We start from the raw sequence: 449884 nt of genomic DNA, 5'->3' as shown, positions 1-449884 counted from the left end.
GATCAAGAACCTGTCGGGCGAGCTGCAACCCCTGGCCGGACGCCTGACCCGTGGCGAGAACCTGGTGGTGGGCTACTTCGCCCAGCATCAATTGGACTCCCTCGACGCCAAGGCCAGCCCGCTGTTGCACCTGCAACGCCTGGCGCCGACCGAGCGCGAACAGACCCTGCGCGACTTCCTTGGCGGTTTCGACTTCCGTGGTGCGCGCATCGACGAGCCGGTGCTGAATTTCTCCGGCGGCGAAAAAGCCCGCCTGGCCCTGGCCCTGATCGCCTGGGACCGTCCCAACCTGCTGCTGCTCGACGAACCGACCAACCACCTGGACCTGGAAATGCGCCTGGCGCTGACCATGGCCCTGCAGGAATTCAGTGGCGCTGTGCTGGTGGTGTCTCACGACCGCCACTTGCTCAAGAGCACCACCGACAACTTCCTGCTGGTGGCCGATGGCAAGGTCGAAGAGTTTGATGGCGACCTGGACGACTACGCCCGTTGGTTGACCGACTACCGTCTGCGCAACGCGCCGGTCAGCAACACCCCGGTCAACCCGGACAAGACCGACAAAAAAGCCCAGCGCCAGGCTGCTGCGGCCCTGCGCCAGCAGTTGGCACCGCACAAACGCGAAGCCGACAAGCTTGAAGCCGAATTGGGCAAGGTCCACGAACGCCTGGCCAAGATCGAAACCAGCCTCGGCGACAGCGCGGTGTACGAAGCGGCCCGCAAGGATGAGCTGCGCGACCTGCTGGCCGAACAGGCCAAGCTCAAGGTGCGCGAAGGGCAACTGGAGGAGACCTGGATGGAAGCCCTCGAACTGCTGGAAGGCCTGCAAGCGGAGTTGGAGGCGCTGTCCTGATGGAAGCCTTGCAGCTGCCACTGCCAGCGCAATGGATCGAACCGGTGTGGGTCGGCGTGCAAATCCTGCTGATCCTGCTGGCCGGTTACCTGGCCCAGCGCTTTGTCGCCAAGGGCCTGACGCGCCTGGGTGAGCGCTATCCGTTTCCGCCGCAACTGCTGATGCCCCTGCGTGGTGGCCTGCGCTGGCTGATCATGGGCAGTGCGCTGATCTTCGTCCTTGAACGCCTGGGGGTCTCGGCCACCGTGCTGTGGACCGCGCTCTCGGGTTTTGTGGCCGTCGCGGCGGTAGCGTTCTTTGCCATGTGGTCGGTGCTGTCGAACCTGCTGTGCGCGATCCTGATCTTCACCGTTGGGCCGTTTCGCCTGGGTGATGTGGTCGAGTTGGTGGACACCGTCGACAAGCCCGGCGTCAAAGGCCGGGTGATCGCGATCAACCTGCTGTACACCACGTTGATCGAAGTGGCTGAAGCGGGCACCGACAGCGCCGTGGTGCAAGTACCCAACAGCCTGTTCTTCCAGCGCTCGGTACGCCGCTGGCGCGGTAGTGATATCAGCCCTTTACCTTAAAAATTCTCTAGCCAGCCCTCGGCCCTTGGCGTTAGCTTAGTGCTGACAACGAATTTGCTACGAGGTGTGTAATGGCGCTCGACACATGGCTGGCCTTCTTCCTGGCCAGTTGGATCATCAGTCTCTCCCCCGGCGCGGGCGCCATCGCCTCCATGTCCAGCGGCCTGCAATATGGTTTCCTGCGCGGTTACTGGAACGCCATTGGCCTGCAATTGGGCCTGGCGATGCAGATTGCCGTGGTGGCGGGCGGCCTGGGCGCCGTTCTGGCGACGTCCTCAACCGCGTTCTACGCGATCAAATGGTTTGGCGTGGCGTACCTGGTGTACCTGGCCGTCAAGCAATGGCGCGCCCTGCCCATGGACATGAGCGATGACGCGCCAGTCCGCCCGATTGGCAAGCCGCTGGCGATGATGTTCCGTGGTTTCCTGGTCAATGCCAGCAACCCCAAGGCCCTGGTGTTCATGCTGGCGGTGCTGCCGCAGTTCGTGAACCCACAGGCGCCGCTGCTGATTCAGTACCTGATCCTCGGTGCGACCATGATCGGCGTGGATATGATCGTGATGGCGGGCTACACCGGGCTGGCATCGAAGGTGCTGCGCCCTGTTGCGCACGCCCAAGCAGCAGAAACGCGTGAACCGCACGTTTGCCGGGTTGTTCGTGGGCGCTGCGGGTTTCCTCGCCAGCCTGCATCGCGCCACGGCCTGACTGAACAAGCCCAATCAAAACTGTGGGAGCTGGCTTGCCTGCGATCGCATTACCGCGGTGTATCAGTGACACCGCGGCGCTTGCATCGCAGGCAAGCCAGCTCCCACATTGGTGTGTGCTAGCCGAGCCATTGAGCTTCAGTGCAGGATTTTCGGCGCCTCATCCCTTGGCAGGTTGTTGCGCAATGCCGGCTGCCCAGGCTCCTGGTAGCCACCGCCCAGTTGCTCCTGCAGCTGGCGCGCCACATCTTCACCCAAGGTTTTCGACACTTCCTTCACCACCCGTGGCCGGCTCAGGCTGACGCGCACGTCGCGACTGTTCACCAGCTTGGTGTCCTGGCCCTCACCCATGGCGGTAAACGCCGAGGTGATTTCATAGGTGCGGGTGTTGATCAGGCTGAAGTCCGCCACGACCGCCAGTCCCAGCACCGCTGAATAGCTGTTGGTGCGATCCAGGGCGTTGATGTCCTGGGTGAAGTCGATATCCGACAAAGTACCAAACAGCACATAGTCGGCGCCCTTGAAGTGGCCGGCCTTGATCCGCTTGATCACGTCGTACACATCGCCCTTGGCCTCGCTGGTGTAGGGCGTGCCCTGGACCAACTGGAACTGGCGCGACTTGAGAATCTCCCCCTTGATATCGCCGCTGAATTTACGCAGCTCACTCTGTTCGATGTAGCTGTTGCGGCTCTCGAACTCGGTGTAGCTGGACGCACCGCTGGCGTTGTACGGGCTGGCCTGGAAGTTATTGGTCGCCGCGACGGCGTGGATGTATTCCTCCACCCGCGCCTCGTAGGCCAGGTCCGTCACCGCGATTTTCGGCGCCGCCCAGGCGCCAACGCTGCACAGCAGGGCGATGATGCCGATCCATGGACGCATGGCTTAGCGCTCCGTGGTCTTGCGGATTTCTTTTTCGTCCATCCATTCCGCCAGGCCGCTTTCGACGTCGATCAACTGCAGGCTGAACTTGTAGAACACGTCCTTGTAGTCGGCGCTGCGCTTAACGATGGAGCTGATGGAGCCTTCCAGGCGGTACTTGGCGGCAACCATGTTGCCGGTCTTGCTGACCGTGGATTTCTTGTACAGGCCGCTCTGGTTTTGCAGCTTGAGCTGGTCGACCTGGCTTTGCATATCGGTGTTGTCGCTGGCGAAGCGGGCGGTGCCGGTCTTCATCAGTTGGGTCTTAATCGAGGTGGTGATCTCGCGGGTGTCGATGTACTCGCTGGTCTTGTTCTTCACGTCATACACCTGCACCACCGGGCGGCCCTGGAGGATGCCGGACTGCGCCAGGGAGCGGGTCATGCTTTCGGCGATCATCTGCAGGTCGGTGGAACCGAACTCGTTGGTCACCAGTTCCACGGCCTTGGTGTCGCCGTAGCTGATATTTTTACCGCCGATGACCGGCGAGGTGTTGGCGCAGCCGCTGGCCAGGACGGCGACTACGGCGAGGAACGAAAAGCGTACAAACATGGGAATGTCTCTCGAAAACTGAATAGGGGGCTGGCTCAAGGCGTCTTGACTTCAAGGCGGAAGTCGGCGGCCTGGGGCAGGTTGGCGATGGCCGGCAGGAAGGTGGCCTGGTTGGCGTAGAGGTTCAGCACTTTCCAGGTTTCTTCGTCACCCACCGGGAAGCCATCGGCGCCCAGCCAGGCGAAGCGGTAATACATCATCTGGTTGCTGCTGGTGATGTTGCTCAGTTGCACCTTGGCCGTCAGGAAGCCGTTCTCGCGGGCTACCCGAATGGCGCCGACGGCGATGCCCTTGAACTTGCCCATCACCACGACTTTGCTCGCGGCGCTGCCTGGTTCCGGCGGCGGGGTGGCGCAACCGGCGAGGAAGATCAGCGCCAGGGCGCCGAGGATGAAATGACGCATAGCGTGCTCCTTAAGGTTGTTTGAGGCTGGCGACGGCCTGGGCCGGGTTGCTCGCGACCACATGGGCGGCCACGCCGCTGGTGAAGACCTGGTTGCCGACCACTCGCAAAGTGATCACCTGATGGCGTTGTTCGGCCTTGACCGTCACCAGGGTGCCGCCCAAGGCATTGGGCAGGCTCACCTGGTGCTCACCGTGCTTGAGGCGCAGGCGCGTGACCTGGGTCAGGTCCGGCAGGGTGCGCCAGGTGCGGGTATCGGCGCCTTCGGTGACGGCGGACGCGATGCCCAGCACCAGGCCGGCCATCGGGTTGGTCTGGTTGAGGTTTTTTTGCGTCACGCCGCGGCTGATGGCGCGCACGGTGGTACGCAGGATGATCCCCGGCATGTCGTCGCGCAGGGCGCGGCGCGACATTGCAGTGGTGCTGTTGAGGGGCGTGAGGTTCTGCTGCCGACCATCGACGCCGATCTGCGCAAAGGTGGCCGTCGAAGTGTCTGGCTTGATCACCGGGAACGACAGCGGTGTGATCACCCAATGCCCGTCGATAGGGATCGGCAACGGCAGGCGGATCGAGTCGCGGGCCGGCGCCAGGCCGCTCTGCACTACGATCAGCACGTCGCTTTCGTCAGCTGCCACGCGGGAGGCATCCAGGTCGAGCAGGGCCTGTTCCAGCAACGGTGTATTGGGGCGCAGTTCGGCGGCTTTGCGGTAGCCCGGCGCGGCCAGGTCCTTTTCGCCCAAGGCTTCGTAGATGAAACCGGCCAGGTAATGACTGAACGCGCTCTGGTAGCTGTTCTTCAGGCCCACCACGTCCGGCGCATCGAGACTTTCCACCGGATAGCCGCGCAGATCCTTGAACTGCGTGGCCACGCCCTGGCGCTCGGCTTCGTTTTCGCGCTTGAGGTATTCCTTGTCCCGCAGTTCGGCGATCACCGCTTCGCGTTCGTGGGTTTTCTTGATTTCGGTGCGCGCGCCGTCGAAGTCATTGACGGCCAGCAGGTTCAACGCCATCTGGGTGGTGAGCATGACTTTTTCATAGTCATACCCTTCGTAGCGCCGCACCTTGTCGTTGACCAGGAAGCTACCGAATTGCGCGAGATAGCGCTCGGTGTCGAACCTGACCGACTCTTCCCACTTGTACACCACCAGGTCTGCCCGGTGCCAAGCCGCCTGGCTGCCGGTCAGATCGCCCTTGGCCCGCAGCAACTCGCCTTTTTCGAAGTAGTAGAGAAGGTCTTTGTCTTCGCTGCTGTTGTTCTTCTCCAGCAGGGTCAGCGCGCCATCGACATTGCCGCTGGCCAACTGCTGGTTGGTGGCTTGCAGTTCAGTGTCGTAGCTGCGGAACATCGAACAGCCCGACAGCAGCGTGAGTGCCGCGAGGGCAAGGGAGGTAAAGACGCGAGATGCCATTGAGGTGCTGCTTCCCTGAGCGTAATCGGCCGAAGGGGCTGGTCGGGCCAAATAACCAAGTGCAGGAAAAACCTTTTCCCACACATCCCTCATAAAAAGAGGAGCCTAAATGCCGTTTCGCGATAACGAAGGCGGCGCATTATAGGCCTCGTTACTGGCAAAACAATGGCTTTTCCGCTGCTTTATTTGAGGGTTGGCCCCTACCTGAGCGAGTCATTTCAGCGGCCAAAGCACTAACGTCTTGAGTCAAACCGATTAACATTCGACAATGTGTTACTTCTTGTTTCCATTTGGGATTCATTCATGACTGCCCCCTCCCGTTTTCTCGCCTGGCTGTTGCTGCCGGCGTTGGTGTCGTGCAGCTTCAATCTGCTGGCTGCTACCGCAGAGGGTGCGCCCCAGGCCCTGCATTTACTGGACTACATTGGCGCTGACTATCCGCCGACGGTGGAGGCGGGCAAGGTGGTCGACGACTCCGAATACCGCGAACAGGTGGAGTTTCTCGGCGTGTTGCAGGGGCTGGTGGTAGAGCTGCCCGACAAGCCCGAGCGTGCGAGCCTGGTCAAAGGCGTCGATGAGCTGCTGGCCGCTGTCACTAACCGCCAGGATGGCAACGCGGTAGCGCGCCAGGCGCGTCAACTGGGTGCGCAACTGGCGGCCGCCTATGAGGTCAGCCAGGCGCCGGCCATTACCCCGGACCCTACGCGCGGTGCGCCGCTGTACGCCCAGCACTGTTCGGTGTGCCACGGTGACGCCGGTGCGGGCGATGGCCCGGCCGGTGTCGGTATGGCCCCACCGCCGGCCAACCTGCGCGATGCCCAGCGTCTGGACCGTCTGAGCCTCTACGGTATCTACAACACCCTGGGCCTGGGCGTCGAAGGCACCGACATGCCGTCGTTCGCCGACCAGTTGGATGACCGGCAGCGCTGGGACCTGGCCACCTATATCGCCGGCTTTACTGCCGACCCGGCCGCCGCGAAAAGCGAAAAATCCTTCAACCTGGCCGACCTGGCACGCCAGACCCCGGAAGAAGTGCTGGCCGCCGAGGGGCCGGACGCGGTCCGGGTGTTCCGCGCCCAGCGCGCCCAGCCGCCCCAGGTCCAGCGTGGCCCGGCGCAGTTGCTGGAGTACACCGCTGCCACCCTGGACAAGAGCCTGGCAGCGTTCCGCAGCGGTGAGCACGAACAGGCCTACGACCTGTCGGTAGCGGCGTACCTGGAAGGCTTCGAGCTGGTGGAAAGCTCCCTGGACAACGTCGATGCCAACGTGCGCAAGGACACCGAGAAAGCCCTGATGGCGTATCGGCAGTCGTTGCAGGATGGTTTGCCGATCGAGCAGGTCCAGCAGCGCCTGGACGTGGCCAAGGGCAAACTCACTGAAGCGGCCGGCCTGTTGGGCGGCGACGGCCTGAGCTGGTCGTTGAGCTACATCTCGGGCTTGCTGATTCTGCTGCGTGAAGGGTTGGAAGCGATTCTGGTGCTGGCGGCAATCCTGGCCTTTTTGCGTAACACCGGCCAGCAATCGGCGGTGCGCAGTGTCAACGTCGGTTGGGCCCTGGCGTTGGTCGCCGGTGCGGCGACCTGGGCCCTGGCGGCGTATGTGATTGACGTCAGCGGCGCCCAGCGTGAACTGCTCGAAGGCTGTACGGCGCTGTTTGCCAGCGTGATGGTGCTGTGGCTCGGGGTGTGGATGCACGACCGACGCCACGCGGCCGCCTGGCAGGACTACATCAAGAGCAGCCTGGTCGGCGGTGGTGGGCGTTTTGGGTTTGCGGTCCTGGCGTTCTTCTCGGTGTACCGCGAACTGTTCGAAGTGATCCTGTTCTACGAAACCCTGTGGCTGCAAGCCGGTCCTGCCGGGCATAACGCGGTACTGGCCGGTGGCGCCACGGCGCTGGTGCTGTTGATGGGCTTGGCGTGGATCATCCTGCGCGGCTCGGCGAAGCTGCCGTTGGCGCTGTTCTTCGGGATTAACGCGGCGTTGCTGTGCGCGCTGTCGGTGGTATTTGCCGGGCATGGCGTGAAGGCGTTGCAGGAAGCCGGCATCTTCGGCACCCGGCCGGTGGCGTTCTTTGACTTCGACTGGCTGGGCATCCATGCCGATGCGTATTCGTTGAGTGCCCAGGCCGTGGCGATCATTGCGATTGTGGTGCTGTACAGCCGCAGCCGGTTGGCCGATAAGCGCCGGGTGGCGGCTTCCTGAAGGTACTGGCGGTCAAATCGTGGGAGCTGGCTTGTGTGGGCGCTGGCTCCCACACAAGCCAGCTCCCACATTTTTAATCGGTGTCGCCCATTCAGTCGCTCTCGTGGGTCAGCTCCAGCACCCGGTCCACCAGCTTGTTGATCCCCGATGCCACTTCGCTGATGTTTTTGCCCAGCATATAGGCCGGCGTGCTCACCAGCTTGCGCGCCTTGTCTTCGACGATTTCGTCTACCGCGCATTCCTGGTGGGTGGCACCCATCTTGTCCAGGGCGGCCGCGGTGTCGGCGTCGTTGCCGATGGTGCAGGTCACGCCAGGGCCGTAGATTTTTGCCGCCAGGGCCGGCGAGATGCAGATCAGCCCCACGGGCTTGCCTGCTTCGGCAAAGGCTTCGGCCAGTGCCAGTACGTCCGGGTTGACGCTGCAACCGGCGCCTTCGATGGCAAAGTTCGACAGGTTCTTCGCCGCGCCAAAACCGCCGGGCACGACCAGCGCATCGAACTCTTCCACGCGGGCCTCGCGAATGTCTTTCACCTCGCCTCGGGCGATGCGCGCCGACTCCACCAATACATTGCGCGACTCGGGCATTTCTTCGCCCGTGAGGTGATTGATCACATGCAGCTGCGCGATGTCCGGGGCAAAGCACTGAACCTGAGCGCCGCGCTGATCCAGGCGCAGCAGCGTGATAACACTTTCATGGATTTCAGCGCCGTCGTACACGCCACAGCCGGAAAGGATCACTGCAATCTTTTTGCTCATGGGCATTTCTCCTGATTTATGGCGTTAAATGTCTACTTATTTGTCTCGCATTGCCATTGGGATATCCGGTCACTGGCCTAACCTTGATGTAACAATAATTGACCGGACTGGCCCATGGACTTCGTCCCTTACGCGGTACCGTTTTTCATTGCCTTGATTGTGGTCGAACTGTTGGCTGACCGTTGGCGCGGCGAGCGCAACTACCGGGTGGCTGACGCCATCAACAGCTTGAGCACCGGTGTATTGTCCACCACCACTGGGCTGCTGACCAAAGGCGTGGGCCTGCTGACCTACGCCTTCGCCCTCAAGCATTTGGCACTGTTCGAGCTGCCAACCCAGAGCGCCTGGACCTGGGTGTTCGCCTTTGTCCTCTACGACTTCTGCTACTACTGGCTGCATCGCTGCGGCCACGAGCGCAATATTCTGTGGGCGGCGCACTCGGTGCATCACCAGAGCGAGGACTATAACCTCACCACCGCCTTGCGCCAGACCAGCACGGGCTTTTTGCTGAGCTGGATCTTCTATCTGCCACTGGCTGTCGTCGGCGTGCCGCTGCTGGTGTTTATCAGCGTGGCGTCGCTCAACCTGTTGTATCAATTCTGGGTGCATACCCGCCATGTGCCCAAGCTCGGTTGGTTCGAGTGGTTTTTCGTCACCCCGTCCAATCATCGGGCCCACCATGCACAGAACGCTCTCTACATGGATCGCAACTACGGCGGGGTGTTCATTATTTGGGACCGTTTGTTTGGCTCGTTCCAGGAAGAAGACGAAAACGAGCCGGTGATCTTTGGCGTGACCACGCCTCTGGCCAGTTGGAATCCGCTGTGGGCCAACCTGCAGTTCTATGCCCAGCTGTGGAGTGATGCCCGGCGTACCGAAAGTGGGTGGGACAAACTGCGCATCTGGTTCATGCGCACCGGCTGGCGCCCGGCGGACGTCAAGGCCAAGTACCCACTGGCCAAGCCGGACTTGAGCCAGTTCCGTAAATTCGAGGTGCCCCTGGACGCGCGCCAGCAGATTTACATCGCCCTGCAATTTGCCGCGTATGTGGGGTTGGGCAGCTATTTGATGAATGTTGGCGAAGGCATGCCGACGGCTGCGCTGGTGCTGGGTTGGAGTGTGATGGCACTGGGACTGTTTACCCTGGGCGTGGCCCTGGAAAATCGCCCGTGGGCCTTGAAGGCCGAGTTGCTGCGGTTGGGGCTGAATGTGCCGCTGGTGTGGCTGGCGCCGCTGGTCGGGTTGTGGCCGGCCAGTGCGTTGGGCTGGCCGGGGCTTGCCAGCTATAGCCTGCTCAGTGTCATCGGCCTCTACTGTTGCAGGGGCCGGCTTACTCGATGGGTGTCGTAGGCTCGGGCTTTTTCAGCTCGGCCAGTTGCTCCTGCGCCAGCCGGGCTTTTTCGGTCGCGCAGTTTTCCCGGGTCAGGCGGGCGTTGCGGATGCGCCGGCGCAGCCACAAGCCCAGGCCGAGTACCAGCAAGGCACCCAACACCCACAGCTCATATTTCTTGACGCTGCCCAGCATACCTTCGAGCACAGCGCCGAAGTGGTAGGCCGCCGCGCCCAGTGCTGCTGCCCAGATCGCCGCGCCGATACCGTTGAGAAACAAGTAGCGCCCCGGCGGGTAGCCGGACAGGCCAATGGCCACGGGCATGACCGTGCGCAGGCCATAGACGAAGCGGAAACTCAGAACCCAGATATCGGGGTGTCGGCGGATATGCTCCAGTGCCCGATCGCCCAGCAGTTGCCAGCGTGGCCTGCGCGCCAACAATTTGCGCCCATGCTTGCGGCCCATGAAGTACCAGAGCTGGTCGCCGGCGTAGCTGCCGAAGAACGCCACCACCACCACCACGTTGATATCCATGTATCCGCGGAACGCAAGGAAGCCTGCGAGAACCAGGATGGTCTCACCTTCAAAGAACGTCCCCAGGAAGAGGGCAAAGTAGCCAAAGTCATTCAGAAATTGTTGGAGCATTGTCTGGGTGCTGGCGAAATGAACGCGCAGCCTACGCCTTCGTGAACATTCATGAAAGTATCGAGATGTGTCACGAAGTGAACATTTCCTACGGAAAGCATGAATGCGACTACAGGTCACATGCCGGTCGTATGAGTAAGCACAACTGTCATTCCTTCGTCATAATGGCCGCTTATAACTGTCACGCTCGCCCGTCAAGCCGGGCTCAGGAGTCTGCCGTGAGCTTTACCCCCGCCCAACGCCTGTTTCCCGCTACCCGCCTGCGCCGCAACCGTCGTGATGATTTTTCCCGTCGTCTGGTGCGTGAAAACGTCCTGACGGTGAATGATCTGATCCTGCCGGTGTTTGTGCTCGATGGTGAAAATCGTCGGGAAGCGGTGGCGTCGATGCCGGGTGTCGAGCGTTTGACCATTGATCTGCTGCTGCAAGAGGCGGCGCAGTGGGTTGAACTGGGGATCCCGGCGCTGGCGCTGTTCCCGGTCACACCCGCCGGGCTCAAGTCCCTGGACGCCGCCGAGGCCTGGAACCCCGAAGGCATTGCCCAGCGTGCGACCCGCGCCCTGCGCGAGCGTTTCCCGGAGCTTGGGGTGATTACTGACGTGGCGCTGGACCCGTTTACCACCCACGGGCAGGATGGCATCCTGGATGAAGAAGGCTATGTGCAGAACGACATCACCGTCGACGCACTGGTCAAGCAGGCGCTGTCCCATGCCGCTGCAGGCGCCCAGGTGGTGGCCCCGTCAGACATGATGGACGGCCGGATCCAGGCGATCCGCGAGGCGTTGGAACTGGCCGGGCACGTCAATGTGCGGATCATGGCCTATTCAGCCAAGTACGCCAGCGCCTACTACGGCCCGTTCCGCGATGCGGTCGGCTCGGCGTTGAACCTGGGCAAGGCCAACAAGGCCTCGTACCAGATGGACCCGGCCAATAGCCACGAAGCCCTGCACGAAGTGGCGGCGGACCTGGCTGAAGGCGCTGATATGGTGATGGTCAAGCCCGGTATGCCGTACCTGGACATCCTTTATCGGGTCAAGGAGGAATTCAAGGTGCCGACCTTTGTCTATCAGGTCAGTGGTGAATACGCCATGCACATGGCTGCGATTCAAAATGGCTGGTTGAGTGAAGGCGTCATCCTGGAATCCCTTACCGCCTTTAAACGTGCGGGTGCCGATGGCATCCTGACTTACTTTGCCGCCCGTGCCGCCCAATTGCTTAGAGAGCAACAATAGCCCTCACAGGAACACTCGATGAATACCGAAGGACTCACAGAAGTTGCCGTAAAAGATGCGCACCCGGTAGTTGAACAGGTCGCCGAAACCCCGCCGGAGCTTGCGCCTGAGCAGCCTGCCGTGGTCGCGGAGCCGGTGGTGGCGGCACCGCCTATCGTGATTCCGAACCTGGATGACAGCAGCCTGTACATCCATCGCGAGCTGTCGCAACTGCAATTCAATATCCGCGTGTTGGAACAGGCGCTGGATGAGTCCTATCCGTTGCTGGAGCGTTTGAAGTTCCTGCTGATCTTCTCCAGCAACCTGGACGAGTTCTTCGAGATTCGTGTCGCCGGCCTCAAGAAACAGATCACCTTTGCCCGTGAGCAGGCCGGCGCCGACGGCTTGCAGCCGCACCAGGCCCTGGCGCGCATCAGCGAGCTGGTGCATGGCCATGTGGATCGCCAATACGCCATCCTCAACGACATCCTGCTGCCGGAGCTGGAAAAGCACCAAGTGCGCTTCATCCGTCGCCGCAACTGGACCGTCAAGCTCAAGACCTGGGTCCGTCGCTATTTCCGTGACGAGATCGCGCCGATCATCACCCCGATTGGCCTGGACCCGACGCACCCGTTCCCGCTGCTGGTGAACAAGAGCCTGAACTTTATCGTCGAGCTCGAAGGGATCGATGCCTTCGGCCGTGATTCGGGCCTGGCGATCATCCCCGCACCGCGCCTGTTGCCACGCATCATCAAGGTACCGGAAGAGGTCGGGGGGGCTGGCGATAACTATGTATTCCTTTCGTCGATGATCCACGCCCACGCCGATGACCTGTTCCAGGGCATGAAGGTCAAGGGTTGCTACCAGTTCCGCCTGACCCGAAACGCCGACCTGGCGGTAGACACCGAAGACGTCGAAGACCTGGCCCGCGCCCTGCGTGGCGAGCTGTTCTCGCGGCGCTACGGTGACGCGGTGCGCCTGGAAGTGGCGGATACCTGCCCCAAACATTTGTCGGACTACCTGCTCAAGCAATTCAACCTGGCCGAGACCGAGCTGTACCAGGTCAACGGCCCGGTGAACCTGACGCGCCTGTTCAGCATCACCAGCCTGGACAGCCATCCGGAGCTGCAATACACGCCGTTCACCCCGCAGATTCCGAAACTGCTGCAAAACAGCGAAAACATCTTCAGCGTGGTCAGCAAGCAAGACATTCTGCTGCTGCACCCGTTCGAGTCGTTCACCCCGGTGGTCGATCTGTTGCGCCAGGCCGCCAAGGACCCCCATGTCCTGGCCGTGCGCCAGACCCTCTACCGCAGCGGTGCCAACTCGGAAATCGTCGATGCGCTGGTGGACGCCGCGCGTAACGGTAAGGAAGTCACGGTGGTGATCGAGCTGCGTGCGCGGTTCGACGAAGAGTCCAACCTGCAACTGGCCAGCCGCCTGCAAGCGGCCGGTGCAGTAGTGATCTACGGCGTGGTGGGCTTCAAGACCCACGCCAAGATGATGCTGATCCTGCGCCGCGAGGCCGGTGAGATCGTGCGTTACGCGCACCTGGGCACCGGTAACTATCACGCCGGCAACGCCAAGCTCTACACCGACTACAGCTTGCTGACTTCCGACGACGCGCTGTGCGAAGACGTCGGCAAACTGTTCAGCCAGTTGATCGGTATGGGCAAGACCCTGCGCATGAAAAAGCTGCTGCATGCGCCGTTCACCCTGAAGAAGGGCATGCTCGACATGATTGCCCGCGAGACCCAGTTCGCCCTCGACGGCAAGCCGGCGCACATCATCGCCAAGTTCAACTCGCTGACCGATCCGAAGATCATCCGCGCGCTGTACAAGGCCAGCCAGTCCGGCGTGCGTATCGACCTGGTGGTGCGTGGCATGTGCTGCCTGCGCCCGGGCATTGCCGGGGTGTCCCACAATATCCATGTGCGTTCGATCATCGGCCGCTTCCTGGAGCACACGCGGGTGTTCTACTTCCTCAATGGCGGTGAAGAGCAGATGTTCCTCTCCAGCGCCGACTGGATGGAGCGCAACCTCGACAAGCGTGTGGAGACCTGCTTCCCGGTGGAAGGCAAGAAGCTGATCATGCGGGTCAAGAAAGAGTTGGAGAGTTATCTGACCGATAACACCCACAGCTGGAGCCTGCAGTCCGATGGGCGCTACGTGCGCAACACCCCGACGGGCAACCAGAACCCGCGCAGTGCCCAGGCTACGTTGCTGGAGCGGTTGGGCAGCCCGTTGCTGGCGGTTCGCTGATATCGACTAGACCTACATCCCTCACTGGGAAATCGGACAGGACCGTCAGATTTCCCAGGTTGGGGATCCCATGCTCCCGTTCCTAGACTGACCTTGGGCTATCAGACGATAGCCTGTACAGGGCAGTTAAGGAGTTTTCGATGGTGGGATCAGGCATAGGTATCGGGTTCGGAACTGCGGGGCTATTCGAGGCGCTGGCCTTGCCGCCGGAGGGCTACCGCAGTGCACAGGCCATGGCGTCCGATATGGCTGGGGCGGTAGTCACTTCAGAGTCCCTGGTGCGGGACTCATTAAAAAGTATTGCCAACATCGATCAGGGTCTGCAGGGCGGCAATGCCTTTGTGCAGGTTAACCCCGATGCGCGTGAACAGGCTCGGGCGCGTGACCAGGAGCGAGCCAGCGGTACCGTGCGCGGTTTTTTGCACGGCGTGCCGATTGCCCTGAAAGATGTCTTCGAAACCAGTGGGAAAATGCACACCAGTGCCGGTTCCCGTGCGCTGGTCGGCTCACCGACGAGCAAAAACGCCAAGGTTGTGGATAACTTGCTCAAGGCCGGGGCCGTGATCGTGGGCAAGACCAATATGAGCGAACTGTCCAACTTCCGCTCCAGCGTGCCGGTGGATGGCTGGAGCTCCCGTGGTGGGCAAACGCTTAACCCCCATCGGCTGGGAGGGCAGGTGGCAGGGTCCAGTTCGGGATCGGCGGTGGCGGTCGCCCAGGGGCTTGTGCCGCTGGCATTGGGCATCGAGACCAATGGCTCGGTGATTGCCCCGGCGGCCTACAACGGCGTGGTCGGTTTGAAAACCACGGCCGGGCTGGTGAGTACCGAAGGGGTGATGACCAGTTCAAAACTGGACGCGGTGGGCACCTTTACGCGCAACGTGCGCGATGCTGGCGAAGCGCTCAATGCCATGACCGAAACAACGGCCTACACCGCCGGGCTCACACCGGATGCCTTGCAGGGCAAGCGCATTGGCTACACGCCGCTGCCGGTGCTGTCGCCTGAAGACGCCAGGGACCCGGCCCTGCGTGCGGACCGGAAGCACTTCGAAGACGCGATCGCGATGCTCGGGGCCAAGGGGGCAGTCATGGTGCCGATAGGCAGGCTGGACGCGGGTGTCTCACGTGAGGCTTACGATCAATACAGTGACGCGCTGCTGGCCGGGATCAAGCAAAACCTGAACAGCTACCTGGCCGGCCGGGAAGGCCTGCCAGTGAAGTCGCTGGCTGAACTGATTGCCTTCAACGAGCGCGACAAGCAAGCCGGGGAACCGGACCAGGCGTTGCTGGAGCACATCAACAGCCTGGACGTGACGGATGAGCAGCGCGAGCAACTGTGGGCGGCCGTTCTGCCGATTTTCAAAGGCACCCTCGACAAGCCGCTGAGCGAACACCGCCTCGATGCCATCGTGTCGAACTTTCGCGCCGACAGTTACTACTTTGCCGCCGCCGCCGGTTACCCCGGCATCTCGGTGCCCTCGGGCATGGATGATGAGGGTATGCCGACCGCGCTGCACTTTTACGGTACGGGCAACAGTGAAGCCACACTGCTCGCGGTCGCCTATGGTTATGAACAGGCCACGCAGGCTATCCGTGAGCCGGCGTTCCTGCCGGGGGCGCCGGTGTCGTCCGAGAGCGTCTAGGGGTTAGCGCACATTCAGGCTGAAGCCCACTCGCGTCAGCCACTCGGCTTCCTGGGCGAAATCCGCCTGGGTCAGTTGGTTCTCGTCCAGCCAGCCTTTAGGGAACACCACATCCAGGCTGTCGCCGTTGGCGCGCAGGGTGACTTGCGGCATCTGCTGAGTGCCGCGAATGTGGTGGAACAGGATCGCAAAGCGCAGCAGGGCACACAGGCGAATCAGCTTGATGCCCTCGGCGCCGAACTCGGCGAACTTGTCCCTGGGGATGTTACGGCGATGGCCGCGCACCAGCAGCGCCAGCATCTGCTGATCCTCGCGGGAAAACCCTGCCAGGTCGGAGTGTTCGATCAGGTACGCGCCGTGTTTGTGGTAATGGTAGTGGGCGATATCCAGCCCTACTTCATGGACCTTGGCGGCCCAGCCCAGCAGTTCACGCCAGACCCCGTCTTCCAGTTCCCAATCTGCAGCGACCTGGTCGAAGGCATGCAACGCTTTGCGCTCGACCCGCGCCGCCTGTTCCAGGTCGACGTGGTAACGCTCCATTAGCGAGCCCAGGGTGCGTTCACGCACGTCTTCGTGGTGATGGCGACCCAGCAGGTCGTAGAGCACGCCTTCACGCAGGGCGCCATCGCAATGGTCCATGCGTTGCAGTTCGAGGGCGTCGAAGATGGCTTCGAGGATTGCCAGGCCTGCAGGGAAGATGGTCCGGCGGTCGGGCTTGATGCCGTCGAAGTCGATCTTCTCGGCATCCCCAAGTTTGAACAGCTTGCGCTTGAGCCAGGCCAGGCCTTCGGCATTCACCTCACCGGTGCCATGGCCGCCGGCCTTCAGGGCCAGGCCGATGGCGCGGATAGTGCCGGATGAGCCGATGGCTTCATCCCAGGTCAGGCGGTGCAGGGCGTGTTCGATGCTCATGATCTCCAGCCGCGCCGCCGTGTACGCCTGGGCGTAGCGGGCCGGGGTGATCTTGCCGTCCTTGAAATAGCGCTGGGTGTAGCTGACGCAACCCATTTGCAGGCTTTCGCGCAGCAACGGCTCGAAGCGCTGGCCGATGATGAACTCGGTGCTGCCGCCGCCAATGTCGGCCACCAGGCGCTTGCCGGGGGTGTCGGCCAGGGTGTGGGAGACGCCGAGGTAGATCAGGCGTGCTTCTTCACGGCCGGAAATCACTTCTACCGGGTGCCCGAGGATCTCCTCGGCACGGCGGATGAATTCGCCGCGGTTACGCGCTTCGCGCAACGCGTTGGTGCCGACGATGCGCACGGCGCCCTGGGGCATGCCGTTGATCAGTTGGGCAAAACGCTTGAGGCAATCGAGCCCGCGCTGCATGGATTCTTCGTTGAGCTTGCGCTCGTCGTCGATTCCGGCAGCCAGTTGTACCTTTTCGCCGAGCCGCTCAAGGATGCGGATCTCACCGTTCTGGGCCTTGGCCACGACCATGTGAAAGCTGTTGGAGCCCAGGTCGATGGCGGCGATCAGGGACAGATTCTTGGCTTGGGATTGCGGCATGGGTAGGGGATCTCGGTCGATAACCTCGCCATCGTGCCACGATCAAACGCTGACGCCAACGCGTAGTGCGCAGAGGAGTTCTCCTACGGAGGTTCGGGACGCAGGTTTGTAGGGAATGTAGGGGGGCTCCATTGGTTCCTTGTAATTATTCCGTAGGATCTATGGGAAACAGTAGAATTTCAAAATTTGGAAACTTCTCTTGATTTAACCTACATCTTAAGAACAGTTATACCCATTGGTTATTTGTTTGGTACTACTCTTAAGCTTGGTTAAGGCGACGATTGTTTTTTATTGTTCTGACAGTAATTAGGGTATTGTCTTATTCTTTAGTGGGGTGCATGCGGGAGAGACTGTCACTCGGCAATTCTGCCTTGGTGTTATTTATTTACAGCTCATTTGTCACGGATGGCGGGATGTTGGGCAATGCAATTGCCCGGGTAGGAATAAAGGCACCTGATAACTTCTAGTGACAGGTTCAGCATGAAAAAAATATCTGGTTTGGTAATGGGTGTTGTCTGTTTGGCCGCAAGCGTGGTTGCACACGCCGATACAAGTGGTTCCGGGAACTTGAGGGTCATTGGTACTATCAAGCCAGCGCCCTGCACGGTCAGTATCAGCAGCGGCGTCATTGATTATGGTCAGATCAGTGCAGCTTCTATCTCGCCAAATGCTTTCAACCCCTTGCAGGAGAAAACCCTGCCGCTGTCCGTGAACTGCGGCACCGCGGCTACGCAGATGGCGCTGTCGGTATCTGACACGCAGGCGGCCAGCACCGTTGCGGGTATCCTGGGAACCGGCTTCGCCGAATCCCAGAACTTTGGCCTGGGTGCGGTGGATGGCCGGCGTACCGGTGGCTATTCGGTCAGGCTTTCGAACCTGTCCAGCGGCGGTGCCAGCCTGCTACCGCTCAAAAGGACCAGTTCTGTCGCAGCCTGGATGTATAGCGCCGATGGCCGGGTCGACAAGTTCCCGTACCAGCACTCCTGGAGCCGCACCACCAGCCCGGTTCCAGCACTGGTCAACGTTGTCAGCGGCACGATCAACGTCAAGGCCGTCATCAACCGGGGCAGCGCCCTGGACCTGAGCAAGGATGTTCCTTTGAACGGCCTTGCCACCTTAGTCGTTACTCGTATCTAAACAGGTAGTAAATCCGCACTGCAGTCGTAACTAGCTGTTGCGACTGCGTGCGGGCTGCTTACAGTCCTGGATCTATTGACGGTCTCTTAAATTGTGTGTGGGTAGAACTTGATGAGTTTTCTTTTCAATACAGTTACTGCCCTGCTAGGGGGCGTAAGTCTTTCTCTGCTATTACATGGCAACGTACTGGCTGACGGTATGGAGCCTGAAACATCTGTTGTAATTCTTTATGAAGAAAATGGCGAAGCGACTATTAATGTCAAGAATACTGATGCCGGTCCGGCTTTATTACATTCGGTCATTCAAAATCTTGCTGAAGACCCGGAACCATTATTGATTGTTACGCCGCCGATTGCGCGCGTGGAACCTGGCGAAACACAACTAGTGCGCTTTATCGCAACCCTCAAGGAACCACTCAAGACTCAACGCTTGAAGCGGGTCACTTTTGAAGGGATTCCCCAGGCCAGGGCCGAAGGGCGTGCGACCATTGGTATCACCATTCGCCAGGACCTGCCGCTGATCCTGCACCCCCAGGGTTTGCCGCGGCTTGAAGAGCCCTGGAAGTTGCTCAAGTGGACCCTGCAAGGCAATCGCCTGGCCGTGCAGAACGACAGTGCCTACGTTGTCCGCCTGGGTTTACAGGTGCAGCTGCTGCCGGCCAAGCGCCCGGCAATATTGTCGCGCACCTATGTGCTGCCTGGCGAAACGCTGTGGACCACGGTCGAGGGCAATGTCGCAGGGGTCAATGCCGTCGAGATTCAACCGGCGACGGTCTACGGCTATTCGACCTCCGTCTACCAGGCTCCCGTTGCTGTCTGTCGAGGCGGGTGTTGATCGAGCTATGAGAACTGTCGATAAAGCCGGTTGTTTCAATCAGTCCGCATCGTTCTTCCGGGCCCCGGGCTCCCTGGCGTATGGCTCGGGCATTGTCATCGGGCTGGCCTCACTGTGCAGCGGGCCTGCCCATGCCTTGGAGCTGGGAGAGGGGTTTGATCTTGCCGTTCTCTCTGCGAACGGTATTGACCCGAAGGTTGCCCATTATTTTCGCAGTGCGGCGCGCTTTCGCGAGGGCGTCCATGTGGTCGGGTTGAGGGTCAACGGCAACCCACTGGGCTTGGTGGAAGCGCGTTTCGACTATGAAGGGCAGCTGTGTTTTACCCCCGGCCTGCTGGAAAAGGCCGGGCTGCGCGTCCCGGCGACGGTCACTCGGCAGGGCATCGCGCGCGATCAGGCGTGCCATGATTTTGTCGGTGAGTACCCGGCGACCCTTGTGCGGCTGAGCCCTGGCAGCGATGAAGTCTCCCTGGTGGTGCCCACCCAGTCGATGCGCGAGTTTGAATGGGGCGGGGGCAATGCTTCCCAAGGTGGCATGGCGGCCTTGTTCAACTACGACGTGCAGGGTTTTGAGGATCGTTTCAACAGTGGCTCTTCCCGCTCCGTCTCCGCCTATACCGAGGCGGGGTTCAACCTGGGCAACTGGATTGTGCGCAGTCGCCAGTTTTATATCTCCGATAATGGCAAGGCCAGCAGCGAGCATGTGAACGCCTACGCCCAGCGCGACTTCGCGGGCCTGCGCTCGACCTTCCAGGTGGGTCAGATCTCCAGCAACAACCCGGTGTTCGGCGGGCTGCAGCTCTCCGGCCTGCAACTGTTCCCAGATGGGCAGTCGCGCGCGGCCGGCGGCAGCGCGGTGGTGGTCGAAGGGCTGGCTCGCAGCCCGTCCAGGGTGGAGGTGCGCCAGTCAGGGGTGTTGATCCATACCACCCTGGTACCGGAAGGCCCTTTTTCCCTGACTGACCTGCCGTTACTCAATGGCACCAGCGACCTGGAGGTGAACGTGATTGGCACCCGTGGCGGTGGGCACAGCTTCAGGGTACCTGCGGCGTCCTTTGGCGCGAGTGTGCCGGTGGTGCCGGGCTACTTCTTTTCCATGGGCAAGGTGCGGGGCGCAACGCTGGGCGAGCGGGAGCCCCCGGTGGTGGCGATGGCCAGTGGTACCTGGGGCCTTGGGCGCAGTTCTTCACTGGGCTTTGGCCTATTGAGCACTGACGAGTACCAGGCTGCGGGCGGAACATGGAGCAGCGTTTTTTTCCAGCGGCTGGCAGTGGGCGGGCGTCACAACCTGTCTCGCGATGGTTCAGGCAATGTCAGCGGCGCTCGCAGCTCCATTTCATTGAGTAGCCCGCTGTCTGCCAGCCTTGAGGCCAACCTCAGTGCTACACGCCAGACACGGGGGTATCGCGAAGTCACGGAAGCCGGGCTGTCGAGCGCCCGCGACGACCTGGACGCGCGCTTCAAGAACCAATACACCCTGGGCCTGAGCTGGGCTGACCCGCTGTTGGGTGGCTTCTCCATCAGCTAGCTACTCGCACAGTGCGCAATTTGACGGGCAATCGGCTGAACATGTCTTTGCCTCCTGGAACCGAGACTTCAGTGGCACCCAGGTGTCGTTGATCGCCGACTCCCGGGTGGGTGGGGCTCGACCGCGCAAGGAGCGGAATATCCGCCGCCACGAGCGCAATGATGCTCTCGAGACAGGGCTGTCGCTGCGGTTGCAAGTCACCATGCCATTTGGCGGCGAACGTCGTGTCACTTCCTATGCCAGCCGGCGCGGGGGCGAGGTGGAGTTCGGCAGCGCGTTCAGTGATCGGGTGAACGACTATGTGAATTATGAGGTGGGTGTTGCCCGGGAGCAGACGAGTGGTGATCAGTCGGTTCAAGGCCGGGTAAATGCCATACCGCGTTACACCCAGGTTGGCTTGGGCATGCGTCGCGACTCTTTCAGTACCAGCTACACCGGGCAATTGCAGGGCGGCGTGGTGGCCCATGAACGCGGTGTGACGTTCTCGCCCTACGCCGTCCAGGACACCTTTGGCATCGTCTCGGTGGGCGATGTTGGCGCGGTCAAGGTCGCGACCCCCCAGGGCCCGGTCTGGACCGATTATCGCGGGCAGGCGGTGATCGCCGGTTTGCCGGCCTACCTCAACAGTAACGTTGAGGTGCAGACCCACTCCCTGCCCAAGCGTGTCGACCTGAAAAACGGCACCAAGGCACTCACGGCGGGTCGTGGATCCTTCAATACCGTTGATTTCGAGGTGGTGAAAGTGCGCCGCCTGCTGCTGGAAGTGCGTGACGAGCAAGGGCGCCCCTTGCCTCAAGGGGCCTCGGTATTCGGCCCGGACAATGCCTTCCTGACCAGCGTGGTGGGTGAGGGCATGGTGTTCCTGAACAATCTGGACGAGTCGCAAACCCTGAGCGTCTCCCTGCCGGATTCAACCTCCTGTGTATTGCAACTCAACCCTGAGCCAGAAACCGATGACGACAAACTCTACGAAACAGGTTCGGCAGTCTGCCGTGCGCAGTGAATCCCTGAACCGCTTTGGGCCTGGCCTCGCTCTGTGCAGCGTGCTGCTGTGGGCGGGGCTGATGCCGGAGGAAGCGCTGGCGGGTGAATGCCGTATGTCCTTGAGCCAGCCCCGGGTCGACTACGGTTTGATCCGCAGCGCGGAGCGGGCGGGAGACCAGTTGGCCCTGGGGAAACGCACGCTGCAACTGAACATCGCCTGTGCCGAGTCGGCATCCATGGCCTTGCGTTTCACGGGGGTGTCTGCCGGGTCGAAAGGTTTTCGGTTCGGCCGCCAAGGCTATTTCACCCTGAGCCTGCAGCATCCTCAGGTGGATGGGCAGGCGGTGGAGTTGCGGGTGTCGGGAGAGCCGCCAAGCGGACAGTTATTGCCCGGCCAGACGCTGGTCGCACGGGCAGGCGGCGCCCCGATACACGGGCGCCGATTTACAGCGCTGGTGAACATCGAGACCTTTGTGCCAGCGGTCGGGCTGGCAGTGCGTGACGAAACGGCCTTCGAGGGGCATGGCAGTTTCGAATGGGTACCCGGCGCCTGAAGCCTCAGCCTGGTTGTTCCACCGAGCCTATAAAGTTAGCCAATTCGGGCGTGCGCGGTTGGGCAAACAGGACGTTCGGGTCGCCGACTTCATGCACCTTGCCCTGATGCATGAACACCAGCTTGTCGCCGACCTCACGGGCAAAGCGCATTTCATGGGTGACCATGATCAGGGTCATGCCGTCCTTGGCCAGTTGGCGCACCACGCTGAGGACTTCATTGACCAGTTCAGGGTCCAGCGCCGAGGTGATTTCATCGCACAGCAACACCTTGGGCGACATCGCCAGCGCGCGGGCGATCGCCACCCGTTGCTGCTGGCCGCCGGACAGGCGATCGGGGAATGCATCGAACTTTTCCCCCAGGCCGACCCGCTCCAGCATCTGCCGGGCCAGCTCCGCAGCCTTGGCCTTGGCGACTTTTTGCACGACCTGGGGCGCGAGCATGACGTTTTCACCCACGGTCAAATGGGGGAACAGGTTGAATTGCTGGAACACCATGCCGACTTTTTGCCGCAGGCTGCGCAGGTCGGCGCGGGCCGCGTCGAGGTATTCGCCGTCGACCTCAATCACCCCGTCATTGATCGACTCCAGGCCGTTGAGGGTGCGCAGCAGCGTGGATTTTCCCGAGCCGCTGCGGCCGATGATTGCCACCACCTGGCCTTCCTCGATACTCAAGTCGATGCCCTTGAGCACATGGTGATCGCCGTAGTACTTATGCAGCGCGGATATTCTAAGCAGAGGCATGCAGTCTCCTTTCCAGGTAGCGGGCACTGAGGGACAAGGGGTAGCAGAGCAGGAAGTAACCGAGCGCCACCAGGCCGTAGACCATGAAGGGCTCGAAGGTGGCATTGGCGAGCATGCCGCCGGTCTTGGTCAGTTCGGTGAAGCCGATGATCGAGGTCACCGCTGTGCCCTTGACCACCTGCACCGAGAACCCCACCGTCGGCGCCACGGCAATTCGCAGGGCCTGGGGCAATATCACGTAGCGCAGTTGCTCATAAGGGTTGAGGGCCAGGCTGGCGGAGGCTTCCCACTGCCCGTGGGCGATGGAGTCGACACAGCCGCGCCAGATCTCGGCCAGGTAGGCACTGGTAAACAGGGTCAGGGCAATCGCGGCGGCCAGCCACGGCGAGATATCAATCCCCAGCAAGGCGATGCCGAAAAACACCAGGAACAGTTGCATCAGCAGCGGTGTGCCCTGGAACAGTTCGATATAGGTCCGGGCAATATTGCGCGGTAGCGCCTTTTTGCTGATGCGCAGGGTCATCACCAGCAGGCCAATCAGCCCGCCGCCGACAAACGCCACCAGCGACAGCAGCAGGGTCCATTGCAGGCCGGTCAGCAGGTTGCGCACGATGTCCCAGAACGAAAAATCACTCATCGGCTGTTCCTCATCACATAGCGGCGACCGATCCAATTGAGCAACTGGCGGATCATCAACGCCATGCACAGGTACACCAGCGTGGTCAGGGCATAGGTTTCAAAGGCGCGGAAATTGCGCGATTGAATAAAGTTGGCGGCAAAACTCAACTCTTCAGTGGCGATCTGCGAGCACACCGCCGAGCCAAGCATCACGATGATGATCTGGCTGCTCAGGGCCGGCCAGACCTTGCCCAGCGCCGGCAGCAGCACCACATGGCGGAACGCTTCGAAGCGGGTCATCGCCAGCGCTGCCGCGGCCTCCAGTTGGCCACGAGGGATCGCCTGGATCCCGGCGCGGATGATCTCCGTGGAATAGGCCCCCAGGTTGATCACCATCGCCAGTACTGCGGCCTGCCATTCGGAAATCTGTACCCCCAGTGAAGGCAGGCCGAAGAAGATAAAGAACAACTGCACCAGAAACGGCGTGTTGCGAATCAACTCGACATACACCCCGAAGAGCCAGCAGAACGGCTGGATTTTCCATGCCCGCACCACGGCGCCGACGATGCCCAGGGCCACGCCGAGGAGGGCGCCGATGGCTGTCAGCTCCAGGGTGAACAGCGCGCCGCGCAACAACAGGTCGGTATTGGCCAGCACCGGCACAAAGTCGAATTGATAGGCCATCAATCAGCTCCGCTTCAGAGATCGGCAGGCAATGGTTCTTTGAGCCACTGCATCGCGTTCTTTTGCAGGCTGCCGTCAGCCTTGGCGGCGACCAGGATCTGGTTGACCTTCTCCAGCAGTGCCGGCTCGTTTTTGTTCACGCCGACATATACCGGCGAATCCTTGAGTTTGACTTTCAACGCCGGTACCCGCTTGGGGTTGCGCTCGCTGATCGCCACCATCACCACGTTGCCACTGGCGATCAGGTCCACCTGGCCGGCGAGGTAGGCGGCGATGGTCGAGTTGTTATCCTCGAAGCGCTTGATCGTGGCTTCCTTGGGTGCGACGGCGCTCAACTCGATATCTTCGATGGCACCGCGGGTCACGCTGATGGTCTTGCCCTTGAGATCGTCCAGGGTCGCAATCGCCGCGTCAGGCGGGCCGAACACGGCGAGATAGAACGGCGCGTAGGCCTTGGAGAAGTCGATGACCTTCTCGCGATCCGGGTTCTTGCCCAGGCTGGAAATCACCAGGTCCACTTTGCCGGTGGTCAGGAACGGGATGCGGTTGGTGCTGTTGACCGGGGTCAGTTCCAGTTTGACCTTGAGCTGCTCGGCCAGCAGTTTGGCGGTGTCGATGTCCAGGCCGCGCGGCTTCATATCGGGGCCGACCGAGCCGAAGGGCGGGAAGTCCTGGGGCACCGCGACCTTGAGGGTGCCACGGGCGACGATATCGTCCAGGCCATTGGCCTGGGCTGGCGTCTGGCTGAGCATCAGGCTGGCAAACAAGGCAGTGAGCAGGGCGCTGCAACGCTTGGTCATGGCAACTCTCCGAAAAGGGCGAAGGGATTTTCTGAGTCTTGCCAGTGCACAGCCCATGCCATGCCGCGCCAAAGCGGCTGCAAGGCAGGGTTTTACAGGTGTATAGCGGTCTTACTGGTCTGAACAGTCAGAAGCGATTGCGCACCCTTTTCGAGCGCCCGCAAAACCCGGCGAGCCCCTTTGGGGCGTGGCTTGCCGGCCAGCGAGAATAGATTTACAACTAGCCTCACTGTTGACCGAAATCTTGAGTTTTTTATGAATTCCATCGCCCAAGCCGTACCGGAAGCGGCTTTGCAAGCCATCCGCAAACTGATCAAGCAACGGGGCTTCGGGCCAGGTGATGCACTGCCTTCCCAGCGCGACCTGGCATTGCAGTTGGGGGTCAGTCGGGCCTCGTTGCGCGAGGCCTTGTCTTCGCTCAGTGCGCTTGGGCTGGTCAGCGTGCAGCCGGGCAAAGGCGTGTTTGTGCAAGCGCCACCGACGGTCGACATGAGCGGGGTGGCCTGGCCCTTTACGGCGCAGGCCAGCCCCCTGGATATCTTCCAATTGCGTTATGCCCTGGAGGGCTTTGCGGCGGGGCTGGCGGCCATGACCCTGACCACCGAGGAACTGGATGGGCTCGAAGACAATGTCCAGGCCATGCGCCGGGAACTCAAGGCCGGGGATTTCGAGGCCGCTGCGCGGCTGGACTTCGCGTTCCACCAGCGCATCCTGTTGGCCAGTGGCAATCAGGCGATGATGAGCATCCTCAGCGCCAGTGCCGAGGTGTTTCTGGAAAGTCAGAAGCTACCGTTCATCCGACCGGAACGGGCGATGGAAACCTGGCAGGAGCATCGCAAGATCCTCCGGGCCCTGGCCCGGCGCAGCAGCGCGGCGGCGCACAAAGCTATGCAGGAGCACGTGCGTAACGCTGCGTTGCGCACGGGAATAGCCTTTGTGACTCCGACGGCCTCTTGAACCCGCCATATCCAAAATGATGACGCTCCATAGCAAGAGTCAATCAGCAGCGGCTTCCTGAACGCAGGAAGGGCGGCTATGATGGGCAACGTTTTTTTTGCTTACAACCCGGAGACATCCATGAGCAACGATCTTATCAAGCACGTCACCGACGCGACCTTTGAGGCCGAAGTACTGCAGGCCCAGGGCCCGGTGCTGGTTGACTACTGGGCTGAGTGGTGCGGTCCTTGCAAAATGATCGCTCCGGTCCTGGACGACATCGCAACCACCTACGAAGGCAAACTGACCATTGCCAAGCTGAACATCGACGAGAACCAGGAAACCCCGGCCAAGCATGGCGTGCGTGGTATCCCGACGCTGATGCTGTTCAAGAACGGCAACGTCGAAGCGACCAAGGTCGGCGCACTGTCCAAGTCGCAACTGGCTGCATTCCTCGACGCCAACATCTAAGCGTCGTCAAAAAGCCCCGCAAATTGCGGGGCTTTTTCGTAAAGCAGGGCTAGACGCTCTGAAATTCAGGTGGTACATTCGGCCCCGCACTGGTTTCTCCACTGCCCCCTGCAAGCCGTCGCCGACGCATTCCTTTCGATTAGTACGCGATCCTGTCGCCTTCTCTGCGGCGCGGCCTCATTAAGCCAAAAGCTTAATTCCCCCCCTCTATAAATGATTACGTCATTCCTATATGAATCTGACTGAACTCAAGCAAAAGCCGATTACCGACCTGCTCCAACTGGCCGAAGAAATGGGCATAGAAAATATGGCCCGTTCGCGCAAGCAGGACGTGATTTTCTCCCTGCTGAAAAAGCACGCGAAAAGCGGCGAGGAAATCTCCGGTGATGGCGTGCTGGAGATTCTCCAGGACGGCTTCGGCTTCCTTCGCTCTGCAGACGCGTCCTATCTCGCCGGCCCAGACGATATCTACGTCTCGCCGAGCCAGATCCGTCGCTTCAACTTGCGCACCGGTGACACCATCGTTGGCAAGATCCGCCCTCCAAAGGAAGGCGAGCGTTACTTCGCCCTGCTCAAGGTCGACACGATCAACTTCGATCGTCCTGAGAACGCGAAGAACAAGATTCTCTTCGAGAACCTGACGCCGCTGTTCCCGACCGTGCGCATGAAGATGGAAGCCGGTAACGGTTCCACCGAAGACCTGACCGGTCGTGTGATCGACCTGTGCGCTCCGATCGGCAAAGGCCAGCGTGGCCTGATCGTCGCACCGCCGAAAGCCGGTAAGACCATCATGCTGCAGAACATTGCAGCGAACATCGCGCGTAACAATCCCGAAGTTCACCTGATCGTGCTGCTGATCGATGAGCGTCCGGAAGAAGTCACCGAAATGCAGCGCACCGTGCGCGGCGAAGTGGTTGCCTCGACGTTCGATGAGCCGCCAACCCGCCACGTGCAGGTTGCCGAAATGGTGATCGAGAAGGCCAAGCGCCTGGTCGAACACAAGAAGGACGTGGTGATCCTGCTCGACTCCATCACCCGTCTGGCCCGTGCCTACAACACCGTGATCCCGAGCTCCGGCAAGGTATTGACCGGTGGTGTCGATGCCCACGCCCTGGAGAAGCCGAAACGTTTCTTCGGCGCCGCGCGTAACATCGAAGAAGGCGGCTCGCTGACCATTATCGCCACCGCGCTGGTTGAAACCGGCTCGAAGATGGACGAAGTGATCTACGAAGAGTTCAAGGGTACCGGCAACATGGAACTGCCTTTGGACCGTCGCATCGCTGAAAAGCGTGTGTTCCCGGCCATCAACATCAACCGCTCCGGCACCCGCCGCGAAGAGTTGCTGACCGCCGACGACGAACTGCAGCGCATGTGGATCCTGCGCAAGCTGCTGCACCCGATGGACGAAGTGGCAGCCATCGAGTTCCTGATCGACAAGCTGAAAACCACCAAGACCAACGACGAGTTCTTCCTGTCGATGAAACGTAAGTAATACGACGTTTCAGGTCCGAAAGAATGGCGCCCCCAGGGGCGCCATTTTTTTTGCCTGAAATCTTTAACCACAGCTGGTGGGCAATTGCGCCGTCGATAGGGCTGCCAGCCGCCCTCAGAGCAGGTACGATGTACGCCTATTTTACGGGTGGCATGGTTAATGAAATTCAAGGATCTTCGGGATTTCGTGCAGCAACTTGAGCAGCGCGGAGAGTTGAAACGTATTCAGGTGCCGGTTTCCCCGGTCCTGGAAATGACTGAGATTTGCGACCGCACCCTGCGTAACAAGGGGCCGGCGCTGCTGTTCGAAAACCCCACAGGCTTTGATATCCCCGTGCTGGGCAACCTGTTCGGCACGCCCGACCGGGTGGCGTTCGGCATGGGGGCCGAGTCGGTCAGCGAACTGCGCGAGATCGGCAAGCTGCTGGCCTTCCTCAAGGAGCCCGAGCCGCCCAAAGGCCTGAAGGACGCGTGGTCGAAGCTGCCGATCTTCCGCAAGATCATTGCCATGGCGCCCAAGGTGGTCAAGGACGCGGTCTGCCAGGAAGTGGTCATTGAAGGCGATGATGTCGACCTGGCGATGCTCCCGGTGCAGACCTGCTGGCCCGGCGACGTCGGCCCGCTGATCACCTGGGGCCTGACCGTCACCAAAGGCCCGAACAAGGACCGCCAGAACCTGGGGATCTACCGTCAGCAAGTGATTGGCCGCAACAAGGTGATCATGCGCTGGCTGAGTCACCGTGGCGGCGCCCTCGACTTCCGTGAGTGGTGCGAGAAGCACCCCGGCCAGCCGTTCCCGGTTTCCGTGGCCCTGGGGGCCGACCCGGCCACCATCCTCGGCGCCGTGACGCCGGTGCCCGACAGCCTGTCCGAATACGCCTTCGCCGGCCTGTTGCGCGGCAATCGCACCGAACTGGTGAAATGCCGTGGCAACGACCTGCAAGTGCCGGCCACCGCCGAAATCATCCTCGAAGGCGTGATTCATCCGGGCGAGATGGCCGATGAAGGCCCTTACGGCGATCACACCGGCTACTACAATGAAGTTGACAGCTTCCCGGTGTTCACCGTCGAGCGCATCACCCACCGGGTCAAACCGATCTACCACAGCACCTACACCGGCCGGCCGCCGGATGAGCCGGCGATTCTCGGCGTGGCGCTGAACGAGGTATTCGTACCGATCCTGCAGAAGCAGTTCCCGGAAATCACCGACTTCTACCTGCCGCCCGAGGGCTGCTCGTACCGCATGGCCATCGTGACCATGAAGAAGTCGTATCCGGGCCATGCCAAGCGCGTGATGCTCGGTGTGTGGTCGTTTTTGCGACAGTTCATGTACACCAAGTTCGTTATTGTCACCGACGACGACATCAACGCCCGGGACTGGAACGACGTGATCTGGGCGATTACCACGCGCATGGACCCCAAGCGCGATACGGTGATGATTGATAACACACCCATCGACTATCTCGACTTCGCCTCGCCGGTGTCGGGCCTGGGTTCGAAGATGGGCCTGGATGCCACCCATAAATGGCCGGGTGAAACCACCCGTGAGTGGGGCCGGGTGATCGTCAAGGATGAAGCCGTGACGGCGCGTGTCGATGCGATGTGGAAAGAATTGGGAATAGATTGATGCGTGTAACCCTGCAACCTTCCGGCGCGGTCCTCGACTTGCAGCCGGGCGAGCGGATTCTTGAAGGTGCGCGGCGCCTGGGCTACGACTGCCCGCAGGCGTGCCGTAACGGTGTGTGCCATGTGTGCGCGGCGCTGTTGGTCGAGGGCCGGGTGCAACAGGCCGGCGAGGTGCGTGACCATGGCGAGTTCTACACCTGCATCGCCGAGCCGCTGGAGGATTGCATCGTGCTGTGGGATGGCGTGCTGGCGCCGGGGGAGTTGCCGGTGCGCACGCTGGCCTGCCAGTTGAGCGAGTGCGTGGAGCTGGGTGGCGATGTGTGGCGCGTGCGCCTGCGGGCCCCGGCCGGCAAAGCGGTGCGTTACCACGCTGGCCAGTACCTGATGATTGAGCGCGAAAACGGCGAGAAGTCGGCGTTTTCCCTGGCCTCGGCGCCCCACGCCGGGCGCGAGCTGGAATTGCATGTGCTGGTACGCGAAGACAGCGCCCGCAGCCTGATCGAGCAGTTGCAGCGTAACCAGATGGCGCGGGTCGAACTGCCGTTTGGCGATACCCACCTGGCCGAGCTACCCGACGGCCCGCTGGTACTGATCGCGGCCGGCACCGGCATGGCGCAGATGCACAGCCTGATCGAACATTGCCGGGCCACGGGGTTCAAGTATCCGGTGCACCTGTACTGGGGCGTGCGTCGTCCTGAGGATTTCTATCAGGTCGAACATTGGGAACAGTGGCAGCAATTGCCCAATCTGTTCCTGCACAAAGTGGTCAGCGACCTGTGTGGTTGGGAAGGGCGCTGTGGCTTGTTGCACGAGGCGGTGTGCGAAGACATAACCGACCTCAAGGCCGTGCATGTGTATGCCAGCGGATCGCCGGCGATGATTTACGGCACGCTGGACGCGCTGGTGAATGCCGGGATGGATGCGCACCAGATGCGCGCTGACGTATTTGCCTACGCCCCTCGCTCCTGACCGCTACGAAAACATTCTCGTAAGCCGATCAAACTGTGGGAGCGGGCTTGCCCGCGATAGCGGAGTGTCAGCCAACAAATCTGGCACTGATACACCGCCATCGCGGGCAAGCCCGCTCCCACATTGAACTGTGTCTACTCAGGTGTGCGGCGTCAGAACCGCACGCCCGTGGTCACCATCGCCGCATTGAACCCCAGCAACACAAACTCCGCCGCCACCGGCCCGTAGTGCGCACCCACCGACGGAATGATCACCGGTGCCACGCCGTAGCGGTTCAGCGGGATCTTGTCGCGGTACTTGCCGCGATAGCCCTGGATCGCCCCGCCGGTCAGTTTCAGATACACCGGATAGTCGGCCATGTCGAAGCGCTTGCCGGCGTAGGCGTAGTACGAGCGTTGGCGAAACGAGTTGCGAAAGGTCGCACCGCCATACACCCACCCCGCAGCGTCATTGCGCTCCAGGCCGATCAGGTCTTGATGGTTATTGTGCTCGGGGTCCGGCGCAAAGTGCCGGGTGTAGACGCTGGTCTGGGCGTACCAGAAGCCTTTGTCGTCGTTGGCCGGCGCTTCGGCGGCCAGGGCGGTGGTGGCCTGCGCCAGGAGCAGCAGGCCGGAAAGTCGGTTTTTCATGGTGCGACCTCGATAGTCGGTGAATGCGCGGCTAAGTGGGTCGTGACGTGACGCTATTTTGAGGTCCCGTCGGGCATAAAGGCTGAACGGGCGCTGAAAATAGCGCGGTTTTGCGCGGCGAACCTGACGAATGGGGCCTATTGCTTATGCTTTTTCATATTTTTAAAAGGTATTGATTGCAAGGGGAGCGGTATGGGGAGCGGTCGACATATTGAAGTGCTGCGCGAGGGTGCGTCGGCCCGCTACGGGTCTGACGCGGTGGCCGGGGTGATCAACCGCCAGCAGTGGCGGCAACCTGGCCCATAGTACTTTTTCGCCTTACGGTTACAGCGGCGCGTTCTATTACGGTAAAGTCGCCTATAACTGGTAGTACACAGGAGACCTAAGCGATCTGCCATGACCGTTCTCGAATCCGAACTTCTGCAATTGGCTTACCCGCCGCGGCTTGATCTGGGGCCGCAACTCACTCACGAACAATTGATGAGCTCGATGCAGGCCACCATGGGTCTGCACAAGGGTGGGCCGGTCTGGCTGTTTGCCTATGGCTCGCTGATCTGGCGCCCTGAGTGTTCGGCAACCCAGCGCCTGCGCGCCCGGGTCCATGGCTATCATCGAGGCCTGTACCTGTGGTCCCACGAGCACCGGGGTACGCCGGAGTTACCGGGGCTGGTGTTTGGCCTGGATCGCGGCGGCTCGTGCAGCGGCTTTGCTTACCGCCTGCCGGAAGATCAACTGGAGGCCTCGCTCTATGCCTTGTGGCAGCGCGAGATGCCTTACCCATCCTATCGGCCACACTGGCTCAGTTGCCGGCTTGAAGACGGCAATCAGGTGCAGGCATTGGGTTTTGTGCTGGAGCGACACCTGCCCAGCTATGCCGGTAACTTGCCCGACAGCGTGCTGAACCAGGTGTTTGCCAGCGCTTGCGGGCGTTACGGCACCACTCGCGATTATGTCGAGCAGACCGTCAACGCCCTGCGTAGCCACGCCATGCCAGACAAGAATCTGGAGGCGCGGCTCAAGCGATGTGCCAAAGGCATCGCGGCGATTAACGTGCCGAGCTGACGCTATTGGTGTGCCACAGGGTTGGGATCAGGAACGCGATGGCCAGCAGGCACGCGCCGATCAGCAGCACAAAGCCGCCGTCCCAGCCGAAGTGGTCCACGGTGTAGCCCATGGCTGCACTGGCTGCCACCGATCCACCCAGGTAACCGAACAGGCCGGTAAAACCTGCGGCTGTACCTGCGGCTTTCTTCGGCGCCAGTTCCAGGGCCTGCAGGCCGATCAGCATCACCGGGCCGTAGATCAAAAAGCCAATGGAGAACAGCGCGATCATGTCGACCATCGGGTTGCCTGGCGGGTTGAGCCAGTACACCAGGGTCGCCACGGTCACCAGAGCCATGAACACAATGCCGGTCAGGCCACGGTTGCCACGGAAGATCTTGTCCGACATCCAGCCGCACAGCAGCGTGCCGGGGATCCCTGCCCACTCGTAGAAGAAGTACGCCCAGGACGACTTGTCGACGGTGAAGTGCTTGGCTTCCTTGAGGTAGGTCGGTGCCCAGTCCAGCACGCCGTAGCGCAGCAGGTAGACGAACACGTTGGCGAAGGCGATGTACCACAGCATTTTGTTGCGCAGCACGTATTTGACGAAGATTTCCTTGGCGCTGAATTCGTCTTCGTGGCTGGCGTCGTAGCCTTCCGGGTAGTCGTTCTTGTACTTCTCGATCGGCGGCAGGCCCACCGATTGCGGGGTGTCGCGCATGGTGATGAAGGCAAACGCCGCCACTGCCAAGGCCACGGTGGCCGGGACGTAGAACGCTGCGTGCCAGTCGTTGAACCAGGCCATGCCCAGCAGGAACAGCGGGCCGATCAGACCGCCGCCGACGTTATGCGCCACGTTCCACACCGACACCACGCCGCCGCGTTCTTTCTGCGACCACCAGTGCACCATGGTCCGCCCACTTGGCGGCCAGCCCATGCCCTGGGCCCAGCCGTTGATGAACAGCAGAATGAACATCATGGTCACGCTGGAGGTTGCCCAAGGCGCGAAACCGAAAATGAACATCACCCCGGCCGATACCAGCAAGCCAAACGGCAGGAAGTAGCGCGGGTTGGAGCGGTCGGACACCAGGCCCATGAGGAACTTGGACAGGCCGTAGGCAATGGCGATTGCCGACATGGCCAGGCCCAGTTGACCACGGGTATAACCCTCGTCGATCAGGTACGGCATGGCCAGGGAGAAGTTTTTGCGCAGCAGGTAGTAACCCGCGTAGCCAACGAAAATACCGGCGAAGATCTGCCAGCGCAGTCGTCGGTAGGTACTGTCGATCTTTTCTTCAGGCAGGGGTGCCTGGTGGGGGGCAGGACGAAAGAAAGCAAACATTCAAGAGCTCCAAATTTCTTGTTTTGACTGCGGATGCGAATGTTACAGTTTCGTTACCGAAAATAGCATCGCCTCTTATCTGCAAACACAGGAAACGGGAGTAATTGCATGTTCTTTTACGAACATGTCGCGAATAGATAAGTATAGGGCGTGATCAGATTCCTCACGGCACTTGAGATCAAATGTAGGAGCTGGCTTGCCTGCGATGGCGGTGGACCAGTTACCAAAGACGTAGCTGACCCACCGCCATCGCAGGCAAGCCAGCTCCTACACTAATTGCATTTCAAATCACTGGCGGACCTGCACGACCACCTTGCCCACTGCCTTGCGCTGCCCCAGGTCATTGATCGCCTGCGCCGCGTTGTCCAGCGGATACACCTGCGACACCATTGGCTTCAACTTCCCCTCGGCATACCAACCAAACAGCTGCTGGAAATTCGCCGCGTTATCCTGCGGCTGGCGCTGGGCAAACGAGCCCCAGAACACCCCGACCACCGCTGCGCCCTTGAGCAGCGCCAGGTTCACCGGCAGCTCGGGGATACGCCCGCTGGCAAACCCCACCACCAACAGACGGCCGTTCCAGGCAATGGCGCGGATGGCCTGGTCAAACAGATCGCCCCCTACCGGGTCGTAGATCACATCGGCACCGTTGCCATCGGTCAGGCGCTTGATCTCATCCTTGAGGTTGCTTTCGCTGTAGTTGATCAATTCATCGGCGCCCGCCGCCTTGGCCACGGCCAGCTTGTCGGCACTGCTGGCGGCGGCAATCACCCGGGCACCCATGGCCTTGCCGATCTCCACGGCAGCCAGGCCCACGCCACCGGACGCGCCCAGTACTAGCAGGGTCTCGCCAGCGGCCAGGTGGCCACGCTGCTTGAGGGCGTGCATCGAGGTGCCGTAGGTCATGCTGAAGGCGGCAGCGGTGTTGAAATCCATGCTCGGCGGAATCGGCAGCACGTTATAGCCCGGTACCGCGACCTGCTCGGCAAAGCTGCCCCAGCCGGTCAGCGCCATGACCCGGTCGCCGACCTTCAGGTGGCTGACCTTTTCCCCGACTTCGCTGACCACCCCAGCCGCTTCGCCGCCCGGCGAGAACGGGAAGGGCGGTTTGAACTGGTACTTGCCCTCGATGATCAGCGTGTCCGGGAAATTCACCCCAGCGGCATGGACGTCCAGCAGGATCTCGTTCTTCTTGATCGCCGGGCTTTCGACGTCTTCCAACACCAGGGTTTCGGCAGGGCCGAAGGCTTTGCACAGCACGGCTTTCATCGGACTATTCCTTTTGGCGTATTGGCCGATAAGTGTAGGTGGGTAAGGTCACGGGTCAACGAGCATGCCCCGGCCTGATAAGTCGCCATAAGCTTGTGCTCTGCCTTGCTAGCGTTATGCTACTGGCAACCGAATGTGAGGAATGAACTGTGAAAGCGTGGATCCTGTTGATGCTGGCCCTGACGTTGCCGATGGCAGCCCATGCCGAAGAAGCTAAGGAAGGCGAAGCGCCGAAGGTCAGCTATTACAGCCTGACGCCGCCTTTTGTGGGCAACTATGCCCTGGATGGCGGCCCGAAACTTCGGGTGTACAAAGCGGATGTGGCCCTGCGCGTGACCGGCCCCGAAGCGGCGGCGGCGATCAAGGCCAATGAGCCATTGATCCGCAACCAACTGGTGGCGTTGTTTACCCAGCAGACTGTCGAGAGCATGGGCAGTGTCGAGGGTAAGGAAAAGTTGCGTCAGGAAGCGTTGAAGCAGACGCAGCAAGTGATGAATGACGAGACGGGCAAGCCGGTGGTTGAGGATTTGTTGTTTAACAATCTGATTATCCAGTAACGCCCATCCTGTGGGCGTCGGCTTGTTGGCGATGGGGCCTTGAAGCTATCGACGCTCACCAGACCGTCACCGTCAGCAACCCGAACTTTGGCGCCAACCTCAGGAGGGGTAGCGCCTCTGCACGATGATGATAAAGATTCAGAGGGTCGGTTGGTTTCTATTGTGGAGGTTTTTCTATCGCAAACGTTATGCTTTGGAGACGGAAATTGTGGGGCCTCCGCCTGATCCAGGATTATCGAATATAAAAGTAAAACGATAAGTTGTTCCTTTTGAAACATGGGTATCCTCGGAGGATATCCAGCTGTGCCAATTACCGCCCTTTATAGGTACTCTTGCCAGTACCACCCCCACTGGGGCATATAACTTCAAATATCGGATTTCTGCTTTGGTTGAGTCCACTAAATTTATACTGGATCGTGGAGACAAGTCCGGATGGGCGGGAGTTCAATGAGTTTGGAAAACCAGCAACTAAGTTGCTGGTTATAATAGGGCTTATATATAGATTTTCACTCTTTTTCTATCCGTTCGCCATACCCCGTCGGGGGGCGCGTCGAAGACAAAGTAGAACTCGAATGTGTCTACTGTGTTAGATGTTGTGTATTTTGTTGACGACCCCCAAACGCGCCATTGGCCATCTTGTGGAGGGTGGACTGCTAGTATCGGGCCGCCGAAGGTAACAGAGTGAATCTCGAAACGCGGGTTTTTTCCCGTCACCGCACCTCGCTCAAACATATAGCGGAGCGCATGTATGATGTAAATGCCATTACTCCAAGTGGCTTCAACCTCGATGGCTCCTTTGTATCCATGTAATGAATATTCCCCTCTCACTGTTGTTACGCTGGTTGGGTTATTTCGGTCGACCTTAATCTCTATTGTTTCTGAGGGGGCTTCGTCGCTGGAGCCCTTCTTGTCCGAGTCTGATATGTCGCTCATTTTTTGCTCTCCCGAGAGTCTCGATGCAATGAATTTGCGGTCGATTGTTATAGTTAATAACGAGAGATAAACGCCGGCTACTGTCAGAATTGACAGTTTTTCATTTTGTTTTTTAATAAGCTCAGTGATTTTTATAAGTGAAAGTTTAAGAGGCCAGACTCTTCCTGAACCGCGCCAACGCCACCGCAAAAAACAACAAGCCAATCCCCGCCAGCGCTAGCAAATCCGGCCACACCACGCTCACCCCCGCATCGCGAAACAGAATCGCCGCACTCAAACTCACAAAATGTGTGGATGGCGAGCCCTGCATCACCCATTGCAACCATTCGGGCATGCTGTCCAGCGGCGTACTGCCGCCTGACAACAGCAGCATCGGAATAATCACCGGGATCGCCAGCAAGCCAAACTGCGGCGTCGAGCGGGCGAGGGTAGCGAGGAAGATGCCCAGGGCAGTGCTGGCAAACAGATACAGCGCGGTTACCAGCAGGAACAGACTCAATGAGCCGGCCAGCGGCACGCCGAGCATGCCCTTGACCACCACTTCCAGTGACAGCCAGGTACACAGCACCACCACCAGCATGTTGCTCCAGATTTTTGCCAGCATGATTTCCAGGGCGGTCAGCGGCAGCACCAGCAAATGGTCGAGGGTGCCATGTTCGCGTTCGCGCAGTAGCGCGGTGCCGGTCAGGACGATGGCGAGGATGGTGATGTTGTTGACGATCTGGATCACCGCCAGGAACCAGCCGCCTTCCAGGTTGGTGTTGAACAATGCCCGGGTGGTGAGGGTCGCCGGTGCGCGCTGGCTGGTGTCCGCCTGGCCGCTGTAGGTCAGCAATTCACGCTGGAAGATCCGCCCGATATAGCCCGCGCCCATAAAGGCCTGGCTCATCGCCGTGGCATCCACATTGACCTGAACGCTCGGCTGGCGGCCGGCCAGCAGGTCGGCCTGGAAATTGGCCGGCACGTTGATCACGAAAGTGTACTGGCCGCTGTCCATGACCTTATCCAACTGGTCGTAGGCCAGTGGCACGGCGGGCTGGAATTCTGGTGGTTGCAGGGCTTCGGCCAGTTGGCGTGACAATTGGCCATGGTCTTCATCGACAAAGGCCACGCTGGCGTTATGCACGCCAATCACTGAACCGGCCGCTGGCATATAAATGGCGACGGTGAAGGCGTAGAACAGAAACAGCAGCAACACGCTGTCGTGGCGCAAGCTGGTGAGCTCTTTGATTCCCAGGCGCAGGATATGGGCGAACTTATGCATCAGGCCTCCTGCTTCTTGAGCATCACCAGGCTCAGCCCGGTGAACCCCAGGAAAAACCCGAACAGCGCCAGGCACTGTGGCCACAGCTGGCGCAGGTCCAGGGCTTTGGTAAAGGTGCCGACGGCGACATCCAGGAAGTAGCCGGCGGGAAACAGCATGCCCATCAGCGCGGCCGCCCCTTCCAGGGACGAGCGCGGCACGATCAGCCCGGAGAACTGGATGGTCGGTAGGCTGGTGATGATCATGGTGCCGAGAATCGCTGCGATCTGGGTGCGGGTGAACGCAGAAATCAGCAGGCCCATGCTGGTGGTGGCCAGCACATACAGCAGGCCGCCAAACGCCAGGGTCACGCCACTGCCCTTGAACGGCACGCCGAACAGCCAGCGGTTCATCGCCACCAGCAGCGCCAGGTTGATCAGGCTGATAACCAGATACGGCGCCTGCTTGCCGAGGAGAAACTCCAGGCGGGTCAGCGGTGTGGCGTAGAAGTTAGTGATCGACCCCAGCTCCTTCTCGCGCACGATGCCCAGGGCGGTGAGCATGGCCGGGATAAACGCCAGGATCAGTGCCATCACGCCGGGGCCGATGGCATTTACGCTGACCACGTCCTGGTTATAGCGAAAGCGCGTCTCCAGTCTGGCGGCGGCGGGCTGGGCTCGCGGGGAGCTGTTGAGTTCCGCCAACTGCTGCAGATTGGCCTGGTGTACCGCTTCGACATAGTTGCGGCTGGTCTCGGCGCGAAACGGCATGCCGCCATCCAGCCAGGCGGCCACTGCCGGTTGGCGCCCGGCGTACAGGTCGCGGCCAAATCCGGGAGGAATCTCCAAGGCGAGTTTGATTTCCGAGCGTTGCAGGCGCCGGTGCAGCTCGGCCGAATCGCTGATCGGCGGCTGTTCGGCGAAGTAGCGCGAACTGCGAAAGGCCTCCAGATAGGAGCGGCTTTGTGGCGTCTGGTCCTGGTCATACACGGCGAAGGCGAGCTTCTCCACGTCCAGGGAAATGCCGTAGCCGAAGATCACCATCATGAAAATCGCCCCGAGCAGGGCAAAGGCCATGCGCACTTTGTCGCGCAACAATTCCTTGCCTTCGCGACTGGCCACTGCCAGCAGGCGGACCAGGCTGAAGCCGCGCTTGCTGACTGGCGGCGTGGTCGGTGTGCTGACGGTTGCGCTGGGCGCGGCGGCTTCTGGGGCTTCCTGGGCTTGTTCCAGACAGGTGACAAATGCGGCTTCCAGGGTCTCGCCGTGGAAGTGTTGCTGCAGGGCGTCCGGGGTGTCGCAGGCCAGCACCTTGCCGGCGTGCATCAACGAGATGCGGTCGCAGCGCTGGGCTTCGTTCATAAAGTGGGTGGAGAGAAAAATCGTCACCCCTTGCTCGCGGGACAACTCCACCAGCAAACGCCAGAAATCGTCGCGCGCGGCGGGGTCCACACCGGACGTGGGTTCGTCGAGGATCAGCACTTCCGGGCAATGCAACACCGCCACGGCCAGGGACAGGCGCTGGCGCAAACCCAGGGGCAGCTCGCCGGAGGGTTGTTCGGCGACACTGCCCAGGTCAAAACGCTGGATCAATTCTTCGATGCGCGGGCCGCTGTCGGCCTTGGGCAGGTCGAACAACTGTGCGTGCAGCACCAGGTTCTGGCGCACGCTGAGCTCACCGTACAGCGAGAAGCTCTGGGACATAAAGCCCACGCGCTTGCGGGTTGCCAGGTCCTTGGCATTTACCGGGTTGCCCAGCAGTGTGGCGCTGCCTTCACTGGCCGGCATCAGCCCGGTGAGGACTTTCATGGTGGTGGTCTTGCCGCAGCCGTTGGAGCCGAGAAAGCCGAAGATCTCGCCACGGCCAATAGCGAAGCTGACCTTGTTGACTGCCGTAAAGTCGCCAAAGCGCAGGGTCAGGTCGTGGGCTTCGATGGCGATGTCGGTGTTGTCGTTTGCCCGAGGAGGGATCACCAGCGGCTGGTTGTTGTGCGCGCTGTCACCCTGGAAATGGGTGAAGGCCTCATCCAGCTTGCCGCTGGGCGTGACCGCCGCCAGTTCGCGGCTCAGGCCATCGGCGATCAGCTTGCCGCGGTCGAGCATCAGGCAGTGCTCGAACTGCTCGGCTTCTTCCATGTAGGCCGTGGCCACCAGCAGCGTCAGTTGCGGGCGTTCGCTGCGTACGGTTTCTACCAGCTCCCAGAAGCGCCGGCGTGACAAAGGGTCGACGCCGGTGGTGGGTTCATCGAGGATCAGCAAGTCCGGGTCGTGGATCAGCGCGCAGCACAGCCCCAGTTTTTGCTTCATCCCGCCCGACAGTTTGCCCGCCGGCCTGTCGGCGAAGCGTGCCAGGTCGGTGGCCAGCAGCAGGTTGTGCATGCGCTGCTCGCAATCGGCTTTGGACAGGCCAAACAGGGTGGCGAAAAAACGGATGTTCTCGCTGATGGACAGTTCGGGGTAGAGGTTGCCGCCCAGGCCCTGGGGCATAAACGCGATCAACGGGTACAGGCTGTTGCGGTGGCGGCGGTCTTCGATGGAGCCGCCCAGCACCTGCAAGTCACCGTCCTGCAGTTTTTTCACCCCGGCGATCAAGCCCAACAGGCTCGACTTGCCCGCGCCATCCGGGCCGATCAACCCGCAGCGGGTACCGGCCGGCAGGCTGAAGGCGATGTCGATCAGCGCCTGTTGCTTGCCGTAGCGGTGGTTGATGCCCGTGGCCTGCAGCGCCAGCCCGGTCATTGCAGGTTGGCCGGCCAGTCCAGGTCAGCGGTGCGCACATAGCCGGCGCCGGGCATGCCGGGCTTGGCCTGGGGCACGGCGCTCGGTTGAGTCAGGCGCAGTTTGACGCGGAACACCAGTTTCTGGCGCTCGTCGCGGGTTTCCACTTCTTTGGGGGTGAACTGCGACTTGGCGGCGACAAAGCTGATTTTCGCCGGCAGGGGTTGATCCGGCAGGGCATCGAGCACGATCCGCGCTTCACTGCCCACGGTCAGGCGACCGGTGACGGAGGCGGGCAGGTAGAGGTTCATATACTGGTCATTCGGATCTATCAGCAGCAACACGCGCCCGCCGGCACCGAGCACTTCGCCAGGTTCGGCCAGGCGCAACTGGATGATGCCGTCGATGGGCGCGCGCAGGCTGCTGTCTTCGATCTCGCTGGTCAGTTGTGCCACCTGGGCCTGGGCCGCACCGATGGCGGCCTTGACCGCATTGACCTGGGCCTGGGCTGCCGTCACCGCCGCATTGCCGGTGTTCTGCCGTGCCTGTTGCTGGTCGATCAGCTGTGCGCTGGCGAAGCCGCGGCGGTACAGCTCCTGGGTGCGCTTGAGTTCCTGGCTGGCCAGCAGGTTTTCGCTCTGGCGCAATTGCACGTTGGCTTCGGCGGCGGCGAAGTTCTCCTTGGCGCGCAGCACTTCGGCCTCGGCCTGGGAACGCTGGGCTTCGAGGGTGCGGGTGTCGATACGCGCCAGCAGTTGGCCCTTGAGCACTTTGTCGCCTTCATCGACCCGCACTTCAGCCAGGCGGCCGGGGATCTTGGTGGCGATCTGCACTTCGGTGGATTCCAGCCGGCCATTGCCCATGTTCAAACCTTCCGGCAGGCGGTCCAGGGTGGACTTCCAGTAGCCGAAGCCACCGGCGGCCACCAGCAATAGAATCAGGAGAAAGGCAAAGAAGTGCGAACTGCGATGTGACGTCGACATGGGTGCATCCTGCGGTGTTAGCGTCCTAGTTTGCCGGGATCGTAACCGATAGCCGTTGATACCGGTCAAATGAATACCGTTAGGCGTTAACGCAAGGCCATTACCGCCGCCCATTGCTGGGCCGTCACCGGCATCACCGACAAACGACTGCCTTTTTGCACCAGCGGCAGTTCGGCCAGGGCCGTCTGTTGCTTGAGGTAGCCCAGCCCGAGAACGTTGGGGAAGGTCTCGACATGCGCCACTGTAATGGCGCTCCATGGATTTTTTTCCGGGGTGGCCTTGGCATCGAAGTAATGGCTGTCAGCTTCCAGCGCTGTCGGGTCCGGATAAGCCGCCTCAATGATTTTCCCTACACCGGCAATCCCCGGTTCGGGGCAACTGGAGTGGTAAAAGAAGAACGCGTCACCCACGGCCATGGCCCGCAGGAAGTTGCGTGCCTGGTAATTGCGCACGCCATCCCAGCGCGCCTCGCCGAGTTTCTCCAGGCCCTTGATGGACAGCTCATCGGGCTCGGACTTCATCAGCCAATAGGCCATGGTTTTGCTCCTTTGCAGGGGATTGGGCAGGTTGTCTGTCAATTTCATGACAAACCGACGGTCGGTTGACGTCAAGGTTTGCGTGTTGGTTCACGTTACCGCAGAATGCCGGGATTTTAAGCTTGACGCAGCTGGAACGGACTACTTTGGAACGTTGCTGTCATCGTGTGTGATAGGCCTGAAGGGGGGCAATCGATGAAACGCAAACCGGATTTACTATGGATTTTGGTTATTTTGTTCGGTCTGGGCGTCGTGACCACCGGGTATGCGCAAAGCCTGTGGTCGAACAAGACCGAAGCCCCGGTTGAATTTGCACAGCAGCAGCCACAAACCTTCAAGCGTTGATGCTATTTCGGCGCCGTTGATTCCAGCGGCGTCCCCTCTGCGATATACCACTTCTTATCGGTAACGGTGCCATTCAACGGCACGTCCCAGCTGGCCTGTGCCAGTCGTTCGACTTTCTGACATTCATGGGCCAGGCCCAGCAGCGTCGGCTTGCGCCACGACGAGCGGCGCGCCAGGTACGCCAGGCTGCGATCGTAAAAGCCGCCGCCCATGCCCAGCCGCCCGCCCGCATCATCGAAACCCACCAATGGCAGCAGCACCAGGTCCAGTGCCCAGACCTTGCGCTGGCGCCCGATATTGACCTGTGGCTCAAGAATGCCGAAGCGATTGGGCGCAAGTTTTTCCCGGGGACGTACCCGTTGGAACACCATCTTGGTCCGTGGCCAGGCGCTGAGCACCGGCAGGTAGGTGGCCTTGCCCCGGCGCTGGGCAGCGCGCAGCAGCAAGCGCGGATCGATTTCGCCATCCGTTGGTAGGTATAAAGCAATATGTTTGGCCCGGCGAAACAGCGGGTGCTGTGCCAGTTGCCGATACAGGCCAAGAGCTGCCTGGCGCTGCTCGCCCGGCGTCAGGGCGCGGCGGGCATTGCGCAACATGCGTCGAAGTTGCGGACGGGAAAGCGGCGCAGGTTCGGTCATGGTGTTCGGCTCATAAAACAATGCCAGTCCGGGGACTGGCATTGAGTTTGGGAATTCAGGCTCCCCGACAGAACCGCTGTCGACTAAGCCCTTGAACCCGAAAGTTCAAGGTGGAAGAAGCAGTAGGCTTTAAGGCTTTCCGTCTAGCGGACATGCACACCAGCCCAACGTGCAACTTCCAGGGTAGTGCGAATCGGCTCCGGGACATCGCCGACTGGCAAGCACGCCAGGGAGTGGGGCGAGTATACCCCAAACAGACTCGGCAATCAGCCCTTGGGTGCGTCTGAATCGCTGGAAAGCACCAGATCCACACGTTCCAGCAGGTCACGCACCTGCTCGCGTGTCGAGCCGCTGGCCTGTACGTCAGGGCGCTCCTGCTTATGCAGCAAATCGTGGGTAATGTTCAGGGCGGCCATCACGGCGATACGGTCGGCACCGATGACTTTGCCGCTGCTGCGGATTTCACGCATCTTGCCATCCAGGTAGCGGGCAGCGCTCACCAGGTTGCTGCGCTCTTCCTGGGGGCAGATGATCGAATACTCTTTGTCGAGAATCTGCACGGTGACGCTATTGCTTGAACTCATGAGTCTTGCTCCAGGGCCTTCAGGCGCGAAATCATCGACTCGACCTTACGCCGGGCGATTTCGTTTTTTTCAATGAGGTGAGCGCGTTCCTCGCGCCAGGTCTTTTCCTGAGCTAATAGGAGTCCGTTTTGACTCTTTAGTTGCTCGACCCGGGTAATTAGCAATTCGAGTCTGGCCATCAGCGCTTGCAAGTCGGCGTCTTCCATAGGGTTCCACTGGATTTGTCTGATGAATGGCAACTGCAGGATAAACGATCTGACGCCCTTGATAGTCGGGTGCGTCTGCCGGTGCTAGGATACAGCGCTTCATTCTAGACATCGCGCCGCCTGGCGCCTAGCTCATCATGCCTATTCAGAATTCCCCGTACGACGCTTTTTCCAAACTGCTGAGCTCCAGCGGTCACCCTTGCTCGCCTGCCGAACTGCATGGCGTGCTGCTGGGCCGTAGCTGCACCGGTGTCGGCTTTGACGCCGACAACTGGCTGGCCGACGTCGCCGAGCTGCTGGAAACCGAGCCTACCGAAAACGTGCGCAACGCGTTGATCGGCTTGCAAGAAATGGTTAAAGGCGAGCTGACCGGTGATGACGTCACCGTAGTCCTGCTGCTGCCAACCGATGATGCGCCGCTCACCGAGCGTGCTGCTGCACTGGGTCAATGGTGCCAGGGCTTCCTCCATGGCTTTGGCGTGAACGCCGGCGGCCTGGAGTTGAGCACCGACGCCAAGGAAGTGTTGCAGGACCTGGCAGCCATCTCCCAGGTGCAAGACGCCCTGGAAGAGTCCGAAGACGGCGAAGGCGACTATATGGAAGTCATGGAATACCTGCGCGTCGCGCCGCTGCTGCTGTTCACCGAGACCAAAAAGTCTGCTGAACCCGCAGCAGTCAAGCCGTCGCTGCACTAAGAGAGGGAACCCACCTGCCCATGATCCATATCCCCAAAGCGGAATACACCCGCCGCCGCAAGGCGCTCATGGCGCAGATGGAACCCAACAGCATCGCGATCCTGCCGGCCGCCGCCGTGGCGATCCGCAACCGTGATGTCGAACACGTCTACCGCCAGGACAGCGACTTCCAGTACCTGAGCGGCTTCCCCGAGCCCCAGGCAGTGATTGTGTTGATGCCAGGGCGCATTCACGGCGAGTACGTGCTGTTCTGCCGTGAACGCAATGCCGAGCGCGAATTGTGGGACGGCCTGCGCGCCGGTACCGAAGGCGCGATTCGCGAATACGGCGCCGACGATGCCTTCCCGATCACCGATATCGACGACATCCTGCCCGGCCTGATCGAAGGTCGCGACCGGGTGTATTCGGCCATGGGCAGCAATGCCGAGTTCGACCGGCACCTGATGGAGTGGATCAACGTGATCCGCTCCAAGGCGCACCTCGGTGCGCAGCCGCCGAACGAATTCGTTGCCCTGGATCATCTGCTGCACGACATGCGCCTGTATAAATCCGCCGCAGAAGTGAAGGTCATGCGCGAAGCCGCACGGATTTCCTGCGCGGCCCATATCCGGGCAATGCAGGCCAGCCGCCCGGGGTTGCATGAATTCAGCCTGGAAGCCGAGCTGGACTACGAGTTCCGCCGGGGCGGGGCGAAGATGCCGGCCTATGGCTCCATCGTCGCTTCGGGGCGCAACAGCTGCATCCTGCACTACCAGCAGAATGATGCGGTGCTCAAGGACGGTGACCTGGTGCTGATCGACGCCGGTTGTGAAATCGACTGCTATGCCAGCGATATCACCCGTACCTGGCCGGTCAACGGCAAGTTTTCCGCCGAGCAGAAGGCGATCTACGAAGTGGTGCTGGCCTCCCAGGAAGCCGCCTTTGCGCAGATCGCGCCGAACAAACACTGGAACCAGGCCCATGAGGCGACGGTGCACGTCATCACCGCCGGGCTGGTGAAGCTGGGCTTGTTGCAAGGTGAGGTGGACGAGTTGATCGCCAGCGAAGCCTACAAGGCGTTCTATATGCACCGCGCCGGGCACTGGCTGGGCATGGATGTGCATGATGTGGGCGAGTACAAGGTCGGCGGCGAGTGGCGGGTGCTGGAAGTGGGCATGGCCCTGACCGTGGAGCCGGGCATCTACATTGCCCCGGATAACCAGAATGTGGCAAAGAAATGGCGTGGCATAGGCGTGCGCATCGAGGATGACGTGGTGGTGACCAAGCAAGGCTGTGAAATTCTGACCGGTGGCGTGCCCAAGACCGTGGCCGAGATTGAAGCACTGATGGCGGCCGCCCGATGAGCCGGGTCAACCTGGCGATTATCGGTGGCGGCCTGGTGGGCGCCAGCTTGGCGCTGGCGTTGCAGGCCGGGGCCAAGGCTCGCGGTTGGAAGATCGTGCTGATCGAACCCTTTGCCCCCGGCGACAGCTACCAGCCGAGCTACGACGCACGTTCCTCGGCACTGTCCTTTGGCGCGCGACAGATCTACCAGCGCCTGGGTGTGTGGCAAGACATTTCCCGGCGCGCCGAGCCGATCAAGCAGATCCATGTTTCCGACCGTGGGCGCTTCTCTACCGCGCGCTTGTCGGCGCTCGAAGAGGGCGTACCGGCCCTGGGCTATGTGGTGGAAAACGCCTGGCTCGGGCAGTGCCTGTGGCAAGGCCTGGACAAGGACGTGATCAGTTGGCGTTGCCCTGCAGAAGTCAGCCGCATGGAACCGCTGGCCGACGGCTACCGCCTGACCCTCAACGATGAAACTGTCATCGAGTGCGATCTCGCGGTACTGGCCGATGGTGGCCGCTCCGGCCTGCGCGAGCAGTTGGGCATTGGCGTCAAGCAACGGCCTTACAACCAGAGCGCCCTGATCGCCAACATCACCCCCAGCGAAGCCCATAACGGCGAGGCTTTCGAGCGTTTCACCGACGAAGGCCCGATGGCCTTGCTGCCGCTGGCAGACAACCGTTGCGCACTGGTCTGGACCCGCGTCGGCATGGACGCCCAGCGCTTGGCGCAACTGGATGAACGCAGTTTTCTCAGCGAGTTGCAGGGCGTGTTTGGTTATCGCCTGGGCACCTTGAAACAGGTTGGCGCGCGCCACTTGTATCCGCTGACCCTGGTGGAGGCCGAGGAGCAAGTGCGCTCGCACCTGGTGATCCTCGGCAACGCGGCCCACAGCTTGCACCCGATTGCCGGCCAGGGTTTCAATCTGTCGCTGCGCGATGCCTATGCGCTGGCCGAGGCCCTGTTGGCCGGGCCGCAAGTGCCGGGTGACCTGGCGACCTTGCAGGCCTACCGCGAACGCCAGCGCCTGGACCAGCAGTTGACCGTGGGCTTTTCCGACCAGGTCACCCGCCTGTTTGGCAGCGGCCAGCCGCTGGTCGCCATGGGCCGCAACCTCGGCCTGCTGGGCCTGGACCTGTTGCCGCCGGCCAAGCGCTGGTTCGCCCGGCAGGCCATGGGCCTGGGCACGCGTCCCGATGCGTAAGTGGCTGACGGAGCGCCTGGGCAAGGCGCGGTTGTTGCGCTGGATCATGACCCTGTATCCGCCGTATCTGGGCGCAGGCGTCCGTGTGCAGCACATGAGCGCTGATTTTCGTCAGGTGAAGGTGCGCATGGGCCTGGGCTGGTACAACCGCAATTACGTCGGTACGCAATTTGGCGGCAGCCTGTACTCGATGGTCGACCCGTTCTACATGCTGATGCTGATGGAGAACCTGGGGCGCGACTACATCGTCTGGGACAAGGCCGCGACCATTGATTTCATCTCGCCGGGCAAAGGCCCGGTGTTTGCCGAATTCTCCATCGACCAGGCCTTGCTCGATGAGGTGCGACGGCAGACCGAGGGCGGCGAGAAATACTTGCCGCACCTCAAGGTGCAGATTCACGACGGCTCCGGCACCCTGGTGGCGCGAGTCGACAAAACCCTTTACGTGCGGCGCAAGCCGCCAGCGAGACAGGCATAAAGCATGGACATGCGCGCAGATGTGCTGATTGTCGGGGCCGGAATGGTCGGAAGCGCCCTGGCGCTGGCGTTGCAGGGCAGTGGCCTGCAGGTGCTGCTGCTCGACGGCAGCCCAATGAGCGTCAAGCCATTCGACGCCGATGCGCCGTTTGAACCGCGGGTGAGCGCCTTGTCGGCCGCCAGCCAGCGCATCCTCGACCGCCTGGGTGTGTGGGATGGCATCGCCAGCCGCCGCGCCAGCCCCTACGGCGAGATGCAGGTGTGGGATGGCAGCGGCACCGGGCAGATCCACTTTTCGGCGGCCAGTGTGCATGCCGAGGTGCTGGGGCATATCGTCGAAAACCGCGTGGTCCAGGACGCCCTGCTTGAGCGCCTGCACGACTGCGACCTGGGCCTGCTGGCCAATGCACGCCTGGAGCAGATGCGCCGCTCCGGCGATGACTGGCTGCTGACCCTGGCCGATGGCCGCACTTTGCGCGCGCCGCTGGTGATCGCCGCCGACGGCGCCAACTCGGCTGTGCGTCGCCTGACCGGCACCGCCACCCGCGAATGGGATTACCTGCACCACGCCATCGTCACCAGCGTACGCAGCAGCCAGCCGCACCAGCGTACCGCCTGGCAGCGCTTCACCGACCATGGTCCGCTGGCGTTCCTGCCGCTGGTACGAGATGGCCAGGAAGATTGGTGCTCGATCGTCTGGTCGACCACGCCAAGTGAGTCCGAACGCCTGATGGCCCTGGACGACGACAGCTTCTGCCGCGAACTGGAGCGCGCTTTTGAAGGGCGCCTCGGCAGCGTGGTCAGCGCCGACCCGCGTCTGTGCGTACCGCTGCGCCAGCGCCACGCCAAGCGCTACGTCGCCGAAGGCCTGGCGCTGATTGGTGATGCTGCCCACGTTATCCACCCATTGGCGGGGCAGGGGGTGAATCTGGGGTTCCTCGATGCCGCCGTGTTGGCCGAGGTGCTGCTAAAGGCGTGCGAGCGCGGTGAGCACTTGGCGGATGTGAAGGTGCTCAGTCGCTACGAGCGTCGACGCATGCCGCACAACCTGGCGCTGATGGCGGCGATGGAGGGCTTTGAACGGTTGTTCCAGGCTGACCAGTTGCCATTGCGCTGGTTGCGCAATGCGGGGCTGAAGATGGTCGACCAGATGCCCGAGGCCAAGGCGCTGTTTGTGCGCCAGGCATTGGGCTTGACCGGAGACCTGCCGGATCTGGCCAAGGCCTGAGGCCTTCTGTCGCACCTTAAATGGCATTCGTGCAACATCTCGTAACTCCTCCGGCCAGTGTTCGGTTGAGATGCTAAATGTGAGTCCTTATCATTTGCGCTCACTTTTCCTACGAGAGACCGCACCTATGTTGGCACCCAAGCGCCTCCTGACTGCCCTGGCACTCACCCTTATCGCCAGCACCACCGCCCAGGCGGCTGACGAAGTGGTGGTCTACTCCTCTCGTATCGACGAGTTGATCAAGCCGGTGTTCGACGCCTACACCAAGAAAACCGGGGTGCAGGTGAAGTTCATCACCGACAAGGAAGCGCCGCTGATGCAGCGCATCAAGGCCGAAGGCCAGAACGCCACCGCCGACCTGCTGCTGACCGTCGATGCTGGCAACCTCTGGCAAGCCGAGCAGATGGGCATCCTGCAGCCGTTCACCTCCAAGGTGATCGACGCCAACATCCCTGCGCAATATCGCGCTTCCAGCCACGCCTGGACCGGCTTGAGCCTGCGGGCGCGGACCATCGCGTACTCCACCGACCGCGTGAAACCGGCAGAGCTGACCACCTACGAAGCCCTGGCTGACAAGCAATGGGAAGGCCGCCTGTGCCTGCGCACCGCTAAAAAGGTCTACAACCAGTCGCTGACCGCCACCCTGATCGAGACCCATGGCGCAGAAAAGACCGAAGAACTCATCAAGGGCTGGGTCAATAACCTGTCCACCGATGTCTTCTCCGATGACGTCGCGGTATTGCAGGCAATCAACGCCGGGCAGTGCGACGTGGGGATCGTTAACACTTACTACTACGGCCGCCTGCACAAGCAGGACCCGAAGCTGGCAGTCAAATTGTTCTGGCCGAACCAGGGCGACCGTGGCGTGCACGTCAACCTGTCGGGCATTGGCCTGACCAAGTACGCCCCGCACCCGGAAGCCGCCAAGGCTCTGGTGGAGTGGATGACTACGCCTGAGGCGCAGAAGATCTTTGCCGACGTCAACCAGGAGTTCCCGGCCAACCCGGCGGTAGAACCCTCGGCTGAAGTGGCGAGCTGGGGCAAGTTCAAGGCTGACACCCTGCCGGTGGAAGTGGCGGGCAAGCGCCAGGCCGAGGCGATTCGCCTGATGGATCGTGCGGGCTGGAACTGAGTACAATTTGTAGGACGCCGCAGTTCTAGTGTGGGAGCGGCTTGTGTGGGAGCTGGCTTGCCTGCGATAGCATCACCCCGGTATCGCTGATAAACCGAGGTGTCTGCATCGCAGGCAAGCCAGCTCCCACACAAGCCCGCTCCCACAGTGCTTTGTGCAGGTTTCCACATCATCCACTGCTTGAGAATTCCTTTTGGCCCACCCCGCCCAACGCCGCTGGTACCTGCCAGTCTTCACTGTCGCCGCCCTGGTGCTGCTGCCGTTGAGCGTGTTGTTGCTGTCCTGGCAAAGCATCGACACGCAAATCTGGTCGCACCTGTGGGACACCCAGATGCCGCGTCTGCTGGGCAACACCTTGACCCTGGTGCTGGGCGTCGGGGTCGGTGTAACGGTGCTGGGCGTGAGCCTGGCGTGGCTGACCAGCCTCTGTGAGTTCCCCGGCCGGCGTTGGCTGGACTGGGCGTTGATGCTGCCGTTTGCCATCCCGGCCTATGTCCTGGCGTTTGTCTTCGTCGGCCTGCTGGACTTCTCCGGGCCGGTACAAACCCTGCTGCGCGAGTGGTTCGGCACGGGCCTGCGCCTGCCGCGCGTGCGCTCCACCAGTGGCGTGATCATCGTGCTGGTGCTGGTGTTCTATCCCTACGTCTACCTGCTGGCGCGCACCGCCTTTCTGGCCCAGGGCAAGGGGTTGATGGAAGCGGCGCGGGTGTTGGGCCAATCACCCTGGCAGGCGTTCTGGCGGGTGGCCCTGCCCATGGCGCGCCCGGCTATCGGCGCCGGCGTGGCCCTGGCGTTGATGGAAACCCTGGCGGATTTCGGCGCGGTGTCGGTGTTCAATTTCGACACGTTCACCACCGCCATCTACAAGACCTGGTATGGCTTTTTCAGCCTGTCCAGCGCCGCGCAACTGGCGAGCCTGCTGCTGTTGGTGGTGATGCTGGTGCTCTACGGCGAGCGCCGGGCCCGTGGCGCCAGCCGCCCGAGCAACGAGCGACCGCGGGGCAAGGCGCTCTATCACCTGAGTGGCTTCAAGGCCGCCGCCGCCACTGGCTGGTGCGCCCTGGTGTTTGCCTGCGCCTTTGTCATCCCGATGCTTCAGCTGCTGGCCTGGTTCTGGCAGCGCGGGCGTTTCGACCTCGATGAGCGCTACGCCGGGCTGATCATGCATACCCTTTACCTGGGTGGCATGGCCGCGTTGATCACAGTGAGCGTGGCGTTGCTGCTGGCGTTTGCCAACCGCCTGGCGCCAACCCGCGCCATCCGCGCCGGGGTCAGCCTGGGCAACCTGGGCTACGCCTTGCCGGGTTCGGTATTGGCGGTGTCGATCATGCTGGCGTTCAGCTATTTGGATCGCGAGTTGGTGATCCCTGTGTCCAGTTGGCTGGGCGGTGCTGGCAAACCGTTGCTGTTGGGCAGCCTGTCGGCGCTGCTGATGGCCTATCTGGTGCGCTTCCTGGCCGTGGCCTACGGTCCACTGGAAAACAGCCTGGCGCGCATCCGCCCGTCCTTGCCGGAAGCAGCGCGCAGCCTGGGGGTCAGTGGGCCACGACTGTTTTGCAAAGTGTATCTGCCACTGTTGTTGCCCGGCACCTTGAGCGCCGCGCTGCTGGTGTTTGTCGATGTGCTCAAGGAAATGCCCGCGACCCTGCTGATGCGCCCGTTCGGCTGGGATACGCTGGCGGTACGCATCTTTGAGATGACCAGCGAAGGCGAGTGGGCGCGCGCCTCCTTGCCCGCCCTGACCCTGGTGTTGGTCGGCCTGTTGCCGGTCATCGGCTTGATCCGACGTTCGGCGCGACGAATCGGTTAGGTGTCAGTCCTACGGCTTGAGGCTACAATGCGCGGCATTCGGTGCGGCCCGTCTTTCGGGTTGGGTTGCTGATTGTGGCTGCAAGCCTTGTATTTCAAGGTGTGTAGCCCGAACAGCAACCGTCCGCACCTTCGCCACGCCCGGAAGGAGAAACCCATGGGACAGCGTACGCCTCTGTATGACCTGCATCTCGCCCTTGGCGCGAAAATGGTCGATTTTGGCGGTTGGGATATGCCTCTGCACTACGGCTCGCAAGTCGAGGAGCACCATCAGGTGCGCCGTGACTGCGGGGTGTTTGATGTTTCCCACATGACCGTGATCGATATCTCGGGCCTGCAGGCCAGGGAATGGCTGCAGTACCTGTTGGCCAATGATGTCGATCGTTTGCATGGCTGCGGCCATGCGTTGTACAGCGCCATGCTCAACGAGCAGGGCGGGGTGGTGGACGACATGATTGTCTACCGCACCGAAGAGGGTTACCGGCTGGTGGTCAATGCGGCCACCCGCGACCAGGATATCGCCTGGATGCAGAGCCAGTTGGGCAGCTACCAGGTGCAGATGCGCGAACGCCCGGACCTGGCCATGCTGGCGATCCAGGGTCCCCAGGCCCGGCACAAGATTGCCGAGTTGGTCACCCAGTCTCGCGGCGTGTTGATCCAACAGCTCAAGCCTTTCGAGGGGCGTGCCGACGGTGACTGGTTTATCGCGCGCACGGGCTATACCGGCGAAGATGGCCTGGAAATCGTCCTGCCTGCCGATCAGGCCCCGGGGTTTTTCAACGACCTGGTAGGCGCGGGCATCTCGCCCATCGGCCTCGGTGCTCGCGATACCCTGCGCCTGGAGGCCGGCATGAACCTCTACGGCCAGGATATCCACCTGAATGTGTCACCGTTGGCCGCCAACATGGCCTGGAGCATCGCCTGGGAACCCGTCAGCCGCGATTTCATCGGGCGCGCCGCCCTGGAAGCCGAGCGTGCGGCCGGGGTGCAGCTCAAACTGGTAGGCCTGGTGCTGGAAGAACGCGGGGTTTTGCGCGCTCATCAAGTGGTTCGTATCGCCAATGTTGGCGAAGGAGAGATCACCAGTGGTAGTTTCTCTCCTACGCTGAGCAAATCCATTGCCCTGGCGCGTGTACCGATGGCAACCGCCGACCGTGCCGAGGTAGAAATTCGCGGTAAGTGGTACCCGGTGCGAGTGGTCAAACCGACCTTCGTGCGCCATGGTAAAACCTTGATCTAATCTTTTCCGGGCCAATGGCCGCTGACATTTCTTTTTGAGGACACAGACTATGAGCGATATCCCTGCCGCACTACGTTTTGCCGAAAGCCACGAATGGGCACGCCTGGAAGCTGACGGCAGTGTGACCGTCGGGATCTCCGATCACGCCCAGGAAGCATTGGGTGATGTGGTTTTTGTTGAGTTGGCTGAGGTGGGCAAAGTGTTCGCTGCAGGCGACGCAGCAGGCGTTGTGGAGTCGGTGAAGGCTGCTTCGGATATTTATTCGCCAGTGTCGGGCGAAGTGATTGCGGTCAACGAGGCGTTGGCCGATGCCCCTGAGTCGCTCAATGACAAGCCGTACGAGGCCTGGATCTTCAAGGTCAAGCCAAGCAATGCCGCCGAACTGGACAAGCTGCTGGATGCCGCTGGCTATAAAGCCGCCATCGGCGAATAACACCGCCCCCTGCAGGAGCCGGCAAGCCGGCTCCTGCAAAGGTCAGGGCTTGAGCGCCTGCTTCACCGCTGCGACAGCACGCTCCACATCCGCCTTGGTCATCGCTGTAAACATCGGCAACGACACAATCAAACGCCCGACTTTTTCCGCTACCGGGAACATGCCTTCCCTGAATCCCTGTGCCCGATACAAACTCAGCAAGTGGATCGGTGGGTAGTGATAGCCGATGCCCACGCCCTGAGCCTGCATGCGCTCCATAAACGTGGCGCGGGCCGGCAGGCCATCCCCACGCTCAGGCAGTACCAGTTGGAACAGGTGCCAGTTGCTGTTTTCAAAGTCCGCAGGCGGTAATTGTGCGCCGTACGTTGTCTCGAAGTCGCTGCCAAAACACTCGAAATAATGCCGGGCCAGCGCTTGGCGATGGGCAGTTATCTGCTCGATATGGGCAAACTGGCCCAGGCCAATGGCGGCGGCGATATCGGTCATGTTGAACTTGCCGCCCAATACATCCACGTCCAGGCCATCAAACCCGCTGCGGGTCACGCCTTGCAGGCGGTACTTCTCTGCCAGGCGCGCCTCCTCAGCATTGTTCAATACCAGGCAACCGCCTTCGGAACAGGTGATGTTCTTGTTCGCCTGGAAACTGAACGAGACAAAATCCCCGGTGGCGCCAATGCGCTGGCCATCCCAACGGGAGCCCAGCGCCTGGGCGGCATCCTCGATGATCCGCAGACCGTACTTGTTGGCCAGCGCGTAAAGCATCGGCATGTCCAGCGGCAGGCCGGCCAGGTACACCGGGATGATCGCCTTGGTGCGCGGCGTAATAGCCGCTTCCAGTCGGGCCAGGTCGATATTGCGGGTCACCGGATCAATATCGGCAAACACCGGCGTGGCGCCCACCTCCAGAATCACATTGGCCGTTGCCACCCAGGAAATCGGCGTGGTGATCACTTCATCCCCCGGCCCGACACCGGCGATGCGCAAGGCAATCTCCATGGTGCAGGTGCCGGAGTTGAAGGTGCGTACCGGCCGGCCGCCAAAATATTCCGACAGCTGCGCTTCGAACGCCTGCACCTTGGGCCCGCTGGTGATCCAGCCGGAACGCAACACATCACCGACCGCCGCGATGGTGGCTTCATCAATGGTAGGTTTTGAAAACGGCAGGAAGGGCAGTTGGCTCATGACGTTGAAGGCATCCGTTTTAAGAAGAACTAAGAATAAAAGCTCATATCAACCCCGGCATCGTCGCACGGGGCAACTGAATATAGCCTGTCGTCCGTGAACGAATCGTCGAACGACGTGTCTAGTCCTGAAATAGGTTTACACCTATTTCAGTCTCAAAACGCCCGATGCACTGCATCGGGCGTTTTGTATTTCAGGGACAGGTGTGGCCGTTCCCCGTTGTAGATCAGCACCGACTCATCCACCATTTTCACTGCGTCCGCCAGATTTTTAGGGCGATACAGCAGGAACTCGGTCTTCAAAATGCCGTTTATCCTCTCTGCCAGAGCATTCTGGTAGCAGTCATAGCCGTCGGTCATTGAGCATCTGACGCCATGACTAGCGTGCAAGCGTTGATAAAGCTCAGAGCAGTATTGGGCTCCGCGGTCTGAGTGATGGATCAGTGGCAGCGTGCTTCGGCGTTCGCCAACGGCCTTTTCCATCGCTTTGATCACCGACTCGGTATGCAAGCTCTCATGCACATGATGGCCTACGATCTTGCGTGAGTAGGCGTCTGTCACCAGGCTCACATAAGCCACGCTTTCCTGTGTCGGCAGGTAGGTTATGTCTGCAACCCAGACCTGTTCTGGCCTATTGGCCACGACCTGCTCCTGACCTGCTTTGAGCAGGTTGGGATGGCGGCGAAAGCGGTGATGACTGTCCGTCGTTTTGTGGTAAGCCCGTTTGCGCACAACCAGTTTTCGAGCATTGCGCAGGATGCTAAACAGGCGGTCTCTGCCGACCCGCACTGATGCGCCAACTTCGACGCTCATCAGGTAATGCAGCTTGCGCGTGCCTATCCGAGGCTGACGGCGGCGCTTTTCAAGAACAAAGTCCATGACTTCTTGATCTTGACGAGCTCTCTCGTCGAAAGCCCGATTGCGTTGGTAATACGCTTGGCGCGAAATGCCCATGAACAGGCAAGCCCTGGTGATGCTCAGGCCTTGGATTTGCCCTTGCGAGAGGACTTGCCGGGTCGCTTTTTTACGACGGAAACACCGTAGTCATTCTTCAGAACATTCACGACGGCTTCGAAGAATTGCGCTTTCTGATTGCTTAGCGCCAGCTGTTCTTCGAGTTCTTTGATCCGCTGCTCGGGGGTCAGCGGGAGGGTTGGCTCGGTCATGGACCTGCTCCTCGGCTCTCGAATTGAGGCGCCTTGGCTCCAGTCCTGCCGGCCGTACTTGCGTAACCAGACCAGTACCGTGGACCGGCCCTGGATGCCATAGCGCCGTTGAGCCTCTTTATAACTCAACTCGCCCTTTTCGACCTGGTCTACGACCGATAATTTAAAGGCTAACGTGTAGTCACGCTGGCTCCGCCTTTTGCCCGATTCCATTGACTCCTCCTGAAGATAGGTCAGAAGGTGTAAACCTTATTCAGGACGGGACAACGAGCGCAAAAAAGCCGCTTCATAAGCGGCTTTTTTGCGTGTCGTGTATTACTCGGCGGCGATGGCGTTCTTCGCCAGGATGGCGTTGGCCAGTTCCATGTCAGTGGCCTTCAGGCCGGGGTTGTCGGCACGCACTTTCTGCATGGCGGCTTCCAGGTAAGGGCCACGGATGCCGCCGTCGCTGGCGACGAAGCTACCGGCGTCGTCCTGGGCGGCGACTACCAGCTTGTGGTCCTTGAAGGTCAGGTACGTGGAGCCGGTGGTGGCGCCGGACGAGATGACATTACGCCAGAAGCTGTCGGCCATGGCCGATCCAACTGGGAGAGAGAGCACGGCGAGGGTGGCGACAGCATATTTGAGACGCATGATGGGTGACTCCGACTGGGTTATCTGAACGGTTTGATTGTAGATAACCCAGCCTAGTTCCATGACTGACTAAACAGTTTCGATCCGTAAAATCACGCCGTCCTGACCAATCACCCGTACTTGAGCCCCTGCAGGCGCATCGGGGCCGGTGACCATCCAGACGCCGTCACCGACCTTGATCTTGCCCCGGCCGTCGATAATTGCCTGATGCACCACAAAGGTGCGGCCAACCAGCTCCGATCCGCGCATATTCAGCCCTGGCTGGTCGCTGGCCTTGGCACTGCTGCGCTGGCGCTTCCACCAGTACACCGCCGTCAGTATGGACAGCACGGCAAACAGTAGCAGTTGCAGTTCCAGCCCAAGCCCCGGAATCAGGAACTTGAGTACGCCAACGGCCGCCGCCGCGATCCCCATCCACAGCAGATAACCGCCGGCACCAAACACTTCAAGAATCAACAGCACCGTGCCCAGCGCCAGCCAATCCCAGAACGACAGGTGTTGCAGGAATTCCCACATGGTGCCGGCCTCAGGCTTTCTTGTTGTCGAAGGTAGCCTTGACGATTTCGCCGATGCCGCCCACTGCGCCGATGACCTGGCTGGCCTCCAGCGGCATCAGGATCACTTTGCTGTTGTTGGCCGAGGCCAGCTTGCCCAGGGCATCAATGTATTTCTGCGCGACAAAGTAGTTGATGGCCTGCACGTTACCGGTGGCAATCGCTTCCGACACGACCTGCGTAGCGCGGGCTTCCGCCTCGGCCTGACGTTCACGGGCTTCGGATTCGAGGAACGCGGCCTGACGACCCCCTTCAGCCTCGAGGATCTGCGCCTGTTTCTTGCCTTCAGCGGTCAGGATTGCAGAAGCCCGCAGGCCTTCGGCTTCGAGGATCTGGGCACGCTTGATCCGCTCGGCCTTCATCTGACCGGACATGGCAGCCATCAAGTCGGCAGGCGGGCTGATGTCCTTGATCTCGATACGGGTGATCTTGATGCCCCAGGGAGCAGTGGCTTCATCGACCGTGCGCAGCAGCTTCTCGTTGATGCCGTCGCGCTGGCTGAGCATGGCGTCCAGCTCCATGGAGCCGAGCACCGTACGGATATTGGTTTGCAGCAGGTTGCGGATCGCATGTTCGAGGTTGTTCACCTCGTACGCCGCCTGGGCGGTGTTCACCACCTGGAAGAAACACACTGCGTCGATCTGCACCGTGGCGTTATCGGCGGTAATCACTTCCTGGGGTGGAATATCCAGCACGCTTTCCATGACGTTGATCTTGCGACCGATGCGGTCCATCACCGGAATGATGATATTCAGGCCCGGCTTGAGCGTATTGGTGTAGCGGCCGAAGCGCTCCACTGTCCACTGGTAGCCCTGGGGTACGACCTTGAAGCCCATGAATAGGATGGCAATGGCCAAGCCTACGAAGAGAAGAAGCACTGTTCCGATCTGCATAACGATTCCTTGTCTGGTGGTGGCGGTAACGTGAGGTCTGTCGATTGTAACGGGCTTGTCGCAGATAAGAGCGGTTTACTCGTTCGCAGGTGTAACCCTTAACACTTCTTCCAGGGTGGTCAGCCCCGCCGCAACCTTGTGGGCGCCTGACAATCGCAGGCTGTGCATGCCGCCCTTGAGCGCCTCGCGACGCAAGGCCTGCAGATCGGTATCGGCGCCGACCACGGCCTTCGCCGCATCATTCATCAGCATGATCTCGTAGACCCCGATGCGTCCACGATAGCCACTTTCTCGACACTCTGCGCATCCGTTGGCCCGGTATACGCTGGCGGGGGGCGGCGTGCAGGACTGGGTGGCGCTGCGCCAATCGTCCTGGTTCAGTGCCACCGGGCTTTTACAGTGCGGGCACAACCGGCGCACCAGACGCTGGGCCATGACCCCAATTAATGTGGCCTTGATCAAGTAATGGGGGATGCCCAGTTCCAGCAGGCGACTGATCGCGCTGGGGGCGTCGTTGGTGTGCAGGGTCGACAGCACCAGGTGGCCGGTTAATGCCGCCTGGATCGCCATTTCAGCGGTTTCCAGGTCGCGGATCTCGCCGATCATGATGATGTCCGGATCCTGGCGCATCAGTGCGCGGATGCCGCTGGCAAAGGTCAGGTCGATATTGTGCTGGACCTGCATCTGGTTGAAGGCCGGCTCCACCATCTCGATCGGATCTTCCACCGTACACAGGTTGACCGTGCGGGTCGCCAGATGTCGCAGGGTGGTATAGAGCGTGCTGGTCTTGCCTGATCCGGTGGGGCCTGTGACCAGGATGATACCGTTGGCCTGGCCGGTCATATGTTGCCAGCGCTGCAGGTCATCGGCCGACAGTCCCAACTGGGGGAAGTCCTGAAGCAGCACCTGGGGATCGAAAATCCGCATCACCAGCTTCTCGCCGAAGGCCGTGGGCAGGGTCGCAAGGCGCAGTTCTACTTCGATACCCGTGGGCGTCTTGGTCTTGACCCGGCCATCCTGGGGTTTGCGCTTCTCGGCGACATTCATCCGGCCGAGGCTTTTCAGGCGGCTGACCACGGCGGTCGTGACCTGGGGCGGAAACTGATAGACATCGTGCAGCAACCCATCAATACGGAAACGCACGCGGCCCTGGTCGCCGCCGGGTTCGATATGGATATCGCTGGCGCGCTGGCCGAAGGCAAATTGCAGCAACCAGTCGACAATGTTGACAATGTGCGCATCGTTGGCATCGGGCTCCTGGTCGCCGGCACCCAGGTGCAGCAGTTGTTCGGCGGGGACCGCCGTGGGGGTGGTCTGGTCGGCCCCGCTGACCGACCGGGCCAGCCGGAAGAACTCCTGGGTACAACTGCGGATCGTCTGGGGGTTGGCCAGTACGCGCTTGATCGAGCGTTTCAACACGTGGGCCAGGCCGGCCTCCCACTCTCGCAGGTACGGTTCGGCACTGGCCACCGTCACGCTGTCGCGATCAAGGGCGACGGCAAGGATATGGTGGCGCTGGGCGAAGGCGTGGGACATCAGGGGCACCATGCTTGCTACGTCGATTTTCAGCGGGTCGATGCGCAGATAGGGTTGCCCCACATGACTGGCGAGCCATTGCGTCAGTTGCTCCAGGGACAGCGCCATGCCGGGCCGGGCGGGATCGGGCAGTGACTGGTTGGCAAGCAATTCCAGCGGGTGCAAGCCATTGCCCGGGGTGCGCCGCAAGCGCTCGGCCAGGGCGTTGTCGAGCATGCCGTGGGCGGTGAGGGCGGGCAGCAGTTCGTCGAGGCAAAGCCTGCGATCCTGAAGTTCCTGGCGCAGCGGGCATGGTGGTTTCCTGGGCGGTTTCAAGTGGTAGCGCCAAGGCTAGTCCGGTCCTGGTTGCTGTCGCCCCGAGGGTTGTTGCCGCTTTTTACTGCGCCACTGCCTGTACGGTTTGCAGCCTCGTGGATTCAACGGGTTGCAGTTCGAGCGAGCACACGCTGATCAGGTTACGAAGTTTTTCGCCGATCACCTGGGCGCGGTGCCAGCTCAGGCCATCCATCACCACGTCGATGTTCAGCAGGTCTTCGTCGCGTGTCACGCTCACCTGTTGTGGCACCAAAAACTGCAAGGCGAAGTAATTGAGGATCCGACACAGCACATCGGGTTCAGCCTCGGCGAGGATCTGATAGCGCGCCTGGCAATGGCTGTTGCTGACTGCCCAGGCGTCGAGGCGCGTGGCTGGGCTGGCGGGGACTGAATGCATGGCCGTTCTCCGAGTTTGACTGGAGAAATTTTTACATGGGCTGTGGGGTATTTCTTATCTATGTTGGAGTGATATGCCTTATAAATGAATCAGACAATTCGCAGAATATGGATTGAAAGGTATTTTTATGCACAGTGAGTTGGATATCTACGACCGCCGGATTCTGGCGCTGCTCCAGGAAGACGCATCGCTCTCCAGCGCGCAGATTGCCGAACAGGTCGGCCTGTCGCAGTCGCCCTGCTGGCGACGGATCCAGCGGCTCAAGGAGGAGGGGGTGATTCGAGGCCAGGTGACGTTGCTCGACCGCAAGAAAATCGGCCTTAACACGCAGATCTTTGCCGAGGTCAAACTCAACGCCCACGGGCGTTCCAACTTCACGGAATTCACCGAGGCGATTCGCGGGTTCCCGCAAGTGCTGGAGTGTTATGTGCTGATGGGGTCGGTGGATTTTCTACTGCGCATTGTCACCTCGGATATCGAGGCATATGAGCGTTTCTTCTTCGAGAAACTGTCGATGGTGCCGGGGATACAGGAGGTCAACTCGATTGTGGCACTGTCGGAGATCAAGTCCACTACCAGTCTGCCAGTGTTGCGGTGAGAGGGCGGGTGTCATCGCGGGCAAGCCCACCTTCAAACCGGTCTCCTCTAGAAAGCTCGGTCAAATGTGTGTGGGCTTGCCCGCGATAGCAATCTTACATGCGCAACAAGGTCTTCCAGGCACGGTTCTGATACACCGCAATCACCTGATGCATCCGCGCATCCAGCGACTCATCGGTGATCGGCTGGTTGGCCAGTGCCGCCAACTTGTTCAGTTCACCGTACAAGCGATCCAGTTCTGGAACCTCCAGCAGGTGACGGGCATGGTGCAGCCAGGCCTGCAGACGCTCGATGCGCGGCAGTTGCTCGGCCAGGTCTTCCGGCTGTTGCTGGTAGCGCGGCAGGCGTAGGGCGACGGCTTCGTCGGCCAGCAGGCGTGGCAGCCAGTTGGCGACCTGGGCCGCACCTTGGCGGTTGCCGCGCACATTGCGCTCCAGGGTCCAGGTGCGGGCCAGCAGCCAGCGGGACGTGTTCAGTGAGAACAGGCCCCAGCGCACGTCGGTCAATTCTTCGAGGAACTGTTCCGGCGCGGCCTTGCGCACGTCTTCATCGTCTTCACCGGCCTGGACCAGCGGGCGCCAGTCTTCCAGCAGGGCGTCGAGGGCGCTGCGCAGTTCGCTGGTGGATTGGCGTGGCGCGGCCTGGCCAAGGCTGCCGATCAGGGCGCGCATTTCGGCGAGGTTGTCTACCCAGTCCTGCAACAGGCGCCAGTGACCGTTGAAACGGTACTGTTCGGCCAGGCGCTGGCTGCTGCCCAGCAAATGCCAGGTCAGCGCGGCGAAGGCGTCGTCCAGGGGCATTTCTGGTTGCAGTTGCGGGGCCGGCAGGCTCAGGGAATAGCTGTTGGCGTCGAACAGGCGATAACCGCGCTCGGCCTTGCTGATATCGCAGGGCATCAGCGCCAGGGTTTGGGCCAGTTCGGCAGCCAGTTCCAGCAGGGCGGCAGGTTCGCCTTCGCGCAGCTCCAGCTCCAGCTCGCAGATTTCTTCCTTCTGCTTGCCGGCAATCACATGGCCTAGGTCCAGGGCGGCTTCGATCACCACCTTGGCCTTGCCACGGCCCCAGGCGATCTCGGCACGTTCACGCACGAAGTCGGTGGTGAAGATCGGCTTGAGGGTCTTTTTGTCCAGCTCGGCCAGTTGCTCGGGCCAGCATTCGCCGTCGAGTTTCTTCACGTCGAGCTTGGCCTTGGCCAGTTTCCAGTCGTATTCATTACGCTCCGACAAGCCGGCAACGCTGTGGCCGCGGGTCTTGAGGGTCTGGATCACTTCGTCGCCATCCTTGCGCAGGCGCAGGGCAACCTTGGCCTGGGCCAGGTCGCGCTCGGGGGTGTCGAAGTACTGGTTCATCAACTCACGGCGTTCCCAGCCACTTTTGTTGCGTTTTTTCAGGAGCGGGTGCTCACGCAGCGCGGCGAGGGTCTCGCGACTGACGCGGAGCTTGATTTCGGTTTCTTTTTGCATGGCCGGAACATCCAGGATCGGGAGTGCAGCCGGGAGAATAGGTGGCTGCCAAGGTCGTGCAGTGTACAGGACTGAGCCGGGCAACGTGCCGCAACGGGTTTATTGTGCAGCGCAGATGGTTCTATGATGGGTTTCATCTGTGGAAGTTGAGAGACAGCGCATGCCTTTACCGTCCATGAAAGAACAATTTGCCGCCCTGATTGCCGCGCCCTCTGTCAGTTGTACCCAAGCGTCTCTCGACCAGACCAACCGCCCGGTGATCGACTTGCTTGCCACCTGGCTCGGCGACCTGGGTTTTGCCTGCGATATCCAGCAAGTCAGCCCCGGCAAATTCAACCTGTTGGCCAGCTTCGGCAGCGGCCCCGGTGGCCTGGTGCTGGCGGGGCACAGCGATACGGTGCCGTACGATGAAGCGCTGTGGCAGACCGATCCGCTGAAGCTGACGGAAGTCGACGGCCGTTGGGTAGGGCTGGGTAGCTGCGACATGAAGGGGTTTTTCGCGCTGGCCATCGAAGCGGTCCTGCCGCTGTTGGATCAACCGTTCAAGCAGCCGCTGCTGATTCTCGCCACCTGTGATGAAGAAAGCTCCATGGCCGGCGCCCGCGCCCTGGCTGCAGCCGGACGCCCGCTGGGGCGTGCCGCGGTGATTGGCGAGCCCACAGGCCTCAAGCCGATCCGCCTGCACAAAGGCGTGATGATGGAACGCATTGATATCCTCGGCCGCAGCGGCCATTCGTCGGACCCGAGCCTGGGCCACAGCGCCCTCGAAGCCATGCATGACGCCATGGGCGAGCTGCGCGGCCTGCGCCTGGCCTGGCAACGGGAGTACCGCAACCCACAGTTCAGTGTGCCCCAGCCGACCTTGAATTTCGGCTGCATCCACGGTGGCGATAACCCCAATCGCATTTGCGGCCAGTGCTCCCTGGAGTTCGACCTGCGGCCCTTGCCCGGCATGGATCCCCAGGTGTTGCGCGAGGCCATCCGCCAGAAACTGCGGCCCATCGCCGAGCGCCATCAGGTGCAGATCGACTACGCGCCGCTGTTCCCCGAAGTACCGCCCTTCGAGCAGCCTGAAGACGCCGAACTGGTGCGGGTCGCGGAACGATTGACCGGTCATCGTGCCGAAGCAGTAGCGTTCGGCACTGAAGCGCCTTATCTTCAGCGCCTTGGTTGTGAAACCCTGGTACTCGGCCCTGGGGACATCGCCTGCGCCCACCAGCCGGGCGAGTACCTTGAAATGTCACGCTTGACGCCTACAGTGCGTCTATTGCGGGAATTGATTGAACATTACTGCCTCAAGCCTGCATAAATTAACCCCATTGCATCCCGTACTTAAAAGGAGAGCGAGCGTGTCGCCAAGCCTGTTCCGACGATAACCATCAGCCCGCTGTGCGTTTAGCGATTCATCCTTTTTTGGCTGCTTTTTATTACAGGCCCAGGTTTTATGCCCGAATACGTCAATTGGCTTCGCCACGCTTCGCCCTACATCAATGCCCACCGTGACTGCACCTTTGTGGTCATGCTGCCGGGTGATGGTGTGGATCACCCCAACTTCGGCAATATCGTCCATGACCTGGTGCTGCTGCACAGCCTCGGCGTGCGCCTGGTACTGGTGCATGGTTCGCGCCCGCAAATCGAAACCCGCCTCGCCGCTCGCGGCCTGACCCCGCATTACCACGATGGGATGCGCATCACCGATGCCGCGACCCTGGAGTGCGTGATCGACGCGGTCGGCCACCTGCGTATCGCTATCGAAGCGCGGCTGTCCATGGACATGGCGTCCTCGCCGATGCAGGGCTCGCGCCTGCGGGTGGCCAGCGGCAACCTGGTGACCGCGCGGCCTATCGGCGTGCTGGACGGCATCGACTACCACCACACCGGCGAAGTGCGCCGGGTCGACCGCAAGGGTATCAACCGCCTGCTCGACGAACGCTCCATTGTCGTCCTGTCGCCCCTGGGCTATTCGCCGACCGGGGAGATTTTCAACCTGGCCTGTGAAGATGTGGCCACCCGCGCCGCCATCGACCTGGGCGCCGACAAGCTGCTGCTGTTTGGCGCAGACCTGGGCCTGATCGACGAAAACGGCCGGCTGGTGCGCGAACTGCGCCCGCAACAAGTACCGGTGCACCTGCAGCGCCTGGGCAACAATTACCAGGCCGAACTGCTGGATGCGGCGGCCGAGGCCTGTCGTGGGGGCGTGGGGCGCAGCCATATCGTCAGTTATGTCGAGGACGGTGCGCTGTTGACCGAGCTTTTTACCCGCGACGGCGGCGGTACCCTGGTGGCCCAGGAGCAGTTCGAACTGGTGCGTGAGGCGGCGATTGAAGATGTCGGCGGCTTGCTGGACCTGATCAGCCCACTGGAAGAACAGGGCATTCTGGTACGCCGCTCCCGGGAAGTGCTGGAGCGGGAAATCGAGCAATTCAGCGTAGTGGAACGCGAAGGCATGATCATCGCCTGCGCTGCGCTGTACCCGATTGCCGACTCGGATGCTGGCGAACTGGCGTGCCTGGCGGTCAATCCGGAGTATCGCCATGGCGGCCGTGGCGATGAGCTGTTGGAGCGCATCGAAACCCGCGCCCGCACCCAAGGCTTGAAGACCTTGTTCGTGCTGACGACCCGCACCGCCCACTGGTTCCGCGAGCGCGGCTTTGTGCCGAGCAGCGTGGATCGCCTGCCGTCGGCGCGGGCCTCGTTGTACAACTTCCAGCGTAACTCGAAGATCTTCGAAAAGACCCTGTAAACACGGTATTCGGTACACCCAATACCTAATGTGGGAGCGGGCAAGCCCGCTCCCACATTCTTTGTCCGGGTTTATTCTTTGATGAATTTTCCGGTCACATAGGCCGAATAGTCCGGTAACACGGTCTCTACTTTCCCTTGTTCCTTAAGAAACTTCGCCGTCTCCCCAATGGCCTTGGCTGTCCCACCATTGAGCAAGGCGTCGGTTCGCTGCGCCTGTGCATCGGGGAAGGTGCTGCCTTCCAGCAGTTCGGGGATGTCTGCGGCGTTTGCGCCGGTCAACCGGGCGATCTTTTGCACCGGGGCGGAATCCACCGTCCAGCTGCTTTTATTGGCTGCATAGTCGGCAAACGAATCCAGGGTGATCTTGGCAAACTTGGCCACGACCTCCGGATGTTTCTCGGCAAAGTCCTTGCGCACTACCCACACCTCGAACGTCGGCGCGCCCCATTGGCCCACCTCGGTGGCGTCGGTCAACGTCTTGCCGGTCTTGCGGATTTCTCCCAGGGCCGGCGACCAGACAAAGGCGCCGTCGATATCCCCGCGTTTCCAGGCTGCGGCAATTTGCGCCGGTTGCAGGTTCACCACTTTCACCTGGCGGGTGTCCAGGCCCCAGTGTTTCAAGGCCCCGAGCAGGCTGTAGTGGGATGTGGAGACAAAAGGAGTGGCAATGGTTTTGCCGATCAGGTCCTTGGGTGCGTCAATTTGGCTACCGTTACGCACTACCAAAGCTTCAGAACTATTGATTTGAGCCGATACGATGAACGCCACAATGGGTAGATTACGGGATGCGGCGGCCGCCAACGGGCTGGAGCCGAGATTGCCGATCTGCACATCGCCTGAGGCAATCGCGGTGATGACTTGCGGGCCACTGTTGAAGCGGCGCCAGTCGATTTTCTCGCCAATGGCTTGTTCGTAAAGACCATCGGCCTGGGGCACTTTGCTCGGATCAATGCCGGTCTGGTAGCCGATGGTGAGGTTGGCTGCCTGCACGCCAATAGAAAGTGTAAGCGATAGTAAAACTGTAACAAATTGACTAGAGGATGCGCGTTTGGCCATGATGGCGTCGCCTTTTTGATCGTGAGTGACGTGTGCAAGATTCTGCTCACACTAAACGATCTAAAAAATGGCCAACAAATACCCTTTGGGAATTAGCTTATGGAGCGATACCCCACTGCGGGCTAGTTGCTCCATGGAAAGTGTTATTCCTGAATAGTATGAAAAAGGATGAAATAATTCTTTTTGGGTGTATGAAAAACTCATTACCCTGCAAGGACCAAATCAACTGCGGTTAGACGAAAGTAGTAGACACACAAGGTTACGATTGACTTGTCAGTCACTATCTGGCGCTAATCGCGCATCTGTGGATCGAGGGCGTCAGACCCGAGACCAAAGAACTACAAAAATTAGAAACGAGAGGAGCGGTACATGAAGAAGTCCACATTGGCGTTCGCCATCGCGGCTGGGGTTTTGGCTCAGCAAGCAGGCGCCGCTGGTTTTGTTGAAGACACCAAGGCATCCGTCAGTTCTCGGACCCTGTATTTTGATAACGATCAACGCGAAGGCGGTGCTGACCAGCGCGAAACGGCCACTGGCCTGAAGTTCAACGTCCAGTCTGGTTTCACTGAGGGCACCGTTGGTTTTGGTATTGATGCCCAGGCATTGGTCGGCATTCACCTGGACGGTGGCCGTGGTCATCACCCAGACAACAACTCTTTCGTTCCAAGCGACACCGACGGTTCGGCTGTGAGCAATTGGAGCAGCGCGAGCGCCAACGTCAAAGCCCGCTTCTCCAAGACCGAAGCGCACCTGGGTGGCGCTCTGGCGCCAAACCTGCCGATTCTGATTGCAAGCGACGGCCGTCTGCTGCCACAGACCTTTGAAGGCGGCACTGTCACTTCCAAAGAAATCGACAATGTGACGTTTAACGCCGGTCAACTTGAGCACGCCACCGGCCGTGCTTCGACCAACAGCACGGGCCTGTCTATCGCGGGCGCTACTCAGGAAAGTAACCAGTTCCGCTTTGGCGGTGCTGATTGGAAGGTCACCAAAGACCTGACCTTGCAGTACTACTACGCCAACCTGGAAGACTTCTATAAGCAACACTTCCTGGGCCTGGTTCACGTCTACCCGATCACCGAAGGTCAGTCGTTCAAAACCGACGTGCGCTACTTCGATAGCAGCTCCGACGGCAAGAATGGCCAGGCTGGCTATCAGTTCAGCAACAACGGCGGTTACGCGAAGGACGCTGGCGAGGTTAATAACAAAACCTGGAGCGCCATGTTCACTTACACCTTGGGTGGCAGTGCGTTCCTGCTGGGTCACCAGCGCGTCAATGATGATGGCGGTTTTGTCTGGATGAACCAAGGCAACGTTGTCGACGGCAATGGTCGTAACGAAGGTGCCGGTGGTTCCAGCTTCTACCTCTTCACCGATAGCATGATCAACCCTTTCGTGCGTGCGGGTGAAAACACCACCTTCGGTCAGTACTCCTATGACTTCGCTGCGTTGGGCGTTCCAGGTCTGAAAACCTCGATTGTTTACCTGCGTGGCGACAACATCAAAGCCAAGAACGGTGGCAGCGACCAGTCCGAGTGGGAGCGCGATATGCGCATCGACTACACCATCCAGCAGGGTGCCCTGAAAGGCTTCGGCACCACGCTGCGTCACGGTGTCTATCGCGGTAGCGGTACCGGCGTTCAGGACCAGGATCAGACTCGTCTGATCTTTAACTACACTTACAGCTTCCTGTAAGCCAAGTTAAGAAAAAAACCTCGCGTTTATCGCGAGGTTTTTTTTTGCATGATGGCCCACGTGCAGACTATTCATATTCATTTATCATCTAAACAAATCGATATTTATTCTTTTTAAATTACTCCAGGCACAGGCACAGTGGGTTCCATAAGCACCCATCAGGAGCCACACCATGAGCCTCAGACTGGGCGATATCGCCCCCGACTTTGAACAGGATTCCAGCGCCGGCAAGATTCGTTTCCACGAGTGGCTGGGCGACAGCTGGGGTGTGTTGTTTTCCCACCCGGCGGACTTCACCCCGGTGTGCACCACCGAGCTGGGTTTTACCGCCAAGCTCAAGGACGAGTTCGCCAACCGTGGAGTCAAGGCCATTGCCCTGTCGGTGGATCCGGTGGACTCTCACCACAAGTGGATCGAGGACATCAACGAAACCCAGCACACCGTCGTCAATTTCCCGATCCTGGCGGATGCTGACCGCAAGGTCTCGGACCTGTACGACCTGATCCACCCCAACGCCAACGACACCCTCACCGTGCGTTCACTGTTCGTGATCGACCCGAACAAAAAGATTCGCCTGACCATCACCTACCCGGCCAGCACCGGGCGTAACTTCCATGAAATCCTGCGGGTCATTGACTCGCTGCAGCTGACCGACAACTACAAGGTCGCGACGCCGGCCAACTGGCAGGACGGTGATGAGGTGGTGATCGTGCCTTCGCTCAAGGATGAGGAAGAGATCAAGAAACGCTTTCCCAAGGGCTATCGTGCGGTGAAGCCCTATCTGCGGCTGACCCCGCAGCCCAACCGGTAACCCGCTCCCACAAGTTAATCGCATTTCAGGACTTACATAGCAGGGGTTTTCAGGCCGTTTCGACGGCCTTTTTTTTCGCCCGCCGAATGCTCTTTCTCATATGCAATTTAAGAATAAACAAATGAATAAATAAGATTTATAGATATATAAATCTGCTGATATGGTCTGTTCCATCTTGGCGCCATCGCTGCACTGCGAACCGCCGACACTTGCTCAAGGAAACTCCAGATGCTGGTCGTAACACTTGGTGGCAGTCCCAGTCAGCGTTCCCGCTCCGGGGTCTTGCTGGATCATTCCCGGCGCTGGTTGCAGCAGCAAGGCGTGGAAGTGGTGAGTTATCAGGTGCGGGACTTCCCGGCCGAAGATTTGCTGTATGCCCGCTTTGACAGCCCGAAGGTGCTCGACCTGCTGGCCCAAGTGGCCAATGCCGATGGTCTGGTGATTGCCACGCCGGTGTACAAGGCCTCGTTTTCCGGCGCGTTGAAAACCGTCCTCGACCTGCTACCGGAACGGGCCCTGGCCCACAAAGTAGTGTTGCCCATGGCCACCGGCGGCAGCATTGCCCACATGTTGGTGGTGGATTACGCCTTGAAACCAGTGCTGTCGGCGCTGAAAGCCCAGGAGCTGCTGCACGGGATTTTTGCCGAAGACAGCCAGATCGCCTACGGCGAAGGCAGTGCCCAGGCGCAGTTGGTGCCGATCCTTGAGCAACGCTTGAGCGAAGCCCTGGAGCAGTTCTACAGCGCCATGGCTCGCCGCCCGCAACTGCTGGACCCCCATGTGTTGAATGAACGTTTGTTGAGTGCTCGCTGGAGCATCTAAGCCGAACCCGAATACCAGAAACCCTCACCTTACTCAGCCGCCAACGGCCAAGCAGGTGCAGCCACAACCCTCATCGTCAATTTGGAGAGCGCCATGCGCACTGTCATCTTGCGTCGGGGCCTGGTCGCACTGTTTGCTGCGGCTGTGTCCTTCGGCGCCATTGTTCAAGCCCAAGCCGCAGAAATCCTGCGGATCGGTTATCAGAAGTACGGCACCCTGGTGCTGCTCAAGGCCAAGGGTACCCTGGAAAAACGCCTGGCTGAGCAGGGCGTGAACGTGCAGTGGACCGAATTTCCCGGCGGCCCGCAGTTGCTGGAAGGGCTGAATGTGGGCTCCATCGACTTTGGCGTCACCGGCGAGACTCCGCCGGTGTTCGCCCAGGCCGCCGGTGCCGATCTGCTCTACGTCGCCTACGAACCGCCAGCGCCGACCAGCGAAGCCATCCTGGTACCCAAGGACTCGCCGATCACATCGGTGGCCGAGCTCAAGGGCAAGAAAGTCGTGCTCAATAAGGGCTCCAACGTGCATTACCTGCTGGTGCGCGCCCTGGAAGACGCTGGCCTGAAATACACCGACGTACAGACCGTGTTCCTGCCACCCGCCGACGCCCGTGCCGCCTTCGAGCGTGGCAGTGTCGACGCCTGGGTCATCTGGGACCCGTACCAGGCGGCTGCCGAGAAGCAACTGCAAGCCCGCACCCTGCGTGACGCCACCGGCATTGCCGATAACCACCAGTTCTACCTGGCCACCAAGCCTTACACCGAAAAACACCCCGAGGTAATCAAGGCGCTGATTGAGGAAGTGCGCGCCGTGGGCGAATGGTCCAAGGCCAACCCTCAGGAAGTCACTGAGCAAGTCGCACCGCTGCTCGGCCTGCCGGCTGACATCACCCTGACTTCGGTGAAGCGCCAAGGCTACGGCGCGCTGTTCCTGACCCCGGCAGTGGTAGCCGCCCAGCAGAAAATCGCCGACAGCTTCTACCAACTCAAATTGATTCCCAAGCCCTTGAGCATCAAGGACGTGATCTGGACGCCACCTGCGAGCGTTGCCAAAGCGCCGTAATCCGATTTCTTCAGGAGACAACTCCATGAGCCTCACTATTTTCTGGTTCCTGCCTACCCATGGCGACGGCCATTATCTGGGCACCGCTGAAGGCGCTCGTGCCGTGGATCACGGCTATCTGCAACAGGTGGCCCAGGCCGCTGATCGCCTGGGCTTTGGCGGGGTGTTGATCCCTACCGGACGCTCCTGCGAAGACTCGTGGCTGGTGGCCGCCTCGTTGATCCCGGTGACCCAGCGTTTGAAGTTTCTTGTCGCTCTGCGCCCCGGGATCATTTCCCCGACAGTGGCGGCGCGGCAGGCGGCGACCCTGGACCGGCTGTCCGGTGGCCGGGCGCTGTTCAACCTGGTGACCGGCGGTGATCCGGAGGAGTTGGCCGGCGACGGTCTGTTCCTCAGCCATGAGGAGCGTTACCAGGCCTCGGTGGAATTCACCCGCATCTGGCGTCGCGTGCTGGAAGGCGAAACCGTGGACTACGACGGCCAGCACATCAGCGTCAAAGGCGCCAAGCTGCTGTACCCGCCGATCCAGCAACCTCGGCCGCCGCTGTATTTCGGCGGCTCTTCCGAAGCGGCCCAGGACCTGGCAGCCGAACAAGTGGAAATGGTCCTGACCTGGGGCGAACCGCCGGCTGCGGTGGCGGAAAAAATCGAACAGGTGCGGGCCAAGGCGGCCAAGCTCGGGCGCACCGTGCGCTTCGGTATTCGCTTGCATGTGATCGTGCGTGAAACCAACGAGGAGGCATGGAAAGCCGCCGACAAACTGATCTCCCACCTGGACGACGACACCATTGCGCGGGCCCAGGCATCCCTGGCGCGCTTTGATTCGGTGGGCCAGCAACGCATGGCCGCCCTGCATGGTGGCAGTCGCGACAACCTCGAAGTCAGCCCCAACCTGTGGGCCGGCGTCGGCCTGGTACGCGGCGGTGCCGGCACGGCGCTGGTGGGCGACGGGCCGACCGTGGCGGCGCGGGTCAAGGAGTACGCGGACCTGGGCATCGACACCTTTATCTTCTCTGGCTATCCCCATCTGGAAGAGTCGTACCGGGTCGCGGAGCTGCTGTTCCCGCACCTGGATATCGAACGTCCCGAGCTGCCGAAAAGCGCCGGCTACGTCAGCCCGTTTGGCGAAATGGTGGCCAACGACATTCTTCCCAAAGCCGCGTCGCAGAGCTGAGGCGCCGTCATGAACAGTCAACGGATTTTGCATCGACTGGCACCGTGGGCGCTGCCGATCCTGTTGCTGGCGGTGTGGCAGTTGTCGGTGTCGGCGGGCTGGTTGTCGACACGGATTCTGCCGGCCCCCAGCGCGGTGATTGCAGCCGGGGTGCACCTGGTCAGCAGCGGTGAAATCTGGACGCACCTGGCCATCAGCGGCTGGCGCGCCGGCCTCGGTTTTGTGATCGGCGGCGGCATCGGCCTGGCCCTGGGGTTTATCACCGGCCTGTCGAAATGGGGTGAGCGCCTGCTGGACAGCTCGGTGCAGATGATTCGCAACGTGCCGCACCTGGCGCTGATCCCGCTGGTGATTCTGTGGTTTGGCATTGATGAAACGGCGAAGATTTTCCTGGTCGCCCTCGGCACGCTGTTCCCGATCTACCTCAACACCTATCACGGTATCCGCAACGTCGACCCGGCGCTGGTGGAGATGGCACGCAGTTATGGTTTGTCGGGCTTCAGCCTGTTTCGCCAGGTGATCCTGCCCGGGGCCTTGCCCTCGATCCTGGTGGGGGTGCGTTTTGCCCTGGGCTTTATGTGGCTGACGCTGATCGTTGCGGAAACCATCTCTGCCAGTTCCGGTATTGGCTACCTGGCGATGAATGCCCGGGAGTTCCTGCAAACCGACGTGGTGGTGCTGGCGATTGTGCTGTACGCGGTACTCGGCAAGTTGGCGGACCTTGCCGCGCGTGGCCTGGAGCGGGTTTGGCTGCGCTGGCATCCGGCCTATCAAGTGCATAAAGGAGGTGCGGCATGACCGCCCAACAACCTCCACGTCTGCTGCGGGGCATCCCGTTGGCGGTGCGCACATTGCGCAAGGCATTTGGCGCGCGGGAGGTGCTCAAGGGCATCGACCTGCATATTCCGGCGGGTCAATTTGTCGCCGTGGTCGGGCGCAGCGGCTGCGGCAAAAGTACCTTGCTGCGCCTGCTGGCCGGCCTGGATGAAGCCAGCAGCGGCGAGTTGCTGGCCGGCTCTGCAGCGTTGAGCGAAGCCCTGGAAGACACGCGGCTGATGTTCCAGGAAGCGCGCCTGCTGCCGTGGAAAAAGATCATTGATAACGTCGGCCTGGGCCTTAAGGGCAACTGGCGACCCCAGGCCATGGAGGCGTTGGAAGCGGTCGGCCTGGCCGAGCGTGCCGATGAATGGCCAGCGGCGTTGTCCGGTGGCCAGAAACAACGGGTGGCCCTGGCCCGCGCCTTGATTCACCAACCGCGCCTGTTGCTGCTGGATGAGCCCTTGGGCGCGCTGGATGCCCTGACCCGGATCGAGATGCAGCAACTGATCGAGAACCTGTGGCGCAAACACGGGTTTACCGTGTTGCTGGTGACCCATGACGTCAGCGAAGCCGTGGCCATTGCCGACCGGGTGATCCTGATCGAAGACGGCGAAATCGGCCTCGACCTGCACGTCGAACTACCGCGCCCGCGGGTCCGTGGCTCCCATCGCCTGGCGGCCCTGGAAACCGAAGTGCTTAACCGTGTGTTGTCACTGCCCGGCACGCCGCCTGAGCCGGAACCTGTTTCACCGTTGCCTACGCAGTTGCGTTGGGCGCACTAACTCACTTGTCCCTTGAGGAATAACACCATGACTATTAAAGCGATCAACGTGCGTAACCAGTTCAAAGGCACCATCAAGGAAATCGTCGAAGGCGACGTACTGTCGGAAATCGACGTGCAGACCGCGTCCGGTATCGTCACGTCGGTGATCACCACCCGCTCGGTGAAAGAGCTGGAGCTGGTGATTGGCAGTGAAGTGATTGCCTTTGTGAAATCCACCGAGGTGTCGATCGCTAAACTGTGATGATCGCTCCCACGCTCCGCGTGGGAATGCACCCCGTGACGCTCTGCTTCACAAGAGCGGACGCAGAGCGTCCTATGAGGCGTTCCCACGCAGAGCGTGGGAACGATCATTGAGGGCGCTTGGGCAAAAACACCGGCAAATAAAGCCCCACATACGCATCAAACACCCGCATCCCTTCCTCCGCCATGCGCGGGGTGATCTGCCCATGCTGATGCACCGAGCGTGCATACACGCGGTCGCTCAGCTCCAGCGCCAGGGCAAACACGTCCACATCCGCCGGCAGCACCGGCACTTCAAAGTGGCGGTTGAACACTTGCTGCATCAAGTCCCCCAACTCCAGGTCATGCTGGCGGTCGGCCTGGGTCACTTCGGTGAGGCCGTGCTGGGCGAGGATCAGTTGGCGGGCGGCGGCGTCCTTGCTGTAGATCGCCAGCATGCGCAACTCCACCAGGCGCGACAGGTCGCGCCAGTGGTGCAGGCTGTCGTGGTCGATGGGGGCTTGCAGCGCGGCGCGGAAGGCGGCGTGAATGTCAGCGGTCAGGGCTTCGAGCAAGGCCGGGACGCTGGCGAAAAAGTGATACACCGATGACGGCGGAATCTGCGCCCGTTCGGCCACGCTGTAGATCGACAGACTGGCCACGCCTTCGGCGGCCAGCAAGGTGCGGGCGGCATCGAGGATCGCGTCGATCCGGGCCTGGCTGCGGGCGCGGGGTTTGCGAGGGGCGGCGGGGCGGGTCATGGATGTCTCCTACAGGGCAGCGGGCATTGTACGCGACCTTGATCGTTCCCACGCTCTGCGTGGGCACGCCTCTTAGGACGCTCTGCGTCCGCTGTTGTGACGCAGAGCATCACGGGCTGCATTCCCACGCAGAGCGTAGGAACGAGATAGCAGGCCATAAAAAACGCCGCAGGCCATAAGCCTGCAGCGTTCATTTATTGCAGCATCCGCTTACACGGTATGCAGGTACCAGTTGTACTCAAGGTCGGAGATGGAGTGTTCAAACTCCTCCAGCTCACTTTCCTTACAGGCGACGAAGATATCGATGTATTTCGGGTCGATGTACTTGGCCATCACCTCGCTGTCGTCCAACTCGCGCAGGGCATCGCGCAGGTTGTTCGGCAGGCTTTGCTCGTTCTGCTCGTAGCTGTTGCCTTCCACCGGTGCGCCAGGTTCGATCTTGTTGGTCAGACCGTGGTGCACGCCCGCCAGGACCGAAGCCATCAGCAGGTAAGGGTTGGCATCGGCGCCGGCCACGCGGTGTTCGATACGGACGGCGTCGGACGAGCCGGTCGGTACGCGAATCGCCACGGTGCGGTTGTCCAGGCCCCAGCACGGCGAGTTCGGCACGTAGAACTGTGCGCCGAAACGACGGTAGGAGTTGACGTTGGGGCACAGGAAGGCCATTTGTGCAGGCAGGGTCTCCAGCACACCGCCGATCGCGTGACGCAATGCGGCGTTCTGCTCGGGATCCTCGCTGGCAAAGATGTTCTTGCCGTCTTTGTCCAGGATCGAAATATGCACGTGCAAACCATTGCCGGCCTGGCCTGGGTAAGGCTTGGCCATGAAGGTGGTGTCCATCTCATGGTCGTAGGCAATGTTCTTGATCAAACGCTTGAGCAGTACCGCGTAGTCGCACGCCTTGATCGGGTCGGCGACGTGGTGCAGGTTCACTTCGAACTGCGCCGGGGCACTTTCCTTGACGATGGCGTCAGCCGGGATGCCTTGCTCTTTGGCACCTTCCAGAATGTCCTGGAGGCAGTCGACGTATTCGTCGAGGTCGTCGATCAGGTAGACCTGTGTCGAGTGCGGGCGTTTGCCGGAAATCGGCGAGCGGGGAGGTTGTGGCCGGCCGTTCACGTTCTCCTGGTCGATCAGGTAGAACTCAAGCTCGAAGGCGGCGCAGATGGTCAGGCCCATGTCGTCAAACTTGGTTACAACTTGGCGGAGCACTTCGCGCGGATCGGCGAAGAAAGGTTCACCTTCAAGTTCGTGCATGGTCATCAGCAGTTGCGCGGTAGGGCGCTTTTGCCAGGGTTCATTGCACAGGGTGTCGGGGATTGGATAACAGATTCGGTCAGCATCACCGATGTCCAGACCCAGGCCGGTGCTTTCCACCGTTGAGCCATTGATATCCAGGGCAAATAAAGAGGCCGGCAAGTTGATGCCTTTCTCGTAAACCTTGTGGAGGCTGGTGCGTTCGATGCGCTTACCGCGCACCACACCATTCATATCCGCAATTAGAAGGTCTACGTACAGAACCTCAGGATGATCCTTAAGGAACGCGTTCGCTTCGTTAAGCTGAACGGCACGCGGGGGTACCGACATGATGCAACACCTTTGTTGTTAAAAATATCAATCATTGATCTTTTCTGGTTTCAGTCAACCCGAACGGCTTGCCGAAGTCAAGCGAGGCCTTTTTTGCCCTAAAAAAGCGCCTTGAGGGGTTTTTTGCGGCTTTTTTGGGCAGTTTTGCCAGTTTGACCGGCTTGGGACTAGCAGGCTTGAGCGGGCCGTGTTGTATTTTTTACGGGGGTGTTGTGTAAAAAAATGAACAAGGCTAAGCTCGATTCAAACCCATAACAGCAATAATACCGGGGTGCTTCATGTCTGGCCTGCCGTTAATCGGCGTCACCGCCTGCTCCAAACAGGTTGGTCTGCATGCTTATCACATCAGTGGCGACAAATACGTCCGCGCCGTGGCAGTCGCTGCCAAGGGCCTGCCATTGATTATTCCGTCCCTGGCGGAGCTGTTCGAACCGGCCAATATTCTTGACGGTCTGGATGGCATTCTCTTTACCGGCTCCCCTTCCAATATCGAACCCTTTCATTACGACGGTCCGGCCAGCGCGCCCGGGACTGCTCATGATCCTGCACGGGACCAGAGCACCCTGCCGCTGATTCGTGCTGCGATTGCCGCAGGCGTGCCGGTGCTGGGGATCTGCCGGGGCTTCCAGGAAATGAACGTGGCCCTGGGCGGCAGCCTGCACCAGAAGGTTCATGAGTTGCCGGGTATGCTTGATCACCGCGAAGACGATACCCAGCCGCTGGACATCCAGTACGGCCCGGCGCACGCCGTGGCGATCACGCCGGGCGGGGTATTGGCGGGCCTGGGCTTGCCGGCCACGATCCAGGTCAATTCGATCCACAGCCAGGGCGTTGAGCGCCTGGCGCCGGGCCTGCAGGTCGAAGCGACCGCGCCGGATGGCCTGGTCGAGGCTTTTTCGCTCAAACAGGGCAAGGCATTTGCAGACGCTTTTGCATTAGGAGTGCAATGGCACCCCGAATGGCAGGTAAGCTCCAACCCGTACTACCTCGCGATCTTCCAGGCATTTGGCGATGCCTGCCGAACGCGGGCGAAACAAAGAGACGCACACGCGTCAAACAACGCCTGACCTTTAATGGATGTCAGGAAACCCAGCCCAGAGGCATTTATGAGTAACAACCTCGACCAGCTCACCGATTGGTTGAAAGACCACAAGATCACAGAAGTCGAATGCATGATTGGCGACCTCACGGGGATCACCCGGGGCAAGATCTCGCCGACCAACAAGTTCATTGCCGAAAAAGGCATGCGCCTGCCCGAGAGCGTTCTGTTGCAGACCGTGACCGGCGACTATGTCGAAGACGACATCTATTACGAATTGCTCGACCCGGCCGACATCGACATGATCTGCCGTCCCGACCAGAACGCGGTGTTCCTGGTGCCCTGGGCCATCGAGCCCACCGCCCAGGTGATCCACGACACCTACGACAAGCAAGGCAACCCGATCGAGCTGTCGCCGCGCAACGTGCTCAAGAAAGTCCTCAAGCTCTACGCCGACAAAGGCTGGCAGCCCATCGTGGCGCCGGAGATGGAGTTCTACCTGACCAAGCGCTGCGAAGACCCGGACTTCCCGTTGCAACCGCCGATTGGCCGTTCCGGCCGCCCGGAAACCGGTCGCCAGTCCTTCTCTATAGAAGCGGCCAACGAATTCGACCCGCTGTTCGAAGACGTCTACGACTGGTGCGAGCTGCAGGAGCTGGACCTGGACACCCTGATCCACGAGGACGGCACGGCGCAGATGGAAATCAACTTCCGTCACGGCGATGCCCTGTCCCTGGCCGACCAGATCCTGGTGTTCAAGCGCACCATGCGTGAAGCCGCGCTCAAGCACAACGTGGCCGCCACCTTTATGGCCAAGCCGATGACCGGCGAGCCCGGCAGTGCCATGCACCTGCACCAGAGCATCATTGATATCGCCACCGGCAAAAATGTGTTCTCCAATGAGGACGGCTCCAAGAGCGAGCTGTTCCTGCACCACATCGGTGGCCTGCAGAAGTTCATCCCCGAGCTGTTGCCGCTGTTTGCGCCCAACGTCAACTCGTTCCGCCGCTTCCTGCCCGACACCTCGGCGCCGGTGAACGTGGAGTGGGGTGAAGAGAACCGCACCGTGGGCCTGCGCGTGCCGGATGCCGGCCCGCAGAACCGCCGCGTGGAAAACCGCCTGCCGGGCGCCGATGCCAACCCGTACCTGGCCATCGCCGCCAGCCTGCTGTGCGGTTATATCGGCATGGTCGAAGGCATCAGCCCGAGCGCCCCGGTGGTCGGTCGTGGCTACGAGCGACGCAACCTGCGCCTGCCGTTGACCATCGAAGATGCACTGGAACGCATGGAAAACAGCAAGACCATCGAGAAATACCTGGGTCACAAATTCATCACTGGCTACGTCGCGGTCAAGCGGGCCGAGCATGAAAACTTCAAGCGCGTGATCAGTTCGTGGGAGCGGGAATTCCTGCTCTTCGCCGTCTGATGCGCCGGGTGCGGCCAGGATGGGCCGCACCTTCACCTACTTTTTGGAGATTGGTATGTCCAGCAACAACCCGCAAACCCGTGAATGGCAAGCCCTGAGCAACGATCATCACCTGGCGCCGTTCAGCGACTTCAAGCAGTTGAAAGAGAAAGGCCCGCGCATCATCACCAACGCCAAGGGCGTTTACCTGTGGGACAGCGAAGGCAACAAGATCCTCGACGGCATGGCCGGCCTGTGGTGTGTGGCCATCGGTTATGGCCGCGATGAGCTGGCTGACGCCGCCGCCAAGCAGATGAAACAACTGCCTTACTACAACCTGTTCTTCCAGACTGCCCACCCGCCGGTGCTGGAACTGGCCAAGGCCATCGCCGATATCGCCCCGGCCGGCATGAACCACGTGTTCTTCACCGGCTCCGGCTCCGAAGGCAACGACACCATGTTGCGCATGGTCCGCCACTACTGGGCGATCAAGGGCCAGCCGAACAAGAAAACCATCATCAGCCGCAAGAATGGCTACCACGGTTCCACCGTGGCCGGCGCCAGCCTGGGCGGCATGACTTATATGCATGAGCAGGGCGACTTGCCGATCCCGGGCATCGTGCATATCGCCCAGCCGTACTGGTTCGGCGAAGGCGGCGACATGAGCCCTGAAGAGTTCGGGGTGTGGGCCGCCAACCAACTGGAAGAGAAAATTCTGGAACTGGGCGTGGACAACGTCGGTGCCTTTATTGCCGAGCCGATCCAGGGCGCCGGCGGTGTGATCGTGCCGCCAGCAAGCTACTGGCCGCGCATCAAGGAAATCCTCGCCAAGTACGACATCCTGTTTGTCGCCGACGAAGTGATCTGTGGCTTTGGCCGCACCGGTGAGTGGTTCGGTAGCGATTTCTACGATCTCAAGCCGGACATGATGACCATCGCCAAGGGCCTGACCTCGGGCTATATCCCCATGGGCGGCCTGATTGTGCGCGACGAAGTGGTGGCGGTGCTCAACGAAGGCGGCGATTTCAACCACGGCTTCACCTATTCCGGGCACCCGGTGGCTGCTGCGGTGGCCCTGGAAAACATCCGCATCATGCGCGATGAAAAAATTGTCAGCCGCGTCCATGACGAAACGGCACCGTATTTGCAGAAGCGTCTACGCGAGTTGGCGGATCATCCGCTGGTGGGCGAAGTGCGCGGTGTCGGCATGTTGGGTGCGATCGAGCTGGTCCAGGACAAGGCCACGCGCAAGCGTTATGAAGGAAAGGGCGTGGGTATGATCTGCCGCACCTTCTGCTTCGAAAATGGCCTGATCATGCGCGCCGTGGGCGACACCATGATCATTTCGCCGCCGCTGGTGATCAGCAAGGCCGAGATTGACGAGCTGGTGACCAAGGCTCGCCATTGCCTGGACCTGACTTTGGCGGCATTGCAGGGCTAAGTGCTAGGCTCAGGATGCAGCGGCTGCGGCTGTTGCATTCGGGTAATGATAAATGCGGGGCTTTGGTTGAAAGCCGGCCCCTGAACTTGCCAGACTGTCGCCCTGTTTTGTCGCCCTTCGACGGGCCATGAAACGTAGAAAAATGTGGCCCAAAAAAGAAAAATTGGAGCATGACCGAATGAAGGCATTAGGTTTGAAGAACGCCGGCAAGACCCTCCTGGCCTTGTCCCTGATGGGCGCAATGGCCGGCACGGCCCAGGCTGCCGACAAAGTGCTGCACGTCTACAACTGGTCCGACTACATTGCACCGGACACCGTAGCCAACTTTGAGAAAGAGTCCGGCATCAAGGTGGTGTACGACGTTTTCGACAGCAACGAAACCCTGGAAGCCAAGCTGCTGGCGGGCAAGTCCGGCTACGACATCGTCGTACCGTCGAACAACTTCCTGGCCAAGCAGATCAAGGCCGGTGTGTATCAGGAGCTGGACAAGTCCAAGCTGCCAAACTGGAAGAACCTCGACACCGACCTGCTCAAGGCCGTGGGTGATGCCAGCGACAAAGGCAACCTGCACGCATTCCCGTACATGTGGGGCACCATCGGCATCGGCTACAACCCGGACAAGGTCAAGGCTGCGCTGGGCGTCGACAAGATCGATTCGTGGGATGTGCTGTTCAAGCCCGAGAACATCGAAAAACTCAAAAGCTGTGGCGTGAGCTTCCTCGACTCGCCAACCGAAATGATCCCGGTGGCCCTGCACTACCTGGGCTACCCGACCGACAGCCAGGACAAGAAGCAACTGGCTGAAGCCGAAGCGCTGTTCCTCAAGATCCGTCCTTCGGTGGGTTACTTCCACTCCTCCAAGTACATCTCGGACCTGGCCAACGGCAACATCTGCGTGGCCGTGGGTTACTCGGGTGACCTGGAACAGTCCAAATCCCGCGCGGCTGAAGCCGGTGGCAAGGTTAAAGTTTCCTACGCCATTCCCAAGGAAGGCGCAGGCAGCTTCTACGACATGGTCGCCATCCCCAAAGATGCCGAGAACCTGGACGCCGCCTATCAGTTCATGAACTACCTGCTCAAGCCTGAAGTCATGGCTGAAATCACCAACAGCGTACGTTTCCCGAACGGTAACAAGGCTGCCACGCCGCTGGTGAGCAAGGATATCTCGGGTGACCCGAGCATCTATCCGACGGATGCAGTGAAAGCCAAGCTGTATGCAATCAGCGATCTGCCGGCCGCTACCCAGCGCTTGCTGACGCGCAGCTGGACCAAGATCAAGTCGGGTAAATAAGCCTTGATAGGTGTGGGAGGGGGGTTGGATGGGAGCGGGCTTGCTCGCGAAAGCGGCGTGTCAGTAGAGGCATATGCAGGCTGACACGCCGCCTTCGCGAGCAAGCTCGCTCCCCCACAAGCCCGCTCCCACCCATTAAATGACAGAAAGCTTTGCCGGATCGGTTTATCGAGGGTAAGTTGCGCGCCGGTTTTGTTGTCGGGCAACAACTTTGGGCCCAACTATTTAAGAGGACCTCCACTTGCCAATTTCTTTATTTCGCAAAGCCTTGCTGGTAGGGGCGGGTCTCACGTTGGCAGTCAGCGTGCAGGCGGCTTCGACTGTGCATGTTTATAACTGGTCGGACTATATCGGCCCCGACACTCTGGCCAACTTTGAAAAGGCCACCGGCATCAAGCCCGTCTATGACGTGTTCGATTCCAACGAAACCCTGGAAGGCAAATTGCTGGCCGGGCGCACCGGGTATGACGTGGTGGTGCCGTCCAACCACTTCCTGGGCAAGCAGATCAAGGCGGGCGCGTTCCAGAAAATCGATAAGGCGCAGTTGAGCAACTACGCCAACCTCGACCCGGCGCTGCTCAAGCGCCTGGAGAAGAACGACCCGGGTAACCAATACGCCGTGCCTTACCTGTGGGGCACCAACGGCATTGGCTACAACGTCGACAAAGTCAAAGAAGTGCTGGGTGTCGACAAAATCGACTCCTGGGCCGTGCTGTTCGAGCCGGAAAACATGAAGAAGCTGGCCAGTTGCGGCGTGTCCTTTATGGACTCGGCGGATGAAATGCTGCCAGCGGTGCTCAACTACATGGGCCTGGACCCCAACAGCACCAACCCGGCCGACTACAAGAAGGCTGAGGAAAAACTCCTGAAAGTGCGTCCCTACGTGACCTACTTCCACTCATCCAAATACATCTCGGACCTGGCCAACGGCAATATCTGCGTGGCCGCCGGGTTCTCCGGCGATGTGTTCCAGGCCAAGGCCCGCGCCAGCGAGGCAGGCAAGGGCGTAAACATCGCCTACGCGATTCCGAAAGAAGGCGGCAACCTGTGGTTTGACGTGCTGGCGATCCCCAAGGACTCGACCAACGTCAAGGAGGCCCACGCCTTCATCAACTATTTACTGCAACCTGAAGTGATCGCTCAGGTCAGTGATTACGTCGGCTACGCCAACCCTAACCCTGGGTCGGATACGTTGATGGAGCAATCAATACGCACCGACGAAGCGGTTTACCCACCGCAGGCGGTTCTCGACCGGACGTTTGTCAACTTCGAGCTACCCCCGAAAGTGCAACGCTTGATGACCCGTAGCTGGACCAAGGTCAAGACGGGCAAGTAAGGCTCACACTATCTAAGGTTCGTCTGTATTGGACGTTCTGCACTCTTTTTTTCTGGGAGTTTCGTAAATGGCAGTTGCCTCCGGCGCCTATAAGAAAGCCCTCGAGGGCGACCAGACACCGAAAAAGGTGTTGGTCAAAATCGACCGGGTCACGAAGAAGTTCGACGAGACGATTGCCGTGGACGATGTGTCCCTGGAAATCAAGAAAGGCGAGATCTTCGCCTTGCTCGGCGGATCGGGTTCGGGCAAATCCACCTTGCTGCGCATGCTCGCAGGTTTCGAGCGCCCGACCGAAGGGCGGATTTTCCTCGACGGTGTTGATATCACCGATATGCCGCCCTACGAGCGGCCGATCAACATGATGTTCCAGTCCTACGCCTTGTTCCCCCACATGACCGTGGCGCAGAACATCGCCTTCGGCCTGCAACAGGACAAGATCCCCAAGGCCGAAGTCGAGGCCCGCGTAGCCGAGATGCTCAAGCTGGTACAGATGAGCCAGTACGCCAAGCGCAAGCCGCACCAGTTGTCTGGCGGCCAGCGTCAGCGGGTGGCCCTGGCCCGTTCCCTGGCCAAACGCCCGAAACTGCTGCTGCTCGATGAGCCGATGGGCGCCCTGGACAAGAAGCTGCGTTCGCAGATGCAGCTTGAACTCGTCGAAATCATCGAGCGCGTCGGCGTGACCTGCGTGATGGTGACCCACGACCAGGAAGAGGCCATGACCATGGCCGAGCGCATCGCGATCATGCACCTGGGCTGGATCGCGCAGATCGGCAGCCCGATCGACATCTACGAAACCCCCACCAGCCGCCTGGTGTGCGAGTTCATCGGCAACGTCAACATCTTCGACACCGTGGTGGTGGATGACGCCGAAGGCCACGCAGTGCTCAAGTGCGCCGACCTGGACCGCGATATCTACGTGGGTTATGGCATCGCTACGTCGGTGGAAGACAAGTCGGTGACCTACGCTATCCGCCCGGAAAAGCTGCTGGTCACCACCGAGATGCCGACCTGCGAGCACAACTGGTCCAGCGGCAAGGTGCATGACATCGCCTACCTGGGCGGCCATTCGGTGTTCTACGTCGAGCTGCCGAGCGGCAAGCTGGTGCAGTCCTTCGTCGCCAACGCCGAACGCCGTGGCGCGCGGCCGACCTGGGGTGACCAGGTCTACGTGTGGTGGGAAGACGACAGCGGCGTGGTACTTCGCTCATGAACATGAAGAAATTCAAACGGCGATTGCACCGAATAATTCCCAGCGGCAAGCAGGTGGTCATCGGGATTCCGTTCCTGTGGCTGTTCCTGTTCTTCATGCTGCCGTTCTTCATCGTCCTGAAGATCAGCTTTGCCGAAGCGGACGTGGCGATCCCGCCCTACACCGAGATCTACACCTACATCGAGCAGAAGCTGGAGGTGGTGCTCAACCTGGCCAACTACAGCCTGCTGGCCGGCGACGAGCTGTACATCGCCGCCTACCTGGGCTCGTTGAAGATGGCGTTTTTCAGCACGGCCTTGTGCCTGCTGATCGGCTACCCGATGGCCTACGCCATCGCCAGTGCGCGCAAAGAGATGCAGACCGTGCTGGTGCTGCTGATCATGATGCCGACCTGGACCGCGATCCTGATCCGCGTGTATGCGTGGATGGGCATCCTCAGCAACAACGGCTTGCTCAATGGCTTCCTGATGTCCATCGGCCTGATCAACGAGCCGTTGCAGATCCTCAACACCAATATCGCGGTGTATATCGGCGTGGTCTATTCGTACCTGCCGTTTATGATCCTGCCGCTGTACGCCAACCTGGTGAAGCACGACCAGAGCCTGCTGGAGGCCGCGTCGGACCTGGGTTCGAGCACCTTCAACAGCTTCTGGAAAATCACCGTGCCGCTGTCCAAGAACGGCATCATCGCCGGCTGCATGCTGGTATTCATCCCGGTGGTGGGCGAGTTCGTGATCCCGGAACTGCTGGGCGGCCCGGAAACCCTGATGATCGGTAAAGTGTTGTGGCAAGAGTTCTTCAACAACCGTGACTGGCCGGTGGCTTCTGCGCTGGCGGTGGTGATGCTGGCGATCCTGATCGTGCCGATCATTCTGTTTAACCGCAGCCAAGCCAAAGAGATGGAGGGCAAGGTATGAAGCGCTTCAGTTTCTCCAGCTTCATGCTGGTCGTAGGGCTGCTGTTCATCTACCTGCCGATGCCTGGTGATCTATTCGTTCAACGAATCGAAGCTGGTGACGGTGTGGGGGGGTTGGTCGATCAAGTGGTACGTGGGTCTGTTGGACAACTCCCAGTTGATGGGCTCGGTGGCGCGCTCCCTGGAAATCGCCTGCTACACGGCGGGTGGCCGCGGTGGCGCTGGGTACGTTGGCAGCGTTCGTGCTGACCCGTATCAGCCAGTTCAAGGGCCGCACGCTGTTTGGCGGCCTGGTGACCGCGCCGCTGGTGATGCCGGAAGTGATCACCGGTCTGTCGCTGTTGCTGCTGTTCGTGGCCATGGCGCAGATGATCGGCTGGCCCCAGGAGCGTGGCATCGTCACCATCTGGATCGCCCACACCACGTTCTGTGCGGCGTATGTGGCGGTGGTGGTGTCGGCGCGCTTGCGTGAGTTGGACCTGTCGATCGAAGAGGCGGCCATGGACCTCGGTGCGCGGCCGTGGAAGGTGTTCTTCCTGATCACCATCCCGATGATCGCGCCGTCGCTGGCGGCGGGCGGCATGATGTCCTTCGCGTTGTCCCTGGATGACCTGGTACTGGCCAGCTTCGTCTCGGGCCCGGGTTCGACCACCTTGCCGATGGAAGTGTTCTCGGCGGTGCGCCTTGGGGTCAAACCCGAGATCAACGCCGTGGCCAGCCTGATTTTGCTGGCGGTGTCGCTGGTGACGTTCCTGGTGTGGTTCTTCAGCCGCCGTGCTGAAGAGCGGCGCAAGAAGGCCATCCAGCAAGCCATCGAAGAAGCGGCAGCGGATGGCTGGAAACAGCCGGATGTACGCCGGGCGCCAGCACCGGTCTAACGGCCGGAACAGGCTCAAAATGTGGGAGCTGGCTTGCCTGCGATAGCAGAGTGTCAGTCACTGAAGATGTGACTGAACCACCGCTATCGCAGGCAAGTCAGCTCCCACATTTGATTGCATTTCAAGTTGATTAAGCCGTCCACGGCGACTGGCGAATCACTTCGACAAAGTTCATCGGCTTGAACCCCGGTTCCTGATCCACCAGCACATCGGTCTTCACGTTGCCAAACGTGGTCTGCGGGCGATGGCGCAAACCGTCGGCAAACGCGCAGATGATGCACTCCTTGAACCCTTCACCCCGTGGATGCGCATGCACCACCGCCTCGCGCTGCACGTGGGTAAACGCGGCGTAGTCCATGCCCAGCACGTCCATCTCCACGCCAGCGGTCACCAGGGCGACGGTAGGGCGCAGGTGCTTGGGCACGCCTGGCGTGGTGTGCAGGGCGATGGACAGCCATACTTGCTCGATATCGTCATCGCTCAAGCCATAGGGCTTGAGAAAGGCGGCGGCCGCGTTGGCGCCGTCCACTTCAAAACGCTCGTCATCGCTGCGGTGCCCGTCCATCAGGCCCAGGTCATGGAACATCGCGCCGACGTACAGCAGTTCCGGGTTATAGGCCATCTGCTTGCGCTCGCCGCTCAAGGCACCAAACAGGAACACCCGGCGGGAGTGGTGGTAGAGCAGGTCGGATTCAATGTCGCGGATGTATTCGGTGGTGGCCTTGGCCAGGGCGCTGTCGGGGATTTGGATGCCGGCGATGGTGGTGCTCATGGTCATGATCCTCAAGAAAACGCGGGGTTGGCGCTGATGAGTGCAGTCTGATCGCCCAGTTGCCAGGCAACCACCACCGCAGGGGCGCGATCCCGGCCAATGTGCCTTCATATCGCGCCATGGTTGTACACGATCCAGTGTGGGAGCTGGCTTGCCTGCGATAGCATCGCCTCGGTACATCAGGTATACCCAGGGGATGCCATCGCAGACAAGCCAGCTCCCACAGGGTTTTGCGACAGTCCAGAGGAAGGTTTACCCATGCACAAGACCGTCGCGATCCTGATCTTTCCCGGCGTCCAGTCACTGGATGTGACCGGTCCCATGGATGTGTTCTGCGAGGCCAATCGCTTCCTGGCGCCGGAGGATCATTACCAGCTCGAAGTCATCGGCCAGGTCCAGGGTCAGATCGCCTGTTCCAACGGTCTGTCCTTGCAGGCCCACACCCATTACAGCGAAGCCCTGCAAGCCTATGACCTGCTGTTGGTCGCTGGCGGCCCGCAGTTGCCCTTCGAGGATTTCGGCCTGGCGTTCAATCAATGGCTGCAGGACGCCAGCGCCAGGGCCCGGCGCTTCGGTTCGATCTGTAACGGCGCCTTCATGCTGGCCCGGGCCGGATTGCTGGATGGCAAAACCGTTACCACCCACTGGAGCGACGCGGCTGATCTGGCGCGCCTATGCCCCTCGACTCAGGTCGACGCCGACCGCCTCTACGTGCAGGACGGCAACCTCTACACGTCGGCCGGGGTCACGGCGGGTATCGACCTGTCGTTGTACCTGCTGGCCCAGGACCACGGCCCGGAAGTGGCCCTGAGCGTGGCCAAGCGCCTGGTGGTGTTTACCCAGCGCAGCGGCGGCCAATCGCAGTTCAGCCCGTTTCTCACGCCCCACGCCGAAGCCACCTCGGCCGTGGCACAGGTGCAGTTGTATGTGCTGGCGAACCTGACCGGCGACCTGGGCATTGCTGATCTGGCCCGCGCGGCCAATATGAGTGCGCGCAATTTCTCGCGGGTATTTGCCCGCGAGGCGCGGATCACTCCGGCGGAGTTTGTCGAGCGGGCGCGGGTGGATGCGGCGCGGGTGCTACTGGAAAGCAGCACGGCGCCGCTGAAGACCGTGGCCTACCAATGCGGCTTTCGCGACGCCCAGCACCTGCGCAGTGTGTTCAATCGCCGGCTGGGGGTGACGCCGCAGCAGTTCCGACTCAACTTTGCGGCGCTGGTTTGAGCTCCCACATGTTTAGTGTGTTTCTTCAGGGCTGTTGTGGGGGGCGGGAGGGCAACAGTTTGAGGGTGCCACGGGTATTGGCCTGGACCTCTTCTTCATCAAAATGCGCCTGTTCGTACCCGCCTTCGATATAGGTCTCGGCCTGATCGGCATAGTGCTTGTCGAATGGCACGCCGCTTTGGCCCACCGGGTTGATGGTCAGGGCGTGAGCGGCGTCGGCGAAGTCCACCAGGCGTCGGGTGGACGGGCCGTAAGTCACCGGCCACGGTGCCGGGCCAATGATTGCCGACAGGTTGTTCGGCACTTCGTGGCTGCCCGGTGCGGCAAACGGCCCGACATTGACGATCTGGTCCAGCGGCTGCTTGACCCCCAGCGGATGGCCGTGGGTCAGGGTATGGGCCTTGCCCCACTGCCATTGTGCCGGGTCGTCGCCGAAGGTGCTTTTCAGATGGGCCAGGCTGTTGTCCCAGGCGCGCTTGACGGTCGCGGCGCGCTGCCCGTTCCACCACGGCGAATCGGCAGTAGCGGCCAGGCGCGGCAAGGCGGCGTCGACCACACGGGTGGTGATCAGGGTCTTGAACATCTCGTCACCCAGCTTGGGACGAAAGGCCGCGTCGGTCAGGTCGTATAACAGTTGGTTGAACAGCGTGGCGGGGATCGACTCCACCGGGTAATCACCTTTCCAGGCGGCCAACTGTTCCAGCAACTTGAGTTCGGCGGGATCCTTGACCACCTCGCGCAGCACCGGCAACAGCGGCGCCAGCAGGCGTGGCCCGTAGGCGGTGGTGGTGCCCAGTTGCAGGGCCTGGCTGTTGTCCAGGTCCCATTTGACCTGGTTGTCGCTCAATTGCGCGTTCAACTGTTGGCCACGGTCCGCCAGGTTGTAGTAGCCGGGGATCTGCACGCCAGTAGGCGACACCGGCTGGGCATTGGCCGAGACCACGTAGCCACGGGCCGGGTTTTCTTCCTGGGGGTTGGCGCTGAAAGGGTAGAAGCCCAGCTTGTCGGCCTGGGCCGTGCTGCCATCGAGGATGAATCCGGCGTTGGCCCCGGCCGGGCGGATCGGCAACTGCGCTGCAGCCCACCAGCCAATATCGCCCTTGGCATTGGCCCACACGATATTCAGCCCGGGCGCATGCACCTTGGCCACTGCCATGCGGGCCTTGGCCAGGGTGTCGGCGCGGTTGAGCTGGTAGAAACCATCGAGGATCGGGTTTTCGGTATCGAGGAACGCCCACCACATGGCAATCGGCGTGGTGCCGGCATTGGCGCCGAGCACGTCGTTGATGATCGGGCCGTGGGGCGACTGGCGCAGGGTCAGCGTCACCGGGGCCTGGCCCTTGACCGCGATCTGTTGCTCGCTGGTCGTCATGTCGACCCACTGGTCGTGGTAGCGCACCTGGTTGGGGTTGTCCGGGTTGACCTGCTCGGCGATCAGGTCGAGGTCATCGTTCTGGAACATCGTCAGGCTCCAGCCGAACGCTTTGTTGTGGCCCAGGAACGCCACCGGCACCAGGGCGTTGTGATAACCGTAGAGTTCAAAGCCGGGCGCCGACAGGTGCGCCTCGTACCACACCGACGGCACCGAGAAACGGATATGCGGGTCGCCCGCCAGCAACGGCTTGCCGCTCTTGGTGCGGTTACCATTGATGGCCCAGGCGTTGCTGCCTTCGAACTGCGGCAGGCCATTGTCGGCCAGGGCCTGTTCGCTGAGGCGGGCGATGGCACTCAAGCCCTGCCAGTCGGCGGCGGCCAGGCTCAGGTCGCCCTTGGGTTTCCAGTCGAGGTCAAACACCTTCAGGTAGTCGCTGCCCAGTTGGTCGCGCACGTAGGTCAGCAAGGGCTCTGTGCGAAAAGCCGCGGCAAAGCTGTAGGCCAGGTAACCGGCGATGCTGATGGTGTCTTCGGCGGTGAACGGCCGCTTGGGGATGCCCAGCACGTCAAACTCCATGGGGCTGGCGTGGCGGTCCTGATATTGGTTGATCCCGTCCAGATAGGCTTGCAGGGCCTTCCAGTGCGGTGACTGGCGGTCCATCTGCGCCGCGTAGGTGGTGGCGCGCTCGCGGATGCGCAGGCTGCGGAATAGCTTGTCGGTGTCGAGCAACTTGGCGCCGAGCACCTCGGCCAGCTCACCGCGCGCCAGGCGGCGCATGATTTCCATCTGGAACAGGCGGTCCTGGGCATGCACATACCCCAGGGCACGATACAGGTCGGCCTCGTTCTCGGCGCGGATATGCGGCACCCCACGGTCGTCGTAGCGCACCGTCACCGAGCCTTGCAGGTTGGCCAGCTCCACCGTGCCCTGGCGGGTCGGTTGCTTGCTGTAGACGTACCAGCCAGCCCCGAGGGCGATCAACACCAGCAGGGCCGCGAGACCCGACAAGACGCGCTTCATGAACGATCCTTATTATTAGAAGTTGGGCTAGGAGCCTTTTGGCCAGGAACAATAGCAGCCCACCGCCAGGGTGTGGGTCGCATTCACCGCCCGGCCGCCGTTGAGCGCCTGCAGGATCGGTTCGATAAAGCTGTTGCTCGAATTACAGGTCAGGCCCTCGCTGTACGGGCCGAAATACGCCAGTTTGCCGTTGCGGTCCCAGATGCCCACCGCTGGGCTGGCGGGCACCTGGTCGGCGCCGGGCAGGGCGGTGATGATTTTCATCGCGCCGAGGTTCTCGGGCAGTTGGCCGTGGCTGCCGGTTTTTTGCAGGGCATAGAACTCCACGCCCTGGGGCGCGTATTGCTCGATCAGTTCGCTCAGGTGCTGCTGGTTGCCGACATTGCACGGGCAGGCCGGGTCCCAGAAGTGCACCAGGCGGATCGGGCCGGGCCCGGCGAGGTCGTCGGGCAGGCGCAGCAGGTCGCCGGAGAACACCGCCGTATGCTCGCTGAATGCCCGCAGGTAGCGGCCCTGGAACCAGTCATACGCGGCCCACAGCACGGCGGCGCAGATCAGCAGGATCAGGCTGGCGAGCAGGGCAGAGCGGTAGGGTTTTCGCATTCAGAACAATCCTCGACGGTGGCGTAGCTTGCCATGCTTGCCCTGACAGATGAATATCGCGACTCGATATTCATCTGTTCACTGCTGTGAAGCCCTAGTCTGGAAGTACTTATGCCCGTTACCTTTGACCCCGATCATCTGCGCGAAAGCTTGCGGCCCCTGGTGGACGCGCAGCCGCTTTCGGCTGAGGCCAGGGTCTACCAGCGCTTCTACGGGCTGGACCTGGCCGCGCGCAAAACCCTGGTGGCCAGCCGCCTGGGGCGCTTCGAAGTGGATGGGTTCGAGGTAGTCAGCCAGGTCTGGTGGCCGGCGCAACCTGTGGCAACACTGTTTATGTTCCACGGTTTCTACGACCACATGGGGTTGTACCGCAGCGTGGTGGAATGGGGTCTGGACCAGAGCTTCGTGGTGATTGCCTGCGATTTGCCGGGCCATGGCCTGTCCAGCGGTGAGCGCGCCAGTATCGACGACTTCGCGGTGTACCAGCATGTGGTGCAGGGCTTGTTCGCACAGGCCGACGCGCTGCAGCTGCCCAAGCCCTGGCATCTGTTCGGGCAAAGCACTGGCGGGGCGATTGTAGTGGACCATCTGCTCAACCAGGGCGCCAGCAGCCCGGCGCAAGGCCAGACCTTCCTGTTGTCGCCACTGGTGCGGCCGCGTGCCTGGGGTTGGTCGCAACTGAGCTATTACCTGCTCAAGCCGTTCGTCAAAGGCATCGCCCGACGTTTCAGCGATAACAGCAATGACCCGGCGTTCCGTCCGTTCCTCGAAGCCGATCCGCTACAGCCCCGGCAGTTGCCGACCGCCTGGGTGGGCGCGCTGGCGCGCTGGATCAAACGCATCGAGGCCGCGCCGCGCAGCACGCGGCGGCCCCTGATCGTGCAGGGCGAGGAGGATATGACGGTGGATTGGCAGCACAACCTGCAGGTGCTGCGCGGCAAGTTTGATCAGCCGCAGATCCTGATGTTGCCCAAGGGCCGGCATCATCTGGCCAATGAACTGCCGCAAATTCGCGAGGAATACTTCAAGTTCCTCAGCGACCATCTGACCTGACGCAATCAAATCTGGGAGCAGGCAAACCCGCTCGCAGATTGTTACGGGGCCAGGCTTGAAGTGCTTTGCCCCACCGCCAGCCCGGCGCGGATCGCCGCCAGTGCCGCCTGGTAGTAAGCCTTGCCTTCTGGCGATTCGGCAAAGGTGGCGAACTCTTCCAGCTCCGGGTCCGACAGATCCCGATAGACGTACAGCAAAGTGTTGTTCAGGTCATTGCCGATCTGCTGCATCAAGCGCTCGCGCTGGCCGTTGAGCATGCTTTGCGCCTGACCGCCGCCCAACAGGCCGGGGATCATCTGGCTCAGGCTATCTGCGGCCACGCCGGCAATCGCCAGGCTGACCTCGGCCCCGGCTTCGCGGGCGGGCAGGGCCTGGGCCAGGTGGCCGATGATCAGGCTGCGGGTGGCGTCGGCCTGGATCTGCGGCAAACCCTGGGCGTTCTTGGCCAGCTGGTCACGGCGGGTCGCCAGCAACTCGGCGGCGACAATCTTGCGCCCCAGCGGCGATTGGAAAAACGCCAGCGCCGGTTTGGGGTCCGCCAGGTTCTGGCGCAACTGGGCTTCGGCGCGCTGATCCATGGCCTTGGGGGCGAAGCGTTTATTGCTGTTGTCCACCAGCGCCTGGTACACCGCCGGCGGCAAGCTGTTGCGGTAGCGCTGCTGGGCAGCACTCAAGGCGTCATTAAAATGCGCGCGTTGTTCCGGCCAGCCGGCGACCGCATACAACTGGTCATGGCTGTCTGCCCAGGCGGGCAATACGCAGAACATCAGCAAGGATAAAAACAAACGACGCATAGGGACTCCTGTCAGTCGGCCACTATTGTCCGTGTCGGGCGTAGGATTTGTCGAGAAGTCCTATCAGTCACCTGACTAAAGTGTGTTTAGGCGCTAGGCGGCGCTGTCGGTTTGCCAGGCGTATGGATACTATGCGCGCCATGCAAATATCCCCTGATGACCCGCTGCTGCTACGCATTGTCGACGACCTGGCCGTGAAGGGCTGGTCGCAGCAGAACATCTTCCTGCCAGAGGCTCTGACCCTGGAACTGGCGGCTGAGTGCCATAAACGTGCCGCTGAAGGTGAATTGGCACCGGCCGCTGTCGGACGCGGCCCGGCCCAGGAGATTCGCGAGGGGATCCGTGGCGACCATATCCAGTGGCTGGAGCCCGGCCAGGCAGCTATCTGCGACCGCTATCTGGCGTTGATGGACAGCCTGCGGCTGGCGATGAACCGTGGGCTGTTCCTCGGCCTGGAAGAGTTCGAATGCCACTTCGCCATGTACCCGCCGGGGGCGTTTTACCTCAAGCACCTCGACCGTTTTCGCGACGATGACCGGCGCATGGTCTCGGCGGTGGTCTACCTGAACCAGGACTGGCTGCCCGAGCACGGCGGCCAGTTACGCATGTACCTCAAGGACGGCGTTGAGCACGATGTGGACCCCGCCGGCGGTTGCCTGGTGGTGTTCCTGTCGGGGGAAGTGCCCCATGAAGTCCTGCCTGCCCACCGCGAACGCTTGTCCCTGACCGGCTGGTTTCGCCGGCGGGGCAACGAGCCGTTTTGAGCATGCAAAAGATTCTGGTCAGCCGCTGCCTGCTGGGGCATCGCGTACGTTACGACGGTGGGGCCAGCGGGCCGTTTGACCAACTGGCGACCTGGCAAGCCGAGGGCCGAGTGGTCGCGGTGTGTCCGGAAGTGGGCGGTGGCCTGCCTACCCCACGGCCATCTGCCGAGATTCCGGGCGGGCAGGGCATGGATGTGTGGGAAGGCCGCGCCCAAGTGTTGACCGCCAATGGCGAGGACTTCAGCGAAGCCTTCCTTGACGGCGCGCGCCAGGCCCTGGCTTTGGTGCAGCTTCATGGCATCCGCATCGCCGTACTCAAGGCCAACAGCCCGTCATGCGGCAACCTGCTGACGTATGACGGCACCTTCAGTGGGGTGAAAGTCACGGGCGAAGGCGTGACGGCCGCGTTGCTCAAGCGCCATGGGGTACTGGTGTTCAGCGAGCTGGAGCTGGTTGAGGCGGCTGCCGCCCTGGCCCAGCTCTCAAACCCGACCTAGATCCAATGTGAGGTTAGGCTTGTGCCCACATTGCTTATTGGGTGGGTTTGCTGGTGTCAGCCTCAAACCACTTTTCCGACAGCGCCGTCAGCCGCCCATCGGCCTTGATCCGCTCCAGTGCTTTGTCCAGGCTCGATTTGAACGCCGGGTTGCCCTTCTGGAAGGGGATCGCCAGGGTCAACGTCGCGTTGGCATTCACCGGGCGGCGCAGGTCCACACCTTCAGCGGGCTGCGCCTTGGCTATGAACTGGCTGCTCTTGAGCGCATCGAGGCTGCCCAGCAGGGGCTTTTGCTGCTTGTGTGCAATCAAGCTTGCGCTGGAATAGCTATACGGCGCGCTGAAATCGAAACGATCCTGCAGTTCAGGAGTCACAGCGATGTGGTTGATCGCCACGTCGTACTTGCCGCTTTCCACGCCGGGCAGCAAGTCGCTGTCGTCGGTGGTGATAAAGGAGGCGCGTACGTCCATTTCCCGAGCCAGTAACTCACCCAGTTCCACTTCAAAACCGGTGAGTTTGTCGCCTTCCTTGAAGTTGAAGGGCGGCGTGTCCGCTTCCAGGGCAATGCGCAGCTCCCCACGGTCAAACACGTCGTCGAACAGTTCGGCGTGAGCCAGGGGGCTCAGCAAAGGCAGCACAAGTAACAGGCCAGGCAGAAAACGCATGGTCACTCCTAAAGAATTCGAAGGTGCGAGACGCGGTTAAGGCTCGCTTTGCTATGGTGTCGAGTGCCTTGGACAACGTTTCGTCACTAAGTTGTCATAACCCTACAGATTTCACAGAAAAACTGGAGAAGTTAATGAAAGCCATTTTGTCTCGTGCAACCCTGGCCAGCCTGCTGCTGGGGGCTTCAATGCTGGCGTCTGCCGCAGATATCCCACGTACACCGGCGCCAAAGGGTGCTGAAGTGTTCATTGTTTCACCCAAGGATGGTGCTACGGTTGATAAGACCTTCACCGTCGAGTTCGGCATCAAAGGCATGGATCTGGAACCTATCGACAAACAGGCGCCAGGCGCAGGCCATCACCACCTGCTGGTCGACCAGACCCAATTGCCTGACCCAAGCCAGCCGATTCCGGCCACCGATACCGTGATCCACTTCGGCAAGGCGCAAACCAAGACCGAGCTGACCCTGGCCCCAGGCAAGCACACCCTGCAACTGGTGGCGGGCGATAACCTGCATCGTCAGTTCGAGCCTACTGTAGCCTCAAAAGTGATCACCGTTACCGTCAAGTAAGATTTGTTCAGACGAAAAAAAGGGAGCCCCGAGGGGCTCCCTTTTTCGTACACGCTTGAAACCTTAGAACAACACGCGGCTACGAATAGTGCCGCTGATGTGCTGCAGCTTCTCTTGCGCCAGGTCCGAGTACTCGGCGTCGACGTCGATCACCACGTAGCCGACCTTCTCGTTGGTCTGCAGGAACTGACCGGAGATGTTGATGCCGTTTTCCGCGAAAACCTTGTTGATCTCCATCATCACACCCGGGATGTTCTGGTGGATGTGCAGCAGGCGGTGCTTGCCAGGGTGAGCCGGCAGGGCCACTTCCGGGAAGTTGACCGAGGACACCGACGTACCGTTGTCGCTGTACTTGACCAGCTTCTCTGCCACTTCCAGGCCGATGTTGGCCTGGGCTTCAGCGGTGGAGCCGCCGATGTGCGGGGTCAGGATCACGTTGTCCAGGCCGCGCAGCGGGCTTTCGAAGATGTCGTCGTTGGAGCGTGGCTCCACCGGGAACACGTCGATGGCGGCGCCGATCAGGTGCTTGTCCTTGATCGCGTCGGCCAGGGCATCCAGCTCGACCACGGTGCCGCGTGCGGCGTTGATCAGGATCCCGCCCTTCTTGATGGCGCGGATTTCTTTCTCGCCGATCATCCACTGGGTCTCAGCGGTTTCCGGCACGTGCAGGGTAACGATGTCGGACATGCCCAGCAGTTCGGTCAGGCTCGACACCTGGGTGGCGTTGCCCAACGGCAGCTTGGTCAGGGTGTCGTAGAAGAACACCTGCATGCCCAGGCCTTCAGCCAGTACCGACAGTTGGGTACCAATGGAGCCGTAACCGACGATACCCAGCTTCTTGCCGCGGATTTCGAAGGAGTTGGCCGCGCTCTTGATCCAGCCGCCACGGTGGCAGGAAGCGTTCTTCTCAGGGATACCGCGCAACAGCAGGATGGCTTCCGCCAACACCAGCTCCGCCACGGAACGGGTGTTGGAGTACGGGGCGTTGAACACCGCGATACCGCGCTCGCGCGCTGCATTGAGGTCGACCTGGTTGGTGCCGATGCAGAAACAGCCGACCGCCACCAACTTCTTGGCGTGGTCGAAGATCTCTTCGGTCAACTGGGTGCGGGAGCGAATGCCGATAAAGTGCGCGTCGGCGATCTTTTCCTTGAGCTGGGATTCCGGCAGAGAACTGGTGATGTACTCAATGCTGGTGTACCCGGCGGCCTTTAGGACGTCGACGGCCGATGGGTGGACGCCTTCCAGAAGAAGGAACTTGATCTTGCTCTTATCGAGAGAAGTCTTGCTCATCTGCGTAAACCTGTATCCCGGAGAAAAATGGCAGGGAATCGGATCGCTTAAGCTGACCCGGACGGCAGGAAAGCCGTCACCGCAGAAACGCCCTTGGGCTCTGTCCTGCGGGGGCGGTATGCTAGCATACGCGCCCCGCTAAACACTCATTCCTGCGACGTGAAGCGTTCTCAGGATGACCATGAATTGTTCGAGAGTTCTGTCGATGACCCATCCTGCCCTGATTGATGAGCTAAAGACCCTGGTTGAGCCCGGCAAAGTGCTGACCGATGCCGACTCCCTAGAGGCTTACGGCAAGGATTGGACCAAGCACTTCGCCCCCGCGCCGACCGCTATCGTCTTCCCCAAGACCATTGAACAGGTGCAGGCCATTGTCCGCTGGGCCAACACGCACAAGGTGGCGCTGGTGCCATCCGGTGGGCGTACCGGTCTATCGGCGGCCGCCGTGGCGGCCAATGGCGAAGTGGTGGTGTCGTTCGACTATATGAACCAGATCCTCGACGTGAACCTCACCGATCGCACCGCCGTGTGCCAGCCGGGTGTGGTCACCAAGCAGTTGCAGAACGTCGCCGAAGAAAACGGCCTGTACTACCCGGTGGACTTCGCCTCGTCCGGTTCCAGCCAGATTGGCGGCAATATCGGCACCAATGCCGGCGGGATCAAGGTCATTCGCTACGGCATGACCCGTAACTGGGTGGCGGGCATGAAGGTCGTCACCGGCAAGGGCGATGTGCTGGAACTGAACCGCGACTTGATCAAGAACGCCACCGGCTACGACATGCGCCAGCTGTTTATCGGCGCCGAAGGCACCCTGGGCTTTGTGGTCGAAGCCACCATGCGCCTGGACCGGGCGCCGAAAAACCTCACCGCCATGGTGTTGGGCACTGCTGACTTCGACTCGATCATGCCGGTACTGCACGCGTTCCAGAGCAAGCTGGACCTGACCGCCTTTGAGTTCTTTTCCGACAAGGCATTGGCCAAAGTCCTCGGCCGTGGCGATGTGCCGGCACCGTTCGACACCGAGTGCCCGTTCTACGCCCTGCTGGAATTTGAAGCCACTACCGAAGAAGTGGCCAACCACGCCCTGGAAACTTTCGAACATTGCGTCGAGCAGGGCTGGGTGCTGGATGGCGTGATGAGCCAGAGCGAAACCCAGTTGCACAACCTGTGGAAGCTGCGCGAGTACATCTCCGAGACCATCTCCCACTGGACGCCGTACAAGAACGACATCTCGGTCACCGTGTCGAAAGTGCCGGCATTTCTTAAGGAAATCGATGCGATCGTCGGCGAACACTACCCAGACTTCGAAATTGTCTGGTTCGGCCATATCGGTGACGGCAACTTGCACTTGAACATCCTCAAGCCGCAAAACCTGTCCAAGGACGAGTTCTTCGCCAAGTGCGCTACCGTCAACAAGTGGGTGTTCGAGACTGTCGAGAAGTACAACGGCTCGATCTCCGCCGAGCATGGCGTGGGCATGACCAAGCGCGACTACCTGACGTACAGCCGTTCCCCGGTTGAAATCGAATACATGAAGGCAGTGAAAGCGGTGTTCGACCCGAACGGGATCATGAACCCGGGCAAGATCTTCGCTGTTTAACCATCACGAACGAGGAAGCGGTCCATGAGCTATCAGCACAAGTACGTCGACGGCACCAACATCCACTTTCCACTGGGTAAAGTGGTCTGCATCGGGCGCAACTACGCCGAACACGCGAAGGAACTGGATAACCCGGTGCCGACCGAGCCTCTGCTGTTTATCAAGCCGGGCAGTTGCGTGGTGCCGTTGGAAGGCGGCTTTGCCATTCCAGCCGAGCGCGGTTCGGTGCATTACGAAGCGGAAATCGCGGTGCTGATCGGCAAACCCCTGTCGAAAACCCCGAGCCGTGAAGAAGTGCTGGACGCCATCTCCGGCTTCGCCCCGGCCCTGGACCTGACCTTGCGCGACAAGCAGGCCGAACTCAAGGCCAAGGGCCTGCCGTGGGAAATCGCCAAGTCCTTCGACGGCGCGGCAGTCATTGCCCCGTTCGTGGTGGGCAGCACCTTCCCGGACTTTACCGATATCGGCATTCGCCTGACCATCAATGGCCAGGTGCGCCAGGACGGTAACAGCGCGCAGATGCTCAACCCGATCGTGCCGATGATCCAGCACATGGCCGGTTGCTTCTCGCTGCAGGCCGGGGATGTGATCCTGACCGGCACCCCTGTGGGCGTGGGCCCGCTGCAAGTGGGTGACGAACTGGTGCTGGAACTGCCGGGTGTCAGTCGCTTCGAAAGCGCCGTACGCTAACCCCATCCCTCTGTAGGAGCCGGCTTGTGTGGGAGCTGGCTTGCCTGCGATAGCATCCCCGCGGTGTGCCTGATACACCACGGTGCTTGCATCGCGGGCGAGCCCGGCTCCCACACAAGCTCGTACACAGATTATTTGTGCGTGCTGCGCACATCAGGGCTTTGCATTTTTTTCACACGCCATCCGGATAATCCTCGGCCATATGGCACCCAGGCGCTCTGAGCCCTGGGCCATCACCGACAGCCGATTATCTGGAATGCCTCCATGGCCGTACCCCTTTCTTCTGCGAATCCCACCCCGCGCCCGCGCATGAATATGCGCTGGTACTCCTGGCTGTTGCTGGCCGGGGTGATCATGTACGGGGTTTCCTGGTTGATGCACTGGGATGACCGGGGCGCGTTATGGGTGTTGGAGCGCTTTGAAAGCCCGGTCGAACGCCGAGAAAGCGTCTGGCTTCCGGACTACCAGACGGTGATCGACGCCAAGCCATTGCCCGGCATGGAAAAGGACGAAGCGTCGGACCTGGCCTACAACCCGCAGACCAAAACCTTATTCGCAGTGATGGGCCGCAACCCGTTCCTGGTGGAACTCAGCCTGCAGGGCGATGTGCTGCGCAAGATTCCCCTGGTGGGCTGGAGCAACCCGGAAGGCGTGACGGTCATGGAAAACGGCGTGATAGGCATCGTGGATGAGCGCAGGCACAACGTGACGCTGGTCAAGGTGGATGCCGACACCCACGAACTGGCTTTCGCCGACTTCCCAAGCTACGACCTGGGCCCCTCCGAGAACCAGAACAAGGCATTCGAGGCCATCACCTGGGACAAACGCAATCAACAGCTGGTGCTGGGTATCGAGCGCCCGGCGCAGTTGTTTACCTGGGCCAGCGATGGCGGCCAGGTCCTGGCGGGCGACAAGCGGAAGTTGCCCAGCTCCGAACTGGATATCCGCAACCTCTCGGCCTTGAGTGTCGATCCGCGTACCGGCCACCTGTTGGTGCTGTCCGCCGACTCTCATCTGCTGCTGGAGCTGGACGAAAAGGGTCAGCAGGTCAGCTTCATGACCGTGCTGGGCGGCTTCAATGGCCTGAAAAGCACGATCCCCCGCGCCGAAGGCGTAACCATGGACGAAAACGGCACGCTGTACATGGTCAGCGAGCCCAATCTGTTTTATCGGTTCGATAAGCAGAAATAGCTGATTGATTACGTCGGACTCTTCTCTATGCGCGGCATTCCCCAGACATTGAGCTGCGTTTAAGTTTAAATTCAGACGGCTGTGATATTCATTTGCCAGTTTTGACTTTGAGCCAGCCTCCATGCGCCGATTTGCCCGCCCCAAACCTGCCCTTCTTATCCTACTGTTGATCGCCCTGGTTGCCGTGGGCGTGGTTGCCCAGCAGTTTCGTTTATTCGAGCGCGCCTGGTTCAACTGGCAGACCTGGCGCCAGCCGCTGGATGAACGCTCCATTGGCCTGGCGGACTATGAGGTGGTGCTGGAAGCCCAGGTGATTGAGGGCCTGGATGATGATGTCTCGGCGTTGACCTACGACCCGGTGCGCAAGAGCCTGTTTACCGTGACCAATCAAAACGCCGAACTGGTTGAACTGTCCCTGGACGGCAAGATCCTGCGGCGTATCAACCTGGTGGGTTTTGGCGATGCCGAAGCGGTGGAGTTCATCAGCGAGAACACCTATGTGGTCAGCGATGAGCGCCAGCAGCGGCTGATCAAGATTCACCTGGAGGACGACACGCAGTTTCTCGACGCGGCCGAGGCCGAGCAGATGACCCTGGGTGTGCACCTGAAGGGCAATAAAGGCTTTGAAGGGCTGGCCTATGACTCGGTGGGCAAGCGCCTGTTTGTCGCCAAGGAGCGGGACCCGATGCTGATCTACGAAGTGCACGGCTTTCCCCATTTCAAACCGGAAAAAACCTACTCGGTCCACGTAGTCAACAACCCCCGACGCGATGCCGGGCTGTTTGTACGCGACCTGTCCAGCCTGCAATACGATGAGCGCAGCGGCCATTTACTGGCGCTGTCCGATGAGTCGTACCTGGTGCTGGAACTGGATATCGACGGTCGCCCCTTGAGCAGCTTGTCGCTGCTCAAGGGGCGCAATGGCTTGAAAAAACGCGTGCCCCAAGCCGAGGGTATCGCCATGGATGACGATGGCACGTTGTACCTGGTGAGTGAGCCGAACCTGTTCTATGTCTTCAAGAAAAAGCCCGAGCAGCGGTAGGCGCGGGTCAGAACATCCACTGCACGCCCAGCGAATAGCCGGTCTGGCTGCCTTCGGCATGGCCCAGGCGGCCGTTCACTTCGGCGTACACCCCAAGCTGTGGGGTGATCGCCAATTGGCTGCCGACCTGCGCGCGGCCGAAACTCTTGTCCACTGAACCCAGGCGTGCGGTGCGGGCCTGGCCGTCGGCGCGGGCGGTCAGGTCGAGGTCGTCGAGGCGGCCGTCGGCCAATTCCTTGACCCAGGCGATGTCGCCGTAGGGCATCAGGCTCAGGCCGTAAGGCAGGGCCACGGCACCGCGCACACGCCAGCCGAGGCTGGCTTCAAGGGAGTCGAAGGATTGCTCTTCATATTCGAGGGCGGTGCGCAGGTTCTGCTTCTCGTGGAACTTGTCGATGCGCGAGTGGCTGTAATCGAGCCCGGCAAACGGCCCGGTCTTGATCGCGCCCAGATCGAAGTCATAACCGCCGAGCACTCGGGCACCCAGGGACAGGGCGTCGGTCTCGCCAGTCAGTTGCTGGTTAAGCAGCACGGGGCCACCATTGGCCTGGATCAGCAGGTTGCGTTTTGAGTCGAAGCTGCTGTGGCCCACGCTCAGGTCACCGGCCAGCCAGGTCGGGCCGCCATCGTTCAACAGGGCGTAGACCGCAGCTTGCCAGGTGTCGCTTTGCAGCTTGCCACGGTGTTCCAGCTTGTCGCGGCCGTTGAGGTAGCTGAGGCTGGCGCCGATGTTCAGGCTGCTGCTCAGTTGATAGTCGCCCAGGGCATGCAGGCCCAGGCGCCGGGCCTCGGGGTTGGGGGCGGTGTCGAAGCCGCTGTCCGGGTTGTATTCGCCGTCCACGCCGATCTCGCCATCGAAACTGCCCACTTCACGGCTGGCCGATTGCAGGGTCAGCCAGCGCCGGTCATGCAGGCGCACCATGGCCTGGTGCTGGCGCTGCAGGTTGTCCTGCATATTGCGCGCAACTGCGCCGCCCGAGGTGGTGGAAGCCATCAAGTCGGCATTGGTCAGCTCCAGCACCAGGCGGCTGAGCAGGCGCGAATAGTCGCGCAGGCGCTGGTCGATGCGTTCCTGGCCGAAGGCGTTGGTCAGGACCGTCTTGTTGTCTTCATCGGGGTCGTGCCAGGTCGAGCCGCCGGGGATCGCCGGGTTGTCGGTCTGGGTGTAGCCGTCCAGGGCACCCAGTTCCCAGTTGGTGGCTTCCACATACAGGATTGGGATATTGAGCCCCTCGAAGGCTTCGCCGTCACTGCAACAGCCGGTGCCGGCGGGGTATTGCGCGTCCAGGCCGGGGTTGGTGAACAGGTTGATGTTCAGCTCCTTGGCGATCTGGAAGGTGTGCTCGCGCAATGAGGCGAGGGCCGGGTTGGCGGTGCTGTTCTGGCCGGCGTGGGCGTACATCATGTCGCCGGTGATCAGGCTGTCGAGGTTGATCATGGCCAGCATATTGGCGCGCTGGCTGGCGCTCAACGAATCGACAAAGGCCCTGGAGCCACGCAAGCCTTCCTCTTCGGCGCCGAAGCCGACGATCTGCAAGCCGTTTTCCAGTTGCAGGCCGCCGAGGTTCTTCGCCACTTCGGTCAGCACGCTGGCGCCTGAACCGTTGTCGTCCAGGCCTTGCAGGGCCGGGCGGCCGAAGTAGGTATCGAAGTGCGCGCCAATCACCACGTACTGCGGTTTGGTGCCGGCGGCGTAGGCCACCACGTTCTGCGAGGCGCGGCTGCCGCCATTCCAGGTGAAATCCTGGCGGCTGATGTCATAGGCGCTGCCCATCTGGCTCTGCATCCAGTCGGCGGCCCCGGCGAAGTTGGCCGTGCCGCGATAGCGGCCGGGGTAGTCGGTGATCAGCTTTTCCAGGGTGACATTGGCGTGCTCGCCATAGTCGTAGGCATGGGATTGAGTCGACAGCAGGGTACAGGCAACGCTGACAGCGAGGGCTAGGGGCTTGATCACAAGGTCTTCCTTGAGGTGGTTGAGGGAGTGGCTCGGCGGGACCGATTGCACAATGCGCGCCTCATTCCATGGGGCAAGCGCGAATTGGCGCGTTGTTGGAAGTGGGGGTCGCCTGGCTATAAGTTGTAACGGATTTGATACCAGATGCGGCGGGGGCTGCCGTGACCTGGCGCACAGATTGGGGCAGGCGGGGGAGGGGATGCTGCGAAAAGTAGCGGTTTTGTTACATGTCCATCGGATGGAGCGCGGTCAAAAATGTGGGAGCGGGCTTGCTCGCGAATGCGGTGTGTCAGCTAGCAAAATCGGTGACTGGCACACCGTATTCGCGAGCAAGCCCGCTCCCACAGGGGTTCTGTGTGTACTTAGGCCTTGAGGGTCTTCACGCCTTCACGGGTCCCCAGCAGCAGCACATCAGCAGGCCGTGCCGCAAACAAGCCATTGGTCACCACACCGACGATGGCATTGATCTGGGTCTCCAGCTCCACCGGGTTGGTGATCTGCATGTTGAACACGTCGAGGATGATGTTGCCGTTATCGGTCAGCACACCTTCGCGGTACACCGGGTCGCCGCCCAGTTTCACCAGCTCGCGAGCCACGTGGCTGCGGGCCATGGGGATCACTTCGACGGGCAGCGGGAAGTTGCCCAGGACCGGGACCAGCTTGCTGGCGTCGGCGATGCAGATAAAGGTCTTGGCCACGGCCGCGACGATCTTCTCGCGGGTCAGGGCTGCGCCGCCGCCCTTGATCAGGTTCAGGTGCTCGTCGCTTTCATCGGCGCCGTCGACGTAGAACTCCAGGTCGCTCACGGTATTGAGCTCGTACACCGGAATGCCATGGCCCTTGAGGCGCGCGGCGGTGGCTTCGGAGCTGGCCACGGCGCCGTCGAATGCGCCCTTGTGCAAGGCCAGCGCGTCAATGAAGCAATTGGCGGTGGAGCCGGTGCCGACGCCGACGATGCTTTTATCGTCGAGTTTAGGAAGGATTAAATCGACGGCGGCCTGGGCCACTGCCTGTTTGAGTTGATCCTGGGTCATGCGGGCTCCGGAACGGGCGGGGAGTAAAGAGGGGCGCGAGTATAACCCAACAAAACCTCTGGATTCGTGTGGTCGTCCGGCCAAAAGGCGGGTTAGACTCCTCGGCCCTGCCCAACCCGCCCAGTGATGCTTTCCGATGCTCGAACAGTACGTCAAAAAGATCCTCACCTCGCGCGTTTACGACGTTGCCGTGGAAACCCCGTTGCAGACCGCCCGCCAGCTCTCCGAGCGCCTGGGCAACAAGGTCTGGCTCAAGCGCGAAGACTTGCAGCCGGTGTTTTCCTTCAAGATTCGCGGCGCCTACAACAAGTTGACCCAACTGACGGCCGAAGAACGCGCCCGTGGCGTGGTCACCGCCTCGGCGGGTAACCATGCCCAGGGCCTGGCCCTGGCGGCCAAGGTGCTGGGGGTCAAGGCCACGATCGTGATGCCCAAGACCACCCCGGAAATCAAAGTCGAAGGCGTACGCTCCCGTGGCGGCAAAGTGGTGCTGCATGGCGACTCCTTTCCGGAAGCGCTGGCGTATTCGCTGAAGCTGGTCGACGAAAAAGGCTACGTCTACATTCACCCTTACGATGATCCGCACACCATTGCCGGGCAGGGCACCGTGGCGATGGAGATCCTGCGCCAGCACCCGGGGCCGCTGGACGCGATTTTCGTCCCGGTGGGCGGTGGTGGTCTGATTGCCGGTATCGCGGCGTATGTGAAGTACCTGCGCCCGGAGATCAAGATCATCGGTGTCGAGCCGGACGACTCCAATTGCCTGCAGGCTGCCATGGCCGCGGGCGAGCGCGTGGTGCTGCCGGCCGTGGGGATCTTTGCCGATGGCGTGGCGGTGGCGCAGATCGGCCAGCACACCTTCGATATCTGCAAGGACTACGTGGATGAAGTGATCACCGTCAGCACCGATGAAATCTGCGCGGCGATCAAGGATATCTACGACGACACCCGCTCCATCACCGAGCCTGCAGGGGCATTGGGCGTGGCGGGGATCAAGAAGTATGTAGAAACCCGTGGTGTCAGCGGCCAGACCTTTGTCGCCATTGATTCCGGGGCCAACGTCAACTTCGACCGCCTGCGCCATGTGGCCGAGCGCGCCGAGTTGGGTGAAGGTCGCGAGGCGATCATTGCCGTGACCATTCCCGAGCGCCCGGGCAGCTTCAAGGCCTTCTGCGAGGCTGTGGGCAAGCGCCAGATCACCGAATTCAACTACCGCTACCATTCCGGCAGCGAAGCGCACATTTTTGTCGGGGTGCAGACCCACCCGGAAACCGACCCGCGCAGCGCGCTGATTGCCAGCCTGAGCGAGCAGGGTTTCCCGGTGCTGGACCTGACCGAGAACGAACTGGCCAAGTTGCACATTCGCCATATGGTCGGCGGCCACGCGGCGCACGTCAGCAATGAACTGGTGTTCCGCTTCGAGTTCCCGGAGCGTCCGGGGGCCTTGTTCAACTTTCTTAACAAATTGGGCGGGCGCTGGAACATCTCGATGTTCCACTATCGCAACCACGGCGCGGCCGACGGCCGTGTGGTCGCCGGGCTGCAAGTGCCGGCCAACGAGCGCCATCTGGTGCCGGCGGCGTTGGCAGCGATTGGTTACCCGTATTGGGATGAAAGCGACAACCCGGCCTATCAGCTGTTCCTCGGTTGAGCGACTACGCTGATTGGGCGGCCTTTAAGGAATCGAGAGCATGGAATATCTGACAACCCTCAAGACGATCCACATGGTGGCAACGGTGCTGCTGTTGGCCAGTGGCCTGGCCCTGGCCGTGCTGAGCTGGCGCAAGCGCGCCGCTGGCCCGGCGGTTACGTTGCATCGGCCATGGCTGTTTGTCTGGTTGTTGATGGGCGTAAGCCTGGTGAGCATGCCGTTTACCGGCTGGTGGCTGGTGCACCTGGTCGGCTGGCCGTTGGGGCAGACGTGGATCCTGGGTTCCAGCGTGATCTACAGCGTCGCGGCGCTGGCCTGGTTCTGGCTGGTGGTGCGCCTCAATCGCCTGCGGCTGGGCGGTACGGGCAGTGCGAAGTTCACCCTGGCCCTGGCGATTGTCAGCCTGGTGGGGTTTGTGGCGATTGCCGGGTTGATGGGCGCCAAACCCGTTTAAGGCTGGAAACCGGGTCGCCTTCATTCGCGAGCAAGCCCGCTCCCACATTCGACTGCATTCCAAAGGTGGAACCCGATCAAATGTGGGAGCGGGCTTGCTCGCGAAAGCTTTATCAGCCGCGCAGGCTAATCACCGGCCAACCACGCTTCTGGGCCTCGGCCCGCAGATTTGCATCCGGATCCACTGCCACCGGGTGAGTCACCTGCTCCAGCAGCGGCAGGTCATTCATCGAATCGCTGTAAAAATAGCTGTCTTGCAGGCTAAAGCCGGTTTCTTCCAGCCACCGATTCAAGCGCGTCACCTTGCCCTCACGGAAGCACGGTACATCGGTGCTGCGCCCGGTGTAGCGGCCATCGGCCATCTCGCATTCAGTGGCGATCAGGGTTTCAACCCCCAACCGTGCGGCAATCGGCGCGGTGACAAAGCGGTTGGTGGCGGTGATGATCACCAGCGTGTCACCGGCGGCGCGGTGTTTGGCCAGCAGTTCCACGGCATGGGGCAGGATGATCGGCTCGATGCAGTCGCGCATGAAGTCGCGGTGCCATTCGTCGAGCTGGGCCATCTCGGTGCTGCCGAGGATTTCCAGGCTGAAGTTCAGGTACGCGGCGTTATCCAGCTTGCCGGCCAGGTAATCCTGGTAGAACTCGTCGTTGCGGGTCTTGTAGGCAACGGCATCGAGGATGCCGCGTTCACACAGGTAATCACCCCAGGCGTGGTCACTGTCGCCGCCCAAAAGCGTGTTGTCCAAGTCGAATAAAGCCAGGCGCATTGCGGTTACTCGCTGAAAAGTCTGTAAAAAGGCGTCCAGAATACGGTCTTTTCACAAGAGTGCACATAAGGTAAGCAGCCTCGTTGCCGCTGCAACAAGCTTTGTGGAACAATGCGGCGACATGCGTTTGCGAGGTTGTTGCCGTGATCGACCCCGATGGTTTCCGTCCAAATGTCGGGATTATTCTTACGAATGATGCCGGACAGGTGCTATGGGCTCGCCGAATCAACCAAGATGCCTGGCAGTTTCCCCAGGGTGGGATCAACCCCGACGAAACCCCTGAAGACGCCCTGTACCGTGAGTTGAACGAAGAAGTCGGCCTGGAGCGCGAAGATGTGCAAATTCTGGCCTGTACCCGAGGCTGGTTGCGCTATCGTTTGCCGCAACGCCTGGTGCGTACCCACAGCCAACCGCTGTGCATCGGCCAGAAGCAAAAGTGGTTTCTCCTGCGCCTGATCTCCAACGAGCAGCGGGTGCGGATGGATTTGACCGGTAAACCGGAGTTCGATGGCTGGCGCTGGGTCAGTTATTGGTATCCGTTGGGCCAGGTGGTGACATTCAAGCGCGAGGTTTATCGTCGCGCTCTCAAAGAGCTTGCCCCGCGCCTTTTATCGCGCGACTGACGACGGAGTTCGACCCCGAGCCATGCTCAATACGCTGCGCAAGATCGTCCAGGAAGTTAACTCCGCCAAGGATCTCAAGGCGGCGTTGGGGATTATTGTGTTGCGCGTCAAGGAAGCCATGGGCAGCCAGGTCTGCTCGGTTTACCTGCTGGACCCCGAGACCAACCGTTTTGTGCTGATGGCCACGGAGGGCTTGAACAAGCGCTCCATCGGCAAGGTCAGCATGGCGCCCAATGAAGGTCTGGTGGGCCTGGTGGGGACGCGTGAAGAACCCCTGAACCTTGAAAACGCGGCCGATCACCCGCGTTATCGCTACTTTGCCGAAACCGGTGAAGAGCGCTACGCCTCATTCCTCGGCGCACCGATCATCCACCACCGCCGCGTTGTCGGCGTATTGGTCATCCAGCAGAAAGAGCGCCGCCAGTTCGATGAAGGTGAAGAAGCCTTCCTCGTGACCATGAGTGCGCAGTTGGCCGGGGTGATCGCCCATGCCGAAGCCACCGGCTCGATTCGCGGCCTGGGGCGCCAGGGCAAGGGGATCCAGGAAGCCAAGTTCGTCGGCGTGCCGGGTTCACCGGGCGCGGCGGTCGGTACTGCGGTGGTCATGCTGCCCCCGGCCGACCTGGACGTGGTGCCGGACAAGTCCGTCGACGACATCGACGCAGAAATCAAACTGTTCAAGACCGCCCTGGAAGGCGTGCGCGCCGACATGCGCAACCTGTCGACCAAGCTGGCCACCCAGTTGCGCCCCGAAGAACGGGCGCTGTTCGACGTGTACCAGATGATGCTCGACGACGCGTCCCTGGGTAACGAAGTCAAGACCGTGATCAAGACCGGCCAGTGGGCCCAGGGCGCGCTGCGCCAGGTGGTCACCGATCACGTCAACCGCTTTGAACTGATGGACGACGCCTACCTGCGCGAGCGCGCCTCGGATGTGCGCGACCTCGGTCGGCGCCTGCTGGCCTACCTGCAGGAAGACCGCACCACCAACCTGGTCTACCCCGACAACACCATCCTGATCAGTGAAGAACTGACTGCCACCATGCTCGGCGAAGTGCCGGAAGGCAAACTGGTGGGCCTGGTCTCGGTGTTGGGCTCGGGCAACTCCCACGTGGCGATCCTGGCCCGGGCCATGGGCATCCCGACGGTGATGGGCCTGGTGGACCTGCCATATTCCAAGGTCGACGGCATCTCGATGATCGTCGACGGGCACCGTGGTGAGGTGTATACCAACCCCAGCGAAGTGCTGCGCAAGCAATACGCCGAAATCGTCGAGGAGGAGCGCCAGCTGTCCCAGGGGCTCGATGCCCTGCGCGAACTGCCCTGCGTGACCCTCGACGGCCACCGTGTACCGCTGCTGGTCAATACGGGCCTGCTGGCGGACGTGGCGCGTGCGCAACAACGTGGCGCTGAAGGGGTGGGCCTGTACCGCACCGAAGTGCCGTTCATGATCAACCAACGTTTCCCGAGCGAGAAGGAGCAGCTGGCGATTTATCGCGAGCAACTGTCCGCCTTCCATCCGTTACCGGTGACGATGCGCAGCCTGGATATCGGCGGCGACAAGTCACTGTCTTATTTCCCCATCAAGGAAGACAACCCCTTCCTTGGCTGGCGCGGTATCCGCGTTACCCTCGACCACCCCGAAATCTTCCTCGTCCAGACCCGCGCCATGCTCAAGGCCAGCGAAGGCCTGAACAACCTGCGCATTCTCCTTCCGATGATCTCCGGCACCCACGAGCTGGAAGAAGCCCTGCACCTGATCCACCGGGCCTGGGGCGAAGTGCGCGACGAAGGTGCCGACGTGCCGATGCCGCCGGTTGGCGTGATGATCGAAATCCCGGCAGCGGTGTACCAGGCCAAGGAATTGGCACGGCAGGTGGACTTCCTGTCGGTGGGCTCCAACGACCTGACCCAATACCTGCTGGCCGTGGACCGCAACAACCCACGGGTGGCCGACCTTTACGACTACCTGCACCCGGCGGTGCTGCAAGCCTTGCAGAACGTGGTGCGCGACGCCCATGCCGAAGGCAAGCCGGTGAGTATCTGTGGGGAAATGGCCGGTGATCCGGCGGCGGCGGTGCTGTTGATGGCCATGGGCTTTGACAGCCTGTCGATGAACGCCACCAACCTGCCGAAGGTCAAGTGGATGCTGCGCCAGATCAACCTGAGCAAGGCCAAGGATCTGCTGGCGGAATTGATGACCATCGACAACCCGCAAGTTATCCACAGCTCGCTGCAGTTGGCCCTGAAAAGCCTGGGGTTGGCGCGGATGATCAATCCGTCTGCGACAAAAACCCTCTAGACCGAGGGGGGGCCATCGCAGGCAAGCCAGCTCCCACACTTGGAATGCATTTCAAACTGTGGGAGCTGGCTTGCCTGCGATGACGGTGGCCCAGTCTCCACTAAATCCTCAGTTCCACCTCGCCCAGCCGCCCGCCATGGGGGCCAAAGCTGCGCTCGACCATGTGCCGCAGCCCATCGGCATGCACAATCAGCGCGGTACTCGCTCGCGTCCCGTAACTGGGGCTGGCGATAAACACACTCGATAACAGACTCTCCGTGGCCAACCCGACACCGGTATCCGGCAGTTCGGCAAAGGGTGCGGTCTGCGGGTCGCTCAAAATCCCCAGCAAGGCTTCAGGCTGCGGATCATCCAGCACTTGGGCCAGTGCTGCCTTGGCCTTGAGCAGCTTTGGCCAGGGCGTATCCAGCCCGGCATTGGATAAGCCATAGATCCCGGCCGTCAGTTGGGTAGGCGTCGACTCATTGGCGTTGTAGTGCCACAGCTCTTGCGGCGTGCCAATCAGCAGGTTGAAGCCGGCATATTCAATTGATCTGCCGTTAACATCGGCTAAATAGTGGTCAATCGGCAGGGAACCGTGGAGAAAGCGCGCCACCAACTCGCCCCGGGACTTGCGCGCCGGTGGCTGGTGCGGGTCGCGGATATTGGTCAGCGCGGCAAACCGTCCGTCGGCGCCGATCCCCAGCCAGGTGCCCCCGGCTTCCTGGTCGCGACCGGCATACACCTGCGGTGTATCGGGCCACTGGGCCAAGGGCAGGCTGGGCCGGGCGTAGAATTCGTCACGGTTGGCCGCGACGATCAGGGGCTGGGCATGGCCCGGCCGCCAGGCGAAAACAATCAGGCACATAAGGCGATCCTTTTGTGTTTTGCTCACTCTACCCATAGATCCGCCGGCTATCCATCGTATCCAAGTTGGGCCAGATGCCTCCCATCCGTTAACATGCCAGGCTGCTTGGCGCGGGTGCGAACTTCTTCATTTGATCGAGCCGCTGTAACGCAGGCTTAATCGTCCACCGGCAAGGTCCGTGCGCAATAACGAATGATTTAACGAGGAGTCGCAATGCTGCCTTACCCGCAGATCGACCCGGTGGCCCTGGCCATCGGTCCGCTGAAAATCCACTGGTACGGGTTGATGTACCTGATCGGCATCGGCGGCGCCTGGCTGTTGGCTTCCCGACGCCTGAACCGCTTTGACCCGACCTGGACCAAGGAGAAGCTCTCCGACATGGTGTTCTGGATGTCGATGGGCGTGATTGTCGGCGGGCGCCTGGGTTATGTGTTGTTCTACGACCTGAGCGCGTACCTGGCCAACCCTACCCTGATTTTCGAGGTGTGGAAGGGCGGCATGGCGTTCCACGGCGGTTTTATCGGCGTGATGCTCGCGGCCTGGTGGTTTGGCCGACGCAATGGCAAGTCATTCTTCCAACTGATGGACTTTATCGCGCCGATGGTGCCGATTGGCCTGGGTGCCGGGCGTATCGGTAACTTCATCAACGCCGAATTGTGGGGCAAGCCGACCGACGTGCCGTGGGCCATGGTGTTCCCGCCGTTCAGCGACCCGGCGCAGTTGGCGCGCCATCCGTCGCAGTTGTACCAGTTCGCCCTGGAAGGCGTGGCGCTGTTCCTGATCCTCTACATCTACTCGCGCAAACCCCGCCCAACCATGGCGGTTTCGGGGATGTTCGCCCTGTTCTACGGGATTTTCCGTTTCATCGTCGAGTTCGTGCGGGTGCCGGATGCGCAGTTGGGCTACCTGGCGTTCGGCTGGCTGACCATGGGTCAGGTTCTCAGCATTCCGATGATTCTTGCTGGCCTGGGCCTGCTCTGGTGGGCTTACAACCGCCCGCAGGCGATCAAGACCAGCGCGCTATAAATTCGAACGCCGGGGCCTGAGGGCCTCGGCTTCACCGATACAGGTAATGTCATGAAGCAATATCTCGAGCTGGTTTCCCACGTCATCAACAACGGCACCAAGCAGGCCAACCGCACTGGCGTGAACACCATCAGCTTCCCCGGTGCGATGTTGCGCTTTGATCTGCAGGAAGGTTTCCCAGCCATCACCACCCGCAAAATGGCCTTCAAGTCGGCGATTGGCGAGATGTGTGGCTTTTTGCGCGGGGTGAATAACGCCGCCGAATTCCGCGCCCTGGGCTGCAAGGTGTGGGACCAGAACGCTAACGAAAACGCGCAGTGGCTGGCCAACCCGTTCCGCCAGGGCGAGGACGACCTGGGCGAGATCTACGGTGTGCAATGGCGCAAATGGCCGGCGTACAAACAGATCCCGTTGAGCAACCAGGCCGCTATCGAGCAGACCCTGGCCCAGGGCTATCGCCAGATCGCCGAAGGCGAGGAAGACGGTCAGGCCTACGTGGTGCTGTACAAGGCCATCGACCAGATTCGCCAGTGCGTCGACACCATCATCAAGGACCCGGGCAGCCGGCGCATCCTGTTCCACGGCTGGAACTGCGCCCAGCTCGATGAAATGGCCTTGCCGCCGTGCCACCTGCTGTACCAGTTCCACCCGAATGTCGAGACCAGGGAGATTTCCCTGACCCTCTACATCCGCTCCAACGACCTGGGCCTGGGCACGCCGTTCAACCTCACCGAAGGCGCGGCACTGCTGAGCCTGATCGGCCGCCTGACTGGCTACACGCCGCGCTGGTTCACCTATTTCATCGGTGACGCGCACGTCTACGAAAACCACCTGGACATGCTCAACGAACAGCTCAAGCGCGAGCCTTTCGCCGCGCCGAAGCTGGTGATCAGCGAGCGCGTGCCGGAGTTTGCCAAGACCGGGGTGTACCAGCCGGAGTGGCTGGAGCTGATCGAACCGAGCGATTTCTCGCTGGAAGGCTATGAGCACCATGCGCCGATGACGGCGCCGATGGCGGTCTAGTCGAGACCGCATCGTCTGCATCGCAGGCAAGCCAGCTCCCACAAGTGACCGAGTACTCAGGCACATGTGGGAGCTGGCTTGCCTGCGATGGCGTCAACTCAGTCACCCCATTATCTAATGCCCGTGACTACGACCCACATGTGAATGCTCCGCCTCACTGGCCGCCACACTCCCACTGACCTCCAGCCGCTGCAAAATCCCACACTGGTCGATCTCCGGCCCTTCGCCACAGCGCTGGCGCAGGTCGATCAACTGTTTCTGCAAGGCCAGCAACCCATCAATCCGCGCCTTGACGTGATGGATATGCTCGTCGATCAGCGCATTTACATTTTCACACTGGTCCTGGGGGCTGTCGCGCAGGCCCAGCAGGCTGCGGATTTCCTCCAGGGTCATGTCCAGGCTGCGGCAGTTGCGGATAAACGTCAGGCGCTCGGTGTGGGCCTGGGTGTACAGGCGGTAGTTGCCCTCACTGCGCGCCGGTGGCGGCAGCAGGCCTTCCTTCTCGTAATAACGGATGGTCTCCACCGGGCAGTCGGTCAGTTTGGCCAATTCACCGATCTTCATCGCAGCAATCTCCAAAAGGGTGCTTGACCCTATAGTGGCTACAGGGTCTTTACTTGGCAACAGGCACCTTCATGGACGCGACACAATGAGCGAATCCCTGCGCACCCCGCACAAGCACGACCACAGCCACGATCATGATCACGACCATGATCATAGCCATCACGACCACGGCCATGATCATGACCACAGCCATCATGATCACGTGCAAAAGCTTGCCCCTGTGAAAGAGCATGATCATGGCGGCGGCTCCTGCTGTTCCGGCGCGGCAGCCCCCTCGTTGGTGACATTGACGCAAACAACCAGCGCCAACGCGCGCCTGAGCACTTTCCGCATCGAGGCCATGGACTGCCCCACCGAGCAAACGCTGATCCAGAACAAACTGGGCAAGATGGCCGGTGTGCAGCAGTTGGAATTCAACCTGATCAACCGCATCCTCGGTGTCACCCACGACCTGCCGAGCACCGCGCCGATCGTCGAGGCCATCAAGTCCCTGGGCATGCAGGCCGATCCGATCGAGGAGGGCGTGCCGGCCGCCGCACCACCGGCCAAGAAGCACTGGTGGCCGCTGGCCCTGTCCGGCTTTTGCGCCCTGGCGGCGGAGGTGATCCATTTCACCGACGCGGCTCCGACCTGGGTGGTGGCGCTGGTGGCGCTGGTGTCGATCCTCAGTGGCGGCCTCACCACCTACAAAAAGGGCTGGATTGCCCTGAAAAACCTCAACCTGAACATCAACGCGCTGATGAGCATCGCCGTGACCGGTGCGATCCTGATCGGCCAGTGGCCGGAAGCGGCGATGGTGATGTTCCTGTTTACCGTGGCCGAGTTGATCGAGGCCAAGTCCCTGGACCGTGCGCGCAACGCCATCAGTGGCTTGATGCAAATGACCCCGGAGCAGGCCACGGTGCGCCAGGCTGACGGTAGCTGGGTCGAACAAGAGGTCAAGACCATTGAACTGGGTGCCATCGTGCGGGTACGCCCCGGCGAGCGCATTGGTCTGGATGGTGAAGTCACCGCCGGCCAGTCCACCATCGACCAGGCGCCGATCACCGGCGAAAGCCTGCCGATCGAGAAAACCGTGGGCGATAAAGTCTTCGCCGGCACCATCAACCAGGCCGGTTCCCTGGAATACCAGGTGACCGCTGCCGCCAATAACTCGACCCTGGCGCGCATCATCCACGCAGTGGAACAGGCCCAGGGCTCGCGGGCGCCGACCCAGCGCTTTGTGGACAGCTTCTCGAAAATCTACACCCCGGCGGTGTTCCTGTTTGCCCTCGGCGTGGCCGTGATCCCGCCGCTGTTCATGGGCGCGGTGTGGTTCGACTGGATCTACCGCGCCCTGGTGCTGTTGGTGGTCGCGTGCCCTTGTGCCCTGGTGATTTCCACCCCGGTGACCATCGTCAGCGGCCTGGCGGCGGCAGCGCGCAAAGGCATCCTGATCAAGGGCGGCGTGTACCTGGAGGCCGGCTACAAGCTCGACTACCTGGCCCTGGACAAGACCGGCACCATCACCCACGGCAAGCCGGTGCAGACCGACTACCTGGCGTTGTTCCCCAATGTAGAAGACAACGCGCCGGCCCTGGCCGCCAGCCTGGCCGCGCGTTCCGACCACCCAGTGTCGCTGGCGATCGCCAATGCGGCTGTGGATAAAAAACTCCCGCTGCAGGTTGTGGATAACTTCGAGGCCCTGGCCGGGCGCGGGGTCCGTGGCGAGATCAACGGTGAGGTCTATCACCTGGGCAACCACCGCCTGGTGGAAGAGCTGGGCCTGTGCTCGCCGGCCCTTGAAGAAAAACTCTTCGCCCTGGAAAAACAAGGCAAGTCCGTGGTGCTGCTGCTCGACAAATCCGGCCCGCTGGCGCTGTTCGCCGTGGCCGATACGGTCAAGGACAGCAGTCGCGAAGCCATCCAGCAGTTGCACGACCTGGGCATCAAGACCCTGATGCTCACCGGCGACAACACCCACACCGCCCAGGCAATTGCCGCCCAGGTGGGCATCGACCAGGCCCAGGGCGATCTGTTGCCCACCGACAAGCTCAAGGCTATCGAGGACCTGTACGGGAAAAACCACCGGGTCGGCATGGTCGGCGACGGCATCAACGACGCCCCGGCCCTGGCCCGCGCCGAGATTGGCTTTGCCATGGCGGCAGCAGGCACCGACACGGCCATCGAGACCGCCGACGTGGCGCTGATGGACGATGATTTGCGCAAGATTCCGGCATTCATACGCTTGTCGCGACAAACGTCGAGTATCCTCAAGCAGAACATCGCCCTGGCGCTGGTGATCAAGGCGATCTTCCTGGCCGTCACCTTCATGGGCATGGCCACCATGTGGATGGCGGTGTTTGCTGACATGGGCGTGAGCCTGCTGGTGGTATTCAATGGTCTGCGCCTGTTGCGCAAATAGTCGATGAGAGGGTGGTGTGCTGAGTGCCGAGTTGAAGGCGTTTTACATGGTCGCCCGCCTGGGCAGCATTACCCAGGCGGCGAAAAAACTCGGCCTGAGCCAACCCACGGTGACCACCCAGATCCGCCATCTGGAAAGCCAGTACTCGGTTGAGCTGTTCTATCGCGGTGGCCGCCGCCTCACCGTCAGCGACGAAGGGGCGCGGCTGTTGCCGATGGTCAAGGCGCTGTTGCAGCAGGAGGCGGATATCGAGTTTTTCCTGCGCAACAGCGGCCAGGTCCAGGGCACGTTGCGCATCGCCGCGACCGCGCCCTATTACATCCTTGATCTGGTGAAAACCTTCCGCGAACGCTTGCCCCACGTGGAAGTGGCAGTGGAAATCGGCAACTCCCAGCAGGTCCTCGAAGCGCTGGATGATTACCGGGTGGACGTCGCCGCCTCCTCGCAATTGCTGGAAGACCCGCGCCTGATCCGCCGGGTGTTGGGCACCGACCCGCTGGTGCTGGCGGTGCATCGCAATCATCCGCTGGCCGTGCTGGAGCATGTGCCGCTCAGTGCGCTGGCGGGGCATACCCTGTTGATGCGCGAGGCAGGCTCGACCACCCGGCGCTTGACCGAAGAGATGCTCAAAGGCGCTGGCGTGGGTTATGGGCCGCTGCTGGAAATCGGTAGCCGTGAGTCGATCCGCGAGGCGGTGCTGCGCAATATCGGCATCAGCATCATCGCCCGCCAGGAAGTGCCCCATGACCCGCAACTGCGGGTGCTGACCATCGAGAATGCGCCGCAGATTCCTGAATACCTGTACTGCCTCAAGGAGCGTAAAGGTGCGCGGTTGCCGGCGGCGTTTCTGGGGTTGGCGCAGGAAATGTCGCCGCTCTGAAAGATTTTGGGTGGTTTTGAAATCGCCATCGCAGGCAAGCCAGCTCCCAAATGTGAAGGTATTCACAGCTCCAAATGTGGGAGCTGGCTTGCCTGCGCTAGCGGTAGACCCAACACCCCATGGCTCTGCCCCTACCCAAATCCACCAATACCACTATCACCCGCTTTTGCCTTCCTGCCACACCAGGGACGCATTTGCTGCCTAGCATGGCCTTCATCAGTTTGATGAGGTGCCACCATGAACACAGCCCAGCTCAACCCCGGCGCGCCGATGACGGTGCGTGGTATCCAGAAGCGCTTTGGCGCCTTTACTGCCCTGGACCATGTGTCCCTGGACGTCGCCGCCGGTGAACTGGTGTGCCTGCTCGGCCCCTCGGGCTGCGGCAAGACCACCTTGCTGCGTTGCATCGCCGGCCTGGAGCGCCAGGACAGCGGCGAGTTGTACCTGGGTGATCGTGACGTTTCCCTACTGGCACCCCAGGCGCGGGACTACGGCATTCTGTTCCAGTCCTACGCGCTGTTCCCCAACCTCAGCGTCGAGGCCAATATCGGCTACGGCTTGGCCGGCAGCGGGCGCGATGAAGTGCGCAAACGCGTGGCGCAGATGCTGGAACTGGTGGGCCTGACCGGCAGCGAAAAGAAATACCCCGGCCAACTGTCCGGCGGCCAGCAGCAACGGGTCGCCCTGGCCCGTGCCCTGGCGCCGGCCCCGTCGCTGTTGCTGCTGGATGAGCCGATGTCGGCCCTCGATGCCCGGGTGCGCGAGCACCTGTGCACCGAGTTGCGCCAGCTGCAACGCCGCCTGGGCATCACCACCCTGATGGTCACCCACAACCAGGACGAGGCCATGCTGATGGCCGACCGTATCGCCGTGATGAACAACGGCAAGGTCGAGCAGTACGCCACTCCCCAAGAGATTTACGACCGCCCGGCCACCCCGTTCGTGGCCGAGTTTGTCGGCCAGGGCAACTGGCTGCCCTTCAGCCGCAACAGCGCCAGCCACGCCCAGGTTGGCGGGATGAATGTGCGCCTGGCCGAAGACAGCGGCAAGGCCGCGTCGGGCCGCCTGTTCTGCAGGCCGGAAGCGATCAGCGTCAACCCGCCGGTACACGAAGAAAACCTGTTCCCGGCCAAGGTCCGCGAGATCACCTTCCTCGGCAACCGTTGCCGCATGAGCTTTGAACTGGACCAGTTGCCCGGCCATCCGCTGCTGGCCGAACTGGCGCCGGAAGCCATGCCACGCCTGGGCGCCCAGGATATCTGGGTGGCGCTGCCCGCCGCGCAGCCTGCAGGTGTTTGCCTGAGATGGCCACTGATATGACCCTGCCAGTACCCGGCCGTGTGGCGCGTCAGGCTTCCCGTGCGCAAATCGGCGACCGTATCTTCGTACTGGGCGGCAAGCTACTGCTGCTGCTGTGCCTGTTGGGCCTCGCCGTACTGCTGCCGTTGCTGGCGATCTTCTGGCGCGGTTTCAGCGCCGAAGACGGCCAGGGCGGCGGCCTGGTGGCGGCGCGTGAGCTGCTGACCAGCGCCAACTTCCACTGGCTGCTGGGCAACAGCCTGAAGGTTTCCCTGAGCGTCGCGATCATTGTCGTACCCCTGGCCTACCTGTTTGCCTACGCCTTGCAACGCACGCTGATCCCCGGCAAGACCCTCTGGCGCGGCCTGTCGTTGCTGCCGCTGATGGCGCCGTCGATGCTGCCGGGCATCGCCCTGGTGTACCTGTTCGGCAACCAGGGCATGTTGCGCGGCCTGCTGTCCGACAACATCTACGGCTTCTGGGGGATTGTCCTCGGTGAAGTGATCTACACCTTTCCCCATGCGCTGATGATCCTGCTGTCGGCGCTGTCCCTGGCGGATGCGCGGTTGTTCGATGCCGCCTCGAGCATGGGCGCGAGCCCGGCCCGGGCGTTTCGCAGCATCACCTGGCCGGCGACGCGCCAGGCCGTGTTCGCCGCGTTCTGCCTGGTGTTCACCCTGACCATCACGGACTTCGGCGTACCGGTGGTGGTGGGCGGTGACTATCAAGTGCTGGCGCTGGAGGCCTACAAGGCCGTGGTTGGCCAACAGCAGTTCGGTCGCGGCGCCTTGATCGGCATGGTGCTGCTGCTGCCGGCGTTGCTCAGTTTCGCGGTGGATACCTGGCTGCGCCGGCGCCACGGCGACTCCATGAGCGGCCGCGCCCAGGTGTTCCAGCCGGCGCCATCGCGTCTGCGTGATGGCTGCTACCTGGCGATTGTGCTGCTGATCTGCGCGGTGCTGCTGTTGGTGTTCGGCATGGCGGTGTACTCGTCGCTGGTGAAGTTCTGGCCGTACAACCTGTCGCTGTCGCTCAACCACTACCAGTTCAACGACACCGCTGGCGGCGGCTGGCTGGCCTATCGCAACAGCCTGACCATGGCGATCTGCACCGCACTGATTGGCAGCGTGCTGATCTTCACCGGCGCTTACCTGATGGAAAAGACCAAGGGGCAAAAGGGCTTGAACCTGGCGCTGCGCATGCTCAGCTTTGTGCCGATGGCGGTGCCTGGCCTGGTGCTGGGCCTGGGCTACGTGTTCTTTTTCAACCTCAACGGCAACCCGCTGCATGTGCTCTACGGGACCATGACGCTGCTGGTGGTGTGCACCATTGCTCACTATTTGACCACCGCGCAAATGACCGCCACCACCGCCCTACGCCAACTCGACGCCGAGTTCGAAGCCGCCGCGCTGTCGCTCAAGGCGCCGCTGTACCGCCACTTTTTGCGGGTCACCGTGCCGATCTGCCTGCCGGCGCTGTTGGACATCCTGCGCTACTTGTTTGTCTCGGCGATGACCACCGTATCGGCCGCGATCTTTCTCTACAGCCCCGACACCATCCTTGCGGCGGTGGCGGTGCTGAACATGGACGACGCCGGCAACGTGGGCGGCGCGGCGGCCATGTCGACCCTGATTCTGTTCACTTCAGCCGGCGTCTCGCTGCTGCTGGCGTGGGCCTCACGCGGCTTGTTGCGCCGCTCCCAGGCCTGGCGCCAAACCGCGCCCGGTCAATAACTCTGCCCCACACAAGGAAACGCACCATGTTCAAGCCCCTGGCCCTCGCCGCTGCTGTGCTCACCGCGTTCAGCCTGAATGCCTTTGCTGCCAAGACCGAGTTGACCGTGTACACGGCCCTTGAAGCCGAGCAGTTGAAGACCTACAAGAAAGCCTTCGAAGCGGCCAACCCGGACGTCGAGATCAAGTGGGTGCGCGACTCCACCGGCATCATCACCGCCAAGCTGCTGGCAGAAAAAGCCCGCCCACAAGCCGATGCAGTGTGGGGCCTGGCGGCCTCCAGCCTGGCGATCCTCGATCAGCAAGGCATGCTGCAAAGCTATGCGCCGAAGGATCTGGACAAAATTGGCAAGAACTACCGCGACGCCGCCAACCCACCGGCCTGGGTCGGCATGGACGTGTGGGCTGCGACCATTTGCTTCAACACTGTCGAAGCCGAGAAACAGGGCCTGAGCAAGCCGATCAGCTGGCAAGACCTGACCAAGCCTGAGTACAAGGGCAAGATCGTCATGCCTAACCCGGCGTCGTCCGGCACCGGTTTTCTCGACGTCAGCGCCTGGTTGCAGACCTTCGGCGAGAAGCAGGGCTGGCAGTACATGGATGACCTGCACCAGAACATCGGCCAGTACGTGCACTCCGGTTCCAAGCCGTGCAAGTTGGCGGCTTCCGGTGAGTTCCCAATCGGCATTTCCTTCGAATACCCAGCGGTGCAGCTCAAGCGCCAGGGCGCGCCGCTGGATATCGTATTGCCCAAGGAAGGCCTGGGCTGGGACATCGAAGCCACTGCGGTGATCAAGGGCACGGCCCACCCGGAAGCGGCACAGAAGCTCGCCGATTTCTCTGCAAGCCCCGCAGCGATGGAGCTGTACAAGGAAAACTTCGCCGTGCTGGCCCAGCCGGGCATTGCCAAGCCGCAGACAGAATTGCCGGCGGACTATGAGCAGCGCCTGATCAAGAATGACTTTGCCTGGGCCTCGAAAAACCGCGATAACATCCTGGCTGAATGGCGTAAGCGCTATGACGGCAAGTCGGAGAAAGTGGCAGGTCAATAATATTCGTTGGGGCTGATGGCCTCGTCGCCGGCAAGCCAGCTCCCACATTTGAAGGTGTTCACAATTCACCCTGTGGGAGCTGGCTTGCCGGCGATGAGGCCTCAAATTCAGGACATCACTTAATGACACACCACAGCGATCTGCTGATCATCGGCGCCGGCATCCTCGGCCTGTCCCATGCCTACGCCGCCGCCAAACGCGGCCTCAAGGTCACGGTGTTCGAGCGCACGGCCACGCCCCTGGGCGCCTCGGTGCGCAACTTCGGCCAGGCCCTGGTCACCGGCCAACCGCCGGGGCAGATGCTCGACCTGGCCCGGCAAAGCCGCGAGATCTGGGGCCAGTGGGCGCAACAGGCGAACCTGCAACTCAAGCGCAATGGCTCTTACCTGTTTGCCCGCACCGAAGCCGAAGAGCACCTGCTGGAGGCTTTTTGCGCCGGGCGCGCCAAGGCGCATGGCTACCGCGTCAACCTGTTGCAAGGCGCAGCGCTGAACGACTTGTATGGCGGCCAGTTCCGCCATCACCGCGCCGCGCTGCACGGCCTGGACGATCAGCAACTGTATTCCCGTGAGGCGCTGCCGGCACTGATCGAGTACCTGCGCTGCGACCTCAAGGTGGAGTTCCACTTCTCCACCCTGGTACGTGACATCGAACCGGGCCAGGTGCACAGCACCGCCGGCAGCTTTCGTGGCAAGCAGATCATCGTGTGCTCCGGCCACGACTACCAAACCCTGCTGGCCGAACAGATCGCCGCACTCCAGCCGCAAATCTGCCAACTGCAAATGCTGCGCGCCCGGCCCAAGGTGGAGCTGAACCTGCAACACGCGCTGCTGACCGGCCTGAGCTGTGTGCACTACGGCGCCTTTGCCGACTTGCCGGAAGCGGCGCCGGTACAGGCGCAGATCCTGCGTGACACACCGCACCTGCATGAACATGGCATCCACCTGCTGATCAGCCCGACGCCCCATGGCGAGTTGATCATCGGGGACTCCCACCATTACGGCAGCGATCCTTCGCCATTCAACGCCGAACAGGTGGACAACTGGATGATCGAACTGGCCGAGCAGACCCTGGGCTGTCAGATTCAGGTCGTCGAGCGCTGGCAAGGGGTCTATGGTTCCCGTGGGCCGGGGCCGTTTTCGTTCCTGCGCGCCGCCGAGGGGGTCAGCGTGGCGTTGATGCACACCGGCGTGGGCATGAGCGTGGGGCCGGCGCTGGCCGAGCGCAATATCACTGAACTGTGGGGGCAGGCGTAATGAACGCTGAGCAGGTGGTCGCTGAAGTCTTTGGCCTGTACGAGCAGCACGGCGCTGCCGATTACATTGGCGAGCCGGTGTCGCAGATCGAGCATATGTCCCAGGCCGCGCAACTGGCCATGGCTGAAGGCTTTGACGATGAAGTGGTGCTGGCGGCGTTCTTCCACGATATCGGGCACATCTGCGGCCAGGGTGGGGAGAATATGGGTGGCTACGGCGTGGTCAGCCACGAACGCCTGGGTGCCGATTACTTGCGGCGTGCCGGGTTTAGCGAGCGCCTGGCGAAACTGGTGGAGTATCACGTGCAGGCCAAGCGTTACCTGACCTTCAGCCAGCCGGACTACTATGCGCGCTTGAGCGAGGCCAGCCGCCGCACCCTGGGTTACCAGGGCGGGGTGATGACGGCCGACGAGGCCCGTGTGTTTGAGCAGGACCCGCTGTGTGCGGTGAGCCTGCGCATGCGCCACTGGGATGAGCAGGCCAAGGTAATGCACGTGCCGGTGCTCGACCTTGAGGTGTTGAAGGCCAAGGCCCGGCACCTGCTGGCGGCTTAAGCCTCGTCCAGGCGCTGGGCCAGGGCTTCGATCTGTTCCTGGCGCTCGGCCTGGCTCAACCGTGCATGGGGGTTGAGCGATGACCATTGCGGATGGGCACGCGCCTTGTGCAGGGCCTCAGGCAGTTTGCCTTCGCGCCAGCTCTTGTCCTGCGGGGTGTCGACCTTGATGCTGTGCATCGCCGCATGCCCCCGCAGGTTCAGGGCCTTGAGCAACTGGCGCTGGCGCAGGGCCAGCAGGCGCAACACGCTGTCATCCACGGTCAGCTCGCGCTGGCCCTTGATCTTGCCCAGCAAGCGGCTGCCGTAGCTGCGCGCGGTTTGCAGGGCGCCCCCGGCAATCGCCCCGGCCAGGGCGGCGGCGCCCAGGGTCAGGCCGCCGACCAGCAAGTCCACGCCGGCACCGGCCGCAGCTCCCGCGGCAATCCCGCCGCCGACCCGCACCCCCAGTTGCTTGAGGGTTTCGGGGTTGAACAAATCATCGCCCCAACGTCCGTCCAGCAGCGGCAAGTCGCTGGCAGCGGCGTCTTGCGCACGGAAGCCGTAGAGTTTGAGCAGGGCCTCGACGCAACGTTGTTCGCGCTGGCGCACGGCTTTGCGCAGATCGCTGACGGCTTGCTGTTCATCCTCGATGACCACGCTGCGCCGGCACGCGGCGCAGTCGATCAGCAGCTCGGCGATCAGGCGTGCGGCGCTTTGCTGGCGCGCCTGGCGTTGGGCCTCCTGGTCGAGAATCAGCCGCTCCAACTGTGGCCGTGAGCTTTCCAGCAACAGGGCCAGGCTTTCATACAGCCGCCGCTCGCCATCTTCTGGGGGCGCCACGCTGTCAAAGCGCACCAACGCATGCAGGCCCAGGCGGGCCAGGGCTTCGCGCCAGTCCGGCTCGCGGTGTTCGGCGCTGCTGACAAAGTTGAGCACCGGCAGCAGCGGTTTGCCGCAACTGGCCAGCACTTGCAGCTCGTCGCGGTACTTGGCCAGCACCGGTTCCCGGGCGTCGATCACGTACAGGCCGGCGTCGGACGCCAATAACTGGCGCAGCACCTTGGCCTCCTGCTCAAAGCGCTGGCGGGCTTCGCTGCCTTCGAGGAAGCGCGCCAGGCGGGCCGGGCCATCCAGGCGTTCGCCGGGGCGGTCGAGGCGCTCCAGGTAATCGAGCAGGGCGATGGCATCTTCCAGGCCCGGCGTGTCGTACAGCTCCAGCAAGGCTTCACCGTCCACCGACAGGCGTGCGCCTTCGACATGCCGGGTGGTGCTGGGGCGGTGGGACACTTCGCCAAAGCCCACGTCCCGGGTCAGGGTGCGCAGCAGCGAGGTCTTGCCGACGTTGGTGTGGCCGACCACGGCCAGTTTCAGGGGTTTAGTCATGGCCCGTCTCCAGCCAGGTGAGCGGCGCGCAGTCGGCGAAGGGGAGGTCCAGTTGCTGCAAGGCCGTGTGCCAATCGCCAAGGCGCTCGGCATCCAGCGCCTGGCCCGGTGGCGCTTGTAACAGCCAGACCCGGGTGGCGCTGGCGCTGCGGGCCAGCTCGCCAATCAGCGCGAGGCTGCCGCGATCCGGCGAGCGGCGCGGGTCGCAGGCGATCACCAGGCGTGCGGGTGGGAAGCGGGTCAGTTGCTCCAGTAGTTTGTGGCGAGACTCACGGCTGTCGAGGATGCCGGCGTCCTTGACCATGGCCGGAAGTTTGGGCGGCCAGGGGTGCTGGTCGTCGAGTTCGATGGCCACCAGCAGGGCGCCATCGCTGTGCAGTTCGCTGGCACCGCCGCTGACGTGGTGCAACTGCTCAGGCGCGGCATCGCTGACGCCAAGGCGTTCGCTGCTGGGCATCAAGGCATCGCGCAAGTGGCTGTAGCCGGGCAGGTTGAGGTCCAGGCCCAAGGCCGCGCGCCCGCGTTTCCAGCGCCATAGGCACAACAGGGCGAGAATCAACCGGGGCAGCAGGCCATAGACCAGCAACACCCCCACCAGCCACGCAGCCCAGGCCTGGCGGGCGCTTTCGATAGTCAGCGCCGAATCGCCGCTGGTGCGAATCATCTCCACGCTGGGCACGCTGAAGCCGAGCAGTGCGGGCAGGCTGCCCAGGGCCTGGGTCACGCTGACAAAGGTGTCGGCCCCGAGAATGGTGGTTTCCCAGACAAACCCGTAGCGCCGGGTGGCCATCAAGGTCAGCAGGATCACCAGCGCGCTGCACAGCGCCAGCAGCCACAGGCCATTGACCAGCACGCCGACCGCCCAGCGGTTGAGCTTCTGGCGTTGCAGCAGCAACAACAGCGCCGGCGCCAGTTGTGCGGCCTTGGCATCGCGGGCAAGTTTTTCGCTGAGCCACAACCACAGGCGGCCCAAGCTGGCGCTGTGTTCGCCGGCAAACAACAGGCCCAGGGCCCAGCTCAGCAGCAGGATCAGGTTCAAGCCCAGCAGGCTGCCCAGGGCCCAGAACACATTGACCGGGGCTTGGCCGTTGCCCAGGGCGGCGAAGGCCAGGCCGGCGCCGCTGACGATGGCCAGCACCATCAGCACCATCAGCGCCAGGCGTGCGCCTTGCAGCCAGTGGAGCAGGGCGGCGCGCAGGCCGTCACGTTCGGCCAGCCACAGTGCGCGGTTTTGAATGCGCGTCGGCAGATCGCCGCCGTGGCTGCGGGCCAGGCGATTGGCTTCCTGGTCTTCCAGGGGGCCAGCGTGTTCTTCACGCAGGCGCACGGTTTCCGTCAGCCAGAGTGTTTGCAGAGGTGTAAGTGCAGTCACGCGCCATCCTGTTGTGTCAGTGAGCCTGGAGCATAACCGCTGGCCCGCGCCTCTGGTATTCTCGTCGCCATGAAAAAAACTCTCCCTTTAAGCCTGATCGCAGCCCTCGGTGAAAACCGCGTGATCGGCGTCGACAACAGCATGCCCTGGCATTTGCCGGGGGATTTCAAATATTTCAAGGCCACCACCCTGGGCAAGCCGATCATCATGGGGCGCAAGACCTGGGATTCCCTGGGTCGACCGTTGCCGGGTCGCTTGAACATTGTGGTCAGCCGTCAGACCGATTTGGTGCTCGAAGGTGCGGAAGTTTTTCCGTCCCTCGATGCAGCCGTGGCGCGGGCCGAGGCCTGGGCGTTGGAGCAGGGCGTGGATGAGCTGATGCTGATCGGCGGCGCGCAGCTGTATACGCAGGGGCTGGAGCAGGCGGATCGCCTGTATTTGACGCGGGTGGAGTTGAGCCCGCAAGGGGATGCGTGGTTTCCGCAGTTTGATACCCGCCAATGGAAGCTGGTGTCGAATGTGCAGAATCCGGCTGAAGGTGACAAGCCGGCCTATAACTTCGAAGTTTGGGAAAAAGCCTAAAAGCATCGCGGGCAAGCCCACTCCCACAGTTGACCGATTTTTACTGAAGAAACCGGTTCAACTGTGGGAGTGGGCTTGCCCGCGATAGCGGTCTATCAGGCCTGCGCCAACTCAGCATGCTCATCGGCATTGAGCAGCTCTTTATCCGTCTGCTGCATGATCTGGCTGGTAATCGCCCCCGCCGTCATCGAACCATTCACGTTCAACGCCGTACGGCCCATGTCGATCAGCGGCTCCACGGAAATCAGCAGCGCCACCAACGCCACCGGCAAGCCCATGGCCGGCAGCACGATCAGCGCGGCAAACGTCGCACCGCCGCCCACGCCCGCTACACCGGCCGAGCTCAGGGTCACAATCGCCACCAGGGTGGCGATCCACAGCGGGTCCAGGGGGTTGATGCCCACAGTCGGCGCCACCATCACGGCCAGCATCGCCGGGTACAGGCCGGCACAGCCGTTCTGGCCAATCGTCGCGCCAAACGAGGCGGCGAAGCTGGCGATGGACTGCGGGATGCCCAGGCGGCGGGTCTGCGCTTCGATGCTCAGCGGGATGCTCGCCGCGCTGGAGCGGCTGGTGAAGGCAAAGGTCAGCACCGGCCATACCTTGCGGAAGAAGCGCAGCGGGTTGATCCCGGCCAGGGACAGCAGCAGGCCGTGGACCACGAACATCAGCCCCAGCGCCAGGTAGGACACCAGCACGAAACTGCCGAGCTTGATGATGTCTTGCAGGTTGGAACTGGCGACCACTTTGGTCATCAGCGCCAGTACGCCGTAAGGGGTCAGCTTCATCACCAGGCGCACCAGGCGCATCACCCAGGCTTGCAGGGTGTCGATGGCGTTGACCACTTTCTGACCTTTTTCCACGTCGTCCTTGAGCAGTTGCAGCGCGGCAACCCCCAGGAACGCGGCGAAGATCACCACACTGATAATCGACGTCGGCTTGGCCCGGGCCAGGTCGGCGAACGGGTTTTGCGGGATAAACGACAGCAGCAACTGCGGGATATTCAGGTCGGCGACCTTGCCTGCGTAGTCACTCTGGATCACCTGCAGGCGCGCCAGCTCCTGGGTGCCGGCCACCAGACCTTCGGCGGTGAGGCCGAACAGGTTGGTCAGGCCGATACCGATCAGCGCCGCAATGGCGGTGGTGAACAGCAGCGTGCCAATGGTCAAGAAGCTGATCTTGCCCAGGGACGCGGCGTTATGCAGGCGGGCCACGGCGCTGAGGATCGAGGCGAACACCAGCGGGATCACGATCATCTGCAACAGTTGCACATAACCATTGCCCATCAGGTCGAACCAACTGATCGAGGCCTTGAGTACCGGGTGACCAGCACCATAAATGGTGTGCAGGATCACACCAAAAACCACCCCGAGCACCAGTGCCAGCAGGACCTTCTTGGCCAGGCTCCAGTGGGTGCGACGGGTTTGGGCCAGGCCTAGCAGTAACGCCAGGAACACCAGCAAATTGAGAATCAGCGGCAGATTCATTGAAGCTCCAATTAAATGGCTGCCAGTCGCCTGAGCGTGCGACTGCGAACCGGAAAGCCTAACAGCTTGAAATATATTGATTTAATACCTTTATGGAATGACTGCTGTCGTTTTTGGAATAAGGCTTTGGCGCCCAGACGTATGCCGGTGGCGGTATCAGGACGCAGACGGTCGTGCTGGTGCCGGGAACGGTCATAAGGATTTGTTAGCGTTTATGCCTTTCACTCAGGGAGAAAACGCACATGAAGCTCGCGCCGAGACTGTTTGCCGCCGCGCTATGCCTGGGGCCTGTCAGCCAGGTCATGGCCGCCACCGAGTTGAAACACTGGCCGGCACCCGCCGCCAAGCAACTCAACGAAATGATTGCCGCCAACGCCAACAAGGGCAATTACGCGGTGTTCGACATGGACAACACCAGCTACCGCTTCGACCTCGAAGAGTCACTGTTGCCGTACATGGAAAACAAGGGCCTGATCACCCGCGACAGTCTCGATCCGTCGCTCAAACTTATGCCGTTCAAAGACACTGCTGACCATAAGGAAAGTCTGTTCAGTTACTACTATCGCCTGTGCGAAGTGGACGACATGGTCTGCTACCCGTGGGTCGCCCAGGTGTTTTCAGGCTTTACCCTCAAGGAACTCAAGGGCTACGTCGATGAGCTGATGGCCTCCGGTAAACCGGTGCCGGTCACCTACTTCGAAGGCGACGTGGTGAAGAACATGGAGGTGCAGCCGCCGAAAATCTTCACCGGCCAGACCGAGCTGTACAACAAGCTGATGGAAAACGGCATCGACGTGTACGTGATGACCGCTGCCTCTGAAGAGCTGGTGCGCATGGTCGCCTCGGATCCGAAGTACGGCTACAACGTCAAGCCGCAGAACGTCATTGGCGTCAGCCTGTTGCTCAAGGACCGCAAGACTGGCGAGCTGACCACCGCCCGCAAGCAGATCAGCGCCGGCAAATACGACGAAAAGGCCAACCTCGGCCTGGAACTGACCCCCTACCTGTGGACCCCGGCAACCTGGATGGCCGGCAAGCATGCGGCGATCCTCACCTACATCGACGAGTGGAAAAAACCGGTGCTGGTCGGCGGCGACACCCCCACCAGCGACGGCTACATGCTGTTTCACGATGTGGACGTGGCCAAGGGTGGCATCCACTTGTGGATCAACCGCAAGGACAAGTACATGACCCAGATTAACGGCATGATGGCCAAGCATGCGGCGGCCCAGGCCAAGGAAGGGTTACCGGTGACGGCGGATAAGAACTGGGTGATCGTCAAGCCGGAGGCGATTCAATAAGGCCCCGCCACAGAGTTGCCAGGCTTTACCGTTGGGTGTAGAAAGGACCATCACGCTTTAATGCATTGTATGCGGTGCATTTGAGTGATTTTTCATGTTTTGCATTGTATAGGATGCAATTTAGCGTGGATGAATTAGGTCTTTTAATCAAACAATTGCGTAAAGCCGCTGGCCTCTCACAGACCCAGCTTGCGCAACGGCACGGGATGAGTCGTGCAACCATCTCTGGGATCGAGAACAACAGCATCCCGGAAGTGGGGATTCGCAAGGTTGCCGCGATCCTTGAGGGCTTGGGATACGAATTGACCGCGACTCCCAGGCGTCGGCGCATGACGCTCGATGAGCTGAAATCAGGACGCATCCATGACCAGGCACAATGACCGACTGTCCATCGGCACTGGTGGTGTGGTGGCAGGAACACTCGGCCGGAGCGAAGAAAACAGGCACGATTCGGTTTTCTCGTATAACGATGCGGTGGCCGAAGAGAATGCCGTCTCCTTGACGATGCCGGTGCGCCTGGAGAGTTACAACTGGGAGTACGGCATCCATCCGCTGTTCGAGATGCACCTTCCCGAGGGGTATCTCAAAGACGAGCTCGTGCGGCGTTTCAGCAAGTCAGTACGCGGCTTCGACGACCTGGCATTGCTGGGTATCGTTGGGCCACACCAGCTTGGCCGAATCAGCATTGTCCACGCTGGCGGTGAGGCATCGCTGCCGCAGATCAACCTGTCTGAACTGTTGGTCCATGACGGGGCAAACGATCTCTTCAGTGACCTATTGCGAACCTACGCCGCCTACTCCGGGGTTTCGGGCGTTCAGCCGAAAGTGCTGGTGCGCGATATTGACGAGATGGCGCCTGATATGGCGCGGTTTACCCACCGGGGTGTCACGCACCTGGTGAAGGCGTTCAATGAACAAGACTTCCCTCAGTTGGCGGCCAACGAGTTTTTTTGCATGCGGGCGGCATTGCACTGCGGCCTTGAAGTGCCGGTTTTTCAACTGAGCAAAAACGCGAAATTCCTTGTTGTGCAACGGTTCGACGTCAGTGATGGCGCCTACCTCGGGTTTGAGGATATGTGCGTTCTGTCAGGGTTGGCGACGCGCAGGAAGTACGACGGGACTTACCAGGGATGCGCCAGGCTGATCAAGTCTTATGTCACGCCAAGCCGGGTAACCAAGGCGCTGGAAGATTTTTTCATGATGGTGGCGCTCTCTGCCGGTATCCAGAATGGTGACGGGCACCTGAAAAACTTCGGTGTGCTTTATGAGAACTGTGCCGAAGAGGCTGACATCTGGCTCGCGCCGGCCTACGACCTGGTGACCACCACGGTCTACCAGGGCAGCGACATCATGGCCCTCTTGCTGGACGGTTCTAAGGCCTGGCCCAAACGCAAGATGCTGGTCCAGTTCGGTCGCCGTTCGTGCAATCTGACAGAGGCGCGCTGCAATGAGTTGCTCGCCAGGGTGCAGGATGGCATGAGCCGCGCAATGACGGAGCTTTTGGCCTATCGAAGTACTCATCCCGCGTTTGAAGGGGTGGCAGACAAGATGGTTGCTGCATGGTCGGCAGGTTTGGCCAGGAGTATCGCCCCGGGGTAATTTGCGCGATTTCTTCGGCGCAAAAAAATGCCCCGCACTTGGCGGGGCATTTTTATGGGCGGGGCTTACAGGCCGTCGAGCATGGCCTTGTTACGCACTGCACCCTTGTCGGCACTGGTGGCCAGCAGGGCGTAAGCCTTCAGGGCGGTGGTGACTTTGCGCGGACGCTTCTCCACCGGCTTCCAGCCTTTCTTGTCCTGCTCGACCCGGCGTGCCGCCAGTTCTTCATCGCTGATCAACAGGTTGATCGAGCGGTTCGGAATGTCGATCAGCACCTTGTCGCCATCCTGCACCAGGCCAATCGCGCCACCGGCAGCGGCTTCTGGCGAAGCGTGGCCGATGGACAGGCCCGAAGTACCGCCGGAGAAGCGCCCGTCGGTCAGCAGCGCACAGGCTTTGCCCAGGCCCTTGGACTTCAGGTACGAGGTCGGGTAGAGCATTTCCTGCATACCCGGGCCGCCTTTCGGGCCTTCGTAGCGGATGATTACGATGTCGCCTTCTTTCACTTCGTCGGCGAGGATGCCGCGTACCGAGCTGTCCTGACTTTCGTAGATCTTGGCGCGACCTTCGAACACATGGATCGACTCATCCACGCCAGCGGTCTTCACCACGCAGCCGTCGAGGGCGATGTTGCCGTACAGCACAGCCAGGCCGCCTTCTTTGGAGTAGGCGTGTTCGACACTGCGGATGCAGCCATTTTCACGGTCGTCGTCCAGGGTGTCCCAACGGGTCGACTGGCTGAAAGCAGTTTGCGTCGGGATGCCAGCCGGGCCTGCCTTGAAGAAGGTGTGCACGGCTTCGTCGTCAGTCAGGGTGATGTCCCACTTGGCGATGCCCTCGGCCAGGGATTTGCTGTGCACGGTCGGCAGGTCGGTGTGCAACAGGCCGCCACGGGCCAGGGAGCCTAAGATCGAGAAGATCCCGCCGGCGCGGTGCACGTCTTCCATGTGGTACTTCTGGATGTTCGGCGCGACCTTGCACAACTGCGGCACGTGGCGGGACAGGCGGTCGATGTCGCGCAGGTCGAAGTCGATCTCGGCTTCTTGCGCTGCGGCCAGCAAGTGCAGGATGGTGTTGGTGGAACCGCCCATGGCGATATCCAGGGTCATGGCGTTTTCGAACGCCTTGAAGTTGGCGATATTGCGCGGCAATACCGACTCATCGTTCTCGGTGTAGTAACGCTTGCACAGCTCGACGATGGTACGGCCGGCCTGCAAGAACAACTGCTCGCGGTCGCTGTGGGTGGCCAGGGTCGAACCGTTGCCCGGCAAGGCCAGGCCCAGGGCTTCCACCAGGCAGTTCATCGAGTTGGCGGTGAACATGCCGGAGCACGAACCGCAGGTCGGGCAGGCGCTGCGCTCGTATTCCGCGACCTTCTCGTCAGAAGCGCTGGAATCGGCGGCGATGACCATGGCGTCAACCAGGTCCAGGCCGTGGGAGGCGAGCTTGGTCTTGCCGGCTTCCATCGGGCCGCCAGAGACGAAAATCACCGGGATGTTCAGGCGCAGGGCGGCCATCAGCATGCCAGGGGTGATCTTGTCGCAGTTGGAGATGCAGACGATGGCGTCGGCGCAGTGGGCGTTGACCATGTATTCCACGGAGTCGGCGATGATCTCGCGGCTCGGCAGGGAATACAGCATGCCGTCATGGCCCATGGCGATGCCGTCATCCACGGCGATGGTGTTGAATTCTTTTGCTACGCCGCCAGCACGTTCGATCTCGCGGGCGACCAGTTGGCCCAGGTCCTTGAGGTGGACGTGGCCCGGTACGAATTGGGTGAACGAGTTGGCAATCGCGATGATCGGCTTCTTGAAGTCGTCATCTTTCATCCCCGTGGCACGCCACAGTGCGCGGGCGCCGGCCATGTTGCGGCCATGGGTGGATGTTTTCGAGCGGTAATCTGGCATTGGAGCACTCCGGGCGGCTAATCAAGTACTAAAGGGGAGTGAGCTTCTAATTGACGACTGGAACACCCGAAAAATGGCCGTGTGTCCGGAAGTTGCCACTCGCGTCGCGGGATCGCCGCTTGCTTGGGCCTCGAGCTCATAAACCCGCCGGGGGATGACTGGCGATGAATAGGGTCGATTCTACACCGCTGGCGTCGGGAGGGAATGGCGAGAAGCATGTCCCGGGGCTTTATCGCCCGACCCTCGTATTTGTCAGCCAGCCCCAGAGGCTGAAGGCGATGAAGCTTGCGGCAATGGTCATCAGCAAATGCGTTCCGGTTTGCGCAAGGGCGGCGCTGCTGATCGCGGCCGTGAGGAACATGATGCTGTTGCCCGCCGAGGCGGCCGTGCCCGCGCTGCTTGAGAACAACAGCATCGCCGCCGAAATCGCCGCCGGGCGCACCAGGGTCACGGCTAGGGCGCTGATCAGCATGGGGATCAGCAGGGTTATGGTGGTGATGGCGTCAAGGCTGACGATCAGCATCAGTAGCACACCGGCCACCAGCAGTAACCCCAGGCCGATATTGATTTGCCGGGACAGCGAGATGCGTTTTTGCAGAAACGAGGCCACCACGCCGCCCAGCAGATAGGCCACGCCGTAGACCATCAGCACCAGGGCGTACTGGTATTCGGAGAGTTTCAGCCCATCCATGAACATCAGGGGGGTGACACTGATCAAGGCGAAGTAGCAGGCGAACACCAGTGCGGCGATCCACCAGTAGCGCAGGAAGTCCCGGTTGCCGGCCACGGCTTTCAAGGTGGCGATGATCGACACCGGTGCGCGATGGGGGCTGGCGGACTTGGACGGCAGGATGCACAGCGCATGGATCAACATGGCCAATGCCATCACTGCGAACCCGTAGAAGCTGCCTTGCCAGTCAAAGGTGGTTTGCAGCCAGGAGCCGATCAGCGGCGAAAGGGCGACGAACGAGCCGCTCAGGGTCATGTAATACAGGCGCACGCGAGCCCGGTCCTGCTCCTCGAACAGGTCTTCCACCAGGGCGTGGCCCAGCACGAAGAAGCCACAGCCCATGGCCTGCACGCTGCGAAACAGCAGGAAGGTCAGGTAGTCCGATGCCAGCGTGCAGCCTATCGCCCCCAGGATCGACAGTGTGATGCAGCCAAGCAGGACTTCCTTGCGCCCCCATTTATCCGAGAGTGGGCCGGCGATCAGTTGGGAGACCGAAAAAACCAGGGTAAACAGGCTGATGGACAGCGCGACATTGGCGCTGGGCGTGTCGAACCTGGCGGCGAGGGCCGGAAATGAAGGCAGCAGGATATTGATCGGGAAGAAGCTGATCAGGGCAATGCAGGTGATGAGGATGAAGCGGGAAAGATACTGGCGTTTGGCTGGGCCATCGAGGACGGGCGAGCAGGTGGAGTCAGACATTGTTTTTGTTTTCCGCAGTGAAGCCAGAAACCGATACTAGTCTGCAAAAAGTGGAATTCAATCAAAACCTTTGAAGGAAATTTCCTGGGGTGCGCGCGGCTTGCGACGGTAGGAAAAATCTTTCTGACACTGCACAAAAAAGGTGGGAGCTGGCAAGCCCACTCCCACCTTTGATCTGCATGTTACTTAGCTATTGGGCAACAACCGGCACGTAATGCTCTTGATGTAGCGCGTCTCGGCAATCGCCGGGTGCACCGGGTGGTCCGGGCCCTGGCCACCACGCTCCAGCATCTGGATATTGCGGTCCAGGTGGCGGGCGCTGGTCAGCAGGATGTTTTGCAGGTCGTCTTCCGGCAGGTGCATGGAGCACGAGGCGCTGACCAGGATGCCGTCCTTGCTGAGCAGGCGCATGGCTTGCTCATTGAGGCGGCGGTAAGCGCCTTCGCCGTTTTTCATGTCTTTTTTGCGTTTGATGAAGGCCGGTGGGTCGGCGACGATCACGTCGAAGCGCTCTTCGCTGGCTTTCAATTCTTTCAACGCTTCAAACACGTCGCCTTCGATGCAGGTCATCTTCTCGGCAACGCCGTTCAGCGCGGCGTTGCGTTCTACGCCATCCAGAGCAAAGGCCGAGGCATCGACGCAGAACACTTCACTGGCGCCAAACGCGGCAGCTTGCACGCCCCAGCCGCCGATGTAGCTGTACAGATCGAGAACGCGCTTGCCTTTGGCATACGGGGCCAGGCGTGCACGGTTCATGCGGTGGTCGTAGAACCAACCGGTCTTCTGGCCCTGGATCACCGGGGCTTCGAATTGCACGCCGTTTTCTTCCAGGGCAACCCATTCAGGGACCAGGCCGAACACGGTTTCGACGTAGCGGTTGAGGCCTTCGGCGTCGCGCGCGGCGGAATCGTTCTTGAACAGGATGCCGCTGGGCTTGAGCACTTGGGTCAGCGCGGCGATCACGTCTTCTTTATGGGCTTCCATGGTCGCCGAAGCGATCTGCACCACCAGGATATCGCCGAAACGGTCGACCACCAGGGCCCGGCAGCAGGTCGGAGTCGCCGTAGACCAGGCGGTAGAACGGCTTGTCGAACAGGCGGTCGCGCAGGGACAGGGCGACGTTGATGCGGTGCACCAGCAGCGACTTGTCCAGCGGCAACTTGATATCGCGCGACAGCAGGCGCGCGCAGATCAGGTTGTTCGGGCTCATGGCCACGATGCCCAGGGTCTTGCCACCGGCCGCTTCGAGGATGGCCTGGTCGCCTGCCTGGAAGCCGTGGAGTGGGGTGGCGGCCACGTCGATTTCGTTGCTGTAGACCCACAGGTGGCCGTTGCGCAAACGACGATCGGCGTTGGCTTTGAGACGCAGGCTTGGCAGGGACATGACGTCGCTCCGGAAAAAAAGAGCGGGAGTATACCCTTTGCGCGCCCGTTCATGTGGGCGCTGGCTTGCCTGCGATGCAGACGGCGCGGTGTATCTGACGTACGGCGGCGATGCAATCGCAGGCAAGCCAGCTCCCATATTGGATCGGGGTTCGGTTCGGGTTTTTGAGGTGTCGGTCAGCTTTGCTTAGAGGTTAGAATTCGCGCCTAGTCCAGAGTATGTACCTATGTCCCAAGAGCTTTCCGCCGAACAGATCCAACAGGCCCTGCAAGGCATCAGCGTGCCGCCCCAACCGCAAATCATGGTGGATTTGCAGATGGAGCAGTACATGCCCGATCCGGACCTGGAGGTGATTGCGCGGCTGATCTCCCAGGACCCGGGCCTCTCCGGCTCGTTGCTGAAAATCGTCAACTCGCCGTATTACGGCCTGAGCAACAAAATTGCCTCGATCCAGCGCGCGGTGAACCTGTTGGGCAGCCGCTCGATCGTCAACCTGATCAACGCCCAGTCGATCAAGGGCGAGATGAGCGATGACACCATCGTCACCCTCAACCGGTTCTGGGACACCGCCCAGGACGTGGCGATGACCTGCCTGACCCTGGCCAAGCGCACCGGCTCCCAGGCGGTAGACGAAGCCTATGCCCTGGGGCTGTTCCACGATTGTGGCGTGCCGCTGATGCTCAAGCGTTTCCCGGACTACATGAGCGTGCTGGAAGATTCCTACGCCAAGGCGGGGCCCGATTGTCGGGTGGTCGACACCGAGAACCGCGCGTTCCACACCAACCATGCGGTGGTGGGCTATTACACCGCCAAGTCCTGGCGCCTGCCGGAGCATGTGACCAACGCCATCGCCAACCACCACAATGCCCTGGCGATTTTCAGCGATGAGTCGGCGCGTAACAGCCCGCTGAAAAACCTGCTGGCGATCCTGAAGATGGCCGAGCATATCTGCGCGTCCTATCGGGTACTGGGCAACCAGACGGTGGACCATGAATGGGACAGCATCGGCCACCTGGTGCTGGATTACGTGGGCCTGTCGGACTACGACTTCGAGAACCTGAAGTTGTCGATCCGCGAGTTGGGCGCGCACTAACCTTTCTATCGCGAGACGAATATGCCTGAGCTGCCAGAAGTCGAAACCACCCGGCGCGGAATTGCGCCGCACCTGGAAGGCCAGCGGGTCAGCCGCGTGGTGGTGCGTGAACGGCGCCTGCGCTGGCCGATCCCCGAAGACCTGGATGTGCGCCTGTCCGGGCAGCGCATCGTGCTGGTGGAGCGGCGGGCCAAGTACCTGCTGATCAACGCCGAAGTCGGCACCTTGATCAGCCACTTGGGCATGTCGGGCAATTTGCGCCTGGTGGAAGTCGGTCTACCGGCAGCCAAGCATGAGCATGTGGACATCGAGCTGGAGTCGGGCCTGGCCCTGCGCTACACCGACCCCCGGCGCTTTGGCGCGATGCTCTGGAGCCAGGACCCGCACAACCACGAACTGCTGCTGCGCCTGGGGCCGGAGCCGTTGACCGACCTGTTTGATGGCGAGCGCCTGTTCCAGCTCTCCCGTGGGCGCTCGATGGCGGTCAAGCCGTTCATCATGGACAACGCGGTGGTGGTGGGGGTGGGCAATATCTACGCGACCGAGGCGCTGTTTGCCGCGGGGATCGACCCGCGCCGGGAGGCCAAGGGCATTTCCCGTGGGCGTTACCTGAAGCTGGCGATCGAGATCAAACGCATCCTCGCGGCCGCCATCGAGCGCGGCGGTACGACATTGCGCGACTTTATCGGTGGCGATGGGCAGCCGGGGTATTTCCAGCAGGAACTGTTCGTCTACGGCCGGGGTGGCGAGGCGTGCAAGGTCTGCGGGAGCGAATTGCGCAATGTGATGTTGGGGCAGCGGGCGAGTGTGTTTTGCCCCAAGTGCCAGAGCTGATTGTGTGTGACGGCGGTTGCCGTCATCGCGGGCAAGCCCGCTCCCACATTTTGCTTTGTGAATACCTTCAAGTGTGGGAGCTGGCTTGCCTGCGATGAGGCCCGCCCAGCCACCACAAGGTCTCAGGCCTTGCCGGTAATCAACCGGTACTTCTCCATCAACTGCTCTTCAGTCTCAGGGTGTGCCTCATCCAGCGGGATGCAATCGACCGGGCACACTTGCTGGCACTGGGGTTCGTCGTAGTGGCCGACACACTGGGTGCACAGGTTGGGGTCGATCACGTAGATCTCTTCACCCTGGGAAATGGCAGCGTTCGGGCACTCGGGTTCGCAGACGTCGCAGTTGATGCAATCGTCGGTGATGATCAGGGACATGGAAACTCCTGCCAGGGCGCTCTGCCAAGGCATCTGAAAAACTAATGCGCGCAATTGTGCCGCATTGGCGCCCGCAGTGCGAGCGGGCGCCGGTCGAGCGGTCTTACTTCTTGAAGCGCAGCGTCAGCGCATCGGCGACCGCAGGGTGCACAAACTTGGTGATATCCCCGCCCAATGCCGCGATTTCCCGGACCAGGGTCGAAGAAATGAACGAATAACGTTCCGACGGCGTAAGAAACAGGCTCTCAACGTCCGGCGCCAGTTGGCGGTTCATATTGGCCAGCTGGAATTCATACTCGAAGTCCGACACCGCCCGCAGCCCGCGCAGGAATACATTGGCGTTCTGCTCCTTGGCGAAGTGTGCCAGCAGCGTCGAAAAGCCCACCACTTCCACGTTAGGCAGGTGCTTGGTGACCTCACGGGCCAACTCCACGCGCTGTTCCAGGGGAAACAGCGGGTTTTTCTTGGGGCTGGCCGCGACCGCGATGATCACATGGTCGAACAAGCGCGAGGCGCGTTCGACCAGATCGCCATGGCCTTTGGTAATCGGGTCGAAGGTACCTGGGTACAACACTCGGTTCATCGCGTCGTCCTGGCGGAGTCCGTTGGGGAACCGGATGGTATCGCAGCCATCCCGGTCGGCCAAGTCAACTTATTCAGAAGAAAGCACTATAGACACCGCGAATACCTGGTTTTTTCATGCTGTTTTCAGACGTTCGGCCAGCGCCGTCGCCAGTTGCGCGGTCAGGCCGTACACCGAAAGCTGGGGGTTGGCGCCGATACTGGTGGGGAACAGCGAGCCATCGTGGATCGACAGGTTGCGCAGTTGGTGATGCCGGCCAAGGCTGTCGGCCACGGCATTTTTCGGCTCTTCGCCCATGGCGCAACCGCCCATCACATGGGCGCTGCCCAGGCAGGTGCGATGCAGCTCCAGGTTCAGGCCGTCGATCAGGCTGCGGGCCTCGGCCAGTGTGCTGACGTAGCGCGCATCGTGGTGCAGTGGCTTGACCGACTTGGCGCCGGCGGCGAACTGGATCTCGGCCATGCTATGAAACGCCCGGCGCAGGCCGTCCCAGGCGTAGGGCGAGACCTCATAGTCGAGCACCGGCGTGCCATCGCCGCGCAGGCCGACGCTGCCGCCCTGGCTGTCGGGGTGGAAGCCGTCCCGCAGCAGCGCCAGCATCGCGTGGGTCTTGGGCAACTGGCTCATGTCCAGGGCGTTTTGCGTGCCATACCCCCCGAACAACGTGCTGGCCAGCGCCGGGTGCAAGGGTGGCGCTTCGAGCTTGTAGGACATTTTACCGGTGGTGCCGTCCTGCCATTGGAAGTGGTCGGAGTAGATCGACTGCGGCGCGCCGTAGAACGGGTTGATCACCTCATCGAACAGCCCCGCGGAAAAATTCACCAGATGCAGGAAGGTGCGCTTGCCCAGGCGCGAATGCGGGTCGGGTGCGTCCGAGCGCATCAACAGCGCCGGGCTGTTGATGCCGCCGCCGGCCAGCACGTAATGCTTGGCTTTGACCGTGATCTTGCGGCCGGTGGGCGCGACGCAACGGGAGTCCATGGCCACGCATTCGAGGCTGGTGATGGTATCGCCACTGAACTTCAAGCGCTCGGCGCGGGCCAGGTAGAGCAACTCGCCGCCTTGCTCCAGGGTCGAGGGAATGGTGGTCACCAGCATTGATTGCTTGGCGTTGACCGGGCAGCCCATGCCGCAATAGCCCAGGTTGAAGCAGCCGCGCACGTTGCGCGGGATCACATGCCAGCTGTAGCCGAGCTTTTCGCAGCCTTTGCGGATCACATCGTTGTTGGGGTTGGGCGGCAGGGCCCAGGGTGCGATGCCCAGGCGCTGCTCCATCTTTTCAAACCACGGCGCCATCTCGGCGCTGCTGTGGCCCTTGACCGCGTACTCGCTGGCCCAGTGAGCCAGGGTCGGGTCGGGCGTGCGAAAGCTCGAGGTCCAGTTGATCAGCGTGGTGCCGCCCACGGCGCGGCCCTGCAGGATGGTGATGGCGCCGTCCTTGCTCATGCGCCCGATGCCTTCCTGATACAGGCTGGCGTAGGCCTCGTCTTCCAGCAGCTTGAAATCGCTGCTGGTCTTGAGCGGGCCTTCTTCGATCAACAGCACTTTGTAGCCAGCGGCGCTGAGGATTTCTGCGGTGGTGCCACCGCCTGCGCCGCTGCCGATGATCGCGACATCGGCCTCCAGCACCAGGTCCTGGTCGAGGGCGGCGCCGTTATGGGTCTTCCAGCCGCGGGCCATGCCATCGCGGAACACATCAGGTACGGGCATCAGCTTGGTCTCTTATTGTTATGGCTACGGAGTGGCTATCAACGTGGGTTACCCAGGCTAGATCCTCGGTGGCCCGGGGTACCCGCAATGGGCCCAGGACTCGGGCCGGAAGTACCAGGCCATGATCACCAGCTTGAGCAGCGAGCCCTGGCCCATGCGCAGCAGGTTGAGGAAGCTGTTTTCCCAGCGATGCAGGAAGTTGCGGATCTGCTCGCTGCTGGCGTTTTCCCAACTGCCCCAGATGCCGGTCAGCGGGCCACGGGTGACGGCCATGCCCAGTACGTCGAACAACTGCTGGGTCAGCTTGAACATCTCCGGCGACAGGTGCTGCAGGCTGTAATCGAGTTTTTTCAGGGTGTCTTCAATGCCTGCCGCCACCACCTCGGCGCTGGCCGCGCCTTCGAGCAACACCGGGATCACTGCGCGCAAAAACGGCAGGTCGCTGTTGCGCAACATGGCAAAGCCGCTGGCGGGGGTACTGCTGGAGCAGCCGCTGAGGCTGGCGCCAAGGCCGGCGGTGGCCAGGAAGGCGCTGGCGCACAGGCCGATTTTCAAGACGCCGCGCCGCGACAGCGTGGGTGATTCAGTCAGGCTAGGGTTCATTTTTATTGTTGTCCCGGTGGTAACGGTTTTAGCGCACGAACAGCTTCTGGATCAGTTTCTGGATGGCTTTGCCATACGGCGGGTAAATCAGCTTGGCCGCATTCAGGCGCTGTTTGATCAGCACCCCCTTGGCCTTGCTGAAGGTGAGAAAACCCTCATGGCCATGGTAGTGGCCCATACCCGACGGGCCGATGCCGCCAAACGGCATATCGTCCTGGGCCACATGCAGCAGGGTGTCGTTCAGGCACACGCCGCCGGAATGGGTTTCGTGGAGTACGCGATTCTGTTCGGCCTTGTTGTAGCCGAAGTAATACAACGCCAGCGGGCGCGGGCGCTGGTTGATGTAGGCAAAGGCTTGGTCGATGCCGCGATAGGGCACGATGGGCAGCACCGGGCCGAAAATCTCGTCCTGCATTACGGTCATCTCATCGCTGACATTCAGCAGCAGGCTATGGGCCATGCGCCGGGCCTGGCCCTGGTCGTAGAGCGGCAACAGGGTCGCGCCCTTGTCGGTGGCGTCCTTGATGTAGGCATTGAGCCGGGCGAGTTGTCGCTCGTTGATGATTGCGGTGTAGTCCGGGTTGTCGGCCAGGGTCGGATAAAACCCGCGTACCGCCTGGGTGTAGGCCTCGACGAAACCGTCCACCCGGTCTTCGGGAACCAGCACGTAGTCCGGCGCCACACAGGTTTGCCCGGCATTCAGCGCCTTGCCGAATGCGATCCGTTCGGCGGCGTCTTTGAGTGGTACATCGGCCGAGACAATGGCTGGGGATTTGCCGCCCAGCTCCAGGGTGACTGGGGTCAGGTGCTCGGCGGCGGCGCGCATCACATGCTTGCCGATGCTGGTGGCCCCGGTGAACAGCAGGTGATCGAACGGCAGCTTGGAGAACGCCATGCCCACTTCGGCTTCGCCGAGCACCACGCACACCAGGTCGTCGGGGAAAATTTGCGCCAGCAGGGTCTTGAGCAGTTGGCCGGTGGCGGGGGTGGATTCGCTGAGCTTGAGCATCACCCGGTTACCCGCCGCCAGCGCGCCGACCAACGGCCCTATGGCCAGGTACAGCGGGTAGTTCCAGGGCACGATCACCCCGATAACGCCCAGGGGCTGATAGATCACTTTGGCAGATGCCGGCTGGAAGGCTATACCTACAGCGCGGCGCGATGGTTTCATCCAGCCTTTGAGGTGTTTGCTGGCGTAGTGAATGCCGTGCAGGCTGGGCATCAGTTCGGCGAATAGGGTTTCATCGGCGCTGCGATGGCTGAAATCGTTGCTGATGGCCTCGATCAGCGCCTGGCGCTCATCGCTGAGCAGGTCACGCAATGCCTTGAGCCACTGCTGGCGCTGCGCCGCTGGCGGCATCGGGTTGGCCGCGTAGGCGCGGCGCTGGGCAGCGAACAGGTCCTGGAGCTGGTCCAGCGCCTGGGAATCTTGCAGGTAGGCAACATTGGCAGACATGGCGCAGTTCCCGAATATTATTGGAGTACCTGGGTTTTTAGAGTCATTGCTCTAATTTGTCAAATGCCTTCGCAGTAACATGCAGTTTTATCCTGGCAAGGATAGACCGTAAGATGTTTGCATCAGGATTCAAGAAGCCGATACCCCATGGCACCACGAGTAAAGACCAGCGAACGCATCGTGCAAACCAGCCTGGAGTTGTTCAACCAGCAGGGCGAGCGCAGCATCAGCACCAACCATATTGCCGCCCATATGGAAATATCCCCGGGCAACCTGTACTACCACTTCCCGAACAAGCAGGCGATTATCGCGGTGCTGTTTCGCGAGTATGAAGCCCTGGTGGACAGCTTCCTGCGCCCGCCCCAGGGGCGCGCCATGGTGGTCGAAGACAAGCGTTTCTACCTGCAGGCGGTACTGGCCGGCATGTGGCGCTACCGTTTTTTGCACCGTGACCTTGAGCATCTGCTGGAGAGCGACCCGGAGCTGGCCACCGGCTACCGGCGTTTCTCCCAGCGCTGCCTGATTCAGGGCGGCGCGATTTACCGGGGGTTTGTCGAGGCCGGGATCCTGAACATGGACCCGGTGCAGACCGAAGCCCTGACCCTCAATGCCTGGATTATCCTCACCTCCTGGGTGCGCTTTTTGTGCACCACCAACGAGAACTCCGCACACCTGAGCGCCGAGGCGATCAAGCGCGGGGTCTACCAGGTGCTGGTGCTGGAGGCGGGGTTTATCACGCCACAGGCCAAAGAAGCCGTGGACGCGTTGTTCAAGGAATTTTACGTGCCGTTAAGTCAGGCACTGGAAGAAGTGAAGTAGGCCCTTTCCCGAACGTATTTCCAGGAGTCCTTTATGCCGCTTGCACAACTGATCAGCCCGCAACAACTGGCCGAGCGCCAGCAGCACGCAGGCTTAGTCATCCTCGATTGCCGGTTTGTCCTGGAAGACCCGGATTACGGGCGTTGCAGCTATGCCGAAGGGCATATCGAGGGGGCACAGTATGCCGATCTGGAACGCCACCTCAGCGGGCCGGTGACTAAAGGCGTGACTGGACGCCATCCGCTGCCGGCACCCGAGGCGCTGGTCCAGCAGTTGCGGGCCTGGGGCATCCATGCCGACAGCGAAATCGTGCTGTATGACGATGGTCCTGGCGCATATGCCGCCCGTGCCTGGTGGCTGCTGGCCTGGTTGGGCAAGCGCGACGGGGTGTCGATCCTCGATGGTGGCCTGAAGGCCTGGCACAGCGCCGGTTTCCCTTTGAGCCTGGATGCGCCGGGCACCGAGCCGGGGACCTTTGCTGGCACTGCCGACTACGACCTGCTACTGGACGCAGAGCACCTGCAAAAACGCCTGGGCCAGCCGGGCCTGACACTGATCGACGCCCGGGCCTTGCCGCGCTTTCGCGGTGAGGTGGAACCCATCGACCCGATTGCCGGGCATATTCCCGGCGCGCAATGTGCGGCGTTCAGCGAGAACCTGGGCAGTGACGGGCGCTTCTTGCCGGTGGAGCAGCTCAAGCAGCGGTTTGCCGACAAGCTGCAAGGTCGTTCGCCGAATGAGTTGGTGGCGTATTGCGGCTCGGGCGTGACGGCGTGTCACAACCTGTTTGCCCTGAGCCTGGCGGGGTATCCGTTGGGCAAGTTGTATGCGGGGTCGTGGAGTGAGTGGATCAATGATCCGCAGCGGGCAATTGCTACTGGCGACTGATTTCACCAGGCAAGCCAGCCACATTATTAATCGAGTTGGGACAGCAGCCATTGCGGGATCCGCCGCTCCAGGTAGTACCCGGGCTGTTTCAGCGAACCATCGACAAACCCCACGTGCCCACCCTTGGCCTGCAATTCAAACTCGATGCAGTCCGACAGTTCACTGGCCTGGGGCAGGCTGTGGGCAAACACAAAAGGATCATCTGCCGCCTGGATGATCAGCGTCGGTGTGCGAATCGCCCCGAGGAAGTAACGGCTCGACGCCCGTCGGTAATAGTCCTCGGCACTCAGGTAGCCATGCAATGGCGCAGTGACGCGCCCATCGAAATCCCAGAACGTGCGCATCTTTTCCAGGGAGCCCAGCTCGGCCAGGGTTTTCAGTGCTTCTTCGCGACCATCCTGTAGGAATTGGCGCTGCTTGACCCGGATATAGCCGAGCATCTCGCGCATGAAGTGCTTCTGATAGACCCGTGAAAAGCCCAGGCCGATACGGTCGGCGCACTGGTCCAGGCGAAATGGTACCGACACCGCGGCCGCGCCTTGCAGGCCGGAGTTGTCGCCGGTTTCGCCCAAGTGCTTGAGCAACACATTGCCGCCCAGGGAGTAACCCACGGCATACAGCGGCGCCAATGGGCGCTTGGCCCGCAGGTGCGAGATGGCGGCCGCCAGGTCTTCACTGGCACCGGAGTGATAACTGCGGGCCAGCAGGTTGGGTTCGCCGGAACAACCACGCCAATTCAACGCGACACTGGCCCAGCCCTGACTGGCCAGGGCTTTTTGCAGGCCGGCGACGTAGGGCGAATTGGACGAGCCGGTCAGCCCATGCAGCACCAGCACCAAGGGCGCATGCGGGTCGTGGGGGCCGTGCCAGTCGAGGTCGAGGAAGTCGCCATCCTCCAGCCATAGGCGCTCGCGTTGGCGTTCGAGGTGGGTGGTGGGGCGCCAGAGCGGGCCCCACAACGTTTGCAGGTGAGGGTTGCCGAGGCCGAAGGCGGGGGTGAAGCGGTGGGAGGGTTGCGGCACGATGGGTGGTCTCGACACTGCTTTAATGTTGGCTGAGTATTTTGTGGCTGTGGCTGTGGCTGTGGCTGTGGCTGTGGCGGTGGCTGTGGCTATGGGGGTGGCTGTGGCGAGCGGGCTTGCCCGCGTTGGACTGCGCAGCAGTCCCATTTTCTAGGGTCGCTGCGCAACCCAACGCGGGCAAGCCCGCTCGCCACAGTAAAGTGGCTTGCCACGTTATTTAGTCAGCGGTCTGGACCGTACGTTGCCACAACGCGTAATACACCCGCCCGGATTTTTGTTCGCGGTGCAGGCGCCAGTTGCCCGGCAGGCCCAGGGTCGACGGCGCGGTTTCGCTTTCGGTGTAGACCCAGGCGTCATCGGCCAGCCACTGGCGCTCTTCCAGCAGCGCGCAGACGGTTGGCAACAGGTTCTGGTTGAACGGCGGGTCGAGGAACACCACGTCGAATGCACTGGCTGGCTGGGTTTCCAGGTAGCGCAGGGCATCGGCGGTTTGGACGTGACCGGTGGTGCAACGCAGGGTGCCCAGGTGTTCGCGCAGGCTGGAAACCGCCACGTTGCTCGCGTCCAGCGCCTGGCCCAGGGCGGCGCCACGGGACAGGGACTCGAGGAACAGCGCGCCGCTGCCGGCGAACGGGTCAAGCACCTTGGCCCCTTCGATGTACGGCGCGAGCCAGTTGAACAGGGTTTCGCGGACCCGGTCCGGGGTCGGGCGCAGGCCCACGACATCGGGGAAGCTCAGCTTGCGGCTGCGCCATTGGCCGCCAATGATGCGCAGCTGGCCCACACCGTTATGCACGTTATGGACAGGTTTTTTAGGGCGGGATGGACTAGCCATTAATGCTCCGGAACCCCGAGCGGCTGCTCGGCAGGTTTATCAGTGGGGGGCGGTAGTGGCTTTTGCGCGGTGGTGGGACCAGCGGTCACGATCACCATTTTATCGCTGCTCAAGTGCTTGTTCATTGCGGCCTTGACCTGTTCGGTAGTCAGGGCCTGGGATTGCTTCATGAAATCTTCCAGGTAGTTGAGCGGCAGGTTGTAGAAACCCATGGCGCCCAGTTGCCCGACGATATCGGCGTTGCTCGCAGTGGACAGCGGGAAGCTGCCGGCCAGTTCGCGCTTGGCGTCATCCAGTTCTTTTTGCGTCGGCCCGGTCTTGAGGTAGTCGGCCAGCACTTGCTCCACCAGGCGCAAGGTGCCGCCGCTCATCTCGGCGCGGGTCTGCAGGTTGATCATGAACGGACCACGCACCTGCATCGGCGAAAAGCCCGAGTACACGCCATAGGTCAGGCCGCGCTTCTCGCGCACTTCGCTCATCAAACGGGTGCCAAAGCCACCGCCGCCAAGGATCTGGTTGCCCAGGGACAGGGCCGCGTAGTCCGGATCGGCACGGTTGATGCCCAGTTGTGCGAACAACAGGTGCGTCTGCTTGGAGGGAAACTCGATGTGCCCCAGGCCGGCCTTGGGCTCGGTCGGCTCGGCGATCTTCGCCAGTGCCGGGCCCTTGGGCAGGGATGCGGACACCTTGGCTGCCATGGCTTCGGCGTCAGCACGGGACAGGTCGCCGACCATCGCGATCACCGCGTTACCGGCGGCGTAGGCCTTGGCGTGGAATGCCTTCAGCTGTGCCTGGGTAATGGCCGGAACGCTCTCGGGCGTGCCTTCGCTCGGGTGCGCATAGGGATGATCGCCGTACAGGCGCTTGAACAGCTCGATGCTCGCCAGCTTGCCCGGGTTCTGCTTCTGGTACTCGAAGCTGGCCAGCAACTGGTTCTTGATCCGCGCCAGGGAGTCGGCGGGGAAGGTCGGCTGGCCGATCACCTGGTCAAACAGCGTAATGGCGGCCTCGCGCTTGTCGGCGGCACTGAGGCTGCGCAGCGACACCAGCGCCATATCGCGGTAGGCGCCGTTGCTGAAATCCGCCCCCAGGCCTTCAAAACCGGCGGCAATCTGCCCCACATCCTTGCCCGGCACGCCTTCGTTGAGCATGGCGTTGGTCAGCAGGGCCAGGCCCGGCGTGTTGCCGTCCTGGCTGCTGCCGGCAGCGAACAGGATGCGCATGTCGAACATCGGCAGTTCGTGGGCTTCGACGAACAGCACCTTGGCGCCTTCGGCGGTGTTCCAGGTCTGCACGTTGAGCTGGCGGTTGGTCGGGTTCTTGCCGTCCAGTTCTGCCAGGGATTGCAGGGTCTTGCTGGACTTGGCCTGCTCCAGCGCCGGGCTGGCAACGGAGTCGTCCGGGCGACCGATATACACCGCGACTGCCGCCACCAGAGTCACGACGATCAGGCCAGGCAGCACCAGGCGGTTGTTTTTGCGATCACTCATGAGTGCTCTCCTGTGGCATGACATGGGCGACACTCAGGCGTTCGCGGGTGAAATACGTGCGCGCGGCCTTCTGGATGTCTTCGGGCGTCACGCTTTGCAGTTCGGCAAGCTCGGTGTCCATGAGTTTCCACGACAGGCCGACCGTTTCCAGGGAGCCAATGGCTGTGGCCTGGCTGGTGATGGAGTCACGCTCGTAGACCAACCCGGCAATGACCTGGGCGCGAATACGCTCCAGTTCCTCGGCGGTCGGTGGCTTGGCCTTGAGTTCATCCAGCAGGCGCCAGAGCCCGGCTTCGGCCTGGGCCACGGTTTTCTTCTTCTGCTGGTTGGGGGTGGCGCTCAAGGTGAACAGGCTGTCGCCGCGGGTGTAGGCGTCGTAGCTGGTCGAGGCAGCCGACACCAATTCTTCACCGCGTTCCAGCTGGCTCGGGATGCGCGCGCTGTAGCCGCCATCGAGCAGTGCCGAGATCAGGCGCAGGGCGTTGACCGAGCGCTTGTCTTCGGCGGTGGCCAGGCCCGGTACGTTGAAGCCGAGGATGACGCTCGGTAGCTGCGTCTGCACATGCATGGTCAGCAGGCGTTCGCCCGGCTCGGCCAGTTCCAGGGGCTTTTTCGCCGGTGGTACGTCACGCTTGGGGATCGGGCCGAAGTAACGTTGGGCCAGGGTTTTCACCTCGTCCGGGGTCACGTCGCCGACCACCACCAGGGTGGCGTTGTTCGGCACATACCAGGATTGGTACCAGTGGCGCAGTTCCTCGACCTTCATGCGGTCCAGGTCGGCCATCCAGCCGATGGTCGGCGTGTGATAGCCGCTGGCCGGGTAGGCCATGGCCTTGAAGCGTTCGAAGGCCTTGGACATCGGATTGTCATCGGTGCGCAGGCGGCGCTCCTCCTTGATGACTTCGATCTCGCGGCTGAATTCGTCGGCCGGCAGGCGCAGGGTGGCCATGCGGTCGGCTTCCAGCTCCAGGGCCACGCCCAGGCGGTCGCGGGCCAGCACTTGGTAGTAGGCGGTGTAGTCGTCGCTGGTGAAGGCGTTCTCTTCGGCGCCCAGGTCGCGCAGGATCAACGAGGCTTCGCCGGGGCCGGTCTTGGAGCTGCCCTTGAACATCATGTGTTCCAGGGCGTGGGACAAACCGGTCTGGCCAGGGGTTTCATAGCTGGAGCCGACCTTGTACCAGACCTGCGAGACCACCACCGGGGCGCGATGGTCTTCGCGCACGACGACCTTGAGGCCGTTGTCCAGGGTGAATTCATGGGTGGGTTGTGGGTCGGCAGCCAAGGCTGAAAGGGGCAGACAAACTGTGCTGAGCAGCAGGCCTGCGGCGCGGCGGGCTAGAGCATTCATTCGTTTTTAAACCTGTTGGGCTGCCCGCTTGGTCTTAGCGTCGGCGGGCGAGGAGGTGCTAGGATACTGATCCGTATTAGCGGCGGCCACTGCGGCTGTCATATCGTTTCGGATCCAGTCGTCGTAAAGATGGAGTTATCCGTGGGTTTCCCCGGTTTTAATTCGCTTTTCGCCGATTTTATCGCTTCAGTCCTATATTGAATCGATTTGTTGAGGCTGTATTCACGCCTCACAAAATGCTGCGCATGAACAAGCTGGCTAAAAAACAGTCTGTTGCGCATCGAATATTATTTACCGAGGCGCCTCCTTGGCGCGTCGCTACCGTGAGATAGCCGTCCTCCATGTTTGGTTCCAACGACGACAAGAAGAGCCCAGCTGCGGCTGGCGAGAAAAAAGGCCTGTTCGGATGGCTGCGCAAAAAGCCGCAGGAAACCGTCGTCGAACAGCCGCAAGTCCAACCCGAGCCGGTGCCTGAGCCTGTTCTGCAAGCGGAACCGGCGATTGAGCCCGTGGCCGAGCCTGTCGTCGAGACGCCAGCGCCGGTGGTGCTGCCTATCGCCGAGCCGGTCTTGCAGCCGGAGGTGGAGGCTGCGCCAGAGCCAGAGCCAGAGCATAAGCCGTGGCCGCCATTGCCGGTGGCTGAAGAACCTGTTGCGTTGGTCGAGGATGTGCAGGCCGAACATGTGACGCCGCCGATCCCTGTGGTGGTGGAGCCGGTCCAGGTCGCCGTCGAGCCCCAGCCCGTTGTCGTTGAGCCGGCGCCGTTGGTGGTCGAGCCAGTGGTTGCCGAGCCCGTTGCGGTGGTCGCCGAACCCGTCGCTGTACCTGCTGAAACCAGTAAGACCGGCTTCTTCGCCCGCCTCAAGCAAGGCCTGAGCAAGACCAGCGCGAGCATCGGCGAAGGCATGGCCAGCCTGTTCCTGGGCAAGAAGATCATTGATGACGAGTTGCTCGAAGATATCGAGACCCGCCTGCTGACCGCTGACGTGGGCGTCGAAGCCACTGCCGTGATCATCCAGAGCCTGACCCAGAAGGTGGCGCGCAAGCAGCTCACCGACGCCGACGCGCTTTACAAGTCATTGCAGGCCGAACTGGCTGCCATGCTCAAGCCGGTGGAAGCGCCGCTGGTGATTACCGAGAAAAAACCCTTTGTGATCCTGGTGGTCGGCGTCAACGGCGCCGGCAAGACCACCACCATCGGCAAGCTGGCGAAGAAGCTGCAACTGGAAGGCAAGAAAGTCATGCTCGCCGCCGGTGACACCTTCCGCGCCGCCGCCGTAGAGCAATTGCAGGTGTGGGGCGAGCGCAACAAGATCCCGGTGATCGCCCAGCACACCGGTGCCGATTCCGCCTCGGTGATCTTCGACGCAGTGCAGGCCGCCAAGGCCCGCAACATCGACGTACTGATTGCCGATACCGCTGGTCGCCTGCATACCAAAGACAACTTGATGGAAGAGTTGAAGAAAGTCCGCCGGGTGATGGGCAAGCTCGACGCCGACGCGCCGCACGAGGTGCTGTTGGTGCTGGACGCCGGTACTGGGCAGAACGCCATCAGCCAGGCCAAGCAATTCAACCAGACAGTCCAACTGACTGGCCTGGCGTTGACTAAGCTCGATGGCACGGCCAAGGGTGGGGTGATTTTCGCCCTGGCTAAACAATTCGGGCTGCCGATTCGTTATATCGGTGTAGGCGAAGGTATTGATGACCTGCGCACGTTTGAGGCCGAACCCTTTGTCCAGGCACTGTTTGCCGAGCGGGAGCGTTCATGATTCGTTTTGAACAGGTGGGCAAGCGCTACGCCAACGGGCATGTCGGCTTGCATGAGCTGAGTTTCCGGGTGCGCCGTGGCGAGTTCTTGTTTGTCACCGGTCATTCCGGGGCCGGCAAAAGTACGTTGCTGCGCCTGCTGCTGGCCATGGAGCGCCCGACCACCGGCAAACTGCTGCTGGCAGGCCAGGACCTGGCCACCATCAGCAATGCGCAGATCCCGTTCCTGCGCCGGCAGATCGGCGTGGTGTTCCAGAACCACCAGTTGCTGTTCGATCGCACGGTGTTCAATAACATCGCCCTGCCATTGCAGATCCTCGGGCTGTCCAAGGCCGAGATCGTCAAGCGTGTGGATTCGGCCCTGGAGCGCGTGGCGCTGTCGGACAAGACCGACCTGTATCCCGGCGACCTGTCCACCGGCCAGCAACAGCGCGTCGGCATTGCCCGCGCCATCGTCCATCGCCCGGCCTTGCTGCTGGCGGACGAACCCACCGGTAACCTCGACCCGCGCCTGGCGGCGGAGATCATGGGGGTCTTTGAAGACATCAACCGCCTGGGCACCAGTGTGCTGATTGCCAGTCACGACCTGGCATTGATCGCGCGTATGCGCCATCGCATGTTGACCCTGCAGCGCGGGCGCCTGATCGGTGACGGGGAGGCTGGCGTATGAGTGCCACACGCAGCCCTAAAGTTTCCGAGCGCGTGGCGCCGAAAGCCGCCGACCCGCAACCGCAGAAAAAGAAACGCGACGATGATGACGGTCCTGACTTCAGCACCTTGCTGCACGCCTGGATCGAAAGCCATCGCGCCAGCCTGGTGGACAGCCTGCGCCGCCTGGGCAAGCAGCCGATTGGCAGCTTCTTCACCTGCCTGGTGATGGCCGTGGCGTTGAGCCTGCCGATGGGTTTGTCGTTGCTGCTGAATAATGTCGAGCGCCTGGGCGGTTCCTGGCAGCGCGCGGCGCAGATTTCCCTGTACCTGCAACTGGATGCCAGCGCCACTGAAGGCGAGGCCTTGCGCGAGCAGATCAAGAACCTGCCGGGTGTGGCGGATGCCGAGTACATCAGCCGCGACCAGGCGCTGGAAGAGTTCCAGCAACAGTCCGGCTTGGGTGAGGCGCTCAAGGAGCTGCCGCAGAACCCGCTGCCGGGGGTTGTGCTGGTCACGCCCAATGAAATCGACAAGACGGCCCTTGAAGCATTAAGACAAAAATTGGCTGAACTGCCCAAGGTGCAACAGGCGCAGCTTGATTTAGTGTGGGTCGAGCGTCTGGCGGCGATTCTCAAGCTGGGCGACCGGTTTGTCTTCGGCCTGACGGTGTTGCTGGTTTCTGCATTACTTTTGGTGATAGGCAATACCATTCGTCTTCATATTGAAAACCGCCGCACCGAGATAGAAGTGATTAAACTGGTCGGCGGCACAGACAGCTATGTGCGTCGTCCTTTTCTATATATGGGCGCGCTTTATGGCTTCGGTGCGGGGATTCTGTCCTGGGGCGTCCTGGCGTTTGGCCTGGATTGGCTGAACGACGCGGTAGTCGGCCTGGCCGGATTGTATGGCAGTGACTTTGCCCTGGCTGGCGTACCTGCGGCCGATGGTCTATCACTCTTGCTTGGCGCGGTGTTGTTGGGGTATATCGGTGCTTGGATTGCGGTCGCACGGCATCTACGTGAGCTGGCGCCGAAGTAGTTAATGTCAGATTAATGTGGTTTCGTTTGTATTGACCGTATCAGTGGTTTAGGGAACTTGTCCTACGGTTCCCGGTCAATTTTCGCAGTGCTGAACTGCACGAGTTATGTGAGTCGGAGGTTTTTTCGTATGACCACTTCTTTGCAACCTGCTTATGCTCTGGTCCCGGGTGCGAACCTGGAGGCTTATGTGCACACGGTCAACAGCATTCCATTGCTGACGCCTGAGCAGGAGCGTGAACTGGCCGAGAGTCTCTACTATGAGCAGGATTTGGGGGCGGCTCGGCAGATGGTGCTCGCCCACCTGCGTTTTGTCGTACATATCGCCCGTAGCTATAGCGGCTACGGCCTGGCCCAGGCTGACCTGATCCAGGAAGGCAACGTCGGCCTGATGAAGGCTGTAAAACGCTTCAACCCGGAAATGGGTGTGCGCCTGGTGTCGTTCGCTGTGCACTGGATCAAGGCGGAAATCCACGAGTTCATCCTGCGCAACTGGCGCATCGTGAAAGTGGCGACCACCAAGGCCCAGCGCAAGCTGTTCTTCAACCTGCGCAGCCAGAAGAAACGCCTGGCGTGGCTGAACAACGAGGAAGTCCACCGTGTGGCGGAAAGCCTCGGTGTGGAGCCTCGGGAAGTGCGCGAGATGGAAAGTCGCCTGACCGGCCATGATATGGCCTTCGACCCGGCCGCCGAAGCGGACGACGACAGCGCTTTCCAATCGCCGGCCAACTACCTGGAAGACCACCGGTACGACCCGGCGCGTCAACTGGAAGATGCCGATTGGAGCGACAACTCCAACCACAATCTGCACGAAGCGCTGGAAGTGCTGGACGACCGCAGCCGTGACATCCTCTACCAGCGCTGGCTGGCAGAAGAAAAAGCCACGCTGCACGACTTGGCGCAGAAGTACAACGTGTCGGCCGAGCGTATTCGTCAGCTTGAGAAGAGCGCGATGAATAAGCTGAAATTGTCGATCGCCGCCTAGCACGCTGCGAACGACCAAAAAAATGCCCCGATCGAAAGATCGGGGCATTTTTGTTCGTGCCCGAGAAACCTCAAGCCTTACGCGGTCCAGGGTGTAGGCGCTGGCTGGCCTGCGATCGCGGTGGGTCAGCCAGCCCTATTGGGTGGTGTCAGTTGGCCCTCGGCGCCTGCCGCGTACTGTTCAGCTCATTCAAATAGCCGGTACCACCCAACTGCCCCATCTGCTGACGAATCCAAGCCGCCCGCCGCGCCACATACGCCGTCGGATGGCTGGCACTCCACACCCGTGGATTAGGCAGTACAGCGGCCAGATAGCTGGCCTGCTGCCGCGAAAGTCCCTTGGCACCCACGCCAAAATGATGCCGCGCCGCCGCCTCTGCGCCAAATACCCCTTCATCCCACTCCACGCTGTTGAGGTACACCTCAAGGATCCGCTGCTTGGGCCACAGGATCTCGATCAACCCGGTAAACCAGGCTTCCAGGCCCTTGCGCAAATAACTGCGGCCGGCCCACAGGAACAGGTTCTTCGATACCTGCTGGCTCAGCGTACTGGCACCGCGAATCGAACCGCCGCGCTCGTTATGCAGCAAAGCGGCCTGGATCGCACCAAAGTCAAAGCCCCAATGCTGCGGGAAGCGCTGGTCCTCGCCGGCCATCACCGCGACTTTCAGGTCATCGGAGATCTCATCCCACGGCACCCAGGTCCGTTGCAGGTCAATGGGCTCGCTGTCGATCCAGGATTCGATCTTGCGCTCGACCATCAGTGCGGTGAACGGCGGCGGGACGACACGAAACAGCAGCACCAGCAAAACACTGCCGATGACAAACCATTTCACGACTTTGAGAAAACGACTGAAGAGGACACGCAGCATAGAGATGGCTTGGCCGAACCCGTTGAGCGGGCCATTATACAGACCCTGCCCAATGAGTCTGACTGGAGTTCCTCATGTTGCGTGGCTTTCTGATGCTGGCTGCCTTTTTCGGTTTTACCGGTGTTGCCCTCGGCGCATTTGCCGCCCATGGCCTGAAAAAGAGCCTGAGTGCTGAGTACCTGGCGATTTTCCACACCGGTGTGACCTACCAGTTGGTGCACGCCCTGGCGTTGTTTGGCGTGGCCTTATTGGCCGCGCATATGCCTGGGCGGCTGGTGCTGTGGGCCGGTGTGTCGTTCAGCATCGGTATCCTGTTGTTCTCCGGCAGCCTGTACCTGTTGACCACCATCGGCATCGGCAAACTGGGGATCATCACGCCGTTTGGCGGCCTGGCGTTCCTGATTGGCTGGCTGTGCCTGGGGCTCGCCGCCTGGCGCCTGCAACTGACCGCCTGACGCTTGTAGCTGACCTTCAGGTCACGATCAGGCTAGAATGCTGGCCCCTAAAAACGATGGCGGCCCGTGGCATGCGCATTCAATTGAACGGCGAATCCTATGAACTGCCCGACGGTGAAACCGTCGCGGCCCTGCTGACCCGTCTGGAACTGACCGGACGTCGCGTCGCAGTGGAGCTCAACCAGGATATCGTCCCGCGTAGCCAGCACACCGAAACCGCCCTCACCGAAGGCGACCAGGTCGAAGTGGTCCACGCCATCGGCGGCGGCTAGGCCCGGGGCAACTACCCGAATTCTGCAGAACCTCACCCCAACTCGAGGATTTCCCATGAGCATCGTTCGTAGCGACAAGCCCTTCGTCCTGGCCGGTCGTACTTACCAGTCGCGTTTGCTGGTAGGCACCGGCAAGTACCGCGACATGGAAGAAACCCGCCTGGCTATCGAAGCCTCGGGCGCCGAAATCGTGACAGTGGCCGTGCGCCGCACCAATATCGGCCAGAACCCGGGCGAACCGAACCTGCTGGATATCCTGCCGCCGGATCGCTACACCATCCTGCCGAACACTGCCGGTTGCTACGACGCCATCGAAGCCGTGCGCACCTGCCGCCTGGCCCGTGAGCTGCTCGACGGCCACAACCTGGTGAAGCTGGAAGTGCTGGCGGACCAGAAAACCCTGTTCCCCAACGTGATCGAAACCCTCAAGGCCGCCGAAACCCTGGTCAAGGAAGGTTTCGACGTGATGGTCTACACCAGCGATGACCCGATCATCGCCCGCCAACTGGCCGAGATCGGCTGCATCGCGGTGATGCCACTGGCCGGCCTGATCGGCACTGGCCTGGGGATCTGCAACCCGTACAACCTGCAGATCATCCTCGAAGAAGCCAAGATCCCGGTGCTGGTGGATGCCGGCGTCGGTACCGCGTCCGATGCCACCATTGCCATGGAGCTGGGCTGCGAAGCGGTGCTGATGAACTCGGCCATCGCCAACGCACAACAGCCGATCATGATGGCCGAAGCCATGAAACACGCGATTGTCGCCGGCCGCCTGGCGTATCTCGCCGGGCGTATGCCGAAAAAACTTTACGCCAGCGCCTCCTCGCCGCTGGATGGTCTGATCAAGTAAGAGCCATTGATGACTGAATCAAACGAAACGCCGAACCCCGTGGAAGAAGGCGACGAGTCCAAGCACCGCCGCATCAAGAGTTTTGTGATGCGTGCCGGGCGCATGACCGAAGGCCAGCAAAAGGGCCTCGACCAAGGCGCGCCGCTGTTCGTCCTGCCCCTGGCTGACGCGCCGGTGGACTTTGACCAGGTGTTTGGCCGTTCTGCCCCGCGCTCCCTGGAGATCGGCTTCGGCATGGGCCATTCCCTGCTGGAAATGGCTGCAGCGTCGCCCGAGCAAGACTTTATCGGTGTGGAAGTGCACCGTCCGGGCGTGGGCGCACTGCTCAACGGCGTGCTGACCCAGGGCCTGAAAAACCTGCGGGTCTATGACTGCGACGCGATCGAAGTGCTCAACCGCTGCATCGCCGACAACAGCCTCGACCGCCTGATGCTGTTTTTCCCGGATCCATGGCACAAGAGCCGTCACCACAAGCGCCGTATCGTCCAGGCGTCCTTCGCGGAGCTGGTGCGCAGCAAACTCAAGGTCGGCGGCATCCTGCACATGGCCACCGATTGGGAACCGTATGCGGAGTACATGCTGGAAGTGATGAACGTCGCCCCTGGCTACCGCAACCTGGCCGAAGATGGTCAGTGCGTACCACGCCCGGCCGAGCGTCCGATCACCAAGTTCGAACGCCGTGGCGAGCGATTGGGGCATGGGGTTTGGGATTTGAAGTTCGAAAAGCTGGCGTAATCAGCTAGCAAGCTGAAATGCGATTAACTGCGGGAGCTGGCTTGCCGGCGATAGCATCACTTCGGTGTCACTGATACACCGAGGTGCTTGCATCGCAGGCAAGCCAGCTCCCACAGTTGTTTTGTGGTGGGCTTTGAGTCAGCGGCGGTCGGCAACCACGCCAATCAACACCAGCACCACCAACAGCACCGGTGCCAGGCTGTAGTTATTGAACTGGCTCAACCCCCGCACAATCCAGGGTGTGGCGTAGATCAGCGCAGCACCGCTGCCGATCATGCACAGCAGGGCCATCAACGGTACGCGCAAGGCGCCGGCGATGTTGCCCAGGCGTGCTTCGACCCAACCCTTGATATCGGCGCCGAATAGCACCAACAGGCAGCCTACCAGCGCCAGGGAGATTTCCGACAGGTTGCTACGGCTCCAGCGGGATACGGTGGCGAGCAGGTCGAGTACCAGATCCATTCGATTTCCTTAGAGCGATCAGCTCAAAAACTTCTGCAGCAGGTCATTGAGAAAGAGTTGCCCACGGTCCGTGGCCGCCAGGCGTGACGGTTCGACCTGCAATAAGCCACTTTGTTCGGCATCCCTGCGGGCTTGTTCCAGGCTGGCCAAGTCCAGGCCGGTGCGCTCGGCATACAGCCTGGCTTCGACGCCCTCGGTCAGGCGCAGGGCGTTCATCAGGAACTCAAAGGGCAATTCTTCATTGGTCAGCTCTTTCGACCCGGCCTGGAAGGTTTTTGCCGGGTTGAGGTAGTCCTTCGGTGCGCGGGTCTTCCAGGTGCGCACGATGCGCCCGTCTGGATGGCTGAGCTTGCCGTGGGCGCCGGCGCCGATGCCGATAAAGTCGCCAAAACTCCAGTAATTGAGGTTATGCCGCGCGGGCCGGCCCGGCTGGGCGTAGGCCGAGACTTCATATTGCGCGTAGCCGTGTTCGGCGAGCAGGGCCTGGCCGGCTTCCTGGATATCCCACAGGGTGTCGTCTTCCGGCAGCGTCGGCGGCTGGTTCCAGAACACAGTGTTGGGTTCCAGGGTCAGTTGGTACCACGACAGGTGGGTCGGCTTGAGCGCAATCGCCTGGCGCAGGTCGCCCAGGGCGTCGTCCAGGGATTGGTCGGGCAAACCGTGCATCAGGTCCAGGTTGAAGTTATCAAAGCCGGCCTGGCGTGCCATGCCGGCGGCGCGTACGGCTTCGTCGCCATTGTGGATGCGGCCCAGGGCCTTGAGCTTGTCCTGCTGGAAGCTCTGGATGCCAATCGACAGGCGATTGATCCCCAGCTTGCGGTAGGCGACGAACTTCTCTTGCTCGAAGGTGCCGGGGTTGGCTTCCAGGGTGATCTCGATGTCGCGGGCAAACCGGATACGTTGCTCCACGCCCTCCAGCAACCGCCCCAGCGCCGCAGCACTGAACAGGCTTGGCGTGCCGCCGCCAAAGAAGATCGAACTCAGCTCGCGACCATACACCGCGTGCAGGTCCTGATCCAGGTCCGCCAGCAACGCGTCGACATACTCTTCTTCCGGCAGCACCTTGCTGGCGGTGTGGGAGTTGAAGTCGCAATAGGGGCATTTACGCACGCACCACGGGATGTGGATGTACAGCGCCAGGGGCGGCAGCACTGGCAGGGCCGCCCGAGGTGTTTGCGCGCCACCGAGGATCAGGGGCTGCGCGGAGGTGTTCTGGGTCATTTCAAGCCCAGACGCTGGCGCAGCAAATCCATTGCGCGGGCGCGGTGGCTGATCTGGTTCTTGTCGGCGGGGCTCAGTTCGGCGCTGGACACATTGCGCTCCGGCACCCAGAACAGCGGGTCATAGCCAAACCCGTGCTCGCCGCTGGCCGCGTGCAGGATGCGCCCGTGCCACAAACCTTCGCAGAGAATCGGCAGCGGGTCGTCGGCATGCCGCACCAGGGCCAGCACACAGACAAACTGCGCGCCGCGCATCGCGTCCGGCACGTCCTTGAGGGCGTCCAGCAGCTTGGCGTTGTTCGCCGCGTCGCCTTTGCCGTCGGCATAGCGCGCCGAGTAGATGCCGGGGGCGCCGCCGAGGAAGTCCACGGCCAGGCCGGAGTCGTCGGCCAGTGCCGGCAGCCCGGAAATGCGCGCGGCATTGCGGGCCTTGAGGATGGCGTTCTCGACGAACGACAGGCCGGTTTCCTCCGGCTCCACCTGGCTGAACTCGCCAATCGAGCGCAGTTGCACCGATTCGCCGAGCATGGCCTGGAGTTCCTTGAGTTTGCCGGCGTTATGGCTGGCCAGTACGAGTTGTGTCAGGTTCATTATTCGGCCGGGAACAGTTCTTGGGTGAAACTGAAGCCGTGGGCTTTGCCACCGGTTTCAACATTGATGGTAAAGGTGCGGAACTCCTGCTGCGGCACCGAGTAGGGGGCGAGGTAGTAGATCGCGCCTTTTTCGGTGATTTGCTTGAAGGTCAGCATTTCACTCTTGCCGGTCAAGTCCTTGATCGTGCCGGTCACTTGGGCCGCCACGGGCTCCACGCCCTTGATCACCGAGACATTGATCATGCCCTTGTTCTTGCTGCGCACCACGCCCACGGCCTGGGCCGTCTCGGGTTGCAGGAAGCTGGAGGTGAAGGTGCTGTAGTGCACGGTGATATCACCAAACGCCTTCTGCCGATTGCTGTCGATAGGGCCGGCGGCCATGGCGCTGGCGCCAAGGCAGGCGGTGAGTAGAAAAATAGCCAGGCGACTCATGATCGTCCTCCTCGAAAATGGTTAGACGGCAATCTGATGATCGGTCAGGCCAGGACTGCTGACCCGATAAATCCCGATTTCACCTAAAAGATTAGGCCATAGCTTACTTGCCCAGCCGTGGCGATGCTGTTGATCGACGGCAAGGCGATTGATCACCTTGGCTTCGCGCCCGCTGCACAGCGCTTCGAAGTCCTCGAAGGTGCAGAAGTGAATATTGGGCGTGTTGTACCAGGTGTACGGCAGGAAGTCCGATACCGGCATCCGGCCCTTGGTGGCCAGGTACCAGCGGCAGCGCCAGTGGCCGAAGTTGGGGAAGGTGATGATGCACTGGCGGCCGACGCGCAGCATTTCGTCGAGGATCCGGTCCGGGTAATGCACAGCCTGCAGGGCCTGGGTCATCACCACGATATCGAAGCTGTTGCTGGCAAAGTTGCCCAGGCCCTTGTCCAGGTCCTGCTCGATTACGTTGATGCCCTTGGCCACGCACTGGGCGATGTTGTCCGGGTCGTTTTCCAGGCCATAGCCGGTGACTTGCTTGTTGTCGCGCAGCCAGCTCAGCAGTTCGCCATCGCCGCAACCCAGGTCGAGCACGCGGCTGCCGGCGGGGATCCAGTCTTGGATGATTTCCAGGTCGGCTCTCATGGCGTTCTCACAAAGTTATGCGGTTCATGTAATTGCTGAAGGCCTGCAGATAGCGCGGGATCGGGATCAGGAAGGCATCGTGGCCCTGCGGTGCGTCGATCTCCAGGTAGCAGACGTCTTTGCGCGCAGCCATCAGCGCATCCACCAGCTCCCGCGCAACGGGCCGGCGAGAAGCGCCAGTCGGTGGTGAATGACATCACGCAGAACTTGGCCGTGGCGCCTTCGAAGGTCTTCGCCAGGTCGTCATCAAAGTTTGCCGCCGGGTCGAAGTAGTCCAGGGCCTTGGTCATCAGCAGGTAGGTATTGGCGTCGAAACGCCCGGAAAACTCCTCGCCCTGGTAACGCAGGTAGCTTTCGACCTGGAATTCGACGCTGTGGAAGTCGTAGTTGAGCTTCTCGCTCTTGAGCCCACGGCCGAATTTTTCGCCCATGGAGTCATCCGACAGGTAGGTGATATGTCCGACCATCCGCGCCAGCATCAAGCCGCGCTTGGGGATCACCCCGGCTTCCTGGAATGAACCGCCGTGGAACTCGGGGTCGGTGAGGATCGCCTGGCGCGCCACTTCGTTGAAGGCGATGTTCTGTGCCGACAACTTCGGGGCCGAGGCGATGGCCAGGCAATGGCGCACGCGGTCGGGGTAGGTAATGGTCCATTGCAGGGCCTGCATGCCGCCCAGGCTGCCGCCGATCACCGCTGCCCATTGCTGGATGCCCAGCCGGTCGGCCAGGCGTGCCTGGCTGTGCACCCAGTCTTCCACGGTCAGTACCGGGAAGTCGGCGCCAAACGGCTTGCCGGTTTCCGGGTTGAGGCTGCTGGGGCCGGTGGAGCCGTTGCAGCCGCCGAGGTTGTTCAGGCTGACCACAAAGAACTTGTTGGTGTCGATGGGTTTGCCAGGGCCGATGCAGCTGTCCCACCAGCCGGGCTTGCGCTCGTCGGCGCTGTGGTAGCCGGCGGCGTGATGATGGCCCGACAGGGCGTGACAGATCAGCACGGCGTTGCTGGCCGTGGCGTTCAACGCACCGTAGGTTTCATAGATCAGGTCATAGGCCGGCAGCGACCGCCCGCAGGCCAGGGCCAGGGGTTCGCTGAAGTGCGCCACTTGGGGCACGACCAGTCCAACAGAATCGGGGGGAAAGGCAGTTGGCATCGACCCTGCTCTCGTTTAAATGAGGCGTAAGTCTAAAGAGCGGGGGGCCTAGCGGCAAGCGAAGGCCTGCATGGATTCACTTCAAGACACAGTTACAAAAATGTGGGGGCTTGCCTGCCCCCACATGTTGTCCTGCGCAGCCCGCAAACAGTCGTCAGATCAGCAAGCGCAGGATGTCCGGCATCATGGTCATTGCCGCCAGGTTGTTGATCACCAGCATGTCCAGGAGCTTGAGTACCATGAACGCGAGGATCGGCGAGATATCCAGGCCGCCGAGGTTCGGCAGGATCTTGCGGAATGGCGCCAGGGCCGGCTCGCAGATCTGGTTGACCAGTTCGGCGCCAGGGTTATGGCTGCCCGGTGCGACCCAGGACAGAATCACGCTGATGATCAGTGCAAAGAAGAAAATCTTCAGGAACAGCGCGGTCACGCCGATCAGGGCCCAGACCAGCAGTTGCAGGAAGTTGCCCATGGTGCCGTAGGTCAGCAGCAGCGTCAGGGCCATCAGCGCCAGTTGCACCAGGATCGCCAGCACCAGCGACGACATGTCCAGGCCGAACAGGCTCGGGATTACCCGGCGCAGCGGCTTGAGCAGCGGCTGGGTGGCCTTCACGGCGAATTGGCAGAGCGGGTTGTAGAAGTTGGCGCGTACCAGTTGCAGGACAAAGCGCAACAGCACGATCAGCAGGTAAAGGCTGCCGAGGGTTTGCAGTACATAGACGGCAGCGGTGTTCAAACCAATCATATTGGCTCCTTATTGACCCAGTTGTTCGGCAAGTTCAGCCGAGCGGTGCGCGGCGGCACCCAGTGCTTTTTCGACCAGGGCTTCAAAGCCCCCGGCCTGGAATGATTCGATGGCCGCCTGTGTGGTGCCATTGGGCGAGGTCACGCGCCGACGCAATTCGGCCGCATCCACATCGCTGGAGACCACCATATGTGCGGCGCCGAGGGCGGTTTGCTGGGTCAGTTGCTCAGCGATTTCCCGTGGCAGGCCCAGCTTCACGCCGGCGGCGGTCATGGCTTCGACCAGCAGGAAGAAATACGCCGGGCCACTGCCGGACACGGCGGTGACGGCGTCCAGTTGCTGCTCTTCTTCCAGCCACAGGGCCACACCCACGGCCGACAACAGCTCCTGGGCCTGCTCACGCTGGGCGGCGCTCACTTGGGCGGTGGCGTACAGGCCGCTGACACCCTGGCGCAGCAGCGATGGGGTGTTGGGCATGCAGCGCACGATGGGCTGGGCGCCGAGCCAGTTGTTCATGCTGGCGCAGTTGATACCGGCGGCAATCGACACCACCAGTTGCTGCGGCGCCAGGCTTGGGCGCAAGGCTTCGCACACGGCTTTCATGGCCTGTGGCTTGACCGCCAGTACGATCACGTCGACGCCCTGGATGGCTTCGGCGTTGTCGGCGAAGGTTTCGATACCGTGTTCTGCGCTCACCCGGGCACGGGTCTCGGCGCCCGGATCGCTGGCGCGAATCTGCGAGGCTTGCAGGCCCTTGGCCCGCAGGCCACCGATCAGGCTGGCCGCCATGTTACCGGCGCCGATAAAGGCTATACGCGTGCTGCTCATGACAGGTCCTTACTCAGATGGAAGTCAGCCATTTCATGGCTGGCCGTAGTCGCGGGCACCAAACAGCGCGGTACCGATCCGCACCCAGGTGGCCCCTTGGGCAATGGCCGACTCAAGGTCATGGCTCATGCCCATGGAAAGTGTGTCGAGCCCCAGGTCCAGGCTCGCTTGCAAGTCACGCACTGCGGCAAACGCCGCATCTTGCTGTGCACGGTCGTCAGTGGGCTCGGGGATCGCCATCAGGCCGCGCAGCTTCAAGCGGGGCAGGGCCTGGATCGCCTCGGCCAGCGCTGGCAGGTCGGCGGGTGTACAGCCGGACTTGCTGGCTTCGCCACTGACATTGACCTGAATGCAGATATTGAGCGGCGGCAGGTCGGCCGGGCGTTGTTCGGACAGGCGTTGGGCAATTTTCAGGCGGTCCACGGAATGCACCCAAGCGAAGTTCTCGGCGATAGCGCGTGTCTTGTTCGATTGAATGGGGCCGATGAAGTGCCAACTCAAGGGCAGATCGGTTAAATCGGCCTGTTTGCCCAGGGCTTCCTGCAGGTAGTTCTCGCCGAAGTCGCGCATCCCGGCGGCGTAGGCTTCGCGCACGGCTTGCGCGGGTTTGGTCTTGCTCACGGCCAGCAAGTGCACGCTGGTTTCATCGCGTTGCACGGCCTGGGCCGCGGCACGGATCCGCTCGGTAACCAGGCCGATATTGTCTGCTATGGTCGACATTAAAGTTGCGCCCGCGGATATGGAGTCCGCGGCATTCTACTGGAAATGGATAGCCCTATGGACATCACTGAACTGCTGGCCGCAAGCGTCAGCCAGGGCGCCTCCGACCTGCATCTGTCGGCAGGCTTGGCGCCGAGGATGCGCGTCGATGGCGAGGTACTGCCACTGGATTGGCCGGTGCTGAGTGCTACGCAAGTAGCGGACTTGCTCAGCCCGATCCTCCATAAACACCAGCAAAAGGATTTCGAAACATCTCTTGAAACGGATTTTTCCTTCGATTTGCCTGGCGTCGCGCGCTTTCGCGCCAACGTGTTCTGCCAGCACCGGGGGCTGGGGGCGGTGTTCCGTGCGATCCCCTCTCGGGTCCAGAGCCTGGAAGCCCTGGGGCTGGGGGACATATTCCGGCGCATCGCCGAATTGCCCAGAGGGCTGGTGCTGGTGACTGGTGCCACGGGCTCGGGCAAGTCCACCACCCTGGCGGCGATGGTCGATTACCTCAACAGCACCCGTCAGCAGCACATCCTGACCCTTGAAGACCCTATCGAGTTTGTCCACGAACCGCGTAAAGCGCTGATCAGCCAACGCCAGGTGCACCGCGACACCCACAGTTTCTCGACGGCCCTGCGTTCGGCGTTGCGCGAAGACCCGGATGTGATCCTGGTTGGCGAGTTGCGCGACCTGGAAACCATCCGCCTGGCCCTGACGGCGTCGGAAACCGGGCACTTGGTGTTTGGCACCCTGCACACCAGTTCGGCGGCGAAAACCGTGGATCGGCTGGTGGATGTGTTTCCGGCGGGGGAAAAGGCCATGGTCCGCTCGATGCTCTCGGAATCGCTGCAGGCGGTGGTGTCCCAGGTGTTGCTGAAGAAAGTCGGCGGCGGGCGCGTGGCGGCCCATGAAATCATGCTCGGCACACCGGCGATCCGCAACCTGATCCGCGAGGACAAGGTGGCGCAGTTGTATTCGGCGATTCAGACGGGCGGGGCGCTGGGGATGAAGACGTTGGATATGAGCTTGAAGGGGTTGGTCAGTCAGGGACTGGTCAGGCTTGAAGAGGCCCGGGAGCAGGCGCGGGTGCCCGCAGATATATAGGATGTGGGAGCTGGCTTGCCTGCGATGCAGGCAACTCGGTGTGTCAGTCACACTGAGGTGATGCTATCGCAGGCAAGCCAGCTCCCACACAAGCCAGCATTCACATTTGCATTTACTGTCAGCGCTGCACAATCCGCAGGTTGTTCTGCTCTTTGGGCAGCACGCGCTTGGCAATCACGTAGTTCTTGTTCCAGAACGGCTTTTTCAGGGTGTCGATGCTGACCGACTTGCCACGGCGCGGTGCGTGGATAAAGCGGTCGTTGCCCAGGTAGATGGCAACATGGTTGACCTGGCGGCTCTTGAGCTTGAAGAACAACAGGTCGCCGGGCTTCAGATCCTTGCGATCGACCTTCTGCCCGTGGCCGCTGGCCATGGCGTTGGAGGTGCGTGGCAAATCCACTGCAGCCACATCATTGAAGGCGTATTTCACCAGGCCGCTGCAATCAAAGCCTTTACTTGGGCTACTGCCGCCCCAACGATAAGGGGTACCGAGCACGTTGACGGCACGGCTCAAGACTTTGCTGCTTTGCTGGTTATTGCTCGCTACCAGGCCCGGAACTGCTTTAACGTTGGCCTTGCTCAGCTGAGTCGGGCGCTTGACGGTGAGCTTTGCCGATTTGGCGGAGGTGGTAGTGGCGTGAACTTTAGGGGTAAAACCATTAACGTTCGGAAGTCGTTGCTCACGATTGGTGGCGTGGGCGGCCAGTGGCATCAATAGGCAAATGGTTAGCCATGTCTTTAAAAATGGTCGCATAAGGCAGGCTCTTGTTGGTTTGCGCGCAACTTTATAACAGCTTTTAGTGTCTTTCTCAGGCCGTCTGTCGACTGAACCTTGACGTCAAAATCAGGAAAACCGCGACGAACTGTCGCAATTGTCCTACACAAGTCAGGCGGTATAAGGCTTTGAGGGAAGCGACGATAACATTTGCCGTACGTCGGGTGCCTGTAAAAAAGTCACAAAGAAACCAGAAATATTTATCTATCGAGGCTAAAGAGGTCATTCATGAACACCTATCGACAGGATGTTTCGCAACAGGACACCCATAGCAAGGTGATCGGTTACCTGCTCTGGATCTTCGGTTTTACCGGGGCACACCGCTTTTACTACGGCAAGCCGGTGACCGGGACGATCTGGTTCTTCACCTTTGGTTTGCTGGGTATTGGCTGGCTGATCGACCTGTTCCTGATCCCGGCGATGGACCGTGAAGCCGACCTGCGTTTTACCGCCGGGCCGATCGAGTACAACGTGGCCTGGATTCTTCTGACGTTTCTTGGGGTGTTTGGCTTGCACCGCATGTATCAGGGCAAATGGCTCACCGGCCTGTTGTATCTGGTAACGGGCGGCTTGTTCCTGGTCGGCGTGCTGTATGACTTCTGGACGCTGAATACGCAGGTTTCGATCCGCAATGCCGAGCGGCTGGGCGGGCGCTAAGCCTGGCTAGGCTCATGTGGGCACGGTCAAATGTGGGAGCAGGCTTGCCTGCGATGCGGGCACCTCGGTATGTCAGTGGCACTGAGGTGATGCAATCGCAGGCAAGCCAGCTCCCACACAAGCTGGCTCCTACATTTTTGACCGTGCCCACTTTAGAGCGGATCAGGCCTGGTAGCTGATCCGTCCATCCACCAGGGTGTAGCGCACAGTCGCCGGCAAGCTATGGCCGATGAATGGGCAGTTTTCACCCCGAGACAGCCACTGCTCGCCAGCCACGGTGGAGCTGGCCGGATCAAACAGCACCAGGTCCGCCGCAGAACCCACCGCCAGCTTGCCCGCCGGCAGGCGCAGCGCTTGGGCCGGGCCTGAGCTCAGGCGTGCCAGCAGCGTTGGCAAGTCCAGCAACCCATCTTCCACCAGGGTCATCGCCAGCGGCAGCAGCAACTCGACGCTGCTGATCCCAGGCTCTGTCGCGCCAAATGGGGCCAGCTTGGCATCCCGCTCGTGGGGTTGGTGATGGCTGGAGATCGCCGAAACCACCCCGGACTTCACCGCTGCGCGCAAACCGTCGCGGTCGGCGCGGGTGCGCAGTGGCGGTTGCACGTGGTACAGGCTGGAGAAGTCGATCAACGCCTCATCGGTCAGAATCAACTGGTACAACGCCACATCGGCGGTCACCGGCAAGCCGCGGGCCTGGGCCTGGGCGATCAGGGCCACGCCCCGGGCGCTGGTCAGTTGGCTGAAGTGCGCACGCACCCCGCTTTGTTCCACCAGCAGCAGGTCACGGGCCAGGGCTACGGTTTCTGCGGTTTCCGGGATGCCTGCCAGGCCGAGGAAGCTGGCGGTAGGGCCTTCATGGGCCAGGCCGCCTTCAGCCAGGTCGTGGTCCTGGGAGTGGAAGATCACCGTCAGGTCGAAGGTGGCTGCGTATTCCAGGGCGCGGCACAGGGTGCGGGTGCTGCGGAAGCTTTCCAGGCCATTGCCGAAGGCCACGCAACCCGCGTCGCGCAGGGCAATCAGCTCCGCCAGTTGTTCGCCATCCAGGCCTTTGCTCAGGGCGCCGATGGGGAACACTTTGCAATTGCCGGCCTCGCGGGCACGGTCAAGGATCAGCTCGGCCACGGCCGAGGTGTCCAGCACCGGTTTGGTCTGTGGCGGGCAGCACAGGCTGGTGACACCGCCGGCAGCGGCGGCGCGGGTTTCGCTGGCGATGCTGCCTTTGCGGCTGTAGCCCGGCTCGCGCAGGGCGACGTTCAGGTCTACCAGGCCGGGAGCAGCCACCAGGCCTTTGGCGTCGATGCTCTGAACCGGGCTGAAACCGCTGGGGGCGGCGCCAATGGCAATGATCTTGCCAGCTTCCAGGTGCAGATCAGTGACTTGATCCAGGCCGCTGGCCGGATCGATGACTCGGGCGCCGAGAATGCTGAGCTTCACTGGGCGTTCTCCTGCTCGAATTGACGTTGGGCGGTTTGCCCGCTCATGGCCATGGACAGCACGGCCATGCGTACGGCGATGCCGTAGGTAACCTGGTTGAGAATCACCGAGTGCGGCCCGTCGGCCACCGCCGACTCAATCTCCACCCCGCGGTTGATCGGGCCGGGGTGCATGACAATGGCATCCGGCTTGGCACCGGCCAGGCGCGCGGTGGTCAGGCCGAACAGGCGGTAGAACTCGCCTTCGCTGGGCAGCAGGCCACCGGCCATGCGCTCGCGTTGCAGGCGCAGCATGATCACCACGTCCACATCCTTCAGGCCCGTGGCCATGTCGGTGTAGACCTTCACCCCGTATTGCTCGATGCCTACCGGCAGCAGGGTTTTCGGTGCAATCACGCGGATATCCGGGCAGCCCAGGGTTTTCAGGGCCAGCATGTTCGAGCGCGCTACCCGCGAATGCAGGATATCGCCGACGATGGCCACCGAGAGGTTTTCAAAGCCACCCTTGTGCCGACGGATGGTGAGCATGTCGAGCATGCCCTGGGTCGGGTGGGCGTGGCGGCCATCGCCGCCGTTGATGATCGCCACCTGCGGGCACACGTGCTCGGCGATAAAGTGTGCCGCGCCCGAGTCGCCATGACGCACCACGAACATGTCGGCCGCCATGGCCTCCAGGTTACGCAGGGTGTCGAGCAGGGTTTCGCCCTTGCTCGCCGACGAGGTGGAGACGTTCAGGGTGATCACGTCGGCTGACAGGCGCTGGGCTGCCAGTTCGAAGGTGGTGCGGGTGCGCGTCGAGTTCTCGAAGAACACGTTGCAAATGGTTTTGCCGCGCAGCAGCGGGACTTTCTTCACCGCTCGGCCGCCGACTTCAAGGAACGAGTCGGCAGTGTCGAGGATTTCGGTGAGCAATTCGCGGGGCAGGCCGTCGAGGGACAGGAAGTGTTGCAGCTGGCCCTGAGCGTTGAGCTGCAGCGGGCGCTTGGCATCTAGAGGCGTCATCGCGGGGACTCTTTACAAGGCGGTTTAAAGGGCGAGGTCTTGCAGTTCGAGTTCGAGCGGCGTGGGACCGGACAATTTTACCCGCTGCTGGGCTGAAAGCGACAGGGTCGCGCCCACCACATCCGGGCTGATCGGCAGTTCGCCAGCCTCGAGGTCGAGCAGGCAGACCAGGGTGATGCTGGCCGGGCGGCCGTAGTCGAACAGCTCGTTCATGGCGGCCCGGATGGTGCGGCCGCTCATCAGCACGTCATCAATCAGCACCAGGTGCTGGCCTTCGATCTCGAACGGCAGGGCTGACGGGCGCACTTGCGGGTGCAGGCCGTTCTGGCTGAAGTCATCGCGGTAGAAGGACACGTCCAGGGTGCCCAGGGGCGAGTCACTGCCCAGCTCTTGCAGCAACGCCTGGGCGACCCACACACCGCCGGTGCGGATGCCGATGAAGCGCGGCTCGCTGATGGCGCGGTGTTGCAGATGGGCCTTGAGGCGAATCGCCATCTGGCTGATCAGTTCGGCGGGATTGGGCAGGCTCATGGTGGCTCCTTCAAGGGCTCGGCCAGCGTGACGCTGACAAAGTCCGGGCTCAAACGTAAGAAGACGCGGCAAGCCGCGTCAGTCAGGATTCAAATAAAGCAGTGTTTTCATCCAGCCAGCCCTGCAACAGCAAGGCGGCGGCAATGGCGTCGACCGGGTTGTCGCGGTAGCTGCCTTTCTGCCCGCCACGGTCGCGGCGCTCACCCTTGGCCTCGAAGGTCGTCAGGCGCTCATCGTGGGTATAGAAGGGCAGGTTGTAGCGGCCATTGAGGCGACGGGCGAACTTTTCGGCACGCAGGCACATGTCGCTGGGGGTGCCGTCCATGTTCAGCGGCAGGCCGACCACCACCGCGTCGGGCTTCCATTCCTTGATCAGGGCTTCGACCTGATTCCAGTCCGGAGTGCCGTTTTGCGCCTTCAAGGTACACAGCTCGCGGGCCTGGCCGGTGATGACCTGGCCCACGGCCACGCCGATCTGCTTGGTGCCGTAGTCAAACCCGAGGATCAGTCGCAAGGCCATCAGGCGTGCCCCGCCTGGCTGGTCAGCAGGTTGAGGTTGACCCCCAACTGCTTGGCCGCGGCATTCAGGCGCAGTTCGCTGGCGGTATTGAACAGAATGTCGGCATCGAACGGGCAGGTCAGCCAGGCATTATTGGCCAGTTCTTCTTCCAGTTGCCCGGCTTCCCAACCCGCGTAGCCCAGGGTAATCAGGCTCTGCTGCGGGCCGACGCCATCGGCGATGGCAAACAGCACGTCCTGGGAGGTGGACAGGGACACGCCCTCCAGGTCGACAGTGGCCTGGAACGTCGGGCCGCTGGGATGCAGCACAAAACCCCGGTCCGTCTGCACCGGGCCGCCGAAATAGATCGGCACTGCCTGGCAACTGGCGGGCGGGTCGATCTCCGGGCGCAGTTGCTCAAGGATATCCGCCAGGTTCAGGCTTTGCGGGCGGTTGACCACCAGCCCCATGGCGCCATTGGCCGTGTGCTCGACGATATAGGTCAAGGTGTGCGCAAAGTTCGGGTCGGCCATATGGGGCATGGCGATCAGGAATTGGTGCTTGAGGTAAGTCGGGCTGACATTTTTCATGTCCGCTAGTGTGGCGTTGGAGGGGCGAACTGACAAGCTGGGGATGTGTAGGAATACGGTTAGCGGATTTGTTTCCCGTGTAGGCGCGAGCTTGCAGTGGTCAGTTGCTGGAAAGCCGGTCGCCTTTGGCAAAACGCCAGGTGCGGATGATTTCCAGGCGGTCGATATCGTTCAGGTCACCGGTAAACGGGGCGAACGGTGCGGCCAGGCGCACGATGCGCTGCGCCGCCTGGTCCAGCAATGGCTGGCCGGAGGACTCCAGCACCAGCACTTCATACAGGGAGCCGTCGCGGTTGATCGACACCAGCAGGCGCAAGTTGCCGTAGATCTGCTGGCGACGGGCCTCGTCCGGGTAGTTCAAGTTGCCGATGCGCTCGACCTTTTTGCGCCATTCGTCCTTATACCAGGCGCCTTTGTCGCGCATGGTGGAGGCGGCATTGAGCCGGTAGATGCGCGGGCGCTTGGCGTACAGCTGTTGTTCGTTGGCCAGTTCGGCTTCCAGGCTGGAGATTTCGCTGGAAAGCTGCGAGCTGTCAAATGTGGGGGCGGGTTTGCTTGGCGTAGGCTCGGTCTTCACGGCTTCGCGCTGGGTCACGGCCTTCTGGGGTTTTGGCGCAACGGTGGCGACGGCGGCCTTGGGCGCGGCCTGCTTGACCTCAGGCTTGGCCGCTGGAGGCGGGGTGACCTTATTGATCTTGTTGTCCTGGAAGGGCGCCACTTCGGTGGTCTTGGGCACCGCCTTTTTATCCAGGGTGCCGCTGCCCTGCTGATTGTCCTGGGCCAGGAAGTCAGCCTTTTCGGGCTTTTTTTCACTTTTGAAGGTGGCGAGGGTGATTTCCAGGGTTTTGCTGATCTGCTGGGGTTCGACGAAGGTGAAGCCCAGGCCAAGGATCAACGCCAAATGAATCAGCGCTGCCAGGAACAGGGTAAATCCGAGCCGATCAGCCGGGCGTACGCCGCTATGGGTGAATTGGGGGGGCAGGTCGGACGGAAGCGTCATAACAGGAAAACCAACATCGCGCGTCTCACGGGTGGCGCATGATAGCGCAATGTTGGTTTACATCTGGCTGTTCTATGTCACTTGGCTTGTAGCTTGTCGGCAATTGCTGCCATGAGCATTTCGCCGATATTGGTGCCGAACGCGTTGTCTATTTCGCGGATACAGGTGGGACTGGTCACGTTGATTTCGGTCAGGTGCTCGCCAATTACGTCAAGGCCTACAAACAGCAGGCCCTTTTCCCGCAGGGTTGGGCCAACCTGGGCGGCGATCCAGCGGTCCTTGTCGCTTAGCGGGCGGGCTTCGCCACGACCACCGGCCGCGAGGTTGCCACGGGTCTCGCCGGCCGCCGGGATGCGTGCCAGGCAGTAATCCACCGGCTCGCCGTCGATCATCAGGATGCGCTTGTCGCCGTCCTTGATCGCTGGCAGGTAGGCCTGGCCCATGATCTGCTGGGTGCCGAGGGCGGTCAGGGTCTCAAGGATCACCGACAGGTTCGGGTCGCCCGCGCGGTGACGGAAGATCGAGGTGCCGCCCATGCCGTCCAGCGGCTTGAGGATCACATCGCCATGCTTGGCGGCAAATTCACGCAATACATCGGCGCGGCGGCTGACCACGGTCGGTGGCGTGCACTGCGGGAACAGGGTGGCGAACAGCTTTTCGTTGCAGTCGCGCAGGCTCTGCGGCTTGTTGACGATCAGCACGCCGGCGCGCTCGGCCTGCTCCAGCAGGTAGGTGGAGTAGACGAACTCCATGTCGAACGGCGGATCCTTGCGCATCAGGATCACGTCCAGGTCGCTCAGGGGGCTGTCGATCTCGTCTTGCAGCTCAAACCACTTCTCTGGGTTGGCGAACACCTGCAAGGGGCGCATCCGCGCCCGCGCCTCGCCGTCGCCCTGGTAAAGGTCGCGCTGCTCCATATAGAACAGGGTCCAGCCGCGGGCCTGGGCGGCGAGCAGCATGGCCAGCGAGCTATCCTTTTTATAGGAGATGCTGGCGATAGGGTCCATGACAATGCCGACGCGAACGCTCATGGGGAATTCCTCTAACAAATAAGGGCGCATAAAAGTGGCGTCAGAGTGGCGCTGCGGCTGTTGTGGGTCAAGGAAAAACCACCTTGCCGGTCGGCCGATAGATTGCCTTCCCAGTCTGTGCTAAAAAGGCTGCCATGGCGTGTCGGCCCTTGCACGGCAAGGGTTTTGGCGCTGGTCCCAGGCCGCACCCGGCAGTACACACCGAAAACCGATTCGCTGTGGCGATGGTAGAGCAGATATGGAACAGCATTCCAACGCCTTGAAAGTGATGGTGATCGACGATTCGAAAACGATTCGCCGCACCGCTGAAACGCTGTTGAAGAACGTGGGGTGCGAAGTCATCACGGCCATCGACGGTTTTGATGCCCTGGCCAGGATCGTTGACCATCACCCGCACATTATCTTTGTCGACATCATGATGCCGCGCCTGGATGGCTATCAGACCTGCGCCCTGGTCAAGAACAACCCGGCGTTCAAGGCCATTCCGGTGATCATGCTCTCGTCCAGGGACGGCCTGTTCGACAAAGCCAAGGGGCGCATCGTCGGCGTCGATCAATTTTTGACCAAGCCTTTCAGCAAGGAAGAACTGCTGAGTGCGATCAAGGCCTATGTGCCGGGTTTCGCTGCAGTAGAACAAGCACATTGACCTAGCCCCCGGGGCTTGCGTCAACCAATGTAGTGGGGAAAACCATGGCACGCGTTCTGATCGTCGACGATTCGCCGACTGAAATGTACAAACTGACCGGCATGCTGGAAAAGCACGGTCACCAGGTCCTCAAGGCCGAAAACGGTGCCGATGGCGTTGCCCTGGCCCGCCAGGAGAAGCCCGACGCCGTCTTGATGGATATCGTCATGCCCGGCCTCAATGGCTTCCAGGCCACGCGCCAATTGTCCAAGGAGCCGGAAACCAGCGGTATCCCGATCATCATCGTCACCACCAAGGACCAGGAAACCGACAAGATCTGGGGCGCGCGCCAAGGGGCCAAGGCATACCTGACCAAGCCGGTGGAAGAAGACAAGCTGATTGAAGTCCTGAACTCGGTGCTCAAACCCTGACGGCACGTTCCCATGACCGAGTCGCAAACCGCCTTTGAGCTGCTGCTGGACATCGATCGCCGCTGCCGCCTGCTGGCCGCTGATTTGCCGTCCCAGGAAACCCGGTCGCACAGCTGGAGCGGCATCGGCTTTCGCCTGGGCGGGCATTGGTATGTGGCGCCCATGGGCGAAGTCGCCGAGGTGCTGCATGAACCGCGCTGCACCTTGATGCCGGGGGTCAAGCCCTGGGTCAGGGGCGTGGCCAACCTGCGCGGGCGCTTGCTGCCGGTGATCAACCTGTGTGGGTTTTTCGGCTATGAGCTGTCGGCGGCGCGCAAGCAGCGCCGGGTGCTGGTGATCGAGCACGAAGACACCTTTGTCGGCCTGCTGGTGGATGAAGTGGTCGGCCTGCAACACTTTGCCCAGGACCTGCTGCTTCCGGCATCGGCCAGCGTGCCCGCCGCCAGCGCCGCGTTTATCCAAGGCCAGTTCAGCGGTGACCCGCTGTGGCAGGTCTTCAGCCCCTTCGCCCTGGCCCAGGCCCCGGGCTTTCTGGATGTTGCCGCATGAGCACCGCCACCCCCGTCAAACCGCAGGAAGCCTCCCGTAGCCGTTCGCAGATCATCGTGCTGTTTATCGCGCTGATCATCTTCATCATGCTGCTGTTCGCCAACTTCGCGTACCTCAACACCCAGTCCACCTACGACAAGCAGTACATCGGCCACGCCGGCGAGCTGCGGGTGCTGTCCCAGCGCATTGCCAAGAACGCCACGGAGGCCGCCGCCGGCAAGGCCGCCGCGTTCAAGCTGCTGAGTGAGGCGCGCAATGATTTTGCCCAGCGCTGGGGTTACCTGAAAAAAGGCGACCCGGCCACCGGCCTGCCCGCGGCACCCGCTGCCGTGCGCAGCGAAATGCGCGCCGTGCAGCATGACTGGGAAGCCTTGCTGAAGAACACCGACGTGATCCTGGCCAGCGAGCAGACGGTGCTGTCCCTGCATCAAGTGGCGGCGACCCTGGCCGAAACCGTGCCGCAATTACAGATCGAGTCGGAAAAGGTCGTCGAGATCCTGCTGCAGCGCGGCGCGCCCGCCAGCCAGGTGGCGGTGGCCCAGCGCCAGTCGCTATTGGCCGAGCGCATCCTGGGAGCGGTCAACACGGTGCTGGCGGGAGATGACACGGCGGTCAAGGCCGCCGACGCCTTTGGCCGCGACGCCAACCGTTTTGGCCAGGTCCTGGCCGGTATGCTCCAGGGCAGTGCCGGCCTGAAGATCAGCGAGGTGCAAGACTCGGACGCCCGGGCGCGCCTGGCGGAAATTGCCGAGCTGTTCGAGTTTGTCTCCGGCTCCGTGGATGAAATCCTCGAAACCTCGCCACAACTGTTCCAGGTGCGCGCCTCGGCGAGCAACATCTTCAGCCTCTCGCAGACCCTGCTCGATGAAGCCTCGCAACTGGCCACCGGCTTTGAAAACCTGGCCGGCGGGCGCACCCTCGACACCATCGGCGGCTATGCCCTGGGCTTGCTGGCGCTGGCCTCGATTATCCTGATCGGCCTGGTGATGGTGCGCGAGACCAATCGTCAGTTGCGCGAAACCGCCGAGAAAAACGAACGCAATCAGAACGCGATCATGCGCCTGCTGGACGAAATCGAAGACCTTGCCGACGGCGACCTCACCGTGACCGCCTCGGTGACCGAAGATTTTACCGGCACCATCGCCGATTCCATCAACTACTCGGTGGACCAGTTGCGTGACCTGGTGGCGACCATCAACCTCACTGCCGGTGAAGTGGCCGGTGCGGTGCAGGAAACCCAGGCCACCGCCATGCACCTGGCCCAGGCCTCGGAGCACCAGGCCCAGCAGATCGCCGAAGCCTCCACGGCGATCAACCAGATGGCCCAATCCATCGACCAGGTATCGGCCAACGCCGCCGAGTCCTCGGCCGTGGCCGAACGTTCGGTGGAGATCGCCAACAAGGGCAACGAGGTGGTGCACAACACCATCCACGGTATGGACAACATCCGTGAACAGATCCAGGACACCGCCAAACGCATCAAGCGCCTGGGGGAATCGTCCCAGGAAATTGGCGATATCGTCAGCCTGATCGACGATATCGCCGACCAGACCAACATCCTTGCCCTCAACGCTGCGATCCAGGCGAGCATGGCCGGTGACGCCGGGCGCGGCTTTGCGGTGGTGGCCGATGAGGTGCAGCGCCTGGCCGAGCGCTCGTCGGCCGCCACCCGGCAGATCGAGAACCTGGTGCGGGCGATCCAGACCGACACCAATGAAGCCGTGATTTCCATGGAGCAGACCACCACCGAAGTGGTGCGCGGCGCGCGGCTGGCCCAGGACGCCGGGGTGGCCCTGGAAGAAATCGAAGGGGTGTCCAAGACCCTGGCCGCGCTGATCCAGAGCATCTCCAACGCGGCGCAGCAGCAAACCTCGTCGGCGGGGCAGATCTCCCTGACCATGAACGTGATCCAGCAGATCACCAGCCAAACCTCATCGGGCTCCACGGCCACCGCCGAAAGCATTGGCAACCTGGCCAAAATGGCCAGCCAGTTGCGCCGCTCGGTATCGGGCTTCACCTTGCCGCCCGTGCGCAAGACCGATGAATGACATGCCCTCTCAACACCTGCACAAAACCCCTGTGAGAGCTGGCTTGCCTGCGATAGCGGTGGGTCAGCTCCCACATTTGTATTGCGGTGTTAACTCACTCCGGAGTCGTTATGGTTGACCGGCACGACTACGTCGCCCTCGAATGGGTCAAGGGCGAGATCGCCGACACCCTGAAGCAGGCCCGTGCGGCACTGGACGCCTTTGCCGACGACGCCAGCGAGCAAGCCCTCGCGCAGTGCCTGGAGGGCATTCATCAGGTCCACGGCGCCCTGCAGATGGTCGAGTTCTACGGCGCGGCACTGCTCGCCGAAGAAATGGAGCACCTGGCCCAGGCCCTGCAAGCCGGGCACGTCAGCCAGCGCGAAGAAGGCATCCGCCTGCTGCAACAGGCCCTCGGGCAACTGCCGTTGTACCTGGACCGTGTGCACAGCGCCCGGCGCGACCTGCCCCTGGTAGTGTTGCCGCTGCTCAACGACCTGCGCAGCGTGCACGGCAAAAGCCTGCTCTCGGAAACCAGCCTGTTCAGCCCGCAACTGCTGGTGATCGCCCCGCTGCCCGATGACGCTCTGGCCCAGCGGGCACCGGCCGACTTTGCCGAGCAACTGCAGCACTGGCGGCAAATGCTGCAACAGGGCCTGGCCGGGCTGCTGCGTGAAGATCACGGCCCGAGCAACCTGGAAGACATGGCACGGGTCTTCGCCCAACTGGAAGCACTGTGTCACGGCGCGCCATTGCTGCCGTTGTGGCAAGTCACCTCGGCGCTGGCCGAAGGCATGCTCACTGGCGTGATCGCCAATAGCCCGGCATTGCGCAGCCTGCTCAAGAGCTGCGACAAGGTGCTCAAGCGCCTGCAAACCCAGGGCATCGAAGGGATCAACAGCCCGGCACCGGACCAGTTGCTCAAGAGCCTGCTGTTTTATATCGCCAAAGTCACCCGGCCGACGCCGCGCATGCAAAGCCTCAAGGAACGCTACGGCCTGGATGAAGCCTTGCCCGACAGCACCGTGGTCGATGCCGAGCGCGCGCGCCTGGCCGGGCCGGACCGCAATGCCATGGGCTCGGTGCTCGGCGCGTTGTGTGAGGAGTTGGTGCGGGTCAAGGAACGCCTGGACCTGTTTGTGCGCAGTGACCGCCAGCACATCGCGGACCTCGACAGCCTGTTGGCGCCCTTGCGCCAGATCGCCGATACCCTGGCGGTGCTTGGCTTTGGCCAGCCGCGCAAAGTCATCATCGATCAGTTGGCGGTGGTCCAGGGCCTGGCCCAGGGGCAGCGCGAGCCCAACGACGCGGTGTTGATGGATGTCGCCGGGGCCCTGCTTTATGTCGAGGCGACCCTGGCCGGGATGGTCGGCACTGTCGAGCCGCAAAACCGTGAAGACAGCCGCCTGCCCACCACCGACCTGACCCAGATCCACCAGTTGGTGATCAAGGAATCGTGCCAGTGCCTCAAGCAGGCGCGGGAGTTGATCATTGACTGCCTTGAGGCGCAATGGGATACACAACGTCTGGAATCCCTGCCAGAGCTGCTGACCCAGGTGCGTGGCGCCCTGGCAATGATTCCGCTGCCCCGTGCGGCGAGCCTGATGCGTGGTTTTAATGACTACGTGGATGAGCAGTTGATGGTCCAGGACACTGCGCCCTCTGCGGCACAACTCGAGCATCTTGCCGACGTGCTCACCAGCCTGGAGCACTACCTCGAACGCATGCTCCAGGACCCGGATGCGCCCGGCGAACGTGTCTTGGACATCGCTTACGAAGGCCTCGCGGCGCTGGGTTACGCGCCGCTGCAGGCCCAGCAGACCTGGCGCCAGGAGCGCTCGGCGTTGAGCGATGAAACCACGGATAACACCCAGACGCTGGCACAGGCGCTCGCCAGCCCGACGCCGCGCCTCAACCCGCCGGCACTGCAACGCCCGGGCAGCCTGTTGCCGCCACCGGCCGACGAAGAGTCGGTGGATGATGAACTGCGCGAAGTGTTCCTGGAAGAAACCGCCGAAGTGCTGGAAGTACTGCAGCGCTTGATACCCCAAGGCGCTGCCAGCCTCGAAGACAAGACCGCCCTGAGCGACATGCGCCGTGCCTTCCATACTCTCAAGGGCAGTGGGCGCATGGTGCGAGCCCTGGTGCTGGCGGAGCTGGCGTGGGCCGTGGAAAACCTGCTGAACCGCGTGCTCGAGCGGGTGGTCGCGCCGGGTGCCGAGGTCCAGGCCGTACTGGATGATGTGCTGGTGCTCTTGCCGGCGCTGATCGCCGAGTTCGCCGCCGACGCCCAGCGCCAGCGCGATGATGTCGACCTGCTTGCCGCGCGCGCCCATGCCCTGGCCAGTGGCGCGCCGTTACCCGAAGCCATGGAGCCGGACGACAGCGCACTCGACCCGCTGCTGCTGGAAATTTTCCGCAACGAAGCGCAGAGCCATCTGGATAGCCTCAACCAGTTTTTGCACCAGGCCACCGAACAGATGCCGCTGCCCGTCAGCGATGAGTTGCAACGCGCCCTGCATACCCTCAAGGGCAGCGCCTACATGGCGGGGGTGCTGCCCATCGCCGAACTGGCGCGGCCGTTGGACCACCTGACCCGTGAATACAAGGCCCATCGCTTGCCGTTGGACCTGGATGAAATCGAACTGCTGCTGGAGGGCGAAGCCTTGTTCCAGCGCGGCCTGCGCCAGTTGGACAGCGATCCTCTGGTGCCCATCAACGGCGCGGCCGACTTGATCAAACGCACCCAGGCGCACCTCGACAGCCATCTCGAAGCGGTGCTCAATGCGCCGAGCGCCGGCCTGCGGGTCAAGCGCGACCCACACTTGATCAGCAACTTCCTGGCCCAGGGCATGGACATCCTGCTCGACGCCGAAAGCCTGCTGCGGCGCTGGCAGCAACACCCTGGCGAGCGCCAGGAACTCAGCGCATTGCTGGACGAGCTGACCACCCTGGGCGAGGGCGCGCACCTGGCCGACTTGCACCCGATGGATGAGCTGTGCGAAGCCTTGCTCGACCTCTATGGCGCAGTGGAAGAGAGCAGCCTGGCGGTCAGCGAGCGGTTTTTCCAGGAGGCCGAGCAGGCCCATGAAGCCCTGATCAACATGCTCGACCAACTGGCGGCCGGCCAGGAAGTCAGCCCGGCATCGGCGCGCATGAAAGCCTTGCGCGAGTTGCTCGATGAAGGGCTGGACCCCAGCGCCACCGGCCTGATCAAAACCGACGGCAGCCGCGCATTGAGCATTGCCGAACTGGGGGCGGCCACCACGCAGTTGCAACAGGACTGGGCGGTGGACGATGAAATCGTCGAGATTTTCCTTGAGGAAGCGGTGGATATCCTCGACAGCGCCGGGCAATCCCTCAAGCGCTGGTTGCTGGAGCCCGACGGCGTGGCGCCGCTGTCGTCCCTGCAACGGGACCTGCATACCCTGCGCGGCGGCGCGCGCATGGCCGAAATCGGCCCGGTGGGCGATCTGGCCCAGGAACTGGAAAGCCTTTACGAGGGCCTGGTGGACCGGCGCTACAGCTACTCCGGTGAAATAGCGCAAGTGTTGATGGACAGCCACGAACACCTGGCCTTGCAGTTGGAGCAGTTGCAAGAGCAGCAACCCCTGAGCGACTCCAACGCCCTGATCAGCCGCTTGCGCGAGGTGCGCCAGAACGCTGCGCCGGTCGCGGCGCCCACTGCACCCGAGGCGCAGGGGGCCGGCAGTGATCCCGAGCTGCTGGATATCTTTCTTGAAGAAGCGGCCGACATCCTCGACAGCTCCGGCGCCGCGCTGTTGCGCTGGCAGGCCGAGCCCCAGGGCCGTCAGGAAGTCGAGACCCTGCTGCGCGACCTGCACACCCTCAAGGGCGGCGCGCGCATGGTCGAAATCGGCCCGATCGGTGACCTGGCCCATGAGCTGGAGTTTCTCTACGAAGGCCTGTCGGCGGGCTTGCTGGCGCCCACCAGCGAGCTGTTCGCGCTGCTGCAAGGCTGCCATGACCGTCTGGCGCAGATGGTCGAGGCGGTGGCGGCGGGGTTGCCGGTCGGCTCGGTGGAACGCCTGATCGAACGCATCAAAAGCCTGGTCCAGCCCAGCGAAGACCAGGCGGTACCGGTCGCCATGGTCGCCAGCAAACCGGAAGCGCCGGCAGCCAGCGAGCCGGGCGCGGACATGGTGAAAATCTCTGCCGAGCTGCTGGATGACCTGGTCAACCTGGCCGGTGAAACCTCGATTTTCCGTGGGCGTATCGAGCAGCAGGTCAACGATGCCCGCGCCGCCCTCAGCGAGGTGGAAACCACCATCGAGCGTATGCGCGACCAACTGCGCCGCCTCGATACCGAGACCCAGGGGCGCATCCTCAGCCGTCAGCACGCCGAAACCGAGCGCCTGGGCTATGAAGAATTCGACCCGCTGGAAATGGATCGTCATTCCCAGTTGCAACAGTTGTCCCGTGCGTTGTCCGAGTCAGCCTCGGACCTGCTGGACCTCAAGGAGACCCTCGACCAGCGTAACCAGGACGCGCAAAACCTGTTGCAGCAACAGGCGCGGATCAACACCGAGCTGCAAGAGGGCCTGATGCGCACGCGCATGGTGCCGTTCGAGCGCATGCTGCCGCGCCTCAAGCGTATCGTGCGGCAAGTGGCCGGCGAGCTGGGCAAGGACGTGGAATTCGTGGTCGGCAATGCCGAGGGCGAGATGGACCGCAACGTGCTGGAACGCATGGCTGCGCCCCTGGAACATATGCTGCGCAACGCCGTCGACCATGGCCTGGAATCGCGGGATGCGCGGTTGTTGGCGGGCAAGCCGGAGAAGGGCCGGATCACCCTGGACCTGAGCCACGAAGGCGGCGACATCATCTTCGACATGCGTGACGACGGTGCGGGCGTGCCTCTGGATGCGGTGCGGCGCAAGGCGATCAAGCGCGGCCTGCTGGACCCGGAGATGGAGATCAGCGACCGCGACGTGTTGCAGTTCATCTTGCAGCCGGGCTTTTCCACCGCCGAAAAAATCACCCAGATTTCCGGGCGCGGCGTGGGCATGGACGTGGTGCATGAAGAAGTGCGCCAACTGGGCGGCAGCATGGTGATCGACTCCACACCGGGGCAGGGCGTGCACTTTCGCATTCGCCTGCCGTTTACCGTGTCGGTCAACCGGGCATTGATGGTGCAGTGTTTTGAGGATCAGTACGCGATTCCGCTGAACACCATCCAGGGCCTGGTGCGCGTGCTGCCCAATGAGCTGGAAGGGCATTACCAACTGGACCCGCCGGTGTATGAATACGCCGGCCAGCACTACGAGTTGTATTACCTGGGCGAGTTGCTGCACACCGTGGCCCGGCCCAAGCTGCTGGGGCAAAGCCAGCCGCTGCCGGTGCTGCTGATGCAGTGCAACGAGCGGTACATTGCGGTGCAGGTGGACGACATGGCCGGTACCCGGGAAATCGTGGTCAAGGGCCTCGGCCCGCAGTTTGCGGCGGTGCAGGGGCTGTCGGGGGCGACCATCCTCGGCGATGGCCGGGTGGTGTTGATCATCGACCTGCTGGCGCATATCCGCGCCCTGGCCCCGGCCTTGCCGGCCCAGGCGGCGGACACCGCATTGGCGGTCAACGAGCCGCAGAAAAAACAGCGGTTGCTGGTGCTGGTGGTGGACGATTCGGTGACCGTACGCAAAGTCACCAGCCGCCTGCTGGAACGCAACGGCATGAACGTACTGACCGCCAAGGACGGCATCGACGCCATCGCCTTGCTTGAAGAACACACCCCCGACCTGATGTTGCTGGACATCGAAATGCCGCGCATGGATGGTTTTGAAGTGGCGATCCAGGTGCGCAACGACCCGCGGCTCGCGCGCCTGCCGATCATTATGATCACCTCGCGCACCGGCCAGAAACACCGCGACCGGGCCATGGCGATTGGCGTCAACGACTACCTTGGCAAGCCCTATCAAGAGTCGGTGTTGCTCGAAAGCATCGCCTACTGGAGCCCGAAACATGCTTGACCACCGCACCAGTCAACTCACCGGCTTGCTGCTGCCCCTGGCCGACCGCCACCTGTTGCTGCCCAACGTGGCGGTGGCCGAGCTGATCGACTTCCAGCGCGGCGAACCGGCCAGCGACGCCCCGCCGTGGTACTTGCGGCCAGTGACCTGGCGCGACCAGCAACTGCCCCTGATCAGCTTTGAAGCGGCCTGCGGTGGCACCAGCGTCGTCAGCGAACGCGCACGAATCGTCGTGCTCAACGCCCTGGGCGGGCGCCCGACATTGAAGTTTATTGCGCTGGTGATCCAGGGCATTCCCCGCTCGTACAAGCTCGACAGCCAACTGAGTTATGTGGACGTCCCCCTGTCGCCGCTGGAACTGGCGGCGGTACAGGTCGGCGAGCATGTGGCGAAAGTACCGGACCTGATGGGGCTGGAAGCGCTGCTGGTCGAAGCTGGCCTGGCCTGAACCCCCGTTCTCAGCACCTCTGAAGACCCAATGTGTGGAGACCTCCCACAGCTAGCTGCGCACGAAAGCTTGAAGCAGGCCGTAATCGTTCAGATCGGCTGCGCGCAGTGCCTGGATGTAGCGCATACGGACTTCATTGGCGGCGATCAGGTTAGCGCTTCCCCAGGAGAAAAGTGCGAGCCCTTGTTGTCTGAGCAGGCAGTCAGCCATCAAGCGCGCGTGGCGACCGTTGCCATTGGGGAATGGGTGCAGTGAAACCAGTTGGTGATGGAAGCGGACAGCAACCTCTTCGCACGGGAATACATCGTGTTCCAGCCAATACATCGTGTTCCAGCCAATACGTTGTGTTGTCTAGAAGGTGACGTAGGTTGACTGAAATCTTCGTCCAGTCGCAGCCGATATTTTTGTCGGAGTGCCTGAATGTCCCAGCCCATTTCCATGTATCACTGAACATTCTGACGTGGAGTTGACGGCAGAAATGTTCATTCAAGACATCAAGCTTGTTTTGTCGCCCCAGCCAACGCATTGCCTTGAGGATGTTTGCAGCTTCCCATTCATCCAGCTCGCCTTGGGTGGTGATGTGCCTAGGCTTGAGCCCTGCTACTTCGTCGGGATCCAGGGGTGTTTGGCCGGGTTTCAGCTCAAGTACTATCGCCACAATCGAGCCCATGAGCCGCGGAGCAATTCCATACGGCGAGCGGCCACCTGACGCTCGACGAACGTATCTGACGGGCGCTGGTTTTCGAGGCCCATCGTATGAGCGACACCCATCACTTCTTGCCTGGCCAGTACCTCGGCGCGCGCCTGCACCATCTCGCGCAGCGGTTTTCTTGGCACCAGAGCGTAAACAAGCTCACAGTCCAGACCTGCCGCCAACTTACGCAACTGGGCGAGTGTGATGCGATCATCGGCTTCGGCCTGCTCCGACTGCTGCAACGTCGCAAAGGCAACGCCAAGCAGGGCTGCCTGGGACCTCAGCGATCGGCCCAATGATTCTCTGATCGAGCGCAGCCATCCTCCAGGCGGGGTGGATTTACCGCTTAGTGTTTCAAACGGCTCCAGGGCCCTTTCTACTTGGGCAAGGCGCAGTTCGTTGAGTGAGGAGGAGGTCATGGGGGCACCCGTATTTGCCTATCAGATGTTCACACCGCGAAATTGCGGATGTGTTTGCATCGTTGATCTTAATTTATCGAATGCCTATAGGCATACATTTTCAGGCTATATGTATGTTTATAGGCAGTCAATATTGAATGTTTTGTATGTCTATAGGCATTCATTTTTAGTGTGGGCAATGGGGTTCGGATACAAAAGGCTAGTGAGGCGATGTCCGAGCAACAACCCCCAAAACCTGTAGGAATGATCGTGCGGCATGATTCCTTCAGATTTTTCCCGCACGTTTTCGCGCCTAGGCTTGGTCGGTCATCGCAAAAAACGGTGACACGGACGTGCAAGTCCGGTTACATATCGGCGCACCAACGCCCATAGCCATTCAACGGGCGTTTTTTATGCCTGCTGTGTTTGTTATGGCGGCTGTGCGTGGGAGACCTTCGGGTCTGCCGGGGGCCGATATGCCCGGTCTTGCACACCTGCGCACAGCTGCCACCCGATTTGCGTGCAAGCAAGCGGTGTCAGTCTCCTTCACATATCGGAGATGTTCACCATGATCAAACCCACCCCCAACCCACCTACCTCATCCAGTATCTTCACCGTCAACCCACACCAGAACACCGAAACCCTGCTGGTCAACGCCAGCGAAACCCTCGCCTCCCTCAACGCCCTGACCTGCGCCCTGGCCTTTGAGCTCAACGGCGCCCAGCGCGGCGTACTCCTGGCCATCCAACAAATGACCGAACTGGGCCAACTGCTGGTCGAGCGTGCGCTGGAGCAAATATCGCCTGCGGCCGCTGCGTAAAACTTGATCAGTCCCAGAAAGGGACCGTTCGTTCCCTTTTTGGGACTGATGCCTGCTCGGGTAAAGCCCCACGTAAACCCGCCGATAACCCGAGGAGTCTTTCGGTGGAAGCAACAACACAATGTGGCTATTTGACGTATTTGCCTGGCTGTATAACCTCACCCCGTTTACCGGTGCTTTGCTGTTGTGGTTCCTGGTGTTGGTGCTCACTGCCTGCGCGACGATGAAGTACCCGACACGGCGCGGCAAGCTCGTAGGCTTCGGGATTTCGGTGGTGGGCGCGGTGTTTATTCTGGGGTACCTGGAAACCCTCGTGCTCAACGCCACAGGCAAAGAAATCAAGGGTGTTGTGATCAACCTAGTGGTCATGAGCCTCGGCGGTTTGGGCTCGGGCCTGCTTGCGGTGGCCATTTCGAAAAGGCCAAGCAAGGCCGAAATTGAACAGAGCCTTACAAGCATCCGGAACTGGGGCCTGACGGTTTTTGAATACCTGTTCGTGTTTATCCTGGTGTGTTCACTGGTGTTGGCTGCTATCTGCCTGCTCTTGTGGCTCCTGGATTGGCCCGTGGTGTCGGGGCAGGAAGTCACTGGCCTGTTGCTGGCTTTCCTGGGCGCAGCGTCGGGCTGTGCGATCGTCTCCTATTTGCGTCGGTTGATGAAGTGGGAACAGCTGGGCGTGGCCGCGTTGTTTGGGCTGTTGCTGTTTCTGCTGCCCGTGTACGTGCAGGCGATTTGGGGGCTGGTGAGCTGGAGCCTGGCGGCGGTGCTGGGGTTCCATGGCGTAGCGGGCATTGCGATGGGCTGGACCGTGTGGCGCCAGCGCAGGGAATGGCGGCGCTCCTGACCGTTACTCCAACCGTAACAGTCCACCACCGAGCTTGATTGATACCCCCCCGATTCACTCCTATGGTGAGCTCCACGACAGCGAACCCGTGGAGCGATCATGACAACAACAATAACCCCCGACTCGCGCTGGACGCGGCGCCGCGACGAGAAGCGGCGCCGGCTCGGGCTGGTGCAGGCGTTTGCCGATGGGGCGGTGCTGCCCAGCGACCGGATCGTCGAGGCCCTGCAAGCCCTGATCCTGCCCGGCGACCGGGTGGTGCTGGAAGGCAATAACCAGAAGCAGGCTGACTTTCTTTCGCGCTCCCTGGCCAAGGCCGACCCGGCCGTGCTCCATGACTTGCACATGATCATGCCCAGCGTCGGGCGTTCCGAGCACCTGGACCTGTTTGAAAAGGGCATCGCACGCAAACTCGATTTCTCGTTTGCCGGCACCCAATCCCTGCGCATCAGCCAGCTCCTTGAAGATGGCCTGCTGGAAGTCGGCGCGATCCACACCTACATCGAACTCTATGCGCGACTGGTCGTAGACCTGATCCCCAACGTGGTGCTGTCCGCCGGCTTTATGGCCGACCGCGCCGGCAATATCTACACCGGCCCCAGTACCGAAGACACCCCGGCGCTGATTGAGCCGGCGGCCTTCAGCGATGGCATCGTCATCGTGCAGGTCAACCAATTGGTCGACGACGTCAGCGACTTGCCCCGTGTGGACATCCCGGCCAGTTGGGTGGATTTCGTGGTGGTGGCCGACAAACCCTTCTATATCGAACCGCTGTTCACCCGCGACCCCCGGCATATCAAGCCGGTGCATGTGTTGATGGCGATGATGGCGATCCGTGGCATCTACGAAAAGCACAATGTGCAGTCGCTGAACCATGGCATTGGTTTCAACACCGCCGCGATTGAACTGATCCTGCCGACCTACGGCGAGTCCCTGGGCCTTAAAGGCAAGATCTGCCGCAACTGGACCCTCAACCCGCACCCGACGCTGATCCCCGCCATCGAAAGTGGCTGGGTCGAAAGCGTGCATTGCTTCGGCACCGAACTGGGCATGGAAAACTACATCGCCGCGCGCCCGGATGTGTTCTTCACCGGTCGCGACGGCTCGTTGCGCTCCAACCGGATGTTCTGCCAACTGGCGGGGCAATACGCGGTGGACCTGTTTATCGGCGCCACCTTGCAGGTGGATGGCGACGGTCATTCGTCCACGGTGACCCGTGGCCGGCTCGCCGGGTTTGGTGGCGCGCCGAATATGGGCCACGACCCGCGCGGGCGCCGCCACGGCACCCCGGCCTGGCTCGACATGCGCCACGACGATGCCCCCGAAGCCTTGCTGGAACGCGGCAAAAAACTGGTGGTGCAAATGGTCGAGACCTTCCAGGAGGGCGGCAAACCGACCTTCGTCGACACCCTCGACGCGGTGGAAGTGGCGCGCAAAAGCGGCATGCCCCTGGCGCCGATCATGATTTACGGCGACGACGTGACCCACTTGCTCACCGAAGAAGGCATCGCCTACCTGTACAAGGCGCGCTCCCTGGAAGAGCGCCAGGCGATGATCGCGGCGGTCGCCGGGGTGACTGCCATCGGCTTGCGCCACAACCCCAAGGACACCGCGCGCATGCGCCGCGAAGGCCTGATCGCCTTGCCCGAAGACCTCGGCATCCGCCGCACCGATGCCACCCGCGAACTGCTGGCGGCCAAAAGCGTGGCCGACCTGGTGGACTGGTCCGGTGGCCTGTACAACCCGCCCGCCAAGTTCAGGAGCTGGTAAATGCACGCACTCAAACTGCACACACTGACCCTGGCCGAGCAACTGGCGGACCTGGCGGTCGAGGCGCTGATCGACGAAGCGGACCTGTCGCCCAAACCGGCGCTGGTGGATCGGCGCGGCAATGGCGCCCATCAGGATCTACACCTGGGCCTGATGCACGCCTCGGCGCTGTCCTTGTGGCCGGCCTTCAAGGAAATGGCCGAAGCGGCGATTGCCTTGGGTGAGATTGGCCTGCCGCTACGCGAAGCCCTCGGACGGATCGGCCGCGAAGGCGAGCAGGCGATGCTCGCCACCACTCAGGGCGTGAATACCCACCGTGGCGCGATCTGGGCCCTCGGTCTGCTGGTGGCCGCTGCCGCGCTGGACCCCACCTCCCGTCACGCCAGTGCCCTGAGCCTGCGGGCTGCGCGCCTGGCCCTGCTCAATGACCGTTTTGCACCGCAACCGCTCAGCCACGGCGCGCAAGTCGCGCAACGCTATGGCGTGCGTGGCGCCCGCGAAGAAGCGCAACTGGGCTTCCCCGCCGTGCTGCAACGCGGCCTGCCGCAACTGCACGCAAGCCGCCTGCAGCACCACGGCGAGCAGAACGCGCGCCTCGACGCACTGTTGGCGATCATGACCCAACTGGCCGACACCTGCGTGCTCTACCGCGCCGGCACCGACGGCCTGCAGGCCATGCAACTAGGCGCCCAGGCCGTGTTGGATGCGGGCGGCAGCGCGAGCCTGGCGGGGCGGCGTCGCCTCAATGAATTGGACCAGCAACTGCTGGCGCTGAATGCCTCCCCCGGTGGCGCCGCCGACCTGTTGGCCGCGTGCCTGTTTATCGACCGCATCGAGTCTTGCGACGGAGCGTTTTGATGGAAACCCTATCCTTTGAATTCCCCGCCGGGCAGCCGCCCAAAGGCCGCGCGCTGGTGGGTTGCGTCGGCTCCGGCGACCTTGAGGTGCTGCTGGAACCGGGCACGGCGGGCACCTTGAGCATCCAGGTGCAAACCTCGGTCAACGGCGCCGAGCAACGCTGGCAGCACCTGTTCCAGCGGATCTTCCAGGAACAGACCCCACCGGCCTTGAACATTCAGATCCACGATTTTGGCGCCACCCCCGGCGTGGTGCGTTTGCGCCTGGAGCAAGGTTTCGAGGAGCTTGGCCATGACTGATTTACTCAATAGGCACAGCTTCGTCGAACTCGGTGCCCGCCAGCGGGCCAAGGCCTTGCTGGATGCCGGCAGCTACCGTGAACTGATCGACCCGTTCCAGCGCGTGATGTCGCCGTGGTTGAGTCGCCAGGGCGTGGTGCCGCAGGCCGACGATGGGGTGGTGATCGCCAAGGGCACGCTCGACGGCCTGCCGCTGGTGATTGCGGCCATCGAAGGCAACTTCCAGGGCGGCAGCCTGGGTGAAGTGGGCGGCGCGAAAATCGCCGGCGCCCTGGAACTGGCCGCCGAGGACAACCGCAACGGTATTCCCACGCGTGCGGTGCTGCTGCTGGAAACCGGCGGCGTGCGCTTGCAGGAAGCCAACCTCGGGCTGGCGGCGATTGCCGATATCCACGCCGCGATTGTCGACCTGCGCCAGTACCAGCCGGTGATCGGCGTGGTGGCCGGCAGCGTGGGCTGTTTTGGCGGCATGTCCATTGCCGCTGGCCTGTGCAGTTACTTGCTGGTGACCCGCGAAGCACGCCTGGGCTTGAACGGCCCACAAGTGATCGAACAGGAAGCCGGCCTTGAGGAATACGACTCCCGTGACCGGCCCTTTATCTGGAGCCTGACCGGCGGCGAGCAGCGCTTCAACAGCGGCTTGGCCGACCGTTATGTGGCGGACGATGTGGCGCAGATCCGCCAGCAGATCAGTGAACTGTTGCAGCAAGGTTTGCCGGCAGCGCCGCGCAGCCGCCAGGCCGACTATTACCTGGCGCGCCTGGCTGCGTTGGACGCCGAACCGCAGATCGAACCGGCCACGGTTCGCGACCTGTATCAGGGAGAACGCCCATGAGAGGCTTGCAGTGGTTCAATGCATTGAGCGCCGGCGCAGCGCCAGTGGCGGGTTTGCCGGCGTCGTTGAAAGTCGCCGATGGGGTACTCGGCGAGCATGCCGTACGCTTTATCGCGGTGGTGCCGGATGCTGCCAACCGCTTCCCCCGGGCGCGCCAGGGTGAAGTCGGTCTGCTGGAAGGCTGGGGCCTGGCCAAGGCGGTGGATGAAGCCATCGCCAGCGGCGATCAACGCCCGATTGTTGCCATCGTCGACGTGCCCAGCCAGGCCTATGGCCGTCGCGAAGAAGCCCTGGGCATCCATCAAGCCCTGGCGGCGGCGGCAGACAGTTATGCCCGCGCGCGCCTGGCCGGGCACCCGGTGATCGGGTTGCTGGTGGGCAAGGCCATGTCCGGGGCGTTTCTCGCCCATGGCTACCAGGCCAATCGCCTGATCGCCCTGCGCGACCCTGGGGTGATGGTGCACGCCATGGGCAAAGCCTCGGCGGCGCGGGTGACCCTGCGCAGCGTCGAAGAACTGGAAGCCCTGGCCGCCAGCGTGCCGCCCATGGCCTATGACATCGACAGCTATGCCAGCCTCGGCTTGCTCTGGGAAACCCTGACGGTCAGCCAGATCGAACAGCCGACCGTCGACGACCTGGCGCGGGTCAGGGATTGCCTGGTGCAGGCGATCAAGGATGTGCAGAACAGCGGCGTGCGCGATTTGCGCGGGCGCCTGGGCGCCGCCAACCGTGCCGCGTCCAGCCATGTGCGCCAACTGCTGCGGGAACAATGGTGAACGCCCACGACTTGCTCTGGGGCATGACCCCGGCGCACCTGCCTGCTGACGCACCGGCCTGGGTCCTGGCGGTGATCGGGGCGGGGCATCCGGTGGTGGTACGCCGGGCGCTGGTCGATCCGGGCTACGTGGCGGTGGGGGTGCGTGGGCGTTTGCGCGAGCAGCGTTTTGCGGCCGTGATGCCCCTGGCGGCTGTGCAACGGCGAGTGACACCCGAGGCCCTGCGCGGGGTGATTTCGCCCCGGAATCTACCGGCGTTGCGCGCCCTCGATCAACTGCGGCCGGTGCTGGCGCAAGAGGCTTGGGGCGTGACCGGCAGCGCGGGGTTCGAGTTGGCCACGGGCATTGAAGCGCTGCATGCCCAGAGCGATCTGGACCTGCTGCTGCGCACTCCCGAGCGTCTTGATCGCGGCGATGCCGAGGGTCTGTTGGCGATTCTGAACACCGCGCCGTGTGCCGTGGACCTGCAATTGCAAACCCCTTATGGCGCTGTCGCCTTGCGCGAATGGGCCGGCCCCGCGCAACGGGTGCTGCTGAAAAACGCCAGCGGTGCGCACTTGGTCAGCGACCCTTGGCAGGCGGTGGCATGAGCAGCCTCTTGGTGTTTCCGGGGCAGGGCGCCCAGCGTCCGGGCATGCTCCAGCAACTGCCCGCCAGCGTCCTTGATGAGGCCAGTGATGCGTTGGTCGAAGATGTGCGCCAGCTCGATTCGGCGCACGCCCTGGCCAGCACCCGCGCTGTGCAACTGTGCCTGCTGATCGCCGGCGTGGCCCATGCCCGGCAATTGCAACGCATCCCGGATTACGTGGCGGGTCTGTCCATCGGGGCCTATCCGGCGGCGGTGATCGCGGGCGCCCTGGAGTTTGCCGATGCGCTCCGGCTGGTCAGCCTGCGCGGTGAACTGATGCAGCACGCTTATCCACAGGGCTATGGCATGACCGCACTGATCGGCCTGGAGTTATCCACCGTCGAAAGCGTGCTCGCCGAGGTCCACAGCACGCAAACCCCGGTGTACCTGGCCAATATCAATGCCGACAACCAGTGCGTGATTGCCGGCAGCGATACCGGCATGCAGCGTGTCGCGGATCGTGTCAAAGGCCAGGCCGTGGCCAAGCGCCTGGCCGTCAGCGTGCCGTCCCACTGCGCTCTGCTGGAGCAGCCGGCCGAGGCCCTCGCCGAGGCATTCGCCAAGGTTGCGCTCCATGCGCCGGCCATCACTTACCTGAGCAGTACCCGGGCGCGGCCGATCCGTGATCCCGCGCAGTTGCGCGACGACCTGGCGTTCAACATGTGCCGCATCGTCGATTGGCGCGGCACCGTGCAAAGCGCCTATGAGCGTGGTGTACGCCTGCAGATCGAACTGCCACCGGGCGCAGTCCTCACTGGCCTGGCACGGCGTGTGTTTGAGCAAGGCACCGTGATCGCCTTCGAAGGCGCGCGCCTGGACACCTTGCAGGCCCTGCTGGAACAGGAGGGCCGCCACCACCGATAAAGCGTGAGCTTGGCTTTCGAAGCACAAAAACAACAATTTCGATCAAGCATCAAGAGGACTACCAGCATGATTATTTACGGTGTGGCGTTTCTGGCCTTGTGTACCCTTGCAGGCTTGTTTGTCGGCGAGCTGTTGGGCAAATGGATGGGCATTCCGGCCAACGTCGGCGGGGTGGGAATCGCGATGTTGCTGCTGATCGGCCTGGGCAGTTACCTCGGCAAGCGTGGCCTGTTTACCGGCAAATCCGAGCAGGGCGTGAGCTTCTGGGCGGCGGTGTACATTCCCATTGTGGTGGCCATGGCAGCCCAGCAAAACGTGTATGGCGCGATCAGTGGCGGCCCCATGGCGATCCTCGCCGGTGCTAGTGCGGTGGTGGTGGCATTTGCCCTGGTGCCGGTGCTGGTACGCATCGGCAACCGTGAGCCGGATGCGGTCGTTCCCACCAAGTCGGCAGGGTGAGCGCCATGTACGAATCCTTGATGAAAGTCATCACCGGCTACGGCCTGATCAGTGGTTTTGCGGTGATCGGCCTGACCATGTGGGTGTCCTACTGGATCAGCGACAACTTCACCAAAGGCCGCCTGCATGGCTCGGCCATCGCGATCCTGCTGGGGCTGGTGTTGTCCTATGTGGGCGGTGCGTTTACCGGCGGGGCCAAGGGCGTGGTGGATATCCCGCTGCTGTCGGGCATCGGCCTGCTGGGCGGGGCGATGCTGCGGGACTTTGCCATCGTCGCCACCGCGTTTGGTGTGAGCGTCGATGAACTCAACCGCGCCGGGTATGTGGGGGTGCTGGCGTTGTTTGTCGGCGTCGGTTCGTCATTTATCGCCGGCGTCGGGGTGGCCATGGCGTTTGGTTATACCGATGCGGTGAGCCTGACCACCATCGGCGCGGGTGCTGTGACCTATATCGTCGGGCCGGTGACCGGGGCGGCGATTGGCGCCAGTTCCGAGGTGATGGCACTGTCGATTGCGGCGGGGTTGATCAAGGCCATTTTGGTGATGGTAATGACCCCGTTCGTCGCGCCGCTGATCGGCCTGAACAGCCCGCGCAGTGCGGTGATCTTTGGCGGGTTGATGGGCACCTCCAGCGGTGTGGCTGGCGGGTTGGCGGCGACTGATCCGAAGCTGGTGCCTTATGGCTGCCTGACGGCGGCGTTTTATACGGCGCTGGGGTGTTTGTTGGGGCCTTCGTTGTTGTTTTTGATGATGCGGGGGTTGGTGGGGTAGGGCACAACATTTCGATTGAATGATCGGGCCTCATCGCGGGCAAGTTGCACCGCCGCCCCCGCATTTTGATGTGTGAATACATTCAAATGTGGGAGCTGCGGTGCGACGATTCGACTTGCCTGCGATGGCGGTTTCAAATTTGCCGATTGGCATACATCCGACACTCCGCCAACAACGCCAGCAAGTTCGGATCACGCTCCTTGGCCTTCAAGAACACCACGCCAATGTGCTGCTGCAACCGGTAGCGTGGCTGCAACGGGATCAGCTTGACCCGGTTCTCATACACCGCCGCAATCCTCCCCGGCAGCAGCGCATAGCCAACGCCCGAGCTGACCATGCTCAGCAGGGTGAAGATGTCGTTGACCTGCATCGCCACCTTCGGCTCGAAGCCCGCCTGCTTGAACACCCGCGCACCGTCCTGGTGGGTGGCGAAGCCTTGGGTCAGGGTGATGAAGGTGGCGTCGCGCACCTGGGCCAGATCGATTTCCTGTTCGCGGTCCAGGGGCGAGTCGGCGGGGGTGGCGAGGAAGATGTCGTCGGAAAACAGCTGAATCTGCGCGCAGTCCGGCTCGACGGCCTGGTCGTCGAGGGAGATCAGGATCGCATCCACTTCCATGTTCTTGAGCTTGTACATCAGGTCGACGTTGGAGCCCAGGATCAGGTCGATATTCAGCTCGCTGCGCCTGATTTTCAGGCCCATGATCAGTTGCGGCACGGTCTTGACCGTCAGTGAATACAAGGCGCCGAGCTTGAAACGTTCGGCAGAGAAACCGGCGGCTTCGCGGGTCAGGCGCACGCTGTCGACCACCTCTTGCACCAGCTTCTGTGCGCGTTCTTCGAGGACGTAGGCGCTTTCCAGCGGGGTGAGGTTGCGCCCTTCGTGTTTGAACAGCGGGCAACGCAGGGCGTTTTCCAGGGAGTGGATGGCCCGGTGCACGCTGACATTGCTGGTCTGCAACTCGGCGGCGGCGCGGGCCAGGTTGCCGGTGCGCATGAAGGCCAGGAAGATTTCCAGTTTCTTGAGGGTGAATTCTTCGTCGATCAGCATGGCGATGACTCTTATTCGAATGCGTTCGATTGTGCCCGCAAAACCCCGCTGCTCCCAGCCATGTAGCGCCATCTGTACCGCAGTCGTCATAACGGTCTTGCACTCTCGTCTGGCAGGCCTGAGCCTTATGGGGTAGACGCAGCAGTTTTGGAGGTCGGCGACACATGTATCACGGAGAACGATTCAACGCCTGGAGCCATTTGCTCGGCGCCGTGGCAGCCTTTATCGGCGCGGTGTGGATGTTGGTGGTGGCGAGTATGGACGGCAGCCCGTGGAAGATCGTCAGCGTGGCGATCTACGGGGTTACGCTGCTGGTGCTGTACAGCGCCTCGACGGTGTATCACAGCGTGCGCGGGCGCAAGAAAGCGATCATGCAGAAGGTCGACCACTTTTCGATCTACCTGCTGATCGCTGGCAGCTACACGCCGTTTTGCCTGGTGACCCTGCACGGGCCGTGGGGCTGGACGCTGTTCGGGATTGTCTGGGGGCTGGCGGTGATCGGGATCCTGCAGGAGATCAAGCCGCGTTCCGAGGCGCGCATATTGTCGATTGTGATTTATGCGGTGATGGGCTGGATTGTGTTGGTGGCGGTCAAACCGTTGATTGCCGCGCTGGGCATGGACGGGTTTATCTGGCTGGCGTCGGGTGGGGTGTTGTACACGGTGGGGATTATCTTTTTTGCCCTGGAACACCGGTTAAGGCATTCCCATGGGATCTGGCACTTGTTTGTGATTGGCGGCAGCCTGCTGCATTTTGTGGCGATCATGCGCTACGTGCTCTGAAACTGTAGCCGCTGGCTTGTGTGGGAGCTGGCTTGCCTGCGATAGCATCACTGCGGTTTAACTGATGAACCGAGGCGCCTGCATCGCAGGCAAGCCAGCTCTCACAAAAGCCCAGTCCCACATGGGTTTTGTGGTGTTTTAGAGACGGTCTAACTGCTCCTGGGCACGGCTGCCAAAGATCTCCAACAGGCTCGCCAACATATGCGGCGGCGGTTCGTCGGCGCGGGTCAGGGCATACAGGGTGATGGGCAGCGGCGGGGCCAGGGGGCGGATGCAGGTGCTGTCGGTGGATGCACCCAGCGCGGTGAAAGGGTCGATCACCGCCAGGCCGGCGCCGGATTCGACCATGGCGCGGGCCAGGGAATAGGTCTGCACCGAGATCCGCACGCGCGGCGGCGGCTCGACCGCTTCCAGGTAGCTATCGAGCCGCGCCGACAGTGGGTCGGCACTCGACAGGCCAATCAACGGCGCGCCCGCCAGGGCCATCAAGGGCAAGGGCTTGCCCAGTTCCGCTGCCGGCCAGAAGCCCCGTGGCGCCAGGGCCACCAACACGCCGTGGGCCAATGCCTGGGCCTTGAGCCCCGGATGGTCCGGGGACTTGAGGGTCAGCGCCACATCCATCTCGCGCATCAACAGGTTTTGCACCAGCTCACGGCTGTGGGCGCTGGACAGTTCGCAGGCGATGTCCGGGTAGCGCTGGGTCCATTCGCCAATCGCTGGCGGCAGCAGCGACAAGGCCAGGGCTGGCGTGGCGCCGATGCGCAGGCTTTGGCCGGGTGCGCGCCGCAGGTTCTGCGCCAGGCGCCGCACGCCTTGCAGGCTTTCGCTGACCTTATCGACTTCGCGCTCCAGGGCCAGGGCTTCCGGGGTGGGCTGCAGCTTGCCGCGGATGCGCAGGAACAGCGGGAAGCCCAATTGCAGCTCGGCATGTTGCAGCACCTTGGTCACCGCCGGTTGCGAGACATGCAGCAACTGCGCGGCGGCGCTGACCGAGCCGGTCTGGCGGATGGCCTGGAAGATTTCGATATGACGCAAGCGCATGACGAGTCCATAACCTTTGTTTATAGGTGGCCCATCTTTATTCATTGTCCGGCGCCTGTCACCTGCCCCTACCCTTGGACGCTCATTACAACGCTTGGGAATCGACATGGCTCAGCAGGTTTGCATCATTGGCGGTGGGGTCATCGGTCTGGCGAGTGCCTATGCCCTGGTGCGCGCCGGCATGGACGTGACCGTGGTCGAGGCCCGCGACAGCCTGGGCAGCGAGACCAGCTTTGCCAATGGCGGCCAGTTGTCCTATCGCTACGTTGCGCCGCTGGCGGACAAAGGTGTGCCGCTGCAAGCCATTGGCTGGCTGCTGCGCGGTGATTCACCCTTGAAGCTGCGCCCGCGCCTGGACCCGGCGCAATGGCGTTGGATGGCCTCGTTCCTCGGCGCCTGCCGGGCTTCGGTAAACAAGCGCAATGCCGGCCACTTGTTGCGCCTGGCCAGCCTGAGCCAGGGCATCTTGCAGCAGTGGCGCGAAGAAGACGGGCTGGACGGTTTCGACTGGAAACGCAACGGCAAGCTGGTGACGTTTCGCAGCCACCACACGTTTGAACACGCTCGCAATAAGGTGCTCGATCGCCTGCAACAGCAAGTGCTGTCGGCGGCCGATTGCACGCGCCTGGAACCGACCCTGGGGGCCACGGATTTTGTTGGGGGCATCTACACACCCAATGAAGAAGTGGCGGATTGTCATGGCTTCTGCCAGCAATTGGCGGCACGCCTGGAAGCGTCGGGTCGTTGCCGGTTTGTGCTGGGGCGCAAAGTCACGGGCATCCGCCATGCCAACGGCACGGTGCAGGCGATTGAGTTGGGTGGCGAGGTGATGCCGGTGCAGCACCTGGTGCTGGCGGCGGGGGTGCGCAGCCCCGAGTTGGCCTTGCCGGGCATTGCGTTGCCGCTGTATCCGCTCAAGGGCTACAGCCTGAGCGTGCCGATTGGCGAGCAGCACGCCGCGCCGAAAATCAGCATCACCGACTATGACCGCAAGATCGTCTACGCGCGGATCGGTGAGCAACTGCGGGTGGCGGCGATGGTCGACATCGTCGGCTTTGATACGGGCCTTGAGCCCAAGCGCCTGGCCCTGATCAAGCGCCAGGCCAGTGAGACGTTCCCCTTGGCCGGCGATTACAGCCAGGCCATCGAATGGGCCGGCATGCGCCCGGCCACCCCCAGCGGCGTGCCGCTGATTGGCGCCAGTGTGTACCGCAACCTGTGGCTCAACCTTGGCCATGGCGCCCTGGGTTTCACCCTGGCCTGTGGCAGCGGCCAGCTGTTGGCCGAACTGATCGGCCGGCATACCCCTTCCATTGATATGCAGGGCCTCGCGCCCCGCGCCGCATAGGACGCTGCAATGACCATCACCCGGATCAACAGCAATAGTCGCCTGTCGGGCGCCGTGACCTACCAGGACCTGGTATTCCTCTCCGGCCAGGTGCCGGGCGAGGGCCAGGACGTCGCCACCCAGACCCAAGAGGTGCTGGCCAAAATTGATGCGTTGCTGGCCGAAGCCGGCAGTGACAAGGATCATCTGCTCAACGCGACGATCTACCTGAAAAACATTCAGGAGGGCTTTGCGCCGATGAATGATGTCTGGTCCGCCTGGCTTACGCCCGGCCAGGCACCGACCCGCACCACCCTGCAGGCGGAGCTGGCACGCCCGAGTGTGCTGGTGGAAATCAGCGTCATCGCTGTGCGCCGCCCATAACAAGAAAACCAACGGAGAATAACAATGCAAAAAATCACGTTGATCGGCACTGCGCTGGGGCTGTTGTTGACTGCCCAGGCCCAGGCCAATGAAGCGCCGCTGACGGGCACCCTGGCCAAGGTCGCGAACGCCAAGAGCATCACCCTGGGCTATCGCGATGCGTCGGTGCCGTTTTCCTATGTCGGCGACCATACCGGCAAGCCCATGGGCTATTCGGTGGACCTGGCGAGCAAGATTGTCGAGCGCATCCAACAGAAGACCGGCGTGCCCCAGCTCAACGTGAAGTACAACCTGGTCACCTCCCAGACCCGTATTCCGTTGGTGATCAACGGTACCGTTGACCTGGAGTGCGGCTCCACCGGGGTGACGGCCGAGCGGCAGAAGCAGGTGGCGTTTTCCTATGGCTTTATCTATGTGAAGGGCCAGTTGCTCACTGCCAAGGACAGCGGTATCCAGCGCTTCGCCGACCTGCGCGGCAAGAACGTGGTGACCACTGCAGGCACCACCAACGAGCGCTTCCTCAAGAGCTACAACCACGAGCACAAGCTGGATATGTCGGTGATCAGCGCCAAGGATCACGGCGAAGCGTTCCAGATGCTGCAATCGGGCCGGGCTGTGGCGTTCTATATGGACGATGCGTTGCTCTACGGCGAGCGCGCCAAGGCCAAGGACCCGCACAAGTGGGTGGTGGTGGGCGAGGAGCAATCGCGGGAAATCTACAGCTGCATGGTGCGCAAGGACGACCCGCAGTTTCTGGCGGTGGTCAACGAGACCCTGGGCGAGCTGTACAGCTCGGGGGAAATCAATGGGATCTACCAGCGCTGGTTTGAACAGCCGATCCCGCCGAAGGGCTTGAACCTGGAATTCCCCATGACCAGCGAGCTGAAGGCGATTATTGCCAAGCCGGTCAGCGATCCGGTGGAGTAACCCACCCATCCCGATGTGGGAGCTGGCAAGCCAGCTCCCACCGTTTTGATTGGGTTTGCACAGTGGGGCTAGAAGTCGCCCCACAGTTGTTGCGCGACGGATAGCGCAACTACGGGCGCGGTCTCGGTGCGCAATACTCGCGGGCCCAGGCGTGCGGCGTGGAAGCCAGCATTTTGCGCGGTCTGGACTTCGCCATCGGTCAAGCCTCCCTCCGGGCCGATCAAAAACGCCAGGCTCGACGGTTTGGCATGACTCACCAGTGGCTCGGCCACCGGGTGCAGCACCAACTTCAAATCCGCCTCGGCTTGTTTCAACCAATCGGCCAGCAACAACGGTGGGTGAATCACCGGCACCGTGGAGCGCCCGCATTGCTCACAGGCGCTGATTGCGACCTGGCGCCAGTGCAGCAGGCGCTTGTCGGCGCGTTCGTCCTTGAGGCGCACTTCGCAGCGCTCGCTGAAAATCGGTGTGATGGCGTTGACCCCAAGCTCGGTGGCTTTCTGGATGGCCCAGTCCATGCGCTCGCCACGGGACAAGCCCTGACCCAGATGAATGTGCAAAGGCGACTCCACCTGGCCGGCGAAGGCTTCGGTCAGTTGCACCGTCACGCGTTTTTTCCCGACTTCCAGCAGGCTGCCGCGAAATTCCTGGCCAGAACCGTCGAACAGTTGCACGGCATCGCCTTCGTTCATGCGCAGCACGCGGCTGATGTAGTGCGCCTGGGCCTCGGGCAACTCGTGGTCGCCAAGGCTCAACGGGGTATCGGTGAAAAAGCGGGACAGTCTCATTTCTGTTCTCGGGAAAATGCAAAACCTGTGGGAGCCGGGCTTGCCCGCGATGCGGCAGGCCAGGCGCCAGATTAATGGGGTGGGTTCAATCAGCCGGGGTCGCGAAAGCCTGGGTGGAAGTCCTTGGGCACGGCCACGCTGACTGTGCTGTTGGTGGCGATATCAATGCCTTCAGTGGCCACTTCAGCGAGGAAGTCGATCTGCTCCGGGGTAATCACGTACGGCGGCAGGAAGTACACCACACTGCCCAGCGGGCGCAGCAATGCGCCGCGTTCCAGGGCGTGCTCGAACACCTTCAGGCCGCGCCGTTCCTGCCAGGGGTAGGCGGTCTTGGTGGCCTTGTCCTGGACCATCTCGATGGCCAGCACCATGCCGGTCTGGCGCACTTCCGACACGTGGGGGTGGTCCACCAGGTGCTCGGTGGCCGTGGCCATGCGCTGGGCCAGGGCCTTGTTGTTCTCGATGACGTTGTCTTCTTCGAAGATATCCAGGGTCGCCAGGGCCGCCGCACACGCCAACGGGTTGCCGGTGTAGCTGTGGGAGTGCAGGAACGCGCGTAGGGTCGGGTAGTCGTCGTAGAAGGCGCTGTACACATCTTCGGTGGTGACCACGGCGGCCAGCGGCAGGTAGCCGCCGGTGAGGGCCTTGGACAGGCACAGGAAGTCGGGGCGGATGCCCGCCTGCTCACAGGCGAACATGCTGCCGGTGCGGCCGAAACCCACTGCGATTTCGTCGTGGATCAGGTGCACGCCATACCGGTCGCAGGCTTCGCGCAGCAGCGTGAGGTACACCGGGTGGTACATGCGCATGCCACCGGCGCCCTGGATCAGCGGCTCGACGATCACCGCGGCGACGCTGTCGTGGTGGTCCGCCAGGGTCTGTTCCATGGCCTGGAACATGTTGCGCGAGTGTTCTTCCCAGCTCATGCCTGCGGGGCGCTGGTAGCAGTCCGGGCTGGGCACCTTGATGGTGTCCAGCAGCAGGGCCTTGTAGGTCTCGGTGAACAGTGGCACATCGCCGACCGACATCGCGGCGATGGTTTCGCCGTGGTAGCTGTTGGTCAGGGTGACAAAGCGCTTTTTATTCGGCTGGCCGCGGTTGAGCCAATAGTGAAAGCTCATCTTCAATGCGACTTCGATGCACGACGAGCCATTGTCGGCGTAGAAGCAGCGAGTCAGGCCTTCGGGGGTGAGCTTGACCAGGCGCTCGGACAGCTCGATCACCGGCTGGTGGCTGAAGCCGGCGAGGATCACGTGCTCCAGTTGGTCCACTTGGTCCTTGATGCGCTGATTGATACGCGGGTTGGCGTGGCCGAACACATTGACCCACCAGGAGCTGACCGCATCGAGATAGCGCTTGCCTTCGAAGTCTTCCAGCCATACGCCTTCACCGCGCTTGATCGGCACCAGCGGCAGTTGCTGGTGGTCTTTCATCTGGGTGCAGGGATGCCACAGCACGGCGAGGTCGCGTTGCATCCACTGGTTATTCAAGCCCATCTTTTAGTCTCCTCGAAGCGCTGCCACTGCCTGCGCAGGCAAAACAATCGCGCAAGCCTATGCAATGGTGGGCTGTGTCACAACCCATGGGCGGTGAATTGGCAGTAAATGTAGGACGGTCTGTCACGTTTGTGCTGAATAGTCCTTAATCCCTAGTTAATTTACTGTTCATAGGCTCAATATCGGATAAGTCGATCTTTTGAAGCGAAATTTTCCGCTTTATGTCGATAAGTAAAACGCTAGTCTTGGGCACGGCTCTTACGGGATTTGGGGAATGCAACTACGAAACACATCGACCCGCTACGGCTGGGTCAGCATCGTTATCCACTGGAGTGTGGCGCTGGTGGTGTTTGGTTTGTTCGCGCTGGGCCTGTGGATGGTCGGCCTCGACTACTACAGCCTGTGGCGCAAAGACGCCCCGGACTTGCACAAAAGCATCGGTATTACGCTATTCGCCGTGATGCTGGTGCGGATTGTCTGGCGCCTGCTCAGCCCGCCGCCGCCCGCACTGGCCAGCTATAGCCGCATGACACGTATCGGCGCGGCGTTTGGCCATGCGTTCCTGTACGTCGGCTTGTTTGCCGTGATGATTGCCGGTTACCTGATTTCCACCGCAGACGGTGTGGGGATCCCGGTGTTTGGCCTGTTTGAAATTCCTGCCGTGGTTTCCGGTCTACCGGACCAGGCAGACGTAGCTGGCCTGGTGCATTTTTACCTGGCCTGGGTGCTGGTGGTGTTTGCCGGCCTGCATGGCGTGGCCGCGTTGAAACACCACTTCATTGATCGTGACGCGACCCTGGTTCGTATGCTGGGGCGCAAAGCCTGATGTTCAACCTCGACTCACAAGGAATAGAAAGCATGTTGAAAAAGACTCTCGCCGCTCTGGCAATCGGTACTGCTCTGCTGTCTGCCGGTCAGGTGATGGCTGCTGATTACAAGATCGACAAGGAAGGCCAGCACGCCTTCATCGACTGGAAAATCAGCCACCTGGGCTACAGCTACATCCACGGTACCTTCAAGGACTGGGATGGTACGTTCAGCTGGGATGCCGCCAAGCCTGAAGCCAGCAAAATCGCCGTCGACGTGAAAACCGCCAGCCTGTGGTCCAACCACGCTGAACGTGACAAGCACATCGCCAGCAAGGACTTCCTGGACGTTGGCAAGTTCGCCGATGCCAAGTTCGTTTCGACCGCAGTTAAACCAACCGGCGAAAAAACGGCTGACGTGACCGGCGACCTGACCTTCCACGGTGTGACCAAGCCTGTGACCTTCAAGGCCACGTTCAACGGTGAAGGCAAGGATCCGTGGGGCGGCGAACGTGCTGGCTTCAACGCCAAGACTACGCTGAACCTGAATGACTTCGGCGTCAAAGGCCCTGGCCCGACTTCCCAGACTGTAGACCTGGACATCACGCTGGAAGGTGTCAAAACGAAGTAAATTCGCAGGCTGCATAAAAAACCGGATCGTGAGATCCGGTTTTTTTTAGCCTGGAATACGCTCAATGTAGGAGCTGGCTTGCCTGCGATAGCGGCAGGTCAGCCACCTGCGATGCAGGCTGAAGTACCGTCATCGCAGGCAAGCCAGCTCCTGCAGTTGATCGTTGTCGAGCCCATAAAAATGCCCCGGATCTTTCGATGCGGGGCATTTTTCATGGTGCTTTGAAAATCAGCGGTTGCGGGTCAGCAACGCTGGTTTTTCACCACGAGGGCGGCCTGGCAGTTGATCCAACTGCTCAGGTGTCGGGAAGCGATCGCTTTTCGACTCCTTGTGGATGATCTTCGGCGTCGTGCCGCTGCGCGGGTTCTGCACGGCAGGTTCCGAGGCGCGTGGCTGCTCATCACGTGCAGGGCGGCGGTTGCGCGACTCTTCGCGACGGGCCTGGCCATCACGCGGTGCGCCGTTACGCGGACCATTGCGCTTGGCCGGTGGGGTGCCGGTGGTGGCGCCGTTGCTGCTGCGCGGACCGTTCTGGCGACCCTGTGGCTGGCCGCCGGTGCGCGGAGCGCCTGCACTAGCGCCCGGTGCCGGGGCACCTGGGCGACGACCACGGCCCTGGGCCGGTTTGGCCTGTGGCACGTAGTCCACGCGGTTACCGAAGTTATCCACGTCATCGTCGAGGAACTCGTCCGGTGCGCGGTCGGCTGCGGCGCGTGGCGGCTGGCTCGGCTGGCGCTGTTCGCGGGCCGGGGTGCCTTCGCGGGGCTTTTGCTCGCGGGCTGGGCGTTCGCCACGGCCGTTGGTAGGTGCCTTGTCTTTGCCACCCTTGTCCTTGCCTTTGTCGCGACGACCACCGCCACCACCGCCGCCGTTCGGGCCATCGCCCTTAGGACCGCGTGGGTTGCGCGGGTTACGCACGTCCGGACGCTCGCGCACTTCCGGTTTTTCGGCTTCTACGGTGCTGGCATCGAAGCCCATCAGGTCGCCGTCGGCGATTTTCTGCTTGGTCATGCGCTCGATGCTTTTCAGCAGTTTTTCTTCATCCGGGGCGACCAGGGAAATGGCCTCGCCCGAACGACCGGCACGGCCAGTACGGCCGATACGGTGCACATAGTCTTCATCGACGTTTGGCAGCTCGAAGTTGACCACATGCGGCAGTTGGTCGATATCCAGGCCGCGGGCGGCGATATCGGTGGCGACCAGGATCCGTACGGAGCCGGCCTTGAAGTCGGCCAGGGCCTTGGTCCGCGCGTTCTGGCTCTTGTTGCCGTGGATGGCGACGGCGGTCAGGCCGTGCTTGTCCAGGTACTCGGCCAGGCGGTTGGCGCCATGCTTGGTGCGGGTGAACACCAGCACTTGTTCCCAGGCACCGGCGGTAATCAGGTGGGCCAACAGCGAGCGCTTGTGGCTGGCTGGCAGGCGGAACACCCGCTGCTCGATACGCTCGACCGTGGTGTTGGGCGGCGTGACTTCGATGCGCTCGGGGTTGTGCAGCAGCTTGCCGGCCAGGGCGGTGATGTCGTTGGAGAACGTTGCCGAGAACAGCAGGTTCTGACGCTTGGCCGGCAGGCGCGCGAGGACTTTCTTCACGTCATGGACAAAGCCCATGTCGAGCATGCGGTCGGCTTCGTCCAGCACGAGGATTTCCACGTGGGACAGATCGACGCTGCCTTGGCCACACAGGTCGAGCAAACGACCAGGGCAGGCGACCAGCACGTCAACCCCACGGGACATGGCCTGAACCTGGGGGTTCATGCCAACGCCGCCGAAGATGCAGGCACTGACGAACTTCAGGTCGCGGGCGTACAGCTTGAAGCTGTCATGCACTTGTGCGGCGAGTTCGCGGGTAGGGGTCAGGACCAGTACGCGGGGTTGGCGCGGGCCGTGACGCTGGGATTTGTCCGGGTGACCATTGGGGAACAACCGCTCCAGAATCGGGAGGGCGAAGCCGCCGGTTTTACCAGTACCTGTCTGAGCCGCGACCATCAGGTCGCGACCTTGCAACACGGCGGGAATAGCCCGCTGTTGCACCGGAGTAGGCTCGGTATAGCCCGCTGCCTCGATGGCGCGGACTAAAGCCTCGGAGAGACCGAGGGAAGCAAAGGACATGAGTAATCCTGTTTGTAGTTAGGGCTTGGCCCAAAGGGATAATCTTGCCGGGCGCGAATCGCGTTTAGAGGAACGCAACCCCGTCCGGTCCTGCTGGGGCTGGCAGGCACTCCAACGGCTCGCGCGGGCTGCAAAGCTGCGCAGTAGCGGGGTTGGATGCCTGTTATACGACCACAACGGCCGGGCGTAAGCCTGGCGGAAAGGCCGGAGTATAACAGAGCAATCACCGCGCGCCGCTTTCCTGCTGCTCAACGGTTTGCTCCAGCGGCGGCGAGGGGGCAGTTTTGGCACTGTTGCCGGCATATTTTGCACTCAGGGCGGCATAGGCGGGCTCTTGCTTGAAGCGCTTGAGCTCGGCACCAAAGCGCTGCACCAGCAAGTCCATGCCCGCGCCACGGCGTACGGCGAGGAATTGTTTCTGGCTGCTGATCACCGGCGACGCCTGGGTAACGTGGTGTTCCAGGCCTAACTCCTTGAGCACATGCTGGCCAACCCGGCGGTCGGTGATCACCAGATCAATCCGGCCACGGGCCAGTTTACCGAAGTTGGCCTCATGGCTGGGGGCCGGCTCGCGGGTAAACAGGGTGGATTCGCTGAACCCGGCGCTATACAGGTAGCCGGGGGAGGTGCCGATGGTCAGCCCTTTGAGGTCATCCAGGGTCTGGAACGGATGTGGGCGCTCGTTGGCGTAGAACATCACAAACTCAACCTGGGACAGCGGTTCGCTGGGATAAAGCAGCGCCGCGTCGCGTTCGTGGCTGTGGAAAATATCCAGCGCGCCATCGGCCAGGCCCTGGTCGAGCATGGCCAGGCAACGTTTCCAGGGCAGGAACTGCCATTGCACCTCGATCCCCAGGCGCTCGAACACGATGACGGTGGCCTCGTAGTCGAGCCCGCGCATCTGGCCGTTTTCTTCGTAGACGTAAGGGGCCCAGGGTTCGGTGACAATGCGCAATTTCTCGCCGTGGGCGGTCAGGCTCAGGCAAGTGAAAAGGACAGCGGTCAACAGCTGGAAAATGACGGGCATACCCTGAGGTTACGACTGTCGCAGGTTAAAGAGAAGCTCTGGATCGGGGATCTTCAGGTCGCAAACCTGAACTTTTATTGTGCCGCCGGGCCGGGAAGGAATCCCGGCTGGCGGTACAAAGGGGTAGCCTCAGCGTGGCAGCTTGAGGTTGTTCCAGATCGCCAGGCTCGGGTCAGCCTGGTTCAGGGTGTAGAAGTGCAGGCCCGGCGCGCCACCTTGCAGCAAGGTTTCGCACATTTCACTGATGACTTGCTCGCCAAAGGCCTGGATGCTTTTGACGTCATCGCCATAGGCTTCCAGCTGCTTGCGTACCCAGCGTGGGATTTCTGCACCGCAGGCGTCAGAGAAGCGCGCCAGCTTGCTGTAGTTGGTGATCGGCATGATGCCCGGCACGATTGGGATATTCACACCCAGGGCCTGCACGCGCTCGACGAAGTAGAAGTAGCTGTCGGCGTTGAAAAAGTACTGGGTGATCGCACTGTTGGCGCCGGCTTCGGCCTTGCGCACGAAGTTGCGCAGATCGTCTTCGAAATTGCGCGCCTGAGGGTGCATTTCCGGGTAGGCGGCCACTTCGATATGGAAGTGGTCGCCAGTCTCTTCACGAATGAAGCTCACCAGATCATTGGCGTAGCGCAACTCGCCGCTGGCCATGCCCATGCCGGATGGCAGGTCACCGCGCAGGGCGACGATACGCTTGATGCCGGCGGCCTTGTACTGGGTCAGCAGGCTGCGCAGGTCGGCCTTGCTGTCGCCTACGCACGACAGGTGCGGTGCGGCGGGCACTTTGGCTTCGCTTTCCAGTTGCAGCACGGTGTTGATCGTGCGATCACGGGTCGAGCCGCCTGCGCCGTAGGTGCAGGAGAAGAAGTCGGGGTTGTAGCTGGCCAACTGCTTGGCAGTCGCCATCAATTTTTCATGCCCAGCATCGGTCTTGGTCGGGAAGAACTCGAAGCTGTAGCGACGGTCTTGGGACATGGTCATACCCTTGGAAACTCAAAAAACCGGAAGACATACACCGTCAATGTGGGAGCGGGCTTGCTCGCGAAAGCGGAGTTTCAGTCAACATACCTGATACTGAAACATCGCTTTCGCGAGCAAGCCCGCTCCCACAGAAGCCTGCCCTCCACATGGAGAGCAGGCAACAGGCCGATCAGTAGCGGTAGGCGTGCGGCTTGAACGGACCTTCAACCGTCACGCCGATGTAGTCGGCCTGGGTCTTGGTCAGTTGCGTCACGACGCCGCCGAAGCCGCGGACCATTTCCAGGGCCACTTCTTCGTCGAGTTTCTTCGGCAGTACTTCCACGGTCAGGCGCTCGGCTTTCTGGGCGGGCGACAGGTCGGCGTATTTCTGGCCGAACAGGAAGATCTGCGCCAGTACCTGGTTGGCGAACGAGCCATCCATGATGCGGCTTGGGTGGCCAGTGGCGTTACCCAGGTTTACCAGGCGGCCTTCGGCCAGCAGGATCAGGTAGTCATCGTTCTGTGGGTCGAAATCGCCAGCGCCGGTACGGTGAACCTTGTGCACCTGAGGTTTGACTTCTTCCCATGCCCAGTTCTTGCGCATGAAAGCGGTGTCGATCTCGTTGTCGAAGTGCCCGATGTTGCACACCACGGCGCGCTTTTTCAGGGCCTTGAGCATGTTGGCATCGCACACATTGACGTTACCGGTGGTGGTCACGATCAGGTCGATCTTGCCCAGCAGGGCTTTGTCGATGCTCGCTTCGGTGCCGTCGTTCTGGCCGTCGATGAACGGCGAGACCACTTCGAAACCGTCCATGCAGGCTTGCATGGCGCAGATCGGGTCAACTTCGGAGACCTTGACGATCATGCCTTCCTGACGCAGGGACTGGGACGAACCCTTGCCCACGTCGCCGTAGCCGATCACCAGGGCTTGCTTGCCCGACAGCAGGTGGTCGGTGCCGCGCTTGATCGCATCGTTGAGGCTGTGACGGCAGCCGTACTTGTTGTCGTTCTTGCTCTTGGTCACCGAGTCGTTGACGTTGATGGCCGGGATTTTCAGCTCGCCCTTGGCCAGCATGTCCAGCAGGCGGTGTACGCCGGTGGTGGTTTCTTCGGTCACGCCATGGACGCGATCCAGGATGGCCGGGTACTTTTTGTGCAACAGCTCGGTCAGGTCGCCGCCGTCGTCGAGGATCATGTTGGCATCCCAAGGCGCGCCATCTTTCAGGATGGTTTGCTCCAGGCACCACTCGTACTCTTCTTCGGTCTCGCCTTTCCAGGCGAAGACAGGGATGCCAGCGGCTGCGATGGCGGCAGCGGCCTGGTCCTGAGTCGAGAAGATGTTGCAGGACGACCAGCGCACTTCGGCACCCAGGGCAACCAGGGTTTCGATCAGCACGGCAGTCTGGATGGTCATGTGGATGCAGCCGAGAATCTTCGCGCCCTTGAGCGGCTGTTCAGCGGCGTACTTGCGGCGCAGACCCATCAGGGCTGGCATTTCGGATTCGGCGATAAAGGTTTCGCGACGGCCCCAGGCAGCGAGGGACATGTCGGCGACTTTGTAGTCGGTAAAACCTGCAGGCGTGATTACAGCGCTCATGAAGAGCCTCCATTCGTAGTGTGCGAATGGGCGCCGTTGTGCGTTTAGTATCCAGCCAGGACAACCCGGCCGGGCAACGCCCCATCCGAGCCTGACAGGCCAGGGCCTGCTGCAGCGCCCCTCGGACAGGTGGCGGGAGAACGGTATCAATCACAGATGACCGTTTTGAAGCGGTGGCGATTATAGCTGCCTGCGCCTGACTTCCCAAGCCTTTCTGTCGGGGGCATGAAGATCGTTCATGGTGCTGATAGGCAATGGCTCATAGAGCTTGGGCCGACGCTCTGCCATGATGTCGCCCATCATTCGGCAAGACGCTTTGGAGTGAACATGAACTTCCACACCCGCAAATGGGTAAAACCCGAAGACCTCAACCCCAACGGCACCCTGTTCGGTGGCAGCCTGTTGCGCTGGATCGACGAAGAAGCGGCGATCTACGCCATCGTTCAACTGGGCAACCAGCGCGTGGTGACCAAGTACATCTCCGAGATCAATTTTGTCAGCGCCTCGCGCCAGGGCGACATCATCGAGCTGGGCATCACCGCCACCGAGTTTGGCCGCACCTCCATCACCCTGACCTGTGAAGTGCGCAACAAGATCACGCGCAAAAGCATCCTCACCGTGGAGAAAATGGTCTTCGTCAACCTCGGCGAAGACGGTCTGCCGGCACCCCACGGGCGTACCGAGATCAAGTACGTGAAAGACCAGTTCCAGGATGACAACCTCACTGAGTAACCCCGGCCCGGCCTGATTTGATTTACCAAATCTGTCCGGGTGGATCGCTTCCAGGCTTTCTCTGCACTCAGGACCACATCCTGTAGAGAGAGCCCGCAATGAAAGTGACCGCCAACCCGGCTGCCAAGACTCAGCCGTCATCGCGGCAACCCCCGCCGCCCCCCGCCCAAGGCAACAAGACACCCTTGGTCGAGGGCGTCGGCCCGCGAAAGCTGAGCCTGTTTCGAGACAGCAAGGGGCAGGTGGAGGTGGTGCTGTCACCCCCTGCGGTCAGCCATCTGGTACTCAGCGGCGGTGGTGCCAAGGGCATCGCCTTCCCCGGGATGGTCCAGGCCCTTGAAGAAACCGGAACACTGCCAGGCATCTCTGCCATTTCTGGTTCATCTGCCGGTGCGATTTCTGCAGCGTTGCTGGCCAGTGGCATGGGAGCCAAGGCCTTCGGCACGCTCTCAAACAGCATTGATCTGCCCAGCCTGCTCAACAGCCCCAACCCTGTGACGGCCTGGCTGCAAAATGCCGGGGCGAGCCTCGGCAAACTTGCCGGGCGCCTGCCAGGCCCGGCGGGCAACATTTCCCAATTGCTGCTGACCATGATGCCGCGCCTGCAAACCCAGGCGCACTCGCTCGAAGACCTGATCCGTAACGAGTCACGCAAGTCGATCCTGGCCCATATTGCCGCCATGCCCAGGGCAGCCCGCCCCGACGAAGTGATGAAAATCGCCGACAGGCTGAGCGCCGGAGGGGCACCGACCTTTGCTGATCTTGACGTGCTGAGCAGGCATATCCCGGCGATCAAGCAACTGAACATCACGGGGACCGGCATGTTCGATGGTCGCCCGCAGTTGGTGGTGTTCAACGCCAGCCTGACCCCGGATATGGACATTGCCCGCGCCGCGCATATCTCGGGCTCCCTACCGGGACTGTTCAAAAGCCCTGCCGAGCAAGGCCATGGGTTTCAGGCGGTGGGTGAAACCACTTTTTTCCAGGACGGTGGCTTGTTGCTCAACACCCCGGCTCCCGGGGTGATCGAGCGCTCGTTTCCCGAGAGCCCGCTGAGCCAGCCGGAGTCGTTGATCGTCAAATTCGAGTCCCAGGCTCCTGCATCGCAGAAAAAGAGCGGCAGCGTCATAAGCGCTGTTGCGGACAAACTGACAGGCACTGCCCATACGGCTGCAGGTGCCTATCAACAGCAACGCCTCAAGGAATTTAACGAGCAAACCGTGGTGCTGCCGCTCAAATCCGCCAAAGGTGACTTTAGTGGCCTGCTCAGTGGCACGGTCAATTTCACCATGACCGCCGAGCAGAAAAAGCATTTGCAGGCCCAGGCCCGGCAAGCGGTGACGCAGCACCAGGAGCAGCGCAGCAAGGTGCGTGAGCGGCACTTGTTCGAGTCATTGGACGACGCGGTGCTGGCGATGGACGATGCAATGCTTGCCAGCGTGCAAGTGGCACTCCAGAAGGATCCCGCCGCGGCGAATGTGCTGCGTTTTCGCAAGCAGGCACAGCAGGCATTGCAAGCTCTGGACGCAGCGATTACCGAGGCCAACAAGGCAGGCAATACTTTGGTCTTCACGCCTGGGTTGCTCTCTGCGCTGCGTAACCTGGATGCACTGGTTACCCGGCCCCAGCATATCGAGTGGTTGGGGCGGCGGCTTAACGCCCCTGGGCAGCATAACTTCCAGCAACTGTTGCAGGTGGTTGCCAAGCACAATCAGGGGGCTTCCACGCCAACCTCCAAGGTCATGACCAGTGCCGTGGCTCAAATGCAGCGACGGGATATTGCCGTAAAAGCCGACAACTTCACCCGCGAAGTCATCTACCCCTCCCTCTACCGTGCAGGCCAGACGGCCGCCAACGTCGAGCTTCTGCAGCGGGCCGCGCGCGACCTGGCCACGGCAACGACGCCGGCCGAGTTCAATCGGGTGCTCGACGACATCATTGAATACTATGGTGCGCGTAATAAACCCTGGTCCAAACCACTGAGCTCGACCACCGTGGAAATGGCCAAGGCCTGGCGCATTCCGCTTTAGTTCTCCGGCCACTGAACAGCCACTGCGCCAGCGTGTCGTAGCTACAGGCACCCCTTGGACACTGGAACATCATGGCCACCCACAAAGACGGCAAAACTCCCAACCTGTCGCAGGAAGAGCAGCAGGATGTGGACAAGAACCAACCGCCCAGGGCAGCGGTGCTGCATGAAATCATTCGCACCCAGGGCGACCAGGAACTGGAGCGCAGCGTCGCGGCGCTGTGGTGGTCGGCGCTGGCCGCCGGCCTGACCATGGGCTTGTCATTGATGGCCATGGGGCTGCTCAACTCACGCCTGCCGGGCGGTGAAGGCTTCAAGGTGATTGCCAGCTTTGGCTACTGCGCAGGTTTTCTCGCGGTGATCCTTGCGCGCCAGCAACTGTTCACCGAAAACACCCTGACCGCCGTGCTCCCGGTGATGAGCAAGCCGACCCTGGGCAATGCCGGGCGCCTGCTGCGGTTGTGGACGGTGGTACTGGTGGGCAACCTTTGCGGCACCTTGCTGGTGGCCTACGTGATGCTGCACCTGCCGATTTTCGACACCAAGACTGACCTGGCCTTCCTCGACATCGGGCGCAAGGTCATGGAGAACGACACGGGCCAGATGTTTGCCAAAGGCATCGTCTCCGGCTGGATGATCGCCACCATGGTGTGGATGATCCCGTCCATGGAAAGCGCCAAGATGTGGATCATTATCCTGATCACCTACCTGATGGCCCTGGGTGATTTCACCCACATTGTCGTCGGTTCGGCGGAGGTGTCCTATCTGGTATTTGCCGGCGAGCTACCGTGGAAGGACTTCTGGCTGGTATTTGCCGGGCCGACCCTGGCGGGCAATATCATCGGCGGCAGTTTTATCTTCGCGCTGATCAGCCATGCGCAGATTCGCAGCGAAGGCAGCCTGCCGGGCAAGCAGGCTGCGGACCCGAGGCATCCGCAGTCGATCGACAAGGATCAGTGATGTTCAGACGTGGCCTGGGGTTCAGCCTGGGTCATTCGCTTTCACGTCTATCGCCTAATCAGGTCGTGCGTCGACGATCCAATAGAGAGAACACGTACATACCGGCCAACATGGCCAATACGAATATGATGATTTGCCCATGCCCCGTAAGCAGAATAGCGACGGCTGGCCCAGGGCAGATCCCCGCAACTCCCCAACCTATACCGAACACCAGGCTGCCGCCAATCAAGCGGGTATCCAACTCTCGGCTAATCGGTAACTGCATGGGGGCACCTAGCAACGATCGCTTGTTCTTGCGCGCCCAACTCAGGGGAATAACCGCCACTGCGATAGCTCCTCCCATCACCAGTGCGAGTGACGGATCCCAGGCCCCGGCCACATCAAGAAAAGCCAATACCTTGGCGGGGTTCGCCATGCCTGCCAGGAGTAGACCCAGGCCGAAGATCAGCCCTGCAAAAAATGCGCTCGACTTGATCATCTTCATGCTCCCACCACATGACGAATGATGTACACCGTTGCAATGCCTGCGAACATAAAGCAGATCGTTGCTGCAATGGAGCGGGGAGACAATCGAGAGATCCCACAAACACCATGACCGCTTGTACAACCGGAGCCGTAGCGAGTTCCCGCACCGACGAGCAGGCCTGCGATAATCAGGGCCGGCCACTCTGCCTTGATCTCGATTTCCGGCAATACGGTAAACGCCCCCCACAACAATGGCGCCATCACCAGGCCAAGAAGAAATAGCGCCTTTTCGCTCCAGCCTTCACTGCCAAAATGCATCACGCTTCCAATCAAGCCACTGATTCCTGCGATACGGCCATTTGCGAGAACAAACAAGCTAACCGCCAGCCCTATCAAGGCCCCTCCGCCTACGGAAGTCCAAGGCGTAAAGTTGATCCAATCAATGCTCATTTTGCATCTCCTGCACAGAAGTGCTGATAAAGGACATGGATCACCGCGAGCGCTACAGAGCTGCTGATTCGGTAATAGACTTGCTTTCCTGCCCGTCGCGTTTCCACCATCTCCTTGCGACGTAGCACCGCGAGTTGCTGAGACAACGTAGGTTGCTGAATGCCTGACAAGGCCTCTAAATCGGTAACATTTAGCTCGCCCTGCGACAACTGGCAGAGGAGGAGCAATCGTTCAGGGTTTGCCAGCGCTTTCAGTAGCTGGCCAGCGGCTTCAGCACTAGCTCGCAGTTGCTGGATATCAAGTTCATGTTCAAGAGGTGGCATGACTGCTGACTCATTTAGTGTTTATATAATATATATATTTACATAGTGAGCAGCTAAGGCTGTGGTGTCTAGACGGGTGTAGCCTGTATCCAGACCTGAAAAAGTCGACGCCAGTGAGACTAAACCTTATCCACCGATGGTGGGTGGCAGGCCGATAAAGCGGAAACCCACATAAGCGTGCAGGGTGCTGACACATGACGAATCAAATCTGGCCATTCTGACAAGGGGCTCCCTGTGGTTGCGACAGCCTTGGTGCTGGTAGCGGCGCTGTTGCATGCGACGTGGAACACCTTGATCAAGTTCAGCGGCGAGCGCCTGTTGGTGATCGCCTGCATGGACAGCGTGGCCCTGTTGTTTGTTCTGCTGGCAGTGGGATTTGTGTCGTTGCCGCCCCTGGAAATCTGGCCGTGGATCATCGCATCGGCCTGGTTCGAGTTGCTCTATCGCTACCTGCTGATCCAGGCCTACCGCGTTGGCGACCTGGGGCTGGTGTATCCGCTGATGCGCGGCTTATCACCGCTGGTGGTGCTGGCGTTGACCCTGGTGTTTGCCGGGGAAGTGCTCAGTACCCAGCAGATTGTCGGCATCCTGCTGATCCCGTTCGGCATGCTGTGCCTGCTTTGGCAGGGCGGTGGCGGGGAGCGGCTGCCCTGGTCGATGTTGCCGGTGGTGGCGCTGATCGGCCTGTGCATCGGCTGCTACACCTTCCTTGATGGCCAGGCGCTGCGGCGCTGGTCGCACCCGTTGGACTATCTGGTATGGCTGACCCTGCTCAGTGCCTGGCCCTTTCCCCTGCTGGCCATGGTGCGCAAGCGCGCGGCGTTCAGCCTGTTTTGGCGCACGCAATGGCGGTTGGGGCTGAGCGTGGGGTTGTGCGTGTTGTTGAGCTACGCTCTGGTGCTTTGGGCCATGCAGTTGGGCTCGATTGCCGAGGCCGCCGCGCTGCGAGAAGTCAGCGTGATCCTGGTGGTGTTGTTCGGTATGCGTTACCTGAAAGAACCTTTCGGCCGCTCCCGGCTCTTAGCCTGTGGGTTGGTACTGATCGGCATGCTCGTGATGAAACTCTAACCAGCGGATAAAACTAAAAAAGGAATGAGTGATGACTGTTGCTTTCTGGTGTGTGTTGATCGCAATTTTTCTGCCTTACCTGTGTACTGGCGTGGCCAAGTTCAGTGGTGGCAAATTCGGGCCCCGGCAGAACCATGACCCCCGGGCCTTCCTGGAAACCCTCGAAGGCTTTGCCAAACGCGCCCATAGCGCACAGCTCAACAGCTTTGAAGTGACCCCGGCGTTTGCCGCAGCGGTGATCATTGCCCACCTTGCGGGCAACGCGGAACTGGTGACCATCAACGTACTGGCGGTGCTGTTTATCACCAGCCGCCTGCTGTACATCATCTGCTACCTGGCGGACTGGGCGATCTTGCGTTCGCTGGTGTGGTTTGTGGGCATGGCGTTGATTGCGAGCTTCTTCTTCGTTTCGATCTAAGGCACGCAGCCAACCCTTGTGGGAGCTGGCATGCCAGCGATGGCGGATTTGAAACCGCCATCGCCGGTAAACCGGTTCCTACAAAGGCGCGTCCGGCACTTGAGGCAGCGCCGCACCCTTGGGCCACAGCATCCAGATCTGGCCTTGCTGCTTCATGTTCCCGGCCAGCTCGCCCGCTGCATCACCCGTGCCCCAGAACAGGTCGGCACGCACCTCACCGACAATCGCGCCCCCCGTATCCTGGGCCGCTACCGGCCGTACGATCGGTGCGCCATCGGGGCGGGTGGTGGACAACCACAGCAGGCTGCCCAGTGGGATCACCTTGCGGTCCACGGCCACGCTGTAGCCTGCGGTCAGTGGTACGTTCAGCGAGCCGCGCGGGCCTTCATTGCTGTCGGGCCGGGTGCTGAAGAACACGTAGCTGGGGTTGCTCGCCAGTAACTCCGGGATCCGCTCGGGATGGGCCTTGGCCCAGGCACTGATGGCGCCCATGCTCACTTCTTCTTTCTTCAACTCGCCTTGCTCCACCAGCCAGCGGCCGATAGGGCGGTAGGGGAAACCGTTCTGGTCGGCATAGCCCACGCGCAGTTGACGACCGTTCGCCAACTGGATGCGGCCCGAACCCTGGATTTGCAGGAATTGCAGGTCCATCGGGTGGGTCAGCCAGGCGATGGGCTTGGCGCTGGAGCCTTGCTGGTTGAGGGTGCCGGCATCGTCATAGGGCTTGAGTACCCGCCCTTCCAGGCGCCCACGCAGGCGTTTGCCCTTGAGCTCCGGGTAGATGCTTTCCAGGTTGACGATGATCAGGTCGTCTGGCACCCCGTACACAGGAACATGGGCGGTCTTGGTTTCGGTAAGGCTGCCGGGGTAGACCGGTTCGTAGTAGCCGGTGATCAGGCCATTGGGCGTGTTGTCTGCCGAGCGCAAGCCATACACCTCCAGCTGTTGCTTGAGGAAACCCCGGATATCACCGGCATTGCCCGGCACATTGGCCGCGGCAGCGCAGGTGGTGCCCCACACCGGATCGTTCTTCAGGCGTTGGCAGGCACTGCGCCAGGATTCGAAGCCGGCTTGCAGGTCAGTGTCCGAAACTTCCGGCAGGGCTTCCCAGGTGGCGCTGACATAGGTCGCCACGGCGTGGGGTTTTTCCGGCTCGGGCTTGGGGGTCGGGGCGTTGCCGCCGTCGCATCCGGCGAGCAGCGCGATCATCGGCAGAGCCCATGCCAGTCGGCGGCTCCAGGGGTTCAACAGGTTATTCATGCAAGTAATTCCCAAGGCGGTAGCCGGTACCGATTACGGCACAAGCGTCCATATTATTAATAGGGCTATTGGTCTTTCCGGGCGGGGCGGGGATACTGGCCGCCGTTTCCCGTGACCCTGAGCCACCATGACTTTTAAAAAACTGACTGTTGTATTGCTGGCCGCTTTGACGCTGACCGCCTGCGGCGGCGTGGATCCGAACTCGCCATTGGGCCAGCGCAAGGCCATCTTCAAGCAGATGCTCAAGACCGGCGAAGACCTGGGCGGGATGCTGCGCGGCCGTATTCCGTTCGACGGGGCGAAATTTGCCGAGGGTGCGGTCAAGCTCGACACCCTGTCCCATGAGCCGTGGAAGCACTTTCCAACGGTGCGCGAAGAAGATCACACCAGTGCCAAGGACGATGTATGGCAGAAACAGGCCCAGTTCCAGGAACTGGCGCGCAACCTTGAGGCGGCCACCGGTGAGTTGGTGATCGCCAGCCAGGTGCAGCCGTACAAAGCCAGTGACCTGAAGCCGGCCGTGCAGAAAGTCGAAGATGCGTGCAGCGCCTGTCATAAGCAGTTTCGCGACCATTGAGGCATCGGTCGGATGCGTCTTACTTGTCCAGGTCGTCGAGGGCTTGCTGTAGCTCTTTGCGCGACTCGGCGAGCTTGTCCTTACGCTTGTTGATCTTCTCGGAGTCGCCTTTTTTCATGGCCTTGTCGAGGTCAGCCTGACGACGGCTGACTTCGTGCTTGGCATCCAGCACCTTGTTCTCGCGTTCCTTTTTCAGGGAGGCGTCGGTGCAGTGGGCGGTGACTTCGCTCAAGGCTTTTTCCAGACCGGCTTGTTGCTCACTGTTGCCATGGGCCTTGGCTTGTTCGATCTGCAGGCTGATGGCCTGGCGCTTGGCAGCGCAACCGGTCAGTTGCGGGGCTGTCTCGGCAGCCAGCAAGGGAGTGGTCAGAAAACTGGTGACGGTCAACAGGGCAAGCGGTGCAAGAAACTTCATAAGAACTCCAAAATAAACAAGATCGTTGTCAGGTGGGCAGGATGATTTCTGCCGGTACCGATGAATGTAGCGGGCCGGGCCTAAAAGCCGTCGATCCCGGCAGCCCGTAGTGTTTCGCTCATGGCCACCACCTGAGGGTCGCGAAAAAAGGCGCTCAACTGCGCCGCGCGTCCCGGGCCGATTCCTGCCTCGGCCTGCCAGGCTTGCGTGTCGCGGGCGGCCAGGGCATGCCAGCCACCCACCAGGTTATTGCGGGCGGTCGGTGGAACCCCCAGCGCCATCAGCCATTGAGCGAACGGTCGCTGACGTGCGGTCTGCAGGCTCGCAAGCAGGCGCGTCGTGCTGCGGTCGCCGAATCCGTCAATGGTAGCAAGCTCTGTCTCATCAAGGTTCAACCAATCCACCAAACCGCTGATTTGACCGGCCTGGATCAAGGAGTTCCAGGTCTCGCGGCCAATGTGTGGCAGATCCAGCCCCTGCTTGCCACTGAGCCAGGTCAGTCGGGCCAGCAGTTGCTCCTCGCAGGCCGGGGCCAGACGCAAGCAGCTCAGGTGATGGAAGTCGCCCGCCACCGGGGCCGCGACATCGACCCGTGGATAGCTGCGCAGGATGACCTGGTCGAGCCTGGGAATCACTTGGCCGGCAAGGCTGATGGACACTTGGTCGCCGGGCCGGATATCGAGCTGTTGCCAGCGTTTCAACGAGCCGATGCTGACGCGCTTGATCTGGCGATCGTCGAGCATTACCGGGTGCAGTTCCAGGACCGGGGTGATACGGCCGGTGCGGCCGATCTTGAACTGCACCTGGCGCACATGGGCCAGGGCTGTGATGACCGGGTATTTCCAGGCAACAGCCCAGTAAGGCGTACTGGCCTGCCAGCGTTCGGCCGGGGCGCGCTGGCTTTGATGCAGCACCACGCCATCAGTGGCGAAGGGCAAAGGGTGCCCATGCCAGAACGCTCGCCAGTGACGGGCCTGCTCGAAGGTGTCGATGGGCTGGCTGTAGCGACGGCTGTCGGTAAAACCCCAGTGTGCAAGGGTGTCCAACTGCTCCTTGAGGTCCGCCGGCCCTTGCGGCCAGGCCCAGACAAACAGGCCGATGCCGGCGGCGTCGGCGTCATTGAGGTGTTGGCGGTTCATCAGCCCGGAGATTTTGCTGCGGGCATTCATGCCGCCCGTCTCCCCTTGTATATGGGCGTCCAGGCGCCAGTACAGCTCACCCTGCAAGAGCAGGTCGATGGCCTCGGGCAGTTGTTGCACAAGGCCGGGGATCTTGCGGGCCGAGTCCGTCCAGTCATGGCCGAACAGGCCGTCGCCGCGGCTGATCACCTGGGCCAGGCGACCCCCACGATAGACTAGGCTCACGGCCACCCCATCGACCTTGGGTTGTATCCACAGGTCGCTGCGTGTGCCGATCCAGTCTGCCACGGCGCGGTCGTTGACCAACTTTTCAAGGCCCGTGTGCGGGACGGGATGGGCGACAGTGCCCCGCGAGCTGGCCAGGGGATTTTGCGCAGGTGACGGCGCCTGTGCAAAGCAAGTCCGCCATTGCTCCAGGCGCATGCGGGCCTGGTCATAGAGCTCGTCGCTGACCAGGGATTGGCCGAGTCGGTGGTAGCTGTCGTCCCAGAGGTCGATTTGTCGTTGCAGGGCGGTGATTTCGTCCCGGGCCTTGTCGGCTTGCCAGTCCGGGCAGCCCTGCGCCCAAGCGACGATAGGGAAGAGCATCAATAGCAGGTAGGTCAGCAGGCGTGGTGTCATCATGAGCATCCTTGCTCTGAAGGGGCGCCCAGCCTAAAGCAAGCAAACGCCCATAAAAAAGCCCCGCAGGCGCGAGGCTTTTTACCGGGTGTTTCTGCTTACTTGAACAGACCGCCCAGGGCTTTCACGGTGTCGTTGCTGTCAGCCTTGGCCTGCTGCTTTTGCGCGGTTTCGTCGAGCTTGCCTTGGGACTCGCCGACTTTTTTGCAACCTTTGTTTACCTGGTCCAGTGCTGCCTGCATGGCCTTCACTTTCAGGTCCTCGCCATTGGCTTTGGCGGCGTCGACTTTGGCTTGCAGCTCCTGGCTCTGTTTTTCGCAGTTGCCGGTAGCGCCGCCCAGTTGGGAAGTCAGGGCGCCAGTCAGGCCGCTCAGGTCAGCGGCTTGCACTGGCAGGGCGAACAGGCTGAGCAGTACGGCGGCAGGAGCGAAGGTGGAAATACGCATGAAAAACCTCAATGTTCGATTGCCTGCGCACTTGGCTGTCCCGAGCAGGCGCAGTGCAGTATCCAATGTGGTTAAGGGCTCGGGAGGGCGCGAATTCTAGTGGGCCATCATTTAGCCTGCAAGGTTTGGATCCAATAAATGTGAACTATTTGCCAGGTTCGCCGTCGCGCTAACCCCCGCCCGCAAAAAAGCGCAACAAAAAGCCCCACCGGGAAAACCCGGTGGGGCTTTGGGTGCTACGTGCTGCGATTACAGACCGGCAGCGGTGCGCAGGTCGTCGGCGCGGTCGGTTTTTTCCCAGGTGAACGTGGTGAAGGTGTCGTCGCCGACGGTCTTCTGTTCAGGGGTACGACCGAAGTGGCCGTAGGCCGCGGTTTCCTGATACATCGGGTGCAGCAGGTCGAGCATGGTGGTGATTGCGTACGGACGCAGGTCGAAGATCTCACGCACCAGCTTGACGATCTTGTCATCGCTGATCTTGCCGGTGCCGAAGGTGTTCAGCGAGATCGACGTAGGCTGGGCCACACCAATGGCGTAGGACACCTGAATCTCGCAACGCTCGGCCAGGCCAGCGGCGACGATGTTCTTGGCCACGTAACGACCGGCATAGGCTGCCGAGCGGTCAACCTTGGAGGGATCCTTGCCGGAGAACGCGCCACCGCCGTGACGGGCCATGCCGCCGTAGCTGTCGACGATGATCTTGCGCCCGGTCAGGCCGCAGTCGCCCACCGGGCCGCCGATGATGAACTGGCCGGTCGGGTTGATGTGGAACTGGGTGTCCTTGCTCAGCAGTTCGGCAGGCAGCACGTGCTTGACGATCAGCTCCATCACACCTTCGCGCAGGTCTTTGTAGGAGACTTCCGGATTGTGCTGGGTCGACAACACCACCGCGTCGATGCCCACCACTTTGCCGCCTTCGTAACGGCAGGTCACCTGGGACTTGGCGTCCGGGCGCAACCAAGGCAGCAGCCCGGATTTACGGGCCTCGGCCTGGCGCTTGACCAACTGGTGCGAGAAGGTGATCGGTGCAGGCATCAGCACGTCGGTTTCGTTGCTGGCGTAGCCGAACATCAGGCCCTGGTCGCCGGCGCCCTGGTCTTCTGGCTTGGCGCGGTCGACACCCTGGTTGATGTCGGGCGACTGCTTGCCGATGATGTTCATCACGCCGCAGGTCGCGCCGTCGAAGCCGACGTCAGAGCTGGTGTAGCCGATGTCGGTGATCACGTCACGGACGATCTGCTCCAGGTCGACCCAGGCCGACGTGGTGACTTCACCGGCGATGATCGCCACGCCCGTTTTCACCAGCGTCTCGCACGCCACGCGGGCGAACTTGTCTTCAGCAATGATGGCGTCCAGCACCGCATCAGAAATCTGGTCGGCGATTTTGTCCGGATGCCCTTCAGACACGGACTCGGAGGTGAAAAGGGAATATTCGCTCATCTCGATGTTTTCCTGATATTTACCGATGGTGAGTGTCGCCAGTTGGCCGCTGAAAGTGGCGGACCTGAATCTGGAAACCATTACGTAAGCCTACATACAGGCTTTCCCCGGGAACGAGTCCCGCAGCGGTGGCCCAACGGGCCAGATCGTCCTGTTCAAACCCCAACCATAGATCACCGCAGGCCTCCCTGGCCCAACTCTGGTTGTGGCTGCATAAATCAGTTACTAGCAGGCTGCCACCCGGTTGCAGCAAACCGGCCATCTGCCTGAGAGCATCGGCCGGCGCGGCAAAATGGTGAAGGACCATGTTCAACACCACGCAATCGGCTTGCAGCCCGACCTCATTCAAGGCATCGGCCAGTTGCAGGCGGACGTTGCCCAATTGCTCGCGCTCGCACAGCTGGCGCGCCAGTTCCAGCATGGCCGGGCTGTTGTCCAGCGCCGTCACCTGGTGGAAGCGTCGTGCCAGGTCCGGCAGGAACCCGCCGTCGCCCGGGCCGACTTCCAGCGCCGTGGCACCTGGGTTGAAGCCCAGCTTGTCGAGCAGCGCCAATACGCTTTCGCGGTATTGAGGCAGCCCGGCAATCAGGTCCTGCTGGGCGCGGAACTTGTCTGCCACCCGGGAGAAAAAGTCCTGGCTGGCCGCAGCGCGTTGCCCGTGGACCTGGGCGATCCGCGACTGCACGTCAGCCGGCAGGGCCAGGTTGTCCACTTCTTCGAGCAATGCAGCGTGCAGCTTGCCACCCAGCAAATCGGTGTGGGGCAGGGCGCGACGGTAAAAAATCGCATTGCCTTCACGGCGGGTGGCCACCAGGTCGGCCTGGGCCAGCACTTTCAAGTGGTGGCTCATGCCGGACTGGCCAATGGCAAAGATCCGCGCCAGTTCCAGCACACCAAACGAGTCGTTGGCCAGGGCGCGCAGTACATTCAAGCGCAGCGGATCACCGCCGGCCTTGCACAGGGCCGCCAGCTCATCGCAATCGTCGGGGCGAATGGAAGGCGCAGGTAAGTTCATAAGGCCAGCAGTCTAGTGATGAGGTCAAATCCCCGCAAGGCCAATATCAAAAAGTTTTGATATTGGTCGATAATCGGTGGTTATAAGCAGGCGCTATAACCTTTAGACGAACGGCGGGAAGTGTTCTTGCCGCCAATGCAGTCCAAACCACAGGAAAAACCTACATAAGTCGGTATCTGTCATTGCCCCTGAGGCCTTGGCTGAGGGAAAATGCCGGTCCTTTTTTCCGTTTCTTTTATTCAACCTCCAGGAGATCAGCGATGCCCAGCCGTCGTGAGCGTGCCAACGCCATTCGTGCCCTCAGCATGGATGCCGTGCAAAAAGCCAACAGCGGCCATCCCGGTGCCCCAATGGGCATGGCGGATATCGCCGAGGTACTTTGGCGTGACTACCTGAAACACAACCCGAGCAACCCGTCGTTCGCCGATCGCGACCGCTTCGTGCTGTCCAACGGCCATGGCTCGATGTTGATCTATTCGTTGCTGCACCTGACCGGCTATGACCTGTCCATCGACGACCTCAAGCAGTTCCGCCAACTGCACAGCCGCACCCCGGGCCACCCGGAATTCGGCTACACCCCAGGCGTCGAGACCACCACCGGTCCCCTGGGCCAAGGCCTGGCCAACGCCGTGGGCTTCGCCCTGGCAGAAAAAGTCCTGGCGGCGCAGTTCAACCGTCCAGGCCACAATGTTGTCGACCACCACACCTATGTGTTCCTGGGTGATGGCTGCATGATGGAAGGCATTTCCCATGAAGTCAGCTCCCTGGCCGGCACCCTGGGCCTGGGCAAGCTGATTGCTTTCTACGATGACAACGGCATCTCCATCGACGGCGAAGTCGAAGGCTGGTTCACCGACGACACGCCAAAGCGTTTCGAAGCCTACAACTGGCAGGTGATCCGCAATGTTGACGGCCATGATCCGGAAGAGATCAAGACCGCCATCGAAACCGCGCGCAAAAGCGAACAGCCGACCCTGATCTGCTGCAAGACCACCATTGGCTTCGGTTCGCCGAACAAGCAAGGCAAGGAAGACTGCCACGGCGCCCCATTGGGTGACGCGGAAATCGCCCTGACCCGTGAAGCGCTGAAGTGGAACCATGGCCCGTTCGAAATCCCGGCTGATATCTACGCCGAGTGGGACGCCAAGGAAGCCGGTCGCGCCGCAGAAGCCGAGTGGGACCAGCGTTTTGCGGCCTACTCCGCAGAGTTCCCGGAGCTGGCCAACGAACTGGTACGCCGCCTGGCCGGTGACCTGCCTGCTGATTTCTCGGAAAAAGCCTCGGCCTACATCGCCGAAGTCGCGGCCAAGGGCGAGACTATCGCCAGCCGTAAAGCCAGCCAGAACACCCTGAACGCCTTTGGCCCGTTGCTGCCTGAGTTCCTCGGCGGTTCGGCTGACCTGGCCGGTTCCAACCTGACCCTGTGGAAAGGCTGCAAAGGTGTCTCGGCTGAAGACGCCAGCGGCAACTACATGTACTACGGCGTGCGCGAGTTCGGCATGAGCGCCATCATGAACGGCGTTGCCCTGCACGGCGGCCTGGTGCCTTACGGCGCGACCTTCCTGATGTTCATGGAATACGCGCGCAATGCCGTACGCATGGCCGCGCTGATGAAGAAGCGTGTGATCCATGTGTACACCCACGACTCCATCGGTCTCGGCGAAGACGGCCCGACGCACCAGCCGGTCGAGCAACTGACCAGCCTGCGCACCACGCCGAACCTGGATTGCTGGCGCCCAGCCGACGCGGTGGAATCCGCGGTGGCCTGGAAGCACGCGATCGAGCGCAAGGATGGCCCTTCGGCGCTGATCTTCTCCCGTCAGAACCTGCAACACCAGGTGCGTACTGACGCGCAGATCGCCGACATCAGCCGTGGTGGCTACGTGCTCAAGGACTGCATTGGCGAGCCGGAGCTGATCCTGATCTCCACCGGTTCCGAAGTGGGCCTGACCGTTCAGGCCTACGACAAGCTGACCGCCCAAGGCCGCAACGTGCGCGTTGTGTCCATGCCGTGCACCAGCGTGTTCGAAGCCCAGGACGCCGACTACAAGCAATCGGTCCTGCCGTTGCAGGTCAGCGCGCGTATTGCCATCGAAGCGGCGCACGCCGACTACTGGTACAAGTACGTGGGCCTGGAAGGCCGCGTGATCGGCATGACCACCTACGGTGAGTCGGCGCCGGCGCCAGCGTTGTTCGAAGAGTTCGGTTTCACCCTGGAAAACATCCTGGGTCAGGCTGAAGAGCTGCTGGAAGACTAAGTCAGTCTGCGTTGTCTGTACTGGCGCCATCGCGGGCAAGCCCGCTCCCACATTTGGATCTCGGTCTAATGTGGGAGCGGGCTTGCCCGCGATAGCGATGGAACATTCAACACTGAACGAACATTGATCGAGAACCCCATGCCTCAACCCCGTCCCTACAAAGTTGCACTCAACGGCTACGGCCGGATTGGTCGTTGCGTCTTGCGTGCGCTGTTCGAGCGAGGGGCGGCGGCCGGGTTTGAAATTGTCGCCATCAACGATCTGGCCGACATGGCCAGCATCGAATACCTGACGCGCTTCGACTCCACCCACGGCCGGTTCCCCGGCGAAGTGCGGATCGACGGCGATTGTCTGCATATCAATGGCAACTGCGTGAAGGTTTTGCGCAGTGCCACGCCCGAGGGCATCGACTGGGCGGCGCTGGGCGTCGACCTGGTGCTGGAATGCTCCGGGGCCTACCACACCCGGGCCGATGGCCAGCGGTTCCTCGACGCCGGCGCGCCGCGCGTGTTGTTTTCCCAGCCGATGGCCAGCGAGGCGGATGTCGACGCCACCATCGTCTATGGGGTCAACCAGGACTGCCTGACCGGTGACGAGTTGCTGGTGTCCAACGCCTCCTGCACCACCAACTGCGGTGTGCCGTTGTTGCGCCTGCTGGACCAGGCGATTGGCCTGGAGTATGTGTCGATTACCACTATTCACTCGGCGATGAACGACCAGCCGGTGATTGACGCCTATCACCATGAAGACCTGCGCCGTACCCGTTCGGCGTTCCAGTCGGTGATTCCGGTGTCCACCGGCCTGGCTCGTGGTATTGAACGCCTGCTGCCGGAACTTGCCGGGCGAATCCAGGCCAAAGCAGTGCGCGTGCCGACGGTGAACGTGTCGTGCCTGGATATCACCATGCAGACTGTCAGCGACACCGACGCCAGCGAGGTCAACCGGATCCTGCGCGAGGCTGCCACCAGCGGCCCGCTCAAAGGCCTGCTGGCGTACACCGAGTTGCCGCACGCCAGTTGTGATTTCAACCACGACCCGCATTCGGCCATCGTCGATGCCAGCCAGACCCGCGTTTCCGGCCCCAGGCTGGTGAATATCCTGGCCTGGTTCGATAACGAATGGGGCTTTGCCAACCGCATGCTGGATGTTGCGGAACATTATCTGCACATCGCTTCTTCAAAATTAGCCCTTCAAAATCAAGTAATTCAGGAACTGCGACCATGACCGTGTTGAAGATGACCGACCTCGATCTGCAAGGTAAGCGCGTACTGATTCGCGAAGACCTCAACGTCCCAGTCAAGGACGGTGTAGTCACCAGCGATGCGCGAATCCTGGCTTCGCTGCCGACCATCAAGCTGGCCCTGGAAAAAGGCGCGGCCGTGATGGTCTGCTCCCACCTGGGTCGTCCGACCGAAGGTGAGTTCTCCGCCGAAAACAGCCTCAAGCCTGTAGCCGATTACCTGAGCAAGGCCCTGGGCCGCGAAGTGCCGCTGGTGGCTGACTACCTGGGCGGTGTTGACGTCAAGGCCGGCGACATCGTGCTGTTCGAAAACGTGCGCTTCAACAAAGGCGAGAAGAAGAACAGCGACGAACTGGCCCAGCAATATGCTGCGCTGTGCGACGTGTTTGTGATGGACGCCTTCGGCACCGCGCACCGCGCCGAGGGTTCGACCCATGGCGTGGCCAAGTTCGCCAAGGTGGCCGCTGCTGGCCCGTTGCTGGCTGCCGAGCTGGATGCACTGGGCAAGGCCCTGGGCGCACCAGCCCAGCCAATGGCTGCCATCGTGGCCGGTTCCAAGGTGTCGACCAAGCTGGACGTGCTCAACAGCCTGAGCCAGATCTGCAACCAACTGATCGTGGGCGGCGGCATTGCCAATACCTTCCTGGCCGCTGCTGGCCATCCGGTAGGCAAGTCGCTGTACGAGCCGGACCTGTTGGACACCGCCCGTGCCATCGCGGCCAAGGTCAGCGTGCCGCTGCCGGTGGACGTGGTGGTTGCCAAGGAATTTGCCGAAAGCGCCGAAGCGACCGTCAAGCTGATCGCAGATGTGGCGGCTGACGACATGATCCTGGATATCGGCCCGCAAACGGCGGCCAACTTCGCCGAGCTGCTGAAAGCCTCCCGGACTATCCTGTGGAACGGCCCGGTCGGTGTGTTCGAGTTCGACCAGTTCGGCAACGGCACCAAAGTGCTGGCCAAGGCGATTGCTGAAAGCTCGGCATTCTCCATTGCCGGCGGTGGCGACACCCTGGCGGCCATCGACAAGTATGGCGTTGCTGAGCAGATCTCCTACATTTCTACCGGTGGTGGCGCGTTCCTTGAGTTTGTCGAAGGCAAGGTCCTGCCAGCCGTTGAAGTGCTGGAAAGTCGAGCCAAGGGCTGAGTCCCGCAGCCTGGAAAAGGAGCATTCCCATGATCAAGCCATTCGCGCTGGTGATTGCAGCAGGCCTGTTGGCTGGCTGCGGCAGCGCGCCCAAGGCGCCGGCAGACGACGCCCCAGGGGCTGCACCGCACAAGGGCTGCTACCAGGCCGACTGGCAGGCTGAAACCATGCCGGTGATCAGCAAGCGCATAGGGCCCGACGGTCTGGAGAAATACGATTCCCCGCCCAAAGGTAAGGAACAGGGTTGCCCTTGATGGGTCTGATTCACTAACCGACAGCAGTGGCGGCCTCGGGCCGCCGTTCGAGGATTGGCAATGAAAGGCGTTATCGCCCTGGCAGCACTGGCTCTATTGGCCGGTTGTGCCAACCTGAACATGTTCAACAAGGCACCAGCGCAGCAAGAACCATGGACCACCTGGGTATGCGACAGCCAGGCCCAGGTGAACTGGCGGTTTGTCGATACCGACCACAAGCAGGTGGATGTGCGCCTCGGCGGCTCCGACCTGGTGTATCGCCTCAAGGAAGATGTGGCCGCTTCCGGCGCGCTGTACAGCAATGAGCAACTGGCGTTTCACACAAAAGGTGAGGAAGGCCTGGTTTATTGGGTTGCCACCGATGATTTGATCGGCCGGGGCTGCAAGGCCCAGTAATACAGAGCACATGGGATCCGGTTCCAATTCGACAAAGATTGCGAACCGCACCCTGCAATAACGATTCAGCAGGCCAAGGCTCAACCCCTTGATCTGCAATAACTTGAATAGCAGCCGCCGCTACGGCAGGCTTGCACGATTAACGACCCTCGACCGGGAGAGAGACACAATGGCACTTATCAGCATGCGTCAAATGCTGGATCACGCAGCCGAGTTCGGCTACGGCGTCCCAGCCTTTAACGTCAACAACCTTGAGCAGATGCGCGCCATCATGGAAGCCGCTGACAAGACCGACTCCCCAGTGATCGTCCAGGCTTCGGCCGGTGCCCGCAAATACGCCGGCGCACCGTTCCTGCGTCACCTGATCCTCGCGGCAATCGAAGAATTCCCACACATCCCGGTGTGCATGCACCAGGACCACGGCACCAGCCCTGACGTATGCCAGCGCTCCATCCAACTGGGCTTCAGCTCGGTGATGATGGACGGCTCCCTCGGCGAAGACGGCAAGACCCCGACCGACTACGACTACAACGTGCGCGTCACCCAACAAACCGTGGCCCTGGCTCATGCCTGCGGCGTTTCGGTAGAGGGCGAGCTGGGCTGCCTGGGCTCCCTGGAAACCGGCATGGCCGGCGAAGAAGACGGGATCGGCGCCGAAGGCGTGCTGGATCACAGCCAGATGCTGACCGACCCGGAAGAGGCCGCTGACTTCGTCAAGCGCACCCAGGTCGACGCCCTGGCCATCGCCATCGGCACCAGCCACGGCGCGTACAAGTTCACTAAGCCGCCTACCGGCGACGTGCTGGCCATCGACCGCATCAAGGAAATCCACAAGCGCATCCCCAACACCCACCTGGTGATGCACGGTTCTTCCTCGGTACCGCAAGAATGGCTGGCGATCATCAACCAGTACGGCGGCGACATCAAAGAAACCTACGGCGTACCGGTTGAAGAAATCGTCGAAGGCATTAAGCACGGCGTGCGCAAGGTCAACATCGACACCGACCTGCGCCTGGCTTCCACCGGTGCGATGCGTCGCCTGATGGCCACCAACCCGAGCGAGTTTGACCCGCGTAAGTTCTTCGGCGCCACTGTGACTGCGATGCGTGATGTATGTATTGCGCGTTACGAAGCGTTCGGCACGGCCGGTAATGCTTCGAAGATCAAGCCTGTGTCGTTGGAAGCGATGTATCAGCGGTATTTGAAAGGTGAGTTGAACGCTAAGGTCAACTAAGCCTTAGCGTTTAGTCGCGTTGATGAGAAACCCGCCAAGAGGCGGGTTTTTCTATCTTTTCTTTAACTATTAGACGTTGCGCTCTTCGATTCGTAATGTAATATTTTTTCCCACAAGCCCGACGCTACCGCTCACTGTTCGAACAAAAGCGGACCATTGTCTGCCTGCGCTTGGTTCGAGTACGATTTTATTGTACAGTTCTATCTCGCCATCTTTGCAGATCATTTCCAAGTCAGAAACTACATTACCTGTAATGTCGCTAAGTGTTAGGTACTTTCCGTTTTTCTTAAAAGAAAATTGTTCTTTTTTCTCTTGATTTATAAGCGTTTACGTGTCCGTGGCTGGTGATTCCCAAATAGTGGCCAGGGAAAAAATTACCGTCTGCGCTGGTGGTTATGTACTCCCCATTGCCCACATGTTCAAAGTTAAATACTACTGCGATGCTATGTTCGCCTGTGCTCGCACACAGGTGGTTTGTTTTTACATAGTTAAGCACTGGGAATGGTATTCCGTCGGCGTATTTGGCGTGATCACCGCTTTCATATGTGCCGTTTTCAATTTTTTGGAAACCCAGCCTACAAGTGAGGGGGTATCCGGAAGTGTACATACGAGCAGTGAGAGAGCCTTCCTTGTTCATGATGTACCTCAACCTATATAGATGGATGGCCTTGCTTAGGCCTAGGGTATGACCAATTTTAAATATGTATTTTTTTGGAGTTGCTGTCAGAAATGACAGTGTTTAATGAAGTTTTGCGATAGGTGTTATAAGTGAAATTTTTAATGTACTTAACGAAGGCTGACTGTAAAAGGGGGGCTATTTAACTGCAAAATAAATTTGTTGCTAATATCTCTCCCTCTCCACCCTCCGAGCGCTTAGGGAAACCTGCAGCGATAAGGTTTTTTATGGGTGAAGACTTTTCATTTGAAAGTTTGTGCGTTGAGTTAGGTGTGTGCAAATAGACTGTTTTAAGATTTGGATGAAATATCCTTTGTGTGTTTAATGACGGAAAGTTCTAGGTTTTGCAGGATTTGACAGGTTGAATTTAATGGTTGTTGGTTTATTTTTTATTGTGTGGTTTTTAGCGATTTAGGGCGAGCCATAGAATGTATTTATTTTATTAACTTGTTTGGCGAGGTTTTAAGTCATGGAGTATGATTTTGTAAATCCACCCGTTGTAAATGCTGAAACTAAAAATGCTTTGGAACGCCGGAAGCATCTGGAATCGATTAAAGGCACGGTGTGGGAAAAATATCCGCCGTTTGAAGGTGGTATGTCGAATAAACCTTTAACCCCTGAGGAAACAAAGCTGCTTCAGCAGTATGACGAGGAGCAGGCTGAATTTGATAGTCGTCACTACTACTTCGAAGAGTCCCCCACAGACGATCAAAGAATCACCTATATAATCGGGCATCGCGGTGGAGACGAGTTCCCAGGTTTTAAAGGCTCGGTTAGCTATGAAGAGTTAGCATCTGGGGTCTTGTCGCAATTAAGAGCCGGTACTTATAAGCGGGGAAGTGGTGCTGCTTATTCCTTGGCTGAATTTGAGAATAATGTGAGGAAGGCCTATGAAAAAGAGTTGAAATTTGGTTGGCTGCGAAAAAATTGATTTTTCGCAGCGGCATCGCCTAGTGGTGATGGGAGCTTCGCGCTCTTATAAAAAGTTGGACTGTAAAGGGGGAGGAACGATTTTACTTTTAAATAGATCTGGCCTCTTTATCTCTTGAGGTTCGGGTTTTTGTACTCGGAATTTGCAGGCACTCACAAACCAATGTGGGAGCTAGCTTGCCCGCGATAGCGGTGTATCAGTCGATAAATGGATGACTGATACGCCCTCATCGCGGGCAAGCCCGCTCCCACATTTGGATGGTGTTCGGCTTATTTATCGACCAGTATTTTGGGGTTTGAATTCCCCCACACCGTATAAAGGTCAGCCAACAACGCCCCATTGATATCCTCTACCTCCGCCTGGGTGGTCTGGACATTCCCCTGCTTGCCAAACAGCACCACCTCATCTCCGCTCTTCACGGTTGGCACATCCGTCACATCCACCATCAGCGTGTTCATCGACACCTTGCCCACCACCGGCACCCGATGCCCGTTGATCAGCACGATGCCTTTATTGGTGAACGCCCGGCGATAGCCGTCGGAATAGCCCACGGTGATGTTGGCCAGTTTTGAATCGCGCTTCAGGGTGTAGGTGCGGTCGTAGCCGACGGTGTTGCCTTTCGGGTAGCTGTTGACCGAGGCCACGTGGGATTTGAACTGCATCACCCGCTTGTATTCGGTAAACGACGGCACGGTGTCGCCAAACAGCAGGCCGCCGGGGCGCACCATGTCCAGGCGGGACTCGGGCACTTCCAGGGTGGCGAAGGAGTTGGCCGCGTGCAGGGTGATTTTACTGCGGTCCAGTTGGGCGACGTCGATCAGCCAATTGGCCTGCTCGTTGAAGGCCTTGAGACCGGTGCGTACGTCGGCGGCGTCTTCGACGGCGAAGTGGGTCATGATCGCCTTCACTTCCAGGTTCGGCACCTTGGTGATGGCTACGGCGTCGCGGCGGCCCTGGGCTGTGGTCATTTCTACGCCATTGCGGCTCATGCCACTGGAGTTCAGGCCCAGGTGTACTACCAGCGGGCGGCCATGATGTTCGGCGATCAGGCTGGCGCGCACGGCGAAGTCGAGGTTGCCCACCAGTTCTTCGACGTTGTACGGCAGCGCCGCTTCCAGTTCGCTCAGGGCGGCAGTACGCACGCGGATCAGTTGACCCTTGAAGCCGCTTTCGCGCACGACGCGGGCTTCTTCATTGCTGGCCACGCCCACGCAAGGCACGCCGAGCTTGATCACCGATGGCATCAGCAGGCCAATGCCGTGACCGTAGGCGTCGGCCTTGAGCACGGCGCAGATTTTCGACTTGTCGGCGAGGCTGGCTTGCAGGGTACGGATGTTGTGTTCAAACGCGGCTTTGCTGATCTCAACCCAGGCGTTGCTGTCCTGGATACTGACCTGGGCCACCCCGTCGGTCATCGACAAGGGCGGGGCAGCGAAGGCCGGGTTTTGCAGCAGAACCATACCCATGGACAGGGCGAGTAGGGTGCGAGTGAAGGGCATTGATGAGTCTCCATGACTTTCTTATAGGTAAGCATTGCGCATGCGCGGCGCCATACTCGAATTGTCCTACAAAAAAGTCGAGACCCTGGGTCGCGGTTCTGTCCTAAAGCGTCGTGAGAATGATCAGACTGTCAGTTGTGATCAATATCCAGCTTGGCAAATGTCACCTTGCCGCCTTCCTTGCTGTCGCCACTGTTGTCTTGCACATATACGCCGGCCTTGAAGTACAACGGCTTCTTGCCCCAGGCGGCACCGAGGCGTTCGTTCCATTGGCCGTTGGCGGCCTCGATGCTCAGCAGGCCGGCTTTGTTCAGGTGGATGACGTAGGTGAAGTTGCGCTGCAGGGGCACATTCTCGGCCACGATAATCACCCGGCCTTTGCTGTCATCGGGGCGCATGCGCACCTTGGCGACGATGTTGCCGGTCTGGGTTTTTTCCTTGTATTGATATTCGACTTTGACCAGCGGTTTCTGGCTGTCATAGGCATGAATCTGACCGATCACGATCTTGCCCGAGGAGGGCACCTGGTTGATGGCCAGGGTGGCGCGCAGGTAGTTGTCGGCCTCTGGGTAGGTCCAGTTGCGCAGCCGGCCGTCGGCATAGGTTTCCCGCAGTTCGCTGCGCGGGTAGATGGCGTTTTCGGTACGGGTACCGGTGACGGGGGACCAGAATTGCACGCTGCTGCCTTCGGCCTGGAAGTATTTGCCATTGAAACCGCTGAGCAGTTTAGGGGTGTCGATGGTGGCTGGCGGGGTGCCAACAGGGATGCTCAGGTTCCAGGTGGACAGATCAATCATTGAGTGCGCCTTTGCTGTACGAAAGAAGGGTCAAAAGGCTTTGGCCCAAGGGCTGGCGCGTTCTTTATAAGCGGCTGGTAACGGTTTGTTAATGATTTTATGGCGGTTTATTGGCGCCAGTGGTCTGTCAAAAAGCCATCCTTCCCGTAATCCGTGGGCTGTAGGCGCTGACCGTTAGTCGGTTGTGTGGCCTTTGGCGCAATGATGGCATCGGCGCACCTTCTGCTTTATGGGATCCAAGGCTAGAGTGACTCCACATTGAATGTCCGGTTTTGTCGCAAAAATGACCGGAATGAACCCTCAAGGAAGAGATGCAGCATGGAATGCGCTCCAACCCCGGCCGAAGGCTGCTCAGTGCTCCTGGTGGTCGATGACTACCCGGAAAACCTGATCAGCATGCGCGCGCTCCTGCAGCGCGACGACTGGCAGGTGGTGACGGCAGCCTCCGGCGAGGAGGCCCTGGGGCTTTTGCTCGAAACTGACGTGGACCTGGTGCTGCTGGATGTGCGGATGCCGGGTATGGACGGCTTCGAAGTGGCGCGCTTGATGCGCGGCAGCCAGCGCACCCGCATGACCCCGATCATCTTCCTGAGTGCCACTGAGCAATCGCCCGCCGCAGTGCTGGAGGGCTATGCCAGCGGCGCTATCGACTACCTGTTCAAGCCCTTCGACCCGCTGATCCTCAAGCCCAAGGTCCAGGCCTTGCTGGAGCATCAGCGCAACCGGCGGGCCTTGCAGCGCTTGAGTCATGACCTGGAGCTGGCCCGGGCCTTCAATGCCTCGGTGCTCGACAACGCCGCCGAGGGCATCCTGGTGGTGGGCGAAGACGGGGTGATCAGCTACGCCAACCCGGCTATTTCGCGACTGCTCAACGCCACGGTGGGCGAGTTGCAAGGCCAGGCGTTCCTGGGCTTCCTGCAAAAACCCCATATGCCCGACTGGTTTGCCTGCGAGTTGTACACCGGCTACCTGCGCGGTGAAACCTGGCGCCTGCACGACGCGATCCTGCGCACGGCGCCCGGCCAGCAACTGCCGGTGGCCATGTCCTGTGCGCCCTTGCCACGCGAACAGAAGGCCATGGTGGTGACCGTGCAGGACATGTCGCAAGTGCGCCATCTGCATCAGCAACTGGAGTCCCAGGCCGTCACTGACCCCCTCACCGGTTTGCTCAATCGGCGTGGTTTCTATCAGACCGTGGAGACGATCCTGTTGCGCAACGAGCGCAGCGAGCATGCCACGGTGCTGCTGTATATGGACCTGGATGGCTTCAAGCGGGTCAATGATTCCGTAGGGCACGATGCCGGCGACCGGGTACTGCGCTGGGTCTCGGAGCAATTGGCGCTGTGCCTGCGCAGTTGCGACATTCTCGGCCGCCTTGGTGGGGATGAGTTCGTCGCGTTGCTGGAACTGGAATACCCGGAGCAGGCTGCCAAGCTTGCCGAACAGTTGATCGAGCGGGTGTCGATCTGCCAGCAAGTGGACGGCCTGGAGGTGATGCTGGGGGTCAGTATCGGCATTGCCATCTTCCCCGATTGCGGCCGTGACCTGAGCGGCCTGCTGCGCGCCGCCGATATCGCCATGTACGAAGCCAAGCGCGCCGGGCGTCAGCAATATCGCTATTACGATCAGGAAATGAACGGCCGGGCCCGCTCGCGCCTGATGCTTGAAAGCAGTGTGCGCGAGGCCATCGACCATAAGCAGGTGACCTTGGTGTACCAACCCCAGGTGTCCCTGGTGGACGGGCACTTGCGCGGGGTCGAAGCCTTGTTGCGCTGGCAGCACCCGAGTGTCGGCGATGTGCCGCCCGGGTTGTTCCTGCCCTTGCTGGAGGAGGCGCGCCTGATCAGTCAGCTCAGCAGTTGGATCTTCCACCAGGTGGCGCTGGCGCGACAGGCCTGGGCCCCGGTCATGAGTGACGACTGGGTGCTGAGCGTGAGCCTGAGTAGCAGCCAGTTCAATATGCCCAACCTGGCGACCCAGCTGCAGCAGGCACTGGAGCGACATGGGTTGCAGGGGCGGCAACTGGAAGTGGAAATAGCCGAAGAAAGCCTGATGCACAATATCGAAGAGTCCACCAAGCAGCTCAAGCAACTCCGGCGCCTGGGGGTGCGAATAGCCCTCGATGACTTTGGCTCGGGCAACTGCTCCCTGGCGCATCTGCGTGACCTGGAGTTCGACACGCTCAAGCTCGACCCCGGCCTGGTTGCCCGCGTACTCAACTCGCCACGGGAGGCCGCGCTGGCTCGCAGTATTATCGAGCTGTGTGGGCACTTCGGCTTGCTGGTGATTGCCGAGGGCGTGGAAACCCTTGAGCAATGCCACTGGCTGCAGGCCAATGGCTGCCAATTCATCCAGGGCCCGCTGGTGGCCCCGTCGCTGATGGCCGACGATATTTCCCAGTGGCCGCAGCCTTTCGCGCTGCGCGCAGGCCCCTGCTGAATTCGCTACACTGGCGGCCTCACGCCCCTGCCGTTCGAACCCATGACTGCGCTGAAATACCTCCAGGCCTATCCCGCCGCCCTGCAAGAGCAAGTGCGCCAATTGATCGCCAAAGATCAATTAGGCGACTACCTGCACCAGCGTTACCCCGAGCGCCATGCGGTGCAGAGTGACAAGGCGCTGTACAGCTATGCCCTGGCCCTGAAGCAGGAGCACCTGCGCAATGCACCGGCCATCGACAAAGTGCTGTTCGACAACCGCCTGGACCTGACCCATCGCGCCCTGGGCCTGCACACCACGATTTCGCGGGTGCAGGGCGGCAATCTCAAATCCAAGAAAGAGATCCGCATCGCCGCGTTGTTCAAGGACGCGGCGCCGGAGTTCCTGAAGATGATCGTTGTCCACGAGCTGGCGCACTTCAAGGAATCGGACCACAACAAGGCGTTCTACAAACTCTGCGAATATATGTTGCCCGGCTACCATCAGGTGGAATTCGACCTGCGGGTGTACCTGACCTATCGCGACTTGCAGGGCGCAGCGCGGGATTGAACCAAGAGGAAGCGAGCATGGATGTGAGCAAGACCAAGAGCAGTTTCTACCGCCGCCTGTATGTGGCGTATCTGATCGACAGCCAATTGGCCAGCAGCGTCCCGGCGTTGACCGAAGTGACCGGCATGCCCCGGCGCACGGCCCAGGACACCATCGCCGCGTTGGCGGACCTGGATATCGTCTGCGAGTTCGAGCAGGAAGACGGCGCCCGCAATCATGCCGGGCGCTATCGGATTCGCGATTGGGGGGCGATTGACCGTGGCTGGATCGAGCGCAACCTGGTGCAGGTCAAGCAGGTGTTGGGTTATCCCTGAAACTGGGTTGGCAGGTCTGACGCTATCGCGGGCAAGCCCACTCCCACATTTGATCGCAATCAACCTGTGGGAGCGGGCTTGCCCGCGATAGCATCCTCAAGCGCGCCGCATCCCAATATGCGGAATATCATCCTCCAGGTATTCCTCACCCTCGACCTTGAACCCATATCTGCCGTAGTACCCCTGCAAATGCGCCTGGGCTGAAAGAAAAATCGGTGTCTGCGGCCAGATATCGTCGATCTGCTTGAGGGTTTCCTCCAGCATCTGGTGGCCCAGGCCAGTGCCCCGGGCTGCCTCGGCCACCAGCACGCGGCCGATAACCACGTCACCGCCATGCAGCTCCGGGTCCAGCAGGCGCAGGTAAGCCACCAATTGGTTGTCCTTCCAGGCCATCAGGTGGTGGGTGTCGCCCTCCAGATCCTGATCGTCGATGTCCTGGTAGATGCATTTCTGCTCGACGACAAATACCTCTGCCCGCAGACGCAAAATGGCGTAGAGCTGTTCCTTGCCCAGATCATTGTGGTGCTTGCAAACCCAATCGACAGTCATCGTTCCATCTCGCATAAAGACCTGGCCTGGATAGTAATGCCCTGGCCGGCAACTGTCTTGGGGGGTGGCATAAACACCTGTGAAACCTTATTTTTTGTGAATGACGTCAATTTGCCATCATTGAGTGCTTTCGCGGTTCAGTTCTTTGTGTAATCTGCTGTACACCGCGAGCGATAAGCTACAGTCAGGTGCCTGGGCATTGTTCTTCCAGACGCCATTGCCCGCAAGGAACTGCCCGCTGTGCAAGGACATTAAGCATGCTGCGACTGTCTCGTGCCGTTGCTTTGCTGGTATTGCTGTTGCTGGTCCCGACGGTGGCCGCAGAACGTTTGCGCCTGGTGGCAGATGCATGGCCGCCGTTTACCGATGCGACCCTGCTCAATGGCGGGCTGGCTACCGATATCGTCAGCACCGCCCTGGCGCGTGCCGGCTTTGCCAGCGATTTCGAGCAGGTGCCGTGGGCGCGGGCGTTGATGGGGGTGGGCGACGGGCGTTATGACGTGTTGATCAATGCCTGGTACGACGAGGCGCGTACGCAGTTGGGGCAGTTTTCCGACGAGTACCTGCTCAACCGCGTGCGTTTTATCAAGCGCCGTGATGATCCCATCGAGTTCCAGAACCTGCAGCAACTGCATGACTATCCCGTCGCCGTGGTACGCGGCTACGCCTATTCGGCGGAGTTCGATGCCGATCCCCAACTGCAAAAAGTCCCGGTGCATAACTTCGCCATGGCCGTGCGCATGCTCGCGGCCCGGCGCGTGCGGCTGACGGTCGAGGATGAGTATGTCGCGCGTTTTCACCTGGCGCGGGAATCACCCAGGGTGCGCAACGCGGTGGAATTCCTGCCCAAGACCTTGAGTGAGAACAGCCTGCATATTCTGGTCAGCCTGAAAAACCCCAGGCATGAGCAGATTGTTGCGGGGTTTGATCGGGAGATTGCCCGGATGAAGGCAGATGGCAGTTATGCGCGTCTTCTCAAGCAACACGGGATGTAGTGTTCTTGAGGTCGCCATCGCGAGCATGCCCGTATTCGCAGATCAAAATGTGGGAGCGGGCTTGCTCGCGATAGGGCTCTAAGCCGCACTGGTTTCCTTGATCAAATGCGCCGCCAGCGTGCGCAACGGCCCCAACTGCCGACAGATCAATGCCAACTGCGTCTGTACCAGGCGCTGTGCTTCGTCGATCTCATCCGGCATCTGCTCCAGCTCCACTGCCAGCGCTTCCTCGGCATCGCTCTGCACCGCAATCGGCTGTTTGTTCGCCAACCCACTGGCGATTTCGTCGATGCTCGTGGCGAGGGTCTTGCCCGCGCCTTCGATCAGGTGCTCACGCACATCGGCCGGCAGTTGGGTGTCGCGGTGGGCACCCAGCCCCGACAGGTAACTGAGCAAGGTGTGGGACAGCACCAGGAAGCGGAAGCCAACGTCGGCTTCCTTACGGAAGTGCCCCGGCTCCATCAGCATATTGGCCAGGGTGGTGGACAGCGCGGCGTCGGCGTTGTGCGCATTGCGCCGGGCCAGGCGGTAGGCCAGGTCGTCGCTCTTGCCGGCGGCATATTGCTGCATGATCTGGCGCAAGTAGATGCTGTTGCAGGTCAGGGTATTGGCCAGCACTTTGTTCAGGCGCCGGCCTTGCCAGTCCGGCAGGAACAGGAACACCGCCAGCCCGGCGATCAGGCTGCCGAGCAAGGTATCGAACAGGCGCGGCAGGAACAGCCCATACCCATCGCCCACCTGGTTGAAGCAGAACAGCACCATCAGGGTAATGGCGGCGGTGGCCAGGGTGTAGCGGGTGGTGCGGTTGATAAAGAACACCAGCCCGGCGGCGATGGCGAACATCGACTGCACCAAGGGGTTAGGGAACAGATCGAACAGGGCCCAGGCCACCGTCAGGCCGATGGCCGTGCCGACGATCCGCTGGCCAAGCTTGCGCCGCGTGGCGCCGTAGTTGGGCTGGCAGACGAACAGGGTGGTGAGGATGATCCAGTAGCCCTGGGACGGGTGGATCAAATGCACCATGCCGTAGCCGACACTCAGCGCCAGGGGCAGGCGCAGGGCGTGACGGAACAGCAGCGAAGTCGGGGTCAGTTGGGTACGCAGGCGCGTCCACATTTCCTTGAGGTTGCGCGGCGAGCGGTCCAGCAGGCTGCTGTCGCTGGCATCTGCCAGGCTGTCTGGGTTGCTGGCGTCGCTGAGCAGGCGGTCGAGGGTCGACAGGTTGGCCGCCAGCGCGCGCAACGAACGCAGCAGGCCACGCCAGGCCGGGTTGCTCTGGATGCGCAGGTGTTCGAGGGAGGCATTCAGGTCGCCCAGGGCCTCGGCGAAGCTGGCGTCATAGACAAACGGCTGGCGCAGCTGGATCGACTCGGCGAGGGCCTGGCAGGCCTTGCCTTGCTGGCGCAGCAGGCGCTGGCAACGGAACAGCACATCGCTGTGGAAGAAGGCTTCGGCCAGGGCGTTGTAGGGGTAGTGGGAGGAACTGGCGCGCTCGTGGATGTCCTGGGCCAGGAAGTACAGCTTGAGGTAGCGACTGACCTTGGAACCCGGCCGGCCATTGCCGACACGGTGCAGGATGATTTCCTTGGCCGCATTGAGCGCCGCCACCACCCGGCCATTTTGTTGCGCCAGCTCCAGGCGCCGCGCTTCGACGTCCAGTTGGCGAATGGGCTCGAACAGCGATGACTTGAGCTTGAGGTAACGCCCCAGCTCGCGAAACAGCCGGGCCAGGCTCTGTTGAACCGGCTGGTTGGAAAACATTGCCTGCCACAGCACCGACAGCGCGCCGTACCAGGCGGCACCGGCCACCAGCAGCAAGGGTTCGTGCCAGAAGTCGGTGACGGCGCCGCCGCGCTGGTCCACGCCGATCATGGTGTAGACCGACAGAATCAAAGTGGCCGAGGCAATGGCGCCATAACGCTCGCCCAGGGCGCCGAGCATGGTCAGGCAGAAACTCGCCAGGGCGATGGCGATGGCAAAAATCCACGGGTAGGGAAACAGCAACTCCACCGACAGCGCCGCCACGCTGAAACATACCAGCGTCACCGCCAGCGCATTGAGGCGGCCCTGCCAGCTGTCATCGGTTTCGGCCAGGGCGCTGGCGATAATCCCCAGGAACAGCGGGATCAGCAGCGACATTTCATCCTGATACCAGCACAGCGCCATGCTGCCGGTGAGGGCGATAAACACCCGTACGCTGTAACTGAACTTATCCAGTGCCCAAAGGCGCCGCATGGACTGCTTGAACGAGGTCGAGGACATGAAGTCTGGGGTCTTCCGGGACGATGCCGCTAAATTGAGCCAGTAATGACGTCACGGCAAGCGTGGCGATCACATTCATAAGCAAAAATTGTTTTGGCACACCCCATCAAACTGTGGGAGCGGGCTTGCTCGCGAATGCGGAGTGTCAGTCGCTGAATGAGCTGACTGACCCACCGTATTCGCGAGCAAGCCCGCTCCCACAGTTGATCACATTACCGTTCAGGCGTACTGCGCCGCCGCATACCCCGAAGCCCAGGCCCACTGGAAGTTGAACCCGCCCAGGTGCCCGGTCACATCCAGCACTTCGCCGATAAAGTACAGGCCGGGGCTTTTCAGCGACTCCATGGTCTTGGACGACACTTCCCGCGTATCCACCCCGCCCAAGGTGACTTCGGCGGTGCGGTAGCCCTCGGTGCCGGCCGGGACCAATTGCCAACTGCCCAGCTTGGTAGCGATATCCGCCAGTTCGGCGTGGGTGTACTGCTTCATCGGCTTGGACACAAACCACGTCTCGGCCAGCAGGTTGGCCATCTTCTTGGTGAAGATCTCGCCCAGCAGGGTCTTGAGTTCGCTGTTGGGGCGCTCGGCCTGTTGCTGTTGCAGCCAGGCGTGGGCGTCGTGGTCGGGCAGCAGGTTGATTTCTACCGTGTCGCCGGGCTCCCAGTACGAGGAGATCTGCAAAATCGCCGGCCCGCTCAGGCCGCGATGGGTGAACAAAATGTTCTCGCGAAAGCTCTGGTCGTTGCAGCTGACCAGGCAATCGACCGAGGTGCCGGACAGCTCGCCACACAGTTCCTTGAGCTGATCGGTGATGGTAAACGGCACCAGGCCTGCACGGGTCGGCAGCAGTTCATGGCCGAACTGCTTGGCCACCTGATAACCAAAGCCGGTGGCGCCCAGGGTCGGAATCGACAGGCCACCGGTGGCAATCACCAGGGACTCGCAGCGCAACTCGCCGAGGGTGGTCTGCAGTTGGTAGCCGCTGTCGAGCCTGGCGATCTCCTGGATCGAGGTGTCCAGGTGCAGGCTCACGCCGGTCTGGATGCATTCGTCGAGCAGCATGCCGAGGATGTCGCTGGATTTGTTATCGCAGAACAGCTGGCCGAGCTTCTTCTCGTGGTACGGCACGCCATGCTTGGCCACCAGCCCGATGAAATCCCACTGGGTGTAACGGGCCAGGGCGGATTTGCAGAAGTGCGCATTGTGCGAGAGGAAGTTGGCAGGCTCGGTGTACATATTGGTGAAGTTACAGCGGCCACCGCCGGACATCAGGATCTTCTTGCCGGCCTTGTTCGCATGGTCGATCAACATCACCTTGCGCCCACGCCCGGCGGCGGTCAGCGCGCACATCAAGCCTGCGGCGCCAGCGCCAATGATCACAACTTCGGTCGAGCGCAAAACGGTGTCCTCACAAAATATTGATCTCAAATGCAATCAGAAATGTGGGAGCGGGCTTGCTCGCGAATACGGCTGTCAGCCACCCCATCTGGCGACTGGTACACCGCATTCGCGAGCAAGCCCGCTCCCACATTGGATCTCCATTGAATCGAAGAGCTTTACAGGATCCGCACGCGCAACGAACGGCCCTTGATCTTGCCGTCATTCAAGCGCTGCAACGCCTGCTTGGCGACGCTACGCTCCACTGCCACATAGGCCTGGAAGTCAAAGATCGCGATCTTGCCCACCTGGGCGCCCGGGATCCCGGCTTCACCGGTCAGCGCGCCGAGGATGTCGCCTGGGCGGACCTTGTCTTTACGACCGGCAGCAATGCACAACGTGCTCATCACCGGCAGCAGCGGCGCGCCGCCCTGTGATTTGAGGTTGCTCAGTTGATCCCAGTTCAGCGGGGCCTTTTGCAGCAGTTCGATGGCCTGGGCACGGTGTGCCTCGGACGGCGCCACCAGGCTGATGGCGATCCCGGTCTCACCGGCACGCCCGGTACGGCCGACGCGGTGAATGTGGATTTCCGAATCGCGGGCCAGTTCGACGTTGATCACCATGTCCAGCGAGTCAATGTCCAGGCCTCGGGCCGCCACGTCGGTGGCCACCAGTACCGAAGTACTGCGGTTGGCGAACATTGCCAGCACCTGGTCACGGTCGCGCTGTTCCAGGTCGCCATGCAGGCCGACTGCAGAAATGCCCTTGGCGGTCAGGTGATCCACGGTTTCCTGCACTTGCTGCTTGGTAAAGCAGAAGGCCACGCAAGAGGCCGGACGGAAGTGCGACAGCACCTTGGTCACCGCGTCCATGCGCTCTTCCGGGGAGATTTCGTAGAAACGCTGCTCGATCTGCTCATCGGAGTGGAACGCTTCGGCCTTGACCTGCTGCGGCGCGCGCATGAATTTGGAGGCCAGTTGCTTGATGCTCACCGGGTAGGTGGCCGAGAACAACAGGGTCTGGCGACGGGCCGGGGTCTTGCTGATGATGTCTTCGATGGCGTCGTAGAAACCCATGTCGAGCATGCGGTCGGCTTCATCGAGGATCAGCGTGTTCAAACCGTCCAGCACCAGCGAACCCTTGCGCAGGTGTTGCTGGATGCGGCCCGGGGTGCCGACGATGACGTGGGCGCCATGCTCCAGGGAAGCGATCTGCGGGCCGAGGGACACGCCGCCGCACAGGGTCAGCACCTTGATGTTGTCTTCGGCGCGGGCCAGGCGGCGGATTTCCTTGGCCACCTGGTCAGCCAGCTCGCGGGTCGGGCACATCACCAGGGCCTGGCAACCGAAGTAGCGCGGGTTGATCGGGTTCAACAGGCCGATGCCGAAGGCGGCGGTCTTGCCGCTGCCGGTCTTGGCCTGGGCGATCAGGTCCAGCCCCTTGAGGATCACCGGCAAGCTTTGCGCCTGGATCTGCGTCATCTCGGCATAACCCAGCGAGTCAAGGTTAGCCAGCATGGCGGCGGAGAGCGGCAAAGTATTAAAAGCGGTGGCGATGGTGGTCACGGGACAGGCTCTGCAAAAACAAAATGTCGCGCAGTGTACCAGCCCCGTGGGAATTTCCCTGCAAGTTCTAGACGAGACGCCGCCTAATGCTCAATGTCGTGCTCGCGGCTGACCACTCGTTTGCCGTCTTTTGGCGACAATTGCAAGAAGATCGCCGCCGCCAGCATCGCCATGATGCCCACGGTGAGGAACGTCAACTGGAACGCCTCGAGCACGGTGTTGACCCCATCGTTACCGGCTTGGGCAGTAAACCCGCCAAGCAGGGCACCGGCGCAGGCCACCCCCAGGCTCAGGGCCAGTTGCGCCACCACCGACAGCAGGCTGTTGCCGCTGCTGGCCTGGGCATCGTCGAGGTCGATCAGGGTCACGGTGTTCATCGCGGTAAATTGCAGGGAGTTGATCGCCCCCAGTACCGCGAGCATCGCCAGCAACAGCGGGTAGGGCGTCTGTTCGCTGACCAGGCCCATGCTCGCCAGCATCATGCCCAGCAGCAGGGTGTTGCCGGTGAGCACGACGCGATAGCCCAGGCGTTCGATCAACGGCCGGGCGACCGACTTGGCGACCATCGCCGCTGCCGCCAGGGGCAGCATGCTCATCCCGGCCTGGGACGGCGAGTAACCCAGGGCGATCTGCAGCAGCAACGGCACGAGGAACGGCAGGGCGCCGCTGCCCAGGCGCGCGAACAGGTTGCCGAGAATGCCCACGGCAAAGGTCCGGGTCTTGAACAGCACCGGCGAGAACAGTGGGTTTTCGATATGCCCGGCGCGCAGCCAGTAGGCCGCCAGGCACGCCATGCCACCGAACAGCAACAACATCACGCGCAAGTGCGGCAGGTGCAGCTCGCCCAGGCCTTCCATGGCAATGGTGATCAGCACCATTGCCGCGCCAAACAGCAAAAAGCCCAGGCTATCGAAGCGAGTACGCTCGCTGCCGCGCAGGTCGGGGATGAATTTCCACACGGCGTAGCAGCCGATCATGCCCACCGGCAGGTTGATCAGGAAAATCCAGTGCCAGGTCAGGTACTGCACCATCCAGCCGCCCATGGTCGGGCCGAGCAGGGGGCCGAGCAGGCCGGGAATGGTGATAAAACCCATGATCCGCACCAGCTCCGAGCGCGGGTAGGCGCGCAGCACCACCAGCCGGCCCACCGGCAGCATCAGCGCGCCGCCCAGACCCTGGATCACCCGTGCGCCCACCAGCATGCTCAGGCTGCTGGACAGGGCGCACAGCAGCGAGCCGATGCTGAACAGCATGATCGCGCCGAAGAAAATCTTCTTGGTGCCGAAACGGTCGGCGATCCAGCCCGAGGCCGGGATCAGCAAGGCCACGGTGAGCATGTAGGCGATGATCACGCCCTGCATGCGCAGCGGGTTTTCCGCCAGGTCCTCGGCCATGGCGGGCAGTGCCGTGTTGAGAATCGTGCCGTCGAGCGACTGCATGAAGAAGGCAATCGCTACCACCCAGGGTAACCAGCGGGCGGTCTTGGCATCGAGCACGACACGATTCGGCATGAGATCCCTTTTTGTTAGCAGGCTATGGGTTGCCGATTATGCGCCAACCTCTGCCGATTTTCCCACTGGCGGTTCGTCTATATCAGCGATGGCCACGTCCTTGCCCACCAGGAAGTCGATCAGCGCGCGATGCACCGCCAGCGCCGCCTCCCGCGACTCCAGGTCGAGCAAATGGCCGGTGTGCTCGGCGCTGGCAAAGCTGCTGCGGCCCACGTATTGCTTGAACAGTTGGGCTTCATTGGCCGGGGTGTATTCGTCCAGCGTGCCGTTGAGAAAATGCACTGGGGTTTCGATCTGGCGCAATTGCGGCAGGTAGTTGCCATCGCCCAGGGCAAGCACCTGATGAATATGAAAGCGCGCCTGGCGGTACTCGGTGGTGGCCATGGTCGACAGGTGCCGATGGTTATTGCGCTTGAGCCGGCTGGAGAGGAATTTGCCGACGGTCTCATTGAGCAAGTGGCCGACGGCAGACTTGTCATCGGCCTCGATCAGCACCCGCACCCGCTCCACATATTCGAGCATTGCCGGGTTGAGATTGGGTGCCAGGGCCATCACCACCGAGCTTTCGATGGAAGGCGGGTTGTGCGCCAGGGTCAGCAGGGTCGAGATGCCACCCCAGGAGGCCGACACCAGGTGGTTGACCTGGAAACGCTCCACCAGCGCCCGCAGGATCTCGACTTCGTCGTCCTTGGTCACCAGGTCCAGATCGGTGTTGTGGGGGCGCGAATAGCCGGAAAACGGCAAGTCGAACATCAACACATTGAAATGCTCGGCCAGGCACTTGCTGGTGCGGGCGAATGAGCGGGTGGTGGACAGCGCGCCGTTGACCAACAGCACGGTCTTGCGTTGCGGATCGTTACCCAATTGCTCTACGTGAACGTTGTAGTGCTTGAACAACTTATCAATGACAAAACTTCCTTGGTACATGTCAACGCTCCGGCTCGCCCAGTCCCGGGCGAGGTCATGCATCATTTGCGAACAAATGGGTTGAGAGTGGCGGGATGCCACTAACCGTTATAACGAGGTTTTCGAGCGTCGACAACAGTCCGCCAACCAACGGGATGCTGCCAGGGAAGGTTCATCAGAACCCAGGGTATTCCCCTGTAGGAGCCAGCTTAAATTGTGGCAAGGCGCGCGCTTGTTGTGGCGAGAAGCCCCCTCGCCACAGCACAAGCCGGGCGTTTACAAGGTCAGGGTCAGGCGTTTTACCAACGCGCCCGGCAGCAGGTTGGACGAGGTGTTGCGCTCGCCATAGGTGCTGGCCGACAGCAGCAACTCGCGCTCGGCGGTCAGCGCTTCCAACTGCGACCCCAGCAGGTGGTAGACGCTATCGTCAAAGCGCATGGTGCTGACCGGTGCCTTGATCTCGCCGTCTTCGACCCAGAACGTGGCGAAGCGGGTCATGCCTGTCAGGCGCGCCGCCGGCTGGTCGGAGTAGTTCAGGTACCACAGGTTGCTGATATACAGGCCGGTGCCCAGTTGCTTGAGGATATCGGCCTGGGCCAGGCTGCCGGCGGCCATCTGCAAGGCGCTGGGGGACTCATCGCCGCTGGCGCCGTTGGTGCTCAAGCCGTATTCGGCGGCGCTGCGCGAGTTGACCAGTTGCCCTTGCGCCTGGCCATTGGCGATCAAGGTCACGTCGCTGCGCGGGTAACCGTCCCGGGAAAACGCCGGGCTCAGGGAGCCGGTGATCTGTTCGCCCATGCCCACCAGCGGGCTCAGGGCCTGGTCGCCAGCATACAGGCGCTGCAACGGGCTGCCCTTGCTGGCGATGGCCTGCGCAGAAAAACCACCCCAGGCGAGCATGCCGATGATTTCTTCCATGGCCGCCGGTGCCAGGTAGGCGCGGTATTGGCCGGGCGCCAGGGTGTGCAAGGGCCGGCCAAGAAACTCCAGTTGTTCGCGGGCTTGCTGCAAGCGCTGGGCAAATGCCGCGCTGTCCCAGGCATCGCCGGCGTAGCTGGCCTTGACCGCCTCGCCATTGGCATGGAACAGACTGAAATCAAAGTTGAAGCTATTGGCCTGGTGCCAGCCAAAAGCCCCCGACGAGCTGGCGAACCCGCGGCTGATCGGCCCGGCGGCATAGATGCCGACCAGGTCGAAACCTTGGGCGCCCTGGCTGATTTCGCCCAGGACTTGATCGAGGTCCGGCAGCGCCTGGGCCTGCTCGCTGCTGTTTTGCCAGGCCGTGTGATTGAGTAGCAGGTAAGGATCTTTGGGCAGCAAGGGCAAGGTGTCGCGCAATTGCTGCAGGCCCTCGGCCAGGCGCTGGCGGTCCACCTCGGGGGCGCCGGCCAGGGTGATGGCCAGGTCGGCGTGCCGGCCATCGTTGATCAGCTTGAGGTTGACGCTGGCCTGCTGTACCTGGCCGGCCTGGCGCACCTTGGCGTGGTTGAAACGCACGAATTCGGACGACTCCGCCGCGTAGCCCAGATGAAACTGTTCCCCATCGGCGATGGCCTGCTTGAGCCATTCCACCAGGTCCTTGAAAGCCTTCATCAGGAGTCTCCCCCAAACACATCCACATCGCTGAAGACACACGCCGGCGATGCATGGCCGACGCGGATCACTTGGTTCGGCTCGCCCTTGCCGCAGTTGGGCGTGCCCAGCACCTTGAAGGTGCTGGCATCGCCCACGGCACTGAGCTTGCGCCAGAACTGCGCGGAAATCGCCCGGTAGTTGGGGTTCTTCACCACGCCCTTGAGTTCGCCGTTCTCGATCAACTGGCCCCACTCGCAGCCGAACTGGAACTTGTTGCGCGCATCGTCGATCGACCAGGAACGGTTGGTCGACATCAGGATGCCGTGCTCGATGCCGCCGATCAGTTGCGCCAGGCTCTGGTCGCCAGCCTCGATATTGAGGTTGGCCATGCGGTCGATGGGTGCGCGGTTCCAACTGCTGGCGCGGCTGTTGGCTACGCCGCCCATGCCCGAGCGGTACTGCGACAGCGCCCCGCCCAGGGGCTTGAGCAGCAGGCCGTTACGGATCAGGAACTGCTTGTTGGCGGGCGTGCCGTCGTCGTCATGGGCGTAGCTGGCCAGTTGCTCGGGAATGTCCGGGTCAAAGGTCACGTTGAGCAGGTTGGAGCCGTATTGCAGGTGCCCGAAGTCGCTGGCCTTGACGAAGCTGGTGCCGGCGTAATTGCGCTCGTCGCCGAGAATGCGGTCCAGCTCCAGCGGGTGGCCGATGGATTCGTGGATCTGCAGGATCATCTGGTCGGGCATCAACAGCAGGTTCCGCGGGCCCTGGGGCGTGTTGGGGGCCAGCAGCAGTTGCAGGGCCTCGTCGGCCACCCGTGGCGCGGCGCCTACCAGGCCGAAGCGGCTGATCACATCAAAGCCGCCCTGCTGGCCAAAGTTGCTGCCGCCCAGGGTGCGGGTCTGGCTGTCGTTGCCGTGGTAGGCGGTCACATTGACGCCGGGGAACACAAAACGCTGGGCCTGGCGCAGTTGCGCGCCGGCGCTGTTGAGGTAGATCTGTTCAACGTGGGTGGTGCCCAGGCTGACTTCCCAGTTCACCAGGCGCTCGTCCCTGGGCACGGCCGCTGACTCTGCGCCGAGCAGTTGGTAGCAGTCGCTCAGGGACGGGAAGGCTTGATCGAGCTCTGGCGACAGGTAGTCGGCGATGTCGCTGGACACCGGCTGGTCGCGCAGGTCGAGCAGGGCATGGGGCTTGATCCGCCGGGCTTGCTGTTCGGCACGCTCGAGGGCCGCTTGCAGGCCGGCCAGGGAAATATCGTGGGTGGCCGCGTAGGCTTCGACACCGTTGAGGCGCACGGTGAGCATGGCGCCTTCGTCGCGGCTCAGGTGCGGCGGTTCGGCGACATTCTTGCGCACCGACAGGTACTGGCCGGACTCGCGCACGTAGCGCAGGGAGAAGAATTCGGCGCGGGTGCGCAGGGCGGCGAAATGTTGTTTGAGTTGCGGGTGTTTGTCGAACATGGGGCCTTCCTTGTGGGCGGTGATGGCTTTGAGGGCCCCATCGCAGGCAAGCCAGCTCCTACCTTTTGAATGTGCTCACAAATCAAAATGTGGGAGCAGGCTTGCCTGCGATGCTTTTGCCTTGGCTTTAGACCGGGCAACCCTTGGCGCGCAGGATGGCGTCAAAGCGGTCAGGGTCCAGGGTGCCGGCTTCGATGGCAGCCAGTGTGGCTTTCTCGCGGGCCAGCAGGTCATGGCAGCGCACCAGCAATTCCGGCAGTTCGCTGCGCGAGGCGGCGACCACGCCGTCGCCATCGCCGATCATCAGGTCGCCAGGGGCTACCAGCATGCCAGCGCAGGAGATCGGCACGTTGATCTCGCCGCCGCCGTCAGTGCTCGGGCCACGGTGTACGCCGCCGATGGCGTAGGCCGGCAGTTCGCCGGTTTGCCATTCGTCGAGGTCGCGCAGGGCGCCGTTGATCACCACACCGACAATGCCAGCCTTCAGGGCCATGGCGCGCATGATGCCGCCGAACACCGCGCGGGTCAGGTCGGCGCTGCCGTCGATCACCAGCACATCGCCCGGGCGGGCCATCTGCATGGCTTTGAGAATCATCAGGTTGTCACCGGGGCGCACCCGCACGGTGAGGGCGCTGCCGAGCATCGGTGCATTGCCGTGGAAGGCTTTCAGGCCCAGGCCACCGACGTTACGGCCCAGGCAGTCGCTGACGGCCGCCGCCGGGATCTTGCTGAATTCCTTCAGCCATTTCGGGTCCAGCGGTTCAACGTTTGGATTGATCAGGAAGCCGGTAGGCCATTTGCTCGAAGAAACGACATCAAACATGAGAAAGCCTCGTGGCCAGGCAGAAGCCGGCGTGTCGGTAGGAAGGTGAAACGTTTGCGCGAGGGACTAGATTAGGCCGGCGCGGGGGGTGGGATCAAGGGCGGGGCAGTGTAGGAAGAGTCTGGGAAGATGGGTGTTGGCTGGTCGGGTCTTATCGGGAGCAAGCCCCCTCCCACATTTTGATGTGTGAATACGTTCAAATGTGGGAGCGGGCTTGCCTGCGATAAGAGCGCCGCGGTGTAGCGGTTACTGCGCGGTCGGACCCACTTCACGCAACGGCTTGCCACGCACCGGCGCATCGCCGGCCACGTAGTAGTCCGCGGTGCTGCGCGGCAACTGGCGACCACGCATCTTGTCGGCGATTTTCTCGGCGATCATGATGGTTGGCGCGTTCAGGTTGCCGGTGGTGATGATCGGCATGATCGACGCATCGACCACCCGCAGGCCCTGCATGCCATGCACGCGGCCTTCGCCATCGACCACAGCCATTTCGTCGGTGCCCATCTTGCACGAGCAGGACGGGTGGAACGCGGTTTCGGCGTGCTCGCGGATGAACTTGTCCAGTTGCTCGTCGGTTTGCACGTCGATGCCCGGGCTGATTTCACGGCCACGGAACGCGTCCAGTGCCGGCTGCTGCATGATTTCACGGGTCAGGCGGATGCCATCGCGGAACTCCTGCCAGTCCTGCTCGGTGGCCATGTAGTTGAAGAGGATGCTCGGGTAGTCCCGTGGGTTCTTCGACTTCACTTGCACGCGGCCACGGCTCGGCGAACGCATGGAGCCCATGTGCGCCTGGAAACCGTGCTCTTTCACACCGTTGCTGCCGTTGTAGTTAATCGCGACCGGCAGGAAGTGGTACTGGATGTTCGGCCACTCGAATTCTTCACGGGTGCGGATAAAACCGCCCGCTTCGAACTGGTTGCTGGCGCCGATGCCGGTGCCGTTGAACAGCCATTCGGCACCAATGGCTGGCTGGTTGTACCAGAGCAGCGACGGGTACAGCGAGACCGGCTGGGTGCAGGCGTATTGCAGATACAGTTCCAGGTGGTCCTGCAGGTTTTCACCGACGCCTGGCAGGTCGTGGACCACCGGGATGTCGAGGCTTTCCAGGAGTTTGGCCGGGCCTACACCGGAACGTTGCAGCAATTGCGGCGAGGCGATGGCGCCGCTGCACACCAGCACTTCCTTGCGCGCGCGGGCTTCAACACGCTCTTCGGCGGCACCGATCAGGTAACGCACACCGACCGCACGCTTGCCTTCGAACAACACTTTGTCGGCCAGGGCATGGGTGACGATGGTCAGGGTCGAGCGCTTCTTGGCGGTGTCCAGGTAGCCACGGGCGGTACTGGCGCGACGGCCGTTCGGCGTCACGGTACGGTCCATCGGGCCGAAACCTTCCTGCTGGTAGCCGTTCAAGTCTTCGGTACGCGGGTAACCGGCCTGCACGCCAGCTTCAACCATGGCGTGGAACAGCGGGTTGTTACCGGCTTTAGGCGTGGTCACGCTGACCGGACCTTCGCCACCGTGGTAGTCGTTCGGGCCGATGTCGCGGGTTTCGGCCTTGCGGAAATACGGCAGGCAGTCGAGGTAGCTCCAGTCTTCCAGGCCTGGCAGTTTTGCCCAGTTGTCGTAGTCCATGGCGTTGCCACGGATGTAGCACATGCCGTTGATCAGCGACGAGCCACCCAGGCCCTTGCCGCGACCACATTCCATACGACGCCCGTCCATATGTGGCTCTGGATCGGTTTCGTAGGCCCAGTTGTAGCGGCGGCCTTGCAGCGGGAACGCCAGGGCGGCGGGCATCTGGGTGCGGAAGTCCAGGCGGTAGTCGGGGCCGCCGGCTTCCAGCAGCAAAACGGTGACGCCTTCATCTTCGGTCAGACGGGTCGCCAGGGTGTTACCGGCGGAGCCGGCACCCACAATGATGTAGTCGTATTCTTGGGACATAAATGCACCCTCTTTGGAGTTGGTCAGGTCGGGCCCCATCGCAGGCAAGCCAGCTCCCACAATCAGAATGTGGGAGCCGGGCTCGCCAGCGATAGCGGCCCCGCAGGCAATACAGAACTCGGGTTTAGAACACCGAGGCGTAGTCGCCCAGCTCAACCTGTACCGATTTGATGCGGGTGAAGTTGTTCAGCGAGCTGATGCCGTTCTCACGGCCAACACCCGACTGCTTGTAGCCGCCAACCGGCATCTTCGCGTCGGACTCGCCCCAGGCGTTGATCCAGCAGATACCCGCTTCCAACTGATGAATCACGCGGTGGGCGCGGTTCAGGTCCTTGGTCACCAGACCAGCGGCCAGGCCGAAGTCGGTGTCGTTGGCACGACGGATCACTTCTTCTTCGGTCTCGTAGGTGAGGATGCTCATCACCGGGCCAAAGATTTCTTCACGCACGATGGTCATGTCGTCGGTGCAGTCAGTGAACACGGTCGGTGCCACGAATGCGCCCTTGGCGAAGTCGCCGTCGGTCAGGCGGTCGCCGCCGCACAGCAGGCGTGCGCCTTCTTCCTTGCCCTTGGCGATGTAGCCCAGCACGCTTTCCATGTGGGCGAAGCTGACCAGTGGGCCGAAGTTGGTGTTTTCGTCTTCTGGGTTGCCAACGCGGATACGCGCAACACGCTCAACGATCTTGGCTTCAAAGGCGGCTTGCAGGTGCTTTGGAATGAACACACGGGTGCCGTTGGTGCAGACCTGGCCGGAGCTGTAGAAGTTGGCCATCATCGCGGTGTCGGCGGCGCGATCCAGGTCGGCGTCGTCGAAAATGATCAGCGGGGATTTGCCGCCCAGTTCCATGGTGACGTCTTTGAGCGAGGAGCTCGAAGCGCTGGCCATGACCTTCTTGCCGGTGTCGGTACCGCCGGTGAAGGAGATTTTCTCGATGCGTGGGTGCTCGGTCAGCCAGGTGCCGACTTCACGGCCGCTACCGGTCAGAACGTTGAACACGCCATCCGGCACGCCAGCTTCGGTGTAGATTTCGGCCAGCTTCAGGGTGGTCAGCGAGGTGACTTCGCTTGGCTTGAAGATCATCGCGTTGCCGGCAGCCAGGGCAGGGGCGGACTTCCACAGGGCGATCTGGATCGGGTAGTTCCACGCGCCGATACCGGCGACCACGCCCAGCGGCTCGCGGCGGGTGTAGACGAACGAGGTGGTACGCAGCGGGATCTGCTCGCCTTCGATGGCGGGCACCAGGCCTGCGTAGTATTCCAGCACGTCGGCGCCGGTGACGATGTCGACGTACTTGGTTTCAGAGAAGGATTTACCGGTGTCCAGGGTTTCCAGGGCCGCCAGTTCATCATTGCGCTCGCGCAGGATTTCCACGGCGCGACGCAGGATGCGCGAACGCTCCATGGCGGTCATGGCGGCCCAGATTTTCTGGCCCTTTTCGGCGCTGACCACCGCACGCTCAACGTCTTCGAATGTGGCGCGTTGCACGTTGGCGAGAACTTCACCGTTAGCCGGGTTGATGGCTTCGAAGGTGGCATCGCTGCCAGCGTCGCTGTAGCCGCCGTCAATGTAGAGTTTTTGCAGTTCGAAACGGGCCATAAAGTCCTCGCAAGTGCATAAGTGGTTGGCGTTAACCACCAAAAGGTGCAGCCATAAGGTTCTGGCAACACCGTTCAGTAGCCGTTCAGGGGTTGAGCGTTTATGTGTGCTCTAACTCACCTGCTTGGCCAATTGGAAATCCATGTATTCGTAAGCGATCCGTTGCGCCTGCTCCGTGTCGAAAGCGTCTCCCGACAGGGCGCCGCGCAACCACAAACCGTCGATCAAGGCCGCCAGGCCTCGGGCTGCGCTGCGTGCATCTTCCAGCGGCAGCACACGGCGGAACTGGCAGCACAGGTTGGAATACAGGCGGTGATCGTTGATCCGCTGCAACCTGTGCAAAGACGGGTGGTGCATGCTGGTGGCCCAGAAGGCCAGCCAGGTTTTCATTGCCGGGCCGTTGACCTGGCTGGCGTCGAAGTTGCCGCCGATAATCACTTGAAGGTGCGCCCGCGGGGTGTCTTCCTTCAATGCCTGCCGGCGTTCGTGGACATTCTCGATCAGCACATTCATCAGGTACCGCATCGTTGCGGCGATCAGGCCGTTCTTGTCCTGAAAGTAGTGACTGATGATGCCGTTCGAGACGCCGGCCAAACGGGCGATCAGCGCAATGCTGGCATCCCCCATCCCGACCTGATCTATGGCCGTCAATGTGGCTTCGATCAACTGCTGGCGGCGTATGGGTTGCATACCGACCTTGGGCATGTAGCACCTCTCCTTAGGCCTGCCGACGGGCGTAAACGTTCGTCGGCGTGAAGGCCAGTCTATTTTGTTTTGATTGAACGTTCAATCAACAAAGAATAAGATCTGCGACAAATGGTCGCTGCCTACAGGTATTTCCTACGTGTCGGCAGACGCATCTGACATCCGTAAAAACCCTTGAAACAGCCCATGACAGCGCGTTGCTGGGGTCTGGGGTTTTTCGGGATGTCTTTATAACACCCGTCCGTCGACTGCCGAAAAATCGATGGCGTGGGTCAAGCGCTGCCTTGTGTCCTCTCTCGCACTGCCCGGAGCCTCTGTGCCATGAGTTCTGCCTCTCTAATAAAGACCCCACCGGAAAAAGTGCGGGTCAACGGTTGGGTGTTCTACACCTCTACCGCGTTGATCCTGTTGTTGACCGCCGTTCTGATCATCGCCCCGCAAGAGGCCGGCAGAATGCTGGGAGTCGCCCAGACCTGGCTCTCGAAAAGCTTTGGCTGGTATTACATGGTGGTCATCGCCGCCTACCTGGTATTTGTGGTGGGCCTGGCGTTTTCGTCCTACGGCAAACTGAAGCTGGGCAGCAAGGCTGATACCCCGGACTTCAGTTACGGCGCCTGGGCCGGCATGTTGTTCTCCTCGGGCATCGGCATTTCGTTGCTGTACTTCGGCGCGTCCGAGCCGTTGGACCACTACTTCAACCCGCCCGAAGGCGCCGCCGCCACCCATATGGCCGCGCGCCAGGCGTTGCAGCTGACCTTCCTGCACTGGGGCCTGCATGGCTGGGCGATCTACGCGCTGGTCGGCCTGGCCGTGGCGTACTTCGCATACCGCCATAACCAGCCGCTGGCCCTGCGTTCGGCGCTGTACCCATTGATGGGCGAGCGTTGGGTCAAAGGCGCGGCGGGTCACGCGGTGGACGGCTTCGGCATGTTCGTGACCCTGCTGGGCCTGGTGACAAACCTGGGGATTGGTTCGATGCAAGTGTCGTCCGGGTTGGAAAACCTGTTCGGCATGGAGCACAGCAACACCAACCTGCTGATCGTGATCATCGTGATGAGCACCGTGGCGACCATCGCCGCCGTGTCGGGCGTGGAGAACGGCATTCGTCGCTTGTCCAACCTGAACATCGTGCTGTTCAGCGGCCTGCTGATTTTTGTGCTGCTGTTTGGCCCGACCCTGCACCTGCTCAACGGCTTTGTGCAGAACATCGGCGACTACATGAACGGTCTGGTGCTGAAAACCTTCGACCTCTACGTGTACGAAGGCGATGGTGAGAAGTCCGAGCGCTGGATGGGCCTGTGGACCCTGTTCTACTGGGCCTGGTGGATTTCCTGGGCACCGTTCGTGGGCATGTTCATCGCGCGTATTTCCCGTGGCCGTACGGTGCGCGAACTGGTGGCGGGCGTGCTGCTGATCCCGCTGGGCTTTACCCTGGCGTGGCTGTCGATCTTCGGCAACTCGGCCCTGGACCTGGTGCTCAACCATGGCGCCGTGGAGCTGGGCAAGACGGCGTTGGAGCAACCCTCCATGGCGATCTACCAGTTGCTGGAGTACTACCCGGCGTCGAAAGTGGTGATCGGCGTGTCGATCTTTGTGGGTTTTGTGCTGTTCCTGACGCCGGCGGATTCCGGCGCGGTGATGATGGCCAACCTGTCGTGCAAAGGTGGCAACGTGGATGAGGATGCGCCGCACTGGCTGCGGATCTTCTGGTCGGCGGTGATCACCCTGGTGACCATCGGCTTGCTGTTTGCGGGCAACTTTGAAGCCATGCAGACCATGGTGGTGCTGGCGGGCTTGCCGTTCTCGGTGGTGCTGATCTTCTTTATGTTCGGTTTGCACAAGGCCATGCGCCAGGACGTGGCCATCGAACAGGAGCAGGCGCAATTGGCCGAACGCGGCCGTCGTGGTTTCAGCGAGCGCCTGACTGCCCAGGACCTGCAGCCGAGCCAGGCCGTGGTGCAGCGCTTTATGGACAGAAAGGTCACCCCGGCGCTGGAAGAAGCCGCCGTGGCCCTGCGCGCCCAAGGGCTGGATGTGCAGACGCTGCTGGGTAAATCCAAGCGCTGCATTGGCGTGCGGATCGAGATGGAAGGCAACCCGTTTGTCTACGAGGTGAGCCTGGACGGCTACCTGGCGGCGCCGAGTGAGTCGATCGAGGCCGACGAGGAGCGTGCGCGCTACTACCGCGCCGAGGTTTACCTGCACAACGGCGGCCAGGAGTACGACCTGATGGGCTTCACCCAGGAGCAGATCACCCGGGATGTGCTCGATCAGTTTGAAAGCCATCGGCAGCTCCTTGGCCGTGTCTATAGCTGATGGTTGAAGGCGGGTGGTGTCGTCACTGACACCATCTGGTCAAAATGTGGGAGCGGGCTTGCTCGCGATTGCGGTGTATCAGTACCAGGTTCATTGACTGATACATTGCAATCGCGAGCAAGCCCGCTCCCACATTTGTTTTGTGTTGCCTTTTAGCCCAGGTTCTTGCCCAGCAGGGCGTGGTACAGCTCGCTGTCCCCCAGAATCCCCACCACTTTGTTGTTGTCGTGCAGCACCAGCTTGTTGCCGGTCTGGTAGCGAATCTGCAAGGCATCGCGCATGCCGATATTCGAATCCACCAAGGTCGGTAGCCGCCCCAGGCCTTCCACGGCTTGCCCCGGCGCCCAGTTCTGCAGGTTCATTGCCACGCCATTTTGCCGTGCGCCCTGGATGGTGTTGCCTTCGGCCAGGTCCAGCCACGAATCGCCGCCCGGATCCAGGCATACCGAGCCGTTGACCCGCTTGCAGTTGTCCAGGGTGCGCATCAGGCTGCGGCCGCACAACACGTTCAGCGGGTTGGTATGGGCGACGAAGGTGCGCACATAGTCGTCCGCCGGGTTCAGCACAATCTCTTCCGGCACGCTGTACTGGATGATCTTGCCGTCTTTCATGATCGCGATCCGGCTACCCAGCTTCAGCGCCTCATCCAGGTCGTGGCTGACGAACACGATGGTCTTGCTCAGTTTGCGTTGCAGCTCCAGCAACTCATCCTGCAGGCCTTGGCGGATCAGCGGGTCGAGGGCCGAGAAGGGTTCGTCCATCAGCAGGATATCGGCGTCCATCGCCAGGGCGCGGGCCAGGCCGACGCGCTGTTGCATGCCGCCCGAAAGTTCGTCGGGCTTCTTGTTGCGCCATTGGGTCAGGCCCACCAGCTCAAGCTTCTCGTCCACCAGCTTGCGCCGTTCCTTTTCGGGGCGGCCCTGCATTTCCAGGCCAAAGCTGATGTTTTCACGCACGGTCAGCCAGGGCATCAGGGCGAACTTCTGGAACACCATGGCGATGCGCTTGGTGCGCATCATTTTCAGCTCTGCCGGGGTGCATGAGGCGATGTCGATCTGGCGTCCTTCATGTTCGACAAACAACTGGCCACGGCTCACGGTGTTAAGGCCGTTGATACAGCGCAACAGGCTGGATTTGCCGGAGCCGGACAGGCCCATCAGCACGCAGATCTCGCCTTTCTCGATATCCAGGCTGGCCTTTTCCACGCCGACGATCTGCCCGGTCTTCTTCAGGATTTCATTGCGGTGCATTCCCTCGTCCAGCAGCTTGAGGGCTTCGCGTGGGTCTTTGGAAAAAATCACATCGACATTGTCGAATCGGATAATGCTCATGCATCACCCCCTACTTTGGCGTCGGGTTGTTTGCAGATGCGGTCGAGCATGATGGCCAGCAGCACAATCGCCAGGCCGGCTTCAAAGCCCAGGGCAATGTCGGCGGTGTTCAGCGCGTTGACCACGGGTTTGCCGAGGCCGTCGGCGCCCACCAGGGCCGCGATCACCACCATCGACAACGACAGCATGATGCATTGGGTAATACCGGCAGCGATGCTCGGCATGGCGTGGGGCAGTTCGATGCGCGAGAGCAATTGGCGGCGCGAGCAGCCAAAGGCCTTGCCGGCATCCATCAACTCTTGCGGTACATCGCGGATGCCCAGGTAGGTCAGGCGGATCGGCGCGGCAATCGCGAACACCACCGTGGAGATCAGGCCAGGCACCACACCCAGCCCGAAGAGGGTCAGGGTCGGGATAAGGTAAACAAAGGTCGGCACGGTCTGCATCAAGTCGAGCACCGGGCGCATCACGGTGTAGAACATCGGTTTGTGCGCGGCAACAATGCCCAGCGGCACACCGATGACCACGCAGACCAGGGTGGCGAACAGCACCTGGGCCAGGGTCTCCATGGTTTCCTGCCAGTACCCCAGGTTGAGGATCAGCAGGAAGGAGGCAATCACAAATACAGTCAGCCCCCACTTACGTTGAATGTAGTGAGCAAGCAGCGCAATCAGACCGATCAATGCCAGCGGATTGAACCAGGTCAGCGCAAACGTCACGCCGTGGATCATCGTTTCCAGTGTCGATGCGATCGCGTCGAAATAATCGGCGCCGTTCTGCGTCAACCATTCGACGAAGGCAGCGATGTACTGGCCTAGTGGGATTTTCTGTTCAGTCAGCATGGTAGTGAATGTCCACATGCGAAGAGGGAAACATCCTGGGCCGGCGCGCCGGCCCAGGGTCAGCGGTTACTTGTCGAGGTAGGCTTTTACGGCGGCAAGTCCTGGTTTGCCATCAAGGGTGGTGACCCCGGCGAGCCAGGTGTCGAGCACTTGCGGGTTCTTCTTCAGCCAGGCCTTGGCGGCGGCGTCGGGTTTCATTTTGTCGTCGAGGACGTTACCCATCAGGGTGCTTTCCATGTCGAGGGTGAACACCAGGTTTTTCAGGAGCTGGCCGACGTTGCTGCACTCCCGCACGTAGCCCTTGCGGGTGTTGGTGTAGATGGTGGCCTGGCCGTAGTTGGGGCCGAATGAATCGTCACCGCCAGTCAGGTACTTCATCTTGAACCGGGTGTTCATCGGGTGCGGTTCCCAGCCCAGGAATACAATGGCCTGCTCCCGTTTGGTGGCGCGCTCGACTTGCGAGAGCATCCCCGCCTCACTGGACTCGACCACCTTGAAACCTGCGTCTTTCAAGCCGAACTGATTTTTGTCGATCAGGCTCTGGATCGTACGGTTGCCGTCGTTGCCCGGTTCAATGCCATAGATCTTGCCGCCCAGCTCCTTCTTGAACTTGGCGATATCGGCAAAGTCCTTCAGGCCCTTGTCGTACAGCGCTTGTGGCACTGCCAGGGTGTACTTGGCGTTTTCCAGGTTGGCGCGCACGGTTTCCACGGTGCCGGCATCACGGTACTGCTTGATGTCGTTTTCCATGGTCGGCATCCAGTTGCCGAGGAAGATATCCATGTTCTTGCCATCAGCCAGGGACTTGTAGGTCACGGGCACGGAAATCATCGTGGTCCGGGGCTTGTAGCCCAGGCCCTTGAGGATTTCGCTGGTGGTGGCGGTGGTGACGGTGATATCGGTCCAGCCGACATCGGAGAAGTTGACGGTGCTGCACTGCTCGGGATCAGCAGCGTGGGCCGCAAAGGGAAGACTCAGCATGGCGGCCAACAACAACGGGGGGGAACCTTTCATGGGTTTGGACTCCTGGTGTTTTTCTGGCGGTGCGAGACCGCGCTTATAAGTGTTGCAGTTGGGGCGTGCGAGCAACGTGCAGCCTCGGTACCTTGCAAACGAGTCGAGACTGATCATGTACCAGTGAAAATCTGACGCCTACAGGGTGGGTCGCATCCAGTACAGGGATGGTCGTATCCAGTGTCGGTGACGTCGCATACAGGTTTTTCCACAGGCAAAACTGCACTTTTTCTCGATCTGCGCCGCAAAAAACGGCGATTACGCCCCATTGCGAGGGGACGACGCTGGTGAGCATGGGTATGTCGGTGTCAGACGCCGGACGGCGCAACGAAAGCTTGATGATGCCGCCATCTGGGCGACTTGAGCGTAGCAGCTCCGCCACCAGGCGTTACTGCGCCTGGCCTGTGCTATCGAGGAGTTTCGCGCAATGGCTATCAGCGTTTTCGACCTGTTCAAGATTGGCATCGGGCCGTCCAGTTCCCACACCGTCGGCCCCATGCGGGCCGCGGCGTTGTTCGTCCAGGACTTGCGTGAACGTGCTCTTTTGGAACAGGTGCAGCGCGTCGAAGTTCAGCTGTATGGCTCGTTGTCGGCCACCGGCATCGGGCATGGCAGCGACAATGCAGTGATCATGGGGCTGATGGGCGAGTGGCCGGATGCGATTGATCCGTCGCAGATCGGCCCGCGTATCGAGACCCTGCGTGAGACGCAGACGCTGCTGCTGGACAACCGTGTGCCGGTGCCCTTTGTGTGGTCGCGGGACATGCGCCTGATCGACGAAAACCTGCCGTTCCATCCCAATGCCATGACCCTGGTGGTCTACGGCGCCCAGACCGAGTTGCATCGCGATACCTACTATTCAGTGGGTGGCGGTTTTGTGGTGGATGAGGCCCAGGCGCGCAGCGGCGTGGCGGATATGGACCGCACCGAACTGCCCTATGATTTTTCCAGTGCGGTGGAGTTGTTGCAGTTGTGCAACACCCACAACCTGCGGGTTGCCGACCTGATGCTGGCCAATGAAAAGGTGTGGCGCTCCGAGGAAGAAATCCGCAGCGGCCTGATGAAACTCTGGCATGCCATGCAGGATTGTGTCGAGCAAGGTCTCAAGCATGAGGGCATCCTGCCCGGTGGCCTGAATGTGCGCCGCCGCGCCGCCAAGTTGCACCGCAGTTTGCAAGAGCTGGGCAAGCCGAATGTGATCGGCTCGACCTTGAGCGCCATGGAGTGGGTCAACCTGTTCGCCCTGGCCGTCAACGAAGAAAACGCCGCCGGTGGGCGCATGGTCACCGCACCCACCAATGGCGCGGCGGGGATCATCCCGGCGGTGCTGCATTACTTTATGAAGTTCAGCGAAGAAGTCACCGAGGCCAATGTGGTGGACTACTTTCTCGGTGCGGCGGCCATCGGCATCCTGTGCAAGAAGAATGCGTCGATCTCCGGCGCCGAAGTGGGTTGCCAGGGTGAAGTCGGTTCGGCCTGCGCCATGGCGGCGGCGGGGCTGGCAGAGATTCTTGGCGCCTCGCCGGAGCAGGTGTGCAACGCCGCCGAAATCGGCCTGGAACACAACCTGGGCCTGACCTGCGACCCGGTGGGCGGCCTGGTGCAAGTGCCGTGTATCGAGCGCAATGCGATTGCCGCGGTCAAGGCGATCAATGCCGCGCAGATGGCCCTGCGGGGCGACGGCCAGCACTTTATTTCCCTGGACCGGGTGATCCGCACCATGCGCGATACCGGGGCGGATATGCATGACAAGTACAAGGAGACCTCGCGGGGTGGGTTGGCGGTGAGTGCTGTCGAGTGTTAAGCGAACGCAATGCTCAAAGCAGTGAAGATCAAATGTGGGAGCGGGCTTGTCGGATCGCCGCATCGCCGCGAAGACGTCGGCCCAGCAAACATTGATGTTGACTGACCCACTGCTTTCGCGAGCAAGCCCGCTCCCACAGGAGATCTGCGTTTAACTGACTGGCATTGGGGCTTGCCCGCGATGGTGGTGTGTCAAACCCCACTGCTCATAAAGTGAACACTCCACCCCCGATACGCCACCTTTTAGCGCGTCGCAAACAGATAAGTAGCCCCCAAACGATTTCCCTTCCGACCACCCATCACCTGTGCGTGTGGTGACACACTTTTCCTACGCCCTGAAAGCGCCTTCCCACAAGTGCTACCGATCTGCTCACAGACCCTGAGTGTAGGCTTTTTCCGGGTCATATCCCCACGCCGGGCGCGGGCTTATATAGACACCTCAACAGGTCGTTTTCAGGAGTTATTGAATACCTATTCAACTTTAGGCATGGCATTTGCTCTATCAATTCAAAGCCTCTCTCCTGACGGATGACGAGCGCAATAACAAGAGCCTCGCCTGAGGCCATTACCTGCTTTGTGTGAGGAGATACCGCGATGACGTCGTTCAACTCCGGGGCCCAACCCCAGAACCGTGCGCCTCAATCCATCGGCTTTTTGCTGCTGGACAATTTCACGCTGATTTCCCTGGCGTCCGCAGTGGAACCACTGCGCATGGCCAACCAATTGTCCGGCCGCGAGCTGTATCGCTGGACTACCTTGAGCGTCGACGGCAACCAGGTATGGGCCAGCGATGGCCTGCAAATCACCCCCGATTGCTCCATGCACAAAGCCCCGGCCCTGGACACCGTGATTGTCTGCGGCGGCGTGGGTATCCAGCGCACCGTGACCCGTGAACATGTGTCGTGGCTGCAAAGCCAGGCGCGCCAGTCCCGCCGCCTCGGCGCGGTGTGCACCGGCAGTTGGGCCCTGGCCTGCGCCGGCTTGCTCGACGGGTTTGATTGCAGCGTGCACTGGGAATGCCTGGCGTCGATGCAGGAAGCCTTCCCACGGGTGTCGATGAGTACGCGCCTGTTCACCCTCGACCGCAATCGCTTCACCAGTTCTGGTGGTACCGCGCCGCTGGACATGATGTTGCACCTGATCAGCCGCGACCATGGCCGTGAACTGTCGGCGGCGATTTCCGAGATGTTCGTGTACGAACGTATCCGCAATGAGCAGGACCACCAGCGCGTGCCGCTCAAGCACATGCTCGGCACCAATCAGCCGAAGCTGCAGGAAATCGTCGCGCTGATGGAAGCCAACCTGGAAGAGCCGATCGACCTCGATGAATTGGCCGTCTATGTCGCCGTCTCGCGGCGTCAGCTGGAGCGGCTGTTCCAGAAATACCTGCACTGCTCGCCGTCGCGCTACTACCTCAAGCTGCGCCTGATCCGCGCCCGGCAGTTGCTCAAGCAAACGCCGATGTCGATCATCGAAGTGGCCTCGGTGTGCGGGTTTGTGTCCACGCCGCACTTCTCCAAGTGCTACCGCGAATACTTCGGCATTCCGCCACGGGATGAGCGCGTAGGTTCCAACACCACCCAGCAAGTGGCGATGATGCCGATTCCGCAGGCGCTGGTGTTGTCACCGCTGGCCGGGCCGATGTCGGCGTTGAGCCAGGCGCGCAATGAGTCGACGTTTGCCAGTGTAAGGCTGTAGGCCGAGGCGTCTGCATCGCCGGCAAGCCAGCGCCCACATTTTGATCTGTGAATACCTTCAAATGTGGGAGCTGGCTTGCCGGCGATAGCGGTGTATCAGGCCCCGGAATTCTGTTTGAACTGCATCAGGGCCGGCAACAACTGCTTATCAATCGCCTGGCGCACCGCCGGCAGAATCGTCGCGCTGCTGGTGTACATCTGCTCGACCATACCCTTGAGTGCCTTGGCCCGCGCCTCACTCAAACCGCGTACCGCGCATTCACAGGCCTGCTCGGCGGTGGCGCCGCTGGACACCTCGAAACCCAGGGAGCGCAGTTGGCTCAGCAGGTCATCCTGATCAATCAAATCCGCGTGCATCATGATGTTCATCCTGGTTAGGGGAGCCTTTGATTCTGGTGGGCCGCCAGCGGGTCGGCAAGGGCTGAATGACGTGATGGCTGGAACGACTATGAGCAGGTCGTTTTCGGGCCAGTTGCCGAGGGTGGTTGCGGGCACACTGGTTTTCAAGCAAGCAGAATGAAGGTTTGGTCACCCTCGGCCCGCACGCTCGCACAAAGCACTCTGCCCCGATCCTGTCACGGCTTGATCGGGGCTTTTTTTATTTGCCGGGCAGGCCGATGACGCGACCGAGCAGGGCCGGCCGGGGCAGGTCTGATTGCTCGGTGCTGATGGCCGTCAACCGCTGTGCAACCCCCTCACTGAAGGGGGCCGAGCGTGGCCCCGCCAGGTCGACATGCAACAGCATCTGCTCATTGCCCGCCAGCTCCCGCTCTTCGCCCACCAGGTGCAGGCTGTGATACAGATGCAGGCGCTTGTTGTCATGGGCGATCAACTGGGTATGCACTTCGACCTCGGCGCCGAGTTTCACTTCGTGCAGGTAATTGAGGTGCAGTTCCAGGGTGAACAGCGAGTGGCCGCTGGCTTCGCGGTGGTCGCTGTCCAGGCCCAGGGTGTCCATCAATGCATCGGTGGCGTAGCTGAAGATCAGCAGGTAAAACGCATCGCGCAGGTGGCCGTTGTAATCGACCCAGTCAGGGAGGATGTTGGTGGTGTAGGTCGTCAGTGCGGGCATGTCGTCAATTCCAGATCTGTACTCGGTCAACTGCAGGAGCTGGCTTGCCTGCTCCCACAGATATCAACCGCCGTTATTCGGCGAAGCTCATGCCGTGTTTTTGCTTGGTGGTCTTCACCGCCTCCAGCACCGCCAGCAGGCAATCATCACGATAGCGTTCCAGCGCCGAAATGCTATGGCTGCCCAACTGCTCACGGGTGCCATCAACCACATCATCAATCAGTTTGTCGGTCAGTTCCGGCGCCGGCAGGTACGTCCACGGCAACTGCAGTGCCGGCCCGAACTGCGTCATGAAATGCCGCATCCCGGCATCGCCGCCGGCCAGGGTGTAGGTCAGGAATGTGCCCATGAACGACCAGCGCAAGCCGGCGCCAAAGCGGATCGCATCGTCGATCTCGCCGGTGGTCGCCACCCCATCGTTGACCAGGTGCAACGCCTCACGCCACAGCGCTTCCAGCAAGCGGTCGGCGATAAACCCCGGGACTTCCTTGCGCACATGCAGCGGGCGCATACCGAGAGATTGGTAGACCTTGATCGCGGCCTGGATTGCTTCGGGCGCGGTGTGTTTGCCACCGACCACTTCTACCAGCGGCAGCAGGTAAACCGGGTTGAACGGGTGGCCGACCACGCAGCGTTCCGGGTGCGTGGCGCCTTCATAAAACTCACTGGGCAATAGCCCCGAAGTGCTGGAGCCGATCAAGGCATCGGGTTTGGCCGCCGCGCTGATTTTGCTGTGCAGTTCCAGTTTCAGTTCCAGGCGTTCGGGGGCGCTTTCCTGGATGAAATCGGCGTCTTGCACGCATTCTTCGATGGTCGCGACAAAACGCAGACGCTCCTGGGAGGCGCCCGGCGCCAGGCCCTGTTGTTCCAGGGCGCCCCAGGCATTGGCGACGCGCTTGCGCAGGGCGGCTTCGGCGCCGGGCGCCGGGTCCCAGGCCACCACATCCAGGCCGTGGGCGAGGGCGCGGGACACCCAGCCGCTGCCGATCACACCGCTGCCCAGGGCGGCGAAGGTTTTGATTTCGGTGATAAAGCTCATTTTGGTAATTTCCAGTGCTAAAGAGGTTCATTGCGGGAGCCGGTTGCGGCAGGGGGATTAGCTGCGTTTGGTCAGGCCCATCTTGGTTCGGCCTTCAGCCGGGGTCAGCACTCGCGCGCCCAGGCGGCTGAGGATCTCCCCGGCCCGCTCCACCAGTTGCCCATTGGTCGCCAGTACGCCCTTGTCCAGCCACAAATTGTCTTCCAGGCCGACCCGCACATTGCCGCCCAGCAGCACCGCCTGCGCCGCCATCGGCATTTGCATGCGGCCGATGCCAAAGCCGGCCCACACCGCGTCGGCAGGCAGGTTGTCGACCATGGCTTTCATGGTGGTGGTGTCGGCCGGCGCGCCCCAGGGGATGCCCAGGCACAGTTGGAACAACGGGTCATCGAGCAAGCCTTCCTTGATCATCTGCTTGGCGAACCACAGGTGGCCGGTATCGAAAATCTCCAGCTCGGCCTTCACTCCCAGTTCCTGGATGCGCTTGGCACCCGCACGCAACTGGGCCGGGGTGGACACATAAATGGTGTCACCATCGCCGAAGTTCAGAGTGCCGCAGTCCAGGGTGCAGATTTCCGGCAGCAGCGCTTCGACGTGGGCCAGGCGGGTCAATGGGCCGACCAGGTCGGTGTTGGGGCCGAACTCCATGGGGTGCTCGCCGCCGCCGATTTCCAGGTCGCCGCCCATGCCGGCGGTGAGGTTGACGATGATGTCGATGTCCGCCTCGCGGATGCGCTCCATCAGTTCGCGGTACAGCGCTACGTCGCGGCTGAATTTGCCGGTGTGCGGGTCGCGCACATGGCAATGCACCACGGTGGCGCCGGCTTTGGCCGCTTCTACTGCTGCTGCAGCGATTTGCTTGGGGGTGACCGGCACGTGGGGGCTTCTGGCGGTCGTGTCGCCAGCACCGGTGAGTGCGCAGGTGATGATGACGTCGTGGTTCATGGGGCAGGTTCCTTACAGGCGGGCGTAGTGATGCCGTTCGCAGCCGGTATCAGCTGCGAAGCGGTGATTTGAAAGAGGTTATTGGCTGCTCAGTTGCAGGTTTTGCGCAGCCGGCTTGCCATCGAAGGTGGTCACACCTTCCAGCCAGCGCTGCTGGTCCTGGGGGTGATCCTTGAGCCACTGTCTGGCGGACTCGAACGCATCCTTGTGCTCCAGCAGCGGCTGCATCATCCGGCTCTCGTCGGCGGCGGTGAAGGTCAGGTTGGTCAGCAGCTTGTGCACATTCGGGCATTGCTCGGCGTAGGTCGGGGTGGTGACGGTCCAGACCGTGGCCATACCTTCGTTGGGCCCCAAAGCGTCCTCGCTGCCGGACAGATAGGTCATCTGCACATTGACGTTCATCGGGTGCGGCGCCCAGCCGAAAAACACCACCGCTTCCTTGCGACGCACGGCGCGGTCCACGGCGGCGAGCATGCCGGCCTCGCTGGACTCCACCAGTTGGAATTTGCCCAGGCCGAACTGGTTCTTGGCGATCATCGCCTTGATCTGGGTATTGGCCCCCGAGCCGGGCTCGATGCCGTAGATCTTGCCGCCCAGCTCTTTCTGGAACTTGGCAATGTCGGCGAAGGTTTTCAGGCCCTTGTCTGCCAGATAGGTCGGCACCGCGAGGGTCGCGCGGGCGTCCTTGAGGCTGGGCGCGTCGAGGACTTTGACCTGCCCGGCGTCGACGAAAGGTGTGATGGTCTGGGTCATCAGCGGGTTCCAGTAACCGAGGAACAGGTCCAGGCGCTGGTCGCGAATGCCGGAGAAGATGATTTGCTGGGATGCGCTGGTTTGCTTGGTGCTGTAGCCGAGGCCGTCGAGCAGCACCTGGGTCATGGCGCTGGTGGCGATCACGTCGGTCCAGTTCACCACGCCCATGCGCACGTTTTTACAGGAGGCGGCATCGGCGGCCCAGGCGCTGGTGCTCAACACGGCGCCGAGTGCGAGCACGCAGCGGCTGATCAGTCGGTTCATGATGGATCCCTCGGCAGGTCGTTATTGTGGGTTCCGGCGTCTTTGTGCACCGTGCAGCCAAGTTACCCAGCTTGCTGCCCGGTAAAACGCACGGCGGCGACCCACTTTTGCACTGCAGCGACCTTGTGCCCTTGAATGGGCGATGGAACTGGCGTATCACAGACCACGCTACCCGTCTCACGAGTGCGCACCATGTCCCAGGATTTCTACTTCCTGCTGATGCCGGGGTTCTCCGCCATCGGCTTTATCTCCGCCATCGAACCGCTGCGCGTGGCCAACCGCTTTCGCGGTGAACTGTATCGCTGGCACGTATTGAGCGCGGATGGCGGCGCGGTGTTGGCGAGCAATGGCATGTCGGTCAATGCCGACGCCGGCCTGGAGCCGCTGAAAAAAGGCGCGACCCTACTGGTGGTGGCCGGCTTCGAACCGCTGGAATTCGCCACTCCGGCCCTGGAGCACTGGCTGCGCCGTCTCGACCACGACGGCGTGACCCTGGGCGCCATCGACACCGGCAGCTTCGTCCTGGCCCAGGCCGGCCTGCTCGACGGCTACCGCCTGACCCTGCACTGGGAGGCCATCGACGCCTTCAAAGAGTCCTATCCCGCACTGGCCGTGACCCAGGAACTGTTCGAGATCGACCGCCGGCGCATCACCTGTGCCGGCGGCACCGCGTCCATCGACCTGCTGCTCGACCTGATCAGCCAGGCCCACGGCCCGGAGCTGGCGATCCAGGTTTCCGAGCAATTCGTGCTGGGCCGCATCCGCCCGCGCAAAGACCACCAGCGCATGCAGATCGCCACGCGCTACGGCATCAACAACCAGAAGCTGGTGCAGGTGATTGGCGAGATGGAGCTACATACCGAGCCGCCCCTGAGCACCCTGGTGCTGGCGCAGATGATCAAGGTTACGCGGCGACAGCTGGAGCGCCTGTTCCGCCTGCACCTGAACGACACCCCGAGCAACTTCTACCTTGGCCTGCGCCTGGAAAAAGCCCGGCAGTTATTGCGCCAGAGCGGCATGAGCGTGCTGGAAGTGAGCATTGCCTGCGGGTTTGAGTCGCCGTCGTATTTCACCCGCAGCTACCGGGCGCGGTTTGCCAAGTGCCCGCGAGAGGATCGGCGGCGGGAGGTGGTGTAAGTCTATTGGGCATATGCCGACCCCATGTGGGAGCTGGCTTGCCTGCGATCGCGGTGTATCAGTTGGCAGATAAGTTGCTGACCCACCGCTATCGCAGGCAAGCCAGCTCCCTCATGGGATGTGTGGTGGGGCTTATTTTTTTACCAAGGCCGAGCACGCGGCTTTAAACGCCTCATGCTGATACTTGTTCAGCGTCGCCGGCAATGCAAAGTCATGCTTCTTGTTCTGCGCATTGATGGTCTGCGGCGACAGCAGCGTCACTTCAACGCCGTCCAGCAACTGCAATACCCCTTCAATCTTGAACGTGGTCGGGCCGCCGGCGAATTCGCCTTTCTTGCTGCGTTTCTTGATCGCGATACGGGTGATGCCGTTGTCGCGCACAAACGCGGCCACCTGGCGGGCAAAGGCTTTGACGTTGGCGGCCTCGTCATCGTCCTCGAGGGCGATTTTCTTGGTGGCCAGGGCGACGTGGGTCAGGTCCTGGGCGGCAACGGCGATAATGGCTTCGCTGCCTTTGATTTCGATGCCGCAGAGAGTCATGGATAGCCTTGTTTCAGAGAAAAGGATGGGCGCGATTGTCGCTTATTCCTGGGCAATCGACTCCAAAAACTCCGACCGCTCATCACTCATCCGCGCCAGGCAGTCATTCTGCGCAATGGCATAGGCCTGGGTGCCGGTCACCGCCGGGAAGGTATCCACCGCGCAATCAGCATCCCGTAACTTTTCCCACTTCTGCTGAGCATCCTTCAGACGAGCGGTGATGTCTGCCAACTGTGCCTTGTTGCTGGCGTAGGTAGTGCCCATGCGTTCCAGCAAGCTCTGGTAGTTATCCTTGAGCAGCTGTTCGGCGGTGGTTTTGTTGTAGGAGGCGCATTCCAGGGTCTGTTTGTCGTTTTCGATGCCATCACACGGCGTGCTGTCGGTGTCTTCAGCCGCGTGGACGCCGGTGGCGAGGAGTACCAAAGCCAGGAAAATCGGTTTCATTGCGCCTTCTCATGTCAGGGGGTGGGTCGAATTCTGGCTCAAGCGTAGGCCAAAGAACAGATGCAGGACAGACACGTCCATGCACCCTTTGTCGTGGATTGACGCTTTCGGCAATTCCCCTGTCGTTTTTGCACCCGGCTCCGTCAGCCCCTGGGCATATGCTGGCCCCAAAGCGCCGGCAGACGATTCGGCGCATGAATCGCCAATAAGGGGACGCCTGATGAGCCCAGCCGAACTGCACGCCGACAGCATCGTTATCGACGGGCTGATCATTGCCAAGTGGAACCGCGACCTGTTCGAGGACATGCGCAAGGGTGGCCTGACCGCCGCCAACTGCACGGTGTCGGTGTGGGAAGGCTTCCAGGCCACGATCAATAACATCGTGGCCAGCCAGACCCTGATCCGCGAGAACAGCGACCTGGTGATCCCGGTGAAGACCACCGCCGATATCCGCCGCGCCAAGGAGCAGGGCAAGACCGGCATCATCTTCGGCTTCCAGAATGCCCATGCCTTTGAAGACCAACTCGGCTATGTCGAGATCTTCAAGCAGCTCGGCGTCGGCGTGGTGCAGATGTGCTACAACACCCAGAACCTGGTGGGTACCGGCTGCTACGAGCGCGACGGCGGCCTGTCGGGCTTCGGGCGTGAAATCGTCGGCGAGATGAACCGTGTCGGCATCATGTGCGACCTGTCCCACGTCGGCTCCAAGACATCCGAAGAAGTCATCCTCGAATCGAAAAAACCGGTGTGCTACTCCCACTGCCTGCCGTCCGGGCTCAAAGAGCACCCGCGCAACAAATCCGATGCAGAACTCAAATTCATTGCCGACCATGGTGGTTTTGTCGGCGTGACCATGTTTGCGCCGTTCCTGGCCAAGGGCATTGACTCGACCATCGACGACTACGCCGAAGCCATCGAGTACACCATGAACATTGTTGGCGAAGACGCCATCGGCATCGGTACCGACTTTACCCAGGGCCATGGCCAGGATTTCTTCGAAATGCTGACCCATGATAAGGGCTACGCCCGCCGCCTGACCAGCTTCGGCAAAATCATCAACCCGCTGGGCATTCGTACCGTGGGCGAGTTCCCCAACCTGACCGAGACCCTGCTCAAGCGCGGCCATAGCGAACGCGTGGTGCGCAAGATCATGGGTGAAAACTGGGTCAACGTGTTGAAAGACGTCTGGGGCGAATAAGCCATCGTTTTTTCTCCCCCGGCCATTCGCGCCGGGGCATTACCAAGAATTTTCTGGAGTTAAGTTTCCATGGCCAAGATCGCCCCGCAATTGCCTATCGAAGTCGACAGCGAAACCGGTGTCTGGACCTCCGACGCCCTGCCGATGCTGTACGTGCCGCGCCATTTCTTCGTCAACAACCATATGGGCATCGAGGAAGTGCTGGGCGCTGAAGCCTACGCCGAAATCCTCTACAAGGCCGGCTACAAGTCGGCCTGGCACTGGTGTGAAAAAGAAGCCGAATGCCACGGCCTGGAAGGCGTCGCGGTGTTCGAGCACTACATGAAGCGCCTGTCGCAGCGCGGCTGGGGCCTGTTCAAGATCCAGGACATCGACCTCGACAAAGGCACTGCCAGCGTCAAGCTCGAACACTCGGCCTTTGTGTATGTGTACGGCAAGGTCGGGCGCAAAGTGGACTACATGTTCACCGGCTGGTTTGCCGGCGCCATGGACCAGATTCTGCAAGCGCGCGGCAGCCAGATCCGCACTGTCGCCGAACAAGTCTACGGAGGCTCCGAAGAGGGCCACGATGACGGCTTGTTCACCGTCAAGCCGTTGTAAGCCGAGGACCGTGCCATGGCTTTCGAAGCAATGTTTGCGCCGATCCAGATCGGCAAACTGACCATCCGCAACCGCGTGCTCAGTACCGCCCACGCCGAGGTGTATGCCACCGACGGCGGGATGACCACCGAGCGTTATGTGAAGTATTACGAAGAGAAAGCCAAGGGCGGTATTGGCCTGGCGATCTGTGGCGGCTCCTCGGTGGTGGCGATCGACAGCCCGCAGGAGTGGTGGAGTTCGGTGAACCTGTCCACCGACCGCATCATCCCGCACTTCCAGAACCTGGCTGACGCGATGCACAAGCATGGCGCCAAGATCATGATCCAGATTACCCACATGGGCCGTCGCTCGCGTTGGGACGGCTTCAACTGGCCAACCCTGATGTCGCCCTCCGGCGTGCGTGAGCCGGTACACCGTGCGACCTGCAAGACCATCGAACCGGAAGAAATCTGGCGGGTGATCGGCAACTACGCCAGCGCCGCAGCTCGGGCCAAGGCCGGTGGCCTGGATGGCGTGGAACTGTCGGCGGTGCACCAGCACATGATCGACCAGTTCTGGAGCCCGCGAGTCAACAAGCGTACCGATGAATGGGGCGGCAGCTTCGAGGGGCGGATGAAATTCGGCCTGGAAGTGCTCAAGGCCGTGCGTGCAGAAGTCGGCCCGGATTTTTGCGTCGGCATCCGCCTGTGCGGTGACGAGTTCCACCCGGACGGCCTGTCCCACGAGGACATGAAGCAGATCGCCAAGTATTACGACGACACCGGCATGCTCGACTTTATCGGCGTGGTCGGCTCGGGGTGCGACACGCACAACACCCTGGCCAACGTGATCCCCAATATGAGTTTCCCGCCGGAGCCGTTCCTGCACCTGGCCGCCGGGATCAAGGAAGTGGTCAAGGTCCCGGTGCTGCACGCGCAGAACATCAAGGACCCGAACCAGGCCACGCGCATCCTCGAAGGCGGCTATGTGGACATGGTCGGCATGACCCGCGCGCATATGGCCGACCCGCACCTGATCGCCAAGATCAAAATGGGCCAGATCGACCAGATCAAGCAGTGTGTCGGCGCCAACTATTGCATCGACCGCCAGTACCAGGGCCTGGACGTGCTGTGCATCCAGAATGCCGCGACCTCCCGTGAATACATGGGCGTGCCGCACATCATCGAAAAATCCACCGGGCCCAAGCGCAAAGTGGTGGTGGTCGGTGCCGGCCCGGCCGGGATGGAGGCGGCGCGGGTCGCTGCCGAGCGCGGCCACGACGTGACCCTGTTGGAGAAAAAAGACTTTATCGGCGGGCAGATCACCACGGCGTCCAAGGCGCCGCAGCGTGACCAGATCGCCGGTATCACCCGCTGGTTCCAGCTGGAACTGGCGCGGCTGAACGTCGACCTGCGCCTGGGCGTGGCGGCCGATGCCGCGACCATCCTCGACCTGCGTCCCGATGTGGTGGTGCTGGCCGTGGGCGGGCACCCGTTCCTCGAGCAGAACGAACACTGGGGCGCGGCAGAAGGCCTGGTGGTCAGCAGTTGGGACGTGCTCGACGGCAAGGTGGCGCCGGGCAAGAACGTGCTGGTGTACGACACCATCTGCGAATTCACCGGCATGTCGGTGGCGGACTTTTTGGCCGACAAGGGCTGCCAGGTCGAGATCGTCACTGACGATATCAAGCCTGGTGTGGCCATCGGCGGTACGTCATTCCCGACCTACTACCGCAGCATGTACCCCAAGGAAGTGATCATGACCGGCGACATGATGCTGGAGAAGGTCTACCGCGAGGGCGACAAACTCATCGCCGTGCTGGAGAACGAGTACACCGGCGCCAAGGAAGAGCGGGTGGTGGACCAGGTGGTGGTGGAGAACGGCGTGCGTCCGGACGAAGAAATCTACTACGCCCTCAAGCAAGGGGCGCGCAACAAGGGGCAGATGGACGTTGAGGCGCTGTTCGCGATCAAGCCGCAACCGTGCCTGAGCGAGCCGGGGGAGGGCTACTTGCTGTTCCGCATCGGCGACTGTGTGGCCCAGCGCAATACCCACGCTGCGATCTACGACGCCCTGCGCCTGTGCAAGGATTTCTGACCCAACACCGAACCAATGTGGACTCGGTCAAAAATGTGGGAGCGGGCTTGCTCGCGAAAGCGGTGTGTCAGTCGATACATCCGGTGGCTGATGCACCGCCTTCGCGAGCAAGCCCGCTCCCACATTAGACCTGTGTGGTCTGTGGGAGCTTCACCATGTTGAACACCTTGCTTCCTGTTCTTTTGTTCGCAGCGATGGGCCTCGCCGTCCTCGGCGCCCTGCGCCGGGTGAACATGTGGCGCCGTGGCCGTGCCGCCAAGGTCGACTTGCTGGGTGGCCTGCTGGCCATGCCCAAGCGCTATATGGTCGACCTGCACCACGTGGTCGCCCGCGACAAATACATCGCCAACACCCACGTCGCCACGGCCCTGGGCTTTGTGCTGTCGGCGTTGCTGGCGATCCTGGTGCACGGCTTCGGCCTGCATAACCGTATCCTCGGCTACGCCTTGCTGCTGGCATCGGTGCTGATGTTTGTCGGCGCCACCTTCGTCTATCTGCGCCGGCGCAACCCGCCGTCGCGGCTGTCCAAAGGCCCTTGGATGCGTCTGCCGAAAAGCCTGATGGCGTTTTCGGTGAGCTTCTTCCTGGTGACGTTGCCGGTGGCCGGGCTCCTGCCTGCCGACTTCGGTGGCTGGCTGTTGGCCGCGCTGCTCGGTGTGGGCGTGCTGTGGGGCGTGTCGGAAATGTTCTTCGGCATGACCTGGGGCGGGCCAATGAAACATGCCTTTGCCGGCGCCCTGCACCTGGCCTGGCACCGCCGCGCCGAACGCTTTGGCGGTGGCCGTTCCACCGGCTTGAAGCCGCTGGACCTGGCCGACAAGAACGCGCCCCTGGGCGTGGAAAAACCCAAGGATTTCACCTGGAACCAATTGCTCGGTTTTGACGCCTGTGTGCAGTGCGGCAAGTGCGAAGCCGCGTGCCCGGCCTTCGCCGCCGGCCAGCCGCTGAACCCGAAAAAGCTGATCCAGGACATGGTGGTCGGCCTGGCCGGCGGCACGGATGCCAAGTTCGCCGGCAGCCCGTATCCCGGCAAGCCCGTGGGCGAACACGGCGGCAATCCGCACCAACCGATCGTCAATGGCCTGGTGGACGCCGAGACATTGTGGTCGTGTACCACCTGCCGCGCCTGCGTCGAAGAGTGCCCGATGATGATCGAGCACGTAGACGCCATCGTTGATATGCGCCGCCACCTGACCCTGGAAAAAGGTGCCACGCCGAACAAGGGCGCCGAAGTCCTGGAGAACCTGATCGCCACCGACAACCCTGGCGGATTCGCCCCGGGTGGGCGAATGAACTGGGCGGCGGATTTGAACCTGCCATTGCTCGGTGACAAGCAAACCACCGACGTGCTGTTTTGGGTCGGCGACGGCGCCTTCGACATGCGCAACCAGCGCACCTTGCGCGCTTTCGTCAAAGTGCTGAAAGCGGCCAAGGTCGACTTCGCCGTACTGGGCCTGGAGGAGCGCGACAGCGGCGACGTGGCCCGGCGTCTGGGCGATGAGGCGACGTTCCAACTGCTGGCCGCGCGCAATATCCAGACCCTGGCCAAGTACCGCTTCCAGCGCATCGTGACCTGCGATCCCCATAGCTTCCATGTGTTGAAAAACGAATACGGCGCCTTCGACGGCAACTACCAGGTGCAGCACCACAGCACCTACATGGCCGAGCTGATCGACGCAGGCCTGCTGAACCTGGGCCAGCACAAGGGCAACAGCGTGACCTACCACGACCCGTGCTATCTGGGGCGCTATAACGGTGAGTACGAGGCCCCGCGCCAAGTGCTGCGGGCACTGGGGATTGAGATCAAGGAGATGCAACGTTCGGGTTTCCGTTCCCGTTGCTGCGGTGGCGGTGGCGGCGCGCCGATCACTGATATTCCCGGCAAGCAGCGCATCCCCGACATGCGTATGGAAGACATCCGCGAGACCGGCGCCGAGCTGGTAGCCGTGGGTTGCCCACAGTGCACGGCGATGCTCGAAGGGGTGGTCGAGCCCCGCCCACTGATCAAGGACATTGCCGAGTTGGTGGCGGATGCCTTGCTCGAAGAGGCTGCACCGGCCAAGAACACACGTGTACCAGCGGAGGTCCACTGATGAGCGACATTATCCGCCGCGACCCACGGGCCGAATGGATCGCCCGCAACCGCTTGCACCCGCTGCATGCGGCGATGCAACCGGAGCAGCACAGCTGGATGGGGCCTAACGGCATCATCCGTAAAAATGTGCATGGCATCGGTTTTATCGGCCCCAACGGCATCAAGCGGATCGACCGCAGCGGCGCCCAGCAGGGCGGTGCGACCAAACGTACGGCCGCGGCGCAAGTGCAGTTGCCGCTGCACCAGGTGCCAGCCCCGGCGTTTTACATCAACGTGGTGCCGGACATGGTCGGCGGCCGCCTGAGCAGCCACGACCGCGACTTGCTGGGCCTGGCGCGGCAACTGGCCGGCAGCGACGGTGCGGTGCTGGCGGTGGTGTTTGGCGAACATAAGGAAAGTGCCTTCGACACGGCCGGCGTGGATCGCCTGCTGGTGCTCGACGGCCACGAATTCGAGGGTTATTCACCGGAGCAGGGGGTCCATGGCCTGCGGGCTGTGGATAACCAGTTCCGCCCGCGTCATTGGCTGCTGCCCGACAGCCGCAGTGGCGGGGGTGAACTGGGGCGGCGTTTTGCCGCGAGCCTCAAGGAGCGCCCGGCCACCCGGGTGTGGCAGATCAAGGGTAATGAGTGCATCGGCCGTGCCGGCGCGGGCCAGGAAGACCTGGCGCGCCCGCTGCCACGGCTGATCCTCGCGGCTGTGGAATGTGCCGATCCAGTCAGCGAAACGCGCCATGAAGTGTTGCCGGTGGAGTTATCCACAGCCCTGGCGCGCAGCTTGCCGCGTATCGAGGATCTGGGTGCGGTGGCAGTGGATCCCGGTGCGATTCCCATGGCCGAGGCCGAGTTTATTTTCTCCGGTGGCAATGGGGTCAAGGACTGGGACCTGTTCCATCAGACGGCCGCGGCCCTGGGCGCCACCGAAGGTGCGTCGCGGGTGGCGGTGGATGATGGCTTCATGGCTCGTGATCGCCAGGTGGGTGCCAGTGGTATCTGGGTCACCGCCCGGGTGTATGTGGCGGTCGGGATTTCCGGGGCGATCCAGCACCTGCAAGGCATCGGTGCCTGCGACAAGGTGGTGGCGATCAACCTCGATCCGGGTTGCGACATGATCAAGCGCGCCGACCTGTCGGTAATCGGCGACAGCGGCGACATTCTCCGGGCCTTGATTGCTGCGGTCCAGGCCCACCGTAACGGCGCCAAGCGCGATGCGGCTTAAACAAAGGATATGGCCATGACCACCCATGTAATCAGCCTGGTATCCATAGGCGCCCACCCGACCTCCGGCCGGCCACGCCGCGCCGAACAGGATGCGCGTGCCGTCGAGCTGGGGTTGCAACTGGCTGGGGATAACCTGCAAGTGCTGCATGCCGGCGATATCGCCGAGCCGACCCTGCGTGCTTACCTGGGCATGGGGCTGGCGCAGTTACACGTGCTGGAACAACCGGCCGGCGCCGATGCCCTGCCAGTGCTCGGCGACTACCTGCGGGACACTGGTGCGCAGGTGGTGCTTACCGGCAGCCAGGCCGAAACGGGCGAGGGCTCGGGGATGTTGCCGTTCCTGCTGGCCGAGCAACTGGGCTGGCCGCTGATTGTCGGCCTGGCTCAGGTGGAGTCCATCGACAGCGGCGTAGCCCAGGTACTGCAAGCGCTGCCTCGTGGTCAGCGGCGACGCCTGAAAGTGCGCCTGCCGTTTCTGGCCACGGTGGATAACGCCGGGCCCAAGCCGCGGCAAAGCGCCTACGGCCCGGCCCAGCGTGGCGTGCTGCAGGAGCACGACGTGGCGGTGGTGGACGATGAGTTATTCACAGGCGCCGTGCTGCAACCGGCCAAGCCTCGGCCCAAGCGGCTCAAGGTGATCAAGGCCAAGAGCGGCGCCGACCGCATGAAGGCCGCCACGGCCAAGGCCAGCGGCGGAGGTGGGCAGGTGCTGAAGGGGGTAAGCCCTGAGGCGGGCGCTGAGGCAATTCTCAAGCTGCTGATTGAGGAGGGTGTGGTTCGCTAGGGCTGAAATAATCGCACATACATACCGCGATGCCAGCCTTTGCCAGTGCCTGGGTGTGAGCTTAAATAAATAAATTTTCAGCCAAAGGATCCAGCCCCATGCCCGTCAACTTCCGTGCGGCAGTGCCCGCCGATGCCCGCGATATAGCGCGTCTGTTCCTGATCTCTTCAGAAGGAGCCGCGGCTTACATCTGGAGCCAGCTCGCAGAGCCAGGCCAGGAACTCCTGGACGTTGGCGCCAGCCGTTATGCGCGCTCGGGTGTGGATTTCTCTTATGAAAATTGCCTGATCGCCGAATCAGAGGGCGTGGTGGTGGGCATGATGCACAGTTATGTCATGCGCCATGATCCGGATGCAGAGCCGGTTACCGATCCAGTCCTTGCTCCCTACGCGGACCTGGAGATCCCCGATACCCTTTATATTTCCAGCCTGGCGCTGCACGAAGGTTGGCGCGGCCAAGGCTTGGGCGTGCAATTTCTCGCCCATGCCCGACAGCGGGCCGAGCACCTTGGGCTTATCGGCTTGAGCCTGATTGACTATGCGGCCAATACCGGTGCCCTGAGGTTCTATGAACGCCATGGCTTTCGGATTGTCGACAGTTGCCAGATAACCCCGCACCCGATGCTAGGTGTCACCGGCAAAGCTTATTTGATGCAGTACCCGTAGTCCTCGACTGGGGGTTACCCACAATCCCTGTTGGTTCACCTGTGGATAACCTGTTCGCGGTTGTCCACACCCCAGTGAAATCAAGCCCTGCAGCCCTCTGTACGAAAAACAACCAACCTAAACGACGGTTTTTGCTCGGTTTTTTCTGTGGATAAGGAAATAGCCTGGTTCAGAGTTGCCCCCAAAGTCTGTTGGTGCTTCTGTGGATAAGATGTTTGCTATCCGCTGCAAGCCATAGGGATAAAGGCTTGTAGTGAATTGGTTGAAAAATGATCAATATCGCTGTTTCATCCGATCTACGCGCGTAAAGCCTCGATTTTGCTCGGTTGGAGGCGGTTTTCCACAGAAGGGGCAAAGTTGCCCCCAAAGTCTGTTGGCGCTTCTGTGGATAAGGTGTTTGCGTTCCTCTGCAGGCCATATAGAACGTGGCTTGTGAGCTTCTGGTTAAAAACTGATCAATGTTGGATAAAACCTGCTGCTTTGAATAAGTCACGGATTTTCTTGGTTTTATTTCGAGGGAACAGGGCAGTTGCCCACAATTACTGTGGGTGGGTTTGTGGATAAGTTGTTGGGCGATGGCTGGAGGGCAGGGTAGTGGCGGGCTGGAGCAGTGATGGTCAATTTATGAACAGATGAGTATCCAAATATGGGAGCAGACTTGCTCCCACATTTTTGATCTCTGGTGCGTCAGTTACTCGTGTGCGGCGACACCTTTGAGGTACGGCGCCGGTGCCGCCCCCAGGTTGTTCAGCATGCGCTCGCTGTACCAGTCCACAAAGTTCACCACGCCAAACTCATAGGTCTTGGAGTACGGCCCCGGCTGGTAAGCGGTGGAGTTGATCCCGCGCTGGTTCTCCTCGGCCAGGCGCCGGTCCTGGTCGTTGGTCGCGTCCCACACTTGGCGCATGCGCTCGACGTCGTAGTCCACCCCTTCCACAGCGTCCTTGTGCACCAGCCACTTGGTGGTGACCATGGTTTCCTGGGCGCTGATCGGCCACACGGTAAAGACGATGATGTGATCGCCCATGCAGTGGTTCCACGAGTGCGGCAGGTGCAGGATGCGCATCGAGCCGAGGTCGGGGTTCTTGATGCGGCCCATCAGTTTCTTGCAGCCCTGCTTGCCATCCAGGGTCATCGACACGGTGCCCTTGAGCAGCGGCATGCGCACGATGCGGTTACGCAGGCCGAAGCTGGCGTGGGCGTAAGGGATCTTCTCGGCGTCCCAGGCGGCGGCTGAAGCGGCAACGTGGTCCTTGAAGGCCTGGTCGGCCCGTGGGTCGGTGACGTCGTCCCATTCCAGCAGGGTTTTCAGCAACTCGGGGTGGGAGGCGTTGCAGTGGTAGCACTCGCGGTTGTTTTCCAGCACCAGTTTCCAGTTGGCTTTTTCGAACAAGGTGGTCTGGATCGCCACCTTGGTGTTTTCCATGTCGTAGGGTTCCATGTAATGGTTCAGCGTCGACAAAAAGTCATCAATGGCCGGTGGGTTCTCGGCCAGGCTGATAAATATGTAGCCGCCGGCGGTCTTCACGTTCACCGGTTTGAGGCCGTACTGCTTCATGTCGAAGTCGGCGCCCATCTCGGTACCGGCGAACAGCAAGCGCCCGTCCAGTTCGTAGGTCCACTGGTGGTAATGGCACACCAGTTTGGCGACCTTGCCCTTGTCGCTGGTGCACAGGCGCGAGCCGCGATGGCGGCAGACGTTGTGGAAGGCATGCACCACGCCTTCGGCGCCACGAATCACGATGATCGGGTTCTTGCCGATCTGCAGGGTCAGGTAGTTGCCCTTGGCCGGGATTTCGCAGGTCATGCCGGCGATCAACCATTCCTTCTGGAAGATCTCTTGCATGTCGATATCGAACAGCCGCTGGTCAGAGTAAAACGGCTGGGGCAGCGAAAAAGTGCGCTCGCGCTCTTGCAGCATTTGCGCGGTGGCCTTGCGTGCGGGTTCCAGCGGATCGCCCAAGCTCAAGGTTGCGGTGACGTCCATTATGTGTGTCCTCAAGGCCATTCTGTGTGGCCGCGATAAGTGGCTGATCAGGTTTGCAGCAAGGCGTAAAGAAAGCGTCGTTGTTGGCTGCGAGTGTGGGCCCGGTGATGCCCGCAACCTTATCCATTAACGACATGGCCCACTCTGTTCCCGACGCGCAACCCCAGTGGTATGGGGGCTGGTCGCGATAAGTATGCGAATGTCGCAGATAGGTAAATGGCAGGTCGCGGCGTTACGCAGAATCGCCAGCATCAAGCCGAACTACGGCCGTGGAGAACAGCATGTCCAACAGCTTCCTGAATCCTGTCACCACCCAGACCTGGGCCAATGGTCGGCACATCGTCCGTTGCGTCAAAGTCATCCAGGAAACCTGGGATGTGCGCACCTTCTGCTTTATGGCCGACCAGCCGATCCTGTTCTTTTTCAAGCCGGGGCAGTTCGTCACCCTGGAGCTGGAGATCGACGGCCAGCCGATCATGCGCTCGTACACCATTTCCAGTTCGCCATCGGTGCCCTACAGCTTCTCGGTGACGATCAAGCGCGTGCCGGGTGGCAAGGTCTCCAACTGGTTGCACGACACCCTGCACGAAGGCCAGGAGCTGGCGGTACACGGGCCGGTCGGGCTGTTCAATGCCATCGACTTCAGCAACCCCAAGGTGCTGTACCTCAGCGGCGGCGTGGGTATCACCCCGGTGATGTCCATGGCGCGCTGGTATTACGACACCAACGCCAATGTCGACATGGTGTTTGTGCACAGTGCCCGCTCGCCGAAAGACATCATCTACCACCGCGAGCTGGAGCATATGGCGTCGCGCATCGACAACTTCAGCCTGCACCTGATCTGTGAGAAACACGGCCTGGGCGAGCCGTGGGCCGGTTATCGGGGTTACCTCAACCAGAAAATGCTCGAACTGATGGTGCCGGACTTCCTTGAGCGCGAAGTGTTCTGCTGCGGCCCTACGCCCTATATGAACGCGGTCAAGCGCCTGCTGGAAGCCAATGGCTTCGACATGAGCCGTTACCACGAGGAATCCTTCGGCGCCACGCCACCGGAGGCGCGGGCCGATGCTGTGGAACAAGCCGAACAGGCCGCCGATGCGCCGGAAATCGACCTGGCGGATCTGCACCAGGTGGAATTTATCTCGTCAGGCAAAAGCATTCGTGTGGCACCCGGGGAAACCGTGCATGCGGCAGCGGCGAAGCTGGGCCTGCTGATTCCCAAGGCCTGCGGCATGGGCATATGCGGCACATGCAAGGTGATGAAACTGGGTGGGGAAGTGGAGATGGAGCACAACGGCGGGATTACCGAGGAAGACGAAGCCGAAGGCTACATCCTGTCGTGCTGCAGCGTGCCGAAGGGCGATGTGCGGATCGAGTTCTAATACCCCCCCCTGATCGTTCCCACGCTCCGCGTGGGAATGCCTCCCGGGACGCTCCGCGTCCCTTGTGTGCGATGTGACGCGGAGCGTCACAGGCTGCGTTCCCACGCAGAGGGTGGGAACGATCTTCAATACCAGCGCTGGATGTCGATCAACCCCTCCATATGCCCAAATAGTTGCGAGCACTGGAGTACCTCCAGTGTTCAGCAAGGTCCACATAACCCCGCTTCACTGGGTTGTGGTGGATGTAATCAAGCTTCTGGCGCATCACCGCCTCGCTGTATACCAGCTCGGCATGTGAGCCTTCCTGCCAGAGTTGATACACCCGATCTACCTTGTGTGCACGTCTGCAAAAGCGCAGACGTTGTAATACCCGTTCAGCGCCTTTGCTGTGCAGGTCATCGATGATGGTTCGAGCGGTGAAGGATTTGAATTGGCTGACGCATTTGCTCAGGTCAGGCGCCTGAGCGACGAAGTGCAGGTGGTTTTCCAGGACGACGTAGCCATAAAGGTTGAGGGCGTGGTGGTTTTGTTGATATCGCCAACAATCCAGAAGATGACTGACGAGGTAGTCACGAGTGAACAGTGGTAGCCACTCCATGACGGTACATGTCAGGAAGTGTGGTTTTTCGGGCTCGGTGATGACGTAGCGGCTTCTACCCATAGGCTCATCCTTGAGGGGACGCAGAGCGTCCTGGGAGGCGTTCCCACGCAGAGCGTGGGAACGATCAGCGATCAGGAAGTTAGCGGGCGTAGATATGAATCGCGAATTGCTCGCCTGAAGCTGTCGGTTCGAAGACTTTTTCGGTGATTCTCAAGGTCTGGCCAGGTTCCTGGATGATGTCACCGACCTTCGCCAGTTTGCGGAATTCATCCCAGCCGACGAGGGTGGTCGAGAGTTGGGTATCGCTTTGCAGGATGTTGCCGAAGGTTTGATTTTCCATGGTGCAGTCCTCTGCTGGATTTCCGTTTCCGGCCGATAGTTCGGCAGGCAGTGTGGCCCGCAAGGTGGCCTGTGCAGTGGCCTTTCCTTGCGGGTTCCAAGAGGCTAGCCCATGAAGAGCAGGCTGGGTGCTGTCAGAAATATCAAAAAATAGTCTCGGCATTCCGCCAGTATCAGGCCCACACCGGCAAGCCGGATGAGATCAGGCGCCCATCACCTCACGAATATCCGCTGCCAGTTCACGCACCCGTTCTTCCTCGGTATCCCACGCACACATGAAGCGCGCACCGCCCTTGCCGATGAAGGTGTAGAAGCGCCAGCCCTTGGCCGTCAGCGCCGCGATGGCCGGCTCCGAGAGTTGCAGGAACACGCCGTTGGCCTGCACCGGGAACATCAATTCCACGCCGGGAATATCCGCTACCAGGCTGCTGAGCAACTGGGCGCAGTGGTTGGCGTGGCGTGCATGTTTGAGCCAGGCGTCGTTTTCCAGCAGGCCGACCCAAGGGGCGGAAAGGAAGCGCATTTTCGACGCCAGTTGGCCGGCCTGTTTGCAGCGGTAATCGAAGTCTTCCGCCAGCTTGTGGTTGAAGAACAGGATCGCTTCACCCACCGCCATGCCGTTTTTGGTGCCGCCAAAACACAGCACATCCACACCGGCTTTCCAGGTCAGGTCGGCAGGCGAGCAGCCGAGGAAGGCGCAGGCGTTGGAGAAGCGCGCGCCGTCCATGTGCAGGTTCAGCCCCAGTTCCTTGCAGGTGGCGCTGATGGCGCGGATTTCATCCGGGGTGTACACGCTGCCCACTTCGGTGGCCTGGGTCAGGGTCACGACGCGGGGCTTGGGGTAGTGGATGTCCTGGCGCTTGAGGGCGATCTCGCGGATGGATTCGGGGGTCAGCTTGCCGTTTTCGGTGCGCGCGGTGAGCAGCTTGGAACCGTTGGAGAAAAACTCCGGCGCGCCGCATTCGTCGGTCTCGACATGGGCAGTTTCCGAGCAAATCACGCTATGGTAGCTCTGGCACAAGGAAGACAGGGCTAGGGAGTTGGCCGCTGTGCCGTTGAAGGCGAAGAACACTTCACAGTCGGTTTCGAACAGTTTGCGGAAACCGTCGGCGGCGCGGTGGGTCCATTCATCATCGCCATAGGCGCGTTGATGGCCCTGGTTGGCGAGCTCCATGGCGGCCCAGGCTTCCGGGCAGATACCGGAATAGTTGTCACTGGCAAATTGTTGGCTCTTGTCGGTCATGGCCCGTTCCTGTGGTCGATGTTGGTGCGCACTTTAACCAAGAATATCCGGCGCACGCACGCACTGTTAATGCAAAGTCTCTGGGGAATTATGCACGGTACTGAAACGATTCCTTTACAGCGCGAGCGCGATGGCGCGCTGGACCTGCTCAAATGGCTGGCGCTATTGAGCATGGTGCTGGACCACTTGCGCTATGTCGGTTTAAGCCTCGATGGCCTGTACGTGCCGGGGCGCCTGGCGTTCCCGTGGTTTTGCCTGGCGATTGCGGCCAATTTGCAGCGGGTCCGTGATGCACCTGTCACCGGGCAATGGCGTTACCTGGGGTGGCTGCTGCTGTTCAGCGTGATCAGCGAGGTGCCGTATCGGCTGTTTATCGACAATGCCGATACATTGAATGTGCTGCCGACCTTGGCGCTGGGTTTGCTGGTTGCCCGAGGATGGCAGCAAAAGACGCTTTTTGACCGCGGATTGGCGCTGATTGCCCTGCTGGCCGGCGCTGTGTTCTCGGCGCAACTGATGTTCGGCTTTTTTGGTGTATTGCTGCCGCTGGCGATGTTGTTGGTGTTTAGTCGCCCCTGGTATTTCAGCGTGTTGCCGGGGTTGGTGTGTGTAGCTGCCAATCAATGGCAGGTCTTACTCAATAGCGGCAATCTCGTCGCGATGTTCGGGTTGGCCACCTGCCTGATTGCGCCACTGGCCGGATTGGTCTTGTTGCGACATGCCCAAGGCGCCTCGCCCCCGGCCATGCGCCGCTGGGCGTATGCACTTTATCCCGCGCATTTCTTACTGCTGCTACTCCTTCGAAAGGTCATCACATAGCCCCTGTGGGAGCGGGCTTGCTCGCGAATGCGGTGGCCCAGCCAATGCATGTGCTGCCTGACACACCGCATTCGCGAGCAAGCCCGCTCCCACATTTGTTCAGTGTTGTTCTGGCCATGTCGTAAACGCACCTTTGCGTGGCGTGCGTAGGCATTTGACCTGCCTGCGCCAGCCCTACCATCGCATCAAAGGGCCCTGCACGGGCCTCAACAATACGAAAGGCTGGGAGAGACGCGATGTTCAGCAAACAAGACCAGATCCAGGGATATGACGACGCACTGCTGGCGGCCATGAATGCCGAGGAGCAGCGCCAGGAAGATCATATCGAGCTGATCGCGTCGGAGAACTACACCAGCAAGCGTGTGATGCAGGCCCAGGGCAGCGGCCTGACCAACAAATACGCCGAAGGCTACCCTGGCAAGCGCTACTACGGCGGCTGCGAGCATGTGGATAAAGTCGAGGCCCTGGCCATCGAGCGCGCCAAGCAACTGTTCGGCGCCGATTACGCCAACGTGCAGCCGCACTCCGGTTCGTCCGCCAACAGTGCGGTGTACCTGGCGCTGATCAATGCCGGTGACACCATCCTCGGCATGAGCCTGGCCCACGGCGGTCACCTGACCCACGGCGCCAAGGTGTCGTCGTCGGGCAAGCTGTACAACGCGGTGCAGTACGGCATCAACACCGACACCGGGCTGATCGACTACGACGAAGTCGAGCGCCTGGCCGTGGAACACAAGCCGAAGATGATCGTTGCCGGCTTCTCCGCCTATTCCAAGACACTGGACTTCCCGCGTTTTCGCGCCATCGCCGACAAGGTCGGTGCGCTGCTGTTCGTCGACATGGCTCACGTCGCCGGCCTGGTGGCTGCGGGTCTGTACCCGAACCCGCTGCCTTACGCCGATGTGGTCACCACCACCACCCACAAAACTTTGCGCGGTCCGCGTGGCGGCTTGATCCTGGCCAAGTCCAACGAAGAGATTGAGAAAAAACTCAACTCCGCTGTATTCCCCGGCGCCCAGGGCGGCCCATTGATGCATGTGATCGCGGGCAAGGCGGTGTGCTTCAAGGAGGCAATGGAGCCAGGCTTCAAAGCGTATCAACAGCAGGTGATCGACAACGCCCAGGCCATGGCCAGCGTGTTTATCAAACGCGGCTACGATGTAGTGTCCGGCGGCACCGATAACCACCTGTTTCTGGTCAGCCTGATCCGCCAGGGCCTGACCGGCAAGGACGCAGACGCCGCCCTCGGTCGCGCCCACATCACCGTCAACAAGAACGCCGTGCCCAATGACCCGCAGTCGCCGTTCGTGACTTCGGGCCTGCGCATCGGTACCCCGGCGGTGACCACCCGTGGTTTCAAGGTGACGCAATGCGTGGAGCTGGCGGGCTGGATCTGCGACATCCTCGACAACCTCGGTGACGCCGATGTCGAGGCCAATGTGGCCAAGCACGTGTCTGCGCTGTGCGCTGATTTCCCGGTTTATCGCTGAGCGCGGTTTTGGAGTAATGCCTATGCAACGCTACTCAGGCTTCGGCCTCTTCAAGCACTCCCTCAGCCATCACGAAAACTGGCAGAAGATGTGGCGCACGCCGACCCCGAAAAAGGTCTACGACGTGGTCATCGTCGGCGGCGGCGGGCATGGTCTGGCCACCGCTTACTACCTGGCCAAGGAACACGGCATCACCAATGTGGCCGTGGTCGAGAAAGGTTGGCTGGGCGGCGGTAACACCGCACGCAACACCACCATTGTGCGTTCCAACTACCTGTGGGACGAGTCGGCGCATCTCTATGAGCATGCGATGAAGCTCTGGGAAGGTTTGTCCCAGGACCTGAACTACAACGTGATGTTCTCCCAGCGTGGCGTCTACAACCTGTGCCACACCCTGCAGGACATCCGTGATTCCGAGCGTCGCGTGAGCGCCAACCGCCTCAACGGTGTGGACGGTGAGCTGCTGAATGCCAAGCAGGTCGCGGACGAGATTCCGTACCTCGATTGCTCGAAAAACACCCGCTACCCGGTACTGGGTGCCACCGTGCAACGGCGCGGCGGCGTGGCCCGTCACGATGCTGTGGCGTGGGGCTTTGCCCGTGCTGCCGATGCCTTGGGCGTGGACCTGATCCAGCAGACCGAAGTCATCGGTTTTCGCAAGGAAAACGGCGTGTGCATCGGCGTGGAAACCAACAAGGGCTTTATCGGCGCCAAGCGCGTCGGGGTGGTCACAGCCGGTAACTCCGGGCATATGGCCTCGCTGGCCGGGTTCCGCCTGCCTATTGAATCCCACCCGCTGCAAGCGTTGGTGTCGGAGCCGATCAAGCCGATTATCGACAGCGTGATCATGTCCAACGCCGTGCACGGGTACATCAGCCAGTCCGACAAGGGCGACCTGGTGATCGGCGCCGGTATCGACGGCTATAACGGATACGGCCAGCGTGGCTCGTACCCGGTGATCGAGCACACCATCCAGGCCATCGTCGAGATGTTCCCGGTGCTGTCGCGGGTGCGCATGAACCGTCAGTGGGGCGGCATCGTCGACACCACGCCGGACGCCTGCCCGATCATCTCCAAGACCCCGGTACCGAACATGTTTTTCAACTGCGGCTGGGGCACCGGTGGCTTCAAGGCCACCCCCGGTTCAGGCAACGTGTTTGCCGCGAGCCTGGCCAAGGGTGAGATGCACCCGCTGGCGGCACCTTTCTCCATCGACCGTTTCCACAACGGTGCGCTGATCGACGAACACGGCGCTGCGGCCGTCGCCCACTAACAGGAGAAATTCCCTATGTTGCATATCTTCTGTCCTCACTGTGGCGAACTGCGCTCCGAAGAGGAATTCCATGCCTCCGGCCAAGCGCATATCCCGCGCCCGCTGGACCCGAATGCCTGCACCGATGAAGAGTGGGGCGACTACATGTTCTTCCGCGATAACCCCCGTGGCCTGCACCACGAACTGTGGATCCATGCCGCCGGTTGCCGCCAGTACTTCAACGCGACCCGCGACACCCTGACCTACGAAATTCTTGAAACCTACAAGATCGGTACCCAGCCGCAATTCACCGCCAAGGCTTCTGGAGAGAAGGTATGAGCCAGATCAATCGCCTGTCCAACGGTGGCCGCATCGACCGTAATAAAGTCCTGACGTTTACCTTCAACGGCCAGAGCTACAAAGGCTTTGAAGGCGACACCCTGGCTGCCGCCTTGCTGGCCAACGGTGTGGATATCATCGGCCGCAGCTTCAAGTACTCGCGCCCGCGCGGCATCTTCGCCGCCGGCGCCGAAGAGCCGAACGCGGTGCTGCAGATCGGTGCCACCGAAGCCACGCAAATCCCTAACGTGCGCGCCACGCAACAGGCGCTGTACCAGGGCCTGGTCGCCACCAGCACCAACGGCTGGCCGAGCGTGAACAACGACATGATGGGCATTCTCGGCAAGGTCGGCGGCAAGCTGATGCCGCCGGGTTTCTACTACAAAACCTTCATGTACCCGCAATCGTTCTGGATGACCTACGAGAAGTACATCCGCAAGGCCGCCGGGCTTGGCCGCTCGCCGACCGAGAACGATCCGGACACCTACGACTACATGAACCGCCATTGCGACGTGCTGATCGTCGGCGCCGGCCCTGCCGGCCTGGCAGCGGCCCTGGCCGCTGCGCGCAGTGGCGCGCGGGTGATCATCGCTGATGAGCAGGAAGAGTTCGGCGGGTCGTTGCTCGATTCGCGCGAAAACCTCGACGGCAAGCCGGCGACCGAATGGGTCGCCAGTGTGATCGCCGAGCTCAAGGCCCTGCCAGACGTGGTGCTGCTGCCTCGCGCTACCGTCAATGGTTACCACGACCATAACTTCCTGACCATCCATGAGCGCCTCACCGATCACCTCGGTGACCGTGCGCCGATTGGCGTGGTGCGCCAGCGTATTCACCGTGTGCGTGCCAAGCGTGTGGTGCTGGCGACCGGCGCGTGTGAGCGTCCACTGGTGTACGGCAACAACGATGTGCCGGGCAATATGCTCGCCGGTGCAGTTTCGACCTACGTGCGCCGTTACGGCGTGGCGCCGGGTAAAAAACTGCTGCTGTCGACCAACAACGATCACGCTTACCGTGTGGCGCTGGATTGGTTCGACGCTGGCCTCACCGTGGTCGCGGTGGCCGATGCACGCCACAACCCACGCGGCGCGCTGGTGGAAGAAGCGCGCGCCAAAGGCATTCGCATCCTCACCGGCAGTGCCGTGATCGAAGCCCGTGGCAGTAAGCATGTGACCGGCGCCCGTGTGGCCGCCATCGACGTCAAAGCACATAAGGTCACCAGCCCCGGCGAGTGGTTGGACTGCGACCTGGTGGCCAGCTCCGGCGGCTATAGCCCGGTGGTGCACTTGGCTTCGCACCTGGGCGGCAAGCCGACCTGGCGTGAAGATATCCTCGGTTTTGTACCGGGCGAAGCGCCGCAGAAACGTGTGTGCGTGGGGGGGATCAACGGTGTCTACGGCTTGGGTGACTCCCTGGCCGATGGCTTTGAAGGCGGCGTGCGCGCGGCCAGCGAGGCTGGGTTTGCTCCGGTGGAAGGTACGCTGCCCAAGGCCCTGACGCGCTTGGAAGAGCCGACCCTGGCCCTGTTCCAGGTGCCTCACGAAAAAGCCACTGCACGGGCGCCCAAGCAATTTGTCGACCTGCAGAACGACGTCACCGCCGCCGCCATCGAACTGGCGACCCGCGAAGGGTTCGAGTCGGTGGAGCACGTCAAGCGCTACACCGCGCTGGGCTTCGGCACCGACCAGGGCAAGCTGGGCAACGTCAACGGCCTGGCCATCGCGGCCCGCTCGCTGAACGTGACCATCCCGCAGATGGGCACCACCATGTTCCGCCCCAACTACACGCCGGTAACCTTCGGCGCGGTAGCGGGCCGGCACTGTGGGCACATCTTCGAGCCGGTGCGCTACACCGCGCTGCAAGCCTGGCACGTGAAAAACGGCGCCGAGTTTGAAGATGTCGGCCAGTGGAAACGCCCGTGGTACTTCCCGCGTAACGGTGAAGACCTGCATGCGGCAGTCAAGCGCGAATGCCTGGCCGTGCGCGACAGCGTCGGCCTGCTGGACGCTTCGACCCTGGGTAAAATCGACATTCAAGGCCCGGATGCCCGCGAGTTCCTCAACCGCATCTACAGCAACGCCTGGACCAAGCTCGACGTGGGCAAGGCGCGCTACGGCCTGATGTGCAAGGAAGACGGCATGGTCTTCGACGACGGCGTGACCGCCTGCCTTGCCGACAACCACTTCCTGATGACCACCACCACGGGCGGCGCCGCCCGCGTGCTGCAGTGGCTGGAAATCTACCAGCAGACCGAGTGGCCGGACCTCAAGGTGTACTTCACCTCGGTCACCGACCACTGGGCGACCATGACCTTGTCCGGGCCCAACAGTCGCAAGCTGTTGAGCGAAGTCACCGATATCGACCTGGACAAGGACGGCTTCCCGTTCATGACCTGGAAAGAAGGTTTGGTGGGCGGCGTGCCGGCGCGGGTGTTCCGTATCTCGTTTACCGGTGAGCTGTCCTATGAAGTCAACGTGCAGGCCGACTACGCCATGGGCGTGCTGGAACAGATTGTCGAGGCTGGCAAACAGTACAACCTGACCCCGTATGGCACCGAGACCATGCACGTACTGCGGGCCGAGAAGGGCTTCATTATCGTCGGCCAGGACACCGACGGCTCGATGACCCCGGACGACCTCAACATGGGCTGGTGTGTGGGCCGCACCAAACCGTTCTCGTGGATCGGCTGGCGCGGGATGAACCGCGAAGACTGCGTGCGTGAAGAGCGCAAGCAACTGGTGGGCCTGAAGCCGATTGATCCGAAGGTGTGGCTGCCGGAGGGCGCGCAGCTGGTGTTCGATCCGAAGCAGAGCATCCCGATGAAGATGGTCGGCCACGTGACCTCCAGCTATGCGCACAACTCCCTCGGTTATTCGTTTGCGATGGCGGTGGTCAAGGGCGGCTTGAAGCGTATGGGCGAGCGGGTGTTCTCACCGCAGGCGGATGGCAGTGTGATCGAAGCGGAGATTGTGTCTTCGGTGTTCTTTGACCCGAAAGGCGAGCGCCAGAACATCTGATAGACCGAGGTGCGGCCTTCGCGAGCAAGCCCGCTCCCACTGGGGAAATGCATTCCGAAATGTGGGAGCGAGCTTGCTCGCGATGGCGGCAGAAGCCGCACAACAGAATTCAAGAAAGGTGCTTTATGACCGCAGCCAATGTGTACCAACAACGCCCCACCACCGGCGCCAAGGCCGAGTCGTCGCTGCACCATGCCGACCTCGCCAGCCTGGTCGGCAAGGGGCGCAAGAACGCCGGCGTGACCGTACGTGAAAAGAAACTCCTCGGCCACCTGACCCTGCGCGGCGATGGCCACGATGCCGCGTTCGCCGCTGGCGTGCACAAGGCCCTGGGCATCGAACTGCCGGGTGCCCTGAGCGTGATCGTCAAAGGTGAAACCAGCCTGCAATGGCTCGGCCCGGATGAATGGTTGCTGATCGTGCCGAGTGGTGAAGAATTCGCCGCCGAGCAAAACCTGCGCGCGGCCCTGGGGGATTTGCATATCCAGATCGTCAACGTCAGCGGCGGCCAGCAGATCCTCGAACTGAGTGGCCCGAACGTGCGCGATGTGCTGATGAAATCCACCAGTTACGACGTGCACCCCGACAACTTCCCGGTGGGCAAGGCCGTGGGCACGGTGTTCGCCAAGTCGCAACTGGTGATCCGCCATACCGCTGAAGACACCTGGGAACTGCTGATTCGTCGCAGCTTCTCGGACTATTGGTGGTTGTGGCTGCAGGATGCCTCGGCCGAATACGGCCTGAGTGTCCAAGCCTGAGCAGATGGGCTGTTGTGGCGAGGGGGCTTGCCCCCGTTGGAGCGCGCAGCGGTCCCGGTAAGGTCACTGCAGTTTTTCTGAAAGAACCGAGTGGCTGATTTCAGGGCTGCTTCGCAGCCCAACGGGGGCAAGCCCCCTCGCCACAAAGGCCTGAGGATTCAAGTATGAGCCGCGCACCCGATACATGGATTTTGACCGCCGACTGCCCCAGCGTGCTCGGCACGGTGGACGCGGTCACCCGCTATCTGTTCGAGCAGGGCTGCTACGTCACCGAGCACCATTCGTTCGATGACCGCCTCTCCGGGCGTTTTTTTATCCGCGTGGAATTCCGCCAGCCCGACGACTTTGACGAGCAAGGTTTCCGCGATGGCCTGGCCACCCGCGGCGAAGCCTTTGGCATGATCTTCGAGCTGACGGCGCCGAACTACCGGCCAAAAGTGGTGATCATGGTGTCCAAGGCCGATCACTGCCTCAACGATCTGTTGTACCGCCAACGCATCGGCCAATTGTCGATGGACGTGGTCGCAGTGGTGTCCAACCACCCCGATCTCAAGCCATTGGCCGACTGGCACCAGATTCCTTACTACCATTTCCCCCTCGACCCCAATGACAAACCGTCCCAAGAGCGCCAGGTGTGGCAAGTGATTGAAGAGACGGGGGCCGAACTGGTGATCCTTGCGCGCTACATGCAAGTGCTGTCGCCGGAGCTGTGCCGCAAGTTGGATGGCAAGGCGATCAATATCCATCACTCGTTGCTGCCGGGCTTCAAGGGCGCCAAGCCGTATCACCAGGCATACAACAAAGGGGTGAAGTTGGTTGGCGCCACTGCGCATTACATCAATAACGACCTGGACGAAGGCCCGATCATCGCCCAGGGCGTGGAAGTGGTGGATCACAGCCACTATCCCGAGGACCTGATTGCCAAGGGGCGGGATATCGAGGGACTGACATTGGCGCGGGCGGTGGGGTACCACATTGAGCGACGGGTGTTCTTGAACGCCAATAGAACGGTGGTGCTCTGACTGACGCCATCGCAGGCAAGCCAGCTCCCACCGGGTGATATGTGAACCCTGTGGGAGCGGACTTGCCCGCGATGAGGCCCTCACAAACAACGCAAAAACAGCATCTGTAACCCGAGCACTCAAACGCGCTGCCCATCCAAAGGGGCAACGCAGTTCCATAAAAACAACAGCGAGGTGAAAGCATGTCTGGTAATCGTGGTGTCGTGTATCTCGGCAACGGTCAGGTCGAAGTACAGAAAATCGACTATCCCAAAATGCAGGACCCCCGTGGCAGGAAGATTGAACACGGCGTTATCCTGCGCGTGGTCTCCACCAATATCTGCGGCTCCGACCAACACATGGTGCGCGGCCGTACCACCGCCCAGACCGGCCTGGTGCTCGGTCACGAAATCACCGGCGAGGTGATCGAGAAGGGCAGCGACGTCGAGAACCTGAAACTCGGCGACCTGGTGTCTGTGCCGTTCAACGTTGCTTGCGGCCGCTGCCGCTCCTGCAAGGAACAACACACCGGCGTATGCCTGACCGTCAACCCGGCCCGTGCCGGTGGTGCCTACGGCTACGTGGACATGGGCGACTGGACCGGCGGCCAGGCCGAGTACGTGCTGGTGCCCTACGCCGACTTCAACCTGCTGAAACTGCCGGATCGCGACAAGGCCATGGAGAAAATCCGTGACCTGACCTGCCTCTCCGACATCCTGCCCACCGGCTACCACGGCGCCGTCACTGCGGGCGTTGGCCCTGGCAGCACCGTGTACATCGCCGGCGCCGGTCCCGTAGGCCTGGCCGCTGCCGCTTCCGCACGCTTGCTGGGGGCGGCGGTGGTGATCATCGGTGACGTCAACCCGATCCGCCTGGCCCACGCCAAGGCCCAGGGCTTTGAAATCGCCGACCTGTCCACCGACACCCCGCTACACGAGCAAATCGCCGCGCTGCTTGGCGAGCCGGAAGTGGACAGCGCCGTTGACTGCGTGGGCTTTGAAGCCCGCGGCCATGGCCATGACGGCGTCAAGGCCGAAGCCCCGGCCACGGTGCTCAACTCACTGATGGGCGTGGTGCGTGTGGCGGGCAAGATCGGTATTCCCGGCCTGTACGTCACTGAAGATCCAGGGGCGGTGGATGCCGCCGCAAAAATGGGCAGCCTGAGCATTCGTTTCGGTCTGGGCTGGGCCAAGTCCCACAGCTTCCACACCGGCCAGACCCCGGTGATGAAGTACAACCGCCAGTTGATGCAGGCGATCATGTGGGACCGCATCAACATTGCGGAGATCGTGGGTGTGCAGGTGATCAGCCTGGACGACGCGCCGCGTGGTTATGGCGAGTTCGATGCAGGTGTGCCGAAGAAGTTTGTGATTGATCCGCACAAGCTGTTCAGCGCGGCTTAACAGCAACAACCACTCGCCAATGTGGGGGCTGTGGGAGCTGGGCCCCCACATTGGCGATTGGGTGTCTGGGGATCAGCGGATCGCCAGCGCACCCTGGTACACCATCGGGCCGGTAGGCTGCTTGCTCACCGAGCCACCCTTGGTTTCCGAACTGACCATCAATTCCACCGGCTGGCTGATAGTTTCCTGCTGACGTGGGTTGAGGCCGATGATGCCTTTGCCATCCTCCGGCAACAGGCCCAAAGACACCGGCGTGCCGCCTGCAGGCAGGGCCCACAGTTCGAGGCTGCGGTCCGGTTCCGGCGCAGTGGCCGCAATCGGTTGGACTTCCAGGTAATCCTTGTGCGCCATGATTTGCGCCGCCGGCTGTTGGGTGCTGCTGACCAGGGTCGCTGCAGACTTGACGCTGTCCTGGGTGTAGAGCGCGCCGCCGATACCGGCAACCACCACCACGCAGACGCTGATGAACAGGCGCGGGCGGGTCCAGAATGAGGGCTTGTGCTCGATCACTGGGGGTTGGGACGCAGTCATAAGGCTCTTCCTGACAAGTTTTGTAGTGTGTTGATTGACCCTGTGGCTGGCGATGGGTTCCTAGTGGCAGTTTGATGGTGTCGGTTTTTGGGGCTTTTCTGAACAAATCTGTGAGCTGGAACAACCGGTGGGATGCTGGGTCAAACGGCTGCTTTAGCTCCTACATTTACGAGGTTGTCTCGATGAAGATTTCACGCGGTTTTGCCCTGTCCTGCCTCCTGACCGTGGCGGCCAGCCCGGTATTTGCAGCAGGCTTCAGCCTGGGTGATGTGGCCAACGCCGTTGCTGGCGCCCAGGGCACCAACAAGGCCGCCGCCTCTGCGCCGAGCGCACAAACCGCAGGTTTGCTGGGGGCGTTGACCAAACAGTTGAATGTCACCCCGGAGCAGGCCGTCGGTGGCACCGGTGCGATGTTGGGCCTGGCCAAGAACCAACTCAGCAGCACTGATTATTCGCAGTTGGGCAAAAGCGTGCCGGGCCTGGATAAGCTGTCGGGTGGCAACGCTTTGGGCAGCCTTGGGGCCTTGAGCGGCATGCTCGGCCAAACCGGTGGCAGCAAGACCAGCGGCCTCGATGGCCTGTTGGGGAACGTCAAGGACACCAACGACCTGAACACTGCGTTCAGCGCCTTGGGCATGGACAGCGGCATGATCGGCCAGTTTGCCCCGGTGATCCTGCAGTACCTGGGTGGCCAGGGTGCCGACAGTTCAGTACTGGGCAAGCTAGCCGGCATCTGGGGAGCGGGGAGCTGAAAAACACCTCGGTGTGAAGTCATCCAGGGAACTGAGCGGTCGGCTCTAACCACTGATCTACACCCGCCTGGAACTCGGCCTTCTCCTCCCCCAGCGAGGGGGCTCCAGACCGGGTGTCGTTCCCTTTAAGGAGATCTTCCAATGAGCGAATCAACAATATCGCGCAATTCATTCCCGGTATTTGGCAAACCCCCGGTCGACTACAGCAAGATGACCAGGGAGGAGTTCGAGAAGGCTGCAGGCATGAAGTTCATGTCTTACGATGAAATGATCAACGGCAATAAGCCTGACTCGGAAACGGGTCGTGTCTCCGGCGGCGCGGACGCCTCCGGGAGCGTTGCCGGTGTGGGTTTTAGTGCCGGTGCCGGGGCATCGATCAAGTTTTAAATGAACCAGCCTGCCAGGTGGCCGTCACGGGCTGCGACGAGTCACCTGATAAGCTCATCAAGGCGCGCATCCTTCTCCAGCCAGAGCTGGTTGACCCAGTTCTGGACGCTCTGGCGAAACGCCGGATCATTCTCGTAATCCCCCTGCCACAACGCCGGATCCAGCTCGCGGGTGCGGATATCAACAATCACCCGGGGCACCGCGCCGCTGATCAAATCCCAGAATCCTGGAATCCTGTCCTGTGGATAGACCACGGTCACGTCGAGGATCGCATCCAACTGCTCGCCCATGGCCGCCAGTACAAATGCCACGCCACCGGCCTTGGGCTTGAGCAGGCGAGTGAACGGTGAGTTCTGCTGGGCCCGCTTGGCTTCGGTAAAGCGCGTGCCTTCCAGGTAGTTGACCACCGTCACCGGCTGGCGCTTGAACAGCTCGCAGGCCTGTTTGGTGATCTTCAGGTCCTGGCCCGCCAGTTCCGGATGCTTGGCCAGGAATGCCTTGGTGTAGCGCTTCATGAACGGGTAATCCAGGGCCCACCAGGCCAGGCCCAGGAACGGCACCCAGATCAGCTCCTTTTTCAGGAAGAATTTGAAAAATGGCGTGCGCCGGTTGAGGGTCTGGATCAGCGCCGGGATATCCACCCAGGATTGATGGTTGCTGATCACCAGGTACGAGGTATCGACCCTCAGCCCGGTATCGCCGCGAATATCCCATTGGGTGGGGATACACAGGGCAAAGATCAGCTTGTCGATCTCGGCCCAGGTCTCGGCAATCCACATCACGGCCCGGGAGGCATAGTCCCGTGACCGCCCGGGCGCCACCAGCTTGAGCAGGGCGAAGACCATCAGCGGGCCGATCAGGATCAGCGTGTTGAGTAACAGCAGCAGTGTGACGAAACAGCCGGTGAGCAGGCGGCGCATAAGGAACTCTTGCAAACGGTTGGACGGGCCATGATAAGCAGCTTGAGTCTAGAGGCCAAATCGCAATTGACCTGACGAATGTTTCACTTTGTGTTGCGTATGCTGGGTAACGATCCAACTTCGGGCTGTGTTTGCAGTCTAGTATTGGCCTACTTACCTTCAAGGAAACCTCCTACGTGAAATCCCTCCTTGCCCTGTTAGCCGTGGTTGCCCTGCCCGTGATGGCCGCCGAGCCGACCCTGTACGGGCGCTACGAATATATCCAGTTGCCGGAAATCGGCGAGACCTTCAAGGCCAAGATGGACACCGGCGCGCTGACCGCCTCGCTGTCGGCCCGCGACATCCAGACCTTCACCCGCGATGGCGAGGACTGGGTGCGGTTCCGTCTCAGTGGCAAGGATGTGAGCAACAAGGTCTATGAACACAAAGTGGCGCGCATCAGCAAGATCAAGAACCGCGCCGACGAAGACGAAGACAAGGAAGACAGCGGCGTGGCCAAGCGCCCGGTGGTGGAGCTGGAAATGTGCCTGGGCAACGTCAAGCGCACGGTGGAGGTCAACCTCACCGACCGCAGCAGCTTCAACTACCCGCTGCTGATCGGCGCCAAGGCGCTGCGCGAGTTCGGCGCTGCGGTGAACCCGGCCCGGCGCTACACCGCCGACAAACCTGACTGCTGATTGACGCCGCACAAGGCATGGGGCACCGTTCACCTTTAGCTCCCAGTGCTCGGACGCCATGCCCCATATCCTGATTGTCGAAGACGAAGCGGCGATAGCCGATACGCTGATTTTTGCCCTGCAGGGCGAAGGCTTCACCACCACCTGGCTGACCCTCGGCCAGGCCGCGCTGGAGCATCAGCGGCAGACCCCGGCAGACATGCTGATCCTCGACATCGGCCTGCCGGACATCAGCGGCTTTGAAACCTGCAAGCAACTGCGCCGCTTCAGCGAAGTGCCGGTGATGTTTCTCAGTGCCCGCGACGGCGAGATCGACCGCGTGGTGGGCCTGGAAATCGGCGCCGACGACTATGTGGTCAAACCCTTCAGCCCACGGGAAGTGGCGGCGCGGGTCAAGGCGATCCTCAAGCGCGTGGCACCGGTGGCAGTGCCGGCCAGCGGCGGGCTGTTCCAGGTGGACCACGAGCGGGTGCAGATCCAGTATCGCGGCCAGTTGCTGGGCCTGACTCGCCATGAATTCCGCCTGCTCAATTGCCTGCTGGAACAGCCCGAACGGGTGTTCAGTCGCGAGCAGTTGCTGGATGCGGTCGGCGTGGCCGCCGATGCCGGCTACGAGCGCAATATCGACAGCCATATCAAAAGCCTGCGCAGCAAGCTGCGGGGCGTGGTTGCCGAGGCCGAGCCGATCCAGACCCATCGCGGCCTGGGCTACAGCTACAGCCCGAGCCACGCCTGATGCGCCTGGGGCTGCGGATTTTCCTGGTGTATGCGCTGTTTATCGGCCTGACCGGCTACTTTGTGCTCAACACCGTCATGAAGGAAATCCGCCCCGGCGTGCGCCAGTCCACCGAAGAAACCCTGGTGGACACCGCCAACCTGCTGGCGGAAATCCTGCGTGACGATGTGAAGAACGGCACCCTTGGCCAAAGCCTCTGGCCCACCGTGCTCAAGGCCTACGGCGAGCGCCAGCCGGGGGCAACCATCTGGGGCCTGGCGAAAAACCAGGTCAACCACCGCATCTATGTGACGGACGCCAAGGGTGTCGTGTTACTGGATTCCAGCGGTACGGCAGTGGGCCAGGACTACTCGAAATGGAACGATGTGTACCTGACCCTGCGCGGTGAGTACGGCGCCCGCTCGACCCGCAGCGATGCCGATGACCCGGCGTCCTCGGTGATGCACGTGGGCGCGCCGATCCGCGATAACGGGCAGATCATAGGCGTGGTTACGGTGGCCAAGCCCAACAGCTCGCTGCAGCCTTATGTCGACCGTACCGAGCGCCGTCTGCTGTGGTACGGCGCCGGTCTGGTGGCGCTGGGCTTGCTGTTGGGGGCCCTGTTGTCCTGGTGGTTGAGCGCGGCGTTACGGCGCCTGACCACCTATGCCCAGGCGGTCAGCGAAGGGCGTCGCGCCGAGTTGCCGCATTATCGTGGCGGCGAGTTGGCGCAGTTATCCACCGCTGTGGAGCACATGCGCACGCAACTGGAAGGCAAGGCCTATGTCGAGCGTTATGTGCACACCCTGACCCACGAACTGAAAAGCCCGTTGGCGGCGATTCGCGGTGCGGCGGAACTGTTGCAGGGGGAAATGACAGTCGCCCAGCAGCAGCGGTTCGTCGGCAATATCGCCAGTGAAAGCGCGCGCTTGCAGCAGTTGATCGAACGCCTGCTGAACCTGGCCCAGGTCGAGCAGCGCCAGGGCTTGGAGCAGCAGATTTCGGTACCGTTGGCCGCCTTGGTCGATGAGGTCCTCAAGGCGCAATGCGCGCGGATCGAGCAGGCCGGGTTGCAGGTCGAACGTCTGATCGAAGCCGACGTAAAGCTGTTTGGCGAGCCGTTTCTGCTGCGTCAGGCCCTGGGCAATCTGCTGGAAAATGCCCTGGACTTTACCCCGCCCGGCGGCACGCTGCGTTTCAGCGCCCAGGTGCGGCACCATGCTGTGGATGTGCGCCTGTTCAACCAGGCCGAACCGATCCCCGAATACGCCCTGCCACGCCTGAGCGAGCGTTTCTATTCCCTGCCGCGTCCGGTCAGTGGCCGCAAAAGCACCGGCCTGGGCCTGAACTTTGTCGAAGAAGTGATGAAGCTGCACGGCGGCTCCTTGCAGATCGGCAACGTGCCGGGTGGCGTGGAAGTGGTGCTGCATCTCCACACAGTCTCCACATTGCCCTCATAAATCCCCCACAGGCCGCCGCCAGACTCTCCCCATCAAAACAGGGAGAGACCCATGAACCGCAGCCTGCTATTCAAACTGGGCGCCATCGCGCTGCTGATCCTGCTATTGCTGATTCCGTTGCTGATGATCAACGGCATCATCAACGAGCGCCAGGAACTGCGCGACGGCGTCGTGATGGACATTGCCCGCAGCTCCAGCTACAGCCAGCAGGTCAGCGGGCCATTGATGGTGGTGCCGTTTCGCAAGACCGTGCGTGAGTGGAAGCTCAACGAAAAACTCAACAAACGCTATGAAGTGCTCAGTGAAGAACAGGGCCGCCTGTACTTCCTGCCGGAGCAGTTCGAGCTCGATGGGCAGGTGCAAACCGAACTGCGGGCGCGAGGAATCTACCAGGCGCGGTTGTTCCATGCCGACAACCGCATCAGCGGCCGCTTTGTGCTGCCGGCGCAAATGGGCATCAAGGAGGACTTTGCCGATTACAAGTTTGGCCAGGCATTTTTGGCGGTCGGTATCAGCGATATCCGCGGCATTGAAAACGCCCTGAAACTGGAGCTGGGCAGCCAGCGCCTGGAGTTTGCCCCGGGCACCCAAGTGAGCTTTCTCGGCGCTGGCGTACACGTGATGTTGCCGACCCAGGACAGTAAGAACCCCGCGCCGCTGGATTTTGCCTTCGACCTGCGCCTGCAGGGTACCGAGCAACTACAGGTACTGCCGGTGGGCAAGACCAGCAAGGTCAAGCTGGCCTCCAACTGGCCCCATCCGAGCTTTGTCGGCAACTTCCTGCCGGCCCAGCGTGAGATCAACGACCAAGGCTTCAGCGCCAACTGGCAGACCTCGTTCTTCTCCACCAACCTTGAGGAATCGTTGTACGGCTGTGTGGTTGGCAGTCGCTGCGAGGACTTCAACGAACGCAGCTTTGGCGTGAACTTTATCGACCCGGTGGACCAGTACCTCAAGAGCGACCGCGCGATCAAATATGCGCTGCTGTTCATCGCCCTGACGTTCGCCGGTTTCTTCCTGTTTGAAGTGCTCAAGAGCCTGGCGGTGCACCCGATCCAGTATGCGTTGGTGGGGGTGGCCCTGGCGTTTTTCTACTTGCTGTTGCTGTCGTTGTCCGAGCATATCGGCTTTGCCCTGGCGTACCTGATCTCGGCCAGTGCCTGTGTGTTGTTGATCGGTTTTTACGTGTGCCATGTGCTGCGCAGCGTGGCCCATGGGCTGGGGTTTTCGACGGGGTTGGCGGCACTGTATGGCTTGCTGTACGGGTTGTTGAGTGCCGAGGACTACGCGCTGTTGATGGGCTCGCTGTTGCTGTTCGGGCTGCTGGGTACGGTGATGGTGCTGACACGCAAACTGGACTGGTATGGGGTGGGCAAGCGTAAGGCGGCCGAGTTGGAGGTGATGCAATGATCGGGCTACGGGAGGATCAGCGGGAGAAGGCACAACTGGTGGGGAAAATTAACGCGCTGTTTCCGGAGTGGCGCGACACCTTTGTGGCTAATGGCCTTGTTGTGGCGAGGAGGCTTGCCCCCTCGCCACAACAAGCCTCGCTCGCCACCCATAACGGGTTGCTACAGGAATCAGGCCGGCGGCTGGGTCGCCAACATTGACGGCCGCTGACTGACCTCGGCGTACCAGGCGGCCAGTTTGGGATTGCTTGAACGCCACTGCAGGTCGGGGTGGCGGAAGTCCACATACGCCAGGGCGCAGGCGACGCTGATCGCGGCGATGTCGAAATGGCTGGCCAGTTCAGCGATAGCGTCCTGTTCCAATTCGGCCAGGGCGCGGCGGATTTTGTTGCGCTGCTCCTGCAGCCAGCTATCCCAGTGTTTGTCGGCCGGGCGCATGGCGGTTTCATAGCGTACCAATACGGCCGCGTCCATGATCCCGTCGGCCATCGAGGCCAGGGTCAGGCGGCGCCAGCGGGCCGAACCGTCCCGGGGGATCAGCGGGTTGCCGACATGTTGGTGGTCGAAGTAGTCGAGGATCACCCGGCTGTCGTGCAACACATTGCCATCGGCCAGGCGCAGGGCCGGGATCTTGCCCAGCGGGTTGCCTTCGTTCAACGCGGTGATCGGGTTGACCGGCGTGACCAGCACAGTCTCCAGGACAACGCGGTCTTGCTGGCCGGTTTCGTGGAGCAGCACCAGGACTTTGCGGACAAACGGCGAGGCAGGGTTGTGGAACAAGGTCATGCTGGGCGCGAACATGGGCAATCCTCGGAAAGGGTCGGCCATAGACTAGACAGTTGCGAGGTGACTGGCGAGGGGGATCTTGGTTGTTTTTGCGGGCCTCATCGCAGGCAAGCCAGCTCCCACATTTTGATGTGTGAACACTGCCAACTGTGGGAGCTGGCTTGCCTGCGATGGCGTCCTCACGGCCGCCGCAGCAACCCCCAGACACCGATTACCGACGGGATCCCCAGTCCAATCCAGCTCAGGGAATCCCAACCCCCATCCCCCAGCAACGCCGCAAACAGTCCGGCAGCACTGAGCAGCCCGATCCCCAGCGGCACCCCGAACACCTTCCAGAAATTCGATTGCCTTGGCCTCATGACTTGGCCGCCTTGCGCCGCACCAGCCACAGGTATACGCCGCTGCCCAGCACGATGATGGTCAGCACATCCAGCACCGCCCAGAGGATTTTCATCGGCATGCCGCCATAGTCGCCAAAGTGCAGGGGCTGGGACATGCCCATGGCGTCCATGTACCACGGCCGCCCGGCCACGGCGGTGACGCTCAGGTCGCTGGCGTCGATCAGCACCGGGGTCAGCAGGTGCGAGGTCAGGTGCGTGCTGCCTTTCATAAACACTGCGTAATGGTGCTCGCTGGAAAAGCGCGTACCGGGGAACGCAATAAAGTCTGGGGTCATGCCCGGCGCGGCCTGCTCAGCAATTTTCAGCAGGTCGGTGGCCGGCGCACGCGAGGTCAGCGGTGGCGCGTTCTTATAGGGTTCGATCATCGCGGTGAGGCTGTCACTGCGCCATGCGGCGATGATCAAGTCGGCACTGGCGCTGATCACCCCGGTGACGCCCACCACCAGGGCCCAGGTCAGGGTGACGACGCCGATCAGGTTATGCAGGTCCAGCCAGCGCAGGCGCGTGGACTTGTCCTGGCGCACCGTGGCGAACTTCAAGCGCCGCATAAAGGGCAGGTACAACACCGTGCCGGAAACAATCGCCAGCACAAACAGCACGCCCATAAAGGCCAGCAGCAACTTGCCCGGCAGGCCGGCGAACATATCCACATGTAGGCGCAGCAGGAACATCGTCAAGCCGCCATTGGCCGACGGCATCTCCACGCTTTCCCCGGTGCGCGCATCGAGCATAAAGGTGTGGGACGAATTGGGCTCGGTGCCGGCGGTGGCCGCCATGATCGCAACCACCCCGTTCTTGTCGTCCTCATCCCAGGCCAGGTACTGCATGGCTTCGCCCGGGCGATGGGCCTGGGCCTTGGCCACCAGTTGCTCAAGGTTGAGCTGCGGAGTATCGGCCGGCATCTGCTTGAGCTCGGGTTCGTTGCCCAGCAGGTGATCGATCTCGTGGTGAAAGATCAACGGCAAGCCGGTCAGCGCCAGCATCAGCAGGAACACGGTGCAGATCAGGCTGGTCCAGGTGTGGATGAAGGACCAGCGGCGGATGGTTGTGCTTTTCATTTTCTAGCCTTCAGACACACCAAAGCCGCCCACGGGGCGGCCTGGTTGTTAACTCAGCCGATTACCACTGGTAAGTGGCACTGGCGACGACGCTGCGCTGATCACCGTAGTAGCAGTAGGAGGCATCACAGGTGGAGATGTACTGCTTGTCGAACAGGTTGGTGGCGTTCAGTTTTACCGAGGCACCTTTGAGGCTGTTGTCCAGGCGGCCGAGGTCGTAATGCACCGCACCGTCGAATACGGTGTAGGCATCAGCCTTGCCTAGCCAGGTATTGCCTTGGTCGCCGTAGGTGTTGCCGGTGTAGCGGGCCCCAAAGCCGATACCGAAACCGTCGAGCACACCGTCGTGCCAGGTGTAGTCGGTCCACAGGGAGGCTTGCTGGTTGGGTATCAGTTGCAGGCGGTTGCCTTTGTAGATGCCTGTTTGCACCTCGGATTTGGCCAGGGTGTAGGCGGCGATGACCTTGAGGTTCTCGGTCACGTCAGACACCGCTTCCAGTTCCAGGCCCTTGACCTTGACTTCGCCGGCCTGGTCGGTGATCGACTCGCCAGCCGAGCCGAATCGAGTGACCAGCACGTTTTTCTGGGTCAGGTCATAGACCGCCGCGCTAAGCAGGGTATTGGAGCCAGGTGGCTGATACTTGACCCCCAGTTCCCACTGCTTGCCTTCGGTAGGTTTGTACGACTTGACCGGGTCGACGCTGGCGTTGCTCGCTGGCTGGAATGATTCGGCGTAGGACAGGTACGGTACAAAACCTGAGTCGAACACATAACTCAGTGCCGCGTTGCCACTGAAGTTCTTGCTGCGGTCGGTGTTGGTCGCGTCGCTCTTGTTGAGGTACGTGGTGCCTTGATGCACCCAGTCTTCACGGCCGCCCAGGGTCAGGCGCCATTTGTCCAGGGCCATCTGGTCTTGCACGTAGAGGCCGGTCTGGACGGTTTTTTGGTCGTAGTCGTAGTACGCATCTTTGCGCGCCGGGCGCTCAATTGGCTGCCCATAAACTGGTTTGTAGATGTTAACGGTCCCGGCGCCGCCGAAAATGGACAGATAGGAGGAATTAGTGCGCTGATGATCCAGGCCTATCAGCACAGTGTGGTTGATATTGCCGGTAGCGAAGTCGGCCTGGAAATTGTTGTCCACTGCAAACTGAGCGATGTCCTCGTCCACATTGGTCGAGGAACGGCTGATGTTGCCCTCAGCATCTACCTGGGACCAGCCGTGGGCACCGACAGTCAGCTGCTGAAACGACAACTCCGACTTGGTGTAACGCAGGTTTTGCTTGAACTGCCAGGTATCGTTGAAACGATGTTCAAAGGCATAGCCCAATGCGTAATAGGTACGGTCGTAGAACTCGTAGTCCGGGTCACCCAGGTTCTTATGGTGCGAGACCTCACCCAGCGGTGATTTGATCTTGGTGCCCACGATCGGCAGGAACTGGCTGGTGGCGCCGGTATCGTCGCGAGTGAACTGCGAGAGCACGGTCAGCTTGGTATCGGTATCAATGTTCCAGGTCAGGCTGGGCGCAATGTTGTAGCGCTTGTTGTCGATGTGATCGACCTGGGTGCCGGCATCGCGCACCACGCCGCTGAGGCCATAAAGAAACTGACCTTCATCGTCAATCTTGCCGGTGCTGGCGAAGTTGATCTGGCGATAGTTGTCGCTGCCGTATTGCACCTGGATGGCATTGCTCGATTCCGCGCTGGGGCGCCGGCTGACCATATCCAGCAGACCGCCTGGCGGGGTCTGGCCGTAGACCGACGAGGCCGGGCCGCGCAGTAGGGCGAGACGATCAAGGTTCCAGGTTTCCGCTTTCGGGTTGGCGTACACACCGCGAGGCAATGGCAGGCCATCGAGGAAATGGGTGGGTTCGAAGCCACGCACACGCATCCAGTCGTAGCGGGTATCACTGCCGTAGCTGGCGGACACGATTCCCGGCATGTATTTGACCGCGTCATCCAGGTTCTGAACGTTGCGGTCCAGCATTTGCTGGCGGGTGGCCACGGAAATCGAGCGGGGTGCTTCTACCAGGGCCGTATCAGTCTTGCTCCCCGCCGCCGTCCGCGTAGCAACATAACCCTCCACCGGCCCCCACGCGCTCTCGTAATTCCCCTGCCCGGTGATATTGGTCTCCGGCAGCGACACCACACCCTCTGGAATCGCCACCAGGGTGTAGGTGCCTGCGCTGCTCTGCTCCAACTGCAACCCCGTCCCACGCAGGGCCTCGCGCAGTGCGCCCGGTGCATCGAACTGGCCCTTGACCGGGGCCGAGGTCTTGCCGGCGGCCAGTGCCGGGCTGAGGGTCAGGGGGAGGCCAGCCTGGCTGGCGATCTGGTTCAGGGTGCTGGCCAATGGCGCAGCCGGCAGGTTGTAGGCGCGCACACTGGACGCCTGTTCGGCGGCGAACAGCGAGGTGCTGGTCAGCGGGGCGCTGAGGGCGATGGCCACGGCTAGCAGGCTGGGGCGCAACAAGGTGTCTAATGTGCGGGACATAGGGCGGCTCCGGAATGGAAATATTTCTCAATTGCCTAGGTGCCGGACGAGAATCAAAAAGTGATAGGGCCAAGTGAAAATAAATCTGTGAATGCTCACGCCGGCCAACCCGCAGCGCAGTCGGCATTCAGTGGCCAGCGCCTCGGCAGCGGAGGCGCAGAGGGCTTTGTTTTCGACATTTCCTTTATTCAATTATTGCTAACGGAACCCTCTGGCACGGGCCTGGCGGCCACGTTAATCCACCACGGCGTATGTTGCTCGATCTGCACCGGCAGGGTCGGCAGCAGCGCGTTAAGCGCCAGCGTGGTGTCGTGCAGCGGGAAGCTGCCGGTGATGCGCAGGTCGGCGACGTTTTTATCCACACCCAGGTAGCCGGTGCGGTAGCGCGCCAGTTCCTCGACCACATCCCCCAGCCGCGCGTTGTCCACCACCAGCATGCCGCGGGTCCAGGCGTCGGTGCCGGGGGTTACGGCCAGCAACGGGCCGAGGCTGTTACGGCGCATCAGCACTTGCTGGCCTTCCTTGAACACCTGCTCCTGGTGCAACGCCTCGGGCTGCGCCGCAACCGCCGACTGCAACACGCTGAGCCGCGTGCCGTCGTCCTCGCGCTTGACGATAAACCGCGTACCCAGGGCGCGCAGGCTGCCGTCGCGGGTCTCGACAACAAAGGGGCGCCCATCGTTGTGCCCGGTTTCGACGAAGATCTCACCTTCCTGCAGCACGATTACTCGGCGCTTTTCGTCAAAACGCACGTCAATGGCGCTGTGGGTGTTGAGGTTGATCAGGGTGCCATCTGCCAGTTTCAGCGTGCGCTGTTCACCGGTGGCGGTGCGTTGGTCGGCCAGCCAGTAGTTGATCGGCACGTAGCGCTGGCCGGCGAACACCGCCAGGCCGCAGACCAGCACCACACTGGCCAGGCCGCTGCCGAGCTTGCGCACCCGTTGCCGAATGCCTTCGCGCGATTGCAGCAGCGCCGCCCGTGCCGGGCCGCTGGCCACGCTGAAGCGCTGGTCGAGCATGCCCAGTTGGCGCCAGGCGCGGGCGTGTTCTTCGCTGCTGGCCAGCCATTTGTTGAATGCTTCATGCTCCACGGCGCTGCTGTCCCCGGAGTCCAGGGACAGTTGCCAGGCAATCGCCGCATCCAGCACCCGTGCGCTGACCGGTCTGGAACTGACCTGGCTCACAACGGCTGGCCATACAGGGCGATGTAGCACTGGCGGATCCCCTGAGCCAGATATTGCCGTACCCGGGGCACCGACACGCCGAGGCGCTGGGCGATCTCGGCATGGCCCAGGCCGTCCAGGCGGTTATAGAGGAACGCGGCGCGGGCCTTGCTGGACAGCTTGCCGAGCAGGCGGTCGATGGCTTTGAGGTCTTCGAGGATCAGGTGCTGTTCTTCCGGGGAAGGCTGTTCGCTTTCCGGGATCAGCATCAGTTCGGTGAGGTAGGCCTGTTCCAGCGCGGCGCGGCGAAAGTAGTCGAACAACAGGCCCTTTGCGACAGCCACCAGAAACGCCCGGGGTTCGCGGGGTTCACGCAGTTCTTCACGGCCCAGCAGGCGCATGAAGGTGTCCTGGCTCAGGTCCTCGGCACGACTGGGGCAGGCCACGTTGCGCCGCAGCCACGCCAGCAGCCAGCCGCGATGGTCACGGTACAACGTGCCAACAAGCTCACTGTGGGAACTTTGGGCTGACGACAAGGCATCACCAATCGAGATGTTTAAACTAACGAGAATTATTCGCGATTGTGGCAGAGGTGGCGGATGGGTGCAATTGGCGTTGGTCGGGCGGGACGGATGTTGGTGAGGGGGCTTGCTCCCGTTTCAGGGCCGCTTCGCGCCCCAACGGGAGCAAGCTCCCTCGCCACAGGTTACCGATTGCCTCTCTTAACTGAGCGGCAGCCGTTAGAAGGGAGGGGCTTGTTTGCGACGTTTCCACTGGCTCAGGCGTTGTTGCAACGCGGCAGGGCTGTCCAGCCCTTGCTGGCGGGCACGGCTGAATAGAATCAACATCAACTCTGCGGTGGCCAGGGCATCGGCGCTGGCGTGATGGCGTTCGCCCACTTGCAGGTTGAAATGGGCAATCCAGTCATCCAGGCCGGCTTCGCGGATATGCGCCTGGGGGCACAGCATGGGCGCCAGGTCTGCCACGTCGAGGAACGGATGGGTCAGGCGATAACCCAGGCTGTCCTTGAGCGCTCGGCCAAGCATGTGCTGGTCGAATGGTGCGTGGAACGCCAGCAGCGGGCTGTCGCCGACAAAGTCCATGAAGTCCAGTAACGCTTCGGCTGGATCGCAACCGGCGGCGATCGCACTGGGGCCCAGGCCATGGATCAGCACGCTGGGGCTGATTTTGTTGTCGGCCCGTTGCAGGGTACGTTCGAACTGCTGGGAAAAGTCGACGGCGCCGTCTTCGATCACCACCGCGCCAATCGACAGCACCTGGTCACGATTAAGGTTCAGGCCGCTGGTTTCCAGGTCCAGTACCACCCAGCGCTGCTCGCGCAGACTGTGTTCGCCGAGCGCCTTGGGGGCCGCCAGTTGTTGCAGGCGCGCCTGTTGCTGGGCATTCAGGCCTGGCCGGACAGGGCGCAGCCAACTGAACAGACTCACAGCTGATACCTCAGGGCCAGGCTGCTTTGCAGGCGTTGGGCCTGGCGCAGGGATTCACGCAGGATGCGCCGGTCCAGGTGGTTGAGGCTGTCGGGGTCGACCCGGTTGGAGTAGGGCTGGTTCTCGCGGGTTTGCAACTGGTGCTGCTGCATACGGGTTTGCTGGATAAAGTGGTAGGCCTCTTCATAGGCCGCGCCGTCCAGGCGTTCGATCACCTCTTTATCCACCAGCTGACGCAAGCGCTCCAGGGTGTTGTTGGTGGCGATGCCATTGGCCAGGGCCAGCAGGCGGGCACCGTCGACGAAGGGCGTGAGGCCCTGCACCTTGAGGTCGAGGGTGGCCTTGTCCGAGCCTTTACGCGTCAGCACGAAGTCACGGAAACGCCCCACCGGCGGGCGCTGGCGCAAGGCGTTCTCGGCCATCATCCGTTGGAACAGGCGATTGTCCGCCACTTGCTCAAGCATGCCCTGGCGCAGTTGCTCGCAGCCTTGCTCATCGCCCCACACCACCCGCAGGTCGAAGTAGATGCTGGACTTGAGCAGGTTCTCTGGCGTCGCTTCGCGGATAAATGCGGCAAAGCGCCGGGCCCATTCGGCACGGGACAGGCACAGCTCGGGGTTGCCGGCCATGATATTGCCCTTGCACAGGGTGAAACCGCACAGCGCCAGGCTTTGATTGATTTGCTGCGCCAGGGGCAACAGCAGGCCACGAATCTCGGCGGCGTGGGCGGCATCGCGGGCATCGAACAGGATGCCGTTGTCCTGGTCGGTGTGCAGCGTCTGCTCACGGCGGCCTTCGCTGCCAAAACACAGCCAACTGAATGGCACGCCGGGGTCGCCCTTGTCTGCGATGCTCAGCTCGATGACCCGGCATACCGTGTGATCGTTGAGCAGGGTGATGATATGGGTGATCTGGGTCGAGGACGCGCCGTGGGCCAGCATGCGCTCCACCAATTGGCTGATCTCGCCACGGATCGCCACCAGGTTTTCCACCCGTGGTGCATTGCGGATGGTGCGTGCCAGGTGGACCAGGTCAACCCGTTGCAGGGAAAACAGATCGCGCTCGGACACCACTCCACACAGGCGCCGGTCCTTGACCAGGCACACATGGGCGATATGCCGTTCGGTCATGGCAATCGCCGCGTCGAAGGCGCTGTGATCCGGGCTGAGGAAGAAGGGCGCCTGGGTCATATGCTGTTCGATGGCCTGGGTGAAATCGCTGGTGCCTTCGGCCACGACATGGCGCAGGTCACGCAGGGTGAAAATCCCCAGGGGCGCCTTGTGTTCATCGACCACCACAATGCTGCCGACCTGCTGCTCATGCATCAGTGTGACCGCCTCACGCAGCGGCGTCCGCGGTCTGCAGGTCACGGGGTGACGCATGGCCAGCTCGCCCAGGCGGGTGTTCAACGAATACTGGGTGCCGAGGGTTTCCACGGCCTTTTGCTGGACTTGCTGGTTGACCTGGTCCAACAGGCTGCTGACCCCACGCAAGGCAAAGTCGCGAAACGGTCCGGACAGGGCAAACAACTTGATAAACGCCGGCTTGTTCAATTGCAGGCAGAACGTGTCTTCGGCGGCCTTGTGCTCAGTTCGCGTCGCCCGTTCCCCCAGTAGCGCGGCCAGGGGGAAGCATTCGCCGGTGGTGATTTCGAAGGTGGTTTGCGCCGAATCCGGCCGCTCGCCGATCACCCGCCCCTGTTTGACGATGTAGAAGTGCTCCACAGGGCCTGCCGACGGTTTGAGAATGCTCTCGCCGGGGCCGTAGAAGCGCAACTGGCACTGCTCCACCAGAAACGCCAGGTGGGCGTTTTCCATCTGATTGAACGGAGGGAAGCGTTGCAGGAATTGCAGGGTGCCGTGAATGTTCTGCAATACCGCAGTTTTCCCTGCCTGGGTGAAAGCATCAGCTTTACTCATAACCATGACCGCAGTTTTTTTGTCGTTATCGTCCCTCATGGTCGACCCCCACGCGGCGGGTGCCCATTGGACGTAAGTCTAGGTAGCTATCCGGCCTTCAATGACTAGGGAAAAACCTTACATGAATATCGTCCAGACCCCGTAGAACGCCCACTAGGAAAACTATCCGACGAAGTGCACATTGTTCGCCCTTCCGGTGATGTCTGACTTCTGTGCTGGGAGATTGAGTGCAACTGCTGAGAAATATATGCCCGACCAAGATATTTTGAGCGATGCCGAGCGCGAGGCGTTAAGCGCCGTGATGCTGGAGCCTGATCTACCGCCGCAGCGGGTACTGATCGTTGATGACGATAAAGATGCCCGTGAACTGTTGGCGGAGATTCTTGGGCTGGATGGCATTCGCTGCATGACGGCAGACAGCGGCGAGGCGGCCTGGGAACTCTTGAATGCCAGCACATCCATTGGTTTGTTGATCACCGATTTGCGCATGGCGCCCAGCAACGGCCTGGAACTGATCCGCAAAGTACGCGAGTCCACCCGGGCTGCGTTGCCGATCATCATCATGTCGGGGGATGCCGAGGCACCGGACGTGATCGACGCGATGCACCTGAGCGTGGTGGACTTTTTGCTCAAGCCGATTGATAGCGTGAAGTTGGCGAAGATGGTCAAACGCGAGCTGGGGATGGCGCAGTAGGGGGTGTTTTTACCGTTGGTCAGTACTGTCAGATTTCACAGTATCGGCGGTTTGAGTGGCGCTTGTTTAATCGTTGGGAGGGAGCTGGTTTGGGATCAGCGCCTCTAAATGACGCGAACAGGAGTTCATTATGAGTACTGAAAAAAACAACCCGCAACACAGCGCTAATATTCACGCCTCTATCAATGGTCAGCAGGAGGTATTTTCTCCGAATCAGTTTTTTGGTATCCCTTCCCAGGTCAGAATGGACACAGATATTACTACCCACCTGACAATTAATTACGGCCAGGACCTGAAGAACGGGACTCATACCCTGACGCATACTCAGTTTGGAATTGAATATTTAGATGCAACCGGAAGCACATTCACTCATCCAGTTGCAGGCACCATCGTTGTGAAAGTCGTCGGTAATAACCATACCGGTCAGTTGATCGGCTTGAAGGTTGACGGAACGGGCTCAGGGCAAGGCAGTAAGTTGGAGCTGTCGGGTAGTTACCTGATTGTGGTTTCAGGTTAAGCCTTGCAACATAAAAAAGCCCCGGTCATAGGACCGGGGCTTTTTCATTTCAATGACCAGTTACAAACCATTCTTGGCCTTGAACTCCCTACGCCGACGATGCAACACCGGCTCGGTATAACCATTGGGCTGCTTGGTCCCTTCAATCACCAACTCCACCGCGGCCTGGAACGCGATATTGCTGTCGAAATCCGGTGCCAGCGGGCGGTACAGCGCATCACCGGCATTCTGCCGATCCACCACCGGCGCCATGCGCTTGAGGCTTTCCATGACCTGGGCTTCGCTGACCACGCCATGGCGCAGCCAGTTGGCAATGTGCTGGCTGGAAATACGCAGGGTGGCGCGGTCTTCCATCAGGCCCACATCGTTGATGTCTGGTACTTTCGAGCAACCCACGCCCTGGTCGATCCAGCGCACCACATAGCCGAGGATGCCCTGGGCGTTGTTGTCCAGTTCGTTGCGGATTTCTTCCTCGGACCAGTCGGTATTCTGCGCCAGGGGGATGGTCAGGATGTCGTCCACCGACGCGCGTTCGCGCTTGGCCAGTTCAGCCTGGCGGGCGAATACATCGACCTTGTGGTAATGCAGCGCGTGCAATGCTGCGGCGGTCGGCGACGGCACCCAAGCGGTGTTGGCACCGGCCAGCGGGTGCGCGATTTTCTGCTCGAGCATGGCCGCCATCAGGTCGGGCATGGCCCACATGCCTTTACCGATCTGCGCACGGCCTTGCAGGCCGGTGCTCAGGCCGATATCGACGTTCCAGTTCTCGTAGGCGCCGATCCATTTTTCGGCCTTCATGGCAGCTTTGCGCACCATCGCGCCCGCTTCCATGGAGGTGTGGATTTCGTCGCCGGTACGGTCGAGGAAGCCGGTGTTGATAAACACCACGCGCTCGCTGGCCGCCTTGATGCAGGCCTTGAGGTTGACCGTGGTACGGCGTTCCTCGTCCATGATCCCGACCTTGAGGGTGTTGCGCGGCAGGTTCAGTACGTCTTCGATGCGGCCGAACAGCTCGTTGGTGAACGCCGCTTCTTCCGGGCCGTGCATTTTCGGTTTAACGATGTACACGGAGCCTGTGCGGCTGTTCTTGCGGCTGTTGTTGCCATTGAGGCTGTGGATCGCCGCCAGGCTGGTGATCAAGCCATCGAGGATGCCTTCGGGCACTTCATTGCCCTGGGCGTCGAGGATCGCGTCGATGGTCATCAGGTGGCCAACGTTACGCACGAACAACAGCGAGCGACCATGCAAGGTCACGGCATTACCATCGACACCGGTGTAGGTGCGGTCGGCGTTCATGGTGCGGGTGAAGGTTTTGCCGCCCTTGGCCACTTCTTCGGCCAGGTCGCCCTTCATCAGGCCGAGCCAGTTGCGGTAGATCACCACTTTGTCATCGGCATCGACGGCGGCAACGGAGTCTTCGCAGTCCATGATGGTGGTCAGCGCGGCTTCCATCAGGATGTCTTTGACGCCGGCGGCGTCGGTCTGGCCGACCGGGGTGCTGGGGTCAACCTGGATTTCGAAATGCAGGCCGTTGTGCTTCAACAAGAGTGCGATGGGCTGGGCGGCGTCGCCCTGGTAGCCGATCAACTGGGCGTCGCTGCGCAGGCCGCTGTTGCTGCCGCCCTTGAGGCTGACCACCAGCTTGCCGTCGACGATCTTGTAGCCGGTGGAGTCAACGTGGCTGCCGGCGGTCAGTGGTGCGGCTTCGTCGAGGAAGGCACGGGCGAAGGCGATGACTTTGTCGCCACGCACCTTGTTGTAGCCCTGGCCTTTCTCGGCGCCGTTGGCTTCGCTGATGGCGTCAGTGCCATACAGTGCGTCGTACAGCGAGCCCCAGCGCGCGTTGGAGGCGTTGAGGGCGAACCGCGCATTCATCACCGGCACCACCAGCTGCGGGCCGGCCATGCGGGCGATTTCGTCATCGACGTTTTGGGTGGTCGCCTGGAAATCCGCCGCTTCTGGCAGCAGGTAGCCGATATCTTGCAGGAAGGCTTTGTAGGCCACCGCGTCGTGGGCCTGGCCGGCATGGGTCTGGTGCCAGGTATCGATTCGCGCTTGGAAATCGTCGCGTTTGGCGAGTAGGGCTTTGTTCTTCGGTGCCAGGTCGTGGATGACCTTGTCGGCACCGGCCCAGAACTGGTCGGCGGTCAGGCCGGTACCGGGAATGGCTTCGTTGTTCACGAAGTCGAACAGGACTTTGGCGACCTGCAGGCCACCGACTTGAACGTGTTCAGTCATTGCTTGCCTCACTCTGCGGAGCTAATTCGCTTTTCAGCTTTTCAATTTACCAATGAAGCCTCTGGCCATTTAAACCACAAACCCGGCACCAGTACATGCCATCACGGCGGCTGGGTGGTTCCAATCAACGGCGCAAGGCTTGCTGACGGGGTGTTCGGGGTTACGACGGCGCCTGGGCAGACATCGACCTAACGTTATGTAGTGCGCGCCGAGGCATACTACATGATGAGTTGCGGTTGTGAAAATTAGACTAAATACGTCGTTTAGCGACCCACTTTGGTTGTACGGTCACAGCGGGGTATGGGATGTTCTCAAAAAACCAATGGATTGTTCCAGATAAATATAAAAATGGTACACGATTTGTTTTTCCTCACCGCCATGCGATCAATGTAGGAGCTGGCTTGCCTGCGATGGCCTCTACACCGCAGCACCCGCATCGCCGGCAAGCCAACTGCCACATGAGCCAACCGATACCCGTATCTGCCTATACTGGCTAATCCACAACAAGAGGGCTGTTGCCATGGACCATCTCGTACTCACCGTGATCGCCGCCGACAAACCCGGCGTGGTCGAACGTGTTGCCCACTGCATTGCCGAGCGCGGCGGCAACTGGCTGGAAAGTCGCATGGCCCATATGGCCGGGCAATTTGCCGGGATCCTGCGGGTCAGTGTGCCGATGGAAAACCGCAGTGAGTTGGTCAGCGCCCTGGAGGACCTGTCCACCCATGGCATCCGCGTGCTGGTGGGCGAGAGCAGCGGCGCGCAAGCCTCGGCGAGCAAACCGATCCTGATGACCCTGGTGGGCAATGACCGGCCGGGGATCGTGCGCGAGATCACCGCGCTGTTGAGCAAGCAAGGGGTCAACCTGGAACGCCTGAGCACCGACGTGCGTCCGGCGCCCATGAGCAGTGACCCGTTGTTTCACGCCGAGGCCGCGTTGGCGGTGCCGTCCAGCCTGGCACTGGACACGCTGCAAGCCGCCCTGGAAACCCTGGCCGATGATTTGATGGTGGAACTGCAACTGCGCAGCGAGGAATAACCGTCCACAGGGTTGTTCATCTAAATCTTGCATGGGCCTGTGGATAAGCTGTAGAGACCCGGCGCCAGGCCACGCCGGCCGCGGCGTGTAGTGTATTGAGCAAAAAACGAGCAATTTCAACGGCTTGTGCACAAACGCCGGGGATCAGGTTGTGGATAACCTTGGGGTGAAACCCTGTAAGCCACGCCGGCCGTGGTCTACAGGGTTTTGTACGTTATTTGATCAGCGTTTGCGCAGGCTCAGCCATGCATCAACGCTATACACCGCCAGCCCGGCCCAGATAAACACGAACGCCACCAGGCTGGCGGGGCTCATGTGTTCGTCGAACAACAGCACCGCTTGCAGCAGCACCAGGGTCGGCGCCAGGTACTGCAAAAAGCCCAGGGTGGTGTAGGGCAGATGCCGTGCCGCAGCGTTGAAGCAGACCAGGGGAATCAATGTCACCGGGCCTGCGGCCACCAGCCACCAGGCCTCGGAAGTACTCCAGAATGCCAGGTTGGCGCTATGGGCTGTGGGGTTGAGCAGCAGCCACGCCAGGGCAATCGGCACCAGCATCCAGGTTTCCACCACCAACCCGGGTAGCGCCTTGACCGGCGCTTGCTTGCGGATCAAACCATAGAAACCAAAGGTCAGCGCCAGCACCAGCGACACCCACGGCAAGCTGCCGACCTGCCACACCTGTTGCGCAACGCCCACGGCGGCCAGCCCGACGGCCACCCACTGCAAGCGCCGCAGGCGTTCGCCGAGGAGCAGCATGCCCAGTAGTACGTTGACCAGCGGGTTGATGTAGTAACCCAGGCTGGCCTCCAGCATGCGCCCGCTGTTGACCGACCACACATAGGTCAGCCAGTTGCCCGCGATCAATGAGCCGCTCAACGCCAGGATCGCCAGGCGCTTGGGGTTGTCCCGCAGTTCGCGCCACCAGCCGGGGTGTTTCCACACCAGCAACAGCAAACCGCCGAACAGCGCCGACCACAGTACGCGGTGGACGATGATTTCGGCCGCCGGGACGCTGGCGATGGCTTTGAAGTAGAGCGGGAACAGGCCCCAGATGACGTAGGCACTCAGGCCCAGAATGTACCCGCGACGCGGGTTGGCGGCTTGCATGCAGAATCCTTGCTTAGGCAGCTAACAATGCCGCAATTGTAAGGATGTTTGTCAGGAAATGCGTGCTGACTTTTTGTGGCGAGGGCACAAGCCCCTCGCCACAGCGAGGCCAGTGTCAGAACAGTTTCAGGGGCTCTTCGTTGAGCGCCGACAATTGCTCGCGCAGCGCCAGCACCTGGTCGCCCCAATACCGCTCGCTGCCAAACCACGGGAAGCTGTGCGGAAATGCCGGGTCATCCCAGCGCCGTGCCAGCCACGCGCTGTAGTGCATCAGGCGCAGGGCACGTAGCGGCTCGATCAGCGCCAGTTCGCGGGGATCGAAGTCGTGGAATTCCTGGTAGCCATCCATCAGCTCCGACAACTGCCCCAGGCATTCCTGGCGATCACCAGCAAGCATCATCCACAAATCCTGCACCGCCGGGCCCATGCGACAGTCGTCGAGGTCGACGATATGGAACATCTCGTCGCGGCACATCATGTTGCCGGGGTGGCAGTCGCCATGCATGCGGATGTTCTTGTGCGGCGTGGCGCTGTACACATCCTCCACACGCTTGAGCAGGTCACGGGCCACGGATTCGTAGGCAGGCAACAGGCTCTTGGGGATGAAATTGCCTTCAAGCAGGGTGTTCAGGGAGTCGTGACCGAAGTTCTTCACGCCCAGGGCTTCGCGGTGCTCGAAAGGGCGGGTGGCGCCGACCGCATGCAAGCGCCCGAGCAACTGCCCGAGGCGGTACAGCTGATCGAGATTGCCCGGCTCCGGCGCCCGGCCACCACGACGGGGGAACAGGGTGAAACGAAAGCCCGCGTGTTCGAACAGGCTTTCACCGTTATGGATCATCGGGGCGACGACCGGGACTTCGCACTCGGCCAGTTCGAAAGTAAAGCGGTGTTCTTCGAGGATCGCCTCGTTGGTCCAGCGCTGGGGGCGATAGAACTTGGCGATCAATGGCTCGGAGTCTTCGATGCCGACCTGATAGACGCGATTTTCGTAGCTGTTGAGCGCCAATACGCGAGCATCGCTGAGGAAACCGATGCTTTCGACAGCATCGAGAACCAGATCGGGGGTCAATGTTTCAAACGGGTGGGCCATGCGAACTCCTGCGCGCAGCAGGTCGCCGCGTCCGGCCGGGTATGGTATCGCACCGGGCCTTGGATAGGTGGCGCGTGTGCCATTGCTATCGCAGGCAAGCCCACACAATGTTTCTGTGTACACCGCTCAAATGTGGGAGCGGGCTTGCCCGCGATGAGGCCCTAAAGATCACCTAAACCGGCGTACCCAACAGCACATTGCTCGGCGCAAACTGCACCTGAACCCGCGTGCCTTCATCCGCCCCCAGCGCCTTGAGCTGCTCGGGCGCCGCCAGCGCACACAGCACCAGGCCATTGGGCAAGGCAATGCGCACCTCACTGGGACCATCCTCTGCATCAAGAACCGCCTCGACCTGGCCGCCAAAGCAGTTAAACCCAGGCACCGGCGCCTGGTCGGCAGCGATCAGCTCCAGCCAACCGGCCTTGATCAATGCCACCACTTCAGTGCCGATTTCCAGCTCCAGGCGCAGCGTGCTGTCGTGGGTGATCTGTGCATCGAGGGTCAAGCCGCCAGCCAGCTCCAGGCGCACCCGGTCATTGCGACCATGGCTATCCATGGCGATCACCTGGCCATGCAATTGGTTACGCGCACTGGTGCGCAGCATCAGGCGGCCCAGCAGATTGAAGTCGCTGGCGTCTTCGGCGGCCTCCAGCACCTGGGCTTGCAGGGTTTGCAGGCGCTGATACAGGCGCAACACCCGCTCGCCCTCTGCCGAGAGTCGCGCACCGCCGCCGCCCTTGCCGCCGACGCTACGTTCGACCAGCGGTTTTTGCGCCAGGTTGTTCAGTTCATCAATGGCGTCCCACGCGGCCTTGTAACTCAAACCCGCGCTTTTCGCCGCCCGGGTGATGGAGCCCTGTTCGGCGATGTGTTGCAGCAAGGCGATGCGTTGCGGGCGACGGACAATATGTTGGCTCAACAGCGACGGTAAAGGCATGGCGAACGGCTGCACACTGATTTGGAATGCACCGGACGTTGCGGGCAGGCGGCGCCAGAGTCAAGTCATGTGCCGGGCTTGGGCGTGCGCGCCAGGCAGTACACGTCGACCTGGCGCGCGCCGGCGTGCAGCAGCAGGCGGGCCAGGCTGTGGGCGGTGGCGCCGGTGGTCAGCACATCGTCCACCAGCGCCAGGTGCTGGCCGCGCACCTGTGCGTCGGGGGCCAGGGCAAACGCCTTGAGTAAGTTGCGCTGGCGTTGTTTGGCAGCCAATTGTTGCTGGGCGATGGTGTCTTGAGGGCGCAACAGCATGTGTTCATCCAAGGCCAGGTCGAGGTCTTGGCTTAGCCAGCGGGCGAGCATGGCGGCTTGGTTATAGCCGCGCTGGCGCAGGCGTTTGGCGGCCATCGGTACGGGAAGCAGGCGGTCGGGGCGGGTCAGTTCGGCGTTGTCGAAGCCGTCTTGCAGACATTGCCCCAATAGATTGGCCAACAGATGGCCCAGAGGCCATTTGCCCTGATGCTTGAAGCGGCTGATCAGGCTGTCCACCGGGAAGCTGTAGGTCCAAGGTGCGGTCACCTGATGGAACGCCGGCGGTGAGCGCTGGCATTCGCCGCATATCAGCCCGCTCATCGGCAGCGGCAGGGCGCACACGCGGCAGCCGTCCGTCAGCCACGGCAGATCGAGTTCGCAGGCGTTGCACACCGTTGAAGGCGAGTCGGTGGCTTCATCACAGATCAAGCAGGTTTGGTTGCTTTTTGACCAGATGTAAACTTCGTGTTTGTGCCTGGGTTGACAGTGCATGAATCTTCCTTAAATATGCCGAGCATCCGTGTCGTGCCTGTGGGTATTGCCCTGCCCATAGCGCTTGCCCAAGCATAAACAAGGAATCGCCCATGAGCGCCAGCCTCACTGCCACTCTGCGTCACGACTGGTCTTTGGCCGAAGTCAAAGCCCTGTTCGTCCAGCCGTTCAATGACTTGTTGTTCCAGGCGCAGACCGTGCACCGCGCGCATTTCGATGCCAATCGGGTGCAGGTGTCGACGTTGCTGTCGATCAAAACCGGTGCCTGCCCGGAAGATTGCAAATATTGTCCGCAGTCGGGCCACTACAACACCGGCCTGGAAAAAGAAAAACTGATGGAAGTGCAGAAAGTCCTCGAAGAGGCTGCACGCGCCAAGGCCATCGGTTCGACCCGTTTCTGCATGGGCGCGGCCTGGAAGCACCCGTCGGCCAAAGACATGCCTTATGTGTTGCAGATGGTCAAAGGGGTGAAGGCCATGGGCCTGGAAACCTGCATGACCCTAGGCCGTCTCGACCAGGACCAGACCGAGGCCCTGGCCCAGGCCGGCCTCGACTACTACAACCACAACCTGGACACCTCGCCGGAGTTCTACGGCTCGATCATCACCACCCGCACCTACAGCGAGCGCCTGCAAACCCTGGCGTATGTGCGTGATTCGGGGATGAAGATCTGCTCGGGCGGCATCCTCGGCATGGGCGAATCCCTGGACGATCGCGCCAACCTGCTGATCCAACTGGCCAACCTGCCGGAGCATCCGGAGTCGGTGCCGATCAACATGCTGGTCAAGGTGGCCGGTACGCCCCTGGAAAATGCCGAGGATATCGACCCGTTCGACTTTATCCGCATGCTCGCCGTGGCGCGCATCCTGATGCCGAAATCCCACGTGCGCCTGTCCGCCGGCCGCGAGGCAATGAATGAGCAGATGCAGGCCCTGGCGTTCTTTGCCGGTGCCAACTCGATTTTTTACGGTGACAAATTGCTGACCACCGCCAACCCGCAGGCGGACAAGGACATGCAACTGTTCTCGCGCCTGGGCATCCTGCCGGAAGCCCGCGAAGAGCATGCCGATGAAGTGCACCAGGCGGCGATTGAGCAGGCGTTGGTCGAGCAGAAAAGCAGCGAGCAGTTCTACAACGCCGCCGTCTGACCCCCATCTCCCTGTTGGAATGCAATCCAAATGTGGGCGCTGGCAAGCCAGCTCCTACAGTGGGGCGAGTTCAACCTGATCTACCGAGGCCAGCATGTCTTTCGATCTCGCCGCGCGCCTCGCTGCCCGCCGTACAGACCATCTCTATCGCCAGCGCCCACTGCTGCAAAGCCCCCAGGGGCCGCAGGTGGTGGTAGACGGCAAGCCGCTATTGGCCTTTTGCAATAACGACTACCTGGGCCTGGCCAATCATCCGCAAGTTATCGAAGCCTGGCAGGCCGGGGCTTCCCGCTGGGGCGTCGGCGGGGGGGCTTCGCACCTGGTGGTCGGCCATAGCACCCCGCATCATGAGTTGGAGGAGGCCCTGGCCGAGTTCACCGGGCGCCCGCGTGCCTTGCTGTTCACCATCGGGTATATGGCCAACCTCGGCACCGTCACCGCATTGGTGGGGCAGGGCGATACGGTGCTCGAAGACCGCCTCAACCACGCGTCCCTGCTGGATGCGGGTTTGCTCTCCGGGGCACGATTCAATCGCTATCTGCACAACGATGCGCTCAGCCTGGCCAAGCGCCTGGAAAAAGCCAGCGGCAATACCCTGGTGGTCACCGACGGTGTGTTCAGCATGGACGGCGACCTGGCGGACCTGCCGGCGCTGGCCCGCGAAACCCGGGCCAAGGGCGCCTGGCTGATGGTGGATGACGCCCATGGCTTCGGCCCGTTGGGCGCCACGGGGGGCGGGATTGTCGAGCATTTCGGCCTGAGCCAGGAGGATGTGCCGGTGTTGGTCGGCACCCTGGGCAAGGCCTTCGGCACCGCCGGGGCGTTTGTGGCTGGCAGTGAGGAACTGATCGAAAGCCTGATCCAGTTCGCCCGCCCATACATCTACACCACCAGCCAACCGCCGGCGCTGGCCTGCGCGACCCTGAAAAGTCTGGAGCTGCTGCGCAGCGAGCAGTGGCGACGCGAGCATCTGCGCACGCTGATCCGCCAGTTCCGCCAGGGCGCCGAGCAGATCGGCCTGGAGCTGATGGACAGCTTCACGCCGATCCAGCCAATCATGATTGGCGACAGTGCCCGGGCGATGCGCCTGTCTCAGATGCTGCGCGAACGCGGGATCATGGTCACGGCCATCCGCCCGCCCACGGTGCCGGCCGGCAGCGCGCGCTTGCGCGTGACCTTGACCGCCGCCCACAGCGAGGCGCAGGTACGACTATTGTTAGACGCATTGGACACGTGTTTGCGTTTGTCAGGCCGGGAGTCCGACCATGCGTGATCGACTGATATTGCTCCCCGGCTGGGGCCTGGGTGTCTCGCCGCTGGAGCCTTTGGCCGCCGCCTTGCGCGGTTTGGACGAGCACCTGCGGGTAGATATCGAGCCGTTGCCGGCGCTGGCGGGCAGCGACCTTGACGAATGGCTCGACGAACTCGACGCCACCTTGCCCGATAACGCCTGGCTGGGCGGCTGGTCGTTGGGCGGGATGCTCGCCTCTGAGTTGGCGGCACGGCGTGGCGAGCGCTGCTGCGGCCTGCTGACTTTGGCCAGCAACCCATGTTTTGTGGCGCATGAGGGCTGGCCCAGCGCGATGCAGGCGCAGACTTTCGATGGGTTCCTGGCCGGTTGCCATGCCGACACGCAAGTCACCCTCAAACGTTTCGGCCTGCTGTGCGCGAAGGGCACGCAAGACCCACGGGGCATTGCGCGCTTGCTGGTCAGCAGCGCGCCGGCTACCCCCTCCAGTGTGCTGATGACCGGCCTTGAACTGCTCGCGCAACTGGATACTCGCGAGGCCTTGCAGGCCTTTCGTGGCCCGCAGTTGCATCTGTTTGCCGGCCTGGATGAGTTGGTGCCCTGTGAGGCGGCTATTGAGTTGTTGAAGTTGCTGCCAGATGTCGAAGTCGGTCTGATTGAACAGGCCGGCCACGCTTTCCTACTGGACAACCCCCACGGAGTGGCGGGGGCGATCCAGGCCTTTTTGCATGAGTGCGGTGATGACTGATTTGTCCCATCCTCCACTGCCGGGCGCCTTGCCCGACAAGCGCCAGGTCGCGGCGTCGTTTTCCAGGGCTGCGGCCAGTTATGACAGCGTGGCTGCGTTGCAGCGTGATGTGGGCGGCGAACTGCTGTCCCGTCTGCCGCCAGCCTTGCTTCCCCAGCACTGGTTGGACCTGGGGTGCGGCACCGGGTATTTCAGCCGCGCATTAAACAGTGTATTCCCCGAGGGCCAGGGCCTGGCGCTGGATATCGCCGAAGGCATGCTTAATCACGCCCGGCCATTGGGCGGTGCTGAGTACTTTATTGCCGGGGATGCCGAGCGCTTGCCGTTACAGGATGCAAGCTGCGAGTTGATCTTCTCCAGCCTGGCAGTGCAGTGGTGTGCCGATTTTGCCGCGGTGCTCAGTGAAGCCCGGCGCGTGCTGCAGCCTGGCGGTGTGCTGGCGTTTGCCAGCCTGTGCGTCGGCACCCTGGGCGAACTGCGCGAAAGCTGGCGGGCGGCGGATGGGATGGTGCACGTCAATCGCTTCCGCCCGTTCAGTACTTATCAACAGCTGTGTGCGGACAGTGGCTTGCGTGTGGTCAGCCTGGAGCAACGTGCCCATGTGTTGCATTACCCGGATGTGCGCAGCCTGACCCACGAATTGAAAGCATTGGGCGCGCACAATCTGAACCCGGGGCGCCCCGGTGGCTTGACGGGCCGGGCACGGGTTGTTGCACTGGTGCAGGCCTACGAGCAGTTTCGCCAGGCCCAGGGGCTGCCGGCAACCTATCAAGTCGTGTACGCCGTATTGGAGAAACCATTATGAGCGCCGCCTATTTCATCACCGGCACGGACACCGATGTCGGCAAGACCACCGTCGCCGCAGGCCTGCTGCATGCCGCACGGCAAGCGGGCAAGAGCACGGCCGCCGGCAAGCCGGTGGCCTCGGGCTGCGAAGTGACCTCCCGTGGCTTGCGCAACGCCGATGCCCTGGCCTTGCTGGCCGAGTGCTCGTTGCCGCTGGCTTATGCCGAGGTCAATCCACTGGCCTTCGAGCCCGCCATCGCGCCGCACCTGGCGGCCCGTGAAGCCGGTGTGGCGTTGACCGTGCAAGCGCTGCTCAAACCAATGCGGCACATCCTCGATAAACACGCGGACTTCACCTTGATCGAAGGCGCAGGCGGCTGGCGCGTGCCGCTGGCCGATCAGCACAACCTGTCCGACCTGGCCAAGGCCTTGGGGCTGCCGGTGATCCTGGTGGTGGGCGTGCGTCTGGGCTGCATCAATCATGCGTTGTTGAGCGCCGAAGCCATCGCCCGGGACGGTTTACCGCTGGCGGGGTGGGTGGCCAATATCATCGACCCGAAGACCTCCCGTCTGGAAGAAAACCTCGCCACCTTGGCCGAACGCCTGCCGGCGCCCTGCCTGGGCCGAGTGCCAAGGCTCAAGCAGCCCACGGCCGAAGCAGTGGCCGGGTACCTGCAACTGGACTTGCTTGATTAGTTTTTCCTAGCGATAAGGCATTATGCCATTAGTGTTATTGACGGGCCTTTTGCCAGATTGTCTGCTTCAATAAGGGTTCACGATTTATTGCAAGGCAGGTTCGCCATGGAAATCTCTGGAAGCAGTGCGTTTTATTCAGGCCTGAGCACTATTCAGGCCGGGCAGAACCGCGTCGACCAGGCCGCCGGCAAAATTGCCAGTGCCGCCACCGGCCAGCCTTCGGATGCCCAGAATGATCGCTTGCAGGCGGTCAATCGCGGCCAGCCGACCGACTCGGCGAGCAATATGGTGGAACTGGCCGAAGGCAAGTTTCAGGTGGAGCTGGGCGCGAAAGTCGCCAAGGCTTCCGACGAAATGCTCGGCACGTTGATCGACACCTACGCTTGATCCCCCCTCGCCATATGGCGGGTGCTTTTCCTGTGGCGAGCGGGCTTGCCCGCGTCGGGCTGCGTAGCAGCCCCACACCAGCAATGCAATTCATCTGATACACCGCCAGTGCCTTTCTGGGGCGCTGCGCAGCCCGACGCGGGCAAGCCCGTTCGCCACAAACGCCTGATTCTCCCATCTTCCCATCGTTGAAACGCTGTGCGGCATCACGCTGCAGGCCTCGTCGCGCCTGGCGTTGACCTACGTCATGACAAACGGCATCCGCTGGGCGCTTGACAAGGATTGGGCGTAAACGTATGTTTCAAACAACTGTTTGACCGCTACAACAAATCCACGCGGTTGTTCATTCCAGGATTCATCAGCAGAGGTTTATCGCTATGCCTGACTACAAGGCCCCCTTGCGTGATATTCGCTTCGTTCGTGACGAACTGCTCGGCTACGAAGCGCACTATCAGAGTCTGCCGGCTTGCCAGGACGCTACCCCAGACATGGTTGACGCCATTCTCGAAGAAGGCGCCAAGTTTTGCGAGCAAGTGCTGGCCCCGTTGAACCGCGTCGGTGACATCGAAGGGTGCACCTGGAGCGAGTCAGGCGTTAAAACCCCTACTGGTTTCAAAGAAGCCTACAAGCAATTCGTCGAAGGCGGCTGGCCGAGCTTGGCCCACGACGTCGCGCACGGCGGCCAAGGCCTGCCGGAATCCCTGGGCCTGGCCGTCAGCGAGATGGTCGGTGAAGCCAACTGGTCGTGGGGCATGTACCCAGGCCTGTCCCATGGCGCGATGAACACCATTTCCGAGCACGGTACCCCCGAGCAGCAGGATGCCTACCTGACCAAACTGGTCTCGGGCGAGTGGACCGGCACCATGTGCCTGACCGAACCGCACTGTGGCACCGACCTGGGCATGCTGCGCACCAAGGCCGAGCCTCAGGCCGACGGTTCCTACAAAGTCTCCGGGACCAAGATCTTCATCTCGGCCGGTGAACACGACATGGCCGATAACATCGTCCACATCGTACTGGCCCGCCTGCCGGATGCTCCGGCTGGCACCAAAGGCATTTCGCTGTTTATCGTGCCTAAGTTCCTGCCCAACGCCGATGGTTCGGTGGGTGAGCGCAACGCGGTGTCCTGTGGTTCCCTGGAACACAAGATGGGCATCCATGGCAACGCCACCTGCGTAATGAACTTCGACGCGGCCACCGGCTACCTGATCGGCCCGGCGAACAAAGGCCTGAACTGCATGTTCACCTTTATGAACACCGCTCGTCTGGGTACCGCACTGCAAGGCCTGGCCCACGCCGAGATCGGTTTCCAGGGTGGCTTGAAATATGCGCGTGACCGTCTGCAGATGCGCTCCCTGACTGGCCCGAAAGCGCCGGACAAGGCCGCTGACCCGATCATCGTGCACCCTGATGTGCGCCGCATGCTGCTGACCATGAAAGCCTTCGCCGAAGGCAACCGTGCGATGGTGTACTTCACCGCCAAGCAAGTGGATATCGTCAAGTACGGCACCGACGACGAAGCCAAGAAACAGGCAGATGGCCTGCTGGCGTTCATGACCCCGATCGCCAAGGCGTTCATGACCGAAGTCGGTTTTGAGTCCGCCAACCACGGCGTACAGATCTACGGCGGCCACGGTTTCATCGCCGAGTGGGGCATGGAGCAGAACGTTCGCGACAGCCGCATTTCGATGCTGTACGAAGGCACCACGGGCATCCAGGCCCTGGACCTGCTCGGCCGTAAAGTGCTGATGACCCAGGGCGAAGCGCTCAAGGGCTTCACCAAGATCGTGCACAAGTTCTGCCAGGCCAACGAAGGCAACGCAGCGGTCAGCGAGTTTGTCGCACCGTTGGCTGCCCTGAACAAGGAATGGGGCGAGTTGACCATGAAGGTCGGCATGGCTGCCATGAAGGACCGTGAAGAAGTCGGTGCCGCGTCCGTGGACTACCTGATGTACTCCGGTTATGCCTGCCTGGCGTACTTCTGGGCCGAGATGGCGCGCCTGGCTGCTGAAAAACTGGCTGCCGGCACCAGCGAAGAAGGCTTCTACACCGCCAAGCTGCAGACTGCGCGCTTCTACTTCCAGCGCATCCTGCCGCGCACCCGCACCCACGTAGCCACCATGCTGTCGGGCGCCAACAACCTGATGGACATGAAAGAAGAGAACTTCGACCTGGGCTACTAAGCCCCGGCGGGTTCCCTGCCAAGCCGCCGCTCCCGAAAGAGCGGCGGCTTTTTTGTGGGCGCATGAAAAAACCTGAGTAGCGCGCTCAGGGATTGCGCCTGGCTGCCGTTACAGTGGTGGCAATGTGATACGGGTCACATTGAGTGTGCTTAACTGTGTTCAGTGAAGGCACTATGCCATCTTTTTTATGGGTCGGAGCTTTACCCTTGTCGCGCGCGTCTGCTGTACGTTTCAGTCATTTCCTACCGTCGTTGCTGTTATTGCTGGCGGGGTTGTCGGCTGCTTACGTCAAGGACCTCAACGTCTTCTTCACCTCGTTGTTCAATGTCCTGCCGACCTTGGTACTGTTGCTCGGAGGGGCCTATTGCACGGTGTACCGTCGCCAGCGTGAGCTGTTCTTGATGGTGACGGTGTATGTCGCCTACTTCCTGCTGGACACCCAGACCGATTTCTACCGCGACCATGGCCGTGTGCGCGAAGACGCCGCCGTGGTGTTCCATCTGGTGTGCCTGCTGTTGCCGATGCTGTTCAGCATTTATGCCCTGTGGCAGGAGAAAACCCACCTGTTCCGCGACTTTGTCGCACGCTGCGCGGTGCTGCTCGCCGTAGGCAGCGTGGCCCTGGGCCTGGAGCAGAGTTACCCAGGGCCGTTGCTCAACTGGCTGGCGGAAATTCGCTGGCCGGCATTGCATGGCGCGTGGATGAGCTTGATCCAACTGTCGTACCCGATGTTCCTGCTGGGCTTTGTCGCACTGGCGGCCCAGTACTGGCGCGAACCGCGGCCGTTGCATGCGGCACAGCTGGTGGGATTGCTGGGGATGTTCTGGATGTTGCCGCAGACCTTTATCCTGCCGTTCACCCTGAACATCATGTGCAGCCAGGTGATGTTGATGATTGCTGCAGGTGTGTCCCACGAGGCCTATCAGATGGCCTTTCGCGATGAACTCACCGGCCTGCCCGGACGCCGCGCCCTCAACGAGCGTATGCAGCGCCTGGGGCGCAACTATGTGCTGGCGATGAGCGACGTCGACCACTTCAAGCGATTCAACGACACCCATGGCCACGACGTCGGTGACCAGGTGCTGCGGCTGGTCGCCAGCAAACTGTCGAAAGTCAGCGGCGGCGGCCGGGCCTATCGGTATGGCGGCGAAGAGTTTGCTGTGGTGTTTGCCGGCAAGACCCTGGATGAATGCCTGCCGCACCTGGAAGAAATCCGCGAGATCATTGCCAACTACCACATCAAGTTGCGTAACCCCGACAGCCGCCCCCAGGACGATCACCAGGGGCGCCAGCGCCGTTCGGGCACGGGGGCGAATAGTGTGTCGGTGACCGTGAGCATCGGCGTCGCCGAGCGCCAGGCCGAGCAGCGCACCCCCGAAGAAGTGCTCAAGTCCGCCGACCAGGCGCTGTACAACGCCAAGGGCGCCGGGCGCAACTGTGTGGTGGCGGCCGGCCAGAACCGCCGTGGCGCGGTGCGCATGCAGGGCGCTGCCGGTTGAGTGATGGTGGTGTATTCAGCGTCTGTACAGTGATTGTCCGGGGCTCCTGGCGGCAGTAGGTTTGAGTCATCTGCCGCCGGAGACATCACCATGCCTGCCTATAAAGCTCCCCTGCGCGATATGCGCTTTCTGATTGATCACGTGTTTGATTTCCCCGCTCACTACGCTGCTTTGGGCGCCACCGAGGCCAGCCCGGACATGGTCAGCGCAATCCTCGAAGAAGGCGCGAGGTTCTGCGAGAACGTGCTGGCGCCGTTGAACCGTCCGGGGGACGAAGAGGGCTGCCATTTCGACAATGGCGTGGTGACCACACCCAAAGGTTTCAAGGAAGCGTTCGCGCAATACGTCGAAGGCGGCTGGCACGGCCTGGCGGCGGATCCGGCCTACGGCGGGCAGGGCTTGCCGTCTTCCCTGGGCTTGGTGCTCAGCGAGATGATCGGCTCCAGCAACACCTCCTGGGGCATGTACCCCGGCCTGACCCACGGCGCCATGTCGGCGATCCACGCCCATGGCACTCAAGAGCAGAAAGACACCTACCTGACCAAGCTCACCGCCGGCCAGTGGACGGGCACCATGTGCCTGACCGAAGCCCACTGCGGCACTGACCTTGGCATCATCAAGACCCGCGCCGTGCCCCAGGCCAATGGCAGCTACGCGGTGACCGGCAGCAAGATCTTCATCTCGGCCGGCGAGCACGACATGAGTGAAAACATCATCCACCTGGTGTTGGCCAAGTTGCCGGATGCGCCTGCTGGCACCAAGGGTATTTCGCTGTTTATCGTGCCCAAGTTCCTCGCCGATAGCGGGGCGCGCAATGGCGTCAGTTGCGGCTCCATCGAGCACAAGATGGGGATCAAGGCTTCGGCCACCTGCGTGCTGAATTTCGATGGTGCCGAGGGCTACCTGATCGGCGAGGCCAATAAAGGCCTCAATTGCATGTTCACCATGATGAACCACGCGCGCCTGGGCACCGGCATGCAGGGGCTGTGCCTGGGTGAAGCGAGCTTCCAGGGCGCGATCAAGTACGCCAACGACCGCCTGCAGATGCGCGCCCTGACCGGCGCCAAGGCCCCGGACAAACCGGCGGACCCGATCATCGTGCATCCTGATGTGCGGCGCATGTTGCTGACCATGAAAGCCTTCAATGAAGGCAACCGCGCCCTGACGTACTTCACCGCGCAACTGCTGGACACCGCACACCTGAGCGACGACCCGCAGCAACGCCAGGAAGCCGAGGATTTGCTGGCGTTCCTCACCCCGATCTGCAAAGCCTTTATGACCGAGACCGGCCTGGAAGTGACCAACCACGGCATGCAGGTGTTCGGCGGCCACGGTTTTATCCGCGAGTGGGGCATGGAACAGTTGGTGCGCGATTGTCGCATCGCGCCGATCTATGAAGGCACCAATGGCATCCAGGCCCTGGATTTGCTGGGGCGCAAGGTGCTGGGCAGCCAGGGCAAGTTGCTGCGCGGCTTTACCAAGATTGTGCATAAGTTCTGTGCGGCGAATGCCGAGCACCCGCAACTCAAGGCCCAGGTTGCACAGCTCAACGAGCTGAACCAGCAATGGGGCGAGTTGACCTCCAAGGTCGGCATGGCCGCGATGAAAAACCCTGATGAAGTCGGCGCCGCCGCCCTGGATTATTTGATGTACAGCGGTTACATCATCCATGCCTACCTGTGGTTGCGCATGGCTCTGGTGGCCCAGGCGCAATTGGATGCGGGCAGTGGCGATGGGGATTACGCCCGGGGCAAGCTGGTGACCTGTGAGTTTTATTTCAAGCGCCTGTTGCCGCGCACCAGTGCCCATCGTGCGGCGGTGGAGGCGGGCAGTGATTGCCTGATGAGTTTGCCCGCCGAATTGTTCGCCTTGTAACTGTTGGCGTGACTGTAAAATACCAATTGGTCACAAGCAGACCCTATGTGTCACAAAAGTTGTTCGGTTACACTCTGGGTCTGTGAAACCGATCCTACCGAATCACTTTTAACGTTCTCACGAGGTTTGCCATGGCTGACTACAAAGCGCCGCTGCGCGATATGCGCTTCGTCCTCAACGAAGTATTCGAGGTTGCCAAGCTGTGGGCGCAATTGCCGGCCCTGGCCGAGACCGTGGATGCTGAAACCGTCGAGGCGATCCTTGAGGAGGCCGGTAAAGTCACCGCCAAGACCATCGCCCCGTTGAGCCGGAATGGCGACGAGGAAGGTTGCCGCTGGGACAACGGCGTGGTCACCACCCCGGCCGGGTTCCCCGAGGCCTACAAGACCTACGCCGAAGGCGGCTGGGTGGGCGTTGGTGGCGATCCTGCCTACGGCGGCATGGGCATGCCCAAGGCGGTCTCGGCCCAGGTCGAAGAGATGATCAACTCCTCGGGCCTGGCGTTTGGCCTGTACCCGATGCTGACGTCCGGCGCCTGCGTGTCGATCAACACCCACGCCAGTGACGAACTGAAAGCCACTTATCTGCCGAATATGTACTCGGGTGTGTGGGCCGGTTCCATGTGCCTGACCGAGCCCCATGCCGGTACCGACCTGGGGATTATTCGTACCAAGGCCGAGCCGCAGGCGGACGGTTCCTACAAGGTCAGCGGCACCAAGATCTTTATCACCGGTGGCGAACACGACCTCACCGAAAACATCATCCACCTGGTGCTGGCCAAGCTGCCGGACGCCCCGGCCGGACCGAAGGGCATCTCGTTGTTCCTGGTGCCCAAGTTCATGGTCAATGCCGATGGCAGCCTGGGCGCGCGCAACCCGGTGACCTGTGGCTCGATCGAGCACAAGATGGGGATCCAGGCCTCCGCGACCTGCGTAATGAACTTCGACGAAGCCGTTGGCTACCTGGTTGGCGAGCCGAACCGTGGCCTGGCGGCGATGTTCACCATGATGAACTATGAGCGCCTGGGGGTCGGTATCCAGGGCCTGGCGACCGGCGAGCGCTCTTACCAGAACGCGGTCGAATATGCGCGTGACCGCCTGCAAAGCCGATCGCCGACCGGCCCCAAGGCCAAGGACAAGATCGCCGACCCGATCATCAACCACCCTGACGTGCGTCGCATGTTGCTGACCATGAAGGCCGCGAACGAAGGCGGCCGGGCGTTCTCCACTTACGTGGCGATGCAACTGGACACCGCCAAGTTCAGCGAAGACGCCGCGACCCGCAAGCGCGCAGATGACCTGGTGGCGCTGCTGACCCCGGTTTCCAAGGCGTTCCTCACCGACCTGGGCCTGGAAACCACCGTGCACGGCCAGCAGATTTTCGGCGGCCATGGCTATATTCGCGAGTGGGGTCAGGAGCAGTTGGTGCGGGATGTGCGCATCACTCAGATCTACGAAGGCACCAACGGCATCCAGGCGCTGGACTTGATGGGGCGCAAGATCGTTGGCAGCGGCGGGGCGTTCTACACCCTGTTTGCCGATGAGATCCGCCATTTCATCGCCACTGCCAACAGTGACCTGGCCGAGTTCATTCAGCCGCTGAGTGCTGCGGTGGACGAACTCGACACCTTGACTGCCTGGGTCCTGGACCGCGCCAAGAGCAACCCGAATGAAATCGGTGCGGCCTCGGTGGAGTATCTGCACGCCTTTGGCTACATGGCCTACGCCTACATGTGGGCGCTGATGGCCAAGGCCGCCTTGGGCAAAGAGGCCGAGGAGGACTTCTACGCCAGCAAACTGGGGACGGCGCGCTTCTACTTTGCCCGCCTGCTGCCGCGTATCCACTCTTTGAGTGCTTCGGTGAAGGCCGGCAGTGAATCGCTGTTCCTGCTGGACGAAGCGCAGTTCTAAGCCGAAGAGGGCGTGTAAGCATTCTCTTACATGACGTGCTGCTAATCGTCCTCTATCGCCAGATTGGATCCACAGCTAATCTACTTCACATGGACGTCGCGCAGGAAGCGCAAAGCAACAACAGGGACACGTAGGATTCTGCCAGGATGGCGGAGTGAAATGGATGTCAGGGAAACAGTCTGCAAAGCCCCGCTTCGGCGGGGTTTTCTTATTGCCCGCGGAAAAGTTCAGGCCAGCCCGTCTACCGTGGCCGTCGGCCCATGTGGACCATTCATCACGTCTTCGAGCAAGGTGCGCAGCAATGCCAACGTTGCCTGCTGACGTTGTACATCCCGGCACACCAACCCCACCTTCAGCGGCACCCGTGGCTCACTCAAGGGCTTCCATAGCAGCGCCTGGCTGCTGTGTTCGTCCTGTGATCGGCCGGGCAGTACCGTCGCCAGTTTGGTATGGGGCAGGCTGTCGAGAATCCCCACCATAGTGTTCAGCTCCGCTTGCACCTGTGGTCGGCGCCCCAGGTTCGCCAGTTGCGCTTGCCAGATCTGCCTGACCTGGAACTCTTCGCCCAACAACAGCATGGGCAACTCCGCCGCCTGCTTGAGGGAGACCTTCTTGAATTCACGCAAGGGATGGTCGGCCGGGATGACCACTTTCAGTTCATCTTCATACAGCAGCACACCGTGCAAACCGGGCTGGCGTGCCGGCAGGTAGCTGATGCCAATGTCCAGCGAGCCATTGAGCAGGCGGCGTTCGATCTCAAGGCCCGTCAACTCGTAGATCTGCACCACCAGGTGCGGTTGGGCCTTGCGTACCCGCTCCAGCATCTGCGGCACCAGGCTGGTATGCACGGTTTGCAGCACGCCGATGGCCAGGGTGCGCAGCGCCTGGCCCTTGAAATGCCGCAGGGCCTCGACGGCTTGCTGCATACCATCGAGCAGCGGCAGGGCGTGGTTGTACAAGGTGTGGGCGGCCAGGGTTGGCAACAGGCGCTTGCTGCTGCGTTCGAACAGGCTCACATCCAGGTGCTGCTCCAACTGGCGGATCTGCTGCGACAGCGCCGGCTGGGAGATCGACAGGCGCTCGGCAGCCCGGCCGACATGGCCCTCTTCGTACACCGCGACGAAATAACGCAGTTGCTTGAAATCCATAAGTAATGCTTATCGAAAAAGCTGGAAAATCGAAATGGCTGTACGCCCCCAAGGCGCCTAGTCTAGCGCCTATTCACAAGGCTTACAGGGCCAGAAAGCGCGATGAATACCGTTTACAGCGATGGTGTTTACATAGGCAAGGCAAAAAACGACTTGCCGGGCTTCCGTCAATCGAGGGTTGCCAACAGCCTGCGGGGTGTGCAGGCATGAATCTGTTCAACTTGCGCCGCCCGGCACCGAGCCTGGATGACCTGTTACTGGACGCGAAAAAACCGATGCTGCGCGATGAGCTTTCCAGCCAATCCCTGATGCCCACCGTGGCCCGTCCGCCACAGGTTTTCGTACGCGGCCAGGGCTCCTGGCTGTGGGACAGCGAAGACCGTGCCTACCTGGACTTTACCCAGGGCGGCGCAGCCAACAGTCTCGGCCATAGCCCCTCGGTACTGGTGCGTGCGCTGGCTGACCAGGCGCAAGCGCTGATCAACCCTGGCATCGGGCTGCACAACCGCAGCCAACTGAACCTGGTGGACCGACTGTGCCACAGCACCGGTAGCGACCAGGCCTACCTGCTCAACAGCGGTGCAGAAGCCTGCGAAGCGGCCATCAAGTTGGCGCGCAAGTGGGGCCAACTGCATCGTGGCGGCGCCTATCGCATCATCACCGCCAGCAACGCTTGTCACGGCCGCAGCCTGGCGACACTGGCGGCCTCGGCAGGTGCTGGCGACAATCGTTTCGAGCCGCAACTGCCGGGCTTCTGCCACGTACCGTTCAACGATCTGCCGGCCTTGCATGCCGCCGTTGATGCGCAAACCGTGGCGATCATGCTGGAGCCGATCCAGAGCGACGCCGGCGTCGTTCCGGCCACCGAGCATTACCTCAAGGGGGTGGAGCGGCTGTGCCGGGAGCTGGGGATCCTGCTGATCCTCGATGAAGTGCAGACCGGGATCGGGCGTTGCGGCACCTTGCTGGCGGAACAGCGCTACGGTGTGCGCGCCGATATCGTCGCCCTGGGTAAAGGCCTTGGGGGCGGAGTGCCATTGGCGGCGTTGCTGGCCCGTGGCAAAGCCTGTTGTTTTGAACTGGGTGAGCTCGAAGGCACCCATCATGGCAATGCGCTGATGGCTGCGGCCGGCGTCGCCGTGCTCGATAGCGTGTTGGGGCACGGCTTCCTCGAACACGTACGTGATACCGCACAGTACCTGGGCGAAGGCCTGGCCCGTGTTGCTCACCGCTATGGACAGGGCGAACTGCGAGGCCAGGGCCTGTTGTGGGGCCTGACCTTGTCGGATGATTCGGCAGATGCCGTGGTAAAGGCGGCGCTGTACGAAGGCTTAATCCTCAATGCCCCACAACCCGACTGCCTGCGCTTTACCCCGGCGCTGACGCTAAGCAAGAGCAATATTGACGAAATGCTGCTGCGTCTGGCCCGCGCGTTTTCCCGCGTGCACACCGCCCAACTGCAATGCCGCAAGGGCATCGCTGTTTAACCCTTACTCCTGAACCGTCTCGCGTTATACGCGGCGCCTCCAGCCTGATTTTTTTGGCTGGGGGCGTTTTTTTGTGTGTCATTTTTGGATTGAAAAGGAGGCTTGAGATCCGTCGAAAAAAATGGCTTTTTTGCAGGCGCCGGCAGGGAGTGCCGGTAGGGTGCAGAGATTTTTGTGTGTGCCCTGTTTCTAATATCTACCACTGGGTGGTATGTTTGTGGGGAAGGGATGCCTATGAAGCTCAGACTGTTCAAAAGCCGGCATTTTGCTGATGCCGCGAGCAAAGCCTGGATCTGCGATTCGGAATTGGGGGAGGCATTTGGCGAGATGCTCAGGGGCCAGGCGGATAACTTGGGCGGTGGAGTCTGGAAGAAACGCCTCAATCACAACCGGCATCGTTCCATCGTTTTGGCAAAGGGCAGGCATTACTGGGTTTATCAGTTTCTGTTCGCCAAGCAAGATCAAAGCAATATCAGCCACAAGGAATTGGCTGGGTTTAGGGCATTGGCAAAGGCCTAAAGGCTTAAACGAAATACAGATCCAGCAATTACTGGATCTCAGGGAGTTTGTGGAGATAGATCATGCGCAAAAAATATGAAACTGAAGCGCTGGAGTCCATTCACCAATCGGCCAGCGCGCTGCATTCGATTGGCGCCATCAGCAAGACCACCCTTCGGCAGTTCGATGAGCTATGCATTGCACCTGTGCCGGCGCAGATACCTGCGGCCCAGATCAAGCAGCTGCGCGAACGTAGCCATGTCAGCCAGCCGGTGTTCGCCCGCTACCTGAACACCAGTGCCTCGACAGTCAAGCAATGGGAATCCGGCGAGAAGCAACCCAGTGGTATGGCGCTCAAGCTATTGAGCATTGTGCAAAAGCACGGGTTGGACATCCTCGCCTGAGGAGGATGGCCCGGTGCCAGATTCCACTGAACCCTCACGCGCGGCCAGGGTCGATTAGCTGTACGGCTCACACGAGCCGATTTTTTGGAGCTGACCCATGGACTTCATTCGTATCATCATCGCCATTCTGTTGCCGCCCTTGGGTGTGTTCCTGCAAGTGGGCTTCGCCGGCGCATTCTGGCTGAATCTCCTGTTGACCCTGTGCGGCTACATCCCAGGTATCGTGCATGCGGTGTACATCATCGCCAAGCGCTGAGCCGTCAGCCTTTGGCGATCAGCCGTGAGTTTCGCTCATTGCGAAAAGCCAATTGCTCGATGGTCTGCGTGGCGTGCTCGGCTTCGAGGCGGGCATTAAGGATGATGTCGTGATCGGCAGACTTGCTGCACACCGGGTCGGCGTTGCTGGCGTCACCGGTCAGCATGAACGCCTGGCAGCGGCAGCCGCCGAAGTCCTTTTCTTTCTCGTCGCACGAGCGGCACGGCTCGGGCATCCAGTCGTAGCCGCGAAAGCGGTTGAAGCCAAACGAGTCGTACCAGATGTGCTGCATGCTGTGGTCGCGCACATTGGGAAACTGTACCGGCATCTGTCGGGCGCCATGACAAGGTAGGGCGGTGCCGTCTGGCGTTACTGTCAGAAAGATACTGCCCCAGCCATTCATGCAGGCCTTCGGGCGTTCTTCGTAGTAGTCCGGTGTGACAAAGATCAGCTTGCACGGATGACCTTGCGCTTCCAGCTTGGCGCGGTATTCGTTGGTGATGCGCTCGGCGCGGGTCAGTTGTTCCTGGGTAGGTAGCAGGCCGACGCGGTTGAGCTGGGCCCAGCCATAGAACTGGCAGGTGGCAAGCTCGACAAAGTCCGCCTCAAGGGCGATACACAGCTCGATGATGCGGTCGATCTTGTCGATATTGTGTCGATGAGTGACGAAGTTCAGCACCATCGGATAACCATGGGCTTTCACTGCCCGGGCCATTTCCAGCTTCTGCGCGAAGGCCTTTCTGGAGCCAGCCAGCAGGTTGTTCACCTGTTCGTCGCTGGCCTGGAAGCTGATCTGGATATGGTCCAGGCCGGCCTTTTTGAAGTCGCTGATCTTCTGCTCGGTCAGGCCGATGCCGGAGGTGATCAGGTTGGTATAGAACCCCAGCTTGCGGGCTTCACTGATCAGCTCGGCGAGGTCCTGGCGCACCAGCGGCTCACCTCCGGAAAACCCCAATTGCGCCGCTCCCATTTCCCGGGCCTCGCGAAACACCTTGATCCATTGTTCGGTGCTCAACTCCTTGCCCTGCTCGGCGAAGTCCAGCGGGTTGGAGCAATACGGGCATTGCAGCGGGCAGCGATAGGTCAGCTCGGCGAGCAACCAGAGCGGCAGGCCAATCTCGGGCTTGTCAGGCAAGTTCGATCCAGTGCTCTGCACGTGCGACCTCCATGAATTGCTCGATGTCTTCACCGAGTTCGGGCACGCCGGGGAATTGCTGCTCCAGCTCGCCAATGATGGCCGCCACACTGCGCTCACCGTCGATCAAGCCACCAATCAACGCGGCACTGTCGTTGAGCTTGATCATGCCTTCGGGGTACAGCAACACATGGCCCTTTTGCGCCGGCTCGTACTGGTAGCGATAACCCTGGCGCCACGTCGGTTTTTTGCTGCGGTCGAAACTCATAGGGTGATCCCTTTATGCCAGACCCGCTGCGCGGTCACGCTGTGATAGGGCGGGCGGTTCAGTTCGTAGGCCATGCTCATGGCATCGAGCATGCTCCAAAGGATGTCCAGTTTGAACTGGAGAATCTCCAGCATCCGCTCCTGGCCGGCGCGGGTGGTGTAGTGCGTAAGCGTGATCGCCAGCCCGTGTTCGACATCGCGCCGGGCCTGGCCCAGGCGGGTGCGGAAGTATTCGTAGCCGGCAGGGTCGATCCACGGGTAATGCTGGGGCCAGCTATCGAGGCGCGATTGGTGGATCTGCGGGGCGAACAGCTCGGTCAGCGAGCTGCTGGCGGCTTCCTGCCAACTGGCCCGGCGGGCGAAATTGACGTAGGCATCCACGGCAAAGCGCACGCCGGGCAGCACCAGTTCCTGGGAGCGCAGTTGATCCGGGTCCAGGCCCACTGCCTGGCCCAGGCGCAGCCAGGCTTCGATGCCGCCGTCTTCGCCGGGGGCGCCGTCATGGTCGAGCAAACGCTGGATCCACTCGCGGCGGATTTCCCGGTCCGGGCAGTTGGCCAGGATCGCGGCGTCCTTCAGTGGGATATTCACCTGGTAGTAGAAGCGGTTGGCGACCCAGCCCTGGATCTGCTCGCGGGTGGCCCGGCCTTCATACATCGCCACGTGGTAGGGATGGTGGATATGGTAGAAGGCACCCTTGGCCCGCAAGGCCTGTTCAAACTCGGCGGGGTTCAGCGGTGTATCGGTCATTGGGGCTCTCCTACAGTTCAATGCTCATGCCGTCGTAGGCTACTTCTACATTGCGCCGGGCCAACTCGGCGCGCTCGGGCGAGTCTTCGTCGAGGATCGGGTTGGTGTTGTTGATGTGGATAAGCACCTTGCGCTGCTGGGGCAGTTGCTCCAGGACCTCTAGCATGCCGCCGGGGCCGTTCTGGGCCAGGTGGCCCATTTCGCGGCCGGTGCGGGTGCCGACGCCACGGCGCTGCATTTCATCGTCATCCCACATCGTGCCGTCCACCAGCAGGCAGTCGCTGCCGGCCATGATTTCCAGTAGCGGCGCGTCCACTTTGCCCAGGCCGGGGGCATAGAACAGTTTGCCGCCGGTGCGCAGGTCTTCGACGATCAGGCCGATATTGTCACCGGGGTGCGGGTCGAACCGATGGGGCGAGTAGGGCGGCGCGGCACTGCGCAGGGGCAGCGGGGTGAAGCGCAGGTTGGGGCAGGCGGGAATGGTGAAGCTGGCATCCAGCTCGATGCGCTGCCAATCCAGGCCGCCATTCCAGTGGGTCAGCATGGTGAACAGCGGGAAACCGATGCTCAGGTCTTCATGGACCATGTCGGTACACCACACCTGGTGCGGGCAGCCTTCGCGCAAGCTGAGCAGGCCGGTGGTGTGGTCGATCTGGCTGTCCATCAAGATGATTGCGCTGATCCCGGTATCACGCAGTGCCCGGCCGGGTTGCATCGGTGCAAAGCCCTGCAATTGGGCGCGGATATCCGGCGAAGCGTTGCACAGCACCCAGTTCACGCCGTCATCGGAGAGGGCGATGGACGATTGGGTGCGCGCCTGGGCACGCAGGCTGCCGTCGCGAAAGCCGGCGCAGTTCACACAGTTACAGTTCCACTGCGGGAAGCCACCACCGGCGGCTGAACCTAGAATCTGGACAAACATCGCTGCTCCTTCACACAAGACTCAAAATAAAAACGCCCCGGCGAGCCGAGGCGTTGCATTGCAATACAAAAGCAATCAGCGGCTGGCGAAGTACATGGTGACTTCAAAACCGATACGCAGATCAGTGTAAGCAGGTTTGGACCAAGTCATATTCATACTCCTACGAAGGGATGGGACGTTTACTACCAAGTAATACATATAGTCCACCTCCTGGCGGAGATGTTCAGATGTGTGTGGGAATATTACCCATTTCTCGCCGAGCTAGCGCTGTCTTGGCAGAAAAAGCCTGTTGCAGCATCGGCAACGATTAGCTTCATTGCTGCCAGTAATCGCTCACCGCCGGACCATTGGCCAGGCACTGCCAGCCGCCGGCGGCTTGCTTGAGTTGCTGCGCCGCATCGACGAGGTTCTGACGGTTGCGGGCCTGGATCAGCTGTTGCAGTTGCTCAAGATAGTCTGCGCCATGCCCCGCTAAATGCGCCTGCCAGAGCAACTCGGCGGCTTGGGCGTTGGGCAGTGTCTGTGGCGAGAACTGCTGGGCCAGGATGGTGTTGCCCAAGTCGTCGTTCCCCTTGATCAAGGCTGGCAGTTGCGTGAGGAAGGCCTGGATGTGTTCGAGCAGGCCCGCAAGCGCGACATTGGGCGACTGCACGCCAAACAGCAGGCCGGTTTGCCCATTGAACTGTCGGATGCCACTGAATACTGCGTAGCCCACTTGCAACTCGACACGTAGGCGTTGGTAAAACGGGACCTGCGCCAGGTGAGCGAGCAACCGCCAGTCGGCTTCGTCTGCGAGGGATTGGCTGGGGGCCGGGCAAAACAGCAGCAAGGCGGCTTCGTCGCCATCGGTTGTGACGGTTTGCCAGCGATGTTGGCCGTTGATGGACAGGGCTTTGTGTTCACTGTCGGTGCAGTGTCCGGGTAGACGTGCCGCCGCATTTTTGATCGCCATTTCGCACGCAGCCGGCAGGCCAATGCCCAAGCCTTGCCAGCGAGCGGTGGCCCACCGGTCAGGTAGCGCGTTGCCGTTAGTGGTGTCGGCAAAACAGGTCGGTAGTACCTTGAGCAGTTCGCGAATGGCCATCTGCGGCGCCGGGCTGGCGAGTGCGTTGTGCCAAAGGTTAGCAGCGGGCCGGGTCAGGTCCCGTGCCAGTTGCTCGACGATGGCCGGCATCGGTTCATGCAGCCCGCTCATTTTCAGCAGCCAGTCATTGCCTACGGCTTCGAAGGATAATTCCACGCCGGCCTGACGGGCGTTGGTCCGAAGTGTTTGCAGGCTGTTGTCCAGGCAATGCATGGGCGAATCCAACTGCCAGCGCAGGTAAAGGGCGCCTTCGTCGCTATCGGCAGGCAATGCTTGGCTGAACGACAGACCTGGCAGTTCGCGCCGGCCACGGGAGCGGTCCTGGGCAAAAGTACGCAAGCCGCGATGGGCGCTGGTCTGGCCACGAATCAGTCCGGGACGTTGTTCCTGGGGGGCCCGTTGCAGGAATGGATTGCTCGGCGGCAGTTGCCAGGCCTGTTGCGCGGGTGTCGGTTGCAGCGTATTCAGCATTGCCTTGAGGGCTTGGCAGTGCGGCTCGGAAAGTTGCGCCTCGAGGTGTTCACTGTCCTGGCGCGCCAGAGCTAGGGCACCACGGACTTGTCGCTGGCGGTCGACCAGCAGGGCGTACTCTTCACGCAGCGCCGTCCAGTCGCTGTGAGCGAAAAAGCCCAGCCAGTCGTTTAACAGTGCTTCGATGGCCGGGGCCTGTTGTGAACCCTTTGGCCCCAGGGTGAATTCGATATCCAGCAGCGCCTGCCCGGCGAATTGGTACAGCACCTTGGCATGTAGCGCGCTTGCCCATTCCCGGCTTTTTAGCTCGGCGAGCAAACCGCCGGCCGCTTCGGCATTCAGCCAGGTGCAGAGGAACTCCAGGGCTTCACGGGGTGTATTACAGGCGATGAGGTGGTGCAGATGCTGTTTGTCGAGGTGTTGATAGCGATGTTGATCGCCGTTCATCAATGCCGGTGGCGCCTGCTGCGGGCGTAGGTGGCCTGAGGGCAGGCTGTCGGCAAAGCACTGGGCCAGGGCTTGCAGCTCCTCGAGCGACTGTGGGCCGGCAAGGCTCAAGGTCATTTGCCCGGCTTGATAGAAGTCTTGATAAAACCCGCGCAACCCTTGTTGGAAATCCTCCTGTGGCACCGGCAGGCTGTCGCGATTACCCGCATGAAACCCCCGCAGCGGATGCCCAGTTGCTAGGCCTTCAAGTATCGCGACTTGAAGCTGTGTCTCGGCATCCTGGGACCAGGCGACAAACTCCGCCTGTAACACCTCACGCTCGCGCAGTTGCTCGTCCATGGCCAGGCGTGGGTGGGCGAGCATATCGCCCAGGCGCTGCAGCGCGTCGCCAAACACCGGGGTGGGCACTTCAAAGAAGAAGTCGGTGGTGCGCTCGCGAGTACTGGCGTTGACCTGCCCGCCGTGGCGCTGCACGTAAGCCATCAAACCGTCGGGTGCAGGAAAAGCCTCGGTGCCGAGAAACAACAGGTGCTCGAGAAAATGTGCCAGCCCCGGCCAGGCCAACGGCGCGTCATGGCTGCCAGCCGCTACCCGCAAGGCTGCTGCACAGCGCTTGAGGCGTGGGGCATGACGCAGGGAAACCCGCAGGCCATTGGCCAGGGTCAGTTGTAAACAATGAGGGTGGGCCGACACAGGCATGAGCACTTCCAGAACGTAGGAAGTGCCTATGCTAGCGCAAAGCGCGGCGGTCAGTGCTTGTGCAGCGCTGCGTATAGCTCGGGGCGCCGGTCTGCCAGGTAGTGATTGGCCGCTTGCGCGTCGCGCATCGCCTGGCGGTCGAGGGTGGCGACGATCAGCGCTTCATCCAGGCCGGCCTGGGCGACACGTTGGCCATTCGGCGCCGCGATGCTGCTTTGCCCGCAATACTGGATCTGGTCCTCATGCCCGCAATAGTTGGCGTAGGCCACATAGCACTGGTTTTCAAAGGCCCGTGCCCGCACGGTGACATCCGCGACGAAGTCGAAGGGCACCATGTTGGCCGTCGGTACCAGGATCAACTCGGCGCCGGCCAGGGCCAGGCGCCGGGTGTTTTCCGGGAACTCCAGGTCGTAGCAGATGAGGAATCCCAGCTTCCAGCCGTTCAACTCGACGATAGGGAATTCGTCGCCGCCGGCGCTGAACATCGAGTGATCGAGATCACCGAACAAGTGCGTCTTGCGGTAGTTGCACAGGCGCTGGCCATTGGCGTCGATCAGTTGCACTGCATTGTAGATCTGCCCATCTTCGGCGCGCTCCGGGTAGCCGTACAGAATTGCCAGGCCCGCGTTCTGCGCCAGTTCGGCAATGGTTTGCGCCGATGGCCCATCTTGCGCTTCGGCCAGCGCGCCGACTGCTTCAACACCAATGTTGTAGCCGGTGAGGAACATCTCCGGCAGCACCAGCACATCTGCATCGGACGCCTCATGGGCGACGCTATGCAGGCGCTTGAGATTGCCGGCCACATCCAGCGGCAATGGCGGGCATTGGTACAGGGCGACACGCATGGCTTGACTCCTTATTCGGCCAGGGCGATGGGGCCGATCTCATCGAATACATCCCCAGGCCCCGGGTTTTGCGGGTGGGTACTGCCACCGAAGTGGGTCATGATGCCCCAAACCGCGTTCAGTGAGGTCTGCACTGCGCCTTCGACCCAGGCTGGGGTCCAGGATACGTCGTCGCCGGCAATGAAAATCCCGCGCTGCTCGGCCGGCATATCCTTTTGCATGAAGTGCGCGTACATGCGCTGGTTATAGCGGTAGTGGCCCGGCAGCGCGCCCTTGAACGCGCCGAGGAAGTGCGGGTCGGCCTCCCAGGAGACGGTGATCGGGTCGCCAATGATCCGCGCCTTGAGGTCGACTTTCGGGTAGATCTTTTTCAGCGCATCGAGTGCCAGCTTCACCCGTTTATCAATGGGCTGCGGGAGCATTTTCAGGGCGTCGCTCATCCACGAGTAGGACAGGCAAATAACCCCCGGCTTGTCGTCGCCGTTGTCGAACAGATAGGTGCCACGGGTCAGGCGGTCGGTGAGGGTCATGCTCATCAGGTCGCGGCCGGTTTCCGGGTCTTTGTCCTTCCAGAAAGGCCGATCGACCATGACAAAGGTTTTCGACGACTGCATATAGCGTGTGCGATCCAGAGCCATCCACATTTTTTGCGAGAACAGGCTTTCGTCGCATTCGATCTGAGTGGTCAGCAGCCAGCTCTGGCAGGTGGTCAGCACGGCGGCGTATTCCCGGGTGTCGCCGTAATTGTCGGTGACCGCGAAACGCCCGTCGGCAGCATGGGCAATGCGCTTGACCCCAGCCCGGGGCGCGCCATGGTGCAGGGAGCTGAGGCTGGTACCGGCTGGCCAATGGGCGCAACGCTCCGGCACGTGGCGCCAGATCCCCATAGGCACCTGCGCCACGCCACCGACCACCAGGTGCTGGTGGTCGTCGCAATTGGTCATCACCACCCGGAAGATTTCCAGCATCGAGTTGGGGAAGTCCGAGTCCCAGCCACCGGTGCCAAAACCTACCTGGCCGAACACCTCGCGGTGATGGAACGACAGCTTGGCGAACGCCTTGGACGTGGCGACGAAGTCGTAGAAGGTGCGGTCATCCCACAGCGGCACCAGGGTGTTCCACAGCTCTTTGAGTCGTGGTACATCGCGGTCGCGAATGGCTTGCTGGATATCGCTGAACTGCGAACCGGCCTCCAGGGCGTCGGCCCAGGCGTCAGCCACTTCCTGGAACAGCGCAGGAAGGTCGGCGAGTTTCTGTGCGTAATGGGTCTGGCCTTCCAGGTCGATCACGGTACTGCCGGAGGCAGGCGTCAACGGGTTGGGGAAGGGCTTGGTTTCCAGCCCCAGCTTATCTACATAGTGGTAGAACGCCGTCGACGACACCGGGAAACGCATGCCGCCCAGTTCGGCGATGATGCCTTCGGCTCCTTCAAACGCCTGGGAGCGCAGGCGCCCGCCCATTTTCGAGGCTTCATACACCACCGGCTTGAGACCGAGCTTCATCAGCTCGTAGGCGGCCACCAGCCCGGCAATACCCGCGCCGACAATCGCCACTTCGGCGCCGTGGTTGGCGGCAGGAATACTGCCCAGCCCGGCCGGGTGTTCGATCCAGTCATCGAAGGCGAACGGGAAGTCCGGACCAAAGATGGTGATAGGCTTTTTACCGTCTGCAGGGTGGCGATTGTTCTTGTGAGTGGCGTTCATGGCTGACCTTGCTGGCAACTCCGCGGGGCACGACCCGTGAAGTATAGGAAAAGATGGCAGCCATTCTAGGGAGCGTAGCGCTCGTTAATAAGACGCAATGTGTCGTCGGTTTGATTTGTTTTTAGTCGAAGTGACGAAGCTGGCGGTCAGATTGGCTGGCCGCGATCCAATTTGCTGCTGAGGATGATCGAGGTGGTGGTCTTTTCTACCCCATCGACACTGCCGATTTGGTCCAGCAGTTGATCCAGCTGCTCCGGCGAGTCGGTGCGCAGCCAGGCTACATAGTCAAACTCACCACTGACCGCACACAATTGCTGGACCTGAGCCATGGCACTGAGTCGGCGCAGCACTTCCTTGCCGGAACGCGGTTGCACCGTGATCCCCACATACGCCTGCAGCCCCCCCATCCACCACCCGCTGGCCAAGGCGCACGCCATAACCGGTAATCACCTGAGTCTTTTCCAGACGCGCCAGGCGCGAGGTCACCGTGGTGCGGGCAATCCCCAATTGCCGAGCAAGCATTGCCACGCTTTCACGGGCGTTGAGCTGCAAGGCGGCGATTAGTTGGCGGTCGATTTCATCGAGAACGGGAGGGCGGGTGGCGGACAAGATGGGCTCCGGCGTGGGCGGCAATGGGGGAGCATGTTACAGGCTCATGGCCAGTGGTGCTTGGGGGGACCGCCAGAAACGCGAAAGCCGCGCAGTGCGCGGCTTCTAGAGATGGTGGGCCCAGTAGGACTCGAACCTACGACCAAGGGATTATGAGTTGCTGGGCGAGCTGATATGCCTAGAGGAAGCGTACGTAGGAGGTGAACGTAGGTTGGCATAGTTGGAGGCCCCGTCGTTACTGGTGTTGAGCGTAACTTTGAGAAGGTTGCTTAAGCTGAGTACTGTACCGTGGCTGTACTGATTTTTGCAGGCCCTATCAGCTAGATTTCAGAGGACTGGCTCGTGTATGAGGCTTAAGCTCTCCTGTTGCTGGGCTGGTAGGCTGAGCAATTCGATCCACCGGTCAGTAAATGTACTACCTAAATGACGCGTTAATCAGGGTGACGAAACGTCTACAGTTATTGCTTTGATTTTTTTAGGAAGAGTAATTTTTCGCGATCTTCCATAAGTATGTTTTTAACTTTTTCATGACTACGCTGCTTTGCGCGGAGCTCAAAGCTTTCAGCTTGAAAAATATCCGAAAGAGAACTCATACGTTTTTCACCCAGTCGAGTCACTAGCCAGTCCACGAATTCTTCGTTAAAGAAAGGAAATGTGAGTGGTGATTTTCGGTGTAGTGCCATTGCTCGCAGCTCTGTCAGTTTCAAAATGTCAGCCACATCCGTGTCGAAGGTTACTAAATTACCGAGGTAAAAGTCAGCTTCGGGTAGGGTGTTTGTATTCGCCATTGCATCCAGCGCTCGCGGGAGATAGAGGTCCCATGAGCAGTTCTTTATTACGGCAAGCGGATCTTTTTTGTCCAGTACTGAGTTAAGTTTTTTTGACAGTGCAGACCGCCCGCTACGACATATAATATCGGCACAAACAATTAACTCTCGTAGCATAAATGTCGATAGGTCTTCATGCATAAACTGCACGAGCTCTTCCATCTTATGCTCCAATGATTTGGAGGAACTTGCTTCAATTATTTTGGTGCGCAAGATCATGCTTTCAACAAGATTTACCTGTTGTTCGATACCTTCATGTAACCCATCGTCTAATTGCTTCTGAAAGTCAGCCAGTAGCTCATCTGCGTAAGCTTCTGCTTGCTCTTTGTGAATTTTTCTAAATCTTACTCCCCAAGTTTCATCTAGCGGATATGAGTCTAGTGATAGCGCGTGTATTGCTGCGAGAGTCATTCGGCTATTTTCAATGGTTTGTGAGTTCCAGGATCTTTGTGCCTCCCACAGATACAAGTACGGATTGAGATTTGCCAGTTCCTCGTTATTGAAATTCTCCCTTATAGATAGGCCGTGCCCAATTAGCTGTGGGGATGGGTTTTCGCGATATGCAAGTGCTTTGATAAAGCTGGCTGCATTTGAATCAACAAAGGTGCCATACCCTATTTGGAATCTTACTGGAGATAAAGTACTGATGGCTTCTGCGTCTAGTATCCAAAGTGACTTTCCTCGAAAGCACGTTGATATAAATCCTCTGTCAGCGAATCCTTTGCGCCTTAGTTTAAATGGACCCGCATCATCTTCAGCTGCATAGATTATTCTCCAGTCTTTTAATAGCCGCTGGTTTTTTTCATATGCGCGTAATGCTAAAAGCGGATCTGAAGACGTGCATACTTGATGTAGAGCAAATTGCGTTTCGTAGTCGGCGTTTCTGATGTCCATGGTGCTAGATATTCCTTTAAGTGTAATCGCAGTGTCCATTTAAATATATATGGTGTATATATAGTTGTAAGAAAAATCTGCCTTATTCTGGTTGTGTCTGTGAGCGATTTTTTGTGTCAACTGAGTCCCAGTCATCAATGAGGCCGGTCGGTAGCCCATTTACTCCATTTGACCTGTAGTGTGCTATTTCCAATCCTTGTATCTCGAAAGCAACGTTCTGCGGGATATCGTTATCCACCAAAATAATTTGACAGAGCTTATTGTTCTCATCAAATTGTTCTGCGGTTTTAATTAGTGCCTCGAAAAGGTTCTTGTATTTCTCCGGATCTGCTACGCCGTCTGCGTCGTTTAGCGTAGTGAGTTGATCCGATTCCGCATTTTCGGGAGTCTTACCCAAGAATTTACCAACGGTGTCAATCATAAGCAGCCCCGGAAGATTGGTATCCTTCCGTAGTTTTTGAGACAGAATTGACGTCAGATATCCTATGGACACAATCGTACGAAGACCACCAGAGTTAATTTTTCGATACTCTGTGTCTCTAACCACCGGGAAAAAGGTTTTATTGTCTATTCCCACACCGTAGTGGTTTTTGATCTTAACGTCTTTTATAAAGTTGTTGAGATCGATGCCTAAGTCTTTGATTACGTCGTCGAGAGATGGCGAATTTTTTTTCAGCTCATCTAGTTTGATTTTTAGATTTTCGATATTTCCTGCTAGGCGGCCTATTTGATCGGCAATCCCTGTCTGAGTATTCCGAACTCGCAGGGAGTGAACTGCTTTCCCTCTCCGCTCATCAAGCTGAGCTACTTCAGAGATAATTGCGTCTCGCTCAGCCAAGTAAGGTGATATGGAGCTTTTAAGCTCATCATCTATCATTTCCCGAGCTTTGTTTTTTTCTAAATATAGGGCTGAAAGTAGGTTGTTGGCCGTCTCTAGATCGGTTCTGTTTTCGGAGATTAATTGCTTAAGGTCCTTGGTTCTCCGTGTGATCGATGTGAGCTCGCTTTTTAGACGGGTGTCGCTGGGTATGTCAAATTTCTCAGACAGGTTATGGATTTCAATACTGGTTTCGCAAATTGGGCAGTTTGTTTGCTCTTCCACATCCCTGCCAATGATTTCTTTAGCGGACAAGCCAGCCTTTATTCGTTCGATATCATTTTGATACTCGTTCAGTAGTCGAGTGAATCGTTCTATATTTCGTAATGTGGAATTTTTTGTATCTTCTTGTTGCTCGATTTTAAGGCTGATCGTGTTTAGTGCGTCCTTAAGGCCCTCATAGAGCGCGTTGTCGCTTGTCATTCTCTTGTTTAAATCTGAAACCTGCTCTTTTAGCTCTATGTTGATCAAATCTATATTGTTGATTTCCTCGTCTAGCGCCTCGGTATCTTTGAATTCTGTTTGGTTCAAAAACGAGGTTATTGCTGTGTATTGAGTTATCAGCTGTGTTTTGTCGTGCGTTTTTTTTGAAATTTCCACCTCAAGCTCGGAAATACTAGAGTCTAGGACATTGAATATATACTTTAAAACCTCTCTGTTTTTCGTTTCGAGGACGTAGTTTCCTATGTCTAGCATATTAGCGCTGCCGACATCATCTTGATCGAGATACATGAACTTAAAAAGATCAAGGAAACTTAATCTGGCTGTTTCAGACGAGTCTTTTGTTGGGGCTTGCTTCAGTCGGACAGAGGGGAATTCTAAAACCTCTAACAAAAAATCAGAAAGACTTTTGTTCTGGTCGTCCCCTTTGCTGACGCTAGATTTATATTTCTCTGGGAATGACTCTGATATCTTGGATAGCTCGCAAAAGTATACATCTACGTCTTTTGATGCGTTGAATATATCTCGGCTTATGCAATAGGGATGACCATTAATATGTATTTCAAGAGTCGCGTATTTGACGGAGGATGTTATTTCTTTGTCTAGCTTGATCTCTTTGCCCCCGAGCAGATAATAAACGAGGCGCAGGATGCTTGACTTTCCAGTGTCAGCATCACCGTAGATTATATTGATGCCTGGATAGAAAGGAACTCGATAATCTTTTCTATGTCCGTGAAGAACTAAATTCTTCAAAAGAAGACCTTGAGATGTGTTCACCGTACCTCCTGCCTTAAAGCTGAGTTTATATATCCGTTGAGTTTTGAAGGAGTTTGTGATCGAAGCTCTGATAGTAGCTCAATGAAAGAAGAAATTTTCTGGAAGTACCCTTCAGTCAATTCTCGAGATTTGGATTTTCCGATCTCTGTTAAGCCAAATAAAAAACCTTCGCTGTTCGAGTATTCAACAGATAAAAACTTTTTAGAAGCAAGGATTTTTAGCATCGTTAATAAGCGGTTTCTATCGAAAAGCTCTTCCATATTTGGTGATAGGGTTCCGACAGTATAGTAATCACTTTCATCAATATTGATTTGGTTTTTGTTAGCTAGGAGAAGAACCCTATTGAGCAGCGACGGACGGGTAGTCAGGAAGTAAAATGATTGAATTTTATCAATGCTCAATATTTTTTTGCGCTTTTTGGTTTCAGCTAAAGTGCCTAGTACTAACAATAGCACTCCGAGATTGTAATAAAGTTCTCTCTCAGGCTGTATGTAGGGTAGGCTAGTCATCCTCTGCCTCCTTGAGAAGCTTTTTCAAGGAGGACGCCGGGATGTCTTTAGTCCACCAAATTTCCTCATCCTCTGAATTAGAAAGCTGGTGAAGCATCCCTTGTTTATGGATGGCGTTGATGAATGGAATAAATGTGTCTAAAAAAGTTTTGTCTTCCTTTAGAATCGTCTCATGGACATCTGTTAATAACAGCCCTGAATTAGGAATGCCGTCATGGACGTATTTTGAGTAGCTGGTTTGGTATATTTTTCGAATTCTTTTATACAGATCAGCAAGTCGCTTCTGGTCGGACGGGCTGTTGAATATTTTTCTTATATACTCGGCATTGAGAAATACTTCCTTGGCTTCCCTTATAGACGTTTTATGAATGTCTGCGCTAATAAGTTTTAGTACAAATAGCTCGTCGTCAAAGTTGGTGTCGTCTAAAAGTTCTTGAAATTCTAGATTTGACATCCCGGGATCGCATTTTTCAAAGTCCAATATTGTTTGGCGAACTGCAATGTAGATTGTACTATTCGGACCCTCAGGCTTAGTTATGCTTGTGTGGTCTTCGCTGACAGGAATAATATCTGATTTTTCTTTATCGGATGGGGCGGCACTCGTTTTTTTTACGATTGTGTCATAAGTGCCATAAAAATATTTAGTGGTAGGTCTGATGCTAGTTTTCAGCCATTCATCACTAATTTTATGTATGAAGTCGTTGAGAGGTGCTAGTCCTTCAATTTGGAGGTTTTCGCTGATTAGACTGCCGTATGTAGCTGCTTCGGCACCATGGTGAGGTACAGCTAAGGAGATAAAGAGTTTGATTTTTGAAGGGGTCTTCTCTTGAATGTCATTGGTTATTGCGCTTTTCGTTACTAGTCCACCCATGCTGTGCGCGACTATTATTAGATTTTCGTAAGATTGAAGACGAAAGCGTATCTCGGTTCTAAGTAAGTTTCCGATTTCTTCAATGCTTATGTTTTTTGCTAATTTTCCGTGAGAGGTGGAAAAGACCCTCTTAAGGAGAGTTGATACTTTTCCTGCTTTTGCAAAAAGATTTAGCAGTTTTGTAAAATATGAAAAATAGGCGACGTCGTAATTGCTGGAAATTTCAGGGTCGTCGAGAAGTAGCTCTGGGAAAGATTTTGCAGTTCCATTTCGCCAAGTTGCCTCTCCGCCACAAAAACCATGTACAAATAAAATCAGGTTTTTTTTGTTGTTCTGAGAGATGAATTCAATCATGATTTTGCCCGGATTATGAGTTGTTTATAACTTGTAGATTCCTCAGCCTTTTGAGAATCTCGGCCTAGGCTCACGCTTATATGGCTGATGCGTTCGCTGCGTCTGCTTTTAGCTACCGAGAATGCCCCGGTCTGGAGCCTTCGTTTCCAGCACCACGATGGATGAGTGCAAGAAAAACGTGGTGGCGTTCGAGGGGATTCGCGTGTCGCGTCATTGTATAGGGCGAGTAACGTCTGCTGTTGGGGCCTCCAGTCGGCGAATCGATCCGGTAGGTGTCCGCAAATGTCGCCTTTGACTGGAAGCGTTTTGAGCAAATTGATGAGCAGTGTATCTGGCGTGATCCAGGTCAGCGTGCCCCGCATCTGGTCGACGGAGAGGGTGAAATCCATTTTCAGACCTTCGGTAGTCCTGAGTTCACTGAATATTACCGAAACTTCACGTAATGGCACGATAGTATTGCGGAATTGACGCAGATTTTGCCCTATAGAGGCTTAGTCAGCTGCGTTAATCCGCTCGTGGCGACACGATGGCTGGGGCTTCGTCAGTATTCTCGTTCAGTCTTACGCTGCGTCTCAGGCTATGGCTGCGGCTAATTCTTTGATTTCAAATCTGACCCACCTCGTATCATTCGATGCTCCGGCGCTCAAGATTGGCCCGGATCGCGTTACTGACGACTTCGGTGTGCTTATCGATCAAGCGGCGAAGCCCCTCGATGTGTTCCAGGGTGAACGGCTCGGGACTCCCTTCGTTTACCCGCACTAGATCTTCATTTCTCTCTGTCCTTGTTCATGAACAAAGAAAACGTGCATTAGAAAGGACGTTGTGTGGCACAGCACACCGGGCAATGCCTATCCTGCACTAGATCTCCATGGGCCCCAGTATTTGTTCATGAACAAGAGATTCGCTGCTACGGGAGTACTTTGTCATACGCTTACCCGGCGATTTGCCTATCCTGCATTAGATCTCCATGCATTCCATTCCTTGTTCATGAACAAGCTTTTCGCAAAGCTCACTGCGTTCCTGATGACTGAGAATCGCCCCTATCAGGAAGCATCTTCTGCGAGAGCGTGACAAATTTGTTCAGGTCAATTTCGCCAATGATATAGCGCTGACCAAGGTGTCTCATTTCGTCTGAGGTTTCGAATCCAGAAAGGCCAATGGATGCATTGGCAAAGGCGACAGCATCCTTACGCTCGTTCTGCTCTGCCTCAGAAATCTGATGCTCCAGTTCCTTCGTATCTACGGCTTCAATTTCGGTGCTTCCTTGGTGCTGCGTTGGCTCTTGGTTGTTTGAGGTCATGTGGATTTCTCGCTGTTTGGTTGAACGCAGGAGCGCGTTAGCGCTATGTCTTAGGTGCGTACCAAAGTATCAAGGTTTTAGCTGGATGTGGTGTCAAGGGCGGCACCGGAAGCCGCATGCGGAGCGGAGCCGAAGGCGAGCACCGAACGGGTGAGGATGCCGGGCGTAGCCGCACCCTTGATGCCACAGTAAGCACTGAGCCTATGGCAAGGGGGAGGTCAAGGGCTCTGCCCGCCGTACCTGCCCCCGCAGCCAGTCCGGCAAGTTCGGACGCGGGATGCAACCGAAGGGGGGGCCCAAGCAACGCGCGGAGTTTTCCTAGACGTGTTGCATTCGCCTTCCGTGAGCTTTGTTTCCGGGGCGGGGTCAATGCGCCTTATGACTGAACATCAATCAGAGGCGCGCTGAAACTGTCTTGTTTTTGGTATTAGTCGTTTATTTACAATCGGTTAACGGATTTTAGAATTGCCCATCCCCCCGCCCTTCCCGCGAGCGGGAAGGGAGCGAGTCGCCCTCTGTCGTCAAGGGTGCAGGGGAGGCCTCCGGCCTTGATCCCCTCCACCCTTGCCGTGAGCGTTGGTCGCTTCTGCCGCGTCAAGGGGCCGAGTCCTCGTCGCTTCGCTTCTGCGGGCCGCACCAACCCCTTGACCCGTCATCCGCTTGCTGAAAGTACTCAGAAAAAGACCCCGCCGAAACGAGGTCTGATCAGTCGTGCGTCAGGGGCTACTGATTTACTGTGCCCCCAGTAGCACTTCCCCAGTTCTTGCCCATGTTCTGCATGACGTGCTGTCGGTACGCTGGATTCCAGGCTGTATTGCCAGCCGCGAGGTGGTTCAATCGTCCAGCTGTGACCATCTGCCCCGACTGCATGTCACGCCTTGTTGACTGCCTGTTGAGCCCTTTAGTGATAGGTGCCAAGGCGCCGCTTGCGATTCCGCGTAAGGTCAGTGCCGCACTAGATATACCTCCTGCAAGGCCTCCTGCAACGCCATGGGCTTGATACATCATGTAGAGCACGACGATAGTTGTAACCAGTAGCTCAAGGAACGTTGCGATTGGGTAATCGGCTGGGTTTGCCAATATGCTGGCAGTTATCGAGGAAAAGTATTTGATCCCAAAGCTGAGAACCGTACTGACCAGCGCCGTTTGCATGATGTAGGTAATAACCTGGGCGAACCAGCTATCGAACCACTTAGACGTGAATTGTCCGAACAGCAGCATCATGATGAAGACTGGCCCGATTCCGAGCATGATCGATAGCATTCCTTTTGCGACAATAATCATAGCTCCTGCTGGAACTGCGATGAGGAGCGTAGCGGCATAGACGATCAGGGCGTTCAGCCCATCCCACATAATCATTCCGATTTCGTAGGAGTGGCGTTGTCCCATTTTCGACAACATGTCTGCACCTATCTGCCAGCCGTCCGACATTGCCTTGTCGATGACTTGGAAAACTGAGCCTGAGGGTGATGACTCACTCGTCGCTGTGAAGGCGGCTGTTACTCCTGTTTCAAGCCCCCTTAATGCCTCGACCACCCACGACATGTAGGTGTCGGCGTTCATAGCCAAGCCGCTGACGAGCAGAAATTTCCCGCAGGTTTTGAGAAAGTGAGAGGCCGACTGCTCAATCGTTCCGGTGATCATCATGTAGCCGACCATCGTTAAATATAGGGTCCCGCCTATCGTCACGGTGAGTGTGAAATCCTCAATCACTCGACTCGAAGTGATGCTGATGAACGTATGGAGGGTTTGATCCATTGACCCTCCTATCCATTCAAATATTCCTGTTTTGGTCGCCATTCTATTTTCCCTGAGAAGAGAAATTCATAGGTTCACGGTGCTTGTACTCCCGGTTCTCAAGCACTAACGCGTTCGCGGCGATTTTCGCATTGACGCAGTTCGGAGTCAGAGCAAGCTCGCCAGGATTGGCGCGACACCTTTCCAAAACCTTCAATCGTTCAGGCGAGTTTGCTTTGTACCAATCAACCGTCTGCACGGACTCTTGCTTGCCACAGCCTGAGAGCATGGCGGTAACGATCATTAGGAGCGCGGTGGTAGTCAGGAGAGATTTCATTTTTCTTCCTTGGATTGAATGACGTTGAGGATCCGTTCAGCGTGAATTGATTTTGTGTGACGGTGTACGTGGGCATGGGCGCTATAGCCTAGCTCAGTGGATTCGATAATTTGCAGCGCGGCTATGGTGCGTAGAACGCTTTCTCTTGTGCCTGCCCAGCTTCCAGCAAGTCGATTGAGAGTGTTCTGCAGTACGGCAACTGAGGCACCCAGGCTGCCAGCTCCCAAGATGACGCCTAGTAGGGGAGGCAGAGGTTCTGATTGCCTGGGAAGGGTTATGCCAAACCAGTCGATGATCGCCATAGAGACAGGCACCAGTGCAAGGACTGCCGCCATGATGTCGCGCTGTAGCAGCGCTGGTGCGCGTCGGGAGAGTTCGCGCATAAACCCCATGCTATCAGCGCAGATCCAAAATCTACGGATGGATATGATCAGGAATGCGCTCAGGACGAGCATGGGTAAATAAGCATATGAAATCATTTTATTACTCCATTAATTATGTGCGGACAAAAGGCTATGCCTTATGCGCTCGGGTATTTGCGATTGTTAGTAGAAGGGATGCCCAGATGAAGTACTGGTTCTGGTTGGGTTGGCTGTGATTGGTTATTGACTCTTATTCTTAGGACCAAAATTTCCGGTCGATCATAATTTGTTCCGATAGATAGGGGATGTTTGCTAGCTCATCCAGTGCCATCTCCACCGTTCTGAAAAAATATGGCTGGTTTTCTTCGTCGGTGATTGTGTGGTCGACTACTCCATCGGAAACGCTAAGGGCAAATCCGTTCTTGTAGTGGGCGCGCAAGATAACCTGAATGTTACCAACTCTGTCTAGGCTATCGCAGTAGCTTTCAAGTTGCTTGAAATAAAGTGACATCGTTATCCTCCGTGGTGCTCTGAGTGGCTCAGTTGTTAATGCGAGGTTTTGTTCAGGACTTTTCTTTTCAAAATGTTCAGAGCGCTGGCACCAATTTCACTTCGAGGTTTTAACTCTTCCACCTCATCAATAATACGCTTGCTGGGCGTTGGTTCCGGTTTGCTCGGCCTGGCTAGTGGGCAAAAATTCCCTTTATTGTAGTTTTGAAGTAGTCCGTAGAACCATCGTGATGATGTTCCTTTGATTCTTCCAGCGCTCAGCGCTGCTGTGAGCTCGTCAAGGAGTAGCTGAGCATCCTGGTGTGGCACACCCTGCAGAAGTTTAATGATCCACACTTGATCACTCGCTTTTAGCCTTGCCGGATATTGCAGTTCATCATGAGTTAGTTGTTGTATTTCTATTTTTGCTTCTGTTGGTAGTTCTTGGGGTGTCACCGCTGTGTCATCCCCCGTGTGACATATTGCTGTCTGGGGCAGGGGTGACGTGGGTGACACCCCCCCTATGACACCTCTGTCACTGGGTAGCATGGCTTTGACAGAAGGGAGCGTTATAAAGTATCGATTCGTTGTTTGGCCGCCATCGTCACGATATTCTTTTCGAATTTCTAATAGGCCTGCGCGTTCAAACTCCTTAATTTGGCGCTGCACTGTCCTGGAGGAAACACCGCAAAATTTTGCGAGGGTTTGAATTTTTGGCCAGCTTTTTCCATTTTCGTCTGCATGTTTTGCTAATCTAAGCATTATAAGTTTTTCGGTCGGAGAACCGAAATGGTGTTCCCAGACGAAGTCATAGAACTGATGGCTCATAGCAAACTGTCCTGTGGGCTCACCTCAAGGTCTAGGTTGAAGGTGTCGTTGATCTGCATTGTTCTAAAATATACTCGGCGTCCGATTCGGATCATTGCCGGTTTGAGTTTTCGCGAAATATCGGTATCTGAATATAGGGAGACCCTTACTCCATCAGGCGAACGGCCTAATAGGATGGCAATGTCTGGGATGCTCATTAACGGGCCGAAACGATTAAGTAGATATTCTTCAGTTGTCATGTGTAAGTTCGCAGTTTCTGGAGAAGGTCTGCGAATTCTTGAGGGGGATTGGCGTATTGTCAAATTGGTTGGTGCGTCGAAACTACCAATATATAGTATCTTGGTTGACTGCCTTATACGTTTTGGTAGCCCTGGGTTGGTTATATTGGTTTTTAAGTTAAGTGGTGGCTGTCTGATAAGGTCTATATGTGCCGGGTGTTTGCTAGTGTTTTTTAGTTCTCGGTGATGCGACTATAAAAATAGTCGCATTTTTTTAGATTTTTTTATAAGAACTGAGTCATCTTGAGATCTTGTCCAGTTTATCCACCAGATCCTCAGCTCGAAGATGAGTATATCGTTTGAGCATCTGCATCGACTTATGACCACTGATGGCAGAAACCTCTTGATCAGATAACCCGCCTTCGACGAGCCGACTCACTGCCTCATGACGCAGGTCGTGAAACCTGAAGTCTGGTAGATCGAGCTTTTTCTTAAGCTGCCCCCAAATTTTCGTGAAGGTATACGGTCGACGCTTCTTGTCCTTTCCAGGCTCACCAAAAAACACCAGGTTGCAGTCGATCGGTCGTACCGGGTTATCCATCGCAGCTTTGAATACTTCGGTGGCACGCTTGCTGAGAGGCACGGTGCGCGAGCCGTCGTTCTTTGTGTCTGAGAGACGTATGACGCGCTTTGCCAAGTCCACTTGAGGGCGACGTAGGGATGAGATCTCTGACGAGCGCATACCCGTTTCCAGAGCGATGCAAACAATCCAACCCAGCATAGGGTTGCTGTGTCGATTCACTGCCGCAAGCAGAAGGCGTTCTTCCTCCGGCGACAATCTTCGGTCACGACCATCCCCAGGGCTTGGCTTCCGGATGTTCAGCACTGGGTTGAACGTCAGACCCAAACCCCACTCCTGAATCGCTACCGTGTACAGGTGGCTCAATAAGGCCAGTTCGAGGCGCACGGTGTTGTTGCTGATGGTCCCACCACGGCTAGGTTCGTTCAGGCGCTTGTCGCGATAGCTGGCGATGATTTCAGCAGATAGGGCAGCCAGTGAGTATTTGCCCAGGTGCTCGATGAGTTTCTTGGCTTTCGAGGTTTCGCCACGTTGAGTGGAGGGCTTCTTGGTGGGGGTTATGTCGCTCAGGTAGCGCTTGAGGGCTGCTTCCAGTGTCATGCGCTCGGAGCCGCTGCGCTGGATATACACACCTCTGACCATTTCGTCTTCGGTACGTCGAGACCAGTCCTCCGCATCACGCTTGGTACGGAAGGTTTTGGCCACGGTTGGCCAGCCAGTTTTGCGAATCAGGGCCTTCCAGGTGCCGGAAGGAGTTTTGACGAGAGTAGCCATGAGAGGGGGCTCCTAGGCGGCTGGCGAACCAGCACTGTACCTAAATTGTACCCTTGGACCATAGGACTGTATCTGAGGTGGTTCCGCCAGAAACACGAAAGCCGCGCAGTGCGCGGCTTTGAGTATGGTGGGCCCAGTAGGACTCGAACCTACGACCAAGGGATTATGAGTCCCCTGCTCTAACCAACTGAGCTATAGGCCCTCAGTAGGTCGCGGATTATAACGATGGTTTCTCCACTGTGCTATCCGAAAAATCCGAATGGGTCATGTGAAGGAAGGTCGCGGCGAATATGTCGGGGGGCAGGGGCAGGCTGACGATGTAGCCTTGCATTTGTTCGCAGCCTTCGTCAGTGAGGAAGGCCTGTTGGGCGAGGGTTTCTACGCCTTCGGCGATGATGGTGAATTGCATGCTGTGACCCAGGGCGATGATGGCGCGCACGATGGCGGCGTCGTGGGGGTCATCGGGCAGGCCGCGGACGAAGGACTGGTCGATTTTCAGGAAGTCCAGGGGCAGGCGCTTGAGGTAGCTTAAGGATGAATAGCCGGTGCCGAAGTCGTCGATGGCCAGCTGTACGCCCAGGCGCTTGAGTTTATGCAGTACTTCCAGGGCTTCTTCGGCCTGGCTCATGATGAAGTTTTCGGTGATTTCCAGTTGCAGGCAACCGGGCTCCAAGTGGTTGTCCCGGAGCAGTTGCTCGATGCGCCCCAGCAGGTTGGGGTGGCGCAGTTGGGCACCGGCGAGGTTGACGGAGAGTGGGCCAAAGTAGTCATAGGACTTGCGCCACTGGTGCAGTTGTCGGCAAGCCTGTTCCAGGACCCAGTCGCCGATTTGCAGGATCATGCCGTTTTCTTCGGCCAGGGCGATGAAGTGTTCGGGAGGCACGTCGCCGAATGTCGGGTGGCGCCAGCGGATCAGGGCTTCGGCGCCGATCAGTTGTTGGGTCTCCAGGCTCAGCTTGGGTTGGTAATACAGAAACAGTTCTTCGCGCTCTAAGGCGCGCCGCAGTTCGTGTTCGAGGGCGACGCGCTCGTTGGCCTGGGCGGTGAGGTCCTGGGTGTAGCGTTCGACCCGATTGCGGCCCTTGGCTTTGGAGCGGTACATGGCGGCATCGGCGTTTTTGACCAGGGTGGCAACGTCGATGCCATCTTGGGGATAGAAGCTGGTGCCGATGCTGGCGCTGATAAAGAACTCGTGCTCGCCCGCCTGGAAGGGCGGGGTGAAGCAGGCCAGCAGTTTATTGGCCAGGTGCTGGGCGTCGCTGGCTTGTTGCAGGCCGGGTAGCAGGATGATGAATTCGTCACCGCCCAGGCGGGCCACGGTGTCGATATCGCGCAACTGCTCCTTGAGGCGCACGGCAATGTCCTTGAGCAGCAGGTCGCCAATCGGGTGGCCGAGGCTGTCGTTGATGTGTTTGAAGCGGTCGAGGTCGAGAAACAGCACCGCGCCCTGGCTGCCGGTTTCCTGTTGGTTATTGAGGGCGGCCTGCAGGCGATTCTCAAACAGAGTGCGGTTGGGCAGGCCGGTGAGTGGGTCGTGGTGCGCCTGGTAGTCAAGCCGTGCCTGGGCGTGCTTGAGGCTGGAGATATCGGCAAATACCGCCACGAAGTGGGTGATCGACTGGTCGTGATTGCGCACGGCGCTGATGGTCAGCCAGCTGGGATACAACTCGCCGTTCTTGCGCCGGTTGGAGATCTCGCCTTGCCAGTGGCCGTTGGCGGTCAATTGATGCCACATCGCCGCGTAGAACGCGCTGTCGTGCAGGCCGGAAGCCAGCAGGCGTGGGGTGTGGCCCAGGGCTTCGGCTTCGCTGTAGCCAGTGATTTCGCTGAAGGCACGGTTGACGGCGCTGATGTTCTGCCGGGTATCGGTGATCAATACGCCTTCGGCGGTACTTTCGAAAACTGTTGCGGCCTGTTGCAGTTTTTCCTGCATCAACTGGCGTTCGGTAATATCGCGGGCGATGGTCAGCATGCAATCGTCATCACCGATGGGCAGTGGGCGGCTGGACACCTCGCACAGGCGAATCTGCCCGTCACTGCGTCGGATATGGCAGACGAAATCACGCACCAGGCCGTCGCGCTGCAGCAGCTCGAGCATGTGCTTGCGTTCGTTCAAGTCCACCCAGATGCCCAGGTCCAGGGTCGATTGGTCCAGGGACATCGCACTGTTGAACCCGGTGATACGGCTAAAGCCTTCATTGACTTCCAGCAGCAGGCCATCACTCTGGCGAGTCAGTAACAAGCCGTCCGGCGAGGCGTGGAAGGCCTTGGCGAACTTCTCTTCGGTAGTCTGCAGCAGTTGCTGGGTTTCCTTCAGTTGGGTGATATCCCGCACCACCACTACCAAGGCTGCGGTGGTATCGAGCTGGAAGGGTTCGGCAGAAATCAGCCCGGTAAACGCCTGGCCGTTGCTGCGCAGGAACGGCATCTCCAGGTTGCGGATACTGGTGGTCTGCACGCGCTTGAGCAGGTTGGGCCCCACACCCTGGATACCCCAGATGTTCAGCTCGGTAGCGGTCTTGCCAATGACGTCTGCGGCGCTCAGGCCAATCTGGTCCTCGAATGCCTTGTTGACCTCCAGCAGACAGCCATCGGACAGGCGGGCGATTACCAGGATGTCCGGGCACTGCTGGAACACCGAGGCGAACTTCTCCTGCGAGAGCCGCAACGCTTCCTCGGTGCGCTTGGCCTCGCTGATATCAATCATCAGGCCACGCAGAACCGGCTCATGCCCATACTTGATCAGGCTGACAATGTCCCTGACCCACAGGCAGCGGCCGTCAGCGGTGATCACCCGGTAATCAATGCTGTGGTCGCGGTTGGCGCGGGTTTCCTGCTGGCAGAAGCTGTCGGCGCGGGTCAGGTCGGCGGGGTGAATGATGTTGCGCCAGAAGCCGGGGATCAGCCAGTGAGCGCGTGGATAGCCCAGTAGTTCTTCGGCGTGGGGTGACACGTAGCTGTAGGTGAAATCGTTGATGTCAGCTTCCCAGGCTATGGCGGAGAGGCTCTCTACCAGCCCACGGTAATGGTATTCGCTGCTGCGCAGTTTTTGCTCCAGGGCTACCCGGCGGGAAATTTCCGAACTGAGCCGGCGGTTGATCCGAATGACGATGGCCAGCACGGTACTCAACAGCAGCACGGCAGGCAGGCCGTAGAGCAGCAAGTCGGCCCAGAAGGCCCGGTGATCAATGACATTGCCAACCCAGTGCTTCTGGATCTCGTTAACTTCGCTGGGGCTGAGGTCGGCGAGCACTTTATCCAGAATGCCAATCAGCAGTTTGTTCTCTCGAGGCACGCCCATTGCCAGTTGGTAGCGATAGGGCGTTTCGCCACTGACATACAAGCCGTCGAGCTTGAGCTGGCGCAGGCTCCAGACGCTGGAGGCGAGGTCGCCGACGACGGCGTCCACCTCATCGGTGGCCAGGGCCTGCAACGTCGAGCTGACATTGGGCATCGCCACCAGGTTCAGGTCGGGATGGTGGGTGCGCAGTAATTCGTGGGGGGCATAGTTCTCCACCACGGCGATCTTCAGGCCATACAGGTCCTTGAGGGAGCGGGGCTGGGCACCGCCTTCATGGGCGAGAATGACGATGGGGAAGTCGAGGTAAGGCCGGGAGAATGCGAGGAAGCCCTGGCGCTCCGGGGTGGACATGATGCCCGGCAACAGGTCGAGCTGGTTGTTCCGCGCCTGCTCCAGCAATGCGCTCCAGTTGGCCGGTTCTATCAGCTTGATCTTGATGCCCAGGCGTTCCTGGAGCAGCCGCACATAGTCAGCGGCCAGGCCCTGATAGCGACCTTCTTCATCGCGATATTCAAACGGCGGCCACGAGGCATCAACGCCCAGGCGCAACTCTGGGTGGTCCGCCAACCAGCCATGCTCTTCATCTGTGAGAGTCAACGCGCCAGCCGTCGCGGTCCAGGTCAGCAGCGACAGCAGTAGCACGGTCGGCAGTCTGGGCATAACGGTCTCGTTATGGCACGGGGAATATTTCGAGTGTAGACGGGCATTGCGAGGGGGAGTGACGCGGGGAGGATTTAATCTGCACAAAGCAAAACCCCCAGGCCTGGGCCTGGGGGTTTTGTGATCACTCGTCGAGGAAGGAGCGCAAATGCTCGCTTCTCGTCGGGTGGCGCAACTTGCGCAGTGCCTTGGCTTCGATCTGACGGATCCGCTCGCGGGTCACGTCAAACTGCTTACCGACTTCCTCAAGGGTGTGGTCGGTATTCATGTCGATGCCGAAACGCATGCGCAGTACCTTGGCTTCACGGGCAGTGAGGCCGGACAGTACGTCGCGCGTCGCTTCTTTAAGGCTCTCAACGGTGGCGACATCGATTGGCGACTGCATGGTCGAGTCTTCGATGAAGTCACCCAGATGGGAGTCTTCGTCATCACCGATCGGGGTTTCCATGGAGATCGGCTCTTTAGCGATCTTCAATACCTTGCGGATTTTATCCTCAGGCATTTCCATGCGTTCGCCCAGCTCTTCCGGGGTCGGTTCACGACCCATTTCCTGCAACATCTGCCGGGAAATACGGTTGAGCTTGTTGATGGTCTCGATCATGTGCACCGGAATACGGATGGTGCGGGCCTGGTCGGCGATCGAGCGAGTGATCGCCTGACGGATCCACCAGGTGGCATAAGTCGAGAACTTGTAGCCGCGACGGTATTCGAACTTGTCCACAGCCTTCATCAAGCCGATGTTGCCTTCCTGGATCAGGTCGAGGAATTGCAGGCCACGGTTGGTGTACTTCTTGGCGATGGAGATCACCAGACGCAAGTTCGCTTCAACCATCTCTTTCTTCGCGCGGCGGGCCTTGGCCTCGCCGATCGACATGCGACGGTTGATGTCCTTGATCTCGGCAATCGTCAGACCGGTTTCGGTCTGCAGTGCAGTCAGCTTCTGCTGGCAACGAACGATGTCGGCCTGGAAGCGACCAATGGCTTCAGCGTATTTGCTTTTGCCCTTGGCCAGTGCGTCGGTCCAGCTTTCGTCAACTTCATTGCCCGGGAACTGGCGCAGGAAGTCGGCACGCGGCATGCGCGCATCACGGACACAGAGCTGCATGATCGCACGCTCTTGTGCACGCAGACGCTCAAGGGCGCTACGAACCCGCTCAACCAGGCCTTCGAATTGCTTCGGTACCAGTTTGATCGGCATGAACAGCTCAGCCAGGGCCAGCAGTTCGGCGGTTGCCTGCTTGCTGCCACGACCATGCTTCTTCAGGGCCTTGCGCGCCAGTTCCATCTGATCGGAGACCGCGCCAAAGCGCTGGGCTGCGATGATGGGATCCGGACCGCTTTCGACTTCTTCGTCGTCGTCGGTGCTGGCTTCAGCTTCGTCGTCGTCGGTTTCGTCGTCCGCTTTCACGGCTTTCGGGTCGACAGGCGGCGGTATTTCGGCAGCCGGCGGGGTAATGCCGTCGTCCGGGTCGATATAACCGCTCAGGACGTCGGACAGGCGGCCACCCTCGGTGGTCACACGAGTGTACTCGGACAGAATATGGTCAACCGTGCCTGGGAAGTGCGCAATTGCGCCCATCACTTCACGGATGCCTTCCTCGATACGTTTGGCGATTTCGATTTCGCCTTCCCGTGTCAGGAGCTCTACCGTACCCATTTCGCGCATATACATGCGCACAGGGTCAGTCGTGCGACCGATGTCGGTCTCCACTGCTGCCAACGCGGCGGCTGCTTCTTCAGCGGCTGCTTCGTCGGTATCAGAGTCGGCCAACATAAGGGCGTCCGCATCCGGAGCACTCTCGTGTACGGGGATCCCCATGTCGTTAATCATGCGGATGATGTCTTCCACCTGCTCAGGATCTGAAATATCCTCAGGCAGGTGGTCATTGACCTCTGCGTAAGTCAGATACTTCTGCTCACGACCAAGGAGGATCAAATCTTTGATACGAGACTGCTGTTGCGCTTTTCCGGACATAACACCCTATCCACTGAAGGTCTTGGCGGGCAAAAAACAAGCCGAGGATTATACCCGAGCTATGACCTCACACGCCAGCTGAGGTCGGGTTTGATGCGGAAACATTCTGTTTTAAGAGGTCGCGCATCTGTTTTGCTATCTGAATTTGCTCTTCAGCCGACAATCCCGGCTGCCTTGCTCTCTTGATGAGTTCATCGAGGGTCTGCGTGTGCTGGCCCGCGGATAACCTAGTAATGGTGTCTAAAAACTGTTGTTCAAGGTTATCGCCGTCAATTAGCCACTCCTTTTCCGCGAGAGCCTTCAACAAGCGGCCTTGTTCCGTGCCGTGCCAGCGAGCCATAAGCTGAATAGAGTTTAGCTTAGGATTTTTCTGTACGGCCTCGATCAGGGCAATTAGCACCTGGGCATAGGTGTTGCTTTCGTTGGCAAAATGTTCGGCGCTTTCCACTTTTCCCGCCAGTTGCGGATGGTGGATCAGGGTGCGCAGGGCAATCAGCGTCGGCGCCTCCACGGCCACCGGCGTGCGCGGGGCGTAGGCCTCGTCGCGATCGCCGCGCTTGCCGTTTTTACTCCAGGGCTTCTTGTCCCATTTCTTGCCGCCGGCGCCGGGTTTCTTCGGCGTCCAGTCCTGTTGAGGCACAAAGGCTTCTTGGGGCTGGTGGAAGTCAGCGTAGTCCGGCATGGCATCGTAGTCGAAGCCCGGGTCATAGGCCGGTGGCGCGTCCTGGGGCGCGCTGTGCACCAGCTGGCTGACCGCTTCGCCGCTCAGGCCGGTGATTTCCAGCAGGCGCTGGCGCATCAGGGCCTTGAGGTTGGCGCCGGGCACCTTGTCGATCAGCGGTGCTGCGAGGGTGGCCATGTGGGCCTTGCCTTCGAGGGAGCGCGGATCGGCTTCTTCGGTCAATTGCTGGAAAAAATAATCGGCCAGCGGCTGTGCGTGCTGGTGGATGCGCGCGCGAAACGCGTCGGTGCCTTCGGAGCGCACCAGGGTGTCCGGGTCTTCGCCTTCGGGCAGGAACAGGAAGCGTGCGCGGCGGCCATCCTGCAGGCTCGGCAGGGTGGCCTCGAGGGCACGCCATGCCGCATTGCGCCCGGCCTGGTCGCCGTCGAAACAGAACAATACGCTGGGCACCACACGAAACAGGCGCTTCATGTGCTCTTCGCTGGTGGCGGTGCCGAGAGTCGCGACGGCATTGCGCAGGCCTTGCTGGGCCAGGGCGATCACGTCCATATAACCTTCAACCACGATGATTTCATCGAGGTTGCGGTTGTTTTTGCGCGCTTCAAACAGGCCGTAGAGTTCCTGGCCCTTGTGAAATACCGGGGTTTCCGGGGAGTTCAGGTATTTGGGTTTGTCGTCACCCAGTACTCGGCCGCCGAAGGCGATGATACGGCCACGGCTGTCGCGGATCGGGAACATCACCCGGTCGCGGAAACGGTCATAGCGTTTGCCGGTCTCGGCGTTTTCCACCAGGAGGCCGGCGTCGATCATGGCTTTTTGCTGCAGGGTGTCGCTGCTCAGGTGCTTGTACAGGTTGTCCCAGCCCGGCGGGGCGAAGCCCAGGCCGAAGTCGCGGGCAATTTCCCCGGTCAGGCCGCGGCCCTTGAGGTAGTCCACGGCGGCCTTGCGCTGCGGATGGCTTTTCAGGGCCTGGCGGTAGAACTCGGCGGCGGCGGTGAGCAGCGGGTACAGCGGCGAGTCGGTGGGCTGGCGTGGTTTGTGCGGCCGGCCACTTTCTTCGCGGGGGATTTCCATGCCGGCGGCTTTGGCCAGTTCCTCGACGGCCTGGGGGAAATCCAGGTTGTCGTGGTCCATGATAAAGCCGAGGGCATTGCCGCCCGCGCCGCAGCCGAAGCAGTAGTAGAACTGCTTGTCGGGGCTGACGCTGAACGATGGGGTCTTTTCTTTGTGGAATGGGCAGCAGGCCGTGTAGTTCTTGCCGGCCTTTTTCATTTGCACGCGTGAGCTGACAACATCGACGATGTCGGTGCGGTTCAGAAGGTCGTCAATAAAGCTCTGGGGAATTAGCCCGGCCATGGCGTTCTCGTCATCACTGCGTGTAAATGAGAGCCCGTGACGCACTCAAGGCGCGCATGTTGGCGGCTTGATCATCAATTGTCTGTTTGGGCTGTCAGGAAGTGTATCTGTCGAGTGTTCACTGACGGTAGTTCCAATCAGTCTTCGACGTGTTTGAAAGTGTTGCCCTGGAGTCCGGTCGCGGCCAGTGCGGCCTCGGGAGCTCATCATGGGGCACAGTCGACCTATTGATCGCCTGCTTGGAAAATAAGTGTGCTCGTCAGTAGCCTTGATAGGCTCGTCAGAAGAGACGCGCACCGCTGGCAAAAGAGCCAGTCCTGACGTGTGAAGCTTTGTCTCGGTCGCATGTGCGGCGTCGACGGTGAAGCATCAAGCGATATCCGCAAATGCCAACAGCCCGGCTGAGGGCCGGGCTTGGCAGAAGCTTGCTACGAACGTCTGTGTATTAGTACAGACGAACGGCGCGGCGCTGCTCGCGCTGAACTTTCTTGGCGTGACGCTTAACAGCGGCTGCTGCTTTGCGCTTACGCTCAGAAGTTGGCTTCTCATAAAATTCGCGGCTACGAACTTCAGCCAGAACACCGGCTTTTTCGCAGGAGCGCTTGAAACGACGCAGAGCTACGTCGAAGGGTTCGTTCTCTTTTACTTTGACGGCTGGCATCCAGAGCTACCTTCTTTCATTACCGGGAATCAACGTTCTCGTCGCAAAAAATTCGCGGCTGAGGTCGTCGGTTTTTAAGGGTTGCGGATGTTAACCCCTCATTGCCCGGAATGCAAAGCCTCTGATCGAAAACCGCTAGTCGGGAGGGGAAGTGGCGACTATTATGCGCGCCTTCGAATTCAGCCTCTACAAGGCGCAAACCCATGTTAGTACTGGGCTTAGAAACCTCCTGCGACGAGACCGGCGTCGCGCTTTACGACAGTGAACGCGGGCTTTTGGCCGATGCGCTGTTCAGTCAGATCGACCTGCACCGGGCCTACGGCGGCGTGGTGCCCGAGCTTGCCAGCCGGGATCACGTCAAACGCATGCTGCCCCTGATTCGTCAGGTGTTGGACGAGGCCGGTTGCGTCGCCACCGAGATTGATGCCATCGCCTATACCGCCGGCCCGGGATTGGTCGGGGCCCTGCTGGTTGGGGCCTCCTGCGCCCAGGCGCTGGCGTTTGCCTGGGGTATTCCAGCCCTCGGCGTGCACCATATGGAAGGCCATTTACTGGCGCCGATGCTGGAAGAAAACCCGCCTGGGTTCCCGTTCGTCGCTTTGTTGGTTTCCGGTGGCCATACGCAGCTGGTTCAGGTCGATGCAATCGGCCAGTACACGCTGCTGGGGGAGACCCTGGACGATGCTGCCGGTGAAGCTTTCGACAAGACCGCCAAGATGATGAACCTCAATTATCCCGGTGGTCCGGAAATCGCGCGTCTGGCGGAAAAAGGCGTGGCCGGGCGCTATACCTTCCCGCGCCCGATGTGTGATCGCCCTGGCCTGATGTTCAGCTTCAGTGGCTTGAAAACCTTTGCCTTGAACACCTGGCAGCAAAGCGTCAGCGCCGGGGACGACAGCGAGCAAGCCCGTTGCGACATCTCTCTGGCGTTCCAGCAGGCGGTGGTGGAGACTTTGACCATCAAGTGCAAGCGTGCCTTGAAACAGGCCGGCATGAAGCGCCTGGTCATTGCTGGCGGCGTCAGCGCCAACAAGGCCTTGCGTCTGTCACTGGAAAAAATGCTCGGCGACCTCAAGGGCGAGGTGTTTTACGCTCGCCCCGAGTTCTGCACCGACAACGGCGCGATGATCGCCTTCGCCGGTTGCCAGCGGTTGCAGGCTGGCCAGCATGAAAGCCTGGCCATCAGCGTGCAGGCGCGTTGGCCGATGGAGCAATTGCCGCCGTTGTGATCGACGAACATGAGGCGGGTTCAGCCGGCGTATTTAAAAATGCCGTTCGCGCCCGGCAAACAGGTCGCGTAAATTGCCGCGATGGCGCCATACAATCAGCAGGGTGAGTACGCTCATCGGCAGCAGGGCCGCCGGCTCCTGCCAGGCCAGCAATGGCAGGGTCAGGGGCGTGGCGATCAATGCGGCAAGGGAGCTGGTGCGGGTCAGGTAGAACGTCAGCAGCCAGGCGGCCACCGCTAGCAGGGCTGCCGGTGGGTAGATCCCCAGCAGCATGCCGGCCGCCGTCGCGACGCCCTTGCCACCGCGAAAGCGAAAGTACAGCGGGAACAGATGGCCGAGGACGGCGCATACACCGATCCAGGCTTGTTGTTGCAGGGAGAGGCCGGCGAGATCGGCGATCAGTACGGGCAAAAGGCCTTTGCACACGTCGCCAAGCAGCGTGAGTACGGCGAGCTTCTTGCCGGCCAGGCGCAACATATTGGTGGCGCCGGCATTGCCTGAGCCACTCATTCGCGGGTCGGGATTTCCCGTCAGGCGGCTGAGCAAGATGGCAAAGGACAGCGAGCCGAGCAGGTAGGCGAGGGTCGCCAGTAACCAAGACATGCTAACTATTCCGGGCGAGGACGCCTTGATTCTAACGGGGCATTGCGCCCTTGTCGTGCTGTGGAGAAGAGTGCTTGGACAGAGTGTTTATCGAAGGCCTGGAAGTTGACACCGTAATCGGGGCCTACGACTGGGAGCGCGGTATCCGTCAGTGCCTGCGCCTGGACCTGAGTTTCGCCTGGGACAATCGCCCCGCCGCAGCCGGTGATGACCTGACCCTGGCCCTCGATTACGCCAGTGTTTGCACACGCATCCAGGCGTTTGCCGAGCAGGCGCAGTTCCAACTGGTGGAAACGTTCGCCGAGCGCCTGGCGCAAGTCTTGATGGAGGAGTTCCAGATCCCCTGGCTGCACCTCAAGTTGACCAAGCCCGGTGCCGTCCCGGCCGCCAAGGGCGTGGGCGTGGAGATCGAGCGCGGATGTCGCTAACTCAGGTTTACCTTGGTCTTGGCAGTAATATCGAGCGCGAGCCCCATTTGCAGGCGGGGCTTGAGGCGTTAGATGGCTTTTTGACCGATATGCGTTGTTCCGCCGTGTTCGAAAGTCAGCCGGTGGGGATCAAGAGTGGGCCGTTTTTCAACCTGGTGGTGTCGGCGTATACCGATCTGTCGTTGATGGAGTTGGACCGCAGGTTGAAGGTCATCGAGGCTGACAATGGCCGTTACGCGCCGGATCGCAAGGGCTTGCCCCTGGATATTGATGTGCTGCTGTATGGCGACCTGACAGGGAATTTCGATGGGCTGGTGTTGCCGCGCGCAGAGATCCTGAAGAACGCCTTTGTGCTGTGGCCGCTGTCGTTGATGGCGCCGGAGCGTGTGCATCCTGAAGTGGGCAAGACATTTGCCGTGCTGTGGCGGGATGCACAGATTGAGCAGGTGCTGGCCCCGGTTGCCTTCAAATGGCGCGACCGGCAACTGACCCCGGACGCTCTTCTGTAGGCGCGGGCAAGCACTAGGCGTCCCCCCGCTCCTGCAGTGAATGGTGTTCTTTGTAGGCTTTCAGGGCTTTGAGCCGCTCACGCTTGAGAGCCTCACCCAGTTCCGGGCCCTTGAAGCCTTTCTCCAGCAATGGCGCCACCGCCACCCCCCGTGCTACCCGCGCAGCACCGCGTAAATAATCCGCCTGTGGATAACTTCGCTGCTCAAGGCCCTTGCGGCCCCGTGCGTCCATTTCGCAGGCGACAACAAACTCTTCAAAACGCTGTGGTCGGCGGAATACGTCAAAACTCTGCAGCAACTCCAGCAGGGTCGAGGCTTTCAGCTCCAGGGCGCGATGGCCGTGGGTGTGATACTCGCCAACCAAAAGTGCCAGTTCCTGGCAATCCTTCGGTACTTTGAAGCGTTCATTGACCGCTCTGATCAGCTTCAGGCCCCGCTGCTCGTGAGCAATATGCCGGGGCAACTTATCCACAGGGGTCAGGCCCTTGCCCAGATCATGCAGCAGGCAAGCCCAGCGCACAGTCAAGGGTTGGGCGTGGAGGGCTGCCTGTTCCAGCACGCTCAGGGTATGGATGCCGGTATCAATTTCCGGATGGTGGGCTTCGGGTTGGGGTACACCGAACAGCGCGTCCACTTCCGGCAGCAAGGTTTTCAGGGCGTGGCAGTCGCGCAGCACCTGGATAAACACCTGGGGTTGATCTTCCATCAGCGCCCGGGAAATTTCCTTCCAACTGCGCTCCGGGGTCAGGGCATCCAGTTCGCCAGAGTCACTGAGTTGGCGCATCAGTTCCAGGGTTTCGGGGGCGACAGTGAAACCGAGGCTGGCATAACGTGCGGCAAACCGTGCCACCCGCAACACACGTAAGGGATCTTCGGCGAACGCCGGGGAAACGTGGCGCAACACTCGGGCTTGCAGATCGCGTTGGCCATGATAGGGATCGGTCAGGTTGCCGTCGTCGTCTTCAGCCATGGCGTTGATGGTCAGGTCGCGACGGATCAAGTCTTGTTCGAGGGTGACTTCAGGGCTGGCATGAAACACAAAGCCGCCATACCCCCGGCCGCTCTTGCGCTCGGTACGGGCGAGGGCGTACTCCTCGTTGTTTTTCGGGTCCAGGAACACCGGAAAATCAGAGCCTACAGGCCGATAGCCCAGGGCGAGCATTTCTTCGGTGGTGGCGCCTACGACGACCCGATCGACATCGGTAACGGGAATGCCCAGCAAGCGATCACGTACCGCTCCGCCGACTTTGTAGATTTGCATGAAAAAGCCTCCATTAGCCCTACAGGATAACGCCTGTGCCAGGCCAATGGAGGCATTGCTGCATCAAAGGTGAACCACGGCCAGGTCCAGGCGGCCGTAGTCGTTGTCGTTGTGTTCGTTGCGCGGCGGAACATGGTGGGTTTTCATGATCTGGTCGCCTTGCAGCGTCTCCAGATGGATATCAAAACCCCATAGCCGGTGCAGGTGCTTGAGCACTTCATCCGTGGATTCGCCCAGGGGTTTGCGGTCGTGCTGCTGGTGGCGCAGGGTCAGGGAGCGGTCGCCGCGCATATCGATGCTGTAGATCTGCACGTTGGGCTCGCGGTTGCCCAGGTTGTACTGGGCCGCCAGGGTCTCGCGGATGGTGCGGTAACCGGCTTCGTCGTGAATGGCAGGTACCAGCAGGTCGTCCTTGAGGTCGTCATCCATAATGCTGAACAGCTTGAGATCACGAATCACCTGGGGCGACAGGTACTGCAGGATAAAGCTCTCATCCTTGAAGCTGCTCATGGCGAACTTGAGGGTCGATAGCCAGTCGCTGCCGGCGATCTCCGGGAACCAGCGGCGATCTTCCTCGGTCGGGTGTTCGCACATGCGCCGGATATCCCGGTACATGGCAAAGCCCAGGGCATAAGGGTTGATGCCGCTGTAGTAGGGGCTGTCGAAGCCTGGCTGGAAGACCACGCTGGTATGGGAGGTGAGGAACTCCATCATGAAACCGTCGGTCACCAGCCCTTCGTCGTAGAGGTCGTTTATCAGGGTGTAATGCCAGAACGTAGCCCAGCCTTCGTTCATCACCTGGGTCTGGCGCTGGGGGTAGAAATACTGGGCGATCTTGCGCACGATCCGCACGATCTCCCGTTGCCACGGCTCCAGCAACGGGGCGTGCTTTTCCAGGAAGTACAGGATGTTTTCCTGGGGTTCGCTGGGGAAGCGTGCATTGTCTTTGTCGCTGTTCTTGTCGGCGCGCTTGGGGATGGTGCGCCACAAGTCGTTGATCTGCTTTTGCAGATGCTCTTCACGGTCCTTCTGCCGCAGCCGTTCCTCTTCGGCGGAAATGGGGTAAGGGCGTTTGTAGCGGTCTACCCCGTAGTTCATCAAGGCATGGCAGGAGTCGAGCAGGTCTTCCACGGCGTCGATCCCGTGGCGCTCCTCGCATTGCATGATGTACTGCTTGGCGAACACCAGGTAATCAATGATCGAACTGGCGTCGGTCCAGGTGCGGAACAGATAGTTGCCCTTGAAGAAACTGTTGTGGCCGTAGCACGCATGGGCCACCACCAGTGCCTGCATGCAGATGGTGTTTTCTTCCATCAGGTAGGCGATGCACGGGTCGGAGTTGATCACGATTTCGTAGGCCAGGCCCATCTGGCCGCGGCTGTAGGACTTCTCGGTGCTGAGGAAGTGCTTGCCGTAGGACCAATGGTGATAGCCCAGGGGCATGCCCACCGAGGCATACGCGTCCATCATCTGTTCGGCGGTGATCACTTCGATCTGGTTGGGATAGGTATCCAGGGCATAACCGGCCGCAATGCGGCTGATTTCCCGGTCATAGGCCTGGATCAATTCGAAGGTCCATTCGGACCCCGTGGAAATGGGTTGGCGCTTATGCTCTTTGGCGGTCATGTCACTAACCTGCGCTGGAAGAGTTCACGGAAGACCGGATAGATATCGCCGGCCGAGACCAGTTGTTGCTGGGCGAAGGTATCGGCGAAGGCTTCACCGATGCGCTCGTATTCAAACCACAGGGCCTGGTGCTCGCGGGGGGTAATCTCCACATAAGTGTAGTACTGCACGAACGGCATGATCTGGTTGATCAGGATGTCGCGGCAGATGGGCGAGTCGTCGTTCCAGTTGTCGCCGTCGGAAGCCTGGGCCGCGTAGATGTTCCATTCGTTGGCTGGGTAGCGCTCAGCCATGATTTCCTGCATCAGCTTCAGAGCACTGGACACGATGGTGCCGCCGGTCTCCCGCGAATAGAAAAACTCTTCCTCGTCGACCTCGCGGGCGCTGGTGTGATGGCGGATAAACACCACGTCGATCTTGTCGTAGTTACGCTTGAGAAACAGGTACAGCAGAATAAAGAAGCGCTTGGCGATGTCCTTGGTCGCCTGGGTCATGGAGCCGGAAACGTCCATCAGGCAGAACATCACGGCCTTGGAGCTGGGGTTGGGTTGCTTGACCAGCAGGTTGTATTTCAAGTCGAAGGTGTCGAGGAACGGCACGCGGTGGATACGCGCGCTGAGTTTCTCGATTTCTGCTTCGATTTCCTGGATATCGCCGAAGTTGTCCGGCTCTTCGCGCTTCAAGCGCGCCAACTCTTCCTTGGCTTCCCTCAGTTTGGCGCGGCTGCTGCCAGACAGGGCGATACGCCGTGCATGGGCCGAACGCAGGGTGCGGATGATATTGATGCGCGAGGGGTTGCCCTCGTTGCTGATACCGGCGCGCACGGTCTTGAAGGTGTCAGTGCCGGTCAGGTTGCGCTTGACCAGGTTGGGCAGCTCCAGGTCCTCGAACATGAATTCGAGGAATTCCTCCTGGGTAATCTGGAACACGAACTCATCCATGCCTTCGCCGGAGTTGCCGGCCTTGCCTGGGCCTTTGCCGCCGCCACCGCCCTGAGGGCGCTGGATATGCTCGCCAGTGGTGAATTCCTTGTTTCCCGGATGAACCACGGTCTGTTTGCCGCCGCGGCCGTGATGCAGCACCGGTTCGTCGATGTCCCGGCCGGGAATGCTGATCTGCTCGCCGTGCTCCATATCGGTAATGGAGCGGCGACTCACCGCCTCTTCGACGGCCTTTTTGATGTGGTCACGGTAACGCCGCAGGAACCGCTGGCGGTTTACCGTGCTCTTGTTCTTGCCATTGAGGCGTCGGTCGATCACATAGCTCATAGGGAGCCCTCCGGGCAGCTTCACGTTACAAGCTTCAAGCCGCGAGCTGGAAGCTTAGAGACAAGCGGTCAGCTGCCAGGCCAGGGGCCCGGCAGCGCACGCCTGTCGCTGCCTTACTGCGATTTGCGCACCCGCAGGTACCACTCGGAGAGCAGCCGTACCTGTTTGTCGGTGTAGCCGCGCTCGACCATTCGTGTGACGAAGTCGTTGTGTTTTTGCTGGTCCTCCTTGCTGGCCTTGGCGTTGAAGCTGATGACCGGCAGCAGATCCTCGGTGTTGGAAAACATTTTTTTCTCGATGACCACCCGCAGCTTCTCGTAGCTGAGCCAGGTCGGGTTCTTGCCGTTGTTGTTGGCCCGGGCGCGCAGTACGAAGTTGACGATTTCGTTGCGGAAATCCTTCGGATTGCTGATGCCGGCCGGTTTTTCGATCTTCTCCAGCTCTTCGTTGAGGGCTACCCGGTTGAGGATCTCGCCGGTTTCGGGGTCGCGGTATTCCTGATCCTGGATCCAGAAGTCGGCGTACAGCACATAGCGGTCGAAGATGTTCTGGCCGTATTCGCTGTAGGACTCCAGGTAGGCGGTCTGGATCTCCTTGCCGATGAACTCGATATAGCGCGGCGCCAGGTACTCTTTGAGGAAGCGCAGGTAACGCTCGCGGGTTTCAGCCTGGAACTGCTCCTGTTCGATCTGCTGCTCCAGTACATAGAGCAGGTGTACCGGGTTGGCGGCGATCTCATGGGGGTCGAAGTTGAAGACCTTGGACAGGATCTTGAAGGCGAAGCGGGTCGACAGGCCATTCATGCCCTCATCGACGCCCGCCGTGTCGCGGTATTCCTGGATCGACTTGGCCTTGGGATCGGTGTCCTTGAGGTTCTCCCCGTCGTAGACGCGCATTTTCGAGTAGATATTCGAGTTTTCCGGCTCCTTGAGACGCGACAGCACCGTGAACTGGGCGAGCATCTTCAGGGTGTCTGGCGCGCAATGGGCCTTGGCCAGGGAACTGTTGAACAGCAATTTGTCGTAGATCTTGATTTCATCGCTGACCCGCAGGCAGTACGGCACCTTGACGATATAGATCCGGTCGATGAAGGCTTCGTTGTTCTTGTTGTTGCGGAAGGTGTGCCACTCCGATTCGTTGGAGTGGGCCAGCAGGATGCCAGTGAACGGAATCGCCCCGAGGCCTTCGGTACTGTTGTAGTTGCCTTCCTGGGTGGCGGTGAGCAGTGGGTGCAGCACCTTGATCGGCGCCTTGAACATCTCCACGAACTCCATCAGGCCCTGGTTGGCCCGGCACAGTGCGCCCGAGTAGCTGTAGGCATCGGCGTCGTTCTGCGGGAATTCCTCCAGCTTGCGGATATCCACCTTGCCCACCAGCGCAGAAATATCCTGGTTGTTTTCATCCCCCGGTTCGGTCTTGGCGACGCCGATCTGGTTGAGAATCGACGGATAGAGCTTCACCACCCGGAACTGGCTGATATCGCCGCCGAACTCGGCCAGGCGCTTGGTGGCCCAGGGCGACATGATGGTGTTGAGATAGCGCCGTGGGATGCCGAAGTCTTCTTCGAGGATCGCGCCATCTTCTGTGGCGTTGAACAGGCCCAGGGGCGATTCGAACACCGGAGAGCCCTTGATCGCGTAGAAGGGCACCTTTTCGATCAGTTGCTTGAGCTTTTCGGCCAGGGAAGATTTACCGCCGCCCACGGGGCCGAGCAGGTAGAGAATCTGTTTCTTCTCTTCCAGGCCCTGGGCGGCATGGCGGAAGTAGGAGACGATCTGGTCGATGCATTCTTCCATGCCATGGAAGTCTTCAAAGGCCGGGTAGCGGCGGATCACCTTGTTGGAGAATATTCGCGACAGCCGCGAGTTGTTGGAGGTGTCTACCAGCTCCGGTTCGCCAATCGCCAGTAGCAGGCGCTCGGCGGCAGACGCATAGGTGCTGCGGTCCTTTTTGCACAGCTCAAGATACTCCTGCAGCGTGAGTTCTTCCTGCTGGGTGGACTCGAAGCGTTGTTGGAAGTGGCTAAAAATACTCATGACGTCGTCACCTCGCTCGATACGTGGAGCCGACGCCGGATCAATCAGTCGATGCTGGCAGCCAGTGGCGTTTGCCGTGGCCATTTCCCCCCAGAACACCCTGAAACGCTACCGATGACCCGCACGCCGGTGTACCGGCTCTCCCCTGTTTTGGATGGCCTGCGCTTAATGATAGTTGGGAATCCGGGAGGTCAAGGCGAGATGCCTAATTAGTTTGGGTGCGCCGTTTCTCAGAAACGGCGCGAGCCCAAGCGTCACGCGGGGTAGCGGGGTTTGAAAAAAATTATTGCGAATCGCCTGTGGCAGTTTCCGCAGGATACGTCGTACGCCACAGCTCAAAGCCGCCGTCCAGGCTGTAGACATCGGAGAACCCCTGGCTGACCAGATAGGCCGCCGCGCTCTGGCTGGAGTTGCCGTGATAGCAGGCCACGATCACTGGCGCGTCGAGGTCGGCGGCGCGGATGAAATCGGCAATGTTGTGGTTGTCCAGGTGCTGTGCGCCCTTGATGTGGTTCAGGGCGTAAGTCTGGGGATCACGGATATCCACCACCACGGCGCCTTGTTCACGCAGGGCCTGGGCTTGTTCGGGAGGGATACGTTTGAATTCGCTCATGGCGGGCTCCTTGGGCGGGCGGCAAGCGGCGGCAAGCGGCGTCTAGCGCTTGGCGGCAGCCGGCAGTGTAACGGGAAGGGGGGATTCACACTGGCAACTCAGGCGCTCGCCGGTGTCGATGTTCATCAGGGTCATGGCTCCACCCCAGACACACCCGGTGTCGAGGGCAAATACCCCAGGCTCGTCGCAGTGACCTTCAAGGGCGGCCCAGTGACCGAAGATGATCTTCGTTTCGCGGGTCTTGCGCTCCTTGTGGGTAAACCAGGGCTTGTAGCCGGGCAGGGCGGTTTCGGCGCCTTCCTTGCTCTTGAGGTCGAGTTTGCCTTCGGCGGTGCAAAAGCGCATGCGCGTGAAGTAGTTGGTGATCACCCGCAGGCGGGCGACGCCGGTCAGATCGTTATCCCACTTCACTGGCTCATTGCCGTACATGCCGTCCAGGTAGGTGGCGAACAGCGTGTCATCGGCCAGGGCGGTTTCAACCTCGGCAGCACATTTAAGGGCTTTTTTCAGGCTCCACTGCGGTGGTATGCCGGCATGCACCAGGGCGGTATTGCGGCCCTCGTCGTAGTGCACGAGCTTTTGCCGGCGCAGCCAGTCCAGCAACTCGGCGTGATCCGGAGCTTCGAGGATTTCGCGCAGGGTATCGCCCTTTTTCAGGCGCTCGATGTTATTGCCGACCGCCAGCAGGTGCAGGTCATGGTTGCCCAGTACGCACACCAGGGCGTCGCGCATGCCATAAAGAAAGCGCAGGGTTTCCAGGGATTGCGGGCCACGGTTGACCAGATCGCCCACCAGCCACAGACGATCTTGGGCTGGGTCGAAGGCTACACGGTCAAGCAGGCATTTGAGCGGCTCCAGGCAGCCTTGCAGGTCGCCGACAGCATAGGTCGCCATCAGTGCAGGGCTCCCGGTACCGCCAGGCGGAAGGGGGCGATGATGGCGTCGAAGTGTTTGCCGTCTTCGGCAAGCATTTGATAGCTGCCTTGCATCGTGCCGACCTTGGAGGTCATCACGGTGCCGCTGCTGTAGGTGTGGCTGGCGCCGCTGTCGATCAGTGGCTGTTGGCCGATGACACCCGCACCGCGCACTTCCTCGACATGGCCGTCGCCGTCGGTGATGACCCAATGGCGCGACAGCAGCTTGGCGGCTACCTGGCCGTTGTTCTTCACCGTGACGGTGTAGGCAAAGGCAAAGCGGTTCTGTTCAGGTTGCGATTGTTCCGCCAGGAAGCGGGTGACGACGCTGACGTCGATCTGATAGCGAGGATCGGACATGCAAGAGGCCTTAAGAGCAAAAGCGGAGGACAGCAGATGCGGATCAGTCTAGGCCATGAGGAGGGCACTAGGCCAGACATGTGTCTGGCTTGGTAAACGATGGCGTCCTGGCAGATGACGAAGCGCTACCAGTGTAGCGCGGCGCAAATGTGGGAGCGGGCAAGCCCGCACACATTGGAACTGCGGCGGGCGCTGGGAGTGGGGCCAGCAAAAACAAGTGTGGGAGCTGGCAAGCCCACTCCCACATGTGGATCGCATTGCATCAAGCCTCTGCGGCTTATTCCGCCGTCGGCGCTGGCTGGATAGCTAGCTGGTCCGCCAGACGTACAAACGCGGCCAGGTCCAACTGCTCCGGGCGCAGGCTGCCGTCGACACCGGCGGCTTCGATCTCGGCGTTGCTCAGCAATGCCTTGAGTGTATTGCGCAGGGTCTTGCGGCGCTGGTTGAACGCTTCACGCACTACCCGCTCCAGCAGGCGATGATCCTTGGCCGGATGAGGAAGGACCGCGTGGGGCACCAGACGCACAATCGCCGAATCGACTTTCGGTGGTGGATTGAACGCGCCCGGCCCGACATTGAACAGGTGCTCGACCCGGCAGTGGTACTGGACCATGATCGACAGGCGACCCCAATCACCGCCGCCAGGGCCGGCGGCCAAGCGCTCGACCACTTCCTTCTGCAACATGAAATGCATGTCGCGGATGATCCCTGCGTTGTTCAGCAGGTGAAAGATCAGTGGCGTGGAGATGTTGTACGGCAAGTTGCCGACCACCCGCAGGCTGTTGGGGGCGGCATTGAGGCTGGTGAAGTCAAACTTCAGTGCGTCGCCCTGGTGTAGGTTGAAGTTGGGCATGCCAGCGAATTGCTGGTTGAGGATCGGGATCAGGTCCTTGTCCAGCTCAACCACATCCAGTTGGCCGCCGCTATTGAGCAGGCCCTGGGTCAGTGCGCCTTGGCCCGGGCCGATTTCCAGCAGGCGGTCTTCGGGCTTGGCATGGATGGAGCGCAGGATGCGGTCGATAACGCCGGCATCGTGCAGGAAGTTTTGCCCGAAGCGCTTGCGCGCCCGGTGTTGGTAATGCTCGGTCATATACGGGTCTCGGCCATCTGATAGGCGGTTTCCAGGGCCACGTGCAGGCTGCCGGTATCGATCTTGCCGCTGCCCGCCAGGTCCAGGGCGGTGCCATGGTCGACGGAGGTGCGGATGATCGGCAGGCCCAGGGTCACGTTGACTGCGGCGCCGAAACCTTTGTATTTCAGCACGGGCAGCCCCTGGTCATGGTACATCGCCAGCACTGCATCGCAGTGCTCCAGATATTTGGGGGTAAACAGAGTGTCCGCAGGCAATGGGCCGCGCAGGTCCATGCCGTCTTGGCGCAGGCGCTCTAGTGTCGGTTCGATAATGTCGATTTCTTCATGGCCCAGGTGGCCGCCTTCACCCGCGTGGGGGTTGAGGCCACACACCAGGATTCGCGGCTGGGCGATGCCGAATTTTTGTTGCAGGTCAGCGTGCAGGATGCGCGTTACACGCTCCAGGCGCTCGGGGGTAATGGCATCGGCAATCTGGCGCAAGGGCAGGTGAGTGGTCACCAGTGCCACGCGCAGGCCGCGGGTTGCCAGCATCATCACCACTTGTTCGGTGTGGGTCAGTTCTGCGAGAAACTCGGTATGCCCGGAAAAGGCGATGCCGGCTTCGTTGATCACGCCTTTATGCACGGGCGCAGTGATCATCCCGGCGAAGTCGCCGTCGATGCAGCCTTGTCCGGCCCGGGTCAGAGTCTCCAGGACGAAGGCGGCGTTGGCCTTGTCCAGATGCCCGGCGACTACCTTGGCCTGCAGCGGGGTGTCCCACACGTACAGGCTGTGGGCAGGTGCCGGCTGGTCGGGCCAGTTGCCCGGCGAAACGGGCAGCAAGTCGACAGCCACGCCCAGTTGCGCGGCCCGCTCAAGGAGCAGGTCGCGGCTGGTAATGGCAATCAGGGGGTGAGGCTGGGCTTGCGCGGCGAGCAGCAGGCACAGGTCTGGACCTATGCCGGCCGGCTCGCCGGGTGTCAATGCGAAACGCTGGGGTTTCACTGGACTGCCTGGTCGGTGCCTGTTGTGTCGGCGCCAGGAAGCTTGTTTTCCACGTAGGCTTCGTCACGGATCTGACGCAGCCAGGTTTGCAGCTCTTCGTCGTATTTGCGGTTACGCAGTACGGTCAGTGCTTGCTGCTCACGGGCCTGGCTGGTGTTGTCGGTGGCGCGGCGGCCAAGGACTTCCAGGACATGCCAACCGTATTGGGTCTTGAACGGCTTGGACAGCACGCCTTGGGGCGTATCGTTCATGACTTGCTGGAACTCGGGCACCAGGGCTCGTGGGTCGATCCAGTTCAGGTCGCCGCCGTTGAGGGCAGAACCCGGGTCTTCCGAGAAGCTTTTGGCCAGGGTGGCGAAGTCTTCACCGCCTTCGATGCGCTCATAGATCTTTTGCGCCAGTTCCTTGGTTTGAGCCTCGGTGCGGATTTCGCTTGGCTTGACCAGGATATGGCGAACATGCACTTCGTCTTTCAACGAAGTTTCACCGCCGCGGCGTTCCAGCAACTTCAGAATGATGAAGCCGCCAGGGGTGCGCGCAGGCTGGGTGATGCCACCTACTTCCATGGCGCTCAGCTCACGGTCAAACGGCGGTGGCAATTGAGCAGCTTTACGCCAGCCCATGTCGCCGCCTTCGAGAGCGTTGTCGCTGCCGGACTGGGCGATGGCCATCTGGGCAAAGTCGGCGCCGGCCTTGAGACGGTCATAGATCGCCTGGGTCTTGGCCGCTGCGGCATTGAGTTGCTCGGCGTTGGCGCTGTCCGGTGTCGGGATCAGGATATTGGCCAGGTGCAGTTCTTCGGAGAGCTGCATCTTGCCCAGGTCCGAGGCCAGGAAGTTCTTCACTTCCTGCTCTGATACCTGCACACGTTCGGCCACACGGCGCTGACGCACGCGGCTGATGATCATTTCGCGGCGGATCTGGTCACGGGCGTCCTCATAGGACAAACCATCATGGGTCAGGGCCGCGCGGAACTGATCAATGCTCATGTTGTTGCGTTGAGCGATGGTGCCGACGGCCTGGTTCAGCTCTTCGTCGGTGATACGGATGCCGGAACGGTCGCCAATCTGCAATTGCAGGTTTTCGACAATCAGGCGTTCCAGCACCTGCTGGTCCAGGACGCTGGTCGGTGGCACGCCACCGCCACGCTTGGCGATGGTTTGCTGAACTTCCTTGACCCGTTGGTCCAGTTGGCTCTGCATGATCACGTCGTTATCGACGATGGCCACTACCTTGTCCAAAGGTTGCACTGCAGCGTGTGCCGCTGCAGTACCCAGGAACAGCGCGCCCAGCATCAGCGGGCGCAGACAATCAGAAAGCTTGATCTTCACGTTCACGATAACCTTGGATGCCTTTGTCGAGGAAGCTCTCTACCTTGGCGCCAGTCAGGCCGCCGAGTCCCTTGAGGACGATTTGGAGGAAGAGCCCGTGGTCGCCTTTTTCGTTCTGCGGGGCGATCTGGGTGTATTCGTCGTTGGAAACCCAATAACGGTTGATCACACGCAGTTTCCAGCAGCAGTTGTCGTACTCGAAACCACCGAAGGCTTCCAGGGTACGGTTGCGTGCATAGTCATACTGCCAGCGGGTGATCAGGTTCCATTGTGGAACGATCGGCCACATCATCGAGAAATCGTGTTGCTGGATTTTGTAGTAATCCTTCTCGAAACCTGGTTGCCCTTCGGTGCCGTAATCGCCACCAAACTGCCACTTACCGGTCAACTGGTTGTAGACAACCTGGTCGTTACGATAGCGATAGCCAACGTTGATAACCTTGTTCGGGTTGTCTTCAGGCTGGTAGTGGAACATCGCGCTGCCGGAGCGGGCGGCGTGACTTTCAGTGTCCCAGTTGTAATCGGCAGTGGCGCGCCAGTCGCGGTTAAAGCGGAACTCGTAGTCCAGAGCGATTGGCGAGACGTCCGACTGCGAATCTTCGCGGTCTGCGGCAACGATGCCAGGCAGTTGGACCTCGCGGTCCTTGAAATACAGCGCCTGGCCGATGGCAACACGTTGACGCTCGAAACCGTTCTCTTCGATCCAGCGGCTGGTCACGCCCAGGGACAGTTTGTTTTCGTCGCCGATCCGGTCAGTGCCCGAGAAGCGGTTGTCGCGGAACAGTGAGTTGTAGTTGAACGTGGTTTCGCTGCTATCGAACACCGGGATATCGGACTGGTCTTTCTCTGGAACATAGAGATAGAACAGGCGCGGCTCCAGGGTCTGGGTGTAGTCCTTGCCGAACCACTGGGTACTGCGGTCGAAAAACAGCCCGCTATCGACACTGGCGATTGGAATGGAGCGGTCTTGCGAGCTCTTGAATTTCTGGCCCGCATCAATCATTTGCTGCTTGCCGGCGCCGTCGAGATCAAGATCGTACTTGGTGTAGGCGTACTTGAGCTTTGGCGTGATGAAGCCGTAACTCGAATTCATCGGCAACGATACGCTTGGAGCCGCGTTCAAGCGCGTGCCGTTTGCACGGGTCAGGCCTCTGACATATGTATCGAGGCGAGGTTCACCTACAGTGCCATTGGCGTTGAACGGCCCACCATCTTTATTGGTGATATTGCCAGTCCTCAAATCCCGATCAAACCGGACAGCCTCGGCGTCATAAGCAAAGTACAGCCCACCAGGACGGTAAGGCAGTGCACCATTGATGGTTAACTGCGGCAACCGGTTGTACGGAGTGATCTGGGAGATCGTCGCCAGCTCGTAGGCTTGCAAATTCAACTGAGCGGTATAGGTATCGCCGCGATAGCTGGCAGCACCTTGCTGGTTGACGAACTCACGAGACTCAACGCCAATCTGATTGGACTTCAGATCCTGGAAGTAGAACGGATCGCTGATCTTGGTGTAGTCGATCTGAGTCAACAGCCGCGAATCCAACCCGCCCTTATGCTGCCAATTGAGCATATAGCGGGTTTTGTTGTAGTCGCTCTGCTTCTTCCGCTCGTCGCTGTCATCGTTCAGGTACGCGCCGCCGAACTGACCTTCGCTGGACTTGGTGAGGTAGCGGAATTCGCCTTCCATCAACATGCCGCGCTTGGTCATGTATTGCGGGTACAACGTGGCATCGTAATTCGGTGCCAGGTTGAAGTAGTACGGTGTCACCAGCGTGAAGCCACTTTCCCCACCCGAGCTGAAGCTCGGCGGCAGGAAGCCGGACTGACGACGATCGTCAATCGGGAAGTAGATGTACGGGGTGTACAGGATCGGGATGTTCTTGACCCGCAACGTCGCGTTGGTCGCCGTACCGAAGCCGGTGGCCGGGTTCAACGTGATGTTGTTACCGCGCAGCTGCCAGGCATTGCTGTCTGGCTCGCAGGTGGTGTAGGTACCGTCCTTGAGGCGGATGATCGCGTTTTCGGCACGCTTGGCGTACAGCGCGTTACCGCGGATGCGCGACTTGTGCATTACGTACTCGGCGTTGTCGATCTGCGCGGCGCCGGTGTCCAGTTGGACCTGGGCATGGTCGCCGACGATCAGCGCGCCATTGTCGCGCATGCGCACATTGCCGTTCAGCTCGCCACGGTTCTCGGCCTGGTACAGGCTGGCCTCTTCGGCCTCGACCTGCATGCTGCCCTGACGCATGACCACGTCACCGGCCAGGGTGGCGACCTGGGTGTCCTGCTCGTAACGAGAGGCCTTGGCACCGATGAAGGTCGGTGCGTCGCTCTTGTCCGTCTTGTCGTTCATGCCAGGACGGAGCGGCTCGACGTACGCACCGGCGCAATAAGGACCGGTTTCGGCCAGTTGCGCAGCAGTGAGTTTCTCCCGAGGGACCCAGTCCAGGTGGCTGTAGTCAGCGCTGCGCGAACGCAGGCCACGGCCCTTGGATTCGGTGACCAGCTTGGTCTGCGGCACGGCTTCGGCACCAGCAGCTTCGCCTTGCGGCGTGCCGTTGGCCGAGCTGACGGCACTGCCGTCATGCACCGGGCGCGGTGGTAAAGGGGCTGCGCTGGCTTTCGGCGCGCAATCCCAGGCACCCGAAGCAGAGACTGAGCAGTCATACTGTTCCGCGGCGACCACGAATGAGGTGGCGAAGGGTTGCATGGCCAGCAGACTGCCGGTTACCAGCAACGGAAATTTTCTACGAAACGCGGGGGATTTCAATGCCATCTTATTAGTCCGGGCTTCCTGCGTGCCATCTGCCCGCGGTGTGGGCCGCACGCCTCTCGATGGTCTGAAAAAGATGCGTGATAATAAAGCATGACCCGCTTGACGGCTAGCGCCGTCGGAGACCCTTGTAATGCCCGACCAAGATCTACGTTTGCAACACCTGAAAGTCTGGCTCGATCAGCAGTTACCCGAGCTTTTCCATGCCCAGGGATGGGGGGCCGTACCCCCGGCTACATTGACTGCGGCCAGCAGCGACGCGAGTTTCAGACGGTACTTCCGTTGGCAGGGCGAAGGTCGCACATTGATCGTGATGGATGCCCCACCCCCCCAGGAAAACTGCAAACCTTTCGTCGATATCGCGAGAATGTTGGCGAAATCGGGAATAAATGTTCCGCAAATTTATGCAGAAGATCTCTCCCAAGGCTTTCTTTTGCTCAACGACCTGGGCAAAAACACCTATCTGGATGTGATTGACGGTGAAAATGCCGATCAATTGTTTGCCGAAGCCATCGACGCGCTGCTGGCTTTCCAGCAATTGCCGATGGACGCCGGGTTGCCCAGCTACGACGTGCCATTGTTGCGCCGTGAATTGGAGTTGTTCCCCGAATGGTACGTGCGCCGGCATCTGGGCATTGAGTTCGACGAGCAGCAGTTGGCTCAATGGCAGCGGGTCAGCCAATTGCTGATCGACAGCGCCCTGGCCCAGCCCAAGGTCCTGGTGCATCGCGACTATATGCCGCGCAACCTGATGATCAGCGTGCCGAACCCTGGCGTGCTGGATTTCCAGGATGCGGTCTACGGCCCCGTGACCTACGACATCACCTGCCTGTTCAAGGACGCCTTCCTCAGTTGGCCCCAGGCGCGGGTGCGCGAATGGCAGCGTGGTTATTGGGAGCGTGCTGGCCAATTGGGCATCCCGGTGCAGGCGGACTTTGAAGATTTCCTGCGCGCCAGCGACTTGATGGGGGTGCAGCGTCACCTCAAGGTCATCGGTATCTTTGCGCGTATCTGCCACCGTGATGGCAAACCGCGCTACCTGGCGGACGTGCCGCGCTTCTTTGCCTATATAGACGCGGTGCTGGCCGATCGGCCGGAACTGGCCGACCTGGGCGAGTTGCTGGCCAGCCTGCGCCAACCGGCCGAGGCCCACGTATGAAGGCGATGATCCTGGCGGCCGGCAAGGGCGAGCGGATGCGTCCGCTCACCCTGCACACCCCAAAACCGTTGGTCCAGGCCGGTGGCAAGCGCCTGATCGAGTACCACCTGGAGGCGCTGGCGAAAGCGGGATTCACCGATATCGTCATCAACCATGCCTGGCTGGGCCAGCAAATCGAGAGTTATCTGGGAGACGGCGCGCAGTACGGCGTGCGTATCCAGTATTCGCCAGAGGGCGAGCCCCTGGAAACCGGTGGCGGAATCTTCCAGGCCTTGCCCTTGCTGGGGGAGGAGCCGTTCCTGGTGGTCAATGGCGATATCTGGACCGACTACGACTTTGTCCGCCTCAAGCAGCCCTCGAGCGGCTTGGCGCACTTGGTCATGGTCGATAACCCGCCTCATCACCCCAGTGGTGGCGATTTCTATATCAAGGATGGTTTGCTTCATGATGCAGCGCCCGGTGCCGATAACCTGACCTTCAGTGGCATTTCGGTGCTGCACCCCAAGCTGTTCGCGGGTTGCAGTGCCGGTGCCTTCAAGCTGGCGCCCTTGCTGCGCACGGCGATGGCTCAAGGCTTGGTCTCGGGGGAACACATGGATGGACGCTGGATTGACGTCGGTACGCTGGAGCGCCTGGCGCAGGTTGAAAGTCTGCTGACCGTGGGCCAGTAAGATGTTGTGGCCTGGGACTCTGATCGGCGCCGGGGCGGGTTTTGCCATCGCCAGCATTCCGGGGGCCATGTTGGGTGGGTTGCTGGGGCAGGCACTGGATCGGCGCCTGCAATTGCACAGTTGGGCCCAACTGCGCGAACGCCTGGGCGGCCGGCCGGCGCTGCGCAATGACGAACTGCTGTTTGTCCTGCTGGGCCGCCTGGCCAAGAGTAATGGGCGGGTGGTGGACGGCCATATCCAGCAGGCGCGGGTGGAGATGCGCTCGCTGGACATGAGCGAGCCGGCCCAGCGCCGGGCGATTGCCGCGTTCAACCGAGGCAAGTCGGGGACCGACCGCGTGCGCAGTTACCTGCGCGTGCTCAAGGTGCAGCCCCATGCGGCGGAAGGCGTGCTGCGCGCCTGCTGGCGCATGGTCTGGGCCGACGGCAAGGCCAGCCCCGCTGAGCGCGAGCTGATCGAGCTATGGGGCAAATGGCTGGGGTGGACGCCGCAACAACTCCAGGCACTGGCCCATGACTATGAGCCGGAACGCAAGCCCCTGGTCACCCGCGGTAGCACCTATCAAGAGGCCCTACGGATCCTCGGGGTAACCGGAACGACAGAGCCTGCGGTCATCAAACGTGCCTATCGACGGCTGCTCAGTCGGCACCACCCGGACAAGATTGCCGGCACTGGCGCGAGCCCCGCTCAAGTGCGCGAGGCCACGGAGCGCACCCGAGAGCTGCATAGTGCCTACACGATCATTCGCGAGCAGCGGGATTTCCGCTGACCCGACCGCCTGTGGCGAGCGTGCTTGCCAAAAGTGTCCACCCTGTCCCCGCACACCCGTCAACCATGTGCCCGGTCCGTAAAAAAAGAGCCCCAAAGTAACCAAGGGGCTCCTGGTATCGGAGGCCGGGGACCCACCACTCGGCACCTCGCCCAGTCTCGGTGTGCCTGCAATCCAGCAGTGATTCGGGGGGCGCCGAGATGGCGGTCTATCGGTCGATAGATGTATTGGCCGAGATATCTCTATCGCAGGCAAGCCAGCTCCCACAGGGGAATGTAGCTTCGCAGCTCTGGCTCTGTTTTTGATCTGGCTTTTGATCTTGATCTCAGGCGCCCCGTTAAACCACGCTGGCCGCAGGCAGGTATTGCGCAGTGAGCACCCCGGCAGGGATGCCGGGGTAGCCGCGACACGGCCATGGATGGCCGATCGCGGCGGGCCCACGGAGCAATGCCTGACTGCGGGCATGCCGAGCCTAGGCGAGGCACCGAGTGGTGGGGCAAGAGCGTTTTGCTTACTTTGGCGCTTCTCCAAAGTGAGCCGCCGTAAGGGCGGAACCCTAAGTGGCCATGACCGCAGCAACGGATATGTACACAAACCCAATAACCAAAAAAGAGCGAGTTGTGTAGATCCTCATGCCCCCACAGGGCCTCTTAGGTTTGTCAGATAAACCGAGCGGCGGGTTTTAGGGCTGCTGCGCAACCCAACGCGGGCAAGCCCGCTCGCCACAACCACAACCACAACCACAACCACAACCACAACCACAACCAAACCACACCACAACCACAACCACAACCACAACCACAGACGGGGCGGGGCAGTTGGGCTCAGCTACCGCTGCTTTGCGGGCTCAACCAGCCGCGAATCCGCCGGTACAACTGTTCCTGGGCCGCTGCGCTATTCCCGGGAATAGTCTTCAACGACACCTGCTTGTAGTTGTCATTCTTCAGCCGCTTGCTTGCCTGGCTGCGCTCCAGCGCCATTTTGCTGGCCAGGGCGTTGTCCTGATAGAAGACATCGGCGGTCGCCAGCTTCAATGTCGGGGTCAGCTGTTGCAGATCCGGTTGACGGCCCACCGGCGACTGCGCCGCGACCATGATGAACTTTTGCACCTGGGCCGGTTGTTTTTCGCTCAGGTAGCGCGCAGCCCACCAGGCCCCAGTCCCGTGCCCCAGCAGCACCACGCTGCGGGCGTTCTGGGTCTGGGCATAGGCGACGGCTGCGTCGATGCGGGCGAAGATCCGTGTCGCGTCGGTCTTGTCCTGCTCATCCACGCCAGGGACCACGGCCGGGTCGGTGCCCTCGGCTTCGGCGCTGGCCGCCTGTTCGATGGGCTTGGGCGCGGCGGTGCTGGCATCCTTGCTGCTGCTGTCAACGGCCGCATCGGGAGCCTGGATTACCCGCGGCGGCAGGGTATCGACGCTCAGGTCGGGCAGCGACAGGCTCAGGCTGCCCCAGGCGGCATCCGGCAGCTTCTGGCGCAAAGGCCCGATGGCTTGCGGCCAGTCAGCCGTTTCTCCGGCGCCGGGGACGATAATCACCACACCCTGCGGTTCGGGGCTGTTCGCCGGTTTCCACAGTGCCAGGAACGACTCGTCGCCGGCCTGCAATTGTTGCTGCTCGTGGGGCGGCAGTTGTCGCTCCAGGGCCTGGGCTTCCTCCTGGCTACGCTCTGGCAGAGGCTGGCGTTCTGGTGGTTTTTCGGCGGCCGCCGGCGCGGTGTCAGCCGCCTGCACGCAAAAGGTGCTGGTAAACAGCAGCGACAGGCACAATGCTGGCAGTGTCGAACGGTGAAGCAGGGGCATAGTGGAATCCCGGCCAGAAGTGATCCCGGCAGCCTAATGGGTTGGATGTGAGATGTGAATGATGAATTTTCGCTGTCTGCTGGTTATCGGCTATCTGTGCTTGCCCTTGATGGCGAATGCCGCGCCTGCGTCTGTGGTGCCGCCGGCGGTGCTCAACCCGCAGCAGCGCGAGTGGTTGGCGCAGCACCCGCAACTGCGGGTCGGGGTGGTGTTGCAGGCGCCTTACGCGCAATACGACCGGCGCCTGCAGCGCTTGTCCGGGGCCAATGTCGAGCTGATGCAGGCGCTGGCCAAGGCGCTGAATATCGAGCTGACCTGGCGCAACTTCCCCACGCAGGAACAGTTGGAGGACGCCTTGCGCGATGATGCAGTCGACCTCGCCCCAGGTCTGCTACAAACCCCTGCCGGCCTGCGCCTGTGGCAGTTTTCCGACCCGTATATGCGCGTGCCCCAGCACATTGTTGGCATTCGCGACGGCAGCGGCACCGTGGACCTGGAAAAACTCGATGAACAGTCCCGGGTCGCCGTGCGCATGCCCAGCGGCGTGGCGGATTACCTGCGCAGCAATTACCCCAGGCTGAACCTGCAAGGTGTGCCCCTGGAGCGCCAGGCCTTGCAGCTATTGGTCAGCCAGCAGGCGCGCTATGCGGTAGTCGATGAGGCGCAGTTGAGCCGCTTGTCGATCGAGCCCGAGTTCGCCGGTTTGGCCGTGGTGGGCGATATTGGATTGCCGCAACTGTTGCGGGTGGCCACCCGGCGTGACTGGCCAGCCCTGGCAGAGATTGTCGAGAGCGGCCTGCGCGCCATTCCAGCCCGTGAACTGGAGCAATTGCATGCCCGCTGGCTGCAACCCAAATACCCACGCCTGTCGGAATCACCGGGATTCTGGCAAAACCTCAGCCTGCTGCTGGGCCTGCTGTTGCTCGCGTGCCTGACGGTTGCCCTGTGGCAGCGTCGGCAAAAACATGCCCTGGAACACCAGTTGCTGGCCACGCGTGAGGAAAGCGCTGCCCGTGCGGCGGGCGCCGAAGCATTGCGTCTGACCCAGTTTTCGATTGATCAAAGCACCGTGGGTATCCTCTGGGTCAATTGGGACAGCCATGTGCGCTACGCCAACGTCGCCGCCGAAACCATGCTCGGTTACGCCCCGGGAGCGTTGATCGAGCGCCCGCTGATCGAGTTCGAACCCAATCTGAGCATGGACCGCTGGCTGAACCTGTGGAAGCGCGCCCGGGCCAGTGAAGACGGGCCGCAGAGCTTCGCCACCCAGTGCCTGCGCGCGGATGGCAGCCTGTTGCCCACGGATGTGTCCTTGAGTTTCCTGCGCTTTGCCGGTGGCGAATACCTGGTGGTGTACCTCAACGACGTCACCGAGCGCCGCCGGGCGTTGGCCGCGTTGCAGGAAAGTGAAGCGCGCCTGCAAGGCATCGCCGCCAATGTGCCAGGGCTGGTGTTTCGCCTGGAGCGTCTGCCGTTGAGCGCCGCCATCGACTTTGCCTATATCAGCGAAGGCAGCGAGCGCCTGGTGGGCTATTCGCCGTCCGTGCTCAGCCACCGCGATGTGGGGATTCGCAGCCTGGTCCACCCGGATGATCGCGCCAGTTACCACCAGACCCAGGACCAGGCCATCGACACCGAGAGCAACTGGTCGTGGCAGGGCCGCATCCTGACCCGCCAGGGCGAGCAGCGCTGGGCCGAGATCAAGGCGGTCACCCGGCGTCTGGACGATGGGGCGGTGGTCTGGGACGGGATCGTCTGGGACATCAGCGACAGCAAACGCATTGAGCTGGAATTGGACGCCTCGCGGGCGCAACTGCGCGAACTCTCGGCGCACCTGGAAACCGTGCGTGAGGAAGAGAAGGCGCGGATCGCCCGCGAAGTTCACGATGAGCTGGGGCAGATGCTCACGGTGTTGAAGCTGGAAACCTCCATGTGCGAGTTGGCCTACGCCCAGTTGGACCCAGGCCTGCACGAGCGCCTGAACAGCATGAAGCGCCTGATCGCTCAACTGTTCCAATTGGTCCGTGATGTGGCCACGGCGTTGCGCCCGCCGATTCTCGACGCCGGGATCGCCTCGGCCATCGAGTGGCAGGCCCGGCGGTTTGAGGCGCGCACACAGATTCCGTGCCTGGTGCAGGTGCCGGACAACCTCCCGGCCTTGAGTGACGCCAAGGCCATTGGCCTGTTCCGTATCCTGCAGGAGGCGCTGACCAACGTCATGCGCCATGCCCAGGCGCATACGGTGGAGTTGACCCTGGTGGTGGAGGGCGCCAATCTGCGGTTGACCATCAGTGATGATGGCGCAGGCTTCGTCCCTGCGCCGGGGCGCCCGGTGTCGTTTGGTTTGGTGGGCATGCGCGAGCGGGTGCTGATCATGGGCGGGCAGTTGACCCTCGACAGCGAACTGGGGGAGGGCACCACCCTGAGCGTTACGGTGCCGTTGGATTCGCCATAGATCCCTTGTGGGCTTGCTCGCACATTTTGAATGTCGGCGTTTAATCGCTATAGAGAGAGGAAATTGCCGTGATCCGCGTATTGGTAGCCGAAGACCACACCATCGTCCGTGAAGGCATCAAGCAGTTGATCGGCCTGGCCAAGGACCTGCTGGTGGTGGGCGAGGCGGGCAACGGCGAACAGCTGTTGGAAGCCTTGCGTCACACGCCCTGCGAGGTGGTGCTGCTGGATATCTCCATGCCCGGGGTCAACGGCCTGGAGGCGATTGCGCGGATCCGCGCGCTGAACAACCCGCCGGCCATCCTGGTGCTGTCGATGCATGACGAGGCACAAATGGCCGCCCGGGCGCTGAAGGTCGGCGCGGCAGGGTATGCCACCAAGGACAGCGATCCTGCGCTGTTGTTGACGGCAATCCGCAAAGTCGCCGCGGGCGGGCGCTATATCGACCCGGACCTGGCGGACCGCATGGTGTTTGAGGTCGGCCTCACCGATGCCCGGCCCTTGCATTCGCTGTTGTCCGAGCGCGAGTTCTCGGTGTTCGAGCGCTTGGCCCAGGGCGCCAACGTCAACGATATCGCCCAGCAACTGGCCCTGAGCAGCAAGACCATCAGCACCCATAAGGCGCGGTTGATGCAAAAACTCAACATCAGCTCCCTGGCCGAGCTGGTGAAGTACGCGATGGAGCACAAGCTCCTATAGGCGCGTGTCTATTTGCGACATCGCTCAACCCCCAGAAAGCCCGTGCTTGCAGCTTGTCGCTTGAAGCTTGCTGCGCAACTGTCCCTTGCCCGCCATCCGTGTAGGGCAATCCCTACCCCGAACCTTCCATCCTGCTGATGCCAATCTCTCCTGCGCCCCGATTTCCGGGGGCTTGCACCTGGATTACGCTAGCTTCACAGCAGTCCAAAACACAAAGGTGCGGGTATGAGCGAGGCGGATTCAAATGATGTGCTGGTCAGCTTTCGTGGTGTGCAGAAGAGCTACGATGGCGAGAACCTGATCGTCAAAGACCTCAACCTGGACATTCGCAAAGGCGAGTTCCTCACCCTGCTGGGCCCGTCCGGTTCGGGCAAGACCACCAGCCTGATGATGTTGGCGGGCTTCGAAACGCCGACCGCCGGGGAGATCCTGCTGGCCGGGCGCTCGATCAACAATGTGCCGCCGCACAAGCGCGACATTGGCATGGTGTTCCAGAACTATGCGCTGTTCCCGCACATGACGGTGGCCGAGAACCTGGCGTTCCCCCCTGACGGTGCGGGGCTTGAGCAAGACCGATGTCAGCGAACGGGTCAAGCGCGTGCTGAGCATGGTCCAGCTCGACGCCTTCGCCCAGCGCTACCCGGCGCAGCTCTCCGGCGGCCAGCAGCAACGGGTGGCCCTGGCTCGCGCCCTGGTGTTCGAGCCGCAGTTGGTGCTGATGGACGAACCCCTCGGTGCCCTCGATAAACAGCTGCGTGAACACATGCAGATGGAGATCAAGCACCTGCACCAGCGCCTGGGCGTGACCGTGGTTTACGTGACCCACGACCAGGGTGAAGCGCTGACCATGTCCGACCGGGTAGCGGTGTTCCACCAGGGCGAGATCCAGCAGATCGCACCGCCGCGCACTTTGTATGAAGAGCCAAAAAACACCTTCGTCGCCAATTTCATCGGCGAGAACAACCGTCTTAACGGCCGCCTGCACAGCCACACCGGCGAGCGGTGCGTGGTTGAGCTGGCGCGCGGCGAGAAGGTCGAGGCGCTGGCGGTGAATGTCGGGCAGATCGGTGGCCCGGTGACGCTGTCGGTGCGCCCGGAGCGGGTCAGCCTCAACGGTTCCAGCGAAAGCTGCAGCAACCGTTTCTCGGGCCGGGTGGCCGAATTTATCTACCTGGGCGACCACGTGCGCGTGCGCCTGGAAGTCTGCGGCAAGGCCGATTTCTTTGTGAAACAACCGATCGCCGAGCTGGATCCGGCACTGACGGTCGGCGATGTGGTTCCGATTGGCTGGCAAGTCGAGCACGTTCGCGCACTCGACCCACTTCTAGAGGCGAATTGATCGCCCCCTTGGCTTCATCCAACCCTGCACGTGGAGAGAACAATAAATGTTGAGATCCCTGAAATTGACCGCCCTGGCCATCGGCCTGGCGAGTGCTTCACAGGTCATGGCAGGTCCGAACCTGACGGTGGTGTCGTTTGGCGGCGCGAACAAGGCTGCCCAGGTCAAGGCTTTCTATGCTCCGTGGGAAAGCGCGGGCAACGGCAAGATCATCGCCGGCGAGTACAACGGCGAGATGGCCAAGGTCAAAGCCATGGTCGACACCAAAAGCGTGTCCTGGGACCTGGTGGAAGTCGAGTCGCCGGAACTGTCCCGTGGCTGTGACGAGGACATGTTCGAGCCGTTGGATCCTAAGCTGTTCGGCAACCCCGACGACTATGTGAAAGGCGCGATCCAGCCCTGTGGCGTGGGTTTCTTCGTGTGGTCCACGGTGATGGCGTACAACGCCGACAAACTGAAGACGGCCCCAACCAGTTGGGCGGACTTCTGGGACACCAAGACTTTCCCCGGCAAGCGCGGCTTGCGCAAGGGGGCCAAGTACACCCTGGAATTCGCCCTGATGGCCGACGGTGTAGCGCCCAAGGACGTGTACAAAGTGCTGGCCGGCAAGGACGGCCAGGACCGCGCCTTCAAGAAACTCGATGAACTCAAGCCGTCGATCCAGTGGTGGGAAGCCGGCGCCCAGCCGCCGCAGTACCTGGCCTCGGGTGACGTGGTGATGAGCTCGGCCTACAACGGCCGGATCGCCGCCGTGCAGAAAGAGAGCAACCTGAAAGTGGTGTGGAACGGTGGTATCTACGATTTCGACGCCTGGGCGATCCCCAAGGGCCTGAGCAAGGAGCGCGCCGAGGCGGCGAAGAAATTCATCGCCTTCTCCGTTGCACCGCAGCAACAGAAAATCTACTCGGAAAACATCGCCTACGGTCCGGCCAATACCCAAGCCGTGCCGCTGCTGGCCAAGGACATCCTCAAGGATATGCCGACTACTCCGGAAAACATCGCCAACCAGGTGCAGATTGATGTGAGCTTCTGGGCGGATAACGGTGAGCAACTGGAGCAGCGCTTCAATTCCTGGGCTGCCAAATAACAAGCCCCACCGCTTAACCCCTGTGGGAGCTGGCTTGCCTGCGATGGCAGCACCTCGGTAGACCCGACACACCGAGTTGCTGCCATCGCGGGCAAGCCCGGCTCCCACAAGGGGGCCTTTCACACGGGTTTCAACTGTAGATTTTCCGGAGTTTGCCATGGCCATCGCCGTTCCCTCGAACGAGGTCACCACCCCCAGCTTGAAGCAGCGCCTGGCGCGTGCCGAGCGGCTTAACCGCTGGAAGGCCCAGGCCTTGATCGCGCCGCTGGTGGTGTTTTTGCTGCTGGTGTTCCTGGTGCCCATCGTTGCGCTGTTGTACAAAAGCGTCGGTAACCCGGAAGTGGTCGCTGGCCTGCCGCGTACCGTGGTGGCGGTGACCGCCTGGGATGGTCGTGGCCTGCCCGGCGAGTCGGTGTACCAGGCTGTCAGCGAGGACCTGGGTGAAGCCCGGAAAAACCAGACCCTGGGCGACTTGTCCAAGCGCCTGAACATGGAGCTGGCGGGTTATCGCAGCCTGTTGACCAAAACCGCGCGGGCGCTGCCGTTCAGCGAAGTGCCGGCCTCTTATAAAGAAGCGCTGGAAAACCTCGACGAACGCTGGGGCGACCCCGCGTACTGGCAGGCCATCCGGCGCAACACCAGCAGCCTCACGCCTTATTACCTGCTGGCGGCGGTCGATCATCGGATCGACGACCTCGGCGAAGTCGCGCCGGCCACGCCGGACCAGGCGATTTACCTCGATATCTTCGCCCGCACCTTCTGGATGGGCCTGGTGATTACCGTGTGCTGCCTGCTGCTGGCCTATCCGCTGGCGTACCTGCTGGCCAACCTGCCGGCGCGGCAAAGCAACCTGTTGATGATCCTCGTGCTGCTGCCCTTCTGGACCTCGGTGCTGGTGCGCGTGGCCGCCTGGATTGTGCTGCTGCAGTCCGGCGGGCTGATCAACGGCGCGCTGATGGGCCTGGGCATCATTGATAAGCCTCTGGAGTTGGTGTTCAACCGGCTGGGGGTCTACATCTCCATGGTGCATATCCTGCTGCCGTTCATGATTCTGCCGATCTACAGCGTGATGAAGGGCATTTCACCGACCTACATGCGTGCGGCGATCTCTTTGGGTTGTCACCCATTCGCCAGTTTCTGGCGGGTGTACTTCCCACAGACCTACGCGGGTGTGGGTGCCGGTTGCCTGCTGGTGTTTATCCTGGCGATTGGCTACTACATCACCCCGGCCCTGCTGGGCAGCCCGAACGACCAGATGGTCAGCTACTTCGTGGCGTTCTACACCAACACCAGCATCAACTGGGGCATGGCGACTGCGCTGGGCGGCTTGCTGCTGCTGGCGACCGTGGTGCTGTACCTGATCTACAACTGGCTGGTGGGCGCCAGCCGCCTGCGCCTGAGCTGAGGAGCGCCTGAAATGTCCAGCAGTCCTTATATGTCACCCATCGAACGGGTGTGGTTCTACAGCTTGCGGATCCTTTGCGGCCTGATCCTGTTGTTCCTGATCCTGCCGGTGCTGGTGATCATCCCGCTGTCGTTCAACTCCGGGAGTTTCCTGGTGTACCCGCTGCAGGGGTTTTCGCTGCACTGGTACCAGGACTTCTTTGCCTCGGCGGAATGGATGCGCGCCTTGAAGAACAGCATCATCGTCGCCCCGGCGGCCACGGTGCTGGCGATGGTGTTTGGCACGTTGGCTGCTATTGGCCTGACCCGTGGCCACTTCCCCGGCAAGGCGCTGGTGATGGCCCTGGTGATTTCGCCGATGGTGGTACCGGTGGTGATTATCGGCGTGGCGAGTTACTTGTTCTTTGCCCCGCTGGGGCTGGGCAACAGTTTCTTTTCGCTGATCGTGGTGCATGCGGTGCTGGGCGTGCCCTTTGTGATCATCACCGTGTCGGCGACCTTGCAGGGCTTCAACCACAACCTGGTGCGAGCCGCGGCCAGCCTGGGGGCGTCGCCGTTGACCGCGTTTCGCCGGGTGACGCTGCCGCTGATTGCGCCGGGCGTCATTTCCGGGGCGCTGTTTGCCTTTGCCACATCGTTCGATGAGGTGGTGGTGACGCTGTTCCTCGCCGGGCCCGAGCAGGCCACCTTGCCTCGGCAGATGTTCAGCGGCATCCGCGAAAACCTCAGCCCGACCATTGCCGCAGCGGCGACCTTGCTGATTGCCTTCTCGGTGGTGCTGTTGCTGACCCTGGAGTGGCTGCGTGGGCGCAGCGAAAAACTGCGGACGGCGCAGGTCTGACTGCTGAAACCCGATCACCTGTGGGAGCTGGCTTGCCTGCGATGGTCTCGACTCGGTACACCTGATGCACCGAGTCGAGGCCATCGCAGGCGAGCCAGCTCCTACATTGACCGCGCCCGCTTTGAATGACCCAACCATTCAGCCGCTGAATGGCAGACAACCCGCATTCCCCAGCTATTCTTGTGCCAGCCCACCAATTTATAAGAGGCCGCGCACATGAGTACCTCCTCATTCAAGATCGCCCACAAATTGCTCACCGGCCCAGGCGCCATCGAGCAATTGGCCGCCGAGCTGACCCGGCTGGATATCGACAACCCGTTGATCGTCACCGATGCTGCGCTGGTCAAGTCCGGTACGGTGCAACTGGCATTGGCGCAGTTGGGTGATCGGCCCTACGAGATCTTCGACCGGGTGCTGCCCGACCCGGAGATCGCCATCGTGGAAGACTGCATGCAGGCCTACCGCGAAGGCGGGCATGACGGCCTGATCGGCGTTGGCGTGGGCGGTGGCAGTGCCATTGATATCGCCAAGAGCGTCGCCGCCTATGCCGGTTATCACGGCGCACTCGAGGATTTGTTCGGTGTGGACCAGGTGCCGCGCAAAGGCCCGCCGCTGATTGCCATTCCCACCACGGCCGGCACGGGGTCGGAAGTGACCAATGTGGCGATTCTGTCGGACAAGGCCGCGCAATTGAAAAAAGGCATCGTCAGCGACTACCTGCTGCCGGATGTTGCGCTGATCAGCCCGCAAATGACCCTGACCTGCCCGCGCAGTGTTACGGCTGCCAGTGGTGTGGATGCCCTGGTGCATGCCATCGAGTCCTATCTGTCCCTGAACGCCTCGCCAATCACCGATGCCCTGGCCATTGGCGCGATCAAGTTGATTGCCAACGCCTTGCCCAAGGCCTACGCCAATCCGGCCAACCTGCAGGCGCGTGACGATATGGCCACGGCCAGCCTGATGGCCGGCATGGCCTTTGGCAATGCCGGGGTGGGGGCGGTGCATGCGCTGGCCTACCCGTTGGGCGGGCGTTTCAACATTGCCCACGGGGTGAGCAACGCGTTGCTGCTGCCCTATGTGATGCACTGGAACAAGCTGGCCTGCGTCGAGCGCATGCAGGATATCGCCCAGGCCATGGGGGTGAATATCACGGGCTTGAGCGTCAACGATGCAGCGGACCAGGCGGTGGAGGCGATGACGCGACTGTGCGCCGCAGTGGAGATCCCTAGCGGCTTGCGCAGCTTCGGCGTGCCAGAGGAGGCGATTCCGGCCATGGCCTTAGAAGCCGCGGGAATCGAGCGCCTGATGCGCAACAATCCGCGCAAGCTCAGTGCGGCGGATATCGAGAAAATCTACCGCGCCGCGTACTAGTCATTGAGTCAGGTCACGGTGCGCGCAACAAAGCATGAGGTATACAATGCGCGCCATCGTGATTTAGCTCAGAAAAGGTGCGTCATGCAGCCCTTCGTAATTGCTCCATCGATTCTCTCCGCCGACTTCGCCCGCCTGGGCGAGGAAGTGGACAACGTGTTGGCCGCCGGTGCCGACTTCGTGCACTTCGATGTCATGGACAACCACTATGTGCCGAACCTGACCATCGGCCCGATGGTTTGCGCAGCGCTGCGCAAGTACGGCGTGACCGCGCCGATTGACGTGCACCTGATGGTCAGCCCGGTGGACCGCATCATCGGCGACTTCATCGAAGCCGGTGCGACCTACATCACCTTCCACCCGGAAGCCACGCTGCATGTCGACCGCTCCCTGCAACTGATCCGCGAAGGCGGCTGCAAGGCTGGCCTGGTGTTCAACCCGGCGACCCCGCTGGACACCCTCAAGTACGTGATGGACAAGGTCGACATGGTCTTGCTGATGAGCGTCAACCCGGGGTTTGGCGGGCAGAAGTTCATTCCCGGTACCCTCGACAAGCTGCGTGAGGCCCGTGCGCTGATTGACGCCTCTGGCCGCGATATCCGCCTGGAGATCGACGGTGGGGTCAACGTCAACAACATCCGTGATATCGCGGCGGCGGGCGCCGACACCTTCGTCGCCGGCTCGGCGATCTTCAACACCCCTGACTACCAGGCCGTGATTGCCAAGATGCGTGAAGAACTGGCGCTGGCGCGTCCATGAGCGGTTTTGAGCAGCTGTTCCCCGGTAAATTGCCGCGGCTGGTGATGTTCGATCTGGACGGCACCCTGGTCGATTCGGTGCCGGACCTGACGGCTGCGGTGGATCACATGTTGCTCAAGCTGGGGCGCAAGCCTGCCGGTATCGAATCGGTACGCGAGTGGGTCGGCAACGGCGTGCAGATGCTGGTGCGCCGTGCGCTGGCCAATCACATTGATGCCGAAGGTGTCGATGAGGTAGAGGCTGAGCACGCGCTGGAACTGTTCAACGCGGCCTACGAAGACGGCCACGAACTGACCGTGGTTTACCCCGGCGTGCGCGACACCCTCAAGTGGCTGCACAAGCAGGGCGTGGAAATGGCCCTGATCACCAACAAGCCGGAACGCTTCGTCGCGCCGCTGCTGGACCAGATGAAGATCGGCCGGTATTTCCGCTGGATCATCGGCGGCGATACCCTGCCGCAGAAAAAACCGGATCCGGCGGCGCTGTTCTTTGTGATGAAAATGGCCAATATCCCGGCGTCCCAGTCGCTGTTTGTCGGCGATTCGCGCAGCGATGTGCTGGCGGCGAAAGCGGCGGGGGTCAAGTGTGTGGCCTTAAGCTATGGCTACAACCATGGCCGGCCGATTGCCGAAGAGTCGCCGGCGCTGGTCATTGATGACCTGCGACTGCTAATCCCCGGTTGCTTGGGAGCGGGCGCTGAGATAACGTTGCCCGACGCTGTCCCATCCCCTTCTGGAAATCCCATCGTGGTGGTCACTCGCAAACTCTGGATGAAAGTCATCAAGGCCCTGGCCCGCTGGCGTTGGCGCGCCTGACTGATCCTGGCCGCGCTGCGGCACGTTTGCATACCTGACTGTTAGACCCTCACGCCACGAGGCACCCCATGATCCGCGAAGAATTCCTGCGTTTGGCCGCTGCCGGCTACAACCGCATCCCCATGGCCCGGGAAACCCTGGCCGACTTCGATACGCCGCTGTCGATCTACCTGAAACTGGCCGACGAGCCCAATTCCTATCTGCTGGAATCGGTGCAGGGCGGCGAAAAGTGGGGCCGTTACTCGATCATTGGCCTGCCGTGCCGCACGGTCCTGCGGGTGCATGACCATCACGTCAGCATCACCCATGATGGCGTCGAGATCGAAAGCCACGATGTGCAAGACCCGCTGGCCTTCGTCGAAGCCTTCAAGGCGCGCTACAACGTGCCAACCATTGCTGGTTTGCCGCGTTTCAATGGCGGCCTCGTGGGGTATTTCGGCTACGACTGCGTGCGTTACGTGGAGCAACGCCTGGGCAAATGCCCGAACCCCGACCCGTTGGGTGTGCCGGACATCCTGCTGATGGTTTCCGACGCGGTGGTGGTGTTCGACAACCTGGCCGGCAAGATGCACGCGATTGTGCTCGCCGACCCGGCCCAGGCCGATGCGTTCGAGCAAGGCCAGGCCAGCCTCGAAGCGCTGCTGGACAAGCTGCGCCAGCCGATCACCCCGCGTCGCGGCCTGGACCTCAGCCGTCCGCCGGCGGCCGATCCGGTGTTTCGCTCCAGCTTTACCCAGGATGACTACGAGCGCGCGGTCGATACCATCAAGCAATACATCCTCGCCGGTGACTGCATGCAAGTGGTGCCGTCGCAGCGGATGTCCATCGACTTCAAGGCGGCGCCCATCGACTTGTACCGGGCGCTGCGCTGCTTCAACCCGACGCCGTACATGTACTTCTTCAACTTTGGCGACTTCCACGTAGTGGGCAGCTCGCCGGAAGTGCTGGTGCGCGTCGAAGACAACCTGATCACCGTGCGGCCGATTGCCGGCACGCGCCCCCGTGGCGCGACCGAAGAGGCCGACCTGGCACTTGAAGAAGACCTGCTGTCCGACGACAAGGAAATCGCCGAGCACTTGATGCTCATCGACCTGGGGCGTAACGACACCGGACGCGTTTCGGAAATCGGCTCGGTGAAGCTCACCGAGAAGATGGTGATCGAGCGTTATTCCAACGTGATGCACATTGTGTCCAACGTCACCGGCGAGCTGAAGGCCGGCCTGACGGCGATGGACGCGCTGCGCGCAATTCTGCCGGCGGGCACCTTGTCCGGCGCCCCGAAGATTCGTGCGATGGAAATCATCGACGAGCTGGAGCCGGTCAAGCGTGGGGTCTACGGCGGCGCCGTGGGTTATTTCGCGTGGAATGGCAACATGGACACGGCCATTGCGATCCGCACGGCGGTGATCAAGGACGGCGAACTGCATGTGCAGGCGGGCGGCGGGATTGTCGCCGACTCGGTGCCGGCCCTTGAGTGGGAAGAAACCCTGAACAAGCGCCGGGCGATGTTCCGTGCGGTGGCATTGGCCGAGCAGACCCCGCAAGACTGACGGTCGATCCCGATCTAAATGTGGGGTTGGGCTTGTGTGGGAGCGGGCTTGCCCGCGATGGCGGTCTGTCAGTCACCGATGTAGTGACTGAACCACCGCTATCGCGGGCAAGCCCGCTCCCACATGGGTTTTATGTTGTTTTTAAGGCCGTATTAGAAATCCAGGCTCACTCCGACACTGACCCCTTGCTGGGTCAGGCTGTCATCCTTCCTCACGTTATACGCCGCGCGCAGTGCCAACTCCTGGGTGAGCTTGTGGCTGACCCCGAGACTCAAGCGATCCGAATTGCTGCGAGGGGTGTAGCCGTCGAGTTCGAAGCCGATCCCCTGCACGCTGTTGAGCGAAATATTCACCTTTTGGGTGTCATTTTCGAACTCATGCTCGTGAGCCACTTCGCCAAAAACCTGGGTTTGCGGGGTGACGCGGTAGCTGCCCTGCAGGCCAACGCCCAGGCGTTTGGAGTCGCGTTGCTGGTCGGCAAAGGTCAGCGCGGTGGAGCGGCTGCCTTTTTCCGAGTAGCCATCGACTTCGATTCGCGCATAGTCGGCGCTGATGAACGGCGACAGGTGCCAATCGCTGCCGACCCCGGCAATGTCATAGCCTACGCGGCCGCTCAAGGCCCAGAGCCAGCCGTCGGTGTCACCTTTTTCTGAGCCTTCGCTGACGCCCAGGGCGAACTTGCGCTTGAGGCTGTCGAAGTCCAGCCGGCCGCCGGTCAGCGCGGCATCGGCCCACCAGTGATTGTGCTGATACTGCGCGAATGCGCTGCCCATGTAGCTGTTGAGCTTGTAGTCCGAGTCGCTGGCGCCTGCTTCGAGAGTCTGGCGATACAGCCCGGCCGCGACACCTACGCGCCAGCTGTCGTCGAGACGATAGCTGCCGCCGACATTCAGGTTGTAGCCACTGCCGTCGCCACTGGCCGAGCTGCCTTGACCGTCGAAGTCCAGGCGCTGACCACCACCGGCGACAATTGCGCGCCATTGGCCGACGGCTTGCCAGTTGCCGTTGTCCGCCTGCCACTGGTTACGCAGCTCATCCTGATGGGCGCGCAGGGTGCCTTGGGCCATTTCTGGCAGCAGGCTCAGCTCCCAGGGGGCGGCGAGCAGCGAGTAGGCATAGTCGGCAATCAAGCGTTGCCCGGCGACGGTGGGGTGGACCGAGTCGTTGTAGATCAGCTTGGTCGGGTCCGGCTGGGTGCCGCCGATGCCATACGTCGGGTTGGCGGTGCAACTGTTGCCAGTGAAGCAGGTGCCGGTAAGGTTCTGCCCGGTCGCCAGGCCAAATCGGCCTGGGTCGGCGAAGGTTTCCTGCAACAGCAGTGGAATATTCAACGGGATGATCTGGGCGTCGATCTGCGACAGGCGCTGTACCAGTGCCTGGTTGAAAATAGTGCTCAGGGCGGACGTCCCAGCCTGCTGCGGCGTGCCGTTGATGGCGGGTGTCAGGCCCAGGTCGGGCAGCATCCACACCATGATGTAGCGCGCACCGGCTTGTTGCAGAGCCTGGGCGCTGTCGGCCAGGCGCCCGCCTGCGGCAACGGCTTGGCCTGGACTGAGGACGCGCTGTTGCAGGAAGTCATTACCGCCACCGGACAGAAAATACAGCGCGTTGGGGTCGGCCCGCCCACCGTTTGCCGGTAGATAACCCTGGCGACTGCGTAAAATAGTGCCCGCGCCCGCATTGCCGGGGGGGATCGCCGTGTCGGAGACTGAGGTGATGGAATCCAGGATGTTGTCGGTACGGTAGCCGCCGACCGCCCAGTTATTGCCGTCAGGCAAGCCTTGCGCGGCGCGAACCGGTGAGGTGGAGGCGTTCAGGTCGTTTGGCGCTACACCCAGTTTGGAGCCCAGCAGGGTCGATGAAACCAGGCCGTAGTCACCCTGGAATGTGGGGCCGGTACGGTTGGTAAAACGCAGGGTGGCACCGGACACACCATCGGGGAACTGGCCGGCGTCCGCCAGGCTATCGCCAAAAACCACCATGGTTGAATAAGGTGACGGTGCTGCAAACGCCTGCGCGCAGGCCAGTGCCAGGAGGCATCCGGCAAGGGGCGCAACAAAAGATGGTCTGAGCATAGGGATTCCATATGATTGTTTTTGTATCGGAAGTGAAACACTAGCAATGTAGAGGGAGTTTTCTGTGAGGAAAATCGTTTTTTCTTACAAAACCTTCGTCATGCCCCCCGTATTTGCTGCTCTATATTGCACCGCTGGCGAGGCTACGTTACTGTGCGGGAACGTATGAATGAGACCCTCCCCGTGTTGATCATCAGCAAACTCTTGATGCGAGTAGTCAAGGCACACGCCCGTTGGCGTTGGCGCGCCTGAATTTTCTCTGCCGGCCCGGCCGGACCTGTACCGATTTGCCTTCTTCACCCTTTGTTCGACGCCCCTTGCCGGCTGACCCTGGCAACCGGAACGTGCGTCTGGCAGCGGGTCACGCTCCTGGAAGGCGGTCATTCGAAATCAGTGAATTCAAGAGGTTTGAACCCACATGTTGCTGATGATTGATAACTACGACTCCTTTACCTACAACGTTGTGCAATACCTGGGCGAGCTCGGTGCCGAGGTCAAGGTGGTGCGCAACGATGAAATGACGGTGGCGCAGATTGCTGCCCTGAACCCGGAGCGTATCGTGGTTTCCCCAGGCCCCTGCACGCCGACCGAGGCGGGTATCTCCCTGGAAGCCATCCGTTTTTTCGCCGGCAAGCTGCCGATTCTCGGGGTTTGCCTGGGCCACCAGTCCATCGGCCAGGCATTTGGCGGCGACGTGGTGCGTGCCCGCCAGGTGATGCACGGCAAGACCAGCCCGGTGTTCCATAATGATCAAGGTGTGTTCCAGGGCTTGAACCTGCCGGTGACGGTGACCCGTTACCACTCACTGGTGGTCAAGCGCGAGACCTTGCCCGAATGCCTGGAACTGACGGCCTGGACCCAGCTGGAAGACGGCTCGGTCGACGAGATCATGGGCCTGCGGCACAAGACACTGAATGTCGAAGGGGTGCAGTTTCACCCTGAATCAATTCTGACCGAGCAGGGCTACGAGCTGTTCGCCAACTTTCTCAAGCAGAGCGGCGGCACGCGCTAAGGACTTTCCATGGATATCAAGACTGCCCTGAGCCGTATCGTCGGCCATCTGGACCTGAGCACCGCTGAAATGAGCGATGTCATGCGCGAAATCATGACCGGCCAATGCACCGATGCGCAGATTGGCGCCTTTATGATGGCCATGCGCATGAAGAGCGAGAGCATCGACGAAATCGTCGGCGCCGTCTCGGTGATGCGTGAACTGGCGGACAAGGTCGAACTCAAGACCCTCGACGGCGTGGTCGATGTGGTCGGCACCGGCGGTGACGGTGCGAATATTTTCAACGTTTCGACGGCATCATCCTTTGTCGTAGCCGCTGCCGGCTGCACCGTGGCCAAGCACGGCAACCGCGCGGTATCGGGCAAGAGCGGCAGTGCCGATCTGCTGGAAGCGGCGGGGATCTACCTGAACCTGACCCCGGTGCAGGTGGCGCGCTGCATCGACAACGTCGGTATCGGCTTTATGTTTGCCCAGTCCCACCATGGGGCGATGAAACACGCCGCGGGCCCGCGCAAGGACCTTGGCCTGCGTACCCTGTTCAACATGCTTGGCCCGCTTACGAATCCGGCCGGTGTGAAGCATCAGGTGGTGGGCGTGTTCAGCCAGGCGCTGTGCCGGCCATTGGCCGAAGTCCTGCAGCGCCTGGGCAGCAAACACGTGCTAGTGGTGCACTCCAAGGATGGCCTGGACGAATTCAGCCTGGCGGCCCCAACCTTTGTGGCCGAGCTGAAGAACGATCAGGTCACCGAATATTGGGTCGAGCCAGAAGACCTCGGCATGAAGAGCCAGAGCCTGCATGGCCTGGCGGTAGAAAGCCCGGCGGCGTCCCTTGAATTGATTCGCGATGCCCTGGGGCGTCGCAAGACCGAGAACGGTCAGAAAGCGGCAGAGATGATTGTTCTGAATGCTGGCGCGGCACTTTATGCAGCCGATCACGCCTATAGTCTTACAGAAGGTGTCGCCTTGGCCCACGATGCGCTGCATACGGGTCTGGCTCGCGAAAAGCTCGAAGAGCTGGGAGCATTCACGGCCGTATTCAAGATGGAGAATGAAGGATGAGCGTGCCAACAGTTCTGGAAAACATCCTCGCCCGCAAAGTTGAAGAAGTGGCCGAACGCCGCGCACGGGTGAGCCTGGCCGAGTTGGAAAACCTGGCAAAAAGCGCCGATGCACCCCGCGGCTTTGCCAATGCCCTGATCACCCAGGCCAGGCTCAAGCAGCCAGCGGTGATCGCCGAGATCAAAAAGGCCTCGCCGAGCAAAGGCGTGATCCGCGAGAACTTCGTGCCGGCAGAGATTGCTGCCAGCTATGAGAAGGGCGGGGCAACTTGCCTTTCGGTGTTGACCGATATCGACTATTTCCAGGGTTCCGACGCTTACCTGCAACAAGCCCGCGCCGCGTGCAAGTTGCCGGTGATCCGCAAGGACTTCATGATCGACCCGTACCAGATCGTCGAGGCCCGGGCGTTGGGCGCGGATTGCGTGCTGCTGATCGTTTCGGCGCTGGACGACGTGCAGATGGCCGAGTTGGCGGCGGTTGCCAAAGGCGTGGGCCTGGATGTGCTGGTCGAGGTCCATGACGGTGACGAACTGGAGCGCGCGCTGAAAACCCTCGACACACGACTGGTTGGGGTCAACAACCGCAACCTGCACACCTTTGATGTCAACCTGGAAACCACCCTGGACCTGCTGCCGCGCATTCCTCGTGACCGCCTGGTGATTACCGAGAGCGGGATCGTCAACCGTGCGGATGTGGAGTTGATGGAAATCAGCGACGTGTATTCGTTCCTGGTCGGCGAGACCTTTATGCGTGCGGAGAATCCAGGGGCGGAGTTGCAGCGCCTGTTTTTCCCGGAGCGTGGTCTACCGATCAGTGGTTCGACACTGGATTGATGTGAAACGCGGACACTGTGGGAGCTGGCTTGCCTGCGATAGCATCACCTCGGTGCAACAGAGACACCGAGGCGACAGCATCGCCGGCAAGCCAGCTCCCACATTTTTTTGTGTTTATTCAGAAAGGTAGGTGTTCGATGATCCAACCCGTAGCGATGACCGTTGAAGCAGGCCTTGCCGCCGAGCAGGACTTGCTGGCCGCCGTCTGCGCGGGTGAACAATCCTTCGGCCTGCTGTTCTGGCAGCCCAGCGACCAGGCACTGGTGATGCCTCGCCGTCTGAGTCGCCTGCCCGCGTTTGAAAGCGCCAGTCAGGTATCGGCCGCCCACGGTTGGCCGGTATTGCTGCGGGAAACAGGGGGGGAGCCAGTGCCGCAGTCTGCGGCGACGGTGAATATCGCACTGGTCTACGCGCCGCCCCGTAGCGAAGGCGACCAGGGTCGCATCGAGACCGGCTACCTGCGCCTGTGCCAGCCCATTTGCGACTTGCTGACCGAGTTGGGCGGCGATGCCTCTGTGGGCGAAATCGACGGGGCCTTTTGCGATGGCCGCTATAACGTCAATCTCAACGGACGCAAGATGGTCGGTACTGCCCAGCGCTGGCGCCAGAGTGGCGGGCGCCCGGTAGGCCTGGTGCATGGCGCATTGTTGCTGGAGAACCATCGTGAGGAACTGATTGCAGCGGTCAATCGCTTCAATCAGGCGTGCGGCCTCGAGCAGCGGGTGCGTGCCGACAGCCATATCGCCCTGCATGAAGCCTTTGCTGCGCCGGATGCCATCAGCCGCCTCGACGGTTTATACCGGCAGATGCTGGCACAGGTGTTTGCGCACTAGCGAGTGCCGAACACCACCATCGTCTTGCCTTTGACGTGCACCAGGTTGCGCTCTTCCAGATCCTTGAGCACTCGACCGACCATCTCCCGTGAGCAACCGACAATCCGGCCGATTTCCTGGCGCGTAACCTTGATCTGCATGCCGTCTGGATGGGTCATGGCATCCGGCTGCTTGCACAGTTCCAGCAAGCAGCGGGCGACGCGCCCGGTGACGTCGAAGAACGCCAGGTCACCGACTTTGCGCGTGGTGTTGCGCAAGCGCTGGGCAATCTGGCCGCTCAGGGCATAAAGGATGTCCGGATCTTGTTGGGCCAGTTCGCGAAATTTCGCATAGCTGATTTCTGCGACCTCACACTCAATCTTCGCCCGCACCCAGGCGCTGCGCTCCTGTTCTTTCCCCGCTTGTTCAAACAGGCCCAGCTCACCGAAGAAATCACCGGTATTGAGATAGGCGATGATCATTTCGCGACCGTCGTCATCCTCGATCAGGATCGTGACCGAACCTTTGATAATGAAAAACAGGGTTTCCGAGCGTTCCCCGGCGCAGATGATGTTCTGCTTGGCCGGATAGCGTTGCCGCTGACAATGGGTCAGTAACTTATCGAGGTTCTTGATCTTGGGTATGGGGGTAATAGCAACCATGGTTGTATCCCGAAAAGACTGCACGGTGTGGTTGGGCTGGTATTTTTATAGAGCGGATCCATCCGGAGGATGGCAATGCGCCATAGATTTGGCGTCAGCTTAACAGACACATTCTGACTCGATCAGGGAATTTACCTATCAAAGTCTGCTGTTGAACGTATTTGGGCAGAACACTGCGCTTGCGGGGGCCTGTGATAAGCTGGCGCCCCTTTTTTAGCAGTGGAGTCTGGGCGATGAAGGCACGCATCCAATGGGCGGGCGAAGCCATGTTCCTCGGTGAGTCGGGCAGTGGCCATGTGGTGGTCATGGATGGCCCGCCGGAAGCCGGTGGCCGCAATCTGGGTGTACGGCCCATGGAAATGCTCCTGCTCGGCGTGGGCGGTTGCAGCAACTTCGATGTGGTCAGCATCTTGAAGAAGTCGCGCCAGGCGGTGGAAAGCTGCGAAGCCTTTTTGGAAGCCGAGCGCGCGACTGAAGACCCGAAGGTGTTCACCAAGATCCATATGCATTTTGTGGTCAAGGGGCGTGCGCTGAAGGAAGCGCAGGTCAAGCGGGCCATCGAGCTGTCGGCGGAGAAGTACTGCTCGGCTTCGATCATGCTCGGCGCGGCAGGTGTGGCCATTACCCATGATTACGAGATCATTGAGTTGGGCTGATCGCAGGACCTTATGACAAAAAGAAAGGGCGCTTTGCAAGCGCCCTTTTTTGCAGCTCAGATTCGGTAGGTGCTTTTGGTCATGACCTTGGCCATCAGGCTCATGCCAAACCTCACCGGCGCCGGGAAGCGGAAACCGCCGGCATCCAGCGCACTTTCTGCGTGGTGTTCCTCGTCGATACGCATCTGCTCAAGAATCGCCCGGGACTTTTCATCCTCGGCCGGTAGTTGCTCCAGGTGCTCATCCAGGTGTTTGCACACCTGATGTTCGGTCGCGGCGACAAAACCCAGGCTGACCTTGTCGCTGATCAAGCCGGCAGCGGCGCCGATGCCAAACGACAGACCATAAAACAGTGGGTTGAGCACACTGGGGTGGCTGCCCAATTGGCGGATACGTTGTTCACACCAGGCCAAGTGGTCGATTTCTTCCTCGGCCGCGTGCTCCATGGCTGCGCGTACTTGCGGCAGCTTGGCGGTCAGGGCCTGGCCCTGGTAGAGCGCCTGGGCACAGACTTCGCCGGTATGGTTGATGCGCATCAGGCCGGCGACATGACGGGTATCCGTTTCGCTCATTTGTGCTTCGGGTTGCACGATGGCAGGTGACGGGCGATACGGCTGGCCGCTGAAGGGCAGCAGTGTGCGCATGGCTGTGTCGGCCTGCAGCAACAGTCGGTCAATCGGCGAGTAGTGACGTTGGGTAGTCATGCTGACCTCCGGGAAAAATCTCGGCGGTCAGTTTACCGCAAGAGAGGGGCGTGCGTTTGCGCTGGGTCATGCTTCTTGCAGGAGCCGGCAAGCCGGCTCCTGCAATGGCGGGTTTCAGCCGGGTGGCCAGTTCATCTGGCGTTGACCCAGTACATGCATATGAATGTGATAGACGGTCTGGCCGCCATCTTCATTGCAGTTCATCACCACGCGAAAGCCTTTTTCACAGCCTTGTTCTACGGCCAGGCGCTGGGCGGTGAACAGGATGTGTCCAGCCAGGCCTTTGTCTTCTTCCGTCAGGTCGTTGAGGGTACGGATCGGCTTTTTCGGAATCACCAGGAAATGCACGGGGGCCATTGGCGCAATATCGTGGAAGGCCAGGACCTGGTCATCCTCGTAGATAATCCTCGCGGGTATTTCTCTGTTGATGATCTTGGTGAACAGAGTATCCACAGCTGTTTCTCCATTATGAAAGTGCAGGGTGAGTGTACCCAGCAGGTCAACGCGGGCAATAGGCCTTGTTGATCGCGCCGGCAATCTTGCGGGTCAACCAGCGTGGGCTCAAGCGTGGGCTGAACGCCAGCCAGCGGTTACGGCGACCGGGAACAATGATCGCTTTGTTCTTTGCCAGGGCTCGTACGGTGTGCAGCGCCACTTCTTCCGGGCTCATCAGCTGCTGACGGTCCAGCTTGGCGGTGTCCATCTGTGCGGTGCCGAAGAAGGCAGTGCGGGTCGGGCCGGGGCAGAGCACTGAGACCTTGATACCACAGCTTTTCAGCTCTTCGCGCAGACCTTCGGAGAAGTGCAGTACATAGGCCTTGCTGGCGTAGTAGGTACTCATCCATGGCCCCGGCTGGAAGGCCGCGACGGAGGCGACGTTAAGAATCTGCCCACCACCGTGCAAGGCCATGGAGTTACCCAGCGCATGGCACAGGCGGGTCAGGGCGAGGATGTTGACTTCGATCAGGTCCTGCTCGGTCATCCAGTCCTGGGCCAGGAATGGGCCGCTGGTGCCAATACCGGCACAGTTGACCAGCAAGTCGATCTGCCGCTCGCCTTCTTCCAGCTCCAGCAGGAACCCGGACAGGCGCAGTGGCTCGCCCAGGTCACAGGCGCGGAACAGCACCTCGACGCCAAAACGTTGGGTCAGCTCTATGGCAATACTTTCCAACTGATCACGCTGGCGGGCCACCAGAATCAAGCTGCGGCCGCGACGGGCCAGTGCTTCGGCCAAGGCCAGGCCGATGCCACTGGAGGCACCGGTGATCAGAGCGTAACGGGTCATGCATTTCTCCATCGCAACGCCACCGCGCCTGCGACAGATGCGTCACAGGCGTGGGGCGTTTCTTCATTCTTGCGGAGAGTCTACAGGTTCGGCCGCATCGTCAGCACTTTGCACATCTTCTTCACCGGCGATGACGCTCTGGTCAGCTTCTTCATCGGTGGACATGGAGCTGCTTTCGTAGCCACTGTCCACGCTGGTTTCGAGCTGGTCCAGGTAACCGCCCATGGCCAGCATCACTGCGGCGGCGAATATCAATGGGAGCATCGCCAGCCACAGGGTGGCCAGGACCTTTACTGCGGTCGAGTTGCGTGGCGGTGGTGCACCATATTGGTTGGCGCCTGCATTGCCGGGCAGCACGATCAACAGGATCGGGAAAATGCTGCCCACGATCGGCACCAGGTTCAGGAACCATAACCAGCCGGACCAGCCCAGGTCATGCAGGCGCTGCACGGTGATCAGGACGCTCATCCACACCGATGCCACGAGCAAGACCAGACCAAGCAGTGAACCAATGATGATCGCCGCAGTGGGAGATGCCGCGGCAATACCCACGCCCACGGTGAACAAGGCGCCCACGATGGCGAACAGCGCCAGGCTCAGGACCAGGGTCCAGGCCAGGAAACGCAGGCGCCCGATACGGCCGTTGACGGTGAACACGTTGAGGGTGGAAAACTCTGGAAGGTCATCCCCCACGGCTGCGCGCGGTGGTGCATACGGCGAGGTGGCCGGGCGCGAAAAATCGGAGGCGCCGGAGTCGGTCTCGTGGGTTTCAGCCAGGTTGAAAGCCACAGGCTGTTCAGCTTCGATGCGCGCATCCACCCCGGCGTTTTTCAGGGCGGCCAGGTAGGTTTCGGCATCGGGGCGAGACAGGTCGCGCTTGAGGGCGACTGGACGCCCGGTGAAGAGCTTTTCGATCGCCTCGACTTCGCTTTTGAACAATTCGGCCAGGTTCAGCTTGGCGGTGGTGCTTTCGACACCCGGGAGCAAGGCTCCATCAAACACAATCTTGAAACGGTTGTCGCTCATGCAGGCATCCTTGTCACTTTTCAGGGGGGTAATGCTGGCCTGCCTCATTCGGCAGGCCAGGCGGGTGGGTCAGCGCGGCCAGCGCAATTGTGCTGCGTGCTCGCGCGCCTTGCGGTATTCGGCATCAAGGCGGGCAACCAGTTCATCGACACTGGGTAAATCGTCAATCTCACCGACGCCTTGGCCGGCGGACCATACGGTCTTCCAGGCTTTGGCCTCGTCGCTGAGTGGTTTGAGCTTGGAGCCAAAGTTGACTTCGCCCTTGCCTTGCAGGGCGGCGAGGTCGAAACCGGCGTTTTCCAGACTCTGGCGCATAAAGCTTGCAGGTACGCCGGACACCGCCGGAGTGTGCACGATATCGGCTGCGCGCGATGTGAGCAGCATCTCTTTATAGGCATCGGGGGCGTGGCTTTCGGTGGTGGCGATAAAGCGCGTGCCGAAATACGCGAGATCAGCCCCGAGCAATTGCGCGGCGAGGATTTCGTGCCCATGGTTCAGGCAGCCGGCCAGCAACAGGGTCTTGTCGAAGAACTGGCGAATTTCGGCGACCAGCGAAAACGGGCTCCAAGTGCCGGCGTGGCCACCAGCCCCTGCCGCCACCGCGATCAGCCCATCGACCCCGGCTTCGGCGGCCTTTTCGGCATGGCGCCGAGTGGTGACGTCGTGGAACACCAGGCCGCCGTAGCTGTGTACGGCGTCTACCAATTCCTTGACCGCGCCCAGGCTGGTGATAACGATCGGCACCTTGTGCTCGACGCAAATCGCCAGGTCAGCCTCAAGGCGCGGGTTGCTGTGGTGCACGATCAGGTTGACCGCGTAGGGCGCAGGGTTGTCCAGCAGCGCCAGGCCCGCTTCGATTTCTTCCAGCCAGGCCTTGAAGCCACTGCTTTCACGCTGGTTGAGTGCCGGAAAGCTCCCGACCACGCCATTGCGGCAGCACGCCAGGACCAGTTGCGGATTGGAAATCAGGAACATCGGCGCAGCCACCACGGGCAGGCGCAGACGTTGTTCAAGCAAAGCGGGCAGCGACATTGGAAGTACCCCGGATTAAGTGCGGCTAAGTAGAGTTAGAACGGCTTGACGACGACCAAAATTACAATAGCCAGCAATATCAGAACCGGCACTTCATTGAACCAGCGATAAAAGACATGGCTGCGGGTGTTTTCGCCACGAGCAAAACGTTTTACCTGAGCGCCACACATATGGTGGTAACCGATCAGGATCACCACCAGGGTCAGCTTGGCGTGCATCCAGCCACCCTGGCTGAAGATGCTCGGGTTAAGGCTGATCAACCAGATGCCGAATACCAGCGTGGCGATCATCGACGGCAGCATGATGCCCTTGTACAGCTTGCGCTCCATGATGCAGAAGCGTTCCTGGCTGACGGCATCCTGGCTTTGTGTGTGGTAGACGAACAGGCGCGGCAGGTAAAACAGCCCGGCAAACCAGCAGACAATGCTGACGATATGGAAGGCTTTGAGCCATAGATAAAGCATTTTTAGTTATTCCCAGGTTCACGGTAACTGGAGATAGTAGAGGTTAGAGCGTGCGTACGTCACCTTGACGGTTGTCGCAGAACGATACGGCCCCTATTATCGACGGCTTTCCAGTGGGTTCGTTGAGGGCAGGTTTATGGTCAAGGTCGGTATCGTCGGCGGCACGGGTTACACCGGTGTCGAATTGCTGCGTCTGTTGGCTCAGCATCCGCAAGCTGAGGTAGTGGTCATTACCTCCCGATCCGAGGCCGGCCTGGCCGTTGCCGATATGTACCCCAACCTGCGCGGCCATTACGACGGCCTGGCGTTCAGCGTTCCGGATATCAAGACCCTGGGCGCCTGCGATGTGGTGTTTTTCGCGACCCCCCACGGTGTTGCCCATGCGTTGGCCGGCGAGCTGCTGGCCGCAGGGACCAAGGTCATTGACCTCTCGGCGGACTTCCGTTTGCAGGATGCCGATGAGTGGGCCAAGTGGTACGGTCAGCCCCATGGTGCTCCAGAGCTGCTTGAAGAGGCGGTGTACGGCTTGCCAGAGGTTAATCGTGAGCAGATCAAGCAGGCGCGTCTGATCGCCGTGCCGGGTTGCTATCCGACGGCTACCCAGTTGGGTTTCCTGCCGCTGCTGGAAGCTGGCCTGGCGGACGCCTCGCGCCTGATTGCCGACTGCAAGTCGGGCGTCAGCGGCGCTGGCCGCGGTGCAGCGGTAGGCTCCTTGTACTCCGAGACCTCGGAAAGCATGAAGGCTTATGCCGTAAAGGGGCATCGCCATCTGCCGGAAATTCGCCAGGGGCTGCGGCGTGCGGCGGGCAGTGACGTCGGTCTGACGTTCGTGCCGCACCTGACCCCGATGATCCGTGGGATTCACTCGACACTGTATGCAACGGTCGTGGATCGCTCGGTGGATCTGCAGGCATTGTTTGAAAAGCGTTATGCCAATGAGCCGTTCGTCGATGTAATGCCTGCCGGTAGCCACCCGGAAACCCGCAGCGTGCGTGGTGCCAACGTGTGCCGGATTGCCGTACATCGTCCGCAGGATGGCGACTTGGTGGTGGTGCTGTCGGTTATCGATAATCTGGTCAAGGGCGCCTCGGGCCAGGCTGTGCAGAACATGAACATCTTGTTCGGCCTTGATGAGAAGCTCGGCTTGTCCCACGCCGGCATGCTGCCTTAAGGCGTTGGCTGCTGTGCAAAAGGCCCGTTGATCGGGCCTTTCGTGTTTTTAAGGGGTGCCGGGCAGATTGATATACCGTAACAATAGTTGACCGCTTTTCTAGGAGAAGCGGATAATGGCGGTCATCACGCATATGGCGGCGCTACGCCGGGAGATTATCAGCATGAGCGTTGAATCCTTCACCCCCACGGCTTTGCAATTCACCCACGGTGCTGCGCACAAGGTGAAGAGCCTGGTCGATGAAGAGGGTAATGATCGCTTGAAGCTGCGCGTATTCGTTACGGGCGGCGGTTGTTCAGGGTTTCAGTACGGCTTCACCTTCGATGAAGATGTGGCTGACGACGACACCATTGTCGAGCGCGAAGGCGTAAGCCTGGTCGTGGATCCGATGAGCTTCCAGTACTTGGCAGGTGCCGAGGTGGACTACCAGGAAGGTTTGGAAGGCTCACGCTTTGTGATCAAGAACCCGAATGCCACCACGACTTGTGGTTGCGGTTCGTCTTTCTCGATCTGATCAGTAGCGGATTAAGCAAAACGCCGCTTGGCTCTTATGGGGCCAAGCGGCGTTTTGCTATCTGCGTTTCAGGCGGGGTAGATCGCGCCAAGTACACGAAGGCCGCGGGCGCCTGTCACGCTTGGACGGTTGGCGGCGATACCTTCCAGGCAGCAATGGGCCAGCCAGGCGAAGGCCATGGCTTCCACCCAGTCGGGGTCTACACCGTGGGTGGCGGTGCTGCTGACACGGGTGGTCGGTAGCATGGCGGCGAGGCGGTTCATCAGCGTCGAGTTATGGGCGCCGCCGCCACACACCAGCAGGGTTTCGGTTTGCGGCTGTGCGGTTTTCAACGACTCGACGATGGTCTGTACGGTCAGTTCCAGCAGCGTGGCCTGGATATCCTGGGCATTGAACGATGGCAGTCGACCGAGGTGGTGTTCCAGCCAAGGCAGGTTGAAGACTTCGCGCCCAGTGCTTTTCGGCCCCTTGGTCAGGAAGAAGGGGTCGCTGAGCAATGCGTTAAGCAACTGTGGCTCGACCTTTCCCGTCGCGGCCCATTGGCCGTCGCGGTCAAAGTTTTCGCCCCTTTGCTGGTGAATCCAGGCGTCCAGCAGAACGTTGCCCGGGCCGCAATCAAAACCCGCTACGGGTTTGCCGGTTTCGATCAGGCTCAGATTGCTGAAGCCGCCGACATTCAATACTGCGCGGTTACCAGTAGCCTCGCCGAACAGCGCTTCGTGAAAGGCGGGCACCAGTGGTGCGCCCTGGCCGCCGGCGGCTACATCGCGGCTGCGAAAGTCGCTGACGACGGTTATTCCGGTCAGTTCGGTCAGTAGGGCGGGGTTGCCAATCTGCACGGTGAAACCGCGGGCGGGCTCGTGGCGAATGGTCTGCCCATGGCTGCCAATCGCACGGATGTCGTGGTGAGTGAGTTGCTGCTGCTCAAGCACGGCATGAATGCCCTGGGCTGCGAGCGTTACCCAGCTTTGCTGGGCAATCGCCGAGCGTGCAATTTCATCCGGGCCACTGGCGCAAAGGCCCAGCAGCTCGGCGCGCAGGGATTCAGGCATGGGGATGTAATGTGTGGCGATCAACTTGACCGCCGTATCTTGCTCGATCAGCGCTATGTCCAGGCCATCAAGGCTGGTCCCGGACATGACACCTATATAGAGCGCCATCGCTTAGCGCTTCGCCGAAGCCAGCATGGTGGCGCGTTCCTGGTCCATGCGTGCCATCAGCGGTTGGCTTTGCTGTAGGAAGCGTGCGCGCTCGGCTTTGGCGATCGGGTCGGCCATCGGCAGCTTCTGGCCCAGGGGGTCGACGTGCACGCCGTTGACCTGGAACTCATAGTGCAGGTGCGGGCCGGTGGACAGGCCGGTGGTGCCGATATAGCCAATCACTTGGCCTTGCTTGACGTTGCCGCCGGTCTTCACGCCTTTGGCAAAGCCTTGCATATGCCCATAAAGCGTACGGTAGCTGTTGCCGTGCTGGATGATAACGGTGTTGCCGTAGCCACCACGGCGCCCGGCCAGCAGCACCTTGCCGTCGCCGGCAGCTTTGATCGGCGTGCCGCGCGGTGCTGCATAGTCCACGCCTTTGTGGGCGCGGATTTTGTTCAGAATTGGATGCTTGCGACCCATGGAGAAACGCGAGCTAATACGGGCGAAGTCAACCGGAGTACGGATGAAGGCCTTGCGCATGCTATTGCCGTCGGCGGTGTAGTAGCTGCTATTGCCTTGTTTGTTGGTGTAACGCACGGCAGTGTAGGTCTTGCCGCGGTTGGTGAAGCGCGCCGAGAGGATATTGCCGGTGCCGACAACCTTGCCGTTGGCCACCTTTTGCTCGTAGATCACATCGAATTCGTCACCCTGGCGAATGTCCTGAGCGAAGTCGATGTCGTAGCCAAATACGCTGGCCATGTCCATGGTCATGCTATGGGACAGGCCCGCGCGAGCTGCGGACTGGGACAGCGAGCTATTGATCACGCCGTGGATGTAGGCGGAGCGCACCACTGGCTTGGTGGTCACGCGATTGAAGGCAAAGCCCTTGGCGCCTCTGGTCAGGGTGATGCTTTCGAGGTGGTTGAGCTTGGTGTGCAGAGTGGTCAGTTGGCCTTCAGGGCTCAGCTCGAACTCAAGCTTTTGGCCACTCTTGAGCTGGGTGAATTGCTTGGCTTGCTTATCGCTGGCCAGCACATCGCTAACGGTGGTGGCGGGTAGGCCGACCTTTTCAAATAGCGTCGACAGCGTATCGCCTTTGGCCACGACCACTTCGCGATGCACGGGGCCTTTCGCTACCTGAGCGGTTTGTTTGGTGTCGTCTGGGCTTTCTTCAATCTGCGCAAATGGCGACTCTGCGCTCGCGGTTGTGGCTTGTTGCGCGTCAGAAGCGTCTTGATCTTGTGTCAGTTGTTCAACCGGACTCTCCAAGTCAAGACTCAGGGTCGTTCGTTTGGCTTCTACGTCACTGGAAGGGAATACCAGGAGTGCCAGGCTTAGAAGGGCGGCGATACCACTTGCGGCGAGCAGGTGGGTCTTCGGGTAAAGCGGTGGCGCTTTAGACGGTTCAGTGGTCATAGGTAATTTTGACTTTGAAAAGGTGAAATGGAAAAGATGAATGACATGATGAAGATGAAATAACTGTATAAAATATAACCAAATCATCTGTGGCGCAAGCTTGCGAATGCCGGGCTCGCCGAATGGTGTCCGTTTGCAGGGCAAAACTTGTAATTAGTCCCTGATCTTGTATGGTTGGTTCCCTTTGAATCTGAGCCTTGCGGGTCTGTTATGAAGTCGGTTGAAGAGCAGCTAGCGCTGATCAAACGTGGTGCGGAAGAACTGTTGGTCGAGGCCGAGCTGATCGAAAAGCTCAAGCGTGGCCAACCCCTGCGTATTAAGGCTGGCTTTGATCCGACGGCACCGGATCTGCACCTGGGTCACACCGTGCTTATTAATAAGCTGCGCCAGTTCCAGGAGTTGGGGCATCAGGTGATCTTCCTTATAGGTGATTTCACCGGGATGATCGGTGATCCGAGTGGTAAGAGCGCCACGCGCCCGCCGCTGACCCGTGAGCAGGTTCTCGATAATGCCGAGACCTACAAGACCCAGGTTTTCAAGATTCTCGATCCGGCCAAGACCGAAGTGGCTTTCAACTCCACCTGGATGGATCTGATGGGGCCGGCGGATTTCATTCGCCTGACGTCCCAGTACACCGTTGCGCGGATGCTTGAGCGCGATGACTTCGATAAGCGCTACTCCACCAATCAGCCTATTGCGATACATGAGTTCCTATACCCGTTGGTTCAAGGGTATGACTCGGTAGCGTTGCGGGCGGACGTTGAGCTGGGCGGTACTGATCAGAAGTTCAACCTGTTGATGGGGCGTGAGCTGCAGCGTGCGTATGGCCAGGAGGCTCAGTGCATTCTGACTATGCCGTTGCTGGAAGGCTTGGATGGCGTCAAGAAGATGTCCAAGTCGCTGGGCAACTACGTCGGCATCCAGGAAGCGCCGGGGGTGATGTACGGCAAGTTGGTTTCTATCCCTGATGCGCTGATGTGGCGCTACTTCGAGCTGTTGAGCTTCCGCTCGATGGATGAGATCAACGCGTTGCGTGCTGACGTGGAGGCGGGTGCGAATCCTCGGGACGTCAAGATCAAGCTGGCGGAAGAGATTGTTGCGCGTTTCCATGGCGAGGAGGCTGCGGCCAGTGCTCACCGTGCGGCGGGCAATCGTATGAAGGATGGCGAGCTGCCGGATGATCTGCCTGAGATCGAATTGACTGCTGGTGAGGCGATGCCGATTGCGGCCGTCCTTAATAAGGCGGGCCTGGTGAAGAACTCGGCGGTTGCACGTGACCTTCTGGGTTCCGGTGGTGTGCGTATAGATGGTGAGGTTGTCGATCGCACCTTTATATACGAGCTGGGCGCGACCCACGTTTGCCAGGCCGGCAAGAAGGCATTTGCGCGTATTACGCTTAAATCCGAATAAACCTGAAATTAACTGTTGACGGCGATTTATATCTGTCTATAATTCGCCCCACTTCCGGCGCAGTCGAAACGGAAAACTCCTTGGTAAACAAAGAGTTATGCAGAATTCGACAGCGAGTTGCTTCAGTTCATCGAAGCCCAGAAGGAGTTGGTAGAACAGTGTTGTTTGGCTCTATTAACGTTTCGATCCTCTCGGTCGAAAGCGGAGAAAAAGAGGTGTTGACAGCAGCGTGTAACGCTGTAGAATTCGCCTCCCGCTAACGAGAGATCGGAAGCGCAAGTGGTTGAAGTTGTTGAGGAAATCCTTGAAAGCTTCTGAAAATAATCACTTGACAGCAAATGAGGCTGCTGTAGAATGCGCGCCTCGGTTGAGACGAAAGATCTTAACCAACCGCTCTTTAACAACTGAATCAAGCAATTCGTGTGGGTGCTTGTGGAGTCAGACTGATAGTCAACAAGATTATCAGCATCACAAGTTACTCCGCGAGAAATCAAAGATGTAACCAACGATTGCTGAGCCAAGTTTAGGGTTTCTTAAAAACCCAAAGATGTTTGAACTGAAGAGTTTGATCATGGCTCAGATTGAACGCTGGCGGCAGGCCTAACACATGCAAGTCGAGCGGTAGAGAGAAGCTTGCTTCTCTTGAGAGCGGCGGACGGGTGAGTAATGCCTAGGAATCTGCCTGGTAGTGGGGGATAACGTTCGGAAACGGACGCTAATACCGCATACGTCCTACGGGAGAAAGCAGGGGACCTTCGGGCCTTGCGCTATCAGATGAGCCTAGGTCGGATTAGCTAGTTGGTGGGGTAATGGCTCACCAAGGCGACGATCCGTAACTGGTCTGAGAGGATGATCAGTCACACTGGAACTGAGACACGGTCCAGACTCCTACGGGAGGCAGCAGTGGGGAATATTGGACAATGGGCGAAAGCCTGATCCAGCCATGCCGCGTGTGTGAAGAAGGTCTTCGGATTGTAAAGCACTTTAAGTTGGGAGGAAGGGTTGTAGATTAATACTCTGCAATTTTGACGTTACCGACAGAATAAGCACCGGCTAACTCTGTGCCAGCAGCCGCGGTAATACAGAGGGTGCAAGCGTTAATCGGAATTACTGGGCGTAAAGCGCGCGTAGGTGGTTAGTTAAGTTGGATGTGAAATCCCCGGGCTCAACCTGGGAACTGCATTCAAAACTGACTGACTAGAGTATGGTAGAGGGTGGTGGAATTTCCTGTGTAGCGGTGAAATGCGTAGATATAGGAAGGAACACCAGTGGCGAAGGCGACCACCTGGACTGATACTGACACTGAGGTGCGAAAGCGTGGGGAGCAAACAGGATTAGATACCCTGGTAGTCCACGCCGTAAACGATGTCAACTAGCCGTTGGGAGCCTTGAGCTCTTAGTGGCGCAGCTAACGCATTAAGTTGACCGCCTGGGGAGTACGGCCGCAAGGTTAAAACTCAAATGAATTGACGGGGGCCCGCACAAGCGGTGGAGCATGTGGTTTAATTCGAAGCAACGCGAAGAACCTTACCAGGCCTTGACATCCAATGAACTTTCTAGAGATAGATTGGTGCCTTCGGGAACATTGAGACAGGTGCTGCATGGCTGTCGTCAGCTCGTGTCGTGAGATGTTGGGTTAAGTCCCGTAACGAGCGCAACCCTTGTCCTTAGTTACCAGCACGTAATGGTGGGCACTCTAAGGAGACTGCCGGTGACAAACCGGAGGAAGGTGGGGATGACGTCAAGTCATCATGGCCCTTACGGCCTGGGCTACACACGTGCTACAATGGTCGGTACAGAGGGTTGCCAAGCCGCGAGGTGGAGCTAATCCCACAAAACCGATCGTAGTCCGGATCGCAGTCTGCAACTCGACTGCGTGAAGTCGGAATCGCTAGTAATCGCGAATCAGAATGTCGCGGTGAATACGTTCCCGGGCCTTGTACACACCGCCCGTCACACCATGGGAGTGGGTTGCACCAGAAGTAGCTAGTCTAACCTTCGGGAGGACGGTTACCACGGTGTGATTCATGACTGGGGTGAAGTCGTAACAAGGTAGCCGTAGGGGAACCTGCGGCTGGATCACCTCCTTAATCGACGACATCAGCTGCTCCATAAGTTCCCACACGAATTGCTTGATTCATTGAAGAAGACGAAAGAAGCAGCCCGAAATTGGGTCTGTAGCTCAGTTGGTTAGAGCGCACCCCTGATAAGGGTGAGGTCGGCAGTTCGAATCTGCCCAGACCCACCAATTTTGTGTGGGAAACGCCTGTAGAAATACGGGGCCATAGCTCAGCTGGGAGAGCGCCTGCCTTGCACGCAGGAGGTCAGCGGTTCGATCCCGCTTGGCTCCACCACTACTGCTTCTGTTTGTATAAAGCTTAGAAATGAGCATTCCATCCATGCGATGGTGAATGTTGATTTCTAGTCTTTGACTAGTTCGTTCTTTAAAAATTTGGGTATGTGATAGAAAGATAGACTGAACGTTACTTTCACTGGTAACGGATCAGGCTAAGGTAAAATTTGTGAGTTACTCAAATTGAGTATTATCGAATTTTCGGCGAATGTCGTCTTCACAGTATAACCAGATTGCTTGGGGTTATATGGTCAAGTGAAGAAGCGCATACGGTGGATGCCTTGGCAGTCAGAGGCGATGAAAGACGTGGTAGCCTGCGAAAAGCTTCGGGGAGTCGGCAAACAGACTTTGATCCGGAGATGTCTGAATGGGGGAACCCAGCCATCATAAGATGGTTATCTTAAGCTGAATACATAGGCTTAAGAGGCGAACCAGGGGAACTGAAACATCTAAGTACCCTGAGGAAAAAATCAACCGAGATTCCCTTAGTAGTGGCGAGCGAACGGGGACTAGCCCTTAAGTGGCTTTGAGATTAGCGGAACGCTCTGGAAAGTGCGGCCATAGTGGGTGATAGCCCTGTACGCGAAAATCTCTTAGTCATGAAATCGAGTAGGACGGAGCACGAGAAACTTTGTCTGAATATGGGGGGACCATCCTCCAAGGCTAAATACTACTGACTGACCGATAGTGAACTAGTACCGTGAGGGAAAGGCGAAAAGAACCCCGGAGAGGGGAGTGAAATAGATCCTGAAACCGTATGCGTACAAGCAGTGGGAGCCCACTTTGTTGGGTGACTGCGTACCTTTTGTATAATGGGTCAGCGACTTATTTTCAGTGGCGAGCTTAACCGAATAGGGGAGGCGTAGCGAAAGCGAGTCTTAATAGGGCGTCTAGTCGCTGGGAATAGACCCGAAACCGGGCGATCTATCCATGGGCAGGTTGAAGGTTGGGTAACACTAACTGGAGGACCGAACCGACTACCGTTGAAAAGTTAGCGGATGACCTGTGGATCGGAGTGAAAGGCTAATCAAGCTCGGAGATAGCTGGTTCTCCTCGAAAGCTATTTAGGTAGCGCCTCATGTATCACTGTAGGGGGTAGAGCACTGTTTCGGCTAGGGGGTCATCCCGACTTACCAAACCGATGCAAACTCCGAATACCTACAAGTGCCGAGCATGGGAGACACACGGCGGGTGCTAACGTCCGTCGTGAAAAGGGAAACAACCCAGACCGTCAGCTAAGGTCCCAAAGTTATGGTTAAGTGGGAAACGATGTGGGAAGGCTTAGACAGCTAGGAGGTTGGCTTAGAAGCAGCCACCCTTTAAAGAAAGCGTAATAGCTCACTAGTCGAGTCGGCCTGCGCGGAAGATGTAACGGGGCTCAAACCATACACCGAAGCTACGGGTATCATCTTAGGATGATGCGGTAGAGGAGCGTTCTGTAAGCCTGTGAAGGTGAGTTGAGAAGCTTGCTGGAGGTATCAGAAGTGCGAATGCTGACATGAGTAACGACAATGGGTGTGAAAAACACCCACGCCGAAAGACCAAGGTTTCCTGCGCAACGTTAATCGACGCAGGGTTAGTCGGTCCCTAAGGCGAGGCTGAAAAGCGTAGTCGATGGAAAACAGGTTAATATTCCTGTACTTCTGGTTATTGCGATGGAGGGACGGAGAAGGCTAGGCCAGCTTGGCGTTGGTTGTCCAAGTTTAAGGTGGTAGGCTGGAATCTTAGGTAAATCCGGGATTCTAAGGCCGAGAGCTGATGACGAGTTAACTTTTAGTTAACGAAGTGGTTGATGCCATGCTTCCAAGAAAAGCTTCTAAGCTTCAGGTAACCAGGAACCGTACCCCAAACCGACACAGGTGGTTGGGTAGAGAATACCAAGGCGCTTGAGAGAACTCGGGTGAAGGAACTAGGCAAAATGGCACCGTAACTTCGGGAGAAGGTGCGCCGGTGAGGGTGAAGGACTTGCTCCGTAAGCTCATGCCGGTCGAAGATACCAGGCCGCTGCGACTGTTTATTAAAAACACAGCACTCTGCAAACACGAAAGTGGACGTATAGGGTGTGACGCCTGCCCGGTGCCGGAAGGTTAATTGATGGGGTTAGCTAACGCGAAGCTCTTGATCGAAGCCCCGGTAAACGGCGGCCGTAACTATAACGGTCCTAAGGTAGCGAAATTCCTTGTCGGGTAAGTTCCGACCTGCACGAATGGCGTAACGATGGCGGCGCTGTCTCCACCCGAGACTCAGTGAAATTGAAATCGCTGTGAAGATGCAGTGTATCCGCGGCTAGACGGAAAGACCCCGTGAACCTTTACTATAGCTTTGCACTGGACTTTGAATTTGCTTGTGTAGGATAGGTGGGAGGCTTTGAAGCGTGGACGCCAGTTCGCGTGGAGCCAACCTTGAAATACCACCCTGGCAACTTTGAGGTTCTAACTCAGGTCCGTTATCCGGATCGAGGACAGTGTATGGTGGGTAGTTTGACTGGGGCGGTCTCCTCCTAAAGAGTAACGGAGGAGTACGAAGGTGCGCTCAGACCGGTCGGAAATCGGTCGTAGAGTATAAAGGCAAAAGCGCGCTTGACTGCGAGACAGACACGTCGAGCAGGTACGAAAGTAGGTCTTAGTGATCCGGTGGTTCTGTATGGAAGGGCCATCGCTCAACGGATAAAAGGTACTCCGGGGATAACAGGCTGATACCGCCCAAGAGTTCATATCGACGGCGGTGTTTGGCACCTCGATGTCGGCTCATCACATCCTGGGGCTGAAGCCGGTCCCAAGGGTATGGCTGTTCGCCATTTAAAGTGGTACGCGAGCTGGGTTTAGAACGTCGTGAGACAGTTCGGTCCCTATCTGCCGTGGACGTTTGAGATTTGAGAGGGGCTGCTCCTAGTACGAGAGGACCGGAGTGGACGAACCTCTGGTGTTCCGGTTGTCACGCCAGTGGCATTGCCGGGTAGCTATGTTCGGAATAGATAACCGCTGAAAGCATCTAAGCGGGAAACTAGCCTCAAGATGAGATCTCACTGGAACCTTGAGTTCCCTAAGGGCCGTCGAAGACTACGACGTTGATAGGTTGGGTGTGTAAGCGCTGTGAGGCGTTGAGCTAACCAATACTAATTGCCCGTGAGGCTTGACCATATAACACCCAAGCAATTTGACTACTCTTGACTTGGAAACAAGCAAAAGCATCAGATTGCGGTGTGTGAAGACGAAATGAACCGAAAGTTCGAATCTCACAAAACACCGAAAGCTATCACATACCCAATTTGCTGAAGCGAGACCATTTGGTCACGACTCAGTACCCGAATTTCTTGACGACCATAGAGCATTGGAACCACCTGATCCCATCCCGAACTCAGTAGTGAAACGATGCATCGCCGATGGTAGTGTGGGGTTTCCCCATGTGAGAGTAGGTCATCGTCAAGATTAAATTCCGAAACCCCAATTGCGAAAGCAGTTGGGGTTTTGTTTTGGGCGGTCGAAAAGGTTCTGGCCTATCGCCATTGCATAGAAAGCAAGCTGTCCCTGCGCTCTCGCCATAAGCCAGCTTGCTTTCTATGCAATGGCTCTGCGCATGGCTATCATGCGTGCCTCATTGTGAGGCGAGACTTGCATGCTGACGTTGTTAAAACTTCTGAAAGATGGCCGATTCCACTCGGGTGAAGCGCTAGGCGCCGCCCTGGGCGTCAGTCGTAGTGCTGTGTGGAAGCAACTCCAGCATCTGGAGATCGAGCTGGATCTGACAATTCACAAGGTCAGGGGGAGGGGCTATCAATTGGCGTCCCCGCTGGTTCTATTGAGCGCTGATGAGATCGCCCTCAAGTCACAGGTCTGCGCAGGTTCAGTTTTTATATCCGAGACCATCGGCTCCACTAATGCCGAGGCTTTGCGCCTTATTGAGGCGGGGCAGGTGGCGCCGTTTCTTGTTCTCTCAGAACAGCAGACCGCAGGAAGGGGGCGTCGAGGGCGTAAATGGGTCAGTCCATTTGCACAGAATGTTTACTACAGCCTTGTGCTTCGTATCGATGGCGGTTTACGACAGCTAGAAGGGCTGAGTCTCGTCGTGGGCTTGGCGGTGATGCAAACGTTGCGCGACTTTGGTGTCCACGGTTCGGGTTTGAAGTGGCCTAATGACGTGCTCGTTGGTTCGAAGAAGATAGCTGGCATCCTTCTTGAGTTGGTAGGGGACCCTGTTGACGTATGCCATGTAGTGCTCGGTATTGGTATCAATGCGAACATGCAGAGCGCCGCGGAAGTGGATCAGCAGTGGACATCAATACAGCTCGAAACAGGTCGTGCGGTAGACCGAAATCATCTGGTCGCACACCTGAGTCAGGCGTTACAAGGTTATCTCGATCATCATAGAGATTCCGGCTTTTCGGTAATTCGCCAGGAGTGGGAGCAAAATCATCTATGGCAGGGAAAGGCGGTGTCATTGATCGCAGGTGTTAACCAGGTGGACGGGGTTGTGCTGGGTATTGATGATCAAGGCGCTCTACGTCTCGAAGTAAACGGTGTTGAGAAAATATACAGTGGTGGTGAGTTAAGCCTGAGGTTGCGTGATGATTCTTGAACTCGACTGTGGGAATAGTTTCATCAAATGGCGAGTGCTCGAGGCAAGCCACTCAGCCGTTTTTGCTGAAGGGGTTGTTGATTCCGATGTGGCGTTGCTGGGTAGCCTTCATTCGTTGACTGGACTGTCGCTGCAGCATTGCAGATTGGTCAGCGTTCGCGCGCAGGAAGAGACGAACCGCCTGGCGGGTGTGTTGGTTGCGGCCTTTGGTGTTTCTATCAGCTGTGCTGCGCCGTCGCGTGAAATGGCCGGCGTGCGCAATGGGTATGAAGACTACGCCCGTCTAGGGCTGGATCGTTGGCTGGCGATGCTTGGAGGCTTCCAGCTAGCCTCGGGAGCATGCCTGGTGCTTGATTTTGGTACGGCGGCCACTGCCGATTTCATCACGGCTGATGGCGAGCATCTTGGAGGATTTATCTGCCCGGGCATGCCCCTGATGCGCAATCAGCTGCGAACCCATACCCGTAAAATACGGTATGACGATGTTGCTGCTGAGCGTGCGTTGGAAAGCCTGGTGCCTGGCCGTACCACTGCCCAAGCCGTTGAACGAGGTTGCACGCTCATGCTCCGCGGTTTTGCTCAGTCACAACTGGAACTGGCCCGCAGTTATTGGGGGGAAGACTTCTCGGTGTTTCTTACGGGGGGGGATGCGGAGTTGGTCGCTGACGCCTTGCCGGGCGCTCGCTTCGTTCCGGACCTGGTATTTGTTGGCTTGGCGATGGCGTGCCCTTTGTCCTGAGGTTTTTATGCGTTGGTTGTTTCTGTTGCTGCTGGTCCTCAATGTTTTTTATTACGTCTGGCACCAGCAAGAGGCTCCGCTGCGTGCAAAGGATGTCACTCCGTTGGCGCTGTACCGGGGCTCCCAGCAAGATATTCAGCTGCTGAGCGAGTCGGCGGACTCTGTGTCGCGGCGTGACAAGGCCAAGGCTCCGGAGGCGCCTGCTGGCTGCTTGTATATCGGAGGGTTTTCGAGTCATGAGCAAGCGCAGTTCCTGGAGCAGCGGCTTATCAGTCTGGATATCAGGGTCCGGATCCAGTCGTTGGTCTCAGCGGGTGCGCCTTCTTTCTGGTTGCGTGTAGCGCCTGAAAGCCGCCGCCTGGCTGACGATCTGCCTTTTGAAAGCCTTGCTAATGAATTCAATGAGTTAAAACATAAAATAATGCCGTGCGAAGGCATTGCAACTGTCGAATAGTTTGCATAGAATGGCGCCCGCTCCACAGTGATGACCCTCTTGGGAAGTTGGTGTGAAGCGATCGTCACGCAGCTAACCTCATATTTTTTATGAGAAAATGCTTGACAGAAGGTCGGCGTAATGTAAAATGCCGGCTCGCTTAGGAGGGGTTCCCGAGCGGCCAAAGGGATCAGACTGTAAATCTGACGTCTACGACTTCGAAGGTTCGAATCCTTCCCCCTCCACCATTTTTAGCGTGAGCTGCAAGCTCCGCGGGTATAGTTTAGTGGTAGAACCTCAGCCTTCCAAGCTGATGATGCGGGTTCGATTCCCGCTACCCGCTCCAAGTTTGCAGGTTGTGCAAAGTGTTTCGCTCTTGTAGCTCAGTTGGTAGAGCACACCCTTGGTAAGGGTGAGGTCAGCGGTTCAAATCCGCTCAAGAGCTCCATATAACAAGGCAGATATGAAAATATCTGCCTTTGTTTTAACAGCTGCCTCGGCTTGATGTTGTTTTGCCTGGTGTTATCGGGTTGTTTCAAGTCTATTGGGGTTGGTTGTTGTAAAGTCTTTTTCAGGCCTGCATAATGGTCGGCCTGATTTTGTTTTAGGTCAGTAGCTCAATTGGCAGAGCGACGGTCTCCAAAACCGTAGGTTGGGGGTTCGATTCCCTCCTGACCTGCCAGATTCACGTGGTGTATCTGGCTTTCTTTTCACAGGATCTTCATAGATGACTCCTAAGGCTGAAGCTCAAAGCTCTCGTTTCGATCTGGTTAAGTGGCTCGCTGTCGTCGCTTTGGTGGTCGTAGGCGTTGTTGGCAATCAGTATTATTCTGCTTCGCCGATCCTGTACCGCGTACTCGTATTGCTCGCTCTTGCTGCTGTGGCCGTTTTCATTGGTCTGCAGACAGTAAAGGGTAAGTCTTTCGCTGTGCTGGTAAAGGAAGCTCGCACCGAAATACGTAAAGTCGTTTGGCCAACTCGCCAAGAAACCACGCAGACCACGCTGATTGTTGTGGCTGTTGTTCTGGTTATGGCGTTGCTGTTGTGGGGTCTTGATTCCCTGCTCGGCTGGCTTGTTTCCTTGATTGTTGGCTAAGGGTGTCCCGTGGCTAAGCGTTGGTACGTTGTGCATGCTTACTCGGGTTACGAGAAGCATGTCATGCGCTCTTTGCTAGAGCGCGTAAAGCTGGCAGGCATGGAAGATGGCTTCGGCGAAATTCTGGTTCCCACTGAAGAAGTGGTTGAAATGCGTAATGGCCAGAAACGCAAAAGCGAGCGCAAGTTCTTCCCTGGCTACGTGCTGGTACAGATGGACATGAATGAGGGTACTTGGCACTTGGTCAAGGACACTCCTCGCGTCATGGGCTTCATCGGCGGTACCGCTGATAAGCCTGCACCGATCACTGACAAGGAAGCAGAAGCGATTCTGCGTCGTGTTGCTGACGGTAGCGACAAGCCAAAGCCGAAGACGTTGTTCGAGCCGGGTGAGGTTGTTCGTGTCACTGATGGTCCGTTTGCTGATTTCAACGGTACTGTCGAAGAAGTTAACTACGAAAAGAGCCGGATCCAAGTGGCGGTGCTCATTTTCGGTCGCTCTACTCCGGTAGAGTTGGAGTTCAGCCAGGTCGAAAAGGTCTAGCTGACAAAGCATCCCAACCCCGCAGCCTTAGGCTGTGGGGTTTTGTCGTCACTGGGATAAACGCGCAAGTAACCGGGGAGCCTTTCGAGGCGCTTGAACCCGTAATTGGAGTGCCTCATGGCCAAGAAGATTACCGCTTACATCAAGCTGCAAGTGAAGGCCGCTCAGGCCAACCCTAGCCCACCCGTCGGTCCAGCTCTGGGTCAGCACGGCGTGAACATCATGGAATTCTGCAAGGCCTTCAACGCCCGTACCCAGGGTATTGAGCCAGGTCTGCCGACTCCAGTGATCATCACTGTATACAGCGACCGTAGCTTCACTTTCGAAACCAAGTCGACCCCGGCTTCGGTTCTGTTGAAGAAAGCTGCTGGTTTGACTAGCGGTTCCGCTCGTCCGAACACCGTTAAGGTTGGCACCGTAACTCGTGCTCAGCTGGAAGAAATCGCGAAAACCAAAAACGCGGATCTGACTGCAGCTGATATGGATGCAGCCGTGCGTACCATCGCCGGTTCTGCTCGTAGCATGGGCCTTAACGTGGAGGGTGTGTAATGGCTAAGCTGACCAAGCGCCAAAAGGCTATCGCCGGCAAAATCGAAGCGGGCAAGTCCTACAACTTTGTAGATGCTGCTGCTCTGCTGACCGAGCTGTCGACTGTCAAGTTCAGCGAGTCCGTTGACGTTGCTGTAAACCTGGGTGTTGACCCACGTAAATCCGACCAGGTCGTTCGTAGCGCTACTGTGCTGCCACACGGTACTGGCAAGACTGTACGTGTTGCTGTCTTCACCCAAGGCCCGGCAGCTGAAGCTGCTCTGGCCGCTGGCGCTGATCGCGTTGGCATGGACGACCTGGCTGCCGAAATGAAAGGCGGCGACCTGAACTATGACGTAGTTATTGCTTCCCCGGATGCAATGCGCGTTGTAGGTCAGTTGGGTCAGATCCTGGGTCCACGTGGTCTGATGCCTAACCCGAAAGTCGGTACCGTAACTCCAGACGTAGCTACCGCGGTTAAAAACGCCAAGGCTGGTCAGGTTCGTTATCGCACCGACAAAAACGGCATCATTCACACTTCCGTTGGCAAGGTCGGCTTCGACGCCGTCAAGCTGAAGGAAAACGTTGAAGCCCTGATCGCTGATCTGAAGCGTATCAAGCCAGCTTCTTCGAAAGGTATCTACGTCAAGCGCGTTACCCTGAGCACCACTATGGGCCCAGGTCTGGTCATCGACCAGGGTTCGCTGGACGTATAAGACACAGGTTGGCGCGAGTGATTGCGCCAATTGAAAAATTGGGGTCCCTGCCTGGCGGGGGCTATCCAAGACCGTAGGCGACGCAAGTCTTAAACCATCAAGCCTACGCAGATGGTGCTCCCGGTTCCTTACCGAATCAGACACCAAAACGACATCCGGCCTAGGCCAGATGAAACGGTAACAAGCAGGAGTTAAACCCGTGGCAATTAATCTCGAAGACAAGAAGGCCATCGTCGCTGAAGTCAACGAGGCTGCCAAAGCTGCTCTGTCCGCTGTCGTGGCTGATGCCCGTGGTGTGACAGTAGGCGCTATGACCGGACTCCGTAAAGAGGCTCGTGAAGCTGGCGTATACGTACGTGTTGTACGTAACACCCTGCTCAAGCGCGCTGTTGCTGACACTGAATACAGTGTCCTCAACGACGTGTTCACCGGCCCGACTCTGATCGCGTTCTCCAAGGACCATCCAGGCGCTGCTGCCCGTTTGTTCAAGGAATTCGCCAAGAGTCAGGATAAGTTCGAGATCAAGGCAGCTGCGTTCGAGGGCAAGTTCCTCGCAGCTAACCAAATCGACGTACTGGCAACACTGCCGACCCGTAACGAAGCTATTTCGCAGCTGATGAGCGTGATTCAAGGCGCTACCAGCAAGCTGGCTCGTACTCTGGCCGCAGTTCGCGAGCAAAAAGAAGCTGCAGCAGCCTAAGGCTGAGCAACGTCTCTCGCGTTTTTTTGTTTATTTCGATGGCCGCGTAGGCCGTCCCCCAATTCAGGAAATACAGCAATGTCTATCTCCCAAGACGATATCCTCAACGCCGTAGCTGAAATGTCGGTTCTGCAGGTTGTTGAGCTGATCAAAGCTTTCGAAGAAAAATTCGGCGTTTCCGCTGCCGCTGCTTCCGCTGGCCCAGCTGTTGCTGCTGTTGCTGCTGAAGAGCAAACCGAATTCAACGTCATGCTGCTGGAAGCTGGCGAGAAGAAAGTAAACGTGATCAAGGCAGTACGTGAACTGACCGGTCTGGGCCTGAAAGAAGCCAAGGCTGTAGTTGACGGCGCTCCTGCCCAGGTTCTGGAAGCTGTGTCCAAAGACGCTGCTGACAAAGCCAAAGCAGTACTGGAAGAAGCAGGCGCTAAAGTCGAGCTGAAGTAAGCATCGACCTTGCGTTTCCAGCCCAAGCGTTAAGCTGAAGGCTGATGGCTGGTGGCTCTTGCCACCGGCCTTTTTCCGTTCTTGGCTGTCGACTCGGTCGCCGCCACTAACGCGCTGTAGCCACCCGATGCGGTGGTGCAAACCAAGGGGTTTGCAAGATTTTCTGGCTGCTCCCGTCGGGGGGGCCAAACAAGCAGGTGACCAAGCTGGGGAACGCTGATGGCTTACTCATATACTGAGAAAAAACGTATCCGCAAGGACTTTAGCAAGTTGCCGGACGTCATGGATGTCCCGTACCTTCTGGCTATCCAGCTGGATTCGTATCGTGAATTCTTGCAGGCGGGAGCGACCAAAGATCAGTTCCGCGACGTGGGCCTGCATGCGGCCTTCAAATCCGTTTTCCCGATCATCAGCTACTCCGGCAATGCTGCGCTGGAGTACGTCGGTTATCGCCTGGGCGAACCGGCATTTGATGTCAAAGAATGCGTGTTGCGCGGTGTTACGTACGCCGTACCTTTGCGGGTAAAAGTTCGTCTGATCATTTTCGACAAAGAATCGTCGAACAAAGCGATCAAGGACATCAAAGAGCAAGAAGTCTACATGGGCGAAATCCCATTAATGACTGAGAACGGTACCTTCGTTATCAACGGTACCGAGCGTGTAATCGTTTCCCAGCTGCACCGTTCCCCGGGCGTGTTCTTCGACCACGACCGCGGCAAGACGCACAGCTCCGGTAAGCTCCTGTACTCCGCGCGGATCATTCCGTACCGTGGTTCGTGGTTGGACTTCGAGTTCGACCCTAAAGACTGCGTGTTCGTGCGTATCGACCGTCGTCGCAAGCTGCCGGCCTCGGTACTGCTGCGCGCGCTCGGCTATACCACTGAGCAAGTGCTGGACGCTTTCTACACCACCAACGTATTCAGCCTGAAGGATGAAACCCTCAGCCTGGAACTGATTGCTTCGCGTCTGCGTGGTGAAATTGCCGTCCTGGACATCCAGGATGAGAAGGGCAAGGTCATTGTTGAGGCTGGCCGTCGTATTACTGCGCGCCACATCAACCAGATCGAAAAAGCCGGTATCAAGTCGCTGGACGTGCCTCTGGACTACGTCCTGGGCCGCACTACCGCCAAGGTTATCGTTCACCCGGCGACAGGCGAGATCCTGGCTGAGTGCAACACCGAGCTGAACACCGAGATCCTGGCAAAAATCGCCAAGGCCCAGGTTGTTCGCATCGAGACCCTGTACACCAACGATATCGACTGCGGTCCGTTCGTCTCCGACACCCTGAAGATCGATTCCACCAGCAACCAATTGGAAGCGCTGGTCGAAATCTATCGCATGATGCGTCCAGGCGAGCCACCAACCAAAGACGCTGCCGAAACCCTGTTCAACAACCTGTTCTTCAGCCCTGAGCGCTATGACCTGTCTGCGGTCGGCCGGATGAAGTTCAACCGTCGTATCGGTCGTACCGAGATCGAAGGTTCGGGCGTGCTGTGCAAGGAAGACATCGTTGCGGTCCTGAAGACTCTGGTCGACATCCGTAACGGTAAAGGCATCGTCGATGACATCGACCACCTGGGTAACCGTCGTGTTCGCTGCGTAGGCGAAATGGCCGAGAACCAGTTCCGCGTTGGCCTGGTACGTGTTGAGCGTGCGGTCAAAGAGCGTCTGTCGATGGCCGAAAGCGAAGGCCTGATGCCGCAAGACCTGATCAACGCCAAGCCAGTGGCTGCGGCGGTGAAAGAGTTCTTCGGCTCCAGCCAGCTTTCGCAGTTCATGGACCAGAACAACCCGCTCTCCGAGATCACCCACAAGCGCCGTGTTTCTGCACTGGGCCCGGGCGGTCTGACCCGTGAGCGTGCTGGCTTTGAAGTTCGTGACGTACACCCGACGCACTACGGTCGTGTTTGCCCGATCGAAACGCCGGAAGGTCCGAACATCGGTCTGATCAACTCCCTGGCTGCCTATGCGCGCACCAACCAGTACGGCTTCCTCGAGAGCCCGTACCGCGTGGTGAAAGACGCCCTGGTCACCGACGAGATCGTCTTCCTGTCCGCCATCGAAGAAGCTGATCACGTGATCGCTCAGGCTTCGGCCACGATGAACGACAAGAAAGTCCTGATCGACGAGCTGGTAGCTGTTCGTCACTTGAACGAGTTCACCGTCAAGGCGCCGGAAGACGTCACCTTGATGGACGTATCGCCCAAGCAGGTAGTTTCGGTTGCAGCATCGCTGATCCCGTTCCTGGAACACGATGACGCCAACCGTGCGTTGATGGGTTCCAACATGCAGCGTCAAGCTGTACCGACCCTGCGCGCTGACAAGCCGCTGGTAGGTACCGGCATGGAGCGTAACGTAGCCCGTGACTCCGGCGTTTGCGTCGTGGCTCGTCGTGGCGGCGTGATCGACTCTGTTGATGCCAGCCGTATCGTGGTTCGTGTTGCCGATGACGAAGTTGAAACTGGCGAAGCCGGTGTCGACATCTACAACCTGACCAAATACACCCGCTCGAACCAGAACACCTGCATCAACCAGCGTCCGCTGGTGCGTAAGGGTGATCGCGTTCAGCGTAGCGACATCATGGCCGACGGTCCGTCCACCGATATGGGTGAGTTGGCTCTGGGTCAGAACATGCGCATCGCGTTCATGGCGTGGAACGGCTTCAACTTCGAAGACTCCATCTGCCTGTCCGAGCGTGTTGTTCAAGAAGACCGTTTCACCACGATCCACATCCAGGAACTGACCTGTGTGGCACGTGACACCAAGCTTGGGCCAGAGGAAATCACTGCAGACATCCCGAACGTGGGTGAAGCTGCGCTGAACAAGCTGGACGAAGCCGGTATCGTTTACGTAGGTGCTGAAGTTGGCGCTGGCGACATCCTGGTCGGTAAGGTCACTCCGAAAGGCGAGACCCAGCTGACTCCGGAAGAGAAGCTGCTGCGTGCCATCTTCGGCGAAAAAGCCAGCGACGTTAAAGACACCTCCCTGCGCGTACCTACTGGTACCAAGGGTACTGTCATCGACGTACAGGTCTTCACCCGTGACGGCGTCGAGCGTGATGCTCGTGCACTGTCCATCGAGAAGACTCAACTCGACGAAATCCGCAAGGATTTGAACGAAGAGTTCCGTATCGTTGAAGGCGCGACCTTCGAACGTCTGCGTTCTGCCCTGGTAGGCCACAAGGCTGAAGGCGGCGCAGGTCTGAAGAAAGGTCAGGATATCACCGACGAAATCCTCGACGGTCTTGAGCACGGCCAGTGGTTCAAACTGCGCATGGCTGAAGATGCTCTGAACGAGCAGCTCGAGAAGGCCCAGGCCTACATCGTTGATCGCCGCCGTCTGCTGGACGACAAGTTCGAAGACAAGAAGCGCAAACTGCAGCAGGGCGATGACCTGGCTCCAGGCGTGCTGAAAATCGTCAAGGTTTACCTGGCAATCCGTCGTCGCATTCAGCCGGGCGACAAGATGGCCGGTCGTCACGGTAACAAAGGTGTGGTCTCCGTGATCATGCCGGTTGAAGACATGCCGCACGATGCCAATGGCACCCCGGTCGACGTCGTCCTCAACCCGTTGGGCGTACCTTCGCGTATGAACGTTGGTCAGATCCTTGAAACCCACCTGGGCCTCGCGGCTAAAGGTCTGGGCGAGAAGATCAACCGTATGATCGAAGAGCAGCGCAAGGTCGCAGACCTGCGTAAGTTCCTGCACGAGATCTACAACGAGATCGGCGGCCGCAAAGAAGAGCTGGACACTTTCTCCGACCAGGAAATCCTGGATCTGGCGAAAAACCTGCGCGGCGGCGTTCCAATGGCTACCCCGGTGTTCGACGGTGCCAAGGAAAGCGAAATCAAGGCCATGCTGAAACTGGCAGACCTGCCAGAAAGCGGCCAGATGCAGCTGTTCGACGGCCGTACCGGCAACAAGTTCGAGCGCCCGGTTACTGTTGGCTACATGTACATGCTGAAGCTGAACCACTTGGTAGACGACAAGATGCACGCTCGTTCTACCGGTTCGTACAGCCTGGTTACCCAGCAGCCGCTGGGTGGTAAGGCTCAGTTCGGTGGTCAGCGTTTCGGGGAGATGGAGGTCTGGGCACTGGAAGCATACGGTGCTGCATACACTCTGCAAGAAATGCTCACAGTGAAGTCGGACGATGTGAACGGTCGTACCAAGATGTACAAAAACATCGTGGACGGCGATCACCGTATGGAGCCGGGCATGCCCGAGTCTTTCAACGTGTTGATCAAAGAAATTCGTTCCCTCGGCATCGATATCGATCTGGAAACCGAATAACACGTGACGCGAATCGAGAGCGGGGCAGTGATGCCCGCTCTCTGCTCCGCCAGGAGGAAAGGCCTTGAAAGACCTACTGAATTTGCTGAAAAACCAGGGTCAAGTCGAAGAGTTCGACGCCATCCGTATTGGATTGGCATCGCCTGAGATGATCCGTTCGTGGTCGTTCGGTGAAGTTAAAAAGCCGGAAACCATCAACTACCGTACGTTCAAACCTGAGCGTGACGGCCTGTTCTGCGCCAAGATCTTTGGCCCGGTAAAGGATTACGAGTGCCTGTGCGGTAAGTACAAGCGCTTGAAGCACCGTGGTGTGATCTGCGAGAAGTGCGGCGTTGAAGTTGCACTGGCCAAGGTTCGTCGTGAGCGCATGGCGCACATCGAGCTGGCTTCGCCGGTTGCCCACATCTGGTTCCTGAAATCGCTGCCGTCCCGTATCGGCTTGCTGATGGACATGACCCTGCGTGATATCGAACGCGTTCTCTACTTCGAGAGCTATGTCGTTATCGACCCAGGCATGACCACCCTTGAAAAAGGTCAGCTGCTCAACGACGAGCAGTACTTCGAAGCGCTGGAAGAGTTCGGCGACGATTTCGATGCCCGCATGGGTGCCGAAGCTGTCCGCGAACTGCTGCACGCTATCGACCTGGAGCACGAGATTGGCCGCCTGCGTGAAGAAATTCCGCAAACCAACTCCGAAACCAAGATCAAGAAGCTGTCCAAGCGTCTGAAGTTGATGGAAGCCTTCCAGGGTTCCGGCAACCTGCCAGAGTGGATGGTGCTGACTGTTCTGCCGGTTCTGCCGCCAGACCTGCGTCCGCTGGTACCGTTGGACGGTGGTCGTTTCGCGACGTCCGACCTCAACGACCTGTACCGCCGCGTGATCAACCGTAACAACCGCTTGAAGCGCCTGCTTGATCTGTCCGCTCCGGACATCATCGTGCGCAACGAAAAGCGTATGTTGCAAGAAGCGGTCGACGCCTTGCTCGACAACGGTCGTCGTGGCCGCGCTATTACCGGTTCCAACAAGCGTCCTCTGAAATCCCTGGCTGACATGATCAAGGGTAAGCAAGGTCGTTTCCGTCAGAACTTGCTCGGTAAGCGTGTTGACTACTCCGGTCGTTCGGTAATTACCGTAGGCCCGACCCTGCGTCTGCACCAGTGCGGTCTGCCTAAGAAGATGGCGCTTGAGCTGTTCAAGCCTTTCATCTTCGGCAAGCTGGAAATGCGCGGTCTCGCGACCACCATCAAAGCGGCCAAGAAAATGGTCGAGCGCGAACTGCCAGAGGTTTGGGACGTTCTCGCTGAAGTGATTCGCGAACACCCGGTCCTCCTCAACCGTGCACCGACCCTTCACCGTCTGGGTATCCAGGCGTTTGAACCGGTACTGATCGAAGGTAAGGCTATCCAGCTGCACCCTCTGGTCTGTGCTGCGTACAACGCCGACTTCGACGGCGACCAAATGGCCGTGCACGTACCGCTGACACTGGAAGCCCAGTTGGAAGCGCGTGCGTTGATGATGTCGACCAACAACATTCTGTCGCCAGCCAACGGTGAGCCAATCATCGTTCCGTCGCAGGACGTTGTATTGGGTCTGTACTACATGACCCGTGAAGCGATCAACGCCAAGGGCGAAGGTCGTGTGTTCGCTGACCTGCAAGAAGTTGACCGTGTGTTCCGTGCCGGCGAAGCCGCACTGCACGCCAAGGTCAAAGTGCGCATTCACGAAACCGTCAACGACCGTGACGGCGGCAGCGTGAGCAACACCCGTATCGTCGACACCACTGTCGGCCGTGCGCTGTTGTACCAGGTTGTGCCAAAAGGTCTGTCGTACGACGTCGTCAACCTGCCGATGAAGAAAAAGGCGATCTCCAAGCTGATCAACCAGTGCTACCGCGTGGTTGGTCTGAAAGAGACCGTGATTTTCGCTGACCAGTTGATGTACACCGGTTTTGCTTATTCGACCATTTCCGGCGTTTCCATCGGTGTTAACGACTTCGTTATCCCGGATGAAAAAGCCCGCATCATCAGTGCTGCTACTGACGAAGTGAAAGAGATCGAGAGCCAGTACGCCTCCGGCCTGGTAACCCAGGGCGAGAAGTACAACAAAGTGATCGACCTTTGGTCCAAGGCCAACGACGAAGTGTCCAAGGCAATGATGGCCAACCTCTCGAAAGAGAAGGTTATCGACCGTCATGGCGTGGAAGTCGATCAAGAGTCTTTCAACTCGATGTACATGATGGCCGACTCGGGCGCACGGGGTTCTGCTGCGCAGATCCGTCAGCTCGCCGGTATGCGTGGCCTGATGGCCAAGCCGGACGGTTCCATCATCGAAACGCCGATTACTGCGAACTTCCGTGAAGGTTTGAGCGTACTTCAGTACTTCATCTCTACTCACGGTGCTCGTAAAGGTCTGGCGGATACCGCGTTGAAAACCGCTAACTCCGGTTACCTGACTCGTCGTCTGGTAGACGTTGCACAAGATCTGGTTGTAACCGAGATCGATTGCGGCACCGAGCACGGCCTGCTGATGACTCCGCACATTGAAGGCGGTGACGTTGTAGAGCCGCTGGGTGAGCGCGTATTGGGTCGTGTTATTGCCCGTGACGTGTTCAAGCCAGGTACCGAGGAAGTTATCGTTCCTGCCGGCACCCTGGTGGATGAGAAGTGGGTCGAGTTCATCGAACTCAACAGCATCGACGAAGTGATTGTTCGCTCGCCGATCAGCTGCGAAACCCGCTACGGTATCTGCGCCAAGTGCTACGGCCGTGACTTGGCTCGTGGCCACCAGGTGAACATCGGTGAAGCGGTCGGCGTTATCGCTGCCCAGTCCATCGGTGAGCCGGGTACCCAGCTGACCATGCGTACGTTCCACATCGGTGGTGCGGCAAGCCGGACCTCCGCAGCCGACAGCGTTCAGGTGAAGAATGGCGGTACTGTCCGTCTGCACAACCTGAAACACGTTGAGCGAGTGGATGGCCACCTGGTTGCTGTGTCCCGTTCCGGTGAGCTGGCGATTGCTGATGACTTCGGTCGTGAGCGTGAGCGTTACAAGCTGCCGTACGGTGCTGTGATTTCGGTTAAAGAAGGTGACAAGGTCGACGCTGGCGCAATCGTGGCCAAGTGGGATCCGCACACTCACCCAATCGTTACCGAAATGAAAGGTACCGTGACCTACGTGGGCATGGAAGAAGGCATCACGATCAAGCGTCAGACTGACGAATTGACCGGTATGACCAACATTGAAGTACTCGACGCCAAAGATCGTCCAGCTGCCGGTAAAGACATCCGTCCTGCCGTGAAGATGGTCGATGACAACGGCAAGGATCTGTTGCTGCCAGGCACTGACGTTATCGCTCAGTACTTCCTGCCAGCCAACGCCCTGGTCGGTGTAGCGGATGGTGCGAAGATCGCGATCGGTGATGTTATCGCGCGTATCCCGCAAGAAACTTCGAAGACCCGTGACATCACCGGTGGTCTGCCGCGTGTTGCCGACTTGTTCGAAGCTCGTCGTCCGAAAGAAGCGTCGATCCTGGCTGAAGTCAGCGGCACCATCGCGTTCGGTAAAGAGACCAAGGGCAAGCGCCGTCTGGTCATTACCCCGAACGACGGTAGCGATCCGTATGAAGAGCTGATTCCGAAGTGGCGTCACCTGAACGTGTTCGAAGGCGAGCAGGTAAACCGCGGCGAAGTTATCTCCGACGGTCCGAGCGATCCACACGACATCCTGCGTCTGCTGGGTGTGAGTGCGCTGGCCAAGTACATCGTTAACGAGATCCAGGACGTTTACCGTCTGCAAGGCGTGAAGATCAACGATAAACACATCGAGACCATCCTGCGTCAGATGCTGCGTAAAGTTGAAATCGCTGAATCCGGCGATTCGAGTTTCATCAAGGGCGACCAGATGGAACTGACTCACGTACTGGTAGAAAACGAGCGTCTGGCAACCGAAGAGAAATTTGTTTCCAAGTTCACTCGCGTGTTGCTGGGTATCACCAAGGCGTCGTTGTCCACTGAGTCGTTCATCTCGGCGGCCTCCTTCCAGGAGACCACTCGCGTACTGACCGAAGCAGCGGTAACCGGCAAGCGCGATTACCTGCGCGGCCTGAAAGAAAACGTGGTTGTGGGTCGACTGATCCCGGCCGGTACCGGCTTGGCCTACCACAGCGAGCGTAAGCGTCGCCGTGAACTCGACAAGCCGCTGCGCGTAAGCGCCAGTGAAGTGGAAGCTGCACTGACCGAAGCGCTGAACTCTAGCGGTAACTGAGTTCTGCGATAAATAAGTCCGGGCCCTGGCAGCCCCGTTCGTCGGAACAAGACAGTTTTGTCGGGTTTCGATGGAGGGGGAGGTCGGGGCCTTGCCTTGACTGGGGGCAAGATCCTCTTTAGACTCTTGTACCCCTAAATTTGGCGGGAATTCGTTCCTGCCATTTTGCTTTTCTTGCAAGACAATAGCGTCGCAAGACAACAGTGGAGCTAGTAGATGGCAACTATCAACCAGCTGGTACGTCAGCCGCGTAAGCGTATCGTCGAGAAATCCGACGTACCTGCGCTGCAGAACTGCCCGCAACGTCGTGGCGTATGCACTCGCGTGTATACCACTACGCCGAAAAAACCTAACTCGGCACTGCGTAAAGTATGCCGTGTGCGCCTGACCAACGGTTTCGAGGTTTCCTCGTACATCGGTGGTGAAGGTCACAACCTGCAAGAGCACAGCGTGGTACTGATCCGCGGCGGTCGTGTAAAAGACTTGCCAGGTGTTCGTTACCACACCGTACGCGGCTCCTTGGATACTTCCGGCGTTAAAGGTCGTAACCAGGGTCGTTCGAAGTACGGTACCAAGAAGCCTAAGTAGTAGCGGCTTTTTGTAAACTGAATCATCTTATTTTCTGAGTCGATAAGAGTAAGGTCGGAGGCGTCCCGCAAGGGCACCGATTCCGAACGAACCTGAAGACCGTTTGAGGGCTTATCCATGCCAAGAAGACGCGTAGCAGCCAAGCGCGAAGTGCTTGACGATCCAAAATACGGAAGCCAAATTCTGGCCAAGTTCATGAACCACGTGATGGAAAGCGGCAAGAAAGCCGTTGCCGAGCGTATCGTTTATGGCGCGCTGGAAAAGGTTAAAGAACGCAAGAACAGCGACCCCCTGGAAATCTTCGAGAAAGCTCTCGACGCCATCGCTCCGCTGGTCGAAGTGAAGTCGCGCCGTGTAGGCGGTGCTACTTACCAGGTTCCGGTCGAAGTTCGTCCGTCCCGTCGTAACGCCCTGGCAATGCGCTGGTTGGTAGACTTCGCCCGTAAGCGCGGCGAGAAGTCTATGGCTCTGCGTTTGGCCGGCGAGCTGTTGGACGCTGCTGAAGGTAAAGGTGCTGCTGTTAAGAAGCGTGAAGACGTGCACCGTATGGCTGAAGCTAACAAAGCTTTCTCGCACTACCGCTTCTAATCTTAGCTTCACTAATTTTGCGAGGGCTTTATGGCTCGTACTACTCCGATTAGCCGCTACCGTAACATCGGTATCGTTGCTCACGTGGATGCTGGTAAAACCACCACCACCGAGCGCGTACTGTTTTACACCGGCAAAAGTCACAAAATGGGCGAGGTGCATGATGGCGCCGCGACCACAGACTGGATGGTTCAGGAGCAGGAGCGTGGTATTACCATTACTTCTGCTGCTATTACCGCCTTCTGGAAAGGTTCTGCCAAGCAGTACAAGGACGAGCACCGCTTCAACGTAATCGATACCCCGGGCCACGTAGACTTCACCATTGAAGTTGAGCGTTCCCTGCGTGTACTCGACGGCGCGGTCGTTGTGTTCTGCGGTACTTCGGGCGTTGAGCCTCAGTCGGAAACCGTATGGCGTCAAGCCAACAAGTACGGTGTTCCACGTCTTGTTTACGTAAACAAGATGGACCGTGCTGGTGCGAACTTCCTGCGCGTGATCGGTCAGATCAAGCAGCGTCTGGGTCACACTCCGGTGCCAATCCAATTGGCTATCGGTTCTGAAGACAACTTCCAGGGCCAGATCGATCTGATCACCATGGAAGCCGTCTACTGGAATGACGCCGACAAAGGTATGGTTCCTGTTCGTAAGCCTATCCCTGCAGAATTGCAGGAGCTGGCTGACGAGTGGCGCAATAACCTGGTTGAGGCTGCTGCCGAAGCCAGCGAAGAGCTGATGAACAAGTACCTCGAAGGTGAAGAACTCACCAACGTGGAAATCAAGGCTGCTCTGCGTCAGCGTACTATCGCTGGTGAGATCGTCTTGGCTGTTTGCGGTTCTTCCTTCAAGAACAAGGGTGTTCCCCTGGTTCTCGACGCCGTTATCGACTACCTGCCTGCTCCAACTGACATTCCTGCTATCAAGGGTACTAACCCTGATAACGAGGAAGAAGAGATGGAGCGTCACGCTGACGACAGCGAGCCGTTCTCGGCTCTGGCGTTCAAGATCGCTACCGACCCATTCGTGGGTACCCTGACTTTCGTCCGCGTTTACTCGGGCGTGTTGGCCTCCGGCGACGGCGTGATCAACTCGGTCAAGGGCAAGAAAGAGCGTGTGGGTCGTATGGTGCAAATGCACGCAAACGCCCGTGAAGAGATCAAGGAAGTACGCGCTGGTGACATCGCGGCCTTGATCGGCATGAAGGATGTCACCACTGGTGAGACCTTGTGCGACGCTGCTAAGCCAATCATCCTGGTTCGCATGGACTTCCCGGAGCCGGTTATCTCGGTTGCCGTAGAGCCTAAGACCAAGGATGACCAGGAAAAAATGGGTATTGCACTGGGCAAGCTTGCTCAGGAAGATCCATCTTTCCGCGTCAAGACTGATGAAGAGACTGGTCAAACGATCATCTCCGGCATGGGCGAGTTGCACCTGGACATCCTGGTTGACCGGATGCGCCGTGAGTTCAACGTCGAAGCCAACATCGGTAAGCCTCAGGTTTCCTATCGTGAGCGCATCACGAAGAACTGTGAAATCGAAGGCAAGTTCGTTCGTCAGTCCGGCGGTCGTGGTCAGTTCGGTCACTGCTGGATCCGTTTTGCTCCTGCTGACGAAGGTCAGGAAGGTCTGCAATTCGTGAACGAAGTAGTAGGTGGTGTTGTTCCTAAGGAATACATCCCTGCTATCCAGAAGGGTATCGAAGAGCAGATGAAGAACGGTGTTGTTGCCGGCTATCCGCTGATCGGCCTGAAAGCAACCGTTTTTGACGGTTCTTACCACGACGTCGACTCCAACGAGATGGCGTTTAAGGTGGCTGCTTCCATGGCAACCAAGCAACTGGCCCAGAAGGGCGGTGGTGAGTTGCTTGAGCCAATCATGGCGGTAGAAGTTGTTACACCTGAAGACTATATGGGTGATGTCATGGGCGACCTTAACCGTCGTCGCGGCATGATCTTGGGTATGGAAGACACGGTTTCCGGCAAAGTGATTCGCGCCGAGGTTCCGTTGGGTGAGATGTTCGGTTACGCGACCGACGTTCGCTCCATGTCCCAGGGTCGCGCAAGCTACTCTATGGAATTCAAAAAATACAACACAGCTCCGGCGCACATCGCTGAAACTGTATCCAAAAAACAAGGCTGATTCAGTCCTTTAGGCAAGGAGTTAATTGTCGTGGCTAAAGAAAAATTTGATCGTTCCCTACCGCACGTCAACGTTGGCACTATCGGTCACGTTGACCATGGTAAAACCACTCTGACTGCTGCTCTGACTCGCGTTTGCTCCGAAGTATTCGGTTCCGCAATCGTTGATTTCGATAAAATCGACAGCGCGCCAGAAGAAAAAGCTCGTGGTATCACCATCAACACCGCGCACGTTGAATACAACTCGCTGATCCGTCACTACGCTCACGTTGACTGCCCAGGTCACGCTGACTATGTGAAGAACATGATCACCGGTGCTGCCCAGATGGACGGCGCAATCCTGGTTTGCTCGGCCGCTGATGGTCCGATGCCACAAACCCGTGAGCACATCCTGCTGTCCCGTCAGGTAGGCGTTCCGTACATCGTGGTTTACCTGAACAAGGCCGACCTGGTAGACGACGCTGAGCTGCTGGAACTGGTTGAGATGGAAGTGCGCGATCTGCTGAGCACTTACGACTTCCCAGGCGACGACACTCCGATCATCATCGGTTCTGCTCGTATGGCTCTGGAAGGCAAAGACGATAACGAAATGGGCACCACGTCCGTTCGTAAACTGGTTGAGACTCTGGACAGCTACATCCCAGATCCAGTTCGTGTTATCGACAAGCCGTTCCTGATGCCAATCGAAGACGTATTCTCGATCTCCGGTCGCGGTACTGTTGTAACTGGTCGTATCGAGCGCGGTATCGTCAAGGTTCAGGATCCACTGGAAATCGTTGGTCTGCGTGACACTACCGTCACCACCTGCACCGGTGTTGAAATGTTCCGTAAGCTGCTTGACGAAGGTCGTGCTGGCGAGAACTGCGGCGTTCTGCTGCGTGGTACCAAGCGTGACGACGTTGAGCGTGGCCAGGTTCTGGTTAAGCCAGGTTCGGTTAAGCCGCACACCAAGTTCGAAGCTGAAGTGTACGTGCTGAGCAAAGAAGAAGGCGGTCGTCACACTCCGTTCTTCAAAGGCTACCGTCCACAGTTCTACTTCCGTACTACTGACGTGACTGGTAACTGCGAACTGCCGGAAGGCGTTGAAATGGTAATGCCAGGCGACAACATCAAAATGGTTGTCACCCTGATCAAAACCATCGCAATGGAAGACGGTCTGCGCTTCGCAATCCGTGAAGGCGGCCGTACCGTTGGTGCTGGCGTTGTAGCTAAAATCATCGAGTAAGCATCTCTTCTGAGATAGCTTCGATGCTTTGAAAAGCCCCCGCTCAGCGGGGGCTTTTTTATTGGGTTGACACCTATCTGGGGCGTCTATAGAATTGCGCCTCCTTTTAACGGGCGCAGTGCGCTCGGTGGGAATAGCAGCCGGAGTCTGAAATCCAATGCAAAATCAGCAAATCCGTATCAGGTTGAAGGCTTTTGACCATCGCCTGATCGACCAATCCACCCAGGAAATCGTGGAAACCGCGAAACGTACTGGGGCACAAGTGCGTGGTCCTATTCCACTGCCTACCCGCAAAGAGCGGTTCACCGTTCTGGTCTCCCCGCACGTCAACAAAGACGCGCGTGACCAGTACGAGATCCGTACTCATAAGCGCGTTCTGGACATCGTCCAGCCAACGGATAAAACCGTTGATGCACTTATGAAGCTTGATCTGGCGGCCGGTGTGGAAGTACAGATCAGCCTCGGCTAAGACTCGGGTCTTAGTCGTGTAACGCTCTGAAATGGGCGGCCATAGCGGGTGAAAGCCCCGTACACTCATGAGGTTTACAACATGACTATTGGTGTAGTCGGTCGTAAATGCGGTATGACCCGTATTTTCACCGAAGAAGGTGTCTCCATTCCGGTCACGGTCATTGAGATCGAGCCGAATCGCGTCACCCAGTTCAAAACTGAAGAAACCGATGGCTATCGTGCAGTGCAAGTCACTGTCGGCGAGCGTCGTGCTTCGCGCGTGACTGCTGCTCAAGCAGGTCACTTCGCTAAAGCAAACGTTGCAGCTGGTCGTACTGTTATGGAGTTCCGTCTTGAAGATGGTGACTACCAGGCTGGCGATCTGATCAACGCTGAAATCTTCGCCGCTGGTCAACTGGTTGATGTAACCGGTCAGTCCAAGGGTAAAGGCTTCCAGGGTACGATCAAGCGTTGGAATTTCCGTGGCCAAGACAACACTCACGGTAACTCCGTTTCCCACCGCGTCCCGGGCTCTATTGGCCAGTGCCAGACTCCTGGTCGTGTATTCAAGGGCAAAAAAATGTCCGGTCATATGGGCGCTGAGCGCGTGACCGTGCAGTCCCTCGAAGTAGTGCGCGTCGACGCTGAACGCAATCTGTTGTTGGTCAAGGGTGCTGTTCCTGGCGCTACTGGCGGCAACCTGGTTGTACGTCCAGCGGCCAAGGCTCGCGGTTAAGGGGAAGCTGACATGCAATTAAATGTAAATGACGCTCAAGCGATCGAAGTTTCCGAACTGACATTTGGCGGCGAATTCAACGAGACGCTCGTTCACCAAGCAGTCGTGGCCTACATGGCCGGCGGCCGTCAAGGTAGCAAGCAGCAAAAGACCCGTTCCGACGTTCGTGGTGGCGGTAAGCGCCCTTGGCGTCAGAAAGGTACTGGCCGTGCTCGTGCCGGTACTATCCGTAGCCCAATCTGGCGTGGCGGCGGTACCACTTTCGCAGCTCGTCCACAGGATCACTCTCAGAAGCTCAACAAGAAGATGTATCGCGCAGCACTGCGCTCCATCCTTGCTGAACTCGTGCGTACTGATCGTCTGGTCGTGGTTCAGGACTTCGCTGTTGAAGCGCCGAAAACCAAAGATCTGCTGAACAAGCTGAACGGCATGGGTCTGACTGATGTCCTGATCGTGTCTGAAGCTGTTGATCAGAACCTGTACCTGGCTGCTCGCAACCTGCCACACGTTGATGTACGTGACGTGCAAGGTTCCGATCCAGTTAGTCTGATCGCATACGACAAGGTGTTGATCACCGTGTCGGCCGTGAAGAAATTCGAGGAGCTGCTGGGATGAACCAGGAACGCGTATTTAAAGTTCTGCTTGGCCCGCACGTTTCCGAAAAGGCTACGGTTCTGGCTGACAAGAAAGGCCAGTTCGTTTTCAAGGTTGCAACTGACGCAACCAAGCTGGAAATCAAGAAGGCCGTCGAAAGCCTGTTCAGCGTGAAAGTAGAGCGTGTTACTACCCTGAATGTTCTGGGTAAGAGCAAGCGCACTGCTCGCGGTCTGGGCAAGCGTAATGACTGGAAGAAGGCAGTTATCTCCCTTCAGCCAGGCCAAGATCTCGATTTCAGCAGCAGTGCTGAGTAAGGAAGGGGTGCATCATGGCAATCGTTAAATGCAAACCGACTTCCCCTGGCCGCCGTTTTGTGGTCAAGGTGGTCAACCAGGAGCTGCATAAAGGCGCTCCTCACGCACCGCTGCTCGAGAAGAAATCGAAGACTGGTGGTCGTAACAACAATGGTCGCATTACCACTCGTCACATCGGTGGTGGCCATAAGCAGCATTATCGTCTGGTCGATTTCCGTCGCAACGACAAAGATGGCATCTCTGCCACTGTCGAGCGTATCGAATACGATCCAAACCGTACTGCTCACATCGCTCTGCTGCTGTACGCAGATGGCGAGCGTCGCTACATCATCGCGCCTAAAGGCGTGAGTGCTGGCGACCAGCTGATCGCAGGTGCCCTGGCACCGATCAAGCCGGGCAACGCTCTGCAACTGCGTAACATTCCAGTTGGTAGCACCGTACACGGCATCGAATTGAAGCCAGGTAAAGGCGCACAGATCGCTCGTTCCGCTGGTGCTTCGGCTCAGCTGATCGCTCGTGAAGGTGTCTACGTGACCCTGCGTCTGCGTTCTGGTGAGATGCGTAAAGTACTGGCTGAATGCCGTGCGACCCTGGGCGAAGTCTCGAACTCCGAGCACAGCCTGCGTTCGCTGGGTAAAGCTGGTGCCAAACGCTGGCGTGGCGTTCGCCCAACCGTTCGTGGTGTTGCCATGAACCCGGTTGACCACCCACACGGTGGTGGTGAAGGTCGTACCTCTGGTGGTCGTCATCCGGTATCGCCATGGGGCTTCCCGACTAAGGGCGCGAAGACTCGTGGTAATAAGCGTACCGACAAAATGATCGTCCGTCGTCGCAAGTAAATAGAGGGATACGACAGTGCCACGTTCTCTGAAAAAAGGTCCTTTTATTGATCTTCACCTACTGAAGAAGATCGAAGTGGCGGCGGAAAAGAACGATCGCAAACCAGTTAAGACCTGGTCGCGCCGTTCTATGATCCTGCCACAAATGGTCGGTTTGACCATCGCAGTACACAACGGTCGTCAGCACGTCCCAGTTCTCGTTAACGAAGACATGGTCGGCCACAAACTGGGCGAGTTTGCCGGTACCCGCACTTATCGTGGGCACGTGGCAGACAAGAAAGCCAAGCGTTAAGGGGTTAGGAAATGGAAGTAGCCGCTAAGTTGTCGGGCGCTCGAATCTCCGCCCAGAAAGCCCGCTTGGTCGCCGACCAGATCCGCGGGAAGAAGGTGGGCGAAGCGCTCAACCTGTTGGCTTTCAGCAGTAAGAAAGCCGCCGAGATCATGAAGAAAGTGCTGGAGTCGGCCGTAGCCAACGCCGAGCATAACGAAGGCGCAGACGTTGATGACCTGAAGGTCAGCACCGTTTTCGTCAACGAAGGGCGTTCGCTGAAGCGTATCATGCCGCGTGCCAAAGGCCGTGCTGATCGCATCGTCAAGCGGTCTTGCCATATCACTGTCAAGGTTGCTGACAAGTAACGGAGTCGAAGAGATGGGTCAGAAAGTACATCCCATTGGCATTCGCCTGGGAATCGTCAAGGAGCACACCTCCGTCTGGTACGCAGACGGTCGGACTTATGCGGACTATTTGTTCGCTGATCTGAAGGTGCGTGAGTATCTCCAAGACAAACTAAAAAGCGCGTCCGTAAGCCGTATCGATATCCATCGTCCGGCGCAAACTGCACGTATCACCATCCACACCGCTCGTCCAGGTATCGTTATCGGGAAGAAAGGTGAAGATGTTGAGAAACTGCGTCAGGACCTGACCAAGCAAATGGGTGTGCCTGTGCACATCAATATCGAAGAGATCCGCAAGCCGGAGCTCGACGGTATGCTGGTTGCGCAGAGCGTAGCTCAGCAGCTGGAGCGCCGCGTAATGTTCCGTCGTGCTATGAAGCGCGCTGTACAGAACGCCATGCGCATTGGTGCCAAAGGCATCAAAATCCAAGTGAGCGGTCGTCTCGGCGGTGCTGAAATCGCACGTACTGAATGGTATCGCGAAGGTCGTGTGCCATTGCACACCCTGCGTGCCGACATCGACTATGCCAACTACGAAGCTCACACCACTTACGGTGTGATCGGTGTAAAGGTTTGGATCTTCAAGGGCGAAGTAATTGGTGGTCGCCAAGAAGAACTGAAACCACAAGCACCAGCGCCTCGTAAAAAAGCTGCTAAGTAAGGGGTACGCCAAATGTTGCAACCTAAGCGTACGAAGTTCCGCAAGCAGATGACAGGCCACAACCGTGGTCTGGCTCAGCGCGGTAGCAAAGTCAGCTTCGGCGAGTTCGCGCTGAAGTCTGTAGCTCGTGGTCGTCTCACCGCTCGTCAGATCGAGTCAGCGCGTCGTGCTCTGACCCGTCACGTTAAACGTGGCGGCAAGATCTGGATCCGTGTATTCCCGGACAAGCCGATCTCCAAAAAACCTCTCGAGGTTCGGATGGGTAAAGGTAAGGGTAACGTGGAATACTGGGTAGCCCAGATTCAGCCAGGCAAAGTCCTGTATGAAATCGAGGGTGTAACTGAAGAGCTGGCGCGTGAGGCTTTTGCCCTGGCTGCTGCAAAGCTGCCGCTCGCCACCGCCTTTGTTAAACGGACGGTGATGTGATGAAAGCGAATGAACTTCGTGAAAAATCCGCACAGCAGCTGAACGAGCAACTGCTCGGCCTGCTGCGCGACCAGTTCAATCTGCGTATGCAGAAAGCAACTGGCCAGTTGGGGCAGTCTCATCTGCTCTCGCAAGTTAAGCGTGACATCGCTCGCGTGAAGACTGTGCTCAACCAGCAGGCAGGTAAGTGATCATGGCTGAAGCCGAAAAGACTGTCCGTACGCTGACTGGCCGTGTTGTCAGCGACAAGATGGACAAAACCATCACCGTTTTGATCGAGCGTCGCGTTAAGCACCCGATCTACGGTAAATATGTTAAGCGTTCGACTAAGCTGCACGCGCACGACGAAACCAATCAGTGCCACATCGGCGACAAAGTCACTATTCGTGAAACTCGTCCGCTGGCCAAGACCAAGTCTTGGGCACTGGTTGATGTTCTCGAACGCGCTGTGGAAGTCTAAGGACTAGGGGTCGGAGAAATTATATGATTCAGACTCAATCCATGCTCGATGTGGCCGATAACAGCGGCGCTCGCCGTGTTATGTGCATCAAGGTGCTGGGTGGCTCCCATCGTCGTTACGCTGGTATCGGTGACATCATCAAAGTTACCGTGAAGGAAGCAATTCCTCGCGGTAAAGTGAAAAAAGGCCAAGTGATGACTGCTGTTGTAGTCCGCACTCGTCACGGCGTACGTCGTGCTGATGGCTCCATTATCCGCTTTGATGGCAACGCTGCTGTTCTTCTGAACAACAAGCAAGAGCCGATCGGCACCCGTATCTTTGGGCCAGTGACCCGTGAACTTCGTACTGAGAAGTTCATGAAGATCGTCTCGCTCGCCCCAGAAGTGCTGTAAGGAGATCCGACATGCAAAAGATTCGTCGTGACGACGAGATCATCGTGATCGCCGGCAAAGACAAAGGTAAGCGCGGTAAGGTGCTGAAGGTTCTTGCTGATGACCGTCTGGTCATTGGTGGTCTGAACCTGGTCAAGCGTCATACCAAGCCTAACCCCGCGTCGGGCGTACAGGGCGGTATCGTCGAGAAAGAAGCGCCATTGCACGCTTCTAACGTCGCCATCTTCAACGGCGAAACCAACAAGGCTGACCGCGTTGGTTTCAAAGTAGAAGACGGTAAGAAAATTCGTGTCTTCAAGTCGACCCAAAAAGCGGTTGATGCTTGAACACTGCTAGGTAGATAAGACCATGGCACGACTAAAAGAGATTTACCGGAAGGAAATCGCTCCGAAGCTTAAGGAAGAACTTAAGCTTTCGAACGTGATGGAAGTTCCGCGCGTTACCAAAATCACCCTGAACATGGGTCTGGGCGAAGCGATCGGTGACAAAAAAGTCATCGAGCACGCTGTTGCTGACCTGGAAAAGATCACCGGTCAAAAAGTCGTTGTGACTTACGCTCGGAAATCCATCGCTGGCTTTAAAGTCCGTGAAGGTTGGCCGATCGGTGTCAAAGTGACTCTGCGCCGTGAGCGTATGTACGAGTTCCTGGATCGTCTGCTGTCGATCTCCCTGCCTCGGGTTCGCGACTTCCGCGGCCTGAATGCCAAGTCCTTCGATGGTCGTGGTAACTACAGCATGGGCGTGAAAGAGCAGATCATCTTCCCGGAAATCGACTACGACAAGATCGATGCTCTCCGCGGTCTGGACATCACCCTGACCACCACTGCCAAGAACGATGATGAAGGCCGCGCTCTGCTGCGTGCGTTCAAATTCCCGTTCCGCAACTGATTGGAGTAGGACCATGGCCAAGATGAGCATGAAAAACCGCGAGCTGAAGCGTCAGCTCACGGTTGCCAAGTACGCCAAGAAGCGTGCAGCACTGAAAGCTATCATCGTTGATCTGAACGCAAGTCCAGAAGCGCGTTGGGAAGCTACAGTAGCTCTGCAGAAGCAGCCACGTGACGCAAGCGCTTCGCGCATGCGTAACCGCTGCCGCCTGACCGGTCGTCCGCACGGCGTTTACCGCAAGTTCGGCCTCGGCCGTAACAAACTGCGTGAAGCGGCAATGCGTGGTGACGTACCTGGTCTGGTTAAAGCCAGCTGGTAAGTACTTTCGAAGTCTCGGTGGCCAGGATCGCAAGATACTGACCGCCGGTGGCCTAGAATCTGGAACAAGCCCCTTTTGGGGCTTGTTTCATTTCCGGAGTGTGTCTAAAATACGCGGCTCGCCTGAGCCCGTGTGTTTTATGCCCGGAGATTCTCGGTGACATATGTAGCCGCAAGGCTAATTTTTTTGTATTAGGAGCGTCTAGCCCATGAGTATGCAGGACCCGTTAGCGGACATGCTAACTCGTATCCGTAATGCCCAGATGGCTGAAAAGTCCGTCGTAAGCATGCCATCTTCCACGTTGAAGGTAGCTGTTGCCAAAGTCCTGAAAGACGAAGGCTACATTGCGGGTTATCAGATCAGCAGCGAAATCAAGCCACTGCTGTCCATCGAGCTGAAGTACTTCGAAGGCCGTCCGGTCATCGAGGAAGTGAAGCGCGTTAGCCGTCCAGGCCTGCGTCAGTACAAGTCCGTTGAAGATCTGCCGAAAGTTCGTGGCGGTCTTGGCGTGTCTATCGTCTCCACCAACAAAGGTGTGATGACGGATCGTGCTGCGCGCGCTGCCGGTGTCGGCGGCGAAGTTCTTTGCACTGTGTTCTAAGGGGGGATAAGCATGTCTCGCGTCGCTAAGAACCCCGTTAAGCTGCCAGCCGGTGTCGAAGTAAAATTCGCAGGCCAACAGCTTTCGGTGAAGGGTGCCAAGGGTACTCTTGAACTGAACATCCATTCGTCCGTTGAGATCGTTGAAGAAGCTGGTGAGCTGCGTTTCGCTGCTCGCAATGGCGATCAACAAACTCGCGCAATGGCCGGTACCACGCGTGCGTTGGTAAACAACATGGTCCAAGGCGTAAGCCAAGGCTTCGAGCGTAAGCTCCAGCTGGTCGGTGTTGGTTACAAAGCGCAAGCAAAAGGCACGGTTTTGAACCTGGCCCTTGGCTTCTCGCACCCAGTGGATTACGAACTGCCGGAAGGCATCACCGCTGAAACTCCTAGCCAGACCGATATCCTGATCAAGGGCATCGACAAGCAGCTGGTAGGTCAAGTGGCTGCCGAGATCCGCGACTTCCGTCCACCAGAGCCGTACAAAGGCAAAGGTGTGCGCTACGCGGACGAAGTCGTCCGTCGTAAAGAAGCCAAGAAGAAGTAGGGCATAGCAAATGACCGACAAAAAAGTTACTCGACTGCGTCGCGCTCGCAAAGCACGCCTGAAAATGCACGAACTCGAAGTCGTGCGTCTCTGCGTGTTCCGCTCGTCGCAGCACATCTACGCCCAGGTCATCTCGGCCGACGGCAACAAAGTCCTGGCAAGCGCCTCGACTTTGGATAAAGAACTGCGTGATGGTGCCACTGGCAACATCGACGCGGCCACTAAGGTTGGCCAGCTGGTCGCTACGCGTGCTAAGGCCGCTGGCGTCTCGCAAGTGGCTTTCGACCGCTCTGGCTTCAAGTACCACGGCCGCGTTAAAGCGCTGGCTGATGCTGCTCGTGAAGCTGGGCTGGAGTTCTAAGTTATGTCAAATAACGACCAAAAGCGCGACGAAGGCTACATTGAGAAGCTGGTTCAAGTTAACCGCGTAGCCAAAACCGTTAAAGGCGGCCGTATCTTCACCTTCACCGCGTTGACCGTGGTTGGTGATGGTAAGGGCCGTGTTGGCTTCGGCCGTGGCAAGTCGCGTGAAGTGCCTGCTGCGATCCAGAAGGCAATGGAAGCTGCTCGTCGCAACATGATCCAAGTTGACCTGAACGGCACCACTCTGCAGTACGCAATGAAGTCCGCTCACGGCGCTTCGAAGGTGTACATGCAGCCTGCTTCTGAAGGTACCGGTATCATCGCTGGCGGCGCTATGCGTGCTGTCCTCGAGGTTGCTGGTGTTCAGAACGTTCTGGCCAAGTGCTACGGCTCGACTAACCCGGTAAACGTGGTTCACGCCACTTTCAAAGGTTTGAAAGCTATGCAATCTCCTGAATCCATTGCCGCCAAGCGTGGCAAAAGCGTCAAGGAGATCTTCTGATCATGGCTACCGTTAAAGTAACGCTGATCAAAAGCATGACCGGCCGCATCCCTAACCACAAATTGTGCGTTAAGGGTTTGGGTCTGCGTCGCATCGGTCACACTGTAGAAGTCCAGGATACTCCCGAGAATCGCGGGATGATCAACAAGGCTTACTACATGCTGCGTGTCGAGGGTTAATCGATGAAACTCAATGATCTGAGTCCAGCGCCGGGTTCCCGTCGCGAAAAGCATCGTCCGGGCCGTGGTATCGGTAGCGGTTTGGGTAAGACTGGTGGCCGTGGCCACAAAGGTCAAACCTCCCGCTCCGGTGGCACCATCGCTCCAGGCTTTGAAGGCGGTCAACAGCCGCTGCATCGTCGCCTGCCGAAGTTCGGTTTCGTTTCCCTGAAGGCCATGGACCGCGCAGAAGTGCGTCTGTCCGAGCTGGCTAAAGTGGAAGGCGACATCGTTACCGTGCAGACCCTGAAAGATGCCAACGTGATCAACGTCAACGTACAGCGTGTGAAAATCATGCTGTCCGGTGAAGTGACTCGCGCTGTCACTATCGGCAAGGGAATCGGCGCCACCAAAGGTGCGCGTTCGGCTATCGAAGCAGCTGGCGGCAAGTTCGAGGAATAAATGGCTAAGCAAGGTGCTCTCTCAGCGCTCGGCAAAGGCGGTATGTCTGAACTTTGGGCTCGTCTGCGTTTTCTGTTCCTGGCGATTATCGTCTACCGAATAGGCGCACACATCCCGGTTCCAGGTATCAACCCGGACCGACTCGCAGACCTGTTTCGACAGAATGAGGGGACCATTCTTAGCTTGTTCAACATGTTTTCCGGCGGCGCGCTGGAGCGGATGAGCATCTTTGCACTGGGGATCATGCCGTACATTTCGGCATCGATCATCATGCAGTTGATGAGCGCCGTCAGCCCGCAGCTGGAGCAGTTGAAGAAGGAAGGTGAAGCTGGTCGTCGCAAGATAAGCCAGTACACCCGCTACCTCACTGTCGCTCTTGCTCTTGTCCAGGCTATTGGCATGTCCATTGGTCTGGCAGGGCAGGGCGTAGCGTTCACTGGTGACTTTGGCTTCCATTTCGTCGCGGTAACCACATTTGTGGCTGGTGCGATGTTCATGATGTGGCTGGGTGAGCAGATTACTGAGCGTGGTGTTGGCAACGGTATCTCGATGTTGATTTTCGCAGGTATCGTCGCCGGTCTTCCGAGGGCAATCGGGCAGTCTTTCGAGTCTGCACGTCAGGGTGATATCAATATCTTCGCCTTGGTTGCCATCGGTTTGCTGGCAGTAGCGATTATCGGTTTTGTGGTGTTCATTGAGCGTGGCCAGCGTCGTATTGCTGTTCACTACGCCAAGCGTCAGCAGGGCCGTAAGGTCTTCGCTGCGCAGACCAGCCACTTGCCGCTGAAAGTGAATATGGCCGGTGTTATTCCTGCTATCTTCGCGAGCAGCATTTTGCTGTTCCCGGCTTCGCTGGGTGCCTGGTTTGGTCAGTCTGAAGGTATGGGCTGGTTGCAGGACATCTCGCAGTCGATCGCTCCTGGTCAGCCGTTGAATATTCTGCTGTTTAGTGCAGGGATTATTTTCTTCTGCTTCTTCTATACGGCGTTGATGTTCAATCCGAAAGACGTAGCGGAAAACCTGAAGAAGTCCGGTGCCTTTATTCCGGGTATTCGTCCAGGCGAGCAGTCGGCGCGCTACATTGATGGCGTTCTGACCCGTTTGACCCTGTTCGGTGCTCTATATATGACGGCCGTGTGCTTGTTGCCCCAGTTCCTGGTGGTTGCAGCAAACGTTCCGTTCTACCTTGGCGGGACCTCGTTGCTGATCGTGGTCGTGGTTGTGATGGACTTCATGTCCCAAGTACAATCGCACCTCGTTTCGCACCAGTACGAATCCCTGATGAAGAAAGCCAACCTGAAGGGCTACGGCAGCGGCATGTTGCGCTGAGTACCCCATAAGGTTCGAGGAGTTGGTGATGAAAGTTCGTGCATCGGTGAAAAAGCTGTGCCGTAACTGCAAGATTATTCGCCGCGAAGGTGTTGTTCGAGTAATTTGCAGCGCGGAACCGCGTCACAAACAGCGCCAAGGCTGAGTGTGATCCGCTTGAAGCCCGGCAGCTAGTGCGCTGCCGGGTTGATTATTTGTTATTACAGCGATATTATCTCGCGCCCTATTTCTTGGCTTCCGGGGCGTAGGTAGCTGTCAATTGGAGTCCCACTGAATGGCCCGTATTGCAGGCGTTAACATTCCAGATAACAAGCACACTGTTATCTCGCTGACCTACATCTATGGTGTTGGTCGCACTACTGCGCAGAAAATTTGCGCAGTTGCTGGGGTAAACCCAGCCGCTAAGATCAAGGATCTGAGCGACGAGCAGATTGAATTGCTGCGTGGCGAAGTGGCGAAGTTCACCACTGAAGGTGACCTGCGTCGCGAAATCAACATGAAAATCAAGCGTTTGATGGACCTCGGTTGCTATCGCGGTCTGCGTCATCGTCGTGGTCTTCCAGTGCGCGGTCAGCGTACCAAGACTAACGCGCGTACCCGTAAAGGTCCGCGTAAGCCGATCCGCAAGTAATCGCCCCAGCGAATCGACAGGAAAATTATCATGGCAAAACCTGCTGCTCGTCCTCGTAAAAAAGTTAAAAAGACAGTGGTTGATGGCATCGCCCACATCCATGCATCTTTTAACAACACCATCGTGACCATCACCGACCGTCAAGGTAACGCGCTTTCTTGGGCTACCTCCGGTGGTTCGGGTTTCCGCGGTTCCCGCAAGTCCACCCCGTTTGCTGCTCAAGTAGCTGCTGAACGTGCTGGTCAAGCTGCGCTGGAATATGGCCTGAAAAACCTCGACGTTAACGTCAAGGGTCCAGGTCCAGGTCGTGAGTCTGCTGTCCGTGCTTTGAACGGCTGTGGCTATAAGATCGCCAGCATCACCGACGTGACGCCAATCCCGCACAACGGGTGCCGTCCGCCGAAGAAGCGCCGCGTGTAATCCAGGAGATTGTAAAGAATGGCTCGTTACATTGGTCCAAAATGCAAACTCGCTCGTCGCGAAGGCACCGATCTCTTCCTGAAGAGCGGCGTGCGCGCGATCGAATCGAAGTGCAACATTGAAGCAGCACCTGGTATCCACGGCCAACGCCGCGGTCGCCAGTCCGATTACGGCACCCAACTGCGTGAAAAGCAGAAGGTCCGTCGTATCTACGGCGTTCTCGAGCGTCAGTTCAGCGGCTACTACAAAGAAGCTGCTGGCAAGAAAGGTGCAACCGGTGAAAACCTGCTGCAACTGCTCGAATGCCGTCTGGACAACGTTGTATACCGTATGGGCTTTGGTTCGACTCGTGCCGAATCCCGTCAGCTGGTATCGCACAAATCCGTCAGCGTAAACGGCCAAACCGTTAACGTTCCGTCCTACCAGGTTCGTGCTGGTGACGTGGTCGCGATTCGCGAGAAAGCAAAAAACCAACTTCGCATTGTCCAAGCTCTCGATCTGTGTGCCCAACGTGGCCGCGTAGAATGGGTAGAAGTAGACACTGAGAAGAAGTCGGGCGTTTTCAAGAACGTTCCTGCTCGCAGTGATCTGTCCGCCGACATCAACGAAAGCCTGATTGTCGAGCTCTACTCCAAGTAAGGGCTAGAAAATAGGTGCATCCATGCAGATTTCGGTAAATGAGTTCCTGACACCCCGCCACATTGATGTGCAGGTTGTCAGTCCAACCCGCGCCAAGATCACTCTCGAGCCTCTCGAGCGTGGTTTTGGCCACACCCTGGGCAACGCGCTGCGCCGCATCCTGTTGTCCTCAATGCCCGGCTGTGCAGTAGTCGAGGCCGAGATTGACGGTGTGCTCCACGAGTACAGCGCCATCGAAGGTGTACAGGAAGACGTAATTGAAATCCTGTTGAACCTTAAAGGTCTGGCTATCAAGCTGCACGGCCGTGACGAAGTTACGCTGACCTTGTCGAAGAAGGGTTCGGGGGTGGTTACCGCTGCCGATATTCAGCTGGATCATGATGTCGAGATCGTTAACCCCGATCACGTAATCGCTAACCTGGCGTCTAACGGCGCTTTGAACATGAAGCTCACCGTAGCTCGTGGTCGTGGTTATGAACCGGCCGACTCGCGTCAGAGCGATGAAGACGAAAGCCGCAGCATTGGTCGCTTGCAGCTTGACTCTTCGTTCAGCCCGGTTCGCCGTATCGCATACGTGGTGGAAAACGCCCGTGTCGAGCAGCGTACTAACCTGGACAAGCTGGTTATTGATCTGGAAACCAACGGTACTCTGGATCCTGAAGAGGCTATTCGCCGCGCTGCAACCATTCTGCAACAGCAGTTGGCTGCGTTCGTCGACCTCAAAGGTGACAGCGAACCAGTGGTAATCGAGCAGGAAGACGAGATCGATCCGATCCTGCTTCGCCCGGTTGACGATCTGGAACTGACTGTACGTTCGGCTAACTGCCTTAAGGCGGAAAACATTTACTACATCGGTGACCTGATTCAGCGTACCGAAGTAGAACTGTTGAAGACTCCGAACCTGGGCAAGAAATCCTTGACTGAAATCAAGGACGTTCTGGCCTCCCGCGGTCTGTCCCTCGGCATGCGCCTCGACAACTGGCCGCCTGCAAGTCTTAAGAAGGACGACAAGGCGACTGCCTGATCGTCGTAATCACCGAACGTGAGTTTGGTAAGGAATGAACCATGCGTCATCGTAAAAGTGGTCGTCACCTGAGCCGTACCAGCTCGCACCGCAAGGCCATGTTTCAAAACATGGCGGTGTCGCTGTTCGAGCACGAGCTGATTAAAACTACACTGCCGAAAGCCAAAGAACTGCGTCGCGTTGCTGAGCCGCTGATCACTTTGGCCAAGACAGACAGCCTGGCTAACCGCCGTCTGGCTTTCGACCGTACTCGTTCGAAAGCTATCGTTGGTAAGCTCTTCAACGACCTGGGCAAGCGTTATGCTACCCGTGAGGGTGGCTACCTGCGCATCCTCAAGTGCGGTTTCCGCACTGGCGACAACGCGCCTATGGCGTACGTCGAGTTGGTTGATCGTGCTACTGCTGGCGAAGCTGTATCCGCCGAGTAAGACGACAGTCTGCTACGAAAAACCGGGCCTAGTGCCCGGTTTTTTGTGGGCGATTGAAAAGCAACGTGATGTTCACTCATTGCCCTTTGGCTATGCGAGTCGATTGGGTGTTAGTAAAAATCTATTGAGTGGCATGATTTAATACATTTGAAGGTGTCATCTTCCTGGTCAATACTGCCTCCAAGCCGATTAGCCGGCAGTTCCAAGACTGACCTGAGGAGATTGAGCATGAGCCAGAATAAAACCCTTACAACCGCCAGCGGTGCTCCCGTTGCGGATAACCAGAATTCCCGTTCCGCCGGCCCGCGTGGCCCGCTGCTGCTCGACGACTTTCACCTGATCGAGAAGCTTGCCCACTTCAACCGTGAAAACATCCCAGAGCGCCGCGTACACGCCAAAGGCTCGGGAGCGTATGGGACCTTCACGGTTACCAAGGACATCACCCAATACACCAGTGCCAAACTGTTTGAAGCTGTCGGTAAGCAGACTCCGACCTTTCTGCGCTTCTCTACCGTAGGTGGTGAACGCGGCTCGGCAGACACCGAGCGCGACCCACGTGGCTTCGCGCTGAAGTTCTACACCGAAGAAGGCAACTGGGACATCGTTGGTAACAACACCCCGGTG

General features: G+C 60.3%; 419 protein-coding genes, 7 tRNA genes, 3 rRNA genes, 1 other RNA gene, 10 pseudogenes and 1 riboswitch (2 of these 441 only partly in view). Of the genes and pseudogenes, 249 read left to right on the top strand and 191 right to left on the bottom strand.

Translation table 11 applies throughout. The features are described from left to right. The 3 genes and pseudogenes from PSH80_RS26035 to PSH80_RS26025 form a co-directional block, all read left to right on the top strand. Window positions 1–850 carry the final stretch of an ATP-binding cassette domain-containing protein gene (locus PSH80_RS26035; protein ID WP_057960966.1) on the top strand. Its footprint begins 1061 nt before the window's first position, so the window shows 850 of its 1911 coding nt (coding positions 1062–1911); its start codon lies beyond the left edge, outside the window; the stop codon is at window positions 848–850. Then, window positions 850–1419, top strand: a complete 570-nt coding sequence (locus PSH80_RS26030; RefSeq protein ID WP_057440468.1) for a mechanosensitive ion channel family protein — start codon at window positions 850–852, stop codon at window positions 1417–1419. Before PSH80_RS26035 ends, PSH80_RS26030 begins: the two co-directional genes overlap by 1 nt. Before the next feature lie 71 nt (window positions 1420–1490). Beyond that, window positions 1491–2124, top strand: a pseudogene (locus tag PSH80_RS26025) (LysE family transporter). Window positions 2125–2261: 137 nt separating this feature from the next. Here PSH80_RS26025 and PSH80_RS26020 read toward each other — a convergent pair. From PSH80_RS26020 to PSH80_RS26005, 4 genes are read right to left on the bottom strand one after another with little or no spacing between them, the layout of a single operon-like run. Next, window positions 2262–3002 (bottom strand): hypothetical protein, encoded by a 741-nt coding sequence (locus PSH80_RS26020; RefSeq protein WP_057440467.1) that lies wholly within the window; start codon window positions 3000–3002, stop codon window positions 2262–2264. Between the two features lie 3 nt (window positions 3003–3005). Next, window positions 3006–3593, bottom strand: a complete 588-nt coding sequence (gene lpoB / locus PSH80_RS26015; RefSeq protein ID WP_057960964.1) for a penicillin-binding protein activator LpoB — start codon at window positions 3591–3593, stop codon at window positions 3006–3008. Window positions 3594–3628: 35 nt separating this feature from the next. Continuing rightward, window positions 3629–3997, bottom strand: a complete 369-nt coding sequence (locus PSH80_RS26010; protein ID WP_029289599.1) for a YcfL family protein — start codon at window positions 3995–3997, stop codon at window positions 3629–3631. A 10-nt stretch (window positions 3998–4007) separates the two neighbouring features. Then, complete coding sequence (locus PSH80_RS26005) at window positions 4008–5405, bottom strand: COG3014 family protein (protein ID WP_057440465.1); 1398 nt, start codon at window positions 5403–5405, stop codon at window positions 4008–4010. 303 nt (window positions 5406–5708) lie between these two features. Here PSH80_RS26005 and PSH80_RS26000 point away from each other — a divergent pair, with 303 nt between their 5' ends. After that, window positions 5709–7607: an FTR1 family protein gene (locus PSH80_RS26000; protein ID WP_120734324.1), complete on the top strand. Its 1899-nt coding sequence runs from the start codon at window positions 5709–5711 to the stop codon at window positions 7605–7607. Between the two features lie 91 nt (window positions 7608–7698). Here the strand turns inward: PSH80_RS26000 and elbB are convergent, their stop codons facing one another. Continuing rightward, on the bottom strand, window positions 7699–8364 hold the full coding sequence (gene elbB / locus PSH80_RS25995; RefSeq protein ID WP_057440464.1) for an isoprenoid biosynthesis glyoxalase ElbB: 666 nt from the start codon (window positions 8362–8364) through the stop codon (window positions 7699–7701). Window positions 8365–8478: 114 nt separating this feature from the next. Here elbB and PSH80_RS25990 point away from each other — a divergent pair, with 114 nt between their 5' ends. Next, a complete protein-coding gene (locus PSH80_RS25990) occupies window positions 8479–9714 on the top strand; it encodes a sterol desaturase family protein (RefSeq protein ID WP_120734323.1) in 1236 nt (411 codons plus the stop codon). Here PSH80_RS25990 and PSH80_RS25985 read toward each other — a convergent pair. Then, entirely contained in the window at window positions 9695–10339 is a 645-nt protein-coding gene (locus PSH80_RS25985) for a DedA family protein (protein ID WP_120734322.1), read from the bottom strand. The two genes, PSH80_RS25990 and PSH80_RS25985, sit on opposite strands and share 20 nt — an antisense overlap. Before the next feature lie 218 nt (window positions 10340–10557). Here PSH80_RS25985 and hemB point away from each other — a divergent pair, with 218 nt between their 5' ends. From hemB to PSH80_RS25970, 3 genes are all read left to right on the top strand, one after another. Further along, window positions 10558–11571 (top strand): porphobilinogen synthase, encoded by a 1014-nt coding sequence (gene hemB / locus PSH80_RS25980; RefSeq protein ID WP_057960958.1) that lies wholly within the window; start codon window positions 10558–10560, stop codon window positions 11569–11571. A gap of 18 nt (window positions 11572–11589) precedes the next feature. Then, window positions 11590–13812 carry a polyphosphate kinase 1 gene (gene ppk1, locus PSH80_RS25975; protein ID WP_057960957.1) on the top strand — a complete coding sequence of 741 codons (2223 nt, stop codon included), beginning with the start codon at window positions 11590–11592 and terminating at the stop codon, window positions 13810–13812. Window positions 13813–14045: 233 nt separating this feature from the next. After that, a complete protein-coding gene (locus PSH80_RS25970; protein WP_128593637.1) occupies window positions 14046–15455 on the top strand; it encodes an amidase family protein in 1410 nt (469 codons plus the stop codon). A 3-nt stretch (window positions 15456–15458) separates the two neighbouring features. On the opposite strand, the gene ppx is transcribed toward PSH80_RS25970, so the two are convergent. After that, on the bottom strand, window positions 15459–16961 hold the full coding sequence (gene ppx / locus PSH80_RS25965; RefSeq protein WP_057960956.1) for an exopolyphosphatase: 1503 nt from the start codon (window positions 16959–16961) through the stop codon (window positions 15459–15461). 480 nt (window positions 16962–17441) lie between these two features. Between ppx and PSH80_RS25960 the strand changes: the two genes are divergently transcribed. The 4 genes and pseudogenes from PSH80_RS25960 to PSH80_RS25945 all read left to right on the top strand — a co-directional run bounded on the left by PSH80_RS25960 (window position 17442) and on the right by PSH80_RS25945 (window position 21998). Then, complete coding sequence (locus PSH80_RS25960; RefSeq protein WP_169989464.1) at window positions 17442–18098, top strand: DUF1120 domain-containing protein; 657 nt, start codon at window positions 17442–17444, stop codon at window positions 18096–18098. A gap of 111 nt (window positions 18099–18209) precedes the next feature. Continuing rightward, window positions 18210–18932 (top strand): fimbria/pilus chaperone family protein, encoded by a 723-nt coding sequence (locus PSH80_RS25955; protein ID WP_305418651.1) that lies wholly within the window; start codon window positions 18210–18212, stop codon window positions 18930–18932. A gap of 97 nt (window positions 18933–19029) precedes the next feature. Beyond that, window positions 19030–21463, top strand: a pseudogene (locus PSH80_RS25950) (fimbria/pilus outer membrane usher protein). After that, window positions 21453–21998 (top strand): hypothetical protein, encoded by a 546-nt coding sequence (locus PSH80_RS25945; protein ID WP_305418649.1) that lies wholly within the window; start codon window positions 21453–21455, stop codon window positions 21996–21998. Before PSH80_RS25950 ends, PSH80_RS25945 begins: the two are co-directional and overlap by 11 nt. 4 nt (window positions 21999–22002) lie before the next feature. Here PSH80_RS25945 and PSH80_RS25940 read toward each other — a convergent pair whose 3' ends face one another. Genes PSH80_RS25940 through PSH80_RS25925 form a run of 4 tightly spaced genes read right to left on the bottom strand, consistent with a single transcriptional unit; the run spans window position 22003 to window position 24842 of the window. Continuing rightward, a complete protein-coding gene (locus tag PSH80_RS25940) occupies window positions 22003–22740 on the bottom strand; it encodes an amino acid ABC transporter ATP-binding protein (RefSeq protein WP_057440457.1) in 738 nt (245 codons plus the stop codon). Further along, on the bottom strand, window positions 22727–23377 hold the full coding sequence (locus PSH80_RS25935) for an amino acid ABC transporter permease (RefSeq protein ID WP_057960952.1): 651 nt from the start codon (window positions 23375–23377) through the stop codon (window positions 22727–22729). Before PSH80_RS25935 ends, PSH80_RS25940 begins: the two co-directional genes overlap by 14 nt. Next, a complete protein-coding gene (locus PSH80_RS25930) occupies window positions 23374–24042 on the bottom strand; it encodes an amino acid ABC transporter permease (RefSeq protein ID WP_057960951.1) in 669 nt (222 codons plus the stop codon). The genes PSH80_RS25935 and PSH80_RS25930 overlap by 4 nt, the downstream gene beginning before the upstream one ends. A gap of 14 nt (window positions 24043–24056) precedes the next feature. After that, window positions 24057–24842, bottom strand: coding sequence for a transporter substrate-binding domain-containing protein (locus PSH80_RS25925; RefSeq protein WP_057960950.1), 786 nt, complete (start codon window positions 24840–24842; stop codon window positions 24057–24059). Between the two features lie 255 nt (window positions 24843–25097). Between PSH80_RS25925 and PSH80_RS25920 the strand changes: the two genes are divergently transcribed. The 5 genes from PSH80_RS25920 (at window position 25098) to PSH80_RS25900 (ending at window position 30335) form a co-directional block, all read left to right on the top strand. Continuing rightward, window positions 25098–25799: a FadR/GntR family transcriptional regulator gene (locus PSH80_RS25920; RefSeq protein WP_057960949.1), complete on the top strand. Its 702-nt coding sequence runs from the start codon at window positions 25098–25100 to the stop codon at window positions 25797–25799. A gap of 120 nt (window positions 25800–25919) precedes the next feature. Beyond that, complete coding sequence (trxA, locus tag PSH80_RS25915; protein ID WP_029289563.1) at window positions 25920–26249, top strand: thioredoxin TrxA; 330 nt, start codon at window positions 25920–25922, stop codon at window positions 26247–26249. Between the two features lie 232 nt (window positions 26250–26481). Next, complete coding sequence (rho, locus tag PSH80_RS25910) at window positions 26482–27741, top strand: transcription termination factor Rho (protein ID WP_003176825.1); 1260 nt, start codon at window positions 26482–26484, stop codon at window positions 27739–27741. Between the two features lie 159 nt (window positions 27742–27900). Then, window positions 27901–29367: a 4-hydroxy-3-polyprenylbenzoate decarboxylase gene (gene ubiD, locus PSH80_RS25905; RefSeq protein ID WP_029289556.1), complete on the top strand. Its 1467-nt coding sequence runs from the start codon at window positions 27901–27903 to the stop codon at window positions 29365–29367. Beyond that, the gene (locus PSH80_RS25900) at window positions 29367–30335 is read left to right on the top strand and encodes a CDP-6-deoxy-delta-3,4-glucoseen reductase (RefSeq protein ID WP_057960948.1); all 969 of its coding nucleotides are present in this window, start codon (window positions 29367–29369) and stop codon (window positions 30333–30335) included. Before ubiD ends, PSH80_RS25900 begins: the two co-directional genes overlap by 1 nt. Before the next feature lie 152 nt (window positions 30336–30487). Here the strand turns inward: PSH80_RS25900 and PSH80_RS25895 are convergent, their stop codons facing one another. Then, on the bottom strand, window positions 30488–30964 hold the full coding sequence (locus PSH80_RS25895) for a hypothetical protein (protein WP_057440452.1): 477 nt from the start codon (window positions 30962–30964) through the stop codon (window positions 30488–30490). Window positions 30965–31360: 396 nt separating this feature from the next. On the opposite strand from PSH80_RS25895, the gene PSH80_RS25890 reads away from it, so the two are divergent. Continuing rightward, window positions 31361–32026, top strand: a complete 666-nt coding sequence (locus PSH80_RS25890; protein ID WP_057440451.1) for a gamma-glutamylcyclotransferase — start codon at window positions 31361–31363, stop codon at window positions 32024–32026. Here the strand turns inward: PSH80_RS25890 and glpT are convergent. Next, window positions 32010–33347 carry a glycerol-3-phosphate transporter gene (glpT, locus tag PSH80_RS25885; protein ID WP_057960946.1) on the bottom strand — a complete coding sequence of 446 codons (1338 nt, stop codon included), beginning with the start codon at window positions 33345–33347 and terminating at the stop codon, window positions 32010–32012. The genes PSH80_RS25890 and glpT overlap by 17 nt on opposite strands. Before the next feature lie 288 nt (window positions 33348–33635). Continuing rightward, the gene (locus tag PSH80_RS25880; protein WP_057960945.1) at window positions 33636–34616 is read right to left on the bottom strand and encodes an NADPH:quinone oxidoreductase family protein; all 981 of its coding nucleotides are present in this window, start codon (window positions 34614–34616) and stop codon (window positions 33636–33638) included. Between the two features lie 149 nt (window positions 34617–34765). On the opposite strand from PSH80_RS25880, the gene PSH80_RS25875 reads away from it, so the two are divergent. Continuing rightward, the gene (locus PSH80_RS25875) at window positions 34766–35173 is read left to right on the top strand and encodes a flagellar basal body-associated protein FliL (protein ID WP_029289542.1); all 408 of its coding nucleotides are present in this window, start codon (window positions 34766–34768) and stop codon (window positions 35171–35173) included. 1078 nt (window positions 35174–36251) lie between these two features. Here the strand turns inward: PSH80_RS25875 and PSH80_RS25870 are convergent. From PSH80_RS25870 to PSH80_RS25855, 4 genes are all read right to left on the bottom strand, one after another. After that, complete coding sequence (locus PSH80_RS25870) at window positions 36252–37370, bottom strand: ABC transporter permease (RefSeq protein ID WP_057960944.1); 1119 nt, start codon at window positions 37368–37370, stop codon at window positions 36252–36254. After that, the gene (gene rbbA / locus PSH80_RS25865; RefSeq protein ID WP_057960943.1) at window positions 37370–40087 is read right to left on the bottom strand and encodes a ribosome-associated ATPase/putative transporter RbbA; all 2718 of its coding nucleotides are present in this window, start codon (window positions 40085–40087) and stop codon (window positions 37370–37372) included. Before rbbA ends, PSH80_RS25870 begins: the two co-directional genes overlap by 1 nt. Beyond that, window positions 40084–41049, bottom strand: coding sequence for an HlyD family secretion protein (locus tag PSH80_RS25860; protein WP_057440447.1), 966 nt, complete (start codon window positions 41047–41049; stop codon window positions 40084–40086). Before PSH80_RS25860 ends, rbbA begins: the two co-directional genes overlap by 4 nt. A gap of 86 nt (window positions 41050–41135) precedes the next feature. Then, entirely contained in the window at window positions 41136–41585 is a 450-nt protein-coding gene (locus tag PSH80_RS25855) for an EVE domain-containing protein (protein WP_057960942.1), read from the bottom strand. A gap of 195 nt (window positions 41586–41780) precedes the next feature. Between PSH80_RS25855 and PSH80_RS25850 the strand changes: the two genes are divergently transcribed. Continuing rightward, on the top strand, window positions 41781–41930 hold the full coding sequence (locus PSH80_RS25850; RefSeq protein ID WP_143110453.1) for a hypothetical protein: 150 nt from the start codon (window positions 41781–41783) through the stop codon (window positions 41928–41930). Between the two features lie 2 nt (window positions 41931–41932). Here the strand turns inward: PSH80_RS25850 and PSH80_RS25845 are convergent, their stop codons facing one another. From PSH80_RS25845 to PSH80_RS25830, 4 genes are all read right to left on the bottom strand, one after another. Then, window positions 41933–42568 carry a 5-formyltetrahydrofolate cyclo-ligase gene (locus tag PSH80_RS25845; protein WP_057960941.1) on the bottom strand — a complete coding sequence of 212 codons (636 nt, stop codon included), beginning with the start codon at window positions 42566–42568 and terminating at the stop codon, window positions 41933–41935. A 57-nt stretch (window positions 42569–42625) separates the two neighbouring features. Then, window positions 42626–42804: non-coding RNA, 6S RNA (ssrS, locus tag PSH80_RS25840), on the bottom strand. 30 nt (window positions 42805–42834) lie between these two features. Continuing rightward, window positions 42835–43152: a cell division protein ZapA gene (locus PSH80_RS25835; protein WP_010207385.1), complete on the bottom strand. Its 318-nt coding sequence runs from the start codon at window positions 43150–43152 to the stop codon at window positions 42835–42837. After that, entirely contained in the window at window positions 43149–43358 is a 210-nt protein-coding gene (locus tag PSH80_RS25830) for a TIGR02449 family protein (RefSeq protein ID WP_057440444.1), read from the bottom strand. The genes PSH80_RS25835 and PSH80_RS25830 overlap by 4 nt, the downstream gene beginning before the upstream one ends. A gap of 137 nt (window positions 43359–43495) precedes the next feature. On the opposite strand from PSH80_RS25830, the gene PSH80_RS25825 reads away from it, so the two are divergent. The 9 genes from PSH80_RS25825 to gcvH all read left to right on the top strand — a co-directional run bounded on the left by PSH80_RS25825 (window position 43496) and on the right by gcvH (window position 52899). Continuing rightward, window positions 43496–44053, top strand: a complete 558-nt coding sequence (locus tag PSH80_RS25825; RefSeq protein WP_057440443.1) for a YecA family protein — start codon at window positions 43496–43498, stop codon at window positions 44051–44053. A gap of 20 nt (window positions 44054–44073) precedes the next feature. Further along, window positions 44074–45396 carry a Xaa-Pro aminopeptidase gene (pepP, locus tag PSH80_RS25820; protein WP_057960940.1) on the top strand — a complete coding sequence of 441 codons (1323 nt, stop codon included), beginning with the start codon at window positions 44074–44076 and terminating at the stop codon, window positions 45394–45396. Then, a complete protein-coding gene (ubiH, locus tag PSH80_RS25815) occupies window positions 45393–46580 on the top strand; it encodes a 2-octaprenyl-6-methoxyphenyl hydroxylase (RefSeq protein WP_057960939.1) in 1188 nt (395 codons plus the stop codon). Before pepP ends, ubiH begins: the two co-directional genes overlap by 4 nt. Then, window positions 46573–47058, top strand: coding sequence for a DUF4442 domain-containing protein (locus PSH80_RS25810; RefSeq protein WP_057444198.1), 486 nt, complete (start codon window positions 46573–46575; stop codon window positions 47056–47058). The genes ubiH and PSH80_RS25810 overlap by 8 nt, the downstream gene beginning before the upstream one ends. Before the next feature lie 9 nt (window positions 47059–47067). Further along, a complete protein-coding gene (locus PSH80_RS25805; protein WP_164844859.1) occupies window positions 47068–48285 on the top strand; it encodes a 2-octaprenyl-3-methyl-6-methoxy-1,4-benzoquinol hydroxylase in 1218 nt (405 codons plus the stop codon). A gap of 127 nt (window positions 48286–48412) precedes the next feature. Next, window positions 48413–49417, top strand: coding sequence for an extracellular solute-binding protein (locus PSH80_RS25800; RefSeq protein ID WP_057440441.1), 1005 nt, complete (start codon window positions 48413–48415; stop codon window positions 49415–49417). 193 nt (window positions 49418–49610) lie between these two features. Then, window positions 49611–51227 carry an iron ABC transporter permease gene (locus PSH80_RS25795; RefSeq protein WP_186624979.1) on the top strand — a complete coding sequence of 539 codons (1617 nt, stop codon included), beginning with the start codon at window positions 49611–49613 and terminating at the stop codon, window positions 51225–51227. Between the two features lie 156 nt (window positions 51228–51383). Continuing rightward, window positions 51384–52466 carry a glycine cleavage system aminomethyltransferase GcvT gene (gene gcvT / locus PSH80_RS25790; RefSeq protein ID WP_120734314.1) on the top strand — a complete coding sequence of 361 codons (1083 nt, stop codon included), beginning with the start codon at window positions 51384–51386 and terminating at the stop codon, window positions 52464–52466. 49 nt (window positions 52467–52515) lie between these two features. Continuing rightward, complete coding sequence (gene gcvH / locus PSH80_RS25785) at window positions 52516–52899, top strand: glycine cleavage system protein GcvH (protein WP_057440440.1); 384 nt, start codon at window positions 52516–52518, stop codon at window positions 52897–52899. A 42-nt stretch (window positions 52900–52941) separates the two neighbouring features. On the opposite strand, the gene PSH80_RS25780 is transcribed toward gcvH, so the two are convergent. The 7 genes from PSH80_RS25780 to PSH80_RS25750 all read right to left on the bottom strand — a co-directional run bounded on the left by PSH80_RS25780 (window position 52942) and on the right by PSH80_RS25750 (window position 59574). Continuing rightward, window positions 52942–54081 carry a DegT/DnrJ/EryC1/StrS aminotransferase family protein gene (locus PSH80_RS25780; RefSeq protein ID WP_057960935.1) on the bottom strand — a complete coding sequence of 380 codons (1140 nt, stop codon included), beginning with the start codon at window positions 54079–54081 and terminating at the stop codon, window positions 52942–52944. Window positions 54082–54236: 155 nt separating this feature from the next. Continuing rightward, a protein-coding gene (locus PSH80_RS25775; RefSeq protein ID WP_162947727.1) for an IS3 family transposase occupies window positions 54237–55459 on the bottom strand; the annotation gives its coding sequence in 2 pieces (ribosomal slippage) (window positions 54237–55108 and window positions 55108–55459; 1224 coding nt in all). Window positions 55460–55561: 102 nt separating this feature from the next. Then, window positions 55562–55879: a DUF2388 domain-containing protein gene (locus PSH80_RS25770; RefSeq protein ID WP_057440438.1), complete on the bottom strand. Its 318-nt coding sequence runs from the start codon at window positions 55877–55879 to the stop codon at window positions 55562–55564. Between the two features lie 69 nt (window positions 55880–55948). Then, complete coding sequence (locus PSH80_RS25765) at window positions 55949–56395, bottom strand: NfeD family protein (protein WP_120734313.1); 447 nt, start codon at window positions 56393–56395, stop codon at window positions 55949–55951. A gap of 10 nt (window positions 56396–56405) precedes the next feature. Next, the gene (locus PSH80_RS25760; RefSeq protein ID WP_027608388.1) at window positions 56406–57326 is read right to left on the bottom strand and encodes an SPFH domain-containing protein; all 921 of its coding nucleotides are present in this window, start codon (window positions 57324–57326) and stop codon (window positions 56406–56408) included. A 75-nt stretch (window positions 57327–57401) separates the two neighbouring features. Next, window positions 57402–59147 carry a GspE/PulE family protein gene (locus PSH80_RS25755; protein WP_370693756.1) on the bottom strand — a complete coding sequence of 582 codons (1746 nt, stop codon included), beginning with the start codon at window positions 59145–59147 and terminating at the stop codon, window positions 57402–57404. 91 nt (window positions 59148–59238) lie between these two features. Beyond that, window positions 59239–59574 (bottom strand): hypothetical protein, encoded by a 336-nt coding sequence (locus PSH80_RS25750; protein WP_057960933.1) that lies wholly within the window; start codon window positions 59572–59574, stop codon window positions 59239–59241. A gap of 127 nt (window positions 59575–59701) precedes the next feature. Between PSH80_RS25750 and PSH80_RS25745 the strand changes: the two genes are divergently transcribed. After that, window positions 59702–60172: an Lrp/AsnC family transcriptional regulator gene (locus tag PSH80_RS25745; protein ID WP_057440435.1), complete on the top strand. Its 471-nt coding sequence runs from the start codon at window positions 59702–59704 to the stop codon at window positions 60170–60172. Window positions 60173–60266: 94 nt separating this feature from the next. On the opposite strand, the gene PSH80_RS25740 is transcribed toward PSH80_RS25745, so the two are convergent. Further along, a complete protein-coding gene (locus PSH80_RS25740; RefSeq protein WP_057960932.1) occupies window positions 60267–61634 on the bottom strand; it encodes an inorganic triphosphatase in 1368 nt (455 codons plus the stop codon). Between the two features lie 160 nt (window positions 61635–61794). On the opposite strand from PSH80_RS25740, the gene argE reads away from it, so the two are divergent. Together argE and argA are read left to right on the top strand one after the other, a co-directional pair. Further along, a complete protein-coding gene (gene argE / locus PSH80_RS25735) occupies window positions 61795–62943 on the top strand; it encodes an acetylornithine deacetylase (RefSeq protein ID WP_169960088.1) in 1149 nt (382 codons plus the stop codon). 135 nt (window positions 62944–63078) lie between these two features. Further along, entirely contained in the window at window positions 63079–64377 is a 1299-nt protein-coding gene (argA, locus tag PSH80_RS25730) for an amino-acid N-acetyltransferase (RefSeq protein ID WP_169989459.1), read from the top strand. A 71-nt stretch (window positions 64378–64448) separates the two neighbouring features. Here the strand turns inward: argA and tauA are convergent, their stop codons facing one another. Continuing rightward, window positions 64449–65435 (bottom strand): taurine ABC transporter substrate-binding protein, encoded by a 987-nt coding sequence (gene tauA / locus PSH80_RS25725; protein WP_120734310.1) that lies wholly within the window; start codon window positions 65433–65435, stop codon window positions 64449–64451. A gap of 369 nt (window positions 65436–65804) precedes the next feature. Between tauA and PSH80_RS25720 the strand changes: the two genes are divergently transcribed. From PSH80_RS25720 to PSH80_RS25685, 8 genes are all read left to right on the top strand, one after another. After that, a complete protein-coding gene (locus tag PSH80_RS25720) occupies window positions 65805–67130 on the top strand; it encodes an OprD family porin (protein WP_198791885.1) in 1326 nt (441 codons plus the stop codon). Window positions 67131–67302: 172 nt separating this feature from the next. Further along, the gene (locus PSH80_RS25715) at window positions 67303–67941 is read left to right on the top strand and encodes a peroxiredoxin (RefSeq protein WP_057440433.1); all 639 of its coding nucleotides are present in this window, start codon (window positions 67303–67305) and stop codon (window positions 67939–67941) included. A gap of 228 nt (window positions 67942–68169) precedes the next feature. Continuing rightward, window positions 68170–68763: an NADPH-dependent FMN reductase gene (gene ssuE, locus PSH80_RS25710; protein WP_200659968.1), complete on the top strand. Its 594-nt coding sequence runs from the start codon at window positions 68170–68172 to the stop codon at window positions 68761–68763. 93 nt (window positions 68764–68856) lie between these two features. Continuing rightward, window positions 68857–69825, top strand: coding sequence for a sulfonate ABC transporter substrate-binding protein (locus PSH80_RS25705; RefSeq protein ID WP_305418638.1), 969 nt, complete (start codon window positions 68857–68859; stop codon window positions 69823–69825). Window positions 69826–69850: 25 nt separating this feature from the next. Then, window positions 69851–70999, top strand: a complete 1149-nt coding sequence (gene ssuD, locus PSH80_RS25700; protein WP_057960927.1) for an FMNH2-dependent alkanesulfonate monooxygenase — start codon at window positions 69851–69853, stop codon at window positions 70997–70999. Window positions 71000–71008: 9 nt separating this feature from the next. Further along, complete coding sequence (gene ssuC / locus PSH80_RS25695) at window positions 71009–71797, top strand: aliphatic sulfonate ABC transporter permease SsuC (protein ID WP_029289469.1); 789 nt, start codon at window positions 71009–71011, stop codon at window positions 71795–71797. After that, a complete protein-coding gene (gene ssuB / locus PSH80_RS25690; protein ID WP_120734309.1) occupies window positions 71794–72600 on the top strand; it encodes an aliphatic sulfonates ABC transporter ATP-binding protein in 807 nt (268 codons plus the stop codon). Before ssuC ends, ssuB begins: the two co-directional genes overlap by 4 nt. Before the next feature lie 27 nt (window positions 72601–72627). After that, window positions 72628–72843 carry a molybdopterin-binding protein gene (locus tag PSH80_RS25685; protein ID WP_003213899.1) on the top strand — a complete coding sequence of 72 codons (216 nt, stop codon included), beginning with the start codon at window positions 72628–72630 and terminating at the stop codon, window positions 72841–72843. 106 nt (window positions 72844–72949) lie between these two features. Here PSH80_RS25685 and PSH80_RS25680 read toward each other — a convergent pair whose 3' ends face one another. Both PSH80_RS25680 and PSH80_RS25675 read right to left on the bottom strand, forming a co-directional pair. After that, entirely contained in the window at window positions 72950–73582 is a 633-nt protein-coding gene (locus PSH80_RS25680; protein WP_057440428.1) for a TetR/AcrR family transcriptional regulator, read from the bottom strand. A gap of 210 nt (window positions 73583–73792) precedes the next feature. Continuing rightward, window positions 73793–75169 carry a glutamine synthetase family protein gene (locus tag PSH80_RS25675; RefSeq protein ID WP_057440427.1) on the bottom strand — a complete coding sequence of 459 codons (1377 nt, stop codon included), beginning with the start codon at window positions 75167–75169 and terminating at the stop codon, window positions 73793–73795. A gap of 278 nt (window positions 75170–75447) precedes the next feature. On the opposite strand from PSH80_RS25675, the gene PSH80_RS25670 reads away from it, so the two are divergent. From PSH80_RS25670 to PSH80_RS25635, 8 genes and pseudogenes are all read left to right on the top strand, one after another. Next, complete coding sequence (locus PSH80_RS25670) at window positions 75448–76236, top strand: gamma-glutamyl-gamma-aminobutyrate hydrolase family protein (protein ID WP_282405430.1); 789 nt, start codon at window positions 75448–75450, stop codon at window positions 76234–76236. 39 nt (window positions 76237–76275) lie between these two features. Continuing rightward, window positions 76276–77634, top strand: coding sequence for a glutamine synthetase family protein (locus PSH80_RS25665; RefSeq protein ID WP_029289457.1), 1359 nt, complete (start codon window positions 76276–76278; stop codon window positions 77632–77634). 55 nt (window positions 77635–77689) lie between these two features. Continuing rightward, window positions 77690–79054 carry an aspartate aminotransferase family protein gene (locus tag PSH80_RS25660; RefSeq protein WP_057960974.1) on the top strand — a complete coding sequence of 455 codons (1365 nt, stop codon included), beginning with the start codon at window positions 77690–77692 and terminating at the stop codon, window positions 79052–79054. A gap of 178 nt (window positions 79055–79232) precedes the next feature. Further along, complete coding sequence (locus PSH80_RS25655; protein ID WP_057960973.1) at window positions 79233–80345, top strand: polyamine ABC transporter substrate-binding protein; 1113 nt, start codon at window positions 79233–79235, stop codon at window positions 80343–80345. 241 nt (window positions 80346–80586) lie between these two features. Continuing rightward, entirely contained in the window at window positions 80587–81681 is a 1095-nt protein-coding gene (locus tag PSH80_RS25650) for a polyamine ABC transporter substrate-binding protein (RefSeq protein WP_057440426.1), read from the top strand. Window positions 81682–81748: 67 nt separating this feature from the next. Continuing rightward, a complete protein-coding gene (locus PSH80_RS25645) occupies window positions 81749–82891 on the top strand; it encodes an ABC transporter ATP-binding protein (RefSeq protein WP_029289449.1) in 1143 nt (380 codons plus the stop codon). After that, the gene (locus tag PSH80_RS25640; RefSeq protein ID WP_057960924.1) at window positions 82888–83808 is read left to right on the top strand and encodes an ABC transporter permease subunit; all 921 of its coding nucleotides are present in this window, start codon (window positions 82888–82890) and stop codon (window positions 83806–83808) included. The genes PSH80_RS25645 and PSH80_RS25640 overlap by 4 nt, the downstream gene beginning before the upstream one ends. Then, window positions 83805–84685, top strand: a pseudogene (locus tag PSH80_RS25635) (ABC transporter permease subunit). Before PSH80_RS25640 ends, PSH80_RS25635 begins: the two are co-directional and overlap by 4 nt. Window positions 84686–84815: 130 nt before the next feature. Here PSH80_RS25635 and PSH80_RS25630 read toward each other — a convergent pair. After that, window positions 84816–85457 (bottom strand): HD domain-containing protein, encoded by a 642-nt coding sequence (locus PSH80_RS25630; RefSeq protein WP_057960922.1) that lies wholly within the window; start codon window positions 85455–85457, stop codon window positions 84816–84818. Between the two features lie 258 nt (window positions 85458–85715). On the opposite strand from PSH80_RS25630, the gene PSH80_RS25625 reads away from it, so the two are divergent. After that, on the top strand, window positions 85716–86681 hold the full coding sequence (locus PSH80_RS25625; RefSeq protein WP_057960921.1) for a GlxA family transcriptional regulator: 966 nt from the start codon (window positions 85716–85718) through the stop codon (window positions 86679–86681). 25 nt (window positions 86682–86706) lie between these two features. On the opposite strand, the gene PSH80_RS25620 is transcribed toward PSH80_RS25625, so the two are convergent. Then, the gene (locus PSH80_RS25620; RefSeq protein ID WP_198817229.1) at window positions 86707–89076 is read right to left on the bottom strand and encodes a penicillin acylase family protein; all 2370 of its coding nucleotides are present in this window, start codon (window positions 89074–89076) and stop codon (window positions 86707–86709) included. A gap of 27 nt (window positions 89077–89103) precedes the next feature. After that, entirely contained in the window at window positions 89104–89679 is a 576-nt protein-coding gene (locus PSH80_RS25615; protein ID WP_057960919.1) for a DUF6436 domain-containing protein, read from the bottom strand. Between the two features lie 111 nt (window positions 89680–89790). On the opposite strand from PSH80_RS25615, the gene PSH80_RS25610 reads away from it, so the two are divergent. After that, window positions 89791–90732, top strand: coding sequence for an alpha/beta hydrolase (locus tag PSH80_RS25610; RefSeq protein WP_057960918.1), 942 nt, complete (start codon window positions 89791–89793; stop codon window positions 90730–90732). Window positions 90733–90773: 41 nt separating this feature from the next. On the opposite strand, the gene PSH80_RS25605 is transcribed toward PSH80_RS25610, so the two are convergent. Continuing rightward, complete coding sequence (locus PSH80_RS25605; RefSeq protein ID WP_057440422.1) at window positions 90774–91526, bottom strand: DUF2059 domain-containing protein; 753 nt, start codon at window positions 91524–91526, stop codon at window positions 90774–90776. Window positions 91527–91657: 131 nt separating this feature from the next. On the opposite strand from PSH80_RS25605, the gene PSH80_RS25600 reads away from it, so the two are divergent. Both PSH80_RS25600 and PSH80_RS25595 read left to right on the top strand, forming a co-directional pair. Further along, on the top strand, window positions 91658–92290 hold the full coding sequence (locus PSH80_RS25600; protein WP_057440421.1) for a 2OG-Fe(II) oxygenase: 633 nt from the start codon (window positions 91658–91660) through the stop codon (window positions 92288–92290). A gap of 2 nt (window positions 92291–92292) precedes the next feature. Continuing rightward, window positions 92293–92787: a DUF523 domain-containing protein gene (locus PSH80_RS25595; RefSeq protein ID WP_216312031.1), complete on the top strand. Its 495-nt coding sequence runs from the start codon at window positions 92293–92295 to the stop codon at window positions 92785–92787. A 34-nt stretch (window positions 92788–92821) separates the two neighbouring features. On the opposite strand, the gene PSH80_RS25590 is transcribed toward PSH80_RS25595, so the two are convergent. Further along, window positions 92822–93451, bottom strand: a complete 630-nt coding sequence (locus PSH80_RS25590; protein ID WP_120734304.1) for a transporter substrate-binding domain-containing protein — start codon at window positions 93449–93451, stop codon at window positions 92822–92824. A gap of 134 nt (window positions 93452–93585) precedes the next feature. On the opposite strand from PSH80_RS25590, the gene PSH80_RS25585 reads away from it, so the two are divergent. After that, window positions 93586–94023, top strand: a complete 438-nt coding sequence (locus PSH80_RS25585) for a DUF4399 domain-containing protein (RefSeq protein WP_305418632.1) — start codon at window positions 93586–93588, stop codon at window positions 94021–94023. A gap of 63 nt (window positions 94024–94086) precedes the next feature. Here the strand turns inward: PSH80_RS25585 and serA are convergent, their stop codons facing one another. Continuing rightward, window positions 94087–95316 (bottom strand): phosphoglycerate dehydrogenase, encoded by a 1230-nt coding sequence (gene serA / locus PSH80_RS25580; protein WP_029289418.1) that lies wholly within the window; start codon window positions 95314–95316, stop codon window positions 94087–94089. A 205-nt stretch (window positions 95317–95521) separates the two neighbouring features. Here serA and PSH80_RS25575 point away from each other — a divergent pair, with 205 nt between their 5' ends. The 4 genes from PSH80_RS25575 to PSH80_RS25560 all read left to right on the top strand — a co-directional run bounded on the left by PSH80_RS25575 (window position 95522) and on the right by PSH80_RS25560 (window position 99839). Beyond that, window positions 95522–96916: an FAD-binding oxidoreductase gene (locus PSH80_RS25575; protein WP_057960917.1), complete on the top strand. Its 1395-nt coding sequence runs from the start codon at window positions 95522–95524 to the stop codon at window positions 96914–96916. A gap of 24 nt (window positions 96917–96940) precedes the next feature. Next, window positions 96941–97606: a fumarylacetoacetate hydrolase family protein gene (locus PSH80_RS25570; protein WP_057440416.1), complete on the top strand. Its 666-nt coding sequence runs from the start codon at window positions 96941–96943 to the stop codon at window positions 97604–97606. A gap of 264 nt (window positions 97607–97870) precedes the next feature. After that, on the top strand, window positions 97871–98797 hold the full coding sequence (locus tag PSH80_RS25565) for an SdiA-regulated domain-containing protein (RefSeq protein WP_198791887.1): 927 nt from the start codon (window positions 97871–97873) through the stop codon (window positions 98795–98797). 121 nt (window positions 98798–98918) lie between these two features. Then, complete coding sequence (locus tag PSH80_RS25560; RefSeq protein WP_057960915.1) at window positions 98919–99839, top strand: SdiA-regulated domain-containing protein; 921 nt, start codon at window positions 98919–98921, stop codon at window positions 99837–99839. A gap of 7 nt (window positions 99840–99846) precedes the next feature. On the opposite strand, the gene PSH80_RS25555 is transcribed toward PSH80_RS25560, so the two are convergent. Next, window positions 99847–101793 carry an autotransporter domain-containing protein gene (locus PSH80_RS25555; protein WP_305418631.1) on the bottom strand — a complete coding sequence of 649 codons (1947 nt, stop codon included), beginning with the start codon at window positions 101791–101793 and terminating at the stop codon, window positions 99847–99849. A gap of 362 nt (window positions 101794–102155) precedes the next feature. Continuing rightward, entirely contained in the window at window positions 102156–102827 is a 672-nt protein-coding gene (gene rpiA, locus PSH80_RS25550; protein ID WP_057960913.1) for a ribose-5-phosphate isomerase RpiA, read from the bottom strand. 136 nt (window positions 102828–102963) lie between these two features. Between rpiA and ilvA the strand changes: the two genes are divergently transcribed. Beyond that, window positions 102964–104478: a threonine ammonia-lyase, biosynthetic gene (gene ilvA / locus PSH80_RS25545; RefSeq protein ID WP_057440412.1), complete on the top strand. Its 1515-nt coding sequence runs from the start codon at window positions 102964–102966 to the stop codon at window positions 104476–104478. Between the two features lie 40 nt (window positions 104479–104518). Then, window positions 104519–104932 carry a DUF2269 family protein gene (locus PSH80_RS25540; protein ID WP_057960912.1) on the top strand — a complete coding sequence of 138 codons (414 nt, stop codon included), beginning with the start codon at window positions 104519–104521 and terminating at the stop codon, window positions 104930–104932. Between the two features lie 112 nt (window positions 104933–105044). On the opposite strand, the gene PSH80_RS25535 is transcribed toward PSH80_RS25540, so the two are convergent. After that, window positions 105045–105701 carry an HAD family phosphatase gene (locus tag PSH80_RS25535; RefSeq protein ID WP_305418629.1) on the bottom strand — a complete coding sequence of 219 codons (657 nt, stop codon included), beginning with the start codon at window positions 105699–105701 and terminating at the stop codon, window positions 105045–105047. Between the two features lie 143 nt (window positions 105702–105844). On the opposite strand from PSH80_RS25535, the gene PSH80_RS25530 reads away from it, so the two are divergent. Continuing rightward, entirely contained in the window at window positions 105845–106324 is a 480-nt protein-coding gene (locus PSH80_RS25530) for an RNA pyrophosphohydrolase (RefSeq protein ID WP_053128161.1), read from the top strand. Window positions 106325–106346: 22 nt separating this feature from the next. Next, a complete protein-coding gene (ptsP, locus tag PSH80_RS25525; protein ID WP_057960910.1) occupies window positions 106347–108626 on the top strand; it encodes a phosphoenolpyruvate--protein phosphotransferase in 2280 nt (759 codons plus the stop codon). A 100-nt stretch (window positions 108627–108726) separates the two neighbouring features. Here ptsP and PSH80_RS25520 read toward each other — a convergent pair whose 3' ends face one another. Continuing rightward, window positions 108727–109473 (bottom strand): NRDE family protein, encoded by a 747-nt coding sequence (locus PSH80_RS25520; protein ID WP_057440409.1) that lies wholly within the window; start codon window positions 109471–109473, stop codon window positions 108727–108729. Window positions 109474–109686: 213 nt separating this feature from the next. Here PSH80_RS25520 and lgt point away from each other — a divergent pair, with 213 nt between their 5' ends. Next, window positions 109687–110499 carry a prolipoprotein diacylglyceryl transferase gene (gene lgt, locus PSH80_RS25515; protein WP_057440408.1) on the top strand — a complete coding sequence of 271 codons (813 nt, stop codon included), beginning with the start codon at window positions 109687–109689 and terminating at the stop codon, window positions 110497–110499. Window positions 110500–110550: 51 nt separating this feature from the next. After that, complete coding sequence (locus PSH80_RS25510) at window positions 110551–111522, top strand: thymidylate synthase (protein ID WP_057960909.1); 972 nt, start codon at window positions 110551–110553, stop codon at window positions 111520–111522. A gap of 114 nt (window positions 111523–111636) precedes the next feature. On the opposite strand, the gene cadR is transcribed toward PSH80_RS25510, so the two are convergent. Next, on the bottom strand, window positions 111637–112086 hold the full coding sequence (gene cadR, locus PSH80_RS25505) for a Cd(II)/Pb(II)-responsive transcriptional regulator (RefSeq protein WP_057440406.1): 450 nt from the start codon (window positions 112084–112086) through the stop codon (window positions 111637–111639). An 85-nt stretch (window positions 112087–112171) separates the two neighbouring features. Between cadR and PSH80_RS25500 the strand changes: the two genes are divergently transcribed. The 7 genes and pseudogenes from PSH80_RS25500 (at window position 112172) to PSH80_RS25470 (ending at window position 121264) form a co-directional block, all read left to right on the top strand. Further along, window positions 112172–114490: a heavy metal translocating P-type ATPase gene (locus PSH80_RS25500; protein WP_169989456.1), complete on the top strand. Its 2319-nt coding sequence runs from the start codon at window positions 112172–112174 to the stop codon at window positions 114488–114490. 16 nt (window positions 114491–114506) lie between these two features. Beyond that, window positions 114507–115370, top strand: a complete 864-nt coding sequence (locus tag PSH80_RS25495) for a LysR family transcriptional regulator (protein WP_057960907.1) — start codon at window positions 114507–114509, stop codon at window positions 115368–115370. A 237-nt stretch (window positions 115371–115607) separates the two neighbouring features. Further along, window positions 115608–116673: pseudogene (locus PSH80_RS25490) on the top strand (putative 2-aminoethylphosphonate ABC transporter ATP-binding protein). Between the two features lies 1 nt (window position 116674). Beyond that, window positions 116675–118402 carry a putative 2-aminoethylphosphonate ABC transporter permease subunit gene (locus PSH80_RS25485; protein WP_305418627.1) on the top strand — a complete coding sequence of 576 codons (1728 nt, stop codon included), beginning with the start codon at window positions 116675–116677 and terminating at the stop codon, window positions 118400–118402. Between the two features lie 26 nt (window positions 118403–118428). Beyond that, on the top strand, window positions 118429–119454 hold the full coding sequence (locus PSH80_RS25480; protein WP_057440401.1) for a putative 2-aminoethylphosphonate ABC transporter substrate-binding protein: 1026 nt from the start codon (window positions 118429–118431) through the stop codon (window positions 119452–119454). A 122-nt stretch (window positions 119455–119576) separates the two neighbouring features. Continuing rightward, on the top strand, window positions 119577–120710 hold the full coding sequence (locus PSH80_RS25475; protein ID WP_120734301.1) for a TIGR03364 family FAD-dependent oxidoreductase: 1134 nt from the start codon (window positions 119577–119579) through the stop codon (window positions 120708–120710). Continuing rightward, a complete protein-coding gene (locus tag PSH80_RS25470) occupies window positions 120710–121264 on the top strand; it encodes a phosphonate degradation HD-domain oxygenase (RefSeq protein ID WP_305418626.1) in 555 nt (184 codons plus the stop codon). Before PSH80_RS25475 ends, PSH80_RS25470 begins: the two co-directional genes overlap by 1 nt. Here PSH80_RS25470 and PSH80_RS25465 read toward each other — a convergent pair. Continuing rightward, a complete protein-coding gene (locus PSH80_RS25465) occupies window positions 121261–122628 on the bottom strand; it encodes a DUF3482 domain-containing protein (RefSeq protein ID WP_057440398.1) in 1368 nt (455 codons plus the stop codon). The genes PSH80_RS25470 and PSH80_RS25465 overlap by 4 nt on opposite strands. Further along, window positions 122621–124000 (bottom strand): DUF2868 domain-containing protein, encoded by a 1380-nt coding sequence (locus PSH80_RS25460; RefSeq protein WP_057960903.1) that lies wholly within the window; start codon window positions 123998–124000, stop codon window positions 122621–122623. Before PSH80_RS25460 ends, PSH80_RS25465 begins: the two co-directional genes overlap by 8 nt. A gap of 69 nt (window positions 124001–124069) precedes the next feature. On the opposite strand from PSH80_RS25460, the gene PSH80_RS25455 reads away from it, so the two are divergent. Continuing rightward, complete coding sequence (locus PSH80_RS25455; protein ID WP_057440396.1) at window positions 124070–124582, top strand: dihydrofolate reductase; 513 nt, start codon at window positions 124070–124072, stop codon at window positions 124580–124582. Window positions 124583–124677: 95 nt separating this feature from the next. Here PSH80_RS25455 and PSH80_RS25450 read toward each other — a convergent pair whose 3' ends face one another. Further along, window positions 124678–126069 carry an L-cystine transporter gene (locus PSH80_RS25450; RefSeq protein WP_305418625.1) on the bottom strand — a complete coding sequence of 464 codons (1392 nt, stop codon included), beginning with the start codon at window positions 126067–126069 and terminating at the stop codon, window positions 124678–124680. A 242-nt stretch (window positions 126070–126311) separates the two neighbouring features. Here PSH80_RS25450 and PSH80_RS25445 point away from each other — a divergent pair, with 242 nt between their 5' ends. The 3 genes from PSH80_RS25445 to PSH80_RS25435 all read left to right on the top strand — a co-directional run bounded on the left by PSH80_RS25445 (window position 126312) and on the right by PSH80_RS25435 (window position 128969). Next, on the top strand, window positions 126312–127370 hold the full coding sequence (locus PSH80_RS25445; RefSeq protein WP_370693710.1) for a haloacid dehalogenase-like hydrolase: 1059 nt from the start codon (window positions 126312–126314) through the stop codon (window positions 127368–127370). 125 nt (window positions 127371–127495) lie between these two features. Beyond that, complete coding sequence (locus PSH80_RS25440) at window positions 127496–127750, top strand: helix-turn-helix transcriptional regulator (RefSeq protein ID WP_057960972.1); 255 nt, start codon at window positions 127496–127498, stop codon at window positions 127748–127750. Then, window positions 127734–128969, top strand: a complete 1236-nt coding sequence (locus PSH80_RS25435) for a type II toxin-antitoxin system HipA family toxin (protein ID WP_057960900.1) — start codon at window positions 127734–127736, stop codon at window positions 128967–128969. The genes PSH80_RS25440 and PSH80_RS25435 overlap by 17 nt, the downstream gene beginning before the upstream one ends. Window positions 128970–129034: 65 nt before the next feature. On the opposite strand, the gene ilvD is transcribed toward PSH80_RS25435, so the two are convergent. The 3 genes and pseudogenes from ilvD to PSH80_RS25420 form a co-directional block, all read right to left on the bottom strand. Beyond that, window positions 129035–130876, bottom strand: a complete 1842-nt coding sequence (gene ilvD, locus PSH80_RS25430; protein WP_057440393.1) for a dihydroxy-acid dehydratase — start codon at window positions 130874–130876, stop codon at window positions 129035–129037. A 229-nt stretch (window positions 130877–131105) separates the two neighbouring features. Next, window positions 131106–132305 (bottom strand): MFS transporter, encoded by a 1200-nt coding sequence (locus tag PSH80_RS25425; RefSeq protein ID WP_057960899.1) that lies wholly within the window; start codon window positions 132303–132305, stop codon window positions 131106–131108. Window positions 132306–132491: 186 nt separating this feature from the next. Beyond that, window positions 132492–133689: pseudogene (locus tag PSH80_RS25420) on the bottom strand (class I SAM-dependent rRNA methyltransferase). Window positions 133690–133969: 280 nt separating this feature from the next. Between PSH80_RS25420 and PSH80_RS25415 the strand changes: the two are divergent. Together PSH80_RS25415 and mutM are read left to right on the top strand one after the other, a co-directional pair. Further along, a complete protein-coding gene (locus tag PSH80_RS25415; protein ID WP_198799508.1) occupies window positions 133970–134782 on the top strand; it encodes an HDOD domain-containing protein in 813 nt (270 codons plus the stop codon). 21 nt (window positions 134783–134803) lie between these two features. Continuing rightward, the gene (gene mutM / locus PSH80_RS25410; RefSeq protein ID WP_057440389.1) at window positions 134804–135616 is read left to right on the top strand and encodes a bifunctional DNA-formamidopyrimidine glycosylase/DNA-(apurinic or apyrimidinic site) lyase; all 813 of its coding nucleotides are present in this window, start codon (window positions 134804–134806) and stop codon (window positions 135614–135616) included. Between the two features lie 122 nt (window positions 135617–135738). On the opposite strand, the gene PSH80_RS25405 is transcribed toward mutM, so the two are convergent. The 5 genes from PSH80_RS25405 to PSH80_RS25385 form a co-directional block, all read right to left on the bottom strand. Next, window positions 135739–135990 (bottom strand): YfhL family 4Fe-4S dicluster ferredoxin, encoded by a 252-nt coding sequence (locus PSH80_RS25405; RefSeq protein ID WP_003213796.1) that lies wholly within the window; start codon window positions 135988–135990, stop codon window positions 135739–135741. 103 nt (window positions 135991–136093) lie between these two features. Further along, complete coding sequence (coaD, locus tag PSH80_RS25400; RefSeq protein ID WP_003176711.1) at window positions 136094–136573, bottom strand: pantetheine-phosphate adenylyltransferase; 480 nt, start codon at window positions 136571–136573, stop codon at window positions 136094–136096. A 114-nt stretch (window positions 136574–136687) separates the two neighbouring features. After that, window positions 136688–138283: a GMC family oxidoreductase gene (locus tag PSH80_RS25395; RefSeq protein WP_057960897.1), complete on the bottom strand. Its 1596-nt coding sequence runs from the start codon at window positions 138281–138283 to the stop codon at window positions 136688–136690. A 57-nt stretch (window positions 138284–138340) separates the two neighbouring features. Next, window positions 138341–138886 (bottom strand): twin-arginine translocation pathway signal protein, encoded by a 546-nt coding sequence (locus PSH80_RS25390; RefSeq protein ID WP_169960102.1) that lies wholly within the window; start codon window positions 138884–138886, stop codon window positions 138341–138343. 28 nt (window positions 138887–138914) lie between these two features. Further along, a complete protein-coding gene (locus tag PSH80_RS25385) occupies window positions 138915–140342 on the bottom strand; it encodes a coniferyl aldehyde dehydrogenase (RefSeq protein ID WP_057960895.1) in 1428 nt (475 codons plus the stop codon). A 147-nt stretch (window positions 140343–140489) separates the two neighbouring features. Here PSH80_RS25385 and PSH80_RS25380 point away from each other — a divergent pair, with 147 nt between their 5' ends. Continuing rightward, entirely contained in the window at window positions 140490–141161 is a 672-nt protein-coding gene (locus PSH80_RS25380) for a TetR/AcrR family transcriptional regulator (protein WP_029300622.1), read from the top strand. 33 nt (window positions 141162–141194) lie between these two features. Next, window positions 141195–142049 carry a sulfurtransferase gene (locus PSH80_RS25375; RefSeq protein ID WP_120734295.1) on the top strand — a complete coding sequence of 285 codons (855 nt, stop codon included), beginning with the start codon at window positions 141195–141197 and terminating at the stop codon, window positions 142047–142049. Between the two features lie 26 nt (window positions 142050–142075). Here PSH80_RS25375 and PSH80_RS25370 read toward each other — a convergent pair whose 3' ends face one another. From PSH80_RS25370 to PSH80_RS25355, 4 genes are all read right to left on the bottom strand, one after another. Further along, on the bottom strand, window positions 142076–143071 hold the full coding sequence (locus PSH80_RS25370; protein WP_120734294.1) for a hydrolase: 996 nt from the start codon (window positions 143069–143071) through the stop codon (window positions 142076–142078). Between the two features lie 217 nt (window positions 143072–143288). Then, complete coding sequence (gene rsmD, locus PSH80_RS25365; RefSeq protein WP_057960893.1) at window positions 143289–143906, bottom strand: 16S rRNA (guanine(966)-N(2))-methyltransferase RsmD; 618 nt, start codon at window positions 143904–143906, stop codon at window positions 143289–143291. Next, window positions 143906–145396, bottom strand: a complete 1491-nt coding sequence (locus tag PSH80_RS25360; protein WP_128593390.1) for a pitrilysin family protein — start codon at window positions 145394–145396, stop codon at window positions 143906–143908. The genes rsmD and PSH80_RS25360 overlap by 1 nt, the downstream gene beginning before the upstream one ends. Next, window positions 145389–146744, bottom strand: a complete 1356-nt coding sequence (locus PSH80_RS25355) for a pitrilysin family protein (RefSeq protein WP_057440385.1) — start codon at window positions 146742–146744, stop codon at window positions 145389–145391. Before PSH80_RS25355 ends, PSH80_RS25360 begins: the two co-directional genes overlap by 8 nt. Window positions 146745–147085: 341 nt before the next feature. Between PSH80_RS25355 and ftsY the strand changes: the two genes are divergently transcribed. The 4 genes from ftsY (at window position 147086) to rpoH (ending at window position 151184) form a co-directional block, all read left to right on the top strand. Next, window positions 147086–148513 carry a signal recognition particle-docking protein FtsY gene (gene ftsY / locus PSH80_RS25350; protein ID WP_128593391.1) on the top strand — a complete coding sequence of 476 codons (1428 nt, stop codon included), beginning with the start codon at window positions 147086–147088 and terminating at the stop codon, window positions 148511–148513. Next, complete coding sequence (ftsE, locus tag PSH80_RS25345) at window positions 148510–149181, top strand: cell division ATP-binding protein FtsE (RefSeq protein ID WP_003213784.1); 672 nt, start codon at window positions 148510–148512, stop codon at window positions 149179–149181. Before ftsY ends, ftsE begins: the two co-directional genes overlap by 4 nt. Beyond that, a complete protein-coding gene (gene ftsX / locus PSH80_RS25340) occupies window positions 149178–150200 on the top strand; it encodes a permease-like cell division protein FtsX (RefSeq protein WP_057440383.1) in 1023 nt (340 codons plus the stop codon). The genes ftsE and ftsX overlap by 4 nt, the downstream gene beginning before the upstream one ends. A 129-nt stretch (window positions 150201–150329) precedes the next feature. Continuing rightward, on the top strand, window positions 150330–151184 hold the full coding sequence (gene rpoH / locus PSH80_RS25335) for an RNA polymerase sigma factor RpoH (protein WP_003176698.1): 855 nt from the start codon (window positions 150330–150332) through the stop codon (window positions 151182–151184). A gap of 148 nt (window positions 151185–151332) precedes the next feature. Here rpoH and mtgA read toward each other — a convergent pair whose 3' ends face one another. After that, entirely contained in the window at window positions 151333–152055 is a 723-nt protein-coding gene (gene mtgA / locus PSH80_RS25330) for a monofunctional biosynthetic peptidoglycan transglycosylase (protein ID WP_057960890.1), read from the bottom strand. A 74-nt stretch (window positions 152056–152129) separates the two neighbouring features. Here mtgA and PSH80_RS25325 point away from each other — a divergent pair, with 74 nt between their 5' ends. The 4 genes from PSH80_RS25325 (at window position 152130) to trmB (ending at window position 154367) form a co-directional block, all read left to right on the top strand. Continuing rightward, window positions 152130–152510: a DUF423 domain-containing protein gene (locus PSH80_RS25325; RefSeq protein ID WP_057440381.1), complete on the top strand. Its 381-nt coding sequence runs from the start codon at window positions 152130–152132 to the stop codon at window positions 152508–152510. Between the two features lie 71 nt (window positions 152511–152581). Further along, the gene (gene thiS / locus PSH80_RS25320) at window positions 152582–152782 is read left to right on the top strand and encodes a sulfur carrier protein ThiS (protein WP_162947777.1); all 201 of its coding nucleotides are present in this window, start codon (window positions 152582–152584) and stop codon (window positions 152780–152782) included. Between the two features lie 55 nt (window positions 152783–152837). Next, window positions 152838–153632: a thiazole synthase gene (locus tag PSH80_RS25315; protein ID WP_017845016.1), complete on the top strand. Its 795-nt coding sequence runs from the start codon at window positions 152838–152840 to the stop codon at window positions 153630–153632. Between the two features lie 9 nt (window positions 153633–153641). After that, complete coding sequence (trmB, locus tag PSH80_RS25310; protein ID WP_057440379.1) at window positions 153642–154367, top strand: tRNA (guanosine(46)-N7)-methyltransferase TrmB; 726 nt, start codon at window positions 153642–153644, stop codon at window positions 154365–154367. Between the two features lie 138 nt (window positions 154368–154505). Here trmB and PSH80_RS25305 read toward each other — a convergent pair whose 3' ends face one another. From PSH80_RS25305 to PSH80_RS25265, 9 genes and pseudogenes are all read right to left on the bottom strand, one after another. After that, window positions 154506–154829 carry a DUF3392 domain-containing protein gene (locus PSH80_RS25305; RefSeq protein WP_029300493.1) on the bottom strand — a complete coding sequence of 108 codons (324 nt, stop codon included), beginning with the start codon at window positions 154827–154829 and terminating at the stop codon, window positions 154506–154508. A gap of 18 nt (window positions 154830–154847) precedes the next feature. Next, window positions 154848–156050 carry a radical SAM family heme chaperone HemW gene (gene hemW / locus PSH80_RS25300; RefSeq protein WP_225923823.1) on the bottom strand — a complete coding sequence of 401 codons (1203 nt, stop codon included), beginning with the start codon at window positions 156048–156050 and terminating at the stop codon, window positions 154848–154850. Beyond that, on the bottom strand, window positions 156047–156643 hold the full coding sequence (gene rdgB, locus PSH80_RS25295; RefSeq protein ID WP_027606096.1) for an RdgB/HAM1 family non-canonical purine NTP pyrophosphatase: 597 nt from the start codon (window positions 156641–156643) through the stop codon (window positions 156047–156049). The genes hemW and rdgB overlap by 4 nt, the downstream gene beginning before the upstream one ends. Next, window positions 156640–157074, bottom strand: coding sequence for a DUF4426 domain-containing protein (locus PSH80_RS25290; RefSeq protein ID WP_029300487.1), 435 nt, complete (start codon window positions 157072–157074; stop codon window positions 156640–156642). The genes rdgB and PSH80_RS25290 overlap by 4 nt, the downstream gene beginning before the upstream one ends. 21 nt (window positions 157075–157095) lie before the next feature. After that, entirely contained in the window at window positions 157096–157716 is a 621-nt protein-coding gene (gene metW, locus PSH80_RS25285) for a methionine biosynthesis protein MetW (protein ID WP_029300485.1), read from the bottom strand. Between the two features lie 7 nt (window positions 157717–157723). Further along, window positions 157724–158864: pseudogene (locus tag PSH80_RS25280) on the bottom strand (homoserine O-acetyltransferase). Window positions 158865–159018: 154 nt separating this feature from the next. Next, window positions 159019–159609 (bottom strand): YggT family protein, encoded by a 591-nt coding sequence (locus tag PSH80_RS25275; protein WP_057440376.1) that lies wholly within the window; start codon window positions 159607–159609, stop codon window positions 159019–159021. A gap of 9 nt (window positions 159610–159618) precedes the next feature. Then, complete coding sequence (proC, locus tag PSH80_RS25270) at window positions 159619–160437, bottom strand: pyrroline-5-carboxylate reductase (protein ID WP_057440375.1); 819 nt, start codon at window positions 160435–160437, stop codon at window positions 159619–159621. A gap of 33 nt (window positions 160438–160470) precedes the next feature. Continuing rightward, window positions 160471–161157 (bottom strand): YggS family pyridoxal phosphate-dependent enzyme, encoded by a 687-nt coding sequence (locus PSH80_RS25265; RefSeq protein WP_057960885.1) that lies wholly within the window; start codon window positions 161155–161157, stop codon window positions 160471–160473. A 57-nt stretch (window positions 161158–161214) separates the two neighbouring features. Here PSH80_RS25265 and PSH80_RS25260 point away from each other — a divergent pair, with 57 nt between their 5' ends. After that, window positions 161215–162249 carry a type IV pilus twitching motility protein PilT gene (locus tag PSH80_RS25260; RefSeq protein ID WP_120734288.1) on the top strand — a complete coding sequence of 345 codons (1035 nt, stop codon included), beginning with the start codon at window positions 161215–161217 and terminating at the stop codon, window positions 162247–162249. A gap of 118 nt (window positions 162250–162367) precedes the next feature. Here PSH80_RS25260 and PSH80_RS25255 read toward each other — a convergent pair whose 3' ends face one another. Then, window positions 162368–163003: a C40 family peptidase gene (locus PSH80_RS25255; RefSeq protein ID WP_057440373.1), complete on the bottom strand. Its 636-nt coding sequence runs from the start codon at window positions 163001–163003 to the stop codon at window positions 162368–162370. 249 nt (window positions 163004–163252) lie between these two features. On the opposite strand from PSH80_RS25255, the gene PSH80_RS25250 reads away from it, so the two are divergent. Next, window positions 163253–163681, top strand: a complete 429-nt coding sequence (locus PSH80_RS25250) for a TM2 domain-containing protein (RefSeq protein ID WP_057440372.1) — start codon at window positions 163253–163255, stop codon at window positions 163679–163681. A gap of 162 nt (window positions 163682–163843) precedes the next feature. Here the strand turns inward: PSH80_RS25250 and PSH80_RS25245 are convergent, their stop codons facing one another. The 7 genes from PSH80_RS25245 to gshB all read right to left on the bottom strand — a co-directional run bounded on the left by PSH80_RS25245 (window position 163844) and on the right by gshB (window position 169767). Next, window positions 163844–165115 (bottom strand): dihydroorotase, encoded by a 1272-nt coding sequence (locus PSH80_RS25245; RefSeq protein ID WP_057440371.1) that lies wholly within the window; start codon window positions 165113–165115, stop codon window positions 163844–163846. After that, window positions 165112–166116, bottom strand: a complete 1005-nt coding sequence (locus PSH80_RS25240) for an aspartate carbamoyltransferase catalytic subunit (protein WP_057440370.1) — start codon at window positions 166114–166116, stop codon at window positions 165112–165114. Before PSH80_RS25240 ends, PSH80_RS25245 begins: the two co-directional genes overlap by 4 nt. Window positions 166117–166140: 24 nt before the next feature. Next, complete coding sequence (gene pyrR / locus PSH80_RS25235; protein WP_057444186.1) at window positions 166141–166647, bottom strand: bifunctional pyr operon transcriptional regulator/uracil phosphoribosyltransferase PyrR; 507 nt, start codon at window positions 166645–166647, stop codon at window positions 166141–166143. An 82-nt stretch (window positions 166648–166729) separates the two neighbouring features. Then, window positions 166730–167167, bottom strand: a complete 438-nt coding sequence (gene ruvX, locus PSH80_RS25230; RefSeq protein ID WP_305418623.1) for a Holliday junction resolvase RuvX — start codon at window positions 167165–167167, stop codon at window positions 166730–166732. Further along, a complete protein-coding gene (locus PSH80_RS25225) occupies window positions 167167–167736 on the bottom strand; it encodes a YqgE/AlgH family protein (protein ID WP_057960883.1) in 570 nt (189 codons plus the stop codon). The genes ruvX and PSH80_RS25225 overlap by 1 nt, the downstream gene beginning before the upstream one ends. A gap of 100 nt (window positions 167737–167836) precedes the next feature. Further along, window positions 167837–168736 (bottom strand): energy transducer TonB, encoded by a 900-nt coding sequence (locus tag PSH80_RS25220; RefSeq protein ID WP_115129202.1) that lies wholly within the window; start codon window positions 168734–168736, stop codon window positions 167837–167839. 77 nt (window positions 168737–168813) lie between these two features. After that, a complete protein-coding gene (gshB, locus tag PSH80_RS25215; RefSeq protein WP_029300457.1) occupies window positions 168814–169767 on the bottom strand; it encodes a glutathione synthase in 954 nt (317 codons plus the stop codon). Window positions 169768–170005: 238 nt separating this feature from the next. Here gshB and pilG point away from each other — a divergent pair, with 238 nt between their 5' ends. The 6 genes from pilG to PSH80_RS25185 all read left to right on the top strand — a co-directional run bounded on the left by pilG (window position 170006) and on the right by PSH80_RS25185 (window position 179834). Continuing rightward, complete coding sequence (pilG, locus tag PSH80_RS25210) at window positions 170006–170413, top strand: twitching motility response regulator PilG (RefSeq protein WP_032858786.1); 408 nt, start codon at window positions 170006–170008, stop codon at window positions 170411–170413. A 44-nt stretch (window positions 170414–170457) separates the two neighbouring features. After that, window positions 170458–170823, top strand: a complete 366-nt coding sequence (pilH, locus tag PSH80_RS25205; RefSeq protein ID WP_057440367.1) for a twitching motility response regulator PilH — start codon at window positions 170458–170460, stop codon at window positions 170821–170823. A 12-nt stretch (window positions 170824–170835) separates the two neighbouring features. Further along, a complete protein-coding gene (locus tag PSH80_RS25200) occupies window positions 170836–171372 on the top strand; it encodes a chemotaxis protein CheW (protein ID WP_057960881.1) in 537 nt (178 codons plus the stop codon). After that, on the top strand, window positions 171369–173420 hold the full coding sequence (locus PSH80_RS25195; RefSeq protein WP_057960880.1) for a methyl-accepting chemotaxis protein: 2052 nt from the start codon (window positions 171369–171371) through the stop codon (window positions 173418–173420). The genes PSH80_RS25200 and PSH80_RS25195 overlap by 4 nt, the downstream gene beginning before the upstream one ends. Window positions 173421–173530: 110 nt before the next feature. Next, the gene (locus PSH80_RS25190) at window positions 173531–179386 is read left to right on the top strand and encodes an Hpt domain-containing protein (protein WP_198830347.1); all 5856 of its coding nucleotides are present in this window, start codon (window positions 173531–173533) and stop codon (window positions 179384–179386) included. Further along, window positions 179379–179834, top strand: a complete 456-nt coding sequence (locus tag PSH80_RS25185; protein WP_057440365.1) for a chemotaxis protein CheW — start codon at window positions 179379–179381, stop codon at window positions 179832–179834. The genes PSH80_RS25190 and PSH80_RS25185 overlap by 8 nt, the downstream gene beginning before the upstream one ends. A 51-nt stretch (window positions 179835–179885) precedes the next feature. Here PSH80_RS25185 and PSH80_RS25180 read toward each other — a convergent pair whose 3' ends face one another. Genes PSH80_RS25180 through PSH80_RS25170 form a run of 3 tightly spaced genes read right to left on the bottom strand, consistent with a single transcriptional unit; the run spans window position 179886 to window position 180947 of the window. After that, complete coding sequence (locus PSH80_RS25180) at window positions 179886–180149, bottom strand: Fic family protein (RefSeq protein WP_305420658.1); 264 nt, start codon at window positions 180147–180149, stop codon at window positions 179886–179888. Further along, window positions 180037–180504, bottom strand: coding sequence for a mobile mystery protein B (locus tag PSH80_RS25175; RefSeq protein ID WP_305418622.1), 468 nt, complete (start codon window positions 180502–180504; stop codon window positions 180037–180039). Before PSH80_RS25175 ends, PSH80_RS25180 begins: the two co-directional genes overlap by 113 nt. Then, window positions 180483–180947 carry a transcriptional regulator gene (locus PSH80_RS25170; RefSeq protein ID WP_169989447.1) on the bottom strand — a complete coding sequence of 155 codons (465 nt, stop codon included), beginning with the start codon at window positions 180945–180947 and terminating at the stop codon, window positions 180483–180485. The genes PSH80_RS25175 and PSH80_RS25170 overlap by 22 nt, the downstream gene beginning before the upstream one ends. A 547-nt stretch (window positions 180948–181494) precedes the next feature. Here PSH80_RS25170 and PSH80_RS25165 point away from each other — a divergent pair. From PSH80_RS25165 to madM, 11 genes are all read left to right on the top strand, one after another. After that, complete coding sequence (locus PSH80_RS25165; protein WP_057960971.1) at window positions 181495–181746, top strand: DUF6124 family protein; 252 nt, start codon at window positions 181495–181497, stop codon at window positions 181744–181746. Between the two features lie 121 nt (window positions 181747–181867). Continuing rightward, window positions 181868–182590, top strand: coding sequence for a hypothetical protein (locus tag PSH80_RS25160; protein ID WP_200659948.1), 723 nt, complete (start codon window positions 181868–181870; stop codon window positions 182588–182590). A gap of 99 nt (window positions 182591–182689) precedes the next feature. Then, complete coding sequence (gene mdcA / locus PSH80_RS25155; protein WP_170045717.1) at window positions 182690–184360, top strand: malonate decarboxylase subunit alpha; 1671 nt, start codon at window positions 182690–182692, stop codon at window positions 184358–184360. Continuing rightward, on the top strand, window positions 184361–185218 hold the full coding sequence (locus tag PSH80_RS25150; RefSeq protein WP_057960875.1) for a triphosphoribosyl-dephospho-CoA synthase: 858 nt from the start codon (window positions 184361–184363) through the stop codon (window positions 185216–185218). Then, window positions 185218–185517 carry a malonate decarboxylase subunit delta gene (locus tag PSH80_RS25145; protein ID WP_057960874.1) on the top strand — a complete coding sequence of 100 codons (300 nt, stop codon included), beginning with the start codon at window positions 185218–185220 and terminating at the stop codon, window positions 185515–185517. The genes PSH80_RS25150 and PSH80_RS25145 overlap by 1 nt, the downstream gene beginning before the upstream one ends. Beyond that, window positions 185510–186352, top strand: a complete 843-nt coding sequence (locus PSH80_RS25140; RefSeq protein WP_120734281.1) for a biotin-independent malonate decarboxylase subunit beta — start codon at window positions 185510–185512, stop codon at window positions 186350–186352. The genes PSH80_RS25145 and PSH80_RS25140 overlap by 8 nt, the downstream gene beginning before the upstream one ends. Further along, window positions 186349–187128: a biotin-independent malonate decarboxylase subunit gamma gene (mdcE, locus tag PSH80_RS25135; protein ID WP_120734280.1), complete on the top strand. Its 780-nt coding sequence runs from the start codon at window positions 186349–186351 to the stop codon at window positions 187126–187128. Before PSH80_RS25140 ends, mdcE begins: the two co-directional genes overlap by 4 nt. Next, window positions 187122–187718 (top strand): malonate decarboxylase holo-ACP synthase, encoded by a 597-nt coding sequence (locus PSH80_RS25130; RefSeq protein ID WP_120734279.1) that lies wholly within the window; start codon window positions 187122–187124, stop codon window positions 187716–187718. Before mdcE ends, PSH80_RS25130 begins: the two co-directional genes overlap by 7 nt. Then, window positions 187715–188620: a malonate decarboxylase subunit epsilon gene (gene mdcH / locus PSH80_RS25125; protein WP_057960870.1), complete on the top strand. Its 906-nt coding sequence runs from the start codon at window positions 187715–187717 to the stop codon at window positions 188618–188620. The genes PSH80_RS25130 and mdcH overlap by 4 nt, the downstream gene beginning before the upstream one ends. Window positions 188621–188686: 66 nt before the next feature. Further along, window positions 188687–189079 carry a malonate transporter subunit MadL gene (madL, locus tag PSH80_RS25120; RefSeq protein WP_057960869.1) on the top strand — a complete coding sequence of 131 codons (393 nt, stop codon included), beginning with the start codon at window positions 188687–188689 and terminating at the stop codon, window positions 189077–189079. Window positions 189080–189084: 5 nt separating this feature from the next. Continuing rightward, complete coding sequence (gene madM, locus PSH80_RS25115; protein WP_305418619.1) at window positions 189085–189849, top strand: malonate transporter subunit MadM; 765 nt, start codon at window positions 189085–189087, stop codon at window positions 189847–189849. A 133-nt stretch (window positions 189850–189982) separates the two neighbouring features. Here the strand turns inward: madM and PSH80_RS25110 are convergent, their stop codons facing one another. Continuing rightward, a complete protein-coding gene (locus PSH80_RS25110; RefSeq protein ID WP_057440356.1) occupies window positions 189983–190897 on the bottom strand; it encodes a LysR substrate-binding domain-containing protein in 915 nt (304 codons plus the stop codon). A gap of 164 nt (window positions 190898–191061) precedes the next feature. Here PSH80_RS25110 and PSH80_RS25105 point away from each other — a divergent pair, with 164 nt between their 5' ends. After that, window positions 191062–191679, top strand: coding sequence for a hemolysin III family protein (locus tag PSH80_RS25105; RefSeq protein ID WP_057960867.1), 618 nt, complete (start codon window positions 191062–191064; stop codon window positions 191677–191679). Window positions 191680–191817: 138 nt separating this feature from the next. Here the strand turns inward: PSH80_RS25105 and PSH80_RS25100 are convergent, their stop codons facing one another. Next, window positions 191818–192720: a LysR family transcriptional regulator gene (locus PSH80_RS25100; RefSeq protein ID WP_057960866.1), complete on the bottom strand. Its 903-nt coding sequence runs from the start codon at window positions 192718–192720 to the stop codon at window positions 191818–191820. Between the two features lie 106 nt (window positions 192721–192826). Between PSH80_RS25100 and PSH80_RS25095 the strand changes: the two genes are divergently transcribed. Genes PSH80_RS25095 through PSH80_RS25085 form a run of 3 tightly spaced genes read left to right on the top strand, consistent with a single transcriptional unit; the run spans window position 192827 to window position 195358 of the window. Further along, window positions 192827–194068: a D-amino acid dehydrogenase gene (locus tag PSH80_RS25095; RefSeq protein ID WP_115129191.1), complete on the top strand. Its 1242-nt coding sequence runs from the start codon at window positions 192827–192829 to the stop codon at window positions 194066–194068. A 9-nt stretch (window positions 194069–194077) separates the two neighbouring features. Beyond that, window positions 194078–194431: a RidA family protein gene (locus PSH80_RS25090; RefSeq protein WP_057444181.1), complete on the top strand. Its 354-nt coding sequence runs from the start codon at window positions 194078–194080 to the stop codon at window positions 194429–194431. A 24-nt stretch (window positions 194432–194455) separates the two neighbouring features. Beyond that, entirely contained in the window at window positions 194456–195358 is a 903-nt protein-coding gene (locus tag PSH80_RS25085) for a transporter substrate-binding domain-containing protein (protein WP_057960864.1), read from the top strand. 68 nt (window positions 195359–195426) lie between these two features. Here the strand turns inward: PSH80_RS25085 and PSH80_RS25080 are convergent, their stop codons facing one another. After that, entirely contained in the window at window positions 195427–196146 is a 720-nt protein-coding gene (locus tag PSH80_RS25080) for a 16S rRNA (uracil(1498)-N(3))-methyltransferase (RefSeq protein WP_273865434.1), read from the bottom strand. Between the two features lie 89 nt (window positions 196147–196235). Next, entirely contained in the window at window positions 196236–197642 is a 1407-nt protein-coding gene (locus tag PSH80_RS25075; protein WP_305418618.1) for an adenosylmethionine--8-amino-7-oxononanoate transaminase, read from the bottom strand. Between the two features lie 274 nt (window positions 197643–197916). Between PSH80_RS25075 and PSH80_RS25070 the strand changes: the two genes are divergently transcribed. Together PSH80_RS25070 and PSH80_RS25065 are read left to right on the top strand one after the other, a co-directional pair. Further along, window positions 197917–198468 (top strand): cytochrome b, encoded by a 552-nt coding sequence (locus PSH80_RS25070; RefSeq protein ID WP_057440350.1) that lies wholly within the window; start codon window positions 197917–197919, stop codon window positions 198466–198468. A 32-nt stretch (window positions 198469–198500) separates the two neighbouring features. Beyond that, on the top strand, window positions 198501–199079 hold the full coding sequence (locus tag PSH80_RS25065; RefSeq protein ID WP_057440349.1) for a YceI family protein: 579 nt from the start codon (window positions 198501–198503) through the stop codon (window positions 199077–199079). A 228-nt stretch (window positions 199080–199307) separates the two neighbouring features. Here the strand turns inward: PSH80_RS25065 and PSH80_RS25060 are convergent, their stop codons facing one another. The 4 genes from PSH80_RS25060 to ahcY all read right to left on the bottom strand — a co-directional run bounded on the left by PSH80_RS25060 (window position 199308) and on the right by ahcY (window position 204775). Continuing rightward, window positions 199308–201188, bottom strand: coding sequence for a DEAD/DEAH box helicase (locus PSH80_RS25060; protein WP_120734275.1), 1881 nt, complete (start codon window positions 201186–201188; stop codon window positions 199308–199310). A 223-nt stretch (window positions 201189–201411) separates the two neighbouring features. Beyond that, window positions 201412–202215 (bottom strand): ABC transporter substrate-binding protein, encoded by an 804-nt coding sequence (locus tag PSH80_RS25055; RefSeq protein WP_057960862.1) that lies wholly within the window; start codon window positions 202213–202215, stop codon window positions 201412–201414. A 129-nt stretch (window positions 202216–202344) separates the two neighbouring features. Next, a complete protein-coding gene (gene metF / locus PSH80_RS25050) occupies window positions 202345–203190 on the bottom strand; it encodes a methylenetetrahydrofolate reductase [NAD(P)H] (RefSeq protein WP_057440341.1) in 846 nt (281 codons plus the stop codon). 175 nt (window positions 203191–203365) lie between these two features. Beyond that, window positions 203366–204775, bottom strand: a complete 1410-nt coding sequence (gene ahcY, locus PSH80_RS25045) for an adenosylhomocysteinase (protein WP_038444076.1) — start codon at window positions 204773–204775, stop codon at window positions 203366–203368. A 21-nt stretch (window positions 204776–204796) separates the two neighbouring features. After that, window positions 204797–204904: riboswitch (S-adenosyl-L-homocysteine riboswitch) on the bottom strand. A 198-nt stretch (window positions 204905–205102) separates the two neighbouring features. On the opposite strand from ahcY, the gene PSH80_RS25040 reads away from it, so the two are divergent. The 3 genes from PSH80_RS25040 to PSH80_RS25030 all read left to right on the top strand — a co-directional run bounded on the left by PSH80_RS25040 (window position 205103) and on the right by PSH80_RS25030 (window position 208496). After that, window positions 205103–205507, top strand: coding sequence for an acyl-CoA thioesterase (locus PSH80_RS25040; protein WP_057440220.1), 405 nt, complete (start codon window positions 205103–205105; stop codon window positions 205505–205507). A 98-nt stretch (window positions 205508–205605) separates the two neighbouring features. Next, complete coding sequence (locus tag PSH80_RS25035) at window positions 205606–207537, top strand: patatin-like phospholipase family protein (protein ID WP_198791898.1); 1932 nt, start codon at window positions 205606–205608, stop codon at window positions 207535–207537. A 71-nt stretch (window positions 207538–207608) separates the two neighbouring features. After that, window positions 207609–208496 (top strand): formate/nitrite transporter family protein, encoded by an 888-nt coding sequence (locus tag PSH80_RS25030; RefSeq protein WP_057960860.1) that lies wholly within the window; start codon window positions 207609–207611, stop codon window positions 208494–208496. A 58-nt stretch (window positions 208497–208554) separates the two neighbouring features. Here PSH80_RS25030 and PSH80_RS25025 read toward each other — a convergent pair whose 3' ends face one another. Genes PSH80_RS25025 through PSH80_RS25015 form a run of 3 tightly spaced genes read right to left on the bottom strand, consistent with a single transcriptional unit; the run spans window position 208555 to window position 209734 of the window. Further along, entirely contained in the window at window positions 208555–208974 is a 420-nt protein-coding gene (locus PSH80_RS25025) for a DUF6691 family protein (protein ID WP_057440342.1), read from the bottom strand. A gap of 2 nt (window positions 208975–208976) precedes the next feature. Then, the gene (locus PSH80_RS25020; RefSeq protein WP_200659944.1) at window positions 208977–209411 is read right to left on the bottom strand and encodes a YeeE/YedE family protein; all 435 of its coding nucleotides are present in this window, start codon (window positions 209409–209411) and stop codon (window positions 208977–208979) included. Further along, complete coding sequence (locus PSH80_RS25015) at window positions 209408–209734, bottom strand: helix-turn-helix transcriptional regulator (protein WP_057440224.1); 327 nt, start codon at window positions 209732–209734, stop codon at window positions 209408–209410. Before PSH80_RS25015 ends, PSH80_RS25020 begins: the two co-directional genes overlap by 4 nt. A gap of 234 nt (window positions 209735–209968) precedes the next feature. Between PSH80_RS25015 and PSH80_RS25010 the strand changes: the two genes are divergently transcribed. After that, entirely contained in the window at window positions 209969–210802 is an 834-nt protein-coding gene (locus tag PSH80_RS25010; RefSeq protein ID WP_200659942.1) for an EamA family transporter, read from the top strand. Between the two features lie 31 nt (window positions 210803–210833). Beyond that, complete coding sequence (locus tag PSH80_RS25005) at window positions 210834–211220, top strand: MAPEG family protein (protein ID WP_057960859.1); 387 nt, start codon at window positions 210834–210836, stop codon at window positions 211218–211220. 78 nt (window positions 211221–211298) lie between these two features. Here the strand turns inward: PSH80_RS25005 and PSH80_RS25000 are convergent, their stop codons facing one another. Beyond that, window positions 211299–212480 carry a murein transglycosylase A gene (locus PSH80_RS25000; protein ID WP_120734273.1) on the bottom strand — a complete coding sequence of 394 codons (1182 nt, stop codon included), beginning with the start codon at window positions 212478–212480 and terminating at the stop codon, window positions 211299–211301. Window positions 212481–212607: 127 nt separating this feature from the next. On the opposite strand from PSH80_RS25000, the gene PSH80_RS24995 reads away from it, so the two are divergent. Then, window positions 212608–213057, top strand: coding sequence for a cytochrome c (locus PSH80_RS24995; protein WP_057440228.1), 450 nt, complete (start codon window positions 212608–212610; stop codon window positions 213055–213057). A 19-nt stretch (window positions 213058–213076) separates the two neighbouring features. Here the strand turns inward: PSH80_RS24995 and PSH80_RS24990 are convergent, their stop codons facing one another. The 5 genes from PSH80_RS24990 to PSH80_RS24970 form a co-directional block, all read right to left on the bottom strand. Continuing rightward, the gene (locus PSH80_RS24990; protein WP_057440229.1) at window positions 213077–213472 is read right to left on the bottom strand and encodes a DUF1090 domain-containing protein; all 396 of its coding nucleotides are present in this window, start codon (window positions 213470–213472) and stop codon (window positions 213077–213079) included. Window positions 213473–213552: 80 nt separating this feature from the next. Beyond that, a complete protein-coding gene (gene ligB, locus PSH80_RS24985) occupies window positions 213553–215232 on the bottom strand; it encodes an NAD-dependent DNA ligase LigB (protein ID WP_370693755.1) in 1680 nt (559 codons plus the stop codon). A gap of 98 nt (window positions 215233–215330) precedes the next feature. Then, entirely contained in the window at window positions 215331–215678 is a 348-nt protein-coding gene (locus PSH80_RS24980; RefSeq protein WP_057440231.1) for a DUF1090 family protein, read from the bottom strand. A 249-nt stretch (window positions 215679–215927) separates the two neighbouring features. Next, window positions 215928–217118 carry a methionine adenosyltransferase gene (gene metK / locus PSH80_RS24975; protein WP_057960856.1) on the bottom strand — a complete coding sequence of 397 codons (1191 nt, stop codon included), beginning with the start codon at window positions 217116–217118 and terminating at the stop codon, window positions 215928–215930. Between the two features lie 19 nt (window positions 217119–217137). Beyond that, on the bottom strand, window positions 217138–218133 hold the full coding sequence (locus PSH80_RS24970) for a metalloregulator ArsR/SmtB family transcription factor (RefSeq protein WP_057960855.1): 996 nt from the start codon (window positions 218131–218133) through the stop codon (window positions 217138–217140). 260 nt (window positions 218134–218393) lie between these two features. Between PSH80_RS24970 and tkt the strand changes: the two genes are divergently transcribed. The 6 genes from tkt to fba all read left to right on the top strand — a co-directional run bounded on the left by tkt (window position 218394) and on the right by fba (window position 224659). Next, on the top strand, window positions 218394–220391 hold the full coding sequence (gene tkt / locus PSH80_RS24965; protein WP_057440233.1) for a transketolase: 1998 nt from the start codon (window positions 218394–218396) through the stop codon (window positions 220389–220391). Window positions 220392–220529: 138 nt separating this feature from the next. Next, window positions 220530–221615, top strand: coding sequence for an erythrose-4-phosphate dehydrogenase (gene epd, locus PSH80_RS24960; protein ID WP_057960854.1), 1086 nt, complete (start codon window positions 220530–220532; stop codon window positions 221613–221615). After that, a complete protein-coding gene (locus tag PSH80_RS24955) occupies window positions 221612–222775 on the top strand; it encodes a phosphoglycerate kinase (RefSeq protein WP_057440234.1) in 1164 nt (387 codons plus the stop codon). Before epd ends, PSH80_RS24955 begins: the two co-directional genes overlap by 4 nt. A gap of 29 nt (window positions 222776–222804) precedes the next feature. Next, window positions 222805–223029: a hypothetical protein gene (locus PSH80_RS24950; RefSeq protein ID WP_057440235.1), complete on the top strand. Its 225-nt coding sequence runs from the start codon at window positions 222805–222807 to the stop codon at window positions 223027–223029. A 60-nt stretch (window positions 223030–223089) separates the two neighbouring features. Then, window positions 223090–223425, top strand: a complete 336-nt coding sequence (locus PSH80_RS24945) for an MliC family protein (protein WP_057960853.1) — start codon at window positions 223090–223092, stop codon at window positions 223423–223425. A gap of 169 nt (window positions 223426–223594) precedes the next feature. Continuing rightward, window positions 223595–224659, top strand: coding sequence for a class II fructose-bisphosphate aldolase (gene fba, locus PSH80_RS24940; RefSeq protein WP_029297347.1), 1065 nt, complete (start codon window positions 223595–223597; stop codon window positions 224657–224659). Between the two features lie 286 nt (window positions 224660–224945). Here fba and PSH80_RS24935 read toward each other — a convergent pair whose 3' ends face one another. Next, a complete protein-coding gene (locus PSH80_RS24935; protein WP_169990364.1) occupies window positions 224946–225296 on the bottom strand; it encodes a hypothetical protein in 351 nt (116 codons plus the stop codon). A gap of 508 nt (window positions 225297–225804) precedes the next feature. Here PSH80_RS24935 and PSH80_RS24930 point away from each other — a divergent pair. Then, window positions 225805–226266, top strand: a complete 462-nt coding sequence (locus PSH80_RS24930) for a hypothetical protein (RefSeq protein ID WP_305418613.1) — start codon at window positions 225805–225807, stop codon at window positions 226264–226266. Between the two features lie 269 nt (window positions 226267–226535). On the opposite strand, the gene alr is transcribed toward PSH80_RS24930, so the two are convergent. After that, the gene (gene alr / locus PSH80_RS24925; RefSeq protein WP_057960851.1) at window positions 226536–227765 is read right to left on the bottom strand and encodes an alanine racemase; all 1230 of its coding nucleotides are present in this window, start codon (window positions 227763–227765) and stop codon (window positions 226536–226538) included. A 131-nt stretch (window positions 227766–227896) separates the two neighbouring features. Next, complete coding sequence (locus tag PSH80_RS24920) at window positions 227897–228562, bottom strand: polysaccharide lyase family 7 protein (RefSeq protein ID WP_057440238.1); 666 nt, start codon at window positions 228560–228562, stop codon at window positions 227897–227899. A gap of 318 nt (window positions 228563–228880) precedes the next feature. Here PSH80_RS24920 and PSH80_RS24915 point away from each other — a divergent pair, with 318 nt between their 5' ends. The 3 genes from PSH80_RS24915 to PSH80_RS24905 are packed head-to-tail and all read left to right on the top strand — an operon-like array spanning window position 228881 to window position 231864. Continuing rightward, a complete protein-coding gene (locus PSH80_RS24915) occupies window positions 228881–231001 on the top strand; it encodes a bifunctional diguanylate cyclase/phosphodiesterase (RefSeq protein ID WP_128593308.1) in 2121 nt (706 codons plus the stop codon). A 42-nt stretch (window positions 231002–231043) separates the two neighbouring features. Further along, the gene (locus PSH80_RS24910) at window positions 231044–231550 is read left to right on the top strand and encodes a M48 family metallopeptidase (protein WP_057440240.1); all 507 of its coding nucleotides are present in this window, start codon (window positions 231044–231046) and stop codon (window positions 231548–231550) included. Between the two features lie 17 nt (window positions 231551–231567). Beyond that, window positions 231568–231864 (top strand): helix-turn-helix domain-containing protein, encoded by a 297-nt coding sequence (locus PSH80_RS24905; RefSeq protein WP_038444032.1) that lies wholly within the window; start codon window positions 231568–231570, stop codon window positions 231862–231864. Window positions 231865–231960: 96 nt separating this feature from the next. Here the strand turns inward: PSH80_RS24905 and PSH80_RS24900 are convergent, their stop codons facing one another. Further along, on the bottom strand, window positions 231961–232413 hold the full coding sequence (locus PSH80_RS24900) for a GNAT family N-acetyltransferase (protein ID WP_057960849.1): 453 nt from the start codon (window positions 232411–232413) through the stop codon (window positions 231961–231963). Between the two features lie 257 nt (window positions 232414–232670). On the opposite strand from PSH80_RS24900, the gene PSH80_RS24895 reads away from it, so the two are divergent. Next, a complete protein-coding gene (locus tag PSH80_RS24895; protein WP_057440242.1) occupies window positions 232671–233408 on the top strand; it encodes an ABC transporter substrate-binding protein in 738 nt (245 codons plus the stop codon). Window positions 233409–233486: 78 nt separating this feature from the next. On the opposite strand, the gene yccS is transcribed toward PSH80_RS24895, so the two are convergent. The 11 genes from yccS to betI form a co-directional block, all read right to left on the bottom strand. Beyond that, complete coding sequence (gene yccS / locus PSH80_RS24890) at window positions 233487–235670, bottom strand: YccS family putative transporter (RefSeq protein ID WP_057440243.1); 2184 nt, start codon at window positions 235668–235670, stop codon at window positions 233487–233489. Between the two features lie 219 nt (window positions 235671–235889). After that, window positions 235890–237068: an NAD(P)/FAD-dependent oxidoreductase gene (locus PSH80_RS24885; protein ID WP_057440244.1), complete on the bottom strand. Its 1179-nt coding sequence runs from the start codon at window positions 237066–237068 to the stop codon at window positions 235890–235892. 158 nt (window positions 237069–237226) lie between these two features. Next, entirely contained in the window at window positions 237227–238564 is a 1338-nt protein-coding gene (dbpA, locus tag PSH80_RS24880) for an ATP-dependent RNA helicase DbpA (RefSeq protein WP_232545553.1), read from the bottom strand. A 131-nt stretch (window positions 238565–238695) separates the two neighbouring features. After that, entirely contained in the window at window positions 238696–240123 is a 1428-nt protein-coding gene (mdtD, locus tag PSH80_RS24875; protein WP_057960848.1) for a multidrug transporter subunit MdtD, read from the bottom strand. Between the two features lie 36 nt (window positions 240124–240159). Next, window positions 240160–241050, bottom strand: coding sequence for an alpha/beta fold hydrolase (locus PSH80_RS24870; protein WP_057444320.1), 891 nt, complete (start codon window positions 241048–241050; stop codon window positions 240160–240162). Window positions 241051–241305: 255 nt separating this feature from the next. After that, window positions 241306–242622 (bottom strand): TldD/PmbA family protein, encoded by a 1317-nt coding sequence (locus PSH80_RS24865; RefSeq protein WP_128593310.1) that lies wholly within the window; start codon window positions 242620–242622, stop codon window positions 241306–241308. Further along, window positions 242622–244064, bottom strand: coding sequence for a TldD/PmbA family protein (locus PSH80_RS24860; RefSeq protein WP_282405446.1), 1443 nt, complete (start codon window positions 244062–244064; stop codon window positions 242622–242624). Before PSH80_RS24860 ends, PSH80_RS24865 begins: the two co-directional genes overlap by 1 nt. Window positions 244065–244191: 127 nt before the next feature. Continuing rightward, complete coding sequence (locus PSH80_RS24855) at window positions 244192–244887, bottom strand: RraA family protein (RefSeq protein ID WP_029297314.1); 696 nt, start codon at window positions 244885–244887, stop codon at window positions 244192–244194. Window positions 244888–245133: 246 nt separating this feature from the next. Continuing rightward, window positions 245134–246834, bottom strand: coding sequence for a choline dehydrogenase (gene betA / locus PSH80_RS24850; RefSeq protein ID WP_057440344.1), 1701 nt, complete (start codon window positions 246832–246834; stop codon window positions 245134–245136). Window positions 246835–246958: 124 nt separating this feature from the next. After that, window positions 246959–248431: a betaine-aldehyde dehydrogenase gene (gene betB / locus PSH80_RS24845; protein ID WP_057444317.1), complete on the bottom strand. Its 1473-nt coding sequence runs from the start codon at window positions 248429–248431 to the stop codon at window positions 246959–246961. A 111-nt stretch (window positions 248432–248542) separates the two neighbouring features. Next, a complete protein-coding gene (betI, locus tag PSH80_RS24840) occupies window positions 248543–249136 on the bottom strand; it encodes a transcriptional regulator BetI (protein ID WP_057440248.1) in 594 nt (197 codons plus the stop codon). A 378-nt stretch (window positions 249137–249514) separates the two neighbouring features. Here betI and PSH80_RS24835 point away from each other — a divergent pair, with 378 nt between their 5' ends. Beyond that, window positions 249515–251452, top strand: coding sequence for a BCCT family transporter (locus PSH80_RS24835; protein ID WP_225923893.1), 1938 nt, complete (start codon window positions 249515–249517; stop codon window positions 251450–251452). Between the two features lie 152 nt (window positions 251453–251604). Here the strand turns inward: PSH80_RS24835 and choV are convergent, their stop codons facing one another. The 3 genes from choV to PSH80_RS24820 form a co-directional block, all read right to left on the bottom strand. Then, complete coding sequence (gene choV / locus PSH80_RS24830) at window positions 251605–252783, bottom strand: choline ABC transporter ATP-binding protein (RefSeq protein WP_029300678.1); 1179 nt, start codon at window positions 252781–252783, stop codon at window positions 251605–251607. Beyond that, window positions 252780–253625 (bottom strand): choline ABC transporter permease subunit, encoded by an 846-nt coding sequence (gene choW / locus PSH80_RS24825; RefSeq protein WP_057440251.1) that lies wholly within the window; start codon window positions 253623–253625, stop codon window positions 252780–252782. Before choW ends, choV begins: the two co-directional genes overlap by 4 nt. 66 nt (window positions 253626–253691) lie before the next feature. Then, a complete protein-coding gene (locus tag PSH80_RS24820) occupies window positions 253692–254639 on the bottom strand; it encodes a choline ABC transporter substrate-binding protein (RefSeq protein WP_128593312.1) in 948 nt (315 codons plus the stop codon). A 427-nt stretch (window positions 254640–255066) separates the two neighbouring features. Here PSH80_RS24820 and PSH80_RS24815 point away from each other — a divergent pair, with 427 nt between their 5' ends. Together PSH80_RS24815 and PSH80_RS24810 are read left to right on the top strand one after the other, a co-directional pair. Further along, entirely contained in the window at window positions 255067–256443 is a 1377-nt protein-coding gene (locus tag PSH80_RS24815) for an L-serine ammonia-lyase (RefSeq protein ID WP_128593313.1), read from the top strand. Between the two features lie 593 nt (window positions 256444–257036). Further along, entirely contained in the window at window positions 257037–258140 is a 1104-nt protein-coding gene (locus PSH80_RS24810) for a GlxA family transcriptional regulator (protein WP_029300670.1), read from the top strand. Window positions 258141–258235: 95 nt separating this feature from the next. Here the strand turns inward: PSH80_RS24810 and PSH80_RS24805 are convergent, their stop codons facing one another. The 5 genes from PSH80_RS24805 to PSH80_RS24785 form a co-directional block, all read right to left on the bottom strand. Beyond that, on the bottom strand, window positions 258236–258499 hold the full coding sequence (locus PSH80_RS24805) for a hypothetical protein (protein ID WP_057440253.1): 264 nt from the start codon (window positions 258497–258499) through the stop codon (window positions 258236–258238). Between the two features lie 238 nt (window positions 258500–258737). Next, complete coding sequence (locus PSH80_RS24800; protein WP_057440254.1) at window positions 258738–259211, bottom strand: thioesterase family protein; 474 nt, start codon at window positions 259209–259211, stop codon at window positions 258738–258740. A gap of 73 nt (window positions 259212–259284) precedes the next feature. Next, window positions 259285–260250 carry an L-carnitine dehydrogenase gene (locus tag PSH80_RS24795; RefSeq protein WP_200661401.1) on the bottom strand — a complete coding sequence of 322 codons (966 nt, stop codon included), beginning with the start codon at window positions 260248–260250 and terminating at the stop codon, window positions 259285–259287. Between the two features lie 57 nt (window positions 260251–260307). Further along, the gene (locus PSH80_RS24790; RefSeq protein WP_128593314.1) at window positions 260308–261195 is read right to left on the bottom strand and encodes a 3-keto-5-aminohexanoate cleavage protein; all 888 of its coding nucleotides are present in this window, start codon (window positions 261193–261195) and stop codon (window positions 260308–260310) included. 78 nt (window positions 261196–261273) lie between these two features. After that, window positions 261274–262212 carry a choline ABC transporter substrate-binding protein gene (locus PSH80_RS24785; protein WP_198799506.1) on the bottom strand — a complete coding sequence of 313 codons (939 nt, stop codon included), beginning with the start codon at window positions 262210–262212 and terminating at the stop codon, window positions 261274–261276. A gap of 192 nt (window positions 262213–262404) precedes the next feature. Here PSH80_RS24785 and PSH80_RS24780 point away from each other — a divergent pair, with 192 nt between their 5' ends. Further along, complete coding sequence (locus PSH80_RS24780; RefSeq protein WP_305418607.1) at window positions 262405–263349, top strand: GlxA family transcriptional regulator; 945 nt, start codon at window positions 262405–262407, stop codon at window positions 263347–263349. A 132-nt stretch (window positions 263350–263481) separates the two neighbouring features. On the opposite strand, the gene PSH80_RS24775 is transcribed toward PSH80_RS24780, so the two are convergent. Together PSH80_RS24775 and PSH80_RS24770 are read right to left on the bottom strand one after the other, a co-directional pair. Beyond that, window positions 263482–263889, bottom strand: coding sequence for a DUF3010 family protein (locus PSH80_RS24775; RefSeq protein WP_057960842.1), 408 nt, complete (start codon window positions 263887–263889; stop codon window positions 263482–263484). Between the two features lie 42 nt (window positions 263890–263931). Further along, a complete protein-coding gene (locus tag PSH80_RS24770) occupies window positions 263932–264333 on the bottom strand; it encodes a lysozyme inhibitor LprI family protein (RefSeq protein ID WP_057440260.1) in 402 nt (133 codons plus the stop codon). Between the two features lie 220 nt (window positions 264334–264553). Here PSH80_RS24770 and PSH80_RS24765 point away from each other — a divergent pair, with 220 nt between their 5' ends. The 7 genes from PSH80_RS24765 to PSH80_RS24735 all read left to right on the top strand — a co-directional run bounded on the left by PSH80_RS24765 (window position 264554) and on the right by PSH80_RS24735 (window position 272971). Then, on the top strand, window positions 264554–265531 hold the full coding sequence (locus PSH80_RS24765) for a dipeptidase (protein WP_032858660.1): 978 nt from the start codon (window positions 264554–264556) through the stop codon (window positions 265529–265531). A gap of 69 nt (window positions 265532–265600) precedes the next feature. Beyond that, the gene (locus PSH80_RS24760; RefSeq protein ID WP_027606002.1) at window positions 265601–266131 is read left to right on the top strand and encodes a DUF5943 domain-containing protein; all 531 of its coding nucleotides are present in this window, start codon (window positions 265601–265603) and stop codon (window positions 266129–266131) included. A gap of 15 nt (window positions 266132–266146) precedes the next feature. Continuing rightward, on the top strand, window positions 266147–268207 hold the full coding sequence (gene dgcA / locus PSH80_RS24755; protein ID WP_057960840.1) for a dimethylglycine demethylation protein DgcA: 2061 nt from the start codon (window positions 266147–266149) through the stop codon (window positions 268205–268207). 155 nt (window positions 268208–268362) lie between these two features. Continuing rightward, a complete protein-coding gene (dgcB, locus tag PSH80_RS24750; RefSeq protein ID WP_128593315.1) occupies window positions 268363–270300 on the top strand; it encodes a dimethylglycine demethylation protein DgcB in 1938 nt (645 codons plus the stop codon). After that, a complete protein-coding gene (locus PSH80_RS24745; protein WP_305418606.1) occupies window positions 270300–271520 on the top strand; it encodes an electron transfer flavoprotein subunit alpha/FixB family protein in 1221 nt (406 codons plus the stop codon). Before dgcB ends, PSH80_RS24745 begins: the two co-directional genes overlap by 1 nt. Before the next feature lie 15 nt (window positions 271521–271535). Continuing rightward, window positions 271536–272306, top strand: a complete 771-nt coding sequence (locus tag PSH80_RS24740) for an electron transfer flavoprotein subunit beta (protein ID WP_057440263.1) — start codon at window positions 271536–271538, stop codon at window positions 272304–272306. A 98-nt stretch (window positions 272307–272404) separates the two neighbouring features. Beyond that, window positions 272405–272971 (top strand): GNAT family N-acetyltransferase, encoded by a 567-nt coding sequence (locus PSH80_RS24735; RefSeq protein WP_057960837.1) that lies wholly within the window; start codon window positions 272405–272407, stop codon window positions 272969–272971. A gap of 691 nt (window positions 272972–273662) precedes the next feature. Here the strand turns inward: PSH80_RS24735 and gbcA are convergent. Further along, on the bottom strand, window positions 273663–274958 hold the full coding sequence (gene gbcA, locus PSH80_RS24730; RefSeq protein WP_057440265.1) for a glycine-betaine demethylase subunit GbcA: 1296 nt from the start codon (window positions 274956–274958) through the stop codon (window positions 273663–273665). 281 nt (window positions 274959–275239) lie between these two features. Between gbcA and gbcB the strand changes: the two genes are divergently transcribed. Next, window positions 275240–276340 carry a glycine-betaine demethylase subunit GbcB gene (gbcB, locus tag PSH80_RS24725; RefSeq protein ID WP_057440266.1) on the top strand — a complete coding sequence of 367 codons (1101 nt, stop codon included), beginning with the start codon at window positions 275240–275242 and terminating at the stop codon, window positions 276338–276340. Between the two features lie 125 nt (window positions 276341–276465). Here the strand turns inward: gbcB and PSH80_RS24720 are convergent. The 3 genes and pseudogenes from PSH80_RS24720 to PSH80_RS24710 all read right to left on the bottom strand — a co-directional run bounded on the left by PSH80_RS24720 (window position 276466) and on the right by PSH80_RS24710 (window position 278523). Next, window positions 276466–277001: pseudogene (locus PSH80_RS24720) on the bottom strand (transposase). Window positions 277002–277080: 79 nt separating this feature from the next. Continuing rightward, window positions 277081–277281: a hypothetical protein gene (locus tag PSH80_RS24715; protein WP_057960834.1), complete on the bottom strand. Its 201-nt coding sequence runs from the start codon at window positions 277279–277281 to the stop codon at window positions 277081–277083. A 201-nt stretch (window positions 277282–277482) separates the two neighbouring features. Next, window positions 277483–278523: a low specificity L-threonine aldolase gene (locus PSH80_RS24710; protein ID WP_032858640.1), complete on the bottom strand. Its 1041-nt coding sequence runs from the start codon at window positions 278521–278523 to the stop codon at window positions 277483–277485. Window positions 278524–278613: 90 nt separating this feature from the next. Between PSH80_RS24710 and PSH80_RS24705 the strand changes: the two genes are divergently transcribed. The 8 genes from PSH80_RS24705 (at window position 278614) to fdhA (ending at window position 288599) form a co-directional block, all read left to right on the top strand. Further along, a complete protein-coding gene (locus PSH80_RS24705) occupies window positions 278614–279342 on the top strand; it encodes a TraX family protein (RefSeq protein ID WP_120734261.1) in 729 nt (242 codons plus the stop codon). Between the two features lie 236 nt (window positions 279343–279578). Further along, the gene (locus tag PSH80_RS24700; protein WP_057440269.1) at window positions 279579–280832 is read left to right on the top strand and encodes a serine hydroxymethyltransferase; all 1254 of its coding nucleotides are present in this window, start codon (window positions 279579–279581) and stop codon (window positions 280830–280832) included. A 22-nt stretch (window positions 280833–280854) separates the two neighbouring features. Further along, window positions 280855–282105 carry a sarcosine oxidase subunit beta gene (locus tag PSH80_RS24695; RefSeq protein ID WP_010207084.1) on the top strand — a complete coding sequence of 417 codons (1251 nt, stop codon included), beginning with the start codon at window positions 280855–280857 and terminating at the stop codon, window positions 282103–282105. 15 nt (window positions 282106–282120) lie between these two features. Beyond that, window positions 282121–282423 carry a sarcosine oxidase subunit delta gene (locus PSH80_RS24690; RefSeq protein WP_057440270.1) on the top strand — a complete coding sequence of 101 codons (303 nt, stop codon included), beginning with the start codon at window positions 282121–282123 and terminating at the stop codon, window positions 282421–282423. Then, complete coding sequence (locus PSH80_RS24685; protein WP_120734260.1) at window positions 282420–285437, top strand: sarcosine oxidase subunit alpha; 3018 nt, start codon at window positions 282420–282422, stop codon at window positions 285435–285437. Before PSH80_RS24690 ends, PSH80_RS24685 begins: the two co-directional genes overlap by 4 nt. Before the next feature lie 125 nt (window positions 285438–285562). Continuing rightward, complete coding sequence (locus PSH80_RS24680; RefSeq protein ID WP_115129165.1) at window positions 285563–286195, top strand: sarcosine oxidase subunit gamma; 633 nt, start codon at window positions 285563–285565, stop codon at window positions 286193–286195. Between the two features lie 164 nt (window positions 286196–286359). Then, window positions 286360–287217: a formyltetrahydrofolate deformylase gene (gene purU / locus PSH80_RS24675; RefSeq protein ID WP_057960830.1), complete on the top strand. Its 858-nt coding sequence runs from the start codon at window positions 286360–286362 to the stop codon at window positions 287215–287217. A gap of 182 nt (window positions 287218–287399) precedes the next feature. After that, window positions 287400–288599: a formaldehyde dehydrogenase, glutathione-independent gene (gene fdhA, locus PSH80_RS24670; RefSeq protein ID WP_032858631.1), complete on the top strand. Its 1200-nt coding sequence runs from the start codon at window positions 287400–287402 to the stop codon at window positions 288597–288599. 72 nt (window positions 288600–288671) lie between these two features. On the opposite strand, the gene PSH80_RS24665 is transcribed toward fdhA, so the two are convergent. Further along, the gene (locus tag PSH80_RS24665; protein ID WP_220172577.1) at window positions 288672–289130 is read right to left on the bottom strand and encodes an anti-sigma factor domain-containing protein; all 459 of its coding nucleotides are present in this window, start codon (window positions 289128–289130) and stop codon (window positions 288672–288674) included. 182 nt (window positions 289131–289312) lie between these two features. Between PSH80_RS24665 and PSH80_RS24660 the strand changes: the two genes are divergently transcribed. After that, entirely contained in the window at window positions 289313–289882 is a 570-nt protein-coding gene (locus tag PSH80_RS24660; RefSeq protein WP_200655941.1) for a DUF2780 domain-containing protein, read from the top strand. 141 nt (window positions 289883–290023) lie between these two features. Continuing rightward, on the top strand, window positions 290024–290269 hold the full coding sequence (locus PSH80_RS24655; RefSeq protein ID WP_057960828.1) for a hypothetical protein: 246 nt from the start codon (window positions 290024–290026) through the stop codon (window positions 290267–290269). A 41-nt stretch (window positions 290270–290310) separates the two neighbouring features. Here PSH80_RS24655 and PSH80_RS24650 read toward each other — a convergent pair whose 3' ends face one another. Beyond that, complete coding sequence (locus PSH80_RS24650) at window positions 290311–291189, bottom strand: acyltransferase (RefSeq protein ID WP_057960827.1); 879 nt, start codon at window positions 291187–291189, stop codon at window positions 290311–290313. A 176-nt stretch (window positions 291190–291365) separates the two neighbouring features. On the opposite strand from PSH80_RS24650, the gene PSH80_RS24645 reads away from it, so the two are divergent. From PSH80_RS24645 to creD, 4 genes are read left to right on the top strand one after another with little or no spacing between them, the layout of a single operon-like run. Next, window positions 291366–291866, top strand: a complete 501-nt coding sequence (locus PSH80_RS24645; protein WP_057960826.1) for an ATP-dependent zinc protease — start codon at window positions 291366–291368, stop codon at window positions 291864–291866. Between the two features lie 58 nt (window positions 291867–291924). After that, entirely contained in the window at window positions 291925–292602 is a 678-nt protein-coding gene (gene creB / locus PSH80_RS24640; protein ID WP_057440276.1) for a two-component system response regulator CreB, read from the top strand. Beyond that, window positions 292602–294041: a two-component system sensor histidine kinase CreC gene (gene creC / locus PSH80_RS24635; protein ID WP_057960825.1), complete on the top strand. Its 1440-nt coding sequence runs from the start codon at window positions 292602–292604 to the stop codon at window positions 294039–294041. Before creB ends, creC begins: the two co-directional genes overlap by 1 nt. Before the next feature lie 51 nt (window positions 294042–294092). Beyond that, window positions 294093–295451: a cell envelope integrity protein CreD gene (creD, locus tag PSH80_RS24630; protein WP_057440277.1), complete on the top strand. Its 1359-nt coding sequence runs from the start codon at window positions 294093–294095 to the stop codon at window positions 295449–295451. A 170-nt stretch (window positions 295452–295621) separates the two neighbouring features. Here creD and PSH80_RS24625 read toward each other — a convergent pair whose 3' ends face one another. The 8 genes from PSH80_RS24625 to PSH80_RS24590 form a co-directional block, all read right to left on the bottom strand. Further along, window positions 295622–296251, bottom strand: coding sequence for a glutathione S-transferase (locus PSH80_RS24625; protein ID WP_057440279.1), 630 nt, complete (start codon window positions 296249–296251; stop codon window positions 295622–295624). A 164-nt stretch (window positions 296252–296415) separates the two neighbouring features. Further along, on the bottom strand, window positions 296416–296595 hold the full coding sequence (locus PSH80_RS24620) for a hypothetical protein (protein WP_057440280.1): 180 nt from the start codon (window positions 296593–296595) through the stop codon (window positions 296416–296418). Further along, the gene (locus PSH80_RS24615) at window positions 296592–297695 is read right to left on the bottom strand and encodes a PepSY domain-containing protein (protein WP_120734259.1); all 1104 of its coding nucleotides are present in this window, start codon (window positions 297693–297695) and stop codon (window positions 296592–296594) included. The genes PSH80_RS24620 and PSH80_RS24615 overlap by 4 nt, the downstream gene beginning before the upstream one ends. A 61-nt stretch (window positions 297696–297756) precedes the next feature. Continuing rightward, the gene (locus PSH80_RS24610) at window positions 297757–300186 is read right to left on the bottom strand and encodes a TonB-dependent siderophore receptor (RefSeq protein ID WP_305418605.1); all 2430 of its coding nucleotides are present in this window, start codon (window positions 300184–300186) and stop codon (window positions 297757–297759) included. Window positions 300187–300374: 188 nt separating this feature from the next. Beyond that, a complete protein-coding gene (locus tag PSH80_RS24605; protein ID WP_305418604.1) occupies window positions 300375–301370 on the bottom strand; it encodes a FecR domain-containing protein in 996 nt (331 codons plus the stop codon). After that, window positions 301367–301885 carry an RNA polymerase sigma factor gene (locus PSH80_RS24600; RefSeq protein WP_305418603.1) on the bottom strand — a complete coding sequence of 173 codons (519 nt, stop codon included), beginning with the start codon at window positions 301883–301885 and terminating at the stop codon, window positions 301367–301369. The genes PSH80_RS24605 and PSH80_RS24600 overlap by 4 nt, the downstream gene beginning before the upstream one ends. Window positions 301886–302089: 204 nt before the next feature. Further along, window positions 302090–302797 carry a PolC-type DNA polymerase III gene (locus PSH80_RS24595; protein WP_305418602.1) on the bottom strand — a complete coding sequence of 236 codons (708 nt, stop codon included), beginning with the start codon at window positions 302795–302797 and terminating at the stop codon, window positions 302090–302092. Further along, a complete protein-coding gene (locus PSH80_RS24590; protein ID WP_169990378.1) occupies window positions 302794–304716 on the bottom strand; it encodes a putative nucleotidyltransferase substrate binding domain-containing protein in 1923 nt (640 codons plus the stop codon). Before PSH80_RS24590 ends, PSH80_RS24595 begins: the two co-directional genes overlap by 4 nt. A gap of 247 nt (window positions 304717–304963) precedes the next feature. Between PSH80_RS24590 and PSH80_RS24585 the strand changes: the two genes are divergently transcribed. Both PSH80_RS24585 and PSH80_RS24580 read left to right on the top strand, forming a co-directional pair. Further along, window positions 304964–305410, top strand: a complete 447-nt coding sequence (locus PSH80_RS24585; RefSeq protein ID WP_057440286.1) for a response regulator — start codon at window positions 304964–304966, stop codon at window positions 305408–305410. A gap of 130 nt (window positions 305411–305540) precedes the next feature. Next, complete coding sequence (locus PSH80_RS24580; RefSeq protein WP_057960818.1) at window positions 305541–305927, top strand: hypothetical protein; 387 nt, start codon at window positions 305541–305543, stop codon at window positions 305925–305927. A gap of 60 nt (window positions 305928–305987) precedes the next feature. Here the strand turns inward: PSH80_RS24580 and PSH80_RS24575 are convergent, their stop codons facing one another. Then, a complete protein-coding gene (locus PSH80_RS24575; protein ID WP_057960817.1) occupies window positions 305988–308165 on the bottom strand; it encodes a malate synthase G in 2178 nt (725 codons plus the stop codon). 520 nt (window positions 308166–308685) lie between these two features. Here PSH80_RS24575 and PSH80_RS24570 point away from each other — a divergent pair. Next, window positions 308686–309204: a glycine cleavage system protein R gene (locus PSH80_RS24570; protein WP_057440288.1), complete on the top strand. Its 519-nt coding sequence runs from the start codon at window positions 308686–308688 to the stop codon at window positions 309202–309204. A 222-nt stretch (window positions 309205–309426) separates the two neighbouring features. Here PSH80_RS24570 and rarD read toward each other — a convergent pair whose 3' ends face one another. From rarD to PSH80_RS24550, 4 genes are all read right to left on the bottom strand, one after another. After that, window positions 309427–310311 carry an EamA family transporter RarD gene (gene rarD, locus PSH80_RS24565; RefSeq protein WP_057960816.1) on the bottom strand — a complete coding sequence of 295 codons (885 nt, stop codon included), beginning with the start codon at window positions 310309–310311 and terminating at the stop codon, window positions 309427–309429. A 115-nt stretch (window positions 310312–310426) separates the two neighbouring features. After that, window positions 310427–311401, bottom strand: coding sequence for a serine/threonine protein kinase (locus tag PSH80_RS24560; RefSeq protein WP_032858595.1), 975 nt, complete (start codon window positions 311399–311401; stop codon window positions 310427–310429). A 172-nt stretch (window positions 311402–311573) separates the two neighbouring features. Beyond that, a complete protein-coding gene (locus PSH80_RS24555) occupies window positions 311574–312338 on the bottom strand; it encodes a TOBE domain-containing protein (protein ID WP_169960137.1) in 765 nt (254 codons plus the stop codon). 65 nt (window positions 312339–312403) lie between these two features. Further along, window positions 312404–313141 carry a ComF family protein gene (locus PSH80_RS24550; protein ID WP_273871906.1) on the bottom strand — a complete coding sequence of 246 codons (738 nt, stop codon included), beginning with the start codon at window positions 313139–313141 and terminating at the stop codon, window positions 312404–312406. Window positions 313142–313233: 92 nt separating this feature from the next. On the opposite strand from PSH80_RS24550, the gene bioB reads away from it, so the two are divergent. The 10 genes from bioB (at window position 313234) to PSH80_RS24500 (ending at window position 325622) form a co-directional block, all read left to right on the top strand. Then, complete coding sequence (gene bioB, locus PSH80_RS24545; protein ID WP_057440290.1) at window positions 313234–314289, top strand: biotin synthase BioB; 1056 nt, start codon at window positions 313234–313236, stop codon at window positions 314287–314289. 94 nt (window positions 314290–314383) lie between these two features. Further along, window positions 314384–315562, top strand: coding sequence for an 8-amino-7-oxononanoate synthase (gene bioF, locus PSH80_RS24540; protein ID WP_305418600.1), 1179 nt, complete (start codon window positions 314384–314386; stop codon window positions 315560–315562). After that, complete coding sequence (locus PSH80_RS24535; protein ID WP_305418599.1) at window positions 315555–316286, top strand: alpha/beta fold hydrolase; 732 nt, start codon at window positions 315555–315557, stop codon at window positions 316284–316286. Before bioF ends, PSH80_RS24535 begins: the two co-directional genes overlap by 8 nt. Beyond that, window positions 316279–317091 carry a malonyl-ACP O-methyltransferase BioC gene (gene bioC, locus PSH80_RS24530; protein ID WP_115129148.1) on the top strand — a complete coding sequence of 271 codons (813 nt, stop codon included), beginning with the start codon at window positions 316279–316281 and terminating at the stop codon, window positions 317089–317091. Before PSH80_RS24535 ends, bioC begins: the two co-directional genes overlap by 8 nt. Continuing rightward, window positions 317088–317768: a dethiobiotin synthase gene (gene bioD, locus PSH80_RS24525; RefSeq protein ID WP_057440293.1), complete on the top strand. Its 681-nt coding sequence runs from the start codon at window positions 317088–317090 to the stop codon at window positions 317766–317768. Before bioC ends, bioD begins: the two co-directional genes overlap by 4 nt. A 105-nt stretch (window positions 317769–317873) precedes the next feature. Beyond that, a complete protein-coding gene (locus PSH80_RS24520) occupies window positions 317874–318155 on the top strand; it encodes a hypothetical protein (RefSeq protein ID WP_057960810.1) in 282 nt (93 codons plus the stop codon). 377 nt (window positions 318156–318532) lie between these two features. Continuing rightward, window positions 318533–320338, top strand: a complete 1806-nt coding sequence (locus PSH80_RS24515) for a phenylacyl-CoA dehydrogenase (protein WP_057440295.1) — start codon at window positions 318533–318535, stop codon at window positions 320336–320338. 206 nt (window positions 320339–320544) lie between these two features. Further along, window positions 320545–321837, top strand: coding sequence for a diguanylate cyclase (locus tag PSH80_RS24510; RefSeq protein WP_057960809.1), 1293 nt, complete (start codon window positions 320545–320547; stop codon window positions 321835–321837). A gap of 90 nt (window positions 321838–321927) precedes the next feature. Beyond that, window positions 321928–323712, top strand: coding sequence for an acyl-CoA dehydrogenase C-terminal domain-containing protein (locus PSH80_RS24505; protein WP_198800068.1), 1785 nt, complete (start codon window positions 321928–321930; stop codon window positions 323710–323712). A gap of 131 nt (window positions 323713–323843) precedes the next feature. Next, window positions 323844–325622, top strand: a complete 1779-nt coding sequence (locus tag PSH80_RS24500) for an acyl-CoA dehydrogenase C-terminal domain-containing protein (protein ID WP_057960807.1) — start codon at window positions 323844–323846, stop codon at window positions 325620–325622. 227 nt (window positions 325623–325849) lie between these two features. On the opposite strand, the gene PSH80_RS24495 is transcribed toward PSH80_RS24500, so the two are convergent. After that, the gene (locus PSH80_RS24495) at window positions 325850–326770 is read right to left on the bottom strand and encodes a LysR family transcriptional regulator (RefSeq protein WP_057960806.1); all 921 of its coding nucleotides are present in this window, start codon (window positions 326768–326770) and stop codon (window positions 325850–325852) included. Between the two features lie 206 nt (window positions 326771–326976). On the opposite strand from PSH80_RS24495, the gene PSH80_RS24490 reads away from it, so the two are divergent. From PSH80_RS24490 to PSH80_RS24475, 4 genes and pseudogenes are all read left to right on the top strand, one after another. Beyond that, the gene (locus PSH80_RS24490) at window positions 326977–328257 is read left to right on the top strand and encodes an aspartate aminotransferase family protein (RefSeq protein ID WP_057440297.1); all 1281 of its coding nucleotides are present in this window, start codon (window positions 326977–326979) and stop codon (window positions 328255–328257) included. A gap of 234 nt (window positions 328258–328491) precedes the next feature. Then, window positions 328492–328855, top strand: a pseudogene (locus PSH80_RS24485) (type II toxin-antitoxin system RelE/ParE family toxin). Beyond that, the gene (locus tag PSH80_RS24480) at window positions 328839–329159 is read left to right on the top strand and encodes a DNA-binding transcriptional regulator (protein ID WP_057440299.1); all 321 of its coding nucleotides are present in this window, start codon (window positions 328839–328841) and stop codon (window positions 329157–329159) included. Before PSH80_RS24485 ends, PSH80_RS24480 begins: the two are co-directional and overlap by 17 nt. A 97-nt stretch (window positions 329160–329256) precedes the next feature. After that, on the top strand, window positions 329257–329415 hold the full coding sequence (locus tag PSH80_RS24475) for a YqaE/Pmp3 family membrane protein (RefSeq protein ID WP_081044318.1): 159 nt from the start codon (window positions 329257–329259) through the stop codon (window positions 329413–329415). A 4-nt stretch (window positions 329416–329419) separates the two neighbouring features. Here the strand turns inward: PSH80_RS24475 and pqqE are convergent, their stop codons facing one another. The 26 genes and pseudogenes from pqqE to rpsU all read right to left on the bottom strand — a co-directional run bounded on the left by pqqE (window position 329420) and on the right by rpsU (window position 359157). Then, the gene (pqqE, locus tag PSH80_RS24470; RefSeq protein WP_233098400.1) at window positions 329420–330550 is read right to left on the bottom strand and encodes a pyrroloquinoline quinone biosynthesis protein PqqE; all 1131 of its coding nucleotides are present in this window, start codon (window positions 330548–330550) and stop codon (window positions 329420–329422) included. Beyond that, window positions 330543–330818, bottom strand: coding sequence for a pyrroloquinoline quinone biosynthesis peptide chaperone PqqD (pqqD, locus tag PSH80_RS24465; protein ID WP_032858571.1), 276 nt, complete (start codon window positions 330816–330818; stop codon window positions 330543–330545). The genes pqqE and pqqD overlap by 8 nt, the downstream gene beginning before the upstream one ends. Continuing rightward, window positions 330815–331567, bottom strand: coding sequence for a pyrroloquinoline-quinone synthase PqqC (gene pqqC, locus PSH80_RS24460; RefSeq protein ID WP_057960803.1), 753 nt, complete (start codon window positions 331565–331567; stop codon window positions 330815–330817). The genes pqqD and pqqC overlap by 4 nt, the downstream gene beginning before the upstream one ends. Before the next feature lie 10 nt (window positions 331568–331577). Next, window positions 331578–332489, bottom strand: coding sequence for a pyrroloquinoline quinone biosynthesis protein PqqB (gene pqqB / locus PSH80_RS24455; RefSeq protein WP_305418597.1), 912 nt, complete (start codon window positions 332487–332489; stop codon window positions 331578–331580). 75 nt (window positions 332490–332564) lie between these two features. Next, complete coding sequence (pqqA, locus tag PSH80_RS24450) at window positions 332565–332639, bottom strand: pyrroloquinoline quinone precursor peptide PqqA (RefSeq protein ID WP_003194766.1); 75 nt, start codon at window positions 332637–332639, stop codon at window positions 332565–332567. 163 nt (window positions 332640–332802) lie between these two features. After that, window positions 332803–335190, bottom strand: a complete 2388-nt coding sequence (gene pqqF / locus PSH80_RS24445; protein ID WP_305418596.1) for a pyrroloquinoline quinone biosynthesis protein PqqF — start codon at window positions 335188–335190, stop codon at window positions 332803–332805. A gap of 50 nt (window positions 335191–335240) precedes the next feature. Then, window positions 335241–336035: a carbon-nitrogen hydrolase family protein gene (locus PSH80_RS24440; protein WP_057440304.1), complete on the bottom strand. Its 795-nt coding sequence runs from the start codon at window positions 336033–336035 to the stop codon at window positions 335241–335243. 11 nt (window positions 336036–336046) lie between these two features. Then, window positions 336047–337738 carry an NAD(P)/FAD-dependent oxidoreductase gene (locus PSH80_RS24435; RefSeq protein ID WP_057960801.1) on the bottom strand — a complete coding sequence of 564 codons (1692 nt, stop codon included), beginning with the start codon at window positions 337736–337738 and terminating at the stop codon, window positions 336047–336049. A gap of 146 nt (window positions 337739–337884) precedes the next feature. Next, window positions 337885–338347: pseudogene (locus tag PSH80_RS24430) on the bottom strand (Lrp/AsnC family transcriptional regulator). 458 nt (window positions 338348–338805) lie between these two features. Beyond that, window positions 338806–340068, bottom strand: a complete 1263-nt coding sequence (locus tag PSH80_RS24425) for a hypothetical protein (protein WP_305418595.1) — start codon at window positions 340066–340068, stop codon at window positions 338806–338808. An 82-nt stretch (window positions 340069–340150) separates the two neighbouring features. Further along, the gene (locus tag PSH80_RS24420) at window positions 340151–342163 is read right to left on the bottom strand and encodes a hypothetical protein (protein ID WP_305418594.1); all 2013 of its coding nucleotides are present in this window, start codon (window positions 342161–342163) and stop codon (window positions 340151–340153) included. Further along, window positions 342160–342672, bottom strand: coding sequence for an ABC-three component system middle component 4 (locus PSH80_RS24415; RefSeq protein WP_305418592.1), 513 nt, complete (start codon window positions 342670–342672; stop codon window positions 342160–342162). Before PSH80_RS24415 ends, PSH80_RS24420 begins: the two co-directional genes overlap by 4 nt. Continuing rightward, window positions 342665–343897 (bottom strand): ABC-three component system protein, encoded by a 1233-nt coding sequence (locus tag PSH80_RS24410; RefSeq protein ID WP_305418590.1) that lies wholly within the window; start codon window positions 343895–343897, stop codon window positions 342665–342667. Before PSH80_RS24410 ends, PSH80_RS24415 begins: the two co-directional genes overlap by 8 nt. Window positions 343898–344906: 1009 nt before the next feature. Then, the gene (locus tag PSH80_RS24405; protein ID WP_305418588.1) at window positions 344907–345197 is read right to left on the bottom strand and encodes an antitoxin VbhA family protein; all 291 of its coding nucleotides are present in this window, start codon (window positions 345195–345197) and stop codon (window positions 344907–344909) included. Window positions 345198–345920: 723 nt separating this feature from the next. Then, on the bottom strand, window positions 345921–346955 hold the full coding sequence (locus tag PSH80_RS24400) for a type IV secretion system protein (RefSeq protein WP_305418586.1): 1035 nt from the start codon (window positions 346953–346955) through the stop codon (window positions 345921–345923). A gap of 43 nt (window positions 346956–346998) precedes the next feature. After that, window positions 346999–347271: an EexN family lipoprotein gene (locus PSH80_RS24395; RefSeq protein WP_305418584.1), complete on the bottom strand. Its 273-nt coding sequence runs from the start codon at window positions 347269–347271 to the stop codon at window positions 346999–347001. Continuing rightward, a complete protein-coding gene (locus tag PSH80_RS24390; RefSeq protein ID WP_305418582.1) occupies window positions 347268–347750 on the bottom strand; it encodes a hypothetical protein in 483 nt (160 codons plus the stop codon). Before PSH80_RS24390 ends, PSH80_RS24395 begins: the two co-directional genes overlap by 4 nt. A 139-nt stretch (window positions 347751–347889) precedes the next feature. Beyond that, window positions 347890–348144, bottom strand: a complete 255-nt coding sequence (locus PSH80_RS24385) for a hypothetical protein (protein WP_305418580.1) — start codon at window positions 348142–348144, stop codon at window positions 347890–347892. Window positions 348145–348179: 35 nt separating this feature from the next. Next, the gene (locus PSH80_RS24380) at window positions 348180–348950 is read right to left on the bottom strand and encodes a helix-turn-helix domain-containing protein (protein WP_305418578.1); all 771 of its coding nucleotides are present in this window, start codon (window positions 348948–348950) and stop codon (window positions 348180–348182) included. Further along, window positions 348947–349189, bottom strand: coding sequence for a plasmid-related protein (locus PSH80_RS24375; RefSeq protein ID WP_305418576.1), 243 nt, complete (start codon window positions 349187–349189; stop codon window positions 348947–348949). Before PSH80_RS24375 ends, PSH80_RS24380 begins: the two co-directional genes overlap by 4 nt. A 277-nt stretch (window positions 349190–349466) precedes the next feature. Further along, window positions 349467–350522: a site-specific integrase gene (locus PSH80_RS24370; RefSeq protein WP_305418574.1), complete on the bottom strand. Its 1056-nt coding sequence runs from the start codon at window positions 350520–350522 to the stop codon at window positions 349467–349469. A 125-nt stretch (window positions 350523–350647) separates the two neighbouring features. Beyond that, a tRNA-Ile gene (locus PSH80_RS24365) sits at window positions 350648–350724 on the bottom strand. 15 nt (window positions 350725–350739) lie between these two features. Further along, entirely contained in the window at window positions 350740–354483 is a 3744-nt protein-coding gene (locus PSH80_RS24360) for a bifunctional diguanylate cyclase/phosphodiesterase (RefSeq protein ID WP_198792497.1), read from the bottom strand. Between the two features lie 124 nt (window positions 354484–354607). After that, complete coding sequence (gene rpoD, locus PSH80_RS24355; RefSeq protein ID WP_057444304.1) at window positions 354608–356458, bottom strand: RNA polymerase sigma factor RpoD; 1851 nt, start codon at window positions 356456–356458, stop codon at window positions 354608–354610. A gap of 67 nt (window positions 356459–356525) precedes the next feature. Further along, on the bottom strand, window positions 356526–358496 hold the full coding sequence (dnaG, locus tag PSH80_RS24350) for a DNA primase (RefSeq protein WP_057960796.1): 1971 nt from the start codon (window positions 358494–358496) through the stop codon (window positions 356526–356528). 445 nt (window positions 358497–358941) lie between these two features. After that, window positions 358942–359157, bottom strand: coding sequence for a 30S ribosomal protein S21 (rpsU, locus tag PSH80_RS24345; protein ID WP_002551877.1), 216 nt, complete (start codon window positions 359155–359157; stop codon window positions 358942–358944). 203 nt (window positions 359158–359360) lie between these two features. Here rpsU and tsaD point away from each other — a divergent pair, with 203 nt between their 5' ends. Continuing rightward, a complete protein-coding gene (gene tsaD / locus PSH80_RS24340) occupies window positions 359361–360386 on the top strand; it encodes a tRNA (adenosine(37)-N6)-threonylcarbamoyltransferase complex transferase subunit TsaD (RefSeq protein ID WP_057960795.1) in 1026 nt (341 codons plus the stop codon). Between the two features lie 33 nt (window positions 360387–360419). Here the strand turns inward: tsaD and plsY are convergent, their stop codons facing one another. Next, window positions 360420–360989 carry a glycerol-3-phosphate 1-O-acyltransferase PlsY gene (plsY, locus tag PSH80_RS24335; RefSeq protein WP_057440309.1) on the bottom strand — a complete coding sequence of 190 codons (570 nt, stop codon included), beginning with the start codon at window positions 360987–360989 and terminating at the stop codon, window positions 360420–360422. A gap of 74 nt (window positions 360990–361063) precedes the next feature. On the opposite strand from plsY, the gene folB reads away from it, so the two are divergent. Continuing rightward, window positions 361064–361417, top strand: a complete 354-nt coding sequence (folB, locus tag PSH80_RS24330) for a dihydroneopterin aldolase (protein ID WP_057440310.1) — start codon at window positions 361064–361066, stop codon at window positions 361415–361417. Then, window positions 361408–361926 carry a 2-amino-4-hydroxy-6-hydroxymethyldihydropteridine diphosphokinase gene (folK, locus tag PSH80_RS24325; RefSeq protein WP_057960793.1) on the top strand — a complete coding sequence of 173 codons (519 nt, stop codon included), beginning with the start codon at window positions 361408–361410 and terminating at the stop codon, window positions 361924–361926. The genes folB and folK overlap by 10 nt, the downstream gene beginning before the upstream one ends. 13 nt (window positions 361927–361939) lie before the next feature. Here the strand turns inward: folK and PSH80_RS24320 are convergent, their stop codons facing one another. The 11 genes from PSH80_RS24320 to PSH80_RS24270 form a co-directional block, all read right to left on the bottom strand. Beyond that, window positions 361940–363187 carry a multifunctional CCA addition/repair protein gene (locus PSH80_RS24320; protein ID WP_057960792.1) on the bottom strand — a complete coding sequence of 416 codons (1248 nt, stop codon included), beginning with the start codon at window positions 363185–363187 and terminating at the stop codon, window positions 361940–361942. A 63-nt stretch (window positions 363188–363250) separates the two neighbouring features. Then, window positions 363251–364813, bottom strand: coding sequence for a SpoVR family protein (locus tag PSH80_RS24315; protein WP_057960791.1), 1563 nt, complete (start codon window positions 364811–364813; stop codon window positions 363251–363253). Further along, on the bottom strand, window positions 364810–366081 hold the full coding sequence (locus PSH80_RS24310; protein ID WP_057444302.1) for a YeaH/YhbH family protein: 1272 nt from the start codon (window positions 366079–366081) through the stop codon (window positions 364810–364812). The genes PSH80_RS24315 and PSH80_RS24310 overlap by 4 nt, the downstream gene beginning before the upstream one ends. Before the next feature lie 113 nt (window positions 366082–366194). After that, complete coding sequence (locus tag PSH80_RS24305) at window positions 366195–368117, bottom strand: PrkA family serine protein kinase (protein ID WP_017739508.1); 1923 nt, start codon at window positions 368115–368117, stop codon at window positions 366195–366197. Between the two features lie 283 nt (window positions 368118–368400). Next, the gene (gene glpE, locus PSH80_RS24300; protein ID WP_169990385.1) at window positions 368401–368730 is read right to left on the bottom strand and encodes a thiosulfate sulfurtransferase GlpE; all 330 of its coding nucleotides are present in this window, start codon (window positions 368728–368730) and stop codon (window positions 368401–368403) included. A gap of 42 nt (window positions 368731–368772) precedes the next feature. Then, the gene (locus PSH80_RS24295; protein WP_305418565.1) at window positions 368773–369624 is read right to left on the bottom strand and encodes a symmetrical bis(5'-nucleosyl)-tetraphosphatase; all 852 of its coding nucleotides are present in this window, start codon (window positions 369622–369624) and stop codon (window positions 368773–368775) included. After that, complete coding sequence (gene apaG / locus PSH80_RS24290; protein WP_057960789.1) at window positions 369624–370004, bottom strand: Co2+/Mg2+ efflux protein ApaG; 381 nt, start codon at window positions 370002–370004, stop codon at window positions 369624–369626. Before apaG ends, PSH80_RS24295 begins: the two co-directional genes overlap by 1 nt. Window positions 370005–370281: 277 nt before the next feature. Then, complete coding sequence (gene rsmA, locus PSH80_RS24285) at window positions 370282–371094, bottom strand: 16S rRNA (adenine(1518)-N(6)/adenine(1519)-N(6))-dimethyltransferase RsmA (RefSeq protein WP_057440316.1); 813 nt, start codon at window positions 371092–371094, stop codon at window positions 370282–370284. After that, on the bottom strand, window positions 371091–372080 hold the full coding sequence (pdxA, locus tag PSH80_RS24280) for a 4-hydroxythreonine-4-phosphate dehydrogenase PdxA (protein ID WP_198792499.1): 990 nt from the start codon (window positions 372078–372080) through the stop codon (window positions 371091–371093). The genes rsmA and pdxA overlap by 4 nt, the downstream gene beginning before the upstream one ends. Continuing rightward, a complete protein-coding gene (locus tag PSH80_RS24275) occupies window positions 372077–373411 on the bottom strand; it encodes a peptidylprolyl isomerase (RefSeq protein WP_305418562.1) in 1335 nt (444 codons plus the stop codon). The genes pdxA and PSH80_RS24275 overlap by 4 nt, the downstream gene beginning before the upstream one ends. After that, window positions 373392–376190 carry an LPS-assembly protein LptD gene (locus PSH80_RS24270; protein ID WP_057960786.1) on the bottom strand — a complete coding sequence of 933 codons (2799 nt, stop codon included), beginning with the start codon at window positions 376188–376190 and terminating at the stop codon, window positions 373392–373394. The genes PSH80_RS24275 and PSH80_RS24270 overlap by 20 nt, the downstream gene beginning before the upstream one ends. 130 nt (window positions 376191–376320) lie before the next feature. Between PSH80_RS24270 and PSH80_RS24265 the strand changes: the two genes are divergently transcribed. From PSH80_RS24265 to PSH80_RS24255, 3 genes are read left to right on the top strand one after another with little or no spacing between them, the layout of a single operon-like run. Continuing rightward, window positions 376321–377346, top strand: a complete 1026-nt coding sequence (locus tag PSH80_RS24265; protein ID WP_057960785.1) for an aminoglycoside phosphotransferase family protein — start codon at window positions 376321–376323, stop codon at window positions 377344–377346. Continuing rightward, window positions 377343–378017, top strand: a complete 675-nt coding sequence (gene murU / locus PSH80_RS24260; protein ID WP_057960784.1) for an N-acetylmuramate alpha-1-phosphate uridylyltransferase MurU — start codon at window positions 377343–377345, stop codon at window positions 378015–378017. Before PSH80_RS24265 ends, murU begins: the two co-directional genes overlap by 4 nt. Window position 378018: 1 nt before the next feature. Continuing rightward, entirely contained in the window at window positions 378019–378786 is a 768-nt protein-coding gene (locus PSH80_RS24255; protein ID WP_057960783.1) for a TerB family tellurite resistance protein, read from the top strand. 824 nt (window positions 378787–379610) lie between these two features. Here the strand turns inward: PSH80_RS24255 and PSH80_RS24250 are convergent. Continuing rightward, entirely contained in the window at window positions 379611–380588 is a 978-nt protein-coding gene (locus PSH80_RS24250; protein WP_120734233.1) for an alpha/beta hydrolase family protein, read from the bottom strand. A 58-nt stretch (window positions 380589–380646) separates the two neighbouring features. Here PSH80_RS24250 and PSH80_RS24245 point away from each other — a divergent pair, with 58 nt between their 5' ends. The 11 genes and pseudogenes from PSH80_RS24245 to trpE all read left to right on the top strand — a co-directional run bounded on the left by PSH80_RS24245 (window position 380647) and on the right by trpE (window position 392907). Next, window positions 380647–383043, top strand: coding sequence for a transporter substrate-binding domain-containing protein (locus PSH80_RS24245; protein ID WP_120734232.1), 2397 nt, complete (start codon window positions 380647–380649; stop codon window positions 383041–383043). Window positions 383044–383111: 68 nt separating this feature from the next. Further along, on the top strand, window positions 383112–383741 hold the full coding sequence (locus PSH80_RS24240; RefSeq protein WP_057440324.1) for a response regulator transcription factor: 630 nt from the start codon (window positions 383112–383114) through the stop codon (window positions 383739–383741). Between the two features lie 225 nt (window positions 383742–383966). Continuing rightward, a pseudogene (locus PSH80_RS24235) lies at window positions 383967–384414 on the top strand (ABC transporter ATP-binding protein); the annotation flags it as partial. 45 nt (window positions 384415–384459) lie between these two features. Next, a complete protein-coding gene (locus tag PSH80_RS24230; RefSeq protein ID WP_370693754.1) occupies window positions 384460–385080 on the top strand; it encodes an ABC transporter ATP-binding protein in 621 nt (206 codons plus the stop codon). A gap of 46 nt (window positions 385081–385126) precedes the next feature. Beyond that, window positions 385127–386167, top strand: coding sequence for an ABC transporter substrate-binding protein (locus tag PSH80_RS24225; RefSeq protein WP_057960778.1), 1041 nt, complete (start codon window positions 385127–385129; stop codon window positions 386165–386167). Between the two features lie 157 nt (window positions 386168–386324). Continuing rightward, window positions 386325–387572 (top strand): ABC transporter permease, encoded by a 1248-nt coding sequence (locus PSH80_RS24220; protein ID WP_057960777.1) that lies wholly within the window; start codon window positions 386325–386327, stop codon window positions 387570–387572. A gap of 12 nt (window positions 387573–387584) precedes the next feature. Then, a complete protein-coding gene (locus tag PSH80_RS24215) occupies window positions 387585–388412 on the top strand; it encodes an ABC transporter permease (RefSeq protein ID WP_029296783.1) in 828 nt (275 codons plus the stop codon). Between the two features lie 216 nt (window positions 388413–388628). Continuing rightward, window positions 388629–389783, top strand: a complete 1155-nt coding sequence (locus PSH80_RS24210; protein ID WP_305418554.1) for an iron-containing alcohol dehydrogenase — start codon at window positions 388629–388631, stop codon at window positions 389781–389783. Window positions 389784–389867: 84 nt separating this feature from the next. Continuing rightward, window positions 389868–390542 (top strand): ribulose-phosphate 3-epimerase, encoded by a 675-nt coding sequence (rpe, locus tag PSH80_RS24205; RefSeq protein ID WP_057440329.1) that lies wholly within the window; start codon window positions 389868–389870, stop codon window positions 390540–390542. Next, a complete protein-coding gene (locus tag PSH80_RS24200) occupies window positions 390539–391357 on the top strand; it encodes a phosphoglycolate phosphatase (RefSeq protein WP_057444298.1) in 819 nt (272 codons plus the stop codon). Before rpe ends, PSH80_RS24200 begins: the two co-directional genes overlap by 4 nt. Before the next feature lie 68 nt (window positions 391358–391425). Next, window positions 391426–392907, top strand: a complete 1482-nt coding sequence (gene trpE / locus PSH80_RS24195) for an anthranilate synthase component I (RefSeq protein ID WP_169960154.1) — start codon at window positions 391426–391428, stop codon at window positions 392905–392907. A 152-nt stretch (window positions 392908–393059) separates the two neighbouring features. Here trpE and estP read toward each other — a convergent pair whose 3' ends face one another. Further along, window positions 393060–394982 carry an esterase EstP gene (gene estP / locus PSH80_RS24190; protein WP_305418550.1) on the bottom strand — a complete coding sequence of 641 codons (1923 nt, stop codon included), beginning with the start codon at window positions 394980–394982 and terminating at the stop codon, window positions 393060–393062. 418 nt (window positions 394983–395400) lie between these two features. On the opposite strand from estP, the gene PSH80_RS24185 reads away from it, so the two are divergent. The 4 genes from PSH80_RS24185 to PSH80_RS24170 all read left to right on the top strand — a co-directional run bounded on the left by PSH80_RS24185 (window position 395401) and on the right by PSH80_RS24170 (window position 398719). Then, window positions 395401–395994: an aminodeoxychorismate/anthranilate synthase component II gene (locus PSH80_RS24185; protein WP_057440330.1), complete on the top strand. Its 594-nt coding sequence runs from the start codon at window positions 395401–395403 to the stop codon at window positions 395992–395994. A gap of 9 nt (window positions 395995–396003) precedes the next feature. Further along, window positions 396004–397053 (top strand): anthranilate phosphoribosyltransferase, encoded by a 1050-nt coding sequence (gene trpD, locus PSH80_RS24180; protein ID WP_032858515.1) that lies wholly within the window; start codon window positions 396004–396006, stop codon window positions 397051–397053. Continuing rightward, complete coding sequence (gene trpC, locus PSH80_RS24175; RefSeq protein ID WP_057440331.1) at window positions 397050–397886, top strand: indole-3-glycerol phosphate synthase TrpC; 837 nt, start codon at window positions 397050–397052, stop codon at window positions 397884–397886. The genes trpD and trpC overlap by 4 nt, the downstream gene beginning before the upstream one ends. Window positions 397887–398023: 137 nt before the next feature. Then, window positions 398024–398719 (top strand): lipoate--protein ligase family protein, encoded by a 696-nt coding sequence (locus PSH80_RS24170; protein ID WP_198818291.1) that lies wholly within the window; start codon window positions 398024–398026, stop codon window positions 398717–398719. Here the strand turns inward: PSH80_RS24170 and crp are convergent. Continuing rightward, entirely contained in the window at window positions 398716–399360 is a 645-nt protein-coding gene (gene crp, locus PSH80_RS24165) for a cAMP-activated global transcriptional regulator CRP (protein WP_057440333.1), read from the bottom strand. The two genes, PSH80_RS24170 and crp, sit on opposite strands and share 4 nt — an antisense overlap. Before the next feature lie 233 nt (window positions 399361–399593). On the opposite strand from crp, the gene PSH80_RS24160 reads away from it, so the two are divergent. Then, window positions 399594–400016: an OsmC family protein gene (locus PSH80_RS24160; protein ID WP_005792019.1), complete on the top strand. Its 423-nt coding sequence runs from the start codon at window positions 399594–399596 to the stop codon at window positions 400014–400016. Between the two features lie 56 nt (window positions 400017–400072). Here PSH80_RS24160 and coq7 read toward each other — a convergent pair whose 3' ends face one another. The 6 genes from coq7 to hemJ form a co-directional block, all read right to left on the bottom strand. Next, window positions 400073–400720 carry a 2-polyprenyl-3-methyl-6-methoxy-1,4-benzoquinone monooxygenase gene (gene coq7 / locus PSH80_RS24155; RefSeq protein ID WP_029296753.1) on the bottom strand — a complete coding sequence of 216 codons (648 nt, stop codon included), beginning with the start codon at window positions 400718–400720 and terminating at the stop codon, window positions 400073–400075. Window positions 400721–400834: 114 nt separating this feature from the next. Beyond that, window positions 400835–401173: a histidine triad nucleotide-binding protein gene (locus PSH80_RS24150; protein WP_032858506.1), complete on the bottom strand. Its 339-nt coding sequence runs from the start codon at window positions 401171–401173 to the stop codon at window positions 400835–400837. 46 nt (window positions 401174–401219) lie between these two features. Further along, window positions 401220–402005, bottom strand: a complete 786-nt coding sequence (locus PSH80_RS24145; RefSeq protein WP_057440334.1) for an SDR family oxidoreductase — start codon at window positions 402003–402005, stop codon at window positions 401220–401222. Window positions 402006–402068: 63 nt separating this feature from the next. Further along, complete coding sequence (locus PSH80_RS24140; protein ID WP_057440335.1) at window positions 402069–403031, bottom strand: DUF805 domain-containing protein; 963 nt, start codon at window positions 403029–403031, stop codon at window positions 402069–402071. 69 nt (window positions 403032–403100) lie between these two features. After that, entirely contained in the window at window positions 403101–404063 is a 963-nt protein-coding gene (locus tag PSH80_RS24135) for a nitronate monooxygenase family protein (RefSeq protein WP_057440336.1), read from the bottom strand. A 35-nt stretch (window positions 404064–404098) separates the two neighbouring features. Then, a complete protein-coding gene (hemJ, locus tag PSH80_RS24130; RefSeq protein ID WP_305418542.1) occupies window positions 404099–404527 on the bottom strand; it encodes a protoporphyrinogen oxidase HemJ in 429 nt (142 codons plus the stop codon). 136 nt (window positions 404528–404663) lie between these two features. On the opposite strand from hemJ, the gene argC reads away from it, so the two are divergent. Continuing rightward, complete coding sequence (gene argC / locus PSH80_RS24125; protein WP_057440338.1) at window positions 404664–405698, top strand: N-acetyl-gamma-glutamyl-phosphate reductase; 1035 nt, start codon at window positions 404664–404666, stop codon at window positions 405696–405698. Window positions 405699–405861: 163 nt separating this feature from the next. Next, window positions 405862–406212, top strand: coding sequence for an iron-sulfur cluster insertion protein ErpA (erpA, locus tag PSH80_RS24120; protein ID WP_003176443.1), 351 nt, complete (start codon window positions 405862–405864; stop codon window positions 406210–406212). A gap of 68 nt (window positions 406213–406280) precedes the next feature. Here erpA and PSH80_RS24115 read toward each other — a convergent pair whose 3' ends face one another. Next, window positions 406281–407372 carry an anhydro-N-acetylmuramic acid kinase gene (locus PSH80_RS24115; RefSeq protein ID WP_198792504.1) on the bottom strand — a complete coding sequence of 364 codons (1092 nt, stop codon included), beginning with the start codon at window positions 407370–407372 and terminating at the stop codon, window positions 406281–406283. Window positions 407373–407375: 3 nt separating this feature from the next. After that, on the bottom strand, window positions 407376–408770 hold the full coding sequence (locus PSH80_RS24110) for a peptidoglycan DD-metalloendopeptidase family protein (protein WP_057960771.1): 1395 nt from the start codon (window positions 408768–408770) through the stop codon (window positions 407376–407378). Between the two features lie 210 nt (window positions 408771–408980). Here PSH80_RS24110 and tyrS point away from each other — a divergent pair, with 210 nt between their 5' ends. The 54 genes from tyrS to PSH80_RS23840 form a co-directional block, all read left to right on the top strand. After that, window positions 408981–410180 carry a tyrosine--tRNA ligase gene (gene tyrS, locus PSH80_RS24105; RefSeq protein ID WP_057960770.1) on the top strand — a complete coding sequence of 400 codons (1200 nt, stop codon included), beginning with the start codon at window positions 408981–408983 and terminating at the stop codon, window positions 410178–410180. 553 nt (window positions 410181–410733) lie between these two features. Further along, window positions 410734–412270, top strand: a 16S ribosomal RNA gene (locus tag PSH80_RS24100). Between the two features lie 81 nt (window positions 412271–412351). Continuing rightward, window positions 412352–412428, top strand: a tRNA-Ile gene (locus PSH80_RS24095). 30 nt (window positions 412429–412458) lie between these two features. Further along, a tRNA-Ala gene (locus PSH80_RS24090) sits at window positions 412459–412534 on the top strand. Window positions 412535–412782: 248 nt separating this feature from the next. Continuing rightward, a 23S ribosomal RNA gene (locus PSH80_RS24085) occupies window positions 412783–415673 on the top strand. Window positions 415674–415845: 172 nt separating this feature from the next. Further along, window positions 415846–415961: ribosomal RNA gene (gene rrf, locus PSH80_RS24080) — 5S ribosomal RNA — on the top strand. The 16S, 23S and 5S rRNA genes sit together here with 2 tRNA genes alongside, the layout of an rRNA operon. A gap of 187 nt (window positions 415962–416148) precedes the next feature. Then, window positions 416149–417108 (top strand): bifunctional biotin--[acetyl-CoA-carboxylase] ligase/biotin operon repressor BirA, encoded by a 960-nt coding sequence (birA, locus tag PSH80_RS24075; protein WP_057960767.1) that lies wholly within the window; start codon window positions 416149–416151, stop codon window positions 417106–417108. Continuing rightward, the gene (locus PSH80_RS24070; protein ID WP_057438743.1) at window positions 417098–417847 is read left to right on the top strand and encodes a pantothenate kinase; all 750 of its coding nucleotides are present in this window, start codon (window positions 417098–417100) and stop codon (window positions 417845–417847) included. The genes birA and PSH80_RS24070 overlap by 11 nt, the downstream gene beginning before the upstream one ends. Before the next feature lie 7 nt (window positions 417848–417854). Further along, window positions 417855–418301: a hypothetical protein gene (locus PSH80_RS24065; protein WP_057960766.1), complete on the top strand. Its 447-nt coding sequence runs from the start codon at window positions 417855–417857 to the stop codon at window positions 418299–418301. A 142-nt stretch (window positions 418302–418443) separates the two neighbouring features. Beyond that, window positions 418444–418528, top strand: a tRNA-Tyr gene (locus PSH80_RS24060). A 24-nt stretch (window positions 418529–418552) separates the two neighbouring features. Beyond that, window positions 418553–418626 (top strand) — tRNA-Gly (locus tag PSH80_RS24055). A 26-nt stretch (window positions 418627–418652) separates the two neighbouring features. Continuing rightward, window positions 418653–418728: transfer RNA gene (locus PSH80_RS24050), tRNA-Thr, on the top strand. 158 nt (window positions 418729–418886) lie between these two features. After that, window positions 418887–418962, top strand: a tRNA-Trp gene (locus PSH80_RS24045). 45 nt (window positions 418963–419007) lie between these two features. Beyond that, entirely contained in the window at window positions 419008–419376 is a 369-nt protein-coding gene (gene secE, locus PSH80_RS24040; protein WP_029299242.1) for a preprotein translocase subunit SecE, read from the top strand. A gap of 9 nt (window positions 419377–419385) precedes the next feature. After that, entirely contained in the window at window positions 419386–419919 is a 534-nt protein-coding gene (gene nusG / locus PSH80_RS24035; RefSeq protein WP_003176436.1) for a transcription termination/antitermination protein NusG, read from the top strand. 117 nt (window positions 419920–420036) lie between these two features. Next, window positions 420037–420468 (top strand): 50S ribosomal protein L11, encoded by a 432-nt coding sequence (gene rplK, locus PSH80_RS24030; RefSeq protein ID WP_003210097.1) that lies wholly within the window; start codon window positions 420037–420039, stop codon window positions 420466–420468. Then, window positions 420468–421163 carry a 50S ribosomal protein L1 gene (gene rplA / locus PSH80_RS24025; protein ID WP_003176434.1) on the top strand — a complete coding sequence of 232 codons (696 nt, stop codon included), beginning with the start codon at window positions 420468–420470 and terminating at the stop codon, window positions 421161–421163. Before rplK ends, rplA begins: the two co-directional genes overlap by 1 nt. A gap of 199 nt (window positions 421164–421362) precedes the next feature. Beyond that, window positions 421363–421863, top strand: a complete 501-nt coding sequence (gene rplJ, locus PSH80_RS24020) for a 50S ribosomal protein L10 (RefSeq protein ID WP_003176433.1) — start codon at window positions 421363–421365, stop codon at window positions 421861–421863. A 78-nt stretch (window positions 421864–421941) separates the two neighbouring features. Beyond that, window positions 421942–422307, top strand: coding sequence for a 50S ribosomal protein L7/L12 (rplL, locus tag PSH80_RS24015; RefSeq protein WP_003210093.1), 366 nt, complete (start codon window positions 421942–421944; stop codon window positions 422305–422307). A 219-nt stretch (window positions 422308–422526) separates the two neighbouring features. Next, a complete protein-coding gene (gene rpoB, locus PSH80_RS24010) occupies window positions 422527–426600 on the top strand; it encodes a DNA-directed RNA polymerase subunit beta (protein ID WP_053138310.1) in 4074 nt (1357 codons plus the stop codon). A gap of 64 nt (window positions 426601–426664) precedes the next feature. Further along, window positions 426665–430864, top strand: a complete 4200-nt coding sequence (gene rpoC / locus PSH80_RS24005) for a DNA-directed RNA polymerase subunit beta' (RefSeq protein WP_057960765.1) — start codon at window positions 426665–426667, stop codon at window positions 430862–430864. A 216-nt stretch (window positions 430865–431080) separates the two neighbouring features. Further along, window positions 431081–431452 (top strand): 30S ribosomal protein S12, encoded by a 372-nt coding sequence (gene rpsL, locus PSH80_RS24000; protein WP_002555494.1) that lies wholly within the window; start codon window positions 431081–431083, stop codon window positions 431450–431452. A gap of 117 nt (window positions 431453–431569) precedes the next feature. After that, entirely contained in the window at window positions 431570–432040 is a 471-nt protein-coding gene (gene rpsG / locus PSH80_RS23995; RefSeq protein WP_002555493.1) for a 30S ribosomal protein S7, read from the top strand. A 30-nt stretch (window positions 432041–432070) separates the two neighbouring features. Next, complete coding sequence (gene fusA, locus PSH80_RS23990) at window positions 432071–434176, top strand: elongation factor G (RefSeq protein WP_029299268.1); 2106 nt, start codon at window positions 432071–432073, stop codon at window positions 434174–434176. Window positions 434177–434206: 30 nt separating this feature from the next. After that, entirely contained in the window at window positions 434207–435400 is a 1194-nt protein-coding gene (gene tuf / locus PSH80_RS23985) for an elongation factor Tu (protein WP_003176426.1), read from the top strand. A 157-nt stretch (window positions 435401–435557) separates the two neighbouring features. After that, window positions 435558–435869, top strand: coding sequence for a 30S ribosomal protein S10 (gene rpsJ / locus PSH80_RS23980; protein ID WP_003186070.1), 312 nt, complete (start codon window positions 435558–435560; stop codon window positions 435867–435869). A gap of 81 nt (window positions 435870–435950) precedes the next feature. Next, window positions 435951–436586: a 50S ribosomal protein L3 gene (rplC, locus tag PSH80_RS23975; protein ID WP_003194649.1), complete on the top strand. Its 636-nt coding sequence runs from the start codon at window positions 435951–435953 to the stop codon at window positions 436584–436586. A gap of 12 nt (window positions 436587–436598) precedes the next feature. Next, entirely contained in the window at window positions 436599–437201 is a 603-nt protein-coding gene (rplD, locus tag PSH80_RS23970; protein WP_057438746.1) for a 50S ribosomal protein L4, read from the top strand. Next, window positions 437198–437497 carry a 50S ribosomal protein L23 gene (rplW, locus tag PSH80_RS23965; protein WP_002555488.1) on the top strand — a complete coding sequence of 100 codons (300 nt, stop codon included), beginning with the start codon at window positions 437198–437200 and terminating at the stop codon, window positions 437495–437497. The genes rplD and rplW overlap by 4 nt, the downstream gene beginning before the upstream one ends. Before the next feature lie 14 nt (window positions 437498–437511). Next, the gene (rplB, locus tag PSH80_RS23960) at window positions 437512–438336 is read left to right on the top strand and encodes a 50S ribosomal protein L2 (RefSeq protein ID WP_003176423.1); all 825 of its coding nucleotides are present in this window, start codon (window positions 437512–437514) and stop codon (window positions 438334–438336) included. Between the two features lie 16 nt (window positions 438337–438352). Continuing rightward, window positions 438353–438628, top strand: a complete 276-nt coding sequence (rpsS, locus tag PSH80_RS23955) for a 30S ribosomal protein S19 (RefSeq protein ID WP_002555486.1) — start codon at window positions 438353–438355, stop codon at window positions 438626–438628. Between the two features lie 11 nt (window positions 438629–438639). Continuing rightward, entirely contained in the window at window positions 438640–438972 is a 333-nt protein-coding gene (gene rplV / locus PSH80_RS23950; protein ID WP_003103908.1) for a 50S ribosomal protein L22, read from the top strand. Between the two features lie 13 nt (window positions 438973–438985). Then, window positions 438986–439672: a 30S ribosomal protein S3 gene (gene rpsC, locus PSH80_RS23945; protein WP_003176422.1), complete on the top strand. Its 687-nt coding sequence runs from the start codon at window positions 438986–438988 to the stop codon at window positions 439670–439672. A gap of 12 nt (window positions 439673–439684) precedes the next feature. Beyond that, window positions 439685–440098: a 50S ribosomal protein L16 gene (rplP, locus tag PSH80_RS23940; protein WP_003232424.1), complete on the top strand. Its 414-nt coding sequence runs from the start codon at window positions 439685–439687 to the stop codon at window positions 440096–440098. Next, complete coding sequence (rpmC, locus tag PSH80_RS23935) at window positions 440098–440289, top strand: 50S ribosomal protein L29 (RefSeq protein ID WP_002555481.1); 192 nt, start codon at window positions 440098–440100, stop codon at window positions 440287–440289. The genes rplP and rpmC overlap by 1 nt, the downstream gene beginning before the upstream one ends. Before the next feature lie 2 nt (window positions 440290–440291). Further along, on the top strand, window positions 440292–440558 hold the full coding sequence (rpsQ, locus tag PSH80_RS23930; protein WP_003176419.1) for a 30S ribosomal protein S17: 267 nt from the start codon (window positions 440292–440294) through the stop codon (window positions 440556–440558). Between the two features lie 23 nt (window positions 440559–440581). Further along, window positions 440582–440950 (top strand): 50S ribosomal protein L14, encoded by a 369-nt coding sequence (gene rplN / locus PSH80_RS23925; protein ID WP_002555479.1) that lies wholly within the window; start codon window positions 440582–440584, stop codon window positions 440948–440950. An 11-nt stretch (window positions 440951–440961) separates the two neighbouring features. Beyond that, the gene (gene rplX / locus PSH80_RS23920; protein WP_029299388.1) at window positions 440962–441276 is read left to right on the top strand and encodes a 50S ribosomal protein L24; all 315 of its coding nucleotides are present in this window, start codon (window positions 440962–440964) and stop codon (window positions 441274–441276) included. Between the two features lie 22 nt (window positions 441277–441298). Beyond that, window positions 441299–441838 carry a 50S ribosomal protein L5 gene (rplE, locus tag PSH80_RS23915; protein ID WP_003210069.1) on the top strand — a complete coding sequence of 180 codons (540 nt, stop codon included), beginning with the start codon at window positions 441299–441301 and terminating at the stop codon, window positions 441836–441838. Between the two features lie 13 nt (window positions 441839–441851). Next, window positions 441852–442157 carry a 30S ribosomal protein S14 gene (gene rpsN, locus PSH80_RS23910; RefSeq protein ID WP_003176414.1) on the top strand — a complete coding sequence of 102 codons (306 nt, stop codon included), beginning with the start codon at window positions 441852–441854 and terminating at the stop codon, window positions 442155–442157. A 208-nt stretch (window positions 442158–442365) separates the two neighbouring features. Then, window positions 442366–442758 (top strand): 30S ribosomal protein S8, encoded by a 393-nt coding sequence (gene rpsH, locus PSH80_RS23905; RefSeq protein WP_017848802.1) that lies wholly within the window; start codon window positions 442366–442368, stop codon window positions 442756–442758. Between the two features lie 12 nt (window positions 442759–442770). After that, on the top strand, window positions 442771–443304 hold the full coding sequence (gene rplF / locus PSH80_RS23900) for a 50S ribosomal protein L6 (RefSeq protein WP_003176412.1): 534 nt from the start codon (window positions 442771–442773) through the stop codon (window positions 443302–443304). A 10-nt stretch (window positions 443305–443314) separates the two neighbouring features. Beyond that, window positions 443315–443665 (top strand): 50S ribosomal protein L18, encoded by a 351-nt coding sequence (rplR, locus tag PSH80_RS23895; protein WP_003186037.1) that lies wholly within the window; start codon window positions 443315–443317, stop codon window positions 443663–443665. Window positions 443666–443668: 3 nt separating this feature from the next. Beyond that, a complete protein-coding gene (gene rpsE / locus PSH80_RS23890; RefSeq protein WP_003186035.1) occupies window positions 443669–444169 on the top strand; it encodes a 30S ribosomal protein S5 in 501 nt (166 codons plus the stop codon). 2 nt (window positions 444170–444171) lie between these two features. Next, window positions 444172–444348: a 50S ribosomal protein L30 gene (gene rpmD / locus PSH80_RS23885; RefSeq protein WP_003176408.1), complete on the top strand. Its 177-nt coding sequence runs from the start codon at window positions 444172–444174 to the stop codon at window positions 444346–444348. 3 nt (window positions 444349–444351) lie between these two features. Next, window positions 444352–444789 (top strand): 50S ribosomal protein L15, encoded by a 438-nt coding sequence (gene rplO, locus PSH80_RS23880; protein ID WP_003176407.1) that lies wholly within the window; start codon window positions 444352–444354, stop codon window positions 444787–444789. Beyond that, window positions 444790–446118 carry a preprotein translocase subunit SecY gene (secY, locus tag PSH80_RS23875; protein WP_038443739.1) on the top strand — a complete coding sequence of 443 codons (1329 nt, stop codon included), beginning with the start codon at window positions 444790–444792 and terminating at the stop codon, window positions 446116–446118. It begins immediately after the preceding gene. 28 nt (window positions 446119–446146) lie between these two features. After that, window positions 446147–446263 (top strand): 50S ribosomal protein L36, encoded by a 117-nt coding sequence (rpmJ, locus tag PSH80_RS23870; protein ID WP_002555468.1) that lies wholly within the window; start codon window positions 446147–446149, stop codon window positions 446261–446263. Between the two features lie 129 nt (window positions 446264–446392). Further along, window positions 446393–446749 carry a 30S ribosomal protein S13 gene (gene rpsM / locus PSH80_RS23865; protein WP_024077676.1) on the top strand — a complete coding sequence of 119 codons (357 nt, stop codon included), beginning with the start codon at window positions 446393–446395 and terminating at the stop codon, window positions 446747–446749. Window positions 446750–446779: 30 nt separating this feature from the next. After that, window positions 446780–447169, top strand: coding sequence for a 30S ribosomal protein S11 (gene rpsK / locus PSH80_RS23860; protein WP_002555466.1), 390 nt, complete (start codon window positions 446780–446782; stop codon window positions 447167–447169). 18 nt (window positions 447170–447187) lie between these two features. After that, on the top strand, window positions 447188–447808 hold the full coding sequence (gene rpsD / locus PSH80_RS23855) for a 30S ribosomal protein S4 (protein ID WP_003210056.1): 621 nt from the start codon (window positions 447188–447190) through the stop codon (window positions 447806–447808). A 22-nt stretch (window positions 447809–447830) separates the two neighbouring features. Next, complete coding sequence (gene rpoA / locus PSH80_RS23850) at window positions 447831–448832, top strand: DNA-directed RNA polymerase subunit alpha (protein WP_003176403.1); 1002 nt, start codon at window positions 447831–447833, stop codon at window positions 448830–448832. A gap of 41 nt (window positions 448833–448873) precedes the next feature. Then, window positions 448874–449260, top strand: a complete 387-nt coding sequence (rplQ, locus tag PSH80_RS23845) for a 50S ribosomal protein L17 (protein WP_007918448.1) — start codon at window positions 448874–448876, stop codon at window positions 449258–449260. A 228-nt stretch (window positions 449261–449488) separates the two neighbouring features. Then, window positions 449489–449884 carry the beginning of a catalase gene (locus PSH80_RS23840; RefSeq protein ID WP_057438748.1) on the top strand. It continues 1053 nt past the right edge of the window, so 396 of the gene's 1449 nt are visible here — the first part of the coding sequence; it begins with the start codon at window positions 449489–449491; its stop codon lies beyond the right edge, outside the window.

The sequence above is a fragment of the Pseudomonas sp. FP818 genome, from assembly GCF_030687335.1.
Lineage (GTDB): Bacteria > Pseudomonadota > Gammaproteobacteria > Pseudomonadales > Pseudomonadaceae > Aquipseudomonas > Aquipseudomonas shahriarae.
The sequence above is the reverse complement of the archived record's forward strand: the minus strand, read 5'-3'. Positions and strand labels throughout refer to the sequence as shown.

What these genes read in the sequence shown, in the direction of transcription:
- PSH80_RS25040 (WP_057440220.1), top strand. Translation starts at nt 205,103, where the DNA reads ATGAACTTCCACACCCGCAAATGGGTAAAACCCGAAGACCTCAACCCC.
- PSH80_RS24160 (WP_005792019.1), top strand. Translation starts at nt 399,594, where the DNA reads ATGAAGGCACGCATCCAATGGGCGGGCGAAGCCATGTTCCTCGGTGAG.
- PSH80_RS24295 (WP_305418565.1), bottom strand. Translation starts at nt 369,624, where the DNA reads ATGGCGACCTATGCTGTCGGCGACCTGCAAGGCTGCCTGGAGCCGCTC.
- rplF (WP_003176412.1), top strand. Translation starts at nt 442,771, where the DNA reads ATGTCTCGCGTCGCTAAGAACCCCGTTAAGCTGCCAGCCGGTGTCGAA.
- rho (WP_003176825.1), top strand. Translation starts at nt 26,482, where the DNA reads ATGAATCTGACTGAACTCAAGCAAAAGCCGATTACCGACCTGCTCCAA.
- PSH80_RS24115 (WP_198792504.1), bottom strand. Translation starts at nt 407,372, where the DNA reads ATGGCGCTCTATATAGGTGTCATGTCCGGGACCAGCCTTGATGGCCTG.
- trmB (WP_057440379.1), top strand. Translation starts at nt 153,642, where the DNA reads ATGACTGAATCAAACGAAACGCCGAACCCCGTGGAAGAAGGCGACGAG.
- PSH80_RS24550 (WP_273871906.1), bottom strand. Translation starts at nt 313,141, where the DNA reads ATGCACTGTCAACCCAGGCACAAACACGAAGTTTACATCTGGTCAAAA.
- metK (WP_057960856.1), bottom strand. Translation starts at nt 217,118, where the DNA reads ATGAGCGAATATTCCCTTTTCACCTCCGAGTCCGTGTCTGAAGGGCAT.
- PSH80_RS25645 (WP_029289449.1), top strand. Translation starts at nt 81,749, where the DNA reads ATGGCAGTTGCCTCCGGCGCCTATAAGAAAGCCCTCGAGGGCGACCAG.
- PSH80_RS25240 (WP_057440370.1), bottom strand. Translation starts at nt 166,116, where the DNA reads ATGACGCCTCTAGATGCCAAGCGCCCGCTGCAGCTCAACGCTCAGGGC.
- PSH80_RS25355 (WP_057440385.1), bottom strand. Translation starts at nt 146,744, where the DNA reads ATGAATGCTCTAGCCCGCCGCGCCGCAGGCCTGCTGCTCAGCACAGTT.
- PSH80_RS24810 (WP_029300670.1), top strand. Translation starts at nt 257,037, where the DNA reads ATGACGTCGTTCAACTCCGGGGCCCAACCCCAGAACCGTGCGCCTCAA.
- PSH80_RS24575 (WP_057960817.1), bottom strand. Translation starts at nt 308,165, where the DNA reads ATGACTGAACACGTTCAAGTCGGTGGCCTGCAGGTCGCCAAAGTCCTG.
- PSH80_RS24065 (WP_057960766.1), top strand. Translation starts at nt 417,855, where the DNA reads ATGCGTTGGTTGTTTCTGTTGCTGCTGGTCCTCAATGTTTTTTATTAC.
- PSH80_RS24380 (WP_305418578.1), bottom strand. Translation starts at nt 348,950, where the DNA reads ATGAGCCATCAGTTCTATGACTTCGTCTGGGAACACCATTTCGGTTCT.
- PSH80_RS25960 (WP_169989464.1), top strand. Translation starts at nt 17,442, where the DNA reads ATGAAAAAAATATCTGGTTTGGTAATGGGTGTTGTCTGTTTGGCCGCA.
- rpsG (WP_002555493.1), top strand. Translation starts at nt 431,570, where the DNA reads ATGCCAAGAAGACGCGTAGCAGCCAAGCGCGAAGTGCTTGACGATCCA.
- PSH80_RS24560 (WP_032858595.1), bottom strand. Translation starts at nt 311,401, where the DNA reads ATGGCCCACCCGTTTGAAACATTGACCCCCGATCTGGTTCTCGATGCT.
- PSH80_RS25665 (WP_029289457.1), top strand. Translation starts at nt 76,276, where the DNA reads ATGAGTAACAACCTCGACCAGCTCACCGATTGGTTGAAAGACCACAAG.
- PSH80_RS24305 (WP_017739508.1), bottom strand. Translation starts at nt 368,117, where the DNA reads ATGAGTATTTTTAGCCACTTCCAACAACGCTTCGAGTCCACCCAGCAG.
- PSH80_RS25565 (WP_198791887.1), top strand. Translation starts at nt 97,871, where the DNA reads ATGGCCGTACCCCTTTCTTCTGCGAATCCCACCCCGCGCCCGCGCATG.
- PSH80_RS24475 (WP_081044318.1), top strand. Translation starts at nt 329,257, where the DNA reads ATGGACTTCATTCGTATCATCATCGCCATTCTGTTGCCGCCCTTGGGT.
- PSH80_RS25600 (WP_057440421.1), top strand. Translation starts at nt 91,658, where the DNA reads ATGCGCGCCATGCAAATATCCCCTGATGACCCGCTGCTGCTACGCATT.
- PSH80_RS24415 (WP_305418592.1), bottom strand. Translation starts at nt 342,672, where the DNA reads ATGACTAGCCTACCCTACATACAGCCTGAGAGAGAACTTTATTACAAT.
- glpT (WP_057960946.1), bottom strand. Translation starts at nt 33,347, where the DNA reads ATGTTTGCTTTCTTTCGTCCTGCCCCCCACCAGGCACCCCTGCCTGAA.
- gbcB (WP_057440266.1), top strand. Translation starts at nt 275,240, where the DNA reads ATGTCCAACAGCTTCCTGAATCCTGTCACCACCCAGACCTGGGCCAAT.
- PSH80_RS24265 (WP_057960785.1), top strand. Translation starts at nt 376,321, where the DNA reads ATGCCCGACCAAGATCTACGTTTGCAACACCTGAAAGTCTGGCTCGAT.
- PSH80_RS24515 (WP_057440295.1), top strand. Translation starts at nt 318,533, where the DNA reads ATGCCTGACTACAAGGCCCCCTTGCGTGATATTCGCTTCGTTCGTGAC.
- PSH80_RS26010 (WP_029289599.1), bottom strand. Translation starts at nt 3,997, where the DNA reads ATGCGTCATTTCATCCTCGGCGCCCTGGCGCTGATCTTCCTCGCCGGT.
- secE (WP_029299242.1), top strand. Translation starts at nt 419,008, where the DNA reads ATGACTCCTAAGGCTGAAGCTCAAAGCTCTCGTTTCGATCTGGTTAAG.
- PSH80_RS25130 (WP_120734279.1), top strand. Translation starts at nt 187,122, where the DNA reads ATGGTGAACGCCCACGACTTGCTCTGGGGCATGACCCCGGCGCACCTG.
- PSH80_RS25705 (WP_305418638.1), top strand. Translation starts at nt 68,857, where the DNA reads ATGCGCACTGTCATCTTGCGTCGGGGCCTGGTCGCACTGTTTGCTGCG.
- rarD (WP_057960816.1), bottom strand. Translation starts at nt 310,311, where the DNA reads ATGCAAGCCGCCAACCCGCGTCGCGGGTACATTCTGGGCCTGAGTGCC.
- folK (WP_057960793.1), top strand. Translation starts at nt 361,408, where the DNA reads ATGTCGCTAACTCAGGTTTACCTTGGTCTTGGCAGTAATATCGAGCGC.
- PSH80_RS24230 (WP_370693754.1), top strand. Translation starts at nt 384,460, where the DNA reads ATGGACGAACCCCTCGGTGCCCTCGATAAACAGCTGCGTGAACACATG.
- PSH80_RS25590 (WP_120734304.1), bottom strand. Translation starts at nt 93,451, where the DNA reads ATGCGTTTTCTGCCTGGCCTGTTACTTGTGCTGCCTTTGCTGAGCCCC.
- PSH80_RS25195 (WP_057960880.1), top strand. Translation starts at nt 171,369, where the DNA reads ATGAGCACCGCCACCCCCGTCAAACCGCAGGAAGCCTCCCGTAGCCGT.
- PSH80_RS25035 (WP_198791898.1), top strand. Translation starts at nt 205,606, where the DNA reads ATGAAAGTGACCGCCAACCCGGCTGCCAAGACTCAGCCGTCATCGCGG.
- PSH80_RS24905 (WP_038444032.1), top strand. Translation starts at nt 231,568, where the DNA reads ATGGATGTGAGCAAGACCAAGAGCAGTTTCTACCGCCGCCTGTATGTG.
- PSH80_RS24585 (WP_057440286.1), top strand. Translation starts at nt 304,964, where the DNA reads ATGCCCGACCAAGATATTTTGAGCGATGCCGAGCGCGAGGCGTTAAGC.
- PSH80_RS24215 (WP_029296783.1), top strand. Translation starts at nt 387,585, where the DNA reads ATGTCCAGCAGTCCTTATATGTCACCCATCGAACGGGTGTGGTTCTAC.
- PSH80_RS25470 (WP_305418626.1), top strand. Translation starts at nt 120,710, where the DNA reads ATGAACGCTGAGCAGGTGGTCGCTGAAGTCTTTGGCCTGTACGAGCAG.
- PSH80_RS25395 (WP_057960897.1), bottom strand. Translation starts at nt 138,283, where the DNA reads ATGCCCGTACCTGATGTGTTCCGCGATGGCATGGCCCGCGGCTGGAAG.
- PSH80_RS25805 (WP_164844859.1), top strand. Translation starts at nt 47,068, where the DNA reads ATGCGCGCAGATGTGCTGATTGTCGGGGCCGGAATGGTCGGAAGCGCC.
- PSH80_RS25745 (WP_057440435.1), top strand. Translation starts at nt 59,702, where the DNA reads ATGCACAGTGAGTTGGATATCTACGACCGCCGGATTCTGGCGCTGCTC.
- PSH80_RS25025 (WP_057440342.1), bottom strand. Translation starts at nt 208,974, where the DNA reads ATGATCAAGTCGAGCGCATTTTTTGCAGGGCTGATCTTCGGCCTGGGT.
- PSH80_RS24270 (WP_057960786.1), bottom strand. Translation starts at nt 376,190, where the DNA reads ATGGCATTGAAATCCCCCGCGTTTCGTAGAAAATTTCCGTTGCTGGTA.
- rpoB (WP_053138310.1), top strand. Translation starts at nt 422,527, where the DNA reads ATGGCTTACTCATATACTGAGAAAAAACGTATCCGCAAGGACTTTAGC.
- secY (WP_038443739.1), top strand. Translation starts at nt 444,790, where the DNA reads ATGGCTAAGCAAGGTGCTCTCTCAGCGCTCGGCAAAGGCGGTATGTCT.
- PSH80_RS25595 (WP_216312031.1), top strand. Translation starts at nt 92,293, where the DNA reads ATGCAAAAGATTCTGGTCAGCCGCTGCCTGCTGGGGCATCGCGTACGT.
- PSH80_RS24360 (WP_198792497.1), bottom strand. Translation starts at nt 354,483, where the DNA reads ATGCCCAGACTGCCGACCGTGCTACTGCTGTCGCTGCTGACCTGGACC.
- mdtD (WP_057960848.1), bottom strand. Translation starts at nt 240,123, where the DNA reads ATGCCGAATCGTGTCGTGCTCGATGCCAAGACCGCCCGCTGGTTACCC.
- PSH80_RS25100 (WP_057960866.1), bottom strand. Translation starts at nt 192,720, where the DNA reads ATGCGCTTGCGTCATATCGAAATCTTCCAGGCCATCCGCCAGACCGGC.
- PSH80_RS25190 (WP_198830347.1), top strand. Translation starts at nt 173,531, where the DNA reads ATGGTTGACCGGCACGACTACGTCGCCCTCGAATGGGTCAAGGGCGAG.
- PSH80_RS24805 (WP_057440253.1), bottom strand. Translation starts at nt 258,499, where the DNA reads ATGATGCACGCGGATTTGATTGATCAGGATGACCTGCTGAGCCAACTG.
- hemW (WP_225923823.1), bottom strand. Translation starts at nt 156,050, where the DNA reads ATGACCCAGAACACCTCCGCGCAGCCCCTGATCCTCGGTGGCGCGCAA.
- PSH80_RS24775 (WP_057960842.1), bottom strand. Translation starts at nt 263,889, where the DNA reads ATGACTCTCTGCGGCATCGAAATCAAAGGCAGCGAAGCCATTATCGCC.
- PSH80_RS25520 (WP_057440409.1), bottom strand. Translation starts at nt 109,473, where the DNA reads ATGTGCCTGATTGTTTTCGCCTGGCGGCCGGGCCATGCCCAGCCCCTG.
- PSH80_RS24220 (WP_057960777.1), top strand. Translation starts at nt 386,325, where the DNA reads ATGGCCATCGCCGTTCCCTCGAACGAGGTCACCACCCCCAGCTTGAAG.
- glpE (WP_169990385.1), bottom strand. Translation starts at nt 368,730, where the DNA reads ATGAGCGAATTCAAACGTATCCCTCCCGAACAAGCCCAGGCCCTGCGT.
- PSH80_RS24425 (WP_305418595.1), bottom strand. Translation starts at nt 340,068, where the DNA reads ATGGACATCAGAAACGCCGACTACGAAACGCAATTTGCTCTACATCAA.
- tkt (WP_057440233.1), top strand. Translation starts at nt 218,394, where the DNA reads ATGCCCAGCCGTCGTGAGCGTGCCAACGCCATTCGTGCCCTCAGCATG.
- PSH80_RS24490 (WP_057440297.1), top strand. Translation starts at nt 326,977, where the DNA reads ATGAATCTGTTCAACTTGCGCCGCCCGGCACCGAGCCTGGATGACCTG.
- ilvA (WP_057440412.1), top strand. Translation starts at nt 102,964, where the DNA reads ATGCTCGAACAGTACGTCAAAAAGATCCTCACCTCGCGCGTTTACGAC.
- PSH80_RS24250 (WP_120734233.1), bottom strand. Translation starts at nt 380,588, where the DNA reads ATGCCCCTGCTTCACCGTTCGACACTGCCAGCATTGTGCCTGTCGCTG.
- PSH80_RS24930 (WP_305418613.1), top strand. Translation starts at nt 225,805, where the DNA reads ATGGAGTATGATTTTGTAAATCCACCCGTTGTAAATGCTGAAACTAAA.
- PSH80_RS24620 (WP_057440280.1), bottom strand. Translation starts at nt 296,595, where the DNA reads ATGAGGCCAAGGCAATCGAATTTCTGGAAGGTGTTCGGGGTGCCGCTG.
- PSH80_RS25095 (WP_115129191.1), top strand. Translation starts at nt 192,827, where the DNA reads ATGGCTCAGCAGGTTTGCATCATTGGCGGTGGGGTCATCGGTCTGGCG.
- PSH80_RS25720 (WP_198791885.1), top strand. Translation starts at nt 65,805, where the DNA reads ATGAAGAAGTCCACATTGGCGTTCGCCATCGCGGCTGGGGTTTTGGCT.
- PSH80_RS25925 (WP_057960950.1), bottom strand. Translation starts at nt 24,842, where the DNA reads ATGACCAAGCGTTGCAGCGCCCTGCTCACTGCCTTGTTTGCCAGCCTG.
- PSH80_RS25575 (WP_057960917.1), top strand. Translation starts at nt 95,522, where the DNA reads ATGACCCATCCTGCCCTGATTGATGAGCTAAAGACCCTGGTTGAGCCC.
- PSH80_RS25175 (WP_305418622.1), bottom strand. Translation starts at nt 180,504, where the DNA reads ATGGGCTCGATTGTGGCGATAGTACTTGAGCTGAAACCCGGCCAAACA.
- PSH80_RS24590 (WP_169990378.1), bottom strand. Translation starts at nt 304,716, where the DNA reads ATGAGTAAAGCTGATGCTTTCACCCAGGCAGGGAAAACTGCGGTATTG.
- PSH80_RS25000 (WP_120734273.1), bottom strand. Translation starts at nt 212,480, where the DNA reads ATGAATAACCTGTTGAACCCCTGGAGCCGCCGACTGGCATGGGCTCTG.
- PSH80_RS25620 (WP_198817229.1), bottom strand. Translation starts at nt 89,076, where the DNA reads ATGAAGCGCGTCTTGTCGGGTCTCGCGGCCCTGCTGGTGTTGATCGCC.
- PSH80_RS25360 (WP_128593390.1), bottom strand. Translation starts at nt 145,396, where the DNA reads ATGAGTGATCGCAAAAACAACCGCCTGGTGCTGCCTGGCCTGATCGTC.
- argE (WP_169960088.1), top strand. Translation starts at nt 61,795, where the DNA reads ATGCCTTTACCGTCCATGAAAGAACAATTTGCCGCCCTGATTGCCGCG.
- PSH80_RS24785 (WP_198799506.1), bottom strand. Translation starts at nt 262,212, where the DNA reads ATGAACCGACTGATCAGCCGCTGCGTGCTCGCACTCGGCGCCGTGTTG.
- PSH80_RS25985 (WP_120734322.1), bottom strand. Translation starts at nt 10,339, where the DNA reads ATGCTCCAACAATTTCTGAATGACTTTGGCTACTTTGCCCTCTTCCTG.
- choW (WP_057440251.1), bottom strand. Translation starts at nt 253,625, where the DNA reads ATGCTGACTGAACAGAAAATCCCACTAGGCCAGTACATCGCTGCCTTC.
- pilG (WP_032858786.1), top strand. Translation starts at nt 170,006, where the DNA reads ATGGAACAGCATTCCAACGCCTTGAAAGTGATGGTGATCGACGATTCG.
- PSH80_RS26000 (WP_120734324.1), top strand. Translation starts at nt 5,709, where the DNA reads ATGACTGCCCCCTCCCGTTTTCTCGCCTGGCTGTTGCTGCCGGCGTTG.
- rplA (WP_003176434.1), top strand. Translation starts at nt 420,468, where the DNA reads ATGGCTAAGCTGACCAAGCGCCAAAAGGCTATCGCCGGCAAAATCGAA.
- PSH80_RS24865 (WP_128593310.1), bottom strand. Translation starts at nt 242,622, where the DNA reads ATGAAGGCTTTCAAGGACCTGGTGGAATGGCTCAAGCAGGCCATCGCC.
- PSH80_RS25065 (WP_057440349.1), top strand. Translation starts at nt 198,501, where the DNA reads ATGTTGAAAAAGACTCTCGCCGCTCTGGCAATCGGTACTGCTCTGCTG.
- PSH80_RS24440 (WP_057440304.1), bottom strand. Translation starts at nt 336,035, where the DNA reads ATGCGTGTCGCCCTGTACCAATGCCCGCCATTGCCGCTGGATGTGGCC.
- PSH80_RS24435 (WP_057960801.1), bottom strand. Translation starts at nt 337,738, where the DNA reads ATGAACGCCACTCACAAGAACAATCGCCACCCTGCAGACGGTAAAAAG.
- PSH80_RS24735 (WP_057960837.1), top strand. Translation starts at nt 272,405, where the DNA reads ATGCCCGTCAACTTCCGTGCGGCAGTGCCCGCCGATGCCCGCGATATA.
- rpmJ (WP_002555468.1), top strand. Translation starts at nt 446,147, where the DNA reads ATGAAAGTTCGTGCATCGGTGAAAAAGCTGTGCCGTAACTGCAAGATT.
- PSH80_RS25085 (WP_057960864.1), top strand. Translation starts at nt 194,456, where the DNA reads ATGCAAAAAATCACGTTGATCGGCACTGCGCTGGGGCTGTTGTTGACT.
- lpoB (WP_057960964.1), bottom strand. Translation starts at nt 3,593, where the DNA reads ATGTTTGTACGCTTTTCGTTCCTCGCCGTAGTCGCCGTCCTGGCCAGC.
- PSH80_RS24695 (WP_010207084.1), top strand. Translation starts at nt 280,855, where the DNA reads ATGCAACGCTACTCAGGCTTCGGCCTCTTCAAGCACTCCCTCAGCCAT.
- PSH80_RS24780 (WP_305418607.1), top strand. Translation starts at nt 262,405, where the DNA reads ATGTCCCAGGATTTCTACTTCCTGCTGATGCCGGGGTTCTCCGCCATC.
- PSH80_RS24800 (WP_057440254.1), bottom strand. Translation starts at nt 259,211, where the DNA reads ATGCCCGCACTGACGACCTACACCACCAACATCCTCCCTGACTGGGTC.
- trpC (WP_057440331.1), top strand. Translation starts at nt 397,050, where the DNA reads ATGAGCGTGCCAACAGTTCTGGAAAACATCCTCGCCCGCAAAGTTGAA.
- gshB (WP_029300457.1), bottom strand. Translation starts at nt 169,767, where the DNA reads ATGAGCGTTCGCGTCGGCATTGTCATGGACCCTATCGCCAGCATCTCC.
- PSH80_RS24665 (WP_220172577.1), bottom strand. Translation starts at nt 289,130, where the DNA reads ATGACTGCGTCCCAACCCCCAGTGATCGAGCACAAGCCCTCATTCTGG.
- PSH80_RS25770 (WP_057440438.1), bottom strand. Translation starts at nt 55,879, where the DNA reads ATGCGTCTCAAATATGCTGTCGCCACCCTCGCCGTGCTCTCTCTCCCA.
- bioD (WP_057440293.1), top strand. Translation starts at nt 317,088, where the DNA reads ATGAGCGCCGCCTATTTCATCACCGGCACGGACACCGATGTCGGCAAG.
- ssuB (WP_120734309.1), top strand. Translation starts at nt 71,794, where the DNA reads ATGACCGCCCAACAACCTCCACGTCTGCTGCGGGGCATCCCGTTGGCG.
- madM (WP_305418619.1), top strand. Translation starts at nt 189,085, where the DNA reads ATGTACGAATCCTTGATGAAAGTCATCACCGGCTACGGCCTGATCAGT.
- rplE (WP_003210069.1), top strand. Translation starts at nt 441,299, where the DNA reads ATGGCACGACTAAAAGAGATTTACCGGAAGGAAATCGCTCCGAAGCTT.
- PSH80_RS25845 (WP_057960941.1), bottom strand. Translation starts at nt 42,568, where the DNA reads ATGACCGAACCTGCGCCGCTTTCCCGTCCGCAACTTCGACGCATGTTG.
- PSH80_RS24915 (WP_128593308.1), top strand. Translation starts at nt 228,881, where the DNA reads ATGGAATGCGCTCCAACCCCGGCCGAAGGCTGCTCAGTGCTCCTGGTG.
- PSH80_RS24495 (WP_057960806.1), bottom strand. Translation starts at nt 326,770, where the DNA reads ATGGATTTCAAGCAACTGCGTTATTTCGTCGCGGTGTACGAAGAGGGC.
- plsY (WP_057440309.1), bottom strand. Translation starts at nt 360,989, where the DNA reads ATGTCTTGGTTACTGGCGACCCTCGCCTACCTGCTCGGCTCGCTGTCC.
- PSH80_RS25570 (WP_057440416.1), top strand. Translation starts at nt 96,941, where the DNA reads ATGAGCTATCAGCACAAGTACGTCGACGGCACCAACATCCACTTTCCA.
- PSH80_RS26020 (WP_057440467.1), bottom strand. Translation starts at nt 3,002, where the DNA reads ATGCGTCCATGGATCGGCATCATCGCCCTGCTGTGCAGCGTTGGCGCC.
- PSH80_RS25615 (WP_057960919.1), bottom strand. Translation starts at nt 89,679, where the DNA reads ATGCGAAAACCCTACCGCTCTGCCCTGCTCGCCAGCCTGATCCTGCTG.
- PSH80_RS25425 (WP_057960899.1), bottom strand. Translation starts at nt 132,305, where the DNA reads ATGTCTGACTCCACCTGCTCGCCCGTCCTCGATGGCCCAGCCAAACGC.
- mdcH (WP_057960870.1), top strand. Translation starts at nt 187,715, where the DNA reads ATGAGCAGCCTCTTGGTGTTTCCGGGGCAGGGCGCCCAGCGTCCGGGC.
- PSH80_RS24795 (WP_200661401.1), bottom strand. Translation starts at nt 260,250, where the DNA reads ATGAGCTTTATCACCGAAATCAAAACCTTCGCCGCCCTGGGCAGCGGT.
- gcvH (WP_057440440.1), top strand. Translation starts at nt 52,516, where the DNA reads ATGAGCGATATCCCTGCCGCACTACGTTTTGCCGAAAGCCACGAATGG.
- PSH80_RS24815 (WP_128593313.1), top strand. Translation starts at nt 255,067, where the DNA reads ATGGCTATCAGCGTTTTCGACCTGTTCAAGATTGGCATCGGGCCGTCC.
- bioC (WP_115129148.1), top strand. Translation starts at nt 316,279, where the DNA reads ATGACTGATTTGTCCCATCCTCCACTGCCGGGCGCCTTGCCCGACAAG.
- ubiD (WP_029289556.1), top strand. Translation starts at nt 27,901, where the DNA reads ATGAAATTCAAGGATCTTCGGGATTTCGTGCAGCAACTTGAGCAGCGC.
- PSH80_RS24320 (WP_057960792.1), bottom strand. Translation starts at nt 363,187, where the DNA reads ATGCAAATCTACAAAGTCGGCGGAGCGGTACGTGATCGCTTGCTGGGC.
- PSH80_RS25880 (WP_057960945.1), bottom strand. Translation starts at nt 34,616, where the DNA reads ATGAAAGCCGTGCTGTGCAAAGCCTTCGGCCCTGCCGAAACCCTGGTG.
- PSH80_RS24655 (WP_057960828.1), top strand. Translation starts at nt 290,024, where the DNA reads ATGAGCGAATCAACAATATCGCGCAATTCATTCCCGGTATTTGGCAAA.
- PSH80_RS24390 (WP_305418582.1), bottom strand. Translation starts at nt 347,750, where the DNA reads ATGATTTCATATGCTTATTTACCCATGCTCGTCCTGAGCGCATTCCTG.
- PSH80_RS24945 (WP_057960853.1), top strand. Translation starts at nt 223,090, where the DNA reads ATGAAAGGCGTTATCGCCCTGGCAGCACTGGCTCTATTGGCCGGTTGT.
- mdcA (WP_170045717.1), top strand. Translation starts at nt 182,690, where the DNA reads ATGACAACAACAATAACCCCCGACTCGCGCTGGACGCGGCGCCGCGAC.
- trpE (WP_169960154.1), top strand. Translation starts at nt 391,426, where the DNA reads ATGATCCGCGAAGAATTCCTGCGTTTGGCCGCTGCCGGCTACAACCGC.
- ilvD (WP_057440393.1), bottom strand. Translation starts at nt 130,876, where the DNA reads ATGCCAGATTACCGCTCGAAAACATCCACCCATGGCCGCAACATGGCC.
- PSH80_RS25475 (WP_120734301.1), top strand. Translation starts at nt 119,577, where the DNA reads ATGACACACCACAGCGATCTGCTGATCATCGGCGCCGGCATCCTCGGC.
- ruvX (WP_305418623.1), bottom strand. Translation starts at nt 167,167, where the DNA reads ATGGCCTTGCGACTGATCCTCGGGTTTGACTACGGCACCAAGCAGATC.
- murU (WP_057960784.1), top strand. Translation starts at nt 377,343, where the DNA reads ATGAAGGCGATGATCCTGGCGGCCGGCAAGGGCGAGCGGATGCGTCCG.
- PSH80_RS24140 (WP_057440335.1), bottom strand. Translation starts at nt 403,031, where the DNA reads ATGAGCGACAACCGTTTCAAGATTGTGTTTGATGGAGCCTTGCTCCCG.
- rpsJ (WP_003186070.1), top strand. Translation starts at nt 435,558, where the DNA reads ATGCAAAATCAGCAAATCCGTATCAGGTTGAAGGCTTTTGACCATCGC.
- PSH80_RS25315 (WP_017845016.1), top strand. Translation starts at nt 152,838, where the DNA reads ATGAGCATCGTTCGTAGCGACAAGCCCTTCGTCCTGGCCGGTCGTACT.
- rpoH (WP_003176698.1), top strand. Translation starts at nt 150,330, where the DNA reads ATGACCACTTCTTTGCAACCTGCTTATGCTCTGGTCCCGGGTGCGAAC.
- rsmA (WP_057440316.1), bottom strand. Translation starts at nt 371,094, where the DNA reads ATGACCGAGCATTACCAACACCGGGCGCGCAAGCGCTTCGGGCAAAAC.
- rplK (WP_003210097.1), top strand. Translation starts at nt 420,037, where the DNA reads ATGGCCAAGAAGATTACCGCTTACATCAAGCTGCAAGTGAAGGCCGCT.
- PSH80_RS24170 (WP_198818291.1), top strand. Translation starts at nt 398,024, where the DNA reads ATGATCCAACCCGTAGCGATGACCGTTGAAGCAGGCCTTGCCGCCGAG.
- PSH80_RS24920 (WP_057440238.1), bottom strand. Translation starts at nt 228,562, where the DNA reads ATGATTGATCTGTCCACCTGGAACCTGAGCATCCCTGTTGGCACCCCG.
- PSH80_RS25760 (WP_027608388.1), bottom strand. Translation starts at nt 57,326, where the DNA reads ATGCAGATCGGAACAGTGCTTCTTCTCTTCGTAGGCTTGGCCATTGCC.
- rplB (WP_003176423.1), top strand. Translation starts at nt 437,512, where the DNA reads ATGGCAATCGTTAAATGCAAACCGACTTCCCCTGGCCGCCGTTTTGTG.
- PSH80_RS24110 (WP_057960771.1), bottom strand. Translation starts at nt 408,770, where the DNA reads ATGACCACTGAACCGTCTAAAGCGCCACCGCTTTACCCGAAGACCCAC.
- PSH80_RS25185 (WP_057440365.1), top strand. Translation starts at nt 179,379, where the DNA reads ATGCTTGACCACCGCACCAGTCAACTCACCGGCTTGCTGCTGCCCCTG.
- PSH80_RS25605 (WP_057440422.1), bottom strand. Translation starts at nt 91,526, where the DNA reads ATGCGTCGTTTGTTTTTATCCTTGCTGATGTTCTGCGTATTGCCCGCC.
- choV (WP_029300678.1), bottom strand. Translation starts at nt 252,783, where the DNA reads ATGAGCATTATCCGATTCGACAATGTCGATGTGATTTTTTCCAAAGAC.
- PSH80_RS25455 (WP_057440396.1), top strand. Translation starts at nt 124,070, where the DNA reads ATGAAAAAAACTCTCCCTTTAAGCCTGATCGCAGCCCTCGGTGAAAAC.
- PSH80_RS25750 (WP_057960933.1), bottom strand. Translation starts at nt 59,574, where the DNA reads ATGCATTCAGTCCCCGCCAGCCCAGCCACGCGCCTCGACGCCTGGGCA.
- PSH80_RS24225 (WP_057960778.1), top strand. Translation starts at nt 385,127, where the DNA reads ATGTTGAGATCCCTGAAATTGACCGCCCTGGCCATCGGCCTGGCGAGT.
- PSH80_RS25500 (WP_169989456.1), top strand. Translation starts at nt 112,172, where the DNA reads ATGAGCGAATCCCTGCGCACCCCGCACAAGCACGACCACAGCCACGAT.
- rpsL (WP_002555494.1), top strand. Translation starts at nt 431,081, where the DNA reads ATGGCAACTATCAACCAGCTGGTACGTCAGCCGCGTAAGCGTATCGTC.
- PSH80_RS24210 (WP_305418554.1), top strand. Translation starts at nt 388,629, where the DNA reads ATGAGTACCTCCTCATTCAAGATCGCCCACAAATTGCTCACCGGCCCA.
- metF (WP_057440341.1), bottom strand. Translation starts at nt 203,190, where the DNA reads ATGTCCCAAGACCGTCGCTACAGCTTCGAGTTCTTCCCGACCAAGACC.
- gcvT (WP_120734314.1), top strand. Translation starts at nt 51,384, where the DNA reads ATGGGACAGCGTACGCCTCTGTATGACCTGCATCTCGCCCTTGGCGCG.
- pqqC (WP_057960803.1), bottom strand. Translation starts at nt 331,567, where the DNA reads ATGACCGATACACCGCTGAACCCCGCCGAGTTTGAACAGGCCTTGCGG.
- PSH80_RS25900 (WP_057960948.1), top strand. Translation starts at nt 29,367, where the DNA reads ATGCGTGTAACCCTGCAACCTTCCGGCGCGGTCCTCGACTTGCAGCCG.
- PSH80_RS24395 (WP_305418584.1), bottom strand. Translation starts at nt 347,271, where the DNA reads ATGAAATCTCTCCTGACTACCACCGCGCTCCTAATGATCGTTACCGCC.
- pepP (WP_057960940.1), top strand. Translation starts at nt 44,074, where the DNA reads ATGATCCATATCCCCAAAGCGGAATACACCCGCCGCCGCAAGGCGCTC.
- PSH80_RS24070 (WP_057438743.1), top strand. Translation starts at nt 417,098, where the DNA reads ATGATTCTTGAACTCGACTGTGGGAATAGTTTCATCAAATGGCGAGTG.
- dgcA (WP_057960840.1), top strand. Translation starts at nt 266,147, where the DNA reads ATGGCTTTCGAAGCAATGTTTGCGCCGATCCAGATCGGCAAACTGACC.
- tauA (WP_120734310.1), bottom strand. Translation starts at nt 65,435, where the DNA reads ATGGCCAAACGCGCATCCTCTAGTCAATTTGTTACAGTTTTACTATCG.
- trxA (WP_029289563.1), top strand. Translation starts at nt 25,920, where the DNA reads ATGAGCAACGATCTTATCAAGCACGTCACCGACGCGACCTTTGAGGCC.
- PSH80_RS25145 (WP_057960874.1), top strand. Translation starts at nt 185,218, where the DNA reads ATGGAAACCCTATCCTTTGAATTCCCCGCCGGGCAGCCGCCCAAAGGC.
- PSH80_RS25105 (WP_057960867.1), top strand. Translation starts at nt 191,062, where the DNA reads ATGTATCACGGAGAACGATTCAACGCCTGGAGCCATTTGCTCGGCGCC.
- PSH80_RS25220 (WP_115129202.1), bottom strand. Translation starts at nt 168,736, where the DNA reads ATGACGCTTCCGTCCGACCTGCCCCCCCAATTCACCCATAGCGGCGTA.
- rpsC (WP_003176422.1), top strand. Translation starts at nt 438,986, where the DNA reads ATGGGTCAGAAAGTACATCCCATTGGCATTCGCCTGGGAATCGTCAAG.
- PSH80_RS25850 (WP_143110453.1), top strand. Translation starts at nt 41,781, where the DNA reads ATGAAACGCAAACCGGATTTACTATGGATTTTGGTTATTTTGTTCGGT.
- rplP (WP_003232424.1), top strand. Translation starts at nt 439,685, where the DNA reads ATGTTGCAACCTAAGCGTACGAAGTTCCGCAAGCAGATGACAGGCCAC.
- rpoA (WP_003176403.1), top strand. Translation starts at nt 447,831, where the DNA reads ATGCAGATTTCGGTAAATGAGTTCCTGACACCCCGCCACATTGATGTG.
- PSH80_RS24370 (WP_305418574.1), bottom strand. Translation starts at nt 350,522, where the DNA reads ATGGCTACTCTCGTCAAAACTCCTTCCGGCACCTGGAAGGCCCTGATT.
- PSH80_RS25890 (WP_057440451.1), top strand. Translation starts at nt 31,361, where the DNA reads ATGACCGTTCTCGAATCCGAACTTCTGCAATTGGCTTACCCGCCGCGG.
- PSH80_RS25955 (WP_305418651.1), top strand. Translation starts at nt 18,210, where the DNA reads ATGAGTTTTCTTTTCAATACAGTTACTGCCCTGCTAGGGGGCGTAAGT.
- PSH80_RS24955 (WP_057440234.1), top strand. Translation starts at nt 221,612, where the DNA reads ATGACCGTGTTGAAGATGACCGACCTCGATCTGCAAGGTAAGCGCGTA.
- PSH80_RS25170 (WP_169989447.1), bottom strand. Translation starts at nt 180,947, where the DNA reads ATGACCTCCTCCTCACTCAACGAACTGCGCCTTGCCCAAGTAGAAAGG.
- PSH80_RS25480 (WP_057440401.1), top strand. Translation starts at nt 118,429, where the DNA reads ATGTTCAAGCCCCTGGCCCTCGCCGCTGCTGTGCTCACCGCGTTCAGC.
- PSH80_RS25585 (WP_305418632.1), top strand. Translation starts at nt 93,586, where the DNA reads ATGAAAGCCATTTTGTCTCGTGCAACCCTGGCCAGCCTGCTGCTGGGG.
- PSH80_RS24740 (WP_057440263.1), top strand. Translation starts at nt 271,536, where the DNA reads ATGACCACCCATGTAATCAGCCTGGTATCCATAGGCGCCCACCCGACC.
- rpoD (WP_057444304.1), bottom strand. Translation starts at nt 356,458, where the DNA reads ATGTCCGGAAAAGCGCAACAGCAGTCTCGTATCAAAGATTTGATCCTC.
- PSH80_RS25535 (WP_305418629.1), bottom strand. Translation starts at nt 105,701, where the DNA reads ATGCGCCTGGCTTTATTCGACTTGGACAACACGCTTTTGGGCGGCGAC.
- creD (WP_057440277.1), top strand. Translation starts at nt 294,093, where the DNA reads ATGAACCGCAGCCTGCTATTCAAACTGGGCGCCATCGCGCTGCTGATC.
- PSH80_RS25385 (WP_057960895.1), bottom strand. Translation starts at nt 140,342, where the DNA reads ATGTCTGCCAATGTTGCCTACCTGCAAGATTCCCAGGCGCTGGACCAG.
- PSH80_RS25655 (WP_057960973.1), top strand. Translation starts at nt 79,233, where the DNA reads ATGAAGGCATTAGGTTTGAAGAACGCCGGCAAGACCCTCCTGGCCTTG.
- rplV (WP_003103908.1), top strand. Translation starts at nt 438,640, where the DNA reads ATGGAAGTAGCCGCTAAGTTGTCGGGCGCTCGAATCTCCGCCCAGAAA.
- crp (WP_057440333.1), bottom strand. Translation starts at nt 399,360, where the DNA reads ATGGTTGCTATTACCCCCATACCCAAGATCAAGAACCTCGATAAGTTA.
- rpe (WP_057440329.1), top strand. Translation starts at nt 389,868, where the DNA reads ATGCAGCCCTTCGTAATTGCTCCATCGATTCTCTCCGCCGACTTCGCC.
- ppx (WP_057960956.1), bottom strand. Translation starts at nt 16,961, where the DNA reads ATGCCGCAATCCCAAGCCAAGAATCTGTCCCTGATCGCCGCCATCGAC.
- dgcB (WP_128593315.1), top strand. Translation starts at nt 268,363, where the DNA reads ATGTTGAACACCTTGCTTCCTGTTCTTTTGTTCGCAGCGATGGGCCTC.
- ftsX (WP_057440383.1), top strand. Translation starts at nt 149,178, where the DNA reads ATGAGTGCCACACGCAGCCCTAAAGTTTCCGAGCGCGTGGCGCCGAAA.
- PSH80_RS25560 (WP_057960915.1), top strand. Translation starts at nt 98,919, where the DNA reads ATGCGCCGATTTGCCCGCCCCAAACCTGCCCTTCTTATCCTACTGTTG.
- ptsP (WP_057960910.1), top strand. Translation starts at nt 106,347, where the DNA reads ATGCTCAATACGCTGCGCAAGATCGTCCAGGAAGTTAACTCCGCCAAG.
- PSH80_RS25390 (WP_169960102.1), bottom strand. Translation starts at nt 138,886, where the DNA reads ATGAACCCTAGCCTGACTGAATCACCCACGCTGTCGCGGCGCGGCGTC.
- PSH80_RS24900 (WP_057960849.1), bottom strand. Translation starts at nt 232,413, where the DNA reads ATGACTGTCGATTGGGTTTGCAAGCACCACAATGATCTGGGCAAGGAA.
- serA (WP_029289418.1), bottom strand. Translation starts at nt 95,316, where the DNA reads ATGAGCAAGACTTCTCTCGATAAGAGCAAGATCAAGTTCCTTCTTCTG.
- PSH80_RS25265 (WP_057960885.1), bottom strand. Translation starts at nt 161,157, where the DNA reads ATGTCGACCATAGCAGACAATATCGGCCTGGTTACCGAGCGGATCCGT.
- rpsM (WP_024077676.1), top strand. Translation starts at nt 446,393, where the DNA reads ATGGCCCGTATTGCAGGCGTTAACATTCCAGATAACAAGCACACTGTT.
- PSH80_RS24690 (WP_057440270.1), top strand. Translation starts at nt 282,121, where the DNA reads ATGTTGCATATCTTCTGTCCTCACTGTGGCGAACTGCGCTCCGAAGAG.
- PSH80_RS25150 (WP_057960875.1), top strand. Translation starts at nt 184,361, where the DNA reads ATGCACGCACTCAAACTGCACACACTGACCCTGGCCGAGCAACTGGCG.
- PSH80_RS25030 (WP_057960860.1), top strand. Translation starts at nt 207,609, where the DNA reads ATGGCCACCCACAAAGACGGCAAAACTCCCAACCTGTCGCAGGAAGAG.
- rpsN (WP_003176414.1), top strand. Translation starts at nt 441,852, where the DNA reads ATGGCCAAGATGAGCATGAAAAACCGCGAGCTGAAGCGTCAGCTCACG.
- PSH80_RS24200 (WP_057444298.1), top strand. Translation starts at nt 390,539, where the DNA reads ATGAGCGGTTTTGAGCAGCTGTTCCCCGGTAAATTGCCGCGGCTGGTG.
- PSH80_RS25435 (WP_057960900.1), top strand. Translation starts at nt 127,734, where the DNA reads ATGACCAGGCACAATGACCGACTGTCCATCGGCACTGGTGGTGTGGTG.
- PSH80_RS25250 (WP_057440372.1), top strand. Translation starts at nt 163,253, where the DNA reads ATGAACACCTATCGACAGGATGTTTCGCAACAGGACACCCATAGCAAG.
- PSH80_RS24790 (WP_128593314.1), bottom strand. Translation starts at nt 261,195, where the DNA reads ATGAACCACGACGTCATCATCACCTGCGCACTCACCGGTGCTGGCGAC.
- rpsD (WP_003210056.1), top strand. Translation starts at nt 447,188, where the DNA reads ATGGCTCGTTACATTGGTCCAAAATGCAAACTCGCTCGTCGCGAAGGC.
- PSH80_RS25930 (WP_057960951.1), bottom strand. Translation starts at nt 24,042, where the DNA reads ATGGCCTATCAATTCGACTTTGTGCCGGTGCTGGCCAATACCGACCTG.
- PSH80_RS24615 (WP_120734259.1), bottom strand. Translation starts at nt 297,695, where the DNA reads ATGAAAAGCACAACCATCCGCCGCTGGTCCTTCATCCACACCTGGACC.
- PSH80_RS24650 (WP_057960827.1), bottom strand. Translation starts at nt 291,189, where the DNA reads ATGCGCCGCCTGCTCACCGGCTGTTTCGTCACACTGCTGCTGTTACTC.
- rplQ (WP_007918448.1), top strand. Translation starts at nt 448,874, where the DNA reads ATGCGTCATCGTAAAAGTGGTCGTCACCTGAGCCGTACCAGCTCGCAC.
- PSH80_RS24685 (WP_120734260.1), top strand. Translation starts at nt 282,420, where the DNA reads ATGAGCCAGATCAATCGCCTGTCCAACGGTGGCCGCATCGACCGTAAT.
- erpA (WP_003176443.1), top strand. Translation starts at nt 405,862, where the DNA reads ATGAGCGTTGAATCCTTCACCCCCACGGCTTTGCAATTCACCCACGGT.
- PSH80_RS24980 (WP_057440231.1), bottom strand. Translation starts at nt 215,678, where the DNA reads ATGCGTATTTCCACCTTCGCTCCTGCCGCCGTACTGCTCAGCCTGTTC.
- PSH80_RS24135 (WP_057440336.1), bottom strand. Translation starts at nt 404,063, where the DNA reads ATGTCGCTGCCCGCTTTGCTTGAACAACGTCTGCGCCTGCCCGTGGTG.
- apaG (WP_057960789.1), bottom strand. Translation starts at nt 370,004, where the DNA reads ATGTCCGATCCTCGCTATCAGATCGACGTCAGCGTCGTCACCCGCTTC.
- hemJ (WP_305418542.1), bottom strand. Translation starts at nt 404,527, where the DNA reads ATGCTTTATCTATGGCTCAAAGCCTTCCATATCGTCAGCATTGTCTGC.
- creC (WP_057960825.1), top strand. Translation starts at nt 292,602, where the DNA reads ATGCGCCTGGGGCTGCGGATTTTCCTGGTGTATGCGCTGTTTATCGGC.
- PSH80_RS25275 (WP_057440376.1), bottom strand. Translation starts at nt 159,609, where the DNA reads ATGATTGGTTTGAACACCGCTGCCGTCTATGTACTGCAAACCCTCGGC.
- thiS (WP_162947777.1), top strand. Translation starts at nt 152,582, where the DNA reads ATGCGCATTCAATTGAACGGCGAATCCTATGAACTGCCCGACGGTGAA.
- PSH80_RS24580 (WP_057960818.1), top strand. Translation starts at nt 305,541, where the DNA reads ATGAGTACTGAAAAAAACAACCCGCAACACAGCGCTAATATTCACGCC.
- birA (WP_057960767.1), top strand. Translation starts at nt 416,149, where the DNA reads ATGCTGACGTTGTTAAAACTTCTGAAAGATGGCCGATTCCACTCGGGT.
- epd (WP_057960854.1), top strand. Translation starts at nt 220,530, where the DNA reads ATGCCTCAACCCCGTCCCTACAAAGTTGCACTCAACGGCTACGGCCGG.
- ligB (WP_370693755.1), bottom strand. Translation starts at nt 215,232, where the DNA reads ATGACACCACGCCTGCTGACCTACCTGCTATTGATGCTCTTCCCTATC.
- ssuD (WP_057960927.1), top strand. Translation starts at nt 69,851, where the DNA reads ATGAGCCTCACTATTTTCTGGTTCCTGCCTACCCATGGCGACGGCCAT.
- tyrS (WP_057960770.1), top strand. Translation starts at nt 408,981, where the DNA reads ATGAAGTCGGTTGAAGAGCAGCTAGCGCTGATCAAACGTGGTGCGGAA.
- betI (WP_057440248.1), bottom strand. Translation starts at nt 249,136, where the DNA reads ATGCCCAAGGTCGGTATGCAACCCATACGCCGCCAGCAGTTGATCGAA.
- rplX (WP_029299388.1), top strand. Translation starts at nt 440,962, where the DNA reads ATGCAAAAGATTCGTCGTGACGACGAGATCATCGTGATCGCCGGCAAA.
- tsaD (WP_057960795.1), top strand. Translation starts at nt 359,361, where the DNA reads ATGTTAGTACTGGGCTTAGAAACCTCCTGCGACGAGACCGGCGTCGCG.
- PSH80_RS25260 (WP_120734288.1), top strand. Translation starts at nt 161,215, where the DNA reads ATGGACATCACTGAACTGCTGGCCGCAAGCGTCAGCCAGGGCGCCTCC.
- pilH (WP_057440367.1), top strand. Translation starts at nt 170,458, where the DNA reads ATGGCACGCGTTCTGATCGTCGACGATTCGCCGACTGAAATGTACAAA.
- PSH80_RS25465 (WP_057440398.1), bottom strand. Translation starts at nt 122,628, where the DNA reads ATGACTAAACCCCTGAAACTGGCCGTGGTCGGCCACACCAACGTCGGC.
- PSH80_RS25140 (WP_120734281.1), top strand. Translation starts at nt 185,510, where the DNA reads ATGACTGATTTACTCAATAGGCACAGCTTCGTCGAACTCGGTGCCCGC.
- PSH80_RS25075 (WP_305418618.1), bottom strand. Translation starts at nt 197,642, where the DNA reads ATGGGCTTGAATAACCAGTGGATGCAACGCGACCTCGCCGTGCTGTGG.
- PSH80_RS25640 (WP_057960924.1), top strand. Translation starts at nt 82,888, where the DNA reads ATGAACATGAAGAAATTCAAACGGCGATTGCACCGAATAATTCCCAGC.
- rplD (WP_057438746.1), top strand. Translation starts at nt 436,599, where the DNA reads ATGCAATTAAATGTAAATGACGCTCAAGCGATCGAAGTTTCCGAACTG.
- purU (WP_057960830.1), top strand. Translation starts at nt 286,360, where the DNA reads ATGAGCCGCGCACCCGATACATGGATTTTGACCGCCGACTGCCCCAGC.
- PSH80_RS25160 (WP_200659948.1), top strand. Translation starts at nt 181,868, where the DNA reads ATGTGGCTATTTGACGTATTTGCCTGGCTGTATAACCTCACCCCGTTT.
- pqqB (WP_305418597.1), bottom strand. Translation starts at nt 332,489, where the DNA reads ATGTTTGTCCAGATTCTAGGTTCAGCCGCCGGTGGTGGCTTCCCGCAG.
- PSH80_RS24970 (WP_057960855.1), bottom strand. Translation starts at nt 218,133, where the DNA reads ATGAACTTACCTGCGCCTTCCATTCGCCCCGACGATTGCGATGAGCTG.
- ppk1 (WP_057960957.1), top strand. Translation starts at nt 11,590, where the DNA reads ATGAATACCGAAGGACTCACAGAAGTTGCCGTAAAAGATGCGCACCCG.
- coq7 (WP_029296753.1), bottom strand. Translation starts at nt 400,720, where the DNA reads ATGACTACCCAACGTCACTACTCGCCGATTGACCGACTGTTGCTGCAG.
- lgt (WP_057440408.1), top strand. Translation starts at nt 109,687, where the DNA reads ATGCTGCCTTACCCGCAGATCGACCCGGTGGCCCTGGCCATCGGTCCG.
- PSH80_RS26005 (WP_057440465.1), bottom strand. Translation starts at nt 5,405, where the DNA reads ATGGCATCTCGCGTCTTTACCTCCCTTGCCCTCGCGGCACTCACGCTG.
- PSH80_RS24855 (WP_029297314.1), bottom strand. Translation starts at nt 244,887, where the DNA reads ATGTTTGATGTCGTTTCTTCGAGCAAATGGCCTACCGGCTTCCTGATC.
- PSH80_RS25740 (WP_057960932.1), bottom strand. Translation starts at nt 61,634, where the DNA reads ATGCAAAAAGAAACCGAAATCAAGCTCCGCGTCAGTCGCGAGACCCTC.
- PSH80_RS25325 (WP_057440381.1), top strand. Translation starts at nt 152,130, where the DNA reads ATGTTGCGTGGCTTTCTGATGCTGGCTGCCTTTTTCGGTTTTACCGGT.
- bioF (WP_305418600.1), top strand. Translation starts at nt 314,384, where the DNA reads ATGTCTTTCGATCTCGCCGCGCGCCTCGCTGCCCGCCGTACAGACCAT.
- PSH80_RS24535 (WP_305418599.1), top strand. Translation starts at nt 315,555, where the DNA reads ATGCGTGATCGACTGATATTGCTCCCCGGCTGGGGCCTGGGTGTCTCG.
- rpsH (WP_017848802.1), top strand. Translation starts at nt 442,366, where the DNA reads ATGAGTATGCAGGACCCGTTAGCGGACATGCTAACTCGTATCCGTAAT.
- PSH80_RS24950 (WP_057440235.1), top strand. Translation starts at nt 222,805, where the DNA reads ATGATCAAGCCATTCGCGCTGGTGATTGCAGCAGGCCTGTTGGCTGGC.
- rplC (WP_003194649.1), top strand. Translation starts at nt 435,951, where the DNA reads ATGACTATTGGTGTAGTCGGTCGTAAATGCGGTATGACCCGTATTTTC.
- PSH80_RS24745 (WP_305418606.1), top strand. Translation starts at nt 270,300, where the DNA reads ATGAGCGACATTATCCGCCGCGACCCACGGGCCGAATGGATCGCCCGC.
- rpsU (WP_002551877.1), bottom strand. Translation starts at nt 359,157, where the DNA reads ATGCCAGCCGTCAAAGTAAAAGAGAACGAACCCTTCGACGTAGCTCTG.
- PSH80_RS25825 (WP_057440443.1), top strand. Translation starts at nt 43,496, where the DNA reads ATGCCTATTCAGAATTCCCCGTACGACGCTTTTTCCAAACTGCTGAGC.
- PSH80_RS24570 (WP_057440288.1), top strand. Translation starts at nt 308,686, where the DNA reads ATGGACCATCTCGTACTCACCGTGATCGCCGCCGACAAACCCGGCGTG.
- PSH80_RS25015 (WP_057440224.1), bottom strand. Translation starts at nt 209,734, where the DNA reads ATGCCACCTCTTGAACATGAACTTGATATCCAGCAACTGCGAGCTAGT.
- PSH80_RS25450 (WP_305418625.1), bottom strand. Translation starts at nt 126,069, where the DNA reads ATGAATCTGCCGCTGATTCTCAATTTGCTGGTGTTCCTGGCGTTACTG.
- PSH80_RS25835 (WP_010207385.1), bottom strand. Translation starts at nt 43,152, where the DNA reads ATGAGTTCAAGCAATAGCGTCACCGTGCAGATTCTCGACAAAGAGTAT.
- argC (WP_057440338.1), top strand. Translation starts at nt 404,664, where the DNA reads ATGGTCAAGGTCGGTATCGTCGGCGGCACGGGTTACACCGGTGTCGAA.
- PSH80_RS25380 (WP_029300622.1), top strand. Translation starts at nt 140,490, where the DNA reads ATGGCACCACGAGTAAAGACCAGCGAACGCATCGTGCAAACCAGCCTG.
- rsmD (WP_057960893.1), bottom strand. Translation starts at nt 143,906, where the DNA reads ATGGCTAGTCCATCCCGCCCTAAAAAACCTGTCCATAACGTGCATAAC.
- mdcE (WP_120734280.1), top strand. Translation starts at nt 186,349, where the DNA reads ATGAGAGGCTTGCAGTGGTTCAATGCATTGAGCGCCGGCGCAGCGCCA.
- betA (WP_057440344.1), bottom strand. Translation starts at nt 246,834, where the DNA reads ATGTCCCAAGAATACGACTACATCATTGTGGGTGCCGGCTCCGCCGGT.
- rpsQ (WP_003176419.1), top strand. Translation starts at nt 440,292, where the DNA reads ATGGCTGAAGCCGAAAAGACTGTCCGTACGCTGACTGGCCGTGTTGTC.
- argA (WP_169989459.1), top strand. Translation starts at nt 63,079, where the DNA reads ATGCCCGAATACGTCAATTGGCTTCGCCACGCTTCGCCCTACATCAAT.
- madL (WP_057960869.1), top strand. Translation starts at nt 188,687, where the DNA reads ATGATTATTTACGGTGTGGCGTTTCTGGCCTTGTGTACCCTTGCAGGC.
- PSH80_RS26030 (WP_057440468.1), top strand. Translation starts at nt 850, where the DNA reads ATGGAAGCCTTGCAGCTGCCACTGCCAGCGCAATGGATCGAACCGGTG.
- PSH80_RS24710 (WP_032858640.1), bottom strand. Translation starts at nt 278,523, where the DNA reads ATGACCGACAAGAGCCAACAATTTGCCAGTGACAACTATTCCGGTATC.
- PSH80_RS25830 (WP_057440444.1), bottom strand. Translation starts at nt 43,358, where the DNA reads ATGGAAGACGCCGACTTGCAAGCGCTGATGGCCAGACTCGAATTGCTA.
- PSH80_RS25870 (WP_057960944.1), bottom strand. Translation starts at nt 37,370, where the DNA reads ATGCATAAGTTCGCCCATATCCTGCGCCTGGGAATCAAAGAGCTCACC.
- PSH80_RS24870 (WP_057444320.1), bottom strand. Translation starts at nt 241,050, where the DNA reads ATGTACCAAGGAAGTTTTGTCATTGATAAGTTGTTCAAGCACTACAAC.
- rbbA (WP_057960943.1), bottom strand. Translation starts at nt 40,087, where the DNA reads ATGACCGGGCTGGCGCTGCAGGCCACGGGCATCAACCACCGCTACGGC.
- PSH80_RS25895 (WP_057440452.1), bottom strand. Translation starts at nt 30,964, where the DNA reads ATGAAAAACCGACTTTCCGGCCTGCTGCTCCTGGCGCAGGCCACCACC.
- rplN (WP_002555479.1), top strand. Translation starts at nt 440,582, where the DNA reads ATGATTCAGACTCAATCCATGCTCGATGTGGCCGATAACAGCGGCGCT.
- PSH80_RS24700 (WP_057440269.1), top strand. Translation starts at nt 279,579, where the DNA reads ATGTTCAGCAAACAAGACCAGATCCAGGGATATGACGACGCACTGCTG.
- PSH80_RS25070 (WP_057440350.1), top strand. Translation starts at nt 197,917, where the DNA reads ATGCAACTACGAAACACATCGACCCGCTACGGCTGGGTCAGCATCGTT.
- PSH80_RS25855 (WP_057960942.1), bottom strand. Translation starts at nt 41,585, where the DNA reads ATGGCCTATTGGCTGATGAAGTCCGAGCCCGATGAGCTGTCCATCAAG.
- PSH80_RS25920 (WP_057960949.1), top strand. Translation starts at nt 25,098, where the DNA reads ATGAATTCCATCGCCCAAGCCGTACCGGAAGCGGCTTTGCAAGCCATC.
- PSH80_RS24910 (WP_057440240.1), top strand. Translation starts at nt 231,044, where the DNA reads ATGACTGCGCTGAAATACCTCCAGGCCTATCCCGCCGCCCTGCAAGAG.
- estP (WP_305418550.1), bottom strand. Translation starts at nt 394,982, where the DNA reads ATGCTCAGACCATCTTTTGTTGCGCCCCTTGCCGGATGCCTCCTGGCA.
- betB (WP_057444317.1), bottom strand. Translation starts at nt 248,431, where the DNA reads ATGGCCCGTTTCGAACTGCAAAAACTCTACATTGACGGCGGCTACAGC.
- PSH80_RS25685 (WP_003213899.1), top strand. Translation starts at nt 72,628, where the DNA reads ATGACTATTAAAGCGATCAACGTGCGTAACCAGTTCAAAGGCACCATC.
- proC (WP_057440375.1), bottom strand. Translation starts at nt 160,437, where the DNA reads ATGAGCAGCACGCGTATAGCCTTTATCGGCGCCGGTAACATGGCGGCC.
- PSH80_RS24760 (WP_027606002.1), top strand. Translation starts at nt 265,601, where the DNA reads ATGGCCAAGATCGCCCCGCAATTGCCTATCGAAGTCGACAGCGAAACC.
- PSH80_RS24610 (WP_305418605.1), bottom strand. Translation starts at nt 300,186, where the DNA reads ATGTCCCGCACATTAGACACCTTGTTGCGCCCCAGCCTGCTAGCCGTG.
- PSH80_RS25935 (WP_057960952.1), bottom strand. Translation starts at nt 23,377, where the DNA reads ATGAGTGATTTTTCGTTCTGGGACATCGTGCGCAACCTGCTGACCGGC.
- PSH80_RS24405 (WP_305418588.1), bottom strand. Translation starts at nt 345,197, where the DNA reads ATGACCTCAAACAACCAAGAGCCAACGCAGCACCAAGGAAGCACCGAA.
- dbpA (WP_232545553.1), bottom strand. Translation starts at nt 238,564, where the DNA reads ATGCTGGCTAACCTTGACTCGCTGGGTTATGCCGAGATGACGCAGATC.
- rplO (WP_003176407.1), top strand. Translation starts at nt 444,352, where the DNA reads ATGAAACTCAATGATCTGAGTCCAGCGCCGGGTTCCCGTCGCGAAAAG.
- PSH80_RS25485 (WP_305418627.1), top strand. Translation starts at nt 116,675, where the DNA reads ATGGCCACTGATATGACCCTGCCAGTACCCGGCCGTGTGGCGCGTCAG.
- trpD (WP_032858515.1), top strand. Translation starts at nt 396,004, where the DNA reads ATGGATATCAAGACTGCCCTGAGCCGTATCGTCGGCCATCTGGACCTG.
- PSH80_RS25255 (WP_057440373.1), bottom strand. Translation starts at nt 163,003, where the DNA reads ATGCGACCATTTTTAAAGACATGGCTAACCATTTGCCTATTGATGCCA.
- creB (WP_057440276.1), top strand. Translation starts at nt 291,925, where the DNA reads ATGCCCCATATCCTGATTGTCGAAGACGAAGCGGCGATAGCCGATACG.
- alr (WP_057960851.1), bottom strand. Translation starts at nt 227,765, where the DNA reads ATGCCCTTCACTCGCACCCTACTCGCCCTGTCCATGGGTATGGTTCTG.
- PSH80_RS25225 (WP_057960883.1), bottom strand. Translation starts at nt 167,736, where the DNA reads ATGAAAAATGTCAGCCCGACTTACCTCAAGCACCAATTCCTGATCGCC.
- PSH80_RS25970 (WP_128593637.1), top strand. Translation starts at nt 14,046, where the DNA reads ATGGCGTCCGATATGGCTGGGGCGGTAGTCACTTCAGAGTCCCTGGTG.
- rpiA (WP_057960913.1), bottom strand. Translation starts at nt 102,827, where the DNA reads ATGACCCAGGATCAACTCAAACAGGCAGTGGCCCAGGCCGCCGTCGAT.
- ssuE (WP_200659968.1), top strand. Translation starts at nt 68,170, where the DNA reads ATGCTGGTCGTAACACTTGGTGGCAGTCCCAGTCAGCGTTCCCGCTCC.
- coaD (WP_003176711.1), bottom strand. Translation starts at nt 136,573, where the DNA reads ATGAACCGAGTGTTGTACCCAGGTACCTTCGACCCGATTACCAAAGGC.
- PSH80_RS24385 (WP_305418580.1), bottom strand. Translation starts at nt 348,144, where the DNA reads ATGTCACTTTATTTCAAGCAACTTGAAAGCTACTGCGATAGCCTAGAC.
- PSH80_RS24860 (WP_282405446.1), bottom strand. Translation starts at nt 244,064, where the DNA reads ATGTTCGACAAACACCCGCAACTCAAACAACATTTCGCCGCCCTGCGC.
- ftsE (WP_003213784.1), top strand. Translation starts at nt 148,510, where the DNA reads ATGATTCGTTTTGAACAGGTGGGCAAGCGCTACGCCAACGGGCATGTC.
- PSH80_RS25625 (WP_057960921.1), top strand. Translation starts at nt 85,716, where the DNA reads ATGCACAAGACCGTCGCGATCCTGATCTTTCCCGGCGTCCAGTCACTG.
- PSH80_RS24895 (WP_057440242.1), top strand. Translation starts at nt 232,671, where the DNA reads ATGCTGCGACTGTCTCGTGCCGTTGCTTTGCTGGTATTGCTGTTGCTG.
- PSH80_RS25670 (WP_282405430.1), top strand. Translation starts at nt 75,448, where the DNA reads ATGTCTGGCCTGCCGTTAATCGGCGTCACCGCCTGCTCCAAACAGGTT.
- rplR (WP_003186037.1), top strand. Translation starts at nt 443,315, where the DNA reads ATGACCGACAAAAAAGTTACTCGACTGCGTCGCGCTCGCAAAGCACGC.
- PSH80_RS25090 (WP_057444181.1), top strand. Translation starts at nt 194,078, where the DNA reads ATGACCATCACCCGGATCAACAGCAATAGTCGCCTGTCGGGCGCCGTG.
- PSH80_RS25005 (WP_057960859.1), top strand. Translation starts at nt 210,834, where the DNA reads ATGACTGTTGCTTTCTGGTGTGTGTTGATCGCAATTTTTCTGCCTTAC.
- rpsK (WP_002555466.1), top strand. Translation starts at nt 446,780, where the DNA reads ATGGCAAAACCTGCTGCTCGTCCTCGTAAAAAAGTTAAAAAGACAGTG.
- PSH80_RS25080 (WP_273865434.1), bottom strand. Translation starts at nt 196,146, where the DNA reads ATGAGACTGTCCCGCTTTTTCACCGATACCCCGTTGAGCCTTGGCGAC.
- PSH80_RS24500 (WP_057960807.1), top strand. Translation starts at nt 323,844, where the DNA reads ATGGCTGACTACAAAGCGCCGCTGCGCGATATGCGCTTCGTCCTCAAC.
- mutM (WP_057440389.1), top strand. Translation starts at nt 134,804, where the DNA reads ATGCCTGAGCTGCCAGAAGTCGAAACCACCCGGCGCGGAATTGCGCCG.
- PSH80_RS24990 (WP_057440229.1), bottom strand. Translation starts at nt 213,472, where the DNA reads ATGAAGTTTCTTGCACCGCTTGCCCTGTTGACCGTCACCAGTTTTCTG.
- PSH80_RS24705 (WP_120734261.1), top strand. Translation starts at nt 278,614, where the DNA reads ATGCACGGTACTGAAACGATTCCTTTACAGCGCGAGCGCGATGGCGCG.
- PSH80_RS25510 (WP_057960909.1), top strand. Translation starts at nt 110,551, where the DNA reads ATGAAGCAATATCTCGAGCTGGTTTCCCACGTCATCAACAACGGCACC.
- PSH80_RS25680 (WP_057440428.1), bottom strand. Translation starts at nt 73,582, where the DNA reads ATGACCCGCCCCGCCGCCCCTCGCAAACCCCGCGCCCGCAGCCAGGCC.
- PSH80_RS24995 (WP_057440228.1), top strand. Translation starts at nt 212,608, where the DNA reads ATGACTTTTAAAAAACTGACTGTTGTATTGCTGGCCGCTTTGACGCTG.
- bioB (WP_057440290.1), top strand. Translation starts at nt 313,234, where the DNA reads ATGAGCGCCAGCCTCACTGCCACTCTGCGTCACGACTGGTCTTTGGCC.
- PSH80_RS24310 (WP_057444302.1), bottom strand. Translation starts at nt 366,081, where the DNA reads ATGAGCTATGTGATCGACCGACGCCTCAATGGCAAGAACAAGAGCACG.
- ftsY (WP_128593391.1), top strand. Translation starts at nt 147,086, where the DNA reads ATGTTTGGTTCCAACGACGACAAGAAGAGCCCAGCTGCGGCTGGCGAG.
- PSH80_RS24935 (WP_169990364.1), bottom strand. Translation starts at nt 225,296, where the DNA reads ATGAACAAGGAAGGCTCTCTCACTGCTCGTATGTACACTTCCGGATAC.
- PSH80_RS25305 (WP_029300493.1), bottom strand. Translation starts at nt 154,829, where the DNA reads ATGGATCTGGTACTCGACCTGCTCGCCACCGTATCCCGCTGGAGCCGT.
- metW (WP_029300485.1), bottom strand. Translation starts at nt 157,716, where the DNA reads ATGAGAGCCGACCTGGAAATCATCCAAGACTGGATCCCCGCCGGCAGC.
- rplL (WP_003210093.1), top strand. Translation starts at nt 421,942, where the DNA reads ATGTCTATCTCCCAAGACGATATCCTCAACGCCGTAGCTGAAATGTCG.
- elbB (WP_057440464.1), bottom strand. Translation starts at nt 8,364, where the DNA reads ATGAGCAAAAAGATTGCAGTGATCCTTTCCGGCTGTGGCGTGTACGAC.
- PSH80_RS25990 (WP_120734323.1), top strand. Translation starts at nt 8,479, where the DNA reads ATGGACTTCGTCCCTTACGCGGTACCGTTTTTCATTGCCTTGATTGTG.
- PSH80_RS24520 (WP_057960810.1), top strand. Translation starts at nt 317,874, where the DNA reads ATGGAAATCTCTGGAAGCAGTGCGTTTTATTCAGGCCTGAGCACTATT.
- pqqF (WP_305418596.1), bottom strand. Translation starts at nt 335,190, where the DNA reads ATGCCTGTGTCGGCCCACCCTCATTGTTTACAACTGACCCTGGCCAAT.
- PSH80_RS25165 (WP_057960971.1), top strand. Translation starts at nt 181,495, where the DNA reads ATGATCAAACCCACCCCCAACCCACCTACCTCATCCAGTATCTTCACC.
- PSH80_RS24185 (WP_057440330.1), top strand. Translation starts at nt 395,401, where the DNA reads ATGTTGCTGATGATTGATAACTACGACTCCTTTACCTACAACGTTGTG.
- PSH80_RS24660 (WP_200655941.1), top strand. Translation starts at nt 289,313, where the DNA reads ATGAAGATTTCACGCGGTTTTGCCCTGTCCTGCCTCCTGACCGTGGCG.
- PSH80_RS24765 (WP_032858660.1), top strand. Translation starts at nt 264,554, where the DNA reads ATGAGCCCAGCCGAACTGCACGCCGACAGCATCGTTATCGACGGGCTG.
- yccS (WP_057440243.1), bottom strand. Translation starts at nt 235,670, where the DNA reads ATGTCCTCGACCTCGTTCAAGCAGTCCATGCGGCGCCTTTGGGCACTG.
- PSH80_RS25540 (WP_057960912.1), top strand. Translation starts at nt 104,519, where the DNA reads ATGGAATATCTGACAACCCTCAAGACGATCCACATGGTGGCAACGGTG.
- PSH80_RS25715 (WP_057440433.1), top strand. Translation starts at nt 67,303, where the DNA reads ATGAGCCTCAGACTGGGCGATATCGCCCCCGACTTTGAACAGGATTCC.
- PSH80_RS24145 (WP_057440334.1), bottom strand. Translation starts at nt 402,005, where the DNA reads ATGACCCGTTACGCTCTGATCACCGGTGCCTCCAGTGGCATCGGCCTG.
- PSH80_RS24245 (WP_120734232.1), top strand. Translation starts at nt 380,647, where the DNA reads ATGATGAATTTTCGCTGTCTGCTGGTTATCGGCTATCTGTGCTTGCCC.
- dnaG (WP_057960796.1), bottom strand. Translation starts at nt 358,496, where the DNA reads ATGGCCGGGCTAATTCCCCAGAGCTTTATTGACGACCTTCTGAACCGC.
- PSH80_RS25800 (WP_057440441.1), top strand. Translation starts at nt 48,413, where the DNA reads ATGTTGGCACCCAAGCGCCTCCTGACTGCCCTGGCACTCACCCTTATC.
- PSH80_RS25110 (WP_057440356.1), bottom strand. Translation starts at nt 190,897, where the DNA reads ATGCTGATCGACGAAGAATTCACCCTCAAGAAACTGGAAATCTTCCTG.
- PSH80_RS24505 (WP_198800068.1), top strand. Translation starts at nt 321,928, where the DNA reads ATGCCTGCCTATAAAGCTCCCCTGCGCGATATGCGCTTTCTGATTGAT.
- rpmD (WP_003176408.1), top strand. Translation starts at nt 444,172, where the DNA reads ATGGCTACCGTTAAAGTAACGCTGATCAAAAGCATGACCGGCCGCATC.
- PSH80_RS24715 (WP_057960834.1), bottom strand. Translation starts at nt 277,281, where the DNA reads ATGGAAAATCAAACCTTCGGCAACATCCTGCAAAGCGATACCCAACTC.
- PSH80_RS25610 (WP_057960918.1), top strand. Translation starts at nt 89,791, where the DNA reads ATGCCCGTTACCTTTGACCCCGATCATCTGCGCGAAAGCTTGCGGCCC.
- PSH80_RS25375 (WP_120734295.1), top strand. Translation starts at nt 141,195, where the DNA reads ATGCCGCTTGCACAACTGATCAGCCCGCAACAACTGGCCGAGCGCCAG.
- cadR (WP_057440406.1), bottom strand. Translation starts at nt 112,086, where the DNA reads ATGAAGATCGGTGAATTGGCCAAACTGACCGACTGCCCGGTGGAGACC.
- rplW (WP_002555488.1), top strand. Translation starts at nt 437,198, where the DNA reads ATGAACCAGGAACGCGTATTTAAAGTTCTGCTTGGCCCGCACGTTTCC.
- rpmC (WP_002555481.1), top strand. Translation starts at nt 440,098, where the DNA reads ATGAAAGCGAATGAACTTCGTGAAAAATCCGCACAGCAGCTGAACGAG.
- PSH80_RS25860 (WP_057440447.1), bottom strand. Translation starts at nt 41,049, where the DNA reads ATGTCGACGTCACATCGCAGTTCGCACTTCTTTGCCTTTCTCCTGATT.
- fusA (WP_029299268.1), top strand. Translation starts at nt 432,071, where the DNA reads ATGGCTCGTACTACTCCGATTAGCCGCTACCGTAACATCGGTATCGTT.
- gbcA (WP_057440265.1), bottom strand. Translation starts at nt 274,958, where the DNA reads ATGGACGTCACCGCAACCTTGAGCTTGGGCGATCCGCTGGAACCCGCA.
- ubiH (WP_057960939.1), top strand. Translation starts at nt 45,393, where the DNA reads ATGAGCCGGGTCAACCTGGCGATTATCGGTGGCGGCCTGGTGGGCGCC.
- PSH80_RS25020 (WP_200659944.1), bottom strand. Translation starts at nt 209,411, where the DNA reads ATGAGCATTGATTGGATCAACTTTACGCCTTGGACTTCCGTAGGCGGA.
- PSH80_RS24680 (WP_115129165.1), top strand. Translation starts at nt 285,563, where the DNA reads ATGACCGCAGCCAATGTGTACCAACAACGCCCCACCACCGGCGCCAAG.
- PSH80_RS25060 (WP_120734275.1), bottom strand. Translation starts at nt 201,188, where the DNA reads ATGTCCTTTGCTTCCCTCGGTCTCTCCGAGGCTTTAGTCCGCGCCATC.
- PSH80_RS24375 (WP_305418576.1), bottom strand. Translation starts at nt 349,189, where the DNA reads ATGACAACTGAAGAATATCTACTTAATCGTTTCGGCCCGTTAATGAGC.
- PSH80_RS25675 (WP_057440427.1), bottom strand. Translation starts at nt 75,169, where the DNA reads ATGTCGGTACCCCCGCGTGCCGTTCAGCTTAACGAAGCGAACGCGTTC.
- PSH80_RS25630 (WP_057960922.1), bottom strand. Translation starts at nt 85,457, where the DNA reads ATGAGCACCACCATCGCCGGCATCCAAATCCCCGACAGCGCCCTGGCC.
- PSH80_RS24555 (WP_169960137.1), bottom strand. Translation starts at nt 312,338, where the DNA reads ATGCCTTTACCGTCGCTGTTGAGCCAACATATTGTCCGTCGCCCGCAA.
- PSH80_RS25810 (WP_057444198.1), top strand. Translation starts at nt 46,573, where the DNA reads ATGCGTAAGTGGCTGACGGAGCGCCTGGGCAAGGCGCGGTTGTTGCGC.
- PSH80_RS25445 (WP_370693710.1), top strand. Translation starts at nt 126,312, where the DNA reads ATGAAGCTCGCGCCGAGACTGTTTGCCGCCGCGCTATGCCTGGGGCCT.
- PSH80_RS24625 (WP_057440279.1), bottom strand. Translation starts at nt 296,251, where the DNA reads ATGTTCGCGCCCAGCATGACCTTGTTCCACAACCCTGCCTCGCCGTTT.
- pqqD (WP_032858571.1), bottom strand. Translation starts at nt 330,818, where the DNA reads ATGAGTTTCGACCGCAGCAAAAAACCGACGTGGCGCCAGGGTTATCGC.
- PSH80_RS25055 (WP_057960862.1), bottom strand. Translation starts at nt 202,215, where the DNA reads ATGCCCGTCATTTTCCAGCTGTTGACCGCTGTCCTTTTCACTTGCCTG.
- PSH80_RS25405 (WP_003213796.1), bottom strand. Translation starts at nt 135,990, where the DNA reads ATGTCCCTGATCATCACCGACGATTGCATCAACTGCGACGTCTGCGAA.
- PSH80_RS25200 (WP_057960881.1), top strand. Translation starts at nt 170,836, where the DNA reads ATGACCGAGTCGCAAACCGCCTTTGAGCTGCTGCTGGACATCGATCGC.
- PSH80_RS25290 (WP_029300487.1), bottom strand. Translation starts at nt 157,074, where the DNA reads ATGAGTCGCCTGGCTATTTTTCTACTCACCGCCTGCCTTGGCGCCAGC.
- PSH80_RS25765 (WP_120734313.1), bottom strand. Translation starts at nt 56,395, where the DNA reads ATGTGGGAATTCCTGCAACACCTGTCGTTCTGGGATTGGCTGGCGCTG.
- PSH80_RS25660 (WP_057960974.1), top strand. Translation starts at nt 77,690, where the DNA reads ATGTCCAGCAACAACCCGCAAACCCGTGAATGGCAAGCCCTGAGCAAC.
- PSH80_RS24770 (WP_057440260.1), bottom strand. Translation starts at nt 264,333, where the DNA reads ATGAAACCGATTTTCCTGGCTTTGGTACTCCTCGCCACCGGCGTCCAC.
- PSH80_RS25780 (WP_057960935.1), bottom strand. Translation starts at nt 54,081, where the DNA reads ATGAGCCAACTGCCCTTCCTGCCGTTTTCAAAACCTACCATTGATGAA.
- mtgA (WP_057960890.1), bottom strand. Translation starts at nt 152,055, where the DNA reads ATGCTGCGTGTCCTCTTCAGTCGTTTTCTCAAAGTCGTGAAATGGTTT.
- fba (WP_029297347.1), top strand. Translation starts at nt 223,595, where the DNA reads ATGGCACTTATCAGCATGCGTCAAATGCTGGATCACGCAGCCGAGTTC.
- ssuC (WP_029289469.1), top strand. Translation starts at nt 71,009, where the DNA reads ATGAACAGTCAACGGATTTTGCATCGACTGGCACCGTGGGCGCTGCCG.
- PSH80_RS24400 (WP_305418586.1), bottom strand. Translation starts at nt 346,955, where the DNA reads ATGGATCAAACCCTCCATACGTTCATCAGCATCACTTCGAGTCGAGTG.
- rpsE (WP_003186035.1), top strand. Translation starts at nt 443,669, where the DNA reads ATGTCAAATAACGACCAAAAGCGCGACGAAGGCTACATTGAGAAGCTG.
- pyrR (WP_057444186.1), bottom strand. Translation starts at nt 166,647, where the DNA reads ATGAGCCTGCCCAATCCCGCCGAACTGATCAGCCAGATGGCGATTCGC.
- PSH80_RS24480 (WP_057440299.1), top strand. Translation starts at nt 328,839, where the DNA reads ATGCGCAAAAAATATGAAACTGAAGCGCTGGAGTCCATTCACCAATCG.
- PSH80_RS24255 (WP_057960783.1), top strand. Translation starts at nt 378,019, where the DNA reads ATGTTGTGGCCTGGGACTCTGATCGGCGCCGGGGCGGGTTTTGCCATC.
- PSH80_RS24820 (WP_128593312.1), bottom strand. Translation starts at nt 254,639, where the DNA reads ATGAAAGGTTCCCCCCCGTTGTTGTTGGCCGCCATGCTGAGTCTTCCC.
- fdhA (WP_032858631.1), top strand. Translation starts at nt 287,400, where the DNA reads ATGTCTGGTAATCGTGGTGTCGTGTATCTCGGCAACGGTCAGGTCGAA.
- ahcY (WP_038444076.1), bottom strand. Translation starts at nt 204,775, where the DNA reads ATGAGCGCTGTAATCACGCCTGCAGGTTTTACCGACTACAAAGTCGCC.
- PSH80_RS24410 (WP_305418590.1), bottom strand. Translation starts at nt 343,897, where the DNA reads ATGATTGAATTCATCTCTCAGAACAACAAAAAAAACCTGATTTTATTT.
- PSH80_RS24315 (WP_057960791.1), bottom strand. Translation starts at nt 364,813, where the DNA reads ATGACCGCCAAAGAGCATAAGCGCCAACCCATTTCCACGGGGTCCGAA.
- PSH80_RS25940 (WP_057440457.1), bottom strand. Translation starts at nt 22,740, where the DNA reads ATGCCTCTGCTTAGAATATCCGCGCTGCATAAGTACTACGGCGATCAC.